Origin of the sequence: Oceanihabitans sp. 2_MG-2023 (genome assembly GCF_030547245.1) — a bacterium.
Taxonomy (GTDB): Bacteria; Bacteroidota; Bacteroidia; order Flavobacteriales; family Flavobacteriaceae; genus Oceanihabitans.
The window spans coordinates 115344-576716 of sequence record NZ_JAUOQT010000002.1 but is presented as its reverse complement, the minus strand read 5'-3'; the positions used below and the strand labels follow the sequence as shown (position 1 = coordinate 576716).

The window sequence follows — 461373 nt, the reverse complement described above, 5'->3', positions numbered from 1 at the left end:
AGAAAACTAAAAGTCCAAGAATATATAATGCAATCATTAGATTACTTAAATACCAAGGTTTAGCAATGTTGAAATTGTAGGTGGCAATATTATTAGATTTGCTATTAGCTATTTTGGCTCTAACGTTAAAGGTGTAATCGCCAAAAGGTAAGTTGTTAAAAGATATACTTGAATTAGAAGACCAATTACTCCAGGTGTTATATAAACCTAATAGTTGGTATTGGTATTGTGTTTCGTGAAATTTTTCAAATTCTGTAACGTTATAACTAAATTCAATGTTGTTTTCATTGTTGTTAAAACTAGTGTTTTCGTCGATTTTTACGCGAATAGCAGGTTTATTTATTTCTTGTTTTGTTATTGTGTTTATGTGTATGGTATATTGTTTTTCTTTTAATTTATCTAAATCTATTATGATGTAACCTGTTGAGGTTCCAAATAAATATTTTTCATTTTCTAAATGTAAAATATTTTCATAGCCCGACATTCCTTTTTTAATTGAGTTTGGTAATGAGATTTTACTAATATTAGGTTCGTTACTAAGCTTTCCTGGTGAAATATAGTTAATACTGTTATTTGTAAAACCCCAAAGTTTAGTAGATTTTGTATCGGTTATTAATTTACCAGAAATGTATTGACTACTATCTAATAATTTACTGTAAACAGTATCTATTTTAAAAGTTTTTGTTGCGGTATTGTATTTGAAAACACCATTTTTATAAGAGTAAAATAAGTTGTCGTTATACTTAATAAGACTTGAACGTAGTCCTTTTTTAATGGTTGTGTCTTTGGTTACTTGAATCGCTTTTGTGAAATCTTCATTAATTATAATTTTAAATACCCCTTTGTATTCGTGGTTTACAAATATTTCATTAGTATTTATTCGTTCAAAGTATTTGGATGAACTATTAAAGCCTTCAATTTTATTTCGAAATTGCCATTTGTTGTTCTTTTTTTCAAGAATGTTTAAGCCATTATAATTTCCTTGTAATAGTAGGTTTTCATGCGAGTCGATGGTTTTTATGTTCCAAGTACCTTGTATGTTTGCTATTTTTTCAACTTGATTGTTATTTACAATAAACGTCCCACTATCATGACCACAAAATAAAATATTATTTATATTTACTAAGGACCAAACTTGCCCTTTAGTGCCTTCAATAAATTTATACGGTTCTTTCGAGTTTTGATTTCTATAAAATAAGCCTTGATTAGTACCTAGATATATGTAGTTGTTTTTTAAAGCAGAAGTGTATATGGTTCCTAGTTCGCCTTTTATGTCATCAAATATACTAAAAGGAGAGGTTATGTTTATGCAGTTAATTCCATTGTCTAAACCCAGCCAAATATTACTGTCTTGATCTTGAAAAAGGGATAATATAGTGTTGTTGCTTAATCCTTTTTCATGATTTATTTGTTGTTTAATGTTTCCTTTTTGATCTATAAGTAAAATACCATTAGAAATAGTGCCAAAAGCAAAGCTGTCATCTTTTAGTTTGATGCTACTATAAACACTTTTGTTAGCTAAAAAGTTATTTATAGGGTTATCCCATTTTATTAATTTGTTATTAGTGAATTGATATAAGCCTTTTTCTTGGGTTTGTATAAGTAGTTCGTCTTTATTGTTAAAGATGTTGACTACTATGTTGTTTTTAACAATTTCTTGATTTGTAACTAACTTTGGTGATCCATTTTCTATTTTATAAATACCATCTTGTAGTTTTTGAAAATAAATTGTCTCATTTACTTTAAATATTTTTGTTAAAGTGGTTTTAGAATCTATAACTTTATAAGAAGCATTGGTTACATCGTAGATAATAATTCTATTTAAGGATTGAAATAATATCCAGTTGTCTAGACTAATTATATTCCAAAAATGCTCGTCTTCAATAACGGGCACCTCTAACTCATTGGATAAAGAAGTGTAAGTTAATGTGCCTTGTTCGTTTCTTTTCCAAAAACCAAACTCCATATAGCATCCAGTATAAATCAAATTATCTACAACATGTACAGTACGAAATATAGTTTCGTTTGGGGAAGGGTATAGGGTCCAGCTAGCACCATTAAACTCTAAAAGACCTTTATTATTAGCAATATATATATGCTTGTCTTTAGATTGTGATATAGACCAATTTTGATTTTCTGCACCAAAATCTTTTGGTGAATAGGTTTCAATAGGAGGGATTTCTTGTGCTATAACTAAACCACACATTAACCCAAACAATAAGAAAATGATGATTTTGTTTTTTTGCATAATAATCACTTAAACGTTAAGTATAATATGCAATATACAAATTTTAGAAGTTTTTTAGCTGTCTTTTTGTTAACTATACAATTTGTGCAAAATGAGTAATGTAGTTCTTATTTTTTTACAAAATTCATCTTTATAGTGTATGGTCTTTTGTTTATCCAGGTAGTGTAGTTCCACTGCATCGAATTGTCTGTAATTTCCGTGATTTTCACTTTAAATTTATCGGCAAGACCATTTTCTTTCTGTATTTTTAAAACAACGTCATACAATCCAGATTTTTTAATCGATTTAGTGACATCAAAAGAAATGTTTCTTTTTCCGAAAGAACAATAAAGGTCATTTATTGCGTAAGTTCCTGTATTATTTAATTCACTAAATCTCCAAAGGCTTTGTTCAAAACAAAAGTTAGTTACATCGTTAAAAAGTGTGATTCTTTCATGCATGTCTGGCTCAACGTAAGATACTTTGTTTAGTAGCCAAAAGTCTTTTAGAATTTTCTCAGAAGAAATATCGTTAGCGCTTTTAAATCCGAATAATAGAATACATGCTAAGGGTACAAGTACAAGTTTTTTAATCATTTTGCTATTAATGTTGCTAGCAATACATTATTCAGATTCAAAAAAATCAGTCCCCTTTTCTGGTAATTTTGTATTCTAATTAATGTTTTAATAATATTCAATAAAAATTAAATTTCATTAAATATATTATTGCTATTGTTAGGGTTTTTAGGGTGTTTTGTCAAACATTTAATCGACAAAGTACGAATATAGCATATTAACGGTAAGTTTTCCAAAATAAAAGTGGTTTTTTTTCGATTTTTTACAATTACTTCTCCAGTTTTAGTTGAATACGTTTTCTAATGATATCTACCTCTAATACTTTTACTATAATTTGTTGGTGTAAATGTACGTGTTCATTAACATCTTTTACAAAACTATCTGCTAAGTTAGAAACATGAATTAAGGCACTTTCTTTAATACCAACATCTACAAAACAACCAAAATTGGTAATGTTATTTACTATCCCTGGAAGTAATTGCCCTACTTTAAGGTCATTAATCGTTTTAATATTTTGATTAAAAGTAAAAACCTTAGCCACCTCTCTAATATCTAAACCTGGTTTTTCTAATTCTTTAATAATATCTTCTAGTGTAAGTAAACCAATAGCTTCTGTGGTGTAGTTTTTAATATTTATTTTTTGAAGTATGGATGCGTTTCCAATTAACTCGTTTAAAGATACCTTTAAATCTTTAGCCATTTTTTCTACTATTTTGTAGCTTTCTGGGTGAACAGCAGAATTATCTAAAGGGTTTTTGCCCTCTTTAATTCTTAAAAAAGCAGCACCTTGCTCAAAAGCTTTTCCACCTAACCGAGGCACTTTTTTAATTTCATTTCGGTTAGTAAAAACACCAATTTCGTTTCTGTAATTAAAAATATTTTCAGCTAGTTTTGGGCCAATTCCAGAGACATAACTAAGTAAGCTTTTACTAGCTGTATTAATATTTACGCCAACGGCGTTCACACAGTTCTCTACTACAACATCTAGTTGTTTTTGAAGCTTGCTTTGGTCTACATCATGTTGGTATTGCCCAACACCAATAGATTTAGCATCTATTTTAACCAGTTCTGCTAAAGGATCTTGAAGGCGTCTCCCAATAGAAACAGAGCCCCTTACAGTAACATCATAATTTGGAAATTCTTCACGAGCTATCTTAGAAGCCGAGTAAATACTAGCTCCAGCTTCACTTACAACAAATACTTGTATGTCTTTTTTAAAATGAATTTTACGTATTAAAGCTTCTGTTTCTCTTGAAGCTGTTCCGTTACCTATTGCAATAGCTTCAATTTTATAAGCATCCGTTAAAGAGCTAATCTTTTTCATAGCTCCAATATTATCGTTTTTGGGAGCATGCGGATAAATGGTTTCGTTGTATTTAAGTTGTCCTTGCGCATCTAGACATACTACTTTACAACCAGATCTAAACCCAGGATCTATTGCTAATACTCTTTTTTCCCCTAATGGAGAACCTAATAGTAGTTGTTTCAAGTTTTTTGCAAAAACAGTAATTGCAGATTCGTCTGCTTTGTTTTTCGCATTTTGTAATGCCTCATTAGATAGTGAAGGAAAGAGCAAACGTTTATAAGTGTCTGCAATTGCAAGTTCTATTTGATACGCACATGCATTTTGCGATCTAATTATTCTGCTTTCTATTTTTTGTAAGGATCGATCATTATCGATACCAATTTTTACGCGAATATACCCTTCGGTTTCAGCCCTTAAAATAGCGAGTAATCTGTGCGATGGAATTCTGTTTAAAGATTCTTCCCAATCAAAATAATCTCTAAATTTTTGTGCTTTTTCATCATCTTTCATTGATTTTATCACTTTCGTGGAAATCATCGCGAAACGCGCTAGTTGGTTTCTAATCTGGTTTCTAATATCTGTTCGCTCATTAATCCATTCTGCGATAATATGTCTAGCACCTTCTATAGCTGATTCTACAGAAGTAATTTCACCTTTAACATATTTAAAAGCTATCGATTTTATATCATTTGTATTTTGGCTCATGATAATCTTAGCCAAAGGTTCTAAACCATTTTTACGTGCATTTTCTGCCTTGGTTTTTCGCTTTTTCTTAAAAGGTAAATAAATATCTTCTAGCGTGATTAAGTCTTTTGTTTTTTTTATTTTATCTTTTAATTCTTCGGTTAAAAGTTCTTGTTCTTCCATTGCTTTTAAAATAGCAATTTTACGTTTTTCTAACGTTTCATATGCTTCTTTATATTTTACAATTTCACCTATTTGAACTTCATCTAAATTTCCTGTTCGTTCTTTTCTGTAACGCGATATAAACGGAATTGTACAGTCTTCATTTAAAAGTATTATAGTGTTTTTTACAGAAGTTTCTGGTAATTTGGTTTTCGATATTATAAAAGAAATCATAAGGAGAATTTAATTTTAGAAAAGTAACAAAAAAACCTTGTAGTGCTAAATTACAAGGTTTAATATAATGAGTAAATAATTATGCTTTCTCAAATTGCAGGTTAATGGTATGTCTTTTGTTTTTAATGTATACAACATATTGCCATTGCATTGTATTATGAGAAAACGCTGTTATTTTTATTCTATAATGTTTCCACTTTCCTGCTTTATTTTTAGTCTTTAAAACAATATCTGAGTAGCCTGTTTTTTCTTCCGTTTTTAAAAAACGATAAGAGATTTCACGTTTTCCAATTGTGCAATAAAGGTCGTTTATAGAGTATGTACCATCGTTATTTGTGGTGTTAAATTGCCATCGACTATCTTTAAAACATTGGTTTGTAGCATCATTAAAAAGAATGGTTTTATCATGAAAATTAGCCTCTAGGTAAGACACCTTGTTAAGTATCCAACTATCTGAAAGTAAGAAAGTATTGGTCTTTTTTTGAGGTACTTTTGTTTTACAAGAAAACACACTAATGAAAATAAATACTAGAACTAGTTTTTTCATTCTAGCTTATTTGCAACCCATTGCTAATATTTGCATCATCTGGATTTACAAATACTAATTTGCCTTCTGGAGTTTCTGTCATTAAAATCATGCCTTCACTTTCTACACCACGAAGTGCTCTAGGCGCAAGGTTTACTAAAACCGTTACTTTTTTACCAACTACTTCTTCTGCAGTAAAACTTTCTGCAATACCAGAAACAATGGTTCTTACGTCTATTCCGGTGTCTACTTTAAGAACTAAAAGTTTTTTTGCTTTTGGCATTTTTTCGGCTTCCAAAATAGTACCAACACGAATGTCTAGTTTTGTAAAATCTTCGAAAGCAATTGTTTCTTTTTGTGGCTCGACAACTGCATTTGCTATTTCGTTTGCTTTTTTACTAGCTTCTAATTTGTCTAATTGTTTTTGAATGGCTTCGTCTTCTATTTTTGAAAAAAGTAATTCTGCTTTTCCTATTTGGTGATTTGCAGACAGTAAAACTTCTTTGGTAGAAACTTCTTCCCAAGTGGTTTCCGCATCGAGTGTAGAATGCGAAAGAATAGATTTTAATTTCGTAGAAGTAAACGGTAAAAAGGGTTCACTTAATGTAGCTAAAGCCGAAGCAATCTGTAATGCGACATACATGATTGTTTTAGTACGAGACTCATCTAGTTTAATCACTTTCCAAGGCTCTTCGTCTGCTAAATATTTATTTCCTAATCTGGCAAGATTCATTAATTCTTGTCCTGCTTCCCTAAAACGATATCTTTCAATAGAGCTAGAAATCACGTTTGGATATGCTTTTATTGCAGCAAGAGTTTCTTCGTCTATTTTAGAAAAAGTAGCAGGTTCAGGAACAATTCCGTTGTAATATTTATTAGTTAAAACAACTACACGATTGATGAAGTTTCCAAAAATGGCTACTAATTCGTTGTTGTTTCTTGCCTGAAAATCTTTCCAAGTAAAATCGTTATCCTTACTTTCTGGTGCATTTGCTGTTAAAGCATAACGTAAAACATCTTGTTGGTTTGGGAAATCTTCTAAATATTCTGGTAACCAAACAGCCCAGTTTTTTGAGGTAGAAAGTTTTTTACCTTCTAGATTTAAAAACTCGTTTGCAGGCACATTATCTGGTAAAATATAAGAACCTTCTGCTTTAAGCATTGCTGGGAAAATAATGCAATGAAACACAATATTGTCTTTACCAATAAAGTGTACCAGTTTGGTGTCTTTGTCTTTCCAGTAAGGTTCCCAATCTTTACCAACGCGATCTGCCCATTCTTTGGTTGAAGAGATATAGCCAATTGGTGCATCAAACCATACGTAAAGAACTTTTCCTTCGGCTCCTTCAAGAGGTACCGGGATTCCCCAGTCTAAATCTCTGGTTACAGCACGAGGACGTAAACCATCGTCAATCCAAGATTTAACTTGTCCATAAACATTAGGTTTCCAATCTTTTTTATGGCCTTTTAAAATCCATTCTCTTAAAAATTCTTCATGTTTATTTAAAGGTAAAAACCAATGTTTTGTTTGCTTTAAAGTGGGAACGTTTCCTGTTATTGCAGATTTAGGATTTATTAAATCTGTGGCATTATGGCTTGTTCCGCAGTTTTCACATTGGTCTCCATAACTTTCTTCGTTTCCACATTTTGGACACGTACCAACAACAAACCTATCTGCTAAAAATTGGTTTGCTTCTGCATCATATAATTGTTCGGAAACTTCTTCAACAAATTCATTTTTATTATAAAGTGTTGTAAAAAATTCGGAAGCAGTATCGTGATGAATTTTAGCAGAAGTACGTGAGTAGTTATCGAAAGTAATTCCGAAGTCCTCAAAAGATTTTTTAATAATTGCGTGATATTTATCTACAATGTCTTGCGGGGTTACACCTTCTTTTTTTGCTTTAATAGTAATAGGAACTCCATGCTCGTCACTACCACAAATAAAAGCAACATCGTTTCCTGTTAAACGCATAAAACGCGCATAAATATCTGCAGGAACATAAACACCCGCTAAATGACCAATATGAATTGGTCCATTGGTGTATGGTAAAGCTGCAGTAATTGTATATCTTTTTGACATTATAAATTTCTTTTTTGAAGACACAAAAGTACACATTTTAAGAGGGATTTAGAAAAAAAATGTACATTTACATTATGACTAAAAAACGAATCTTTTTGCAACTATTTTGCGTGGTTTTTTTCTTTGGAAACCTAACACTTTTAGCACAAGATAATAGCATAAAAAACACGACTACTTTGATACAACCAGATTATTTAAAAGCAGGAGATACTGTTGCTATTGTTGCTCCTTCCGGAATACTTAAAAATAGAAATGATGAAGTAGAACAGGCAATAGCATTACTTAAAAGCTGGAATTTAAATGTAGTTGTAGGGGATCATGTTTTTAGTACCGATAACCATTTTGCAGGAACAGATGCAGAGCGTTGTGAAGATTTTCAGAAAGCATTAGACGATCCTAGTATTAGTGCTATTTGGAGTGCAAGAGGAGGTTATGGAACCGTAAGGATATTAGATAATTTGGATTATTCAAAATTCAAGCAAAAACCGAAATGGGTTATAGGTTACAGCGATATAACAGCACTTCACAACCAAATACATAATGAAGGTGTGGAGTCTATTCATGCATTAATGTGTGTGAGTTTAACGAAAGATTTAGGCGAAATAAAAGAAAGTATAGCCACTTTTAGAGATGCTATTTTTGGAGAACAAATTGCATATACTTTAAAAGGCTCTAATTATAATAGAGTAGGAGAAGTAACAGGTCCTGTAGTTGGAGGGAACTTGACAATACTTCATACTATGTTAGGCTCTAATACAAGTATTGATACTTCTGGTAAAATTTTATTTATTGAAGAAATAGGGGAATACAAATACCATATTGATAGAATGTTGCAAAGCCTTAAACGTGCTGGTTATTTTGAAAACTGTAAAGGTGTTATGGTTGGCGATATGAGTAAAATGCGAAAAAATACAACACCTTGGGGTACTTCTGTAGAGCAACTTATTTTAGATGTTTTAGCCGAATACGATTTCCCTATAGTTTTTAATGTTCCTGTTGGTCATGAAAAAGATAATCGTGCATTAATTCTTGGTAGAAATGCTAAAATTAATGTAGGAAAGGATACGAGTACTGTTGTTTTTGAAGAATAAAGCACTTTACGGGAATGATTTCAATAATCACCTATATAATCAAAATGTAAGATACTTAGCGGTAAATAAGGGTTATGTTGATAATAATGGTACTAGTTTAACTTATCAAGGTATAGATTATTTAGAAGATTGGCTTAAATCATTTGAGAACTTAACTGAAGATGAAACTGAAAATCTAAACAAAAAATTACCTAAACCGATATTTGATTTCTTTAAGTTTACAAAAGAAACAACAACTGTATTAAGTTTTGTCAACCAAATACTTAAACTTGCTGAACGATTATAAAAATATTCGTGTATTCGTTGCAAAAATAAAGGAGTAATTAAGGATTCCCGCTTTCCTGTCAGCCGACAGGCTGGCGTGTGGATAAAAATTTAGGTAGACAGGATAAGATTCCTGCCTACGCAAGAACAAGATGGCACAACACAATGAGCTTGGTGAAAAAGGAGAACAGCTTGCAGTAGATTTTCTATTGCAAAATGGGTACCAAATTATGGAACGTAATTATCGATTTCAAAAAGCAGAAGTAGATATTATTGCTAAACAAAAAGACACACTTGCTATTGTAGAAGTGAAAACCAGATCGACAAAAGATTTTGGAAATCCCCAAGATTTTTTAAAGCCGAAGCAAATACAACGAATAGTAAAAGCAGTGGATCAATATGTAACCACGAATAAACTAGATGTGGAAGTGCGTTTCGATATTATTGCAATAGTTAAAACAGGGAATACCTTTGAAATAGAGCATTTAGAAAATGCTTTTTATCATTTCTAGTTCCTATTAGTTTAACTTATTTAAGGCAGTTAATATATCTGTTGCTTCTGCTCTTTCTCTATAGTCTGCATCTAAAAATGCATATTGAATAATGCCCTTGGTATCTATAACATAGGTTGCAGCCAAAGGTAATTGATTGCTTTTGTCACCATTCATTTCACTTAAACCAAAACTAGCTTCATAAATAGTTGCAACTTCGTCTGTTAATGTGAAAACAACGCCATATTTTTTTCCAATGGTGTTCCCTACATCACTTAAAACCGTGAATTCTAATTTGTTTTTTTCTGAAGTGCTTAAAGAATTATCTGGTAACTCGGGAGTTAATGCAATAAGTGTAGCACCTGCTTTTTGAAATTCAGGTAGTTTTTCTTGTAAATAGTGTAGCGTTATATTGCAATACGGACACCATCCGCCTCTATACCACGTTAAAACTACAGGTCCGTTTTGAAGGTTGTTGTATAAAGAAACGGATTTGTTTAGCGCATTTTTAAGTGTAAAATTTGGAGCTTTATCCCCAACGTTTAATGCCTTTTCTAGTATTCCAGAACTTGCTACGCTCGTGATACCGTCTGCGTAAATACGACTTTTTTCTTCGGTGAATTTTCCAGCACCTTCTTTACGTTTTACATCTAGCAATGCATCTAGTTCACCCTTATTTTTATTTGTTGCCATGTTTTGTTTTTATGTTATTCCGCAATTAATTCCGATAGAACTTGTTTAAATACATCTACAGGTTGTGCACCAGTTACCGCATTTTTTCTATTAAAAACTATTGTTGGTACAGCACTTACACCTAGTTGTTGCCAATATTTTTCTTTTGTTTTTACTTCCTTGCGTATTTCTTGATTATCTAATTTAGATAATGCTTCTTCTGCATTTAAGCCAACATCTGTTAATGCTTGTTTTAAAATATTTCTATTAGAAACATCTTTTCGTTCGCTAAAAAAAGCAGTAGTTAATCGCATTTTTAATTCGGTTTGTTTTCCAAAATATTTAGCATATTCTAATAAGATATGTGCTTCAAAAGTGTTAGCCATACGCATTTTGTCAAAATAATCAAAAGTAAAACCAACCGCTTCTCCAGCTTCTATCATTTGTTGTTGCGATTTTTTTTGCTGTTCTAAAGTAGCACCATATTTTTCTGTAATATGTTCTTGTAGATCTTGTCCCTGTGAAGGCATATTAGGGTTCAATTCAAAAGGTTGCCATTCTATTTCTACTTGGTCTTGTAGACCGAGATCTAAAATTGCTTTTTCTAACCTTTTGAAGCCAATGGTGCACCAAGGGCAAACCACATCGGAAACAATATCTATTTTCATTTTTTCTTTCATAATGTTAGATTAAAATAAACCTTCCACATACATGGAAGGCTTATTATTAATAATTAAAAATCTGTGGTTTTAGGGATTATGAAACCACATTCTCTTTAGACCAAGCAAATTTTTCAAATGGCGCATCCACAGGTGTATTTGCAATATGGTTTGTATAGTTACTTATTACTTTTTGCGAAAGCCCTAAAATAATTTCTAGCACTTGTTGTTCTCCATATCCTGCTGCATAAAAAGCATCTAAATCTGCTTGAGTAACATTACCTCTATTTTTAACAATAGTTAAAGTCATTGTACGTAAAGCTTCTAGTTTTGTGTCTTCTAAAGGCGTTTCATTACGTAAGGCTTCTGTAATGCTGTCATCTACTTTCATCATTTTTGCAATTCCTGTATGTGCAGGAACGCAGTAATGACAAGCGTGTTCTACATTTATGGTTTGCCATACTACTGTTAATTCTTTTTCATTAAAAGAAGTTTCTGTAAATAACTGATGTAAGGTTTGGTATGCTTCTAATATTTTTGGAGCTCCTGCTAAAACACCGTGTAAACCAGGAATCATTCCGAAAGCTTTTTGAGAATTTTCTAATAGTGATTTGCTTCCTTCTGGAGCTGTTTCAATGTTGTGAATTTTTAAAGTTGTCATAATTTTATTTTTTATTAATGTTTATTATTTCTAAACAATCGTTTAGTTATTGTGTAAAAAAAAGTTTAAAGATTTTTAAAGGTCATTTCAATATAATCTTCTATTTCTTGTTTTGTGTTTACTCTTGCTGCTGCAGCTAAGCCATGTTTTGCTAGCATTAAGTAATTAGCTTGTTTAGCTATTGTTTCTTTATCTTTTGTAGCATTCATTTGTAATTTTTCTATGATAATTTGTTTTAAGTTATTCATAAAAGAATGCATCTGCTCTTTAATTAATTCGTCTTCATTTTCTGAAAACTCATTATAGGTGTTCGTTATAAAACAACCTTTAATATGGTCGGTTTTATAATTAGAACTTACAGAATTATAGAAAAACTGTTTAATGTCTTCTATGCCATTGGATGCTTTTTTAAAATCTTCAAAAAGGGTTTTAGATTTTGCTTTATAGTATTTTAAACTTTCTAAAAACAAACCATGTTTATTGCCAAAACTAGAATATATAGAAAATTTATTAATTCCCATTTCTTTTTCAAGCATTTGCATAGATGTGTTTTCATAACCATTACGCCAAAACAAATGCATTGCTTTATCAATAACTTCTTCTTCTATATATTGTTTTTTTCTAGCCATTTTATTTTCCGTGAAAACGAAAATATTTTTAATTCCACAACAAATCTAACTAATCGTTTAGAAATGAAAAAAATTTTAACATTTATTTCTGTTTTGCTTGCGAATAGGATTATATTAGTTTTGTATTAATTATAGTCTGTCGCAGACTTTTTAATGACTTATGCAGAAAGAAAAAAATAAGGGCATCCAAAAAGCTAAAAAACCTTGGCCAACTAAAGCCGCTATGGAACAGGTTTATGAAAAGAAACTTTGGGGAAATAATACGGCCACTTTTTATTCTGGTGAAGGATCTCATCATCCAGAATTAGTAGTTCCATATATAGATGTAGTAACTTCATTTTTAAAATCTTTTAATAAACCACTTTCTGTTTGCGATTTAGGTTGTGGAGATTTTAATATTGGCAAACAATTGGTAAAGCATACTAAAAAGTATGTTGCTATAGATATAGTAGACGAACTAATAATATATAATAAAGAAAACTTTATAGCTGAAAATTTAGAATTTCAATGTTTAGATATTGCTGTAGATAATTTGCCAGATGCCGATTGTGTTATAGTAAGACAAGTGTTGCAACATTTATCGAATGCAGAAGTATTAAGTGTTTTAAATAAATTAAAAAAGTATCCGTTTGTTATATTAACGGAGCACCTACCTAAAGGGGAGTTTATTCCAAATAAAGACATTATTTCTGGTCAAGGAATAAGATTAAAAAAACAAAGTGGGATACAAATATTAGCTGCACCGTTTTATTTTAAGGTGAGTAAACAAAAGGAATTGGTGTCTATTACATTACATAATAATAAAGGTGTAATTGTAACTACGCTTTATGAGATTTAAAAAGAATTAAATTTTCTTAATCCATATTTATTATTTCACTATCCTCTTCTTCATTTTCTTTCTTTTCTAAAATTATAGGATTTTCTTTATAGAACGCTTCTAAAGCTGGGAAATCATCTGGTTTTTCTATAATATTTTTGTTTGCATCTAGAATAAAATAGGTTGGAGTAGCTGTTACACCATAAGCATCACCAATTGGATTTTCCCATTTACCTTCGCCAAACACATGAATGAATTCTGGAAAATCATAGGTTTTGTCTTTCCATCTATAAATATCGTTTTCTAGTGCAACAGCAATGACTTTTAGTTTTCCTTCTTCTAAGTTTTTAATATAAGCTTGTAGTTTAGGTAATTCTTCTAAACAATGCGAACAAGTACTACTCCAAAAAACGACAACATATTGTGAAGCTTCTTTATAGTCGTATAGTTTAACTAGTTCTATTTTTTCGTCTATAGGGATTTCTATGGTAAAATTAGGAGCAAGTTCTCCAATTGAAGTATTTTTGTATACTGTAAGTTTTTGAATTAAAGCATTATCTTTTTTTGCAGTGGCTATTGGTAATAAATAATTGTCTGCGATATGGTTTGCTACTTCTTCTTTTTTAGAGTCTACAAACTGATTAAAAAGTACTTCTGTAATAATTTCTTTAATTGTAGCATTGTTTCCTATTGCAGCTACTACAGTGTCAATATTCTTTTTATAGCCTAAATTTTCGTCTATAGGATTTGTAAATGTAAATACATAATTTAAAACGGTTTCAATTAAAAAACTAGAGCTTTGTAAGGTAGGATTGCTGAAGTCGATATTTGAAAAATAATTAGCTTTTACGTTTTTTGAAAACGTTTGAGCATCTTCCATTTCTGTTGGAATATATGGCTTACTTGCCTTGATAAAGTGAGAAGCTAGCATACCTTCTGAAGCTTTTTCGAATTCGTTTTGTGTTTCTGCTAACACATCAAAAACTTTATGAAATTCTTTTTTAGTTTGTTTTCCACCGTAGTAAGCATTTATGTTTTTGCTAACTATTTGTAAGCTTTCTGTATATGCATTAAGTAGTTTGTTTTCTTCCGATTTAATAAATTTGGCACCTTCCTCTAAATTAAAAGTAAGTTCAATATCTTCTTTTGCATTATAGATAAGATCAAAATTATACTCGTCTTGGGGAAGCGCATAAACTATTCTGTACATGCCTTTTGTTATTGTAGTATCTAGTTTAAATTGAAAATTACCAATGCTATCAATTTCTGCATTATTTACATATATAGAAGTTGTAGGTGTTACTTTATATAAAATTGCGAATTTAAATTCGTCGGCAGGAGTAAATTTTCCTTTAATAGTGTGTTGCGCCAATACAATACTTGGCAAAAATGCGATTAAAAAAAGTAGTTTTTTAGTCATTATAATTGGTTTTTCTTTAACTATTTCAAAGGTTATGCCAAAATAGGGTTTAATGCGTTTAATGCTTTGTCTACAGTGTTAATTTTATCAAAAGTAAGCAATAATCTTAAACCTGTTCTGGTTTGTTTTTCTTTCATTTTACAAGCTTGTGGATTCGCTTGAATGTATTGCAAGACTTTTGTAAAGCCTTGGCTTTGGTAAAAGGCGCTTTGTTGATCGTTAATAAAATAACCAATTAGTTTGCCTTTTTTCATTATTATTTTTTCTAAACCTAACTTAGTAGCAATCCATTTTATTCTAACCGAATTTAATAAGTCTACAACTTGTGTTGGTAATTCTCCAAATCTATCGATAAGTTGTGTTTCGAATAGGATTAGTTCTTCTTCGGTTTTTATATTGTTTAATTGGGTGTATAGGTTTAATCTTTCGGCTATATTGTTTACATAATCGTCTGGAAATAGTAGCGAGAAATCACTATCAATAGTAATATCTTTTACATATTCTTTTTCTTTTCCATCGTCTTCATAAAGATCTTTAAACTCATTTTCTTTAAGCTCTTCGATGGCTTCATTTAGAATTTTCTGATACGTATCAAACCCAATATCATTAATAAATCCGCTTTGTTCACCACCAAGTAAATCTCCAGCTCCACGAATTTCTAGATCTTTCATTGCAATATTAAAACCACTACCAAGCTCTGTAAATTGCTCTAACGCAGTAATACGTTTTCTTGCGTCTGTGGTCATTGCAGAGTATTCTGGAGTTATAAAATAACAAAATGCTTTTTTATTGCTTCGACCAACACGACCACGCATTTGGTGTAAATCACTAAGTCCGAAATTATTTGCATTATTAATAAAAATGGTATTTGCATTTGGTACATCGAGACCACTTTCTATAATGGTTGTGCTTACAAGAACATCAAAATCGCCATTCATAAAAGCGAGCATAAGTTGCTCTAGTTTTTTTCCATCTAGTTGCCCATGACCTATACCAATTTTAGCATCAGGAACAAGTCGTTGTATCATTCCTGCCACTTCTTTAATATTTTCTATTCTGTTATGAATGAAGAAAATTTGGCCACCTCGTTGAATCTCATAACTAATAGCATCGCGAATCCTTTCTTCACTAAAACGAATTACATTACTCTCAATAGGATAACGATTTGGAGGAGCAGTTGTAATTACTGACATATCTCTTGCAGCCATTAAACTAAACTGAAGCGTTCTAGGTATTGGTGTTGCTGTTAAAGTTAACACATCTACATTATGTTTTAGTGTTTTTAGTTTTTCTTTTACAGCGACACCAAATTTTTGTTCCTCATCTACAATGAGCAATCCTAAATCTTTAAATTTCACATTTTTATTTACCAGTTGATGTGTTCCGATGATGATGTCTACATGTCCTTTTTCAAGCTTCTCTATGGTTTCCCGTTTTTCTTTTGCTGTTCTAAAGCGGTTTAGATAATCTACAGTTACTGGAAATTCTTTTAAACGCTCTGCAAAAGTTCTAGAATGTTGGTATGCTAAAATGGTAGTTGGTACTAAAACAGCAACTTGTTTCCCATTATCAACTGCTTTAAAAGCGGCACGAATAGCAACTTCTGTTTTACCAAACCCAACATCACCACAAATTAGTCGATCCATTGGTCTTTCGCTTTCCATGTCTGCTTTAATATCTGCAGTTGCTGTGCTTTGGTCTGGAGTATCTTCGTAAATAAATGAAGCTTCTAGTTCGTGTTGTAAATAAGAATCTGGATTATATTGGTATCCTTTTTCTAGTTTTCGTTTTGCATAAACTTTAATAAGGTTGAATGCAATTTCTTTAACTCTAGATTTTGTTTTTTGTTTTAAAACCTTCCAAGCTTTACTGCCTAATTTATATACTTTTGGAGGCTTTCCATCTTTACCATTAAATTTGGTGATTTTATGTAAAGAATGAATGCTTAAATATAATATATCACGTTCCCCATAAACCAATTTTATGGCTTCTTGTTTTTTGCCTTCTACATCAATTTTTTGCAGACCGCCAAATTTACCAATACCATGATCTATATGTGTAACATAATCTCCAATATCTAAGTTTGTAAGTTCTTTTAAGGTAATTGATTGCTTTTTTGCATAGCCATTTTTAAGATGAAATTTATGGTAGCGTTCAAATATTTGATGGTCTGTATAACAAATTATTTTATTGTCATGATCTACAAAACCCTGAAAAAGGGAAAGTACTATGGTTTTATATTTTACCTCTTGATCTACGTCTTCAAAAATATCATGGAAACGTTTTGCTTGTTGTTCGCTAGCACAAGCGATATAATTGGTAAAGCCTTTGTTGTGGTTACTGTTAAGGTTTTCGATTAAAAGCTCAAAATTTTTATTAAAAGCTGGTTGTGGTGTTGTTTTAAACGCTATAAGTTGCGATGTATCGTTGGTTTTAGAGAGGATTGCAGATGTGCCAAATTCGATTACATTAAACTCTAAAAGTTGTTTTTTTAATAGTGTTGCACTACAAAATAGTTCTTTAGGTGCAGCATGTTTGATTTCTGAAGAAAGTGCATCGAAAGCTTCTACTGCTTTTTCAAAAAGCGAATCTACTCTAGAAAAAATAAGATCTGTGTTTTTAGTAAAGACCACTGTTTTTTGTGCGATATATTTTAAAAAACTTTGTCTGCTTTCTTCTAGAAATTTATTAGCAACATTAGGAATGATACTTATTTTTTTAATCTGTTCTGTCGAGAGTTGTGTTTCTACATCGAAGGTACGAATGCTGTCTACCTCGTCACCAAAAAACTCAATTCTATAGGGCTCGTCATTACTAAAGGAGAACACATCTACAATACCACCACGCACTGAAAACTCTCCAGGTTCTGTAACAAAATCTACACGTTTAAATTTGTATGTAAATAGTATTTCGTTTACAAAGTCTATAGAAAGGTCATCGTTTACCGAGATTTTTAATGTGTTTTTTTCGAGTTCTCTACGCGTTACTACTTTTTCGAAAAGTGCATCTGGATAGGTAACAATTATAGCAGGTTTTTTACGCGAGTTTATTCTGTTTAAAACTTCGGCGCGAAGCAATACGTTTGCATTATCTGTTTCTTCTATTTGGTATGGTCTTCTGTAGCTTCCAGGATAAAAGAGTACATCTTTTGTATTTAGTAATAGTTCTAAATCATTAAGATAAAATGCAGCTTCTTCTTTATCGTTAAAAATAAGTAGAAACGGTTTGTCTGCTTGTTTAAAAGTTTGTGAAACTATAAAGGAAAGCGAAGAGCCAACAAGTTCTTTAATATGTGTTTTTGTTTCGGTTTGGGCAATAGCATTTTGCAGTTTTTGCGTTTGCAAAGACTGTGCGTAGGTTTGCGAGAGAAGTGTTTTACTCACCTAAATAATTTTTTTGTAAATATACTACTTCCATTTTTTTTTTGTTAAGAATTGATGTCTGTTTTTTTCTTCTTTTATATCGTTTGTTTTTTTTATTAGAATCCCTTAACGAAGCGATACATTTTGCATTAGGGATTGTAGTGGTTAGCTTTTGGCGCGTGTGCGCTTTAAGCCAAAACTATTAACGGAAAGCGCGACGTTACGTAGCTTAAGCGAAGTAGTGTAATGCCATAAAAAAAGCTATTAATAATCTTTTAAAAAGTGTTTAGTTTAATTATCTTTGTCGCACTTAAAAAAAGAATATATGTCAATTTCAGATTTATTTGATAGTGGGTTTAAAAAGCGTAATGAAGATCATTTTGCATCAATAGTTAGAGTTGCAATGGATGATGGTGTTATTACTGATGAGGAGAAGGCGTTTTTAGATCGTTTAGCTAGAAATTTAGATATTAGCGAAGGGGATTATGCCACGATTTTAAAGGATTATGCTTCTCATAATATCAATCCTCCAACTTCTTACGATAGACGTTTAGAGCGTTTGTTTGATTTGGCTAGAATGGTACATGTAGATCATATTAAAGGAGATCATGAAGAGATTGTTTTACGCAAAATAGCTGTTGGTTTAGGGTTTTCTGCTATAAACGTAAAATATGTAGTAGATAAAGCACTTACTTTAGTTAGTAATAAAGTAGATTTAGATACTTTTATGGAAGAAATTAAAACGATGAACAAATAATTTATTATTGAAGTTTATACAAAAAAGGCGAACTAATTAGTTCGCCTTTTTTTATTTTAAATATTTTGTGATGGTTTCTAGTAAGCTTTTTTCGTCGAAAGGTTTGCTAATAACATCGTTTATTTTTGCTTTTTTATAGCGTTTTAAATCTTCGGGAAATACTTTACCTGTTAATGCTATAATTGGTATTTTTTTGATTTCTTTTTCTGGAAGCTGTCTAATTTCTCTAGCAAGCAGGTCGCCAGATGTATTAGGTAAATTAATATCCATTAAAATTAGATCTGCATGTTGGTTTTTTAAGCTTTCTATTAAATTTTCTGGGTTAGAAACTATGTCTAAATAAAACCTTCTTTGTGCTGCTAGAATTTTAAGTACAGAGAGTTGTGTTATTTCTGAGTTTTCTACTAAAATTATATGGTATTTATCTTTTTCTAGTTTTTCTTGCGTAGGAGTTTGTGCTTTTTTAGATTTCTTTGTATTATCTAATTTAAAGCTTAAGTTTAATGCTAAAGTAGTGCCTTTTTTAAAAGTACTATTAATAGAGATGTTACCTTCCATTAATTTTACAAGGTTTTTAACTATTGCTAAACCTAATCCTGTACCTTTATTTTGTTGACTTTGGTCTATTTGTGTAAAACTATTGAATACTTTTTCTAGGTTTTCTTCTTCAATACCTATTCCTGTATCTGTAATTGCAAAATGAATAGATGCTTTGTTCGCTCTTATTTGATTTAAGGAAATATCTAAATTGATGCTTCCTTTAGTTGTATATTTAATAGCGTTGTCTAGTAAATTGCCAAGTATTTGTTTTAATCTGTATGGATCACCAATAAGTCTTTCTGGTAATTTACTGCCTATGTTATTAAAAAACTCAAGTCCTTTTTCTTCTGCTTTTATTTTATAGGTAAAAATTATTTCTTCTAAAAACTCATTTACATTAAAAGTATCTTCTATTAGATTAAGTTTTCCAACTTCAATTTTAGATATGTCTAAAATGTCTTCAATCATATGTTTTAAATGATTGGAGGATGTATTAATAATATTTAAGTAATCTTTTTGTTGGGAATCTAGATTTGTTTTACTTAAAATATCTACAAAAGTTCCAATACCAGAAAGAGGTTCTCTAATTTCGTGACTAAAATTTGCAATAAAAGTGTTTTTAAATTCTTCTTTCTCTATTAAATATTTGTTTTTTAATTCAAGTATTTGAGAATTTATAACAGATTCGTTTCTCTTTTGTGCAGTTAGTTGGTAGTTGTTATAATGTGTTGTAAGATCTTGTATTATTAATAAGGGGTTTTTATCTTGAAAAGTTTTAAGTGTAACATCTGCAATAATATCTTTGTTTTTAGTATTTAAATGAATACATGAAAATATAAATTCTTTATCCTTTTTAGTTTCTAATAAGGTAGTAGTACTTTCAAAAAAAGGGTGTAAACTAGTTATGTTTTTTTTTATTATTTTTGAAAAGAACGCATCGTCAGACTCTAAGATATTACCTTTTGTATCTAAAATTAGATATTGAATAATAGCTTTTTCGTGAGCTATTTTGTGTTCTGCAAGCATTATTCTATAGTTTAAGTAGTTGTTTAGCTAAAGTAGAGAATAGATCATTAACTTTAGTATTTGCTTTTGCACTTGTATAAAAATCGACAAACGGTTTAAAAACATCGCTGTTCTGTTTGATAAAGTCTTTTGTAACTAAGTCGTTTTTGTTTCCAACAACTTTTACAGGAATATTTGGATAGTTTGTTTTAACAAAGTTTAAATCACTTTCTAATTGTTGGTAAGTTGCAGGTCTTGTTAGGTCGAAAACGTAAATAATACCACTAGTACCTAACATGTAGGAAGCTCTAGTGTTTGTAATATCGTCGTTACCTTCTAAATCCCAAATGATCAAGGAAACAGTTTCTTTTTCAGAAATTACGACTTCTTTTTTTAATATATGTACACCAATAGTCACTTTATAATTGTCTGTAAAAGTGTCTTCTACAAAACGTCTAATAAGCGAAGATTTACCAACGCCAAAATGACCTAGTAAAACAATTTTTTTAGAGATATTCATTAGCAAAATATGCTTTTAATTTTTTAGTTAAAGATTCTTTATTATTTAAATCTGTTTTGTTAATAATGTTTTGAGCAAAATCTAGAAGTTTATCTTCTAATTCACTTTTATGAGTAGCATTAAATATGCCAGAAATTACAACAGCGATATAATAAGACGAAAAATTTTGAAGATATATAGTATAGGTTTCATACTCAATAAGTTCTAGGTTTTGGTCGTTTTTTTTAAAAGCATCTTCTACAAAACTTTTAATTGCTGTTAGCATACCTGCAACCATATCTTCGTCTATATCATCAGTTTTAGAGTATTTAGAGATAAGTAAACCAGATCCTTTTTCAATAACCATAAACTGGTTTAATTTAGGAGCAAATTGCTGGGCAACAATTAAATCTGCTTCGCTAACCCCTGAAGCTTTAGCTTTAAATTTTCGTTTAAAGCCTTTAAAAGAAAAAGTATTGTCTATTTGTTGGTTTATTTTTTCGGATAAAAGTTTAAATTCATTTTGAATATATTTTTTTATCATTCTACCTAAAATAGGGTACAATACTTCAACTACTGCGTCTTGAGAGTTCTTTATCTCGGTTTTTAAAGCTTCTGTAATCGTTGGTCCTAAGGTGTCTGGTATTTCAAGAACAAATTTATTTAGTTTGTCTTCTATAATAGGGTCTACCTTTTCCGATAAGTTATTTTTTTTATTTAATGTTTCTTCAAGAATTTTAATTTTTTCATGAATAGATAAAGCATATTCTCTTTCATCTGTTAGTAAGATGTCTTTAAGAACTTTAAGTTTATCTTCTTGATTCATAAGTGCTAGTAATTGGTATTACTTGCTTATTTTTTCGCCAAGATTTATTAATAAATCACCAAACAATTTTCTGTCTAATTTTTTATCGTCAAGGCTATCTGCTTTGTCATTAAAAGAATCTTCAATTTCTGTAATTCTAATATTAATGTCGGTACTTAAATTGTCGATGTTTTGAAGTAATTCTTTTCGAACATCATCCATCAAGTTTTCTAACTCTTGTTTCTTGGAAAGAATATCCTTTTTAACGGCTTCAAACTCAATTTCATAAGCTTGCATATTCTCTCCAAAAATGAGCTGTTTTATTGCGTCAATTTTAGATGAAGCTTCCACATTAGAATCTTGCGTTGAGGTATTATTATTTTCGTGTTTATCTTTAGCCATGATGGTTTAGCTTTTGTTTAAAAAAGTAATGTACAAAAATAATAAAAAAGGAAGGACTTAAACTAGTATTTTTTAAGCGTTTTGCATAAATTCTTCTGCTTTTTCAACCATATTCTTACTTCCACATAAAAAAGGCACTCTTTGGTGTAATTCTGTAGGTTTAATTTCCATGATTCTGGTAAAACCATCACTAGCTTTTCCGTTAGCTTGTTCTGCTAGAAATGCCATTGGATTACACTCATACAATAAGCGTAATTTCCCTTCCGAATTTTTAGAACTTTTTGGATACATGTAGATTCCACCTTTAATCATATTTCTATGAAAATCGGAAACTAAAGAACCAATATATCTGCTTGTATATGGTCTGTCTCCTTCTTCCATTTGGCAATATTTGATGTAGTTTTTTACACCTTGAGGAAAATGTACGTAGTTACCTTCATTAACAGAATAAATTTTTCCATCTACAGGGAATTGCATGTCTGGATGCGATAAGTAAAACGTTCCAATAGCTGGGTTAAGAGTAAAACCATTAACACCATCTCCAGTGGTATAAACAATCATTGTTGATGTACCATAAACGATATATCCGGCAGCTACTTGTTCACTTCCTTTTTGTAAAAAATCTTCTAAAGTTACAGGAGTTCCAATTGGTGTTACACGTCTGTAAATAGAAAAAATAGTTCCTACAGAAACATTTACATCTATGTTAGAAGAGCCATCTAGAGGATCTATTAATACAATATATTTGTTTTGGTTGTTTTCGTCTTGGCTATTAATTGCAATAAAATCATCTTCTTCTTCACTTGCAATACCACATACTATATTTCTTTTTGTAAGTGTTTGAATAAATTTCTCATTGGCATAAACATCTAGTTTTTGCTGATCTTCTCCTTGAATGTTTGTATCGCCAGCTGCACCAATAATATCTACTAAACCAGCTTTGTTTACTTCGTGATTAACCACTTTTGCTGCTAAACGAATGGAGTTTATAAGTCTAGATAACTCACCAGAAGTATATTTAAAAGATGTTTGGTTTTCTATAATAAATTCTCCTAATGTTTGTTTTTTTCTAGACATAATAGCTTTATTGTTGTTTTTACAAATATCGTATTTTTTAACAAACTATAACGTTATCGTTTTATAATAATGCATAAAAATTAGTGTCTTTAAACTATATTTGATAATAAAATAAACAAATGAACTATATTATAAGAGACGCTATAAAAAGTGATGTAAAACAAATATTAGATTTAATAGTAGAACTAGCAGTTTTTGAAAAAGAACCAAATGCAGTAGAAGTTACTATTAAAGATTTAGAAGAAGATGGTTTTGGAGACACCCCAGTTTTTAAATGTTTTGTAGCAGAATTTAATAATGAAATTGCTGGAATTGCTTTAGTATATAATAGATACTCCACCTGGAAAGGTAAAATAATTCATCTTGAAGACCTTATTGTAAGTGAAAAACACAGAGGTAAAGGTCTTGGTACTTTACTTTTAAATCAAGTAGTTATTTATGGAAACCAACTAGGTGTTAAAAGAATTAATTGGGAAGTAATTGATTGGAATCAACCTGCTATCGATTTTTATGAACAAAAAGGAGCAAAAGTACTTCGTGACTGGGATGTTGTGCAACTGGATGAAAATGGAATAAAAAACTATTTATTAAATATATGAGGGTTTTTAAATTTGGAGGTGCATCTATTAAAGATGCTCAAGGTGTAAAAAACTTAGTAAAAACATTACAAACAGTTGGATTTAATAATACCTTAATTGTAGTTTCAGCAATGGGTAAAATCACCAATGCTTTAGAACAAGTTATAGATAAATATTATAAGGATAAAACTGCATTACAAAGTGCTATTCAAGAAATTAAAAAATTTCATAATGCCATATTGTTAGATCTTTTTAGTGACGAAAATCATGTTATATATGCTAAAGTTAGTGGTTTGTTAGACGAATTAAATAGCTTTTTTCAAACTAATAAATCACCAGATTATAATTATGTATATGATCAAACTATTTGTTATGGAGAACTAGTTTCTACTACTATTATTAGCGAATATTTTAAAGAAATTGGCATTAAAAATAGCTGGTTAGATGTTAGAGAATATATTAAGACAGACAATTATTATAGAAGAGCAAACGTAAATTGGCAAATTACACAAGAACAAATAAGTAAAAATTTTAATACCAACACTTTAAATATTACTCAAGGTTTTATTGGTAGTGATGCTAATAATTTTACAACCACTTTAGGAAGAGAGGGAAGCGATTATACTGCAGCAATTTTTGCTTATTGTTTAAATGCCGAAAGTGTAACCATCTGGAAAGATGTTCCTGGTGTGTTAAATGCAGATCCTCGTTATTTTGAAAATGCACAATTATTAAGCAAAATATCGTATAAAGAAGCCATCGAGTTAGCTTTTTATGGCGCTTCAGTAATACATCCAAAAACATTACAGCCATTACAGCAAAAAGAAATACCGTTATTTGTTAAATCTTTTTTAAATCCAGAAGCTGCAGGAACTAAGGTGAGTAAAGGAGTAGATTTAGATCCAGAAATACCTTGTTTTATTGTAAAGAAAAATCAAATACTAATTTCACTTTCCTCTTTAGATTTCTCCTATATCGTAGAAGAAAACATAAGCGAAATATTTAATTTACTTCATTTATATAAAATGAAAGTAGATGTAATACAAAACTCTGCAATTAGTTTTTCTGTTTGTATTGAAAATAATTATGGTAATTTAGGAGAGTTAATACAACATCTTAAAGCAAAATTTAAAGTGAAATATAATGAAAACGTTTCGTTATATACTATTAGACATAGTAATGAGCAGGTTGTTAAACAATTAGAAAAGGATAAAAATGTGTTATTAAAACAAGTAACACAGTCCACCACACAGATTGTTACTAAGTAAACATTTATTACATTTGCGTTTGCCAGTAGATTTTTTCTGTAAGTAAAAAAATAATTTAGTATAAATAACCAATCATGAGTCTAGTAACAGCAAAAGAAGTAGCAAAAGCCATACATGTTGATAAATATGGTTTTGTTGGTACCTTTTTTGGTTGGCTATTAATGAAAGTTCTAAAAATATCTACTTTAAACCGAATTTATAATAGGAACAAACATCTTGAAGGGTTGCCTTTTTTAGAAGCTATTTTAGATGAATTTCAAATTAAATTTGAAATTCCGGAAGAAGATTTAAAGCGTTTGCCAAAAGACGGAGCCTATATAACTGTATCTAATCATCCACTTGGTGGAATTGATGGAATCTTACTTTTAAAGCTGATGCTAGAGCAAAGAGAAGACTTTAAAATTATAGCAAATTTCTTGCTTCATCGTATTGAGCCAATGAAACCATATATCATGCCTGTTAACCCTTTTGAAGACAGAAAAGATGTAAAGTCTAGCATTGCAGGATTTAAAAATGCAATTACGCATTTACGAGATGGTCATCCACTTGGTGTATTTCCAGCTGGAGAAGTTTCTACCTATAAAGATGGAAAGTTAATGGTCGATAAGCCATGGGAAGAAACTGCCATTAAGCTTATTAAAAGAGCAGAAGTACCTGTTGTACCTATTTATTTTCACGCTAAAAATTCGAAGTTGTTTTACAAGCTTTCTAAAATTAGTGATACGTTTAGAACAGCCAAATTACCATCAGAGCTTTTAACGCAAAAACGTAGAACTATTAAAGTTAGAATAGGAAAACCAATTAGTGTAAACGACCAAAAAGAACACGAAACAATTGAAGGTTTTTCTGAGTTTTTAAGAAAGAAAACGTACATGTTATCGCATGCATTTGAAGATAAACCAAAGATGCTAGATAATCTTTCTAACACTTTAAAAACACCTCCAAAACCACCAAAACGTATAGCAACTCCAGGAAATGCAGAGTCTATGCTAGAAGAAGTTGAAGCATTACGAAATGAAGATTTAAGACTTTTACAAAGTAAGAATTATGAAGTGTTTTTAACTCCAGCTAGTAAAATACCTAATATTCTTCATGAGATAGGGCGTCTACGTGAAATTACATTTAGAGAGGTTGGTGAAGGAACTAATGAAGCGATTGATTTAGATAGCTTTGATAATTATTATCACCATATGTTTCTTTGGGATAACGATGCCAATACTTTAGCTGGAGCCTATCGAATGGGTTTAGGTTCTCAAATATTTGAAAAATATGGGATTGATGGTTTTTACCTTCAAGATTTATTTAGGTTTGAACCGGAGTTATACAAAATGATGAGCCAGTCTATTGAAATGGGAAGAGCCTTCATTATTAAAAGCTACCAACTAAAACCTATGCCTTTATTTTTACTTTGGAAAGGCATTGTACATACTACACTACGCTACCCAGAACATAAATATCTAATTGGAGGTGTTAGTATTAGTAATCAGTTTTCAAATTTCTCCAAATCTTTAATGATTGAGTTTATGAAATCTAATTATTATGATCCTTATGTAGCGCAATATGTGCATCCAAAAAAAGAATTTAAAGTCGTTTTAAAAGATGCTGATAAAGACTTTGTTTTTGATGAAGCGGAAGCAGATTTAAACAAGTTTGATAAAATTATTGATGAAGTAGAACCTGGAGCATTACGACTTCCTGTATTGCTAAAAAAGTACATTAAACAAAATGCTAAATTGGTTGCTTTTAATGTTGATCCTTTATTTAATAATGCAGTAGATGGTTTGATGTATATAAAAATTGCTGACTTACCAGAAAGCACTGTTCGTCCTGTTATGGAAGAGTTTCAAGCTGAATTAGAACGTAAATTTGCTAATGGAGAGAATACAGAAAGCGAATAGTTTATCCTCGTATTTATATATTAAAAAACCAATTTATTTAACGCTACTATTTACTTGAGTCTTTACAAAAAAGTCGTTAATAAGTCTTCTACATGCATTTAGTTTTTCGGTATTAATAGAATAACTTAAACTTTTCCCACTTGCAGATTGATCTAGCAAACCAATTTTTTTTATTTCGCTTAAATGTTGTGATATGGTTGGTTGTGCTAAACCAATTTCTTTTACAATATCATTGCAAATACAACCAGATTGGCTACTGCTAATATATTTTATTATCGCAACTCTAGCAGGATGACTAAAGACTTTAGCGACTTTAGCTAAGTAATTATTATCTGCATCATGAATGTTTGATTTAGTAGATCCCATAAGTGTAATTTATAATTCTATTACAAATATAATAGTAATATTGCAATATTACGATATTGTGTCTCATAAAAAAAGCCAAAATGTTAATTTTGGCTTTTTTATATTTTAAAGCGATTTAAACCAATCTTGAAACATCGCTCCAACAACAGGAGTTGGTTTCTTTTCTCCACTTAATGCGCCTATTAAACTCATAATCCATAATACTAATAATACGATACCAAAAATGCCACCTACAAAAACAGAAACAAAATTTAGCACATAACTAGCAAGTGATAATATTAATAAGCCTAACATTTGTCTAATATAAAATGAACCATATTCCGATTTTTTCTCACCACTATTCATGATTAAGGCTATAATCCATCCAATCCACCAAAAATGTGCAATAATAGCTACGTTTTTACCATCGCTTAATACTTCTTTCGCATCATTTGCAAAGTCTTTCGCTGCTTCTTTTGCGTCATCGGCAAAATCTTCAGCTTTATCTGCTGCTTTTTTTGCACCTTCTTTAGCGCTTCCTATCATATCATCAAGGTCGTCGCTTAAATTTTTGTCATCTGACATAATTTCTTGTTTTTAATTAGTTGACTTCTAATTTAATAAAAAAAAGCTAGATTTTCGTCTAGCTTTTTTTTAATCTGATTTAGTTTTTTATTTAGAACCAAAAAGTCTTTGAAAAAAGCTCTTTGTTTTTACTTTGGTTTCTTCCAGTGTTTCTTTTGCAACTTCGGTTAAATCTTCTAGTTTTTCGTTAGCTTCGTTTACAAACTCTGTGGTTTTATCTGTTACATTATCAAAAGCTTCTTTAGCGTCTTCTGCTAGTTCATTTGCTTTTGCTTTAGCAGTATCTATAGTTTCTTTAGCATCTCCTTCTATAAATTCGTTTGCTTTATCTTTTGCTTTAGAAAAAACTTCTTTAGCGTCTTCTGCTAGTTCACTTGCTTTTGCTTTAGCAGCATCTATAGTTTCTTTAGCATCTCCTTCTATAAATTCGTTTGCCTTGTCTTTTGCTTTAGAAAAAACTTCTTTTGCATCCTCGGCTAAGTCTTCTAATTTATTGCTCGCTTCATTTGCAAACGCACTTGCTTTTTCTTTTGCAGCATCTAATGTTTCACTTGCATTCGTTTTATCTGCAGTTACATCTTCAGAATTATTTATTGTTTGTTGCGTATTTTCAGTAGTATCTTCTATGTTTTTATTTTCTTCAGACATTGTATTATTTATTAAGTTCATTTTTATAGGAAAGGTTGGTCTATAGGTTCCCAAAGTTCAATTTTATTCCCATCGTTATCTAAAATCCAACCAAATTTTCCGTATTCGTATTCCTCCATTTCACCAACAATCGTTACGCCTTCTTCTTTTAATGTAGCTAATAATTCTACTAAGTTTTCTACACGATAGTTAAACATAAAATCTTTTTTAGAAGGCTCGTAATATTTTGTGTCTTCGGCAAACGGGCTCCATTGCGTAGTGCAATCTTTTCCGTCTATATCCTTCCACTTAAAGGTGCAACCATAATCGTCTGTATTAAAACCAAGATGTTTTTTATACCAATCTTTTGCTGCTTTTGGGTCTTTTGTTTTAAAGAATAGACCTCCAATTCCAGTAACTCTTTTTTTCATCAAAATAATTCTTTTGTTCCCTTGAAAAAGGGTGTCTAGTTAAACTTTATTTAATTTACTTCTTTTTAATATTCGTTTCGTAAATATTAATCCACTCCTTAACTGTAAGTTTTGTGCATAGTTCTGCAATTAAATCGAAAGGTATTTCTTCTATCTTTTTAAAGCGAATGCAGCTTTTCCCCATGTCTAATTTGCGTTTGCTATGTTTTGGGTATGCTGTAACAAACCAATCGTGAATTTCTTTTTTTGCATAAATACCACTGTGATATAAATTTATGGAATTTTTTTGAGAGGCAAAACTCAAAAAAGGCAGTGGTGTTTCTGGATTACAATGGTAGCCATCTGGATATATGGAGTGCGGTACTACATAACCAATCATGCCATAAGCAATTCCTTCTTGAAAGCCTTTTGGTAAATTGTCTTTAATGGTTTTACGCAATTTTTTTAAAACCGCTTTTCTTTCTTCAGGTACTTGATTTATGTATTCTTCTGGCGTATCTGCTTTATATTGCATTTTTTTTAGATGTATTAATTACAATTTTCCATCCTAACCAAGCCATTGGTAGGTATGCTAAAACAATATCGGTAATAGTAAACCACGTAGGTCCTGGTAGCATATAATTTACGGTAATGCCTCCCAATAAAAATAAAAAACCAACAGCTAAAGCAAATTTCATTTTATGATTAAAAGCGATATATCCAGCAATTATTGCGCCTACAAAAGTGCCTAAAGCGTGTGCTAGAAAAGGAAAAATAAAAAATTGCGGTTCTAAAGTTGGTATTACTTTTGCTAGTGCATCCATATTATTTGGCTCTACTCCTGGGATAGGTAGTAGCTTGTTACCTAATTGAATAAGTGACATGTTAACTATACTACCAGCAAACCAGCCAAATACTACAGCTAAAATATTTCTAATAATTGGATGCATTGTTGTTTGTTTTATAGATTTAAAAATAGTGATTTTTTTTCTAATATAGAAGCTTCATTAAAGCTTATAAAAATGCTTGATTTTATCTACAATTGTTTGCGCTAATTTTTCTTTACTTTCTATGGTCCAACCAGCTACATGAGGCGAAAGTAGTACATTTTCGGCTTGTATTAAATGTTGGAATGCTTCTGGCATCATGACTGCACTCGATGAGATCTCTTTTTTAAAGAGATTTTCGAACGAAGCTTTTTCATATTCTAAAACATCTAATCCAGCTCCTAATATTTTGCCAGATTTTAAAGCAGAAACTAAATCTTTAGTAACTACACTTTTACCTCGAGCTGTATTTATTAACCAAAAAGGTTTTGTAAATTGACTGATAAAATTAGAATTAATCATATTAACGGTTAGTGGCGTTTCTGGTGTATGTAAACTTAAAACATCTGCTTGTTTTTGTAGTTCTTGTAATGTTACTTGTTTTGCGTTTTTATCGCCAAGATTTTCTTTTACATCGTAACACAAAACAGTTACATCAAAACCACGGAGTTTTTTAGCGAATGCTTTTCCCATGTTGCCATAACCAATTAAACCTATGGTTTTTCCGTCTAGTTCGATTCCTCGATTTTCTTCGCGTAGCCATTTGCCAGATCGTACTTCTTGGTCTGCTTTGTTTAGTTTGTTAAATAGGCTTAGTAACATGGCTAGACTATGTTCGCCAACGGCATTTCGGTTTCCTTCTGGTGCAGAAATTAAATGTATATTTTTGCTTTTTGCATACTCGCAATCTATGTTTTCTAAGCCAGCACCTACACGACCTATAAATTTTAGATTTGTTGCTGCATCTAAAAAGGTTTTATCGATACTAAAACGACTTCTAATAATAAAGCCATCGTAGTTTGCAATTTTATTTTGAATGTCTGCTTTTGAAGCGGTGTAATCTTCATGATTGGTAAAGCCTAAGTTGTTTAATTGATTTATTAAAAGCGAATGGTTGGAATCTATGTGAAGGATTTTCATGAGCCGTTTTTTTTTGAGAAAAAGATAAATTCTAGTTAGTTGCAAAAATGCGTTTTGCAGGACAAAGATAGTCTTTTGTTTGCGTTAGGGATTGTAGTGAAAATCCTTTTGTTTTTTTTGCAAAAGATTGTAGCGAAAAGCGCGACCCTTGTGGTAACGCCCAAGGAGTAAATATAATTACTGGATTGGTAATTAAATATTAAGAATAAGTTTGGCTATCCAGAAGTAAATTAAGATACCAAAAATATCGTTACTCGTAGTAATAAATGGTCCTGTTGCAATGGCTGGATCGATACCTCTTTTGTCTAAAAATAATGGAATGAATGTACCAATAAGTCCTGCAATAATAATAACTGCTACAAGTGAAACGGAAATAGCGAGTGCTATTTTATAGTCTTGATTATAGGTCCAAACGAAGAGAAATAGAAAGAGTGCTAAAATGATTCCGTTAAGTGCTGCCAGAAACATTTCTTTAATTAAACGTTTGTTAACGCTTCCTTTTACATCGTCGTTTGCAAGTCCTTGTACTATAATTGCACTAGATTGAACTCCTACGTTTCCTGCCATTGCTGCGATTAATGGTGTGAAAAAGAATAGTTCTTTGTATTTCGCGAATACTCCTTGAAAGCCTTCCATGATTAAAAATGCACCAACACCGCCAACCAGGCCAAGAAATAGCCAAGGTAATCGTGCTCTTGTAAGTTGTATAATGCTATCGTCTGCTTCTACATCTTGTGTAATACCTGCTGCTAATTGGTAATCTTTTTCGGCCTCTTCTTTTATTACATCTACAATATCGTCTATGGTAATTCGGCCAAGTAATGTTTTGTTTGCATCTACTACAGGAATTGCTTCGAGGTCGTATTTTTGCATGATTTTTGCGACTTCTTCTACATCTTCATGCACATCTACATAATCTACTTTTGGTATGTAAACGTCTGAGATATGTGCTTTCGTAGAAGCTATTAAGAGGTCTTTTAAAGAAAGTCGACCAATTAGTTTTCCGTCGTTATCTACTACGTAAATAGAGTGCACACGTGTAACATCTTCAGCTTGCGCGCGCATTTCTTTCACACATTTATTTATGGTCCAGTTTTCGTTTACTTTTACTAACTCTTTAGCCATTAGTCCACCTGCAGAGTCTTCGTCGTAGGTTAAAAGTTCTTGAATATCTGCTGCGTGTTCTACGTCTAAAATTTCTGCAATAACGTGTTCTTTACGTGCTTCTGGAAGTTCGGAAATAATATCTGCGGCATCATCTGTATCCAGTTCTTCTAATTCTTCGGCAATTTCTTTTACAGAAAGTGTAGCTAATATTTTTTCTCGATTGTCGTCGTCGAGTTCTAAAAGAATTTCGGAGGTTTTATCGCTATCTAAAAGTTTAAAAATATAGGTGGCTTGTTCTAGATTAATTTCGTCTAGAATTTCGGCAATATCTGCATGGTGGAATTCATTTAATAGATTAGAAAGATCGTCATCACTTCTAGCATCTACTAATTGTGCCACTTGCTCAATAAGTTCTTGACTTATTTTAAACTGAATATTTTCGTTGTTTTCTTCCACTTATAAACTCTTCGATTACGCATCGCGTGCCATTTTAATTGATGTCGTTTTCAATTTTTAAGGTAAGTGCTATAAATGCTTCTACGCTTAATTGTTCTGGACGTTTGCCAAATATAACATCTTCTCTTAAATTATCGGATAAATTAAAAGTTTTTAAACTGTTACGAAGTGTTTTTCTGCGTTGCTGAAAAGCTGCTTTTACTACTTTAAATAGCATTTTTTCATTGCATGGCAACGAGTAATCTTGTTTTCTGGTAAGTCGAAGTACTCCAGATTCTACTCTTGGTGGTGGATTGAAAACTTCTGGAGGAACTGTAAATAAATATTCGGCATCATAGAAAGCTTGTGCTAATACCGAAAGAATGCCGTATACTTTAGATCCTTCTTTAGAGCAAATACGCTGTGCTACTTCTTTTTGAAACATACCAGAAAATTCTGGTATTTGGTCTCGCATTTCTATTGTTTTAAAAACGATTTGTGTAGAAATGTTATAAGGGAAGTTACCAATTATTGCAAAAGATTCTCCTTTAAAAACTTCGTTTAAATCGTACTTTAAAAAATCTTTTTCTATAACTCTAGATGCAAGATTTAAATAGTTATTTTTTAAATATTCTACAGATTCTGTGTCTATTTCTATAACGTGTGTTGTAACTTCTTTTTTAAGTAAATACTTTGTTAAAACACCCATTCCTGGACCAATCTCTAAAACGGTTTTATAGTTTTTTAGGCTTAGTGTATCTGCAATTTTTTGCGCAATGGTTTCATCGTTTAAAAAATGCTGACCTAAATGTTTTTTTGCTTTTACTTGATGATTGTTTGACACGTAATTCGTTTTTTAGGATTAAAGACTCTTCGACTGTGCAGAGCGTTAAAAAATAGTCTATTTAAAAGTTACTGCATATTCGTCTACAATTTGGAGTTCGGTTCTAAAGGCTAGCATTTTGTTTGCGAATTTTTTTAGTCCTTCAGTTCTTAATCGATCTGCATCTTCTTTATAATAGGCATCTAATGCATCTCTAGAATAGCTTGTGTATTGAATAGAATAGGTGTGTCCTTCAATTTTATCTTCTACAAGCACTTTTGTTAGTGTTGCTTTTTCAAATTTACCAGTTCCTAATACTTGTGGAATATGTTCTTTAATCCAGATTAGCCATTCGTCATGAATTTCTTCTTCAAAATTTACGGTTACGTTATAGATGTACTTTTGTTGGCTCATTTATTTGTTTAAAGTTTTTGCAAATAACAGAAGTTCTTCATCATCTTCAAAGGGTTTTACCTTTTTTTGATAAGATAGTCCTAATTTTTCTAATAATTTAATAGAAGGTGTATTTGTTGGTAAGGTTATGGCTACTATTTTTTTTAATTTAAACGTTTCTTTGGCTAGTTTTAAAACTGCTAGAGAAGCTTCATAGCCAAAGCCTTTTTTTTCGTAATCTGGAAGCATTGCAAAACCAATATCTACATGGTCGAGTGTTTCACGTTTAATTAGTCCGCAAGTGCCAATTGGCGTATTGCTTTCATTTAGTCTAAGTACATAGAAACCAAAACCATTGGTATTATAGCTTTTTAAATGGCCTTCTTTAATACGGTTTTCTGCGTCTTGAATGGTTTTTGTATTTCTATCTCCAATATATTTTAGCCAATGTGGTGTATTTACTAATTCTAAAAAAAAAGCAGCATCCTCTAGTGTGAATTTAGATAGGGTTAATCTTTGTGTTTTTGCTACCATCATTTTTATATTTGGTTAGAGATTGAATGGAATGATTTCTCGATTTTTCTCGAAATGGCCCATGTTTAAGTGATTAGTTAATAGCATCACCACGAAGCATTCTAAAGTTTTTTCTGGCATCAATAAAATAGATACTATCTTGATGATTAAATATAATTTGTTCGTATAGTTCTTTTGCTTTTTCAGGTTGTGCTAATTGGTCACTGTATAATTTTGCTAGATAAAAAAGCGCATCGTCTGCAAGAATTTCTTCTTTATAATTTTTTATGATTAACAGATAGTTGTCTGCTGCATTTTGATATTGTTTTTTGTTTTCAAAAAGTTGTGCTTGTTTAAATAAGGCTTGATCTATTATGGTTTCTGTTTTATGAGCTTCCAGAATTTTGCCTAATAGATTAATAGCCTCGTCTGTTTTATTTTGAAAGGCAAATAAATCTGCTTTGGCATATAATTTTAAAGCGGTTTGGGTTGAGTCTTCGTATTTATTATCGGAAATAAGTAGTTTTAAATCTAAAGCATCATTTGCTATAAGTTGCGAAGTAGAAGATTTTAAAATTTTTAATTGCGATTCTGCCCATTTAAAATCACCTTTATAGTAACTTGTTTTTGCTACTTTATATCGTGCTTCTTGTGAAATAGTACTGTTTTTTAGACTTCGCTGAATCTGTGTGTAATAAATTAAAGCTTCATTAAATTTTTCTTGAAATACTAAAATATCTGCTAGTTCTAGTTTTACTTTTGCTTCTTGATAGGAGGATAAGCGAAGTTTTAAGCTTTCTTTTAAAAATGTGGATGCTTGTTCTGTATTATTTAAATTAAAGGCAAGGAAGTGTCCATATGCTACTTGTAAATCTATTGTGCCTGGAAATTTACCATAGGTTTCTAATAGATTTATATATTTCTTGTTTAAATCTGCATAGTCTTTTGGTGTTGCGTTTTTTGTTTTAATTTGTAGAATGTTGTTTTCTGCTTCCAATGTAATTTCTGGATCTTGTGCAGTTTTTACAATGTATTCGAAAATTTCAATAGCAATATCGTGTTGGTTTTCATTTGCAGCAATGGATGCTACATTTTCTATTCTACTTAGACTTTCTGGGTTTCTTTTAAATATTGCTTTTTCTTGTGTAAAAGCCTTATAATATTCTTTTTGTTGAATGAATAGCCAACTTAATAAATTATTAAATAGTAAGTCTGGAGTTTCTTGAATCTTTTTTAAAAGTATTTTTTTTAGGAGGATATTATTCTGGTTGTTTTTATCTTCACTAATAAATTCATTAAATGCTCTTTTTATGGTGTTTACATAATTTTCGTTGGTTTGAATAAAATTTATATAGCTGCTAAACATTTTTTCTACATCTCCTTGCTCTCCATAAATTCTAGCTAATTGTATATTAAAATTATATTCCGGTTTTAGCTTCATTGCTTTTTCATAAGTAATGATTGCTTGATCTAGTAGAGAGTGTTCTTCAAAAGCGCGAGCAATAGAGTAGGCTGCATTTACATCAAGATCTATAGTTTCAATAGCTTTATTGTAGTTAATGTTTGTGTTAACTAGATCCTTTTTTAATTGGTAATTATAACCAAGTTCTACATATAATGCTGGGTATTTTAAAATGGATGCTTGAAGTAACTCTTGTGCTTGATCTAATTGTTCAAGTTGTTGGTGTGTTTTTACTAATTGTATTAGATGAAGGTAATTGTTAGGACTTTTGTTGTAAAGTTTATTGTATAGTACTTGTGCTTTTTCAAATTCTCCATTTTTATAATATTCTTTAGCTAAAATTTCTTCTTGAGCGAAAGTAAGAATACTAAAAAGAAAACATATTATATATAAAAGCTTCATAAGGTTATTGCGTGTACTTTGGGTAAATATAAGAAATGTAACTAGTAGATATTGTAAATATTATGATAAAAAAATGCCTGAAATTTTATTTCAGGCATTTACCAATCTTAATAAATGTGCTATTAATCTATGTCAATTTAACAAGATTCAAATATTGGATTGGGGCATTTTTATATTTATAGTCTTTGTTTAAGTGTTGTAAAATTGAGATTTTTTTTTAAAACGGCCTTGTAATTCATCGTAAATTCGTTAAACAGCACAAAATTTTAGCATTTCATCGGTAAAAAATAAGAAAACACTTCTTATTTATAGGAAAAAAACTACAAAGCTAATTAATAATATTAAATCCTGTGTAAGGTACTAATGCCTCAGGAATTACAATACCATCCTCTGTTTGGTAGTTTTCAAGAATCCCGGCTAATACTCTTGGTAATGCTAATGAGCTTCCGTTAAGGGTGTGAGCTAGTTCGTTTTTACCTTCGCTATTTTTAAAACGTAGTTTTAATCGGTTGGCTTGATAGTTTTCAAAGTTAGAAACACTGGATATTTCTAACCATCTGTCCTGTGCAGTAGAAAACACTTCAAAATCGTAAGTCATTGCAGAAGGGAAACCTGTATCTCCTCCACAAAGTCTCAATATTCTGTAGGGTAGATTAAGTTCTCGTAAAATATTTTGAACGTGTTCTATCATACCATTAAAAGCATTGTAAGAATTGTCTGGGTGTTCTACACGAATAATTTCTACTTTATCAAATTGGTGTAATCTGTTAAGTCCTCTAACGTGTGCACCATAGCTACCTGCTTCTCTACGAAAGCAGGGCGTGTAGCCAGTAATGCCAATAGGTAATTCGTTTTCATTTAAAATAACATCTCTAAAAATGTTCGTTCCAGGAACTTCTGCAGTTGGTATTAAGTATAAATCGTCACGAGAATCGTGGTACATTTGTCCTTCTTTATCTGGTAATTGTCCAGTTCCATAGCAAGATGCTTCGTTTACCAAATGTGGTAATTGGTATTCTGTATATCCTGCTTCTGTGTTTTTATCTAAAAAATAAGCAATTAAAGCACGTTGTAATCTAGCTCCTTTTCCTTTATAAACCGGAAATCCAGCTCCAGTAATTTTGTTACCTAGCTCAAAATCTATGATATCGTATTTTTTTGCAAGTTCCCAATGTGGCATTGCTCCTTCGTGTAAAGTTGGAATGGTTCCTTCTTTAAAAATTTCTTCGTTGTCTTCGTCAGAATTTCCTTTAGGAACAGATTCATGTGGTACGTTAGGAATTTTATATAACAAATCTGTTAAAGCTTCTGTTTTGGCGTTTAGTTTTTCGCTTAATTCTTTAGAAGTCTCTTTTAAATCTGAAGTTTTCGCTTTTAAAACATTTGCTTTTTCTGCTTGCCCAGACTTATATAGCATACCTATTTCTTTAGAGATCGCATTGGATTCTGCAAGCGTATTGTCTAATTCGGTTTGAATTTGTTTACGTGCTTCATCAAAAGTGATTACTTCTTCAATTATTTGTGAAGCATCAAAATTTCTTTTTGCTAAACGTGTAATTACTAAGTCTTTGTTTTCTCTAATAAATGGTACTTGTAACATGTTTTATTTTTTATGTTCTGAAATGTATTCCTTTAGGAAAGCGCAAAAATAAGAAATAGTTTAGATTGCACGTTATGTTTGTTTGGTATTAATCTAGTTTAGAAGGTAAAATCCATTCGCTATGCTTAAAAGTGTTCCATGGAACCGCAGCGATATCTACTTCCGAATTAATGAGTTTCTCATAAGGCCTTCCGTTAACACTAACATTACAAGTTATAAAAACACTAATGTCTTTGCCTTTTTTGGTATATTCTTTTTTTAGTTTTTGTGCAAATTGCCACATTACATCTGGGTGGGTGCTAATTAGACGTTTTTGCTTTCTACTTAAATAATCCTCTAATTTTACAAATACGGTTTTGTTTTCTTCTTTATCTCTTACTTTAAAACTTATGTGTGCTCTTTTAGAGCGAAGCATCATACGCCAAGACATTTTGTGTCCTTCTTCGGTCCAGAGTACATTGTCTTTTATAAAATGTTGGCGTAGTGGCAGTGCTAATTGAAATATAAAATAAATGCTAAATACGGCAATTAATGATTTTTTAAATTTTGGTTCTATAATTTCGGCATCCTCATAAAATTCTTTTTTCTTAAAAAAGATATTTTTAATGGTTTTAGGATTGAAAAAGAATAAACTAAAACCTAATGCTAAATATGGAAAAATACCAACTTGAAATACAATGGAATTAAATAGGTGAAAAAATATGGAGCCAAGAAAGGCAATTCTTCGTGTTGGTTTATATAATAAAAAAGGGACAACCAAGCCATCATACAAAATACCTCCATAAGCAAGGAAATAATGCAGCCATTTTTGTTGTAAAAAATCACCAATAATGTGGTAATGTTTTTTTCCTGACATAAAGATTTCCATAACCGAAGCATCTAGCCAATCTGGATATATTTTAGCAATAGAACCGTATGTATACACAATAAACATTTGTAAAATGAACACCCAACTACACCATTGTGGCATGGAGTTACTTTGTATTTCAGGGTTTTGTTTTGCATCTATTGAGTAGTATTTATTTGCCGGAAGAAATGCCATTATTGCACTTAATAAAATCAATAAATAATAATGATTGTTATAGGATGCTTTTTGCATTAAATAAGTAGTTGTCCACATTAAAGTAAACATAATTACACTAAACCTATATTTATAACCAATCATGATTAAAAAACCAAAAAGTCCCATGATTAAATAATAGAAGTACATGCCATTTCCTGGTAACGGCTGTAGCCATTCGAAACCTATGAATGTAAATGTAAATTTAGGTTCAATAAAGGCTCTGTTTACCCAACCGGTAAAAATTGCACCAACAGATTCTAAAAAGCATAATAATCCAAAAATAATTCGGAAGACTATTAATGGGCTATTGTCTATATGTTTAAATAAAAAGCTATTCAATATGTTTTTGGTTTAGAAATTTTTGAGCAACTATTTTATCTTTTTTGATTTGATTTTTTAATGCTTCTAGAGATTCGAATTTTTGTTCATTTCTAATTCTGTTTAAAATTTCTATGGTAAGATTTTCGTTGTAAATATCTTCATTAAAATGAAAGAAGTGTACTTCAATAGTTAGTTTCGTGTTGTTACTAATTGTTGGGTTAGTTCCAATATTCATCATACCATAAAGATCTTGGTTTTTATATTTAGAATGTACCACATAAACCCCTTGTTTTGGTATTAGTTTATAGTCTTCCGAAAGCGAAATGTTAGCAGTAGGAAAGCTAATGGTTTTTCCTAATCCTTTGCCTTTGGTGACTTTTCCGTTTAGCATAAAATGATATCCTAAAAATGCGTTTGCAGTTTTAATATCACCCTCATTAAGTGCTTTTCTTATTTTTGTAGAACTTACTGCTACATCATTTATATCTTGGGCAGAAATTTCTTCGACTTCAAAATTATAAGCTTCACCAAATTTTTTTAAATCCTCAATATTGGCCGATCTATTTCTTCCAAAATGATGATCGTAACCAATAATTATTTTTTTAATATTAAGTTGTTTTACTAAAATATCTTTTACAAAGTTTTCTGCTGTTATGCGAGAAAATTCTTTAGTAAAGGTTTTTATGCATAAATAATCAATACCTAATTGGTTCAAAATTTTGGATCTTTCCTCAATGGTATTAATAAGTTTAATATTAGCATCTTTTTGTAAAACCATTCTAGGATGTGGAAAGAAAGTTAATACAACGGATTTTAAATTTTCTTTTTTTGCAGTTTTTGAAAGACGTTCAATTATTTTTTGATGACCAATATGTACACCGTCAAAAGTACCAATAGTAGCAATGGTCTTATGTGATTCTAAATCTTGAAATGATTGAATTATTTTCAACTGTATTTATGTTTTATACAAAAATAAAAAAGAGGATTGATAAAGTATCAATCCTCTTTGTTTAATTATAGTATTACTGTATTATTTTTTTATAAAAGGTAAAGAAATTGTATTTCCTTCTTTTGCTATTTGAATAAAGTACATACCGTTACTTAATGCCGAGGTGTTAATTGATAAATCGGCATTACTTGAAACTGTATTATTCATAATGACTTGACCTAGCATGTTATGAATTTTATAACCGTCAGGTAAATCGTTATTAGATAACGAAATGTTTAAAGTGTTTGTAGTAGGGTTAGGGTATAGGCTTATGCTATTTAGTGCATATTCGTCTATACTTAAACTAGTAAGAACATTTATAGTATAATCTTCAACCTCACCGTCTAAACCTATTTCGCAAGATGTTGGAAATTGATTTTCATCCGGATCTGTATATTTAGTTGTTACTCGCATAGTTGTATTACCAAGAAGAGCTTCGTTAGGAATAGTGACAGTTAATGGAGAATTAGCAGAAAGTAAACTTGTTAATGTTGTATCTCCAGGGTTAGTCCCTAAATTATATTGCTCTCCTGGATCGTCAAAACTACAGTTTTGATTCCAATCAATCCATACATAAGTTATTGTTTGATAATTGCCATCAGGATTGTAATAAACAGATAAATCATAGTCGCTTTCACGGTTCACATTTGTAGATAAATTAGTAAAATCACTATAGCCAACATCACCAAAAGGGTTATTATTTAAGTTATCAATGGTATTAAAAGTAACTCCAGTTGTACTTGTAAGGTAATTATCTGTTGCATCTCCAGAAGAAGCACAAGCAGAACCTGTAATCGTAAAGTTACCACTATCTGAATTGTTACCCAATTGATCATCCGTAGCACCATTAGGGTTGCTAAGTGTTACATTGAAAACATGTGTGCCAATTGCTGCAGTAATTTGTGGAACATAAATAATTTCCGATTCGTTTAAGTCTAAAGAACCTGTCCAGTTTATTGTTGTGTTTGTACCACTGTCTAAATTATAGTTAATAGTAGCAGATGTTAATGTAATGTTCCCTTTGTTAGTAATAGTTAATTCTGGAGTAATTGAGTAATCAGAGCAGTTAGCTACGTTTAAATTTTCAATTTCAATTTGGCCATCTAAGTCTTCAATTTGTGCTGGTGCACAAGCATTAGATGAATTTAATTCCATTCTACGAGGAGAAACACTCATTACTGTTTGTATTCTATCCATTTGATCTTGTGTAAAAGTATCCATACAATAATCATAGGAATAATCCATATAGTTTTGGTATTGATCTGCCGAACCACAACTTGTTACTGCAGCACAATCGTAATTTGCGCTATCTGAAGCTGGAGTGTCGTCACAATAGTCATCAGCAGTACATCCGCCATCTCCCCAAATATGACGTAACCCTAGCCAGTGACCAACTTCGTGAGTCATAGTTCTTCCTAAGTTATATTGTGCATTTAAAATAAAAGAACCATCATCTAAATCAATAGTTCCCATTGCGTTATAACCTGCAACAACACCATCGGTATCAGCACCTCCTCCTGAAGTGTTTAGTCCAGCTAATCCTGAATTACTTGGAAATTGTGCATAACCTAAAAGACCGTTTAATCCTCCGTTTTGTAGGCTTAGTCCTCCTGGACGAATTACCCACATATTTAAATATTTTGTAGGGTCCCATTGTGTGTTTGCTTTCATGATTTCTACGTCTGCGGTAGTTTCCCAGTCAGGACCACTCAAAAAACCATCCGTTACATTGTTGCTGTAAGGCGTAATAACATGTCTTACGATTCCTGTGGTTGCAACACCATTTTCATCTTGTACTGCCATACAAAAGTTGATTTCTGTATCTACAGCTAAACCTGTTGTATTAGCACCACCACGAGTACCAGTTAGTTTTCTATAATCTTCATTCATTACTGTGATTTGAGACATTGCTTGCGCATCTGTAATGTTCTCACCAGTACCTAAGGCATCACCATCATGAATAATATGAATTACTACAGGAATGTTGTATACTGTTCTATTGGTTGCTCTATTTGCTTTTGTTTCCAAAATTTTTGGAGCTAACCAAGCTTCAAATTCTTCTGTAGATAAACGTTCTGGGTATTTTTGTTTTAATAAAGCTTCATTTTCTACCGTTAAACATCTTGCAAAACCAGTTTGGCTTAAAGATTCTAGTGTTTCAGGGGTAGGATCAAATACTTGAGATGATCTATTGCTTGCTGTGCTTTTTGATTTTTCTTGAGCATATCCAGTAACAGTAACCTGAAATGTTAAGAACAAAACAAAAAGTTTAAAAGTAATTTTTTTCATTTTTTATTATTAAATAGTTGAATTAAATATCAAGAGATAAAAATAGTGATTTTTTTTTTAAGCATGATTATTTCTTCGTGGAAAGTGTGTTTTTTAGTGATTAAAAGTTGTTACGATAAGCCGAAGCATGAATCTTTTTTTTGTTAAAAAAGGGGTATTAATAAAATATATTCCTATTTTTATTCCTTATAGTAATCATTAATTCATTCTTAATCATGAAAATAAAACTACATTATGTATTCTTTCTAGCAATACTTTTTAGTTATTCTTTAAGTTTTGGTCAAAACAACTTTTGGTCCAAAGTTTCTAAAGAAAGCTTAAATAATTCTGAAAAGGTAGACAGAGCATCACAACCAAAAGAATATGAAGTATTCCATTTAGATTTAAATAGTTTAAAAAATGCATTAATAAATGCACCTTTAGCTGAGTCTGTAAGTGGAAGGTCTAACTTAGTTATAGAATTTCCTATGGAAGGAGGGAATTTCGAAAAGTTTAGTGTATCCGAGTCTCCTATAATGGAAGCAGGCCTTGCTGCACGCTATCCAATGATAAAAACATATAAAGCAATAGGGGTAGATGACCCTACAGCTACTATGCGATTTAGTGTAACCCAATTTGGATTACATGCCATGTCATTGTCTGGTAGTAGAAGTTCTGTTTATATTGACCCTTACACGGAAGACAGAGCAACCTATATTGCATATGACAGAGTTTCTTTAGGTCAAGATACACAAAGTTTTGAATGCTTAGTAGAGGAAAATATAGATTTATCATCTTTAAAAATGGATAGAGGTTCAAGTAGAAATGATATCGATGATCGAAAATTAAGAACCTATCGTTTAGCACAGTCATGTAATGGGGAGTATGCACAAATATTTGCTGGAACTGGTACTGAAGCGCAACAAAAAGCAAATGTTCAAGCTCAAATGGCTGTCACAATGAATAGAGTTAATGAAATTTATGAACGTGACTTAGCAATTCGTTTAGTTTTTGTAGCTAATAATGATGAGGTTATTTATTTAAACCCTTTAACAGATCCATGGGGTGGAGAGTTTAATACAACAACTGCACAAACATTAGATAATGTTATAGGAGTAAGCAATTATGATATTGGGCATAATTTTAATACCACTGGAGGTGGGAGTGCAGGTTGTTTAGGCTGTGTATGCGCTAGTACATCTCAAAGTAGTTTTCATAAAGGGAGAGGATATACAGGAAGGTCTAATCCTACAGGAGATGCTTTTGATATAGACTATGTTGCACACGAAATGGGACATCAATTTGATGGTTGGCATTCTATGAATACGTGTAGTCGTTCTGGAAACGGTACTACAGAAGTAGAACCTGCTTCAGGAAGTTCTATAATGGGCTATGCAGGAATTTGTGCAACCAATGTTCAATCTAATAGTGATGCACATTTTAATTACGTAAATATTAGAGATATTTCTACTAATATCCAAACTGGAGTTAGTAGTTCTTGTGATGTAGAAACGAGCTTAGCTAATCAACCACCTGTTGCAGATGCTGGAGCAGATTATTCTATTCCACCTAGTACGGCTTATGTTTTGCGTGGTGCTGCGACAGATCCTGATGGGACAGCTTCTTTAACATATAACTGGTCACAAAATGACCCAGACAGAGCTCCTGGAGATGGAAGTCCAGAATCTACATGGACAGTTGGTCCTTTATATAGATCTATATTGCCTACCACATCGCCAGATCGTTACATGCCTAGTTGGAGTGATGTTGTTGCAGGTAATTTAACACCAACTTGGGAGGTAACTCCAAGTGTTGGAAGAGAAATGAATTTTTCTTTTATTGTTCGAGATAATGGAAGCGGTTTGGCAGAAGGTATTGGTCAAACAGATGCAGATTTAATGGTTGTTAATGTACAAGACGGACAGCCTTTTACTGTTGTTTCTCCACCGGCTTGGGGTTCAGGAAGTGCACAAACACTAACATGGAATGTTGCTGGTACTAATACAGCACCTATTAATTGTCAAACTGTAAATATTAAATTCTCTATAGATGGAGGGTTAACTTTTCCAACAACATTAGCTTCAGGGGTTGCAAATGATGGTTCTGAAATAATTAATGTGCCTGCAATTGCTGATACCGATTCTGCAAGGGTAATGGTTGAAGCTGCCGATAATATCTTTTATGCGCTATCCGATACTTTTTCCATATCTAGTGCGCCATCATTTGCAATGAGTAGTCCTGTTGTTAACCAATCTGCGTGTAATATAGATATGGTATCTTACAATGTAGACTTTTTTGTAGTTAATGGGTTTAACGAAACAACAACTTTTAGTGCTGTTGGAAATCCAGCAGGATCTATAGTGACTTTTACTCCAGAAACTTTAAATGCTAACGGGCAAACAGTTATGGAGGTGTCTAATTTATTAGGAGCAGCTGAAGGAGAATATACAATTACGGTTACTGGAACTTCTACTTCAGAAACAAAAACAGTAGAGGTGGTTTTAGATGTTGTAGATGGTTTATGTACTTCTGTTGGTAATATGACAGATAATTATCTTACCAGTACAACAGGTGTTATTTTTAATACCATTAATAATTTAGACAATAATCCGGGAGGAGATGTTGGATATACTGACTTTACAGGATTATCCACCGATGTAAATAGAGATAGTACTTATGATTTGACTGTTAACATGAATACAGATGGAGCGTATACTTGTTATTCTGTAGCATGGATTGATTGGAACCAAAATTGTTTATTTGAAGCTAATGAAGCGTACGATTTAGGTTCTGCATATAATACAGCAAATGGCCCTGCAGGGAATTCTCCTTTAGCAATTACTGTTCCTACAGATGCTGTTCTTGGTAGTACCACAATGCGTGTAACTACTAAATGGAATGGGGCTGCTACTTCATGTGAAAATAATCATGATGCTGAAGTGGAGGATTATAGCGTTAACGTAATGACTTCTTTAAGTGTTTCTGAATTTACAAGTGATGCTATTCAAGTATTTCCTAATCCTAATAACGGAGCGTTTACAATAAAACTAAACTCTAATTCAGGTAACGCTATTGGTGTTGTTGTTTATGATATTAGAGGAAGAAAAGTGTATAATAATAGTTTTATAAATCATTCTAGTTTTAATCAAACTATTGAATTAGGTAATGTGCAATCTGGTGTGTATTTATTAAATATTACAGATGGTGATAGACGAATTACGAAAAAAGTAATCGTGGAATGATAATTACTGAGGATTTAAAATAAAAAAAGGAAGCCAATTGGCTTCCTTTTTTTATTTTCCGTTAAAAGCATTCATGGTATTATTTATTCCTGCTGTACCAAAGGACTTGATAATTTCATAACCTTTTTCTAAGCGTTCACGAAGTTTGGCGTTTTCTTCATCTGTCCATTCTCCTAGAACATAATCGACTTGTTTTCCTTTGCTAAAGGCATCACTTATACCAAATCTAAATCTGTTATACTTTGTAGTGTTTAATTTGTCTTGTGTGTCTTTTAATCCATTATGACCTCCATCACTTCCTTTAGTTTTAATTCTAATACTTCCAAAAGGTAAGTTTAAATCGTCTGTAATAACCAATAAATTTTCTAAAGGTATTTTTTCTTTTGTTAGCCAATATAATATAGCTTTTCCGCTCAAATTCATATAGGTACTTGGCTTGAGTAAAATAAAGGTTCTTCCTTTAAATTTATAAGTGGTTATATCTCCAAGTTTTTGAGTCTCAAATAATAAATCTTCTTTTTCTGCTAAAAAATCTAATATTTTAAAACCAATATTATGTCTGGTATTGGCGTATTTTTCTCCTATATTACCTAGTCCAACAATTAGAAATTTTTTCATATAATCTATTTCTTCTACTTTATGTGTAGTCGTCTTTTTTTTGAAAAGAGCTTTTAAGAAATTACACATAGTAGCTTTTAGTTTTTTGTAAAAATAAAAAAAGCATTCTGAATACACAGAATGCTTTTAAAATTGTATAAATAAATAAATTTATTCTTGAGCAGTTTCTTCTGCTGGAGCTGCTGCTGCATCCTCATCTTCTTCATCTTCATCGTCAACAACTGCAGTTCTAGAAGTCTTAACTTGACAGATAACTGTGTTTTCAGAATGTAATAAAGTGTATTTTTCTTGATTTAAATCTCTTACAGATACTTTATCTCCAATTTTTAAAGGAGTAATATCTATTTCGATTAAATCTGGTAAGTTAGCAGGCAATGCTTTAACACGTAATTTACGGTTGTTTATTCTTAAAACACCACCATTTTTAACACCTTTAGAATTTCCTATTAAACTTACAGGGATATTTAATGCAATTTCTTTATCATCAAATAATTGGTAGAAATCTATGTGTAAAATTCTATCTGTTACTGGGTGAAATTGAATGTCTTGTAATACCGCATTAAATGTTGTTCCGTTAGCAAGCTCAATCACAACTGTATGCGCATTTGGCGTGTATACTAATTTAGAGAAAGCTAATTCTGGTGCAGAGAAATGCACTGGTTTATCTCCTCCGTATAATACGCAAGGAACCTGACCAGCATTACGTAAGGCTTTTGTTGCTTTTTTGCCTACGCTTTCTCTTTGAGATCCGTTGATTGTAATTGATTTCATTGTTTTGTTTTTATATTAATTATTAATTACATTAAAAATTTGGAGCTAATCGATTTGTTGTGATGTACGTTTTGCATCACTTCGGCAAATAAATTAGCTGCGCCTAATACTTTAATTTTAGAACTTTCTTTTTGAATAGGAATAGAATCTGTTACTATTAATTCTTCAAGTTTAGAGTTTTCAAGCTTTTCGTATGCATTACCAGACAAAATAGGGTGTGTACAAATTGCTCTAACGCTTAATGCACCTCTTTCCATCATTAAATCTGCAGCTTTTGTTAAAGTTCCAGCGGTATCTACCATATCATCCACTAATACTACATTTTTTCCAGTAACATCTCCAATGAGTTCCATGTGAGAAATTACGTTCGCTTTAGCGCGTTGTTTGTAACAAATTACAACATCACTTTCTAAAGCTTTAGAATATGCATATGCTCTTTTAGAACCTCCCATGTCTGGAGAAGCAATAGTAAGATTTTTTAAGTTTAGTTCTTTTAAATATGGTAAAAATATGGTGGAAGCAAACAGGTGATCAACAGGTTTTTCAAAGAAACCTTGTATTTGATCTGCATGCAAATCCATAGTGATTATTCTAGTCGCTCCAGCAGTTTCTAGCATTTTTGCCACTAATTTAGCAGCAATAGGCACTCTAGGTTTGTCTTTTCTGTCTTGTCTAGCCCAACCAAAATAAGGAATAACTGCTGTAATGTGTCTTGCAGATGCACGTTTTGCAGCATCTAACATTAATAACATTTCCATTAAGTTTTCTGGACCAGGGTTTGTAGAACCAATAATAAAAACACGAGTTCCACGAATAGATTCTTCATAAGATGGTTGAAATTCTCCATCACTATAGGTGGATGTAATTACATTACCTAAATGTGTACCATAAGCATCAGCGATTTTCTGAGCTAAAACTTTACTTTGCATACAAGAAAAAATCTTAGCTTCAGTAATGGTGTTTGACATGATTAATCTATTATTAATTAGGCTTTTAAATGCCCTGTTTTTTATTGAGGTGCAAATTTAGAGTTTTTTTTCATTCTATAAAGCATTTCTGTGCTATTTTTAAAGGTTTTATAGAAAAATAAATTAGTTTTGCAATTCAAAATTGCTCAAGTGGCGGAATTGGTAGACGCGCTGGATTCAAAATCCAGTTCTTTCGAGAGTGTGGGTTCGATTCCCACCTTGAGTACAAACCTTAACAGAAATGTTAAGGTTTTTTATTTTAAATTGTATATTTACCCACAACCCAAATACTTAATTTATGCTAGATGAATTCTGGTTTAACGTTCAATATGGTGTAAACCATGTGTTAGACATTAATGCTTACGATCATGTACTTTTTTTAATAGTTCTTGCTGTCCCTTATATTTTTAAAGATTGGAAACGAGTATTAATGCTGGTCTCTGTTTTTACTTTAGGACATACATTATCTTTAATTTTGGCTGCCTATAATGTGGTTGCTGTAAATGGTAAGTTAGTAGAGTTTTTAATTCCAATTACAATATTAATAATGGCTATTTTTAATGTGTTTACAGCTGGTAAAACAGCTAAAAGTGATAAGGTTGGTGTTTTGTTTTTCTCTACACTCTTTTTTGGTTTAGTGCATGGTCTTGGTTTTGCAAGAGAGTTTAAAATCATGGTGGGTAAAACAGAAAATAAATTGGTAACACTTTTAGAGTTTGCTCTAGGTATAGAGTTAGCTCAAATAATTATAGTTTTTGTTGTACTCTTTTTAGGCTTTTTAATGCAAACCATTTTTAGGTTTTCTAAGCGCGATTGGGTTATGGTAGTCTCTGCTATCGTAATTGGTTTAGTAATACCAATGATAATTGCAAGTGATCTACTTAGCTAATTACTAAAGTTTTGGTAAAACTTTAACTTACAAGTGTTGTAATTAAAATACATAGCAAGTATCTTCGTTATACGACTTTGCGTGAAGGATTGAGGTATTGTTGGAGCTCATTTTAATAGCGACTACCGAAAGCCTGACCTGAAGTATTCGAAAGGACACGCCCAAAAAATAATATATGTCAGAAAAAAAGAAGCTTAAGTATGATAAAGCGTATTTAAGAATAGCAACAGAATGGGGGAAATTATCTGCTTGCGAACGTAAACAAGTTGGTGCATTAATAGTTAAAGACAGAATGATTATTTCTGATGGATTTAATGGAACACCAACTGGTTTTGAAAACTTTTGTGAAGATGAAGAAGGTTATACAAAATGGTATGTGTTGCATGCTGAAGCTAACGCTATTTTAAAAGTAGCATCTTCTACACAATCCTGTAAAGGAGCTACTTTATATATTACCTTGTCTCCATGTAAGGAGTGCAGCAAGCTAATACATCAAGCTGGAATTGTAAGAGTGGTTTATAACCAAACTTATAAAGATGATTCTGGATTGCGCTTTTTAGAAAAAGCAGGGATAGAATTACAATTATTAGAAGATTTAAAAGCATAATGAATAACACAAAAAAATACCTGCCATTAATTCTTGGAATTGCAATTGCGATAGGTATTTTTATTGGTGGAAAATTAAACTTTACAGATTCTTCGGATAGATTATTTACCTCTAATAGCAAAAAAGATAAATTAAACAGACTTATAGATTATATAGATTATGAGTATGTAGACGATGTAAATACAGATAGCATAGTAGATGTAACTGTAAATGGAATTCTTGAAAACCTAGACCCACATTCTATATACATTCCTAAAGAAGACATGCAGCGCGTTAGCGAAAACATGAAAGGAGATTTTGTTGGTATTGGTGTTAGTTTTTACCCTTATAAAGATTCTATAGCAGTTATAAGAGCTGTAAAAGGAGGTCCTAGTGAAAAAATTGGTATTCAAGGAGGAGATAGAATACTCTTTGCAAATGCCGATACTTTGTTTGGGAATAATTTTTCAAATACTGAAATTGTTTCTAAATTAAAAGGAAAAATAAATACAGAAGTAAATTTAAAAGTATTTAGGAAAGGAGAAGAGGAATTACTTGATTTTAAAGTAAAAAGAAGTCATGTGCCAATTGTTAGTGTAGATGCTGCATATATGTTGACAAATACTTTAGGTTATGTAAAAATAAACCGATTTGCAGAGTCTACTTTTAAAGAGTTTAAAACAGAGTTAAGGAAGCTTAAAAGCCTTGGGGCTACACAAATTGCTCTAGATTTAAGAAATAACCCTGGAGGTTTTTTAAATATTGCAGAACAAATTGTAGATGAATTTTTAGAAGATGATAAACTCATTTTGTTTACAAAAAACAAACGCGGCACTATAGAAAAAAGTTTTGCAACAAAAAAAGGAGACTTTGAAAAAGCAGATGTTTTTGTGCTTATAGATGAAAACTCTGCATCTGCAAGCGAGATTGTTGCTGGAGCATTACAAGATAACGATAAAGGAATCATTGTTGGTAGACGTTCTTATGGGAAAGGTTTGGTGCAACGCGAAATGCAACTTGGTGATGGTAGTGCAGTACGTCTAACTGTTTCTCGTTATTACACGCCAACTGGTAGGTCGATACAGCGTTCTTATGAAAAAGGGAATAAAGATTATTACGACGAATATTTTTCACGTTTAGATAGTGGAGAATTACTAGATCCAGAAAAAATTGAAGTTGCCGATTCTCTAAAGTTTACTACACCAAAAGGGAAAATAGTGTATGGAGGAGGTGGTATTATTCCAGATGTATTCGTGCCATTAGATTTAAGCATGCAAAATGATACATTTTTATATTTACAGCAAACCGGTTTTTTAAATTATTTTGTTTTCGAGCAATTAGATAAGCAAAGAGAAGCCTACGATAATTTAACACAAGAAGATTATGTAAATGATTTTATTATTACCGAAGATGTTGTGCAAGATTTCCAAGAATATTTAAGAGAACGCTTAAATAGAAATATTACCTTTTTAACGTTTAAAGAAGAAATAAAATTACTTATTAAAGCTGCTTTAGGTGAGCAGTTATTTGGAAAAGGTACTTATCAAGAAGTAATAAACCAACAAGATATTATGATTGAAGAAGTCGTTAAATTAAGCGAAGAAAACTAATTAAATTTTATCATGTACTTTGGTGTGTGTGCCATTGTTCCAAATGGTTAAAATGTCTGTAGCAACATGTGCTCCACTTCCAGAAGCAATAGCAAATTGACTTCTCCATCCAGCTAAAGTTCCTGCAACATATAAATTGTCTTCTATTTTATGGTCTATACTTTTTAGCCAAACTCTGTCTTTTTCTTTTACTGCTCTTGGGTGAGGTTCAATATAGTCTTCTAATCCTTTTATGTTTATTAAATTGGTGTAACCAACAGCAATTACAGCTAACTTCGTTTGATAGGTTTCTTTATTAGTATATATAGTATAGCCCGTTTCAGTTTTTCTAATTTCGCAAACTTTCTCGTTTTCTATTTGTGTGACGTGAGGGTATTGTGAAGTTAGTTGTTTTAAGCCATCTTCTAAAATAGAAGCTCCATTGGTTCCAGGTTTTAAACCTAGTACATTATTAAATAATGCATTTTGTAAATGCGATGTTTTTTGGTGTGTAAAAATACCAATACGCTTGTTATTCGCAAAGGGTTTGTTTTTAGCCGAACCTAAAACTAATGCACAAGACATTCCTGCCGCTCCACCACCAACAATAAGTACGTCAAACATTATTTTCTGTTATTTAGTTGGTTGTTTACTTTTTTAGAAAGTCTTAAAACTTGCAGTAATGCAATTGCACATAATGAAGCAAAAATAGTAATTAGCGCAACTACACTTTGTCCTTCAAGTAGGTTGTTAAAATCTATTTGTGTAATATTAAAAATAATTAAGCCAATAGCTATAATGGTGAATATAATGGTAAATACTTTCATGTACTTTTATTTGTTAATAGGCACTATAATATCTGTGATTTTGTTTTTCAGATTAAACTTTTTAACCCTAACATTTCCTCTATATAAAAAGTGCTTTAATATTGTGTGCAAATAACTTTACTGCAATAGCTAAAAGGATAACTCCAAAAACTTTTCTAATAATGCTAATCCCGTTTTGACCAATTAGTTTTTCAATTCTAGCAGAAGTTTTTAACACAATAAAGATAATTAAAACATTGAATAAAACGGCAACTATAATATTTTCTATTCTGTATTCGGCACGTAAAGATAGTAAAGTGGTTAAACTTCCTGGTCCAGCAATTAATGGAAATGCTAACGGAAAAACAGAAGCTGTCATTGCACTGTTTTCTTCTTCCTTATATAAAGTAATCCCAAGAATCATTTCTAGAGCAATAAAAAATAAGATAAAAGAGCCTGCTACTGCAAAACTATTAACGCCTACACCAATTAGGGAGAGTATATTTTGTCCTAAAAACAAAAAAATAATCATTATTACACCAGCAATAATAGATGCTTTTTCACTTTGGATGTGGCCTACTTTTTTTCGTAAATCAATAATTATTGGAATGTTTCCTATAATATCAATTACAGCAAATAGTATCATAAATGCTGTAAATATTTCTTTAAAATCAAGTTGCATTGTTTTCGCTTTTAAATTTCGGTGCAAATGTCGGTATAAAAAAAGGATTCATAACATTAAATAATCGTAAATTTTATGTGCTTTAATTGTTCGTTTTTTTAGTGTAATATCTAGTATATTTGTAACATGTTTCAACTAGGAAAAACAATTATATCTGAAGATATTGTACAAAAAGATTTTGTATGTAACTTATCTGCCTGCAAAGGTGCTTGTTGTATAGATGGAGATGCTGGTGCACCTTTAGATAAAGAGGAGGTTAAAATACTTGCAGATATTTATTCGAAAGTAAAACCATATTTACGTAAAGAAGGTATTGCTGCTATTGAGGCCCAAGGTACTTCTATAGTTACTGATTTTGGCGATTTAGAAACACCGTTAATTAATGGGGCAGATTGCGCATATGTGATTTTTGATGATAAAAAAACTGCACTTTGTGGAATTGAAGAGGCCTATAATCAAGGAGATATAGATTGGAAAAAACCAGTGTCCTGTCATTTGTATCCAATTCGAGTGAAAGAGTATTCCGAGTTTTCTGCTGTAAATTATGATAAATGGGAAATTTGCGATGATGCATGTACGCTTGGTGCAGAACTTCAGGTGCCAGTTTATAAATTTGTTAAACAGGCTTTGATTAGGAAGTTTGGTGAAGATTGGTATGCCGAATTAGAAAAGGTTGCAGCAACCATGAAAAAATAAGTATTAAGCTGTTCTTAGTTTAATTTCTTCCGTAGGGATTTCTATTATTACTTTTGTTCCGCTAGCTTGATTATTTGCATTGTATAAATCTATTATTTCAAGTGTATAGTCGTTTGTGAATTGTTTCGAGAAATTTTCTAATCGTTCTTTAGTGATAGAGATACCAACAGATTTTCGTTTTAGTGTTTTTTGTTTGTTGATTTTTTCGGAAGCAACTCTACCTATGCCATTATCTGTTATGTAGATAGAAACGGCATTATGTTTTGGTTTTTCAATATGTACATGAATCTCTTTGTTTTTTGTTTTAGAAGATAAACCATGCCACAAGGCATTTTCTAAAAATGGTTGTAAAATAAGAGATGGTACTTTGATGGTTTCGGTATTTACATTTTTATCAATATCTACTTTGTATTTAATTTCATTATCAAATCGTATGTTTTCAATGTTCATGTAAAGTGTCATTGTTTCTATTTCTTCTGCTAAAGAAATCTCTTTTTCTGTAGATGCGACTAAAATTTTTCGAATTAGTTTAGAAAACTTGTTTAAATAGTAAACGGCGTTTTCCTTTTCATTATTTATAATATATAATTTAATAGAGTTGAGAGTATTGAAAATAAAATGTGGATTCATTTGATTGCGCAACATATCTTGCTCCAACATGATGATTTGTTTTTCGCTTTTTAACCTTTTCTGTCTATTTAAAACAAATAAAATTCCTAAGGTTAATACAGCTCCAAATACACTTAATAAAAGGATTCTTCTGTTTTGTGCTAAGCGCAGTTTTACTATTTCATTTTCACTGGCTAACTCTTTTATTTGATTGTTTTTCTTTTCGCTTTCATATTTAATTACCAAATCATTTACATATTGTAAATTTCTTTCGTTAGTTACTGTTTGGTCTAGGGCTACATGTGCTTTGTAATATTCGTTAGATTTTTTATAGTCTCTTTTTAATTCGTATACTTTAGAAAGATATTTGTAAGCATCAATTTTTGATGACACTAAATTGTAATCATTCGATGTTTTTAATCCTTTTGTTAAGTTCTTTTCCGAAATTTCAAATTTGTTTTGTTTTAATTGTAGCCATCCTAAATTAATGTAAACTGGTGCAATGTGATATTGATCATTTAATTGTAATGCTTTTTGTAAAGCAAAGTTAAGTGTGGTTTCTGCTTCTTTAAATTTTTCTTGTTTTATATAAATTACACCAATACTGTTGTAGCATATTACACGACCAATATCAGAATTTATCTGACTGTTATAATCTAAAGATGTTTTGTAGTCTGCAAGCGCATCTTCTAGTAAGCCTTTGCTTTCTTTTACGTATCCAATGTTTTGATAGTTAATGGCTAATCCTAGTTTATTGTCTAAAGATTTTTCAATTTCTAAAGATTGGTTAAATTGAATTAGCGCTAAATCATATTGTTTTAATGCTAAATAAATGTTTCCCATGCTATTTCTGGAAACAGCAATACTCCGTTTTAAGTTAATGGAAGGTTGTTTTTCGGTTTCAGCAAGATCTAAAGCTTGTTTGTGAAAATCTAACGCATAACGAATTAAGTCTAGCCTTCTGTTTACTACACCAAGCATGTTTAAGCTTATTACTTGTAATTCTAAATTATTCGCTTGTATTGCTAATTCTTGCGCTTGTTTATGAAGCGCTAAAGCTTCATTGTATTTAGAGGTGTTTCTATAAAAAATACCTATCATGTTTAAGGCATAACTTTCCCCTTCTAAGTATTTTGCTTCTTTGCTTTTAATAGACAAGTAACGCATTTTAATGGTGTCGTTACTAATGGGGTTAAAAAGAGAATAAAGCTCTTGATAACTACTCGGTTTTCTTTCTAAAAGTTCTTCTATTTGTGCATTAAAATTGGTGTCTACAGGTTGTTGTGCATGTAGATTGTTTGCTAACCAGAAAACTATAATTAGTTTTAAGCACTTTAATATCGTCTTTTTTAGTTTTTGCATGTACTTAAAGTCTGTCTAAAAAATCTAGTTTGCGTTGTCTAGCAACAGGTATTTTATGGTTGGATTGCATAACAACATAACCTTCTGTTTTAATAAATTCTTTAACCTTGTTTAGGTTTATTATATAAGAGTTGTGAATTCTAAAAAACATTCTTTCTGGCAGTAAAGCATTTACTTCTTTTAGTTTTTTTGTAACTACTAGTTTTTGGTTGTCTTTTAAAATAAGTGTGCTATAATTACCATCAGATTCAATAAAAAGTATGTCATCTACATTTAAAAAAATGAGCTTCCCGTCTGTGTTAATAGTAATTTTTTGCTTACTGTTTTCTTCATTAAACTTATAGAATAATTCTTCTAACTTGTCGTAATTGATGTCTTTAGTTTGTAGATTTTTTAATTTGCTAATAGTACTACTTAAGTCATCAGAATCTATAGGTTTTAATAAGTAATCTATGGCTTCATGTTTTATGGCTTTAATAGCATATTCATCATAAGCAGTGGTAATAATTACAGCAAAATCTTTATTGGTTATTTTTGCTAAAAACTGAAACCCATCCATGGTAGGCATTTGTATATCTAAAAACAGGCAGTCTGGTGTGTTTGCTGTTTTATTTAAAAATGTAATAGCCTTTTCAGGGCTAGAAAAAGTTTCTATAACTTCTATGTCTTTGTTAAAATGACCTAGTTCCCAACTTAGACTTTGGATTGCTTTAGGTTCATCATCTACAATTACTGCTTTTATCATAATATCAAATATAATAATATAAAGTGAAGCTTTAACTTTATTATGTATAGCTGGTAACTTTTTTTGTATAATAAGTATCGTTTACTATTTTCTTAGGTTTCAAAAGTATTATAGTTACCAACTATACAAAATAGCTTACCAACTATACATTTGTGTGTATGTTTTTTGAGAAAAACCTAGATATTAGCATTGCTATTAATTGTAAAAAATAATCAATATCTATTTGCTATTAGTAGACATGCATTATTTTGAAATACAAAAATATTGTAAAGATATTGATTGATTTTTTTAGTTATTTCAGTTAGTTATTTTAGGGAGAAAAACGAGTGTTATAAACGCTCGTTTTTTTTTGTTTTATAAAATTAACAAACCCTTATTTTACTGCTGTTAACAAAGTGTTGGTGTGTTCAACGTATTGGTAGTTAGTTGGTTGTTGTAATTGCTGAAAATCCTTTGAAAAACAACGTGAACACTAGGTTGTTAAAAACTTGTTGACAACGTTTACAAAATACCCTTTCATTTTTAAGCACAATTGTCAATCTTTGTTCAAGGCAAAAAAAACAAAATAGATTTTCTGTTTTCTTTAATAAAAAAAAGTAATGGAAAATCAATTTTTTTTAATGAATACGCCCTTTTTTATTCCTTTAAAAGGAAAATATAACAACGTTTTTACAGATTTACTAATACGTTTTTAAATGATGCAAATCATTCTAAATAACTAGCTAGCTATTTAATAAAGAGATTATGGAGATTACGCAAATTATTAAAAGAGATTATGAAACAAGTCCTTTTGTTTTAAATAAAATTTCTAATGCCATTGAAAAGGCGATGCTTTCTGTTGGTAATGGAACTAAAGAAGATGCGAATACCATTTCTATAAATGTTCTTAAAGCGCTTTTAGATCGAAAAGAAAAAGACTACAGATATGTACCAACGGTAGAACAAGTACAAGATCTTGTAGAAGAGAAATTAATGGGAAGCGAATTCCCTAATGTTGCTAAAGCCTATATCTTATATAGAGACGAGCAAACTAGAAATAGAAAAACTAATATTTTTGAAAAACGTATAAATCTTAAGCCTTATGAATATCCAGCGCTTAATGATTATGTGGATGCCATTAGACATTCGTATTGGATTCACTCTGAATTTAACTTTACTAGCGATATACAAGATTTTAAAACAAGACTTACTGTAGTAGAGCAAAATGCAATAAAAAATACCATGCTAGCAATTTCTCAAATTGAAGTTGCAGTAAAGAATTTTTGGGGAGAGATTTATAATAAAATGCCAAAGCCAGAAATTGGTTCTGTAGGAGCAACTTTTGCAGAAAGTGAAGTGCGACATCAAGACGCTTATTCGCATTTGTTAGAAATATTAGGATTGAACAACGAGTTTAAAAACATAAAGAAAAAGCCAGTAATTATGCGTCGTGTGCATTATTTAGAAATGGCTTTAAAAAATTCTAAGAGTGAAGACAATAAAGAGTATGCAGAATCTATTTTGCTATTCTCTTTATTTATAGAACACGTATCTCTGTTTTCTCAGTTTTTAATAATTATGGCATTCAATAAGCATAAAAATATGCTTAAAGGAGTTTCTAATGTTGTAGAAGCAACCTCTAAAGAAGAACAAATTCATGGTGACTTCGGAATTGACATTATTAAAATTATTAAAGCCGAAAACCCAACATGGTTTGACGAAGCACATGCAGCATCTGTACAAGAATTATGTAAAGAAGCATTCGAATCGGAAAGTAAAATTATAGACTGGATTTTTGAAGCAGGGGAATTAGATTTCTTACCAAAAGATGTTATTAACGAGTTTATTAAAAACCGTTTTAATAACTCTTTAGAGAGTATAGGAATTGATAAAGTATTTGAAGTAAACGAAAAATTAATTGCGCAAACCGAATGGTTTGACGACGAGATTATAGGAACAAAACATGGAGATTTCTTCGTGAAACGATCTATAAACTATAGCAAAAGAACAAAAAGTATAACTAGCGACGACCTATTTTAAGATGAACAACCAAACAAAACAAAACACCGAAGCAAACATAAGCCAAGAGGCAAAAGCTTCAAACTATGATGAATTAATTAACGCTAGAAAAGAAGCCAGAAAAGAAGCCAATAAACAACCAGAAATTAAATGGTTAACAGAAAACAGTCGCAAGTTTTTAGCTTCAGGTTACTTAACAGAAAATACAACTCCAGAAGAAAGAATTAGAGAAATAGCCGAAAGAGCCGAAACTATTTTAAAAATAGATGGTTTTGCAGATAAGTTTTATGGGTATATGGCAGAAGGCTATTACTCATTAGCTTCACCGGTTTGGTCTAACTTTGGTAAAAGAAGAGGGCTTCCTATTAGCTGTTTTGGTTCCCATATATCAGATGATATGGGGGATATTCTTTATACACAATCGGAAGTAGGGATGATGTCTAAACTTGGAGGTGGTACCTCTGGTTATTTTGGTAAACTTCGTCATCGTGGTGCTCCAGTTAAAAATAATGGAGAATCTTCGGGAGCAGTACATATCATGCAACTTTTTGAAAAAATGGTGGATGTTGTAAGTCAAGGTTCGGTAAGAAGAGGTCGTTTTTCACCATATTTACCAATAGATCATCCAGATATTCATGAGTTTTTAGAAATTGGAACAGAAGGGAATCCGATTCAAGAATTAACACATGGTGTAACCGTTGGAAATGATTGGATGCAAGAGATGATCGATGGGGATTCCGATAAAAGAGCAATTTGGGCAAAAGTATTACAACGTAGAGGAGAAATAGGATATCCATATATCTTCTTTAAAGATAATGCTAATAATACAGCGCCAGATGTATATCAAGATAAGAATCATGAAATTTATGCAAGTAACTTGTGCTCGGAAATCATGTTGCCAACTAACGATAAATGGTCTTTTGTATGCGTACTTTCTTCTATAAACTTATTACATTATGATAAGTGGAAAGATACCGATGCTGTAGAAACGATGGTATACTTTTTAGATGCTGTTTTAGAAGAGTTTGTTACCAAATTAGAAGACTATAGAGACTCTACAAATAGAGACGATAAGCAAACGTTTATGTTTATGGAAAAAGCATATAACTTTGCAAAAGAAAATAGAGCTTTAGGAATGGGAGCCTTAGGATGGCACTCGTTACTACAATCTAAAATGTTGTCTTTTGATAGTCAAGAAGCATTTAACTTAAATAGTGAAATATTTAAAACTATTGGTGAAAAGTCTAAAAAAGCATCCGAAGAATTAGCAGGATTATTTGGGGAACCAGAAGTGTTAAAAGGATACGGAAGACGTAATACAACATTAAATGCTGTTGCACCAACAACATCTTCTGCTTTCATTTTAGGACAAGTATCTCAAGGTATTGAGCCAATTTGGTCTAACAGTTATGTAAAAGATATTGCTAAAATTAAAACGACTATTAAAAATCCGTTTTTAGTGGATCTTTTAGAAGAAAAAGGGTTGAACAATATTGATACTTGGAAGAGTATTCGTGATTTTGATGGTTCTGTACAACATTTAGAAGGTCTTACAGAGCATGAAAAAGATGTGTTTAAAACCTATTCTGAAATAGACCAGATGACTATAATCTATCAAGCTGCTAACAGACAAAATCATATAGATCAAGGACAATCTTTAAATATTATGGTGCATCCAGATATGCCTGTAAAAGATATTAATAATATATACGTTACTGCTTGGAAATTAGGAGTTAAATCTTTGTATTACCAACACAGTATGAACGCTGCTCAAAAATTTAAGCAGAAGAAAGAGTGTGCTAGTTGCGAAGGCTAATTAGTGAAATTTAATTAAGTGTTATAAAACCACCTTGAAAGAGGTGGTTTTTTTGTTTTTAAAGATAAAATGAACACTCCTATCATTATTTTTATAGCCAATTTGGCTTCCTAGCAGTAATTGTTTTGTAGTTAAAGTACATCTATAATTATATGTTTGTATACAAAAAACCACTTCTAATGAAGTGGTTTTTTGTGATATAGAAAGCTGTAATTACTATTTACTCTTCTTCTACTTCTCCAATAATAGTAGCAGGTTTTATACTACTATCGTGTGCACCATGATATTCTTCTAGTAAATTCATAGTAGCATTTAATAAATCTTTAGTTTCTAATAACAACCCAAAATAAAGCGTTGTATTCTTCGGGCTTGATTCTTCGGTACGTGTACGTGCAACTTGTGCTTGGATCTTTTGTTTTACTAAATCGTATACTTCTGTTTTTTCATTTAAAATAGCACCAATTTTTTCAAAAGAACCAGAATCGAAAGCTTCTTTAATATCATTAAATAAAATCTCTAACTTATCATCTACTTGTTTTAACTCTTTAATTTGGTTAAATTTAAGTTTCTTGTGGTTATTGTTAATGTGTTTATGGCTTACTCTAGATATATATTCTAAAGACTGTGTCATGTCCTGTAGATAACCTAAAATATTAATGTAAAAATTACTTGCTCCAACACTAGATTCGTCTAAATTTTTAATAAAATAAAAGATGTTGTCTCGTAATTCATCAATTTCATCTGATAGCTTAATAACTTGTTTTTTATTCTTTTTAAGTAAAGTTAAATCTTGTTTTGCAAGACCTCTTACTGCATTCGTGTAAATTCTGTTACCACGTTTTACGACACTTGCTATATTGCTTGCGCTTTCGTGTATCACCCCTTGAACAGAGCTGCTTTCTGCTTTTGTTAAACTATCTTCAGCTTTTTCTTCTTTGCTTTTTTTGTTGTGTGCTAAATAGTTTCTTAGTAATAAACCAAATGCTGCAAAAAGCAAAATAGGAAACATTACCTGTAGGTTTAAGTTTAATAAATAAGCAACTAAAGCAGCGGCAAGAAATGCACTAAAAGCAGTAAAGAACCAACCTCCAATTACATTTATAACACCAGCTACTCGATACACAGCACTTTCTGCTCCCCAAGCTCTATCTGCTAAAGATGTTCCCATGGCAACCATAAAAGTTACATAGGTTGTAGATAAAGGAAGTTTATAGGAAGTGGCTAAAGAGATTAATACAGCAGCAACCATTAAGTTAACAGCCGCACGCACTAAATCGAAAGCAGGTAATTCGTGTATTTTATCTTTAGATACTTTTATTACAGGAGCTTCAAATTGTTTTTCAATTTTTTCTTGCCAAGATTCTGGTAAAATGTACGAGGACATTTGAGACATTCCCATGGCAACTCGTACAAATCCACGAGATAAAAAGTTTGGTTGAAAGCGTTCTTTTGTTGCGCTTTGACTAGATAAGTCTAAAGAGGTTTTTACTACTTTTTTAGCTTTAGTTGAAAACCATATGGTTAATACCATAATTAGTCCCGCAATAAAAAGGAGTAAGTTATTTGTTGGTACTTTTTCGGCCAATACATCCATAGGAAATGCTTCTGCTGCTAATCCAGAGGCAGTCCATTCTGTAAATGCATTATAGGCTGCGATAGGTACACCTATAAAATTCACTAAATCATTTCCAGCAAAAGCAAGAGCTAAAGCAAATGTACCTACTACAATAATTAGTTTGTAAATGTTTGTTTTAAAAAGAATTATTGCTAGATAAGATAATACAGACCAGATTATAGAACTTACTATGATAATATAGAATACTTGGTGTTCTAAAAAGTCCTTCATGGTTTCACCTCCTAAAAGATCAAAAGGTTGGCTAGCGTATGATGTGCCTTTTAAGCCTTTCATGAAAATAAAATAAGTAATTGCTGTAAGTGCTAATCCACCAAATAAAGCGCCAACCCATTTTGCTTTCTTTTCAAAATTATAAGATAATAATAATCTAGAAACCCATTGTACTAGTGCGCCAATAGAAAAGGCGACAACTACCGAGAGTATGATTCCAAAAATAATTTGAGAAGCCTTAGAAGTGTTTATGTAGTTTACTAAATCATTAAAGCTTCCGCCATCATGACCAATTTTTATTAGCGCCATGGCAACAGCAGCACCTAGTAATTCGAATACAATAGAGACTGTTGTAGAAGTAGGCATTCCTATCGTATTAAAGAAATCTAATAGCAGAATATCTGTTATCATTACTGCCATGAAAATAATCATGATTTCATTAAACATAAATTCTCCAGGATTAAAGATTCCTTTTCTTGCAACTTCCATCATTCCGCTAGAGAATACAGCACCAACTGCTACACCAACACTAGCGACAATCATAATAGTTTTAAACGAAATGGCTTTAGAGCCAATAGCTGAATTTAAAAAATTTACAGCATCGTTACTTACACCAACAACTAAATCGGCAATAGCCAAAATAGCAAGCGCAATAATCATATACAAATAGATATTCTCCATCAAATAATTGGTAAAATTAAAGCAACAAATTTCTTGTTTTAAATTGAACACAATGTTACGAAAATGTTATGTTCTTTAAAGGAAGTTGCTTTCAGTATTATTAAAACCTCTTTTAGTAGCTTTTTTTGTTAAGATTAAGAAAATAAACAAGTGCAAAGGCTTGTTAATCAAGAAAATACACGTTCAATGTTAATTTAATGTTACCAAATAGTTTCGTAATTGTAAAAATAATTATATATTTGTTACAGAATCATTAATTAAATAAATATACAAATGAAAAAGATAATAACTGTAGCAATCCTATTATTTACAATGGTAAGTTTTGCACAAAATGAAAAAAGTATAAAATTTAACGAAGACACAAGTTTATATGAAGCAACATACTTTCACGATAATGGAACTGTGAGTCAAACCGGTTTTTTTACAAAAGAGGGTAAGCTTCAAGGAGAATGGTTAAGTTATGATACAAAAGGAGTAAAAACAGCTTCTGCTAAATACAATGTTGGTATTAAAGTAGGGAAATGGTTTTTTTGGAACAATAATGTTTTAAAAGAAGTTGATTATAGTAATAATTTAATTACTAGTGTTAACGAATGGTCTAATAAATCTACTTTAGCAATAAGAGATTAATTAGACTGGTAATAGTTTAAATAAAAAAGCATCCTTTTTTTTAAGGATGCTTTTTTTTTATTTCTAAAAATGAAATTAGAATTTATACGAATAGCCTAAAGAAATTTCAGTTCCAGGAGAACGTAATTGATATACTTGGTCGGCTGCTTGATAAGATTCGTAAACACTTTCTCTATCTGAGCCTAAAATGTTTGTCACTTTAAAATCGATAGCAGAGTTTTTGTCTTCACCAAAAGCTTTATTAAATGTAAAGTTTAAACTATGAAAAGGTTTTGAATATACATCTGTAACGTAACCAGTACCTACAACTTCTAGCGTTTTTCCTTGTACGTTATAGAATATACCAGCTCTAAAACCTTTGTCGTCATTACCATAATCTAATCCAGCATTGATTAAATAAGGTGCTTGCCCTTGCATATTTCTAGAGTCTTTAATGTTTTCTCCATTTCTAGCAGCTGCAAGTCTAGTACCATATTCATTATCTGTCATTTTTAAATCTGAATCTATAATAGATACATTTGTTGTAAGACGTAAGTTTTCAAGCGAATTAGCTATAAAACCTAATGCTTGTCTAAATTCAATTTCTGCTCCAATTACACGAGCATTACCTGTATTGGTAACCGTAATTTGGTTAGAAGCTTGTGGGAAAGATACTAGCTCAATAGGGTCTTTAAAATCTTTATAGAAACCACTTACAGCTATCATTTGTCCTTTTTCTCTAAATACTTCATAACGTAAATCAAAGTTGTTTACATAAGATGGTTTTACGTTGTCAAAAGTATTATTATCTAAACCACCAATAAAGAATCTATTTGTAGTAGGATCGTAAACTTGTGCTGTAGATGCTTCTTTAAAAGAAGGTCTAGCTGTTGTTCTAGAATAAGAACCTCTAAAATTAGTTTTATCGGAAGCGGCATAAATTAAATTTGCTGAAGGGAAAAAGTCAAATTCACTAATTGTGTTTTCACCAACAACAGCACCAGCATTAGTTACCCCTGTATAGTAAAGATCAAAGTTTTCTGTTCTTAACCCAATGATAGCTTTTAATTTTTCGGTAGGATTAAATTCATTAGAAATATATAAAGAACCAACTGTGTATTTTCCTTCGTAAGCATTTTTAGGATCAAAAGCATTGTTAGGATCTAAAAAAGTACCAGATTGTGTGTCTGGTGTCCATAAATTTTCTTCAGCTAATAATGTATTTACATCTCCATTTGCAACATTTTGAGAAGTTACATCAAAGATATATTGGTCGGTACTAAAATCTCGATACTTAAAGGTGTATCCACCACCAACTTTTAATTTAGCAGGTCTATTAAATAATTCGTATTTTTTACTAAAGTTAACATTACCAACCCAGCTTTCTTCAGATAAAGTTCTCCAAACTCTAAGCGGACTTCCAACAGAACTAGCATCAATTTGATATTCTGTTACACCATTATTTTCTAGAATTCTTAAAGGAGTAGTTCTATGGTCTTTATCTAAAACTCTAGAGAATGAAGGAGAGAATACCCATTCTAATTTTGTGTCCGAATTCGAGTCTAACGCGTGATCACCAGAAATTGCAAAGTTTGTAATAGATCTTTCAGTATATAAAAGTACATCATTAGTACCATCTAATAAACCAGAACCATTTTGAGCTTCACTAATTACTTGATTAAATTGACCGGCAGTAGATTCGCCATTTTGAATATGCAAAGCAGTTAATTTGTATTTTGAATTATCTGTTTTATATGCTAACCCAATCAAACCGTTTAATAATACTTCGTTTACACCAATACTTCCTTCAACAGTACGATCTATAACTAACTCATTTAAATCTGCATTAGAGTTTCTAGTATAAGAACCATCTTTAGCATCATCATATAAAGTAGTGTTGTTTTTGTAAGAAAGCGATGCTTGATACCCAAGTTTATTATTACCTACTTCGAATTGATTACCTAAGGTAAAGCCAAAGTCGTAATTTACACCACTGTTTTCTACATCTGCTCCTAATTGAGAGTCAAAACGACTAGTAAGACTTGTAAGCAATTGTCTGTTTTCAAACGTACCTGGAATTGGTTGGTATCTATTAATAGGTCTATTACGAGCTCCATTATCATATCCTAAGAAATCAGATTTACTACCATCGTAGCTTAAATAATTATCTTTAAGGTGCATATTAGGATTGTAAGACATACCAAGAGATACTGAGTATTCCTCTTTTGTTGGAAAATCTTTAGTAACCACATTAACAATTCCACCAGTAAAATCTGCTGGATATTCTGCTGCTGCAGATTTAATAACAATGACATTATCTATTATGTTCGTTGGAAAAATATCCATTGGAATCGTATTTCTATCTGGATCTAATCCAGGAATATCTACACCATTTAATATAGATTTAGTGTAACGATCACCAAGACCACGAACATACACATATTTACCGCCTTCTACAGATACTCCTGGCACACTTTTAACCGCTGAAGCAATATTACTTGCGCCAGTTTTTTTAATGGTTTGTGCAGAAAGACCATCTAATAAGTTAGCCGATTTTTTTTGAAAATTTAATACTGCATTTTCTGTGTTTCTTTTAACAGATGTTGATATAACAACGGTTTCTAACGTATTAGCCGAAAGCGTAACATCTAGAGTTACAACTTCTCCTGCTTTTATTACTACATCTGTAATCTCTTGTGTGTTATACCCAACAAAAGAAAAAATTAAAGTATGCGTTCCTTCACCTAATTCAATATCATACTTACCATCAAAATCGGAAGCAGTACCGGTAGTTGTTCCTTTTACTAAAACATTTGCAAAGGCAAGTGGTTCTGTAAAATCTCCATCAATTACAGTACCAGCAACATGACCTGTTTGCGCTAATGTAATACAGGATATAAAAAAGGTTAGTATGCAGAAAAGATATTTTGAGTATTTCATTTTTGTTTCTATAAAAGCAACTGCTCTATTTTGAGCAGTTGCTATATTTATGTTTTTAATTGTTAAAACAAATTTTTGTTTAATTGTAACAACTAATTAGTTTAGTTATTACTAATTAATACTAAGAAGTAGATTATAGACTTACTCCTCCAGTAGAAATTGCAAATGTCCAGCTTAAAACAGATGCATCTGCACCAACAGTGTTAGCTCCAGCAGAAACAGCTGTTGCTTCAGAACCAAAACCAGTTACGGTTACAGTAGTTGCTTTATTTACAAAAATATCTTCCACAGCAGTAACTCCAGTAGGAAGTACAATTTGCCAATCACTAAAAGTAATAAGACCATTGTTGTAGTTGGTAGCAATACCATCGTTGTCTAATTCAACATCAGAATCATCACCAAAATCAAAAGCATATACATTGTTTGTTGCTATTTGTGCATTGTCTCTATAATCTGCGTATTCAGAGTTTATAGATCCATTACCAATTAAAGTTAAGTCTTGTAAAATACAAGCACCATTAATAGAACCTGCAGGACCATCAATTTCTAATGCGTGATCCGAATTAACTCCTAAAGCTACAACAGCGTTTGTTATTGTTCCAGAGTATGCTTCGTCTATATCTAAACCGTCATCACCTTGTGCCCAAACTAATAAGTTTGAAGCGCTTACTGTACCACCAAAGAATTCAATTCCGTCATCTTTGTTAGCGATAACTTCTATATGATCTAAAGTTGTACCAGAACCAACACCACCTAATGTTAATCCGTTAATTTCATTTCCTTCTCCTAATAAAGAACCACCATGACGAATAGAAACATATCGTATAATACCAGAGTTTTGATCATCAATTGCTCCAGCATCACCAGGACCATATAAACCAAAAGTATCACTAGCAGGAATACCTTCAATTTGTTTTTCAGTAACATCACCAGAAAGAGAACATGTTGCATTCCCTAATACAATGATTCCTCCCCAAAGACCAATATTGTTTTCGTCTAAGTTTGTACCAGCAGTTTCACCAATAGAGATATTATCTGCTTCTGAAGTAAAAATAATTGGTTGAGAAGCTGTTCCTTCTGCGATAAGTACACCACCTCTAGCTACAATTAATGCAGAAGATAAAGATCCAGTTCCTGCACGACCTTTAATAATAGTTCCTGGCTCAATTGTTAAAGTAACACCTTCTTGAACTACTACTTTTCTGTCTAAGATGTAGCAATTGTCAGCTGTCCAAGTTTCATTTACAGCGATACCACCAGCTTTCACTATACATGAATCATCATCACTACTTCCGCTGTTATCGTAATTGTTAGTAACCTCTTCAATTATAATAGGAGTATCATCATCTTCTATACAAGAAGTGAAACCTAAAGCTAATACTGCTACAGCAGATACGAATAATTTTTTCATTAGAATTTGTTTTTAAATTGTAATTATTTTGAGTTAAATATTTTGAGCAAAGAAAGTCCAAGTGTGTAAAGTTGGTGTTAACCAAAGATTAAACAAGCGTAATAAAACGGTTAGCTTAATGTTATGAGATTTACATATTATTTTTATTTGGAAATAATTTCTTAACATTCAAAAATGCTATCTTGCAAAAGATTAAATATATACTATGAACTGGGAGCAATTACTTTCTTTAAAGCGCTTTGGCGATACAAATAAAAGGTTACGAAAAGAACAAGACGAAACACGGTTAGGCTTCGAAGTAGATTATGATCGTATCATATTTTCTTCAGAATTTAGGAGTCTACAAGATAAAACACAGGTGATACCTCTTTCGCAAACAGATTTTGTACACACTCGTTTAACGCATAGTTTAGAAGTAAGTGTAGTTGCAAGATCTTTAGGTAGAAAAGTAGGGTTGAAACTATTAGAGAAGTATCCTCATCTGCAAAATATTCATGGTTATCAAGCAAATGATTTTGGAGCTATAGTAGCATCAGCTGCACTTGCACATGATATAGGTAATCCGCCTTTTGGGCATTCTGGAGAGAAGGCCATAGGAGAATTTTTTAAAACAGGAGAAGGTAAAAAATATAAAGAAGAGCTTACAGCCAAAGAATACCAGGATTTATGTGATTTTGAAGGAAATGCTAACGGTTTTAAAATAGTTACAGAAAATAGAGTTGGTAGACAAGGTGGTTTGCGCTTAAGTTATGCAACTCTTGGTGCTTTCATGAAATACCCTAAAGAGTCGTTACCAAAAAAACCAACGAAACATATTGCAGATAAAAAATATGGTTTTTTTCAAAGTGAAAAAGAAGCTTTTTTAGATGTAGCAAATGAATTAGGTTTAATAAGCAGAAGTAAAACAGATATCAGTTTTTCTCGTCACCCTTTAGCTTTTTTAGTAGAAGCGGCAGATGATATTTGTTACACTATTATTGATTTTGAAGACGGAATTAATCTGGGCTTAATTCAAGAAGAATATGCTTTAGAATATTTAATTAATTTGGTTAGAGAAACCATAAACACAAAAAAATACCACCAATTAAGTAATACGCAAGATAGAGTTAGTTATCTAAGAGCTTTAGCAATTAATACACTAATTAATGAAGCGGTAGATGTTTTTATTGCTAATGAGGAAGCAATATTAAAAGATACATTTCATATTGCATTATTAGATAAAAGTAAATATGAAGCACAAATAAACGATATTATTAAAATAAGTGTGGATAATGTATACCAATCTAAAGAAGTTATAGATAAAGAAATTTCAGGCTACCAGGTGTTAAATACACTATTAAAAGTGTATACAAGTGCAATTAATAATAATTATAAGGAAACCCCTACTAATTATGATAAGCTCATACTTAAAAGATTACCTCAAACAATTAATATTAATGAAGACAATTTGTATTTGAGATTGCTAAGTATTTGTAATTATGTTTCCTTGCTTTCCGATAGCAAAGCTATTATGGTTTATAAGAAAATTAAAGGCCTAAGCTTTAACATTTAAGATTTTTTTTTATACCCCTAGTTTTGTTATATTTGCTATTCTACTAAAAAATAATACTATGAAAAAAATTACCTATTTATTAAGCGTGTTTTTTGTTTTCGTGTTAGTTGGATGTAATTCTAACGAAGAAACAAAAAAAGATGTAACACAATTAGATGTAACACAATTAAAAGAATTACATGCTGAAAATTTAAAGAAAAGCCCTTTTACAGAGCAACTTAAGTTAAACAAAAAAGAAAGAAAAGCAGCAGGATTACCTCCTAACAAATACTACGAGGAAATGTGGGAATTAACCATGAATCCAGAATTAGGAAGACCGACTCCAGAAAAAGTATCGGAATTACAAAAAGAACTTTATGAGCAAAGAGCAAATGATTTCGCTTCAAATAGAGTTCCTGGTGATGCTATGGATAATGGATGGATTTCTCGTGGACCTAATAATGTAGGAGGAAGAACTAGAGGAGTAATGTTCGATCCAAATGACGCATCTAGCAATACCGTATTTGCAGGAGGTGTTAGTGGAGGTTTATGGAAAAACTCAAATATATCTAGCGCAAGTACCGTATGGGAAAGAGTAGGAATTCCTGAAAACATTGCAGTTTCAGTAATTACATACGATCCAAATAATACAAATATATTTTATGTAGGAACAGGAGAGTCTTACACATCAGGTGATGCAACAGGAGATGGTGTATGGAAATCTACGGATGGAGGTGCTACTTGGGCTAAGATTTTTGGTGGAAGCACTGGAGATAGCTATTTTGTTTCTGCATCTAATATTACTGTAAACTCACCAGCAAGTATTGCTGGAAATTACCAATCTTTTCCGACAACTAATTTTGGTCCAGAAATTACTGCTGTAATTACAGGGGATTTAATTTTAGCTAATGATACAGCTAGTGATCCTGTAACCGAAGGATGTAATACTTTTGGTCCAAGTGCAACAGGTAAAATAGCATTAATTCGTAGAGGAGATTGTAACTTTACTGAAAAAATAAAACATGCTCAAGATAATGGTGCTATTGGTGCAATAATGATGAACAATGTTTCTGGAGAACCAATTCCAATGGGAGGAGAAGATGCTACTATTACTATTCCTTCTGTAATGATATCTAAAGAAAATGGAGATATTTTAGAAGCAGCTTTAGCTTCAGGAACTGTAAACGCTTCATTAAATCCTGCTGTAGGAGACTTCACAGCAACAGTTGTTCCTGGTGTGCAACTTATTAATGATATTATTGTGGTAGATAATGGAGGGACTTCAGATGTGTATGTTGCCGCTGGAGAAGGTACGTATGCCGATTCTAATGCTGGAACTAGTGTTGGAGGAGAAACTTATGGTTTATATAAATCTTCAGATGCTGGAGCAAACTGGGCAGAAATAGATTTACCTTTAACTGCAGATGGAAATAAACACGAACCTAACGATTTAGATTATGATGTAAATGGAGATGTATGGTTAGCTACAACTGCAAGTGCACTATATGGTGATGGTGGTGGAATTATATTTAAATCAGAAGATAACGGTGCTACTTTTGTTCAAAAATATGCTGTTTCTGACGGATTAAGAACGCAAATAGCAACTTCAAAATTAACTGCAGGTAGAGTTTATGTATTAGCCCAATTAGGTGCTGGTGGAGTTACAATTAAGTATTCGCCAAATGGTTTTAACCTTACTTTCTTAACACAAACAAAACCTTTACCAAACGATATAGATTCTGGTATTCCTGCTACAGATTTTACTAGAGGACAAGCGTTTTACGACTTAACTCTTGCATTAGATCCTACAAATGATAATATAGTATATACTGGTGGAATTGATATATTTAAAACTACTAATGGAACAGGAAGCGCATCGGCAACAACATGGAATCAGCTTTCTCTTTGGTATTCAGGTTCTATTCAATATGTTCATGCAGATCAACACGCCGTAGCATTTTCACCAAATGATCCTACCAAAATGTTATTTGGTAATGATGGAGGAGTTTACTATTCAAGCGATAATGGTACTACAATAGAAGATAGAAATAATGGTTTTGTAACTTCTCAATTCTACACGGTTGGAGTAGGGCCAACAACGGCATTTACAGGAGACACTTTTGCAGGTGGTTTACAAGATAATGGAACACAACTTTTAGAAAATGCTAACCCTACAGGAACAGATAGTGCTACAGAACCTTATGGAGGTGACGGTGCATATACTTTCTTTGATCAAGACGGTACAGATAGATATTTTATAAGAAATTATGTGTATAATGATGCCATTAACCTTTATAATTTTGATGGACCAAATGTTACCATAAATAGTGAAAACTCTAGTATAGGTTCATTTATTAATCCACAAGCATTAGATTCTAACTTAGATATTTTATATTCTAATTATTCTTCGACTGCAGGTGGTGTTATCATTAAAAGATATTCTGGTATTAAATCTACTGCTACATTAACAAAAACAGATTTAACAGATGCAGAAGAATTAACTGCAACGCCTACTGCTTTTACTGTCTCTCCTCATACTACTACATCTTCTAAGTTGTTAGTTGGTACTGTTTTAGGAGATATTATTTTAGTTGAAAATGCGAATACGGCTTCGCCAACTTGGACGAATTTAGATCAAAGACTTATTGTTGGTAGTATTTCGGATGTAGAATACGGACAATCAGAAAATGAAATATTTGTTACTGTACATAATTACGGAGTTAACAACGTTTGGTACTCTGGTGATGCTGGTGTTAGCTGGGAACAAAAAGATGGTAACTTACCAGATTTACCAGTAAAAACGATACTTCAAAACCCTTTAAACTTAGAAGAGGTAGTTATTGGTACTGAGTTAGGTGCTTGGTATACTACTAATTTTTCAGCAGCATCTCCTACATGGACACAAGCATATAATGGTATGAGTAATGTAAGAGTATTGGATCTTGATTTAAGAGATGATAATATGGTTTTTGCTGCAACTTATGGAAGAGGAGTTTTCTCTGGACAATTTACTCCAGATTCATTAAGTATCGAAGAGAACACAGAAAATACATTTAGTATTTTTCCTAACCCTTCTAATGGAAACATAAATATTAAAGTGGCTCAAAATTATGGAAAAGCTATAGCAACTATTTATGATATGAATGGTAGAAACGTATTTTCTTCAGAAATTTCTTTAAGCCAACAATCTACAATAAATGCTAATCATTTAGCTACTGGAATGTATATACTAAAAATTCAAGGAACTAATTTTTCACACTCAGAAAAGTTAGTTATCAAGAAATAATTAAAAGATACTTTTAAAAAATGCCACTTATATTATAAGAGGCATTTTTTTTATGCAATAAACTTCAAAGTACTAAAAAACTTACATATAGCTTCCTGATTTCCTTTTTATAGGTATTTTAAAGGATATAATTGCTTTTTATCGATATTTTTATTAAGTTTGATTTCTATAACATTTTAGTTTAAAGAAATTACTTGCTTGCAATATATTTTAAAACTCAAATTATGAAAAAGAACCTACTTGGAGCACTTGTTATATTTTTTGTAACATTTGCATGTTTATTGGTAATTAATGAAGTATCTAATAACAATGCTTCTGAAGTTGAAAACGATCAATATTACGTTACAGAGTAATTTATTTCCTCTATTTTTTTAGCTAGACTTTTTGCATCTAGTGCTAATAAGTTTTGAAGTTCTAAAATTTTTCCTTGCTCAATAAAATGATCTGGAATTCCTAAAATAGTTATATTAATTTTATAGTTATTTTTTGCTATAAACTCTAGAATTTCATTTCCAAAACCACCTTTTACTGTTCCGTCTTCTATTGTAATTATGTTTTTATATGTAGTACATATATTATGTAATAACGTTTCATCAATAGGTTTAATAAAGCGCATATCGTAATGAGCGATTTCGATTTCAGAATGTATTAAATTAATTGCTTCATCAACAGTGTTCGCCATTGTGCCAATACTTAAAATAGCTATGTCTTTTCCTTTTTTTAAGCAAATGCCTTTACCTATTTCAATTTTAGAGAAAGTTTGTTTCCATTTGGTTATTTTACCTCTTCCTCTAGGGAATCGAATTGCAATTGGAGAATCTAAACCAAGCTGTGCTGTGTACATAATATTACGTAATTCGATTTCGTTTCTTGGAGCAAAAAGAATGAGGTTTGGTATACACCTTAAATATGCTAAATCGAAAACACCATGATGTGTTGCTCCATCTTCGCCAACTAAACCTGCACGGTCTAAACAGAAAATTACGGGTAGTTTTTGTAAAGCTACATCATGTATTATTTGGTCGTAAGCGCGCTGTAAAAAAGTAGAATATATATTACAAAAAGGAATATATCCTTGTGTTGCCATTCCTGCTGCTAGGGTTACTGCATGTTGCTCTGCAATACCAACATCTAATGCACGATCAGGAAACTCTTGCATCATATACTTTAAAGAACTTCCAGTTGGCATTGCTGGAGTTATGCCTATTATTTTGTTGTTTAATCTGGCGAGTTCTACGATGGTATGTCCAAAAACATCTTGAAATTTTGGAGGTTGTATTTGATTCGATTTTTTATATAAATCACCCGTTTCTGCATTAAATTTTCCTGGCGCATGATACGTTACTTGGTTTTCTTCCGCTTGTTTTAACCCTTTTCCTTTTGTAGTTATTACATGTAAAAATTTTGGGCCTTTAATTTTTTTTAGCCGCTCTAACTCTAAAACTAAAGCAGGTAAATCATGACCATCAATTGGGCCAGAATAGTTAAAGTTTAATGCTTCAAAAATATTATCTTGTTTTTGGGTCCCTTTTTTAACGTTGGTTAAATATTGTTTTAAGGCACCAACACTTGGGTCAATACCAATAGCATTGTCATTTAAAATAACAAGAAGGTTTGCATTGGTAACTCCAGCATGATTTAAACCTTCAAAAGCCATACCGCTAGCAATTGAAGCGTCACCAATTACCGCAATATGTTGTTTGTTAAATTCTTCTTTTAATTGCGACACTAAAGCCATTCCTAAAGCTGCAGAAATAGAAGTGGAGGAATGTCCAACACCAAAAGTGTCATATTCGCTTTCCTCTCGTTTTGGGAAACCAGAAATGCCACCCAGTCTCCTGTTAGTATGAAAAACATTTTTTCTGCCAGTAAGTAATTTATGTACATAAGCTTGATGGCCAACATCCCAAACCAATAAATCTTCAGGAGTATTAAAAACATAATGTAAAGCAATAGTAAGTTCTACAACGCCTAAACTTGCTCCTAAATGGCCTTCTTTGGTTGCAACCGCATGAATAACCGAAGCGCGCAATTCTTTTGCAAGTTCTGGGAGTTGCTCTTGCTTTAAAAGTCGTACATCTTTTGGGTAATTAATATGGTCTAAAATGGTATTCATCTATTGCAAATGTAATATTTGAAAACGATACAATACTAATATCATTTGAAATTGTATTTTTACCATAATTATTTATTTTTAATAATATAACGATGATTAATCCGTACGATGCTACTTATTTTATGAAAAAAGCGCTTCAAGAAGCAGAGGCAGCTTTAGAAAAAGGGGAAGTCCCTGTTGGAGCTGTTATTGTTGTAGAAGATAGAATAATTGCTAGAGCACATAATTTAACCGAGTTGTTAAACGATGTTACTGCACATGCAGAAATGCAAGCTATTACTGCTGCTGCTAATTTTTTAGGTGGAAAATATCTTAAAAATTGCACCTTGTATGTAACCTTAGAGCCTTGCCAAATGTGTGCTGGGGCATTGTATTGGAGTCAGATTTCTAAAATTGTTTTTGGTGCATCAGACGCGCATAGAGGTTGTGGTGTAATGGGAACAAAATTACACCCTAAAACAAAAATTGAGGGTGGTGTTTTAGCAGAAGAAGCTTCGGCAATTATGAAACGTTTTTTTATTGAAAAACGCAATTTAAATTAAACTGCATTGTACTTTTTTATAATGAAATTTGGATGTTAAGCGCATTAGCGATAGCAACGGCATCCTTTTTGTTTTTACAAAAAGATATAGTGTATAGCGCGACGCTTTGTAGTTTTACGGAAAAGGGGAATGCCCTGATTATAACTTTCTATTGTCTCCTTCTCGTTTACGCATTTTTTCTAAATTTTCTTTGGTGAGCATGTAGTCTTTAATGTCTTTGTTTTTCCAGCTATAATAGGTGAAAAGAGGAAAGAAAATTAGAAAAAGCCCTAAAACGCCGAATCCAATAAGTTTTTCGGAATAGTTTATTTCTAAAATGTAGCCAGCAATGATACTGGATATACAAGTGAAAAATAAAATATATAAGAAGTATTTCATGAATTGATTATTTGTTTTTAAAGGTTATATACGATCTCAATCCTATTAGATGAGACTATTTGGTATAGTTAATTAATTGCCGTCTGTAGGCTGTAAGTAGCTTAGATTTTGAAACAAAACCATAATATTTTCCGTTTTTTATTACTGGTAAATTCCATGCGCTGGAGTTTTGAAATTTATCCATAACTTCTTGCATATTGTCTTTATCATAATTTATTATTTCTGGAGCATTATGCATATAATCCTCTACAATAGTAGTATCGTAAAGTTTCTGGTTGAACATAAATTCGCGAATATCATCTAACAAAATAACACCTAAGAATTCTTTTTCTTTATTAATTACAGGGAATAAATTTCGAGTTGATTTAGAAACGCCTTCATGTAGCATTTCGCCTAAAGTCATAGAAGGTTTTAGGGGTTTAAAGTTTTTTTCTATTACCGAATCTAGCTTCATTAAAGTAAGTACACTTTGGTCTTTGTCATGTGTTAATAGTGCTCCTTTTGCAGCTAATTCCCTAGTGTAAATATTATGTTCAATGGTGTTTTTAGTAATAATAAACGAAATGGCAACGGTAATCATTAGCGGTACAAAAAGCTCGTAGCCTCCTGTAATTTCAGCGATTAAGAAGATGGCAGTTAATGGAGCATGAATTACTCCAGCAATTAATCCTGCCATACCTATGAGTGTGAAATTGGTTTCGGATACCTGAAAACCTAAACCTATATTATTGATCATTTTTGCAACCACGTTACCTAAAGCACTTCCCATTACCATGGTTGGAATGAATATTCCTCCAACACCACCAGCAGCAAAAGTAGTTGTCATAGCTACAGCTTTAAAAATAGTGATACCTATTAGTAATGCAATGATTACCCAAATATTTTTATTGTACGCATCAAAAGGAGTTGTGCCAAGTGCTTGAAGGTGGTTTCCTGCAAGTAGATTGTTTATAAAGCCAAAGCCTTCTCCATAAAGTGGCGGAATAAAATAAAGCATAACGCCTATTGCAAGTCCACCAATGATTAGTCTTTGAAATTGGTTTTTAAAGTTATCAAAAAACTTCAAAATTGCGAAATACATTTTGGTGAAATATATAGAAGCTATAGCTGTAGAAACACCTAGTAATACATAAAAAAACGTATCTTTTATTTCAAATTTATCCGAAAAATTAAAGTTAAAAAGAAGATCGTCACCTAGAAAGAAATAAGAGGTAATAACAGAAGAAACCGAGGCTAGTAATAATGGTAATAAAGAAGCAAAGGTTAGGTCTAAGCTAAAAACTTCTACTGCAAAAATTATAGCAGCAACAGGAGATTTAAAAATAGATGATATTGCCCCAGCTGCAGCACAACCAATTAATAATGTTTTTGTTTTACTATCTATATGAAGTAGTTTTCCTAAGTTTGAGCTTAAGGCAGCACCAGAGGCTACTGCTGGGCCAAGTAAACCAACAGATCCACCAAAACCTACAGTTAGTGGGGCTGCTATTAAAGGATAGTATATTTTAGTTCTGGCCAATATTCCTCCTTTTTTTGAAAGGGAGAATAATATGGATGGAATTGCGTGTTCTAAAGGTTTTTTAGTAATATATTTAGTAAATAAGTAAACCAATAATAAACCAATTACAGGAAGAATAAAATAGAGTTGGTTTTGTGAAAAAATGATTCCTTTTTCTAAAACAGCTTCAATGGTATAAGTAATATTTTTTATGGTTACCGAAACTAACCCAGCCAGTAAACCAACGAACAAACTTAATATAAAAACAAAGTTTTTTTGAGAGATATGTTTGTATCTCCATTTTAAAAACCGTTTTATTACATGTTGTTTTGGCATGAATTAAAGCTACTAAAAAATCCTGCAATTTGCAGGATTTTTTATTTATGATTTTAAGTTTAATTTTAAACTTAGTTCTGTTAGTTGTTCATCATCAATGGGAGCAGGAGCATCTATCATGACATCACGTCCAGAATTGTTTTTTGGAAAAGCAATAAAATCTCTAATAGTTTCTTGCCCGCCTAAAATAGAAACTAATCTATCAAGTCCAAAAGCAAGTCCGCCATGTGGAGGTGCACCATACTCAAAGGCATCCATTAAGAATCCAAACTGCGCTTTTGCTTCTTCTTCGCTAAAACCTAAATGTTTTAACATGATAGCTTGCGTCTTTTTATCGTGAATTCTAATAGATCCTCCACCAATTTCATTTCCGTTTAAAACCAAATCGTAAGCATTTGCTTTTACCTCTCCGGGATTGGTGTCTAATAATTCTATTTGTCCTGGTTTAGGTGAAGTAAAAGGATGGTGCATAGCATGATAATGCCCAGTTTCTTCATCTAATTCTAATAAAGGAAAATCCATTACCCAAAGTGGAGCAAATACTTTAGGGTCACGTAAACCTAAGCGTTCTGCAAGCTCCATGCGTAATGCACTTAGTTGTGCTCTTACTTTATTTGTTTCTCCAGATAAGATACAAATTAAATCTCCAGGTTTTGCACCTGTAACTTCAGCCCATTTTGCTAAATCTTCTTGGTTGTAAAATTTATCTACAGAAGATTTGAAAGTTCCATCGTCATTAACACGGCAATAAACCATTCCTAAAGCACCAACTTGTGGGCGTTTTACCCAGTCGATTAATTTATCTATTTCTTTTCTTGTGTATACATTTCCGCCAGGAACAGCAATACCTACAACTAATTCTGCATTATTAAAAACGCCAAAATCTTTGTGTTGTGTTGCGGCATTAAGTTCTCCAAATTCCATTCCAAATCTAATGTCAGGTTTATCGTTTCCGTACAAACGCATGGCATCATCATAAAGCATTCTTGGGAATTTTTCAATCTCTACTCCATTTACTTCTTTTAATAAATGACGTGTTAACCCTTCAAAAGCATTTAAAATATCTTCTTGTTCAATAAAAGCCATTTCACAGTCTATCTGAGTAAATTCTGGCTGTCTGTCTGCGCGTAAATCTTCGTCTCTAAAGCACTTTACAATTTGAAAATACTTATCCATTCCACCAACCATTAGCAATTGCTTAAAAGTTTGTGGCGATTGCGGTAATGCGTAAAATTGCCCTTCGTTCATTCTGCTTGGAACCACAAAATCACGAGCGCCTTCTGGAGTAGATTTTATTAAGTAAGGGGTTTCTACTTCTATAAATCCTTCATTAGACAAATAATTTCTAACTGCTTGTGTAACTTTTGCTCTAAAAATCAGATTGTTTTTTACAGGATTACGTCTTATATCTAAATAGCGATATTTCATACGCAATTCTTCACCACCATCTGTTGTGTCTTCAATAGTGAAAGGAGGAACTAATGCTTCGTTTAAAATGTTTAATTCAGAAACAAGAATTTCAATATTTCCTGTAGGCATTTTAGGGTTTTTAGATGCACGCTCAATAACGGTTCCTTTAACTTGTATAACAAATTCACGGCCTAATTTTTGCGCTTGTTCCATCATTGTTTTTGAAGTTCTTTCTTCATCAAACACCAATTGTGTTATTCCATATCTATCCCGCAAATCTACCCAGACAATAAATCCTTTATCTCTAGACTTTTGAACCCAGCCTGCTAGTGTTACCTCTGTGTTTATATGTGATGCATTTAACTCACCACAATTATGACTTCTGTACATAAAATTTTATTTGAAGTGCAAATTTAACATTTATATTTTGACTATAATTGGTATTATGTAAACTAATTCAAAAAGGTGGTATGTTTATTTTTGCGGGCTTTTTATTATTATATTTTCATAAAAACATTTAAAAATTTACATATTTGATAATTTTGTTGTTTTTTTGTTTAAATAAATAAAATTATAAATTATGGTAAAAAGCTACTTTATGTTGTTGTTTCTATTGTTAGGAACATCAAGTTTTATTAATGCACAACAGGTTTCGGGAAATGTTTCTGATGATTCAGGTCCAATACCAGGAGTTTCTGTTGTTGTAAAAGGAACCACAAATGGAACAACCACAGATTTTGATGGTAATTATTCCATAGAAGCCAGTAATGGAGATGTTTTATTATATTCTTATGTTGGCTATGAGTCAAAAGAGGCTACTGTTAGTGGTAGTGTTTTAAATATTACTTTACAATCTGGTGTTGCATTAGATGAAGTAATACTAGTAGGTAATAGAGCGAAACCTAGATCTATTTTAGATTCACCTGTTCCAATTGATAATATTGGTGTTGCAGAGTTGAAGAATACTGGTCAACCTACTGTAGATAAAATGTTAACGTATAAAGTACCATCTTTTAATTCTACTACTCAAGCTATTTCAGATGGAACAGCTCATTTTGATCCTGCAGATTTGAGAGGATTAGGCCCAAGTAGGACATTGGTTTTAGTAAACGGGAAACGTAAAAATCAAAGTGCATTAGTGTATATTAATGATACACCAGGTAAAGGTGAAGTTGGAGTAGATTTAAAAAGTATACCAGCAGCTGCTATTGAACGGATTGAGGTTTTAAGAGATGGAGCATCTGCTCAATATGGTTCTGATGCTATTGCAGGAGTAATAAACATGGTCTTGAAAAAGGATGTTGAATTCACTTCAGTAAGTGCTAAAGCAGGAGTTACTACAGAAGGAGATGGATTTAATTTTGGTGTAGATTTAAATACATCTTTGAATCTAGGTAAGGAAGGTAGTTATTTAAATTTCACAGTTGGCTATTACCAACAAGAAGAGACTAATAGAGCAGGGGAACCTGGTAAAGATGATTTGTTTGGTGTAGCAGCAGATGACCCAACTTTTGGAGCTTGGTTAGCAGATAATCCGGATTTAGGTATGACTATTGGTCAACCAGAAATGAAAATAATGGATATTTTTGTAAATGCAGGGGTGCCAATTGGAGATAAAGGAGCAGAGTTTTACACCTTTGGCGGATTAACCTATAGAACAGGAAAGAGTTTTGCTTTATATCGCACACCATACTGGGTTACAGATCCACACAATCTATTACATGAAGCAGGAACAGAATATCAAGGTTTTCAACCAACATTTGAAACAGATGTTAGGGATAATAATATGACTGCAGGTGTTAAATGGGACGTATTAGGTTTTAAAGTAGATTTAAGTGGTACGTATGGAAGAAATGCAGTAGACTATGAGGTGAATAATACATTAAATATAGATTTAGGAGCAAATAGCCAAACAAGTTTTGATGTAGGAGCTTATACTTTTAGTAACACGCTTGCTAATCTAGATTTAAGTAGAGAGCTTGGATCTTTTGTGGTTTCTTTTGGTGCTGAAATAAAAGGAGAACGCTTTACTGCTGAAGCTGGAGATCCAGCATCTTATTTCAATCCTTCTGGATCTGGAGGAGCACAGTCTTTTCCTGGATTGCAACCTAGTAATGCTGTAGAAGCAAAAAGGGATAATTATGGTGTTTATGGAGCTTTAGATTGGGAGCCGACTGAAAAAATTTTAATAGGTGGTGCAGTTCGTTATGAGGATTTTAGCGACTTTGGAGACAATACGTCATGGAAAGTTAATGGGCGTTATTCTTTAGGGGATAAAGGGGCAATTAGAGCGTCGTATAGTACAGGTTTTAGAGCGCCTTCATTACATCAAATATATTTAAGTAATGTGCAGACACTTGTATCTGGAGGGACAATTTCAAACCAAGGTACATTTAATAATGTAGACCCAATAATTAGAGACGGTTTAGGAGTGCCTCAATTAACAGCAGAAACTTCAAAAAATATTTCTGCAGGAATCACCTTTAAACCAGTTAACAACTTATCATTATCCTTAGATTTCTATAATGTAAAAGTAGATAACCGCGTTTTGTTTACCAATGAAATTGGTTTTGATGCCGATGATACAAGTACGAATCCCGTAGAACAGATTCTAGTAGATAATTCTATTACAAGTTTAAAATTCTTTGTTAACGCTGTTACTACTAATACTACAGGTTTAGATTTAGTTGCAAATTACAGAAACATAGAGTTAGGAAATGGTAAGTTGTCGGCAACCTTGGCTGCAAACTTTAACAATACAGATATTGATGGAAAGATTGATACACCTACTTTGCTTGAAGATAACGGTTATGATATTTTTAATAGAAAGGAACAATCTAGAATAACATCTTCTAGACCAAAAACTAAAATTTTATTAGGCCTAGATTATGAGTTAAACAAATGGAGTTTCGCATTAAATAACACTTATTTTGGTGAAGTGACTTGGCAACATGCAACAGATGCAAACAATGACCAAACATTTGGTGGAAAAATTATTACCGATTTAATTTTTGGTTATGAATTTAGTGATCGCCTTTCTGCATCTTTATCTGTAAATAATTTATTAGATGTTTATCCTGATGAAATTGAAACAGGAGGAGATGTTGTTACTGATCTTGGAGGAAGGTTTAAGTATCCTTGGGAAGTAAATCAATTTGGTACTAACGGAACAACTATTAGTGGAGGGTTGAATTTTAAATTTTAATCATGAAAGTTGTTTTAATAAAAAATCCGAAGCATTTGCTTCGGATTTTTTATTCTATAATTTATTCTTCTATATGCTTGTTTGCAATTAAAACTTCTGAATTCATTATATCTTTTGAAGTTGTTTTCTTTCTTAACCACATTTTAAACTTCATAATTAAGAAGAATAAAATTGGCACTGCAATTAAAGTTAAAAATGTTGCAATTATTAAACCGTAAATTACGGTCCATGCTAATGGCCCCCAAAACACAACGTTGTCTCCGCCCATATATATTTTTGGGTCAAAATCTGCAAATAAGGTAAAGAAGTTAATATTAAAGCCAATTGCTAATGGAATTAAACCAAGAATAGTGGTGATGGCTGTTAATAAAACTGGTCTTAAACGTGCTTTACCTGCTTTAACAATTGCTTCAAATAAATCGTTAGTTTCTAGGTAGTCCGTTTGTTCTAAACCTAAGTCGTTTTTCTTTCTATCTATTAAAAGTTGGGCATAATCTAGAAGTACTACACCGTTGTTTACAACAATTCCTGCTAATGAGATAATCCCCATCATAGTCATCATAATTACAAAAGAAGACCCTGTAATTACCATACCACCAAATACACCTATTAAACTTAATAGAATAGAAATCATGATAATAGTAGGTTTAGATATTGAGTTGAATTGAAAGATTAGTATGAAGAAAATTAATCCCAAACCAGTCAGTAAAGCTCCCATTAAAAAAGCCATTTGCTTGTTTTGCTCTTCAATTTGACCAGTATAATCTATTTTGATGTTTTTAGGCATATTTTCAAAAGCTTTCATTTCGTTTTGTACTTGAGCAACAATTGCTCCTGCATCTGTAAACCCCGGAGATAATTGAGAGTATACAGTTACCACACGTTTTACATCTTTGTGTTTAATTGCACTAAACCCAGAATTGTTACTGTGTTCTGCAATTGCAGAAACAGGAACCTCTTTTAAATTACCAGTATTATCTCTAAACGTTATTTTTTGATTAAAAACAGCATTAGGATTGTACCTGTTGGCCTTATTAAAACGAACATAAATATCATAATCTTCACCGTCTTCTTTATAGATTCCTGCTTTAGCTCCAAAGATAGAATTACGAATTTGTTGACCAACTTGTGATGTATTAATACCTAACTCCCCAGCTTTTTTACGGTCTACAACAACCTGCATTCCAGGTTTGTCTTTGTTTACATCAATCTTAATTTCATCTACTCCAGGAATATTCTTTGAGTTAATAAAATCTCTCATTCTTTCTGCAGTAACAATTAACTCACTATAATCATTACCTTCAATTTCAATGTTAATTGGAGCTCCTGCTGGTGGTCCGTTAGCATCTTTTTCTACCGAAATTAAAACTCCTGGATAAATGCCAACCAATGCCGCTTGTACTTTCTGGCGTAATAATTCACTGTCTTCACCACGTCTGTATTTATATTCACGCATAGAAGCAGTAATTTTTCCTTTGTGTGGTAATTCGCCTCCAGAACCTGCGTCTACAGTTGGATTACCTGCTCCTTCTCCAACTTGCGAAACAGCACTTTCTACCATAAAATTGTAGTCGCCATCTGTGTATTGCGATTCGTTTAATACAACATATACTTTCTTTTCAATTTCTTTAGTAATTGTATTCGTTTTTTCGATATCTGTTCCTTGCGGATACTCTATATAAACAATAATTTGATTAGGCTTATTGTCAGGAAAGAATTCTACTTTAGTACGTTGTGAAGCCAATGAAGCTCCAAAGGCAATAAAAGAAATAATTAACAATAGAAAGGTTCCACCTATTAGCCAGTAAGGTCTAGATTTAGATAACGCTTTACGTAATTGACGTTCGTACCAATTTTCTAAACGTGGTAGTACTTTGGTTTGAAAAGCATTTGCCCATTTGCGTAAAAAGAGTCTATACGCCCAAAGCATGATAGCAGTAAAAATCATTAATGACCCTAATGCTCTATTAGTACCGCCAACTAGGTATATTAATACCCCAAGAATTGCCATAATAGTTGTTACTATAATAATTTGTTTTAATGGCATATTTTCATCTTCGGTACTCATAAAGTTAGAGACTAAAACCGAGTTGAAAAAGATAGCTACTATTAATGAAGAACTTAAAACAATAGCTAAAGTAATAGGTAAAAGTTTCATAAACTCTCCCATTACCCCTGGCCATAAACCTAACGGTATAAATGCTGCAACTGTTGTTGCTGTAGAGATAATTATTGGAAAAGCAATTTCACCAATCCCTTTTTTTGCAGCATCTATTCTGTTCATGCCTTCTTCGTCCATAAGGCGATACACATTTTCTACAACCACAATTCCATTATCTACTAACATCCCTAAGCCCATAATTAAACCAAAGAGTATCATTGTATTTAAAGTATAGCCTAACATGTTTAATATCATGAGCGACATAAACATAGACATTGGTATTGCAAAGCCTACAAATATGGCATTTTTAAACCCTAAAAAGAACATTAACACAGTAACTACTAGTATAACACCAAAAAGGATGTTGTTTACTAAATCGTCAACAGCAGCAATCGTTACAGAAGATTGATCGTTAGCAATGGTTACTTCTAAATCTGGAGGAAAAACATTGTCTATTGCATCCTGTACCATAACTTGTATTTGCTCGGCAGCAGCAACCATGTTAGATCCAGCGCGTTTTTTGACATCTAACATTACAACCTGCTCTCCATATTGTCTAGCAAATGTTGTAATGTCTTTTTCTTTAAAGGAAACATCAGCTACATCTTTTAAATATATAGGGTTTCCGTTTTCTGCTTTTACTACAAAGTTTTCTAATTCGGAAGGTTTTTCTATTTCACCTAAAATACGAATGGTACGTCGTTGACCGCTAGTTATTAAATTACCAGCAGACATGGTAGAATTTCCGCCATTAATAGTGTTAATTATATCGTTAAAGCTAACTTTTGCAGCTTGCATTTTGTAAATATCAACTGCAACTTCTACTTCTTTGTCTTGTACACCGCGAATATCTACTTGTTTAATTTCTCGAAGGCTTTCAATTTCATCTTGGAGGTATTCACCAAATTCTTTTAATTTTCCAACAGTGTAATCTCCAGAAATGTTAATGTTAAGTATTGGCATTTCTTCACTCATGCTCAATGCAAAAACATTAGGTTCAACTTTTGCTCCATTAAAAGTTGGCCAATCTTCACTAGAGGTTTCTCCTTCTATTTCATCTTTTACTTTTTGCTTAGCTTCTTCAACTTCCAGATGCTCATCAAACTCGACAATTACCATAGAATAATCTTCTTGTGATGTTGAGGTGATTTCTACAACATTACTAACGGTTTTAAGTTTTTCTTCTAGTGGATCTGTTATTAGTTTCTCGATGTCTTCGGCAGTATTACCAAAAAATGGTGTGCTTATGTAAATTTTAGTTTCTTTAATTTCTGGGAAACTTTCACGCGGCATTTCAAAAAAAGCAGAAACACCTAAATAAAAGATAACTGCCATAACTACATACATGGTAGTTTTGTTGTTAATTGCCCAAGAGGATAATCCGAATTCTTTATCGACTTGGTTGTTTTTTTTCTTTTTAATCATGAGGTCTAAATTACTGGTTGATTACTTTAACGGTTTGTCCGTTTTTCACACTACGTGCTCCTTCTTGAATAATTTCAGCACCATCATTAATACCTTTTAAAACTTCAATTACATCACCTTGTGTTTTTCCTGTTTCAATAATTACACGTTCGGCAACTCCTTCTTCGTTTTCATTTTTATCTTTTACTACATAAATGTATTGTTTTCCTTCTGCATTTTCCGAAATAATACTTTGCGGAATTAACAGAGCTTCTTTATTTGTATAGTCGTTAATTTTAAGTTTTGCTGTTAAGTTAGGTTTAATGGTTTTGTCTTTATTAGGAACAGCAACTTCTACCTTAAAGGTTCTATTTGCAGGATTGATGAAATTGCCAGCTTGTCTTATTTTAGCGTCTAAAGTTTTTCCTAAAATTGGAAATTCTACTTCTACATTTTTATTTACAGTTACATTAGAGATATATCGCTCTGGCACATCTGTCTCAATATACATATTGTCTAAATTTACTATGCGCATCAATTGCGATTGTCCTGCAGCAACTACACTTCCTTGGTCTGTAATAACATCATCAATAGTTCCTGTGAACGGTGCTTTAACTACCGTTTTTTTAATTTGTTGTTGTATTTGGTTTACTGCTTGTTCTTGAGCTTCGTAACTAGATTTTGCTTGTAGGTATTGAATTTCACTTCCAATTTTTTGGTTCCATAAACGTTCTTGACGTTCAAAAGTAGTTTTAGCAAGGTTTGCTTGAATTTGTGCTTGTGCTAATTGCTGACTCATACCTCCATCATCAATTTTGGCTAAAATTTGACCTTTAGAAACTTTTTGTCCTTCTTTTACATATACACGAGTAAGAATACCAGAGTATTCTGGAAAAATTAATAGGTTGTTTTTAGTACTTACACTTCCTTGTAATTCTAAAAAGTGATTAAAAACAGTTTGTTTAGCTTTAAAAGTGGTTATTAATGGTACTTTTTTAGTGGTGTCTAATTTTGCGATTTTTGAATCTAATTGCTTTAGTTGTTCTGCAATTTCTTGTTGTTGTGCAACGATTTCTCCACGTTTTATTCTAATGGTTTCTAGGTTATTGCTTTCTAGAACTTTTTCAATAGTATTTTTTTTCTTTTCACCACCACAGGAAGCTAAAAGGAATGCTGCAAGTATTATTGGATATATGTTTTTCATTTTAAAATGGTTTCTGGTTGTTTTAGTTTTTAGGTATTTCGTTTAAAGCAGTTTCAAGTTCTGCTTTGGTATTAATAACATCTAGCATTGCTTGTAATAATTCTTGCTGTGCTGCGTATAACTGTGTTTGTGCTTGACGTAAATCGAAACTAGATGCGATGCCTTCAAAAAATTTAGTTTGATTTTTTTGTTCGATACGCTCTGCAAGATTTAAGTTTTGTTTTTTGTTTTCGTAATCTTCCATAGCAAACTGGTAATCGCTTTTAGCAGCTGCTATTTGTAGTTTTAATTGTTGTTGGGTTTCTGTTAAATCCTCTTGCGCTTTTTCGAGATTTACTTTTGCTCTTTGGGTAGATGCACTACGCATTCCTGAGCTAAATATTGGTATATTTAAACTCACACCAAACATAGAAGAGCCAAACCATTTTTGATTGCTATTTGCAAAATGAAATGTTTCGTTATAAGCAGAATAACCTCCATTTATAAAAGCATTTAATGTTGGTAATGCTTTGCTTTTTTCAAGTTTAAGTAATAGTTCTTTTGCTACTTTATCATTTTCAGCTATTTTGTAATCTATAGTGTTTTCTACATTTTCTTCAGCATTTAATAGGTTTAATGCCGAATTATAATTAGCCAAGCCACTTAAATTATCTGTTAATTTAGAGTTGATGCTTAAGTCTAGACCTAGTGTTATATTAAACATTTGGTATGCTAGTTTTTTTAGCCTCTCAGTATTTTTTAATTGGCTTTTTATTCCAGAAAGAGTAATTTGTAATTGTTCTACACTTTCTTCTTCTTCTAAGCCATTCTCATAAATTTTTGTGGTTTCGAAAATATTTTTTTCTAAAACACTAATATTTCTGTTTAAAACCGCCAGACTTTCTTCTGCAAGTAAAACATTGCCATAAGCATTAATAACAGCTTTGCGCACCTCTAAATCTGTTTTCTCTTTTGCATTTTTAGATATTTCTAGAAATACTTTAGCAGACTGTAATCCTACTAGATAGGAGCCGTCAAATAATTTTTGTGTTAAAGTGGCAGTTGCAGTTGTGCTTTGTTTTGTGCTAAAATTAACAGGTATAAATGTTCCTGGTGTTCCTCCAGTTAGCTCAGCAGGAAGTAATGTAACTTGTTGTTTTAGCCAGTTTTGGTAATCTACCGTTGCATTTATTTGAGGTAAACCAGTTGCAGTGGTTTCCCATTTTTGTAATTCTGCTGCTTTAATATCTCGTGCTGCATTTTTTGCAGTCCTGTTGTTTTTTAAAGCATAGTTTATTGCTTCTTGTAAGCTAAAACTCGAAGTGCTTTCTTGCGAAAAAACTACAGAGGTAATTACAAAGAATAGCAGTGTGATACTTTTTTTCATTAGATTGATTTATGATTGATTTAAGATTGATTGTTGTTTGTAAATTTGTTTAAAGTTTGTAGTCCTTTTTCGCTACAAATTGCTCTTAAATGGTATTCTAGATAGCTTTCCATTAGATATTCCATGGTGAATTTATTGGAAGGAAAAATACTTTCATCTTTAATTCCCGACATTCCATTAAAGTACATTCTTGAAATAAAATCAACATCTATATTTTTTCTAAATAAATGGGTGTCTACTCCTTTTTGAATACTATCTTTAACCGATTCATGCATTTTTTCAAATTGTTTCATCTGTAAACTTTGATAAATTTGCGGATAGTATTTCTTCAATTGATATTGTGGTGATGTTTTTTCATTTTTTAAATAATTCATCACAAACATTTTAATGTCGTACAATTCTTCAATTGGGTTCTGCGAATCATTACAAATACAATCTATTCCTCCACAAATGTTTTCAAAAACATTTAATGTAGTAGCTTCTATTAATTTGGTTTTATTCTCAAAATGTTGATATATAGTTTTTTTGGATATGCCTAAAGCATTCGCTATATCGTCCATAGTGACACTCTTAAAACCTAAGGTTAGGAATAATTCGGCCGATTTATGTATAATTTTTTCTCTCATAATTTGACGCAAAGATAGCACAGGAAACTTTAAATACAAAAAAAGTTTCCAAAGTTTTAATCATTTTTTAACTTTTACTTAAAGAATCGCTTTATTATTTTATAAATCCCTTATTTTTGCAGGATGCAAAACATTCTATTTTACCAAGAAGCATTTGTTTCCTATTTAGAGAAATTTGTTTCCAAGAGAGAGCCAGAAACATTATATGATCCGATACATTATATATTAAATATAGGAGGTAAAAGATTACGTCCTGTTTTAACTTTAATGACAGCAGAGATTTTTAATACGGATTATAAAAAAGCTTTAGATGCAGCTTTAAGTATAGAGGTATTTCATAATTTCTCGCTTGTGCATGATGACATTATGGACGATGCACCTTTGCGAAGAGGACAAGAAACAGTTCATGAAAAATGGAATATAAACACAGGTATTCTTTCTGGTGATGCGATGCTTATTTTAGCATATCAACTTTTTGAAAATTATAATCCAGAAACCTTTCAAGCGTTAGCTAAATTATTTAGCAAAACAGCATTAGAAGTTTGTGAAGGCCAACAATATGATGTTGATTTTGAAACACGTGAGGATGTTACAATTACCGAGTATTTAAAAATGATAGAATACAAAACTGCAGTTTTGGTTGGTGCAGCTATGCAAATGGGAGCAATTATTGCAGGAGCAACAAAGGAAGATCAAAATACAATTTATCAATTTGGAAAGAATCTAGGAATTGCTTTTCAATTGCAAGATGATTATTTAGACGTATTTGGAGATCCAGAAACCTTTGGTAAACAGGTTGGTGGTGATATTATTGAAAACAAAAAAACGTATTTATATTTAAAAGCTTTGGAGTTTTCTTCGGAAGCAGACCAGCTTCAATTACAACATTTATTTAGTATAAACCCTACAGATGCTTCTGATAAAATTGAAGCTACAAAAGAAGTTTTTATTACTAGTGGTTCTGCCGAAGCAACAAAGCGAGCTATTGAAACATATACAAATAAAGCATTTCTTGTTTTAGAAACTTTACAGATTTCAGAAGAAAATAAAACAGCATTAAAACAGTTTGGTAAACAATTAATGAACAGAACCGTATAATGCTATTTCTTTGAAATAAGGAAAAGTAGTATAAAAACTAAATTTAAATAGATTTCTGCATTTGCTGGAAGAATAAAAATGAATTCACCTATAACTTTTAACGATTTAATTGAAGAGGCAAATAGTCTTCAGCTTTATAAAAAATTAATAAAACAACTTAATAAAGATTTTTTGTTTGCTAACATTGATTTAGATTTTGACGAAGAAATTTTACCTACAAGTTTAAAGCTGTTACTTCATGAAACGGTTTATAAACTCATACAAGAAAAGTTTGCAGAGTATTTAAATCTTCTTTACATAATAGATGTGCCTGAAAAACAAGTTAAAGAATTAAACGGAGACGATACGGTTCAGTTAGCCGAAGATGTTTCGTTTTTAATTTTAAAACGCGAATGGCAAAAAGTATGGTTTAAAAATAAGTATTCTTAAAAATAAACTCTAACAAAAGGAATCCAGGCACTACCATATACACTTTTGTCGTCATCATATAACACATCGTATCTTATGCCAATAGTAAAGTTTTGAGACCTGTAACCAGCACCTAAGAATAATGCGGGTGACCAATATGTTTCATCTAAATTACTAACATAGCTAGAATCAAAATCCCTATTTACGTGTAACTGCTCGAACTCTCCAGAGAGTTGTATTTCTGGAATAGGATTATACAAACCAATAATACCACCACCTAAAATAGTTGATTTGTAAGCATTTTTACGTTTGTTATACGTAGTATTAAGAGTTATACCTAAAGCAAATTGATCGTCAAATTGGTAAATAGCACTTGGCGCTAAAGTTCCACTAAAAAAGCCATCACCAAAACCTAATCCAATTCCACCTCCAACACGAACTTTTTGCCAAAAAGCACTCTTTTGTTTTACATTATTTTCTTGTGCTTTTGCAGATATATTAACAAAACAAGAAAAGACTAAAAAAGCAATAATTTTTTTGGTAAAAGGAGCAGATATATTCATAATTGTATAAAATGTTAAAATAGAATGTTATAAATATAATAAAACTACATCTAATTTTAGTAAAAGTTGTATTTTTGAATAAATTTTGTTGAAGCTAGATTCTCTCAAAAAAAATAATGGATAAATATTCCTTTTTAAACGCAGCACATACAGCATACTTTGCTGATCTTTACGACCAATATATAAAAAACCCAGACTCCGTTGAGCCTAGTTGGAGAGCCTTTTTTCAAGGTTACGATTTTGGTTCCGAAACTTTTGGAACAAATGGAGAAATAGTTGAAGGTGTTTCAACTCAAATTCCAGAACATGTTCAAAAAGAGTTTCAGGTAGTAAAACTTATAGATGGTTATAGAACCAGAGGTCATTTGTTTACCGCAACAAACCCAGTTCGAGCAAGACGTAAATACGCACCAACTCTAGAAATTGAAAACTTTGGCTTGTCTCAAGCAGACCTAGACACCGTTTTTAATGCTGGAGATATTTTAGATTTAGGCCCGCAAACACTTCGTGAAATACGTAAACATTTAGAAGCTATTTATTGTAGTTCTATAGGTGTAGAGTATATGTACATTAGAAATGTTGAACGTAAACAATGGGTTCAAAATAAATTGAACTTTAATGATAATCAACCAAGTTTTTCTGCCGAAGAAAAAAAGCACATACTTAAAAAATTAAACGAAGCAGTTTCGTTTGAAAGTTTTTTACATACTAAATATGTTGGACAAAAACGTTTTTCTCTTGAAGGAGGTGAATCTTTAATTCCTGCATTAGATGCACTTATTGAAAAAGCATCTGAATATGATGTAAAAGAATTTGTAATGGGAATGGCACATCGTGGTCGTTTAAGTACACTTACTAATATTTTTGGTAAATCTGCAAAAGATATCTTTAGTGAGTTTGATGGTAAAGATTACGAACAAGAAGTATTTGATGGAGATGTAAAATATCACTTAGGTTGGACTAGTGATAGAGTTACAGACACCGGAAAAAAAATAAATCTAAACATTGCACCAAATCCGTCGCATTTAGAAACGGTTGGCGCTGTAGTAGAAGGTATAACAAGAGCCAAACAAGACGATAAATACCCAGAAAACCCATCGCAAGTACTACCTATTGTAGTTCATGGTGATGCTGCAATAGCAGGACAAGGTTTAGTGTATGAAATCGTACAGATGGCACAATTAGATGGTTACAAAACAAACGGAACCATTCATATAGTAGTAAACAACCAAATAGGTTTTACAACAAATTATTTAGATGCAAGATCAAGTACCTATTGTACCGATGTTGGAAAAGTAACACTTTCGCCAGTATTACACGTAAATGCAGATGATGCAGAAGCAGTAGTTCATGCCGTTTTATTCGCTCTACATTTTAGAATGAAATTTAAACGTGATGTCTTTATTGACTTATTAGGATACAGAAAATATGGACATAATGAAGGAGATGAACCAAAGTTCACGCAACCTTTATTATATAAAGCAATAGCAAAACATAAAAATCCTAGAGATATTTATGCGGAGAAATTAATAGCTGAAGGAGTTATAGATAATAATTATGTTTCTAAATTAGAACAAGATTATAAAAATGCATTAGAAGAGAAATTAGAAGATTCTCGAAAAATTAAAACAACAGAAATCACACCATTTATGAGTAATGAATGGATAGATTTTACTACTGCTCAAGAAGACGGGATGATGCAGCCAGTGGACACTTCGTATGCTGCTGAAGGATTAGCGAAAATAACGAAAGTACTTTCTAATCTTCCTGAAGATAAAAAGTTTATTCGAAAAATTTCTCGCCTTATTGAATCTAGACAAACCATGTTTGATGAAAACAGATTAGATTGGGCAATGGCAGAACATTTAGCATATGGAACCCTTTTAGAAGAAGGTTACGATGTTAGAATTTCTGGTCAAGATGTAGAAAGAGGAACCTTTTCACACAGACATGCTGTTGTAAAAGTAGAAGATAGCGAAGAAGAAATTGTATTACATAATAACATAAGTGATACTCAAGGAAACTTCTATATTTTTAACTCCTTATTATCAGAGTATGGTGTTGTAGGATTCGATTATGGTTATGCTATGGCAAGTCCAAAAACTCTAACCATTTGGGAAGCGCAATTTGGAGACTTTAGTAATGGAGCGCAAATTATGTTAGATCAATATATCACTGCAGCTGAAGATAAATGGAAATTACAAAATGGTTTAGTGATGTTATTACCACATGGTTATGAAGGCCAAGGGGCAGAGCATTCTTCTGCTCGTATGGAGCGATATCTTCAAATGTGTGCTAAAGATAATATGTTTGTAGTAGATTGTACTACACCTGCAAATATGTACCATTTGTTACGTAAGCAAATGAAAGCAAATTTCAGAAAACCACTAATTGTGTTTACACCAAAGAGTTTACTACGTCATCCATTAGTTGTTTCTAGTGTTGATGAAATAGCTAACGGAAGCTTCCAAATGCTAATTGATGATGCAAAAGCAACAGCAGATAACGTAAAGACGTTAGTGTTTGTAACCGGAAAGTTCTACTATGATTTACTAGAAGAGCAACAAAAATTAGAAAGAGAAGATGTTGCATTAGTTAGAATAGAGCAATTATTCCCATTACCAATAGAAGATATTCGAAAAGTATTAAGTAAATATACAAATGCAGACGATATAGTTTGGGCACAAGAAGAACCAAGAAATATGGGAGCTTACAGCCATATGTTAATGCATTTAGAGGAAGCTAAAACTTTTAGAGCAGCAAGTAGAAGACCTTATGGAGCACCAGCAGCTGGTAGTTCTGTACGATCTAAAAAACGTCATCAAGAAGTAATTGATTTCGTGTTTGACAAAACAAAAAACAATCAACGATAATATAAAGTAAAATTATAGAGCATGATTTTAGAAATGAAAGTTCCTTCACCAGGAGAATCTATTACAGAAGTAGAAATAGCAACATGGTTAGTTGAAGAAGGTGATTATGTAGAAAAAGACCAAGCTATTGCAGAAGTAGATAGTGATAAAGCAACATTAGAACTCCCTGCTGAAGCTAGTGGAACAATTACTTTTAAAGCAGAAGAAGGAGATGCTGTTGCCGTTGGAGCAGTGGTATGTTTAATTGATACAAGTGCAGCTAAACCAGAAGGAGGTGAAGCTCCAAAAACAGAAGCTAAAGTAGAAGCACCTAAAGCAGAAGCTCCAAAAGCAGAAACACCTAAAACTGAGACTTACGCAACAGGAACAGCAAGTCCTGCAGCAAAAAAGATTCTAGCAGAAAAAGGAATGCAAGCATCTGCTGTTAAAGGAACAGGAAAAGATGGTAGAGTAACTAAAGAGGATGCTGTACAAGCAGTACCTTCAATGGGGACACCAACAGGTGGAAATAGAGGTTCTTCTAGAAGTAAAATGTCTATGCTTCGACGTAAAGTAGCAGAGCGTTTAGTAGAAGCTAAAAACACAACAGCAATGTTAACTACGTTTAACGAAGTTAATATGACTCCAATTTTTGAATTACGTACTCAATATAAAGAAGACTTTAAAGCAAAGCATGGTGTAGGTTTAGGATTCATGAGTTTCTTTTCTCTTGCAGTAGTAAGAGCATTACAAATGTATCCTGCTGTAAACTCTATGATAGACGGAAAAGAAATGTTAACCTACGATTTTGTAGATATTTCGATTGCAGTATCAGGACCAAAAGGACTTATGGTTCCAGTAATAAGAAATGCAGAAAACTTATCTTTTAGAGGTGTTGAATCTGAAGTAAAACGTTTAGCCCTTCGTGCAAGAGACGGTCAAATTACTGTAGATGAAATGACAGGTGGTACATTTACTATTACTAATGGAGGTGTTTTTGGAAGTATGTTATCTACACCAATTATAAATCCACCTCAAAGTGGGATTTTAGGTATGCATAATATTATTCAAAGACCAATAGCTGTAGATGGTAAGGTAGAAATTCACCCAATGATGTATGTGGCACTATCTTATGATCACAGAATTATTGATGGTAAAGAATCTGTAGGATTCTTAGTGGCTGTTAAAGAGGCCCTAGAAAACCCAGTAGAATTGTTAATGAATAACGATATTAAGAAAGCTTTAGAAATGTAACATTTTAAAAGTTTATAAATAAAAAAGCGCGATATCCCTAAAATCGCGCTTTTTTTGTTTAATTAACTAAAATAAAACTAAAAGAAATTTACATAAATGTTAACTAGTATAATTGTAATAACTAAAATAACTAAACCAGCAATAAGTAGTTTGTGTGTGAAATTTAGGTTGTTTTCCATTTCTAGAGTATTTTCCATTTTTTCCTAATTTAAACTCTTTAGATTATGTTATTCTAAAAAGTGATTATAAGTAATTGATTAATAGCACTGTAAATATAAAACAGATAAAGCACAAATGAAATACGTAGATATACGTATTTTTTAGATTTTATTTTTTGAGTAAAAACACTTTAATCTGTTGTTTTTTAGCGGTTAGGTCGTTTTTGGTTAAATAAGTGTAAAAATTAAGTTTTAATAGATGTATGCGGTAAGAGATATAAAAAAGGAAATTTATAGTATCTAAATACGAGAGCTTATATTATTCGCTTTTGTTAAAAAAGCGAAAACTCCACATTATAATAATGTAGAGTTTTCTTGCAAAAATAATTTTCCCTAAAAACTAATTAATAGCATACAGTAAAGATATGTTATGTTATCGATATAAAAAATACGTAGTTCTACGTATTTTTTAATAAAAATAGGCTGTAAAAAATAAAAGGCTCTAGCTTAAAAAAAAACTAGAGCCTTTAACAATTCTCCCTAAGAACTGATTAATAGCAGTGTAAAGGTATGTTATGTTATTGACATGTGAAATACGTAGTTCTACGTATTTTTTAATAAAAAGAGCTGTAAAAAATAAAAGGCTCTAGCTTAAAAAACTAGAGCCTTTAACAATTCTCCCTAAAGAACCGATTAATAGCAGTGTAAAGATATGTTATGTTATCGATATAAAAAATACGTAGTTCTACGTATTTTTTAATAAAAATAGGCTATAAAAAATAAAAGGCTCTAGCTTAAAAAAACTAGAGCCTTTAACAATTCTCCCTAAGAACTGATTAATAGCAGTGTAAAGGTATGTTATGTTATTGACATGTGAAATACGTAGTTCTACGTATTTTTAAAACTTATCTTTATTTAAATTAGCCCATATAGAAAGCGCTGTTGGTTTATTGTCAAGTTTTAGTTTAGCAACAATGTTAGAGCGATGTTTTTCTATTGTTCTAACAGAAATAAAAAGCTTATCAGCTATTTGCTGACTAGTCATGTTTTCGGAGATAAGCAATACAATCTTTCTTTCCGATTTAGTAAGGTTTTCTAATACACTTGTACTATTTACTGTTTCCGATTTGTTGAGGTAGTCTGCAATTTCTTCACTAAAATAAGGTTCATCCATTTCTACATGTGCAATACATGTTTCAATTTCTTCAATAGCAAACTCTTTTAATATATAACCGTAAATACCAAGTGCTTTTGCTTTATCAAAAATTTCTTCCTCTTTATCAAAAGTGATTAAAATGATTTTAGTATCTAGATTGTTTTTTTTGCATTCTGCTGCAACTTCTAATCCCGTCATATATGGCATTCGAATATCTAAAAGCGCAATATCTGGTTTTTCTTTTACAATAAGATTATAGGCTGCTTGTCCATCTGGAGCACTTCCTAATATATTAAAGCCTTTAGAAGCTAAAAAATCTTGAATGCCACGAAGCATTAATGGATGATCGTCTGCTATGATTATAGAAGTGTTCATTAATTTTGAGGGAGTAATAGTTGCTATTACTGGTAAATGTAAGAAAATAGTTTAGTTATTTAGGCCTTTTTTAGATACAAATATTTCTTTTCATAATCAATAATTGCTTTCCCTTTTTTTAATATATCTGCACCAATAATACCATCTACTGGTTTTGCGTTATGGTTGGTAAGTGCCGTATTAACATGTGTGAGATTAAATAGGATAAGCGCTGTTTTTTCGTTTTTCCATCTCCCAATTTTTAATTTGTTTTTTTTAGAAATTTGAGTCAGCATATCTGTTGCTCCAGCTCCAGCTGCTTTTATTTCAGAATCTTTAACTTTAAGCTTAAAGGTTTCTATAGCTTCAAAACCAACACAAGAACTAGAAGCTCCAGTGTCTAAAATAAAAAGCCCTTTCACTCCATTTATTGAGGCCTTAATTTCAAAATGATTTGTTTTAGTGAGTTTCAGTTTTATTTTTAAATACTCTTGTTTTAGTAAAAACTCTTGTAAAGTTTTCATGTGTTCTTTCTATTAAATTTAAGGAATAAAAATACAAGTAATATTAGAGATAGTATAGTTATTAACACATATAATGAAAAAGAGCTTTCTGTTTTTGGTGTTACATTTCCATAATAAACAAAAGCGCTCCAATAATAGGGGGATTTTTTTATATTATTTATTTCATTATTATTTAGGTATTCAATTTTTGAAATATTGTTTGCTATAAATTCGGATTTGTGTTTGCTATAATTTTTGTAAAAGGACGTCATAATTTGCGAAGTAGCTAAATCATTAATTTGCCAAAGTGAAAATAATACATTATTTGCTCCTGCATATTGAAACCCTCTAGCTATACTTAATGCGCCTTCTCCTTTTTGTAATGCACCAACTCCAGTTTCGCAGGCGCTTAAAACAACAAGATTTGCTTCTATTTTAAGGCCATATAGTTCGTTTAAACTTAAGGTTTCATCATAAAAATCAATACTTGCAGGTTCTTTAAAATTACCACTTTTTGCATGTGTAGATAAATGAATAATACTATATTTTGATGCTTTTTCAATAAACTTATTTTTTGTTGCCTCTGCTTGTAAAAGAAAATCTCCATGCAAAATGTCTTCTATGTTTTCAGCTTCTGTTTTAGAATATATTAATTCTAGGTTTGTTCCTTCAAATACTGGAAAAATACCTAGTAGACTTTCTTTTTTCTTTGTTTTGTTTTGATTTAAATATAAGTAAGCATTAGCATTGTAAATCAGTTTGTGTTTTTTAACTAAAAACGGCATCTTTGAAAAAGAGGTGCTTTCTGTGTTTGCAGTTAATAATGCGTCAAACGGAATAAAACTCAATCTACTGTCAGGAATAATAATGACATTTTCTTTATCTGTTATTTCATCTAATAATAGCGTTTTATAAGTTGTATATGCATCTTCTGTAAATTTTGAAATATTATTATTTATGATTGCACTCGAATTAAAATAATTAATGAAATTAGAAATATTGTTTTTGTTTTCAGCGTTCAATTTTATACGATTAAAACGAGCTGCTTTGTCTGAAAAAATAAATTGATAGATGTAATGTATTCCATAAAAATACTCAACAAGAACAGCTTGGTCTTCTTGTAGTTTTGCTTTTAAACTTTCTAATCGAATTTTCTCTATTTGTTCAGAAATAGTATACTTTTTATGAACTTTAATATTTACTTCTTTTAAAGCAATACTAATTGCGTTAAGTTCTTGTCTTAATATGTTTTTTTCTGTTGCAGAAGCATTATTAATAGGAGTGTTTATTAATTGGTTGGTGAGTTGTTCTTCTTTTTTAATAAGCAGGTTTTGCTTAATTAGTACGCTGTCTTCTGGGTGTTGATCTAGAAGTGTTTTTTTAGTCTTGACATCTTTTAATATACTTGCTTTTTGATTTTCGGCATAATAAAAAGCACGTTCGGTATATTGAGTGTTGTCTGTATTTTGTTGAAGCTGATAAAGAATGTTAAGACATTTTTCGCTACGAATTCTATTGGCATAAAGATTAAAAAGTTGCCCTTTTTGGGAAGTGATATTTTGTTCTATTAAAGACGAAGCATAAAAACTTAAATCATAGCAAGCCAATGCTTTTTCTGGATTCGTTTGTATTTCTGCAAGTAAATCAAAAATATCAATAAAAGTGTTTTCTGGATATAATTGATTTTTGTTTGGAAGCTTTTTTTCTTCTAAACCCGGAAGCAAAATTTTTAATGCATAGTTTACATATTTGTTTGCTTGTAAGGTGTCTTTTAATAAGTAATACAGTTGTCCTTCTTGAAAAGCTAATTTCGCATATTCACGACCGGATTGTAGATTGTTTATGTTGCGATTTTTAAGTTTGTTGAAGTTTTTTTGTGCTTCTTTATAGTCTTTGTTTTTTAGAGCTTGTTCATATTTTAATGTAATATCTATTTCAGATTCTTTAGTGTGAAATCCAGGAGTAATTACCTTATCTATAATAGTAACTTTGTTTTTTATAAAAAGGGAACTTCTAGATTGTATGGTCTTAAGTGTTTTTTGTTGATAAGGTTTTAGGTTTTTAAAAAGCAACCCTTTACTTGCTGTTGCATATGCTAACTGGTAGCTTCCTATAGATTGATACAGAGTTGCCAAATTAATGGATGCTGTTATTTTTTGACTTGTGTTGTTTTGCTTTTCAGCAAGAAAAAGATATTGTTTAATAATATTTTCAGCATTGGTGTAATCTTTTGTTTTATGGTATAATGTACCCAATGGAATTAAACAATATTCTGTAATATCATAACTAACTACATTTTGTTTTTTGTACAGCGTCCATGCTTTTTCATAGGTAGCAATGGCTTGTTGTTGTTTATTTGAAGCATCTAAATAAAATGCTTTATTTGCTAGAAGATTTATGAAAGCAAAATATTCATCTTCGGTAGTTAAGTTATTTTCAAATGCACTTATTTTTTTATCAAGTGTGCTAAGAGTGGCTTCGCTTTTACTTGCATTAAAAGTTTCTGTTGCTTCATATATGGCATTTTCTAAATCTTGAGAAAAACCCAATCTAAGAATAAAAAAGCAGAGAATAAATAAGTGTTTTTTCATTAAATACAAGATTGGTTTAGGGATTTCTTATACTTCGTTTTAAAATTTCCAGATGGCATATAATTGCAAGTAATTAAAGTCTTCTTTAAAATTAATAACATATCTAGCTCCTACACTTGGCCCAATTCGTGCAAAACCAGCAGTAGCTTCAAATAATAAACCTGTTCTAAAATTATGGAAAGAATTGCTGGTTTTGTTTGAAGACTCGTTAATAGTAGTGTATGGCCCAAAGTCAATGCCATTAATATTTTCTGCTTGTTCTATTTTTGTGCTGTTTTCTGTTTTTGAACTTAAAGAAAAAGCGCCTTGTAAACCAGCTCCTAAGCCAATGAAATTATTGATGTTATATCTCGCTAAAATGGGGATTTCCCAATCTACATTGTCATAGCTATTATACGTTGTGGTTCGTTCTCTTCCAATAAAAGCAGGAGAATCTATTTCATTTACGGTTACTGTTTTGTTACTATCATAGCTATGAAAACTATTTAGTAATTCTACTTGCCAATACCATCTGTATGATTTGTAAGGAGAAAGTGTGGCTCCAACAAAATAACTTTTAGAGTTTTCTAAATTAGCATATATGTTATATCCTGCTTTTATTCCTATAGAGTTTCCAGGTAAAAATCTAGTAGTAGAATAATTTGTAATTATTGGATCGTTTTTGTCAAAAATTATTGCCGTTTTACTTTTGGTTTTTTGTTTGTGAAAATCCTTACCAAACTTGATACTGTATTTTACAAATCCTTTCGTAGAATCATATTCTTTTACATTTTTTTGTTCGCTACCAGGAAGGTAAATGTTTTTAAATGTAAATATGGCTTGTTTTTCTGTATATGTTGTGTCTAGACAGCTATATTCTACTTCTCGTTTCGGACAAATTTCGCATTTAGGATACATGTCTTCTACTAAAATGGAAGATTTATCAAACATATCTGGAATATCTGTTTCCAGTCGAATCGTTCGAGCGGGACCTTCGCCATTATTTTGAAATTTTATTTTGAACTTAGGACGTTTAAAACGAACCAATCTATAATTTAAAAACGTTGCTGAAGTAGACATTTTGTTTGGGTCATGCGAAGTTACAATTTCCATTTCCATGTCTTTTACATTATGGTTGTCAAAATTATCATCAGGAATATATACACCACGTACAGAAATAATAGCGCTTGTGTCTTTAAGCATTTCTGGTGTTGTTTTTAAAGTGTAAAAAACATTTCTTTCTTCGTTTGGTTTCATATTATCAAATTCTAAAACACTAGCATTTTTATAATATGCTTTAGAGGTTTCTAAAGTAAGCGGTAAATTGCTTTTTTCTGTACTGTCTTGAAACTTTAATCGTAATTTAGCGATGTTGTCTTCAATGGATGCTACAACACTTTCATGGTCGTCATAATCATAAGTGTATACAAAATCTGTAGCAATGCTTTCTCTTTCGTTATGGTAAGTTCTAGTGTCTGTTAGTTCGAAATTATTGGCTTGGTATTTTTGTTCATTATAAAACAAATGTAGTTTTCCGCTAGTAGCATAATCTTTAGCGTTTTTATAACTCATAATAACCACAATTTCTTCTTCTGGCATTGGTTCGGTATTACGTTGCAGTTCTAGGTTTGCACTCATACTTGCCGTTTCTGTATCGTTTTCAGGATTTGCATCCTTGGTCATACTTAATTTTTTAGGTCTAGAAACTGGAGGTTTTCCGGTGTCGTAATTATTAGTAGACCAGAGTTTAACTTCATAATCTCCAGCTTTTTTATAAGTGTGTTTTGGGTTTGTTTCTTTACTGTATTCTCCATCTCCAAACTCCCAATAGTGCGTGTAAAAAGCTTTTGGTGCTCCTGCTATTTGGTTTAATTCAGGTGCATTAGGAGTAAAGTTTACTTCGTTTCCGTTAGTATTATATTCAATGGTAGCTACTCGTCTTAATGTATCTATGGTTTGCGTTTGTTGTGCGAACGAATACCAAGAAAAAATTAGGCAAATTAATAATGTAGTAAATTTCATATAAGTTAGATTAAAGCTTTTAAAGATACAAAATAGGATAATTTAATATAATGACCAATATACTTTAAAAAGAGCTATTAAAAATTTATGTTTTTATGAAATGGGAGTTTCAGTCTATTAAAGGCTTTGTCGGTAGTCTAAAAGTGATATTGTTTTTATTGTAAATAATAAAAAGAGCAGAAAATATGTTTTCTGCTCTTTTATTAATGTTTACAATCTTGTTTTATGGTAATGCATTTATTAATGCAGTTAAACTGTTTTCTGTACCGGTATTAGTTTCGCCTAATGTAAATGTAATTATATGGTTAGCAACTATGGTTACAGGTTTTATTGCATATCTCCAAACCCCATTATCTTCGGTAACAAAAATAACATGACATTCTAAGCCAATAGGTATTTGCCCATAATGTTCACTAAAGATATTAGTATTATTATCAAAAGTATCTAGATTTGCTAAAGCTGGAGCTTCACCATCGTACGATAAATATACAGCACTATTTAAATTTGTATAGTTTGCAGGAGGTTGCACTTGAATTTGAGTTTTTGGTCTAGGATCACTATAAAAACGATCTACATTCGTCCATCCAAAATCTAGAAAAGCATAATAGGAATTCTCTTCTACAAAAACATCTTCGTTATTAACAGCGGGGTCTATTTCATTCCAAGTTAAAAGATCTTCATTGTCTATTTCACCTTCCCATAAAGTCATTACTGGATCTGGATCACCAGTTAAATTAGTAGGAATAATAAGTTGTAAACCACAGTTTGTTTCTAATTGGTTTCCGTTTTGTGTAGCTTCTACAAAAAATTCACCGCCTGAAATTAATAAAGCTTTGTCTCCATTTGGTAATTGGCCCATGGTAGGTTTGTTTGTAGTTAGCATGTTTCCTTTTTCAAATAACTCTACAAATTCTAGATCTACCTGTCCTGTTACTGTATTCCCGTTTAAGGTTAAACAATCCCCATTAATGTTTATTTGTACTCCGGCTTCCGAGGTAAGTGATATGTTACCATCGTCTGCATTAAACTGAAAGGTTTGTGTTGCATTTCCTAATGCTTGATCTTTTAATTCTGAAAAAGCTTCTGCATCTGGCACATAATTTTCTGTATTCGAATTGCCATCGTCATCAGGATTACAGCTTGTAAATAAAATGGTAGCCAAAAATAGGCTTCCAAACACTCGCTTTAAAGTGTTATTTACTAAGTTTATAATGTTTAATTGTGAATTGAAATTTCTTGAATTATTCATAATTTATAGATTTATTTGTTATACATGTTTATAAAACTGGGCACAGATTTTGTTAACCAGTTTTTAGATTTGTTTAATTTTTATTTAGGACTGCTAGCAATAATTCTGTAATTGATTATATCTCCTTTTGTAACTAATTGAATCATTCTTTTAGCTGTAAACTCTGAAGAAGCAAATCCTTGAGCTTTTGCATTTTTACTGTCTGCTTCCCAGTAATAAAGTCTTGCTTCTTTTTGGTTTAATTCGCTTGCTAGCATGTAATAACTATTAATTTGTCTTTCTAAAACAACTTCTGCTTGTCCAACAATATTTGCCATTCTTTTTGCATCAAATAAGGTTAATGCGGTTCCAGAAAATTCTCCATTTGTAGTTTTTACTGTCCAATCGTACACCTGAATTAAATCGTCTTTTGCAATTTCTACGTTTTCCATTGTAGTGTTTGGGTTTGTATTACTTGTTGTAGCGTTCATGTTTAATAAGCTAAATACTACTGTTGCGATAATTAAAATTGAATTTCTCATAATTTCTAAATGTTTATTGTTTTATAATTTGTTTTTTAATGTTTGCCATTTTGGCTTTTACAACCTTATATCAAAAGCATTTAAAATTTGTTACCCTTATTTTGTAAAGTTTTTTTAAATTCGTTGGCAACCAACCGAAAACAAAAGGGTTTATGAGTGCAAAAAAAATACACGAAGACCAAAAATATATAGAAGGATTACTTGAAAACAACTCCTTTATTATACAAGCCATCTACGACACCTTTGTACCAAAGGTTATTAATTACATAAAGCAGAATAGTGGAGATGCAGATCAAGCACAAGATGTAATTCAAGAAACACTTATTACTATATATAATCAGGCTAGTCAAAAAAAACTACAATTAACTTGTCCTTTTGATGCTTATTTTTTTCTGTTGTGTAAACGGAAATGGCTAAACGAATTAAAAAAGAAGACTAATAAAGAGGTAACAATAAATGAAGAAGTGCTATCTAAAGATGACGACTCACAAGAATTGGCTTTCGAAACCTCATTATTTGGAGAAAAGCAAGCGTTATTTAATACCATGTTTCAACAATTAGGAACAGCATGTAAAGATTTAATTAAAGCAACTTTTAAAATAAAATCGATGGAAGAAGTTGCTGCAAGTTTAGGTGTAACTTATGCGTATGCTAGAAAAAAGAAATCGCTTTGTATTGGTAAATTAACCAAGATGGTTCAAGAGTCACCACAATTTAACCAACTTAATTATTAGCAAAATGAAAGAAGAAGATTATATATTATTTGAAAACTATTTGGCAGGCGAACTTGCTGTAGAAGAAAAAGCACTTTTTGAAGATCGATTAGAAACAGATGCTGCTTTTCAGGAAAGTTTCAAAACGTACAAAGCAGTCTCCGGGTTTTTAGAACATAAATTTGAAAATGAAGCAACAACAAATGCTTTTAAATCTAATTTAAAGTCTATTTCTAATGCCCATTTTAATGTTGCCAAAAATACTTCCGAAGAAAACAAAAAAACAAACCCATTTCGTATTTTAAAATATGCCATTGCAGCATGTGTTGTTTTAATGTTTAGCATTTTTACTTTTAACCAATTTAACAATCCAACATATTCCGACTATAACTCGCATGAACCAATGACGGTTGTTCGAGGTAATGTAAAAGATTTAATAGAAGCTACAAAAGCATTCAATAATGAGGAGTATGAAAAAGCAAATTCATTATTAAAAAAAGTGCTTGAAAACGATCCAGAAAACACAGAGATACAACTATATTACGCAATTACAAATATAGAGTTAGATAATTTTAATGTAGCAGATACCGAATTAAATAAAATTATTACTGGAAAATCGGCCTACAAAGATAAAGCGTTTTGGTATGCAGCTTTAAGCAGATTAAAACAGCGTAAAATTGATGCTACTATAGTTTTATTAAAACAAGTGTCTGAGGAATCGGATGATTATAAAGAAGCTCAAAAACTTTTAAATAAATTAGAATAAAAGCGAAAGTATTAGGCTATTAATTTACTTATTTTTGCTAAATGATAATTACAGACACACATACCCATTTATATAGCGAAGCTTTTGATGTAGATAGAAAAGAAATGATCCAACGTGCTATAGCAGCAAATGTTAGCCGTTTTTTTATTCCTGCAATCGACTCTACATATACAGAGTCTATGTTGCAATTAGAAGCAGATTTCCCAGATAATGTCCATTTAATGATGGGCTTGCATCCTACACACGTAAAAGAAAACTATAAAGAAGAACTTGCACATGTAGAAGAAATGTTAGCTAAAAGAACATTTGTTGCTATTGGTGAAATTGGTATTGATTTGTATTGGGATAAAACTACTTTAGGTATACAGCAAGACGCTTTTAGGTATCAAATTAAATTGGCAAAAAAATATAAATTACCAATTGTTATACATTGTAGAGATGCATTTAATGAAATCTTTGAAATTTTAGAAGAAGAAAAAGACGATACACTCTTCGGGATTTTTCATTGTTTCACAGGGAATTTAGAACAAGCCCGTCAAGCAATTTCATATAATATGAAACTTGGAATAGGAGGTGTAGTTACCTTTAAAAACGGTAAAATAGATCAGTTTTTAAATCAAATAGATATAAAACATATTGTTTTAGAAACCGATTCGCCTTATTTAGCACCAAAACCATTTAGAGGAAAGCGTAATGAAAGTAGCTATATTATAAAGGTGTTAGAAAAACTTTCTGCCATTTATGAAGTTTCTGAAGAAGAAATAGCTAAAATTACAACTCAAAACTCGAAAGAAATATTTAGACAATAACGTATGTCAACTAAAAAACCCAACATATTATTAGTTTACACAGGAGGTACTATCGGGATGATAAAAGATTCTAAAACAGGAGCTTTAAGAGCTTTCGATTTTAATAATTTGTCTAAAAGAATTCCAGAACTTAATTTGTTAGATTGTGTTATTGAAACCATATCTTTTGAAGAGCCTATAGATTCTAGTAATATGAATCTAAAATATTGGACGCAAATAGCAAAGATTATAGAAGAAAATTATAACCGGTTTGATGGATTTGTTGTTTTACATGGTAGTGATACTATGAGTTATACAGCATCAGCCTTAAGTTTTATGTTAGAAAACTTAAGTAAACCAGTGATTTTTACGGGATCACAATTACCCATTGGTGATTTACGTACAGATGCCAAAGAAAATTTAATAACTTCTATTCAAATAGCATCCTTACAAAAAAATAATAAACCAGTTATTCAAGAAGTAGGCTTGTATTTTGAATACAAATTATATAGAGCAAACAGGACTACAAAAATAAATGCAGAACACTTTGAAGCTTTTGCATCGCTAAACTATCCAGATTTAGCAGAATCTGGTGTGCACTTAAAAGTAAATAACGAGTATTTATTAAAGCCTAAAAAAGCAACGAAGCTAAAAGTCTTTAAAAAATTTAATGAAAATATTGCACTAGTAAAACTATTCCCTAGTATTTCGAAAACCTTACTAGAATGTATTTTTAATACTCCTCATTTAAAAGGAATCATTATTGAAACATATGGAGCAGGAAATTGTTCGACAGAAAATTGGTTTATAGAATTATTAGAAAACACAATTAAAAAAGGGGTGCATATTATTAATGTAACACAGTGTTCTGGAGGAAGTGTTGCGATGGGGCAATATGAAACTAGTGAAAAGTTAAAAAAAATAGGAGTAATTTCAGGAAAAGACATCACAACAGAAGCAGCTATTTGTAAACTTATGTATTTATTAGGACAAAAAATTATTCCTAAAACATTCAAAATCACCTTCGAAACATCTTTGCGAGGAGAAATGGCTTAAAATTAACCTTCAAAATTTTAGCATCTAAACTTTTTTTTGTTATTTGACCCACCGTAATTAAAGATTAAAAATTACAGAGAGGTGGCCGAGTGGTCGAAGGCGCACGCCTGGAAAGTGTGTATACCTCAAAAGGGTATCGAGGGTTCGAATCCCTTCCTCTCTGCAAATGAGTTTTTATAATTAAATTTAAAACTCTTTTGTAATAATAGAATATAGGAACAATTAATAATATTATTTCCTAGTCTATAACTAGTTTTTTATTTTTTAATTGCAATTTTTTTATATCTTTAACACTTTAACTAATAAAATTAAGATCAAGAACTAATGAAAAGATTATTTTCAATTCTAGCCATAGTATGTTTTATGGCATTCGGAACAGCAAATGCAACAACTAATGCAAGTGCTATTGCAACTACAGTTGTAACAACTCAAGATGATGCAGCAGATGCAGCAACAGTTGAATCAGAAGGATTTCACCAAGAACTTAAAAGACGATTTATAGAAGGTGGACCAGGATTCATGGGAATCGTATTATTATGTTTAATTCTTGGATTAGCAATTGCTATTGAAAGAATTATCTTTTTAAACTTATCAACAACAAACACAAAAAAATTAACTCAAAATGTGGAAGACGCATTACAATCTGGTGGTTTAGAAGCTGCTAAAGAAGTATGTAGAAACACAAAAGGACCTGTTGCATCTATTTTCTACCAAGGATTAGATAGAGCAGATGGCGATTTAGAATCTGCTGAAAAAGCTGTTGTAGCTTATGGTGGTGTACAAATGGGTCAATTAGAGAAAAACGTTTCTTGGATTTCTTTATTTATCGCATTAGCACCAATGTTAGGTTTCATGGGAACAGTAATTGGTATGATTCAAGCATTCGATAGAATTGAAGCAGCTGGAGATATGCAGCCTTCACTTGTTGCAGGTGGTATTAAAGTAGCACTTTTAACAACAGTATTTGGACTTGTTGTTGCAATTATTCTTCAAATTTTTTACAATTATATCATTTCAAAAATTGATAGTATCGTTAATGACATGGAAGATTCTTCTATCAACTTAATGGATATGTTATCTAGATATAAGAAGTAATACTAATAATTCTAATTTTTAAATAATATTATGAATTCACAAAAAATAATTACCATAATAGCAGGAGTAGTTGGTGTAATAGCCATGTTCTTCCTAATTAGAATTATTGGAGTAGGTGATGAAGCTATTAAAGCTGGTGAGTCTGATGGTATCGTAAATACATTTATGTATATAGCGTATATTATATTAGGTTTAATACTAGTTTTGGTTGTACTATTTACATTAAAAAACATTTTCACTAACAAAGATACCTTAAAGAGTACTTTAATGGGAGTTGGTGCATTTTTAATAGTAGGTTTAATTTGTTACTTTTTAGCTACAGGAGTAGAGACACCAATGAAAGAAGGTGAAATACTTTCTGCTGGCGATTCTAAATTAGTAGGAGCTGGATTATACATGTTCTATGCACTTGCTATTATAGCGATAGGAACTATGTTACTATCTGGAATTAAAAAAATGATTAAATAAGATGGCAAAAAGAGCAGCACCAGAAGTAAATGCAGGATCGATGGCTGATATCGCTTTCTTACTCCTTATTTTCTTCTTAGTAACAACAACGATCGAAACAGATTCTGGTTTAAACAGAAAGTTGCCTCCAATGGAGGAGTCTGATGAAGATGTTATTATTAAAGAAAAAAATATTTTTCAGTTAGAAGTTAATAGAAAAAATCAATTATTTCTAAAAACTGGAGGAGAAGAAAAGATAATTGAAATTAAAGATTTACGAGAGTCTGCAGTAACTTTTCTTGATAATGGAGGAGGTACTGGAGATAGTGCTTGTAAATACTGCCAAGGTAAAAAGAACCCAAGGTCGTCTGATAATTTTGATAAAGCTATTATTTCTTTACAAAATGACAGAGCGACGGAGTATGACACATACATAGCAGTACAAAATGAAATTATTGCTGCTTATAATGAGTTAAGAAATAGAGAATTTAAAAGAGCATTTCCTACTTTAGATATGAACTTTGTTGAAGCGGAAAACGCTTATGGTGATGCAAGAACAACACCAGCAACTAAAGCAAAACTTAAAGAGAAATTAGAGCAAATAAAAACTTTAGTACCTCAAAAATTCTCTGAAGCAGAGCCGAAGTCTAATTAGATAAAAAATTTAAATATGTCTAAATTTAAAAAGAAAAAAGGAGGCGAAATGCCAGCAGTTAATACCGCATCTTTACCAGATATTGTATTCATGCTGTTATTCTTTTTCATGGTGGCTACTGTAATGAGACAAAACACCTTAATGATTGAGAATAAATTACCACAAGCAGATCAAATTGAAAAATTAGATAAAAAGAGTTTGGTAATGTATATTTATGCTGGTAAACCAAGTACCAACTATAAAAGTCAATATGGTAATGAAGCTAGAATTCAGTTAAACGATAAGTTTGCTGATGTTAGTGATATTGCTGCTTTTATAGCTGCTGAAAGAGCTGCCAAAAGAGAGGAAGAAGTTCCTTTTCTTACTACTGCTTTAAAAGTAGATAGTGATGCAAATATGGGATTGGTAACAGATATTAAGCAAGAATTGCGTAAAGTAAACGCATTAAAAATTAATTATACAACTAGAAAAGGTAATGCCTTAGAAGGTTTAAAAAAATAATTATAAATCTTAATTTTATTAAAAGGCGTTTTGAGAAATCATAACGCCTTTTTTATGTAACAAATGAAAAATCTTCTTCTAATTTTTATGTGCTTGTTTAGCTTCTTAAGTTCTTTTTCACAAGAAGAAATACTTGTAGAACAAGAAGTAGATTCTTTATATAAAGAAGATCAATTTTATCTAGGTGTTACCTACAATTTATTAGTGAATAGGCCAGAAGACGTTTCGCAAAGCGGTTTTTCTAGTGGATTTCATTTAGGGTATATAAAAGATATGCCAATAAACCTAAAACGTAATATTGCTATTGGTGTTGGTTTAGGGATTTCTAGCAATTCGTATAATCAAAATATGTTAATAGATAAAATTAGTGATGGTACTTATAGCTATACCGTTTTAGATGACAGTGAAACATCCTACACCAAGAATAAGTTTACTACATATATGATCGAAGCACCTATAGAATTTAGATGGCGAACTTCTACTCCTACAGAGTATAAATTCTGGAGAATTTATACAGGATTCAAATTCGGTTATGTACTTTTTAATTCCTCTAAATTTAATGGCGACACTACCATTAAACATCGAAATATTTCCGACTTTAATAAAATGCAATATGGTTTTACTATAAGCGCAGGTTATAATACTTGGAATATTCATTTTTATTATGCATTAAATTCTGTCTTTAGTAAGGATGCCCAATTAGATAGTGCTGGTTTAGACATGCATGCAATTAAAATAGGCTTAATGCTTTATCTTCTCTAACCTAACTAGTTTAACCAGTAATTTAATAAGGTGAGTTGAGGTAAAAAACCGATACAAAAACCAGCTATCAATTCTACATAATTATGTGCTTTTAAATGTAATCTTGAGGTTGCTATTGCTCCTGTTAGTATTGCCATTAAAGCTAGTGTACCATTAATATTTATTCCAAAGTGTATACTTAGAGCTATATAAAACATAAACACACCAGATATAGCAATCATATGTATGCTTGCCTTGAACTTTAGTACAGCTAAAATGAAGCAAGTGAGATTAGATAGTAAAACACCTATAAAGAAATAATAAAGCTCTAAGACCTCACTAGGAGGAAAAACACGCTTTACTATTAAATATATAATAATACAATTAAGACCTAAAGGTAAAATACGTTCTTTGGCTGTTTTTAAATAAATACTATGTGTTTTACCCAATGTTTTTAGCAAATAATATATGAGTATAGGTAGAATTACTGTTAAAATAGAAATAGAAATAAGTTTTGCCTGTATTATTTCTTTTGGAATAAATCTTGGGGATTTAGAAAAATAAAAAAGTATACCAAGTAAAGGCATGATTAAAGGATGAAAAATAAACGATATGCTTTTTAAAAGGTGATTCATTAAATCTTTTTACGCAAACGAGCAACAGGAATATCTAATTGTTCTCTATACTTTGCAACGGTACGTCTTGCAATTGGGTATCCTTTTTCTTTTAATATTTTTGCTAAAGCTTCGTCTGTTAAAGGTTTTTTCTTGCTTTCTTCTTCAATAACGGTTTCTAATATTTTTTTAATTTCTCTAGTAGAAACTTCTTCACCTTTATCGTTAGTCATCGACTCACTAAAAAACTCTTTTATTAATTTGGTGCCGTAAGGTGTATCTACATATTTACTATTTGCAACACGAGAAACAGTCGAAACATCCATTTCAATTTCGTCTGCAATATCTTTTAAAATCATTGGTTTTAAGTTGCGCTCATCACCAGTTAAAAAATATTCTTTTTGGTAATGCATAATGGAGCTCATGGTAACAAAAAGGGTTTGTTGTCTTTGTTTAATTGCCTCAATAAACCATTTTGCTGCATCTAGTTTTTGTTTGATAAACATAACAGCATCTTTCTGTGATTTGCTCTTTTGTTTGGTGTCTTTATAGCCTTTAAGCATATTGTTGTATTCTCTCGATACATGAAGTTCAGGTGCATTCCTTCCGTTTAAAGTGAGTTCCAATTCGCCATTTACAATTTTTATGGCAAAATCTGGTACAACGTGTTCTACCATTCTATTATTTCCAGCATAGCTTCCGCCTGGTTTCGGGTTTAGGCGTTCAATTTCATGTATGGCATCTTTGAGTTGTAACTCACTAATGTCAAATTTTTGTAATAGTTTTTTGTAGTGTTTTTTTGTAAACTGATCAAAAGCTTTATCAATAATATTTGTTGCTAAAGCAACATCTGGATGTTGCTCTTTTCTATGTAATTGTATTGATAAACATTCTTGTAGATTTCGTGCTCCAACTCCTGCAGGGTCTAATTGGTGTACAATTTTTAGTACTTTTTCTATGTTTTCTTCTGTGGTAAAAACGTTTTGTGTAAAAGCTAAATCGTCCATGATATCTGACAATTCTCTACGTATATAACCACTTTCGTCTACACTACCAACAAGAAATTCTGCTATATCACGTTCTTCATCATTGAGTCTATATGTATTTAATTGGTTTACTAAATGTTGTGTAAACGAAGTGCCTGCTGCATACGGCATGGTCTTTTCTTCATCGTCTGCACTATAGTTATTTACTTGAGTTCTGTAATCTGGTACTTCGTCATCGCTTAAATATTCATCTACATTAATTTCTCCAGCATCAATGATTTCGTTGTCGTCATACTCATCTTTGGTATTATCTAGATCGTCATCAAATTCGTTTTCATTTTCTTCTTTGCCACCTTCAAGAGCTGGGTTTTCTTCTAGTTCTTGCTTTAAACGCTGTTCAAATGCTTGTGTTGGCAACTGAATCAATTTCATTAATTGAATTTGTTGAGGCGACAATTTTTGCGATAATTTGAACTGTAAATATTGTTTAAGCATTGTTGTATTTTGATTATACCAATTAGGTTTTAAAAATAGTAGTAGAGATAAAAATAAAAAAAACAATCTAGATAATTGGATAACTAGATTGTTTTATGAAAATATTTTTGATTACTTTTTTTAAAATTCTGCGTTTTGTGGAGTTCTTGGGTAAGGTATTACGTCGCGAATGTTTGTCATTCCTGTTGCAAACATTACTAGACGCTCAAAACCTAAGCCAAATCCTGAGTGTACTGCTGTACCATATTTACGTAAATCTAAATACCACCAAAGTTCTTCTTCTGGTATATCTAAAGCAGCCATTTTTTCTTTTAAAACATCTAAGCGTTCTTCACGTTGACTTCCTCCAACCATTTCTCCAATTCCTGGAAAAAGAATATCCATAGCGCGAACTGTCTTTCCATCTTCATTTAAACGCATATAAAATGCTTTAATATTTGCAGGATAATCAAATAAGATTACTGGGCATTTAAAGTGTTTTTCAACTAAAAAACGTTCGTGCTCACTTTGTAAATCTGCTCCCCACTCTTCAATAATATAATTAAATTTTTTCTTTTTATTTGGTTTCGAGTTTCTTAAAATTTCAATTGCTTCGGTATAACTTACACGTTTAAAGTTATTGTCTACAACGAATTTTAATTTTTCAATTAAACTCATTTCACTACGTTGGGACTGAGGTTTTGTTTTTTCTTCATCTAAAAGACGATTTTCTAAAAATTCTAAATCCTCTTTATTGTTTTCTAAAATATAATTTATAACCGATTTCATAAAGTCTTCGGCTAAATCCATATTTCCTGCTAAATCCATAAAAGCAACCTCTGGTTCTATCATCCAAAACTCAGATAAATGACGCGAAGTATTTGAGTTTTCAGCTCTAAAAGTAGGCCCAAAAGTATATACTTTACCAAGTGACATGGCGTACGTTTCTGCTTCTAATTGACCAGAAACGGTTAAGTTTGTTTCTTTGCCAAAAAAATCTTCTTTAAAATCTACTTTACCTTCTTGGTTTACTGGAGGGTTTTTAGCATCTAAATTTGTTACTCTAAACATTTCTCCAGCTCCTTCTGCATCACTTCCTGTAATAATTGGCGTATGCATGTTGTAAAAACCATTTTCGGTAAAATATTTATGCACGGCAAACGATAAATTAGAACGTAAACGCATTACAGCACTAAAAGTGTTCGTACGTGTACGTAAATGTGCATTTTCTCTTAAAAATTCGAAGGAATGTTTCTTTGGTTGAATAGGATAGTTTTCAGGGTCTGAGTCTCCAAGAATTTCGATGCTTGTTACAACAATTTCTACTTTTTGACCTTTACCTTGACTTTCTACTAATTCTCCTTTTATATGAACAGCAGCTCCTGTTGTTATACGTTTAAGTGTTTCTTCACTTGTGTTTTCAAAATCTACTACACATTGTATATTGTTAATTGTAGAGCCGTCATTTAAGGCAATAAAACGTTTAGCTCTAAAAGTTCTTACCCAACCTTTTATTTCTATTTCTAGACCAAATTGGTCTTTTGCTAATAATTGTGAAACGGTATTCGTGTTCATTGTATTTTATTTTGAATGCAAATATAATTTATTGTTGTGTTTTTTCTTCGGAAACCTCTAGATTTTCATCTTCATCGTTTTCTTCAGGAATAATATTTATTGCTGGTTTTCTTAAAACCTCCTTATTCGCTATACTTCTTTCTAATGATAGTAATAAAGAAGGTAAAAGTAATAGGTTAGAAAGCATTGCAAATAATAATGTGGCAGATACTAAAGCGCCTAAGGCTACAGTTCCACCAAAACTAGAAAAAGTAAACACTAAAAAGCCAAAGAATAATACGATAGAGGTGTAAAACATACTCACGCCTGTTTCGCGTAAAGCGGCATATACCGATTTTTTAATTTTCCAGTGATTGGCAATTAATTCTTGTCGGTATTTTGCTAAAAAGTGAATCGTGTCATCTACCGAAATTCCAAAAGCAATACTAAATACTAAAATAGTAGATGGCTTAATTGGTACACCTAAATAGCCCATTAATCCAGCTGTAATTAGTAAAGGTAAAAGGTTTGGTATTAAAGAAACAATTATCATTCTAAATGATCGAAACATATATGCCATAAATAATGCAATTAATAAAATGGCTAGCGATAATGAAATGGCTAAGTTTTTTACTAAATATTTTGTTCCTTTTTGAAAAACTAAAGCTTTTCCTGTCATAGTAACATTAAAATTTTCTTTAGGAAAAACTTTATTTATTTTAGTTTGAAGGTTTTCTTCAATACGTTCCATTTTGTCGGTACCAATATCCTTCATAAAGGTTGTTATACGGGCATATTGTCCTGTGCTATCTACAAAGTTTTTTAGTAAGTCAACATCTGAAGAAGAGTTTTTTGCATAAGACATGATAAAACTGTTTTCTTGACTAGTTGGTAATTGGTAGTACTTAGGATTGCCATTATAGTAGGCTTGTTTAGAGTATTTAACTAAGCTAACTACAGATATTGGTTTAGAGAGTTCTGGTGTTTCTAGAATTTCTTCTTCTAGTTTGTCCATACGTTTTAAAGTAGAAAGTTTCATAACTCCTTTTTTACGTTTGGTGTCTACTAATACTTCTAAAGGCATAATGCCATTAAACTCTTTTTCAAAGAAACGAATATCTTGAAAGAAGCCTGATTTTTTAGACATGTCTTCTATTAAACTTCCAGATATTTTGATTTGAAAAATCCCTATTAAACTAAGCGTTAAAAGCACTACAGATGTAATATATATAGCAATTCTTCTTTGTTTTACCATACATTCCATCCAATTTACAAAACCACCAATCCATTTTTTATTTAGGTGTTCTAAATGTCTGTCTTTTGGGTAGGGAAGAAAGGTGTAAATAATTGGTATGATTAATAAACATAATATAAAAATAGATATTATACTTAAAGAAGCAACAATACCAAACTCTTTTAAAAGCTGACTCTCTGTTAAAATAAAAGTGGCAAAACCAGAAGCAGTGGTAACATTAGTCATTAATGTAGCATTACCTACTTTGGTAATGACACGCTGTAAAGATCTTACTTTATTACCATGTAATTTTACTTCAGTTTGGTATTTATTAATTAAGAAAATACAATTAGGTATTCCTATTACTATAATTAATGGAGGAATAAGAGCAGTTAAAACAGTGATTTCATATTTGAGTAAACCAATAATACCAAAGGTCCACATAACACCAAAGCAAACTACAATAAGCGATATAAAAGTTGCTCTAAAAGAACGGAAAAACAAAAAGAAGATAAGCGAAGTGACAATTAAGGCTAATGCAATAAATTGTCCTATTTCATCTACAATATTTTGTGCGTTTAATGTTCTAATATAAGGCATTCCAGAAACTCTAACATCTAGATTGGTTTGCGTTTCAAAAGCTTCAATTTTTGGAATTAGATTATCAAAAACAAAGTCTTTTCTCGCAGCAGTATTTACAATTTCTTTGTTCATGTAAATTGCTGTACGAACCGTTTTAGTGTCTTTGTTGAATAAAAAATTATCGTAAAAAGGATATTTTTTAAATAGCTCATCTTGTAAAGCGTCTATTTGTGCTACAGAAGTAATAGAGTCTTTTATGAAAGGCTCTAGTGCAAATTTTTCGTTTTGAGTATCTTTTATTAGCTTTTGAAGATCACTAATGGAAACTACAGTTTCTATTTCGTCTATATTTTTAAAGCTTTCAGACAGTTTATTCCAAGCATTTAATTTTTCGACAGTAAAAAGTGTCGTGTCTTTTACGCCCAAAACAATTAGATTTCCTTCTTCACCAAAAATATCAAGAAAGTTATTATATTCTAAATTTACTTCGTGATCATCTGGTAATAAATTGGCTTCGGTATACGTAAAACGCATATATTTCCATTGTGTAGCAAGTAACCCTGTGGCTATTAAAATACCAAGTATTATAGCGATTTTATTACGAAGTATTAGTCTTGCAACAACGTCCCAAAAACTTTTTGTGAATAGTTTGAACATAGTATAATTAAAAAAAATCCATTTAATTATATAAAAAGGCTATAGATTTAGGCAAAATTACGTAGTTAAATTGGAGTGGCAAAGGTATGGAAAAGGGATGTATTACAAAGGTTAAAAATGTTATAAAGTAACGTTAAAAGTAAATTTTAATGCCATATTATCTTCTAGCTTAGGTAAATGATAAGCTCCATATCTGTAGGTAAAACTTAAACCGAAACCAAAAAACAACTTGTTAATTTCTAATCCAGATTCTGTGAAGCCTTTTTCGAGTGTATTAAAAGTGATTTGTTGGTGTCTATTTATATTGCTCATATTACCAATTGCAAACCTAGATATAAATACTAATTCTGGTTTAAAACGCTTACTTATTTTAAAAGGACTTAAATGGTGTTTAAATTGGAAGGTGCTAATTCTGTCAGAAAAAAATTCGTTAAAAAACATCGTTTCAAAACTAGTAACTCCCGCAACAGAAAAACGCTGCATAATGGTTTCTTTTGTTATATTATTAGGATATGCATGATACATATGTGTTAAAGGAGTTTCTCCACTTGCTAAGCCAGCTGTAATTGTTAATAATGAAAAAGCGTTGTTTGCATATTCTTTTTTAAAAATGGTTCTTAAGTCTAATTTTGAGAAATTAAAATCGCTTTTAAAAACATCGCTAAAACTTTTAGTGTACTGTAATGTGAATTTTGGATAGCCTTCTTTTATTATTTTAAACTTATTATCTACTGTTTCAAAAGAACTAAAAGGACTCCATTGTAATGCTGTTTTAGAAGTGCTTAAGTGTATTTCATTATAGATTTTATTATTAACAACAAAATCGTAAGCATAGGTAGTATTTATATTACTAGTCGCAAATTCTGTTTCGCCAATTAAATTTGGTGTTAGTTGACGCTCTATAGATATCGTTTTGGTTATATGTTTATGAAACAAATTAATGTTTAATAGTCTTGGCTCAAAAAGTTGAAAAAATCGACTGTCTGTTAAAAAAGTAGAGCTCCCAGTTTCGTTTAAATCATCGGTATAAGAAAAATTAAGCCAGGTATTCGTTTTTTCATCTAGTTTAACTCCTGAGCCAAAACTGTATTTAAAAGCATGGTCTCTAAAACCATAAACGGCATATGTGTTGAATCTTATTTTTTCTGAAAATGCATTATTAGTTTGCCCACCAAGCCCATTTCTAGATCCTTCGTATTGATTGTATTTAACAAGATATCTTAAATCTATATCAAAATATTTTGTTGGAAAATAACCATTGCCTAGTTGTTGAATAAAAGCTTTTCTTTTTAAAGAATCTTTTTTTACAACTTTAGTGGAATCTTTACTTATTGGCGTTTGTGCTTTACTAAAAAAGAAGGATAAACAAAGTAAAATAGTAAAACAGGATTTTTTCATTAATTTAATAATGAAGCATTAATAGAAGTTGCTAACACTTCTTTAATATTTGTTCTATAGCCTAATTCTTTATGAACAATTTCTCCTTTTTTATTAATAACAATACTTGTAGGGTAACTATTAACACCATACATTTTAATTATATCATTAGCGTCTGCTAAAATATTATATTGAAAAGGGTTGCTTTCTAAAAATGCATTTACAACCGATTTTTTATTAAAAGTAAGCGCTAAGAATACCACGTTTTTATTCTTAAAATTGGCGGCTAATGTATTTAGTTGTGGCATTTCTGTTATACATGGTCCACACTTTGTAAACCAAAAATTAAGGACTACTACTTTGCCTTTTAAGTTGGATAATTTGTAATTTTTTCCTTTTAAATCTTTTGCAATAAAATCTATAGCCTTTTCGCCAGGAGTAAAAGCAGCTTCTATATTTTGTTCTATTAAAATAGGTTGATTACTTTTTTTAACAAACACTAAGCTTTTTACTTTTCCTTTATCATTAGCAAAAAAAACGGGTTTATAATCTGTGTTTGTCATTAAAGACAAGCTCTCCATTGTTAGTAGTTTTCCTTGTTCATTAAACAGCAACACATCTGGTGTAATATTAATTTGTGTGCTTGCCATTTGCGTTTCATTAAGTGGATATTGATTGCTAGGAATAAACGGGTATTTATTTTGGGCAATACCAAATGTGCATTGTAATAAACAAACTAGTAAAAAAAGGCATCCTGTTTTTTTCATAATTAAATAAACGAAAAATATGTGTTATTGGTATAAAAAAAGCGACAAGTAAGTCGCTTATTAATTATACGGTCATGATTTCTTTTTCTTTAACAGCAAATAATTCATCAATTTTTTTGATATAGTTATCTGTTAAGCCTTGAACATCTTGTTCTGCATTTTTTTGAAGATCCTCAGAGATGCCATCTATTTTTTTAATGTCATTATTTGCTTCTTTTCTAGCGTTTCTAATCCCAACTTTTCCGTCTTCTGCTTCTGCTTTAGCTTGTTTTGCTAGATCACGTCTGCGTTCTTCGGTTAAAGGTGGTACATTTATAATAATTGTTTCTCCATTATTCATTGGGTTAAAACCAAGGTTTGCATAGGCAATACCGCGTTCAATTTCCTGAAGCATATTTTTTTCCCAAGGTTGTACTGTAATGGTTCTTCCATCTGGAGTATTCACATTGGCAACTTGACTTAATGGTGTTTGTGATCCATAATAATCTACCATAACACTACCAAGCATTGCTGGGCTAGCTTTACCAGCTCTAATGTTTGTAAATTGTTTTTCTAGATGCTTTATGGCATTTGTCATTGCCTCCTTTGTTCCGTCTATTATAAATTGAATGTCTTCGTTCATTTTTTAAAAATTTAATATACTCGTTTGTTTTCAAAAACTAAGCCAAAGTTTAGATTCCGTTTTAAGGAATAAAAATTTTGGATTGCACTAAGTTAAATACTTGTAGTGAGAGTTACAAGTTTACTTTGGTACCAATTTTTTCTCCAGTAACTACTTTTAATAAGTTTCCTTTCTTATTCATATCAAAAACAATAATTGGCAATTCGTTTTCTTGACTTAGTGTAAAAGCTGTGGTGTCCATTACTTTAAGACCTTTACGTAAAACATCATCGAAAGTAATATGATCAAACTTTATTGCTGTGCTATCTTTTTCTGGATCTGCATTGTAGATGCCATCTACACGAGTTCCTTTTAAAATAACATCGGCTTCAATTTCAATAGCACGTAAAACTGCTGCAGAATCTGTTGTGAAATATGGGTTTCCTGTTCCTCCTCCAAAAATAACAACACGCCCTTTACGTAAATGACTCATTGCTTTTCTACGAATAAAAGGTTCTGCTACTTCGTTAATTTTTATGGCAGTTTGCAAACGAGTTTTAACTTCGTGATCTTCTAATGCATTTTGTAATGCTAAACCGTTAATAACAGTTGCTAGCATTCCCATGTGGTCTCCTTGCACACGATCCATACCGTTCATGGCTCCTGCAACACCTCTAAAAATGTTTCCACCACCAATTACAATGGCTACTTCTACGCCTAGTTCAGTGATTTCTTTAATGTCTTTGGCATATTCTGCTAAACGTTCTGGGTCTATACCATATTGGCGATTTCCCATTAATGCTTCTCCAGATAATTTTAAAAGAATTCTTTTGTATTTCATTTTTTGTTTAGCTTTTATACAGATTTCTGCTTATGCAGGAATTTAGGGTTTAGCAAATATAATGAATATCTTTTTTTAGAATTAAAGAATTTTACAAATAAAAAAAACCACTAGTTCTTTTAAAAAGAATAGTGGTTTTTATGAATTATTTTGTCAGAGACCTTTCGACTGTGCTCCAGGTGACAAAATGGAATTTATTATCCTAAAGATACACGTTTAAAAGCAGTAACAGTAAGATTATTAGCTGCTACGTAATCTGCAACGGTTTGTTTTTCATCTTTAATAAACTTTTGATCTAATAAACATTGTTCTTGATCTAAAGTAGTATTATCGCTAATAAAACGCTCCATTTTACCTGGTAAAATATTTCCCCAGATTTTTTCTGGTTTCCCTTCTGCAGCTAATTGTGCTTTAGCATCTTCTTCAGCTTGCGCTAAAACTTCAGGTGTTAATTGTGCCATTGAAATAAATTGAGGTACATTTTTAAGTGTTTTACCTAAACGACCTAATTCGATATTATCTTTTTCAATAACAGCAATTCTTGCTTCTGTTTCACTTGCTACAAATGCAGGGTCAAAATCTTTGTAAGATAATGAAGTTGCTCCCATAGAAGCTACTTGCATTGCTACGTCTTTTGCAACTGCTTCTGCTTTGTCTGTTTTTTCAGATAAACCAACTAAAGCGCCAATTTTATTAATGTGTACGTATGTGCCAACATAAGGTGCTTCTAGTTTTTCGAAAGCGTTGATTTCTAATTTCTCACCAACAACACCCGTTTGTTCTACTAATTTTTCGGCAACTGTCATTCCTCCAAAGTCTGCAGCTAAAAAATCTTCTTTGTTATCAAAGTTGATTGCTATATCTGCAAATTGGTTTGCTAAAGTTAAAAAAGATTCATTTTTACCAACAAAATCCGTTTCACATCCTAATACGATAGTAACACCAACAGTGTTATCTGCATTAATTTTTGAAACTGCTGCACCTTCGCTAGAATCACGATCTGCTCTTTTTGCTGCTACTTTTTGTCCTTTTTTACGTAATACTTCAATTGCTTTATCAAAATCACCTTCAGCCTCTACTAAAGCTTTTTTGCAATCCATCATACCAGCTCCTGTAGCTTGTCTTAATTTGTTTACTTCTGCTGCTGTTATTTTTACCATAGCTTCCATATATTTTTAATTTAAAAAAGTCGTACCATCAAATTTCTAAAAAGAAAAAGAACGAAACGACTTTTTTATGTTGTGTTAATGTTATTTTATTCTTCCTCTTCTTTTGCTACTTCTGCTACTTCAGCTTTTTTTGCTGGAGCTGCTTTCTTTTCTGCTTTTGGAGCATCTTTTTCAGCTTTACGCTCTGCTAAACCACCAGCAATTGCATTAGTAACGTGCGTTAAAATCTTGTCAATTGATTTTGAAGCATCATCATTTGCAGGTATCACGTAATCTACTTGACGTGGATCAGAGTTAGTATCTACCATTGCAAAGATTGGAATGTTTAATTTTTGTGCTTCTTTAATTGCAATATGCTCACGCTTAATATCTACAACAAATAAAGCTCCTGGTAAACGAGTCATGTCGCTAATAGAACCTAAGTTTTTTTCTAACTTAGCTCTTAAACGATCTACTTGTAATCTTTCTTTTTTAGAAAGTGTCATGAATGTTCCATCTTTCTTCATTCTATCAATAGTAGCCATTTTTTTAACCGCTTTTCTAATAGTAACAAAGTTTGTTAACATTCCTCCAGGCCAACGTTCAGTAATGTAAGGCATATTAACTGCTCCTGCTTTTTCTGATACGATGTCTTTTGCTTGCTTTTTTGTAGCAACAAATAAAATTTTACGTCCGGATGCTGCAATTTTAGCAAGTGCTGCTCCAGCTTCGTCAATCTTAGCTGCTGTTTTATAAAGGTTGATTATATGAATGCCATTACGCTCCATATATACGTAAGGGGCCATGTTTGGGTCCCACTTACGAGTAAGGTGTCCAAAGTGTACACCTGCTTCAAGTAATTCTTTTACTTCTACTGCCATTTTGTAATAGTTTACGTTCTGTTGAATTAGCAATAATTAAGTGGTCATTTAATAAAATTCGCCTTAATCATTTAGATGCTAAACTAAATCCTGCTTGCGCTAGGACAACAATAACTGTTTTATTTTTTTGTTTGTTTTCAACAATATGGAAAAGACTTTTGAAAGCATTCCAATATTGTTGAAGGATAATATTAACGTTTTGAGAATTGGAATTTCTTACGCGCTTTCTTCTGACCGAATTTCTTACGCTCTACCATTCTTGGATCTCTTGTTAATAAACCTTCTGGTTTAAGAATTAATCTGTTTTCTGGATCTAATTCGCACATAGCGCGAGATAAACCTAAACGGATTGCTTCTGCTTGACCTGTAATACCACCTCCATATACATTTACTGTAATATCAAAGTTGCCATCATTGTTAGTCATAACTAAAGGTTGATTTACTTTATACTGTAAAGTTCCAGTAGAAAAGTAATCTGTCATGTCTTTTTTATTTACTGTTATCTTACCAGTTCCTGTAGCAAGATATACACGTGCAACAGCCGTTTTTCTACGACCAATTTTGTGAATTACATCCATGTTATTTGAATTCTTCTAGGTTAATTGTTTTCGGTTTTTGAGCTTCATGTGTATGAGCTGTACCTACAACAACATTTAAATTACGGAATAATGCTGCACCTAATTTGTTTTTAGGAAGCATTCCTTTTACTGATTTTTCCACTAATCTTGCAGGATCTTTTCCATACAATTCTGTAGCAGTTAAACTTCTTTGACCACCTGGGTAACCAGTGTGACGAATATAAGATTTGTCCGTCCACTTGTTTCCTGTTAAGTTGATTTTTTCTGCATTGATAACAATTACGTTATCTCCACAATCAACATGTGGTGTGAAGCTAGGTTTGTGTTTTCCTCTTAAAAGTTTTGCAACTTTAGAAGATAAACGACCCAAAGATTGACCTTCAGCATCCACTAAAACCCACTGCTTATCTACAGTAGTTTTGTTTGCTGAAATCGTTTTGTAGCTTAATGTGTCCACGTTATTAATAATTTTTTACCTGTCTTTGACTAGGTAGATTAAACATTCCTCTCTTAAAAAAGAGTTTGCAAATTTACGATTATATATTTGAATACCAAATAGTGTGACAACTTATTTTTTCAGTGATTCTCAATAGGTTGTAGTTCCTTTTATAGGTTAGCTTTTTTATTATGTATTTTTAAAGCGATACCTATTATCTAATAGGCACTTTTATTAGCTTTGCATTTTTAAAAATAATTATAATGATTTCAGTAGATAATTTAGCAGTAGAGTTTAGTGGTCATACCTTATTTAGTGACGTGTCTTTTACTATTAATGAAAACGATAAGATTGCATTAATGGGGAAAAATGGTGCTGGAAAGTCTACCATGATGAAAATTATTGCAGGTGCTCAAAATGCAACTCGTGGCAACGTAAGAACACCAAAAGATGCTGTAATCGCCTATTTGCCACAGCATTTATTGACGGAAGATAATACTACAGTATTTGATGAAGCTTCTAAAGCCTTTAGTCATGTGTATACCATGCGAGATGAAATGGAGGGCTTGAACAAGCAACTTGAAACTAGAACCGATTATGAATCTGATGAATACATGAAAATCATTGAGCGTGTTTCCGATTTAGGAGAAAAATATTATGCGCTTGATGATGTGAATTACGATTCCGAAGTAGAAAAAGCATTAAAAGGTTTGGGATTTAAGCAAGAAGATTTTAAAAGACTAACTAATGAATTTAGTGGTGGATGGCGAATGCGAATTGAGTTAGCAAAAATTTTATTGCAAAAGCCAGACCTTATATTACTAGATGAGCCAACCAATCATATAGATATTGAATCTGTAATTTGGTTAGAAGATTTTTTAGTAAATAAAGCCAATGCCGTTGTGGTAATTTCTCACGATAAAGCATTTATTGATAATATTACTAATCGTACCATAGAAGTAACCATGGGACGTATTTACGATTACAAAGCAAATTATAGTCATTATTTACAATTGCGAGAAGATAGGCGAGCACATCAAATAAAAGCCTATCAAGAACAACAAAAATTTATTGCCGATAATCAAGCTTTTATTGATAGATTTAAAGGTACATACTCTAAAACAAACCAAGTGTCATCTAGAGAACGTATGCTAGAAAAGTTAGAAATCATAGAAATTGATGATATAGATACCTCTGCTTTGAAATTACGTTTTCCGCCAACACAACGTTCAGGAGATTACCCAGTAACGGTTAAGGATATTTCTAAATCCTATGCAGAGCATGTGGTTTTTAAAGATGCAAGTATGTCGATATCTCGAGGAGAGAAAGTCTGTTTTGTTGGTCGAAATGGTGAAGGGAAATCTACTATGATTAAAGCCATTTTAGGAGAAATTGATGTAGAAGGTGATTGCAGCTTAGGTCATAATGTGAAGGTTGGTTATTTTGCCCAAAACCAAGCAGCTTTGCTAGATGAAGACTTAACTATATTTCAAACGGTTGATGAGGTCGCTAAGGGAGATGTTAGAACTCAGATTAAAAATATTCTAGGTCGCTTTATGTTTAAAGGTGATGAGATTGATAAAAAAGTCAGCGTGTTGTCTGGAGGAGAAAAAACCAGATTAGCAATGGTGAAGCTATTGCTTGAACCTGTAAACTTACTCATTCTTGATGAGCCAACGAACCACTTAGATTTAAAGTCTAAAGATGTGCTTAAAGAAGCATTACAAAATTTTGATGGAACACTAATACTCGTCTCTCATGATCGTGATTTTTTGCAAGGCTTATCTAAAAAAGTTTTTGAATTTAAAGATCAGCGCGTGATTGAGCATTTTGAAACGATTGATGATTTCTTAGTTAGAAATCGTGTGGAGAGTTTAAAAGGATTGGATTTGTAATTTAGAATAGCTAAAATTTTCAAAAAGGTTAACGTAAAAATATACGCAATTTGACGTATTGTATTATATGACTTCATATAATAAGTTTGACCATAACTTAAATTTATTATTATGAAACTACAATTACACCTATTTAAAACATTTAAATGTATCCTTTTTTTTCTAATTGGTTTGCATGTGACTGCTCAAGAATTAGAATGGGCAAAACAAATTGGAGGGAATGTAAATCAAGAATCATTAGACATTACACTAGATGCATCTGGGAATATTTATACAACTGGATGGTTTGATGGTACTGTAGATTTTAATCCAAGTGGAGACGTTTTTAACTTGTCGGCAACAGGAAGTAGAGATGTGTTTATTTCTAAATTAGATAGTTCGGGTAATTTTATATGGGCTAAACGTTTTGGGTCATTTGGTTATGATCAAGCATATTCTATTGATGTTGATGATTCTGGAAATATTTATATTACAGGTTGGTTTGAAAGCACAGTAGATTTTGACCCTGGCTTAGGTGAATTTAATATCACTTCTAATGGTGGTTATGATGCTTTTATTCTAAAATTAGATGCTAATGGTGACTTTATTTGGGCAAAAAACATAGGAGGAAGTTCCTATGATATTGGGTACTCAGTAGTTGGTGATGCAAACGGTGTATACCTAACGGGGCGCTTTCAGGGAACAGCAGATTTTGATCCCAATGCTTCTGTGTATAATCTTACTGCTACAGGGCTTATAGATGTTTTTACGGTAAAACTTTCAACTGCTGGTGATTTTGAATGGGCAACCCAATATGGTACGACAAATTCTAATATTGGAGAAGCAGTTGAAGTAGATGCTTTTGGAAATGTTTATACCTTGGCACGTTTTAAAGGCACTGTTGATTTTGACCCTAGTGCTACCGAGTTCAATTTAACATCTTTTGGAGCAGATGATATTGCAATCGTTAAACTTAATGCGAACGGTGATTTTGTTTGGGCAAAGCAAATGGGAGGAGCAGGAACTGAAGAACCAACCGAAATGGTTATTGATGCTAATGGAAACATTTATACTACAGGTTATTTTAGTAATGTTGCAGATTTTGATCCTAGTGCTGCACAAAGCATGTTAACCTCTCAAGGTTCTTTTGACGTGTTTGTTTCTAAGTTAGATGCTAATGGTGATTATGTTTGGGCGAAACAACTAGGAGGAACAGGTTCTGATGACGGTAAAGGTCTTGATGTAGATAATCTTGGAAATGTATATCTCTCAGGAATTTTTAATGGGACTTTAGATGCAGATCCTTCTGCAAATGGATTTCCTTTAGCGTCTTATGGAGATGATGATGTTTATGTTGTAAAATTAGATGCTAATGGTGATTTTGTTTGGGCAACTCATTTTGGAGGAGTAGGAGAAGACTTAGGGAGAGCAGTAGTTGTAAATAAAACGACTTTTGATGTCTATGTTACTGGAACCTTTGAAGGTGTGTCTGATTTTGATTCAAGTGTATCAGAAACAACATTGACATCTCTAGGTTTTACAGATGTTTTTATTGCTAAACTTTCTGGAAATAATTTATCTCTAATAGATGATTTAAATGCTTTTAGCTTTGATTTTTATCCAAACCCGGTTGCTAATCAACTTCATATAAAAAGTGATTCGCCAATAAAAGGATCTATACAAATTTTAGATATTTCAGGTAGAATTATTAACTCATGGCAACTAAATATGACTGGTAATATTTCGGTTCTAAATATGGAATCTTTACCAACAGGGACATATATTTTAAATTTGATAACAGGTACTACTTCATATTCTAGAAAAATATTGAAACTTTAGCTAAACTAAAATTGAATTGTTTAATGTATCCTCGCGTTAGCTATTAAGGTGTTTGTTGAAGCTCTTTTTTGTGCTGTTATATAAGCAGGACAAAAAAGTGATTGCCAGAATTTTCATATTCACGAATTCATTAATATAAATAGTTTTAATGAGTAAAGAACGAGTGTTGGGTAACGTCCAAAATACTTGTCTAATCATGAGTAAGGTAGCATCATTTGATGCTACCTTTAAATTTCATTTGATATAAATTCCATTTTTGGAATCGTTTTTGTATTTAATATAATGCACAATATTTAATTTAACCATTAGTTATATCCTTATGAGAGTATTATTAACCATCCTATTTTTATATAGTTCTTTAAATGTTTCTGCGCAATTTAAATCTGGTTTTAACGCAAACGAAGCAACCTTTACTATTGCTATGAACAATAGTTTTAATTTTATTAAACAATATGGAACTAACGAAACTATAATTCCAGAGCAATTTAATTTACACTATACTTCTAATGTTTTAAGTATGGATAATAAGTTTGAAGTCTATGAAAACAATAACATAGGCATAATTAATTATAGAGGTTCTACAGATAAAATGATTAGTTGGGTAGAGAATTGTTATTCTGCAATGATTCCTGCAAAAGGAACCATTATTATCGATGAAAAAGAACATGATTATGCTTTTGCTACCAGCGAAAATACAGCAATACACGCGGGTTATGGGTTGACTATTGTCATTCTTTCCGAAGCTATTAAAGAACAAATTAAAGCATTAAACAATAAAGGAATCTACCACATCATTATAACCGGACATAGTCAAGGTGGTGCATTGGCAACCATGACAAGAGCATATTTAGAGAATTTACCTAAAGGAGAATTGTCTATAAGGAATAGATATAAAACCTATGCATATGCACAGCCCATGTCTGGAAATAAAGAATTTTCTGAAGAATACAACACAAGATTTAGTGATAAAGGAACGAGTTATTCTATTATAAATGCCGAAGATCCTGTGCCTTATATGCCTTTTAATTATGAAGAAGATAAACTAATTACAAAAGAAAAAATAAGCGGATGGCTTTTCGGGAAAAAAGAATTTAAAGCTAAAAAGTTGGGTCAAGATGCTTTTATCAGATTATTTGAAAGAGGATTAACAGGTTATGTAAAAGGAAGCAATAGGTTAATTAATAAAATTATTGGATTGAAATTTGGGAAAATTGTAATGCCTGAATTTGTAGCAGATATTAATTATTATCCTACAGGAGAACTTAAAGAACTTCCAAAATTTACCTACCCAAAAATAGAAGTAGATACTCGTGATTTAATGGAAGATCAATTAAAGGGTTTAGAACAAGATGCCAACGGGAAATGGTATAAAAAAGAAGCAAAATTTTTTCAACATAAACCGTATAATTATTATGTTGCCGTTTTAAAAAAATGGAACACTCCTGCATATTATTCATTAGATGAAATGTATTTGGTAAGTGATTTGTAAATAGTAAATTATAATTTTGATTGGCTCGGTTTCTTAAAAAAACAAAAAAATGGAATATATTAAATACTGTTTATTAGGATTCATAATCCATCTATTCACATAAAAAAAGGCTAAACCCTTTTATAATAATGTATAAGAGTCTTTTTTTGACTATTTTTGCAGCAATATGCAAGAATTACAACTTTCAGATTGGTTACCTACCACAAACAAAGAGGTTAAAATACGCGGCTGGCAAGAACTAGACGTTATCCTATTTAGTGGTGATGCTTATGTAGATCACCCAACCTTTGGTCCTGCAGTAATTGGGCGTTTGTTAGAAAGTTTCGGATTGCGTGTTGCCATCGTTCCGCAACCAAATGTAAACGATAATCTACAAGATTTTGTAAAACTTGGAAAACCAAGATTGTTTTTTGGTGTTACTGGTGGTTGTATGGATCCTATGATTAGCAACTATAATGCGAACAAAAAGAAACGGGACAAAGATGCATATACCCCAAATGGAGATATTGGTTTTAGACCCGATTATGCATCTACGGTTTATTCTAAAATTTTAAAAGAAAAATGGCCTGATACTCCAGTTTTAATTGGAGGGATTGAAGGTTCTCTTCGACGTGTAACGCATTATGATTATTGGAGTGATAAATTACTGCCAACTATTTTAGAAACCTCTAAAGCAGATATGTTGGTGTACGGAATGGGAGAACAACCATTACGTGAAATTATTCGTTTGTTAGAAAAAGGTGTGCCATTTAGTAGTATAAATACCGTAAATCAAACTGCAGTTCTTTTAAATAAAGAGGATAAAATTCCGAAAAATAGTAATTGGGAAGATGTTGAAATCGCTTCGCATGAAATTTGTTTAAAAGATAAAAAGAAATACGCTTCGAATTTTAAAGTGATTGAACAAGAATCGAATAAGCTTGCTGCAAGACGTATTTTTCAAAAAGTAGGACAAAAGGTGTTGATGATAAATCCACCATATCCAACCATGACAGAGGCAGAAATTGATGCTTCATTCGATTTGCCTTATACACGATTACCACATCCAAAATATAATAAGCGTGGACCAATTCCTGCGTTCGAAATGATTAAGTTCTCTATCAACATTCATAGAGGATGCTTTGGTGGTTGTAGCTTTTGTACTATTTCTGCACATCAAGGAAAATTTATTGCTTCACGTAGCCAAGAATCTATTTTAAAAGAAGTAGATACTGTTGCTAATATGCCAGATTTTAAAGGCTATTTAAGTGATATTGGAGGTCCAAGTGCCAATATGTATCAAATGAAAGGGAAAGTACAATCCATTTGCGATAAGTGTGTTGCACCTAGCTGTATTTCACCAGTAATATGTAGTAATTTAGATACCTCACATAAGCCGTTAACCGAATTATATCAAGCAGTAGATAAACATCCAAAGGTTAAAAAATCCTTTATAGGATCCGGAATTAGACACGATATGTTAGTTCCAGAATTTAATAAAAATGCAGATCCAAAAGAACTGGACGATTATACTGAAGAAGTGATGACAAAGCATGTTTCTGGACGACTTAAAGTTGCGCCAGAACACACCAGTGATCCCGTTTTAAAACTGATGCGTAAACCATCGTTTAGTTATTTTCATAAGTTTAAAGAACGGTTTGATAAAATAAATATTAAGAAAGGATTAAAGCTTCAGTTAATACCTTATTTTATATCCAATCATCCTGCTTGCGAAGTTGAAGATATGGCTAATCTAGCTGCCGAAACGAAAGATATGGGGTTTCAGTTAGAGCAAGTACAAGGATTTACTCCTACACCAATGACTGTAGCTACTGTAATTTATTATAGTGGTTATCATCCTTATACGCTTAAAAAAGTAAACACACCAAAAACGAGAAAAGAAAAAGACGAACAACATCGTTTTTTCTTTTGGTATAAAGACGAAAATAAAGCATGGATTAAAAAGACTTTAAATAAAGTTGGTCGTCCAGATTTACTACAGGTTTTGCTTCCTGAGAAAACCGAAAGATGGCGTAAAAACAAACCGACTGGTGATGCCAAAAATACCTTTAATGATGCTGTGCCTTTTAATCAAAGAAAAAATAAAGCAAAGTTTAGAGGGAAGAAGAAAAGACGATAATATTTTATATTTACTACTTTATTTTTTAGTTTGTAATATACTTACTTTATATTCGTAAATTATTGATTCTTTTCTATGAATATTATTGGTATTTCTTGTTTCTATCATGATGCAGCTGCTTGTTTAATACACAATGGTAAATTAATTTCTGCAGCTCAAGAAGAAAGATTTTCTAGAATTAAACACGATAAGTCTTTTCCAAAAAAAGCGATAGATTTTTGCTTAAAGGAAAATAAACTTACCATCTCCGATATTGATTTAATTGTTTTTTACGAAAAACCATTTATTAAATTCGATCGCATCATTAATACACTATTAAACCAAGCTCCATTTACATTTAGTTTGTTTAAAAAAACATTGATGTCCTGGTTAAAAAATAAACTTTGGGTTTCTAGTATTATAAAAGACGAATTAAATTACAATGGAGAGATTATTTATAGTGAACATCATGAAGCACATGCAGCAGGTAGTTTTTTTACTTCACCATTTAAAGAGGCTGTAATTGTTACTATTGATGGTGTAGGAGAAAAAGCTTGCACTTCTATTTCTGTTGGTAAAGATAACAACGTAGAAATTATAAAAGAACAACACTATCCGCACTCCATTGGTTTGTTATATTCTGCATTTACTCAGTATTGTGGTTTTAAAGTGAATTCTGGAGAGTATAAATTAATGGGGTTAGCACCTTATGGTAAACCAATTTACAAACAACTTATTTTAGAAAATATTGTTAGTTATGATGCTTCTGGTTTAGTAGAATTAAATTTGAATTGTTTTTCTTTTGAAAAAGGAAAATCGACCATTAACTCTAAGTTCTGTGATGTTTTTGGGAAAAAGCAAAGAGCTTTAGATGGAGAGATGGAAGATTTTTATTGCAATATAGCTTGTTCCATTCAAGCGGTTATTGAAGATATTATATGCACTGTATTAAAGCATGCTAAAGAATTAACAGGTTTAAATAATTTATGCCTTTCTGGTGGAGTAGCTTTAAATTGTAAAGCAAATGGCGAGCTTTTAGGAAAGTATATATTCGATAATATCTGGGTGCAACCTGCTTCAGGAGATTCTGGATGTTCTGTTGGTGCAGCCTATATTGGATGGAATCATCATTTAAAAAAAGAAAGAGTATTTTTAAACGATTCTTTAAATGATCAAGCTTACTTAGGTTCTTCTTATAGTAATAAAGATATAGAGAAATATCTTGGCACCTACAAGTTAACATATCAAAAATTAGATAATGCTACTCTTTGCGATACGGTTTCTTCCGCTTTACAGCAAAAACAAATTGTAGGTTGGTTTCAAGACGAAATGGAATTTGGCCCAAGGGCATTAGGACATAGAAGTATATTGGCTAGCCCATTATTTGAAGACATGAAGAAACATGTTAATTTAAATATTAAATTTAGAGAAGGTTTTAGACCATTTGCTCCCATTGTACTTGAAGAAGATTGTAACGAATGGTTTGATATGAAACATGTAGTTTCAAAATACATGTTGTTTACAGTAAAAAGTGACAAGAAGAAAGAAATTCCGTCGTGTATTCATGAAGATAATACGGCAAGAGTTCAAACTTTAAATAAAACTGAAAATCCGTTATTACACAATTTGATACATAATTTTAAATCTAAAACAAACTGTCCTGTATTAATTAATACTTCATTTAATGTGCGGGGAGAACCAATTGTAGAATCTCCTTTAGATGCTTTAAGGTGTTTCTTTTATACCAAAATGGATTTGTTAGTTTTAGGGAATTTTATTTTGCAAAAAAAGGATAATTTAGAAGTAGATCAACAATTAATTGTAAGTGAAAATTATGAATTGGATTAAAACAACACTTTCTAAGATTATAGAGACAAGTAAATCCCCAAAGAAACAGAAGGAGTTTGGTTATTTGTCTGCGTTTGTAATTTTTATTATTTTAGGAATATCTATTTATAAAAATGGACTTGTATTAAACCAAAGTCAGATTTTTATTGGCAGTAGCCTATTATTAATATTGCTTATTACTTTTACTTTAAAGCGTATTTTTTTACCTTTTTTAACTTTATGGTTGTTAGTAGGTGAGCTTTTAGGATTTGTAACAAGCTATTTTATTATGGGTATTGTTTATTTTACTCTTTTTTCACCAATATCACTTCTTTTAAGATTGTTTAAAAAAGAAAAAACATATAAGGCTGCGTGGGTACTTGTGGATAGAAAAATTGATTATAAAAAACTAAGCTAATTATGAGTAAGTACGAAACTTTAAAACAATTAGGAGCTTTTTTAATAGAGCAAAAAAAATTCTGGTTAATTCCTATTATCATTGTGTTAGTTCTTTTAACATTACTTGTTGTTTTTGCGGAGAATTCTGTAATAGCACCTTTTGTGTATACCTTGTTTTAATGGGATGCAGCTATTTAATAAAACTGGTAAACTAATATTTAAGATAGCAATTGTAGCTTTTCTAACCTTGTTTTTGTTTGAAATGGCTTATAGATATCATGTTATTGATTTTTATAGCGCACAAACAAACGGTTTAAATTCCCAAAAGGATTTAGATGCTACAAATATAGATCTCATGGTATTTGGCGATTCTTTTTCTGCAACGTCTAAAGAGATTAATTATGTAGACATGCTCAGGGAAAGCCGACCTGACTCCTCGGTTTTAAATTTTAGTGTTCCTGGATTTGGCATTCGACAGGTTAATACTTTTGCAGATAAAAAAATTAAAAGATATACGCCGAAAGCAATTTTATATCAAGTATATGTTGGAAATGATTTGATAGATGTAAATCACTTATGGGATTTAGAAAAGTTTTCTTTTTCTAGAAACTTGTACTGGGAAGCTTCCGATCATTTTTTGAGTTTGGGTTATTTAAATCAGCGATTAGCAATTCTTAATGTAAAGACAGAAACTAGGCTTTCCGGAATATTAAAAAAAGAGTTTGATAGCAGTTTTTATGATATTCGTACAAAACGATTTCTAAAAAGTGACGCTTATTATTTAGATAATATGTTAATGCTAAAAGGCGGTTTTAAGAAACGTTATTTGTCTTGGCTAAAGCATATGCAAGATTTTTTAGATACAGTTCCTCAAGATGTACCTGTTTATATAGTATGGATTCCTCATCAAGCACAAGTAGGTGATTATTATTACCAAAGCATGATAAAACTTGGAGCAGCGTTTCAAGAAAAGGCTGCAATTCAAAATCCAGAGTATCCTTTTTTTAGTGAGGCAAAAAGAGATTTAAGTAACTATAAAAATGTTACACATATAAACCCGTTACCATTTTTTCAATCTAAAGACACAGTAAATAACAGGTTGTATTTTGTAAACGATCCACATATTAATAAGAGCGGAAACACTGTGTTACATAGTTTTTTACAAAGTCAAATACCTTTTAATTAATACCCTTTTTATTGTTTATTATTCCGTTTTTGGTACTGTTTCGTTTTTATTCATTTTTAGTGTCAATTCCGATTTTATATAGGATAACATTTTTTTAGCAACCAATTTATTTCCAAATTCTCCTGTGTGACAGAAATCGAAATATGTAGTTTTATTTGCGTTATCAAATACATCACTAATATCTACAAACGTTGAATCTGTAATCATTAATGAATCTTTTCTAACAGTTTCATAAGATAACTTGTATAAGTTTTCATAATACTGCTGGCTTTTAAAATATCCTTGTTCTGCTTCTGTTAAATTTTTCTTTGAAAAAATATTCGGTTGCATAAAATTAAACGCTTTAAAACCATAAGCATTCTCTAAATTTTTAGAAATTTTAACGTAACCAATATACGTTTCGGCAATATCAGTAGCCAACGCATCTGGACGAGCAGTTAGCTGTTTGTATGCCGAATTTGTAAATATTTTACGCTGCATTGTAGTAACGAATCTATGTAAATTACTAGAATATACCATTAATGAAATACGCTTTTTGTAACTATGTGCAATTTTAAATTCTTTTCGTCTATTGTATGCATTTGTTGGAGTGCCAGCTTCGTTATTTTGGTGTCCTGAAATAACTTCGTTTACGCCATCATAAAAAATTACAATATCTGGAATATTGTTTTTAATTAATTCTCTTTGTAGCTGAATATTCTCTGTAGCCCGCGTATAACCATGACAACCAAAATTGGTAACTTCTAAATTTTGGCTTGGAAAATTATTATGAATTAATTTAGATAATTCGGAGGGTATGGTGTGTTCGTCTCGTGCTCCAGAACTATACATGGTAGAACCTCCAAAACAAAATATTTTTAATGCTGTTGCCGAGTCTTTCAAACTAGGGTTTACTGTTTTACGGAGCCCGTTTTCATAAATTGTATTGTGTTTTCCATTCATTGGTTTAAAACGATAATGCAAGTATGGTTCCCATTTCATGTCTTGTTGACGTAATTCTCTGAAGATTTCTTTAATGGATTCGTTATCCAAATCATCACCTTCATATAAGCCAGAAGCGATAATACGTTCGGTGTTTCCATCAATACCACTTTTGTCGTGGTAATTATAAAAAATGCCCAATCCAATTTCTAAAAAAAGAAAAAGGATTATCATGTTTATGAATAATGTATAGATGACTTTGATTTTGTTTTTCACAGATAAAATAAATTATAAGATATATTTTAATTTCTTATTGAGCAGAATTAAAAGGTGGCTTCCAATTCCAGAAAGTATAATGGTTAGAAAAGCTAAAGGTGTTGATTTTAATTCAAAAAAACTAAGAATCAAAATAATAATTAAAGGATGAATTAAATATAGCGCAATAGAATAGGAGGATAAAACTTTACTATTTATATTAGAATGAAGCGTAAAAGCAAAAGAAGTAATTAATAGTATTGGCCCTAATAATAAAAAGGAAATACTCATATTAAACGATGCATTTGCGTTTATATAATAATTAATTAAACTCTCTGCAGTAAGTAATAAAAAACTTATGGCTAAAAGTATTACCGCTTTCTTTTTATTAAATTTTAAATGAAATTCTGTTCGGTGAATTACATACCCAATACTTAAAAACGGTAATGCGAAAAATAGAAAATTACGGTGTATTGGTGGAAAATCGATTAGTTTTGCTAAAATAGGAGATGTATTAAAAACAGCAAAATTACTTAAAGTTTGAATGGTGTAACCTATTAAATACAAAGTAATAGCAATAACAAGTAAGGTGGTGTTAGAATGTTTACGGATTAAATATAACAATAAGCCACCTAATAAGAGTGCCGCTAAATACCATAAATGATTAAAACCAAATAGCAGTGTAGGAATAGTTTTTATGGGATTTTCATGTACGGGAATTATCCAGAAATAAACAAAAATGAGCATCCAAATTGTATATAAAACTCCAACACGTTTTGCCCAGGTTTTTATGCGATTATTTTGAAATACGCCAAAAAGAAAGAATCCATTTATACAAAAAAAGAAGGGAATTGGAATTCGAAACCAGCCGTTGCACGTTACATGATATGCCATTTTATCATAGTCAAATAAAAAACCACAATGCACAGCAATAATAAGTATAGCAGCAATAATTTTTAAAATATCTAGCAGTATGTTTCGTGAAGTGTTTTGCAAATCTATTGTGATTTTTGAATACTAAAGATAAAGTTTTTCTCTTTTACAACACTCTTTTTTAAAATCAACTCTAAAGATAAACCGTTGTTATTGGCAATTTGTTTGATGTGTTCTATTTGGCAATCTTCCGATAAAATCATCCAAGTGTTTGGAGCAATATGATGTTGTAATTGAAAGAATAACTTTTTAAAATATTCAAAATCTTCTCCGCAAAACCAAGCGCGTTCTTTGTCGTTTTTTGGTTTTTTGGGATAATATGGAGGATTTATTAAAATATACTCAAATGTCCTGTCTTCTAAGTTTTCAAACAAATCAGAATATAAAACATTTAATGCGATTTTATTTTTAATGGAAGCTTCTTTTAAGGCGTCAATTGCTACTTGATTAATGTCAGAAGCAGTTACTCTTGCGCCTTTAGAAGCTGCAAATAACGATATGATTCCGGAACCACAACCAAGCTCTAAAAACGATTTGTTTTCCAGATTAATAGGTTTTATATAATCTAAAAGAATTTTTGTACTAATGGTAAAGTGAGGTGGAAATACTTCGGCACTAATAGCTACCTCAATATTTTCATAGCTGTATTTTCTTTGCTTTAAGTGATAGGTGTTAAACGCTAACTTTGCAACTGGAAATATGATTTTTTTTAATTTTTTAAGCATATTTCTATATGTTATTCTGAATAGAAGCCTTCAATTTCTGGTTGGCGGTATTTCCAGATTTTATGAAGTAATTTAATTTCATAGGGAAATTTATACCAACCATATTTAAAACGATAACCAGAAACTAGTTTTAGTAAACTTTTTTTGTAACCTTTTATTCTAAAGTCTGAAACAGTAGGGTAGTACCCATTTAAGACCGTTTCAAAATTTTGAATGGTATCGATCATGTATGGTTTTAGCCAAGGTGTTAACGGGTTTTTTCGTAAATCAAATTTCTCCCAACTTGGAGCTATCCATTCTTCTAATGTTTCTGGAAATGAAAAACCAGCATCTACAATTTGTTGGTACAATTCAGAACCTTCTGTAGGAACTGGACTGTATAAATAGATTATTATTTCGGCATCTGGGTTTATCGCTTTTATTTCTTTAATAAAATTAATATCCCATAGAATTTGCTCATAAACCTTTTTTTCGTTTTTTCCTGGTAGCCCCAAAACAAAGGAAAGTTCTGGAATGATATCTGCCTTTTTCATACGTAACACAAAATCTTTAATCATTTGACCAGATTGTGTTCCGCCTTTATTCATTTGTTTTAGTACTTCATCATTACCTGTTTCGGCTCCTAAAAACATCATTCTACAACCAGCTTTTCGCATTAGTTGTAAATCTTCATCCGAATACTTATTAATAGTGTCGATTCTTCCTTCTCCCCACCATTCTATATTATCGTTTAGTACTAGATTTGAAAATTCTAATACACGTTTTTTGGATGTAAAAAAGTTATTATCATGAAACTCAATAGCATCAATATTGTATTTGTTTTTAAAATAACTAAAGTCTTTATAAATAGTAGTTGCCTTTTTCGCTTTCCATTTTGCATTATAAATGGGTACAACAGCACAAAAGGAACAACTAAATGGGCAACCCATACTAGAATGATATGCAAATGTTTTTTTTCCCATAAAAGTTTTAGCTAAGTAATTCTTTAAAGGATAGAAAGTGTTGAAGTATTCGTATGGATATGCTGGTAAGGTGTCTTGATCTAGTAAGGCTTCTTTTACTGTTTCGATGATTTTTCCTTCTTCATTTTTGAAAATTAAGTTTCGAATTAGTAGTAATTTTTCGTCACTTTTTCCTTCTAAAACATCTAATAATTGTGGGAATGTATTATCTCCAGGTCCGTTAATAATATAATCTACGTACCCCGAATTTAAGCATACCTTATGTTGGTTAGAAGCAAAATATCCACCCCAAATATTAATCGATTCAGGATATAATTCTTTAATTTTTTTTGCATAAGGAATAGCTTGCTTCAATTGTGGTCCAGGCATTACTGTAAGGCAAAAATACTTAAATTCTCCCGTGGCAAAATAATTGGAAATAGTTTCCCATGGGTCTGTTTCCATATTACCGTCTACAAAAACATATTCATATTTCCCATGAATTGCCGCACCAACCTGGATGATCGTATTGGGTAAGCGATGCTTTGCATTGGCACTTCTTGGGTTAAAAATGATAATTTTATTTTCCATTATTTTACTTTTTTAAAAAGGTAATTAGGATTACTATATATTTTTATAAACTGCGGGTTTTTTAAAATCTCAGAAATGAATTTGGCACTGCCAAAATGAGATCCTTTAGCTGAGTCATCAATTAAAACATAGCCGCCAATTAAAAGTTTTTGGTTAACATTATTAAAATCCATTTTTGTTTGATTATAAGAATGATCTCCATCAATATAGCAAAAAGCTATTTTTGAGTTTAAATTAAAATCTCTATTAAAAACATCTGTAAATTGTTTTTTTGTGTTCCAATTATTAAAAAAACTATCGGATGTTGAGTGACATATAAAAGGTAAATGTTTTGGGTTTAGAAAAGTTGTGGCATTTATAAAAGAGTTTTTAATATAATTCATATAATCCGTCCTTTCGATTTCTTTTTTGCCATCTATGTGGTTTTCTACCACTCCAAGATGATCCTTAAACCCTTTGTATATCCACGCGTCACAGCCATAATGTAATACCTCTTTGTTGTACTTTGCTAGAAGATGTAAAATTAAGTTTGTCGATAATCCGCCGTAAACACCTATTTCAAAAGTGATTCCATTTTCAGGCATATTTCTAATAGCGTGATCTATTAAAAATATATTTCCTTCATTTAACATCCCTTCTCCAATTACAGAACATCGCAATCTAGCAATAAATGAATCTTCAATTTTTTTTATTTTAGGTCTAAAAATCATGTAACTAATAACATTGTTGTAATTAAAAAATATCCGCTGTTCCTCTATTAAATTTTGAAAAAGCATATTTATTTTTTTATATGAACATTACACATTTTGCATTGTAATTTACATATTACTATTTGCTAAAATATAACTTGAAAGCTTCTCAGCAAAGATTTGATTGGCTTTTCCGTTAGGATGTGGATCTAATTCATTCACAATATATTTAAATAGGTTTTTATTTTGAAAAAATTCAGAAACATCTAAAAACAGTAAATTGTTCTTTTCGGAAAGTTTTTTTATTGTTGCAACTCGAATCGGATCATAAACTAAATCCAGATAAAAAATGAGACCTTTGCTGTTGTTTTGTGATAAAATATTTTGAAGCGTTTTAAACTGCTTGTCTATGTAGTTTATATTTGCTGTGTTGTATGAAACAGGTTCGGTTGCTGTTGCTTTTAACTTGATTTGTAATAGCTTTTTAATATACGAATCCCAAAAAACGTTTTTCTTTGGCTTAATGGTGAAATCTTCTAATGAGAAATCTGTACCAATTTCAAAGTGATCGTTAGATGCGCAAAAGCCAATCACGACTAAATCTGGATTGTAATTTAAGGTATTTCGTTTTAAAATTGTTATGTAGTTTGATAATGCATATCCAGAAACGCCAAAGTTGAACACTTCGTAGTTTTCATTTTTATTGGAGTTGTTTAATGTTCTTTCTGTTTGATATACATATGTTTCCTGTTCTTTTACACCAGTTCCCATGGTGAAAGAATCCCCTAAAACAGCTATTTTAGTAGTATTTGCATTCAATTCATGATCCCGATCTCGAAAACCTTCCGCATTTGTTTTAAAATCGACAAGCTTGTATTTTGTATCTAAATTTGGAAGTAATTCATATTTTAATTGGTCGGAATTGGAATATTTTAATAATCCAGAATTATCTAAAATACCAAACGAATTTGTACGAGAATAGGAAAAAGCTGCTCCACCAAAAAAATAGACTCTTGCAATAAGTTCTCCCATTAGAAAACTAAGAGAAATGCCAATTAAGATAGATAAAATTTTAAATTTTATTTGTTTCATTGTTAAAATGCACTGCAACATCTGCTACAAGCAGGAAATAATCCGCCAGCATTATGTAAGTCTGTTCTTAATTTCTTTAAAATTCGGGTATTCCAAAGTTGTTTTAAATTTTTTTTATAAAGATTTCCAAGCTCTATATTGTAACACCTTCCATGTGAAGGAATAATACTTCCGTCCGATTTAACCATAATACTTGTAAATACATCATTACACATTTTTCCAATAATCTTTTCAGGCTTGTGATAAAACTCGTGAAGTTTTTCTTTAGATGCTATTTCCGGAGAAAAACTTACTGGAAAATTATAAGTAGCAGCTTTAATTGCTGCAATTTCTTCCCAAAGTACATCTAAATCAAAATTATCAATATTAACTTCATCCACGTTAGAGTTAGTTGCAGGGTATGATTGTGACCAAATTTCGTTATGCGTATCTGCAATATGTTGTTTTGTGAAATTAGAATGCATAAATCCAATTTGACCCAATGGGTATGCTTTAAAAAAATCTAAAAACTCCTTTAGATAGCCAATATTCCATTCTGTAATAACACAAAATACGGATACGGAAGCTTTTGGTTGTAAACGGAACAATTCCTCCATGCCCTCTACTGCTTTTTGAAACGATTTTTTATGTCCTCTAATTTCGTTGTGAATGTCTTGCGGTCCATCTAGCGAAATATATAAATTAGTAGCATTGTTTTTCGCTAGAATCTTTGCTTTTTGTTTTAGTACTAGAGCATTTGTTGTAATCGAAGTTTGTATGTTTTTCTTCTTAGCATATTCTAAAGATGCTTCTAGGTGGGGATATACCAATGGTTCTGTAAATGCATATCCCAGTCTTGTTTTAGGAAAATGAAATGCCATTTCATCAATAATTTTTTCAATCAAAGGTAATGGCATATTTATAGGGTGGGTGCCAACTAAATTTTGAGCAAAATTGGTATCTAAACTTTTTGTCCCGACATCACACATTTTACAATGTAGATTACATACATTATTTACACCTAAAATAATCCATTCTGGAGCAAACATATAGTTGTTTGGAAGCAGTTTTTTATTGATTTTTTTTATTGTAGCAGTGTTCATAATGCCTTGTTTCTGTTTTATGTATGCAGGGAATTAAGTGTTGAAATATATGTCGTGTTTTTCAAATTTACATTTTAATTAAAAAAATGAAGTGTATCTATCAAGTATATTTTATTATTTTTTAATTTTTGATGAAGAATCTACGTATAGACGCTGTATATTTGTTTCTTTCATGTCCATTTTAAAAAGATTTAATTTGTTAAAAAAGTATGTTTTTAGACCATTAAAAAGTATGATTGTTATTGTCGGGATTACTTTTTTGTTACTAGAAATTGTTTTGGCTATTTATATTCGTGTTCAGGAAATTAAGATAGAATTGCCCACATATACACTTAAAAACACACAGAATTTTTGGTTTGATTTAAATGAAGATTTTGGAACATTGCATCTGCCTAATGATTCCTATCAACAAAAAAAATATTGCTTTGATGTAGTATATCATTCCAACTCAAAAGGTTTTCGCGATGTAGAACGAGAAGTTAATGCTTCTTCAAACCGTGTTGTTACTTTAGGAGATTCTTTTGTTGAAGGGGTTGGTGTAAATGTAGAGGATCGCTTAACAAATTTACTGGAAAAAGATTTAAATATTCCACATTTAAACTTCGGTTTAGCGGGAAATTTTGGGCCTACACAATATCTGGTAATGTATAATACCTTAGCGAAAAAGTACACGCACGATGCAGTTTTAGTAAGTATTTTGCCTGCCAATGATTTTATTGATGATGATTATGAAATTGGTTTACGTTTTGGTAGCAACAGGTATCGACCATTTTTAAAAGATACCTATCCAAATTATGAATTCGTATATCATACAGATAGCATTCATAAGTCTAAAGCACAACCTAGAAGGCAACGTTTTCTTTATAAAGCACTAAAGAATTACACGTATTCTTATAACATGTATCGCTACTATCGTGTGATGCGAAATGTGCGAGCTATTCCAAAAGATAAATTATTAGCTCCTTCTAAAGTACCTAGTTATTTCAATTTTTCAGAAGCACAACTTCTTAGGATGCGATATTGTATAGAAGAAATTAAACGTTTGGCAGGAGATCGTCCGGTAATGGTGTATACTATTCCTATTGCTAAAGAAATAAAAGCGTATCGAGAACATAAAGAAAATCCGCTTGGTGAGCAATTAAAGAAAGTGTGTGATGCAGTAAATGTAGAATATTTAGATTTATTGCCACAAACAGAAAGTTTTTCAGAGGAGGAGTATGAAGCACTATTTTTATCCTGTGATGGTCATTGGAGCCCATCAGGAAATGCCTTTGCGCAAGAACAGATTTCATCGTATTTTTCATATTATAAAAACAAATGATATTCCTTAAAAAATACCAAGATCAATTCGGGCTTTTATTGTTGTGGCTTATCATTATTTTAGTCATTAATCCGATTGGTGATTTTCCATTAAATGACGATTGGTGTTATGCGAAATCTGTAAAAACATTATATGAAGATGGTTCTTTAAAACTGTATAATTGGGGCGAAATGACTTTGGTGAGTCATGTGTATTGGGGTTATTTTTTTACTAAAATCTTTGGTTTTTCGTTTACAATATTGCGTTTTTCTACATTAGTAATGGGATTTGCAACGATATTAGGCGTTTATCAACTTTGTAAACTGGCCAATGTTTCGCGTTGGATCTCGCTATTTACTGCCGTTTTGTGTATGGTGAATCCTATTTTTCTGTCGCTTTCTTTTTCATTTATGACAGATGTACCTTTTTATTGCCTAACTATCTGGATTCTTTATTTTTCCAGTAAAGCTTTAAAAACAAATAAATGGCAGCCAATTATTTGGGCATTATTTTTATGTATTTGGGCCTTTTTAATTCGTCAATTAGCAATAGTTTTTCCTATAGTGTGGTTGTTAACAGTAATTTTATCCAAAAAAATAACACTTAAAAACAGTATAAAAGCAGTTGCTCCATTATTCATATTGCTTCTTTTTTCTTTATGGTTTTCCTATTATATGGAAGTTAATGGCTTACTGCAAGAGCGATACAATTCTAAGTTTAATGTGTTAATAACTAGTCTTAAAAATATAAACTTCCAATTAATTAAGCTTACAACAACCTACCTTCTCACAAGTATGGCGTATTTGGGCTTTTTAATGGCGCCATTATATTTTATTTATATTCAGAACAATACATTTAAAGGAGTAAAAATAGCAATAACGATTTGGACAGTTTTAGTCATGGTGTTTATTGTAAAAATGAATAAAGTGCTTCCGAGTTTGGATAATATTTGGATAGACTTTGGAGTGGGCCCAACAACTTTAATAGTAGATAATACTAGTGACTTTACGCAAGCACCTTCAAATAAAGCACCACGTCTATTTTGGCTACTAATTACCGCAATTGGTGTTTTTTGTAGTGTAGCTTTATTGTTGAAATCCAGAATAATGCTACTCGCTATTTTTTATAAAAAAACAGTTTCACCTATTGTTATTCTTGCTTTTGTATTTGTAGTTGTGTATTTAAGTCCGTTTCTTATTGTGGGTGTTTATGATAGGTATTTACTGCCTTTATTTCCTGTTACTATTCTATTTTTATTTGGAGATAAGAAACTAGGTCTTAGTAAAACATCTAAATATTTTACAATGCTATTTTTGGGTGTATTAACTTGGTTTTCGGTGTTTGCTACACACGATTATTTATCTTGGAATCGCGTACGTTGGCAAGTATTAGAAGGATTGCAAGAAAAGGGAGTTTCTATCAATCATATTCAAGGTGGTGTAGAATTTACGACTTGGCATCATTTTTCGGAAACACAAGATGCATGGTGGGAAAATATAATTCCTATATATACTTTAGTATTTAATCCAAAAAAAGATGACGTAATTGTTGGTGAACACAGCTATACTAAATGGTTTCCTGGAAAAGGAAAGATATATGTGATTTATGATGCTAGTTTAGATAGTTCATTAAACTAAAAAAAAAGAAAGTCTAGTTTTCTATAATTACTTTATTAAATAAATATTCTCCAATAATACGGTGTCCATTATCATTGATATGAAGATCGTGATCCCAAAAAACTTTTTCATTGGCTTGTTTTAAAACCGGTGTTAAATTGAAGTTTTCAATAGCTTCGGTATTTAGCCATGTAATCAAAGAATTTGTGATATATAAATTGGTGTTTATGTCTTTTTCGCTAATGGTATAGTTTGCCTTTATTTCTTCTTTAAAAGATGCATTCGTTTCTGTTTTTGAAGGCAATAAAGTAACAATAAGCCTAATATTTTCTTTTTCGCATAACTGTTTAATGGCTAATAGATATTTCTTTGCAATAACTAAAGCTTTTTCTTTATCGGTTGGAAAGGATTTAAAATATAAAGTTTGATCTATTCCTTGTGTTAAAGGAAATTTTTTAGCGCCTATAGCTAATATTCTCTTTTTTAACCGCAAGTTTAAATTTTTATAAATAGTATTAAAACTTGTTCGGTTGTCTTCATATAAAAAAGTTTCCCTAAAATCGTTTCCTGTAAAGATATTAATAAGGTAAATGTCGGGTTTTAAATAACTATATTTTTTAATAAAGCCTAAGTAGTTTCTAAAGGTATAATATGCGGTTCCACCATTAATACCATTATAAATAGTTGCACTATCTGCTTTGTTTAAATGTTTTTCCCAAACATTAATAAAAGACTGATTATTATATCGTAATGCACCATCTGTATGGGAGTCTCCAGTTACTAAAATACGATACTCGTTTTCCTTTTTTTCTAAAATATCATGGTCTTCCCTAAACCCTAAATTGTTGGTTCTGCGTTCTCCATTAAATTTTTGATTAGGTTTCCCCCAGTTTTCATACACTTTAATATTTGGTTTGTGTACAAACATTGCTGTAGAGTCATATTGTAAATAGGCAACATGGTTTTCTCCAGTAAGTTTAAAAAAGGTTTTAATTCTTCTTACCTGAGAATAATAAGCTACCGTTCCAACAATGCTAAGAAGTAGCAGTAATACCAAAGCGTTAATGGATAGTAGACGTAAAAATTTCATCAAAAAAGTTTGCGCAAAGTAAATAAAAATATAACAGAGTCTATACTTAAAGCGAATATTTGTAGCTAAAAGTAATTGTAGCATTATTAATTTATTTAGTACATTTATACACCTAAAAACGCAATATTATTATATGATATTTAATTATCAAAAATGGAAAGGATCCTTATTAGCCGATCAAGAAAAGTATCAAAAAGCAAGTCCTTATCCACATATTGTATTTGATGATTTTTTAGAGGAAAAAGCAGCAGAAAAAACATTGGCAGTTTTTCCAAAGATAAAGGAGGAAGGATGGATTCATTATGTGCATGTGAATGAAAAAAAGCATGGACTAAATAAACTAGACTTAATACCTGAGTATATTAGAGATGGTCTTATTGCCGAATTGAATTCAAAAAAATTTATAGCTTACCTAGAGGCGCTTACCGGAATTTCTAATCTTATTCCAGATACGACTATTGAAGGAGGTGGTATTCATCAAAGTGAACGTGGTGGTTATTTAAATATTCATGCCGATTTTACGGTACATCCACATAAAAAAACTTGGAGAAGAAGAGTGAATGTATTGGTTTATCTTAATAAAGGATGGGAAGCTTCTTATGGTGGAGATTTAGAATTATGGGAAAAAGACATGTCTGCATGTAAAGTTACCATTGCGCCAATATTTAATAGGATTGCTATTTTTAATACCGATGAAGATTCGTATCATGGTTTCCCAGAACCAATTACCTGCCCAGAAGGAGAAACACGAAAATCGATAGCACTATATTATTTTACCGAAGAAAAGCCGGGTGCATTTAAAAGAAGATCTACAAATTATAAAGCGAGACCAGATGATGGTTTGAAGTCCGTTTTTATATGGTTAGATAAAAAAATGATAGCACTTTATAGTTGGTTAAAAGGACTGTTAGGAATAAATGATGACTTTATTAGTAAAGTTTTACATCTTTTTAGCCGAAAAAAAGAATAGTTACTAGATTGTGCTTTTTTTGTCGGTAAGCTTGTAGATAAACAGTGTTACCCATTGCGAAATACAAACACTTAATAAAACACCATATATTTCATAGGTTCTAATTAGAATTAAGATAAGAATGAAATTAACAACAAATCCAATGCAGTTTACAAGGATTATTTTTCGTTCTTGATGCTTTTTCATGAGTTTCATAATGTCTAAAGTATAAAAGAATGAAGGCAAGGCAATCAGCCCTCCAATACAATAATACCAAGAATGGAGTTGTAATTTCACAAAGTATTCCATTACGATATATATAGCAAAGCAACCAATACTCACCAAAGGTACGGCAATAATATAAAGTTTTTTTTGCATTTTTTTTACAACATCATCCGATAGGCGATAGAGATGTTTTGTAAACGGAATAATTAAATAGGCAGACAAAGCTTGTAGCATTAAAAAAGCAGTAATAAGTAATTGATATTCAGATAAACGTGCTTTAGGAAGATAAAAGTCAATAATATAAACATCTATTTTTGAAGCAAGCCAACCGCTAAGGCCTAATAAGAAGAAAGATGCTCCAGCTTTAAGTTCGTTTAAAGAGATGGTAAAAGATAATTTTTCTTTCCAGAGTTTAAGCGCAATAATTAAGCATATTATTTTAGTTAAAAAAGCAAGACAATACCATTGTAAAAAAGATTCTAAGTTAAAGGAGGTGCTTAAAAAGATACCACATATAATTGTGGTAAAACTTAAAACTTCGGCAATTAACTGTGCGCTAAATACTTGGTGATATACCACTAGACTATCCATTGCATTGTATAAATGCATCAGTATTACCATTATAACAGCAAGTAAAGCTATGTTTTTTGGGAAAAATATAAACAATAACAATGCATAAGGTAAGAGTAAACTTCTGCTAAATAAATTAGAGTAAAAGGCGTAATATATTTTAGAAGGTTGTTTGCTGTATGCGCGAATTAGATATTCTCTATTACCCCAGCCTATAGAAAATACAATAAAGAAAATCCAAAGCATCACATTAATCAATGTTCCCCAGTTTTCTTTGCCAAAAAACTTAATTCCTAGAATGGCAATCAAAAAATTAAACACAGGACTAGCAAAGCCTCGAGCAGTATTTAGTCCTATTGTTATTATTCTATTCATGATACAAATCTAAATATGAAGATACACAAGCATTTTTTGCGTTTAAAAGTACGCGCTTTTTTTTGTTTTTGGTATTGCGTATTCGTGTACTACAAGCTGTAATTATTTCTGTTTCGGTAGTGCAAATTTCCCATTCAGCCATTGCTGTTGCAATGCCAACATTATTAGATACAATTTGCATTCCTGAATATAATGCTTCAGAGAAAACAAAGCCAAAAGACTCATAAGAGCTTGTATGTAAAAAGAGTTTTGCCTGTGCCATTTTTTGTAAAACTTCCGCTCGTGGTAGCTCCCCAAGAAGTGAAATTGTATTCTCAAGCGCTGCTTCTTTGATTTGCTTGTTTATCTTATTTCGCTCTTCTCCTTCACCAATAATAGATACTTTAAGGTTAGGGAATTCTTGTGTCAATTTAGAAATTATCTTTATAAAACTAGTGTAGTTTTTTACTCTATTAATGGAGCCAACACCTAAAATATCGATGGTATTTTCTTGCAGTTCAGGAAATGAAGATGTATCAATATCCCAAGGAATACACTTCGATTTTAGCTGATAGTTTTTAGTTATAAGCTCTTGATGGTTTTTAGAGAGAGAAACCAGTGTTGCGTTAGTGTTTTGTAATCGCTTTGCATACGAGTTGCCCAAACTAGCATCTTGTCCCATTGCAGTTACAATATGTTGAATATTGTATTTGGTTGAAAATTTTGTTCCTATCATTGCGCATTCACCAATCCAAAAGCTATGAATTGTAGTTATAGGATGATGATGATGCATAGTTTTTAATTTTCGCAAAGCTTTTTTCCAAGTCCATAATTTATAAATACGCTTGTTTTTTCCGTGTAAAGGAATCACCGAAATGCCATTCCATTTATAAGGTTTTTTAGTAAAAGGAAATTGAAAGGAAAGCAATGTCATTTTGCTATTAGGCAATGCTTGTTTAATACTTTTAAGATACACTTGTAATGCAGGAATTACCGTAGAGTCGTTTTCAGACCTTGCAAATCCTGGAGTTAAAAAAACGATATGTTGATTTTTTGCCTTCAAAAAAACGTTGCTTATTCTTTGTAAATTAATGTTTTATAGTGTCTAGGGAATGCCATTCTGTATTAGAAAACACTAAGTCCGTTTCTTTAATCAATTTAGGGTTTTGTTTTAAATTTTCAAAAGAGATGCGTGTTCCGTTAGTTTTGTAAATGTAAGTGTATGCTTTTAAATCGTTATAAAGATTAGTTGTTTCTTTACGGATTTTATTTTTAAATAGCGAAAAACCAAATGTGTTTTCCAAGCGTAATAATACTTTATTAAAAAATGCAGAAGGAATATTTTTAAAATACATGTTTTCATTTAAAAAGCTATAATGAAAAGAAATGTATAAGGTTGGATAATTTACTTTTTCTAATGCTTTTTTAATGGTTGGTAAAATTCTAAACTCTGCACCTTCAACATCTATTTTAATGAAATCTATATGTTCAATTTTGGCAGATTCTAAAAAATCAACTAGGGTTGTAGTTTCTATTTCTAGCGAATTTTCTGTATCGCGTTTACGCTCTAAAATACTGCTAGACGAAGCGCCATAAGTTTCACGAGCAGACAAACGCAAGGTTTCTTTTTTGTCTGAAATAGCTGTTTTATAGGTTTTTATTTTTTTAGCAACATCTAGATTTAACGCCACATTATTATTTAATTCCTTAAAGCATACTGGGTCAGGATCTATTGCGTGAACCATTTTTGCAGTTTTTGCAGCATATAAAGTTAATACACCGCTCCAAGCGCCAATATCTAGTACAATAGAATTTTCGTTTATAAAATTATTAAAAATAGCAAAGGTATGAGGTTCCCAGTCTGTAGCATTTATATGCGCCCAATAATGTTTGTTCTGTCCTGGGTCAATTTGAAATGTATGATTTTTAAGCTGTACTTGCATACTAAAAAGTGTCTAAGTCTGAATAGGTAAATATAAAGTCTTTTAAATTGATTTTCGGGTCAAAATCTAAGTATCCAACTAGCCAAGATTCTTTAGGTTGTACAATTGTTTGCAGTTGTTTTGCCATGATAGAATTTGAATCCACTTGAAAAAGGAGTTCGCTAATACCTAAGAGAAATGCTCTTTGTTTTAGTTTTATAATTGCTTTTTGTAGTGCTTTTTCAGAAGGCGCATAAAATTGTCCAACATGAATAATTGCTTGAATTTTCAACCAAAAAACACATCCTTCTAGTACTACGCAATAGTGACTTTTAAAGCTGTTTTTATACTTAATGAAATCTTGTGTAACATGCAGTTGAAATTTTTCTTTGTCATTAGAAGTTAACTTTTTTAAGGCATCTTGTGAAACGTTTTGTTTAAAAAAAGGATTATATAGGTTTGTGGAATTCAATTTGTTTAATAATTTCCCAACAGGTAACGTAAAGATTTTTATATGAAATCGTTGCATGTGTTTGTGCTCTTTCCAACCTAGTTTTTTGGTGCTATAATAAGTGTTTTCACTATGAAAAGCATACACATATTTCATGTTGTTTTCCTTCATAATAGCATAGGCAAGTTTTGCTAGTTCATAGTGCAACCCTTTTCGTTGATGCGCTGCTAATGTATAAGAATCGCAAGCATGAGCTACTAGAATTTCGGAATCCTTATTCTTGAATTTTTGTGGAATTGCACCGTAAAAAGCAACAGGGATTTTGTTGTGATAAGCAATGCTACAGATATATTTTACGCCCAAATATGAAGTATTGTATTTGTTTTGTAAGTAGCTTAAGGATACTTTCTTTTTAAATACTTTCCAAAAAAGCTCCTTAATAGCTGGAAAGTCACTGTTATCTACGCGTTTTAGACGGTATATTTCTTTAAATATCATATTTTAAAAATAAGAACCTTTTAGTAAACAAGCCAATTGCTGTTCTAAAGTAATGTATGGATTCATGACAAAACGATTTTTTAATGCTTCATTTTCTGCATGAGATTTTATATTGTAATCTACCAATAATACTTTTTTATATCCTACTTCAAGACAGTATTTGGCTAATTCTTCGGTGTAATAGCCAAAAGGAAATGCAAATTCTTCAATAGGTTGTTGGCAAATGTTTTCTAAACTTTTTTTGCTTTGTAAAATTTCTTCCTTTGCTGTTGCTACAGAAATATTTATCAAACTTGCATGTGTTTCAGCATGCGAGCCAATGGTGAATAAAGGGTGGTCTGCAATTTCTTTAATTTGATCGGGAGACATTAATTCCCAATATTCGTTTAGTTCTTCTTTGGGCAATGCGTTCCAGTCTTCTTTAAAAATATCATATAGCAATGCAATATCTTTGTATGTAATAGTTTTGGCAATGTTTTTTAAGGAAACATTTTGATGTGTAAATTCGTTTTTCTGGTTTTTTATATATGCTTTATTTTGGAATACTATTTCTTCTTTTTTAGTGTGAATTGAAACTAAATCTAAAAAATCGGCCCATAAATATGGCGCTTTTTCATGAATTGTAGTGATGTAAAAACAGGCAGGGACTTTATATTTTTTTAATATAGGAAGTGCATTTTGGTAATTGTTGAGAAGACCATCATCAAAAGTAATAGCAATATTAAGCGTGTTTTTTTTGAATTTCTTGGCATAAAAATCATCTAAAGAAATTACATTGTAATGGGTTGAAATGTGTTTTATAAAAGCTTCAAAAAAGAATTTAGAAATAAATCGACTATTGTATTTGGTTTCTCCAATACTATCAATACCATGAAAAACTAAAATACGTTCACCATACCTATCTTTAAGCAGCCATTTTTTTAGACCTATTTTAAATAGCAATATTTTATAAAGTAAACCCAAACGATATTTTATTCGCATCCAAAGCATAAGTGTTTAGTTTTCTTTTTTGGTTATGATTTCATATAATTTCCAACCACTAACATCTTCTTTTAATGTTTTTAATTGGTAATGTTCTTTAATGTAATTCCAGTTTTTTATTGGGTTCTTATCTTTCCATTGTACTTCAAATTTTTCCGGATAAAAAAGCACAAGGTCTTTCGTGTTGAAATCGGTATAACGTTCTAAATATAGATTTTTGTAATTAAAATGCATTCCTCTACCTTGTAAAGAAAGATCAACATCAAAACTATATAAAGTCTTACCTTGATATGGAGCAACCATTGATACGATTTCTTTTTCTAATAAGGTTCTTTTATAAATAGGTGAAAAAGTTCTCATCCAAAATAATAATTGAAGCGCAAATGCTAATCCAGCAAAAGGTAAAGCGTATTTTTTTATCCAATGTATTTTTAAAAGTATAGAGAAGTAAGGATATAGAAATACTAAAACTAACGAAAAAATAAGGCCTAGGATTCTTGGATTTTGAAACGGTATTCCTGCTAAGAAAATTAGATATAAAGCAATGCAAATACCAAGAATTTTCTGCGGGAATTCGATTTGTTTTTTATAGTTTTTTAATGCCACAAACAGTAATGGAACACCTATAAATATAAACCCTGGATGAAAAATAACGTACAGTACATATAATCCATTTGGGAACGGATAGCTTTGAAATCCATCTTGTGTTGTATAACTAGATTTAAAGAAATAAGATGGAGACCACAATTTTAAAAAGTAATTAGAAGTAGCTTCAAAAAGAGCATTCCATTGTAATACTAAAAACGGAATAAATACTAAGCCACTTAATAAAATAGCATATATAACTTGCTTTATAGCTTTTCGCTGTATGGCTAAATACAATGCATAACAAATAACAGGAAAGGTAATCATTAACGAAGCATAACGCGTTATTAAAGCACAGGTAGCAAATAAAAATACAGGAACTAAAGACGTTTGTTGTTTATGTGATTTAAAGAAGTAATAAAAGCAAATGGCTATCCACATAGCAGCAGTTACATCCGACATAACAATTAACCCCATTTTAAAAAAGAAAGGGCAAAAAAGCCCAAAAACAAGCACGTATAAAAAAGGATATTGTTGTTTTGGATAGAGTAGTTGTATGGTTTTTAATATATAAATACAACCAATAGAAAGACTAATACTACTTAAAAATTGAAGACCAAAAGTAGCACTGCCAAAAATGAAACCAAAAAAAGCTGCAATACAAGGATATAGAATTGGCCAAAAAAACGTTCCAGGATGTTCCCCTCCTAAAAGATAGGATTGAATAGCTTTTGTATAGCGAAGGTATTCATAAGAATCCTGACCATAAAGACCATCAAAATTTAAAAATCGGAGAATTAAAATACCTAATAAAGGAATTGCAATAAATACAATATTTAAATTGGAAGGTTTTGTAATTTTTCGAAATTTCAATGGTAGTTTTGTTTTGCGCATATAAATATAGTTGTTAAATTGACCAGGATAAAAAAAACGACTCTTTTTTTGTCGACTGGATGATATTATATGATTAATTCAAAAAAAATAATTGTTGTTTTACCAGCTTATAATGCTTCGGAAACACTTCAAAAAACATACGAGGAAATTCCTTTTGATATTGTAGATGAGGTGGTTTTAGTAGACGATCATAGCACCGATAAAACACTAGAAATTGCTAAAAATTTAGGCTTAAAACATGTTTTACACCACAAGCATAATAAAGGCTATGGTGCAAATCAAAAAAGTTGTTATGATAAAGCATTGTCTTTGGGTGGTGATATTGTTATTATGTTACACCCAGATTATCAATACACACCAAAGCTTATTCATTCTATGGCATATTTAATTGCTAATAATGTTTACCCTGTAGTTTTAGGGTCTAGAATTTTGGGTAAAGGCGCTTTACGAGGAGGAATGCCAATGTATAAATATATAGCAAATCGTTTTTTAACCTTATTTCAAAATATTGTTATCGGACAAAAATTATCGGAATACCATACCGGTTTTCGTGCATTTTCTAAAGAAGTGATACTAGCATTGTCTTTAGAGAATAATTCAGATGATTTTATTTTCGATAATCAGATGCTTTGTCAAATTTTTAATAAAGGATTCGAAATTGCTGAGATTACTTGTCCTACCAAATATTCCAGCGAAAGCTCCTCTATTAATTTTAATCGAAGTATGACTTATGGATTGGGAGTCCTAAAAGTTTCTCTGCAATATTTTTTACATAAAAAGAAAATAAAGACATTTTTATTATTTAAATAGTAAGTATCTTTAAAAACAAATAAACACGATCATTTTGAAGCGAAAAAAAATTCTTTTATACAATCCAATAGCCGTTTTTTTTGATATGCCACTGGCGTTAATAGCAGTAGGATCTGTATTAGACCCAGAAAAATATGAGGTGATAATTATTGATGGGAGAATTGATGAAAACCCAATGGAAACGATTAAAAGTCATTTGGATGATGCGATATGTTTTGGTTTAACAGTACTTACTGGAAAGCCTATAAAAGATGCGGTAACGGTAACACAAGCTGTAAAAAAACTTAAAAAAGATTTACCTATTGTTTGGGGAGGTTGGCATACTTCACTATTTCCAAAGCAAACGTTAATAGATGAGATAAGTATAGATGTAACCGTACAAGGGCAAGGAGAAGATGCATTTAAAGAATTGGTGGATGCCTTCGATAATAATACAGATTTAGCTGCTGTAAAAGGAATATGCTATCGTAATGCGGAAGGTGAAATTATTAAAAACCCTCCAAGAACTATTGTGAAAATGGATGCCTTTGCGAATGTTAATTATGAACTGATTGATGTTGAGAAATATTTTGAGAAGAAAGGAAGAAGGCAACTAGATTATATTTCTTCTACGGGATGTTTTTTTAGATGCTCTTTTTGTGCTGATCCATTTGTGTATAATAGAAAATGGACTGCTGTTTCGCCAGAAATTATGGTGGATAAGTTAGAAGAATTGCACAAAAAATATAAGTTTACCGATGTTAACTTACAAGATGAGACTTATTTTACCTATCGAGATCGCGTTATTGAAATATCGGAACGTATTATAGAAAAAGGCTTAAATTTTACTTGGGCAGCTACTATGCGAGCAGATCAAGGCTCGAGAATGACGATTGAAGATTTTAAAATTTGTGCAAAATCTGGATTACGAAGATTGTTAATTGGTGTTGAATCTGGTTCGCAGGTGATGATGGATTGGCTAAAAAAAGATATCAAATTAGAGCAAGTTTATATGTGTGCCGAACGTTGCAGAGATATTGGTATTGCTGTTCAATTTCCTTTTATTGTTGGGTTTCCAGAAGAATCAGACGAGAGTATTACAGAAACGGTTAAAGTTGCTTTAGAGTTAAATAGTATGCATCCTAATTTTAGAACTCCAATTTTTTACTTTAAACCATATCCAGGCACAACCATTACAGATAATGTAGTGAAACAAGGTTATAAATTACCAGAGACAGTGCATGAATGGTCCGATTTTGATTTTGTAGGTTCTACTGGCCCATGGGTTAGTAAAGAGAAGTATGATTTTTTTGAAAAATTTAAATTCTACTTAAAATTTGCCTATTCTAAACAAAAAGTAATTTATTTGCCTTTACAACTATTGGCAAGGTTGCGATGTAAATACAAATTCTTCAATTTCCCAGTCGAGAAGAAGTTGGTAGACACCTTTTTTAAGAAGCAACAATTAGCATAATCTCGATAATTGATTTTATATTATTTTAAAAGCCCTTTTGTTGTTAATGCTGTAAAAACTCGATCGGAAACAAGTCTTGCACCAGATTCATTAAAATGGAAATCGTCATAAAAAGATTCCGTTGTTTTTGGTAAGTCTAAATCTATAAATTCTACGTTGTTTTGCTTACATATGTTTTTTAATTTTTCGTTAAAAATCTCCATGCCATGATACAATGCTGTAGTGCTATAAAAACCATTATTGTTTTCAAAACCACTTGTTAGTAGTAGTTTTTCGTACTCTTCTTCTAAATCTGGTTTCCACATAGTAGCTTGTTGGATAAAAATTAAATGTATTCCTTTTGCTTTCGCTAGACGAATTAATTCCAACGTGTTTTTTTCATAATGATTTAAACTTTCTGTTACATCTGGTAGTTCATTAGTTAGTTCCGCATTATGTCTTAAGTTTGTTATAGAAGCTACCGCTTTGGTTAAGTGTTCTTTATGTTTAAGCTGAAATTTTATTTTATTTTTAGCACTTACAGCTAGTTTGTATAGCGTTAATTTTTTATGAAAAGGAAGATGATCTTCAGGTGTGTGTTGAAAAGCGAACTTAGTAAGCGTTTTGGTGTCTGAGTTTATATACCTTTCTTTAGAAACTAGTGAGCCTACAAAGTCATTAACCCCTTGCATTATTAAAACGGTTTTAACTTCTTTTAATTCTGGTTTTTCTAAGATGTGTTTAAATTGTAATGTATGATGGTTGCTACTGTTTCCTGGTCTACCAAAATTACCAACCCAGTACGTGTCACCTAATTTTTTTTCAAGTAATGCTGGCCATGTTAATTGTTGTGTTAAAGCAAAACATGCAGTAGTACTTCCTCCAAAAACGACTATTTTATTTTTTTTATCTTCTAGGTTAGAAATTGATCGAGCTCCTATTGCATCGAAAGCAATTTCAGAATCCCCTTGAATACCAATAATTTCATTTGGGGTTATAGTCCATGTAAAACCAGAATTTGGAGTCATGGTGTAATAGTCATCAGGAAATATTTTAAGCCAAGAGAGTACTATTTCGGCTATTATTAATAAAATGATAAAAACAAGTCCCATAAATGCTAGTTTTTTAAAGGAAGGAATGGTGATGTATTTCATGTGTTAGTTTTTTAAAAATTGGTATACTTTTTCTGCAACAATTTCTGCTCCAGATTCATTAAAATGCATGTCATCATAAAAGATAGTTTGATTTTTTGGTAATTGTAAATCAAGTACTGGTACATTATAGGTGTCACACACTGTCATTAAACGCTTATTAAAAATTGTCATGATTTTATTTAAAGCTTTGCCTGTATATAAGGGCGTTTTATTGTAATGAGCTCTTGCTGCAAGTAAGGTTTTATATTTGTCGGATAAGTTTTTTTTCCAAATTGTAGGTTGGGTCATGAAAATTATTGAAATATTTCGTTTTCTAGTTTCTTTAATAATTTTTATTAAATTATGTTCATAATGATTTAAACCATCAGTTAATTCTGGAAGTTTAGTAATGGGTTTGGTTTGGTTTTCAAACGTTTCTAAATAATCAAGAGGCCTTTGAGGTTTACTTAAAAAGAGAATTCTCTGTCTTGCTTTTTTAGCCAATTTAAATAAGGTTAGTTTTCTTAAAAAAGGTAATTCAGAATTTGGAATATGCATAAAAGCACTTTTTTTAACTTCTAAATCTGGCATGTGCATATACTTATCTGGAGCGATTAAGTATCCTCGACAATCATTTACTCCAACTAGCATCAATATTGTTTTTGTGTCTTTTAATTCGGGTTTATCCAGAAGGTGTTGTAATTGAAGTATATGGTGGTTACTACTATTTCCGCTTCTAGCAAAGTTGCCAACCCAATAAGAGTCTCCTAGTTTTTTATCCAATAAAGCAGTCCATGTTTTTTCTTGAGTTAATACAGAGCATATTGTTGTGCTTCCGCCAATAGCAACAATCTTATGTTTTGCCTTTGCATAATCTGAAACAGATCGCGAACCTAGAGCATCGTATCCTATCTCGTAAAATCCTGAAATCCCATCAATTTTACTTGGGTTTTCATTATATTTTTGGCTCGTATTTGGTGTGTTGGTATAATAATCATTAGGTAGTATTTTAAACCAAGAAAGTACAACTTCAGCAATTACTAATAAAATGATAAAAACAAGTCCTGAAAAGGCTAATTTTTTTAAGAATGTTATTTTTAAATATTTCATTTTAGTTATTACTGTTCATGCTTTGATTTAGAATATCGATACCAAGAAAAAGGCGAGTCTTTTTTACCGAGTATCTTGTTTAGAATGTTCGTTTTTTTTTGATATAAGATAGTAAACCGATCTAATTTATCTATTTCATGATGAAAATAGTGCGATGCCATTTCTGGAAAGCCTAATTGTGTATAATATTGTATTGTTCGTTTTTTTGCAACGACGAGTTCTTCTTTCTTGTAAAAGGGACTATCTATTATATGAATTTCCCCGTTCGGTTTTAATAGTTGTACTAATGCTTGCAATAATAAATTAAAATCTTGAAAATATTGTATGCATCCATTAAGCGTTATAACATCAAAGCTTGTTTTATAGTTTTTGGAAATCGTAAAAATATCGCCATAAGCAAATTGTAAATTATCTTTTTTAAAAATACGAGATGCTTGCTCAAGCTCTTCTTTGTTTACATCTAAACCTAGAATATTGTTGCTTGCATTTATACATGCTATTTTATGAGAAAACCATCCGTTACCACAACCAAGGTCTAGTATGTTTAAAGGCTTTTTTTTAAGTGAAATATATTGGATAAAGCGCTCGGTAGATTTTTCTCGTAATGGCCATTCGTAACGATTTAAATAGGGTAGAATCGCCACTTCATTGTCGGTAAGAATGCGGTTTTCTTTTTCTCTTACTGCGATGTAAATATTAGAAAAACTAGAAAGTTCTTCTGTTAAATATAGTACATTGTTTTTTGTTTTTAAAGGAGTGAAATTCATGATTATTTATATAGTTTCATTCCTGTTTTTGCTATAATAGATTTTGTTTTCAGCTTCAAAGAAGAGAGTCTGTTTTTTTCTTTTCCTTTTAGTAATTCTTTATTGTAGTTTACTTCATTAACAATTCGTCTTACGGCAAAATCATAATATTTTCGAGAGTAGGTTCTTTTAAAATCTATTTCTCGATCTGTTGTTGTTTCCCAGTTTGGTTGTACGGTTATTTTGTTTTCAATTTCATTGTATAATGAAGTTCCTTTTATAGGATATGCAATAGTAATTGTAAAATGTGTTGGGTTTGCTGCTTTTAAATAGGAGATGGTTTCTCTAATGTCTTCTTCGTCTTCTCCAGGATATCCAACCATAATAAAAGTACCAGTTTCTATGCCTAAAGCATTGGTTTTTTGAATGGCTTCTTTTACCACATTAACGTCTACACGACGATCCATGGCATCGATAATTTTTTGAGAACCAGATTCGGCACCAATCCAAATTCTAAAACAACCAGCTTCTTTTAGTAATTGCAATATTTCATCGTCTAATCTTTCTGCTCTTGTGATACATTCAAAAGGAATAATTGCATCTTGTTTTAATACTTCTTCGTGAAAACTTTTAATCCATTTATGGCTAACGGTAAATACATCGTCTACAAACCAAATACTATCTGGGCTATAGGTTTCTTTCAGCATTTTTAACTCTTGAGCAACCATGTTTGCAGGTCTTCTTCGGTAACTTTGTCCGTATACCGCAGTGCTACACCATTTACAAGTATAAGGGCAACCGCGTTGTGTGCTAATAGTCATGGAGCTTTTTCCATGATGTGTTTTCCAGGTGTCTAAGTATTTTTCTACTGGAATTGCCGCTCTATTTGGTAACGGTAAAAGCTCGAGACTTTTCATTTTTACTCTTGGTGCTGTTTTTTTAACACTTCCATTTTCTAAATAAGCAATTCCTGGTATGTCGCTATAATTTTTATTATTAGCAATAGCTTGATATAGCTCTAATGTTGTTTGTTCACCTTCCCCAATAATTAAAAAGTCGACTCCTGTGTTGAGGTAGTTTTCGCAATTATAGGTAATATCTGGTCCGCCTAAAATAATTTTTGGGAAACCGTATTTGGCATCCTTTTTTAAGATATTTACTAGTTTGATAACATTAATTTTAGTCATCAAATTGGTGTAAATTGCAATGGCTTTCGGCTGTTTTTTTTCAATAAAATTTAATTGTTCTTCTTTGGAGTAAAAGGTAGTGTCATACAAGTGGTTTTCTATATGATTTTCATTTAAATAAGCAGAAATATATAATAGGCCTAACGGTGCATAAGGCCTCATGATTAGTTGCTCTTTTGGGTCTTCGAATAAATAATAGGCATGTGTTAATATAATGCTCATTATGCTTGGTTGTGTTTCGCTTTTGTTGATAGTTCTATATAAAAATGATCTGCATATTTTGCCCAGAATTCTCCTGTAATTACACTATCAATACTTTTAAAAATAGATAATAAAGGATTTTTTGCCAAAATTGAATTTTCAAGATAAGAAGGAGGAATCGTAATTCCAATGGGTTTTATTTTTTCTTTTTTAAATAAAGTGCTTGTTAAAGATAAAATGTCTTTTGGATTGTAGTACCATGTTTTTACAAATATACCATCCACATTCGCATCTACGCTTTTATCTGTATTTCTTCTTTTTGCTTTTTTAAAATCTCCTTTTAATGAAAAATAGATTTGTTCCCAAATGCATTGTTTTGGCATTAATACTAGTATTAATTTTCCGTTAGGATTTAATAATGTATTAGCGGTATTGAAAAAATCTTCCAATTGTATTTTAGATAAACAGTTTAAGCCACCGAAATTAGAAAAAATAATATCAAACTTTTTAGTAAAGGTTTGTTCGGTTATGGTATTAATATCTTGAACAGTAAATGTTATGTTTTTAAGTTTCGTTTTGGCTTTTGCTACATTAATCATCCCTTCAGAAATATCTGTAGCATGTACTTCGTGGTCAAGTTTAGCAAATTGAATAGCATCTTCTCCAGTGCCACAATTAATTTCTAGAATTGAAAGGTTTTTTTCGGAATGAAGATATGGATCTACATTTTTAAATACTAGATTACGTTGTGCTTTACCAATATTGGAAAATGTAAAAATATCATCGTATTTATTTGCTGCTATGTCAAAATCTGCTTTCATTTCTTACTTTGAAATTATTAAAGTTCCTCTTTGGTATTTCATTATATCTTCGATGTTTATTTTAGGATTGTAGTTTCTTAAAATATCGGAATGTATTTGTGTTACCTCTAATTTTATTTTCTCTTTATAATTTTCGCCAATAAAATCCAATACCTTTAAATTCTCTTTTTTACAAAGCTCAAGGTAATATAAATAGGATAGCCTATTGGTATATGCTATCGAGTTTCCTGCCCAAAACTTCCAATATTTATTGGAGTATTTTAAAAAGTTAAACTCAGAAATAGAAGAATCTTGAAAAAAGCCAGGATTTGTAAAGTGATCTATAAAGTTAATAGTATGCACACAAAATTGATCTTTCTGTAAAACTTCTTTTTTGAATTTAAATAGTTGCTCTAAAATCTCTCGAGGAACATGTTCTAAAACAACTTGTGATGCAATATAATCGATTTTTTTAGAATATTTATACAGCGTTTTAAAAGTGTATGGAGCGATATATTCAATATTTCCTAGGTTGAAAACAGCTTCTAATCGAGTGGCTTTTTTAATCGTGTTTATTTTTTCTAGAATTTCTTTTTTTGTGTAAATACTTTTAGACACAATTAATTTTAAAGCTTCTGGATGGTCTAAATAATGGACTTGTTTTTTTAAAGTAGAAAATGAAATGTCTTTTGTAATGTCTACAGTAATAATTTTTTGAAAACCTAATAAGGACAATACAATGGATGAAATTAAAGAATATCCAGTACCAAAATCTAAAGCGGTTTTGTTTTTACTAAGGTCTATGGAGCAGTAACTAAATTTTCGTATACACTCATAGGTTTGGTATATAGCAACATTGTAGTGATAGTTTTTATTTAAAGTTGCTGGAATATGATTTAGTGCATCACCAAGTTTTGTAAACGATAATGTTTTTTGGAGTAGCGCTTTTACTTTCCAGTTCATAAACCTTTATTTTGCTAGCTTTTTTAAAATTAGCTTATCTATGAAGGCGCTTGGTACATAAAAACCTAACTTAAATATGGATTTGTATTTTTTTAAGTGGAAGTGTTTTAAGTGATGTAAACCTTGGCTTATGCGATATTCTTTATGCACATAACGTTGTAGTTTTTTGTAAAATGCAGAACTATAAGTACCTTTAAAAAGCATGGCAAGATCATCCGAATCTGTCCAATTTGCTTTTAGTTTTAGATCTTCTTTTACCATGTCGTAAAATTTGGTTCCAGGTAAAGGATACGAAACCGAAACGCCAATATTATCTGGAATCAAATCTTTAATCATGCTAATAGTTTTAGCAATATCTTCTCTCGTTTCGTTTAAATAGCCAAACTGAATAAAGAATGCAACACGAATGTTTTTTTCTTTTAATAATCTAGTTGCTTCGTAAATTTGTTCGACTTTGGTGTCTTTATCCATGGCGTCTAAAATCGCTTGTGAGCCACTTTCTGCGCCAACCCAAACTTCTTCTAGGCCACTTTCTGCCAAAGCATCAATAGTATCTTCCTTTAATAATAAATCGACACGACTTTGTATGTAATAGGAAATAGAAAGCTTTTCTTTTTTTAGTGCGATATTAAATTTTTGAACCCAATTTGGTTTCAATCCAAAAATGTCATCACACATCCAAAAGCGCTGCACATCATAAGTTTCGCTAAGGTATTTAATGTGTTTAGTGATGTATTCTGGCGAATGTGAATTATAGCGATTACCATAAATAGGTTTTGCACACCAATTACATTTGTAAGGGCAGCCTCTTGTAGTTGCAATGTTTAATGTGAATTTGCTACCACTTTGTTTCCATACATTTTTATACGCATCTATATCTACCAAGTCCCATGCAGGAAGTGGGAATTCGTCTAGGTTTTTAGTAACTATGCGTTTTGGCGTTTTTACAATTTCATTGTTTTGTTTGTAAACTAGACCTTGAATTGTAGTTGTATCATCGTTTTTAGATAAGGCATCTACTAATTCTTTTAAACTGACTTCACCTTCTCCTTGAATTATAAAATTGGCTCCAGCAGCTAAGTATTTTTCATAGTGATCTGTAGCATCTGAACTACAAACAATCACTTTACAATCTTGATTTTTGGCAATTTTAATCATTTCAAAAGCTGCTTCACGCATTTTGGTTAAGCACATTTTTGTTAAATAATTAAAGCCATCATCGTAAAGTACAAATGTTTTAGCTTGTTGTTTTTCTAAAAATGGTTTTATTGTTTTTGGGTCTTCTAAAAGGTTTGCATCAAAAAGACTAACCGAGTACCCATTTTCTCTTAAATAGGAAGCTGCATAAATAGTACCTAAAGGCGGAAAAGGGGTTTTGTTTTTCCATTGTTTGGCATCAAATTTATAATAATACGAATGTGAAAATACAATATCAGTCATGTTCTGGTTCTAGTATTATATCGTGTTGCTCTTGTACTTCTAAATATTTTTTATTTAAAGCATGAATTACTTTTTTCTGAAAGTTCTGCGGATGATGTTTCGATACATCAGTTGTAGATTTCATAGCAATTTCAAGTTCTTTTTTACTTAGAGAAGTAAATTTCTTTTTCCATTTATTTAAAGTTAATTTTCTAAAAAAAGCTTCAAGTGTATTACCTAATTTTGTGTTAAATAAAGCCTCTATACTCTTCGTTAATATAGGTTTTTTCACCTCTTTTATAGTCTCTAAATTAGTAATGGTAATATTAGGTAAATAGGTTTTTGGCCAAGTATTATTAGCTATAAATTTTTTAAAAATTGTTTTACCAGTTACAGGAATTAAAGTCATTAATTCTGTTGCTGTAAAAAGGTTTTTTTCATGAATTTCTAAATGTGTATTACTTATAAAATAGTTTACACAAAAGTGTTTTTTATTATTACGTAGAAATACTTTTTTATAGATTATTAGTAATGTTCTAGCTATCCATAACCGTTTATCTTTTGTGATAATAAAAAAGTCAAAATCACCATCATCATCATAATACCCTTTAGAAAGTCCACCAGATAAACTCACGCTTTCTACATAGGGGAACTTAGCAATAAATTGCCCTCTTTTAAAAGCTTTTGGTAGTACCTGTTTCGCGTGTTGGTTTCCTTTTAGTCTTCGGTTTACAATACTATTTGGATCTTTGTATATATAATAACCATCTACATTTTTGATTACTTTTTTTATTTCTAAGGCTTGTAAATCTGTTTCTAAATTTTCCTTTTTTTCCGTTTTTGAAAATTTAAAAATCTCGTCTTTAGTCAACGGATAATTAAAAATAGAAAAATATAATATGGCTTTTAAACTTTCCAAAAATGCATTTTTATACGTGTTTAAACGTAGTAGGTTTTATGAAATGCTAAGTTATGGTTTTTAATTGAGAGGGTAAAGAAAGTTTTTGGTGAGAATTAATTTAAGAATAGAAGAACAACTAACTGAAGTAGTTTTTATAAACGTGATAACTGTATTGGATAAAAATACGATCTAAATTGGGATTGAGGAAGAAATGGTGGTGCTTTGGGAGTTGATTGGTGTTTAGTTATAAGTATTTAATCAACTATTTTTTGTTGAATAAAATCAGTTAGGTTAGCAGTAAAAGGTATTGCAGAAGCTCTTCCTGATTTATAGTTTTTTAATTTTTTAAAATTCCATGAAATATTAGTAAATTCTTTATCAATACATTTTTCTATACCAATAACTAAATAGCTATTCTGTTTAGGGCCTGGGTAATTTAATCTATTTAATGTAGCTTTATTCGTTACTCTAAATTCCGTTTTCTTTATTGTATATAGCCTTGAGGAAAACGTATCCCCTTTCATGTGAAGTAATAAATATTTTGCGTTTAAAGTTTCCTTATTCAATTTTAATGCACCTCTATTGGAATACATTCTAAAATTATATAGAGATTTATCTTCAATCCATTTTAGGTGTTCCTCTGATTTACAATAACCAACTAGAACATAAGTATCATCAGGAATTAGTTTTTTGCCATGTATATATTCCGGAAGTGGTTCGTTTAAGGGCTTTGGTTTTCCGCCTTTAATAATGTCGTAAGTTTTTGAAGCAATGTTTTCTCTTTGAGATGTTCTATTTAAAAGATGACTAATTATTTTATCAATAAAATCGCTTAGCTCTGCTATTCCATTATTATTTAGACTAGGTCTTAGAGCAAATGCGCCTAAACCTGGTATTATTTCATGAAACCCTCGTTTCATATCTCCTTTACTATTTCCAGGATAGAGAATGTATGCGCCTCCTGTTCTTCTTATGGCATCTTTATAAGCATGCATTTTAAATAAATCTACATTCTTATAGTCTCCTTTTCTTTCTGATTCTTCTTCTGTTTCTCTGGTATCATCAATAGCTCCAGAATAATTTACTTTGTATTTTGCATCAAAGTGAATATGAACTATTAACTCTTTTTCTTCTGCTTCTTCATCTGTTGTATCTGCAGGCCAAAAAGACAAAGTGTAATCAGGATACATGTTTTTAGTGTAACTTCCTTCTATCTTCTCAGATAGTTTTGTATCGCCTTTGAAAGTTTGATTATACGAAAAACGAACATTTAGCTTTCTGTTTTCAAATTCACTAATGCCACTAAAAGCAGTATGAGTACCAGATTTTATAATGAAATTTAAACTCTTGTCTGTCTTCCTTATTAAACTATGGTAAGGATTACCATCATGTTCAATGTTTTCTATTGGAAATTTACTTTTAAATAAATCATACAACATAAAAAACAACCAATATTCATATAGTTTAGAAATATCTCTTTTGCCAGCATTGTAAACATCTTCACCACCAGTCCAAGTCAGTTTTGCTGCTAAATCAAACTTCAGCCAAGATTTTAGAATTTCTCTGTAACCACTTTTTCTTTGTAAAACAGGACTGTTAAAATTTAAACTTGTTGGTCTTGAAACTTGTTTGAAAAACGAGTTATTTAAGTGCAATTCTAATTTAGTCGTTAAATATTTAGCTTCTTTGTGTGCGCGAGTTTCGTTTTTAAATTTATTTAAACATTTTTCACTAAAGTGAAGATAAGTCTGTAGTGCATGTTTAATAAATCTGTTTTCTGCATTATCAATAATTTCTACTTTTCTGTTATTGATAATATGTGATGGTAAGTTTTTCAGTGGTTTATCAAATAAGGGATGAGAATTAGGTAATGATATTCTATTTCCTCTACTTACTAATTGTTTGATCGTAGTTCTTGTAAATTTCTTTACACTTCTAATATCTGCTAGCTCCTCATTGTCAGCCCAATCCGTTTTTGGTGAGCTTATTATTTTCTGTATGGCTTCTTCAAACTCTATGCTTCCAATTATAGAATTAACAAAACTAAATTGTTGATATAGACTTTCGCTTTTTTTGTTAAAATCAGTTTCAAAATGTTGTTGAATAGGGGAGTTAACTTGTAGAAGAAGTTCTGTGCATTTTTCGGTAATATCCTCAAGCATATACCTATAATTCTCCCTATAACTTTTATCTATATTATCAGAATTAAATTTGGTGGCTTTCACTTCCAAAAAAGTGTGTTTCTTTTTTAATTCTTTCTCTTTGTGTGTAATGTTGAGTTTTAATGTTCCCACATAAAAACTTGGATTAATTTTGCCAGAGAATTTTTCTCTATGCGATTGTTTTACAATGCTTTTATTGTCACAACTTAATCGATAACCTTTTTTATTAAACGCATATTCATAGCTTTGGCTTTCCAATATTTGATATGGAAATTCACCAAATTCAATTGCCTCTGCTTCTTCAATTTTAAAAACTTTACTTTTTCCTTCAGGAAAAATATGTAGTTCTAAATCTTCTGCTATGTTAGATAATGGGATAGATATGTGTTTTTCTTTGGCCATTTATTTTAAGCTTCAGCATAACTTGCAAATCCATTTTCAACGGCATTTTTATACATACGCATAATCTTCTCAAAGGATAATTTGTACTTAATGTTTACATCTTTTTTAAATTCAATATTTCCAAAGTTTTCAAAATATTCTTTATCAAATTTATCATTTACATCTACTAAACATAGCTTTGCTAATGGTTTAAGAGTTCTAGTAAGTTTTGTTCTCGAACCATGAAGCTTTGGTAGCATTTTTTGCATAATGGCTATATCTAATTTGTCATTCTCATTAGATAACCCAAACTCTTCTAGTTTGTAAATCAATTTAGAAATTTCAAAAGCTGTTCTATAACCAAACTCTGCACCAGATTTTTGCAACTCTTTAAAAAGGTCATTTATGATTCCTTGTTGCGAATCCTTAAGTTGGTATGTTGTATTATCATCTTTTTCTTTTTTGCTCTTTGCAATATCTACAAAGTTTATAGCCATATTAGCACCTTTACCGTTTAGCTTGTCTAAATCTATGTCATTTGGATTTTTAAGAAAACCTGAAATGTCTGTATCACTAACTCTAAACTCAATAGTATTTGCTCTATCCAATACTTTTGGACTAAACATGTAGGTAGTTTCATCTATGTTCACCGTACCAACAATAAATAAGTTTTTAGGTAATTTTATTGTTTTTGGTATCTTGTTAACCTCGTTATCAATTTTGTGTAATGGAATGGAGTTTTTAGATTCCATGGTGCTTAAAAAGTCTGCAAAATAACGCTCTACATGACTTAAGTTCATTTCATCTAAAATTAAAAAATAAGGTTTAGTTTCATCATCTTTAGCTCGCAATAATAAATCTAAAGCATCATTATCTGGCTTTACATATTCATTGTCTTTTAATGCATTTGGGTAACCTAAAAGAGGTTCTCTATTCGTCCAATCTGCTCCTACTGGAATTAATGTGTATTGCTCTTCACTTTCACAAATCCATTGCGCAAAAGCTTGTGCTAATTTTGTTTTTCCTGAACCTGATAAGCCACTTAATAAAACAAAAGGCTTTGTTGCTAAGGATGCAATGTATCTTGTGATTAGGTCTGGTTTGTAGTTTAAACCAGAGTTTTTGCAATGTTCTTCAAATTTTTCTTTTTCAAAATTCCTAGTTAGAAATGTATTGTTTCGGAAGTTTTTTTTCTCACCTAAATTCGAATATTTTTCAATGATTACGTCTAAATCTTGATTTAATATTCTTTCTTCAGGTAGGTTATTTACATCATAAACCTTGAAAACATGAGAGTCTCCATATCTGTCTGGTTTTTCAAAATTATTTTCTTTAAAAAAATCTGAGATACTTAGACTATTATTAATGTTCCATTCAACAATTGGTTTATTTGTTTCACTTCTACCATAAGCAAGTATTAGCTTGTTTATATTTTTGTAATATAAATAAACAGGGTAAATTCCATCACTAGTCGTAAAGGGGTCTTTAAGAAAAGAAACCCATGGAATTTTAGCTGTATTTCCTTGACCGAAACTCACTTTTACTTTTGTGTTTCGATATGCTTTTAAGTAATGCTTCGTTTTTAAATTATCTGTTTTTGCCTGTTTTAGAAATTCATTTAGGATTTCATATGCTTTAGGCATATCTGTATTATTTGATTTAGGTAGTATTTTAATTTTTAATCTTTCAAATGCAGCAAAACATGGAGTACCTTTGCCTCCAGAAAAGTAATTGTCAATAGATTTTCCTGTAGCGAAATAATTTGCAATCGCCATTATTGGTTTAGGAGGGAATAAAGTTCCATCAATTTCTACATCATAAAACTTTGAAGTACTAAGTCCATGTGGTATACCATTTTTCCTGAAATGATTAACTGCTTTTTCTATATGTTCAAGGCTTACTTCATCGAATAGCATATTCTTCTTTTTTATTAATTATAATAAATTACTTTGCTTAAATAAGAGTCGTATTTAATGCGCCTCCAGCCAATTCAGCCCAGTATCCACCTCCACATCCAACGGAACATCCATTACAAATGCATTTTCCATTTCGGTTTTAATTAGGGTTTTCATTGCTTCCAGTTCGGGTTTATAGACATCAAAAACCAATTCATCATGTACTTGTAATAGCATTTTAGTTTTATAATTACCAGCCTCTAATTTGTTATAAATATTAATCATGGCAATTTTAATAATATCTGCAGCAGATCCTTGAATTGGTGCATTCACGGCATTACGCTCTGCAGCACTTCTAACCATAGCGTTTCTAGAATGAATATCTTTTAGATAACGTCTTCTGTCTAAAACCGTTTTTACATACCCATGATCTCTAGCAAAATCTACCTGAGCACTCATGTATTTTTTTAGTTTCGGGTAGGTTTCATAATAAGTATCAATAAGTTCTTTGGCTTCCCCACGTGATAAATCGGTTTGGTTACTCAACCCAAAGGCAGAAACGCCATAAATAATCCCGAAGTTTACTGTTTTTGCATTGCTACGTTGCTCTCTGGTAACTTCTTCAAGAGGCACACCAAAAACCCTAGAAGCTGTAGAGGCATGAATATCCTCTCCGTTTTTAAAGGCCTCAATCATGGTTTCTTCTTTACTAAGCGCAGCAATAATACGTAGTTCTATCTGGCTATAATCGGCAGCTAATAAGGTGTATTCTTCACTGCGTGGTATAAATGCTTTTCGTACTTGGCGACCACGTTTGGTACGAATAGGAATATTCTGTAAGTTTGGGTTGTTGCTACTTAAACGTCCTGTTGCAGCAACGGTTTGCATATAATCGGTATGTACTCTTCCTGTAGCTTCTTCTACCTGTAAAGGTAAAGCGTCTACATAGGTGCTTTTTAGTTTTGCTAAACCGCGATACTCTAATATATTTCTAATAATTTCGTGGTCTTTGGCTAAAGCAGATAAAATATCTTCTCCCGTTTTATACTGTCCTGTTTTTGTTTTTTTAGGCTTATCTACCAGTTTTAGTTTTTCAAATAAAACGATTCCTAATTGCTTTGGTGAGGCTATATTGAATTCTTCGCCGGCAACTTCGTAGATTTTAGAAACTAAGGTTTCAATGTCTTTGTTTAAGTCTTCCGAAAGCGAATTTAAAAAAGGAACATCTAGATTAATACCTTCTAATTCCATAGCAGCCAAAACGCGTAATAAAGGCACTTCTATGTCATCAAATAATTTTTGTGTGTTGGCTTCTCCTAATTCTTTTTCAAAATGCTCTTTTAACTGTAACGTAATATCTGCGTCTTCTACAGCATATTCGGTTTGCTTGTCTAAGGGAACCTCACGCATAGACAATTGGTTTTTGCCTTTTTTGCCAATCAATTCGGTAATCGAAATTGGCGTGTAATTCAGGTAGGTTTCTGCCAGCACATCCATATTATGTCGCATGTCTGGATTAATTAAATAATGCGCTAACATGGTGTCAAACAGTTGTCCTTTTACTTGTATGTTATATTTTGCAAGTACTTTGATATCGTATTTTAAATTCTGACCAATTTTCTGAATGTTTTCTGCTTCAAAAAAGCATCGTAATAATTCGATGATAGCTTGTGCTTCCTCTCTTTCTTCTGGAAATGGAATATAGAACCCTTTACCAGTTTCCCAAGAAAATGAAATACCTACTAGTTCGGCGGTTAAGGGATTTAAGCCTGTGGTTTCGGTATCAAAACACACGCTAGTTTGGTTCATTAAGTTTTTAATAAATAATTTTGTAGCCATTCCTGGCGCTATACTTTGGTAAAAATGCGAGGCTGTTTCTGCGGTTTTACGTACAAATGCATTGGTTTCTGTTTTCGCTTCCGCGGAATTTGGGTCGCCTCCAAATAAAGAGAATTGCCCAGCTCCAGCATTTTCTGCTTCTTTTGGTGTTACTTTTGGTGCTTCTTTTTTGGAAACTATTTCGGTAGGCGTAGCAATTGCTTCCGCTGAAAATGTTTTTAAGAAATTATCGATTAAACGTCTAAATTCTAATTCCTGAAAAATTTCGGTCACTTTAGGAATATCTGGTTCCGACATTTCAAAATCCTTAGCATCAAACTCCACAGGAACATCTAGCATGATGGTCGCTAGTTTTTTAGAAAGCAATCCAAGTTCTTGATTGGCTTCTACCTTTTCTTTCATTTTTCCTTTAAGCTCGTGCGAATTTGCAAAAAGGTTTTCCATACTACCATAAGCAGCTAGGAATTTCTTGGCTGTTTTTTCTCCAACTCCAGGAAGCCCTGGAATATTATCGCTGGCATCTCCCATCATTCCTAAAAAATCAATCACTTGTAACGGATCTGTAACCTCAAATTTCTTTTGGACTTCTGGTATTCCCCAAGTTTCATAACCACCACCAAAAACAGGTCGATACATAAATATATTTTCGGAAACCAATTGCGCAAAATCCTTATCTGGAGTAACCATAAAGGTTTGGTAGCCTTCTTTTTCGGCTTTTTTTGCTAAAGTTCCAATCACATCATCTGCTTCAAAACCTTCTTTTACCATGATTGGAATATGCATGGCTTTTAAGATTTCATAAATATATGGAACAGCCGTTTTTATACCTTCTGGAGTAGCGTCTCTATTGGCTTTGTATGCTTCAAACATTTCTACACGATCTGCACTTCCGCCTTTATCAAAACATACGGCTAAATGGTCTGGTCTTTCTCGTTTAATAACGTCTAAAAGCGAGTTCATAAATCCCATAATAGCAGAAGTGTCTTCGCCTTTAGAATTGATTCTTGGGTTTTTTATAAAGGCATAATACCCTCTAAAGATTAAAGCGTAAGCATCTACAAGAAATAGGCGTTTTTGTTGTGACATAATTATTGTTTTATAGATTACCAAAACTACAAAACTTAAATTAGGTTTGCTTGAAATTTTGTTAACAATGAAAAGGGATTATAAAAAAAGAGGAACAAATAAGGCGATGCTTTTCTGTTCCTCTTTTAAAATGAATATAATAGGGATTTTGGATTAATTTTTTATTACCTTTTTAGTAATTTCTCCTTGATCTGTTTGTATTTTAAGTATATATAATCCAGAGTTAAATGAGGATAAATCTATTTGAGATTGACTAGATTCTAAAATGCGTTTCCCTAAAAAGTCAAATAATTGTATATTTTTAATTGTATTTAAAGTGGAAATATTAATAACATCTGAGGTTGGATTTGGGTAAATAGAGATACTGTTTTCTTTGTTTAAATTAGGATTAGTAGAAAGTGTTGCATCTGTACTATTGTAATAATCATTTACTATTTGAATTCCTGGAGAATCTCCGCAATTTGCAGCTTCAAAAGGTCCGCCTGTTGGTCCACAAGCCGTATAAAATTGGTCGTCATAGACATCGCCATCTTCAAATGTAAGCATTGGGCTTTGTGAAACATCTTCATATTTAAGTTTTAAGTGTATTAGTTTTTGAGGTGTTTCGGTAATATTATCATTTGCAAAAGTAGAAGCACTAAAAACTTGCGAAAATGCCCAAGAGACTCTAGATGTTGTGTTGTCATTAATTGTAAAAACGCCATAAATATCTGCAGCTGCAGCATCTACATATTGACCACAGATGTATGCGTCTGCATTTGGTTGTGTGATTTCAATATTTGAATTAGCTTGCACGTTTTCTCCAAAAGCATCTGTATTATAGACAAAGTATAATTGTCCAGAACCTAGTTTAAATGTCCCGCTGCCATTAATGGTTTGTATTAATACATCTACTTCGTAAAAATCATCAACTCCATCGTTGGTGTTTTGTGCATTAGCAAACGTGAAGTTAATATCTTGTGCATAGGTAGAGCAGATTGTAAAAAGTGTAAATAATAGAATTAAATTTTTGATGTATTTTTTTTTCATGATTTATGGTTTTATTTATTAATAGTTTTATTCCTTTTTGCAAACAGTTTAAGTGCTACTCTGCTGGTGTATTGTTCTCCTTTGCCAATATTTGGATTTAGTTTGTTTTGAATGTCTGAGTTTTGCACTTCAGAATTCATGTCTATATCTGCATTGGTATATCCGTTAGTGCCTCTTAATGGTTCTACATTATTTTTGTCTGAGTTTTGTATTTGTCCATCTCCATCAAAGTCTCCTGCATAAAGAGCTAATTTGCCATCATTCATTGTAGCAATACCATTGGTGCCTCCTGTAATTAGGTTTATATTATTGGTAAAATCAATAGAGGTGTTTGTTAAACTTAGGTTGTAGGTGTTTGCGCTAAGAACACCTAAATGATTGCGATGCGAAAGCATGATGTAATAGTCGCCAAAAGGTGCTTGAATAGTAAGTGGTGTAAAACCATCTAAAGCAACAACATCTCCATCTGCTTGTAATAATGCAGAGGTTTGTGCAACAACTATTGAAACATCTGATGCGTCTCTAAGTTCTATCCAAACCCAATCTATTATTGCATCATTTCCTGTGATGTCAAAAGCTCCATAGTAACAATAATAACATACTGTAGCATCTACATAAGGGCTTGTTGTTGGTAGGTAGTTATTGCTTCTTAAATCATCTAGCATTATACCATTGTTATAAGCACCTTGTAAAAATAGTTTTGGAGATAGTACAACGGTATTATAATTACAATCTTCACTAAATGAAGTTTGAGCATCAATATCTGACCAGTATGTAGCACTGTAAGTAGCATCATCTACTTGTATACAGGTTAAATCTGGATTGTTTAATGTATAAAAATTGTAAATATTGGTGTTATTTCCGTTTTTAACATTTATGCTTGTTAAATAATTATTAGCACAAATTAAATCTTGTAAAACAGTATTATTACTAAGATCTAAACTTGTTAAATTATTACCGGAACAACTTAAATCTTGTAACGCCAAATTATTACTAAGATCTAAACTTGTTAAACTGTTGTTATAACAACTTAAATCTTGTAAAGCAGTATTATTACTAAGATTTAAACTTGCTAAACTATTGTTATAACAATTTAAATCTGTTAAAGCTATACAGTTGCTTACATCTAAGCTTGTTAAATTATTGTCATAACAGTTTAAATCTTGTAAAATCGTACAGTTACTTAGATCTAAACTTATTAAATTATTATCATAACAATCTAAATCTGTTAAAGCTATACAGTTGCTTACATCTAAACTTGTTAAATTATTATCATAACAGTTTAAATCTGTTAAAGCTATACAGTTACTTACATCTAAACTTGTTAAATTATTGCTATGACAACTTAAATTTATTAGAGCATTATTGTTACTAACATTTAAACTTGTTAAATCATTATTGGAACAAATTAAATAAGTTAAAGCCGTATTGTTACTTAGATCTAAACTTGTTAAATCATTGTCATAACAACTTAAATCTGTTAAAGCTGTATTGTAACTAATATCTAGACTTGTTAAATTATTATTGGAACAATTTAAATCTGTTAATACAACAAAATCTTCAATACCTGTAAGGTCTGAAATGTTTTTATTATTTACGTCTAAATTAGTAAGTGTTTCAACATTTGCGGTAAGCACATAATTATCTAAAAAAGAATCATAACCTAAATCTATTAAGACTTGTTCAAAGTTATTATCTGGAATAAAGGTATATAGAGTAGATGTAAAACAATCTTCACTAAAACTAGTTGCAACATCAATATTTGTCCAGTTTGTAGTACTCCATATAGAGTCATCTACTTCAATACAAGTTAAATTTGGATTGTTTGTGGCATTAAAATATGTAATATTTGTATTGTTCCCGTTTTTTACATCTAAAAAATGTAAATCATTATAGGAGCAATTTAAATCTGTTAAAGCTGTATTATTGCTTACATCTATATTGGTTAAATCATTACTATAACAATTTAAATCTGTTAAAGCTGTATTGTTGCTTACATCTAAATTTGTTAAATTATTGCTATAACACCTTAAATCTGTTAAAGCTGTGTTGTTGCTAATATCTATACTTGTTAAATTATTATTGTAACAACGTAAATTTGTTAAAGCTGTATTATTACTAATATTTATGCTTGTTAAATTATTATTGTAACAAAATAAATTTATTAATGTGGTATTATTGCTTAGATCTAAATTTGTTAAAGTATTAGCAGCACAATTTAAATTTGTTAATACCACAAAATCTTCAATTCCAGTTAAGTCTGTAATGTTTTTATTATTGATGTTTAAAGATGTAATAGTTTCTATAATAGAAGTTGATACATAGTCATCAAGCACACCAGAGTCATAACCTAAATCTATTAAGGCTTGTTCAAAATTATCATCTGGTACGTATGTGTCGTCATAATGACAGTTGGAACTAAAACTACTTGAAGCATCAATACTTGTCCAGTTTGCAGTACTCCATATAGCATTGTCTACTTCAATACAGGTTAAACTTGTATTGTTTTGGGCGAAGAACTCTGTGAAATTTAAATTATTTCCGTTTCTAGCATGTAATCTTGTTAAATTATTACTAGAACAACTTAAAGCTATTAAAGCTGTATTATTACTAATATCTAAAGTTGTTAAATTATTACTAGAACATCTTAACGCTACTAAAGCTGTATTGTTAGTAACATCTAAACTTGTTAAATTATTACTAGAACAATTAAAATCTGTTATAGCTGTATTGTTACTAACATCTAAAGTTGTTAAATTATTATTATAACACCAAAAATATTGTAAAGCTGTATTGGTACTAATATCTAAACTGGTTAAGTCATTATTATAACAATATAAAGTTTGTAAAGCCGTATTGTTACTAACATCTAAAGCTGTTAAATTATTATTATAACAATGTAATTTTTTTAAAGCCGTACAGTTACTAGTGGTTATAGTGGTTAAATCATTTTCATAACAATATAGGTTTTTTAAAGCCGTACAGTTACTAAGATCTAAACTGGTTAAATCATTATAGGTACAATCTAATTCTGTTAAAGCACTAAAACTTTTAATACCAGTAAGGTTTGAAATGTTATAATAACTTACATTTAAAGTTGTAAGTGTATTAATATTTGCATTAAGCACATAATTATCAAGTACGGTATCATAACCTAAATTTATTAAGGCTTGTTCAAAATTATCATCTGGAACATAAGTTTCATTAAAATGGCAGTTTTCACTAAAAGAGGTTTGAGTATCAATACTTGTCCAGTTTGTTGAACTATAACTAGCATTATCAACTTGTATACAAATAAGATTTGGATTGTTTGTAGCATTAAAAGTAGAAACATTAATGTAGTTTCCATTATCTGCATTTAAATTTTCAAGTTGATTAGATGAGCAAACTAAGCTTGTTAAAGCTGTATTAAATTGAATATTTAATTGTGTTATTTGGTTTGAACCACAACGTAAATCTTCTAGTAGTAGATTTTGGCTAACATCTAATTCTGTAAGTAAGTTTGATCCGCATCTTAAATTAGTTAAAGCCGTATTATGAGTTATGTCTAAACTTGTTAGTACATTTCCAAAACAACGTAAATCTTGTAGTGCTACAAAATCTTCAATACCAGTTAGGTCTGCAATGTTTTTATTATTTACATTTAAATTAGTAAGGAAATTAATATTTGCTGTTATTACATAATTGTCAAGCGCAGTATCATACCCTAAATCTATTAAGACTTGTTCAAAATTATCATCAGGAATATAGGTAAATGGATAGCAATCTGTACTAAAACTACTAGATGCATCAATATCTGTCCAGTTTGTTGTACTGTAGGTTACATCATCTACTTCAACACAAGCTAAGCTTGGATTGTTTGTGGCATCAAAATCTGTAAAATTTATATTATTACTGTTTTTAACATTTAAATTTGTTAAAATATTATTAGCACAATTTAAATCTGTTAAAGCGGTATTATTACTTACATCTAAACTTGTTAAATAATTATTATCACAAGCTAAAGTTTGTAAAGCCGTATTATTATTTACATCTAAACTTGTTAAATTATTATTACGAGAATTTAAATAAGTTAAAGCCGTATTGTTGCTTAGGTCTAAATTGGTAAGATAATTTGAATGACAATATAATTGTGTTAACGCAGTATTATTACTAAGATCTATATTTGTTAAATTATTACCGTAACAATTTAATATTGTTAAAGCCGTATTTTGAGTTATATCTAAACTTGTTATCACATTTCCAAAACAACTTAATTCTTGTAATGCTACAAAGCCTTCTATACCAGCTAGGTCGGAAATACTATTATATGGTATAGTTAAAATGGTAACCGTATTAATATTTGCAGTTGGTACATAATCATTTAATGGTCCAGAGTCATAGCCTAAATCAATCAATGCCTGTTCAAAATTATCGTCTGGCACGTAAGTGTTTTGTCCAAAAGCAATAACAGATAATAAAAAAGTAATAATGGATAATAAGGTAGTTTTTTTCATAATGTTGGTTTACTATTTTTTGTTATCCTTAAAGTGTTACGTTTGCATCAAACACGTTTCTGACGTCTTTTATAAAAGAATGGACGTAAAAACTTATTCCAAGTAACAGTTCGCTTCCTTCAGGAATAAATGGATTGAGACTCCCTATGAATTGAATAGAAATATGACCAGCCAAAACACTGGAGTTTATTATTAAAAAGGAGAGGAGAAGTGTTGATGTTTTCATCCAATAAAGATTTAATGATTAATAGCATCACAAACCTATTACAAAACTCAAAAAAGGGTCTAGATTATTTTTTCAAAAACAGGGAGTATTTTGTCAAAAGGAAGAAAAATAACATGTGTTATTCTTGCATGATTATTTGTTGATTACTAATAATCAGTTAGTTACGGAAACTTGTTGGGCTTTTATGAAATTCTTCTTTAAAAGCTTTACTAAACCAATTGGGATCGTTAAACCCCGAGGCATAAGCTATTTCAGAAACAGTTAAATTGGAGGTTTTTAGTAATTCTTTAGCTTTTTCTAATCGTACTTTTCTAATAAAAATGGCTGTACTGGTATTTGAAATTGCTTTTAGTTTTCGATAGAGTTGGGAGTCGCTCATTAGCATAAATTTTGCTAATTCGGCTGCTCCAAAATTTGAATTATCTAAATGTTTATGAACGCTTTCAATAGCTTTATTTAGGAAGATAATGTTTTTATCTATAGGTTTAGGTTGTTCTTCTTTTTGCTCTAAAATAGTAGGTATAGAATAGGTTTTTTGTAGTTGTTTTCGTTTTGTAATTAACATTTTCATGCGAAGTCGTAATTCTTCTTTTTGAAAAGGTTTGGTTAAATATGCGTCTACACCACTTGTAATACCTTCCAATTTATCCTCTTGCATCGCTTTAGAGGTTAACATTATAATTGGGATGTGGTTGGTTTTAGTATTGGCTTGTAGTTTTTGAGTGAGTTCAAATCCGTCCATAATTGGCATCATGACATCGGTTACTACCACATCTGGTATGGTTGTTTCTGCAAGTTTTAACCCTTCTTTACCATTTTTCGCAAAACTAACTTTATAATCTGGTTGTAAACAGGAGGCGATGTAACGAGCCATGTCTACATTGTCTTCAATTATTAACACCGTATTAGAGTCGTCATTAACAATAATATCATTAAGTTGCGGTACTACTGTGCCAATAGATAATTGCTTGTTATTTAATTCAATTGATTTTTCTTCTACATTATTTGTTATTGGTAGTGTAATTGTAAATGTAGTTCCAGTTCCTAATGTAGATTTTACACTTATAGAGCCTTTAAATAGTTCTACCAATTCTTTTGTTAAAGCCAATCCAATACCTGTGCCTTGCGATATTTTATGCTCGTTGTTCTCGACTTGAAAAAAGCGATCAAAAATTAAAGGTAGTTCCTCTTCAGGAATTCCATAACCTTCGTCCATAATCAGGATTTGTAGTGTGCTATTTTTTAATTTATTAATGTGAATTTTTAATTCGGAATCTTCAGGTGAAAATTTTAAAGCATTAGAAATAAGGTTGGTGAGAATCTGACGCATTTTTTCGGCATCAAAATCCATTATTATTTTTTCTGGATTGGAATTAAAATTCAGTTTAATCTGTTTGTCTTTAGCAATGCTTAAAAAACTATTTGTAATATGTGATGAAAATGCAACGATATCATTTTGGATAAGATTTATGTTGAGTTGCCCTTTTTCTAATTTAGCTAAATCTAACATTTGATTGACCAAATTAAGCAAACTATTGCTGTTTTGCTCTATGGTGTTTAGCGATGTAGTTACATCGTCTTTTTCTAAGAATTGCTCTTTTAAATTATCTAGATAGCCAAGTATAATAGTTAGAGGTGTTCTAAATTCGTGCGTAATGTTGGTGATAAAACGCGATTTTAAACTATCTAATTCCTGTAAACGAATGGATTCTTGACCCGCAATTTGACGCTGTAAACTTAATTTATAAAAAGCATAAACGATTCCTAAAAAGAAAAGTAAATAAGTTAGGTATGCTAAATTACTCTTATACCATGGTGGATTTACATTAATGGTGAGTTGTAAAGGCTGTTTTTGCCATAAGTCGTTTCGCGATTTACCTTGTATTTGAAGGGTGTACTTTTTGGGTGCCAGCGATATAAATTGAATATAGTTTTTATAATCTAAAGCATTCCAATCTGTATCATCAGGAAGAAGTTTGTAAACGTATTTTATATTGCTATTTGGTCTAAAGTCTAACCCTGAAAAACTTAAATTTATGGGGAAATCATTATGGTTTAATTCAATATGCTTAGCATTAATAATGCTACTAGATATTACAGAAGATTCGTTAGGAGAAACTGTTTTGTCTTTTATTTTTAATTGTGTAAAGTTAAGTTGTCCTTCTTTATCTAGTTTATAGATTTGCTTTGGATCAAAGATATTTACGCCATTAATACCACCAAAATATAGAAAACCATTGTTTTTGTTTTTATAAACAGCACCAAGATTAAACTCCGTACTTTGTACACCATCTTTAGGATTGTAATTTGTAAATTCCTTTGTACTCTTATTAAATCTAAAAAGACCTCCATTGGTAGATAGCCATAAGTTGCCAAGGTCGTCTTCGTTAATGTTATAAATAAATGTATTGCTTAATCCGTCGCGTTTACCAAAAGAAGTGAATTCATCTCTTTTTCTATTATATTTACTTAAGCCTTTTCTTGTTGCAATCCAGAGTGTTTTGCTACTGTCTTCAAAAGCACTCAATACACCTCTTGTTGCTAAACCATTAGATTCATCATAATTTTTTAAAAGGTTTAAATTACCCGAATTGAAATTAAAAGAACTAAGCCCTTTTTGAGTAGTCATCCAATACATTCCATAGCTGTCTTCTATCATTGATATGGTTAAGCGAGAAGGGAATTGGTCGGTGTTATAGTTGATAAATTCGAATGAGTTATTTTTAACATTTCCAATAAATTTACTAAACCCATCGCTATAGGATGTTACCCAAATTGTATTAGCAGAATCTTTATAAATACTCCTAATGTTGTTTGATGGTAAATGCGACGCATTTCCTGTTTTAGAAGGTAGTTCAATAAAGTTAGGGTTTTCGAGGTTTATGGTATCGAGATTGATTATAAATGCGCCTTTACCAGTAGCAATCCATAAATTATTTAAATGATCTTTTACAAAGCCTCTTGCTCTATAACTAGGGAATGTTTTGAATTTTGATAGGTCTTTATTATCTGAAATAACAAGCCCGCTTGAAGTTGCAGTAAACAAATAATTCTTCGTATCTATTACGGCAAATACAGATGGGTCGTTAACGTTAAATAAATTAGTTGGGTTTTTAAAAACTTCATCTTTAGTAGTCGATGTCATTTCTAAATTAAAACTACCAATGATTAAGTTTCCTTTATTATCTGCGTGTAATGCATAAATATTATCGAAAGATACTGTGTTTAAATTATCTTTTTTATTCGCTTTATATTGATTAATTATTTGAAATTTTTCATCTACTAGATATGCAGTAATTAGACCATTGTTAGATCCTATATAATAAATATTATTTATTTTTTTTATGGTATTAATATTAAGATCTAATGAAATGCTAGAGTCAGAACTTGGTATTTTTTTAACGGTATTATTGGTGCTGTTTAGAGTTAGAATGCCATTGGTGGTATAAACAAAAAGGCGCTGATCTAGTATTTCAATATTTGTTATGGGATCGTTGGTTTTGGCTATTTTATTCAGTTTAATAGTTTCATTCTCTAAGATGTTATTAGATGAAAAACTATAAATATCGCCATTTTTTGTGCTCAAATAAACGGTATTGTTTAAAATAGAAAGCCCTGTAATTTCTTTTGGGTTTTCTATGTTAAATGGTATGAATTTCGATTTTCCACTGGTAATTACTGCTACACCTTTATTGTAAAAAGCAGCTAGTATTATAGAGTCATGTTTAATAATTCTTGTACAGTTACTATCTGGATCTAGGAGTTGTGTGGTAGACTCCTCATTAATATTATACACTACTAGTCCATTTTGTCCTGTACCAATATATATGTTTTTATCTTTTGCTAATATGGCACCAATTCTATATCCTGCAATATCTAGTCCTGAATTTGTGTCTGGTTGAGGAATGTAAAAATCATGACCATCAAAACGTACGATGCCATCCGAAGTGCCAAGCCAGTAAAACCCTTTTTGGTCTTGAGTTAAGCAAAGAATAGTTTCTTGGGGCAAGCCTTCCTTTAAACCTAAATGTTTAAATGTTAAATTTTGAGCGTGAGTAAATATACCAACTAAACATAAAAAAAATGTAAATTTGATTTTTTTTGTAATTTTTAATAAAAAACAGGTTGGATTATATAGCATTAAATGTTAATAAAAAGACTAAAATACTAATTTTGAACTTATTAAATAAACTAATTTCTATTTAGAATTTCAATTTCTATTTTTCCAATAAAAATAAAATAAATGAATACATTTTCAATTGCCATTCATGGTGGGGCAGGAACTTTAGTAAAAGGAATGATGACACCAGCATTGGAAGCGAAATATAAAGCCGCTTTACAATTAGCTTTAGATGCAGGATATAAGGTGTTAGAAAATAATGGTACAGCAACTGAAGCTGTAGAAAAAGCAGTTGTTGTTTTAGAAGATTCACCATTATTTAATGCAGGAAAAGGGTCCGTCTTTACAGCAACCGAATCTCATGAAATGGATGCGTCTATTATGGATGGAAAAACTTTAAATGCAGGAGCAGTAAGTTTAATTACTGGAATTAAAAATCCGGTTGCATTGGCTCGTGACGTTATGGAAAAAAGTGAGCATGTTTTTCTGGCAGGAGCAGGAGCAATGCAGTTTGCAAAAGAGCTAGATTACACTATTGAAGATGCCTCGTATTTTTACGATGCATTTAGACATAAACAGTGGATAGAAATTAAAGATACCGATAGTTTTCAGTTAGATCATGCGAAGAAGAAAGATTCTAAATTTGGAACTGTTGGTGCTGTTGCATGTGATAAGGATGGTAATATTGCAGCAGCAACTTCTACAGGAGGAATGACCAATAAAAAATGGGGAAGAGTAGGAGATAGCCCTATGATTGGTGCTGGTAATTATGCGAATAATAAAACGTGTGCAATTTCCTGTACAGGAAGTGGAGAGTTTTTTATTCGTGGTGTGGTTGCTTATGATGTTGCCTGTTTAATGGAACATAAAGAAATGAGTTTAGAAGACGCATCTAACGAAGTAATAAACAAACGTATTCTAGAAATAAAAGGCGATGGTGGTCTTATTGCTGTAGATGCCAAAGGGAATATTGCAATGCCTTTTAATACCGAAGGTATGTATCGTGCTAGTAAATCTTCTACTGGTCAAGAGGAAGTTTCTATTTATAAATAATACATTATTATTGACTTCTCGATACTGTTTACTCATGCTTCGCAAAGCACTCGAAGTGACAAGTAAGATGCTAATTTAGTTTTATTTTCAGTTCGAGTGAAATTGTTTTTTTTACAATTTTGTATCGAGAACCAATAAGTAAAATTAAAGACGAGGTGGTTTGCGTTAGGGATTGCAGCGACATCCTTTTTTATTTTTCTTAAAAAAGATAAAGCGGAAAGCGCGACCTTTAGGTAACGCCCAAAAAAACATTAAGCTTCTACAAGTGTTGGAGTTCAGATAAAAGGTGCTTCAATAGGTAATACTTTTACCTTTTTGTTTTTAATGTTAAAACGGTCACCATTAGATAAAATGTGTGTTTTTAAATTGGTTAAAGACATTGGTGTGCCTTCTTTTAAACGCTTGTGGTTGTTGTGTTTTATTTTTCTACCATCAAAAACAATTACCATTCCAGAGCCAATTACTCGTAGTCTACCGTTTTTAATAATTAATCCTGTGTCCTCTGCTAAACCAATACCTACAAGTTTTGGGAATTGTGCAACTGCTTCCGACACACGACCAAAACGACCTCGTTTAATAAAATGAGTGTCAATAATTAATTCCGGAATTAAAGCCAGTCCCTTGTACATGGTTACCGCACCTTTAATAAATGCTTCCGATGCGCTTCCTCCAGCAATCATTTCGTTAGACATCATCATGGCTCCCGCACTGGTACCTGCAATTACAAAACCTTTTTCGTTTTTGTAGCGTTCTGTTAAAATAGTGTGTATGGTTGTGCCTCCAATTTTATCAGTGATTTTAGATTGATCGCCACCAGAAAACATTACGCAATTTGCGTTTTGTATTAAATGTATAGCGTCTTGTTTTTCAGAATCTTCTTTACTTCTTATATCCAGTATAGTTACATTTTTACAACCTAAAGTGGTAAAGGCTTCCATGTAATTTTCGCCTACTTCAACAGGAATACTAGATGCTGTAGGTATAACAACAATATTTGCATCTATTCCTCCAGCCTCTTTAACTACATGAAATAAAATACCTTCGTCAATAAATTCGAGGGTATACATTTCGTTTTCTTCAATACCTTTATCTTCATTTCCTCCAATAGGAATTAACGTTCCGTTAAATCGATGCATCTATTTTTCCTTAAAATTTTAAAGTGCAAAAATAGACTAATTTTTTGCAGAATTTGTATATATTTATAATCTTTCACATAAACTAACTTAAACCTAACCTTGCATGAAGATACGCGAAATTAACGCCATGAGAGGGCCAAACTACTGGTCTGTAAGACGTCACAAATTAATTGTAATGGTTTTAGATCTTGAAGAAATGGAAGAATTGCCATCGAATAAAATAGATGGATTTCCAGAAAGATTAAAAGCCATGTTTCCTAGTATGTATTCGCATCGATGTTCGGAAGGTTGCGAAGGTGGTTTTTTTATGCGAGTAGATGAAGGTACTTGGATGGGACATATTATTGAGCATATTGCTTTAGAAATACAAACCTTAGCAGGAATGGATACTGGTTTTGGAAGAACTAGGGGATATGGAGAAGAAGGTGTCTATAGCGTTGTGTTTTCCTATATTGAAGAATCTGTTGGGCGATTTGCTGCAAAATCTGCAGTACGAATTTGCGAAGCATTAATTGCTGGCGAAACGTATGATTTAACAGAAGATATTCAAGAAATGCGCGAGCTTAGAGAGTCGGAAAGATTAGGTCCTAGTACAGGGTCAATTGTGGAAGAAGCTGAAGCACGAGGAATTCCTTGGATACGCTTAAATAAATACTCCCTTTGCCAATTAGGGTATGGTGCGAATCAAAAACGTATTCAGGCCACTGTAACTAGTGAAACAAGTAGTATTGGTGTGGAATTAGCATGCGATAAAGAAGATACAAAATACTTGTTAGAACAAGCTGAGGTAGAAGTGCCTCGAGGTGATATTATTAGACGCGAGCGTAGTTTAGAAGAAGCCTGTAAATATGTTGGTTATCCATTAGTGATTAAGCCTATAGATGGAAATCACGGTCGTGGTATTACAGTAAATATTAATAATTATGAAGATGCTTTAACTGCTTTTCATCATGCAAAAGATAGCTCTAAAAGTGGTGCGATAATTGTCGAAAAATTTATTGTTGGTGAAGATTATAGATTACTAGTTATAAATAATGTTTTGGTTGCTGGAGCTATTAGAACTCCTGCGCATGTTATTGGTGATGGAAAATCAACGGTTCAAGAATTAATAGACAAAGTAAATAGCGATCCGCGTCGTGGTTTTGGACATGAAAATGTATTAACCAAAATTACTACCAACGAGCTCACACAAACCATTATAAAAGATGCTGGATATACTTTAGAATCGGTTTTGCCAGCAGGGGAAAGACTTATCTTAAAAGATACAGCAAACCTAAGCACAGGTGGAACAGCTGAAGATATTACAGATATTATTCATCCTGCAAACGTAAGTATGGCAGAACGTATTTCTAAAATTATAGATTTAGATATTTGTGGAATTGATATTATGACCACAGATATTACAAAACCTTTATCCGAAACTGGTGGTGCTGTTTTAGAAGTTAATGCTGGTCCAGGATTTAGAATGCATTTAGCACCAACCTCTGGATTGCCAAGAAATGTTGCTGCTCCTGTAATTGATAAATTATTTCCACAGAAAGGAGATACTGGACGTATTCCAATTATTGCTACATCTGGAACCAATGGAAAAACGACAACAACAAGATTAATTGCGCATATTGCGAAGATGAACGGTCATCGTGTTGGCTATACCACAAGTGATGGTGTATACATACAAAATAGATTACTCATGACCGGGGATTGTACAGGTCCTGCAAGTGCAGAATTTGTATTAAAAGATCCTACTGTAAACTTTGCCGTTTTAGAATGTGCAAGAGGCGGATTGCTTCGCGCCGGATTAGGTTTTAAAAAGTGTGATGTTGCGGTAGTAACTAATGTAGCTGCAGATCATTTAGGCTTAAAAGGTATTCATACCATCGAGCAATTAGCTAAAGTAAAAGCGGTAATTCCAGAAACCGTTTTACCAGATGGCTATGCCATTTTAAATGCAGATGACGATTTGGTTTACGATATGCGACGCAATGTGAATTGTAATGTGGCCTTGTTTTCTATGGATGAAAACAATCCAAGAATTAAAGCTTTACAACGCTTAAATGGAATCACTGCGATTTACGAAAATGGTTGGGTTACTATTTGTAGAGGCGAATGGAAAATGCGCATCATGGAAGCAGTAAATATTCCATTAACCTATGGTGGGAAAGCAAAATTTATGATTCAAAATGTACTAGGAGCTGTACTTGCTGCCCATGTACAAGGCATTAGTATTGAAGATATGAAAGCAGCATTAGAAACTTTTATACCTTCGGCTTCACAAACACCTGGACGTTTAAATTTATTCGAATTCAATAATTTTTCAATCCTATTAGATTATGCACATAATCCAGCAGGAATGCGTGCTTTACAAAAGTTTACAGACGAGCTAGATGCTACTGTAAAAGTTGGAATTATTGCAGGAATTGGAGATAGAAGAGTAGAAGATAATAATGAAATGGGTAGTATTGCTGCCGAAATGTTTGATGAAATAATTATTCGTCAAGACAAACGCTTACGCGGAAAAACAGAAGAAGAACTTATTAAAATGCTAGATGATGGTATTAAAATGAAAGATCCGAATAAGAAAACAACCATCATTCCATCGGAAAAAGAAGCGATTAAATTTGCGGTTAAAAACGCAGTAAAAGGTTCGCTAATTATTTTGTGTAGTGATGTGATTCCGGATGCTTTAGAATTGGTAAAAAAGTTTAAAGAACAAGAGGCTAATGGCGAACTAAACTATGCAGATTAATGAAGGATACGGCGAATAGATTTTCAGATGTATTTAATAAACAAAAAGCGAATCAATTTAATATAGGAAATACAACCTATAAGCAACGTATTAAAAAGTTAAATGCCTTAAAAAAGGCTATTGAGGTTACGTATAAAGATAAAATTCGTTTGGCTTTGCATGCCGATTTTAAAAAACCTTTTGCCGAAACCGATTTAACAGAAATTTATCCTGTTCTTGGAGAAATTAAATTCGCGAAGAGCAACTTGAAATCTTGGATGAAACGCCAAAAAGTGGATACGCCAATGGCTTTAATTGGGTCTTCTTCTTGGTATGTATACGAGCCAAAAGGGGTTTGTTTGCTTATTTCGCCTTGGAATTTTCCACTAAACTTAACTTTCGGACCGTTGGTTTCTGCTATTTCAGCAGGTAATTCCGTAATTATTAAGCCTAGTGAAATGACACCACATATCTCTGCTGTTATGGCCGAGATTGTTGCTACACTTTTTAATGAAAATGAAATTGCTTTGGTAGAAGGAGAGGTCGACGTTTCTACCGAATTATTAAAACTACCATTTAACCATATCTTTTTTACTGGATCTCCACAGGTTGGAAAAATAGTAATGAAATCTGCTTCATCACACTTGTCTTCCGTGACTTTAGAGCTTGGCGGTAAATCACCAACCATTATAGACGAAACCGCAAACTTAAAAACTGCTGCAAAAAGAATTGCTTGGGGGAAATTTGTAAATAGTGGACAAACCTGTATTGCTCCAGATTATATTTTAATACAAGAATCTGTAAAAGATAATTTTGTAGCTGAATTAAGGGAGCAATTAAAGTCGTTTTTTACCGAAGATACTTCGGCTTCCGATTCGCTTTGTCGTATTGTTAATGTGAAACATTTTAAACGTTTAGAAGCACATTTAGAGAATGCAAGGTCGAATAATGCAACTTTTGAAATTGGTGGGCAAATAGCTTCTGAAGATAATTTTATTGCGCCTACAATAATTTCCAATTTACCAGAAGATGCTTCCCTTTTGCAAGACGAGATTTTTGGGCCTATTCTTCCTATAAAAACATATACAATTCTAGACGAAGCAATAGACTATATTAATGCTAAAGAAAAACCTTTGGCACTTTACATATATAGTAAAAGCAAGAAAAATATTAATCACGCTATAAAAAATACAAGAGCAGGAAGTACAGCTATTAATAATAATGTGCTGCAATACTCAAACCATAATTTACCTTTTGGAGGGAGTAATAATAGCGGGATTGGTAAAGCACATGGTGTTTTTGGCTTCCAAGAGTTTTCTAATATGCGTTCGGTATTAAAGCAACATACCAAAGGTTCTATTGAATTATTATTTCCGCCTTACACTAGTTTTAAGCAAAAAATTATAGACGTAACACTAAAATGGTTTTAAATAAAAAAGAGGCGTATTAGTTACCTAATTACCTCTTTTTTCCGATTAATAGCGTCTTTAATGTTTTATTGAATCATAATTTTTTTGGTTACTTGTCCTTTTTCGGTTTCTATTTTTAGTAGATAGATTCCTGTTTGAAAACTACTAACATCTATCGTTTCCGATTTTGTTTTAAGTACTTTTTTTCCTAGCATATTAAATAACTCAATAGAAGAAATAGAAGTGTTATTGATATTAGAAATGGTAATTACAGTATCTGCGGGATTAGGATATACATGTATAGTATTCTCTAAAGAAGATATGTTTGTACTTAATGTTTTTGTGCTTTGAATGGTAAAGTTTTTATAAGATTCATTGTCTGCAAGAGCTAAGGTTCTAAAAACACGAAGCTTGTATTCGGTTCCGTTTATTAATCCTCCAATAGTACCTTCATTAGAAAAACAACCTAATTCATTTCCGTTGCATGCATCATAAAGTGCAAAGTTATTCCATCCTATATTACCGTCAATAAGTATATAACCGTCAATTGGCATTGTGAAATCATACCAAACATCTGCGTAATCTTGAGCGGTAGTTCCAGTGCAGCCTATTTCATTATTAATAGTGGCGCCACCAATACCGAAGTTTACAGTAGTTGGTGTTTCGGTAACAATAATGTTTTCTGCAGAAGCGCAATCGTCGTTATTAATTATTTCGAATGCTTGAATAGTAAAGCTTCGGTAGGTGTTATCTGCGCTATTTTCTGTTCTAAAAAGTCTCAATTTATAATCTACTGTAGCGCTTAATCCTGTAAAAAGTTGGTTGGTATCATCACATTGAATTTGTGTGCCTCCGCAAGAATCATAAAGCGCTAATTGGTTCCAATTGATACTTGCATCTACATAAAGGTTTCCGTTTACTGGCATGGTGAAATTGTACCAAATATCTACATAGTCATCTACGGTTCCACTGCAACCAACTTCGTTGTTTATGGTTGCTCCTCCAATTTCGAAATCTATGGTAGTTTCTGTTGTTGTTACGGTAATGTCTTCCGCGGAAGCGCAATCGTCGTTGGTTACATTTTCGTATGCCTGTATAGTAAATGCTAAGTAATTGTTCTCTGCATTGGCTATAGTTCTAAATACACGAAGTTTGTAGTTTGTTCCTGAGCTTAGGTTTCCAATTAATTCGTTAGTAGATCCACAATGTATTTGTGTGCCACCACAAGCATCATATAGAGCAAAGTTATTCCAGTTAATGGCTCCTTCAATATATAAATTCCCGTTTACTGGCATAGTAAAATCATACCAAATATCTACATAGTCATTTGTTGTTCCTGTACATCCTTCTTCATTATTTATGGTTGCCCCTGCAATTTCAAAATCGACAGTAGTTTCCTCTGTAGTAACGGTTAATGTTTGTGCAGAAGCACAATCGTCGTTTAATGCTTCCGGATATGCTTTTATAGAAAAACTTAAGTAAGTATTGTCTGCAAGTGCAACGGTTCTAAAAAGGCGTAATTTATAATTTGTTCCCGCTGTTAAACTAGAATATAATTCATCGGAAGAACCACATTGTATTTGTGTACCACCACAAGCATCATATAGAGCAAAGTTGTTCCAGGTACTTGCTCCTGCAACAAATACGTTTCCGTTAAAAGGCATGTTAAAATCGTACCAAATATCTACATAGTCACTTGTCGTTCCAATACATCCCTCTTCATTATTTATGGTTGCCCCTCCAATTTCAAAATCGACAGTAGTTTCCTCTGTGGTTATGGTAATGTTTTCGGCAGAAGCACAATCGTCATTTGTTGCTTCAGGGTATGCTTTTATAGAAAAATTTAAGTAGGTGTTGTCTGCAAGTGCAACGGTTCTAAAAAGGCGTAATTTATAATTTGTTCCCGCTGTTAAACCAGAATACAGTTCATCGGAAGAACCACATTGTATTTGCGTACCACCACAAGTATCATATAATGCAAAGTTGTTCCAAGTACTAGTTCCTGCAATAAATACGTTTCCGTTAACAGGCATGTTAAAATCATACCAAAGATCTACATAGTCATTTGTCGTTCCAGCACATCCTTCTTCATTATTTATGGTTGCACCACCAATTTCAAAATCTACAATAGTTTCCTCTGTCGTTACGGTAATATTTTCTGCGGAAGCGCAATCGTCGTTTGCTACTTCAGGGTATGCTTTTATAGAAAAATTTAAGTAGGTGTTGTCTGCAAGTGCAACCGTTCTAAAAAGGCGTAATTTGTAATTTGTTCCCGCTGTTAAACCAGAATACAGTTCGTCGGAAGAGCCACATTGTATTTGTGTGCCACCACAAGTATCATAAAGTGCGAAACTATTCCATGAAGTTGTTCCTGCAATAAATAAGTTTCCGTTAACAGGCATGTTAAAATCATACCAAATATCTATATAATCACTTGTCGTTCCCGTACACCCTTCTTCATTATTTACGGTTGCACCGCCAATTTCAAAATTAACAATAGTTTCCTCTGTAGTAACGGTTAGTGTTTGTGCAGAAGCGCAATCGTCGTTTGCTACTTCTGGATATGCTTTTATTGAAAAGTTTAAGTAGGAAGTGTTGGTTGCTAGAGCTGCTGTTCTATAAACACGTAATTTATAATTTGTTCCCGCTGTTAAACCAGAATACAGTTCATCGGCAGTACCACATTGTATTTGTGTGCCGCCACAAGTATCATAAAGTGCAAAACGATTCCACGAACTTGTTCCGTCAATGAATATATTTCCATTTATAGGCATATTGAAATCATACCAAATATCTGCAAAATCAGCTGCTGTATCTCCATCGCATCCAACCTCGTTATTAATTACTGCGGTACTAATCTCAAAATTAACAGCAGTAAAATCGGTTGTAACGTTTATAAATTCTGCATTAGCGCAATCGTCATTTGCAGGCTGAGAAACTGCAAATTGTGTTATTAGTATGGTGCTTAATAAAAAGTATAGTTTTTTCATGGTTTAGTGTTTTAAAAGTGCTAAATATAAGTTGTTTATATATTTTTGTGAAGTAGATTTACTCCTTATTGTATAGTTGGTTATGTATTTTGTATAGCTGGTGTTTTTTTAAAAGAAAGCCACTGTTTTAAGTAGCTTTCTTCTTTAAAAAATAGTTAAATTCACTTCAACCATTTCGATTAATAGCATCTTCATGTTTTATAACTTGTTTATAGCATAGCATAAATTTAGTTTCTGAATGTTCGTTTTTCGATGTTGTAAAATTCGTGTTTTATTAAGAATGTTTTTTCATCCTAATGGGTGATTTTTTAGAAAACAAGATGTTGTACTTTTGTGTCCTAATGATTAAAAGCAAATGAAATTTTCCTTAATACTCTTTTATTCTTGTATGCTAACTTGTTTCTTGTCTTATGCGCAAGATGCAAAACCAGATGGCTACCAGGATAGTTTGCAATCTGTAATTAATACAAGCACCATTAAAAAAGAAAAAAAAGAAGCTCTCTTTGTATTGGGAGAATATTTAGTGCAACGCGATCCTGAATTGGCAAAAAAAATAGCCAACCAGTTACAAAGTGAATTTATTCTAGAAAAAGATAGTATTGAAATAAGACGTAATAATTACATTTTTGCTGCAAGCAGTAGATGGCATGGGGATTATGCTACAGCGCTTAACTATTATCAAAATATTTATAATTTTTCTAAAACGCATAAAGACGCTTTAGATATTGCAACTAGTGGACATTTTATAGGTACCTTAAATATGTATTTAGGTAATAATGTGGTTTCTCAAAACCATTTAATTGAAGCTGCTAAAATTTACGATAGTATTGGAACTGCCGAGCAAAAAGCTAGAATTAATAATTCGTTGGCTGGTTTTTATATGAATATAGATCAGTTAGAAAAAAGTAAAGAACAATATCTAAAAGCATTGCAGCAGTTCGTAACGTTACAAGATAGCTCCGGAATGGCGGGAACCAATGCTAATTTGGGTTTGTTGTTTACTAAATTAGGTGAATTTGACAAAGCAGAAATGCATTTAATGAAACAAAAAGAACTCAATAAAGTATTTCCTACACTACGAGAAATGGGGTTTCATCATGACTTTTTAGGGCTTTTACGTCAGGAGCAAGGTAGATTAGAAGAAGCGTATTCAGAACATTTTAAAGCATTGAAAATTAGAGAAAACTTAAGCAGTACCTATAATTTATGTGAGTCTAAATTAAATATGGGTGACATTCTTATTAAATTAAAAAAGTATCCCCAGGCGATTTCTCATTTAAAAGATGTGTTTAAATATGACGAGCATGAATCACTATACCAACAACAAACGGCATATCAGCTATTATCGGAAGCTTATGAAAAAAGTGGAAATTATAAAGAAGCTTTAATCGATTTTAAGTCTTTTAAAAAGATTAGCGATTCTATTTACTCTAATGAGTCTATTGAAATTATAGCAGAAAAAGAGGCCTTATATAAAAAACAAAAACAAGATGTTAAAATAGAATTGTTAAATAAAGAGAAGGAAGTTTCTGAAGCTAAATTTTCTAGAACAAGAACAATATCTATTGGTACTTTTATTGTGTTGTTGTTACTAACCATTGCAGTGTTTAGTCTTTATAAAATGTATGATAAAATAAAAACAAAAAATCAAATTATTACCAAAGCACTAAAAGATCGCGAATTACTATTGCATGAAACGCATCATCGTGTAAAAAATAATTTACAAATGATTTCTAGTTTACTTAATCTACAATCTAAATATGTAAATGATGAAAAAGCTTTTGAAGTATTACAAAATGGAAGAAATCGAGTGCAGTCTATGGCGATTTTACACAAAAATTTGTATGCAGGTAAAGATTTAACTTTAGTAAATATTCAAGAGTATTTCGAAGAGCTTGTAAATAGTATATTAAACTCGTACAAAAAAGCAGAAAAGGAAATACAAGTTACTATTCAAGCAAAAGAAATAGACATGGAGATTGAATCTGTTGTGCCTATAGGTTTAATTGTGAATGAATTAATAACCAATTCTCTAAAGCATGCTTTTGAAGGCGAAATAGATGCAAAACCTGAAATTAAAATTGTAATGAATGAATATGCTAACACTTATGAGTTATCCGTTAAAGATAATGGCGTTGGTATTAATGAAGCAATTACCTTAGAAAAATCAACAGAAACATTTGGGCAACGATTAATTAAATCGTTTGTTCAAAAATTAAAAGCTACTCTAAAAATAGATAACAAAAACGGTACGGAAGTGGTATTAAAGATTCCTAAAAAGTTAACGAAGTAAGTTATTTAATAGGTTTATAGTTTCCAGACGTGTATGCGTATTTAGTTTTTCGTAAATATTTTTAACATGTGTTTTTATGGTATTGATACTTATAAATTGATCGTCTGCTAATTGTTGGTTGTTTTTACCATCATATATTCCTTTTAAAACATCAAACTCTTTTTGTGTTAGTGGCGTTGTAACTAGTTTATTAATGACTTCTCTATCCAGTTTTAAAGGAAGAATAAATTTTGAAAAATTATAAAAAGCAATTTCAATACTTGTAAATAATTCTTGCTCATTAAATGGCTTTACGATGTAGCCCATTGGCAAAGTTTGTTTAGCTTGATTTATTATTTCTTTTCCAGAGTAAGATGTTAAATAAAGAAAAGGAATTTTACGGGTTTTATTAATATGTTCTGCAATTTGGAAACCTTCATAATTTCCTTCTAAATTTATATCTAATAAAACAACATCTGGTTTTGTTTTTTCAATGCAATGTAATGCTTCTTCCATATCGTAAGCGATACCAGAAATTTGATAGTTTACACTTGTAAGCATGTCCTTAATATCTTCAGCAATAATAGGGTCATCTTCAATAATTAATATTCGAATAGCTGGCATACAAATTCTATTTCAATTTTAATGTAAATTTATAAAAATGGAAACTAAAGTTATTTGTAATTTATAAATAATTTCTATGTAAAAATATCAAAACCAGTTATTTAGTTTTTTTTTAAATTAAATTATTAATATGTAACACCCTGTTTATCTAAAACCGTTTTTGTTCTAAATGCATAAAATAATAAATAAGCAAAACATAATGCAGCAATCCAATACGAAGATTGAATATTAAAAACATCTGCCAGTTTACCTTGTAGCGGTGGAATAATAGCGCCACCAAGAATCATCATAATTAAAAATGCAGAACCTTGCGATGTGTATTTCCCTAAGCCAGCAATACTAAGTGTAAAAATGCAAGGCCACATGATAGAGCAAAATAATCCGCCAGATAAGAAAGCAAATAATGCAATATTACCTGAAGAAAACAAACCTATTAATATAGCAATAACGCCAAAAAGGCTAAATAGTTTTAATGTTTTTACAGGATTGTCTTTGGCTAAAAAGAAACCAACAATTTGTACCGCAATGCAAATCGCAAAAAAGAAAATTTGATCTAGCGAGTATTTGCCAAAGTTAACTAGTAGAATGACTCCAAAAGCGATGTAAGGTATTATAATTAATAAAGCTTTTTTTAGTCCTTTACTAGGGTTAAAAACTGTTATAGCACCAACCCAACGGCCAACCATTAATCCTCCCCAGTATAGAGAAATGTAAGGCGCTAATTGTCCATCATTTAATGTTGGTAAGCCTAATGCGTTTAAGCTTGTTCCATGTATTGCTTGTTTTAATAATTCGCCTAAATTACTACCTATTGTAACTTCTACTCCAACGTAGGTAAAGATAGCCAGCATGCCTAATACAAGTTGTGGGTATTTCATTGCTCCCCAACCTTCAGCTTTTTTTGAAGAACTTGAGTATGCAAAAACAAGACTTCCAATAACAGCCAATAAAGCAATTATTAATAATATTAATCTTTTGTGTTCTAAAGTTTCCGAAGATACTTCCCCACTTGTGTAAGTGCTAAAAATATATCCAAAACAAGCAATGATTATTATCGTTAAAACGAGAAGAGTATTTTTCGCTTTATTAGCAGGTTCAAAAGCGGTTTCCGATTTTAAAGCAGGTAGTTTTTTTGAAAAATGAAATAAAGCTGCTGCAGCTAAAAACAATAACCCTACACCCATATATAGCCCTTGAATTGTAGTTAGTTTAATTTCGTTATTTTTAATCATAGTAGTTAATTCTTCACCAGATAATGGTGCCGAACCAAAAATTATAAATGCCACTACAATTGGTCCAATGGTAGTTCCAAAAGAGTTTATTCCTCCTGCTAAATTAAGTCTGTGAGATCCTGTTTCTGGATCACCAAGAGCAATTGCAAATGGGTTAGCAGCTGTTTGTTGTAACGAAAAACCTAACCCAACAATAAATAGAGCAATTAAAACAAAATAAAAAATTTGTGTTTGACCTTGTTCGGCTCCCAAAGTTGCAGGAAACATTACAAAAGCACCAACAGCTGAAAGGAGTAATCCATAAACAATACCATTCTTATAACCCCAAGAATTTAGTATGTCTTTTTTTATAGAACTAGATAAAACAAATAAGAATAATGCGCCTAAATAATATGCACCATAAAAAGCAAAATCTACTAATTGCGATTGAAATTGGTCAATATTAAAATAGGTTTTACAAAAAGGTATAAATACACCATTAGAAGCAGCTATAAATCCCCAGAAAAAGAATACTGTAACTAAGGTTGTTAATGCCGATTTGTTGTTTTGATTATTCATATGTTTAATTAATTAGTTGGCTAAATGTAATTAAAATAAGTTTTAAAATTCCTGATTTCTATGGTATGTATTGTTTTTGTATGGTTATTTATTGCCGATTTTAGTCTTTAAAATTAAAATATAACAAGGTTTATTAACACGTTCTTAAGTAGATTTCATTTTTATATAAATTATCTTTGCAAGACTTAATAAACTAAAATGCGATTTATAATTCCTTTTCTTCTAGTTTTTATCCTAGAACTGTATACTTTTTTTGCTTTACGAACATTAACAAAAAACAAAATGATTCTTATTGGTTTTTGGGTGTTGTTTGCTATAATTTGTACGGTGTTTTTTTACCAAATTACTTTTGCAGGAAAAGAGAGTAGGTTTAGTTTAAACACAGGTTATGCTATTGCTTTGTTTTTAACTTTTGTAGTTCCAAAACTTTTTGTGTTTGCCTTTCTTTTTTTGGAAGATATTTTAAGGGTTTTTCAAACACTTTTTAATTATTTTCAACACGATAGTAGTCTTAAAGAGGCTATCCCTTCTCGAAGAAAGTTTATTAGTCAAATAGCGTTAGGTGTTGCAGCTATCCCTTTTGCTGGTTTTGTTTATGGTGTGTTTAAAGGGAAATATAATTTTAAAGTAATAAAACAACAGATTGTTTTCGATGATTTGCCAGAAGCTTTTGATGGTTATAAAATTACTCAAATTAGCGATATTCACTCTGGAAGTTTTGATAATAAAGAGAAAATAGAATATGCTGTTAATTTAATCAATGAGCAGCAAAGTGATGCTATTTTATTTACAGGAGATTTGGTAAACGCTGTTGCGGAAGAAATGCATCCTTGGATAGATACTTTTAATAAACTAGAGGCAAAAGATGGATTGTTTTCGGTTTTAGGAAACCATGATTATGGCTATTATGCTTATAAAACAAAGGAAGAAATAGAAGAAAACCATAGAAAATTAGGAGAGATACATAAGCAAATTGGTTTTGATTTATTGCTGAATGAAAGCCGAACCATCGAAAAGGGGGGTGAAAAAATTAATATTCTTGGTGTAGAAAATTGGGGAGCATCTAGACATTTTCCAAAAAGAGGAAGCTTAAAAGAAGCAACAAAAAACGTTGAAGATAATGGGTTTAATATTTTATTATCTCACGATCCTTCACACTTCGATTTTAAAGAAGTTGAGGTTAATAAAACAGACAGGTACTTGTTGGATAAAGTCTTAGATGAAACGAATATTATTGATTTTGAAAAGAAAATTCATTTAACTTTATCTGGACACACACATGGTATGCAATTTGGTATCGAGATTCCTTTTTTAAATTTTAAATGGAGTCCCGTAAAATATCGCTATCCTAAATGGGCAGGTTTATATAAAGAAGCAGGACAATACCTGTATATTAATAGAGGTTTTGGTTTTTTAGCTTTTCCAGGCCGTGTTGGTATTTGGCCAGAAATTACAGTTATTGAATTAAAACGTGGTACAATTAGTGCATAATTATCAATAAATGTTATATTTAATATAAAATAGTTATTTTTACTATACCATATTTTACCAAAAACTATTGCGTATGTCAAAATTTGGAGAACTTATAGATGTTGAAATCCCTGTACTATTAGACTTTTTTGCAGTTGATGAACAATCTCATGATATGCACGCAGTATTGCGTGATGTAGCTGCTGCTCTTGGAGATAAGGCAAAAGTGATTAAAATAGATGTGCATAAAAATCAAGAACTCGCAGAAGCACTACGAGTGAAGAGTTCGCCTACTCTAATTATCTACAAAAATGGCGAAATGAAATGGAGGCAAACAGGAGAACAAGATTCTGATACACTTATTGGTTTAATTCAAGAGTATGTTTAATTAAGAAATACTTTTAAAAAGATATCCTTTTTTACTAAAATGTTCTAATACCTTAGGCAATGCATATTGCATGTTTTTGGAGGCTTTAATGCTATCATGAAACACAATAATATTTCCAGATTTAGCTTTTGTGATCACATTTTTTAAGCTTGTTTTTCTAGAAATAGAGCTGTCCCAATCTATAGATAGTACAGTCCACATAATTATTTTATATCCAATATTTATTAGTGCTGTTCCTTGTTTTGGTGTTATTTGTCCGTATGGAGGACGAAATAATTTGGTATTAGATTTTATTTTAGAATGAATTACATTTTGAGCAAGTTGTACATTTTCTAAATAATCTATAACCGAAGTCTTCCAACCTTTTACATGATTGTGTGTGTGGTTTCCTATGGTGTGACCTTGCGTTATTATGTCTTGAAATATTTCGGGATGCTTTTCTATATTGTTTCCAATACAAAAAAAAGTTGCTTTTGCATTGTACTGTTTCAATAGGTCTAAAACCCAGTTTGTTATTTCTGGTGTTGGGCCATCATCAAAAGTTAGGTAAATTTCTTTAGTATTAGAAGCTATTTTCCATGTATACTTAGAAAATAGCTTCTGAACAATTAAAGGTGTTTTTACAGGAGTAAAATTCATGTTTTCCAGATCTTATTCTGGTGCTATAACGGTATCTTTTTGATGCAAATCTATGTCTTTTTCTTGTCTTCTTGTCGTTTCATCAGGAATTCCTGCGTTGAAATGATCAAACAGCTGTAAGAAGTTAGTAAAGGTTTTCGCTTCTGTTTTTGCTAATTCATCATCATAATCTAAAACAACATCTACAAGTGCCTTATAGCGCTCAATATCTGTAATAATAAGTTCGCCTAATTCACGTTGTTTACTTTGCTCTAAAGTACTGTAATAGGTTAGGTTTTCTTGATATTTAATACTTACATCTTTAAAGAGTTTTCGTGCTTTTTCTTTTGCATCAACTTCATAATAAGCACTTATATAAGGTTCCAATAAGGTATAGTAACCAAAATAATCTACAGGCATTTTATCCATTGCTAAATCGGCAATTTCTTCGGCTTTATCTGGTTTGTCTTCGTTTATAAATTGCTCTATTAAACGTGCTAGATTTCCTCTATAGGTAATGGAGTTTGTTCTAGTTTCAACGTCATGATAAATGTCTGGACTGTTGCTATTTCCCCAATCCCATTTTTTAACAATGTTATACATTTTTTCACTATCTACTCTTCCCATGTCAAAAGGGTTTGCTCTGTCTACAGGAGTTTTAATAGGTGTTAATTTATAGCACATACCATCTAATTGAAGGTAATCTTTCATCCAGATGTAATCATCTTCAGCAAAAGCACCGCCAGTAAAGTAAATAGGTCTTTTCCAATCGTTGTAGGCAACAATATCTAGCATTAAAAGACGGTTTTTATAAAGTGCACCATCTGTAATTTTAATTTGAATATGATCTTCAATTTTTTCAGCGTCCTTCGCTTTTACAATTCCATGTTTTAAAGCATTCTCTTTGTTTACAGGAATAACAACATCTTCTACAGGGAAATAATTTGAGTTTACTAATTGACTTGGGTAATCATTAGGGTTTTCTTGTTGTTGTTGTAAAATATATTTAAATTTAGTTTTTGGGTTTTCACTTCCAATAAAATCTAAAAAATCTTTAATCATCATAGTGTCTTGAGAAATTTGTCTTTTCATCACATAATCTCGAGTACCATGTTTGTATTGGTCGTGTGTAAAATGTGATGGAATTGGGTCACTGTCATAGGCTTTACGTTTCATTTGGTCTATATACCAATCGGTTTGAAAAAGACTGGTGTTAACCACACGAACATCTGTTCTGTAACCTTCAATTTCTTGTGCATACCAAAGCGCAAAAGTATCATTATCTCCAATAGAGAATAGAATAGCATTTTCATCACAAGAGTCTAAGTACATCTTGGCCATTGCTTTAGCTGTATATTTTCCGGATCTGTCATGATCATCCCAATTGTTTGCGGCTAAAATTCCTGGAACTAAAATTAAGCAAATCAATGTGATTCCTGGGGCTAGCATTTTTGAGGATGCATACTTTTTGAGCGCATCATAAATTGCATAAACGCCAAAACCAATCCATAAAGCAAATACATAGAATGATCCAACTACAGAGTAGTCTCGTTCACGAGGTTCAAATGGTCTTACATTAGTGTATACTTGAATTGCTAATCCTGTAAAAAGGAAGAACACAAGCATGGTCCAAAATAATTTTTTGTCTTTATTAAAAAGAAAGAACAAGCCAATTAACCCAAGAATTAATGGAAAGAAGTAATACGTGTTTCTAGCCTTATTGTTTTTAATGTCTCCAGGTAGGTTTTCTTGCGATTGATCTAAGTGCCAAGAGTCGATAAAATTAATACCACTAATCCAGTTTCCATGGTTGTCATATTCGCCTTGCATATCATCTTGTCTTCCTGTGAAATTCCACATAAAATAACGCCAATACATGTAACCTAATTGATATTCAAACATGTAAACAATGTTGCTCATTAAGGAAGGTTTTTCAATGTCAAGATATTGTGGGCCAAATTGCTTTAAAAAATTATTGTAATCTTCATAATCAATTAACCCTTGAGATAAATCTGATCGAAAATCTGAAATAGATTTACGCAATTCATTTTCTAATTGGTATTCTGGTTTTAGTTTAAAATCTAAAATACCAGTAAACATTAAGTAGTTTTCTGCATTTTCTGCACTCCACATTCTTGGCAGAATAGAAGCGTGCTCATGATTATAGTTTTGCTTCGCTTTTTTGTAATCGTTTACAATTACATATTCTCCCTTTGCTAAGTCTTTTTCGTATTTAGGTTTGTCGTCTACGTAAGGTTCAATTGTATCTAAACCAGAATATTGATCTGTAAATTGTGGACCATAAAACAAGTGTGTTTCTGGATATTGTTCTAAGTTATAATAGGCTAATAGTTCTCTAGCACTAGAGGGGTTATTTTCGTTAATAACCACATTTGCATTAGCTCGAATAGGAAGCATGGTCCAAGAAGAAAAACCAATAACTATAAATGTCAAGCATAAAATACCTGTATTTAAATGCTTGTAATTTTTCTTTCTGGTGTATTGTAATCCAAAATAAACTAATGCAATTAAAAGTAATGCGGCAATAATAGATCCAGAATTAAAAGGAAGACCGATTGAGTTCACAAAGAAAATTTCTAAAACACTAAAGAATCTTAAGATGTTAGGTGCTAAAAGTTTAAATATAAAAAGAAGAATTGCAACAGTAACAATGTTAGCAACTATAAAACTTTTGACAGTAATTTCTTTGTAGTTTTTAAAATAGTAAATAAGCCCGATTGCAGGAATAGTAAGTAACCCCATAAAGTGTACACCAAATGAAAGTCCAATTGTAAAAGCAATTAAAATTAGCCAGCGGTTACCTCTAGGAGCATCCATTTCTTGTTCCCAGCGTAAGCCTAGCCAAAATAAAATAGACATAATTAAAGTAGCCATAGCATACACTTCTGTTTCTACAGCGTTAAACCAAAAAGAATCTGTAAATGTGAAAGCTAAACTACCAACAAGAGCAGAACCTAAAATAGCTACAGATTGATTTTTGCTTAACTCGGTATTATTAGCAACTAGTTTTTTTAGTAGAAGACTAATGGTCCAGAACATAAATAAAATAGTAAAAGCACTAGATACAGCACTCATCATATTCATTAGTAATCCAATTTGTGAAGGTTCTAAAGCAAATATCGAGAAAAAAGCACCAAGCATTTGAAATAGTGGCGCTCCAGGAGGATGTCCTACTTGTAATTTTGAAGCAGTTAAAATGTATTCGCCAGCATCCCAAAAACTAACTGTAGGCTCAACAGTTAGGCTATATGTTATTAAAGCTATTAAAAAAGAAAACCAGCCTAAAATGGTGTTCCATTTTTTAAAATTGAATTGTTTCATGTATCTATCTTGTTAACATGGCGAATTTAATAATAAATATGAAATGAGCATAGATTTTAAGGTTTTCATAACTAAATTGCTAAAGATTATGGGCTAAATTACAGAAGTGAAATATCGGTTATATTAGTGTTTTAAAAGAAAGATGAAATTTTAATTTTTTTTCTTTAAAAAAGTTTGCTCAAATAAAACTTTGTGTTAAATTTGCAATCTCGTTTTGAGATATTGGCCCATGGTGTAACTGGCAACACGTCTGTTTTTGGTGCAGAAGAGTCTAGGTTCGAGCCCTAGTGGGCCAACATTAATTAAATTAATCCTTACTTTAAATAAGTAAGGATTTTTTTGTTTTTAGTATATGGTAAGCTAGAAATTAGTGCTTAGCGCACAGTTATAAAGAGCTAATAAAAAAGACTTTCTTTTAGTGAAATCCTTTTTGTTTCAATGATTTGTAAATTATATCTTAAAAGTAATTACAGGGCGTTTAGCATGATTTACAAGATCCTCGCTAATACTTCCGTTGAAAAAATGTGCAATTCCTTGTCTACCATGTGTGCTTATTCCTATTAAATCTGCACCAATAATGTGCGAAAAATTTAAAATTCCTTTTTCTACAGATTCGTCATTAAAGATGTTGATCTTATAATTAGTAAAGTCATAGTCTTCAATAAATTCTAAGATTCTTGTGTTGGCTGTAGCGGTAGTTGTAAATCTATTTGGTGTATTAACAAATAATAAATGGATTTTAGAATTAAAAAGTTGAGCAAACTCAATCGCTTGTTTGTAAGTCTCCTTACTGTCATTCTTAAAGTCTGAAGCAAATACAAAATCATTCACAGTAAAATTTTTATGATCATTTTTAATTACAAGAACTGGAACATCAGAAGAACGTACTACTTTTTCTGTATTCGAGCCAATAAACATTTCTTTTAAGCCACTAGCTCCATGGGAGCCCATTATTATCATGTCAACATTGTTTTCTTTGCAGGTTTTTTTTATTCCATCAAAGGTTTGATGAAAGTTAACGGTTTCATGTACTGTTATTCCTTTTAAAAAATCTTGCTCTAAAATTTCTTCAAATTTTTTGTGTGCCAATTTCATAAAAAACATTGCTTCTGGGATGTTTCCTGCTGTATCTCCTCCAAGTTCAGGTATTTGATTTAAAGGTAAATCTAGCATATGAAGTAAGAAGATTTCACCATTATTTTTTTTTGCAAGTTGCGCAGCAACTTCAAGAGCGTAATTTGCTTGATCTGAAAAGTCTGTTGGTACAAGTATTTTTTTCATAATATTTATAAAATTTAGTTTAGAGGAATAGCTTCTTAAATTTAAGAAATATAAATGACATTTTTTTGCTTTGAGAAATTTTTATGGGTTTTTTATAAAAAAAGAACCGCTTCATTTATATGTAACTTACTTTCTTTTAACTTATTTAGTTTCGTTTCTGTTCGATTTAGAATAATTAAAAGTAAAATGGATAGTGGCATTGAGGGGATACTTTATCAACTAAATAGATTCGTGTTTTTTCTGGTTGATTTTTTAATGTAAAAATATATTTTAAAAAGTTGAAAATTCATAAGTTATAGAGGTTAAAGAGAACAAGTGATCATTTGTAATTGTTAATGAGAGCGATTAGAAAGTAGTTTTGATTTTTGAAGAAAAAGAAATTCTTTAAATTATAACTATTGTTGTTTCAACAACTTTTGCAATTCAAGATAAAAATTGTATATTTGCAGCGTTGAAACGAAAAAGAAAAAGATGAGGGGACGAAAAGTCCCCTCTTTTTATACCAAAAAATGTTTAAGAATACAGTACAAGACTTGTTAGAAGCTGGTTTAGAAGAAAAACCGAATCTTTTCCTTATAGAGTTTTCTATAGCACCAGATAACGCAATAAAAATAATTTTAGATGGCGATAATGGCGTAACTGTAGAAGATTGTATCTTTATAAGTAGAGCTGTTGAAAATAATTTAGACAGAGAAGAAGTAGATTTCTCCATAGAAGTAGCATCTGCAGGAGCAACCTCTCCTTTGTCACATAAGCGTCAGTACATCAAAAACATTGGTAGGTCTTTAGAAGTTAAAACAAAAACAGAAAATATAGAAGGGAAGCTTACAAAAGCTACCGAAAATGAAATTACTTTGCAATGGAAAAGCAGAGAGCCTAAACCAGTAGGTAAAGGTAAAGTAACAGTCCAAAAACAGGCAGATATTGCCTACGAAAATATTGTAGAAGCAAAAGTTATGATTAAATTTTAATTTAAAGGAGTTATGGAAAATCTTGCATTAATTGATTCTTTTTCAGAATTTAAAGACGATAAATTAATAGATCGTGTAACCTTAATGGCTATTTTAGAAGATGTTTTTAGAAACGCCTTAAAAAAGAAATTTGGAGATGATGATAATTTTGATATTATTATTAACCCAGATAAAGGGGATTTAGAAATTTGGAGAAATAGAATTGTAGTCGCAGATGGTGAAGTAGAAGAGCCAAATCAAGAAATATCGTTAACGGAAGCACAAAAAATAGAACCAGATTTTGAAGTTGGTGAAGATGTATCCGAAGAGGTAAAGTTAATAGACCTTGGGCGTCGTTCCATATTAGCATTAAGACAAAACTTAATATCTAAAATTCACGAACACGACAATACTAATATTTACAAGCAATTTCAAGAATTAGTAGGCGAAATTTATACAGCAGAAGTTCACCATATTCGTCACAGAGCTGTAATACTTTTAGATGATGAAGGAAATGAAATTATCTTACCAAAAGATAAGCAAATCCCTTCCGATTTTTTCCGTAAAGGAGATAACGTAAAAGGAATCATTGAAAGCGCAGAGTTAAAAGGAAACAAGCCAGCAATAATCATGTCTAGAACTGCACCAGCATTTTTAGAAAAATTATTTGAGCAAGAAATCCCAGAAGTTTTTGACGGTTTAATTACAATTAAAAATGTTGTGCGTATTCCTGGCGAAAAAGCAAAAGTAGCTGTAGATTCTTATGACGATAGAATAGATCCAGTAGGAGCATGTGTAGGTATGAAAGGATCTAGAATTCATGGTATTGTTCGTGAATTAGGAAACGAAAATATAGATGTAATTAATTACACAAACAATTTACAATTGTATATTACAAGAGCATTAAGTCCAGCTCGAGTAACATCGATTAAAATTGATGAAGAAAACAAAAGAGCAGAAGCAATTTTAAAACCAGAAGAAGTAAGTAAAGCTATTGGTCGTGGAGGACACAACATACGTTTAGCTGGAAAACTAACGGGTTACGAAATTGACGTATTTAGAGAAGGAGCAGAGGAAGATGTAGAATTACGTGAATTCTCAGATGAAATTGATGGGTGGATTATAGAAGAATTTAGCAAAGCAGGACTAGACACAGCAAAAAGTGTACTAGAACAAGACGTTGCAGATTTAGTGAAACGTACAGATTTAGAAGAAGAAACAATAAACGAAGTTGTTAGAATTCTTAAAGCAGAATTTGAAGACTAACACATTTTAGGTTATATTACAAGCAATTTATGGCTGGAACAGTAAGATTAAATAAAGTATTACGCGAGCTTAACATCTCTATCGATCGTGCAGTAGATTTTTTAGAATCTAAAAGCATCGAAATAGAGAAGCGTCCTACTACAAAAATTTCAGAAGAAGTTTATCAAATTCTTTCAAACGAATTTCAAACAGATGCTACCAAAAGAATGGCATCACAAGAAGTTAGTGAAGCAAAACTCAAAGAAAAAGAGGCTTTACGTGTTCAACGTGAGAAAGAATTAGAAGAAAAACAAAAAGCTGAAACCAAACGAGAAGAAGCCAAACAACAAGAAATTGTTAAAGCAAAATCTACTCTGTCTGGACCAAAGCAAGTTGGTAAAATAGATTTAGATCCAAAAGCTAAAAAAGCTGTAGAGGAACCAAAACCTAAGACCGAAAAAGTTAAGCAAGAAAAAACGGTTAAAGAAGAAGTAGCTCCAACACCTATAGAAGTAGAAAAACCTAAGGAAACCAAACAAACAGAAGTAGAAAAGCCTGCTAAAGTTGAAAAGGTAGAAACTCCAGTTCAGGTCGATAAAGTTAAAAAAGCTGAAATAGTAGATAAAGTTGAAAAACCAATAACTACAAAAAAAGAAGAAGCTAAAACCGAAAAAACCAAAACAGAAGATCAACCAATTCTGGAAGAAAAGGTAGAAACAAAATATCAAAAACTTACTGGTCCTAAAATTTCAGGTACTAAAATTGATTTAAGCCAATTTAATAAACCTAAAAAGAAAAAAGAAGACAATAAGAAAGACGATAAATCTTCAGATAATAAACGTAAACGTCGTAGAATTTCTAAACCAGGAGATAATAGATCTGGAGGAAATACTGGTGGTAACAACAGATTTAAAGGAAACAAACCAGGGCAAGGCAAAGGAAGAAGAAATATTGTTAAAGAAGAGCCAAGTGAAGAAGACGTTAAAAAACAAGTACGTGAAACCTTAGAAAAACTACAAGGTAAATCTAATAAAGGTAAAGGTGCTAAATATAGAAGAGATAAAAGAGATCAACACAGAGAACAAACGGAGATTGATCAACAAATAGAAGCTGCAGAAAACAAAATTCTTAAAGTAACCGAATTTGTAACTGCAAATGAAGTAGCAACCATGATGGATGTTCAAGTTACACAAATTATATCAGCATGTATGTCACTTGGTATGATGGTAACTATGAACCAACGTTTAGATGCCGAAACACTTTCTATAGTTGCAGACGAATTTGGTTATCAAGTAGAATTTATTACTGCAGATATCGAAGAGTCTATTGAAGAAGTTGTCGATAAACCAGAAGATTTAAAACCACGTGCACCAATTGTAACTGTAATGGGTCACGTTGATCACGGTAAAACATCACTTCTAGATTATATTCGTAAAGAAAATGTAATCGCTGGTGAATCTGGAGGAATTACACAGCATATTGGTGCTTATGGTGTAACCTTAGATAACGGGCAAAAAATAGCGTTTTTAGATACTCCAGGTCACGAAGCCTTTACAGCAATGCGTGCGCGTGGAGCGCAAGTAACAGATATCGCTATTATTGTTGCAGCAGCAGATGATGATATCATGCCACAAACAAAAGAAGCAATTTCGCATGCACAGGCAGCGGGAGTGCCAATAGTTTTCGCAATTAATAAAATAGATAAACCAGATGCAAACCCAGAAAATATTAAAAGTGGTTTAGCGCAAATGAACTTACTAGTAGAAGATTGGGGAGGTAAAATTCAATCCCATGATATTTCTGCTAAAATGGGAACAGGTGTAAAAGAACTTTTAGAAAAAGTACTTTTAGAAGCAGAGCTTTTAGAGTTAACTGCAAACCCAGATAAATTAGCGCAAGGTACAGTGGTAGAAGCATTCTTAGATAAAGGTCGTGGATATGTGTCTACAATCTTAGTGCAAGCAGGTACATTACGTATTGGAGATTATGTGTTAGCTGGTAAAAACAGTGGAAAAATAAAAGCAATGCATGATGAACGTGGTAACGAGATTAAAGAAGCTGGACCATCTACTCCAGTATCTATTCTTGGTTTAGATGGCGCACCACAAGCAGGAGATAAGTTTAATGTTTTTGAAGATGAAAGAGAAGCAAAACAAATTGCAACAAAACGTACACAATTACAACGTGAGCAATCTGTACGTACACAACGTCATATAACACTAGATGAAATAGGACGTCGTATTGCACTTGGTGATTTCCAAGAATTAAACATTATACTAAAAGGTGATGTGGATGGTTCTGTGGAAGCTTTAACAGATTCTTTCCAGAAATTATCTACTGAAGAAATTCAAATAAATATTATACATAAAGGGGTTGGACCAATTACAGAAAGTGATGTATTATTAGCAACTGCTTCAGATGCTATTATTATAGGATTTAATGTTCGTCCAATGGGTAATGCAAGACAAATTGCAGATAACGAAGAAATCGATATCCGAATGTACTCCATTATTTACGATGCTATTAATGATCTTAAAGACGCAATGGAAGGTATGTTATCTCCAGAGCTTAAAGAAGAAATTACTGGTACCGCAGAAATTAGAGAAATATTCAAGGTTTCTAAAATTGGAAGTATTGCAGGTTGTATGGCATTGACAGGTAAAATTATGAGAAACTCAGGAATACGTCTAATACGTGATGGAGTTGTAATTTACACTGGAGAATTAGCTTCATTAAAACGTTTTAAAGACGATGTTAAAGAAGTTTCTAAAGGATACGATTTTGGTACACAAATTAAAAACTACAACGACATTAAAGAATTAGATGTTATTGAAGCATTCCATGAAGTAGAAGTAAAAAAGAAACTTAAATAGTATATTTTTTACACGTATAAATACCTGAAAAGCGACCATTTGGTCGCTTTTTTTTATGATTAAAAAAAAAATAACGTTCTTTGATTAAAGCTATTAACAATTTAAAATATTTTAATCATGAAAAAAACCATTTCAATTTTATGCCTTTTGCTATGTTTCAGTTTTAGTAATACTACTAATGCGCAATCCGACCCTTACTTAGGGCAAATTAGTATGTTTGCCGGTAATTTCGCACCTCGAGGATGGGCTTTCTGTGATGGGACATTACTTCCCATTAACTCTAACCAAGCTTTATTTTCTTTATTAGGAACTATTTATGGTGGTGACGGTAGAACAACTTTTGCTTTACCAGATTTAAGAGGTAGAGCTCCTATTCATGCGGGGCAAGGACCAGGTTTGTCCAATTATAGTTTAGGACAAGGTGGAGGCGTAGAGCAAGTATACTTAACTACAAATCAATTGCCAAGTCATTCGCATACTACACAGGTTAATGCAACATCTCCAATTGGGCGTGGCCAAAATTCTGATGATCCCACTAATAACTTTTGGGCAGAAGGAGGTAGTTATGCTCCTACGTCTAATACAACCATGTCTACCAATGCTGTAATTGTAGTACCTACAGGAGGCAGTCAAGGGCATGAAAATAGACAACCATACACCACAATAAATTATATTATTGCTTTGCAAGGAACTTACCCTTCAAGAAATTAATTTAAAGTTAAATATTAATTTAATAAGTAATAAGATGAAAAAAATAATAACTATTTTAAGTTTGGTTATATGCCTAAGCTTTATAAATACAAGTCAAGCACAGACAGACGGTTTAATTGGTGAAGTACAAATGTTTGCAGGTAATTTTGCACCTCGAAATTGGGCATTTTGCAATGGTCAATTACTTTTGATTTCTGATAATACAGCTTTATTTTCTATCCTGGGAACCACCTATGGTGGCGATGGAAGAACCACTTTTGGACTACCAGATTTAAGGGGTAGAGTAGTAATTCATCCTGGGTCGGGTCCAGGATTAAGTCCGTATAGCCTTGGACAAAACGGCGGAGTGGAATCTGTTACATTATCGCCAAATCAAATACCTAGCCATGCGCATACAACACAAGTAAATGCGACTGCACCAGTAGATAGCGGACTCGAAACAGATATACCCAATGCTGCAGTCTGGGCGCAAGGAGAAGGGTATGGGACTACGGGCAATACGCAAATGTCTCCAACAGCAGTGCAACTTGCAAACACAGGTGGTTCTTTGCCTCATACTAATATAGCGCCTTATAAAGCGGTTAATTATATTATATGTTTAAATGGGTATTATCCTTCCAGAGATTAAAGGTGTCCAATAAATTAAAGGCCTAGAAATAAGAGATATAATTTATATTGTAATTCTACTCTTTATAATTCGATATATTTTTGGACAAAAGTAGAAATCTTAAATCTCTACCCCCTTCTAATAATGGTGTTTAGGATTGAGTTAGTGCAAGTTTATTTGTTTAAAAAGTTATACTGAAGAGATAGAATTAACTACCTAAGCTATTAAAAAGATACTAGATAAATTTTTAGATTAAAAAAAGCGACAATTGGTCGCTTTTTTTGTTTCATTATTATTCTTGCTTCTTTTTTGGTTTAAAAAGAAAAGCATTAGGGAATTTATTTTTCACTTTCAATAAAGCTCTTTCTGCTTCTAATCTATTTCTAAAACTGCCAACCCAAACTTTATAATTGGGTGTTTCGTAAACTAACTTACTGGACCATTGCGCATAAGCACCTTTAAAATCAGTTTGTTTTGTTTCTGCGATACCCCTTCTTCCAGAAAATATCTGAATTTTATATCTGTCACTTGTATCTTCATTCGTGTTAATTTCTTTTTTTAGCTTTAATAAAGCTGTAATTTCTTTGTCCTGATTTACTGTTACAGTGCCTTGTTGCGCATTGCAAATGGCTGTAAATGTAAAAGTTAAAAAGAGAGAGGTAATAATGTATTTTGTTTTTAATAATTTCATTTTTAACAATATTTAATGCAAATGTAAATGTTATAAACTAAATAGTTAGGTGATTTATTATTTAGAATTTCTCTAAATTAGCAATTAACAGTTCCCTAACATTTCTAAAATCGACTTTTAATATTACTTTTGCTTGAGATTTTATAACTGTATTTTTTCTTTTATTAAATGAAAAAACCATACCAAAGTTTAGAAGTTAATTCAACCAATAATATGAAACAGGTGATTCACCGTAAATTAAGTGCAACTATTCTTCGTTTAAGCTTAATTATTTTACTAACGTTTTCCATGGCGCTTTCTGCTCAAGAAGGTGATCCAGCAAAGGGTAAATCTTTATTTAATGCAAATTGTGCTGCTTGTCATAAACTAGATAAGAAAATGACAGGTCCTGCTTTACGTAATGTAGAGCAACGTTTGTCAGACGATGAAGGTTTAGATAGAGCATGGCTTTCTGCTTGGATTCGTAATAGTTCAGGAGTAATTAAGTCAGGAGATGCTTACGCAAACAAAATTTATAATGAGTATGGCGGAGCTGCAATGACTGCTTTCCCGCAATTATCAGATGATGATATTAATAATATTTTAGCATATACTGCCGAAGAAGCAAAAGCGCCAGCTGCTAATACTGCTACTCAAGTTGGAGTGACTCCAGCAGCAGGAGATGGGGATAGCGTTTCTAATAAATTGATTTTAGGGGCTCTTGCTGTGTTGTTTGGGTTGTTAGCATTAGCATTAGTGTTGGTGAATAAAACATTACGCAGATTTGCAGATGCTAAAGGAGTTGAGATTGATACTGAAGATAAAAGCTTGCCAATATGGAAGGCCTTTGCACAAAATCAATTCTTAGTATTAGTAACCGCAATATTCTTTTTATTAGCTAGTGCTTATTTTGTATATGGTTACTTATCTCAAGTTGGTGTAGATCAAGGCTATCAGCCAGTACAGCCAATACATTTTTCACATAAAATACATGCTGGAGATAATGGTGTAGATTGTAAATACTGTCATTCTTCTGCTAGAGTAAGCAAGACTTCAGGGATTCCTTCATTGAATGTTTGTATGAACTGTCATAAGTCGGTATACGAATATACAGGAGAAACATCAGCAGAATACACAAAAGAATTCTACGATGGTGAAATTCAAAAGTTATATGCAGCTGCAGGATGGAGTGATGCTGATCAAAAATATTCAGGAAATCCACAACCAGTGAAGTGGATACGTATTCATAATTTGCCTGATTTTGCATATTTTAATCACTCACAACACGTAACTGTTGCAGGATTAGAATGTCAAACATGTCATGGTCCTGTTGAAGAAATGGAAATAATGTACCAGCATGCGCCATTAACTATGGGTTGGTGTATTAATTGTCACAGAGAAACAAACGTAAAAGTAAAAGACAACGCATACTATACAAAAATTCACGAAGAGCTATCTAAAAAATATGGAGTTGAGCAGTTAACTGCAGCACAAATGGGTGGATTAGAATGTGGTAAATGTCACTACTAATAGAGTAGTTTCCCTTTCGCTTTCGCGGAAAAATTTTAAAAATAATTAATAAGAAGTAATTCAATTATATAATATGTCATCAAACAAGAAATACTGGAAAAGTGTTGAGGAGCTAAACGAAAATAGCTCTATTGTTGAGACGCTAAAACAAAACGAATTTGTTGAAGAAATTCCTACAGACGAATTTTTAGGAGACAAAGAGACTCTAGAGTCTTCTTCAACTACACGTCGTGATTTCTTAAAATATGTTGGTTTTAGTACAGCTGCAGCATCACTTGCTGCCTGCGAAGGACCAGTTATTAAATCTATTCCTTATGTAGTGCAACCGCAAGAAATTATTCCTGGTGTTGCTAACTACTACGCAACTACTATTGCAAACGGATTTGATTTTGCATCTGTTTTAGTTAAAACTCGCGAAGGTCGTCCTATTAAAATCGAAAACAATACCATGGCTCCTTCTAACGGAAGTGCTAATGCTAGAGTAAATGCTTCGGTTTTAGGATTGTATGATAGTTTAAGAGTTCAAGGCCCAATGCATGGCGAAAAGGCTATCTCTTGGACAGAACTTGATAATGCAATGCAACAGAAACTAGAGGCTGTTAAAGGTTCTAGTAAAGACATTGTTTTATTAACACAAACTTTTGCAAGTCCATCAACTTCAAAATTAATTTCAGAGTTTAAATCTAAATATGGTAATGTTCGTCATGTAGTTTATGATGCTGTTTCAGAATCTGCTGCATTAGATGCTTACCAAGCTAAATACGGAGAGCGTGCTTTAGCTAATTACGATTTTTCTAAAGCCATGACAATTGTTTCTATTGGTGCAGACTTTTTAGGAGATTGGCAAGGTGGAGGATTTGATTCCGGATATGCAAAGAACAAAATTCCTAATCATGGAAAAATGTCTCGTCATATTCAGTTTGAATCTAATATGTCCTTATCTGGAGCTAATGCAGATAAACGTATTCCTTTAACACCAAGTCAACAAAAAATAGCTTTAGCTAAGTTGTATTCTTATGTTGTTGGAGGTTCAGTTTCAGGAACATTGCCAGAAGCAATGGATAAAGCTGTACGTCAAGCAGCTTCTCAGCTTAAAAAAGCTGGAAGAAATGGAGTTGTTGTAACTGGATTACAAGATGTAAATGCACAAACAGTTGTTTTAGAAATAAACGAAGCTTTAAATTCTAAAGCTTTTGATACTGTTTCTCCAATAAAAACAAGACAAGGAAATGATAAAGCGGTAGATGCTTTAGTTGCTGATATGAAAGCAGGTAAAGTGGGTGCTTTAATCATGAGTGGAGTAAATCCATTATATACATTACCTAATGCAGCAGATTTTGCTGAAGGGTTAAAAAATAAAGATTTAGTTTCTGTTACTTTCTCTATGAAAGCTGATGAAACTGCATCTGCTTCTACATATATTGCAGCAGCACCTCATTATTTAGAATCTTGGGGAGATGTAGAAATGAAAAAAGGACAATTCGCGTTGACGCAACCAACTATTCGTCCTTTATTCGACACAAGACAATTTCAAGATGCTTTATTAAAATGGACAGGAAGTGAGCAATCATTTCATGATTATATCAAGCAAACATGGAAATCTAGTATAGTTGGTGGTGGATCTTTTAACAAAGCATTGCATGATGGTGTTTTTGTTTCAGGAGTATCTTTAGGAGCAACAAATGGAAGTTCTTCTGAAACAACACATACAACTACTACAGGATTAAAAGATAAAAAAGATAGAACTTGGGTTGGTGGTGTTATTCATAAAGCTGCCGTTGGAGTTGGTATTAAAGATGAAGATAAAGATGAGTATACAACTACTACTTCTTCTTCAACAACTACGACTACAAATAGTGGGTCTATTGCTGGTGTGTCTGCTAAATCAGGTGGAGATGCAGCTAGAGCTTTAGCAGCTTCAGCTAAAACATCAGAATTAGAGTTAACCTTATATTCTAAAACAGGAATGGGAGATGGGCAACAAGCCAATAACCCTTGGTTACAAGAGTTTCCAGATCCTATTACAAGAACAACTTGGGATAACTACCTAACCATGTCTGCTAATGATGCAGAAAAGCTTGGTGTTAAAAACTGGCATGTTGCTACAGGTGGTTTAAATTCTAGTTTAGTAGAATTAACTGTAAATGGTATTACAGAGGTAGTTCCTGTAATTATTCAACCGGGTCAAGCGGTTGGTTCTTTAGGAATGTCTTTTGGTTTTGGACGCAAAAACGGATTAAAAGAAGAAATGCAAACAGGTACGAATGCATTCCCATTTTATCAAGATTTTAATACGGTTCAAAATAATGTTTCAGTAAAAGTAATACCAGGAGAACATGAATTTGCTTGTGTACAATTACACAACACATTAATGGGACGTGGTGACATAATAAAAGAAACAACATTAGAAGTATTTAATACTAAAGATAAAAAGTATTGGAATACAATGCCAGTTGTTTCTTATAATCATGATGAAATCCCTGTAACTTCTAAAGATGCAGATCTTTGGGATGAGTTTGATCGTTCAATAGGGCATCACTTTAATTTATCGATTGATTTAAATGCCTGTACAGGATGTGGATCATGTGTTATTGCATGTCATGCAGAAAACAATGTTCCAGTTGTAGGTAAAGAAGAAATTAGACGTAGTCGTGACATGCACTGGTTACGTATAGATAGATATTATTCTTCAGAAGAATCTTTCGCTGGAGATAATGAAAAGAAAGATAATATTTCTGGTTTAAGTAGTTCATTAAGTGAATTTGGGGAATTAGAACAAGCTTCTGATAATCCTCAAGTAGCTTTTCAACCAGTAATGTGTCAACATTGTAACCATGCACCTTGCGAAACTGTTTGTCCAGTTGCTGCAACTTCTCATGGTCGTCAAGGTCAAAACCATATGGCATATAACCGTTGTGTAGGTACGAGATACTGTGCAAATAACTGTCCGTATAAAGTGCGTCGTTTCAACTGGTTCTTATATAATGGTAACGATGAGTTTGATTACCATATGAATGATGATTTAGGACGTATGGTGTTAAATCCAGATGTTGTAGTTCGTTCTCGTGGAGTTATGGAAAAATGTTCTATGTGTATTCAAATGACACAAAAAACAATTCTTGATGCAAAACGTGATGGAAGAGAAATTAAAGATGGTGAATTCCAAACCGCTTGTTCAGCTGCTTGTAGTAGTGGAGCAATGGTTTTTGGAGACATTAACGATAAAGAATCTAAAGTTGCAGAACTTAAAGAAGATAACCGTATGTATCACTTATTAGAAAGTGTTGGTACTAAGCCGAATGTGCAGTACCATACTAAAGTGAGAAATACAACCGAAGCATAAAAAATTAATTAAGAAACAATTATAAAGCATTATGGCGTCTCATTACGAAGCACCTATTAGAAGACCTTTAGTTACAGGTGAAAAATCATACCACGATGTTACTGTGGATGTGGCAAGACCTATAGAAGGTAAAGCAAATAAGCAATGGTGGATAGTATTTTCTATAGCATTAGTAGCTTTTCTTTGGGGAATAGGATGTATACTTTACACAGTATCTACAGGTATTGGTACTTGGGGTTTAAACAAGACCGTTGGTTGGGCTTGGGATATTACTAACTTCGTTTGGTGGGTTGGTATTGGTCACGCAGGAACATTAATTTCTGCAGTACTTTTACTTTTCCGTCAAAAATGGAGAATGGCAATTAACCGTTCTGCAGAAGCAATGACAATTTTCTCTGTAGTTCAAGCCGGTTTATTCCCTATTATACACATGGGAAGACCTTGGTTAGGATATTGGGTATTACCAATCCCAAATCAATTTGGATCTCTATGGGTAAATTTTAACTCTCCTTTACTTTGGGATGTATTTGCAATTTCTACGTACTTATCTGTATCTCTAGTTTTCTGGTGGACAGGTTTATTACCAGATTTTGCCATGTTAAGAGATAGAGCAGTGAAACCTTTTCAAAAGAAAATTTACGCATTGTTAAGTTTCGGTTGGTCTGGTAGAGCAAAAGATTGGCAACGTTTTGAAGAAGTATCTTTAGTACTTGCCGGATTAGCAACTCCTTTAGTACTTTCTGTACACACAATTGTATCTTTTGATTTCGCAACATCAGTTATTCCTGGTTGGCATACTACCATTTTCCCTCCATACTTTGTTGCAGGAGCAGTATTCTCAGGATTTGCAATGGTAAATACACTTCTTATTATTATGAGAAAGGTATGTAACCTTGAAGATTATATTACAGTACAACATATCGAATTAATGAACATTGTAATCATGATTACAGGTTCTATTGTTGGTGTTGCATATATAACAGAGTTATTTATAGCATGGTATTCTGGTGTAGAATATGAACAATTTGCATTCTTAAACAGAGCAACTGGACCATACTGGTGGGCATATTGGGCAATGATGACATGTAACGTATTTTCTCCACAATTTATGTGGTTTAAGAAATTAAGAACAAGTATCATGTTCTCTTTCTTCATCTCTATTATAGTAAATATTGGAATGTGGTTCGAGCGTTTTGTAATTATTGTAACTTCATTACATAGAGATTACTTACCATCCTCATGGACAATGTTCTCTCCTACTTTTGTAGATATTGGAATATTCATTGGTACTATAGGATTCTTCTTTGTATTATTCTTATTATATTCTAGAACTTTCCCTGTAATTGCACAAGCAGAGGTTAAAACCATCTTAAAATCTTCAGGTGAACGTTACAAGAAGATTAGAGAAAGAGGAGATAGCTTAGTTGGTACTGGAACAGATGAAAGAACATCAGGAAAGGCTGTTGTAACTTCAACACCTAAAGTTGAAAAAGTAGAAACAGTTTCTACCGAAGAAAATTCGGCTAAAGTAAGTAACCTTTTAGGTAGCATAGGAACTTTCGATCCTAATACACAACAAGCAGATGATCTTAAAAAGATTAATGGTGTTGGTCCAAAAATGGAAGAAGTATTAAATAGTATTGGAATATATACTTTCTTACAAGTAAGTAAGATGACAAATAATGAATATAACTTGTTAGATTCTATTACTGAATCTTTCCCAGGAAGAGCAGAACGTGATGATTGGGCAGGACAAGCTAAAAAATTAATAAACTAAAATAGCAAATGAAACCTCAAGCTAGTAAAATTAATATAAATAATGATGCTGTTTTGAGGTTGCATCTGACAATAAAAAAACAATAAGAATTAACAGATGAAAGCTTCAAAAGTAATTCACGCTATTTATACAGACGACGATGTGTTAATGAATGCTGTAAAAACGGTTAAAGCCGAAAAGCATCACATTGAAGAAATATATACACCTTTTCCAGTTCACGGACTAGATAAGGCAATGGGATTAGCTCCAACTAGAATAGCAATTACATCATTTATGTATGGATGTGTTGGTTTAACTGTAGCAATTTTAATGATGAATTTCATTATGATTGAAGATTGGCCTCAAAATATTGGTGGTAAACCTAGTTTTAGCTATATCGAGAATATGCCTGCGTTTGTACCAATCATGTTTGAGTTAACCGTATTCTTTGCAGCCCATTTAATGGTAATAACATTTTACTTACGTAGTAGAATGTGGCCATTTAAGAATGCAGAAAATCCAGACCCAAGAACGACAGATGACCACTTTTTAATGGAAATTGCAGTTCATGATAACCAAAATGAATTAACAAACTTGTTAAAAGAAACAGGTGCTGTAGAAGTAAATATTATTGATAAAGAAGATGAACATTAATATGAAGCATTTAATAAAAATATTTGTATTCGTACTTGTAGTAAGTTCAATAGTATCTTGTAAAAAAGATTCTAGACCTAACTATCAATTCATGCCTAATATGTATGAACCTGTACCTTATGAAGCGTATGGCGAATCTACTGCTTTTAAAAATGGAGTAGAAGCACAATTGCCTGTAGAAGGAACAATTCCAAGAGGATATTCTCCTTTTGAAATAGAGAATACTACAGCAGGCTACGAACTAGCGAAAGCAAGTTTAACAAGCCCTTTAGCTACCTCGCAATATGATGAAACTAAAGCTAAAGAGCTATATGATATTTACTGTGGTATTTGTCATGGTAATAAAGGTAATGGTCAAGGAAACCTAGTTAAACGTGAAAAAATATTAGGTATACCGAGTTATGACGATGCAGGAAGAGCTATCACAGCAGGAAGTATTTATCATACTATTTATTATGGTAAAAATGCAATGGGTTCTTATGCAAACCAACTTAATGAAGAAGAACGTTGGCAAGTTGTTGCTTATGTTTTAAAGTTGAAAGCAGATTTAGAAAAATAAGATTAGATAAAGTTTATATATAGATATGTACACATTCTCAAATAAATTAAAGACATTTTCTTTTGCACTAATAATTTTAGGATTACTAGGTGTAGGATATGGTTTTATGACCTCTCATAAATCTTTTGAAGACGTTGAAAACCTATTAGCTGAAGAAGCACACCATGGTGGCGGTCATGGCGAAGAAGCCGCACACGCAATAACAGAAAATGGCCACGATACACATGCTACTGAAAAAGCGCATGCAGATGATTCTCATAGTACTGAAGCTGGTGCACATGTAGATGAACACAAAAAACATGTAGAACATGTACAACATCAAATAGCAAATAGACCTTGGGCTGCATTATATGTAGCAGCATTCTTTTTTATGATGATTGCACTAGGTGTTTTAGCTTTTTATGCAGTACAATGGGCATCCCAATCTGGATGGTCTCCTGTATTATTTAGAGTAATGGAGGGTATCACTGCATACCTACTTCCAGGTGCTTTAATAGTAGTTGCTATAGCTGCTGCTTCTCACTTTATTGGTCATAACAATATTTTTGTTTGGATGGATCCTGAAGTAGTTGCTCATGATAAACTTATTCAAGGTAAATCTGGATGGCTAAATGTTTGGGGTTTCATTATTAGAGGTTTAATTTTTATTGGTGGATGGGTTTTATATCGACAATTTTCTCGTAAATTTTCTATCGCTCAAGATAATGCAGACGATAATAAGAATTTTAAAAAGACATTTCGTATTTCAGCAGCATTTTTGGTATTCTTTTTATACACAGAATCTATGATGTCATGGGATTGGATTATGAGTGTTGACCCTCACTGGTTCTCTACTTTGTTTGGATGGTATGTTTTAGCAGGAATGATGGTTTGCGGTATTACTGTAATCGCTTTTATTTCTTTATACTTAAAATCTAGAGGGTATTTAGAATTAGTAAACGATAGCCACTTACATGATTTAGCAAAATTCATGTTTGGGTTTAGTATATTCTGGGCTTATTTATGGTTCTCACAATTCATGCTAATCTGGTATGCTAATATACCAGAAGAAGTAACTTACTTTGTAACAAGAATAAATGACTATAGATTACCATTCTTTGGTATGTTAGTACTAAATTTAGTATTCCCTTTCTTAGTATTAATGAATAGCGATTATAAACGTATCCCTTGGTTTGTAGTTATGGCTGGTATTGTAATCTTAATTGGTCACTATGTAGATGTTTTCAATATGATTATGCCTGCAACAGTAGGAGATAGATGGTTTATAGGTATTCCAGAAATAAGTTCATTATTATTATTTGCAGGACTATTCATATTTGTGGTATTTACAGCTTTAACAAAAGCACCATTATTAGCAAAACGTAATCCTTTTGTAAAAGAAAGCGAAAATTTTCATTATTAATAAAATATAAATAAAGACGATAGACAACAATGACTGCTTTATTAACAATTTTAGTTTTAGTATTTATAGCAATTGCCATTTGGCAAATGGTTAAAATATTCGATTTAGCTCAAGTAGGTACATCTAATAGCCAAGTTGCAACAGATAAGGATAATACTTTAAACGGTTACTTAATGATGGGCTTTTTAGCTTTCATCTATTTAATAACAATTTGGAGTTTTGTAGAATTAGGTGATTTACCATTAATGTCTAATTCAGCATCAGAACATGGTCCTGAAATAGATAACTTAATGATCATATCTATGGCACTTATTTTTGTAGTGCAAACCATTACACAATTTCTTTTACACTACTTTGCATACAAGTACAAAGGAGAAAAAGGAAAACAAGCATTATTCTTTGCAGATAATAACACATTAGAGTTTATTTGGACAATCATTCCTGTTATTGTTTTAGCTGGTTTAATTATCTACGGACTATTCACATGGTCTGCAATAATGAATGTTAACGAAGATGAAGATCCTTTAATAGTAGAATTATATGCACAACAGTTTAACTGGAAAGCTAGATATGGAGGAGCAGATAATACATTAGGAAAAGCAAATGTTCGTTTAATCGATATCGATAGAGCTAATATTTTAGGTCTAGATGAAGCTGATCCAAATGCACAAGATGATGTTATAACTTCAGAACTGCATTTGCCAGTTGGGCGTACTGTATTATTTAAAATGCGTTCTCAAGATGTTTTACACTCAGCATACATGCCTCATTTTAGAGCACAAATGAACTGTGTTCCAGGTATGATTACACAATTTGGTTTTACACCAACAGTTACCACTGCAGATATGCGCCAAAATCCAGACATGATTGATAAAGTGGCAAATATTAACAGTATTAGAGCTGAAAAAAGCGAAAAATTAATTGCTAAAGGAGAAGAAGCTCTAGAAAGATACGATTTTGATTATTTATTATTATGTAATAAGATTTGTGGAAAATCACATTACAATATGCAAATGAAAATCATTGTTGAAACTCAAGAAGAGTATGACGCTTGGATGAAAGAACAAAAAGCTTTCAAAAACTCACTAATTAACTAAATTTAATAAGACAAAAGAATATTAAATTATGTCAGCACACGCAGATACACACGATCACGAAGCACACGAAGAGCATCACCATAAAGAAACCTTTATAACTAAATACATATTTAGTATAGATCACAAAATGATTGCAAAACAGTATCTTATTACTGGTACAATCATGGGAGTAATTGGAGTAATTATGTCTCTAATGTTTCGTATGCAAATTGCATGGCCAGAAGAACCTAATGTATTGTTTGAAGCATTATTAGGAAAATGGGCTCCAGGTGGAGTTATGGATGCAGATATTTATTTAGCATTAGTAACTATTCACGGTACCATTATGGTATTCTTTGTTCTTACTGCTGGACTAAGTGGTACGTTTAGTAACCTGTTAATCCCGTTGCAAATTGGTGCACGTGATATGGCATCTGGTTTCTTAAACATGGTGTCATATTGGTTATTCTTCCTTTCTAGTGTAATTATGTTAATCTCACTATTTGTTGAAGCAGGACCAGCAGCAGCAGGTTGGACAATCTATCCTCCATTATCCGCATTGCCATTAGCATCTGGTGGTTCAGGAATGGGTATGACTTTATGGTTAGTTTCTATGGCTATATTTATTGCATCCTCTTTATTAGGATCATTAAATTATGTAGTAACTGTTATTAATTTACGTACTAAAGGAATGTCTATGACTAGACTACCATTAACAATCTGGGCGTTTTTTGTAACCGCTATCATTGGTATCGTATCTTTCCCAGTTTTATTATCTGCAGCATTATTACTAATAATGGATAGAAGTTTTGGTACATCCTTCTTCTTATCCGATATATTTATTCAAGGAGAGGTTTTACATTATCAAGGAGGTTCACCAGTATTGTTCGAACACCTATTTTGGTTCCTTGGACACCCAGAAGTATATATTGTAATCTTACCAGCAATGGGATTAGTATCCGAAATTATGGCTACTAATTCTCGTAAACCAATTTTTGGTTATCGTGCCATGATTACTTCTATTTTAGCAATTGCATTTCTTTCAACTATCGTTTGGGGTCACCATATGTTTATATCAGGTATGAATCCTTTCTTAGGTTCTGTATTTACATTTACAACATTATTAATTGCAATTCCTTCCGCTGTAAAAGCATTTAACTGGATAACCACCATATGGAAAGGAAACATACAAATGAACCCAGCAATGCTGTTTTCTATTGGATTTGTTTCAACTTTTATTACTGGAGGTTTAACTGGTATTATTCTTGGAGATTCTGCATTAGATATTAATGTTCACGATACATACTTCGTAATTGCACACTTCCACTTAGTTATGGGAATATCTGCCCTGTACGGAATGTTCGCAGGTATTTACCATTGGTACCCAAAAATGTTTGGTAGAATGTTAAATAAAAACCTTGGATATATTCACTTCTGGATTACTGCAATTTGTGCTTATGGGGTGTTTTTTCCAATGCATTTTATAGGAATGGCAGGATTACCAAGACGTTATTATACAAATTCTAACTTTCCATTATTTGACGATTTAGCAAATACAAACGTAATTATTACTGTTTTTGCTTTAATTGGTGGAGCTGTTCAATTAATTTACTTATATAACTTCTTTAGTAGTATGTTCTTTGGTAAGAAAGCAGAAAAGAATCCATGGAGATCAACTACTTTAGAGTGGACTACAGAAGTAAAGCATATACATGGTAACTGGGAAGGAGATATTCCTCACGTATATAGATGGTCTTATGACTATTCTAAACCAGGTCATGATGACGATTTTGTTATGCAAAATGTTCCTTTAAAAGAAGGCGAAGAAGAATTACAACATTAAAACCTTTAAAATAGAGGTCTCATAATTGAGATTCTATAACATATTTAAAAAGCCTTTCTCTTAAAACAGAAAGGCTTTTTCGTTATATTTGTTTGTATTGAATTAGTTTCAGTATTTTACTGGCCACTCTGCGGCACAGTCGAAGAGTCTTTATTTATTAAAATTATATTTCCGCTTTTGCGAAAAGTGAATATGAACGAAAACCTAGATCCAACAGATCAAAATCTTTCACCCGAAGAATTTGACGTAGAAAAAAAATTAAGACCATTATCCTTCGACGATTTTACTGGTCAAGATCAAGTATTAGAAAATTTACAAATATTTGTTCAAGCAGCAAATGGTAGAGCAGAAGCTTTAGATCATACCCTTTTTCATGGACCTCCAGGATTAGGTAAAACTACTTTAGCAAATATACTAGCCAACGAATTACAAGTTGGTATTAAAGTAACCTCAGGACCAGTTTTAGATAAACCAGGAGACTTAGCAGGATTACTTACCAATCTAGAAGAACGAGATGTTTTATTTATAGATGAAATTCATCGTCTTAGCCCAATTGTAGAAGAATACCTGTATTCTGCAATGGAAGATTACAAAATAGATATTATGATCGAGTCTGGACCAAACGCAAGAACGGTTCAAATTAATCTAAACCCATTTACTCTAATTGGAGCAACTACACGATCCGGTTTATTAACTGCTCCAATGCGAGCACGTTTTGGTATTCAAAGTAGACTACAATATTATAAAACAGATTTACTAACGACTATTGTACAACGTAGTGCAGAAATTTTAAATGTGCCTATATCTATGGAAGCAGCTATCGAAATCGCAGGCAGAAGTAGAGGAACACCAAGAATTGCTAATGCATTATTACGTAGAGTTAGAGATTTTGCACAAATAAAAGGAAATGGTAGTATAGACATAAAAATTGCACGATATGCCTTAGAAGCGCTACATGTAGATGCACATGGATTAGACGAAATGGATAATAAAATTTTAACCACTTTAATCGATAAGTTTAAAGGAGGGCCTGTAGGTATTACCACTTTAGCAACAGCAGTTAGTGAAAATTCAGAAACCATAGAAGAGGTTTATGAACCTTTTCTTATTCAGCAAGGTTTCATTATACGTACACCAAGAGGTCGTGAAGTTACCGAACTTGCATACAAACACCTTGGTAAGGTAAAAGGACCAATACAAGGAGGATTGTTTTAGGGCATTTCCTTACAGGTCACGCTTTCGCAAGTCGCTCTCTGCGAGGAGCTCCAACAATTGCTCAATCGTTAATGCAAATAATGAACACAAAACAAAAGTATAGTAGCAGTATTAAATCCGAAGCCAAACGCCTCGGTTTTTTGTCTTGTGGTATTAGTAAAGCAGCATTTCTAGAAGAAGAAGCACCACGATTAGAAAAGTGGCTTAAAAATAATAGTCACGGTGAAATGCGTTATATGGAAAACCATTTCGATAAACGTCTGGATCCCACCAAACTCGTAGCAGATTCTAAATCTGTAATTTCTTTACTCCTAAATTATTACCCGAGTAAAGAACAAACAGCGAATAGCTATAAACTATCCAAATATGCCTATGGAAATGATTATCATCATGTCATTAAATCCAAATTAAAAGAACTCACCCATTTCATCCAAGATCAAATAGGCGAGGTTCATGGTCGCGCATTTGTTGATTCTGCTCCTGTTTTAGATAAAGCATGGGCAGCTAAATCGGGTTTAGGTTGGATTGGTAAACACAGTAATTTACTAACGCAACAAGTTGGGTCGTTCTATTTTATAGCAGAATTAATTATAGATTTAGATTTAGAATACGATGCGCCAGTAACAGATCACTGTGGTACCTGTACCGCATGTGTTGATGCTTGTCCAACACAAGCCATAACAGAGCCATACGTGGTTGATGGCAGTAAGTGTATTTCCTATTTTACCATCGAGTTAAAAGAAAATATTCCAACCGAATTTAAAGACAAATTAGACGATTGGATGTTTGGTTGCGATGTTTGCCAAGACGTTTGTCCTTGGAACAAGTTCTCTAAAGCCCATAATGAGCCCCTTTTCAACCCGCACCCAGAACTGTTATCGATGACCAAAAAGGATTGGGAAGAAATTACAGAAGATGTATTTCAAAAAGTGTTTCAAAAATCTGCAGTAAAGCGTACCAAATTCTCTGGGTTAACACGCAATATCCATTTTCTTAAAGAGTAAAATCAACTTATTGTCTGATAATTAGTGTTTTACAGTAAAATTATTTTGTTTTATATAGAAAATATTCTATATTTAGTTGTTGTTAATTATAAAAAGTAGAATACGAAACAGAAAGGAAATAATTAAAAAAGAGAAAGCCTCTACTAGGTAAAGGCTCTCATAGGTTCGCTAAAACCAAAATAAACAGTGTTTATCTTTTATAAAGATACAAAAAAATTAAATAAGATAGAAGCAAGTTTGTTTTGAAGAGTGTAAAGCTTACACACTTTAAAAAGCCGGGTATACCGAAAAACGTATAGAGTAGGTGATCTTATTTAAATCTTATTAAAATGAAAAACTTAAAAAATGTAATGTCGGTTATTACTCTAGTTTTGGTTATGTTGACTAGTCTTGATGTTAGTGCGCAGAAAGAATTCAGTAAATCTGAATTAATAGACTTATCTTCTATTAATTCTAATAAAACAGCTTTAGAATATAAATCAAATAATTATAAAATAATTAGCCTTGATATAGTAAAGGACCAGTTAGGGAAAACAACAATACTTCCTAATTTGGAAAACACTCCTTTTGAAGAAGTAAGAATTGAATTATATAATGGGGAGAAATTGGTCACATCATACGACGATAATATTAATACAGGAAATATCAAAGGAGGGCCAAATAATAACTTTAATGGTTTTAATAAATTAAACGAACCAATTATAACTTATGTGAATTCCAAAGAAGATTGGTGGCAAATTGTTGTAGCAATTGTTATGTGTTGTGTTCAAGCCGAAATAGGTTATACACATGAGGGACATTATGCCTCAATAGGATTTGATTGTGATTGTTTCAGTAAAACAGAAGGTCCTATAAGTCATGAAATAACAATTAAAGGAAAAAAATATGATGTTACAAGTATGAAGTTTATTCCATTAAATCAACGTAAATTAAAATCAGAAGATTTTTCAAATAGCAAAAACTTATCTATAAATCTTTCAAAATAATTATTAAATTTTCTGAAATTCAAGTTTAATAAAAACTTGAGTTTCAGAATTCAAATTAAATCTTATGACAAATAAAGAAAATTTCACTTTAATAAGTAAATCTGCAGGTCTCACTATTATAATCCTTTTAACAGTAAACTGTATTAGCTTATTGGTTGGTTTTATTCAAATGGAGAAGCGAAATGAATTTAATTTAAAGTTTAATGATGGTATGTTTTGGTTAAATGGAGAAATTGTTGGTATGAATTTTATAGAGTTAAAATATTGGTTGTTTTACTTGTTATTATTTGTGATTTCCTTTCTATACTTAAAGAGAAAAACCAGTGTCGAATAAGGATCAATTAAAACAGTTCGCACAGCGTATTCAAGAAGAAATAAGAGAATTGGCTAGATGTGCTCTTGGTGTAAATTCTTTAGACCACATAAAGAGCTGCTTTTTAAACCACATCCAGAACTATTAACAAGGATCAAAGGGTTTGGGAAGAAATCACACTGGAAATGTTGATTAAAAGTGCTTCCGGAATTGGTAGTAAGGTGTACCAAGTTTTCTGGCTTGCAACCTAATTTCGGTTTTGTTAAAGATTAAAACAGTATTATTATCTGATAATTAGTGTTTTACAGTGAAATTATTTTGTTTTATGTAGAAAATATTCTATATTTAGTTATTATTATTAATCTTAAAAGTGGAATACGAAACAGAAAGGAAATAACTAAAAAAAAGAGAAAGACTCTACTAGGTAAAGGCTCTCATAGGTTCGCTAAAACCAAAATAAACAGTGTTTATCTTTTATATATACAAAAAATTTAAATAAGATAGAAGCAAGTTTGTTTTGAAGAGTGTAAAGCTTACACACTTTAAAAAGCCGGGTATACCGAAAAACGTATAGAGTAGTTGATCTTATTTAAATCTTATTAAAATGAAAAACTTAAAAAATGTAATATCAGTTATTACTTTAGTTTTTATGATATTGATTTCTTTTAGTTCTAAAGCACAAGAAAGTTTTAAGACAAATGATAAAATTCCAACTTCCGTAAAATTAGTTGGAAAGTTTCATGCAGTTATTACGTATTTAGAAACAAAAGAATTCTATAAAAACGGCATGACTAAAGATGAGTTTGTTAAATCAACAACATCTTGTGTAGATGATAAAGAATTAATAAATATTTTTAAACCTTATATGGAAGAAATTTATGTGTTTCACACAAAGAAATTAAGTCCAGATCAAGTTTACGATTATATAGATGGGAATAGCTTTGCAAAAACTGCTATTGCCTTAAAAAAATATGAAGTCAAGTATGATAGAGAGGCTTCTAGGATAAAGAAACCAAAATGGTTTAACTGGTTAAGAAAGTTTATTGATTGGTTAGATGATACTTGGGTGTAAGCTTTTTGAAGAGGTTGATTAATTGATCAACCTCTTATTTAGTATTAACTTAAATTACAAAAAATGAGGAACCTTTATATTATTGGAATTATATGCTTGTTTTGTAGCTGTAGCTTTATCAAGCTTAATAAGTTAGTTAATAATCAGGATATTAAATTTAGCAATCAATTAATCCCTTTTGAAATATCAAATAATAGGATCTCTCTAAAAGATAGTGTTAATTTCTTTTTAGATATCGGAGCCCCAAATATTATTTATAGCGAAAAATTAAAAAGTTTAAATATCAAAGACTCGATAAAAATTGGTGAATTAGTTAATTCAAATGGAAAACGAATTGAGAATAAATCAATAGTTATTGAATTAATTAAAAATAATTTTTTTGAAGTAAATAATGCAGTATTTCGAGTTTTACCAAATAATACTATTTGTAATGATAATTTAGGACTAATTGGGTGTGAGTTATTCTATAATGAAGTTATAGGTTTAGATTTTAAAAATAATATTATTCAAAAGTTACCTGTATCATTTATAAAAAATAATAAAGACTATAAAGAACTTAAAGTTTTAGACTTTGATGGTTATTATTTTATTATTTCTTTAAGTGTTAATGGTCAATATTTGAATGTTAAGCTAGATACAGGAAACCCATATTCACTTTTACTAACAAAAGAGGATTTTAATAAGATTAAAACAGAAACTTATTCTTCTTACTTTATGAATAGAGGCAAACTAGACACTGTTTTCAATTCTAGATTTAAATCAATGGAGAATGATTTTATAGTTAAATCAAATAATTATATTAAAAGAAATTTAATGGGGGTACAATTTTTGAAAAATTATAATTGGGTTTTAGACTATACAGAAGGTAAAGTTTATTATAAAAAAAATAAAAATAATAAAATTACTGAGAATACGAATAGATCAATAATCCAAGATGATAAATTGATTTTTTATCAATCAAATAATCAATCAGAAATTTATAAATTAGGTAATGTTATTAATTCAGTAGATAACATAATTGTAACAGAAAAGAATATTTGTTATTTAAACGATTTATTAAATAACAAGATTAATTGGTCAACTTTAAATATAGAATTTTTAAAGTAGCTAGGAGAAAAACACTATATATCAATATTATTTTTTCATAAAACATGAATAAAATGCGAAACCCGAAAAGCAATAAAAGAGTAGGGAATTAAAAACTTAAATTATGAAAAATTTACACTTTATATACATAATTGTTATGGTATCATTTACCATAAATATATCAGCACAAACAAAATCTACAAATGACATTAAAGGTATGCAAAAAGAATTAGCAGAAACTTTAAACTCTATGCTAGAATTAGCAAAACCATATTACAAGGAAGGAGATAGCTATATCGTTTTTAAGAAGGAATTATATGGTACGTCTAAAATAACTCCAATTTCAAAAGAAGGAGAAGCAATAATAAAAAAAGTGTTTTACTATTTATCCAATAATACATCAATGAATATTGTATTAGAAGATTCAGGGAAAGTGATTTATGACGCAATAAATTATATGAATAATTCAGGACAATTAAAAAAGGATATAAGTAAAGAACAAAGTTTGTTTGGTATTATAATAATTGAGGATAATTTAGATAACTATAATAACAATAAAATGTTTAATGGTTGTTGTTTTTTTTGTTTTAGATGTCATGTTCTTTGGGCTTTAAATGGTTTTGAGTATTAATTTATTAACTATCTGCTTCTATTTTTTAATAGGTAGTTAATTTTCATGTAAAATATCTATGAAAAAAATTATTCACATAGCGCTACTATGCCTAACCACTATTGCCTTTTCTCAAGTGAAAAATATTTCCGAGAAAACAACAATTAATACAGAATTATCGTTTGGGAGATTAGGATTAGATTGTAGTGGTAGAGGTGCTTGTGGTTTTAATACAAGTACTACTAAAGCACAAGCAAACACACAAGTAACCTATAATAAAGAGAATACCATAACCTTAATTATAGATAGATCTAAAATTACAAAAGAGGAAGAATATAAAATAGTCGGGCAATACCTTACTACAACCTCTAAAGTAAATGAATTAACCTTTATTATGGAAGAGGATTTAACGCTAGAAGCAGAAACCAAAATAGGTTTGAAAACAGCAAAACCTCTAACCAAAATAGCAAAGGGGAATTATCCAATAATAATAACAAAAGACACATTTACTATAAGGCTAAAATTAGAATAGTATGGTACAGTTTATAAAACATTTTATAGCAATAATACTCTTGTTGTTTATATCCTATTCTGGTTTTGCACATGTAAAACCAGAAAACAATATAGCTATTGTTTTAAACGAATTAGAACAAGAAACGAAGGCTGTTACTTCACGTTATGATTTTAAAAATATTGGTTTACAGAAAAGACTTGTCGTTTTAAATAAAAAACTTGCAAAAACAAATAATGCAAACCAGCAAGTCGCTCTTTTAATACAAAAAGATCAACTAAAAGAACAGTTGAATTTAAATGCTTTATCGGAAGCTAGTGATATAAGTAAAATACGCTATTTAAAAGGCTTACAGATTATTAAAATCTTATATGAAAAAACCTTGAGTTTAGATCATCATTTTTCTAGTGTAGCAACTTTTAACGAGATTAATAATTTAAGTAACCCTAATCATTATCCAGAGTTTGCTAAAATGAAAGATGTCATTAGTAGTAAACAAGATAAAAAAGAAGGTTTTAATCTATCAAATATTTTAGGAGATAATATATATACTTCTGTGGTACATTCAATCGTATCCCTATTTACAAATACTAGTTCTAGTAAAGCGGAAAAAGAAGCTAATTTAGAAGATGTAGAATGCATTTTAGATTTTACTTTACGCATGCATAATGATTTAAATACCATTTATTTTGAAACTGCCTTTTTGCAAAAAAGTAATGATAATATTATTAAGGAGTTAGAACAACTGTTTGTAGATTTTACAAAACCGATTCAATATAAAACACCACTAAAAGAATGTAGAAATGCAGATGATTGGGATGCTGTAAGAGGAAGTCTCAATGGGTTTTTAGAAGAATTAAACAAAGTCATTAATGACGAAACACAACGTTATAAAGCACATAAAATGCAGATAAATCTAGAATTTCCTATTGATAGGCTTTTGCAATTTATAACGCAATATAATTCACATATAAACCAAGGAGCAAAGTTTTATGAGAAATTTGGTATTATGCTAAACAGCTATGAAAACGAACAACAATGTGCAAGCAAAATACCTACAGAATATAAAACCTTAAAAGAAAATATAAAAACCAGTATTGAAAAGTTTAATACTGCCTACAAACCCGTTGAAATTAATGGAAGTAAAATGAAGCAAGTCCTTTACGGAATTAATGAATACGATTAGTTTTTTTCTTTTATTAGGAAGATTATTTAATCAAGTTTCAGGTAATTAAACTACAGCATCATTAAGTGATAGGTTTCATCCAGGAATCATTTTAAAATAAATTTATTTAATTTTGAAAGGTTCGAAGAATTATTTCGACTACGTTTTATTAATTAATAAAAAAGAATATAAAAAATGAAAATACCTTTTAACCTTCTAGGTCTATTTTTAGTATTAAATCTTGTAGCATGTAAAGAAACTACAAAAAAGGAAGCGGCTACTAGCGTGGAAGTGAAAACGTCTGAAACACAATATCATATTCCAGATTCTTGGATTAAAGAAAGAGTAGGGAAAGCGAATAAAAGATTGAATACTACAGAAGCAGGTAAAGTCCTGTGGAATGCTATGGAAGCTCACGGAGGTTTAAACACATGGTATTCTAATGGTTATTTATCTATGCGTTTTAATTATTTGCCAGTAAATGGTAAAGGTATTAGAGACTCTTATCAAACTATTGATACTTGGAGTAATAAAGCAAGACACAATAGTGTTACAGATACAACATCTACTTTTGGTTGGGATGGAAAAGAATCTTGGATAAAAGCAAAGGATAGTACATCGTTTAATTACGATACTAAATTTTGGGCTTTAACTCCATTGTATTTTTCTGGTCATCCATTTGTTTTGGATGGCGCAGGTGTTCGTCTTGAGTTATTACCAGAACAACAATTTCAAGAAGAAACACAAAAGGTTATAAAAGCAACTTATGATGCAGGTGTAGGTTCTGCTCCAGACGATTATTATATTCTTTATATAAATGCAAAAACCAACTTGGTAACAGCAATTAAATATATAGTTTCGTACCCTAAATACTTTCCAAATGGTGGGCATGCTCCAGAAAAAACGACAGTACTACAAGAAACAACAACCGTAGACGGTATTGTTTTTGCAACTGGCTTTAAAACCTATTGGTCTACTAAAGATACAGATGGATTAGGTGAATATATTACAAAAATTGAAGTAAGTGATCTTAGCTTTTCTCCAACGGTAGAGGAGAATTTCTTTTCTAAACCAGAAGGAGCAAAGGTGTTAATGGATTAGCTTTAAATGCTTTGAATTTAAGTAAAGTCTTAGAAATTATCTTTTGATTTCTAAGACTTTTTTATTCTTAAAAATATTAGTTCATTTAAAAAAATGTTGAAGCTTTTAATTCAAAATATAAAAGCCGAAAAAGAATATTCTGCCTAAAACAGTAGCGTTTTTTTATTACGCTATTTCTGGTTTTTTTCTATTCTATTTCATCATAAAAATTTACATTTGCAAGTCATCGTTAAATCATTTTTTATGAGTAAACAAAGCAAACGTAGAGAGGCATTAGTATATCATGCAAAGCCTACTCCAGGAAAGATAGAAGTAGTACCTACAAAAAAATATGCGACGCAAAGAGATTTGTCTCTAGCATATTCACCAGGTGTTGCAGAGCCTTGTTTAGAAATTGAAAAAGATAAAAATAATGCCTATAAATACACTGCTAAAGGAAACTTAGTAGCTGTAATATCTAACGGAACTGCAGTTTTAGGTTTAGGTAATATAGGTCCAGAAGCCTCAAAACCAGTAATGGAAGGAAAAGGACTTCTGTTTAAAATTTTTGCTGGAATAGATGTTTTTGATATTGAAGTAGATACCGAAAACATAGAAGAGTTTATCGCTACTGTTAAAAATATAGCCCCAACTTTTGGAGGAATTAATTTAGAAGATATCAAGGCTCCTGAAGCTTTCGAAATAGAAAGACGATTAAAGGAAGAATTAGATATACCGGTCATGCATGACGATCAACATGGTACTGCAATTATTTCCGCAGCAGCATTGTTAAATGCATTAGAACTTTCCGAAAAGAAGATTGAAGAAGTTCAAATTGTGGTAAGTGGAGCAGGAGCAGCAGCGATTTCTTGTACCAGATTATACCAAGCATTTGGTGCAAAACGAGAAAACATTGTAATGCTAGATAGTAAAGGTGTAATTCGTGATGATAGAGATAATTTAACAACTCAAAAAGAGGAGTTTGCAACACATAGAAAAATAGACACACTGTATGAAGCAATGCAAGATGCTGATGTTTTTATTGGCTTATCTACTTCCGATATTGTATCTCCTGAAATGTTAAAAACCATGGCTAAAAATCCAATCGTTTTTGCAATGGCTAATCCAGATCCAGAAATAAGTTACCAATTAGCAATTGATACTAGAGACGATATTATTATGGCTACTGGTAGAAGTGACCATCCTAATCAAGTAAATAATGTACTTGGATTTCCATTTATTTTTAGAGGAGCTTTAGATGTTCGTGCTACAAAAATTAACGAAGCTATGAAAATGGCAGCAGTTAAAGCGTTGGCCGAATTAGCTAAAGAACCAGTTCCAGAGCAAGTAAACATTGCTTATGGTGAAACGAGATTAACTTTTAGTAAAGAATATATAATTCCGAAACCTTTTGATCCTCGTTTAATAGCAACAGTACCTCCTGCTGTTGCAAAAGCAGCAATGGAAAGCGGTGTTGCTAAAGAACCAATATTAGATTGGCAAAAATACGAAGACGAACTATTAGAGCGTTTAGGAAGTGATAATAAAATAGTTAGACTTTTACTCAACAGAGCAAAAACAAATCCGAAAAGTGTTGTGTTTGCAGAAGCAGACCAGTTGGATGTTTTAAAAGCAGCACAAATTGTTTACGAAGAAGGTATTGCACACCCAATTCTTTTAGGAAGAAGAGATGAAATTGAAAGACTTAAAGAAGAAATCGAGTTCGAAGCAGATGTCCTAATTATTGATCCTAAGTCTGACGAAGAATTAGAACGTAAAAATAGATATGCAGAAGCATATTGGCAACAACGTAAACGTAGAGGTGTTACCATGTATTCTGCTCAAAAAATAATGCGTGAGCGTAATTATTTTGCAGCAATGATGGTAAATCAAGGAGATGCAGATGCCGTTATTTCTGGTTATTCTAGAAGTTATCCATCGGTTGTAAAACCAATGTTAGAACTTATTGGAATGGCACATGGAACCACTCGTCTTGCAACTACTAATTTAATGATGACTAAAAGAGGTCCGTTGTTTTTAAGTGATACAGCAATTAATATTGATCCAACAGCTAAAGATTTAGCTATAATTGCTCAAATGACAGCAAGAACAGTGAAAATGTTTGGTATGGATCCTGTAATGGCAATGACTAGTTATTCCAATTTTGGATCTTCAACTAATGAAAAAGCTTCAAAAGTTAGAGAAGCTGTTTCTATGTTGCATAAAGCTTATCCAGAGCTAATTGTAGATGGCGAACTACAAACCGATTTTGCTTTAGATAGCGAAAAAATAAAAGAGATTTTTCCATTTTCAAAATTAGCTGGTAAAAAAGTGAACACATTAATTTTTCCTAATCTGGATGCAGCAAATATAACCTACAAACTTCTTAAGGTACTTAACAAAGCAGATTCTATTGGTCCTATTATGATGGGAATGCGTAAACCTGTTCATATTTTGCAACTTGGTGCAAGCGTAGATGAAATTGTAAATATGACTGCGATTGCAGTTATTGATGCTCAAGAAAAAGAAAAATGGGAAATAAAACAAAGTAAAAAGTTAAGTAACAAGTAAGTATTTTACCGATTAAATTAACATTTTATTATGATTTAACATATCGCAATGGTATTGCATAATAATTTTATTACATTTGAAGGTTTAATGCGAATTTTTACATGATAACACATATACAAGGAAAATTAGTAGAAAAAAACCCAACAGATGTTGTTATAGACTGCAATGGTGTTGGTTATATGATTCATATTTCCTTACATACCTATTCTCAAATTCCAGATCAAGAAAACCTGAAACTGTATACACATCTTCAAGTTAAAGAAGATGCACATACCCTCTTTGGATTTTCTTCTTTAGCAGAAAGAGAAATGTTTAAATTATTAATATCAGTTAGTGGTATTGGTGCAAGTATAGCTCGTACCATGCTTTCTTCATTAACGCCAAAACAAGTTAGAGAAGGTATTGCTGTTGGTGATGTGGCTTTAATTCAGTCTATTAAAGGCATTGGAGCAAAAACAGCACAACGTGTTATATTAGATTTAAAAGATAAAGTTTTAAAGATTTATGATATTGATGAAGTTTCCGTATCTCAAAACAATACAAGTAAAGATGAAGCGTTATCTGCTTTAGAAGTTCTTGGTTTTAATAAAAAGCAGGCAGAACGTGTAGTAGACAAAGTGATAGCTGTACAGCCAGATGCTAACGTAGAAGTAATTATTAAGCAAGCTTTAAAAAATTTATAATAAGATTTGAATACAATTAACTATAAATCAACAAACGCTATTAAAAAGCAACTTTTTACAACTGTTGCAGTTTTATTATCTTTAGTAGCTTGGTCACAAGAGCCAACACCACAAGATTCTACAAGTACTGGTTATAGTCTTGGTAATTTACAAATGCCAAATCCTACTAGTATTGTTTCACAATATACCTACGACCCTGTTACCGATAGATATATTTATACAGAATCTGTAGGTACATTCAATATTAACTATCCAGTAATTTTATCACCAGAAGAATATCAAACTTTAGTAGCAAAAGAAAACCAAAGGAGTTACTATAAACAAAAAATTGATGCTTTTGATGGTAAAAAAGAAGGAAGTGAAGAAGAACAAAAAAACCTATTGCCAGAATTTTATGTAAACTCTGGACTTTTTGAAACTATTTTTGGAAGTAATACCATTGAGGTTGTACCACAAGGATCTGTTGAAATGGATTTAGGAGTGTTGTTTTCTAAACAAGATAATCCAGCATTTTCACCTAGAAATAGAAGCAATTTCACTTTCGATTTTGATCAACGTATTAGCCTAAGTCTATTAGGAAAGGTGGGAACACGTTTGCAAGTTACGGCAAACTATGATACAGAATCTACCTTCGATTTTCAAAACCTCGTTAAATTAGAATACACGCCAACCGAAGACGATATTATTCAAAAAATAGAAGTTGGTAACGTAAGTATGCCGCTTAATAGTTCTTTAATTACAGGAGCGCAAAGTCTGTTTGGTGTAAAAACCCAACTGCAATTTGGAAAAACTACCGTTACTGCAGTTTTTTCTGAACAGAAATCCGATACTAATACAGTGGTAGCACAAGGTGGAGGAACATTAGAAGAATTTGATTTTTTTGCTAGAGATTATGACGAAAATCGACACTTCTTTTTAGCGCATTACTTTAGAGAAAACTACGATAATGCATTAAATAACTACCCTTTTATTAATACACAAGTACAAATTACTAGGATAGAAGCTTGGATTACCAATAGAACCAATAGAACCGAAAATGTTAGGAATATTGTTGCACTTCAAGATTTAGGGGAAACCGCTAGAGTGGGATCTGCAGTTTCTGTAAGTGGAGGGCCAAATGCATATCCAGATAATGATAATAATGCATTCGATCCAACAAACATTGGAGGAGCAGGATCACAACTTAATGATTTAATTAGAGATATTGCCACTGTGCAATCTGGTATTTCTGTAGCAGGCGTTACAGAAGGTGCAGACTATGCAAAATTAGAAAACGCAAGAAAACTAACAGAAAGTCAAGAATATACTTTAAATACACAATTAGGATACATTTCTTTAAATCAACGTTTAAATAGTGACGAAGTCTTAGCAGTGGCCTTTCAGTTTACCGTTGCAGGTCAAGTTTATCAAGTTGGTGAGTTTGCTAATGACGGTGTAGATGCAACAGGAGTTACAACAGATGCTAATGGAGATGTGACCTCAGTAACCAATAATAACTTAGTATTAAAATTATTAAAAAGTCCAATTACATCAACTTCGCAACCTATTTGGGATTTAATGATGAAAAATATTTACGATACAGGAGCATACCAATTAAGTCAAGAAGATTTTAAATTAAATATTTTTTATAACGAAGGTTCTCCTGTAAATTTTATTACTCCAGTTTCAGGAACAACATTTCCAACTTTTGATGCGAATACAACAAATACTGCAGATGACTCAGAAATTACAGAAACACCATTAATACGTTTATTTCATTTAGATAAATTAAACTACAATAATGATCCGCAAGTTGGAGGAGATGGTTTCTTCGATTATGTTTCTAGTATTACTATTCTTCCAGATAATGGTAAAATTGTATTTACTAAAGTAGAGCCATTTGGAGAATATCTGTTTGATGTTTTAGCTTTAGGCGGAGAAGATTATGATATGACAACTTCATATAATGATAATCAAGCAAAATATGTATACGATGTTTTGTATAAAGAGACAAAAACAGCTGCTCTAGAAGAAGTTGAAAAAAATAAATTCCAAATAAAAGGTAGCTACACATCTTCTGGTAGTGGAGGTATTTCTATTGGTGCATTTAATGTGCCAAGAGGTTCTGTAGTAGTTACAGCAGGAGGACGAGTACTTGTTGAAGGTATTGATTATACCGTAAATTATCAATTAGGTACCGTACAAATTTTAGACGAAGCTTTAGCTGCTTCTAATACACCAATCCAGGTCTCAACAGAAAACAACTCTATTTTTGGACAAACATCAAAACGATTCTTTGGGGTAAATGTGGAGCATAAGTTTAACGAAAATTTTATTCTTGGTGCAACATATATTAGTTTAAAGGAAAGACCTGTAACACAAAAGGCTAATTATAATAGCGAGCCAATAAATAATCAGATTTATGGACTAAATGTAAATTACTCTACAGAGGTTCCGTTTTTAACTAGGTTAGCAAATAAATTACCAAATATAGATACAGATGTACCATCAAACCTTTCGGTAAGAGGTGAGGTTGCAGTTTTAAAACCCGGTTCACCTAGCGGAACAGACTTTGATGGTGAAGCAACTTCCTATATAGATGATTTTGAAGGTTCGCAAAGTGCTATAGATTTAAAATCGGCTAGTTCTTGGTATTTATCAAGTAGACCAATTAGAGTCGATGATTCAGATACTTATGATGTGCAAAATATTACAAATGGGTACAATAGGGCTATGTTAAACTGGTATCATATCGATCCAATTTTCTACAGTAGCCAGCGTCCAGGAGGTATTAGTGATGATGATATGTCCGATTTATATACTTCAAGGGTATTTATTAATGAACTTTTTCCTCAACAAGATATTGCACAAGGGCAAACCACAGTTTTAACAACATTAGATTTAGCATATTACCCAGAAGAACGTGGTCCTTATAATTTTCAACCTGGAGCACATACAGGAGTTTTAGATTCTCCTGAAGATTCTTGGGCAGGGATTTCTCGTCAGCTTACTTCTACCGATTTTGAACAAGCAAATGTGGAATATATAGAGTTTTGGCTACAGGATCCTTTTCAAGAAAATGCTACGAATCCAGGAGGTAAATTAGTTTTTAATCTTGGAAATATTTCAGAAGATATTATTAAAGATGGTAGGAAACTATATGAGAATGGTTTGCCAGACGATGGTGATGTTAGTGTTTTTACTCGTACAGATTGGGGTAGTGTAGTACCGTTAAACCAATCTTTAATTTATGCATTTGATTCTACAGGAGATGACCGTACAAACCAAGATGTTGGTTATGATGGTTTTGATGATAGAGAAGAGAAAGAACTTTCAACATCATTAGATTATCAAAATTTGGAAGATCCTGCAAATGATAACTATGCTTATTTTTTAAATACAGATGGGGATGTATTTGAGCGTTATAAAAAATATAACAATGTAGAAGGTAACTCTCCAGATACATTTAGTGATACTAATAGAGGTAGTACAACACAACCAGATGTTGAAGATATTAATAGAGATAACACAATGAATACCATTGATAGTTACTTTGAATATGAATTAGATATTACACCTTCAACCTTGAACCTTAACAATGCTTACATAGTAGATATTAAAAATACAGAATCAAGACAGTTGCCTAATGGGCAATCTGTAGTTCCTGTTTGGTATCAATTTAGAGTTCCAGTTACCGATTTTACAAATGATGTTGGGGGTATCGCAGACTTACGTTCTATACGCTTTGCACGTATGTATGTTAAAGACTTTACAGAAGCAACTGTATTTAGATTTGGTTCTTTAGATTTAGTACGAAGTGAATGGAGGAGGTATACGCAAACTCTAGATGAAGACCTTGGGGATCCAGATAATGATAATACAGATTTTAGTATTGGGGTAATTAGTACATTAGAAAACGACGGAGATTACGATTCTCCTCCAGGGGTAGAAGCAGAAGAGTTGTATAATAACAATACGGTAATAAGACAAAATGAACAATCCTTAGTGGTTAATGTTTGCGACTTAGAGTCTCATGATGCTAGAGCAGTTTACAAAAATATAAATGTAGATATGAGGCAGTATGAGCGTTTAAAAATGTTTATGCACGCAGAAGTAGGTGAAGATAGGTCTACTTTGTCTGATGGTGATTTAGTAGGTTTTATAAGAATGGGTAATGACCTTTCTCAAAACTACTATCAAATAGAAGTGCCTTTAGAAGTCTCTACTGGAACTTCAAGATCCGATCTTTGGCCAGATAGTAACGAATTAGACATAGAATTGTCTATTTTACAACAGTTGAAAGCGAAAGCAATTGCAGATAATTTTAGTGCTACAGAAGCGACATTTTACGATGTTATTGATGGTGTTGTAAGCGAAAACTCTGTGGCAGAGTTTTCAACATATACAGTCGGTCAAGAGCGTGTTGCTATATTTGGTAACCCTAATTTTGGAGATATTAGAAGCTTAATGGTTGGTGTTAAAAATGCTACGGGTAGTAATAGGTGTGGTGAAGTTTGGTTTAATGAACTTCGTCTTGCGGAAATGGATAATGAAGGAGGTTGGGCAACAGTAGTAAGTGCAGATGCAAACATAGCAGATTTTGCCAATATTACAGCTACAGGAGCGTATAGCACCTCTGGTTTCGGTACAATAGAGCAAGGCCCACAAGAACGTAGCCTAGAAGATGTAATGCAGTATGATATAGTTACTAATGTAAATGTAGGCAAGTTATTACCAAAAGAATGGGGAGTACAAATACCGTTTAATTATGGGCAAGGAGAAGAAAGTATCACTCCAAAGTACGATCAATTATATGAAGATATAGAATTGCAAACAAGAATTGATGCCGCAGAAACTCAAGAAGAAAAAGATATCATTCTAGAACAATCAGAAACCTACACAAAAAGAAAAAGTATTAACTTTATTGGAGTACGAAAAAATAGAACTACAGATAAAAAACCGAAATTTTATGATGTAGAAAACCTAACATTAAATTACTCCTATAATAAAGAAGAATATCGTGATTTTGAAATAGAACGATCCCTAGATCAACAAGTAAGTACAGGAGCAAATTATGCATATAATTTTGCCCCAATTTCGATAGAGCCTTTTAAAAAGAATGACTCGCTATTCACTGGTAAGTATTGGAAATTATTGAAAGATTTTAACTTTAACCCTTTGCCTTCTAGTTTCACCGTTAATTCTAGTTTTAATAGACAATTTAATAAACAAAAATTTAGAGATGTAGATTTAACTGGAGATAATATTGGTTTAGAAGAATTATTCAAAAGAAACTATACTTACGATTTTCAGTATACAATAAACTATAATTTAACAAAATCATTAAGTTTAAACTATACTTCTTCTAGTAATAAAATTGTTAGAAACTATTATATAGATGATGATTTAAATGGAAGACAAGATTCTGAATTAACCGTTTGGGATGGTTTCTTCGACTTTGGAGATCCTAACAGACAATACCAACAATTGGGAATAAACTATCAATTGCCATTAAACAAAATACCAACCTTAAGCTTTATTGATGCTACCTATTCATATAGTGGCGAATTTCAATGGCAAAAAGGATCTGATTTATTTGGAGACCTAGAACTAGATGGTGTTACTTACGATTTAGGAAACTCTATATCTAACGCTAATCAACATAATATTAATGCATCTTTAGATATGAATAAGCTGTATAAATATATTGGTATATCTAAAAAAAGATCTAGACAAAACAGTAAAATAAGTAGAACTAGTAGAGCAACACCTCCTAGTGAAGATAATAAAACAAAAAAGCCTAAAACTGCTAAAAAAACAGGTAAACTAGCTAATTTTGGTATAGGCTTACTAACTAGTGTGAAACGTATTCAGTTAAATTATAACGAGTCTAATGGAACATACCTTCCAGGATATTTAGAAACACCAGGTTTTGCAGGAACTTTAAAACCTACGTTTGGTTATACCTTTGGAAGTCAAAACGATATTAGATACCTAGCAGCTAGAAATGGATGGTTAACACAATACCCAGAATTTAATCAACAATATACAGAAACACATGCAAAACAGTTTGACTATGCTGTTAATGTAGAGCCTTTCAATGATCTTAAAGTAGATATCGTTGGAAATAGAATATATTCTGAAAATTTAACCGAAAATTATAACGTAAATAGTGATCTAGAATATCAGTCCTTAACTCCAAATACTTACGGGAATTTCACGATTTCTACAGCTTTAATTAAAACGGCATTTAATAAAAGCGATGAAAATGAATCTAAAACCTTTGAAGATTTTAGAACCAACCGATTAGTAATTGCAAATCGATTAGCTAATAGATTTTATGGTGGTGCAACTTTTAATAGAGATGCCGATGGTTATCCAGAAGGATTTAGCAAAACGAGTCAATCTGTATTGCTACCTGCATTTTTATCTGCTTACCATGGGCAAGATGCAAGTAAAACGAAAACTAGCGCATTGCGAAACATTCCAATTCCAAACTGGGATTTAAAATATACTGGTTTTATGAAGATGAATTGGTTTAAAAAACGATTTAAACGTTTCTCTTTATCTCATGGTTACCGTTCTGCGTATACGATTAATCAATTTAGAACAAATTTAGATTATAGCGCTCCAGACTCAACCGTAGACTATGCTAGTCAACCGACTGAAGCATTAGATCAAAACGGAGACTTTAAAAACGAAAAATTATACAGTAATATTAACTTAACAGAAATGTTTAGCCCACTGTTTCGTATCGATTTCGAATCTAAAAGCGCAATAAAAGTACTTTTAGAAATGAAAAAAGATAGAATGCTATCTTTAAGTTTCGATAATAATTTAATGACAGAAATACAAGGTCAAGAGTACATAGTAGGTTTAGGATACAGAATTAAAGATGTACGAATGAAATCTAAACTTGCAGGGCCTAACAAAACCATCATTAGTGATATAAACCTTAAGGCAGATGTTTCCTTTAGAGATAATAAAACCATCATCCGATATTTAGACCTTGAAAATAACCAAATCACTTCAGGGCAATCTTTGTGGAGCGGTAAATTTACTGCAGATTATGCCTTTAGTAAAAATCTAACCGGAATTTTCTATTTTGATTATACTTTTTCAGAGTATGCGATATCTACAGCGTTCCCACAAACAACAATTAGATCTGGTATAACTTTAAGATATAATTTTGGTAATTAAAAGTTTAAAATTAAAAGACAATTAAATACATTTGTCAATAACAATAATTTAATAAATAAAATGAACATTCCATCAGAATTAAAATATACAAAAGATCACGAGTGGATTAAGTTAGAAGGCGATGAAGCTACTATAGGTATTACAGATTTTGCACAAAGCGAATTAGGAGATATTGTATACGTTGAAGTAGAAACTGTAGACGAAACACTAGAGGCAGAAGAAATCTTTGGTACAGTAGAAGCTGTAAAAACAGTTTCTGATTTGTTTTTACCTTTATCTGGAGAAATCACAACATTTAATGAAGCTCTTGAAGATGAGCCAGAAAAAGTGAATTCAGACCCTTATGGAGATGGATGGATGATAAAAATGAAATGTTCCGATCTTTCTCAAGTAGAAAATTTAATGTCAGCCGAAGACTATAAATCACTTATAGGTGCTTAAAAAATTTACATTTGGTATTACGATATGTTATACTGTTGTTTTAACAATAGCAAGTCTTATTCATATTTCAGGTATACCAAATATAAACTATTCTAATACCGATAAGATATTGCACTTTATCGCTTATAGTGCTTTATCTTGGTTTTGGTTTCAAACATTTCATATTAAATTTAATTGGCCCTTTAACAAAGCATTAGTAGTTGCAGCAATTGTATCTGTAATTTTTGGTATACTTATTGAAGCATTACAAGGTATGTTAACCAATACACGAGTAGCAGATAATAATGATATATTAGCCAATACATTAGGAGTAGGTATAACCATTGTGTTTTTATTACTACTAAAAAAAACTAAAGTTAAAAAATAATAAACCCTTGCTTATTTGCCAAATAAATGGTTATTTTAGCAACAAGTAAAAACATATAATCATGGAACTTAAGAAAAATCCTAAAGCAAACGTTGGTAGAAATAGTGGCCTATACTTTTTAGTAGGTCTAGCATTAATGTTATTTTTAACGAATTTTGCAATTAATTATAAAACATACGATAAGTCTATTATAGATATTGGACAATTAAATCTAGATGAAGAGTTAGAGGAAGAAGTGCCAATTACAGAGCAATTACAAACACCTCCACCTCCACCACCACCTCCAGCAGCACCAGAAGTAATTGAAGTTGTTGAAGATGAAGTTGAAGTTGAAGAAACAGTAATTGAATCTACAGAAACTAGTCAAGAAGAAGAAATTGTTGAAGTAGAAGAAGTAGAAGAAATTGAAGAAGTAGAAGAAGATATAGAAGTACCTTTTGCTGTTATTGAAAACGTTCCTGTTTTTCCAGGTTGTGAAAAAGAAGCAAACAACAATGCAAGAAAAAAATGTATGTCTGAAAAAATCAGCAAGTTTGTAAACAAAAAATTTAATACAGATTTAGCACAAGATTTAGGATTAAACGCTGGAAAGCACAGAATAAGCATTCAGTTTAAAGTAGATAAAAACGGAAATGTAGTTGGTGTACGTGCAAGAGCACCACATCCAAAATTAGAACAAGAAGCTGTAAAGGTAGTAAGTCAATTGCCTAAAATGAAACCAGGTATGCAACGTGGTAAATCGGTAACAGTACCTTACGGATTTCCAATTTCTTTTCAAGTGCAAGACTAATACCATACGTTTTTCCACATAAATTAAAATCCCGTTACATTATTTGTAACGGGATTTCTTTTTTGGTATACTTATTGTGATTTTATCATAACATTAACATTAAAACCTTTAATATTATGAGAAATTTTAAAAATGCTTACGACCTCAATGACCAAAAAGAGGAAAACGTAAAAAAATCACAAAAGCATGATGCAAATTTACAAAAAAACTCTACCATTTACTTTCAAGTTGGTTTAATTGTATGTTTACTATTTAGCTACGGCCTTTTAGAAATGCAGTTTGAAACAAAATCTTTAGAGGTTGGTTATGCCATTCCTTTAGATATCGATGATGATTTAATTGATATTAATTATGTCATTGAGGAACCTCTAGTGATAAAAGAACCAGTCCCAATAGAAAAGGTGAAAAAAGCAAAGTTGGTAGATGTGTATACTACTGTCGCAAACGATACGCCAGATGCTGTTATTACAGAAGTGGTTGTAGAAGATCCTCCAATAGTAGATAACCCTGTAGTTGCTATTGTCGATGTTCCCAATGTAAAAGAGCCAGATCCAATAATAGAAATTCCTCTCGATTTTGTTGAAATTGTACCTGTTTTTCCAGGATGTGAAAGTGCTACAACCAATGAAGAGCGTAAAGCCTGCATGTCTGAAAAAATAGGAAAACATATTCAGAAAAAATTTGATACAGACATTGCTAGCGATTTAGGCCTAGAAGGAATACAACAAATTAATGTTATGTTTAAAATAGATAGAAACGGAAATGTTACCAGTGTACAAGCTAGATCTGCTCATAAAGAACTTGAAGATGAAGCTAAAGAAGTTATTGGTGATTTACCAAAAATGACACCAGGAAAACAAAAAGATAAAAATGTTTCCGTTATTTATGGAATACCGATTAAATTTAGTGTTCAAAATTAATTGAACATATTAATTCTATAAAAATCGTTAATAAGTTGTTGTTAACGATTTTTTTGGGTCTATCAAATTCTAAAAAAATAGTATCTTACCACATTATAAAAAAACAGCGAAACCTATTATGAAGAAATTCATCCTTTTACTTCTTCTTCTTCCTTATGTTACTTTTTCTCAAGAAGATTCCTTTTTCGAAAAACCTCCCGTTTTTCCAAATTGTGAAGCTTCAGAAATTGAAAACCTTCAAAATTGTTTTGATGCTAACGTGTTAAATCATATTTATAATACATTTAAAACACCAGAAAATGTTTCCGAAGAAAAGTATAGCGGCGAAGTTGTTGTGCTTTTTGAAGTAGATAAAGAAGGTGCTTTTAAAGTGGTTTATGTGGATGCAATGTACGAGGAGTTAAAAAAAGAAGCTACTCGTGTTTTTGAAGCATTACCAAAGATTAAACCAGGAACCTATAATGGTAAACCAACCTTTAAGCAATATTCTATTCCCATTCAAATTCCTATTATAAATCAAGCAGTTCAAAAAAGAAGTATTACAAAAGTAGATGAGGAATTGTCTATAGAAGAGACTGTTAAAACCGAATACGATAGCGTAAATAAAAAACTTGTTCCTTATACAAACAAAGAATATACGAGTCAGTTAAATATACCTTTTACGCATAGTGCATATGCTAAATTTGATAGGAATATTAATCTAGTAGGTACTAATAGCCATACTGCATCTAAGCCTTTTATATATGAAGATGTTTCCAAATATTACGATTTTAAAGCCGAAAATGAAGCATTGCATAAAGGAAAAGAAACTTTAGTGTCTAGAAAATTATGGAATGAACACATGGTTCGTTACCAAGCCGAAAATTATTGGTTTACTATAGATCCTATTTTTGATTTTGAAGTTGGTAAAGATACCGACGCCGAATTTAGTTCTACCTATAATAATACAAGAGGAATTAATATTCAAGGAGGATTAGGTAAGAAATTTAGTTTCTATGCTTCGGTTTTTGAAAGTCAAGGACGCTTTGCGCAATATTATAATCAATATGCCGAATCTATTAAAGCTTCTGATGAGGTTGCAATAATTCCCGGAAGAGGAATTGCAAAACGATTTAAAGCCGACTCTTATGATTATCCGGTTGCTGAAGCATACTTGTCTTATTCACCTACCAATTTTTTAAACGTGCAATTTGGTCATGGTAAGAATTTTATTGGTGACGGATATCGTTCCTTATTTGTAAGTGATGTTGCTAGCCCTTCTCCATTTTTAAAAATTAACACCAAGTTCTGGAAAATTAAATATACCAATACTTGGATGTGGTTAAAGGATGTTACACCTGCTGGAACAGACGAAGATGGCGCCTATTTAAATAAATACATGGCAACGCACTTTTTAAGCTGGAATGCTACAAAACGTTTAAATATTGGTTTTTTCGAATCTATAGTTTGGGCAAAATCGCAAAACAGAGGTTTTGATGTAAATTACCTAAATCCAATTATTTTTTATAGAGCGATTGAGTTCGAAACTGGGCAAGACGCAGGTAATGCTATAATGGGTTTATCTGCAAAATATAAAGTGAACGACAATATAAATGCATATAGTCAATTTGTGTTAGATGAATTTTCATTAAATGATATTACAGGAGGAGAAAAAAGTTGGAAAAATAAATTTGGTTACCAATTAGGTTTAAAATATTATAATGCTTTTAAAGTGAATAACTTGATGTTGCAAGCGGAGTATAATAGAGTAAGGCCATATACTTATTCGCACAATACGACATTTTTAAATTATGGGCATAATAACCAATCTATGGCACATCTTTGGGGAGCAAACTTTAGTGAGTTAGTTTTAATTGGTCGTTACCATTATAAACGCTGGTTTGCAAATGCTAAAATAAACCTAGGGAATAGAGGTTTAGATTTTGATAATAATATTAGTTACGGAAACAATATTTACGAAACCTATAATAATAGACCAAGTGACACTGGAATTACCGTAGGACAAGGAAACAAGACAAAAACATTCTACACAAACCTTCAAGCAGGTTATTTAATAAACCCAGCAACCAACCTGAAAATATTTGCAGATATAACTATTAGAGACTTTAATCCAGAAGCACAAACAAGTACTGCATTTAAAAATAATACCGTTTGGTTTAATTTTGGTATACGTACAGACTTGTTTAATTGGTATTTTGATTTGTAGACAATTCCTTTGAAAGAAGGAATCTCATATAATTTGACGAAATTTTTATTAGTAAAGAAATGCAATTTCATTTCTATTGACCAATTGTAATTAATACCAGAGGAGTATGTAATTAAGATTAATTTATGGTGTGTTGTTTTGCTTAATTGTTTTTTGATGTAAAAGACAAGAACAAAAAACCACAACCTAAAACCTTGTGGTTTTTTCTTTTTAAATATGCTTTTATAAACTATCTTTGCACTCGCAAAACAAAGCGTTTTATTTGAGTACAACAGCTACATCTTCAGTACAACATAGCATAATTTCAGATTTTAAAGAAATTACTAAAATGCGCTTGGCATTAAGTGTCGTGTTTTCTTCGGTAGCAGGTTATTTATTAGGAGTAGAAACTGTAGACTATACCACACTTACTCTTTTAGCTTTTGGTGGTTATTTTATGGTTGGAGCATCTAATGCATTTAATCAAATTATAGAAAAAGATTTAGATGCTTTAATGGATAGAACTAAAGATAGACCAGTTGCTGCGGAAAGAATGTCTGTAAATACTGCTTTTGCAATTGCCACTATTTTTACCATTTTAGGACTTGTTATTTTATATGTAATAAATCCGCAAACAGCTATGTTTGGAGCAATTTCCATATTTTTATATGCTTGTGTATACACACCATTAAAAACAAAAACACCATTATCTGTTTTTGTAGGAGCGATTCCCGGAGCAATACCGTTTATGTTAGGTTGGGTTGCCGCTACTAACGATTTTGGTATAGAACCAGGCACCTTATTTGCTATTCAATTTTTTTGGCAATTCCCACATTTTTGGGCAATAGGTTGGTTTTTATTCGATGACTATAAAAAAGGAGGTTTCTTTATGTTACCTACCAGAAAAAAAGATAAAGGTACAGCTGTACAAACCATTGTATATACCATATGGACAGTTTTAGCGTCGTTAATTCCAGCATTTGGTTTTACAGGAAAATTATACATAACACCAATTTCGGCAGTTATTGTTGGCCTTTTAGGTTTGGTTTTACTTTATTTTGCACTTCAATTATTCAAAAAAATGACAACACAAGCAGCAAAAACATTAATGATTGCTAGTGTTTCTTATATTACATTGCTACAAATAGTATATGTATTAGATAAATTTATACGTTAATCATGGATTTAACTCAGGGTACTTTACAGGAAAAACACGGCAGAGCAAAAAAAATGATGCTTTGGTTTGGGATAATATCATTAGTAATGTCTTTTGCCGGATGGACTAGTGCTTTTGTGGTAAGTAGTGCTAGACCAGATTGGTTAAAAGACTTTGTGTTACCAAATGCATTTATAATAAGTACTGTAGTAATTATTATAAGTAGTATTACCTTTATTTTAGCAAAACGTGCTTTAAAAAATAACAATAGACAACAAACTACTATATGGTTGTTAGCTACTTTAGTTTTAGGTGTTGTTTTTATTATAAATCAATTTCAAGGCTTTCAGCAAATTATAGATTTAGGGTATTACTTTACTGGTGCAGCTAGTAATGTTACCATGTCTTATATTTATTTAATAGCAATGGTGCATATTTTACATGTTGTTGTTGGCTTGATTTGCTTGTTAGTAGTAATTTATAATCATTTTAAACAAAAGTATAATGCGACAAATATGCTAGGCTTAGAGCTAGCTGCAACCTTTTGGCATTTTATAGATATACTTTGGGTATATCTCTTTTTGTTTTTATATTTTGTAAGATAAATTTAACGCTTTTTTAAGGTTCTTTTTTAGCGTATTAGCTAAAGCTTATCTAGAGTCTATTAAAATTTAGTGTTGTATGTTTCGTTAGAAAAATAAAATGATTATTTTTGTGCAACTTTTAATAACTAAACCAATTATATGAATACTACAGTAGCTACTGGAACAGAAGGAAAAACTTGGGGAGGAGGAAACAAACCTCTACATGCAAGTTATGGAAAAATGATGATGTGGTTTTTCATCGTTTCCGATGCATTAACATTTTCAGCATTTTTAGCTGCCTATGGGTTTTCAAGATTTAAGTTTATAAATTCTTGGCCAATTGCAGATGAAGTGTTTACTCACTTTCCTTTCTTACATGGTGTAGAAGCACCAATGTATTATGTTGCTTTCATGACATTTGTGCTTATTATGTCTTCAGTAACGATGGTGCTTGCGGTAGATGCTGGTCACCATATGAATAAAGCGAAAGTAACTATTTACATGTTTTTAACAGTAATTGGTGGTTTAATATTTGTTGGTTCTCAAGCATGGGAATGGAATACTTTTATTAAAGGAGAATTTGGTGCTGTACAAACAAAGGGTGGAAACATTTTACAGTTTGTTGATACCGAAGGACATCGAGTTGCTGTTGCAGATTTTGCTAAAGTAGAAGCTGGAGACAGAACACAACATGAAAGCAAAAACGGTTTGTGGTTTGTTAACGAAAGTGAACTTCCTACTTATACAATGTCCGAGATTACTAAAGGTTTAGAAGCACATCCAGATGTTTTAGTAAGAACTCAAATTATTGATGCAGATGGAAAAAAGACGGTTTTATCAAGAGAAGAGTCTATTAAACAACTAAAAGAAAACGGTAGGTTATTTGTAAAAGGAGCTAACCTTCATGTCAATGAATATGGTTCACCATTATTTGCTGATTTCTTTTTCTTTATTACAGGTTTTCACGGTTTTCACGTCTTCTCAGGAGTTGTTATTAATATCATTATTTTCTTTAATGTTATTCTTGGAACTTACGAAAGACGTAAAAGTTATGAAATGGTTGAAAAAGTTGGACTTTATTGGCACTTTGTCGATTTAGTTTGGGTGTTTGTATTTACATTCTTCTACCTAGTTTAATTAATTAAAAAATTTATTTTTCTTTCCTCGAAAGAGGGAATATAAAAAACATATATAATGGCACACGAACATAAATTAGAGATTTTCAGAGGATTATGGAAATTTAAATCCAATACCGCAAAGATTTGGGGTGTATTAGCATTCTTAACTTTTGTAACAATAATTGAAGTTGTATTAGGTATTGTAAAACCAGAAGCTTTAATGAGTAAGTTTTTAGGAATGAAAATCTTAAACTGGATATTCATTATATTAACTATAGTAAAAGCCTATTACATTACTTGGGATTTTATGCACATGCGTGATGAAGTAAAAGCATTAAGACGAATGGTAGTATGGACAGCTGTTTTCTTGATCCTTTACCTAATATTCATTCTTTTACAAGAAGGTGGTTATATTGAAACTGTATACTCTTCAGGTTTTGTAAAACGTGATTTTTAAATAAAAACTTTTCAGTTAAAATAGATATAAAAGGTGGTTATTAAACCACCTTTTTTTATTTTTGTAGCATGAACAAAAAGCGTCTTAAAAGAAATCTAATTCTTGGAATTTTATTCTTCCTTCCAGTACTATTTCTATTGTTTCTATATCCTGCAAAACACAACTATATTGCTTTAGATATACTAGAAGAAAATGTATTAGATATTACTTCTTTTACGTCTTTAGAAAACGAAACGATCCTTCTAAAAGATCATATTACCATTTTAGGTTTTGTAGGCAAAAAACCAATAGATAAACTTACAGCAATGTCTAACTTAAAAGAGTTAATGTATGATAAGTTTAAAGGCTTCAAAAAGTTTCAAATCGTTATGGTTGTTCCAGATAGCACAAAAACAGAAGTACAGCTATTAAAGAGTGAATTAAGTAAATACGAACCGTTAAAATACTGGAAATACGTTTCCGCTTCAAATAAAGAAATTCTTAAACTATACAAAAGCCTTCACTTAATTAGTGATTTAGATGCAAATTTTGCAACAGACGATGTTGTAATTATTGATAAAGAATTAAATTTAAGAGGAAGAATAGACGATAGATCAGACAATGAAAAGCAAAAGAATAAACCAGCTTACCAAATGAAATCTTACGATTGTATAGAAGTAGCTGAGCTTAAAAATAAAATGAGTGAAGATCTAAGAATCCTATTTACAGAATACAGACAAAAACGAAAAGGGAATTTTAATTCGGAAACCAGAAGAGCAAACGATTTACAAAACGTAACAGAATAATATTTGTCGTTATAAAAAAATACAGACTCTTTTAAAACATATCTCACTAAGCTTATCGAAATGGCCTTAAAAGAAATAATATGAGCAAGAAAACAAACTATTCATACATAGGTATAGCATTAACTATCTTAGTATTCGGAATTATTTTTATACCAAAAATAGTAGATAGAATCACAAATAAAGATGTTACAAGAGAAGAGAGTAGAAGTGTAAGTGTATCGAATGAAGATAGAACAATAAGAACTTCAGATTTAGCTTTTCTTGAAATTAATGGCGAAGCGAAAAAAGTACCAAACTTTAGTTTTGCTAATCAAGATGGTAAAATAATAACCAACGAAGATTATTTAGGTAAAGTTTACGTTATAGAATTTTTCTTTACTACCTGTCCTACTATTTGCCCTAGAATGAGTCGCAATTTAGTAGAAATACAAAATACATTTCCAGAGAATAGAAATTTTGGTGTAGCATCTTTTACCATTAACCCAGCTCATGATACTTCCGAAGTATTAAAAGCGTACGCTGAAAAATATAAAATCACAAATCCAAACTGGCATTTAATGACAGGAGATCAAGAAGTAATTTATGATTTAGCAAATAAAGGTTTTAATTTATATACTGCAGAAGAGGAAGAAGTAGAAGGAGGTTTTGAACATTCTGGAAACTTTGCCTTAATTGATAAAAATGGTTTTATAAGATCTAGAGTAGTAAACGGAAATCCAATTATTTATTACAACGGTATGATCTCTGAAGAAGAAAAAGTAGACGACGATGGCCAAGAACAACAGATAACCATGTTGAAACAAGATATTAATAAACTATTAAACGAATAACTAAAAAAAGTAAACTCTTCAAGTAATTTTGAAGTGAACGAAATTATATAGATAAAAAATTATGGAAAATAGTCTAGACGAAAAAAAATATAACAAATTAATAGTAATTTTATCTGTTGCTGTTCCTATTGTTGTAGCGATATTATTTGGTGTTAAAATACCAAATGTAGAACCATTATCCTTTTTGCCTCCTATTTATGCAACCATTAATGCAATAACCGCTATTCTTTTGGTAATTGCTTTTTTTGCTATAAAAAAGAAAAATATTGTGCTTCATGAAAACCTAATGACTACTTCAGTTATGTGTTCTGCTGTATTTTTAATCCTTTATGTAGCGTATCATATGACTAGCGATTCTACTAAATTTGGTGGAGAAGGAGTCATTAAGTATATATATTATTTTATACTAATAACACATATATTATTGTCCATAATAATTATCCCTTTTGTGTTAATCACCTATGTACGAGCAATTACCAAAAATTTTGAAAGACACAAAAAAATAGCACGTATAACATTTCCTTTATGGTTATATGTAGCAGTAACAGGAGTTGTAGTATATCTTATGATATCCCCTTATTATGCGTAAATTAATCCTTTCCTAATCAAGGAAGGGTTAAAAAAATTAAAATGAAACAAAAAATATTATTCTTAATTTTCTCCATTCTTTTCTTTCTAGAAACAAATGCACAATGCGCAATGTGTAGAGCAGTCTTAGAGAGTGAGGAAGGACAAGCCACAGCAGAAGGTGTCAACGATGGTATAGTTTACCTTATGGCTGTTCCTTATCTTTTGGTAGGAGGAATAGCATTTTTTATTTATAAAACCTTCTCTAAAAATAAAACGGAATAATTTCAATTTTCTGTAACATTTCTTTCCTTTAATAGTCTTATTACTATAGCATTATTAATTCTTAACATTTTGTTAGTATAAATCGTTTAAAGGTTTATGTAATTTGTCATGCTAATCAATCAATCAATCAATTAATCATGATAGAAATCAAAGATTTACATAAATCTTATCATATGGGAAGTAATTCTCTTCACGTATTAAAAGGAATTAATTTTAGTGTTAAAGAAGGAGAACTAGTATCAATAATGGGTTCTTCAGGTTCTGGAAAATCTACTTTGCTTAATATTTTAGGTATGTTAGACGAAGCAGACGAGGGGTCTTATACATTAGACAATGTTTCCATTAAAAATCTTAACGAAAAAATTGCTGCTAATTATAGGAATAAGTTTTTAGGATTTATTTTTCAATCCTTCAATTTAATAAACTATAAGTCAGCACTAGATAATGTTGCTTTACCTTTGTATTATCAAGGTGTTAAACGAAAAGAAAGAGCAGAAAAAGCAATGCATTATTTAGAAAAAGTAGGTTTAGCACAATGGTCTCACCATTTGCCAAGCGAACTTTCTGGAGGTCAAAAACAACGTGTAGCCATAGCAAGAGCTTTAGCTAGTGATCCTAAAGTTTTATTAGCAGATGAACCTACAGGAGCTTTAGATACAAAAACCTCATATGAAGTTATGGATCTTATTCAAGGAATAAACGACGAAGGTAAAACGATATTAGTGGTTACACATGAGCCAGATATTGCACAAATGACCAAGCGTATCGTAAACCTTAAAGATGGTTTAATTATAGATGATAGTAAGGTCGAACAAGTAAGAGCTTTAGCACATGTTTGATTTAGAACGCTGGCAAGAAATATTTGAAACCTTAAGTAAAAATAAGCTTCGTGCTTTTTTAACTGGACTCTCTGTAGCTTCTGGTATTTTTATATTAGTAATCCTTTTAGGATTTAGTACAGGAATACAAAATGGTGTACGTTCTCAATTTCAAAGAGATGCAACAAATCTAGTTAGTATTTGGTCTGGTGTTACTACCAAAGAACACAAAGGTTTAAACCCAGGAAGAAGAATTCAATTTAAAAATGGAGATTTTAATGCTGTATCTAATAAATATGCTGATAATATAGAAAATGAATCCGCTTTCTATACCATTTGGGGAGGATTAGTAAACTACAAAAATGAATCTGGAAATTATAGAATTCAAGGTATTTTGCCAGGGAATCAATTTATTGAAAACGCTGATGTAAGTAAAGGACGTTTTATAAATATTGCAGATGTCGATGGCACCAAAAAAGTAGCAGTAATAGGTAATAAAGTAAGTCAGGATTTATTTAAAGGAGAAGACCCAATAAATAAGAACATATCACTTTATGGTATTACTTTTAAAGTAGTTGGTGTTTTTTACGATCCAGGAGGAGAACGTGATGAAAGTAAAGTTTTTCTACCCTTAACAACTGCGCAACTCGCATTTAATGGAGCAGATAATATTCGTAATATGATGTTTACATTAAAAATGGCAGATAATTTTGATGAAGCAGTTGCAGAATCACAAGCTATTTCTTCAGCAATAGAAAGCGAATTAAAAATAAGACAAACTGTTGCTCCAGACGATACAAATGCAGTACGCGTGTATAACACACTTGAGGAAGCCAAAAAAATATACTCACTTGTAGATACGATTGCAGCTGTATTTTGGTTTGTAGGTATTGGTACCATTATAGCTGGAGTAGTTGGTGTTGGAAACATCATGCTAATTATAGTAAAAGAAAGAACAAAGGAAATAGGTATACGTAAAGCACTAGGAGCACAACCTTGGTCTATTGTTGGTATGATTTTGCAAGAATCTGTTTTTGTAACCATGATTTCAGGATTATTCGGACTTATTCTAGGTCTAGGTTTATTAGAGCTAGTAGGGCCACTAATAGAAAGTGATTTTATTAAATATCCACAAGTAGATTTTAATACCGCATTAACCACTGTTTTTGTTTTAGTTTTTGCAGGAGCTTTAGCAGGATTTATTCCTGCATATAGAGCAGCCAAAATTAAACCAATTGTAGCATTAAGAGACGAATAATATGTTTAGTAGAGATCGTTGGGACGAAATATTACAAGCACTAACAGCTAATAAGTTTAGAACTTTTTTGACTGCTTTTGGTGTGTTTTGGGGAATTACTATTTTAGTGTTACTCCTTGCATTAACCAATGGGTTAAAAAATGGGGTTACAGCCGATTTTGGAAACTTTGCAACAAACTCAATGTTTATGTGGACGCAAGGAACTACAAAAACATATAAAGGCTTGCCAAAAGGAAGACGTTTTAATTTTAAATTAGAAGATGTAGAAACGCTTAAACGTGAACTACCTCAATTAAAATACGTGTCACCTAGAAATCAATTAGGAGGTTATAATGGTGCTAATAATGTGATAAGAGGCACAAAAACGGGTGCGTTTACTATATACGGAGACTATCCTGAGTTTATTAAACAGCAACCTATGGATATACTTCAAGGCCGTTTTTTAAGTTATTCAGACATTGAAACTAAAAGGAAAGTTTGTGTTATTGGTGAAGACGTCGTAAAAGCTATGTACGATAAAGAAGAAGAACCTCTTGGTTCTTATGTTAAAGTTAATGGTGTGAATTTTTTAGTTATTGGAACATTTAAAGCTGCTAATAGTGGTGATAAAGAAGAAGATGCTAATACTATTTTTATGCCTTTTACAACTTTTGGTCAAGCATTTAATAGAGGAGATAATGTAGGTTGGATGGCAATAACAGCTAATGATGATACTACAGTAACTGCTTTGAAACCAAGAATTCTAGAACTCATGAGGGAGAGCCATAAAGTACACCCAGAAGATGAACGTGCTATTGGTAATTTCGATTTGTCGGAAGCATTTGGCCGTGTAAATGGTTTGTTTTCTATATTATCCTTTGTTGGTTATTTTGTGGGAGCTTTAGTTTTAATGTCTGGAATCATAGGGATTAGTAATATCATGCTAATTGTTGTGAAAGAAAGAACAAAAGAAATTGGAGTGCGAAGAGCCTTAGGGGCTTCCCCTTGGACCATTAAATCACAAGTGTTACAAGAAAGTTTATTATTAACCATCATCTCTGGAATGGTAGGCATCTCTTTTGCAGCATTCGTGATTTTTATAATGAATTATATTTTAGATCAAAGTGGCCCTGTAGATAATTTTGCTAACCCAAGTGTGAGCATGTCTGTAATATTTACAGCGCTATTTATATTAGTAGTTTCTGGCTTATTGGCAGGATTAATTCCTGCAAATAGTGCAACTAAAATGAAACCTGTAGATGCTTTACGTATCGAGTGATTTATTTTTTAGGAAACAGTATTTTGTAAGCAGCAACTAACTGCTTGCATTAAATAATAAGATTACGAGAAAATAATATTTTAGAAAATAAACAATCAAAAAACAATAAATCAACAAAAAAATGAAAAGAACCAAAACCATAATCGTATTAACACTAATAGTTGTTGTGTTTGGTGCAGCATTATATTATTTATGGCAAAAAAACCAAGAAGATCCTGTAACCTATACAACAGATTCTGCTAGCGAACAAACCATAACAGTAAAAACAGTTGCAACCGGAAGTATCGTTCCAAAAGACGAGGTTTTAATTAAATCTAATATCTCTGGAGTTGTAGAAGAAATATTTATTGAAGCTGGTGAGTACGTAAAAGCTGGAGATTTAATTGCAAAAATTAGAGTAATTCCTAATGTGTCTTCTTTAACCAATGCAAAAGGAAGTATTGCTACTAATCAAACAGCATTACAAACCTCGCAAATTAATCTACAAACACAAGAAGCAAGTTATAATCGTCAAAAAGCATTATTCGATAAAGGTGTTATTTCTGCTAATGATTTTGAAGCTGTTAGTAATACCTATTTACAAGCTAAACAAAGTGTAGAGCAAGCTAGAATAAATGTTAATACAGCAAGACAAAATTACGATATTGTAAAAACAGGTACCACAAGCGGTTTAGGTAATATTGCACAAACACAAGTAAGAGCTACGGTTTCAGGAATGGTTTTAGATGTTCCGGTAAAAGAAGGAAATCAAGTAATTGAAGCTAATAATTTTAATGAAGGGACATCGATAGCATCTTTAGCAGACGTTAAAAAAATGATTTTTGAAGGTAAAGTAGATGAATCTGAAGTTGGGAAAATAAAAGAAGGTTTACCTTTAGAAATTACAGTAGGTGCAATTGAAGATAAAAAATTCGATGCTGTTTTAGACTATATTGCACCAAAAGGAGTTGCAGAAAATGGAGCCATTCAATTTGAAATAAAAGGAACGCTTCAAAAAATAGATTCTACTTTTATTAGAGCAGGTTTAAGCGCAAACGCTTCTATTATTTTAGATAAAGTAGAAAATACTTTAGCAATTAAAGAAGCTTTAGTACAATACGATGAAAAAACTAAAAAACCTTTTGTAGAAATGGAGACAGGAGACCAGAAGTTTGAAAGAAAAGATGTAGAACTTGGTATAAGTGATGGAATTTTTGTGGAAGTGAAAAGTGGCATTACTAAAGACGATAAAATTAAGGTTTGGAACCAAGTTCAAGGCATTCCAAAATACGCACAAGAGAATTAATTAAAAATAATTGTAACACTTTTACACTTATAAAGACTTATCATTTAATTATGAAACGAGCATGTAAAAAAGGCTTTTCTTTAAGATGAAGACATATAATAAAAACATGTAACCGTTAATAATTAATAAAAATAGATACATGAAAAAACTTATTTTTATATTTTTTGCTTTTATCAGCATTACAACGCAAGCCCAAGAAAAAAAATGGACGCTTCAAGAGTGTGTTAACTATGCTCTAGATAATAATATTTCCGTAAAACAAAGTGAGTTAGACTTACAAAATTCGGAACTTAATAAAAAAGACGCTTTTGGTAATTTTTTACCAACACTTAATGCAAGTGCAACTCATTCTTGGAATATAGGATTAAATCAAGACCCAGTTACTTTCGATGCTGTAAACTCTACAACGAGAAACCTTAGTGGAGGTGTTAGTTCTGGTGTAAATATTTATAATGGTTTAAGAAACGTAAATCAATTACGTCGTTCAAATTTAGAAATATTAGCTAGCCAATACCAATTAGATAATATAAAAGATAATATGTCGCTAAACATAGCAACTGCTTTTCTTCAAATCTTATTTAATAAAGAACAACTAAAAGTATTAGAAGCGCAACAATTAATAACGCAAGAAGAATTGCAACGTACTAATGATTTGGTAGATGCAGGATCTTTACCAAGAGGAGATTTATTAGAAATTGAAGCTACAATTGCAACACAAGAACAACAAGTAGTTAATGCAGAAAATGCGATTACTTTATCTAAAATAAGTTTAGCACAATTGTTATTATTAGAAGATTATGAAACTTTTGATATTGTAGATAACGATTATCAAGTACCTGCGACGTCTATTTTAAATGAATCACCAAAAACAATTATTACAAAAGCAAAAGAAGCGAGATACGATATTAAAATTGCCGAAAACAATAGTGAAATAGCCGAATATAATCTTAAAATTGCTAAAGGAGCTTTGCAACCTTCTTTAAGAGGTTCGTATAGTTTTGGGACAAATTATTTTAAATCACAATTATTTGATACGCCAGAATTTACAGATCAAGTTTCTGAGAATAAAAGTCACGGATTTTCACTAAGTTTAAGCATCCCTATTTTTAACGGATTTTCTGTGAAAAATAATGTTAAACGTAGTGAAATAAATGTTCTAAATACACAATACCAATTAGAACAAGCTAATCTAGATTTAGAAACCAATGTGTACCAAGCATATAACGATGCTAAAGGTGCTTTAAAAGCGTATGAAGCTGCTGTAAAAACCGAAGCAGCAAGAAGTGAAGCCTTTAATTATTCACAAGAAAGATATAATGTTGGTATGCTAAATGCATTCGATTTTAGTCAGTCTAAAAATAGATTAGAAAACGCACAAAGCGAAGTGATAAGAACCAAATACGATTATATATTTAAACTTAAAGTATTAGAATTCTATTTCGGAATTCCTATTACAACATTAAACTAACAACCATGAGTAAGAAAACAGTAACCATTATTGTAATTGTAGTAATTGCATTACTAGCCCTTTTAATTGGAGGAAAAAAAGCGGGATGGTTTGGTAAACAAGGTAATTTTAAAGAAGTTGAAACTAGAAAAATTGCTAAAATTGATATTGTTGAAACTGTTTCTGCTACAGGAAAAATTCAACCAGAAATAGAAGTTAAGCTTTCTAGTGAAGTTTCTGGTGAAGTTATTGATCTTCCTATTGTGGAAGGGCAACAAGTAAAAAAAGGAGACTTGTTAGTTCGCGTAAACCCAGATATTTATCAATCTAGTTTAAACCGTTCGCAAGCAGCATTACAAAATGTTCGTTCTGGTCTAAATCAAGCGGAAGCCTCACTCAAAGAAGCCAAAGCAAATTATGATAGAAATCAAAAGCTTTATGATAAAGGGATTATCTCTAAAGCAGATTGGGATAAAGTAATTTCATCTTACGAAATTGCACAAGCAGGCAAACAATCTGCATATTACAATGTGCAAAGTTCTGCTGCAACCGTAAACGAAGCCAGAGACAACCTAAACAGAACCAATATTTATGCGCCAATGTCTGGAACAATTTCTAAATTAGATGTAGAACTAGGGGAACGTGTGGTAGGTACACAGCAAATGGCAGGAACAGAAATCATGCGTGTTGCTAATCTTACCAATATGGAAGTAGAGGTAGATGTAAACGAAAATGATATTGTAAAAGTTAATATTGGCGATTCTACTATTGTTGAGGTAGATGCATATTTAAAAAAACAATTTAAAGGTTTAGTAACCGAAATTGCAAACTCTGCCGATGGTGTATTAACAGCCGATCAAGTAACAAACTTTAAAGTAAAAGTTAGAATTCTTGAAGAGTCTTACAAAGATTTATTAAAAGGGAGAGACGAAAATTATTCGCCTTTTAGACCTGGAATGACAGCAACTGTAGACATTATTACCAATAAACGTGAAAAGGTTGTTGGCGTACCAATAAGTGCAATTGTAATTAAAACAGACACATCTTCTACAAAAAAAATAGCTAGTAAAAATGCTATAGAAAGTGAAAGCGAAGAAAAATTTGAATGCGTTTTTATTAAAGATGGAGATAAAGCAAAACTTCGAGTTGTAAAAACTGGTGTACAAGACAATTCTAATATTGAAATTTTGGAAGGCTTACTAGAAGATGAAGAAATTATTACAGGGCCATATAATACGGTAACAAAATCACTTAAAAATGGCGATGCTGTAGAAATTAAAAAAGAAGAAGTATCCAAGGATAAAACCGAATAAGACAAACATATATTTTGGCTACAATATTAAACATAGAAACAGCAACAACAAACTGCTCAGTCTCTCTTTCTAAAGAAGGGGAGACTTTTGCTTTACAAGAAGATAACAGTAAACAATATTCTCATGCAGAACGTTTACATGTGTATATAGGCAATTTATTAAAGCAAAATAATATAAAGCCCACCGACATAGACGCCATTGCTGTAAGTAAAGGACCTGGTTCTTATACAGGATTACGTATAGGTGTTTCTACAGCAAAAGGGTTATGTTTTTCTTTAGATAAACCATTGCTTTCTACTTCTACTTTAGAAGCATTAGCAAGACAGGTTAAAATAGAAGAAGGTGTTATAGTGCCAATGTTGGATGCAAGACGTATGGAAGTGTATTCTGCTGTTTTTGATGCTACTTTTAATGCTGTTAGAAAAATTGAAGCGCAAATTTTAGATGAAAATTCTTTTGCTACTTATTTAGAAAAAGGAAAAGTATATTTTATAGGGAATGGTGTAGAAAAAACAAAAACGTTAATTACACATAAAAACGCTGTTTTTATTGACGATAAATTGCCTTCTGCAAATGAAATGTCGGTAATTGCATTTAATAAGTACAAAAAAAGCGACATAGAAAATGTCGCTTATTTTGAACCTTATTATTTAAAAGATTTTGTTGCTTTAAAGCCAAAACCTAAATTTTAATTAGTTTTCTTTATGTATTTCAACACTGTGAGGGTAAGGAATTTCTATTCCTGCAGCATCTAATGCTTCTTTTACATTTTCTGTGGTTTCAAAGTAAACATCCCAATAATCTGCAACAGAAGACCAAGGTCTTACTGCAAAGTTAACAGAGCTGTCTGCTAGTTCTGAAACATTTACTGTTGGAGCAGGTTCACTTAATACTTTAGGGTTATCTGTTAATACTTTCATTAAAACATCTTTAGTTTGTTTAATGTCTGCATCATAACTTACACCTATAGTTAAATCTACTCTTAGTTTCCCTTCAGTAGAATAGTTTGTAATATTACCATTAGATAATATACCATTTGGAATTATTACCTCTTTGTTAGTTGGAGTTAAAACCTTTGTAGTAAAGATTTCAATTTCTTTTACAACACCAAGCTCTCCTTGTGCTTCAATTAGGTCACCAATTTTAAAAGGTTTGAAAATCATAAGCAAAACACCACCTGCAAAATTACCAAGAGATCCTTGTAAGGCCATACCAATAGCCAAACCAGCGGCGGCTAATATTGCTGCAAAAGATGTAGTTTCTACTCCTAAATTACCTAATATAGTAACAATTAAAAGTATTTTTAAAACCCAGCCAACTAAGTTTAATAAAAACTTTTGAAGACTCTCTTCATAATTTCTTTTTGCCATTACTTTAGAAATGGTCTTCATTATTTTTTTAATAACCCAAGAACCAATAATCCATATGGCAATAGCTCCAATAACTTTTAAACCATATGTGGAAAGGAATTCCACTCCTTTATCAATCCAATTTTGTACTTCCATAATTTGTATTTATAATTAATTAATATGTTGATTATGCGAATTTAATGACTTAATTAGAAAATAATGTTAAACAAATATTATTTTAATTTTTATCTATAAAATCCTTATTTTTTCGATGTAATTAGTTTAAAAATAAAATACTAATTATAGCAAGTATTGCAGGAACAGATTGAAAGTAAAATAATCGAATTTTTTTTGTCGAATATGCGCCATAAATTCCTGCGATTATTACACAACATAATAAGAATTTTGTCATACTTACATTTTGAAACAATAAGCTAAAAACTAAACCGGCAGCTAAAAAACCATTGTATAAACCTTGATTGGCTGCTAATACTTTCGTTTTCTCGGCAAATGCTACGCTTTCTATTCCAAATGTTTTTATCACTTTTGGTGTAGTCCATAAAAACATTTCTAATACTAAAAAGTAAAAATGTTCAAAAGCTACAAAAGCGACAAGTACTGTTGCTAATATTTCCATATCTATAAGTTGTTTTTTAAATGTAAGAATCAAAGTTAGCAAATTTAAAGTATAAAAAAAGCGCTCTATTATAGAACGCTTTTTTGTGATTATTTTTTGAATTTATTTCACTTCAAAAGTTAATTTTAAATTTACTCTAAATTCAGTTACTTCATCATCATTAACAACTGCACTTTGCGATTGTACAAAAACAGATTTAATGTTTTTTACACTTTTTGAAGCTTGTTTTACTGCTTTTTTTGTAGCATCTTCCCAACTTTTGTCTGAATTAGACATTACTTCAATTACTTTCATTATCGCCATAATATTTATTTATTTTAAGTTAATATTTGTTTGAATTCTAAATTTACAAATAATTGCAGCAAAAGAAAAGTCTAATATAAAAGGATTTAACTATTAGATTAAATGCCATTTTAATAGCTGAAAGTAATTAACCGTTTATAGCCTCCACTATTTCTACTCTCCCTTTCATCATTTCTTTAAGCATATTTTCGATACCATTTTTTAAAGTAAAAGTAGATGAAGGACAACCGCTACAGGCTCCTTGTAAGATAACTTTCACTTTTTTGGTAGCAGCATCGTAAGATTCAAACTGAATGTTTCCGCCATCACTAGCAACAGCTGGTTTTACATATTCTTCTAAAATATTTATAATCTCTTTAGAGGTATCGTCCAGGTTTTCATAAGTCGCATCTAATGCTTCTGTAGATTTTTTTACAACTTCTGGTGCATTCGCAATTACTACTTCTTTACCATTCTCGATAAATGTTCTAATAAATTCACGAAGTTCCATGGTAATGTCATTCCATTCTGCAACTTCATATTTTGTAATAGAAACGTAATTCTCATCCAGAAAAATACTTTTTACAAAAGGAAAGTGAAATAACTCTGTAGCTAAAGGCGAAGCTTTCGCTTCATCAATAGAAGTAAACTCAAAAGTAGCAGCTACTAACTTCTTATTTGCTACAAATTTTAAAACCGAAGGGTTAGGGGTACTTTCTGCATAAACTGTTACAGGAACTTTTTTAGGAGCAGCTGCCTCTTCAACAACAATTCCTCCATTATTTAAATAACTTTCTATTTGTTCCGAAACTTCTGTTTGTACATCTTGCCATTCTACAATATTAAAACGCTCTACAGCAATAAAATTACTGGTTATATATACTTTTTTTACAAAAGGCAGATAGAATAATTGTTGGGCTAAAGGAGAAGCTTTTGCTTCGTCAATATTATTAAATTCAAAGCTTTGGTGTTTGGTTATAAATTGGTTTAACTCAAACTTAATTATAGTAGGGTTGTTGGTTTCTTGTATGGAAACTTTAAACGTATTCATTGTAAATTATTTTTTTACAAAAATACTAAAACAACACTACAGTTATCTATATATTTAGCTTTTCTTATGTGGGTTATTATGGATTTACGACAAACAACTTAAATCTTTAACTTTTATACATTATGTATAAAGACTAAATTTTATATATTTGGAGACTAATAATATAATTTAATAGAAAATATTAAGTTGTAAACATGTAAGAAAGTGCATTTTTAACCAATCTGCCTTGAAAACTAAAACTATGAATTTAAAAAAGTTATCCCTTTTAGCTGTTGTAGTATTCTTTACACAGTTTGTAAACTCTCAAGAAGGACTTCCTATTTATACCGATTATTTAACAGATAACTATTATCTAATTCATCCTTCAATGGCTGGAGCAGCTACATGTGCTAAGTTAAGGGTAACTGGTAGACAGCAATGGTTTGGACAAGAAGATGCGCCACAACTAGCGACAATAAGTGTAAATAGTAGAATTGGTGAAACACAATCTGGTATTGGAGCAATTGTTTACACAGATAAGAACGGATATCATTCGCAGAATGGTATTTATTTAACCTATGCACACCATCTAATGTTTTCTAGAAATGAGATTGATTTAAATCAACTTTCATTTGGATTAAGTGTTGGTATGATACAATATAAATTAGATGAAACTTCTTTTTTAAATGAGCCTTTTGATCCTTTAATATATGGTATAGAGCAAAGTTCTACCAATTTTAATATGGATTTTGGTTTTTCTTATAACTTGTATAATTTTTACGCACATGCAACTGTAAAGAATGTGCTTAATAATAAGGGAGTTAATAATGATGTACATGTTACAAGTAACTTAAGACGTTATTTGTTTTCTGCTGGTTATGGTTTCGGTAAGTTTGGTAGCGATTGGTCTTATGAGCCTTCTATATTATTTCAATATAAAGATGGTACAAAAGAAGCTTCTTTCGATCTTAATGTTAAAGCGTATAAAAAAATGGATTTTGGTAAAATCTGGGGAGGATTATCTTACAGACGTAGCTTAGATGGAGCAGAGTATATTGATGGATCAAGTATTAGTAGCCAAAAATTACAATACATTTCGCCAATATTAGGTATTGATTATAATAATTTTGTATTTGCTTATACCTATGCATATCAAGCAAATTCTGTGGTGTTTAATAATGCTGGTTTCCATCAAATAACACTTGGTTTAAACTTTAATTGTAGAAAAGAAAAATATCACTGTAACTGTCCTGCAGTTAATTAATAATATATTATACTATAAAAAAGCCTTCATAATTTATGAAGGCTTTTTTATTTGTGATTAATTAAGTAGTTAATCTATTAGTATTCTTTATTTTAGAATCTTAAATTATTCCCATTCATAATTTTTCTTTTTTGCTTGTGTTTTAATTGCACCAAGCATGGCGTTTTCTAAGTTCTCCTTTTTACCTTTTTGTTGTTTAGCTATATGTTGCTTACGTTTGACGTTTAAATCTTGAATTTGCGTTTGTATTGCTTCACGCTCTTTTCTTTTTGTATCTAAATAGTTTTTCATTTCTGCTTCCGTTTTACCTTGAAGCTCTTTTGGTAATTCACTTTCTTTTAATTCTTCATATGCAAACGATTCGTCTTCACTAGCATCAATTAAATCCCAAGAAGAATTCTTATATAAATGGGAACTTTTACTAACAGCTCTACTTACTGCATTTGCTTCACTATAGCCTTTTGCATTTACATCTTGCTCTGCTTGAAGTGCTATTTTATTTCTTCCATTACTACCATAAGCAACGTAAGTTTTATTTAGTTTTTTATTTAATTGTAATATAGTGTCATCATATGGAGATGCTACATGTACAGTTGCATGGTTATGGTTTATTGCCATATAATTTCCATGTGTTAAATCTGCTCCATCTTTCCAGTAGCTAGAAATACCTTGATTGTAATCGCCACAAAAAATGGTGTTTACGGTAACATCTTTACTATGTGCAAGCTTACTGGCGTCTTTATAGTTTACTCGTCCTTGTGTAAAAGGTTCGTTACCAGCAATAAATATTAATTTTAAATCGTCTGCATTATTTCCCCATTGCAATTGGTCTATGGAAGTTTTAATAACATAGCCGCAAAATTCATTTCCACCTCTTGTAGTTAACGAAAATAATTCTTTAGAGATTTCATCTAAATCTTGACTAAATGCTAATACTTGACGAACATAGCCTTCTTCTCCATTTAAATTATCGTTGCCATATTCGTATAATGCAATTTCAAGGTTTGGTTTCGTGTCTTCACATTTCGCATACGAAAGTTCATTTACAATTTCCCAAAGTTGTGCTTTTGCTTGGTCTATTAAACCATCCATACTATTACTAGTGTCTAACAATAAAGCAACTTTAATAAATTGCTTACTTGGTTTATCTTTTATAGGTTGATGTGTTGTTGGTTCATGAATCGCTAATGCTTTTTTTTGCTTTTTATCTTTTGCTTGACATGCTATAAGGCTCATAAAAAATAATGCCAGAACACTCTTTTTAAATATTGTTTTCATAGTTGTTGTTTTTAAATTATTAAGTTGTTTTTATTTCTTTAATATCGATGCTTCCGTCTGGCGAAATGATATAGTATTTGTTTTTAATCACTTCTTTTTCCATAGGTTTTTCTTCTTTTGGTTTAGGGGAATATTGTAGTTTAATTTCCATTCCAATTTGTATTACTGGTTCTACAATAGTAGGATTAATTACTACATCATAATCTCTAAAGGATATCGGTTCATAGTAATAGGAGGTTTGTTTTTTTACTTGATAAATCCCTTTGTTTTGCTTTAATGCTTCCATAGAAATACTATTGAAAGCCTGGTAGTTTTTATAAAAATCTCTTGGAAAATAACAATACTTATTATTCGCTATTATTGGTTTGTATTCTGATAAATCGAAACCTAAGTCGTTATAAAATTCTTGTTTTGCTTTTAATTCTTTTAAAACTTCTATACGAAGCTTTTTATAAATTTCTTGTAGGTTATCTATAAAGTAATCTACTTTAACAAGGTTGTAAATTTCGTTATTTGCGCAAGCCGCTATAATCTTTTCAAACTGCTCTACTTTAGTGAATTTAATATGAATATTTTGCTGTAATTCAAACCCTTTTGGGACTTCTACATATTTTTTACTGAATAGTTTTTTTTCCACAATAGTTTCGTAAACTGGAACGAAAGAAATAACATCAATTACAAAATCGTTGGCCAAAATTCCTTTGGTAACGAGTTCCTCTCTTAATTTTTGTGTACGTTGTTTTATTAAATTATTGGTTTCTTGTGAAGTTTCACCTATCTGTGTTATATTAAAAACAGCAGTATACGATGTCGCTACGATGTTGCTTAATGCTTTCACATCTATAGAAATGGTCGGATTTGGTATTATGTTTTTTGTTTGAAAATGATTTCTGTTATTTCCGTATACATAACCATTTCCTAAGTCCTTAGTAGCTATGTTTTGACGTGAAATAGAAATAGCATTCCCTTTAATTTGTCCGAAATTGAAACTAGTATAAAGAATAATTAAAGTAGTAAAGATTAGTTTTTTCATGGGTTGTTTTTTAATTCTTAGTAAACCTATAACCAAACTTTAGAATTAAAAATCTACAATGAGTAAAGCTGTCACTTCCATGCGTTAAATAGCAGTTGTAATTAGGGAACGTAGGTTTTTACAACATTAAAAATAGAAAAGAGACGTATTGTTGTTTTTAAGTGTAAATTAAAGTGTGTAAGTTTATACTTTGTAACGAGAACAAATGAAACATATATTCAAATATATAATCCTCTTAAGCCTTCTATTATTAACGAGTAATTTACTTGCTCAGAAAAACGCGAAAACTAATTCTACTAAAGAAGAAATGCTTTTTGTTGTTCGAGGTTCTGTTCTAGAAAGCGAAACGCATAAACCAATTACCAATGTACAGGTTTTTGTAAACGGTGGAGTGTATACCACTACAAGCCTTTCAGGAGATTTTAAAATACAAGTAAAAAAAGGAGATGAATTAACATTTGCTCATAAAGACATTAAAACGGTTTATTATACGATTAAAGATGACGAAAGTATCACGGTTGAAGTAATACCTGCAATAGAAACAGAAGCCGTATATAAAAGAAAAAATTCGCTAAATTCATTTAATAGCATTATAGATTCTGCAACAGTTTATCTAAAAAAAGATGCAGAAAAAAGTATTCTGTTTATTACCGAAGCTTTATCACAAAGCAATTCTAGAAAACAAAATGCGCAAGCTTATGAGATACTTGCAGATGTGTATGTACATTGGAAACAATATGATCTTGCAATTTCAAATTACAAAATAAGTCTTCAAAATAATACCTTAAACGAAGTAATCCTAAAATTAGCAAATGCTTATTTTAAAAATAACGATTATCAAGAAAGCCTACAAACATATAAAAGTATAAAAGTAAATACTCTGTCTAACTACCAGAAAACAGAATTTCATGAAGGTTTAGGAGATGTGTATAAGAAAATAGTACAATTAGATCTTGCCATTACTAATTATAAGAAAGCATTAGAGATAGCCGAGAAGCATTTAATTAAGCCCAAAATTACAGATCTAAACTCTAAAATAGGAGATGCATATAACGCAAGTGGTAAACTAAATGAAGCAAATTCCTATTTTGAAAATGCGTTAGACTTAGCGTCTCAAGAAAACAAAAAAAGAGCAGTAACGGAGAAGGTGAAAGTTGCCGATTTTCAAAATGAAAACATGGCATACGAAGATGAAATTCAATTGCGAAAAGAAGCTATAGAAGAAATTTCAGAATTAGAGACCGATACTTTAATCGATAATGAAAGTGCTTTAACATTACAAAAACAAAACTATAAAATTGGAAACGCCTATTACCAACAAAAAGATTATGCAAATGCAGTTCCTTATTTAGAAAAAAGTATAGCAGAAGCCGATAGTAAAGAAGATTTACTGGTAAAAAAAGATGCTATCCGGAAACTTTCTGAAACCTATAGAGATGCTGGAGATTACACGAAAGCATTAGAAACCTATAAAGCATATCAAGAAGCTGTAGATACGCTTTATGTTAAAATGGATCAAGAAATTGCGCAAGCCAAAAGATTTAATAAAAGTATTGCGGAAAAGCAAAACAGAATTTCTAGTTTAGAAAGCGATAGAGCTTTAAATCAAAGTAATTACCAACTTTCTGTAGAGCAAAGTAAAAGACAAAAACTTATTATTTATTCACTTTTTGGAGGATTAGTTTTATTGCTAATAACAGCATATTTAATGTATAAATATATTAAGCAACAAAAATTAGCCAATAACCTTTTGGCTTTAAAATCGTTGCGAAGTCAAATGAACCCGCATTTTATATTTAATGCATTAAACTCTGTAAATAGTTTTATTGCTACTAATGACGAACGAACAGCAAATAGATATCTTTCCGATTTTTCACAGCTTATGCGAGCAGTTTTAGAAAATAGCGAACAAGACTTTATTCCGCTTCAAAAAGAAGTAGAACTTTTAGAACTCTATACACAATTAGAACATTTTAGATTTAAAGAGAAGTTCGATTATACAATTCATGTAGATGAAAATGTGGCAATTAACGCATTTCAAATCCCACCAATGTTATTGCAACCATATATAGAAAACGCCGTTTGGCATGGCTTACGCTATAAAGAAGAAAAAGGAAAATTAGAAATAACCATTTCTCAACAAAATACAGACGAATTAACCATTTCTATTATTGATGATGGTATTGGAAGAGAAAAAAGCAAAGCCTTAAAAACCGAAAATCAGAAAAAACAAAACTCTAAAGGCATGAACAACATTAAAAAGCGTGTTGCTATTTTAAACGAAATGTATAAAGATAAAGTAGATGTTTTTATTAACGATTTTAAAACCGAAGGAGACAAAGGAACCAAAGTAGTTGTAACGCTTAAAAAAGATTAATTAAAGAGAAAACTTTTCCTAATGCCCAAAACATGAAACTAAACGCCATCATCGTAGAAGACGAAAAAACAAGCAGAGATATATTAAAAAATTATCTAGATAAATACTGTCCTAATGTGCATATTTTAGGGGAAGCTGCTAATGTAGAAGAAGCCTTAGTGCTAATTAGAAATAACGACTTAGAGCTGGTTTTTTTAGATGTAGAAATGCCTTACGGAAATGCTTTCGATTTGCTAGATAAAGTAGGAGATAAAACCTTCGAAACTATTTTTGTAACGGCCTATAACCATTATGCAATAGATGCCTTAAATGCGCACGCAAGCTACTATTTAATGAAACCAATTTCTATAGACGAACTCATTAAAGCAGTAGATTATGTAGTAGAAATTAAAACCAAAGAAGACGCTTTGCAAGATGAGGTTCTAGTTCCAAAAACCAATATCGTAACCGGAAAAATAACCATTCCACAACAAGATGGTTTCGAGGTTTTAGAAACTGCAAACATTTTATACTGCAAAGCAGACGATAATTACACCGAAATATATTTAAATAACAACAAAAAGAAACTAGTAAGTAAAACCTTAAAATATTTTGAAGAAGCGTTAACCAATTCAAGTTTCGCAAGAGTACACAAAAGCTATTTGGTAAACGTAAACGAAATAACAAAATACGTAAAGGGAAAAGGAGGACACGTTGTACTTAGTAACGGAAAAGAAATACTCGTTTCCGCATCAAAAAAAGCAGCATTACTTTCTTATTTTAAGTAACAAATTCCTGCGTTAAGCAGGAATCTCATAAATAAGATAAATAAATTTTAAGTTTAGTTCAAATCTAAAGCATTCGAGCGAAGCAAGAATTTATATAATATTATGTAACACAATTTTGTCATTTCGAGCTTGTCGAGAAGTCTCACGTGATAAAATTATATCATGAAATAAAATAATAACCAAAAGGAACTCATGAATTTGAATCATGCGATTCCTTTTTTCAAAGCAATTAAAATTATGCCATTAATAAAACCAGTAAACAACAAACACCCACAAATACCCAAAGACTGCTACGTAGCAGAAAACGCAACCATAGTTGGAGACGTATCTATGGGATCGCAATGTAGTGTATGGTTTAACGCCGTAATTCGTGGTGATGTACATTTCATTAAAATGGGAAATAAAGTAAATATACAAGACGGTGCAGTAATACATGCAACCTACCAAAAATCACCAACAACCATTGGTAATAATGTGTCTATTGGCCATAACGCCATTGTACATGGATGCACGATTCACGACAATGTTTTAATAGGAATGGGCAGCATTGTTATGGACGATTGCGTGATAGAAAGTAATAGCATAGTAGCAGCAGGCGCAGTAGTAACCGCAAATACTAGAGTAGAAGCAGGAACGATATATGCAGGAGTTCCAGCAAAAAAAGTTAAAGATATAAGTAAAGAATTAATCTCTGGAGAAATTAATAGAATTGCAGATAACTATGTAAAATATTCCAGTTGGTTTAAAGAATAAAAAGGTCTGTATAATAAATAGTATGGCGTTACCACAAGGGTCGCGCTTTACATTATATCTTTTTTTCGTGCCTCAAAAAAGGATGCCACTGCAATCGCTAACGCAAATAAAACGCTTATTTACGTTGTATTAAAATTCTAAATAATCTGCATCGTATTTTTTTCCTAAAAGTTGTTGTATCACTTTTGGGTTTCCGTTAGAATAAAACTGTAATTTAGGTTTGTTTGTAGTATCATTTAAAAGCTCATGTAGTTTTAAAACGGCTTTTGTTTGTTTAGCTACAGCTTCACCAGAGTCTATTATATTTACATGGCTTGGCAGCATTTCTAACAACTGTGGTATTAAATAAGGATAATGTGTACAGCCTAAAACAAGATAATCGATGTTGGCGTCAAGCATTGGTTTTAAGTATACCTGTAAAAGTGCCTTCATTTCCTCGCTGTTAATAGTACCATTTTCAATTAAAGGCACAATACCTTCGCCAACTTGCTCAATAACTTCAATGCCATTAGTAAACAAATCGGTTGTTTTATGAAAAAGGGTACTAGAAAGTGTTCCTTTTGTAGCAAGTATACCAACAGCTTTTGTTTTTGTATTTAATGCAGCAGGTTTAATGGCTGGTTCGATTCCTATAAAAGGTATATTGTATTTTTTTCGTAAATAATGTATTGCATTTGTAGTTGCAGTATTGCATGCAACAACTATAATTTTACAACCTTTACTTAAAAGTAGTTCGGTGTTCTTTATGCATAAAGCAATAATTTCTTCTTTGGTTTTATTACCATAAGGAGCATGTTTGCTGTCTGCTAAATAAATAGTGTTTTCATGCGGTAAACGTGCATGAAGTTCTTTCCATATAGAGGTTCCACCAACACCAGAATCAAAAATACCAATAGGTTGTTTACGCATAATACAAAAATAAAAAAGCTACCTAGTTAAAGGTAGCTTTTTAAATAATTTATTGTAATGTTTTTATTAGAAACCTAATTCTTTTTTAACATCAGCAAGTAAGTCTTTACCTTCTGCCATAATAACGCCACCACCTTGAGTAGAATCTAGCACATAGTTAAAACCTTGCGCTTTAGCTACCTTTAATATCGCAGCTTTAGCTTTTTCAGTAATAGGCTTAAGTAAGTCTACTTCTTTCTTTTGCATGTCTTGTTGTGCTTGACCTTGGTATTGTTGGATGTTTTGTTGCATTGTTTGTACCTCTACCATACGTTTTTGGTTTTCTTCTGCTGTTTTAGTAGAAGCTTCAGAATCGTATAATTTCATTTTGTTTTGGTATTCAGTAACCATAGCTTTAATGTCTGCTTCGTAAGTTTTACCAAGCTTATCCATTTCTGCTTGTGCCGTTTTCATTGCTGGCATTGCTGCAATAAGATCTTGCGTGTTTATATGCGCAACTTTAGTTTGTGCTTGCATAAAGCTAGTTCCTCCAATAAATAAAGCTACTGCTACTAATAAGGTTTTAATTTGTTTCATTTTTAATAGTTTAATGTGTGTGTAATAAATTGTTAATTGTCTTCGCCTTCTTCTTCGTCGGCATTATTGTTTTCGCGTTCTTCTTTTGCTTTTCTACGCTCTTCTAATATTCTTTGTCTTCTTTCTTCTAATGCTTTCTTACGAGCTTCTTTGTCACTTAATTGTTCTGAAGCTTCCTTTTTTTCTTCTATAGTAGTTTTACTATCTACATTTTCTTCCCCCTCACTCTTATTTTCTTCTTGACCATTTTGGTCATCTACATCTTCTGTATTATCTCTTTCTTCTAGCTTGCTTTCCTTTAAATCTTTTCTGGCTTGAACAATGCTATCTCTTCTTTTTTGTGCTGCTTCTTTTTTTGCTTCACGTGCTTCTAATATTTCTTTTCTGCGTTGTTCTGCTTCTGCGGCACGAGCTGCTTTTTTATCTTCTAATGCTTGTTTTCTAGCATCTAATGTTTCGTTTACTTCTGGTACAACATCTTCCTCCTTTGCATTTTTTCTTTCTTTTTTAGAATTTGCTTGGTCACGTTTTGAAGTACGTACAATTGCTCGTATTACTTGCTCGCTAATATCAAATCTATCTGCCGAATACAGCATAACAACATCTGCAGACTTATCGAAAATAAAATCAAACTTTTTTGTAGATGCTATATCTTGAACAGCTGCAAATATTTGATCTTGTATAGGTTGAATTAGTTGTCTTTTTTGAATCATTAAATCGCCATTAGGACCAAATCTATTTTGTTGGTATTCTAATATTTCAAGTTCTTCAAAATTAATATCTTCTTCACGTTCTTTTACAAGTTCGCTAGTTAAAAGTGTTTTTTCATTACTTAAATCTTTTCGTTTTTGTTCTATTTCACCTAAACGAGTATCGATTTCAGATTTCCATTTTTGAACTTTACCATCCAATTGCGTTGTTGCTTCTTGGTATTCTGGTATATTTTCTAAAATGTATTCGGTGTCGATATAACCTATTCTAACACCACGTTGTGCTTGAGTGGTTGTTATGCTAAGCATGAATACAATTGCCAGTAAAAAAAGAACTTTTAATTTCATCTGTTTTATATTTTTATAATTTATTGGCTTTATAAATTCTAAAAAGGACAGGTGATTATTTAACTGTTTCTGTCTTTTTTCGAATTAAGCTTTTCAAAATTAACGAATTTTAATTTTAAAAATTTTAATTCTTCTTTTAAATAATCAAATTGTTAATAGAAAATATCGTGCCAAAATTTTTTTTCAACTAAAATTGTTGTCCAATTATAAAGTGAGTTTGCCATCCACTTACTTGACTTCCTTGCCCTGGAACAGAATCAAATCCGTAACCAAAATCAATTCCTAGTAATCCAAAAGCAGGCATAAATAAACGTAAACCTAAACCTGAAGATCTTTTTAAATCAAATGGATTGTAGTCATGAAAGTTATTATAAGCAATACCACCTTCAAGAAAACCTAACATGTAAATTTTAGCAGCAGGTTTTAACGTGATTGGGTAACGTAATTCTAAAGAGAATTTATTATATATAGAACCACCATCACTGGTTACATTTCCATTATCATCTAAAGGCTGTATCGATTGGTTTTCGTAACCACGTAATGCTATAGATTCTCTTCCGTCTAAACTATAACTCCCTAATCCGTCACCTCCAAGGAAGAAACGTTCGAAAGGAATAACACCTCTGTCATTATTATATGCTCCTAAGAAACCTAGCTCTAAACTTGGACGTAATACTAGTTTTCCAACTACTTTCGTGTACCAATCTGCTTTAAATTTTATTTTATAAAATTCTAACATTTTGTAGCGTTCTTGGTCAATTTCACCAGCTCTCTCATAGTCATCAGTATCTGTTAAATCTAATGCATCTCTTTCGTCTGCTAATGCACTATAATCTACATTGTTGAATAAAGAATATGGTAAAGATAATTTTGCGGTAATATTAAAATTTGAACCACCTGTAGGGAAAATAGGATCGTTGTAAGTGTTATTTCTACTTAAACCAATAGTGTACGCTAGGTTGTTAGAGTAACCATCACCAAAAGTAAATAGACCAGTATTATAGTTTTTTAGGTCATAGTGTTGAAAGCTTAACCCTTGCGATAGTGTAAAATAATCATCTGGAACCGAAAGTCTTTTCGCTAACCCAACAGATATTCCTGTAATATTGAAACGCTTATCTTTATCCGCATTTCCTGTACTAGAATCGTATAAAAACTGTTTAGAGTGAGAAATAGAGGTTGAAAATTGAACTGGTTTTTTACCACCTAACCATGGCTCTGTAAAAGAGAAACTATAGGTTTGGTAAAATTTACTTGCTTGTAAACGAAGTGCTAGTTTTTGACCATCACCACGAGGAACAGGTTTATAGGCATCTTTGTTTAAAATGTTTTTTATAGAAAAGTTATTAAAGGATAAACCTAGCGTCCCAATAAAACCACCTCCACCATAACCACCTTGAAGTTCTATTTGGCTAGACCCTGTTTCTACTACGCCGTATTGTAAATCGATAGTACCTTCGTTAGGGTTTGGGTTTTTAAAATCTGTGCTTATTTGTTCTGCATCAAAAAATCCTAGTTGACTTAATTCTCTAATAGTACGTACAACATTTGCTTTACTATATAATTGTCCTGGACGTGTACGAAGTTCACGGTAAATTACTTTATCGTTTGTAACATCATTTCCAGTTACAGTAACACTATTGAAGTAGGTTGGTTTACCTTCAGAGATTCTAATTTCCATATCAATAACATTACCTTCAGCATTAATTTCTACCGGATTAATTGTTGAAAATAAATACCCGTTATTTTGATATAGATTTGTTAAATCGTCTCCGTCTGGTCTGGAATCGTCAGCTATTTTTTCTTGTAAAAGAACACCGTTATAGGTTTCCCCTTTTTTAATACGGAGTACTCTTTTTAGTATTTCATCGGTATACACGGTATTACCAATAAAGGAAATATCACCAAAACTGTATTTTTCTCCTTCTTCTAGGTTAATATTTAAAGATACAGTATTGTCATTATTAACAACTAAACTGTCGCTTAAAATCCTTGCATCTCTATATCCGTTTTCTTTGTATTTGTTAATTAAGCTAGTTAAGTCTGTTTTATAGTCTTCTTCTATGTATTTAGAGCGTTTCCAAACTCTTGCATAGTTTCTTTTTTTTGTGTTTTTCATTGCATTACGTAGCTTGTTTTCTGGTAAAACAGAATTGCCAGTAAATACGATGTCTTTTACTTTTACTTTTTTTCCTTTGTCTATTGCTAAAACCATATTGACTTTAGCTTTATTTAGAGAATCTGCAATTTCAATGGTGTTTATATTTGCTTTTGCATTATAGAAACCATCTTTTTTATACTTGTTTTGTAGGTAGTTTTTAGTAGTTGTTACTAAGTTTTCTGTAACCTTAACGCCCTTTTCAAGTTTGTTTTCTTTAATTATTGTTTCTTTTTTTCCTTTTTTTACTCCAGTAATTTTAATGTCATTAAGTTCCGGTAAATCCGATAATCTAATTTCTAAAAATGCAGTACTTCCTTCTACCTTTAAAAGGTATATATCTATATCGTTAAAAAGATTCGAGTTCCAAAGTTTTTTAATGGCACTACTAATGTCTTCGCCAGGAATTTGAATTTCACTTCCTTTTCTTAATCCAGAATAGGTAATAATGGTTTGTTCACTAAAGGAAGAGTTACCATTTACAGTGATTTCTGCAATAGTATATTTGTTACCTTTTGTAAATGTAGTTTCTTGAGCAAATGTGCTTAAACTAAATATGGTTACTATTAGTGCTAAAAAATATTTAGTATTTGCTTTAAAAGGCATTAACTTAGCTAAGTTGTTCACTTGTTTTCCCAAATCTTCTTTCTCTTTTTTGATATTCTATTATGGCTTCGTATAAATTTTGCTTATTAAAATCTGGCCATAAGGTTTCCGTAAAATACAATTCTGCATAGGCTATTTGCCAAAGCAGGAAGTTACTAATACGTTGCTCGCCACTGGTTCTAATAAGCAAATCTACATCTGGTAAATTTTGCGTGTAAAGATGCTCATTAATAAATGATTCATCAATACTTTCGGGCGAAATTATATTATTTTTAACTTTAATTGCTATTTTTTTAACTGTATTTAGTATTTCTTCTCTCGAACCATAGCTTAAAGCCAAAGTAAGAGTCATTCTATTATTCGTTTTTGTTTTGTCTATAACTTCTAGTAGTTCCCGATGTGCTTTTTTAGGAAGTGCATCTAAATTGCCAATTGCAGATAATTTAATATTGTTTTCTTGAAGTGTTTTGATTTCTTTTTTTAAAGCAGAAACTAAAAGTTTCATTAGCGTTTGCACTTCAAGTTTTGGTCTATTCCAGTTTTCAGTAGAAAAAGCATAGAGTGTTAGGTTTTCTATTCCTAATTCTGCAGATGCTTCTACAGTTTCTCTTACCGATTTTGTGCCGTTTTCATGACCAAAAGCACGAAGCATACCTTTCTGTTTAGCCCATCTACCATTGCCATCCATAATTATAGCTAGATGTTTTGGCAATTTATTTGTATTTATTTTTTCTTTTAAATTCATTTAAAAAGAACAATAACATGGTGTTTCACCAAATGTATACGTTAGTGTTAACCCAGTAAATACATACCAGTCATTATTATTTAAATTCCCAAAAGCATACCTATCAAATGCTTCTTCAGCGTCTGGTACGCTACCATCAATTTCATCGGAAAAAGTATAACGTGCTCCTATTTCTCCTGCAAGTATCAGGTTTTCTGCTATTTGGTGTTTGTAACCTAAAACCATCGGTATTGCAAAAGCAATGCTTGAAGTGTCATCATCTAACAACTCACCATTTAAATCAAAACGGTAATTGTCGTGTTTGGCAACAGCTATTCCTGTGTATAAATATGGAGTAGAATTTGTTTTTCTACTATGTAAGTTAAAATTAAAGAAAGTAAATTCTAAACCTAAGGACGCCTCAATAATAGCATTATTGATTTTGTAATCTCTTTCTTTTCTTCTTGGGTCATCCGATTTACTATCGTCTGCTTCCAGTTCTGAGTATATTAAGGAAAAGCGAAAAGAGTGTCTAGCACTTCTATTCCATTTAAAAATACCACCAACTGCTGGTTGATTTGGTGAAATATACTTTGAAGAACCAACATCACCAATAAAATTACTACCACCAGCGAACACACCTATTTCATAAGTTTGTGCTTGCGATAGCTGAAAAGTTAAAGCGCTGATTATAATAATGATAAAATATCTCATATGCGATTAAAGTTTGCAAATATAATAAATAAGATTAGCCAATAACAATTTGAATCAAATTGTATGGGAATAAAACAGTTTTTCGGTTAAAATATTGTTTAATTCCGTTTATCCTCACCCCAAAGTAGTTTTTTTCTGAGTGTATCTAGAAAACTTTCCTCTATTAATTCTAACATTTTTATTGTAAAAGGTGCTTTTTTAATTTTTATAATGGTGTTATTGTTAAGTGTTGCTATTCTAGAATCTAAAGAAACTAAATGTTGCTCTTCTCTACCATCCACTTTTAATTCTATTTCTGTAGAGTCTGGTATCACTAATGGTCTTGCGCTTAAATTATGTGGCGCAATTGGTGTTAAAACAAAACTATTAGTGTCTGGGGTTATTACAGGTCCTCCACAACTTAAAGAATATCCAGTAGATCCTGTAGGTGTAGATACTATTAACCCATCACTCCAATACGACGTTAAATACTCGTTATTCAGTTTTGTGTCCACAGTTATCATGGAGGTCGTATTCTTTCTACTTATTGCAATCTCGTTAAGTGCAAAGTTGGTTTCTTTAATATCCTTATTTTCTGGAAATGTTTCAATACTTAATAAACTACGTTCCGATATTTTGTAGTTTTTATTTAATATGTTTTTAAAAGCATATTCAATATCATCGGTTTGTATTGTTGCTAAAAACCCTAATCGTCCTGTGTTTACTCCAACAATTGGTATATCTAGATCTTTTACATATGTTATTGCGCGTAAAATGGTGCCATCTCCGCCTATACTTATTAATAAGTTAAAAGTATTATCTAGAGTTGTAAAAGCGCTTACCGAAGTACTCTTAATAATGTCTTTTGTGTTTTCAAAGAATTCTTGTTCTATAAAAATTTCTACATCTTCTTTTGAAAGAATTTTTAATAGAAGATCAAAAGTATCCAAAGATTTTTCAGGATAATATTGACTGTATATAGCTATCTTCATATTACATGTTTAGATATTTGTTAAGATAATCGGATCGTTCTTTTAAACTTTCTAAATAACTGTCTTCTTCATGCCCAGAAACTACATTATAACTGTAACGTCTAAAGGTTTGCATGATGTCATTTAATCCTGTGTTTCCTATTTTAAGTGTTATTTGTACTACATCATTTTCCATTTTCGAAATAAAAGCACCTAGTAGTTTACCATCATTAGATTCTACAATTTGGCTTATTTCGCTAAACGAATAATCATTCAACCCCTTTTCTACAATTAAAATACCTCCAGCTTCAGAGAAAAAAGGTGTTTCGTTAAACAAACTAATAATGTCTTTAAGTTCGTAGTAGCCTAAATAATTATTGCTTTTACTTAAAACAGGCATGATGTTCGTCGAATTTTGAGCGAAAGCTTCTAATATATCTAACCAATTTGTTTCTTCTCTTACAAAAAAACCTTCCGCCGAATAAGTGATTTCATTTACTGGTTTTGCGCTTTCAAAGCAATGTACGTCTGTTTCAGAAATACAACCTAAATAAACACCTTCCTCATTTTTGATAGGAATATGAGAATATGTGAGCTGATTAAATAGTATCTGCAAATCACGTACGCTATCACTTAATGTAAGTGGTTTGATATCGTTTATTATATAATTTGAAAGATTCATTTTTCTTCTTTTTTACTTCTGCAAATTAATCAAAAAAATAGTACAAAAAGGCTGTTCTAGTTTGTATTTTTGCACTATAATACATTATATAATGACAAAATTAAGTGTAAATATTAATAAGATAGCAACTTTGCGAAACTCACGAGGTGGAGATTTGCCAAACGTAGTGCAGTTTGCTAAAGATGTGCAGCGTTTTGGAGCAGAAGGGGTAACGATTCATCCAAGACCAGACGAAAGACATATTCGTTATCAAGATGCTTACGATTTAAAACCAGAAGTGTATACCGAATATAATATTGAAGGGAACCCAATTCCCAAGTTTTTAGATATGGTATTAGCTATAAAACCTACACAAGTTACTTTGGTTCCAGACAGTATAGATGCTATTACTAGTAATGCAGGGTGGGATACCATTAAGCATAAAGATTTTTTAGTAGAAGTGATTCAAGAGTTTAAGCAAAATGGGATACGTACTTCTATTTTTGTCGATCCAGATGTAAAACAAATAGAAGGTGCAAAAGCAACTGGAACCGATAGAATCGAGTTATATACCGAAGCATTTGCGCACCAATATAGTTTAGAGAATTACGACGCTATTAAACCATATACCGTTTGTGCCCAATTATGTAATACATTAGGTTTAGGTATAAATGCTGGGCATGATTTGTCTTTAGATAATATGAAATTTTTTAAAGAAAACATTCCAGGACTATTAGAGGTTTCTATTGGTCATGCATTAATTTCTGAAAGCCTCTATCTTGGTGTAGAAAATGTAATTCAAATGTATTTACAACGACTTAAATAAAAATATAAAGCAACAATTTCGTGGCAAATAAAGAAATATTACACGCTAATATAATAGGAGAAGGAAAACCTTTTGTAATTCTTCATGGGTTTTTAGGAATGAGCGATAATTGGAAAACGCTTGGAACGCAATTTAGCGAAGTAGGTTTTCAAGTGCATTTAGTAGATCAGCGAAATCATGGTAGAAGTTTTCATGATTCTCTTTTTAATTATGATGTTTTAGTAGAAGATTTGAAGCGTTATTGTGAAGAAAATGAATTAGAAGATATCGTGCTTTTAGGACATTCGATGGGAGGAAAAACAGCCATGCTTTTTGCTACAGAATACCCCGAATTAGTGTCTAAATTAATAGTCGCAGATATTTCTCCAAGATTTTACCCAATTCATCACGATGCTATTTTAGAAGGATTAAGTAGTCTTAATTTTGAAACATTAAAAACAAGAGGAGCTGCAGATAAAGTGCTGGCAGATTATGTTTCCGATTTTGGAACTAGACAGTTTTTGCTTAAAAATCTATATTGGATAGAAAAAGGAAAACTTGCACTGCGCATAAACTTAAAGGTTTTAAAAGAAAATGTAAGTGAAGTCGGAGAAGCTTTGCCAATACATGCGAAATTTAGTAAAGATACTATGTTTCTTCGTGGAGATAAAAGCGAATATATTGCACTACAAGACGAAGCATTAATTAATAGGCATTTTCCCTTAGCCAATATTATAACTATAAAAAACGCAGGACATTGGTTACATGCCGAAAATCCAACAGATTTTTTTAATGCTGTAATAAGTTTCGTAAATTAAATTGTAACTAATTGTAGATTATACTTACTAATCAAATAAAAATATGAACTTAATTATAAGACTTTTATTAAATGCTATTGCCGTTTTTGTATTAGCAAATATATTAAACGGTGTGCAGGTAGATGGTTATGTTACCGCTATCGTTGTGGCACTAGTGCTTTCTATTTTAAACTTAATAGTAAAACCAATTTTGGTTATTTTAACCTTGCCAATTACCATTGTAACATTAGGTTTGTTTATGTTTGTTATTAATGCATGCATTATACTTCTAGTAGATAATTTTATTGATGGTTTTGTGGTGAATACTTTCTGGACCGCAATGCTTTTTAGTGTGCTTTTATGCATCTTACAATCCTTATTGCATTCCTTTTTAAAACAAGATAAAAAGTAGCCTTGCTATCAATACGTTAAAAACTTTGTTCTAGTGTAAAAAAGTAGTATTTTTGCACTCCTTTTTAATAGAAATAACTCTAAAAAGAAAAACTTTTTAGATTCCTATTAAAATGTTTTCCATGAAAGTGGAAGCGTAAACTAGTGTTAAATGCCCTTTTTGGGGCTTTATATCATTTATAATGAATATTACAAGAGAAAACATTGATGCATTAAATGCAGTAGTAAAAGTAGATATCGCAAAAGAAGATTATAGCGATAAAATTGAAAAAATCTTAACAGATTATAAAAAAACTGCTAACATTCCTGGATTTAGAAAAGGGCACGTGCCAATGGGAATGGTAAAGAAACAATATGGTAAAGCCGTTTTAGTAGACGAGGTTAATAAGCTTTTACAAGACGCATTAAATAAATATTTAACAGAAGAAAAGTTAGATGTTTTAGGACAACCTTTACCAAAAGTACAAGACGATATTGATTGGGATGCCGAAAACTTTTCTTTTGAATTTGAATTAGGTTTAGCGCCAGAATTTAATGTAGACTTAAAAAGTAAAAAAGCAATAACACATTATAATATAGTTGCTGGAGATAAAATGATTGATGATCAAATCGTGAATATTCAAAAGCAATATGGTAAATTAATTTCGCAAACTACAATCGAAAAAGACAGTGAAATTACTGGAACTTTCAAAAACGAAGAAAAAGAAATTGAAAATACAGTAACTTTAACTTTAGATAAATTTAAAGGAGCAGCAAACGCAAAGAAATTTATTGGAGCTAAAGTTGGTGACGTAATTGCATTAAAAACAAAAGGTTTATATAGTGATGATCATGATTTAATGCATGCATTAAAAATTCAACATGATGAAGCGCATGGTTTAGAAATAGAAGTAACCTTTACCGTTACAGAAATTAACCAACGCGAACTTGCAGATTTAGACCAAGAATTGTTTACAAAACTATTTGCAGATGGTAGCGTGACTACAGTTTCAGAATTAAAAGATAAGATTAAAGAGGATGCCGAAAAACAATTCGTGCAACAAGGAGATCAAAAGCTTTTAAATGATGTTACAGAGTATTTAGTAGAAAATACCAAGTTCGATCTACCAGCAGCATTCTTACAGAAATGGATGCAAACTGCAGGTGAGCAACAATTAACAGAAGACCAAGCAAAAGAAGAATACGAAAAATCTGAAAAAAGCTTGCGTTACCAATTAATTGAAGGGAAATTAATTACAGATAACAAAATACAAGTAACGCTAGAAGATATTAAAGGACATGCTAAAAACATGATTAAAGCGCAAATGGCTCAATTTGGACAAATGAATCCGTCTGAAAAAGAACTAGATGATATTGCTGCTCGTGTATTGTCTAACCAAGATGAAGCTCGTAAAATGTCTGAGCAAATCATTAGCCAACGTTTATTAGAGATCTATAAAGAAAAGGCAAATGTTAAAGCTAAAGAATTAACTTACGAAGACTTTGTAAAAGAAGTTTACGGAGATAAATAAGAAGGTGAAATAGTAGCACATAGCTTATCTAAGTGTTAACATAATTTTAAAGAATAAATCCTTATATTTAGGCGTTGAAACTTTTAGGTTTCGACGCCTTTTTTAATAACTATAATTTTTATATCAACATATGGATTACGGAAAAGAATTCGAAAAATTCGCAATTAAAGATCAAGGAATAAGCAGTACATATTACAATAAGATAATTAGTAGCATGTATCCAACAAACTTGACACCAAATATTATTGAAGAACGTCAAATGAATATCGCTATTTTTGATGTGTTTTCACGTTTAATGATGGATAGAATTATCTTTTTAGGAACTGGAATTAACGACCAAGTTGCTAATATTATTCAAGCTCAATTATTATTTTTAGAAAGTACCGATGCTAATAAAGATATTCAAATCTATATAAATTCTCCAGGAGGAAGTGTATATGCAGGTCTTGGTATTTATGATACGATGCAATTCATTAAGCCAGACGTAGCTACAATTTGTACAGGAATGGCTGCATCTATGGGAGCTGTTTTATTATGTGCAGGACAAAAAGGAAAACGTAGTGGTTTAACTCACTCTAGAGTTATGATTCACCAACCTTTAGGTGGAGCGCAAGGTCAAGCGAGTGATATAGAAATTACAGCTCGTGAAATTTTAATCTTAAAAGAAGAGCTTTATAATATTATAAGTAAACATTCTGGACAAGATTACGATAAAGTATACGCCGATAGTGATCGTGATTACTGGATGAAAGCAGATAAAGCTAAAGAATACGGAATGATTGATGAGATTTTAGTTAGAAGCTAAAATTAATGCAATAAAAATTGTCATATCGAGAATTAGTCGAGATATCTTTTAAAAATTAGATTTTTTAACATAATTGGTATGACATTTAAATTAAGTAAAAGTTAGTGTGAAAAATTAAAAATTTGGAACCCATAACTTTTAACTAATAACTTAAATAATGGCAAAAGAAGATTTAGAATGTTCGTTTTGTGGACGAAAAAAACCAGAAACAAACTTATTAATTGCAGGATTAGATGCACATATTTGTGATCGCTGTATAGAGCAAGCTCACGGTATTGTTATAGAAGAATCTAAACAAACCGATAATAGTGACCTTTCTGCAGAGTTAGTATTACGTAAGCCAATAAAAATTAAAGGCTTTTTAGACGAATATATAATTGGGCAAGAAGCAACCAAAAAAGTAATGTCTGTTGCAGTATATAATCACTACAAAAGATTATTACAGCCACCAACGGATGACGATATTGAGATTCAAAAATCAAATATCATCATGGTTGGACAAACTGGTACTGGTAAAACTTTAATGGCTAAAACAGTTGCTAGAATGTTAAATGTACCTTTAGCAATTGTAGATGCTACCGTTTTAACAGAAGCGGGATATGTTGGTGAAGATGTAGAAAGTATTTTAACGAGATTGTTGCAAGCAGCCGATTACAATTTAGAAAAAGCAGAAAAAGGAATTGTTTTTATAGATGAAATAGATAAGATTGCACGTAAAAGTGACAATCCATCTATTACTCGTGATGTTTCTGGAGAAGGCGTACAACAAGCATTATTAAAATTACTTGAAGGTACCGTTGTAAATGTGCCACCAAAAGGAGGACGTAAACATCCAGATCAAAAATTTATAGAAGTAAATACAGAAAACATCTTGTTTATCGCAGGTGGAGCTTTCGATGGTATCGATCGTGTAATCTCAAAAAGATTAAACATGCAAGCCGTTGGTTATTCTGCTTCTATGAGTGATGATGTTGTAGACCATGACCATCTTTTGCAATACATTATTCCTAAAGATTTAAAAGACTTTGGTTTAATTCCAGAAATTATTGGTCGTCTACCTGTACTAACATACATGGATCCTTTAGATGCAAAAACCTTAAGAGCGATTTTAACCGAACCTAAAAATGCCATCATTAAACAATACAAAAAATTGTTCGAAATGGACGAAATTGCTTTTAGTATTGCAGATGGCGCTTTAGATTTTATTGTAGGAAAAGCTATCGAGTATAAGTTAGGAGCTCGTGGATTACGTTCGCTTTGTGAAGAAATATTAACAGATGCCATGTTCGAGTTACCAGGAAGTAAAGAGAAAAAACTAAATGTAACTAAAGCGTACGCTGAAGAAAAATTAACAAAAACTACAATTAAGAAATTGAAAGCTGTTTCATAATTTTTAATTGTTATCCTTAATAAAAAAACCATTTATAAGTATTTATAAATGGTTTTTTGTTTATTTTAAAAAATGAAATTTAAAGAGGTAAAAGCAATAGAAACTCCAAGATTAACATTGCATATATTAAATGGAGATGATGTAGATATTGTTTTTGCTCTGCGATCTAATGTCGAAGTCATACAATATATTGTGCGAGAGCCACTTAAAAATATATCTGAAGGTGAAGAAAAAACACAAGAATTGGTCAAGTATATAGAGAACAACGAGTCTATTTCTTGGGTTATAAGTCTAACTTCTGAAAAAATAAAAATAGGAAGTATTTGTCTTTGGAACTTTAGTGAAGACAGAAAAACAGCAGAAGTTGGTTACGATTTGTTGCCAGAATACCATAAGTTAGGGATAATGAATGAAGCATTAAAAGCTGTACTATGCTTTGGCTTTAGTACTTTGAAATTAAACACTGTTGAAGCATATACAAGTAAATATAATAAAGGCTCTATTGCATTATTGAAAAAGAATGATTTTAAACAATGTCAGGATAGAAAAGATGAAGGCTTTCCAGATAATATTATTTTTAACTTAAAGATTTAGCTTTTTTATTTTTAAAAAATCGGTACAATTCAATATTCATAAAAATAAGAAGCATACCATACATAGTGTCTTCTACAGGAATATTACTAATTCTAATTCCTAGATTTTCTGTGTTATTATACCAGACAATAGGTTCTTTTACTAAAAAACTTCCGGTTAGAATTCCATTGCTAATAAAAAAGAATGGAAGAATTAAAAAATAACTCAAGTAATGATAAGACATATTAGTTTTTCTAATTTTTAATATAATTAGAAAAATAGAGGTGCTTAAAAAAGTGATAGAAGTGTAGCGTTTTTCTAGGTGAAACAGACCAATAACTAAAAGAAATATTATAAAAGTAAAACTTAAAACAGATTCTATTTTTTCAAAAGGGTTCTTATTAATAAGATGTTTCATTGCAAAAAAAGTGAATACACAACAATAAGGAATGCATATAAAAAATAAGACTTCTTCAATAGGTAAGTTTCCTAAATCAATTCCTGTTAAATAGTTTGGGTTAAAGCCCCAAACGCCAATATTAGTAAAAATAGAATCCCAAATAATAAAAAGGACCGCAACAATTATATTGGCTTTAAAAAAAGAGTTCCATTCTTTATAGAAGGCATGTTTATTATAAAAACTAGCTATAAGTGGTATAGCAATACAAGCTAAATCTACTAAAAGGTAGGTGTAAGACTGCATTTATTGTTTAAAAGTATTGTGATATTTTTTTGGAACAAACAGCATACCAAAACATTCGCCTTCTTGTTTGCCTAAATGTTTATGGTGCACTTTATGGGCTTTTCTTAATCCAATAAGGTATTTGTTTTTGGTGTTTTTAAACCATTTAAAACGTTGATGTATAAGCACATCGTGTATTAAAAAATAACTAAGGCCGTAAAAGAAAATCCCTAAGCCAATAAAGAATAAGAAATTTAAATTCGGAATGACACCATAATATAAAAGTAAGATGCTTGGAATTGCAAAAATAACGAAAAAAGCATCGTTTTTTTCGAAAGCATGAGGGTATTTAGGCTGGTGATGATCCTCATGTAAATACCATAAAAAACCGTGCATTACATATTTATGTGTAAGCCAAGTTATTGCTTCCATGCAAGCAAATGTTAGCATGGTAATTAGTATGTAGAGTATTATAGTCATGTTGTATTGTAAGTTACTAAATTCGTTGAAAAATTAAAAAGCATTTAACTTATATCTTATATAGGATTTAGTGAGTATAAATAACTTTAGTGTGTTAGATATTCTAATTCTTCCACTTAAAATCTTTTCAGAATCTGCTTTTTTAAGTTTCTTTAGTAGTTTTAAATAATATCTGTATGCAATATAAACACCAAGTCTACTTTCTAAAGGTAGTTGAATAATTCCTTTGTAAGCTTCATTAAAATCTTTTTCAATGTCTTTTATAATTTCTTCTTTATTCGTGTTGTTTAACGAATCACTATTTAGGTTTGGGAAGTAAGAACGTCCTAAGCTCTCAGTATCGTCTTTAAAATCTCTTAAAAAATTCACTTTTTGAAATGCAGATCCTAAACGAGTTGCAGATTCTTTTAATGCATTAAATTTTTCATCATTATTATTTACAAATACCCTTAAGCACATTAAACCAACAACATCTGCAGAGCCATATATATAATTTTCATACGCTTCTTTAGTATTGTATTCTGTTACTTGTAAATCGGCCTCCATTCGTTTTAGAAAGTCATCTGCATAGGTATGTAAGCGATATTTGTGGGCTACTTCTTGAAACGAATTAATGATAGGGTTTAAGCTAATTTTTCTGTCTAATGATTTTTTGTAATCTGCAACAAATTCATAAAATAACTCTTCTTGATTATACCTGTCAAAGGAATCTACAATTTCATCAGCATAGCGAACAAAACCATATATTGCATAGATGGAAGGTCGAATAGCAGGAGCGAAAAGTTTTATGCCAAGAGAAAAAGAAGTGCTGTAGCAGTTGGTAACAATCTTGCTACATTTTAAACTGGATGTATCAAATAATGCTTTCATATTATGCTAAGTTTTTAATGATTAGATCGCTAACTATTTTTCCGGAAATTAAAGAAGGTGGTACACCTGGTCCTGGAACGGTTAGTTGTCCGCAGAAATATAAATTTTCGATTTTTTTGCTTTTTAATTTGGGCCTTAAAACATGTGTTTGTGTTAAAGTATTTGCTAAACCATACGCATTACCTTTATACGAATTGTAGTCTTTTTTAAAGTCTTTTACACAATAGGATTCTTTAAAAAGTATATTTTTTTTGATGTTTTCTCCAGTAATTTTTTCAATTCTATCTATTAGTTGGTTAAAGTAATGCTCTCTTATTTCTGGAGTGTCTTTAACATCTGGAGCAATAGGAATTAAAAATATGCCAGTTTCTTTTCCTTTAGGAGCTGTTGAAGTATCTGTAATACTTGGAAAACTAGCATAGAATAATGGTTTTTCTGCCCATTCTTTAGTGTCATAAATGGTTTTAGCGTGTGTTTCAAAATCGGTATCAAAAAACAAGGTATGATGTGATACGTTTTTTAATTTTTTGTCAAATCCAACATAGAAAAGTAGCGCAGAAGGAGCAAAAGTTTTTTTATTCCAATACGATTCAGAGTATTGTCTTAATTCTTTTGGAAGTAGTGTTTCTGTGTGATGATAATCTGCTCCGCTTAATAAAATATCGCAAGTATGATTTTCTTTATTTGAAGTTATTCCAACTACTTTATTGTTTTTTGTATTTATATTTTCTACTGTACAATCTGTAATTATTTTTACTCCCAGACTTTCTGCAAGATTTGTCATTGCAATAACTACTTCATACATGCCTCCTTCTGGATGCCAAGTACCTAGTTTAAAATCGGTATAATTCATGAAATTATAAAAGGAAGGCGTATTGCTAGGTTTTGCACCAAGAAATAAAACAGGGAATTCTAATATTTTTTGTAGTTTTTTGTTTTTTACATATCCACTAACTTGTTTTTTTATGGTGGAAACAAATTCGGATAGTTTTAAAATGGTTTTGCTATTTATTATTTCAAAAACATGAACACCTGGTTTGTAAACCAAGTCTTTTATAGCGATGTTATAATTTTTTTCTGCCTTATTTATAAATTTTTGAAGTTTATTGGCACTCCCTTTTTCAATGCTTTCAAAGGTGTTTTTTATAGCTTCAAAATTATCAGCGATACTAATTGAATCTTCTTTTCCAAAATAAATTTGGTAAGCAGGGTTTAATTTGTTGAGTTTGTAAAAGTTTTTTGTAGAGGTATTAAAGTCGTTAAAAAAACGTTCAAACACATCTGGCATCCAGTAAAAAGTTGGCCCAATGTCAAAAACAAAACCATCTTTTTTTAATTGCCTAGCTCTTCCGCCAACCGTTTTGTTTTTTTCTAAAATAGTTACATCAAAACCTTTACTTGCTAAATAGCAAGATGCGGATAGTGAGGAAAATCCAGACCCAATAATGATAATTTTTTTCAAACGCATTGCATAATTTAATTAAATAAACCGACAACAAAAAAAGTTGTCGGTTTATTTATGAAAACCAATTAGAGGAATTGGTTTTTGTTAGTTATTAATCATTACTTTATTTATAACATGTATAACACCGTTTCCAGCTTGTACATCTACTGCTATAATACCAATATCTGTAGCTCCAGAGCCATCTGTTATATTTGCGATATTGTTACCAGTTCCTGGTAGTGTAATGGTGATGTTGTCACCTTCTAAAGTCCCTGCAGTTGTATCTCCAGGATTGTTTAACATGCTAGAAGTAATATTAGCTTCTTGAATAACGTGGTGTAATAGAACTTGTGTTAAAGGACCTTCGGCAGGAATTGCGGCTAAAGATGCAAAAGCATCATTAGTTGGAGCAAATACTGTAAAGTCAGGGTTTATCATATCTGTATTACCAATTTCAGTTCGAGATAAAATGGAAGCAAAATCTGTAGCTGGAGTTAAAGTGGTTAACGCTTCTACTAAAGTAGAAAATGTTGGGTCTGCCGTAGCGAAAGTAACTACCGTTGGAATATCTATTACGGTATCTACAGCGTGTATAATTCCGTTAGTACCTACAACATCTGCTTGTGTCACTGTAGAGACTCCATTAAAAACAACTCCATTAGAGGTGTTGTAATACAAACTTAATGCGTTGTCTCCAGGTCCAGTTGCTCCTGTATTTGTATATCCTGTTCCTGCATCAACCAAAGCACTAGAAGTAACTGTAGAACCTATGATTACATGGTTAAGTAAAAGTTGTGAAAGTACAGCAGTATCTACATCTCCTAAAGCAGTACCATTTAAGAATGTGCTAAAGGCATTATTGTCTGGCGCTAATACTGTAAAAGGTCCATCTGTACTAAGAACATTAACTAAATCCCCATCTGCAGCTCCTAAAGCAGCCACTAAGTTAGAAAAAGATGGGTTGGCAACAGCATGGTCTACTATACTAGGTAATTCTAATACGGTATCTATAATATGTACAGTTCCGTTAGAGGCATTTACGTCTGCTGTAGTAACCATTGCTGTATTATTAAAAGTTACACCGTTAGTTGCATCAAAATAAATGCTGATATTTAAATTATCTGGTCCGCTAGCGCTTCCTGATGTATAACCAGATCCCATTGATATTAAGTCGCTAGAAGATACATCTGCCATGATTACATGGTTTAAAAGTACTTGAGCTAGTACGTCTGTTGGAACTGCATCTAAAGAAGCAAATCCGTTAGCAGTTAGAAAATTTGCAAAAGCATCATTGGTAGGAGCCAATACCGTAAAAGGTCCACTGCCACTTAAAACTGTAGTAAGATTTCCATCAGCTCTATTTAGAGCTGCCACTAAAGAACTTAAATCTGGTGTTGCTAATGCTAATTCTACAATGTTAGGTGTAGTTGTTGAGTTGTTGTTATTGTCGTCGTCATTACTACAAGATGTTATGAACAATGATAGACTAAAAAGTGCGATAATAAAGATTTTCGTTTTCATATTGTCTAAGTTTAATAATTAATATTTAGACAAATATATAATAAAATTTATAATTGTCAAATAAAAAATAAAATAAGTTGGACAAATTGATTTTTATTTTTTTTAGTTCATTCGTTTTTTTTGTTTAACTTTGTCTTATAAATTATTAGACATGAGTAGATATACAATGGCACAAATTGTTACTTTAACAGGTATAAAAGCGCATACTTTACGTAAATGGGAGACTAGATATAATTTTTTAGATCCAGAACGTACAGATACTAACATTAGGTATTATTCGGATAATCAATTAAAAAAATTATTGAACATTAGTGTGTTAAGTAGAAATGGTTTCAGAATTTCTAAAATAGATAAAATGTCTGATGCAGAAATTCATAAAACCATTATAGATAGCCTTGTTAAAGGGAATTATGAAGATGAAATAAGTGCTTTGGTTATTAGTATGCTGGATATGGATGAGGTATCTTTTAATGAGATTTTAAGGACACAAATCATTAAAAAAGGTTTATTGACTACTACTGTGGAGCTTATTTATCCATTTCTAAATCAAGTTGGTGTTCTTTGGGGAGTTAATAAAGTGATGCCAGCACAAGAGCATTTTATTTCTAATTTAATTAAGAAAAAAATGTTTGCTTCTATAGATTTGCTCCCTTATCCACAGGAAGAAGCACCTAAAATATTGATGTTTTTAACAGAAAATGAGCATCATGAAATAGGACTTTTACTCGCATATTATATTGCCAGAGAGATGGGGTGGAAAGTATATTATTTAGGGCAAAATGTGCCTATTGAGAATATTAAGCAAGTTGTAACAGAAATTCGACCAGCGCTTATGCTATCTATGTTTGTTACTCCTACAGAAGTATCTATTTCCAGTAAAATAGATGCGATTTTACAACAAGGAGAAAGTGTGCCTCTTCTTGTTTCTGGAAATCCCATGAGTTTTGAAAGTGTTAAAGAGAGTGAAATGCTGAAATATTTGTCGCATCCTGAAGATTTAATTGAAATCTTAAAAAATAAAAAACCCAAGTAATCTACTTGGGTTTTTATTTATGGACGATAATTAATACTGCATCAGTATATAGTAATCGATTAATAGCAAGGCTAAAGTAATTGTAATTTATTTAATAACATTGTGTTTTAGATAAAGGATAGTTAATACTCGTTGTATTTAAATAGAATGTTTTTTTTTCCGATTAACTACTTAAAAAAATAATGTCTTTCTATTTAGTAATTCAGTTTTAGTAATTCTTCCATGTAATTTCTAGTATTAGAAAGTCTAGGTATTTTGTGTTGCCCTCCAAGTTTATTGTTCTGTTTAAGCCAATCATAAAACAATTTTTCTCTAGCAACATGAATTGTTGGCTTGTTAAGCGTTAAGTTGTTGTAGCGTTTGGCTTCGTAGTCTGAATTTAAAGATTTTAAAGCATTGTCAAACAGTTCATTAAATAGGTTTATGTCTTTGGGTAGTTTGTTAAATTCTATTAGCCATTCGTGTGCTCCTTTTTCTTTGCCTTGCATAAAAACTGGAGCAGCAGTAAAGTCTACAATTTCTGCTTTTGTTTTTTTACAAACCGTTTTTAAAGCATCTTCTGCGTTTTCAATAATTAACTCTTCACCAAATACATTAATATGGTGTTTTGTACGTCCAGAGACTTTTATTCTGTAGGGTTTAGTGGAGGTAAATCTAACGGTATCCCCAATTTTATAGCGCCATAGTCCTGCGTTAGTAGTAATAACAACAGCATAGTTTTTGCCGATTTCAACTTCTGCAAGCGGTATGATTTTTTCATTAATACTTCCATAGGTTTTCATAGGGATAAATTCATAAAAAATCCCATAATCTAGCATTAGAAGGAGTTCACTAGAATTGTTTAAATCTTGAATGGCAAAAAATCCTTCCGAAGCATTATAAATTTCATAATACTTAAAAGTGCTTTTTGGCAAAATATTCTGGTATTGCTCTTGGTAAGGTGTAAAGCTTACTCCACCATGAAAATAAACTTCTAAATTGGGCCAAATTTCATGTAAATTATTTTTACCTGTAGTTTCTAATACATTATTTAATAAAACGAGCATCCAAGAAGGTACACCAGCTAAACTGGTTACATTTTCGTTAATAGTTTCGTCTACAATTGCTTGCATTTTGTGCTCCCAATCGCTCATAAGCGAAACTTTGTTGCTTGGTGTGCTGCTAAATTCAGCCCAAAAAGGCATATTATCTATTAAAATAGCACTTAAATCTCCAAAAACGGTTCCATTTTCTTTATATAGTTCTTTGCTTCCTCCAAGACGTAAACCTTTTCCAGTAAAAAGCTGAGAACCTTCATTGTTATTTAAATACATGCAAAGTAAATCTTTACTAGCTGCATAATGGCAATCCTCTAAAGAGTCTAAACTTACAGGAATAAATTTACTTTTAGCACTTGTGGTTCCGCTAGATTTTGCAAACCATTTAATAGGTGTTGGCCAAAAAATATTATTTTCGCCTTTTCTAGATCGTTCTATGCTAGGCTGTAAATCTTCGTAAGAAGAAAGAGGAACTCGTTCTGCAAATTGTGTATAGTTTTTTATAGATGCAAAATCATATTGTTTGCCTGTCTCTGTGTCTTTTGCAGTTTCAATAAGATCTAATAGTAATTCTGTTTGTACTTCATTTGGGTATTTTAAAAACAATTCGATTTGATGAAATCGTTTTTTTAAAAACCAGGAAGCAATAGAATTGACTATAGGAATTGGCATATTTATATTATCTTTAAAAGTTTAAAAATAAGACTTTTTTTTATGTTCTACCAAGGTGTTTTAACAAAAATGGAAACCGAATTCGCGCAGCCCATTCAATATTATTTAGTGTTTGAAAGTGATTTCTTGAATATGAACCAGTTGCTAGGTAAAATCTTAGACATTAAGTTTGTTAAATACCAATGTTTACACTGTGGTTTAAATAAGGAAATTTACAGACAAGGTTTTTGTAAGAGTTGTTTTTTTGACATTCCGCAAGCAGCAGATTGGATTATACGTCCAGAATTAAGTACAGCGCATCTAGATAAAGAAGATAGAGATTTAGTATACGAAAAGAAAGTACAATTGCAGCCTCATATTGTGTATTTAGCAAATTCTAGTAATGTAAAAGTAGGAGTTACTAGAAAAAGCCAAGTACCAACACGTTGGATAGATCAAGGAGCACATGAAGCTATAGAAATTGTTGAGGTTCCAAATAGATATTTAGCAGGAATTACTGAAGTTGCTTTAAAAGAGCATGTAGCAGATAAAACCAATTGGAGAACCATGTTAAAAAATGATATTGCAGATGAAAACCTAGTAGAATGGCGTGAGCGATTAAAAGTTTTTATTCCAGAAGAAGCACAGCAGTATTTTATTGCAACGAATACAGAAACGAATATTGAGTTCCCTGTATTACAATACCCTTTAAAACCTAAAAGTTTAAATATTAAAAAGGAAAAAAAGTACACCGGGAAATTAGTAGGTGTAAAAGGACAGTACCTGATTTTTGAAGATCAAACCGTTTTTAATGTAAGATCTAATGAAGGTTTGGTTGTCGAAATTAAGGTAGATTAAGGCAAACAAAAAACACGCTTTCAACGAAAGCGTGTTTTTTTATATATTAAAAAAGAAGTAACTACTAAATATCTTCAGCGTCTCTTAAACCTTGAATATAAGATGCTTTTTGTATTTGTCTTCTACGTTTAACAGATGGTTTAGTGAAAAACTGGTTTTCTCTTAAGTTCTGCATTACTTTCACATTTCTGTGTTTACGCTTGTAACGTTTTAAAGCACGTTCTATATTTTCGCCTTCTTTTATTTCTATTCTTAACATAATGATTCTTTAATTGTGGATGCAAAAGTAAATTAATTATTCTTATTTTATAATATTTATTTACTTTTTTTTGTTTCTTTTTTATTCTATGGAGTCTTTTTTAGTCTCTTGTTTCTTTTTTCCTCCCAAAAGTCCGCCTAATAAATCTTTCACTCCTTCTTCAACAGTTGGTTTTTTTGGTGTTGTTTGCGTGTTTGTAGTATCTGTAGTATTGGTGTTCGAATTGTTTCCTCCAATAATATCCGTCAGTACATTTTTTATTGGGTTTGTAGTTTGTGTTTTTGTCGAATCGTTTTTTGGGTTGTTTTCTCCAATAGCATCACCAATTAAATCTTGTAATTGCTGAGAGCCTTGGTTTAAAAGTTTTTGCTTTTGTATTTCAATTAACTGTTTTGTAAGGTTAGTAATACCACTTTTTAAATCTGTTTTTACTGTTGGCGATGTAAATGTTCCACCAATTGTTGCCGTTACTGGGATGGTTATTTTTTCAACAGCAGGATCGTTTATTTTACCAATAAGTTGGTTTATTTCGCTACCTAAGTATTTCGCTGGTACTTGTAAAACGGCATTGTATGCCATGCTTTTGTTGAAGCCATGAGAACCATCTACTGTGATTTTTATGTCTTCATATTTTATATCAAATGGTTTAATGTTTACTTTACCGTCATTAAAATCTAGTTTCGTTTTTAGGTCTTTTAAATCTAGTTTTTCAAAATCTATAAAATTAAAAGCACCATTTAATTTGCTTATTAAAGGGGCGCTTTCTGAAGAGATATCTGTAGTCAATAATTCTGCTAATGCATTACCAGAAACTGAAGATAAATCTGGTGTAAATTCTTCGTTTAAAACACCAGAAAGATTTATGGTAGTATTTAGTTTTCCTTGTAAAATTTTGGCAATTGGTGCTAAACTTTGTAGTAACTCTAAATCTTTAAAGGATTGTGAAATATCAAAATTTGCAATACCTAGATTCATATTAAAAAGAGGTGTTTTGCTTTTGGTGTCTATCAAGCCCGAAATTGCAATGTCACCATCAAAAATATTAGATGTAAGATTTTCTAAAGTTGCTTGTTCCTCTTTAATTTTTAAGTTTCCTTTTACGTTTTTTAGTGTTAAATTATCATATAAAACCGTTTTTGCATCTGCTTGAATCGTGCAATCTAAAAATGCTGGGATTTTAAGAGATTCCTCAGGAGTAGTTTTTTTGTTTTTTGTCGTTGTTTCGGTTTCTGCAACCATAAAATCATTAACGGCAAAAGTGTTAGACTTGACATCAAAATTTCCTTTCAATTTTCCATCACTTAATAAAAAGCCTAATAAATTATTAATCGTTCCTGTAGCGTTTAGGTCACTAGAGCCTGTTTTGGCATCAAAGCTATCTAATGAAACCGTTCCGGGATTAAAGTGAATGTCTGCTTTAGAAATGTGAATCGGGTTTACCATATCTTCACTAGAGAATATAAATTCACTAACACTAACATTACCATTGTTTTTAATTCGTTGGTATGCATTTGTTTCTATGGCATTCCAATCAAAAGAAGTATTTAGCTTTGCTTTTAAAATTCCGCTTAGTTCTTTTTCTAATTCTACAGGATACGCTTTTGTAATATTTGCCAGGTTTAAAACACCATCAATATTAGCGTTAACTAATATGTTTTTAGTAATGTTTTTTAGGGTTGCTGAAGATTGAAATACATCTTCATCTATTTTGAAGTTTAAGGTTTTTAAATCTAAATAGGTGTTGTCTATATTTCCATCGTCATTTTTTAACGATGCATTTATAACAATGTTTTCTACGCTTTTAGGTAAATCAGGATATTTAAAAGATGCGTTATTAGATACTACATTAATATCTAAAGTAGGAATTGTGGTGTCACTGCTTAATCCTTTAATATTACCTTTTACTTTAAAGGTTCCTGTTGTTGCAACGTTTTCAATGTTTTTTGAATATGCTTCTGGAATTATAGCAAGAAAATCTTTAAAATCGGATCCAGTGTTTTCAAAAGAAAGATCGATGTTTTGACCTTCGTCTACCATTTGAAAAAAACCTTGAAATGCTATTGGTAACTGATTTATAATTGCTTTATTTTCTTTAAAAGTGTATTTGCTATTTTCTAAATCTAGACCAATTATAGCATCTAGTTTAATCGTGTTATTGTTTAAGTACTGTGTGCTGTCTAGGCTTAAGCTAACTCTAGCTTCTGTGTTTGTGTCTAATTCAGAAACATCTTCAGAGAAAGTTCCTTTTCCAGAATGGTTTAATTCTGTTATATAAAATGTGGTGTTCGATTTTTCGTCTAGATACGTAAATGCACTATTTTTAATAGCATAATCTTCAATGTCAAAACGGAAACTTTGTTCGTCTTCTGTGACGCTATTGTTTTGGTTCTCATTTTCTTTTACTATATCGTAATTTACATCACCAAATTTGTTCGTTTTTAATGTTAATAAAGCCTCGTTTACGTTAATTGCATTTACTAAAAGTGGCCCTTCGTCTGCTTTTTTTAATAATTCCTTTACAGACATATCGAAAGTAATAGACTTTGCTGTAGCAAAAGTTTCGTCTTTAAAAGGTTCGAAATTGGTAATAACTAAATCGTTTACACTAACATGAGCTTGTGGAAAACTACTAATAAGACTCAGGCTTACATCGCTAAACTCTACTTTAGCATTCATGTTTTCGTTAATAAATTGTTTTACCATATCCTTAATTTGAGATTTAAACATAAAAGGAATGGCAACTAATAGTGCCAAAATAATAAGTAAAGTTATACCAATAATTTTTAAAGCTTTCTTCATAAAAAATACAAATTTATTTGTGTAAGTATTTACGTAATAATACTTGGTTTAGATCTTGTATTGATAGACTTTAGCAAAAGTTTAGCATTTAAAGTAAATTTATCTCTTCGTTGACCTTAAGCTGAAAACGTTTTCTAAAAAGATAAACCCCTAAATATAAAAAGGGAGTATCTACAATAGCAATTAGTACTTTAAAGGCAAAACCAGCAACCAATAATCCAGCAAATTTATCCCATGCTATAATATCAAAAGAACATAGTAATGTTAAGATGGTAAACGTATCTACAAATTGAGAGAAAAAAGTTGAAAAATTATTTCGTAACCATAGGTGTTTTCCTTTGGTTAATTTTTTCCAGAAATGATACACCTGAATATCTACAAGTTGTGCAAATAAGTACGCCATCATGCTCGCAAAAACTGCAATTGCTGTACTTCCAAAAACGGTTGTAAATAATTTGTTGTTGACAGGAGACCAGCTTGTTGCGGGAACTAAATTAGCAACGTAAACAATTAGCATGGAAAAAAATGAAGCGAATATTCCAGCAATTACAATATCGTTAGCTCGCTTCTTTCCATAAATCTCGCTAATTAAATCGGTTATTAAAAAAGTTATTGGATATGGTAAAATACCAACAGAAATTTCAAAAAGAGAAACTCCAAAAATTTTATTAGGAAAAGGGTACCAATAAAAAAACTTCTGAAATATTAAATTAGAAACTACCAAAGAGGTTATAAATAAAGCGCCCAGAAACAGGTAAATACGTTGTGCAGTAAGTTTATCTTTTAATGTCATTGCAAATTGTGAATAAATAGCGAAGATAAATATAAAGCATTAAAAATTGTTTTCCTTATTTTGCTAATTCTATGAGCCAACCAAAAAAAGCATACATTTCCTTAGGGAGTAATAAAGGCGACAAATTTAAAAATTTGCAAAACGCTATAGACTGTATTCATGTACAGGTTGGTAATATTAAAATTATTTCTAAAGTATATAAAACACCTGCTCTTGGTTTTGAAAGTGAAGCATTTTTTAATACCTGTTTGATTTTAGAAACCGAATTAAAACCCAATAAGCTTTTAAAGAAATTACTAGATATTGAAACGCAATTAGGAAGAGTAAGAACAAAAATTAAAGGATATCAAGCCAGAATTATTGATTTAGATATTATTTTTTTTGAAGATGAAATTGTAGAAACAAAATCTTTGCATATTCCACATCCCGAAATGCAAAAACGAAAATTTGTTTTGCAACCATTATATAATATTGCATCGCAAATACAACATCCTGTTTTAAAAAAAGAGATTAGTGTTTTATTAGAAGAATGTGAAGATGAAAGTGTTTTAGAACCCATAAATATTTGGCTTAAAAACCCAAGTAAACAATATGATTTTTCAAATTATAATTTTATAGCTATTGAAGGAAATATAGGAGCAGGAAAAACAAGTTTAACCAATAAAATGGCGCATGATTTTAATGCGAAACTTATTTTAGAACGTTTTGCCGATAATCCATTTTTACCAAAATTTTATAAAGAACCAAAGCGCTATGCGTTTACTTTAGAAATGTCTTTTCTGGCAGATCGTTACCAACAAATTAGTGATGATTTATCGCAATTAGACTTGTTTAAAGATTTTATTGTTAGTGATTACGATGTGTTTAAATCACTAATTTTTTCTAAAATAACCTTGCCAGAAGATGAGTTTAGACTTTATAGAAAACTCTTTTATCAAGTATATAAAGATATAGCAAAACCAGATTTGTACGTATATTTATATCAAAATACAGAAAGACTTCAGGCTAATATTAAAAAAAGAGGTAGAAATTACGAGAAGAATATTGAAAACGACTATTTAGAAAAAATAAATGCTGGTTATTTAGAGTTCTTAAAAGAACAAACCGAATTAAACGTGAAGATTATTGATATTTCAGATAAAGATTTTGTAAAAAATAGAACAGATTATTTATGGTTGTTAGATAAGATTTGTGAATAGTTTTTTAAAATCCCTAAAATATATAGCATTCATGATGCAAAACAGATTTTTACTATTTTACTTTATTCTTTTTTCTTCTATTGCTACAATTGCTCAAAATAAATTTACAGATTCTATAATTACTGCTTTACAAAAAGAGCCCTTATTTTTCGAAAAAGTATTTATTCATACAAATAAGATTAAGTATAATCAGGAAGATACTATTTGGTTTAAAGCTTATGTTTCTTCAAATGAAAATACGCCTTCATTAAAAACCACATTGCTTTATGTTAGTCTGTTTTCGGAAACAGGAGCATTAATAGAAACTCAAAATATATTGATTAATAAAGGTGTTGGTATTGGGCAATTTGAGTTGTTTCATTCTTTAAAAGGTGGAAATTATTATTTGCAAGCACAAACCAATTTTATGAAAAACTTTGGAGAAGCTAATGTGTTTGTTTCTAAGATAAGTATTGGTAATGCTGTAGAGGAAAAAGCTGAAACTAATGAGTTCTTATACGATGTGCAACTCTTTCCAGAAGGTGGTTTTTTGTTAGAAAATGTTGAAAATGTAGTTGCTGTTAAGGTGTTGACTAATGGTCTTGGGAATAATTTTTCTGGTAAAATAGTAGATTCTAATAATAATGAAGTGGCACATTTTAAAAATGTGTATTCAGGAATGGCTAAATCTAAATTTCATTATAAAGAATTAGAAAAATATCAAGCTATTATAGCTACTAATGATTCGGTTTTTCGAGTAGATGTTCCGCTAGCTAAAAAACAAGGTGTAGCAATAACTGTAAGTGATGATAAGGATTTCATAACATTACAATTGCAAACCAATACACAGACGATACAAAATGCAAATGATGATTATTTTATTCTATTTCATCAAAATAATAAGTTGGTCAATTATGCAGATGTTGTTTTAGTAGATACTTCAAAAATTAAACTAAAATTAAACAAAAAAGATTTTTTTAATGGTGTAAATACAGTGACCGTTTTTAAAAATAACACACCGGTTTTAGAAAGGAAATTTTTTGTGTATAAAAGTAATACTAAAAAAGAAGTAAAAATTGAAAAACTACTAGAAGTAAAGGATTCTATTGCATTTAAAATGCTAATAAAAGACACCTCTGGAGTAGCAAATATTAGTGCATCTGTTTTGTCTAATACCGTGGAGCTAGATGAAAATGCAAGTATTGAATCTGCCTTTTTGTTGACTCCTTATCTAAAAGGTTATATAGAAAAGCCTTCTTACTATTTTAATACTAATAATAAAAATAGGTTTAATCATTTAGACTTGCTATTGTTAACACAAGGATGGACGCAGTATTCTTCTACAGAGTATGTGCATAATCTAAATCCAAAATACAAGTATAATTTTGAAATGGGTTTTAAATTATCTGGTTATGTAAAACCATTAGGTTCTAATAATCTTGCCTTAATTAGTGAAGACAATAAGATTATTGACAAGATATTTTTAAACAATAAATTAGATTTTACATTTAAAAATCTATTAATATACAAAGGAGATTCTGTAAAGTTATCTTTTGTAAAGCCAGACAAGGCATTAGCAAAACCAGAAAACATGGTTTTAGATTCTGTTAGTAATTATAAAATGAAGTTTCAACTAAAAAAAAACGCATCTAACTATTCCTTATCCAAGCAGGAAAACTATAGTCATGTAGATTTTTACCAAAGTAATACTACTACATTAGATACCGTAAATGTTTCGGGTAAGGTTAAAAGTAGAGCGTATTTTGAAAAGAAAAAGCTTGTGAATAAGTATAAAAAAATAACTTCCGATATAGGTAAATATATGCCTTTAGAAGTGAGTGATTATTATAAAAATGAATTCTTATTAAGGTATTTAGAGCGAGAAGAAGGTGTTAAGTTAGTTAATTGGAAAGGTTTAGAATGGTATTTGGAGGTTGGTGTAAAAAAGGAAGCACTTTTGTTTATTGATGGTAAAAGAATGGAATCGGAAGATTTAGCAGGTTTGAAATTAGAAATGAAAGATATTGAAAGTGTTATGATGCAGCCATATCCAAAAGAAGGAGGAGCTGTGGCTTATCAAGTGTTTACAAAAGATAACTACAAAAAGGGAATAATAGAATTATACCAGAACTATGTTTTTGAATATGGTTATAATGCTGCCAAAAAGTATTATACACCTATTAATGATTTTAATTTTCAAAATGAAATACAGGAAATAGATTGGAAACCAATATTAGAAACTAATGCTAATGGAGAAGTTGTTTTTAAAGTGAAACAGTATAACTCAGGATATACTTTTTATGTTCAGGGATTTACTAAAGCAGGAGCTCTTATTAGTGAAATTATGGTTGTAGAATAGTGTTTTTCATTTTACTAAAAACATCCCAAACCACAACGCCACAGCTTACAGATATGTTTAAAGAATGTTTGGTTCCAAATTGCGGTATTTCAATAATAACGTCACTTGCACTAACTACATCTTGCGCAACACCTTTGACTTCGTTACCAAAAACTAAAGCGTATTTTGTGGTAGCCTTTGGTGTAAATTTGTTTAGCATTGTTGCATTTTCAGCTTGTTCAATAGCACAGATTTGAACCTGTTCTTCTTGTAGTTTTTTAATAACGTCTAATGTGTTTTCTGCATATTCCCATGCAACAGTGTCTGTACTTCCTAAAGCTGTTTTGTGTATGTCTTTATGTGGTGGTGTAGCAGTAATTCCGCAGAGGTAAATTTTTTCAATTAAAAAGGCATCACTCGTTCTAAATACAGAGCCTATGTTATTTAAACTTCTAATATTGTCTAGAATAATAATAATAGGAGTTTTGGTAGCGGTTTTAAACCCTTCTACACTCAGTCTATCTAGTTCGCTATTTTTTAGTTTACGCATTTAAAATGTCTTTCTTTTGTTTTCATAAAGGCAGTAATTAAAATTCTGTCTCTACTTTTTGTGAACAAATGTAAATAACTAAAGTAGAATTGATTTCAAAAAAAATCAAATTATAAGTACCTTAGCAATCTTATAGTCCTAAGTAATTAATAGGGCAAAAATAACACTTTTACTCTTGGCAAAAAAAACAAAAAAAGTAACCCCTTTAATGAAGCAGTACAATGCTATAAAAGCAAAGTATCCAGATGCTTTATTATTATTCCGAGTTGGAGATTTTTACGAAACCTTTGGTGAAGACGCTATTAAAACAGCTGGTATTTTAGGTATTATATTAACCAAACGAGGTGCAGGTAGCGAAAGCGAAATAGAACTAGCAGGGTTTCCGCATCACTCTTTAAATACCTATTTACCAAAATTAGTAAAAGCAGGAGAACGTGTTGCTATTTGTGATCAATTAGAAGATCCTAAACAAACCAAAAACATTGTGAAGCGTGGTGTTACAGAGTTGGTAACCCCTGGTGTAGCTTTAAATGATGAGGTTTTGATCTCGAAATCTAATAATTTTTTGTGCTCGGTTTATTTCGAAAAAAAGAAAATTGGAATCTCCTTTTTAGATGTGTCTACTGGAGAGTTTTTAACTTCGCAAGGAAATGCCGAATATATAGATAAGCTGCTTCAAAATTTTAGCCCAAGTGAAGTCTTGGTGTCTAAACAAAAGAGAAGCCTTTTTAAGGAAACCTTTGGGGCTGATTTTCATACTTTTTATTTAGAAGATTGGGTGTATCAAACCGATTATGCTAACGAAACCTTAATAAAACACTTTAATACCAAAACTTTAAAAGGATTTGGTATTGCAGATTTAGAGCAAGGTATAATCGCTTCAGGTTCTGTTTTGCATTATTTAGGTGAAACACAACATAACAAATTACAGCACATCACTTCTATTTCTAGAATTGCAGAAGATGACTATGTGTGGATGGATCGCTTTACTATTAGAAACTTAGAGCTGTATAATTCTACCAATAATAATGCAGTCACTCTTTTGCATGTTATTGATAAAACCATTTCTCCTATGGGTGGACGTTTACTAAAACGATGGTTAGCTCTGCCACTAAAAAATGTAGAAAAGATTAAACAACGTCATGAAGTTGTATATTACTTTACTAAAGAAAAAAACACACTTCAGAAAACACAAAACCATATAAAAGGAATTGGGGATATTGAGCGGTTAATATCTAAGGTTGCAACAGGAAAGGTGAATCCTAGAGAGGTTATTCAGCTTAAAAATTCTTTAGAAGCAATATTACCAATAAAAGAGCTGTCTTCTAATTGCGATAATGAATCTCTTAAAATAATAGGCGATAAGTTGCAAAACTGTGATGTGCTTCGAGAGAAGATTAAAACCATGCTAAATGAAGATGCTCCTGTAAATGTTTTAAAAGGAAGTACCATTGCTGAAGGTTTTTCTAAAGAGTTAGATGAACTTAGAGCATTGTCTACTTCAGGAAAAGATTACTTAGATAAGATGCTGCAACGCGAAAGCGAGCGAACAGGAATTACTTCCCTTAAAATAGCATCTAATAATGTTTTCGGTTATTATATTGAAGTACGAAATACACATAAAGACAAAGTTCCTGAAGAATGGATACGTAAACAAACTTTAGTTAATGCAGAGCGTTATATTACCGAAGAACTTAAAGAATACGAAAGTAAAATTCTGGGTGCCGAAGAAAAAATATTAGCCATAGAGCAAAAATTATTTGCAGAATTAGTTGCTTGGATGAACCAATACATTAAACCAGTACAGCAAAATGCATATCTAATTGGGCAATTAGATTGTTTGGCTGGTTTCGCGCAATTAGCAAAAGATAATAAGTATAGCTACCCAATAATTGATGATACGCATGATCTTGAAATAAAAGACGGTCGTCATCCCGTAATAGAAAAACAATTGCCAATTGGAGAGCCATACATTGCAAACGATGTTTTTCTAGATAGAGCAACCCAACAAATAATTATGATTACTGGTCCAAATATGTCTGGTAAGTCTGCAATTTTACGTCAAACTGCTTTAATTGTATTACTAGCACAGATGGGAAGTTTTGTTCCTGCAAAAGCGGCTAGAATAGGTTTAGTAGATAAAATATTTACTAGAGTAGGAGCAAGTGATAATATTTCAATGGGAGAGTCTACTTTTATGGTAGAGATGAATGAAACTGCATCTATTTTGAATAATATTAGTAATAGAAGTCTGGTCTTGTTAGATGAAATAGGAAGAGGAACAAGTACCTATGATGGGATTTCTATTGCTTGGGCAATTAGCGAATATTTACATGAGCATCCAGCAAAACCAAAAACACTTTTTGCAACACATTATCACGAGCTAAATGAAATGACGGAAACATTTACTAGAATAAAAAACTACAACGTCTCTGTAAAAGAATTAAAAGATAACGTATTATTTATTCGAAAGCTAGTTGCAGGAGGAAGTGAGCATAGTTTTGGTATTCATGTCGCTAAAATGGCTGGAATGCCACAGCAGGTCTTACATAGAGCAAATAAAATATTAAAGAAACTAGAAAAATCACATTCTAGTGAAGAACTTACTGATAAAGTAAAATCGATAAAAGATGAAATGCAATTAAGTTTCTTCAATTTAGACGATCCATTATTAGAACAAATAAAAGAAGAGATATTACATATTGATATTGATACACTTACACCTGTAGAAGCGTTAATGAAACTTAACGAAATAAAACGAATGTTGATTAAGAAAAAGCAGGCTTGAAAAAAAAAATAATAATTTTTCGAAAAAGGCTTTGCAATTCATAGATTTATTTTAAATTTGCAACCGCAATAGCAATATTGCACGTTCATACAAAAGACTGCGAAAGTAGCTCAGGGGTAGAGCATCACCTTGCCAAGGTGGGGGTCGCGGGTTCAAATCCCGTCTTTCGCTCTGAGACTTTCTTTATAATATACCAATGCTGAAGTGGTGGAATTGGTAGACACGTTGGACTTAAAATCCAATGTCCATTAGGACGTACGGGTTCAAGTCCCGTCTTCAGTACAGATGAAAAGCCGAAACGAAAGTTTCGGCTTTTTTGTTTTAAAAATATACTTGAAAGCTAGCTTTTCCGCATGTTTTTAAAATAAAAAAGCAATCCAATCTTTTGGATTGGTTTTTCTCATCATGTTGAAACTGGGACTCGACGAAGTCAATTCCCATTTTATAGATTTATGTTTCGCGAGATGCACATAAAGGAACACGTGGTTAATTCCTTTCTTCAATAAAAAAAGCCTTACAGAAATGTAAGGCTTTTTTGGTTTATATTGTTTCTTAATTTTAAAAATAAGCACAAAAAAAAGCCTTCATAATTATGAAGGCTTTTAAATTAAAGTCTGGTATTAGTGACCAGCTTTAGCTTTTAAATCATTTGCTTTATCAGAAACTGCATCTGAAGCTTTTTCCACTGCATTTCCAGCAGCATCTTTTGCGTCTCCAGCAGCTTTTTCAACAGCATCTACAGCGTTTCCAGCAGCATCTTTTGCAGAGTCAGCAGCATTTTCAATTGCATTTCCAGCAGCATCCACAGCATTACCTGCAGCATCCACAGCAGAGTCAGCAGCATTTTCAACAGCGTCTCCAGCTTCTTCAAGAGCATCACCTGTTGCATCAGCAGCATTTTCTAATGCATCACCAGTAGCTTCAGCAGCGTTTTCTACAGCATCACTAGCTGCGTCAGTTTTTTCTTTTACTTCTCTACATGATGTAAACGATACGCTTAATGCTAATAATAAAGCAGCGCTAAATAATAATTTTTTCATTAGTAATAGTTTTAGTGTTAATTTTCAATAATACGAATGTAATAACTTCAAGTTAAAAACGAATAAATTTTGTTAACATTTTTAACATAATTATTAAATAAGCAAATAAATCAGTTTAAATACGTATTAAGTCTATTATTTGGACTACAGCTCCTGTGTTTTTTTTAATATATTTTAAATTTTGAAGACCAGAATATTCTCTTTTGTCTGGATTTTTAATCCATTTATCAAGTATTAATGCCAATTCTTCTTTGTTTTTTACTGTAAACATGCCATTTGCTTCAATCATTTCATGTGCTTCAGGAAATTCTTTGTAGTTTTTTCCAATTATTACTGGTATTCCAAAAACAGCTGGTTCTAGTGTGTTGTGTAATCCAGTGGTTCCCATAGCTCCACCAACATATGCAATGTCTGCATAGTTATATGTTTTAGTTAGTAAACCAATAGTATCCATTATAAAAACAGGATATTTAGAGAGATCCTGACTTTCTTTTTCAGAATACTTTATGCATGGGACTTCAAGTTGTTTGCAAAATTTTTCAATTTGTGTGGCTTTAATATTGTGAGGGGCAATAATAAATTTTAACTTCTTGGAAGCTTTTTTATTGATGTAATCTATTAAAATGTTTTCGTCTTCAGGCCAGGTACTACCAGCAACAACACATAGACTGTCTTGTTTAAATTCATTAATAAAATCTAACGTATTGTTTTGTGCTAATTGGCTATACACACGATCAAAACGTGTGTCTCCAGAAACAGTTACTTCATTGTAATTTATTTTATTTAATAGCGTTTTCGAAGTTTCGTTTTGTACAAAAATATGTTCGAATGCAAGTAATGCATTTCTTTGTGCTTTTCCGTAGTACTTAAAAAAAGAATGGTCAGGTCTAAAAAGAGCAGAAATTAAAATAGCTTTTAAATTTCGCTTTTTAATTTCATTTAAAAAATTAGGCCAAATATCATATTTAACAAACACAGTAAGTTGAGGATTTACTATATCTATAAACTTTTTTGCATTTCCTTTAGTATCTAAAGGAAGATAAACAACTATATCTGCTATTTTGGTGTTCTTCCTAATTTCATATCCCGAAGGAGAAAAAAAACTTAGAACAATTTTATGGTTTGGGTAGCTTTTTCTTATCTCTTTAAAAACAGGTAAGCCTTGTTCGTACTCTCCTAAAGAAGCACAATGAAACCATATACAAGTATCCGTATGCGAGATGTTATTTTTTAAAATAGGAAATGTTTGTTTTCTACCCGAAACTCCTTTCTTTATTTTGGTGTTAAATAAGGCTACTCCTTTTAAAACCAGAGAGGTTAGCTGAATAAGTATGTTGTAAATGATAGCCAATAGTTTTTGTTTGTTGCTAAAATACATTTCTTTTAAATTAAATACATCTCTCGTATTTAATAAATTATTTATTATTCATTGATCTTCATTGCTAAACGATACGGATTTTTGTAAATTCGTATCATATAATGAGCCTGGTTTTATAGCGCCAGTTTCAAAATTTTAGATTGTGAAAAAAATTCAAATGGTCGACCTTAAAGGTCAATATGCTGGCATTAAAGATGTTGTAAACCCAACAATTCAAGAAATAATAGATAATGCTTCTTTTATTAATGGACCAAAAGTTCATGAGTTTCAAAAAAACTTAGAAGAATATTTAGCTGTTAAACATGTAATTCCTTGTGCTAATGGTACAGACGCATTACAAATAGCAATGATGGGTTTAGGTTTAAAACCTGGAGACGAAGTTATTACTGCAGATTTTACATTCGCTGCTACTGTTGAGGTAATCGCATTATTGCAATTAACTCCAGTTTTGGTAGATGTAGATCCAAATGATTTTAATATTAGTGTTGAAGCAATTCAAAAGGCAATAACACCAAAAACAAAAGCAATAGTTCCTGTGCATTTATTCGGGCAATGTGCAAACATGGAAGCTATTATGAAAATTGCCGAAGCGCATAATCTATATGTAATTGAAGATAATGCGCAAGCAATAGGTGCAACATACACGTATAGTAATGGAGACAAGGCAAAAGCTGGTACTATTGGTCACGTAGCTTCTACTTCTTTTTTTCCTTCAAAAAACCTTGGATGTTACGGGGATGGTGGCGCAATATTTACAAACGATGACGATTTAGCACATACCATTAGAGGAATAGTAAATCACGGGATGTACGAACGTTACCACCACGATGTAGTTGGAGTAAATTCTAGACTAGATTCTATACAAGCAGCAGTTTTAAACGCAAAATTACCATATTTAAACACCTATAATAAAGCAAGGCAATCTGCTGCAAGAAAATATAATAATGCTTTTCAAGGAATATCAAATATAATTACACCTCAAGTAGCTAAAACCTGTTCTACCATTTGCGAAGACTGTGATTGTCATGTTTTTCACCAATACACTTTAAGACTAAAAAATGTAGATAGAGATGCTTTGGTGCAGTTTTTAAATAGCCATGAAATACCTTGTGGAGTTTATTATCCAATACCATTGCATAACCAAAAAGCATATCAAGATACTAGATATAACGAAGCAGATTTTCCAGTTACTAATCAACTAGTAAAAGAGGTGATTTCGTTACCTATGCATACCGAATTAGACGATGAGCAAATAGCATTTATTACTAATAAAATAAAAGAATTTATAGCAAATAATTAGGGCGTTACCACAGGGGTCAGGCTGTACGCTTAAATCTTTTTTTGCCATATATGCCAGCAAAAAAAGGATAACGCTTCCATCCTTAACGCACATAACAACCAATGAAAATACTTGTCACAGGAGGTTTAGGTTTTATAGGATCGCACACAGTTGTAGAGCTTCAAAAAGAGGGGTATCAAGTAGTAATTATTGATAATCTTTCTAATTCTTCATTAGATGTCTTAGAAGGGATTGTCTCTATTACAGGAATAAAACCAATTTTTGAACAACTAGATTTAAAAGATAAAACCAAAGTGCAAACGTTTTTTAAAAAGCACCAAGATCTTCAAGGTGTAATACATTTTGCAGCAAGTAAAGCTGTAGGAGAGAGCGTAAATAAACCCTTATTATATTACGAAAACAATATTAATACTTTGGTTTATGTGTTACAAGAACTAGAGAAATTAGAAATAGCTAATTTTATATTTAGTTCTTCCTGTACCGTATATGGTCAAGCAGATACCATGCCAATTTCGGAAGATGCTCCTATACAAAAAGCCCAATCTCCATACGGAAACACCAAACAAATTGGAGAAGAAATAATACAAGACACCTGTAAAATAACACCACAATTACAAGCAATTGCATTGCGATATTTTAATCCAATAGGTGCGCATGAAAGTGTAAAAATTGGAGAACTACCAATTGGCGTACCACAAAATTTAGTGCCATTCATTACTCAAACTGCAGCTGGAATACGAGAACAGCTTTCTGTGTTTGGTAACGATTATCGAACTCCAGACGGAACCTGTATAAGAGATTATATTCATGTGGTAGATATTGCAAAAGCACACGTAATTGCATTACAACGTTTGTTAGACAAAAAAAATGAAACCGATTTTGAGATCTTTAATTTAGGAACAGGAACAGGAAGTTCTGTTTTAGAGGTTATTCAAGCTTTTGAACGTGTTTCTGGCGAAAAACTAAACTATAAAATAGTAGATAGAAGAGCTGGAGATGTAGTTTCTGCTTATGCCGATACTACAAAGGCAAATCAAATTTTAGGCTGGAAAGCAAAATATAATTTAGAGGATGCCATGTTATCTGCTTGGAAATGGCAACAACAATTATAAAATTAAGCTACAGTTTCTTTCTTTTTAAAATTACCTAAAATAAGTAGTCCTAAACCTAGCATTACAGACATATCTGCAACGTTAAAAATTCCAGTTCTAAAAACACCACCAAGATCTATATGAAACATATCTGTTACAGAACCATATAAAAACCTGTCGTAAATATTTGCCATTCCACCTCCTAAAATACAGCAAAAACCTAGTAATGAAAAAGTGTCTAAGTTTTTGTTTTTAAAAATTAAAAATAACACATAAGCCATTACAGCAACTGGAATTATAAGTAGAAATATAGCGCGCATCGTTGGACTTAAATCACTTCCCATTCCTAAAAATGCTCCAGAATTTTCTACATTATGTAAGGTGAAGTAATCTCCAATAATTTCCGATTTACTTCCTTTAACAACAGATGCTCTGGTCCAAAACTTGGAAACCTGATCAATAACAATATTGAAAATAATTAAAAAAGCAATAAATAAAGAGCGTTTCATTATGCTTTAGTTTCTATTTTTGCAGCAGCGGTTTGCGCTTCTCTATTAATTTTCTTTACCAATCCTTGAAGTACTTTTCCTGGTCCAACTTCTGTAAATAAGGTGGCACCATCTGCAATCATTTGTTGTACCGATTGTGTCCAACGAACAGGAGCAGTAAGTTGCGAAATTAAATTCTTTTTTATTTCAGCTTCTTTAATAACTGCGTTAGCAGTAACATTTTGATAAATTGGGCAGTTTGGTTTGCTAAAGTTTGTGTTTTCAATTGCAGCAGCTAATTCTTCTCTAGCAGGCTCCATCATTGGCGAGTGAAAAGCACCACCAACAGGAAGTACTAAAGCGCGTCTTGCTCCAGCTTCTTTCATTGCTTCGCAGGCACGATTAATAGCGTCAATTTCTCCTGAGATCACTAGTTGACCAGGACAGTTATAGTTGGCAGCAACTACAATCCCTTCGGTTTTAGCACAGATGTCTTCTACCACTTTGTCTTCTAAACCTAAAACAGCAGCCATGGTACTTGGTTGTATTTCGCAAGCTTTTTGCATTGCTTTTGCACGTTGTGATACTAGACGTAAGCCGTCTTTAAAAGTTAAAGCGCCATTTGCTACTAAGGCAGAAAATTCACCTAAAGAATGTCCAGCAACCATATCTGGTTTAAAACTTTCTCCTAGAGTTTTTGCTAAAATCACAGAGTGTAAAAATATTGCAGGTTGCGTTACTTTAGTTTCTTTTAAAGCTTCAGCAGTACCTTCAAACATAATGTCTGTAATGTTGAATCCTAATATTTCATTAGCGTCTTCAAATAAATGTTGTGCTTCTGGAGCGTTTTCGTATAAGTCTAAACCCATTCCTGAAAATTGAGCTCCTTGACCTGGAAATATATATGCGTTCATTCGTTTTAATTTTGAGTTGCAAAAATAAGATTTTTTTTTAGATGCTAGTTAGCTTCCAAAGTATTCCTTGTAATTAAGATCTATTAACTTATAAACCACTAATTGCAGCTTCTGCACAGCGTTCGCCATCCATGGCTGCAGAAATAATTCCACCAGCATAACCACCTCCTTCACCACAAGGAAAAAGTCCAGTAATTTCTGGATGTTCTAAATTTTCTTTTCTTGGAATATTTACAGGAGACGATGTTCTAGATTCCACTCCAATAATATTCGCTTCGGCGGTATAGAATCCATTCATTTTAGTGCCAAAAGCTTTAAAACCTTGACGTAATCTACTTCCTATTAGCTTTGGAAATAAAGAATGTAATGGCGCTGCATTTAATCCTGGTTGATAAGAAGTAGGATTTAAACTTTCGGATAGATTCCCTTCCACAAAATCGGTTAAACGTTGTGCAGGAGCAGTTTGACTTCTTCCTCCAGCATAAAAGGCGAGTTTTTCAAAATCCTTTTGATATTCTAACCCTTTTAGGACGCCAAATTTCTCGTATTTAGGTAAATCTTTATCCACATTAATTTCTACAACAATACCAGAGTTTGCAAAGGCATTATTTCTTTTAGATGGTGACATGCCGTTAACTACAACTTCACCATTTGCAGTTGCTGCAGGAACAATAAATCCCCCAGGACACATGCAGAAAGAATACACGCCTCTGTCGTTAACCTGATGTACTAAACTGTAAGCTGCAGCAGGAAGTAGTTCGCTACGGTTGCCATCGCAATGGTACTGAATGCTATCTATAATATGTTGTGGATGTTCTACACGAACTCCCATTGCAAAAGATTTTGCTTGTAAAGCGATTTCTTTTTTATGTAGTAAATAGTAGATGTCACGAGCAGAATGACCAGTTGCCAAAATCACTCGATTTGCAGTTAATTCTTTACCGTTTTGTAATTGTAAAGCTTGAACGGCATTGTTTTTTATAATAAAATCAGTGACACGAGTTTCAAAATGAATTTCACCTCCATATTTTAATATAGTTTCTCTTATGTTTGAAACTACTTTTGGTAATTTATTGGTTCCAATATGCGGATGCGCATCTACCAAAATTTGGTCTGTTGCACCATGAAATACAAGATTTTCGAAAATACGACGCACATCACCACGTTTTAAACTTCGTGTGTATAGTTTTCCGTCGCTATAGGTTCCTGCACCACCTTCACCAAAACAATAATTAGAATCTTCGTTTACAAAATGATCTTGGTTAATGGCTTTTAAATCTCTCCGTCTGTCTTGTACATTCTTACCACGTTCTAAAACAATAGGTTTAAAACCAAGTTCTATACAACGCAAAGCAGCATACATTCCTGCAGGACCAAAACCAATAATATGAATAGGTTTGGCTTTTGAAATATCTTTATAGTCAAAAATGTATTCTGAAGTTTCAGGTACAGGTTCATTAATAAAAACAGAAACTTTATAATTAAAGATTATTTTAGGTTTACGTGCATCAATAGATTTACGCAATACTTTAATACCGGAAATATCTTCACGAGATATACTTAACTTTTTAGAAGCTTTTATTAAAAGAATATTTGGTATTTCTTCTTCTTTAAGAGAAACTCGTAATTGCAGGTCTTTAATCATATGGCGAATTTATGAAAAATTGTGATAGGTAATTATAGATTTTTAGGATTTACAGAGTATTAGGAAACAATTATTTAACCAAGTTAATCTTTAGTTAACTCATACATAATGTTAAGCTTTAATTATGGTAATACTACTGCGTTAGTTTTACTTTTTAATCCAAAATAAATATTATGTATAAAAGAATTACACTCTTAAGTGCTTTCCTATTTACTTGTTTTATAGGGTATTCGCAAGTCTCACTACAGATTACAGAAATCTGGCCAGGAAATGGTGAAGGAGACAATTTAACCTCAGACTGGTTTGAAATTACAAATATGGGAGACGTCGCTTGGACTCCTGCTATGGGAGATTTATTTTTTGATGACGACTCTCAAGATTATACAACAGCCGATTTAATAAGTGGTATTACTAGTATTCAACCAGGAGAATCTGTAATAGCAATAGACGATACAGATACTGCAGAATTTATAGCTTTATGGAGTAGTGTTTACAACCTAGTAGGAATACAAATTGGAACTTATAATGGCTCTGGTCTTGGAGGTGGAGGAGATACTGTTACTTTATTTATGAGTATTGGTGCTCCTGTAGATGCTAATGCAATTATTGATTTTGAAGCTTATCCAGATACCGAACTTACTCCAGGACAATCTTATGATGTTACCAAAGGAGGCTTCAGCATTATTGGAGAGTTACCATATCAACCTGTTGCTACTGCTGTAAATAATATGAATGAATCCGCAATTGGTTCACCGGGAAATTTAGGGCCAGCATTGCCTAATCTACAAATTACAGAAATTTGGCCAGGAAATGGAGAAGGTGATAATCTTACTTCCGATTGGTTTGAAATTACAAATGAAGGTCCAGGAGTTTGGACACCAACATTTGGTGATTTATATTTTGATGATGATTCTCAAGATTATACAACAGCCGATTTAATAAGTGGCATTACTAGTATTCAACCGGGAGAGTCTGTAATAGCAATAGACGATACCAATACTGCAGAATTTATAGCAATATGGAGTAGTGTTTACAACCTAACAGGAGTACAAATTGGAACTTATGATGGTTCTGGACTTGGAGGTGGAGGAGACGCGGTTACTTTATTTATGAGTGTTGGCGCTCCTCTAGATGCTAGTGCAATCGTCGATTTTGAAGCATATCCAGATACTGAACTTGCTCCAGGAAAATCTTATGATGTTGTAAAAGGAGATTTTAGTGCTATTGATGAGTTACCATATCAACCTGTTGCTACTGCTAATAATAATATGAATGAACCTGCAATTGGTTCTCCTGGTAATTTAGGAGCTTTAGCGGCATCTACATTAAGTATTGTTGTTGATACGGTTAATTTAACCTCTTTTTTAAACTTACCAGAAACCAATGCTGGTTTTGTAAGTGGCGTTATAAACGATCCTACAGATCCAGCAAGTACTATTGGTATTCCTTTTCATATTATGAATGCAGAAACACCTGTAGCAGATTTAGTGGTTACTGCTACTAGTAGTGATGAAACTATCGTTTCTAATGCAAATCTTGTGTTTACAGGAATTAATGAAGCACGTTTATTAACCATTACTCCTTCTGCTTTAGGTTTTACAACTATAATTGTAACGGTTGAAGATACAGATTCCAATACTGCAACGTATACTATTAATTATGCAGCTTCTGAAGCTTCAGTGACACCAAATACAACTCGTTTTCATACCGGAGCTGCAGATGGTTCTACAGGAATAGCAATAAGCACAGAATATGGTTGGATTGGAGATGACGAAGATCAAACTTTACGTTTATATAACGGGAATCAATCTGGATTGCCAATAACGACAATAGATTTTAATGCTGCTTTAGGAACTACTGCAGAAGCAGATTTAGAAGGTTCTTTTTTACTAGAAAATACAATTTACTGGATTGGCTCTACTGCAGAGGAAGATAGATCGGTTATTTTTACTACTAAGGTTTCTGGAACAGGAGAAGCATCAACACTAAGTTATTTAAATAAATATACTAGCTTAAGAGATGATTTGTTGGCTTGGGATGAAAATAATATGCATGGTTTAGGTACAAATCACTTTCAATTAAGTACTATTTTAGAAATAGAAGCTTTAGCACTTGCGCCAAATAGTACAACAACAGCTTATTTGGGTTTAAGAAGTTCAACATTAGAGAATAAAGCTATTGTAATTCCTGTAACTAATTTTACAGACTTACCAGGAATGCCAGCTGGTTCTGCTACTTTTGGAACTCCTATACTTTTAGATTTAAATGGAAGAAGTTTAAGAAGTATGGAGTGCAATGAAAATGGATGTGTATTAATAGGAGGACCTTTTGGAAACAAAACGGACTTTAAACTATATACTTGGTCTGGAAATGCTGTAGATCAAGCAGAATTACGTGCTGCAGATTTAACTGCATTACAAGCTAATGGTTCTTTTGAAGGGTTGGTAGCTTTGCCTGTTTCTACTTTCTTAGGAAGTGATGGAGATTCCGACACCGTAAAATTACTAGTAGATTTAGGGGCTACTGTTATTTATAATGATGGAAATGAAAATAAGTCGCTTCGTAGCGAATGGAAAAAATTTAGAAGCGATATAGTTACTTTAGGTCCCGTTGTGCAACCTGTTATTAAAACTCCAGTCATTAATGAGTTTGTTGCAGATCATACTTCTGGAGATACTGCCGAGTTTGTAGAGATTTATGGAGATCCTTTTACCGATTATTCCGCATATACTATTGTTGAAATAGAAGGAGATGGTAGTGCTTCTGGTGTAATTGATGATGGTACTTTTGCTGTAGGAACTACAGATGAAAATGGATTCTGGACAACTCCTTTTCTATCGAATACTATAGAAAATGGAAGTATAACTTTATTGCTAGTAGAAGGCTTTTTGGGTAGTATAGGTGATGATATTGATACCAATAATGATGGTGTTATTGATGTAACTTATTGGAATAGTATTGTAGATGGTATTGCGAGTTCTGATGGAGGTGCTTCTGATTTTGTTTATGCATTAGATCTAGCTCCAGGTTTTGATGGTAATGCAGCTCAAGTAGGAGGAGCGTCTCGTATTCCTAATGGTGTAGATACAGATACCACTGCAGATTGGATGCGTAATGATTTTGAAGGAGAAGGATTAGATGGTTTTACAGGAACTCCTATAGAAGGAGAAGCACTTAATACACCTAATGCTATTAATACACCAGTTGGACCCATATTAAATATTACCGAAATCTGGCCAGGAAATGGTGCAGGAGATAATCTTACTGCAGATTGGTTTGAAATAACAAACAATGGGCCAATAGCTTGGACTCCAAGTTTAGGTGGACTTTATTTTGATGATGACTCTCAAGATCCAGCTTCTGCAGTGTTAATAAGTGGTATCACTTCTATTGCACCAGGAGAATCTGTTGTTGCTGTTGATGCAGCAGATACCGCAAATTTTGTCGCTATCTGGGAAGGCGTTTATAATATTTCTGGAGTACAAATAGGAACTTACGCAGGAGCAGGTTTATCAAGTGGTGGAGATGCTGTGACTTTATGGATTGGTGAGCCAACAACCATTGGTAATATTGTCGATTTTGAAAGTTTTCCAGATACTGGATCTTTTCCTGGACAATCTTATGATGTAGAAAAAGACGGATTTAGTATAATCAACGAAGTACCTTATGCACCAGTAGCTACAGTAGGAAATGATATGGGCGAATCTGCAATAGGATCACCAGGAAACCAAGGTCCAACACTAAGTACTGTTGATGTTATTGGAAATTCAAATATCATTAAAGTATTTCCAGTTCCTTTTGATAGTGAATTATATGTAAAACTAGATTTACAAACTCCTGTAACTTCAAAAGTGCAAATTGTAAATGTTTTAGGTGCTGTTGTATATAGTGAAACATTGCAATTAAATACTGGCAATACTTCCATTGATTCTTTAGCTCATTTAGCTTCAGGGATGTATGTTTTACGTATTTCTGAATTAGGACTTACAATGAAAATTGTAAAGAAATAACAGTTTTTACTTTATAAAAAAGCCAGTTAGTATGTTACTAACTGGCTTTTTTTATCCATTTTATTGTACTTAATGCGATTATACTAAAGCGCCATTAGCACCAATGACTTGACCCGAAATCCATTTTGAATCGTCGCTTGCTAGAAATAAAGCAACTTTTGCAATGTCTAAAGGTTTTGCAAGACGATTAAAAGCATTCATACTACTAAGTTTATCAATGAATTCTTGCGATTTTCCTTTTAAAAATAACTCGGTTTCTGTTGCTCCAGGAGCCAATGCATTAACCGAAATACCTCTTCCAATTTCTTTAGAAAATACGCGTGTCATTTGTTCAACTGCAGCTTTAGATGCCGAATATAATGCATAGGTGGGAAACATTAATTTTACTGTGCTAGACGATATATTGATAATGTTTCCGTTGTCTGCTAATTTAGTACTAGCTTCCTGTAACGTATTAAATATACCTTTTACATTCACATTAAATTGTTTATTAAAATCCGCTTCCGTATTATCTTTTAATGCCTTCGAAATCATAACACCAGCATTATTAATTAGCACATCTACTTTGCCAAATGCTGCTATTGCTTTGTCAAATAATACCGTTACTTCTTCTTTTTTGCTTACATCTGCTTGTACAGAAATAGCCTTTCCTCCTTGTTCTAAAATAGTGTTTACCGTTGCGTTTGCTTCTGTTTCACTATTGGAATGGTTTACTATTACTTTAGCACCATTTTTAGCTAAAAGTATTGCAATTTCTTTTCCAATTCCTTTAGAGGAACCTGTTACTAATACTACTTTACTTTCTAGTTTCATGTGTTTATGGTTTAAGCGTTATTTAATTTTTTTAATCGAAAAATAGCAATGACTATCAAAATAATAGCAATGCTTACTAGCATCATTTTTGGTTCTGGTCTTGCAAAAAATTCTAAGAATAAAGCTGTAAACATCGTTATAAATAAAAATCCGAAAGCAATCTTGCCTATCGTTTTATTTTTATTAAAAGCAAAAAGGATAAATAAGGTTGCTAAAGCAAACTCTGCAATTCCTGTGAAGATTCTAAAACCATCCGAAGGAATTCCAAAAGCATCTTCAAATTGATTAAAACCAGCTACGCTTTGTGGTTTTCCTAGTAGTTTAGGGACAGCAAAGAATAACATTACAGCACTAACTAGAATATTTATGATTTGATTTGTTAAATATTTCATCCTATTTTAATGCGACTAGTTTAGTGGCAACTTCTGTTAAATTAGATGCTATAATTTCAGGTTTTTCAGCTAAAGGGTATAATTGCGCTCCTGGTCTGCTAATAAAAGCACCTCTCCAATTTGCCCAAAGTGCACCAGCGATATCCCAGCCATGTGCAGCAATTAATAAACATTCGCTAGGCGAAACGCCCATTTTTCGTGCTGCCCAATCGTATGCATCTGTATGTGGTTTAAACTTTCCAATATCTTCAATACTTAATCTTTCGTCAAAAAAATCAATTAGTCCAGCATTTTCAAATTGTGTTTGTACACCTTTATTTGAGGAGTTCGTAAATGATACTAGTTTATAACCAGCATTTTTTAATTTTTGAAGCGCTGCTTTTACTTCTGGATGTGCAGGTAAAGATCGGATTGGCCCTAAAATTGCTTGTTTTCCTTCTTCTTCAGATAAAGTAATATTATGATTTGCAGCTACCATTTGTAGGGCTGCAGCACCTATTACACCAAAATCATTGTACTGTCTTCCTACTGTTGTGACTAAAGAGTATTGTAGCATGGTTGTAAACCATAACGGTAATAGGTCACTTCTGTTTCCTAATACCTTACCAACACTTTCTTTCATTGCAGTTAGGTCTAGTAAAGTTTCGTTTACGTCAAAAAATAATACTTTAGGTCTTGTGTTCATCTTTTCTGTTTTTATTGGATTTTCTAATGAAGAAGCAAATGCTAAGTGTGGAGCAGCTAAACCTACCATAGTAGCTTTTTTTATAAAATCTCTTCTGTTGTTTTTTTCTTTTTTCATGTTTTATATTTAAAAACATACCAAAAGGTATGTTTTGATTTAAAAAAAATTAAGTTTTTAGTTGTTCTAGGTATACTGTGAGACCTAATATGTATTCCTCTAAAATATCGTCATTGGTATACAATTTACGAATACCTCGAATACCTTCAAAAGCACTAATCAAGTAGGTCGCAACTGCTTCACTTGAAATATCTTTTTTTATAGTATTTTCTTTTTTTCCTCTTTCTATTAATTGGATTAAAGCTTTTTTCCAATCTTCAATAATATTTCTTAATGCTATTTGGTATGCTATTTCATGATCACCAATTTCATTTATGAAATTATTCATTGGGCAACCATGTTGTTTATCATATACGGGAAAAGATTTTAAACGCTCTAAAAAAGTAGTTTCTAAAATATCAATAGTATTGCCAGATTTAAATAATGGTAATATCATACCTTCACAAACCCTTTTTTCTAGTTTGAAACTAATAACAGCAAGACCAAGTTCTTTTTTGTTTTTATAGTGATGATAGAATGCACCTTTAGTTAATTTTGTTGCTTTCATTATTTTATCTACACTAGTAGTTTTAAAACCATTCTCATAAAACAGTTTAAACGATTCGTTAAGAATAGTTTGTTTGGTGATTTCCGATTTTAAATCTTGTTGCATGGTACAAAGGTATGTAAAAAAATACTAGTTAGTATGTTTTTGATTTTTATTTAACAATTGTAACTTTTATTTGTTTTTAATTGGAATAATATTGAAAGTTGCTATTAAAACTAAATGTATTATAAATTACTTTCTTTCGTAGGTTAAAAACGAAAACTCATAGTCATGATTTTCATCTTTTACATGATAGGTATCGTTTGTTTTTTTCCAGATTTTAGTATCAATTTCTGGAAAGAAAGTGTCTGCTTCAAACTCTTCATGAACACGAGTAATTTCTATTTTATCTGCTAAATGCATGGCTTGTTTGTAAATTTCACCTCCACCAATAATAAAGGGTTGTAAGTCGGTTTTAGCAATTTCTATAGCTTTCTCAATAGAATTTACAACAAGGACACCTTCAGGTGCTTGGTAGTTTTCTTGTCTAGAAATAACAACATGAGTTCTGTTAGGTAATGGTTTAGGGAAACTTTCAAAGGTCTTTCTTCCCATAATAATATAGTGGCCTGAGGTTAAAGCTTTAAAACGTTTTAAATCATCACGTAAATGCCAAATAAGTTTGTTGTCTTTACCAATAGCATTATTTTCTCCTGCTGCTACAATAATGGTTAAATTTTGTTTTTTTAGTGCTAAATTTTCATTAAATATTTGACTTTTAGCAATATGAGGTGCCTCGTTTTTAAGGTTTTCTTTTAATTTTTCAATACGTTCTTGTTGCTTATTAACTAGTTTTTCTAGTTGTTTTTGTTCCCAATCTTTTCCCATAAAAGTTTGAAACAAAAAAACATTTAAAAAATGCCAGAATAATAATATAAACCAAAATGCTATTATTACAATGGACCATGGTAGTGTTGCTAAAGTAAATTCGTCTGCTAAACCTAAACCAACATTAAAAGTGTATAGTATTAAACCAAAAATAGCAAAAACGATAACATGTGAATAAAAACGTTTTTTTTGTTTTATTCTACGTTGCGCATTTTGAATGAGCTGTAATTGCTCTTGGTCTATTTGGGGTTTGTTTTTCTTTTTACCAAACATGATGTTACATTTAAAAAGTAAAGTTACTTAATCATTTATTTAGAATTACCGCAAACGTTTTAGTTTGATTTACAGTATTTTATATTGATTTTACAATTGTTATATTCTTTAAATACAAGTTAGTTTTATATGAAATCAAGATTTTTAAAGAGTAATTTTTAGTAATAAAATAATAATTCAAAATTAGGTATTTATTTTTTTGATACCTCTAACTTTCTTATTTAATTTTGAACTTGTTAAAACAATAATATTATGGCAATTAAGAAACAATTTTTAAAAAGTAAACCAGTTTGTAAAGTAACATTTACAGTTCCTGCTAAAGAAGCAAATGAAGTTTTAGTAGTTGGAAACTGGAACAATTGGGATGAAAAAGCTGCGCCTTTAAAAAAATTAAAAAACGGAACATTTAAAGGGACTGTAAACTTAGAAAGTGGAAGTTCTTACGAATTTAAATATGTTGTTGATGGACAATGGCAAAACGAAGAACAAGCCGATTCTTTTGTTTGGAATGAATTTGCTTCATCTGAAAATAGTGTAATTAATTTGTAATACTTATCAGTAAAATTAAAAAGGTGTATTCTGAATAGGAGTACACCTTTTTTTTTAATTTATTTTTAAAAGATTACCTATTAAAAATATATAGTCATTAATATTTTAAACGGAACAGCAACAGGCTTTCCATTTAAATAACCTGGTTTTTTCATTTTTGGAAGACGTTTCAATAGTTTAATAGCTTCTGCAGCAATTTCTTTTTTATGCGCTTTAGCAGTTATATTTTTAGTCTTACCTTTTTCATCTATAATAAATTCTACTAAAAATTGAGTGGATTCTTCTTGAGGAAATAATTTATCTGCAAGTTCATAATTAAAACTTAATGTAATGAAATTCATTATTTTTTCGGTAGTACAGCTTTTTAATCCTTGATAATCTAGGTTTTCACTACAGCTTCTATATACGGGAAAACTTTCTGCTTTATTGGTTGTTTCTTGAGAAAAAGCGTCTAAACAGAGGGAAATAGTAATTAATAGAAATAGGTTTTTCATTAATAATTTAAATTAGACGGCAACAGTTCCTTTAATATGTGGGTGCGGATTGTAGTCTTCAAGTGTAAAATCTTCAAATTTAAAGTCGAAAATGTCCATAACATTTGGATTGATTTTCATTTTAGGAAGCGGTCTAGTATCTCTAGATAATTGTAATTCTAATTGTTCGTAATGGTTGCTGTAAATATGTGCATCTCCAAAAGTGTGAATAAAATCTCCAGCTTGATAACCGCAAACTTGTGCCATCATCATGGTGAATAACGCATACGAAGCAATGTTGAAAGGCACACCTAAAAAGATGTCTGCACTACGTTGGTACAGTTGGCAAGATAATTTACCATCTGCTACATAAAACTGAAAGAATGCATGGCAAGGAGGAAGAGCGGCTTTACCATTAGCAACGTTTTCTGAAAAGGATTTCGTGGTGTCTGGTAAAACGGAAGGGTTCCAAGCAGAAACCAACATACGTCTGCTATTTGGGTTGTTTTTTAAAGCGTGAATAACTTCTTTTATTTGGTCTATTTCATCATCATTCCAGTTTCTCCATTGGTGCCCATAAACAGGACCTAAGTCGCCATTTTCGTCTGCCCAAGAATTCCATATTTTCACACCATTTTCGGTAAGATAGTTAATGTTTGTATCTCCTTTTAAGAACCAAAGCAATTCGTAAATTATAGATTTTAAGTGTAGTTTTTTTGTGGTTACCATGGGGAAACCTTCACTTAAATCGAAACGCATTTGGTGTCCAAAAACACTTTTTGTACCTGTTCCAGTTCTGTCTCCTTTTTCGTTTCCGTTTTCTAAAACGTGTTGTACTAGGTCTAAATATTGTTTCATAGTATTTTCCACGAAAGTGGAAATCTCATTAAATTAAACTTGATTTTATTTGCAGTTAGAATTTCTAAAAATAAATACCTGAACTGCGCTTTATATGACATAAAAAGCGATGCTAAAATAAAAAAAAGCACCAAGTTTTGTTGCTTGATGCTTTGGTATATTATTATAAAGTTATTAACGTTTTTTATAGGAAATTTACTTTCTATGTTAGTAGGTGTTTTTTACCCTATTATCATTCCAGCGATAGTAGCAGACATTAACGATGCTATAGTACCACCAATTAAGGCTTTCATTCCAAATTCGGATAAGGTTTTTCGCTGTCCAGGAGCAAGAGATCCAATTCCACCAATTTGAATACCTATAGATGCAAAGTTTGCAAAACCACATAGCATATAGGTTGCCATTATAATAGACTTGTTATATGTTAAATGAGTTGCGCTTGCTACATTTTTTAAGTCTGCTAATTGTATATAACCAACAAACTCACTTGCTGCTAATTTGATACCTAAAAGTTGCCCCATTAAAGTCATATCTTCTGTCGCAACACCTATTAACCACATTAATGGAGCGAATATATAACCAAGAATAAGCTCTAAGGATAAACTCTGGTATGCTGTATTTGCAGCAATCCAAGTGTTAATTGTAGTAACATCTCCAACCCAACCTAGAATTCCGTTAAGCATTGCAATAAAAGCTACAAATACTAAAAGCATGGCACCTACATTTACAGCAAGTCGTAACCCTTCTGTGGTTCCATTAGCAATAGCATCTAGAATATTAGAACCAATTTTTTCGGAGGAAACACTAACATCGGTGTTTATTTCTTCGGTTTGAGGATATAATATTTTTGAAATTACTATAGCGCCAGGAGCAGCCATAACAGATGCAGCTAGTAAATGTTTTGCGAATTGTAATCTTAAAACAGGATCGTCTCCACCAAGAAAACCAATGTAAGCAGCTAATACAGCTCCTGCAACAGTTGCCATACCACCAATCATAACCAGAAGCATTTCCGATTTATTCATTTTCTCTAAATATGCCTTGATAAGTAAAGGAGCTTCGGTTTGTCCAAGGAAAATATTTCCAGCAACACTTAGACTTTCTGCACCAGAAATTTTTAAAACTTTGGATAAAACGATTCCGAAAGCTTTTACTACTTTTTGAATAATTCCTAAATAGAAAAGGAGTGAGGTTAAAGCAGAAAAGAATATGATAGTTGGTAGTACTTGAAATGCGAAAATGAACCCGAAAGTATCCATATCTACGACTAAGCCTTCAAATAGGAATTTACTTCCTGCTCTTGTGAAATCTAGTACGCTTACAAATAAACCGCCAATCCATTCGAATATTTTTTGAACAAAAGGAACTTTTAAAACGCCTACAGCAATAATAAGTTGAAACGCTAATCCTAAACCTACGGTTTTCCAGTTAACCGCTTTTTTATTACTACTAAAAAGGAATGCTAAAACAATTAGGGAAACCATTCCTAAAAGTCCTCGCCACAAACTTTGCATCGAGAAACCTTGACTCTCTATAATACCATCGCTTACTTCTGTAGTGTTAGTAATAGCTATATTCTCTTTTTCTTTAGCAGCTGTAAAAAGAAAATCTGTGTTTTTTTCTGTAAAAACTAAAGTAGAATCTGTATGCTCTTTAATCTTGTAACGTCTTATAGTATCGGTTGGTTGGTTATAGTAAAAAACGAGTAAGCTGTTTTGATGTATATAATCACCAGAAGCATTTGTTGTATTAAATTCGCCTTGATTTAGTTCTAAGGTTTCAAAACTATTGTTTTGGTTGTTTGCTATCCATTTTTTTTCAAGGTCTTGAGCACTAGTTGTTGAAAGTCCAAAAAAAATAGCTACAATAGCTAATACAAAATTTCTCATGTGTTGTTGTTTATTTAACGTTTAGAGATTTCATCTCTTATATGTGCTGCTTTTTCATAGTCTTCATTAGCAACTGCTTCGTCTAACATATTGTGTAATTCGTCAATTGTTTTACTTGCAAAGGTCTCGTTTGGAGATGTCGTTTCTAATTCTTCTGCAACTAAAGCATCTAAAAGGACATCATCTTCAATGTTTTTTTCTTCGCTTTCTGGATTTACTTTTAAATAAATTCCAGCTTTATCTAAAATGTTTTTATAGGTAAAAATTGGAGCTTGAAACCGCAAGGCTAATGCAATTGCATCACTTGTTCTGGCATCAATAATTTCTTCAATTTTATCGCGTTCGCAAATTAAACTAGAATAGAAAACGCCATCTACTAGTTTATGAATGATTACTTGTTTAACAACAATATCAAATCTATCGGCAAAATTTTTGAATAAATCGTGAGTGAGTGGTCTTGGCGGACGAATTTCTTTTTCTAAAGCAATGGCAATAGATTGCGCTTCGAAAGCACCAATAACTATTGGGAGTTTTCTGTCTCCATCTACTTCGTTTAAAATCAATGCGTAAGCGCCATTTTGAGTTTGGCTATACGAAATACCTTTTATGTTTAACTTGACTAAGCTCATATTTAAAAACACAAAAGACTGTTTAAATTAGGACAAAACAAAATTTAAACAGTCCTTTTTAACAATACAATTTATAAAAAATATATTTATTGTTGTGCCTTAAAGGCTTTTAATTTTTCGATTAAAGCTGGTACAACTTCAAAAGCATCACCAACAACACCATAGTCTGCTGCTTTAAAGAAAGGAGCTTCTGGATCTGTGTTAATAACTACTTTTACTTTACTAGCGTTAATTCCTGCTAAGTGTTGTATAGCACCAGAAATACCAATAGCAATATATAAGTTTGAGGCTACCGGTTTTCCTGTTTGTCCTACGTGTTCGCTGTGTGGTCTCCAACCTAAATCACTAACAGGTTTAGAACAAGCTGTAGCTGCACCAAGTACATCTGCTAATTCTTCAACCATTCCCCAGTTTTCTGGACCTTTTAATCCACGACCAGCAGAAACTACTATCTCTGCATCAGCAATACTAACTTTATCACTTGCTTTATCTACCGATTGTACATTTACGGTGAAATCTGAAACTGTAGGAGTAAATTCTTCCGCAGCAGCGCTACCTGAATTTTCTACTAATCCAAAAGAATTGTTTGATACTGCAACTATTTTTACATCGGTATTAATAGTTGTCATATTAAATGCCTTATTTGTAAACGCTGTACGTTTTACTGTAAAAGGAGAAGTGCTCGAAGGAGCTTCAACCACATTGGTTGCGTATCCAGCTTGTAAGCCAACGGCTAATAATGGTGCTAAATATTTACTATCTGCACTGGAGCTAACAATAACTACTTTTGCGCTTTCTTTTTCTGCAGCTTGCTTTACTACATCTGCATATGCTTTTGCGTTAAAAGTATTTAATTGTGTGTTAGTAACGTTTAATACTTTATCTACACCATAGTTCCCTAAAGCACTTGCATCGCTAGTGTTAATGGTTACAGCTGTCACAGTTGTTCCCAATTGATTAGCAACTGCTTTTGCATAAGAAGCTACTTCTAAAGCTACTTTTTTAAATTTTCCTTGTTCTGATTCTGTATATACTAAAACTGACATGATACATATTTTTATTTGTCATTCCCACGAAAGTAGAAATCTTAATTATTTTTTTTGTTAACTTCAAAAGATCCCAAAGCCAGTTTGGGATAACTTAATTAGTAAACTAAATTACTTTAGCTTCGTTATGAAGTAGGCTTACTAATTCGTCTAAATTATCTGGAGCTACAAGTGTTACAGCACCTTTTGGGGCTGGTTTTTCAAATTTCACAGAAGTAGTTTCAGCTTCGGTTACAATTGGTTCTAAAACTTGTAACGGTTTTTTACGCGCCATCATAATTCCTCTCATGTTTGGTATGCGTAAATCGCTTTCTTCAACTAATCCTTTTTGGCCTCCTATAACTAAAGGTAAACTAGTAGTAACGGTTTCTTTTCCCCCATCAATTTCTCTAGTAGCAGTTGCATTTGTACCTTCCACTTCTAGACTAATACAGTTATTTACAAAATTAGCATTGGTTAATGCAGCTATCATACCAGGAACCATTCCGCCATTATAATCAATTGACTCACGACCAGCAATTACTAGGTCGTATGCACCATCTTCAATTACTTTAGCTAGTTGTTTTGCAACAGCAAAACCATCTACAGCTTCTGTATTTACTCTAATAGCCTCATCTGCTCCAATAGCTAAGGCCTTACGTAAAGTAGGTTCTGTTTCAGGACCTCCTACATTAACAACGGCTACACTAGCTCCTTGTTTTTCTTTAAACCACATGGCACGAGTTAACCCAAACTCATCGTTAGGATTAATAACAAATTGTACACCATTGGTATCAAATTTTGTATCTCCTTCAGTAAAATTAATTTTTGATGTCGTGTCAGGAACGTGACTGATACACACTAAAATTTTCATAATTATATAATTTAATTAAAATTGTATTTTTTGTAAAGCCTAGAACTATAACGATTTCGGATAAGAAATAACGGATTAATATTTTAGACTTTATTTTCTTGGCTACGAAGTTAATTATAATATTTTGAATATTTACTATGCGTGCATAATAAATTTTAAACAAATCTTTATTAGAAAGTTTTTCTTTTATTGCTATTTTTGTTTTTCATAATATTTATAATAGATGAAGACTATACAATTTAGAGAAGCTATTTGCGAAGCAATGAGTGAAGAAATGCGCAAAGACGAAAGTATTTACTTAATGGGTGAGGAAGTAGCAGAATATAATGGAGCTTATAAAGCTAGTAAAGGAATGCTAGATGAATTTGGTGCAAAACGTGTTATAGATACACCAATTGCAGAACTTGGTTTTTCTGGAATAGCTGTAGGTTCTACAATGACAGGAAATAGACCTATTGTAGAGTTTATGACTTTTAATTTTGCATTAGTAGGTATTGATCAAATTATTAATAACGCTGCAAAAATTAGACAAATGTCTGGAGGACAATTTAAATGTCCTATAGTTTTTCGTGGCCCAACAGGATCTGCTGGTCAATTAGGAGCCACGCACTCTCAAGCTTTTGAAAGCTGGTTTGCTAACACGCCAGGTTTAAAAGTAATTGTACCATCGAATCCTTATGATGCAAAAGGTTTATTAAAGGCAGCTATACGTGATGATGATCCAGTAATCTTTATGGAAAGTGAACAAATGTATGGAGATAAAGGAGAGGTGCCAGAAGGAGAGTATATTGTGCCTATTGGAGTTGCAGAAGTTAAGAGAGAAGGAACCGATGTAACTATTGTCTCTTTTGGTAAAATTATTAAAGATGCATATAAAGCTGCAGATCAATTAGAAAAAGAAGGGATTTCCTGCGAAGTTATAGACTTACGTACGGTAAGACCATTAGATATTAATACCATTTTAACTTCGGTTAAAAAAACAAATAGATTGGTTATTCTTGAAGAGGCTTGGCCTTTTGGTAACGTATCAACAGAAATTACATACCAAGTTCAAGAGAAAGCTTTTGATTATTTAGATGCTCCAATTGTAAAAATAAACACAGCAGATACTCCTGCTCCTTATTCACCAGTTTTATTAGCAGAATGGTTACCAAATAGTGACGATGTGGTAAAAGCGGTAAAAAAGGTAATGTATAAATAAAAACGAATTATTTTCGTTATATAAACTTCATTGGCAACATTGTTGATGAAGTTTTTTAGTATAATGAAATTTGAAGTGGACTAAATGAAGTATAAATTAATTCTTTTATTATTTTTTTTCGGAATTGTTACCGTTGTTGCACAAACTAAAGTTAGTGGTAAGGTGTATGATGAGTTTAACGAACCTGTAGCTTTTGCAAATGTCATATTTAAAGGTTCTTCTGAAGGTACAATAACCGATGAAAATGGAACTTTTTATTTAGAGTCTGATGCCACTTGGGATGCTGTGTTAGTTTCTTTTATAGGTTTTGCTACTTTAGATGTTCCTCTAGAAAAAAGAGTTAATTACGAACTTAATTTTGTTTTAAAAGAAGAAGCTGGATCCTTAGATGAAGTCGTAATTGTTACCGGTAAACAATCTAAAAAAGAATCGGAAAATCCTGCCATTGCAATCCTTAAAAAAGTTTGGGAACACAAACGAAAAAATGGATTAAAACAATTTAAACAATACGAATACGATAAATACGAAAAAGTAGAGTTTGACCTCAATACCATAGATAGCTCCCTCATTAAAAGCAAACTATTTAGAGGTATGGAATTTGTTTTTAATGAGGTAGATACCTCTCGAGTAACAGGAAAAACATACTTGCCCATTTTTATTAATGAAGCTGTAACTAAAGTTTACGGTGATAACTTAATTAATAAAGAAAAAGTAGATTTGTTAGGAAATAAAAATTCTGGTTTTAGCGATAATCAGGTCATTATAGATTTCGTAAATGATCTGTATTCAGAATTTGATATTTATGATAACTACCTCAAATTTTTCGATAAGAGCTTTGTGAGTCCAATATCAAGAACTGGAATTAATACCTACAACTACGTCTTATCCGATAGTACATATCGTGACAACAAATGGTGTTATAACATTATATATTACCCAAGACGTAAAAACGAACTTACCTTTAAAGGTGATTTTTGGGTTGCAGACACTACCTATGCAATTAAAGAAATTAATATGCAGGCTTCTAAAAGCGCAAACATAAACTGGGTAAAAGAAATTTATATAGAACAAGAATTTGATGTACTTAATGATTCTTTATTATTATTAAAAAGAGATTATTTTATGTCGGATTTCTCTTTTAATAAAAAGGAAGAAGCTCGAGGAGTTTATGGTAAACGTACTACTTTGTATGATAATTATGCGTTTAATAAACCAAAAGACGAAAAGTTCTATAATCAAGAAGTATATAACTACGATAAAGATATTTATAATCGCGAAGACGATTTTTGGGAAGAAAACCGAATGGAAGCCTTGAGTAAAGATGAAAAAGGTGTTTACAAAATGCTAGATACCTTAAAAACGGTTAAAAAGTTTAAACGTCTTTACAATGTTGGAAGCATTCTAGCTTCAGGATATATTGAAATGCCTAGTTTAAATTTAGATTATGGGCCCATTTTTTCCACCTTTGGTTTTAATGATGTAGAAGGTTTACGATTACGAGCAGGAGGAAGAACCTATTTTGGACAAAATGACCTTTGGCGTATTGAAGGTTTTGGAGCATATGGTTTTAAAGACGATAAATTTAAATATGGAATTTCTGGAAAAGTCCTTCTAGATAAGAAAAATAGATTTATTATTTCTGGTGGAAACCGAAGAGATGTAGAGCAAATTGGAGCTAGTTTAACGACTTCTACAGATGTATTAGGTCGTAGTTTAGCATCGTCGTCTGTGGTAGGGACTGGAACTAACGATAAACTTACCTCTATTAATCTAACGAGCCTCGCAATAGAAATGGAGCCGGTTAGAAACGTAGTTTTTAGATTAAGTGGTAATTATAGAACATTAGAGTCGGCATCTAAAACGTTTAGTTTAGATTATTATACAGACGAAACGCAAACAACTACCGAATCGGAAATCAAACAATTTGAAAGTGCTTTATCTGTTTCATATTTTCCAAAAAGAAAAATGACAGGTTATGGAGTAGAACGTAGAGAAGCTAATGATGGTTTTGCAAGAATATTTGCACAGGTTACTAGAGGAGATAAAGGCGTTATAAATAGTGATTTTGACTATACTAAGCTTCAGTTTTCCTACTTACAACCTTGGTCTGTCGGTGGTTTAGGAAGGTTATATACAACTTTAGAAGTAGGAAAAACATTTGGCGAAGTTCCATTAGGTTTATTAAGTGTGGTTCCAGGAAATCAAAGTTATTTTTCTATATATAATACCTTTTCTAATTTAGATTATTACGAGTTTGTAACAGATACCTACGCATCCATGCACATACAACATAATTTTAATGGTCGTTTTTTTTCTCGAATTCCTTTTTTGCGTAAGCTAAACTGGAGAGAAATAGTAGGATTTAGAGCTGTTGTTGGTGAAATTTCAAAAGAAAACAGAGCACTTAATGCTTCTGGTTTAGTTTATACAGCACCAAATAATAAAGCGTATTATGAATATAGTTTTGGTATAGATAATATATTTAAAGTGTTTCGAATCGATTTTAATTTTAGAGGAAACTATTTAGATAAAACGAATTATCCTGATGCAAGAAAATTTGGTATTACTGGTAGTTTCGGATTCAATTTTTAAGCACTTTAGTCCAATTCTTTATCATAAAAATAAGTAGCATCTTTAATAAGTATACTTAAAATGTCTTCTTCTTTTTTAACACGATTAGCATCCCAATCTAAATATTGTATACAGTCTTTAATAATTAGCGTTTCAAATTTTAAAACACTAGAAATATTAAAGTATAGTCTTCCTGTTCTTCGCACAAAAAAATCGGAAAGACTATTAATCATTTCAAAATGAATACCATACCATAACTCTGCTCTAATTAATCGCGCTTCGGCATTTTTGTTTTTAAAAAATGGCATTTTGCCTACTATTTCATCTGCTTGTTTTCCATAATTGGAAGTTAAGTACCAAGCAAAATAATCATTTTCTATTCCAGCTTTTTGTAGCCTTAAATATAGTTTTTTGCGATATTTTTTTACTTCTTTATTAGAAGTCATCGGGTTCGATGTCAACGTAATTTTTTCAGTTTGCGACTCTTTAAGTTTGACAACTTGTTTATACGTCATTGTATTTAAAACAGCATCAATAGCACGATGTGCCATTTTTCTATAACCTGTTAATTTTCCACCAGCAATAGAAATTAAACCACTTTTAGAAATAAATATTTCATCTTTTCGCGATAATTCGGAAGGGTCTTTTTTTTCCTCATGAATTAATGGTCGTAATCCAGCCCAATTGGATTCGATGTCTTTTTCAACTAAATGAATTTCAGTAAATGCATCATTTACAGCATCCAGTAAATAATGAACATCTGCTTTTGTGGTAACTACACGTTCTAAATTTCCAAAATAATCGGTGTCTGTCGTACCAACATAGGTTGCTCGACCTCTAGGAATTGCAAAAATCATGCGTCCATCTGCTACATCAAAATAAACCGATTGTTGTAATGGAAATTTTTCAATAGGAAAAACAAGATGTACACCTTTAGTTAAGTGTAAATGCTTTTTATTTTTGGAAGCATCTTTCTCTCGTAATTTATCAACCCAAGGTCCAGTTGCAGAAACGAAATTTCGAGATTTTATGTTTAATATTTCTTCGGAATTGTGATCGATACATGAGATAGTTTTAAGTTTTCCTTCTGTATTATATATGAAATCTCTCATCTCGCAATAATTTAGAATCGTTGCTCCAAATTCGGAAGCCTTTTTAAGTAGTTCAATGGTTAATCGCGCATCATCTGTTCTGTATTCCGAATAATAACCGCTTCCAAGAATTGTTGTTTTATCTAATAAAGGTTCTTTTTTTAGAGTCTCGGCTTTGTCAAGCATTTTTCTTCTATCATCTCCTTCTACATCTGCTAAAAAATCGTAGACTCTTAAACCAATTGAGGTCATCATTTTTCCATAGGTACCATCTTCTATAAGCGGTAAAAGCATTTTTTCTGGTATCACTAAATGTGGTGCTAATTTATGCACTATAGCACGTTCTCTTCCAGATTCTCTTACCAAACCAATTTCTAATTGCTTTAAATAGCGTAATCCACCATGAATTAGTTTTGTAGATTTATTGCTAGTTCCAGAAGCAAAATCATTCTTTTCAATCAAACAAGTTTTCATGCCACGAGAAGCAGCATCTAAAGCAATTCCTGCTCCTGTAACTCCACCACCTATAATCACGATATCGAATTTTTGAGAAGTAAGTGTTTCTATTTGTTCTGCTCTATCTCGTATAGAAAATGATTTATTTTTCATATTTAATTAAACTTCTATTATCGACTTGGTTTTTTTAATGGCTTTTAACCAACCTGTATATTTTTGATTTCTTGTTTTTTCTTCCATTTTAGGAGAAAAAAGTTGGTCTACTTCTCGAATAGATGTGATGTCGTTTGTAGTCCAAACTCCAGCTTTTAGTCCTGCTAGCATTGCTGCTCCTAAAGCGGTAACTTCAAGCATTTTTGGTCTTTCAACAACAACATTTAAAAGATTAGATTGAAACTGCATCAAATAATTATTTGCGCTTGCTCCACCATCAACTTTTAAAGTAGTTAATGTTTTGCCACAATCTTCTTCCATAGCCTGAATTACATCTTTTGTTTGATAGGCTAAGGCTTCAATAGTTGCTTTAATAATTTCATTTTTTCCTATATCTAGCGTGATTCCATAAATAGCACCTTTTGCATTGGCATCCCAATATGGAGCACCTAATCCTGCAAAAGCAGGAACCATATATAAATCTTTTAAAGGCGGAATACTATTACAAATTGCTTCGGTTTCTTGTGCCTGATTAATTAATAACATTTTATCTCGTAACCATTGTATAGAAGCTCCACCAATAAAGATACTTCCTTCTAGTGCGTAATTTGTTGGTTCGTTTGGTAGAGTACATGCTAATGTGGAGATTAGACCGTTTTTGGAAGCCACATAATCTTTTCCATTATTTAGTAAAATAAAACAACCAGTTCCATAGGTGTTTTTTGCAATTCCTGCTTCAAATCCTCCTTGACCAAATAAAGCCGCTTGTTGGTCTCCAGCAACCCCGCAAATAGGAATGTTAATTCCGTTAAAAACTACAGAACCAAAGTTTGAAGAGGATGTTTTTACTTTTGGTAACATAGATTTTGGTATGTTTAAAGCAGTAAGTAAAGTGTTGTCCCATTTTAAATCTTTAATATTATAAAGCATGGTACGTGATGCATTGGTATGATCTGTAACGTGTTGCTTTCCTTTAGTGAATTTATATATCAACCAACTATCGATTGTTCCAAATAAAAGTTTCCCAGTTTCTGCTTTTTCTCGAGCGCCTTCCACATTATCTAAAACCCATTTTAATTTAGTTCCAGAAAAATAGGAGTCAATTACTAATCCTGTCTGTTCGCGAACATAAGTTCCTAGACCATCTTTTTTTAAAGTATTGCATATGTCTTTGGTTCTATTATCTAACCAAACTATAGCATTGTAGATAGGTTGTCCTGTTTCTTTATCCCAAACTACAGTAGTTTCTCTTTGATTGGTAATACCAATAGCTGCAATATCTTTTGGGTTTATTCCAGTTTCTTTTATAACATTTTCAAAAGTTTCTTTTTGATCTTTGTATATTTCCATAGGGTTATGTTCTACCCAACCAGATTCTGGATAATGTTGTGTTAGTTCTTTTTGAGAGATACCTTTAATGGTACCATTTATATCAAAAATAATGGTTCTGGTACTTGTCGTACCTTGATCAAAGGCAATAACGTATTTTTTATGCATGAACTACTTTTCAAAAATTAAAACATAAAGTACTAAAAAATATTCTATAATGTTATGCATGCATAAGAAATTATTTTTTGGAAAATATATTTACATAAAAAACCAATTTAGTTTATCAAAAAAAAGTATTGTACTTTGTAATCGATTAAAATTTTAAGATTATGGCTAAGAAAGTAGATCAAACCGCGTCTTTTATGGTTCGGTTTAACCAGATTATTTTTGAAGAAGATGGTGAATCTAAAGTGCAATGGCGCGGCAAAGTATCGCATGTGCAAGGTGGAGAAGACGAAAGCTTTACTAATTTTAATGATGCAGTTGCTTTTATTCAAGAAAGATTAGGAGATTTAACTTTGGAAGCTACTAAAGATGAATCCCCAGAAGTGCAAGATTCCCTATTAAAAAAGAGTTTTTCTCTATGGAAAACGATGGCAAAAGAAGGGCCAAAAGTTATTATGGAAACAATTAAAGATCCAAGAAAACAAGTAGCAAATATTCAAGATCAAATAAGTTATTTTGGGGAAGACTTAAAAGATAAAGTGCATATAGATCAATGGAGAAATGCATCACGTTCCGACTTTAATACAATTAAGGAATCCATTAGCTCTTTAGCAGAAGAAATTAAAAAACTAAATGCAAAAGTGGATGCTATTAGTAAGCCTTCCAAAACGACTAAAACTACACGAACAACTAAAAAGAAGTAAGCTTTTTTAATGAATTCACTTCGCAATAGATTAAAAGAATTAAAACAATTTCAAGAAGATGCAGTTATTCGCATTCAAACCTTGGGGCAGTTTAATCTATGGCTTCAAAACGAAAAAGTAGATTCTAAAAAATGGGGACGTGATAAAACCGTACAATTATTACAATATTTAATTTCTAATAGACAACGACATGCGCTTCATAAAGAAAAAATCATGGATCATCTTTGGGAAGATGGAGACGATCGCGATTTTAAAGTAGCATTACATGGCGTTAATAAAGTATTAGAACCCGAAAGAGCTTCTAGAATCGAACCTGTTTTTGTTATTAGACAAGGCGTTAGCTATCAATTAGATTTAGAAAAAGTTTGGATAGATGTAGAAGCACTAGAACAATATATAATAATAGGTAATGAAGCTTTTGGCGAAGATCAAGCTATTGCAAAACAAGCGTATAAAGCAGCAATTGCATTATATCAAGGGGTTTATTTACCTAATCGTGTTTTTGAAGATTGGTCGTCTGAAGAACGCGAGAAAATACAAATCCTAATTTTAGGAGCTTACGTTATACTTGCCGAAATTCTATTAAACGAAAACCCTTTAGAAAGTATTCGTTTAGCACAATGTGCTATTGCAATAGATAATACTTGGGAAGATGCATACAGACTTCAAATGCAGGCTTATATTAAAAAAGGAAACAGACCACAAGCCATTAAAGCTTATCAAAAATGTGCCGATGTATTGGATCAGGAATATGGTATTGATCCATTACCTGCGACAAAGAATCTTCTCAAAGAGATTGAAAGTATTTAAAAGTTTTTAGTAAGAATCACATTTTTCAACTTCAACTTCAATTTCAACTATATTTTAACTGCAACTCATTTGTAACTATCGATTTGTACGTTTGCACCATACATATTAAATAACATATTATGGCTACGAAAATTAAAGCAACAATTATTAATACGACTGCGAATAAAGTTTTAGGATTAACAACTAAGGCAAACGATTTTGCTTTAAATACAACAGAGAAAGTATTCACTAAATCTATAGACTTAACGGAGAAAGGAGTAGGGCTTTCTGCTAAATTAGTAAAGAAAGGTTTAAAATTTTCTGCTAAAAATCAAGATGTAATATTTAATACTTTAGAGACTGTAAAAGGAAAAGCGGTACAATTTTTGGCAAAGTCTAAATAATTTCAAAACAAATAATGGAACACATATACAAGTGTAACTCATTTGTAACTTGCTGATTGTATGTTTGTACCAGAATTAAAAAGAACAATACAATAACAATATATTATGGCAACTAAAACAAAAAAAGTAGCAAAAAAAGCAACAAGTAAAGCTAGTAACGATACTAATGTTGTAACAAAAATTAATAAAGAATTAGTTAAGGCTTCTATAGCTACAATTAATACAGTGGTAGATAATAGTGAAAAATGGCAAAAATTAGCTTCTAAGTTAATTAAGAAGTCAGAAAAAGTAAGAGAACAACAAATCCATATGATTTTTGATACTGCTGAAGCTGTTAAAGGTCAGTTCGTTTCAGGAACAGATAAAATGAAAGATTTAGTTGGTATTGATGCCGATTTAGTTGAAAAAGCCAAAGACATGGCAATCAATAATCCTGTAAGTAGAAAAGTTGTAGGGATAGTTGAAGATATCACAGAGAAGGTTTCTGAAAACCCAATGGTTCAAAAAGCAGAAAAAGTTTCTGAAGACATCAAAAACATGGGAATGGCTAAGTTTAATGAACTTAAAGGTGATGTATTAGAGCAAGCTTCAAAAATAATTGACAAAGGAGAAGCTATAATAGAAGATGCTAAAGAGGCACCTAAAGCAAAAGTTGCTAAAAAAGTAACTAAAAAAGCAGTTGCAACAAAAAAAACAGTGCTAAAAAAAGCAACAGCAACTGCAACCAAAGCAACAAAAGTAGTAGCTAAAGCAGCACCAAAGAAAACGGTAGCTAAAAAAACAACTGCAACCAAAAAAGCGGTTACTAAAGCAGTAACAAAAGCTGCTCCTAAAGCAAAAGCAACAGTAGCTAAAAAAACAACAGCTGTTAAAAAAGCAACAGTAAAAAAAGTAGCTGAGGTTAAAAAAGAAGGAGCAACTAAAGTAGCCGAAGCTAAAACAGAAGCTAAAAAATAATTAGATTTAACGTATAATATAATTCAATATGAGTACTACAAAATCACTTTTAGATACACCAAAGAAAATGATATTTAAAACAATAAAAAAAACAAAAAAAGTTGCAGCATCTGCTAACAATTACGCTCTTAATACAACAGAAGAAGTTGTTAGTGAAACTATAATTGTTGCAGAACAATGGCAAACGGTTGCAAATAAAGCAATAAAAGATAGCTTGAAATTAGCTGCTACAAATCAAGATTTAGTTTTTACCGCTTTAACTGGTGTTAAAAAACATGTAAAACTTAGCAAAAAAAGATTTACTAAGCTTATCGCATAGTTTTAAAGTTTTTGTTAATAATTAAGTTGGTTAGTTGAAAAAGGTTGTCTGTAAAGACAGCCTTTTTTGTTTTATAGATGCTCGTTTTAGACAAAACGTTTCGTACTTTTAAGGGCAAATAAAAAGAGAATGGCTAAGAAAAATAAAATTGCAGCATCCGAAATATTAACCATGTATATGGACTATGTGGTGGAACATCGAAATAAGCCAGATTCAATTGCAGATTTTACGCAATTACATGGCTTTTCAGAAGAATTATTCCTCACACATTTCACTTCGTTTAAAGATTTGGAAAAGGATATTTATCTGTTGCTTTTCGATAATTCTTTAGCCATTTTAAAACAAACACCAGAGTATGTTTCGTTTACTAAAAAAGACAAACTACTTAGTCTATATTATACTTTTTTTGAAAATCTTTCGCTTAACCAAGAGTTTCTAAAAATAAATTTAAAAGGTTTTGAAAATCAGCTGAAAGCACTTTCCAGGTTTTCTAGATTTAAACGTAGTTTTTTAAAATTTGTAGAAGAATTAGATTTAGAAACCCTTCACTTAAATGTCGATACTATTGAAAATATTCAAAAGAAAACCATAAAAGAATCTTCTTGGATTCAATTATTATTCACCATGAAATTTTGGTTAGACGATACTTCTGAAGCTTTTGAAAAAACAGATATTTTTATCGAAAAATCAATAAATACAAGTTTCGAGTTGTTAAATACCAAGTCTTTAAATAATATAATAGACCTAGCAAAGTTTTTATATAAAGAGAAAGTGAAATAACAGGATTAAATATTGGTATACCTGCAAAGTTTCAAAAACGAAGGAAATATAAAACGGAGAAAATTTAATAAAAAGATATTCGCTTTCGCGAGCATAAAATGAAAACAATTAAAAACATACCAATTTCTAAAATCCAACGTGCATCTAAATTAGTACAAACTGGAGCAAAAGTTGGTGTGAATTATTTAAAATATTTTGGTGATAAAATGGTGAATTCGGAGGAAGAAGCCAAAGAACGACTAGACGAATCTAATGCAACAGATATTTACGATAGTTTAAAAGACCTTAAAGGTTCTGCACTAAAATTAGCGCAAATGTTAAGTATGGAGAAAAACATTTTGCCGCAAGCATATGTCGAAAAGTTTTCCTTATCCCAATTTTCGGTACCACCATTATCTGCTCCATTAGTTTTAAAAACTTTTAAAAAGTCTTTCGGTCAATTTCCAAATGAGATTTTTGATGCATTTAATTCAGAAGCTATAAATGCAGCAAGTATAGGGCAAGTACATAAAGCCGAAAAAGACGGAAAAGCACTAGCAGTAAAAATACAATATCCAGGAGTTGCAGATAGTATTTTATCCGATTTAGCAATGGTTAAGCCAATTGCTATGAAAATGTTTAATATAAAAGGAGAGCATTCCGAAGTTTATTTTAAAGAAGTAGAAGGTAAACTTTTAGAAGAAACAAACTATTTGTTAGAAATAGAACAAAGCAAAGAAGTCGTCACAGCATGTGCGCATATTCCCAATTTAGAGTTCCCAAGATATTACGAAGCGTTTTCCTCGCAACAAATAATAACAATGGATTGGATGGAAGGGATGCATCTTTCCGAATTTACTAAAATAAATACCAATCCAGGGTTAGCAAATCAAATTGGGCAAGCCTTATGGGACTTTTATTTGTACCAAATGCATGTGCTTAAAAAAGTACATGCAGATCCGCATCCTGGAAATTTTTTAATTTCTGAAAAAGGAAAGCTAATTGCAATAGACTTTGGCTGTATGAAAATTATTCCAGAGGACTTTTATTTTCCTTATTTCGAATTATTCAATAAAGAAATTCTGGAGGATCCTAAATTATTTCATAATCAGTTATTGGTATTAGAAATTTTAAGAAAAGAAGATACTAAAGAGGAAATAGTTTTTTTTACTAATATGTTTCACGATGTTTTAAGTTTTTTTACTCAGCCATTTAGAGAAGAAAATTTTGATTTTTCTAATGCTGTTTTTTTTGAAAAAATAGCAGCTATAGGAGAACAATATTTTAAAAGCACAAGATCTAATAAAATGAATGCTAATAGAGGTTCTAAACATTTTATTTATTTAAATAGAACGTTTTTTGGTTTGTTTAATTTAATGTTCGACTTAAAAGCAAATAATATTAAAATAAATAATTATAAAAGCCTGTAAACTTTCCGTTATTCATACTATATCTTCTTAAGTATTCTATTTGTTATGCGTGCATAGTATTTTTTTAAAAATAACGTATATTGCAAAAAATGTGTTATAATTCGAGGTTTGTTTTATTAAAATCATTAAATTTTCAAAAAATAATTAACGAATTGATAATTTCTTTTTAGAATAGCATAAAATACAAGGAACTAATAATGGCAAAAAAAATTGATTTGAAAGACATTGTGCAAGATGCATTCGATGCTTCAATACAACAGATTTCAGGTTCTGATGCTGCATTTTTATATGCAGAATCTCCAACAAGTCCAATGCATATTGCAACATTAAATATTGTAGAAGGTTCTTTAAAGTTTGAAGATTTTAAGGAAATTGTTGCTTCTAAATTACATTTAATTCCAAAATTTAGACAACGTTTACTTAATGTTCCTATGAATTTGGATTATCCATATTGGGTAGACGATCCAAATTTTGATTTAGACTTGCATTTAAACCGAATTAAATTACCTGATCCTTCCAATTGGAAAACATTAAGAGATTTAACTTCTACATTGTTTTCTGCTCCTTTAGATTTACGTAGACCATTATGGTCTGTACATTTTATTGAAGGAATTGACGAAATTGCACAGGTGCCAAAAGGCTCAGTTGCTATTGTAACCAAAGTACATCATGTAATGATTGATGGTAACTCTGGAGTTGGTATTATGGGCGTTTTATACGATAGCGACGAAAACGGAAAACAAAAAAAGCGTGCTAAACCAAAAGCATTTAGTCCAGAACCATTGCCCGATGAGCTTAGTTTATTATTAAAAAGTGGTTATGGTTTTTTAAAAAACCCGTTTAGAATACCAAAAACAGTTGCAGAAACAGCTTATAGTTTTATTAAAAATAAAGCAGCAAAAAAATTAAGTATTCAAAAGGAGTTTAGCGCAACAAAATACCCAGTTCCAATAACTATTTTTAATGGTAATATTTCTGCAAAAAGAACTTGGGGAACTGCAATTTTATCTTTCGATCGTATCAATGCACTTCGAAAAACGATGGGAGGAAGTATTAACGATGTTATTCTTGCAATTTGTGCAGGTGCTATACGTCGCTATTTAGTGGAAAAAGAAAAACTCCCTTTGCATCCACTAGTTGCTAATGTGCCAATTTCTATTCGTACAGAAAATAGCAACCAATTAAATAATCAAATTGCTAATATGATGATTCAATTGGCAACACATATTGAAGATCCTTTAGAGCGATTAGAATATATTCAAGAGCAAACCATGTTAGGTAAATCTAGACACAATACCATGGGAGCAAAAACCTTAGCTAAAATGGCCGATGTGGTTCCTTTTGGTTTGGCAAATTTAGCAGCTGGTTTATATAGTAAATACAATATTAAAGATTTACACAGACCACCTTTTAATGTAACCATAACCAATGTTCCAGGACCAAGAGGTTTATTGTATTTAAATGGACACAAAGTGGTTTCTATTTTTGGATTAACTCCAGTTGTTGATGGTTTCGGATTAATTATTGCAGCATTCAGTTACAATGGTCAAGTAAGTATTACAACAACATCAGATGCTAAGACAATGCCAGATGCCGATTTATTTTCTAGATATATTAGAGAATCTGCTAACGAGTTGGAGTTGCAAATTAAAAACCTAGAGAAAGGAAAAAAGGTTACAAAAACAAAAAAACAAGTAAGAAGCAAAAGCACACCTTTTTTTACTGCTTTAAAAAAGTATTTTAAAGAAAATCCTAAAGCAACTAAAACTTATAAAGGGGTGTACCAAATTCAATTAGATTTAGGAGATAGAACAGACGGCTGGGAAATAGATTTAACCAAAGCAACAGCAGTAATAAAGAAAAAGAAAAATTTAGATCCAAAAGTTTTAATTGAAATTGAAGATCAAAACTTATTGGCTTTATATAAAGGGAAATTACTTTTAGAAGAGTTAAAAATACAAGGAAGAATTAAAATAACAGGAACGGCAGCAAGTAAAGGGAAATTCATGAAGTTACTTTCTGCATTTTTACAAAGATAATTAATGCATTACAATACACATATATTAAAATCTACAGATGGTGAATCCATTTGTTATTATAAATGGGAAGCAAACCCAAATGTGCCTTTTAAAGGTTTAATCCAAATTGCCCATGGACTAGGAGAACATGCTGGAAGATATGATGATATGGCGCACCTTTTACAAGAGGAAGGTTATTCGGTTTATGCTAACGATCATAGAGCACACGGAAAAACAGCAGAAATGAAACGCTTATTTGGGTTTTATGATGGCAAAGAATATTTTGACGATTGTGTAGAAGATATGCACGCTTTGTATCACCTAATGAAAGCTGAAAACCCGAATACTAAATTCATATTATTTGGACATAGCATGGGATCGCTTTTTAGTAGAAAGTATGTAACTAAATATGCAAAAGAAATGGATGCCTTAATTTTATCTGGAACTGCAAGTTTTATAAAAGGATTAGGAAATATTGGACTGGTAACAGCAACAACAGTTACCGCTTTTCGCGGAAGAGCAAGAGGAAACGAATTCTTGAAATCTTTCTTTTTTGGCGAATTTAACAAGAAATTTAAACCGAATAGAACCAAGTTCGATTGGATTAGTAGTGATGAAGCACAAGTAGACATCTATGCAAAAGATCCATACAGAATAGAAGATTTTTCACTAGGGGTTTTTCTAGATATTATCAAAAATTCTAAAAAGCTAAATACACCAGATGCATTTAAAGCAACACCTAAAAATTTGCCAATTCTAATGTTTTCTGGCGATAAAGATCCAGTTGGAGAAATGGGGAAAGGGGTAAAACGTGTTGCTAAACAATATGAAAAAAGAGGTGTAAACGATTTTACCTTCAATTTATACGAAGGAGGACGACATGAAATGTTAAACGAAACCAATGCCAGAGCTGTAAAAGAAGAAATTATTGGTTGGTTAAATGCTCGTATGCAAGATTAAAATACAAATGGAAGAAACCCAAATTACATATAAAATATTTACTCGTTTGGCTGTAGCGCTAGGAACTCTTAATGGTTTAACTATTAGAGAAGCTAAAAAACTAGTGGGTTTACAGTTTAAACAACACCCTTGTCAAAAGGAAATTAAAGTGCTTATTAAGAATGTTAAAAAAGACGAGCACGAAATAATAGAACATTTATTAGACGAAATGATTTTGGTTTGTGATGAATTGGGCCCAAATCGGGATTACATTACACTAATCAAAATATTAGAAAATATAGGAAATTCTATTTCCAAAGGTCACGATCAAAATGAATACAAATACACCAATTCTATTCTAGATAGATTCAAAAAAGAAATAACGATTATAAATAAAAAGATCCCAATTCCTCCGTTGTTTAATATGATGATGGAAAGCAGATCGTTAATCGAATGGTCATCCATTTATTGCTTATATCCATTTATTCCAAAACGTATAAAAGGAAAAGGAAAACCAGTACTATTAATTCCACCGTATTTAGGCGACGATTTTTCAACATCATTTGTTAGAAAATATTTAAAATCTCTAGGTTTTGCAACCTATAAGTGGGACTTAGGATTTAACATGGTAAAGGCACATTATATTCCTAGATTAGAAGAAAAACTTGCAGATATCTACCAACAACACCAAGAAAAAGTTAGTATTGTAGGTTGGAGTGGTGGCGGTATTTTTGCAAAAATAATGGCAAATAGACATCCAAGTCAAGTAGAACAAATTTTAACAATTGGCTCACCAATTTGGGGAGTTATGGATATGAAAACACCAGTATATGGTTTGTTAGAATTTTTTAGAGGAAAATCTTTAAAAGAAAGAAATGAAAGATTTCTGGCTGAGTTAGAACCTATACCAACCGTTCCAGTAACTTGTATTTATACAAAAACCGATGGATTAGTTCCATGGAAACATTGTATGGAAGCAGAAACTTTTAGAAAAAATATTAAAAATATTGAGGTCTACGGAAGCCATTCCGGAATGGGAGCAAATGCAAGTGTTTTATTAACAACAGCAAATGCATTAAGCGCCAATTTAAATGGAAAAGAAATACAAGAAGTTTCAGCAAATATTGAGCGATTTTTATATCCCCATTTTTGGAACAAAGCAAGAAAAGCATTACAAACCAAGAAGGCAATTCTCCCAGTCATAAAATAATAATACATGGATCAAATTATTGCACATCATAAATTTCAGGAAGCTTTAAAACAAATTGCGATTCAACAAGATTTAGATCTTGAAGAGGTGAAAAAACAAGGTGCAAATTGTATTAAAGAATTGTATGCACAACAGCAGCCGATTGCTAAATTATTGGCTGTTAAAAGCTTCGATTATATACTTTCTAGAGCGTATAATGATAAAATTGATGTCGATCCAAAAGGAATCAAAAAACTCATGAAACTCATGCAGCGTAATTCGGTTGCATTCATCATGACACATAAAACTTATCTTGATACTTTGGTGCTAATTTCTACATTAGCTCGATATGGTATGCCAATTCCATATTCATTTGGTGGAAGTAATTTAGCATTTCCAGGAATGAAACAGTTAGGAAATAACGCAGGGCTTATTTTTATTCGAAGAAGCTTTAAAGACGATGCTATTTACAAAGCTGCATTGCGTCATTATATTTCAACAATAATTGACAAAGGAGATCATTTAACTTGGAATATTGAAGGAACCCGTTCCAGAACCGGTAAGATTATTTATCCCAAAATGGGAATTTTAAAATACATTAAAGAAGGCGAATTGCAAAGCGCAAGAAATATAAAATACGTTCCAGTTTCTATTGTTTACGACCTAATTCCAGATGTCAAACAAATGACCGAGGAAGGAAAAGGACAAGAAAAAAAATCGGAAAATGTAAAAGAAGCAGTAAACTATATTAAAAAACTTGGAAACGATTATGGTCGTGCAGCCATTCGGTTTGGGGATCCAGTAGAATTGAATGAAGATTTACAAGCTATCATTCCAGATATGGAAGCAGATAGTTATGCAGATAAAAATACACTCCCACGTTTTGCTTTCGAGCTTATTCATAAAGCGAATGCTATTACTCCTGTAACTACCGTTTCGTTAGTTTGTCATGTTTTGTTAAACGATTTTGCTTTAACCAAAAAAGAAATCGAATTCAAGGTCAATAGATTAATGACATATATTGGTCGGAAACAAGAAGATGTACTTATAGATCGTGGAAATAAAATAGGTGTAACCATTCAAACCGCTTTAAATTTATTGCATGGTGCAAGAATAATTCAAAAAAGTAGAGCTGGACAAAAAGCACAATATAGTTTAGTTGCTACAGAATATTTGCCAGCAACCTATTACGCAAATATGGCTTCTGGTCATTTGTATCATCAAGCTTTTATTGAAATGGCTTTGGTAAAAATAAAAGGCGATACATCTAATAACCGAATTACCCATTTCTGGGAAGAAATAATGAAACTTCGAAATTTGTTTAAGTTCGAGTTTTTTTACACGAACAAGCCTCAATTTAGTAGTGAGATAGAAGCCGAGTTAATGCGATTCGATAAAAATTGGAGAGCCATTTTAGCAGATCCAAATGGAAATATATCCGCATTATTAAAAAAACAAGATTTATTCGTTTCTAGAGCTATTTTATTATCTTATTTAGAAGCAGATAAGGTAGTTTGTTATACACTTAACAGTTGGGATACAGACGATGAGTTTAATGAAGAAGATTTTATTGAGCTTGCAATGTTTAAAGGAAAAGAATTGCATTGGCAATCTAAAATAACACGTTTAGATAGTGTTTCAAAACCATTTTTAATTAATGCACTTCGTTTTGCTAAAAATGCAAATCTTGTTCCTGTCGAAAGAGTAATAGATTATGAAGGTTTAGATGGTTGGAAAACGCAAATAGAAGATTTATCAGAAAGGTTATTCTACTTAAAACATATCGAGAATGTACAAGATGAAAAAACGATAAACGAGGAGCCAATCCAACAAAATGTAGTTCCAGATTCTGGTAATGACGAAGTAAATCTAGAGGAAACAATAGAAGAAGGACCACATATAACAGCGTTTTTTGATATGGATAGAACGCTAATTAACGATTTTTCGGCAAAAAAATTCATGACTACACGTCTGTTTAGTGGCAAAACAACAGCAAAAGAATATCTAACACAGTTTGCTACTGCAGCAGTATTTGCATTAGGAAATAGAGATTTTGAAGTGCTTACCAAAATTGCAGCACTTGGAGTAAAAGGTATCGCAGAATCTGCATTTACAGAATTAGGAGAGCAAGTTTTTACCGATTATTTAGAGGAAACAATTTATTCTGAATCTCGAGATTTAATAGCAAAACATATAGAAAAAGGACATAAAGTGGTTATTATTTCAGCAGCTACCACTTACCAAATTAAACCAATAGCTAAGGCATTAGGAATTAAAGATATTTATGCTACCGAAATGGAGTTACGTAACGGTAAGTTTACTGGTCGTGTTTCCGAAATGTGCTGGGGAGAAGGTAAAGCTAGAGCCGCACGAAAATTTGCAAAAAAGAATAAAGTAGATCTAGCAAAAAGTTATTTCTATACTGATAGTTTTGACGATTATCCTTTGTTAAAAATCGTTGGAAAACCAGTAGCAACAAATCCAGATCAAAGATTATCCCAAGTAGCATTCGAAAATAATTGGCCAATTCTAAGATTCGAAGAACCAGTTGGTAAACCTTTAGTTAATGGCTTTAGAACAGGGTTAGCAGCAGCAAGTATTTACCCTTCAGCCGTAAAAGGAATTGTAAAAGGAGCAATGACGATGTCTAGACAACAAGCTGCTAATACCACTTTTTCAAGTATTGGAGATTTAGGATCTAAAATGGCTGGATTAGAAATAGCAGTAAAAGGAAAGCATCATTTAGAAGAAATTCGTCCAGCAGTTTTTTGTTTTAACCATCAAAGTGCAGCAGATTTCTTTATTGTTATGAAACTAATTCGTCATGATTTTACAGGGATTGCTAAAAAAGAATTAGAAAGAACTCCTTTTGGCCCTATTTTTAAAGCTTTAGGAGCAATTTATGTAGACAGAGCAAATAAAGAAAAAGCTATTGAAGCGATGCAGCCTGCCGTAGAAGCATTAAAGAGCGGTATTTCTGTGGCTATTGCGCCAGAAGGAACACGAAGCGGAAGCAAAACTTTAGGAGTCTTCAAAAAAGGTGCATTTCATCTTGCCATGCAAGCAGGAGTGCCAATTATTCCTATTGTAATTAAAAATGCATATATGGCAATGCCTAAAGGAACAAGCATGTTTAAACCAACACATATAGAAGTAGTTGTCTTAGAACCAGTTGATACATCTCTTTGGAAAAGAAAAAACATCAATAAACATATAGAAGAAGTTCGAGATTTATATATTAATGAATTAGAAAATTAATTTTAAGTTATGAAATTAAACGTAGGAGTTTTAGGAGGAGGATCTTGGGGGACCACAGTTGCATCATTAACAGCAAAAAATAGCGAAACTATTTTATGGGCAAGAAATGAAAAAACAGTTCAGGAAATAAATGAAGAACACAAAAATTCTAAATATTTGCCAGGAGCACTATTACATAAAAACTTAAAAGCTTCAGCTTCCATTGAAGAAACAGTTAAAAATGCAGATGTGATTGTTATGGGGATTCCTTCGCAACATTTTAGAGAAGTGTTACATACTGCGAAACCTTTTATAAGACCTTGGGTTCCTATTGTAAGCTTGTCTAAAGGTTTAGAATTAGACACCAAAATGCGAATGACGCAAATTATAGAGCAAGAGCTTCCTGGTCATCCTGCAGGGGTTTTAACAGGTCCAAATTTAGCAAAAGAAATTCATTCTGGTCAAGCAGCTGCAGCGGTAATAGCCATGGTAGATAAAACCATTGCTAAGCAATTACAGCAAGTTTTTAGCACAGGATTGTTTAGAGTATATACGAATAACGATGTTATTGGCTGTGAACTAGGTGGTGCTTTAAAAAACATTATGGCAATTGCTACAGGAATGGGAGATGGAGCAAATGCTGGCGATAATACTAGAGCAGCCTTAATAACCAGAGGGCTATCGGAATTAACCAGATTAGGTACAGCTATGGGAGGAAGGCGAAGAACTTTTTCTGGACTTGCAGGAATGGGAGATTTAGTAGCTACTTGTTCTAGTTCTAAAAGTAGAAACCATCATGTTGGTTTTCAAATAGGTCAAGGTAAAAGTCTAAAACAAATTATCGAAGAAATGAATGAGGTTGCCGAAGGTGTAAAAACAGCTAAAGTGGTCATGGAACTTGCTAACGATTATAAGGTAGATATGCCTATTTCGAGAGAAGTATATAAAGTTCTTTATGAAGGCAACACCGTAAATGATGCCTTTAAAGGCTTACTTAAAATAGAAAGTGGTTCAGAGAAGGAACCAGGATAATATTCTGTTTAATAATAAATAGTTTACTCTTTTACTTTGTAGTATTCTGTGATTTCTCCATTGGTTTCTAAAACTAAATGAGTAGCGTCTAGTTGTATTAAAGCGGAAGTCCAATTACCATATCTATAAATGTATTCTAGCACAAACTGACTTTCTTCTTTTTTTAAATAAATGTGGGAGTGTGATTTTTCAACAGGTTTATATTTTCCAATAGTTCCTGTTGATTTTACATTTTCAACATTTCCTCTGCCATTTTCAAACCAATAATGATAAATGCTTTTAGAGTCCTCATTTTTAATTTTCCAATAACCAGTAAGGGCATTTTCAATTTCAATTTGAGAGGTACAGCATGTTAAACTTTGTGCAAAGTTGATAAACGGAATTAGTAATAAAAAAAAGATGAAATATTTTTTACAAAAAGACATCAAAAAATAAAATTAATAGCTGTTAAATTACTAATATAATAATTTTTGTTTAAATGAAATGGGTTTTAGTTGCTAGACGCTAAATGTTTCTGTATTTTTGGTCTCCAATTTTTACGATTTTAATAATTTTATTTTCGCTTTTGCGGAAATGCATAAATACTTTTTACATGAGCCCAAAAGGAAAACTAACCTTTGATGTTTTAATAGAAATTCCAAAAGGAAGCAGAAACAAATATGAATACGATTTTGATCTACATAAAATCCGATTCGATAGAATGCTTTTCTCATCCATGATGTATCCAGGAGATTATGGCTTTATTCCAGAAACTTTAGCATTAGATGGGGATCCATTAGATGTTTTAGTGATGGGGACTGAACCAACTTTTCCAATGTGTGTTATGGAAGTAAAGCCAATTGGTGTATTTCATATGACAGACGAAAAAGGTCCAGACGAAAAATTAATTTGTGTACCAACTACAGATCCTATCTGGAATATATATAACGACATCGAAGACTTAAATCCACATAGAATAAAAGAAATTACACACTTTTTTCAAGTATATAAAGATTTAGAAAAGAAAAAAGTTGATGTTGGTGGTTGGGGAAATGCCCAAGAAGCTTACCAAATTTTAAATAAGTGTATTGAACGTTACGAAAACAGCGAGCATAAAGCAAAAGGAGATTTCAAGATATAAAGATCTCTAAACTTAAAGTAAAAACCCTTTCATTTTTTAATGAAAGGGTTTTTACTTTTAAACAAGTAAATTTTAAAGTATTGCAATTTGTTATTGTTTACTTTTTAGGTAAAATTAATTTGTTCCTATTTTGTTTAAAGCACATAAATATCAAAAACCTTGTTTTTATGTTAAAAAATTGATGATTTTAAAATATTTTTTACTTCTGTTTGAATTTATTACATTAGCAATCATTAAAAACTAATCAAACTAAATATAATATGGAATCAATGATGATTTATATGCCAATTGCATTGGCAATTTTAGGTTTAATCTATATGATGATTAAACAAAAATGGGTAATGAAACAAGATGCAGGAGATGGTAAAATGAAAGAAATTTCAGATCACATCTACGAAGGAGCTCTTGCTTTCTTAAATGCAGAATACCGTTTACTAGCAGTCTTTGTAGTTATCGTAAGTGTATTATTAGCAATTGTATCTTTTGTAGTGCCAACAACACATTGGTTGATAGTTATCGCTTTTATTTGTGGTGCTGTTTTTTCTGCTTTTGCAGGAAATATAGGTATGAAAATAGCAACGAAAACAAACGTAAGAACGACACAAGCTGCTCGTACTAGTTTGCCAAACGCACTTAAAATTTCTTTTGGTGGTGGTACTGTAATGGGACTTGGTGTTGCAGGATTAGCAGTACTTGGTTTAACTGCTTTCTTTATATTTTTCTTTCACTTTTTTATGGGAGGCGTTTGGACAAACACCATGGACATGACTATTGTTTTAGAAACTTTAGCAGGGTTTTCTCTTGGTGCAGAATCTATCGCTTTATTTGCAAGAGTTGGTGGTGGTATTTATACAAAAGCAGCAGATGTAGGTGCAGATTTAGTTGGTAAAGTAGAAGCTGGTATTCCAGAAGATGATCCAAGAAATCCTGCTACAATTGCAGATAATGTAGGTGATAATGTAGGAGATGTTGCAGGAATGGGAGCCGATTTATTTGGGTCGTATGTTGCTACAGTATTAGCAGCAATGGTTTTAGGTAATTATGTGATTAAAGATATGGGTGGAAATATTGGAGATGCCTTTGGTGGTATTGGTCCAATTTTATTACCCATGGCAATTGCAGGAGTAGGAATTATTATTTCTATTATTGGAACTGTACTTGTTAAAATTAAAAGTAACGATGCTAAAGAAGCGCAAGTAATGGGGGCTTTAAATATTGGTAACTGGACTTCTATTATTTTAGTTGCGGCAGCTTGTTTTGGTTTAGTAACTTGGATGTTGCCAGAAACGATGCAAATGAATTTCTTTGGCGAAGGCTTACAAGAAATTTCTTCTATGCGAGTATTTTATGCTACTCTTGTTGGTTTAGTAGTAGGAGCAGTTATTTCTTCGATAACAGAATATTATACAGGATTGGGAAAATCTCCAATTTTGAAAATTGTACAACAATCTAGTACGGGAGCAGGTACTAATATTATAGCAGGTTTAGCTACCGGAATGATTTCAACATTCCCTTCGGTTTTATTATTTGCTGGTGCTATTTGGGCGTCTTATGCTTTTGCAGGGTTCTATGGGGTTGCTTTAGCAGCATCTGCCATGATGGCAACAACAGCTATGCAATTAGCAATTGATGCTTTTGGACCAATTTCTGATAATGCTGGTGGCATTGCAGAAATGAGCGAGCAAGAACCAATTGTAAGAGAGCGTACCGATATTTTAGACTCTGTTGGTAACACAACAGCTGCAACAGGAAAAGGTTTTGCAATCGCTTCGGCTGCATTAACCTCATTAGCACTTTTTGCTGCTTATGTAACTTTTACTGGAATAGATGGAATAAATATTTTTAAAGCACCAGTTTTGGCAATGCTATTTGTTGGTGGTATGGTGCCTGTAGTATTTTCAGCTTTAGCTATGAATGCTGTTGGTAAGGCTGCAATGGAAATGGTGGAAGAAGTACGTAGACAATTTAGGGATATTCCTGGAATTATGGAAGGTACAGGGAAACCAGAATACGATAAATGTGTAGATATTTCTACTAAAGCATCTTTAAAAGAAATGATGTTACCTGGTTTATTGACTATAGGTTTTCCTTTAGTAATAGCATTTGTGCCAATGTTATTTGGAATGAGTCATTTAGCGATTGCAGAAATGCTTGGTGGTTATATGGCAGGAGTAACTGTTAGTGGCGTGCTTTGGGCAATCTTTCAAAATAATGCTGGAGGTGCTTGGGATAATGCTAAAAAATCCTTTGAAGCTGGAGTAGAGATTAATGGTGAAATGACTTTTAAAGGTTCTGATGCACATAAAGCAGCAGTTACAGGAGATACTGTTGGAGATCCATTTAAAGATACTTCAGGTCCTTCTATGAATATTTTAATTAAACTTACTTGTTTAATAGGCTTAGTTATTGCTCCAATATTAGGAGGGCATACCGAAGAAGGTCTGGCTCTAAATAATGAGGTTCTTGTAGAACAAATTGTAGAAGACGCAAATAACCAAGTAATACGTAAGGCATCTATTCAGAAATTTGAGGATGGTACTGCAAAGGCAATAGTTAAAACGGCTATTATTAAAAATGGAATTGAAGATGTAGTAACTGAAGTTTATCAAGGAGACTTTGATGAGGTTAAGCAAAAAGTGGAGGCTTTAGGAAAGGATGTTACTATTAGAATAAAGGAAGTTGTAGAGTAAAGAACTATATTTTAAATAAAAAAAACCACGCATTTTGCGTGGTTTTTTTGTTATTTTAAGGCAACCTATTTATTTATGAAATTATTTAAGAAAGAACCTGTTCAAATTATTGCTTTTCAAAGCTACGGAACTGATACTCACTTTTATTTAAGAGGAAGGGCTTTACAAGATGAATCTATAGATTTAGAACAACAAGGTTTTTTTAGTGTGCTAATAAATAGTTGGAAACGTTTAGAAAGTGACGAAATTAAGAATGCTAGCATTGTTGTAAAATTACCAGATGGGTCTTTTTTAGAAACAACAAGCGATACGCATGGTTATTTTAAAATGAAAGCGAATGTTAAAGGTTTAAAAGCAATGGCTAATGTAGAGGGTTGGTTAGCTTGTGAGGTTGCTTTTCAAGATGTTGCTATTAAGCCAGGTATACAAAAGGAAAATCGTTTTCCTGCCGAAATACTAATTCCTTCTAATTCAGTAGAATTTGGTGTTGCAAGCGATATTGATGATACCATTTTACACACTGGTGTGGTGTCTACATTAAAGTGGAGAGTGCTCTATAATACTCTTTTTAAATCTGCAAAAATGCGTTTGCCTTTGGATGGTGCTGCCGATTTTTATCATTTATTACATCGTGGAAAGTCTGGTGAAAATGCAAATCCTATTTTTTATGTTAGTCATAGTCCATGGAATTTGTACCGATATTTAGAATTATTTTTAAAACAAAATAATTTTCCGAAAGGTCCTATATTATTAAGGAGTTTTAAAGATATTTTGAAAAAGAAAGCACCCGATGAAAAACCGCAAAAGCAAAAGGAAATATTAGATTTATTAAAAACATACCCCAATTTACCTTTTATTTTAATAGGAGATAGTGGAGAGCATGATCCAGATATTTATATAGAAATAGCAACCTTGTTTCCAGAGCGAATAAAAGCTATTTATTTGCGTAGCGTAAAACATAAGAAGAAAATGCTTCGAGTAAAAGGCTTGCTTGAAAATTATAAAACGACTCCTGCGTTACTAGTAGAGAGTAGTGTACAAGCTATTACACATGCTAGAGAAAATGGTTTTATAGCTTAATGCTAAATATTTGTTGTTTAGAATTGCGTTAAGGATAGAACGGTTTGTTTGAGCTCCTCGCAGAGAGCGAGTAGTGAAAGCCTGACTTTTTTTAATCCTGCTAGAGTTCTAAAACCTAGTAGGATTAAAAAAAGGAACGCCCAAAAATATTTTAAAATAAGCCGTTTATTTCGGCATCAATTTTATTTAATATATAACCTAAATCTTCAGGTCTGTCTACAAAATCAAGATTGTCTACGTCAATGATTAAAAGATTTCCTTTGTTGTAGCCCGTTATCCAAGCTTCATAACGCTCATTTAGTCTACTTAAATAATCTATACTTATCGAATTTTCGTAATCGCGACCTCGTTTGTGTATTTGGGATACTAAATTAGATATAGAGCTGCGTAAGTAAATTAGTAGATCTGGACCTTCTACAAAACTTTCCATAAGATCGAAAAGCGATTTGTAGTTTTCAAAATCTCGATTCGTCATTAAACCCATTGCGTGCAGGTTAGGTGCAAAAATATGAGCATCTTCGTAAATGGTTCTATCTTGAATAATGTCTTTACCACTTTGGCGTATATCTGAAACTTGACGAAATCTACTATTTAAAAAGTATACTTGTAAGTTAAAACTCCAACGTTCCATCTGGTTGTAAAAGTCGTCTAAATAAGGGTTGTCTACTACATCTTCTAGTTGCGCTTCCCATTTATAATGTTTGGCTAGTAATTTTGTTAGTGTGGTTTTTCCAGCACCAATATTTCCTGCTATGGCAACGTGCATATCTTATTTAATTTTTTAATTGAAATTTAGAAAGGATTTTCTCGTGGTAAATATACAAGGTTTCATTGGTTAGTAAAAACTGATTTATTAACAAATTTGGAGTTTTTACTTTTATTATATCCTCGGTATTTTTCTTTAAAAAGTAGAGTGTATTTTCCTTTTTTAAAATAAGATTTCCGTTGTCTTCTTCAATATTAGTAAAGCCTTCATTTTTAATTTTTTGGGTTAAACTGCCAAAATAATTATACTTGTAGAGGTACTTTTCTGTAAGTAGCCAGCAAAAATTAAAATTACTTTTTAAATCTAAAACACTCGACTGAATAGGTAGTGTAGTTGCTTTTGTTTTATTCGTTTTATAATCGTAGACTTCTAGTTGTTGTGTGTCTTGATTAAAAATCCAAAGCGTATTATCGTTTCCTGTGGTAATTTGTGATACGCTTTTATAGGGTTTTGTGGTATTAAAGTCTATTCTAAAAATCTCTGCTAAACGATTATCTAAAATAATTGCAGTATTAAAATCTTTATAAAAAACATTTATTTTTAAAGGATTAAAAGCGTTTGCCGAAGTTATTTCGCCTAATTGTACATTGCTGTAGTTGATCGTTTTATCTGCGTCTTTTTTGTAAAATATATGGTTGTTTAGGTAGTATTGGGTATCAAAATTATCTATATCAATAATTGTTCTATCTGTGAGGTCTATTTTTTTTAGAAGTGAGATATCTATTGTTTCTTGCCCAAAAGCGGAAATCGTTAGAAGGATACAAAATAGAATATAGGTGTTTTTCATAGGAAAACGAAAAGTACAAAAATTGAACCAATTTCTAATTAAAAAAAATATTTTCATTTTAAGAGTAATTTAACATTTCAAGCTTAAACGTTTTTGTGTTTTAAGTGTCTTATAAGAGTTACTTAAAATGTTTTTAATAATAAAACTACAAACTAAATTTAGATGAAAATAAATAAAACGCTATCTGTTATTTGCTTTACGCTTTTTTCTTGTGTTTTCACATATGCACAACAGGACTTTCAAGGTAAAGCCTATTACGAATCTAAAACAACTGTCGATATGGATAATTTTGGTCCTCCAGATATGCCTGCTGATAGGAAAAAACAGATTATGGAACGTATGAAAAGTTTCTTAGAAAAAAGTTACACATTAACTTTCAATAAAACAGAGTCGGTTTATAAAGAAGAAGAGCAATTAGCCGCTCCTGGTGGTTCTCAAGGTAGGGGTTTTGGTGGTTTTGCTGCTAATTTTACTGCAGGAGAACAATATAAAAATATAAAAAGCAATCAGTTATTACAAGAACAAGAATTTTTTGGAAAGCAATTTTTAATTAATGATTCGTTACCAAAACTAAAATGGAAAATGACTGGAGAAACCAAACAGATTGGTCAATATATGGCTATGAAAGCTACAGCAATGAAAGCAGTAGATAAAACGGATTTTTCAAGTTTTAGAAGAAGGGGGAGAGGAAATGATAATGCAGAAAAAAAATCAGATTCTACAAAAGTAAATAACTCAGTTGATGAAATAGAAGTACCAAAAGAAATTGAAGTAACTGCTTGGTATACCATGCAAATCCCAGTAAACCAAGGTCCTGGAGAATATTGGGGGCTTCCTGGTTTAATTTTAGAAATAAATGCAGATAGAACCACTATTCTTTGTTCTAAAATAATATTAAATCCAAGCGAAAAAGAAAACATCAAAGTGCCTTCAAAAGGAAAAGAGGTAACAAAAGAAGAGTATGCTAATATTGTGGTGAAAAAGATGGAAGAAATGCGTGAAATGTATGGAGGTCGAGGAGGCCGTGGTGGACGCCCAGGAGGAAGAGGTCGTTAATACATAAAACAATTCTATTTAAACCTAACCAGAAAAATTTAAAATGAAAAACCTATTAACCCTACTAATTTGCTTAGTAGCTAGTACCACTTTTGCTCAAGTTAGAGTAGAAGGTATTGTAAAAGATAGTATTGGTAACCCTTTAGAACTTGCTAATGTGGTTGCTGTAAATCAAGAAACAAAAGCCCTAGACTCTTACGGAATTACTAATGATGCTGGAAGGTATAAGCTTTCTTTAGAGAAAAATTCTAGCTATCAGATACAGGTGAGCTATATTGGAATGAAAACAACAGAAGATCTTTTCGAAACCAAAGAAGAGGATCTTACTAAAAACTATACCCTTTTAGACGATACTACTTTAGACGAAGTAGAGTTGGTTTACGAAATGCCTGTAACTGTAAAAGGAGATACTATTGTTTATAATGCAGATTCTTTTAAAACAGGAACCGAAAAAAAACTAGAAGATGTTTTGAAAAAACTCCCTGGAGTAGAGATTACAGATGATGGAGAAATTGAGGTAGAAGGAAAAACGGTAAGCAAGATAATGGTAGATGGTAAAGATTTCTTTGATGGTGACACGAAATTAGCGGCAAAAAATATTCCTTCGAATGCTATCGATAAAGTAGAAGTGCTTAAAAATTTTAGTGAAGTTGGGCAATTAAGTAGTGTGACTAATAATCAAGATAATATCGCTATTAATTTAAAATTAAAAGAAGGAAAAGATAAGTTTTGGTTTGGTGATGTTACAGCGGGAACAGGAATCGCTTCCGACGATGGTTTGTATAAAGTACAGCCAAAATTGTTTTTCTATAGCCCAAAAACAAGTATCAATTTTATTGGAGATTTAAATAATACAGGAGAAGTTGCATTTACTCGTAGAGACTATTTTAATTTTACAGGTGGATTTAGAAACCTGAGTCAAAGTAGTGGAACCAATATTAGTTTAGGAGATAATAGTTTGAGCTTTTTAAATACCACTAATAATAAAGCAGAAAGTATAGATACTAAATTTGCTGCAGCTAATTTTAGTAACTCCCCAAATGATAAACTTACCATTAGCGGATTTGGAATATATTCTGGTACAAAAACTGCTATTCGCGAAAATAACGAGGTGTCTTACACCGATGACGAACTTATTATCCCAGATGAGTCTACTACCAACTATACGCAACAAGAAAGCAATTTAGGGCTACTAAAACTAAGTGCCGTTTATAAAGCAAATGCGAATAATCAATTGGATTATGATGTTTTTGGAAGATATTCTAAACAAACACAAAATCGTTTTTTTAATTCTTCGGTTTTAGGGCAAGTAGATCAAATAGAAGAACAAACACCTTATAGTATTAACCAGAATTTAAACTACTATTATACTTTAAACGAAAACAATATTTTTTCGCTAGAAGCACAGCACTTATTGCAAGATGAAGATCCTTTTTATAATGCATTTATTGAGCAAAAAGACACCTATGCAAGCACCGCAGAAGGTTTAGGGTTAGACGATGCGCAATCTGCTTATAACACTTCACAAGAGAAAAGAGTAAAGTCTAATAAGTTTGATGGTAAGTTAAATTATTGGAATGTACTTAACCAAAAAAGTAATTTAAATTATACCATTGGTTTGGTGTATAGTAACCAAAAATTCAACTCCGATATTTTTCAAGTACTGGATAATGGTTCCATATTTACTCCTACACCAGTGGATGGTTCTAATACCAACGATGTAGATTATACCTTTAGTGATGCTTATGTAGGTGTTCATTATAATCTAAAAGCGGGGAAATTTACGTTAACTCCAGGTTTTTCAGCACATGCATATAATACTAAAGACACACAATTTGGTTCTACTAACAGTAATAGTTTTGCTAGAATTTTACCAGATGCTACCATTAGGTTTCAAATGAAAAAGAGCGAAAACCTAAACTTACGTTACTCTATGCAAACCAATTTTACAGATGTAACGCAGTTAGCAGAAGGCTTATTTTTAAATAATTATAGTTCCATTTTTTCAGGAAACCGCGAATTAGAAAACTCCTTATCACATAATTTAAATCTTTCATATTTTAGTTTCAATATGTTTAATTATACCAATGTATTTGGTTTTTTAAACTATTCTAAAAATATAGATGGTATTCGTAATAACACAGATTTCGAAAGTGTAATTACAACATCAACACCTTTTAATTCTAATTTTGCAGACGAAACTTTTTCTGCTCGTGGACGTTTTGAACGCCGTTTCGGAAAAATTAAAGCAAACCTTTCTGGATCTTGGAGTTGGGCAACTTTTAATCAGTTTATAGGTGGGAATCTAAGTAAAAATAAAAGTTTTACACAAACCTATGGTACCCGAATTAGTACCTTTTTTAAGAATGCACCAAATGTAGAACTAGGGTACGATTTAACTATAAATGATAATGATCAAGGAAATAACAATACCAAGTTTTATACACACAGACCATTTATAAACTTCGATGCTGTAATTTTAAAAGACTTTAGTTTTGTTACCGAATACAGTTATTATGATTTTAGAAACACCGAAGATTCTCTTAATAAATACGGCTTTTTAGATGCTTCTTTAACGTATCAAAAAACCGATAGCCAGTGGGAATATAAAGTTGGAGCAACCAACTTGTTAGACACACAAAGTTTAAGTCAAAGTAACACCGGAAACATTTCGGTGAGCAATAGAGAGTATTTTATACAACCAAGATATGTAGTATTTAGTGTGAAGTATAATTTATAGAATAATAATTTGGGCGTTACCCTACTTCGCTAAAAAAAAAGCTACGTAGCGTCGGGCTGTACGTTATATCTTTTGTAAAAACAAAAGGATGCCACTTCCATCCCTAACGCAAAAAAAGCCTTCTTAAAACAAAGAAGGCTTTTTTTTGTGCTTTAATCAATTACTTGGAGCTACAATAAGTGTTTTAATAACCTCATTAGGGTTTGCTGCATTTCCACCAGCTTTATAAATGCTAGTTACATTATTTAATAGCCTTGCAAAACTTAAAGTATCTAAGCGCTTTGTCATAGTTGATAAAGTATCTCCTTTAAATGTATTATTAAAAGACACCAACTTGCCTTCTTTCCATACAGATCCAACGGTTTTAGATGGCCAATAGTCGTGGTTAATAGTTTTAAAGTTCATCCATTCATGATTAACAGCATCATAATTAAATTGTTTAAAAGAAGGGTTGTTGCCATTTCTAGGTGTAATTGCAGGAATAGAAACTATTAAATCACTAAACTGTAAACTATCGTTTTTGTCTTTGTACATCATTTTACGCAATCCATCTAAATGTGTATGGCTTGTCAATGCACCTACAATTCTGTCTTTGTTTTCTGCAACAATATCTAGGAATGCATCTTTTATGTTTTTGCCATTATAGGTAATGTCTGTATCCCAAATTTCAGAACCTCCATGACCATCAATTCCCGGAGGAATATGCATGCCAATCATAATAGCATCTTCCGTACTTCCTTCCGTAAATTGTTTTGTAAACCAATCCATTTGATTTTTAATATCTTTTGCCTGTTCTCCAGGCTTTCCATAATAATGTAAATGGTTCGAATTATGATGAGCGTATTTAAACATTACACTATTTAAAATAATTAAGCGTATACCTCCGTCTTTTCCTAAAGGATATACCGCGTAACAACCTAAATCTCCTCTAGTATTATCTGCTACACATGCCTTTGCTTTCCCTAAGCCGCAAGTGCCACTATTAATAACTGGCCAGTTTTTTACACCAAGACTATCTAAAGCAAAAGGAGTATCTCCATTTGGAGCAGTAAAAGCTCTATAGTCTCCACTCCAAGAATCATTATTTCCTGGAGCATATATTAATGGAACATTGGCTATTTGTGCTGCATTGCGAAGATGACTTAATACTTTGCCTGTGTTTTTTCTAGCAGAGGATAAAGATGTTTTGTCAGTTGGATAGGCATGCCATGGTAAATCACCTAATAGAATAACATAATCCGGTTTTGGTTGTTTAGATGCTCCAGAAATTATATTTGTAAATTTTGTTAAAGAAATATCCCATAAATCATTACCTGTATCTGCCTCGTTGCCATTTTGTACCACCTCAGCTTGTGTCCATTCACTATGTAAATGTGTGTCGGATATTACTAAGAATGTATTAGATTTTTTTGAAATACTTGTAGAGTCTAGAATAACAATGTTTTTTTCTTCCTGTGGTGCTATAATAGATTCGTTATTAAAAGCATAATATCCAATAGGTACTGCTAAAATTACAGATGTGGCCACCCCAAATATGGTGTTTATTCGTTTCATAATATTTAGATGTTAGTTGTACTAACGAATTTATTATAAATGAGTTAGATATTTTCAGGTGTTATTACGTGATTTTCAAAGAGTTAGATTGGATGTTCTTTAAGCTATTTCGTGAATATAAAAAGAGCATTGCTTACATATGGTCTTTCTGGTTTTCCTCTAAACCAAATCTTAAATAAATTTTGGTTTTATCTCAAAAAAAAAGTTTGCATAAAATATGCAAACTTTTCAAGTTAAAGTGGGGAGAGCAGGATTCGAACCTGCGAAGTTAAAAACAACAGAGTTACAGTCTGTCCTCGTTGGCCGCTTGAGTATCTCCCCAAACGTGACGCCAAATATATTTAAGTTTTATATTTTTTCAACTATATAATTAGGTCTTTTTTATAAAAAATTAGCTTTTAAATTTAGCGAACTAAATTTCTTCGAGGTATCTGTTTGTTATCTAAAGTTTTATAGCTTGGTAAGCTGTTTTAATTTATTTGTTTTTTAACATATTTTTCTTTCCAAGTAAAAGGATAGTGTTCGGTGTCTATAATTGGATCGATACCAAAAAGTCGTTTAGTACAGATTCTGTAGTGCAAAAAGCAACTTCTACCCAAGCTTGATCCTTAGAATAGGTTCGCCAACAATAAATATATCACTGTTTTTACCAGGAATCAATTGCGAAGGTTTTCTAATTTTTTCGTTGTACATCTCTCAAATCATAATGTAATTTATAGGCATGCATGGTAACCAGTATTAAATGACTGAAGTGACCAGTCCATGTACTTGGTTAACGATTCTGGAACATCTAAATAGTTCGCTTGCGATCCAAAATGCAGAGCCGCTAATTGTTTGCGTAGCATTTAAATAAATAATAGCTATGTTTATCATTTATTAATCAAGTGCTTAAGCGTGTAAATGCGTGATTGTTAGATAAAAAAAAGCCGCTAATAAAATTAGAGGCTTTTTGAAATGATATAATCGAGATTTTTACAACTCAAAGGCAGTTTTTACTTGCTCTACATAATCTAATTTTTCCCATGTAAATAATTCGACATCCATAGTTAGATCATCTCCGTTTGGTTGTGAGAATGTTTTTCTTACTGTTTCATTTACTCTTCCCATATGTCCATATGCAGCAGTTTCACCATACATAGGGTTTCTTAATTTTAAACGCGTTTCAATAGCAGAAGGACGCATATCAAAAATTTCAGAAATCTTATTAGCGATTTCTCCATCTGTCATATTAAAAGGGCAAGTACCATAAGTGTCTACAAAAATCCCCATTGGTTCTACAACACCAATAGCATAACTTACCTGTACTAGAATTTCGTCACAAATTCCTGCTGCAACTAAATTTTTTGCAATATGCCTTGTTGCATAAGCAGCACTTCGGTCTACCTTGCTTGGGTCTTTGCCAGAAAAAGCTCCTCCACCATGGGCGCCTTTACCACCATATGTATCTACAATAATTTTTCTTCCTGTAAGTCCTGTGTCACCATGAGGTCCACCAATAACAAATTTACCTGTTGGGTTAATGTGATATTTAATATCATCATTAAAAAGAGCTTGTATGTTTTCTGGTAATTTGGCAATCACTCTAGGAATTAATATTGCTACAATATCTTTTCTAATTTTTGTTAGCATCACATCGTCATTTGCATCAAAATCATCATGTTGTGTAGATACAACAATAGCTTCGATTCGCTGTGGTACATTATCATCACTATATTCAATAGTTACCTGACTTTTAGAATCTGGACGTAAATAGGTGATTTCTTTGTTTTCTCTTCTTAATTCAGCAAGTTCAAACATAATCTTATGTGAAAGATCTAATGCTAAAGGCATATAGTTTTCGGTTTCGTTTGTTGCATAACCAAACATCATTCCTTGGTCTCCTGCTCCCTGTTCTTCTTTGCTAGCTCTGTCTACACCACGGTTAATGTCATCAGACTGTTCGTGTATAGCAGAAAAAACACCACAAGAGTTCCCGTCAAACATATAGTCGCTTTTCGTATAACCAATTTTGTTTATGGTATCACGTGCAATTTTTTGTACGTCTAAATAGGTGTTCGATTTTACTTCTCCAGCAAGTACAACTTGACCAGTGGTGACTAATGTTTCGCATGCAACTTTAGACTCTGAATCAAAAGCTAAAAAATGATCAATTAAAGCATCACTTATTTGGTCTGCTACTTTATCTGGATGTCCTTCTGATACGCTTTCAGAAGTAAATAAATATGGCATAAATCCTAATTTTAAATTATAGTTTAATTATAAATTTGTTGGATTGCTTGGTCGCTAGAGAAGTGAATAACTTACTGCTTTAGCATTTTTTTTATGAGGTTGCAATCAGACAAATTTTTCCTCTTAATATTTAATGAGACAAAAGTAGAAAAATAAAACGGAACACATACCAATTTTAAGTTTTTTAAGTAAAAGTTAAGTTCCTTTAACCATATAAAACAACGAACTAGATTAAAATTAATAAACAATAAGGTGCTTAATAAAAAAAATAAAGAATTGAACATCATACATATTTACCGGTAACAGCTTGTAAATCAACAGTTTAATATTTTAATATTACTATTGGATTTAGCTAGGTAAAACGAATAATTAGATATAGAAAACAGTAAACCACTAATTTAGTTCTCGCAAATATAATTTGTATAAAAAAAATATGAGCGAATTAAACAAACACAGTAAAAGATTAACACAAGATGAATCGCAACCAGCATCTCAAGCTATGCTTTATGCAGTAGGCTTGACAGATGAAGACATGCAGAAAGCTCAGGTTGGTATTGCAAGTACTGGTTACGATGGTAATCCATGTAATATGCATTTAAATGGATTGGCTGGAGAAGTTAAAATTGAATGTAAAATTGCAGGTTTAGTAGGTTTAGGGTTTAATACTATTGGTGTTTCAGATGGTATTTCTATGGGGACTTCAGGAATGAATTATTCCTTAGCTTCTAGGGATATTATTGCAGATTCGATAGAAACCGTTATGAATGCGCAAAGTTACGATGCATTAATTTCTGTGGTTGGATGTGATAAAAATATGCCTGGGGCAGTAATCGCAATGTTACGCCTAAATCGTCCTTCTATTATGATGTATGGAGGTACTATTGCTTCTGGGAATTATAAAGGAAGAAAGCTTAACGTTGTTTCGGCTTTTGAGGCTTTGGGGCAAAAAGTAGCAGGAGAAATTGACGAAGAAGAATATAGAGAAATTATTAAAAGAGCTATTCCTGGTGCTGGAGCCTGTGGTGGTATGTACACAGCAAATACAATGGCTTCTGCTATCGAATGTATGGGTTTTGCTTTGCCTTATAATTCTTCCATTCCAGCAGAGAATCCGAATAAATTATCAGAATCAGAAAGAACAGCTTTAGCAATTAAAAATTTATTAGAACTGGATTTAAAGCCTTTAGATATTATTTCTAAAAAATCTTTAGAAAATGCAATTGCTTTAGTAAATGCTTTAGGTGGTTCTACCAATGCTGTACTACACTTTTTAGCAATCGCACATGCAGCAGATATTGAGTTTACTTTAGAAGATTTTCAACGCGTAAGTGATAGAACGCCTTTAATTGCTGATTTAAAACCGTCAGGAAAATATTTAATGGAAGATGTGCATAGCGTTGGTGGTACACCAGCAATTATGAAATACCTATTAGATAATGGCTATTTACATGGGGATTGTTTAACCGTTACCGGAAAAACATTAGCAGAAAATTTAGCAGGCGTTGAAGCAATGGAGTTTGAAGAACAAGATGTTATTTATCCTAAAGATAAAGCATTAAAGTCTTCTGGGAATATTCAAATTATTTATGGAAACCTTGCAACAGAAGGGGCAGTAGCAAAAATTTCAGGAAATGAAGGTTTGCTGTTTGAAGGAAAAGCCGTGGTTTATAATGGTGAACAAGAAGCAAATACAGGAATTTCTAATGGAGAAGTTGAGAAAGGAGATGTAGTCGTCATTAGGTATGTTGGTCCAAAAGGAGGTCCAGGAATGCCAGAAATGTTAAAACCAACATCCTTAATAATGGGAGCAGGTTTAGGTAAATCTGTAGCATTAATTACCGATGGACGTTTTTCTGGAGGTACACATGGTTTTGTTGTAGGTCATATTACACCAGAAGCTCAGTCTGGAGGAACTATAGCTATTTTAAAAACCGGAGATAAAATAAAAATTAGTGCAGAAGACAATTCTATAAACGTTTTAATTTCTGATGAAGAATTAGCAGAAAGAAAAGCTACATGGATTGCTCCACCATTAAAACATAAAAAAGGAATTTTATATAAATACGCAAAAACAGTGGCATCTGCTTCAAAAGGATGTGTTACTGATGCGTAAAACCTCTGCCAAGGCAGATTGTAATTGTATTGATGCAATTAAAAATGGAACAAAAATCTCATCCTAAGCTTTGCGAAGGATATCAAATAAAATAAATGAGATGAAAGAAACTCAAACCATTCAAAATAAAAAAGAAAGCACAACTACTGCAGTTCGTATCTCTGGAAGCGAAGCAGTTGTAAGATGTCTTTTAGAAGAAGGTGTAAAAGTATTGTATGGCTATCCAGGAGGAGCTATAATGCCTGTTTACGACGAATTATATAAATACCAAGACAAAATTCATCACGTTTTAGCACGTCATGAACAATGTGCAGCACATGCAGCGCAAGGGTATGCAAGAATTTCTGGAGAGGTCGGGGTTGCAATTGCAACTTCAGGACCAGGAGCAACCAATTTAATTACAGGAATTGCCGATGCGCAAATAGATAGTACGCCGTTGGTTTGTATTACAGGTCAGGTAGCTTCGCATTTACTAGGTAGTGATGCATTTCAAGAAACAGATATTGTTGGTATTTCAACACCTGTTACTAAATGGAACTGCCAAATAACTAAAGCTTCCGATATTCCAGAAGTTTTAGCAAAAGCATTTTATATTGCTAAAAGTGGTCGTCCAGGACCTGTTTTAATCGATATTACCAAAGATGCGCAATTTGAAGAATTTGATTTTGCATATAAAAAATGTAAAGGGGTAAGGAGTTATAATCCTATTCCTAAAACAGAAAAATCTTCTCTAGAAGCAGCTGCAAAACTAATTAATGCAGCTAAAAAACCACTAGTAGTATGGGGACAAGGTGTTATTTTAAGTGAAGCAGAAGAAGCTTTTAAAGCGGTGATTGAAAAAGCAGGAATTCCTTCTGCATGGACTATCTTAGGTGCTTCAGCAATACCAACATCTCACCCATTAAATATTGGAATGGTTGGTATGCATGGTAATTATGCACCAAATGTATTAACTAACGAATGTGATCTTTTAATAGCAATAGGAATGCGTTTTGATGACCGGGTTACTGGAAATTTAGCAACCTATGCAAAGCAAGCAAAAGTGATTCATTTTGAAATTGATCCTGCCGAAATAAATAAAAATGTAAAAGCAGATGTTGCTGTTTTAGGAGATGCTAAAGCGAGTTTAGAAGCAATACTTCCTTTAATAAATAAAAATACACATGCAGAATGGCATCAAAAATTTAAAGATTTATATGCTGTTGAGTATGAAAAAGTAATTAAAAACGATTTGCATCCTACTAAAGAAGGATTGACAATGGGAGAAGTTTTAAATCAAATAAATATCCAGTCAAAAGGAGAAGCTGCAATTGTTAGTGATGTTGGTCAGCACCAAATGATTGCTTGTCGTTATGCCGAGTTTAATCAAACCAAAAGTAATATTACTTCGGGAGGATTAGGTACTATGGGATTTGGTCTTCCAGCTGCTATTGGAGCAAAAATGGCAAGGCCAGAACGTGAAGTGGTTTCTATTTCTGGTGATGGTGGTTATCAAATGACGATTCAAGAATTAGGTACTATTTTTCAACAAAAAGCGGCAGTAAAAGTAGTGGTTTTAAATAATGATTTCTTAGGAATGGTTCGTCAATGGCAACAGTTGTTTTTTGATAAGCGATATGCTTCTACAGAAATGGTAAATCCAAATTTCGTAGCCATTGCAGAGGGATACTATATTAGAGCAAGAAAAGTTACAAAAAGAGAAGAATTAGCAGAAGCAGTTGCAGAAATGATGGCTAGTAAAGAAGCTTACTTTTTAGAAGTTTGTGTGGAAAAGGAAGATAATGTATTTCCTATGATACCAACAGGTGCTTCCGTTTCAGATATAAGATTAGAATAATATGAGTACAGATAAACAACTATTTACAGTTTCCGTTTATACGGAAAATAACATAGGATTGTTGAATAGAATTTCAGCAATTTTTCAAAGAAGACATATAAATATAGAGAGTTTAAATACTTCTCCTTCAGAAATTGAAAGTGTTTCCAGGTTTACTATAGTAGTAAATATGACCGAAGATAATATGAAGAAAATTATAGGTCAAATAGAAAAACAAGTAGAGGTCATTAAAGCTTTTTATCATACAGAAGAAGAAATTATTTATCAAGAATCTTGCATTTTTAAAATGAAATCTGGTTTGTTATTTGATGAACGTGAAATTCAAAATATAATAAAAGAAAGCAATGCAAGAATTGTAACCGTGAATAGAGACTTTTTTGTGATTGAAAAATCTGGTCGTAAAGAAGAAATAGAATTATTATACAGAGAATTAAGTGCTTTTGGGATTATGCAATTTACGCGCTCAGGTCGTATTGCAGTATCTAAAGAAGAAATGAAAATATCAACAATGCTAGAAGCTTTTCAAGCATAACAATTAAAATAAAAGACAATGTCAAATTATTTCAACACATTATCATTAAGAAACCAATTAGAACAATTAGGAAAATGTAGATTCATGGATGCTTCAGAGTTTGAAGATGGTGTAGATGCATTAAAAGGAAAGAAAATCGTTATTGTTGGTTGTGGTGCGCAAGGATTAAATCAAGGATTAAATATGCGAGATTCTGGATTAGATATTTCGTATACATTACGTCAAGTAGCTATCGATGAAAAAAGAGAATCTTACAAGAATGCAACTTCAAACAATTTTACGGTTGGTACATATCAGGAATTAATTCCAACAGCAGATTTAGTGTTAAATTTAACACCAGATAAACAACATACAAATGTTGTGAAAGCAGTAATGCCTTTAATGAAAAAAGGTGCAACATTAAGCTATTCACACGGATTTAATATTGTAGAAGAAGGAACGCAAGTTCGCGAAGATTTAACCGTAATTATGGTTGCTCCTAAATGTCCTGGGACAGAAGTAAGAGAAGAATATAAACGCGGATTTGGTGTGCCAACTTTAATAGCTGTGCACCCAGAAAACGATCCAGAAAATAAAGGTTGGGCACAAGCAAAAGCATACGCAGTTGCTACTGGAGGAGATAGAGCTGGTGTTTTGCAGTCTTCATTTGTCGCTGAGGTAAAAAGTGATTTAATGGGAGAACAAACCATTCTTTGTGGTTTGTTACAAACAGGAGCAATTTTATCTTTTGATAAGATGGTCGAAGAAGGAATTGAGCCTGGTTATGCAGGAAAATTAATCCAGTTTGGCTGGGAAACTATTACCGAAGCTTTAAAACATGGTGGTATTACAAATATGATGGATCGTTTATCTAATCCTGCAAAAATAAAAGCATACCAATTATCTGAAGAATTAAAAGATATCATGCGTCCATTATTTGAAAAACATATGGATGATATTATCTCTGGTCACTTCTCAAAAACCATGATGGAAGATTGGGCTAATGACGATGTAAACCTTTTAACTTGGAGAGCTGCAACAGGAGAAACAGCGTTTGAAAAAACAACGCTAACTACAGATCATATTTCAGAACAAGAGTATTTTGATCATGGAACCTTATTGGTTGCATTTGTTAAATCTGGTGTCGAATTAGCTTATGAAACTATGGTAAGTGCAGGAATTATTGAAGATTCTGCTTACTACGAGTCGCTTCACGAATTACCATTAATTGCAAATACAATTGCTAGAAAGAAATTGTTTGAAATGAATAGAGTGATTTCTGATACAGCAGAATATGGTTGTTATTTGTTTGATCATGCATGTAAACCATTATTAACCGATTTCATGAAAACCGTGAAAATAGATATTATTGGAAAAGCGTATTCTAATGCAAACGGAGTCGATAATATAGAATTAATAGCTGTTAATGATGCTATTAGAAACCATCCAATAGAAACAGTTGGAAAACGTTTAAGAGCAGCAATGACTGCAATGAAAATTATAAAATCAGATGTAAAAACGGAAGATTCCGTTTTGGCTTAACTTTTAATTCCTGCGCAGGCAGGAATCTATACACAAAAGGAAATAATGAGAATAGTAGGATGAGATTCCTGCTTTCGCAGGAATTATGGAAGAAACCAAGACAATATACAAGCCAACATTAGAAGCGGTTGAAGCTGCTGCTGAAAAATTAAAAGGAGTTGCATCTGTAACTCCTTTAATTGCTAATATGCAATACTCTAAGCAGTTTGAAGCAAATATTTTATTTAAACGCGAAGATTTACAACAAGTGCGTTCGTATAAAATTAGAGGAGCATACAATAAGATCTCTTCTCTAAGTGCGACACAAATTGAAAACGGTATTGTATGTGCTAGTGCAGGTAATCATGCGCAAGGTGTTGCCTTATCTTGTAGGTTGTTAAAAATAAAAGGAACCATTTTCATGCCTTCGCCTACACCCAACCAAAAGGTCGAACAGGTTAAAATGTTTGGTGAAGATTATATAGATGTTGTTTTAGTTGGGGATACTTTCGACGATGCATATGATGCAGCAATGTTGCAGTGTGAAAAATTAAATAAAACATTTATTCACCCTTTTAATGATGAAAAAGTTATTGAAGGACAGGCAACTGTTGGTTTAGAAATTATCGATCAAGCACAGCATCCCATTCATTATGTTTTTGTTCCAGTAGGAGGAGGAGGTTTGTCTTCAGGATTATCGTCTGTTTTTAAACTTTTATCTCCAGAAACTAAAATTATTGGTGTAGAACCAGAAGGAGCCCCCTCTATGAAAACTTCCTTAGCTAACAAAAAAAATACTACTTTAAAACAAATTGAAAATTTTGTTGATGGAGCAGCAGTAAAGCGTGTTGGTGATTTAAATTTTGCTATTTGTCAGCAAAATTTAAGTGATATGATAACGGTTCCCGAAGGAAAGGTTTGTCAAACCATTTTAGAATTATATAATAAAGATGCAGTAGTTGTAGAGCCAGCTGGCGCTTTAAGTATTGCTGCTTTAGATCAATATAAAGAAATAATTAAAGGTAAAAACGTTGTCTGTGTAGTTAGTGGAAGCAATAACGATATTACACGTACTCCAGAAATTAAAGAACGTGCTTTATTGCATGCAAAACTGAAACACTATTTTATTATTAAGTTTCCACAACGTGCTGGGGCTTTACGTGAATTTGTAGTCGATATTTTAGGTCCAACAGATGATATCACACATTTTGAATACACCAAAAAAGTAAATCGCGAAAATGATGTTGCTGTGGTTGGTTTAGAACTTAAATCTCCTGCAGACTTGGAGCCGTTAATTACCAAAATGAAACTTCATAATTTTTATGGAGATTACCTAAACGATAAACCAGATTTATTCCAATTTTTAGTTTAAATATATAAATATTATGAGCATACCTAAAGCGTATCAAATAAACGAGATTTTAAACCAAGATACTTATTTAGTTAGTGGTGAATTGAAATCATGGGCTGGAGAAACCTCGCAGGTTTTTTCAACAATTTCTTCTACTAAAGAATATAAACCGACATTATTAGGAAGCATACCAACTTTAGGCAAAAAAGAAGCTTTAGAAGCTTTAGATGCAGCATGTTTAGCATATAATAAAGGGCAAGGTTTATGGCCAACTATGAAGGTTTTAGATCGAATTGCATGCATGGAAAAATTTGTTACTCAAATGAAAACCAAGCGTGAAGAAATTGTAAAACTATTAATGTGGGAAATTGGGAAAAACTTACCTGATTCTGAAAAAGAATTTGATAGAACAGTTGAGTATATCTACGATACTATTGAGGATTATAAACAAATGGATCGCGATAGTGCTAAATTTGAAAAAAATGCGGGTGTAAATGCACATATTCGTCGTGGACCTTTAGGTGTTGTTTTATGTTTAGGACCTTATAATTATCCTTTAAATGAAACATTTGCGCTTTTAATTCCTGCTTTAATAATGGGGAATACAGCAGTTTTTAAACCTGCAAAGCATGGTGTTTTATTAATCTCTCCATTGTTAGAAGCATTTCAAACAAGTTTTCCAAAAGGTGTTGTGAATATTATCTATGGAAGAGGTAGAACAGTAGCTGCACCAATTATGCAGTCTGGTAAAGTAGATGTGTTAGCATTAATTGGAAATAGTAAATCTGCAAATGCATTACAAAGTCAACACCCTAAGAGCAACAGATTGCGTTTGGTTTTAGGTTTAGAGGCTAAAAATCCTGGGATAGTTTTAAAAGATGCCGATTTAGATTTAGCAATAAATGAATGTATTGCAGGAACAACTTCCTTTAATGGACAACGATGTACTGCATTAAAAGTACTTTATGTACATGAAGATATCGTTAATGAGTTTAATAAGCGCTTTTCAGAAAAAGTAGACGCACTTAAGTTTGCAAACCCATGGGAAGATGGAGCAAAATTAACTCCATTGCCAGAACCGGACAAGCCAGCATATATTCAAGAGTTATTAGATGATGCTACTGCTAAAGGAGCAAAGATTATTAATAAAAAAGGAGGAGAAACTACAGCGAATTATATTTTTCCTGCTGTGTTATATCCAGTAAATAAAGAGATGCGTGTTTTTCAAGAAGAACAATTTGGTCCTGTAATACCAGTTGTCCCTTTTAATGATATTGAAGAGCCTTTAGATGATATGGCTGCTTCAAATTATGGACAACAAGTAAGTCTCTTTGGTCAAGATGTAAAAACGTTAGCTCCTTTAATAGATACTTTAGTAAACTTAGTTTGTCGTGTAAATTTAAACAGCTCTTGTCAAAGAGGACCAGATGTCTATCCGTTTACTGGTCGAAAAGATTCTGCTGTAGCTACACTAAGTGTACATGATGCTTTACGTTCTTTTTCAATTAGAACTTTTGTTGCTTCAAAAGACAATGCATATAATAATGCTATTTTGAAAGAATTGTTAGACTCTAAGGCTTCAAACTTTGTGAGTACAGATTATATTTTGTAATTTTTTTGAGATAAAAAGCATAATAATAAGGTTTATTTAATTAGGAGGCTTAAAAATTACTAATCTCATAATTTTATAAACTAAATACAGGTTTTGTTAGTTTGTATTAATTTAATTTATAGTTTTACAGTATGTTATTTCAAGAAAATAAAAATCAGATCGAAAGACCCATGAGTTTGCCAATGAGCAGACGACGTCGCTAATGCTCAAACTTCAAGCTAATTAGTTAATACGTTTTTTATTTTTTTACAATGAACAATTCACAAATATTTTACACTTTACATACATTTATTAGAAATAATAATAACATTTTAGTGCGTCCTTTTTTACGTCGTCGCCCTTAGGGTGTACTTCTATTTATAGAACTAAGGTGAGTCCAGTTCTGCTTTCAAGAAAACAAAATCATTACATTTTAATTTAATAAATCAATTACAATGGAAATTGTCATTGCTAACAAATCACATAGTATATACGCAGATGTTATTTGCGAAACTATTGCCCAAGCTGCTCAGGTTAGAGGAACAGGTATTGCTAAACGAAAACCAGAATACATCATTACCAAAATGGAAAATGGAAATGCGGTCATTGCTATAGAAGATAATAAGTTCGCAGGTTTTTGTTATATCGAACAATGGGGGCATGGTAAGTTTGTTGCTAATTCTGGTTTAATTGTTCATCCTGATTTTAGGAATTTAGGATTAGCAAAAAAAATAAAAAAAATAATTTTTGAACATTCTAGAACCAAGTTTCCAGATGCTAAAGTGTTTAGTATTACTACAGGTTTAGCTGTTATGAAAATGAATAGCGATTTGGGTTACAAGCCAGTTACGTTTTCAGAATTAACCGATGATCAATCTTTTTGGAACGGCTGTCAAACCTGCAAAAATTTTGATGTCTTAACAAGAACCGAACAGAAAATGTGCTTATGTACAGGTATGTTGTATGATCCTTCTAAAAAAGAAGCAATAAAACCTGAGGCAAATAATCATGATAAAAAAGTATGGACCAGATTGAAAAACATTAAGCAATCCATGTTCCTAAAAAAAGAAAAGAAAGATGAGTAAAAAATTAGTCATAGCATATAGTGGTGGATTAGATACATCCTATTGCGCAGTAAGTTTAAGTAAAGCTGGATACGATGTACATGCAGTTAGTGTAAATACTGGAGGTTTTTCTACCGAAGAAATAAAAACCATTGAGGATAATGCCTATAAAATGGGGGTGTCTACCTATAAAAACATAGACGCAATTTCCTCGTATTATGATAAAGTGATTAAGTATTTAATTTTTGGTAATGTATTGAAAAATAATACATATCCTTTATCTGTTAGTGCAGAACGTATTATTCAAGCTATAGAAATTGTAGAATATGCTAAAAGTATTGATGCAGAGTATATTGCTCATGGAAGTACAGGAGCAGGAAACGACCAAGTGCGTTTTGATATGATTTTTCAAACATTAGCGCCACATATTCAGATTGTTACACCAATTAGAGACGGAAGCTTGACTAGGCAGCAAGAGATTGATTACTTAAAAGAAAACGGAATCGATATGTCTTGGGAAAAAGCAAAATACTCTGTAAATAAAGGGCTTTGGGGAACAAGTGTTGGTGGAGCAGAAACATTAACGTCAGAAAAACCATTACCAGACGCTGCATATCCTTCACAATTAAAACATGCAGAAGATGAAAAAGTAACCTTAACTTTTTTAAAAGGAGAATTGGTCGCAGTAAACGGAATACAGAACAATCCAGAAGTTAATATTGAAGTATTAAATAATCTTGCCTCGGCGTATGCAATAGGTAGAGATATTCACGTTGGAGATACTATTGTTGGAATAAAAGGACGTGTTGGTTTTGAAGCTGCTGCAGCTTTAATAACCATAAAAGCACACCATTTATTAGAAAAACACACCTTAACGAAATGGCAATTACAACATAAAGATTATATGTCTAATTTCTACGGAATGCATCTGCACGAAGGACAATATTTAGATCCTGTAATGCGAGACATGGAAGCCTTTTTACAAAGCAGTCAGATTAATGTTACAGGAGATGTTTTTGTAACACTGAAGCCATATCATTTTAGTTTAGATGGTATTTCCTCTAAGCACGATTTAATGCATGCTAAATTTGGAAGTTATGGAGAAGAAAATAAAGGATGGACAGCAGATGAAGCTAAAGGGTTTATTAAAATAGTGGGTAATCAGAATAAAATCTATCAGCAAGTAAATCACTAAATAAGCCTTGCAAGGTTTTAAAACCCTTGTTGGTCTGAAAAGAAAATTTTATATGAAAAATATAAGCGTAGGAATTATTGGAGGTGCAGGTTACACAGCAGGTGAATTAATTAGATTGCTATTGCAGCATCCTAAAGCAAACATAAATTTTATTTACAGTACATCTAATGCCGGAAATAAATTATATAAAGTACATCAAGATTTAATTGGTAGTACTAATTTAGAGTTCACCAATAAAATCAATGCTGAAATTGATGTGTTATTCTTGTGTTTAGGTCACGGAAATTCAAAAGCCTTTTTAGAAAAAAACACCTTTTCAGAGAATACTAAAATCATTGATTTAAGTAATGACTTTAGATTGCTTGCAGATAAGGATTTTGAAGGGAAAGATTTTATTTATGGTTTGCCAGAATTAAATAAGAGAGCAATTACAAAAGCAAAATATATTGCTAATCCTGGATGTTTTGCAACTGCCATTCAGCTAGCATTATTGCCTTTAGCAAAAGCAGAAGTGTTGCAAAATGATGTGCATATTAATGCGGTAACAGGTGCAACAGGAGCAGGGACATCTTTGTCTGCGACAACCCATTTTACTTGGCGAGATAATAATTTTTCTCATTATAAAGCTTTTACTCACCAACATTTAGGAGAGATTAACCAGTCGGTAAAATTGTTGCAAAACAGTTTTAATGCAGAAATTAATTTTATGCCAAATCGTGGCGATTTTTCTAGAGGAATTTTTGCGACACTTTATACCAAGTTTAATGGAAGCATAGAAGAAGCAAAACAGCTATATGCAGCGTTTTATAAAGATGCAGCATATACAGTGATTTCAGAAGATGAGATTCATTTAAAGCAAGTAGTGAATACAAATAAATGCATTCTTCACTTGCATAAACATGAAGATAAATTATTAGTGACAAGTATTATTGATAATTTACTAAAAGGAGCTTCGGGACAAGCTGTTCAAAATATGAATTTAATGTATGGTTTTGAAGAAACAGAAGGTTTGCAATTGAAAGCAACCTACTTTTAGTAGTTCTGCTGCAGCGTTAGCGATTACTCATCCATTATTATTTTGGAAGAAATCGTGATTGCTTCGCAGTTGAAGTGGCATCCTTTTTATTTGTCACTTCGAGCACAGTCGAGAAGTCGTCAAATAAAAAGATATAACGGAAAGCGCGACCCTTATGGTAACGCCAAAAAAAATAAAGAAATATGAACCAAGCATTTTTAATGCGAACACATTTGACTTTTAAATAACAATAAAATCGAACAAATGAAAATAGCAATCATAGGGACAGGAAATTTAGGGAAATCTATAGCAAAAGGATTGATAACTAATAATGCAATTACCAGTTTATACTTAACCAAACGGGATTTAGAAGGAATTCAGGAGTTTGACGGTTATAAAAATGTGTATTTAACGACAAATAATACCGAAGCTGTAAAGCAATCGGACATCATTATTTTTGCTGTGCAACCTGCGCATTTTGAAGGGATTTTAAAAGATGTGAAACCATTTTTAACAGAAAAGCATGTGCTAATTTCTACCATTACTGGGTTTCTAATTCCTAAGATTGAAGAAGTAGTTGGTGCAGATAAATTTATTATTCGTGCCATGCCAAATACAGCAATTGCGGTTGGTAAATCGATGACCTGTTTGTGTAGTAACGAGCAAGGTGCAAAACGCATTAAAATTGCTGAAGCTATTTTTAACCGATTGGGGCATTCGTTAAGTATTCCAGAAGGTCAGATGCAAGCAGCAACAGTGGTTTGTGCAAGTGGAATTGCTTTTTGGATGCGATTAATTCGTGCTACTACGCAAGCAGCAATTCAGTTAGGCTTTGATGCGAAAGAAGCACAAGAATTAGCAATGTATACTAGTGAAGGAGCTGCTAATTTATTGATTACAAATGGGAATCATCCTGAAGAAGAAATCGACAGGGTTACCACGCCAAAAGGTTGTACGATTGAAGGTTTAAACGAAATGGAACACAAAGGTTTGAGTTCCTCTTTAATTCAAGGTATGGTGGCGTCGTTCAACAAAATTAACAATATTAAAAAAGAGCAAATATAATTGCAATGGAGTATACTCCATTAGATAAATAAAAAAAGCATGAGTTTATTTAACGTATATCCATTGTTCGATATCACGCCTGTAAAAGCGAAAGATGTCTTTGTTTTTGATAAAAACAATACTAAATATTTAGATTTGTATGGAGGTCACGCAGTGATTTCTATTGGTCATTCTCACCCAAAATATGTAGCTGCAATTTCGGAACAGGTATCTAAATTAGGATTTTATAGTAACTCCATTCAGAATCCGTTACAAGTAACATTAGCAAATAAATTAGAAGTACTTTCTGGTTGTAAAGATTATCAATTGTTTTTGTGTAATTCTGGAGCGGAAGCAAACGAGAATGCTTTAAAATTAGCTTCCTTTCATAACGAAAAGAAAAAAGTAGTTGCCTTTAAAAATGGTTTTCATGGTCGAACTTCTGCAGCAGTTGCTGCAACAGATAATGCTAAAATAATTGCGCCAATTAATGCACAACAAGAAGTTGAGATTTTAGCCTTAGGAGATTTAGAAGCTTTGGAAAAAGCGCTGGCTAAAAATGATGTTTGTGCAGTAATTATAGAGTGTATTCAAGGTGTTGGTGGATTAGATGAAAGTACAGCAGCATTTTACGAAGGTGTAAATGCACTATGTAAAAAATACAACACTTGCTTTATTGCAGATGAGGTGCAATCTGGTTTTGGAAGAACTGGCGATTTTTTTGCCTTTCAAAAATATAAGGTGACACCAGATATTATTTCTGTTGCTAAAGGTATGGGAAATGGATTTCCAATTGGTGGCATTTTAATCCATCCAAATATAAAAGCGACCTTTGGTTTATTAGGAACCACTTTTGGAGGAAACCATCTAGCATGTGTTGCTTCTTCAGTAGTTTTAGAAGTGATTGAAGAGGAAAACTTAATGCAAAATGTAAAAGAAATTTCAGCTTACTTTGTCGAAAAAACAAAAGAAATTTCAGAAATAAAAAAGATAAAAGGTCGAGGTTTAATGTTAGGATTGGAATTCGATTTTCCAATAGCAGAGCTTCGCAAAAAGCTAATTTTTAATCAAAAAATATTTACAGGAAGTGCCAAGAATCCTAATTTATTACGAATTCTTCCTCCTTTAACCATTAAAAAAACACATGTGGATTTGTTTTTTGAAGCTTTAAAAAAAGAATTAGATTAATTAAAAATTCCCATTTTTATGGGGAATGAATATGAAAAAATACACCAACATAACGGATGTTTCAAATCTTCAAGAAATCATAAAGGAAGCCATTTTACTAAAAATGAATCCATACGAGTTTCAAGATTTAGGAAAGAATAAAACCCTTGTGATGCTTTTTTTTAATGCTAGTTTAAGAACGAGACTAAGTACAGAAAAAGCAGCGAAAAACTTAGGGATGAATGTCATGATTCTTAACGTAAATGACGCTTGGAATTTAGAGTTTGAAGATGGTACAATTATGAATGCAAATACTTCAGAACACATAAAGGAAGCTGCGCAAGTAATATCACAATATGCAGATGTGATTGCAGTAAGGGCTTTTCCAAGTTTAACAGATAAAAAATTAGATGAATCTGAAAGGATTATGAGTAGTTTTATCAAATACGCAAGTGTTCCTATTGTAAATATGGAAAGCGCAACTGCGCATCCTTTACAAGCATTAGCAGATGCAATTACTATAAGTGAATTAGCAGAAAAAGCGAAACCTAAAGTGGTTTTGTCTTGGGCTCCGCATCCTAAAGCATTGCCACAGGCTGTTGCAAATTCGTTTGTAGAAATGATGCAAAATATGGATGTCGACTTAAGTATTACGCATCCCGAAGGCTATGAGCTAAATCAAGCAATTACCAAAAATACTAGCATACACTACAATCAAGAAGAGGCTTTAAAAGATGCCGATTTTGTGTATGTAAAAAACTGGAGTAATTATAAAGACTACGGAAAAGTATTAAATCAAGATGAAAATTGGATGATGACCAAAGCCAAGTTAGGCAAGGCAAAATTTATGCATTGCTTACCTGTTAGACGAAATTTGGTTGTAGAAGATGCTGTCTTAGATGGTGAAAATTCGGTGGTGATTCAGCAAGCAAATAACAGAACGTTTTCAGCACAAATTGTCTTGAAGCAAATATTAGAAAATCTTTAAAATGAAAACACTAAAAATCATAAAAATTGGCGGAAATATTATCGATAACGATGATGCTTTACAAGAATTTTTAAATGCATTTGCAAGGATCACTGGGCCAAAAATATTAGTTCATGGTGGCGGAAAATTAGCAACTAGACTAGCACAAAAAATGAAAGTTGAGGTTAATATGATTGATGGAAGACGTGTTACAGATGCTGGTACTTTAGATATTATTACAATGGTGTATGCTGGAAAGATAAACAAGAATGTAGTAGCGCAGTTACAAGCAAATAATTGTAACGCGATTGGTTTTTCTGGTGCAGATGGAAATACGATTGTTTCTAATAAACGACTAGTAAAAAATATTGATTATGGTTTTGTTGGAGATGTAAAAGAGGTGAATACAGAAATCTTGGTGTTACTTTTAAATAATGCTATTACTCCTGTGTTTTGTGCTATAACGCACGATGAAAACGGACAATTATTAAATACAAATGCAGATACGATTGCTTCCGAATTAGCTATTGGTTTGTCTACAGTATTTAAGACAGAATTATATTATTGTTTCGAAAAAAATGGTGTTTTAGAACATGTAGAAGACGATGATTCTGTAATAGAAAACATCAACACTGCTACTTATAAAACATTGGTGGAAAATAAAGTGATTTTTGAAGGTATGCTTCCTAAATTAAACAACTGTTTTCATGCTATACATCATCACGTTCAAAAAGTTTGTATTGGCAAATCAGACATGCTTTTTAATGCAAAGAATAAACATACAACCATTACAAAATGATAGAAAATCTAACAACAAGAGCAATACAGCTGTTAAAAACACTTATTGAAACGCAGTCGTTTTCTTCGGAAGAAGATCAAACTGCACAACATATCGAGCAATGGTTTAAAAATCAAAATATTCCTTTTAAACGAACAAAAAATAACGTTTGGGCAACCAATAAACATTTTCAAGATGGCAAGCCAACCTTATTATTAAATTCGCATCACGATACGGTGAAACCTAATAATGGTTATACTAAAGACCCATTTAAAGCTATTGTAGAAGATGGTAAACTGTATGGTTTAGGTAGTAATGATGCAGGTGGTTGTTTGGTAAGTTTATTAGCCACTTTTGCATATTTTTATAACAGAGAAAATCTGCGTTTTAATTTGGTTATTGTCGCTTCCGCGGAAGAAGAAAGCAGTGGTCCAGATGGTTTAAATAGTATGTTAGATGTAATTCCAAAAGTAGATGTTGCTATTGTTGGAGAACCAACTTTGATGCATTTGGCTGTTGCCGAAAAAGGTTTAGTTGTTTTTGATGCAATAGTAAAAGGAACGCCAAGTCATGCAGCACATCCTAATGATGACAACGCTATTTATAATACCATTTCGGTTTTAGAATGGTTTAAAAATTATAAGTTCGATAAAACTTCTGAAGCTTTAGGCGAAGTAAAAATGACAGTCACACAAATTAATGCAGGTAAACAACACAATGCAGTGCCTGCAGATGTTAAATTGGTAGTAGATGTGCGTGTAAACGATAAATATTCTAACCAAGATATTGTTGCTGTTTTGCAAAAAGAAGCGCCTTGTGATAGTATTCTTCCAAGAAGTATAAAATTAAATTCGTCTTCTATTCCAATCGATCACCCTCTAGTAATTGCAGGAATAGAAATTGGTAGAAGTACCTATGGTTCTCCAACCTTATCCGATCAAGCAGTGTTGCGTTGTCCATCTTTAAAACTAGGACCAGGAGATAGTACGAGATCACATTCTGCAAATGAGTTTATTCATATTAATGAAATTGAAGATGGGATTAAAATTTATATTGAATTATTAGAAAAAGTATTATAAAAAATAAGAAGAATCAAGAACCAAGACAAATACTCAGACGTAAGAGTAAACTGTTTTTTTTTCTAACAGCGAAGCGGTCTTGGATCTTGATTCTAAATTTTAAGAATTAAAATTTATTAAAATGAAACTCTGGGATAAAGGAATTAGTATCGATAAAAAAATAGAACAATTTACCGTTGGAAACGATAGAGAAATTGACCTGTATATTGCAAAGTACGATGTGCAAGCTTCGTTAGCTCATGCGATTATGTTAGAGTCGATTGGTATTATTTCTACGGAAGAATTAGAACAACTAAAATGTGGATTACAAGCTATTGCTGAAACTATTGAAAATGGAACATTCGTTATTGAGGATTCTTTTGAAGATGTGCATTCTAAAATTGAATATGAGTTGACTAAAACTTTAGGTGAAGTAGGAAAAAAAATCCACACAGCACGTTCTAGAAACGATCAGGTTTTAGTTGCATTACAATTGTATTATAAGGAGAGTTTAAAAGAAATAAACACTAAAACAAAAACGTTTTTTGAAACACTTTTAAATTTAGCAGAAACACATAAAGAAGCGCTGCTTCCTGGTTATACACATTTACAAGTTGCAATGCCCTCCTCATTTGGTTTGTGGTTTTCTGCTTATGCAGAAGTGCTAATTGACGATGTGTATTTGCTAAATGCAGCATTAAAAACGGTAGACCAAAACCCATTAGGTTCTGCAGCTGGTTACGGAAGTTCTTTTCCTATAGATAGGCAATTAACAACTAAAGAGTTAAATTTCTCGACTTTAAAATACAATGTTGTTGCCGCACAAATGAGCAGAGGGAAAAGCGAGCGTACTATTGCTTTGGCTTTAGGAAGTGTGTGTAATACTTTAGCGCGTTTTGCAATGGATATTTGCGTGTATAATAGTCAGAATTTTGGCTTTATTGCATTTCCAGATGAATTAACTACAGGAAGTAGTATCATGCCGCATAAAAAGAATCCGGATGTTTTTGAATTGATTAGAGGAAAAGCAAATAAAATACAAGCATTACATACCGAAATGGTTTTAATTACTAATAATTTGCCAAGCGGTTATCATAGAGATTTTCAGCTGTTAAAAGAAAATATAATTGCTGCAATAGAAGATGTAAAAGACTTATTAGATATTTTTAATTACGCAATTCAACAAGTTATTGTGAAAAATATCGATTTAAATGATGCAAAATATCAATACCTTTTTACAGTAGATAATATTAATACTTTAGTAGTGGAAGGTATGCCGTTTAGAGAAGCATATCAAAAAATTGGAGGAGAAGTGGAGAGTGGAACTTACAAACCCGACATGTCTAAAAAACATTCCCATGTTGGTAGTATTGGTAATTTGTGTTTGGATTGGATTAAGCAAAAATTTCCGGAGTAAAGTATGTATTTATAGTAAAAAAAAGCACCTTTTTTAAGGTGCTTTTTTTGTGTTTATCCTATATTTTCAGGATTTTAAGCTCTAGGTAAATCACTGTCGTCCTTTAAAGGTAAACAAGATTCTCCCATTAAATAAGTGTCTACATAATGTGCTGCTTGTCTTCCTTCGGAGATTGCCCAGACAATTAGCGACTGTCCACGACGCATATCTCCAGCGGCAAAAATACCAGGGATGTTGGTTTTGTAATCTTTTGTAGATGCTTCAATATTGGTTCTAAAATCCATGTTCAAACCAAACTGATCTGCTAATGTTTTTTCAGCTCCTGTAAAACCAAGTGCTAATAATGCTAAGTCGCATTTCCATTCTTTTTCAGTATTAGGTAGTTCTTTAAGTTGTGGTCTTTCGCCAGGAGTAAAAATCCATTCTACTTCCACCGTTTTTAAACCAATTAAGTTACCTTTTTTATCTCCTAAAAATTCTTTTGTAGAAATGCTAAAAAAACGTTCTACACCTTCTTGGTGTGAAGATGTTGTTTTTAGCTTCATTGGCCAATAAGGCCAAGGTTGATGCGCAGGTCTACCTTCGGTTGGTTTGCTTAATATTTCAAAATTAGTAACCGAAGTTGCTCCATGACGATTAGAAGTTCCTATACAATCGCTACCTGTATCTCCTCCACCAATAACAATAACATTTTTAGCTTCGGCAGAAATCACATCTTTAAATGCTACTAAACCATCTACATATTGGTTGTTTAGCTTTAAAAAATCCATTGCTTGTGTTACCCCTTTTAGATCGGCTCCAGGAATAGGGATGTTTCTTCTAACTGTTGCTCCACCACATAAAACTACAGCGTCAAAGTCATCTTTTATTTTGTTTGCATCTATGTTTTCTCCAACGTGTGCATTGGTTTTAAACGTAATTCCTTCTTCTTCTAAAACCTTAACACGTCTGTCGATAACGTTTTTTTCCATCTTAAAATCTGGAATTCCGTAACGTAATAATCCGCCAACTTTTTCATCTCTTTCAAAAACAGTAACGGTATGTCCAGCTCGATTTAATTGTTGTGCAGCAGCTAATCCTGCAGGTCCAGAACCAATAATGGCAACGGTTTTTTCGGTTCTAATTTTTGGAGGTTGTGCAGTGATCCAGCCTTCGTTAAAAGCGGTTTCAACTATGTTTTTTTCAATATTTTCTATGGTTACAGGATCTTCGTTAATGCCTAAAACACATGCTTCTTCACAAGGAGCAGGACATAGTCTACCGGTAAATTCAGGGAAGTTATTTGTTTTGTGTAATATTTCGGCAGCCTCTTTCCATTTTCCTTTGTATACTTTGTCATTAAAATCTGGAATTAAATTTCCAAGCGGACAGCCACTATGGCAAAACGGTATTCCGCAATCCATGCAACGTGCACCTTGATCTTTTAATTTTTCTTCTTTTAAAGGAATTGTAAATTCTTTGTAGTTTTCAATTCGTTTTTTTGGTGCTATATAACTTTCGTTTTGGCGCTCAAATTCTAAAAATCCTGTTGTCTTTCCCATAATTTACGCTAATTCTAATTGTTCTTGTTCTAATCTTAATAATGCTTGTCTGTATTCTTCTGGTAATACTTTTTTAAACTTTGGAAGGTAGTTGTTCCAGTCTTTTAAAATACGATCTGCCAATGGGCTTCCTGTAGCTTCTAAATGATTTTCAATTAATTGTTTTAGTTGAAGTGCATCTTCTTCGCTATGTATAGGATCGACATTTAAATCTTCAGCATTACAGTTTTGTTTAAAGGTTTCATCTTCATCTAAAACAAATGCAATCCCGCCGCTCATTCCTGCTCCAAAATTTCTTCCTACAGCTCCTAAAATAACAGCAACTCCACCAGTCATATATTCACAACCATGATCTCCAATGCCTTCCACAACTGCTTTTGCACCAGAATTTCTAACACAAAAACGCTCTCCAGCTTTTCCGTTTATGTATACTTCTCCCGAGGTTGCACCATATAATGTTACGTTTCCTGTAATGATATTGTCTTCAGGAACAATGGTGCATTTTTCGGGAACTTTAATAATAATTTTAGCTCCAGATAAACCTTTACCTAAGTAATCGTTTGTGTTTCCATGAACCGTAAATTTTAATCCTTTGGTAGCAAATGCGCCAAAACTTTGTCCGGCCGAACCATGAAAGTCTATATCTATAGTGTCTTCTGGTAGACCATCTGCACCATAAATTTTTGAAATTTCATTACTAACAATAGCACCAACTGCTCGGTCAATATTAGTGATAGGTAATTCAAATTGTGTTTTTTGCCTTCTAAATAAAGCTTGGTGTGCTTGTTTAATGATCTTAAAATCTAAGTGTACATTTAAATTGTGGTCTTGGCAATAGGTGTTATATAGTTTTACATCTTCAGCAACTTCTACTTTGTGAAGAATAGGAGTTAAGTCTATTCCTGAAGATTTATAATGATCAATAGCTTTATTTCTATTTAATTTTTGAGATTGACCTACCATTTCATTAATAGTTCTAAACCCTAGTTTTGCCATGATTTCACGTAATTCTTGCGCTACAAAATACATGTAGTTAACTACGTGTTCTGGCTTTCCTTTAAACTTTTTACGTAATTCTGGATTTTGAGTTGCAATACCAACTGGGCAGGTGTTTAAATGGCAAACACGCATCATGATGCAGCCAGAGGCTACTAAAGGTGCTGTTGCAAAGCCAAATTCTTCTGCTCCTAATAAACAAGCTATAGCAACATCTCTACCTGTTTTTAATTGTCCGTCACATTCTAAAACAATACGATTTCTAAGGTCGTTCATTACTAGTGTTTGTTGTGCTTCGGCAATACCAAGTTCCCATGGTAAGCCACAGTGTCGTAAGGATGTTAAAGGGGAAGCTCCTGTTCCTCCATCAAAACCAGATACTAAAATAACATCTGCTTTTGCTTTGGCAACACCTGCTGCAACGGTTCCTACACCAACTTCTGAAACTAGTTTTACATTAATTCTAGCCGATCTGTTTGCAGATTTTACATCGTAAATTAATTGAGATAAATCTTCAATAGAATAAATATCGTGATGCGGTGGTGGAGAGATTAGTCCAACATAAGGAGTAGAATTTCTAGTTTTAGCAATTTCTCTATTTACCTTAGGTCCTGGTAATTGACCGCCTTCTCCAGGTTTAGCACCTTGCGCTATTTTTATTTGAATTTCGTTTGCACTTGTTAAGTAATTTGATGTTACACCAAAACGGCCAGAAGCTACTTGTTTTATGGCAGAGTTTTTCCAATCTCCTTGTGAGGTTTTATAGAATCGTTCTTGATCTTCTCCACCTTCGCCAGAATTAGATTTCCCTCCAATTCTATTCATGGCAACAGCTAAATTTTCATGAGCTTCTTTACTAATGGAGCCATAAGACATGGCGCCAGTTTTAAAACGTTTTACAATCTCTGTCCAAGGTTCTACTTCTTCTAGAGGAATTGGGTCGAATTGATCGAATTCAAACAAGCCTCTAATAGTCATTAAGCTTTTGGATTGATTGTTTACCAATTCGGAGTATTCTTTAAAAGTAGATGCTTTATTCGTTCTAACCGATTCTTGAAGTTTAGCAACAGTTAGCGGATTGAACATGTGTTTTTCTTGTCCGCGTCTCCATCTATAATCTCCACCTACTTCAATATCTGGTTCTGTGTTTTTATGAAATGCTTTTTTATGACGTTTTACAATTTCTTGCTCAATTTCTCTTAATCCTATACCTTGAATTCTGGTTGTTGTGTTAGGGAAGTATTTTTCAACAGTTGTTGTGTTTATTCCAATACATTCAAATAATTGAGAACCTCTGTACGAGTTAAGTGTTGAAATACCAATTTTATTCATCACCTTTAATATGCCTTTTCCGACTGCTTTATTATAATTTTTTATTGCAGTTAAATATTCTAAATCGGTAACATCTTGGTTGTTGATTTGTTTTTGTACAATCTCATTTACAATATAAGGATTTACTGCGCTTGCTCCATAACCAAATAGTAATGCAAAGTGATGCACTTCACGCGGTTCTGCCGATTCAATAATTAAACTTATTTTTGAACGTTTTTCTAATTTATGAAGTGCATGATTTAAATATGAACATGCTAAAAGAGCAGGAATTGGTGCGTGATTTTCGTCTACAAATCTATCAGATAAAATAATAATATTTGCACCATTATCTATTGCTTTAGAAGCCTTGGTAACTAGGTTTTCAAGTGCTACTTCTAATTCGTTTAATCCACGATTTACTTCATATAACATAGAAATAGATTCTACTTTAAAATCTGGATTTGTATCGTAATCTCTTATCTTATCTAAATCGTGTTTTGAAATAACCGGGTTTTGAATTTTTAGTTTTTTGCAGTGTTCTGCATTGATGTCAAAAAGATTTACATCACTACCTAAAGTTAAGCTAATATCTGTGATTAATTCTTCTCGAATTCCGTCTAAAGGCGGATTAGTAACTTGTGCAAATAGCTGTTTAAAGTAGTTGTATATTAGTTGTGGTTTTTCAGATAAAATTGCGATAGGTGAGTCACTTCCCATAGATCCAATAGGTTCTTTCCCTAATTGCGCCATGGGTCTTATAATGGTGTTTATATCTTCTTGTGTATAGCCAAAAACAACTTCACGTTTTTTAAGAGCTATTTCGTCGTACTTAATAGGTCCTTTTTTTGCCTTAATATCTCTAAGGTGGATTAGATTTTCGTTAAGCCATTTTCTATAAGGATATTTGTTTGCAATTTCTTCTTTTATCTCTTCGTCATTAACTATCCTACCTTCATTCATGTTTACTAAAAACATTTTTCCGGGTTCTAAACGACCATGATACTCTACGTTTTCAGGTTTAATATCTACGACACCTGTTTCAGAAGACATGATAACATTTCCTAGTTTAGTAACGGTATAACGAGAAGGACGAAGCCCGTTTCGATCTAGTACTGCTCCAATAAAATTACCATCTGTAAAAGGAATAGAAGCAGGTCCATCCCAAGGTTCCATTAAGCAAGAATTATACTCGTAAAATGCCTTTTTAGCATCCGACATATTTGGGTTTTTCTCCCATGCTTCTGGTACCAACATCATCATAGCTTCTGGAAGCGATCGACCTGTCATTAATAATAATTCGACAACCATATCTAAGGTAGCAGAATCCGATTTTCCTTTTAAAATGGTTGGGATTATTTTTTTTATATCATCACCAAATAAAGGGCTTTCCATAATTTCTTCTCGAGAAAACATGCGTGATATGTTACCTCTTACGGTGTTTATTTCCCCATTATGACATATATATCTAAAAGGTTGTGCTAAATCCCAAGTAGGGAAGGTGTTTGTAGAAAAACGTTGATGTACTAATGCTAATCGTGTATCTAAAGCCGAATTAAAAAGATCTAAATAATACTCATTAATATGTTCTGGCATTAATAATCCTTTAAAGATTATTATTTTGGTAGATAAACTTGGTAGATAAAAGAATTTAGATTCTGATAATTTAGAATCATATATTGTGTGTTCTGCAATTTTACGGGCAGCATATAATTTTAGGTTGAATTCTCTTTCTGTTTGGTTTTCATCTGCCTTTCCAATAAAAATTTGTTTTACAAAAGGCTCTGTTGTTTTAGCAACTTTTCCTAAAACTTCACTATTAACAGGTACATCTCTCCAGCCAATTAATTTTAGGCCTTGATTTTGTATTTCTTTTTCAAAAACATCGATACAAAATTGACGTTGATTATCCTTTTTTGGAAGGAATACATTACTAACGGCATATTGACCAGTTTCAGGTAAGTCGAAATCACAAAATATTTTAAAAAATTTATGCGGAATATCAATTAATATTCCAGCGCCATCCCCAGTTACTCCGTCAGAACTTACAGCTCCGCGATGCTCTAGTTTTACTAGGATTTCAAGCGCTTTATGTATAATGTCATTTGATCGTTTTCCTGTTAAACTACATATAAATCCTGCACCACAATTATCGTGTTCAAATTCTGGTAAATAAAGTCCTTGTTTCTTAAGCATAATTAGTAAAATTTAAAGGCTTTTTTCGCCTTATTTCTTCTCTAAGATATGTGCTATAATTTGATTAAAAAAAAAGTATAAAGACTTTTCTCATATTGGTAGTTAAGTTGGATGTAAATGAAAATTCAATAATGAATACGATTGAATATTAATAAATAAGCAATGAATAATATTTAATAAAAAATCATTTTTTATACGAAATCGTTTTCGAAAAGACTGAAAAGTTATTTATAGTTTATTAAAATTAAAAAAAAATTGATAATAATGCTTTTTCTAAATGTGGATTTCGTAAATAAATAGATAATAAATTATTTTACCCTATGAAAAATAGGGGTTAAAATAAAATTATCATAAAAATAATGATTTACACCCTTAATTTTTAGGGGTTAAAAACTTTTTAATATAGATTTGACTTTCTATTAACCACTAAAATATTTACTTATGAAAAAAATTTTACTATCTGCTATGTTATTAGCAACAGGCTATCTTTCTGCACAAGAAACTACAGAGCCAGAACCAAAAGAAACAAAGTTCTCTTTTGAAGGAAGTGTTGATGCATATTATCAAACAAACTTAACTTCAAGTGATAAAGCAATCTTTGGAGATGATGGAGATGCTTTTCAAACTTTTGGTACTTCATTTGCAGACGAAACAGGTTTTGCTTTAGGTATGGCGAATATTATTGCTAAATACGAAGGAGCGAAAACTGGGGTAGTTGCAGATTTAGTTTTTGGGCCAAGAGGAGATGCTGCTATTGGTGGGTATAATTTAAATCAATTATATGCATATTGGAATGTAACAGAAAGTACAACATTAACTTTAGGACGTTTTAATACGTATTTAGGTTATGAAGTAATTTCTCCTACAGGTAATTTTAATTATAGTACTTCTTATTTGTTTTCTAGTGGGCCATTTTCTCATGTAGGTTTAAAAGCAGATTTTGCTTTATCTGATGATTTTAGTTTGATGCTTGCTGTTATGAATCCTACAGATGTAAATAATAATCTTATTGGAGGTTATGCATTTGGAGCTCAACTTGGTTATTCAGGTCAATACTTGAATTTTTACTACGACGATAAAGAAGTTTTAGGTTTTGAAATAGATTATACAGGTGGATTTGATATTTCAGATTCTTTCTATTTAGGTCTTAATGCTGCTTATGCAGATAATGAAGGAGAAGGTTTTATGGGAGCTGCTATTTATCCACAATTTGCTGCCTCAGATAGTTTTTCTATTGGTTTAAGAGGAGAGTACTTTGATTGGCTAAGTGATTCTGATTCTTTTGTAGACGATTCTGATGTATTAGCTATTACTTTAACAGGAAGTTATACATACGAGAATTTAACAATAATACCAGAATTAAGATTAGATAATAATTCGCAAGAGGTTTATGCAGATAGTGATTTAGAAGGGACTAAAAGTTTGTCTACTTTTTTAATCGCTGCGGTTTATAAATTCAATTAAAAAAAAGTACTAACTAACTACAAACAATAATTATGGAGAGTTTTTTAACAATAATACCAAATTTGGTCGCAACACAAGAAGTTGCGGCTGCTACAACAAAAGATATAGAAGATGCGGTTAACGCAATTAATGGCGATTTCGGAATGTTATGGATGCTAATTTCGGGTATTCTAGTATTCTTTATGCAGGCAGGTTTCACATTAGTAGAAACGGGAATGACGCGTTCAAAAAATGCAGCAAATATAGCAATGAAAAACTTGCTTGATATTTGTGTTGGATCCCTAACGTACTGGTTGGTAGGTTATTCTTTAATGTATGGAGACACTTCTAACGGATGGTTTTTCTGGGGAGGTTTAATGCAAGGTGAAGGAGCCGATCTATTCTTTCAAACCATGTTTGCTGCAACAGCTGCGACAATTGTATCAGGAGCTATAGCGGGACGAACTAAATATTCAACTTATGCTATATTTTCTGTTGTAATGACAGCTTTAATTTATCCAATAGCAGGTGGATGGCAATGGCAAGGTTCTGGTTGGTTAACCGAATTAGGATTTATTGATTTTGCAGGTTCTTCTATTGTACACTCTGTAGGGGGGTGGGCTGCTCTTGTAGCTGCTTTTATGGTAGGTCCTAGAATAGGAAAATATGTAGATGGAAAAGTAATTGCAATTCCAGGTCACAACCAAGTATTAGCAACTTTAGGTGTGTTTGTACTTTGGTTAGGTTGGTTTGGATTTAATGGAGGTTCTCAATTAGCTTGGGGAGGTGCAGATGCAATAGCTGCTTCTAATGTAGTATTAATAACAAATTTAGCTGCAGCAGCTGGTGGTCTAGGAGCATTAGTTACTACATGGATTTGGTATGGTAAGCCTAACTTGCCGCAAACATTAAATGGTGCATTAGCAGGTTTAGTTAGTATTACTGCTGGTTGTGGTAATATGTCTGCAGTTGGAGCTATTTTTGCTGGATTAATTGGAGGTATTATTGTAGTGTTTTCAATCGAGTTTATTGAAAAGAAACTTAAAATAGATGATGCTATTGGAGCAGCTTCTGTTCATGGTGTTGCTGGTGCTTGGGGGACTTTAGTAATAGGTCTTTGGGGTATAGATGGTGATACAGGAATTGGTTTGTTTAATGGCGGTGGATTTAGCCAACTAGGTGCTCAGGCAACTGGAGTATTGGCTTACGCAGTTTGGTCTGTAGTATTATCGTTTATTATATTAAAGATATTGAAATCTACAATGGGACTTCGTGTAACTGAAGAAGAAGAAACGGTAGGTTTAGATTTATCTGAACATGGAGAAATTGCTTATCCAGGAAAAAGAGATAGAGGTTAAAAACAGTCTTTTAAGTAATAGCTCTAAATAATAAAGTTTAGAGCTATTACTTGATTTTGAAATAAAAAAATAAATGAAAAAAGTAGAAGCGGTTATTAGAAAATCTAAATTTTTAGATGTTAAAAAAGCTTTACATGAAGTAGGAGTTAACTTTTTTTCATTTTGGGAAGTTACTGGGTTTGGAAAAGAAAATGATGACGACGACTTGTCTAAGGTTATTTCTAATAGTACTACAGAAATCGAAAGATATTACATGTCTATTGTCGTTAATGATGATTTTGAAGAAGTAACAATAAAGGCAATATTAGATGCTGCACCTACTGGTGAAGTTGGTGATGGCGTAATTTTTGTTTCTCCTGTCAATGAAGTTTATAGAATTAGAACTGGAGAAAAAGGACCAAATACCTTACGTTAAGAATAGGTGATTTGGCTGGAATTTAAAAGAATAGAATTTTAAAATATTAAGAAATAGAAGAACTTGATGCTAGGAAAACCTACTTATGTTATATAGGTTCTATAGTATTAATTATTTAGTTTAATTGTTTGTTAGTAAAAACCTCGAAATGTAATGTTTCGAGGTTTTTTAATAATAAGACTAACAATAAAATATTTAGGTTAGGCAGAGTTACGGCTTGCATTTATATTTCCAAATAAGGAACGCGTTACTATTTTTTCAAAGATTTTAATTTGTGCTTCATCCCTAACTTCTGCTTTTTCAAGTTCTTGAATCTTTTTTAAAGCAAATTGCTGTATAGTTAATAAAGGTAAAACAATAGATTCTCTAACTGCAATAGATGCTTTTCCGGCAGGTTCTTCTTGCATCAATTCTTTATATCCAGTTAGTTTAAGTATAAGACGTTTTGTGGTTTCGTATTCGTTATGAATTACATTCCAGAAATCTCCATATTCTGGATCTTCAGACATGTATTTTGTTAAGTCGAAAAAGGATTTAGATAAGGACATCATACTGTTTTCTATTAATGTTTTAAAGAAATCAGATGTTTTAAATAAATGCTGTGCTTTGTCAAATTCACCAGCATCTTCATATTTCTTTAGGGCTGTTCCTACACCGAAAAAACCTGGCACATTTTGTTTTAATTGACTCCATGACCCAACAAAAGGGATTGCTCTTAAATCTTCAAAAACTAAGCCGTCTGATTTTCCTCTTTTCGATGGACGACTTCCAATATTTGTTTTCGCATAATATTTTAAAGTACTCATATGTTCTAAATAAGAAATGAACTTTGGATGTGCTTTAAAAGCAACATATGCTTCATAACTTAAATTTGCAATATCATTCATTACTTCTCTGTTTTCTGGAAGCATGCTTAGGTCTGTTTCGCTAAAACTATTATGAATTCCAGAGGTAATAAGTTGTTCTAAATTATATTGCGAAGATTCAGATGTACCAAAATTGGAACTAATTGTTTGTCCTTGTATAGTTAATTGTACTTCTTTGTCTTCAATCGTTGGGCCTAATGACGCATAAAAATTATGTGTTTTTCCTCCTCCACGGGCAGGTGGGCCACCACGACCATCGAAGAAAATAGCAGTTATATCATATTTTCTAGAAATAGCGGTTAGGTTCTCTTTGGCTTTATAAATTGCCCAGTTTGCCATTAAATAACCACCATCTTTTGTGCCGTCACTAAAACCAAGCATGATGGTTTGTTTGTTACCTCTTGCTTTTAAGTGCGCTACATATTCTGGGTTTGTATATAAAGCTTCCATAACTGCAGGAGCATTTTCTAAATCTGTAATGGTTTCAAAAAGTGGTCCAATATCTACAGTTAATTCTTCTTGAAAGGCAACCAGTTTTAGCATAGCAAAAAGTTGCATCACGTTTAAAGTGGTCTGGTTGTTACTTATTATATATCTATTTGCAGCTTTTTCTCCATTAGAGTCTTGAATAGTTTTAATAGCCTTCATGGTATTTAAGGCTTTTAAGGTTTCTTCATCTTTTATTAAGGAAAGATCTACAGTTCCTTTTACTTTAGATAAGATTTTTACTTGTTCCGATTCTGATAGGTCATGATAGTTTTTCGGGAAAATATTGCTTCCATTATCTATTAAAGCATTCACCATATCATTAAAAAATTGGTCATGCTTTCTACTGTCTTGACGAATGTCTAGATTCGCAAAATGAAATCCGAAAAGATGAATTTTATTTATCAAACTATTCACTTCAGATGCATAAAGTGATTGGTGTTTGTCAATAACAATTTGTTTAATTTCTTTTAATTCAGAAGTAAAACTATCTGCAGTTAAACTAGAGTTTTTATTCGTTATTATTTTATAGAGTTCTTTTTCTAGAGCGTTAATTTTATCTTCAACACCTTGAAAAGTTAGTTTTCTTTTTAATTTTCTTATGTCTCTATAGTAATTTTTAATTACAGTGTCTTGTAGTCTTTTGGCAACATTTAATGTGATTTCTGGAGTAACAAATGGGTTTCCGTCTCTATCTCCTCCTGGCCAAAAACCAATATTTATAATGTCGTTATCTATTTGTTTTCCGTCAAAAATATTTTGTTGAATATAATCGTAAATGCTTCCAAAGGATTTATAAAATACATTTTCTAAATACCAAATTAGACTTACTGCCTCATCATAAGGTGTAGGTTTTTTATGTTTGAAGAAAGGTGTTTTTCCTAATTGCGCTAATAAATCATTTATGCGAAGCAAATCATTTTCTTTAACAGCTTCGGTTAAATCTGTAATAATTCCTAAAACAGAACCAGGATAAAATTGTGTTGGATGTGCTGTTAAAACAATTCTAACTTTAAATTCTTCCAGGTATTTTTGAAGTGTTTCTAACTTGTCTTCTGCAGAAGCGGTTTCTTTTAAACTTCTTAAAGTACCAATTCCATCCATGTTATTAACTATAGGGAATGCGGCATCTTCAATAGCATCAAATAAAACGACTTGGCGTTCGATATATTGAATAAAACGAAATAATAAATCGATCTGACTTTCTTTAGATCGTCTAGCTTGATACTTTTTAAAAAAAGTGTTAACTATAGTTGTTGGGTCTTCTCCATTTTCAAAACCATTCTTACAAGTTTCATGAAACAATGGTAATAAAACTCCTGTTTTTGTAATAGAATCAAAAGGTAATGTCATGAAAATACTATTGTATATCTGGTATTTAGATAGTACATTTTGATTAAATCGGGTGAGTTTTGGTTGTGTAGACATAAAGTTATATGATAGTAGATTGACCTAGGTGAATGTTAGAAAAATTAAGGTTAGAGTCTTTTGGATTAGAAATGTAATCTGCAATAAAATCGCCGACTTTAGATGTAGTTACATTCGTGTACTCTGTATTTAAATCTGGTGTTGTTATATTAAGTAGTAAAGATTTTTCTACTCCTTTTCTAATTAGTGTTGCTTCTTCTGTTAAATCAAAATGATCTAACAACATTGCGGCAGATAAAATCGAGGCAATAGGATTTGCAATTCCTTTGCCTGTTGCTTGTGGATACGAACCATGAATAGGTTCAAACATAGCATGTTTGTCTCCAACAGACGCCGAAGCCAATAAGCCAATAGAACCGCCTATTACACTAGCTTCGTCACTAATAATATCTCCAAACATGTTTTCTGTTAAAATAACATCAAATTGTTTTGGATTTAAAATCATTTGCATGGCTGCATTATCTACAAATAAGAAATCTAAAGTTACTTGCGGATAGTCTTTTGCAATTTCGCTAACTACTTTTCTCCAAAGCCTAGAGCTTTCTAAAACATTCGCTTTATCTACTAAAGTTACTTTGTTTCTTCTCGATCCAGCAGCTTTAAAAGCTAAATGTGCAATACGTTCAATTTCTATTTTTGTATATAAGCACAAATCCGAAGCTGTATTTCCATCCTCGCTTAAATGTTTTTCGCCAAAGTAAATACCACCAGTTAATTCTCTGTAAATACTAATATCTGTACCTTCAATAATCTCTTTTTTTAAAGGCGATTTTTCAATTAAAGTATCATAAGCTTTTACGGGTCTAATGTTAGCGAATAGACCTAATGATTTTCGTAAACGCAGTAAACCTTGTTCTGGACGCACTTTAGCATCCGGATTGTTATCGTATTTTGGATCTCCAATGGCACCAAATAAAATAGCATCATTCGCTTCGCAAACATCTAAAGTTTCTTCAGGTAAAGGGTTTCCAGTTTCGTCAATTGCAATAGCTCCAACTGGAGCGTGTGTAAAAGAAAACGAATGATCAAACTCTAGAGCAATTGCTTGCAAAGCCTTAATTGCTTGTTTTGTAACTTCTGGGCCAATGCCATCTCCGGGTAAAACAGCTATATTTAATTTCATAATATTTTTTGCGAAAGCAGGCATGTTTTCCTACTATCTTTTTAATTTATATTTTTATTTCCGTACAATTAGAAATCTTATTTTAATTTTTGGGCGTTACCTAAATGTCGCGCTTTCCGTTATATCTTTTTACACTTTCTATCTTTAAAATCGTATCTATCGAATAGATGTAAAAAGGATGTCACTGCAATCGCTAACGCAATTATCAGCTAGTTGCATTTTCATACGCTTCAATTTCTGATTTTTTGCTAAGTAAATAGTCAATATCATCATAACCATTAATCATACACGTTTTTTTGTATGCGTCAATTTCAAAAGATTCCGATAGTGTCTCATTAACCGAAATAGTTTGCTTTTCTAAATTTACAATTATTTCTGTTTCTGGATTGTTTTCTAATATACTTAATAATTCTTTTAAAAATGTTTCAGAAACTTGAACAGGTAATAAACCATTATTTAAAGCATTTCCTTTAAATATGTCGGCAAAAAAACTAGAAACAACTACTTTAAATCCATATCCAGTTAAAGCCCAAGCTGCATGTTCTCTACTAGATCCACAACCAAAATTATCTCCAGCAACAAGTATAGTCCCAGAGTAATTAGCATTATTAAGTGCAAAATCGGTATTTACAGATCCATCTTTATGGTATCTCCAATCTCTAAAAACGTTATCACCAAATCCTTTTTTGTCTGTAGCTTTTAAAAAACGAGCAGGAATAATTTGATCGGTATCTACATTCTCAATTTGTAATGGAATTGCTCTAGATTGTAATGTTGTAAATTTTTCCATGTTAGTTAAGATGTTTAGTGATATCAATAATTTTCCCTTCTACAGCAGTTGCTGCTGCTACTAATGGACTAGCAAGAATGGTTCTAGAACCTTGTCCTTGTCGTCCTTCAAAATTTCTATTGGATGTAGATACACAATATTCGCCTTGCGGAATCTTATCATCGTTCATTGCTAAACAAGCAGAACAACCAGGTTGTCTTAACTCAAACCCTGCAGCATCAAAAACATCTTTTAGTCCTTCTTCTATAATTTGTGCTTCTACTTGCTTGCTTCCTGGAACTAGCCAAGCAGTAACATTAGCTGCTTTTTGTTTTCCTTTTATAAAGTTTGCAGCAACTCTAAAGTCTTCTATTCTAGAATTCGTGCAACTACCAATAAACACAAAGTTTATAGGTTTATTAATTAAGCTTTCACCTGCTTCAAAATTCATGTATTCTAAAGACTTTTTGAAAGAAGCATTTTCTTCAACAGGAATGTTTTCTGTAATTTTAATTCCCATTCCAGGGTTAGTACCATAGGTAATCATTGGTTCTATATCTTCTGCATCAAAAAAGTATTCTTTATCGAAAGTTGCACCTTCGTCTGTAGGTAAGGTTTTCCAATAGGCTACTTTTTTATCAAAATCTTCGCTTTTTGGAGCAAATTCTCTTCCTTGTACATAGTCAAAAGTAGTTTGGTCAGGTGCAATCATTCCGCCTCGAGCGCCCATTTCAATACTCATATTACAAACAGTCATTCTACCTTCCATACTCATTTCTTCAAACACATTTCCTGCATATTCACAAAAATATCCTGTTCCAGAATTGGTTCCTAGTTTAGAAATAATGTAAAGAATTACATCTTTAGGTAGTACGCCTTTATTTAGTTTTCCATTAACAGATACTCTTAAACTTTTTGGTTTGGTAAGTAATAAGCATTGGCTAGCAAAAACTTGTGCTACTTGACTGGTTCCAATACCAAATGCAATAGTGCCAAAAGCACCATGTGTTGAGGTGTGGCTGTCTCCACAAACCATAGTCATTCCTGGTTGTGTAAAGCCTAATTCTGGAGCCATAACATGAACAATACCATTGTATTTATGGCCTAGTTGGTATAGGGTAATATTATTTTTTTTACAATTTGTAGATAGTTGTTCTAATTGTTTTCTAGATAACTCGTCTTTAATTGGTTGGTCTTGATTTTGTGTTGGTGTATTGTGGTCTGCGGTTGCCACAATCTGGTTAGGTCTAAAAACAGGAATTCCGCGATCTTCTAATTCATTAAAAGCTTGCGGACTTGTCACTTCGTGTATTAAGTGTTTGTCTATGTAAAGTACCTGTGGACCATTTTTTATAGTATCGACCACATGAGCATCCCAGACTTTATCAAATAGTGTCTTCTTCATTTAAGCGGAAATTATTTGTTGGTATACTTTACTAGATTCAATTATTTGATGAATATCTGCATCATTAATCTCTTTCTTTTTGTCTGCAAAAGTTAAAAAGCTAGCATAAATTTCATCTAATTGTAGTTTCGTTAATTCGTAACCAATATTCTTAGATCTATACGCTAAAGCAGCTCTTCCACTTCTAGCAGTTAATACAATAGCCGATTCGGTTACACCAACATCTTTTGGGTCAATAATTTCATAAGTCTCACGGTTTTTAATAACACCATCTTGGTGTATTCCTGAGCTATGAGCAAAAGCATTTGCACCTACAATTGCTTTGTTTGGTTGTGTGTAAATTCCCATGCTATCGGAAACCAATTGACTTATTCCATAAAGCATTTCGGTTTTAATATTGGTGTCTAAATTTAGGTAAGGATGTTGTTTTAAAACCATCACCACTTCTTCTAAAGCAGTATTTCCTGCGCGTTCACCAATGCCATTTATAGTACATTCAATTTGACGAGCTCCATTAATGACTCCTTCTATAGAATTAGCAGTAGCTAAACCTAAATCATTATGGCAATGGCATGATAAAATGGCTTTTTCAATACCTTTTACATTTTCTTTTAAGTATTTTATTTTCGCACCATACTCGCTAGGTAAACAATACCCAGTAGTGTCTGGAATATTTAAAACCGTTGCTCCAGCTTTTATTGCAGCCTCACAAACTCTAGCTAAATATTCGTTTTCTGTTCTTCCTGCATCTTCTGCATAAAACTCTACATCTTCAACAAAAGACTTTGCGTATTTTACTGCAGCAAAAGCACGTTCTATAATAGCTTCTTTATTCGATTTAAATTTATGTAAAATATGCGAGTCGGATGTGCCAATCCCAGTATGTATTCTTGGTTTTTTAGCAAATTGTAATGCTTCTGCGGCTACTTTAATGTCGTTTTCTACTGCTCTAGTTAAACCACAAACGGTTGCGTTTTTAACTATTTTCGAAATTTCTTGTACCGATTTAAAATCACCAGGACTAGAGACGGGAAAACCAGATTCTATAACATCAACTCCTAGTTGATCCAGCTGTTCTGCAATAATAACCTTCTGTTCTGTGTTTAGTTTGCAACCAGGTACTTGTTCACCATCTCGAAGGGTTGTATCAAAGATTTGTATATTGTTATTTGACATATATCAAAATATATTTTTAGTATTGTATTACGAATTTATATTTTGATTAGGTATTATTATTTGTTTTTCATTTACTTTTACGATGCTCAAAAGCATAAAGATAATCTAATTACTTAAAAATCAAATAGTTAAAACAGCATTCTATTGATAACTAAAGAACAAAAAGATAATTTATTTTTATTAGTTAAGTCATTAACTAAATCTGAAAAGCGGCAATTTAAATTGTATGTAGGACGGCTGGGAGTAAATACGGACTCTAAGTTTTTAAAACTGTTTAATTTACTAGATAAAGCTACAACTTACGACGAAACTTCTATTGTAAAAAGTGGTATTGTAAAAAAACAACAGATAGCTAATGTAAAAGCACATTTGTACAAACAAATTCTAATTAGTTTAAAATTAAATCCTTCGCATCAAAATGTACGTTCTCAAATTAGAGAACAGTTAGATTTTGCTTCTATTTTGTATCATAAAGGATTGTATAAGCAAAGTTTAAAAATATTAGATAAAGCCAAAGAATTAGCCATAGTAAACGAAGAAAAAAATGCTGCTTTTGAGATTATCGAATTAGAAAAAATAATAGAATCTCAATACATTACTAGGAGTATTAGTTCTCGTGCAGACGAACTAGCAATGCAAGCAAAAGAGATTAGTTCTTTAAATGTTATTGCTAGTAAATTGTCTAATTTATCTCTTCAGCTTTACAGTATCATTTTAAAAACAGGTTATGTTAAAAACGAAGAAGAAAGCCGTTTAGTAACCGATTATTTTAATAAAAGACTCCCTAAATTCAATATGACAAAAGTTGGTTTTAGAGAGAAATTATGGTTTTACAAAGCGCATTTGTGGTATAGTTTTTTGTTACAGGATTTTTTGAATTGTTATAAGTATGCATCCAAATGGGTAGATCTATTTTATCAGAATCCGAGTATGATAAATTTAAATCCTGTGTTTTTCTTAAAAGGAAATAATTATCTTTTAGAGGCTATTTATTTTATTAGAAATAAACCAAAGTTTATTGCTAAACTAGAAGCGTTTAAGGGTACAATAAATAGTTCTAATTTTCCGAAAGATGAAAATGTAGCTACTTTAGTTTTTTTGTATACTAACTTTCATAACATTAATAAATACTTTATTGATGGTAGCTTTCAAGAAGGTTTAGCCTTAATACCTCAAATTGAAAAGGAGCTAATTCCGTTTAGAAATAAAATCGATGCACACCATAAAATGGTTTTTTATTACAAGTTTGCTAGTTTGCATTTTGGAGCTGGAAATAATAAAGAATGTATTCGGTATTTAGATAAAATAATATCGAATAAAACACTTTCTATGCGCGAAGATTTACTTTGTTTTTCTAGAGTTTTAAATCTTGTTGCACATTACGAAGCAGGTTTAGACTATCATTTAGAAAAGTTACTACTTAGTACCTATAAGTTTCTAATAAAGATGAATGATTTGCATGAAGTGCAAAAAGAAATGATAAAATTTATTAGAGGATTACAAGATATTTACCCACAAGATCTAAAAAAAGAGTTTAAAAAATTATTAGAAGTTTTAAAAACCTATGAAGATCATCCATACGAACGTCGTGCATTTTTATATTTAGATATTATTTCTTGGTTAGAAAGTAAGATTGAAAAAAAGCCTGTTGGTCAAATTATTAAAGATAAATATTTAGCAAATTATGCTTGATTTTTTCTGTGATTTTAAAAAAAAAACAAATAAAAAAGCATAAAAAATTTGGATATTAAACTTTTGTAATGCAATATTTGTGCTCACAAAGTTCAAACACTTACTGAAATGTTATCAAGAAAGGCGGAGAGATAGACTCGATGAAGCCTTAGCAACCCTTAGATTTACTAAGAAGGTGCTAAATTCTACTTAATTTTCAATTCATTAATTGAAGATTGGATAGATAACTTAAACCTAATTACTCATCTGTAATTAGTATTTTCTTTTTAACATTTTTCTATTAAGTATGCTTCTAATGAGGCTTATTTGACTTTTGGTTTAATCATTAATTAACTCAAAAACTTAGAAAAATGAGTACACAAAAATTCGCAACTAAAGCATTGCACGCAGGACACGACGTTAGTCAAACAGCAGGAACCAGAGCAGTTCCTATTTATCAAACATCATCTTATGTTTTTAACGATTCAGACGATGCAGCAGGAAGATTTAATCTTTCGATTCCGGGATTTATTTATACACGATTAAATAATCCTACCAATGATATTTTAGAACAACGATTAGCAGCCTTAGAAGGAGGGATTGCTGCAGTAGCAACTGCTTCTGGAACAGCAGCAATTTCAACAACGTTACTTACTCTATTAAAAGCAGGAGATCATATTGTTGCATCGAGTAGTTTGTATGGGGGAACCTATAACTTGTTAAGTGTTACCTTGCCTAGACATGGTATTACAACTACATTTGTTGATCCTTCGAATCCCGAAAACTTTAAAAAAGCAACCCAAGAAAATACAAGAGCATTTTTTGTTGAATCTTTAGGGAATCCAAAATTAGATGTTCTGGATTTGGAAGTGATTTCAAAAGAAGCAAAAGAAAATAAAGTGCCGTTAATTGTAGATAATACAGTTGCGACACCATATTTATTAAACCCGATTGCACATGGTGCAAATATTGTAATTCACTCGCTTACCAAATATATAACTGGAAATGGAACTTCTCTAGGAGGAGTCATTATCGATGCAGGGACATTTGATTGGACCAACGGAAAATTTCCCGAATTTACAGAGCCTTCTGCTGGTTATCACGGATTAGTATATAGCGAAGCTATTGGTGCAGCAGCATTTATTGCAAAAATTAGAATTGAAGGATTAAGAGATTATGGCGGCGCATTAAGTCCATTTAATGCCTTTCAAATTATTCAAGGTCTAGAAACTTTGGAACTTCGCATTAAAAAACATAGTGAAAACGCTTTAGCTTTAGCCACTTGGTTAGAAGAGCAACCAGAAGTAAATTGGGTAAATTATCCAGGTTTAGCATCTAGTAAATACAAAGCACTTGCAGAAAAATATTTACCAGAAGGACAAAGTGGAGTCGTAACTTTTGGAGTAGAAGGAGGTTTCGAGTCTGCTAAAAAAATTGCAGATACCACCAAACTATTTTCATTGTTGGCTAATATTGGAGATACCAAATCCCTAATAATTCATCCAGCAAGTACAACACACCAACAATTAGATGAAGTTGCACAAGCAGCTTCTGGAGTTACTAAAGATTTAATTCGCCTTTCTGTAGGTATTGAAAATATTGAAGATTTAAAAGACGATTTAAAAGCAGCTTTTAAAGTGGTAAAAGAAACCATTTTAGCATAAAATTTAAGTTCTTAATGCTACGCAAATCATATTTTGCGTAGCACTTTTATCTAATAAAATCTACAAATGGCTTCACTACATTACATAACAATTCCTGGTTTTGAACTTGCTTCTGGAGTGCTTCAAAATATTGAGTTATCCTATCAAATTTTCGGACAACCTTTACATAAGGCTCCCATTGTATTGGTAAATCATGCGCTAACAGGAAATAGTAATGTTGCCGGAAAAGATGGTTGGTGGAGCGATATTATTGGCGAAGAAAAAGTAATTGACACGAATGTATATACCGTTTTGGCATTTAATATTCCTGGAAATGGATACGATGGTTTTGTAATTGAAAATTATAAAGATTTTGTAGCAAGAGATATTGCGAAAATATTTTTAGTTGGTTTACATAAACTAAAAATTGCATCTGTTTTTGCTCTTATTGGAGGTTCTTTAGGTGGTGGAATAGCATGGGAAATGGCTGTGCTATCTCCAGATTTAGCTACTCATCTAATAACTGTTGCTACCGATTGGAAATCTACCGATTGGCTAATTGCAAATTGTCAAATACAAGAGCAGTTTTTATTAAACTCCAGCAATCCTGTTCACGATGCTAGAATGCATGCTATGTTGTGTTACAGGACGCCGAAATCTTTTAAAGAGCGTTTTAAAAGAAGTAGAAATAATGACTTAGAAATTTTTAATGTCGAAAGTTGGTTGCTGCATCATGGTAAAAAATTACAAGAACGTTTTCAATTATCGGCGTACAAGTTAATGAATCAATTGTTACGTAGTATAGATGTAACAAAAGGGAGAGATAATTATGATGCTGTTTTAAAAAACATCAACGCAAATATTAGTATTGTAGGTGTAGATTCGGATTTGTTTTTTACTGCCGAAGAAAATAGAGAAACACAAAAACAATTAGCATTATTACATCCAAATGTGACGTATAATGAAATTAATTCCGATCATGGACATGATGCTTTTTTAATAGAATTTGATCAGTTAGAAAAAATAATTGAGAATATTTTTAGACCAAATTCAAAAAATAAAAAAATGAAAATATTAAAATTTGGCGGTAAATCATTAGCAAATAATGAAGGTTTAAATAGTGCTATTTCTATAGTAAAAGATAAAGTAGAAAAGCAAGAGCGAATAACTGTTGTTGTTTCTGCTAGAGGAAATGCAACGAATGATTTAGAGGGGATTCTTATTAAAGCATCTAAAAAAGAAGCATATAAAGAAGCATTTGCTACATTTCAAGAATATCAAAAAGCACCATTAAAAACTATAGATTTTTCTGAAGAATTTAAAACGCTAGAAACCATTTTTGAAGGTGTTTCTTTATTAGGAGATTATAGCGAGAAAATTGAAAATCAAGTTTTAGCTTTTGGCGAAATATTATCAGCAAAATTAATTACTGAATTACTAAAATCTCAAAATATAAATGCCAATGCAACAGACGCTAGAGCACTAATTAAAACAGATGACAGTTTTAGTAACTCGCAACCAATACATGCGCTTTCTAAAGAAAATGTTTTAGCACATTTTAAACAATATAATGGTACAACAGTAAATGTGGTTACTGGTTTTATTAGCTCTAACTTAAAAAATGAAACTACCACTTTAGGTAGAAATGGAAGTAACTATTCGGCGGCACTTTTAGCGAACTATTTAGATGCTGAAGAGCTTCAAAATTATACACATGTTAATGGTATTTATTCCGCAAATCCAGATTTAGTTCCCGACGCAAAAAAAATTAAAGTACTTTCTTTTGCCGAAGCGAATGAGTTGGCAAATTTTGGAGCAACTATTTTACATGCAAAAACGATTATTCCATTATTAGAAAAAAACATCCATCTTCGTATTTTAAATACATTTAACCCAGAAGACGAAGGCACTTTAATTACTGCCAAAAAAGACAGTAACCAAGCTACTTCCTTATCTGTATTAGATAATGTAGCCTTAATAAATTTAGAAGGAAGAGGTTTGCTAGGTAAAGTAGGTGTCGATGCTAGAATTTTTAAAGCATTGAGTACACAGGATATTAGTGTAAGCATTATTTCTCAAGGATCTTCTGAAAGAGGAATAGGCTTAATTATCGATGCCGATAAGGCAACAAAAGCGGTTATCGCTTTAGAACGTGAGTTTGAAAATGATTTTTATTCGCAAGACGTTAATAAAATTGATGTGGTAGATGATGTTTCGGTTATTTCTATAATTGGTATCGAATTAAGCGCTTTTCATAAGCCGTTTAATGCACTAATAAAAAATCAAATTACACCATTGCTTTTTAATAATACATTTACTGGTAAAAATGTAAGTTTGGTAGTTAAAAAAGAGCAATTGCTAAAAGCTGCAAACGTAATTCATGGCGAAGTATTTAGCAGTTGTAAAAAAGTTAATCTGGCTATTTTTGGACATGGTTTGGTAGGTGGTGCACTGATTAATCAAATTATTTCTTCTGCTAAAGATATTGAAAAACGCAAAGGAGTAAAGCTTAATATTTTTGCGATTTCTAATTCTAAAAAAATACTACTTTCTAAAAATGGTGTTACTCAAAATTGGAAAGAAGATATTGTGCAAAATGGTGAAAGTTATTCGATTCAAACTGTTATAGATTTTGCCGAAAAACACCATTTAGAAAATTTAATCGCTATAGATAATACAGCAAGTAAAACATTTGTAAATTATTATAATACTTTAGTTTCTAATGGGTTCGATTTGGTTTCTTCTAATAAAATTGCAAATACTATCGATTTAAATTTTTATAATGAATTACGAAACAATTTAGATAAGTATCAAAAAAAATATTTATACGAAACCAATGTTGGAGCAGGTTTGCCATTAATTGATACCATTAAATTATTACATCTTTCAGGTGAAAATATTACACGAATTAGAGGTGTGTTTTCTGGTACATTGAGTTATATTTTTAATAGTTTTTCTGTGGAAGATAAATTGTTTTCAGAAATACTTAGTGAAGCAATTGATAAAGGTTTTACAGAGCCAGACCCTAGGGAAGATCTTTGCGGAAACGATGTCGCTAGAAAATTACTTATTCTTGCAAGAGAGCTAGATTTAAATAATGAAATTGAAGATGTAGTCATTCAAAACTTAATTCCGGAGTCGCTTCAAGATGTAGATGTATCTACTTTTTTAAATGCTTTAGAGCAGATGAATGATAGCTATAAAGTTTCCAAAGAAGACCAAAAAGAAAATCATGTGTTACGTTATATTGGTGATTTATCTGGTAATTTAGAAGATGAAAATGGCGCGAAATTAGAAGTCAAGTTAGTCTCTGTTCCACAAAGTTCACCATTAGGTGCTTTAAAAGGATCGGATTCAATTTTTGAAATTTATACAGAATCTTATGGAGACCAACCATTGGTGATTCAAGGAGCTGGAGCAGGAGCGCAAGTGACAGCAAGAGGTGTTTTTGGGGATATATTAAGGTTAGTTGAGAATAATAATTAGAAAATAATAACAAAAGTTAATGGATAAGCATTTTGAAACCGAAGCAATTAGAACGCAAATAGAACGTTCTCAATTTTTAGAGCATTCTTCGCCACTATATTTAACATCTAGTTATGTTTTTGAAGATGCAGAAGATATGAGAGCATCTTTTGCCGAAGAAAAAGAACGCAATATCTACAGCAGGTATTCTAATCCCAATACTTCCGAATTTATTGATAAAATTTGTAAAATGGAAGGGGCGGAAGATGGTTTTGCTTTTGCAACAGGTATGTCTGCAGTTTTTTCAACATTTGCAGCACTGCTAAATGCAGGAGATCATATTGTTTCATCAAGAAGTGTTTTTGGAACCACGCATGGTTTATTTACTAAATTTTTACCAAAATGGAACATCTCCACAAGCTATTTCGATATTAATAATTTAGACGCTATTGAAGATTTGATTCAACCAAGTACTAAAATCCTATATGCCGAAAGTCCAACAAATCCAGCAGTAGATATTCTAGACTTAGAGCGTCTAGGAAACCTAGCGAAAAAACACAATATTTTGTTGGTAATAGACAATTGCTTTGCAACCCCATATTTACAAAACCCAATTAAATTTGGAGCAGATTTAGTTATTCATTCTGCAACAAAATTAATCGATGGTCAAGGTCGTGTTCTTGGAGGAGTTACCGTTGGAAGTAAAGATTTAATAAAAGAAATTTATTTGTTCTCAAGAAATACTGGTCCTGCCTTATCTCCTTTTAATGCTTGGGTATTGTCTAAAAGTTTAGAGACGCTTGCGGTTCGAGTAGATAGACATTGTGAAAATGCATTGCAAGTGGCTTCCTTTTTAGAGTCGCACCCAAAAGTAAATCTTGTAAAATACCCTTTTTTAAAATCGCATCCACAATATGAAATTGCTAAAAAGCAAATGAAAAAAGGAGGGAATATTGTTGCTTTCGAAGTGGAAGGAGGAATTGAAAATGGTAGGAGTTTTTTAAATAAAATTAAAATGGCATCCCTTTCTGCTAATTTAGGCGATACTAAAACTATTGTTACACATCCTGCATCTACAACGCATAGTAAATTAACCGAAGTAGATCGATTGGAAGTTGGTATTACAGATGGATTAGTTCGTGTTTCTGTAGGATTAGAAAATGTAGAAGATATTATTAACGATTTAAAACAGGCTTTAGATTAAACTTATTAAATAAGTATCTTTGCTACATGCTTTCTAAAAAAACAAAATACGGAATTAAAGCACTTACTTTTTTGGCGAAACAAGAAGGGAATGCTCCAGTACAAATTGAAACCATTTCAAAAAGTGAAAATATTTCAAGAAAATTTCTAGAGAGTATTTTATTGAGTTTAAGAAAAAATGGTTTTTTAGGATCTAAAAAAGGAAAAGGTGGTGGATATTATCTATTAAAAAAACCAAGCGAAATTCAAATGGTAGATGTTATGCGAATTCTTGAAGGACCAATTGCTATGGTACCATGCGTGAGTTTAAATTTTTATGAAAAATGCTCCGATTGCCCAGACGAAGCATCTTGTGCTGTACATTTATTAATGGTAAAAGTGAGAGATAACACACTAGATATTTTCAGAAATACTTCTCTTGCAGATTTAACCAATTAATATATTATTAAAAATTGCTCTATATTTTTAGGGAATATTTAGTAATTATAAAGAAATAAAATAATACATTTGCTTTATTATCCTACTAAATCGATAGGAATTATAGAATTAAAATAAATAGCATGATAAAATTAGATATTGATACCTTAAATAAAGAGTTGAAAAACAAAACACCAGATGAAATTATTCAATGGGCTTTAACCTTGTCAAATAATAGAATAGTTACTACAAGTTTTGGTAAGTATTCTGCAATTTTACTAAGTACCATGTCTAAGCATGATAAAGACATAAAGGTGATTTGGTGTGATACATTATATAATCAGCCAGCTACTTATACCCATGCAGAAAGCCTTATTAAAGATTTTAGTTTAAATATAAATAAGTATCAATCATTAAAAACCAAAGAAGAAATAGATGCAACTATTGGTTTACCAACTGTGGAAGATGATAATCATGCAGAATTTTCGGAAGTAGTAAAACTGGAACCTTTTAGAAGAGCGTTACAAGAGCATCAACCAGATATGTGGTTCACAAATATTAGAGTGCGACAAACCGAATTAAGAAATAAGAAAGATATTCTAAGTTATAGTAAAGATGGTATTTTAAAAATTAGTCCATTTTATTATTGGTCAGATTACGATTTAGATAATTATTTAGAAGTACACAATTTGCCTAAAAATCATACGTATTTCGATCCAATAAAAGCCTTAGAAAATAGAGAGTGTGGTATACACTTGCAATAAAGTAGATAGATTATGCAGAGTTTTAGAACCGAAATAGAAAATCCAATAGTAGCGCAAGATATTATTGATTTAGCCAATAAAATTGAACTTTTTAAAGCAGGAAAAGTAGATGAAGAAAAATTTAGAAGTCTTCGACTTGCAAGAGGGGTTTATGGCCAACGCCAACAAGGTGTGCAAATGATTAGAATAAAACTGCCTTATGGTAAAGTTTTAAGTAGTCAATTACATAGAATAGCAGATGTGTCTGATGAGTATTCTCGAGGTAGATTACACATTACTACTCGACAAGATATCCAAATTCATTATGTAGATCTAGATCGTACACCAGAACTTTGGGCAGAACTAGAACGAGATGATGTTACCCTTCGTGAAGCTTGTGGTAACACTGTTCGAAACGTAACAGCAAGTGAAACTGCTGGAATAGATGTCAACGAACCTTTTGATGTTTCTCCGTATGCAGATGCAATTTTTAAATTCTTTTTGCGTAATCCTATTTGTCAAGAAATGGGAAGGAAATTCAAGGTTTCTTTTTCAGGGACCGATGAAGATACAGGCTTGTCTTATATGCATGATTTGGGTTTTATTGCTAAAATTGAAAATGGTATTAGAGGTTTTAAAGTAATGCTTGGTGGCGGTTTAGGTTCACAACCAAGACACGCAGATGTATTTTATGATTTTTTAGAAACCGATAAAATCATTCCTATAATGGAAGGTGTTTTGAGAGTTTTTGATCGTCATGGAGAACGTAAAAGTCGTGCAAAGGCAAGAATGAAATTCTTAATTAAAGACATCGGTTTAGATGCTTTTAGAAAATTAGTAGAAGAAGAACAAGATGCTATCGAATTTAAATCAGTAGCTATTAATACCGAAAAATACCCAGTTTCTACTCCGGTTTCTGTTGAAGTTCCTAAAGTAGAAATTACCAATGAAGAAACGTTTCAGTTATGGAAGACAACAAATGTTATTCCGCAAAAACAAGACGGTTTTTTCGCTATAGGAATTAAAGTGCTTTTAGGAGATTTTTATACCGATAAAGCGAGATTGCTAGCAGATTTAGTTAACGATTATGCTGCAGGAGAGCTTCGTTTAAGCTTACGTCAAAATATTGTAATCCCTTTTGTTAAAGAGGAATTACTACCTTTTTTCTACCAAGAATTATCTAAACTTGGTTTTGCAGAAGCAGGTTATAATAAAGCAGTAGACATTACAGCTTGTCCTGGAACAGATACTTGTAATTTAGGAATTGCAAGTAGTACAGGAATTGCTGATGAGCTAGAACGTGTTATTAAAGCGGAATATCCGCAGTATTTAAAAAATGAAGATTTAATTATTAAAATTAGCGGTTGTATGAATGCTTGTGGACAACACAATGCAGCAAATATTGGTTTTCAAGGGATGTCTATTCGTACACCAGATAAATTAGTTGCTCCAGCTTTACAAGTACTTTTAGGTGGAGGGAATAGAGGAAATGGCCAAGGTGTTTTTGCAGATAAAGTAGTGAAAATGCCAAGTAGAAGAGGACCGGAAGCTTTACGTAGAATTTTAGACGATTTTGAAGCAAATGCTAAAGGGAAATTGTTTGTAGATTATTATGTGCAACAAGGCGAAAAGTATTTTTATGAAATGCTTAAAGACCTTTCAGATGCCACCAATTTATCCCAAGAAGATTTTATAGATTGGGGAACTGAAGAAGCCTATGTTAAAGCAATTGGGATTGGAGAATGTGCAGGTGTTGTTATCGATTTAATTGCAACTTTATTTCTAGAGAGTGAAGAAAAAATTGACACTGCAAAAGAAGCTTTTGGAAACAAAGTATTTTCAAACGCAATCTATTTTGCTTATAGTTCGATGGTTAATTCTGCAAAAGCCATTTTACTTTCCGAAAATATTTCAACCAATACACAAGCAGGAATTATTAATACATTTCAAACCGAATTTGTAGCGAGTAATAAAATTAATTTAGGAGTCTCTTTTTCCGAATTAATTTATCAGATAAAAAACAATGCACCAACCGAAGCATTTGCAAAAAGTTATATTAAAAATGCAGCAGATTTCTTAGAAGCTGTTCGTGTGTTTAGAGAAAATGAAAAACAATTAGTAAGCTAAATTACTTCTACTATGAAAGCGATAATAATACCAAAGTTAACCGTTGTAGGCGCAGGACCTGGAGATCCAGATCTAATCACTCTAAAAGCAATAAAAGCCATTAAAAATGCAAATGTAATTTTGTATGATGCGCTTGTAAATAAAGAACTATTGCAATATGCATCACCAAATGCAGAACTCATTTTTGTTGGAAAACGTAAAGGTTGTTATGCATACCAACAGGAGCAAATTAACGATTTAATTGTTGCTAGAGCTAAATCTCATGGTCATGTAGTACGCTTAAAAGGAGGAGATCCCTTTATCTTTGGTCGTGGAGCAGAAGAGATTGATTATGTAAGACCATTTGGTCTAGAAACCTATATGGTTCCTGGTATTTCATCTTCTTTGGCTGTCCCAGCATATCAAGGAATCCCACTAACCAAAAGAGGAAGTTCGGAAAGTTTTTGGGTGATTACGGGAACAACTAAAGCTCACAAGATTTCAAAAGATATAGCTGTTGCTGCAAAGTCATCAGCTACAGTGGTTATCTTGATGGGAATGAGTAAGCTAGAAGAAATTGTGTCTATTTTTTCTTCCGAAGGGAAACAAAAAACACCAATAGCAATCATTCAAAACGGAACTACAAAAGATGAAAAATTTGGAGTAGGTACTATAGAAACCATTTGCAATGTGGTGAAAGAAAAACAACTAGCAAATCCAGCAATAATTGTAATAGGAGAAGTGGTTGAAAAACGAGTGCTATTAAATTCAATATTCAATAAAGTGAATAAACAACCAGAAGTAATTTCAGTATAAGATGTATTATTATGCAAGATAGAAATAACTTATATCCAATTTTTTTAAAAGTAGAGCAACTTAATGTGCTAATTGTTGGAGGAGGAAATGTAGCATTAGAAAAATTAAGCTTTTTACTTAAGTCTAGTCCAAATGCAAAAGTGCAAATGATAGCTCCTTTTTTTAGAGAAGAAACGATTGCGTTAGCTACTAAATTTGGAATAGAAATGATAAATGGAGTGTATACTAATTCGTTTTTAAGTAATAAACATATTGTCATTGCGACCACAGATAATGTAGCGGTTAATGTAGAAGTGTATCACGATTGTAAAGAAAGAAATATTCTGGTAAACGTAGCAGATAATCCGCCATATTGCGATTTTTACATGGGAGGAATTGTCACCAAAGGAAACGTGAAAATAGCCATTTCTACTAACGGTAAATCACCAACTACAGCAAAACGTTTGCGTCAATTTTTCGAAGATGTAATTCCAGATAATATTGATGATATGGTTAAAAACTTAAACATATTTAGAAAAACAATAAAAGGTGATTTTGAAGAAAAAGTAGAAACATTAAACGAATTCACAAAAGGATTAATTAGTAAAAAAGAAGTACATCATGATTAAAACAGATATATTAATAATAGGAGCAGGTCCAACAGGTTTATTTACAGTTTTTGAGGCAGGATTGCTAAAATTAAAGTGCCATTTAATTGATGCATTGCCTCAACCTGGCGGACAATGTTCGGAGATTTACCCAAAGAAACCTATTTACGATATTCCTGGTTTTCCAGAAGTTTTAGCAGGAGATTTAACTACCAATTTATTAGAGCAAGGAAAACAGTTTGAACCAGGTTTTACTCTAGGGGAACGTGCCGAAACTATTGAAAAACAGGATGATGGTAGCTTTATTGTAACCACTAATAAAGGAACAAAACATCAAGCTCCAATTGTCGCTATAGCAGGTGGTTTAGGTTCTTTTGAACCTAGAAAGCCCAAAATAGAGAATATTGCTTATTATGAAGATAAAGGAGTAGAATACTTTATTAAGGATCCAGAAGTATACAGAGATAAAAAAGTGATTATTTCAGGAGGAGGAGATTCGGCTTTAGATTGGAGTGTCTTTTTAGCAAATGTAGCTTCGAATGTAACTTTAATACATAGAAGAAATGAATTTCGTGGAGCTTTAGATTCTGTAGAGAAAGTTCAGGAGCTTAAAAAACTAGGTAAAATCAATCTTATTACTCCAGCAGAAGTAACGGCTTTACATGGTAATACCAAATTAGAAGGAATAACGGTTACCAAAGAAGGAGAGAAAACATTATTAGAAACCGATCACTTTATTCCGTTATTTGGATTGTCGCCTAAGTTAGGGCCAATAGCTGATTGGGGATTAGAAATTGTTAAAAATGCTATAAAAGTAGATACATTAGACTATCAAACAAATATTCCAGGTATATTTGCAATTGGAGATGTAAACACATACGAAGGGAAACTAAAGTTGATTTTGTGTGGTTTTCATGAAGCAACTTTAATGTGTCAATCTGCATATAAAATTATCCATCCGGGTAAAAAATATGTGCTAAAATACACCACTGTTAGTGGTATTGATGGTTTTGATGGAACACGTAAAGAAGCGCCAAAAGCAGTCGTTCAATCTATCAATTAAATGAAATGATTTTTAACCTTCGATTAAAAGAAGAAGTAGCAGTTTTTACTAAAGATTTATTTTATGCTTTATTCGAAAAAAAAGAAAAGCAAAAAGAAGAGTTAGGGTATTTAAAAGCCGTTTTTTTAAAGTTTTCTAAAGAACTATCGATTGTAGATGGAGAAGCCATTTGGAAAACCTTTTCAGATAAATTACATCTAATTAAAAAAAAAATTGAATTAGATGCACATGCTGCTAAAGACAACGATCCTGCTTGTAAAAGTTTAGAGGAAGTATATCTAGCATATCCAGGATTTCACGCTATTGCTGTGTATCGTCTAAGTCATGAGTTTTACAAACTAGACCTATATATTCTATCTCGAATGATGTCTGAGTATATTCATGGTATTACTGGAATAGATATTCACGCAGGAGCTACTATTGGAGATTCTTTTTTTATAGATCACGGAACAGGTGTTGTTATTGGAGAAACTGCAATTATTAAGCGTAAGGTTAAAATTTATCAAGGGGTAACGCTTGGCGGAATTCAAGTCAAAAAAAGTTTAGCTTCCACAAAAAGACATCCAACCATCGAAGAAAATGTTACTATTTATGCGAACGCAACTATTCTTGGAGGCGATATTGTAATTGGTGCAAATAGCATTATAGGAGCTAATGTTTGGATTACAGAAACTGTTCCAGCAAACTCTTTGGTGACCTATCAATCGGAAATTAAAATTAAGACTAGAAAATAATGATAGAAGGAAAATCGATAACAGATTTAATAGGTAATACGCCTTTAGTAGAAGCTACTCATATTTTGCAAAAAGAAGGAGTGCGCTTGTTTTTAAAATTAGAAGGAAAAAACCCAGGAGGAAGTGTTAAAGATCGTGCAGCTTTTAATATGATTAATGAAGCATTAAAACGTGGCGATATTAAAAAAGGAGACACTCTAGTAGAAGCTACAAGTGGAAATACTGGTATTGCACTGGCATTCATAGCGCAACTTTCGGGTTTAAATATGGTGCTTATAATGCCTGAAAATTCTACCAAAGAGCGTATTAAAACGATGCGTGCTTATGGCGCAGAATTAATTTTAACTTCTGTAGAGGTTGGTATTGAAGGAGCTAGAGATTTAGCCATTCAATTAAGCGAAGAAAAAGGCTATTTCATGTTAAATCAATTTGCAAATGATGATAACTGGAAAGCGCATTATAAAACCACTGGACCAGAAATCTGGAAGGATACTAATGGAGAAATAACACATTTTGTTTCTGCAATGGGAACCACAGGAACCATTATGGGAGTTTCTACATATCTTAAAGAACAAAATAAAGACGTAGTAATTGTAGGAGCACAGCCTAAAGATGGTGCCAAAATACCTGGAATTCGTAAATGGCCAGAAGCGTATTTGCCAAAAATATTTAATGCTTCTAAAGTGGATCTGGTTGTCGATGTAAGCGAAGAAGATGCTAGATTAGTCGCTAATCGATTAGCAAAGGAAGAAGGTGTTTTTGCAGGAATGAGTAGTGGAGGATCTGTTGCTTCTGCATTACAAATCGCCCAACAAATAGACAAAGGAATCCTCGTAGCAATTATCTGCGATATTGGAGATCGTTATATATCTTCAGATTTATATGAATAAAAATTGGTTATCATTTTTTTATTCCCTTAATTTACACTTTAGTTCATAAACGTATTGAATGTTATCACGAAAGGCAGAGGGAATAGACCCATTGAAGCCTTGGCAACCCTTTATTAAAAAGAAGGTGCTAAATTCTACTTATTACTCAAATCTCAGTAATAAGACAGATAACCACAAGTAATTCTATTACTTCCTTTCCTGATGACATTTATATAATTAAATATAATATGTCAAAAATTAAACAAATTTTACAACAACATATACTAGTGCTAGATGGTGCCATGGGTACGATGCTTCAGCAATATAATTTTTCAGAAGAAGATTTTCGAGGCGAACGCTTTAAAGATTATCCTTCTTCCTTAAAAGGAAATAACGATTTGTTGTCGCTAACCCAACCGGAAGCAATAGCAACTATTCACGCTAAATATTTTGAAGCTGGAGCAGATATTGTAGAAACCAATACCTTTTCTGGAACTACAATTGCTATGGCAGATTATGATATGGAAGATTTAGTGTACGAACTAAACTATGAATCTGCTAAAATAGCAAAAACAGTTGCCGATAAATTCACAAAAGAGAATCCAAATAAACCCCGATTTGTTGCAGGAAGTATTGGTCCCACAAACCGAACAGCAAGTTTATCTCCAGATGTAAATAGACCAGAGTATAGAGCCATTACTTTTGAAGAGTTACGTATTGCATATAAGCAACAAGTTGAAGCTTTAATCGATGGAGGAGTAGATCTTCTTTTAGTCGAAACTATTTTTGATACCCTTAATGCTAAAGCAGCTTTGTTTGCTATAGAAGAAGTAAAAGAAGTACGAAATATAGATATTCCAATAATGGTTTCTGGTACCATTACAGATGCTTCTGGAAGAACATTGTCTGGTCAAACGGTAGAAGCATTCTTAACTTCTATTTCACATGTTCCTTTATTAAGCGTGGGGTTTAATTGTGCCTTAGGAGCAGAACAATTAAAACCATATTTACAGCGTTTATCGGATAAAACTGACTTTTTTACTTCTGCACATCCAAATGCAGGATTACCAAATGCTTTTGGTGAATATGATGAATCGCCAAAACAAATGCAGACATACATTGAAGCATATTTACAAGACGATTTAATAAATATTATTGGTGGTTGTTGTGGTACTAGTCCAGAACATATTAAAGCTATTGCTGCCGTTGCTAGTAAATATAAACCAAGAAAAATAGAGGTTACAGCATAATGATATTAGAAGTAGCAATTTTAAATATAAAAAAAGGGCTTTCAAAAGAATTTGAAGCAGCTTTTAAAAAAGCAAAAGCAATTCTTTCCTCTAAGAAAGGATACATTTCTCATCAATTAAAAAAGTGTGTTGAAATAGAAAATAAATACATCTTATTAGTGCATTGGGAAACTATAGAAGACCATGAAATCGGATTTAGAAAATCGGAAGAATATAAAGTATGGAAAGAATTATTACATCATTTTTACCAACCATTTCCAACAGTAGAACATTATAAATAATGAGTAAAACTAAAAATAAATATTTAACGCTTTCAGGTTTAGAGCCTTTAGTGGTTACTCCAGAAAGTAACTTTGTAAATGTAGGGGAAAGAACTAATGTCACTGGATCTAGAAAATTTCTTCGTTTAATTAAAGAAGAGAAATACGAAGAAGCTTTAAGTGTTGCTAGAGATCAAGTTGAAGGTGGCGCGCAAATTATTGACGTTAATATGGACGAAGGTATGCTAGATGGAAAGTATGCCATGACAACCTTTTTAAACCTCATTGCTTCCGAACCAGATATTTCTCGAGTACCTATTATGATAGATAGTTCCAAATGGGAAATTATTGAAGCTGGACTACAAGTCGCTCAAGGTAAATGTGTAGTGAATTCTATAAGTTTAAAAGAAGGGGAAGCCGAATTTATACGCCAAGCAAAATTAGTAAAACGTTATGGAGCTGCTGTAATTGTAATGGCATTTGATGAAACTGGTCAAGCAGATACCTACCAACGAAGAATTGATATCTGTAAACGTTCTTATGATATATTGGTTGAGGTTGTTCGCTTTGCACCGCAAGATATCATCTTCGATCCTAATATTTTTCCTGTGGCAACAGGAATGGATGAACATCGTTTAAACGCATTAGATTTCTTTAAAGCTACCAAATGGATTCGCGAGAATCTTCCCTATGCAAATGTTTCTGGAGGAGTAAGCAATGTGTCTTTTTCGTTTCGAGGAAATAATACCGTTCGTGAAGCTATTAATGCTGCTTTTTTATACCATGCTATTCAACACGGAATGAATCTAGGTATCGTTAATCCAACAATGTTAGAGGTTTATGATGAAATTGATAAAGATTTATTAAAACATGTAGAAGATGTTTTATTCGATAGAAGCGACGATGCTACCGAACGGTTATTAGATTTTGCAGAAACCGTAAAAGGAAATAAAAAAGAAGATGTAACCAAAGTTTTAGAATGGAGAAATAAGCCTTTACAAGAAAGAATTACACATGCATTAGTAAAAGGTTTAGATGCTTTTATTATTGAAGATATAGAAGAAGCTAGACAAGCATCACCTAAGCCAATTGACGTTATAGAAGGCCATTTAATGATTGGTATGAATGTAGTAGGAGATTTATTTGGAAGCGGAAAAATGTTCTTGCCACAGGTAGTAAAATCTGCTCGTGTTATGAAAAAAGCGGTTGCTTATTTACAACCGTTTATTGAAGCAGAAAAAGACGGAAAGCAAGAGTTTGCAGGTAAGATTTTAATGGCAACAGTAAAAGGTGATGTACACGATATTGGAAAAAATATTGTGAGTGTGGTTTTAGGTTGTAATAATTATGAAATTATAGATTTAGGAGTCATGGTACCTCCAGAAAAAATTGTAGAAACTGCCATAGAAGAAAATGTAGATATTATTGGTCTAAGCGGATTAATTACTCCTTCGCTAGATGAAATGGTGTATGTTTCTAAATCTTTAGAGAAAAAAAAGGTAACCATTCCAATCATTATTGGTGGCGCAACTACATCTCGTGCGCATACTTCGGTGAAAATTGCACCAAATTATAGTAATACCGTGGTGCATATTAATGATGCTTCCAGAGCAGTAACGGTTGTTGGTGAGTTATTAAATAAAAACAATAAAGTATATAAAGAGCAAATTCGGGAAGAATATAATAAGTTTCGCGAACAGTTTTTAAGCCGTACTGCGAAGAAAGAATATGTTTCTATTGCAGATGCAAGAAAAAATAAGTTTGCAATAGATTGGAATACTTCTGAAATTACAAAGCCGAAACAATTAGGAATTCAAGATTTTCAAGATTTTGATATTACGAAATTAGAAGCTTATATCGATTGGTCTCCATTTTTTAGAAGTTGGGATTTGCATGGTAAATATCCAGATATTTTAACCGATGAAGTGGTTGGTGAACAAGCAACCGATCTTTTTAAAGACGCACAAGAATTATTAAAACGCATATTGGATGAAAAGCTTTTAAAAGCGAAAGCCGTTTTCGGATTGTTTCCAGCAAACACGGTGAATGATGATGATATAGAACTGGAAGTGTCTCCAAAAGAAAGCTTGCAATTTCTAACGCTACGCCAGCAATCCAGAAAAGCAGCAGGGAAACCAAATATTGCTTTGGCAGATTTTATTGCTCCTAAAACAACAGGTAAACAAGATTATATGGGTGCTTTTTGTGTGAGTACTGGATTTGGTACAGCAGCATTAGCAAAGCAATTTGAAGATGCACATGACGATTATAATTCGATTATGATAAAAGCTTTAGCAGATAGATTAGCAGAAGCTTTTGCCGAATATTTGCATAAAGAAGTACGAACCAACTATTGGAGTTATGCACAAAGTGAAAATCTTAGCAATCAAGATCTAATTAAAGAAAACTATAAAGGTATTCGTCCAGCTCCTGGGTATCCTGCTTGTCCAGATCATCTAGAAAAAAATACCATTTGGGAAGTATTAGATGTTGAGAAAAGAATAGGTGTAAAGCTTACCGAGAGTTTAGCCATGTGGCCAGCAGCTAGTGTGAGTGGTTATTATTTTGGAAACCCTGAAGCACGTTATTTCGGATTGGGAAAAATTACTGAAGACCAAGTAGCAGATTATGCTATAAGAAGAAATATAACATTAGAGGAAGCTAAAAAATGGTTGAACCCAAATATAGCAGATTAAAAATTCCTGCGTAGGCAGGAATCTCCTAACGAATTTTTATGAAATATTGAAAAAAAACAAAAACATAGCAAATACATGCGTTAGGGATTGAGGCTTTGTTGGAGCTACTTGCAAAGAGCGACTGCCGAAAGCGCGACCCTTGTGGTAACGCCAAAAAAATAAATAATAATTAAATGAGATACCTGTTTATACAGGCATTAGTATGAAAGTAACAGAACACATTAAAAATGCAAACGGAAAAACATTGTTTTCGTTCGAAATTATTCCGCCAAAAAAAGGAAAAAACATTCAGGATTTGTATGATAATATAGATCCTTTAATGGAGTTTAATCCGCCTTTTATTGATGTTACTACTTCTAGGGAAGAATACATTTATATAGAAAAACAAGGGCTTTTAGATCGAAAAATTACTAGAATGCGTCCTGGTACTGTTGGTATTTGTGCAGCAATTAAACATAAATACGATGTAGATACTGTGCCGCATGTTTTATGTGGTGGTTTTAGTAAAGAAGAAACCGAATATTTGTTGGTAGATTGTCACTATTTAGGTATTAATAACGTGATGGCTTTGCGAGGAGATGCCATGAGTCACCAAAAATATTTTGAAGCTGCGAAAGGTGGACATATGTATGCGAAAGATTTGGTATCGCAAATTCAAAATTTAAATTGTGGTCAGTATTTGCATGATGTTTTGGAGGTTGATGATAAATCAGACTTTTGTATTGGTGTTGCTGGTTACCCTGAAAAACATATTGAAGCTCCTTCTTTGCAAACCGATTTAAAACGACTAAAAGAAAAGGTAGATGCTGGAGCAGATTATGTGGTGACGCAAATGTTTTTTGATAATGAGAAGTATTTTCAGTTTGTAGAAGCTGCTAAAAAAGCAGGGATTAATGTGCCAATTATTCCTGGGATAAAGCCAATTGCTGTTAAACGTCATCTGCAATTATTACCACAGGTTTTTAAAATAGATCTACCAGAAGATTTAATTCAATCGGTAGAATCTTGTAAAGATAATAAGCAAGTTAGACAAGTCGGTGTAGAGTGGGCAATTCAGCAATCGAAAGAGTTACAAGAAGCTGGAGTTCCTGTGCTTCATTTTTATTCTATGGGAAAGAGTGATAATATAAAAACCATTGCTTCGGCTTTATTTTAATTTTTATACTTTTACGCTCTAACTAAATTTAATGAAGCGTTTATTAACCTACATTCTTTGTCTTTTTTGTGCTTGTGTTTTTTCGCAAGAAAAGAAGAATACCGATACCTATTTTGATGTAAATTATTTTACAGGAAATATAGCATTACATAATACCGATATTTCGCATTTAATAAAAGGACATCCCGAAGGTTTTATTGTAAGTTGGAATAAGAAAACATTTGGGGAAGAGGCTTGGCAGCAACGTTATAATTATCCAGATTATGGATTTTCATTAGCTTATCAAGATTTAAAAAATAGCGTCCTTGGTAACAATATTTCTATTTATGCACATTATAATTTTTACTTTTTAAAACGAAACCTTATGTTTCGTATTGGTCAGGGTTTAGGGTATACCTCTAATCCTTATGATAAAGTAGATAACCACAAAAATGTAGCTTTTGGTTCTAGTATTTTAAGTAGTACCTATGCGATGCTTAACTATAAAAAAGAGCGTATTTTCGATCGTTTTGGTTTACAAGCAGGAGTTTCATTAATTCATTATTCTAATGCCAATGTAAAAGCGCCAAATGCAAGTGTAAATACCATTGCTCTTAATGTTGGTGTTACTTATAATATAGATGAAGAAGCTACCAAATACATCGATACTATAATCAAAGAAAAATTTAAACAACCAATAAAATATAATCTTGTTTTTAGAAGTGGTGTTAACGAAAGTGATGTGGTAGGAACTGGACAGTTTCCTTTTTATATTATTTCGGCATATGCTGATAAACGTTTAAACAGAAAAAGCGCCATTCAATTAGGAACAGATGTTTTCTTTTCTACATTTTTAAAGGAACACATAAAATATAGAGCTGCTGCTTTTCCTGAAGAAGGCGAAGATGGTACAGCAGATTACAAACGTGTTGGTGTTTTTGCTGGTCATGAGTTGTTTATTAACAAAATGTCTTTAGAAACACAGTTTGGTTATTATGTGTACTATCCTTATGATTTTGAAGGAAGAACCTATTTGCGAATTGGTTTAAAACGTTATTTTGGCGAAAAATGGTTTGCAGCATTAACCTTAAAATCACATGGAGCAAAAGCAGAAGCTGTAGAACTAGGTGTTGGAATTAGATTGTAATATGAAAAATTGCTTATATATACTTATCACATTATTGGTTTTCTCTTGTAATAGCGAAGATGCAAATGATTGTTTTCAAAAGTCAGGAAATGTAGTCCAAGAAGAAGTGTTGGTTTCTTCGTTTGAAAAAATCTTAGTAAATAGAGATGTAGAACTTATACTTAAACAAGGTCTAGATTTTAAAGTAGTAATTGAAACTGGTGAGAATTTACTAAATGATGTAGAAGCTAAAGTGGTAGCGAATGAGTTGCAGCTTACCGATAAAAATACCTGTAATTATGTTCGTGATTATGGAGTAACTAAAGTATATGTAACAGCTCCAAATATAACAGAAATTAGAAGCTCTACACAATATGATATTTCTAGTGATGGTGTTTTAAGTTATACTGCTTTAAGATTGTTTTCTGAAGATTTTAGTGCTTCAGAAAATTTTACAGTTGGCGATTTTAAACTAACAGTAAATACACAAAGCTTAAGAGTGGTTGGAAATAATATTTCTTCCTTTTATATTACGGGTGTAACTCAAGATTTGTATGTTGGGTTTTTCTCTGGAACAGGACGTTTTCAAGGTGAAGATTTAATAGCACAAGATGTTGAGGTGTACCATCGAGGAACTAATGATGTTCTTGTAAATCCGCAAGCATCCATTACAGGTGAGATTAGAAGCACAGGAGATGTTATTTCTTTTAACCAACCAGTAATTGTTTCTGTAGAGGAGTTTTATAATGGACGATTGATTTTTAGATAGTAGTTACATGTGTAAAAACTAACTAGTCAACTCTCGAAACAGGCTCTCTAAACTCGCGTTTTTCTGATTCAGTTGTAGGATTTTCAACTCATTATCATGTGCAAAATCGAATACGTGAGAACGCATATCTTCAGCAGTATCAAAAGTGATTTCGTAAGTGAAATCATGGGTGTTTTTTACCTGTTTTACTTTTGGTAATTTTAGCAAAAAAGCATCTTCCACTCTGTAATCAAATGCTACAATAACGACTTGTTCTTTATCGTCGCGAAGTTCTTTTAGTGTTTTATTGGCTACAATTTCTCCTTTATTAATAATAATAACTCGATCACACATAGCTTCTACTTCTTGCATTATATGTGTAGAAAGAAATACCGTTTTTTCTTTACCGATACTTTTTATTAAATTTCTAATATCTACTAATTGATTTGGGTCTAAACCCGTAGTAGGTTCGTCTAAAATTAAAACATCGGGATTGTGTAAAAGTGCGTTTGCTAATCCAACACGCTGTCTATATCCTTTCGATAATTGCCCTATGGTTTTATGTGCTTCTGGAGTTAAGCCAGTAAGAGTTATAACTTCTTCAATTCTACTTTTTGTTACTCCATATACTTGTGCGTTAAAAGAAAGATATTCTCTAACGTATTGTTCTAAATATAAAGGGTTGTGTTCTGGTAAGTAGCCAACACTTTGTTGTACTTGTTTGGTGTTGGTGTTTACATCATGTCCATTTACTTTAGCCACACCTTCAGTGGCATCTAAATACGTGGTTAAAATTTTCATCATCGTAGATTTTCCTGCTCCATTAGGACCTAAAAAACCAACAATTTCAGGTTTATTCACTTTAAAAGATATTTGGTGTAACGCTTTTTGTGTTCCGTATACTTTAGAAATATTTGTAACTTCAATAGACATGAATAAATAGTTTTTTCAAAAATAATAGTAATTATATAATTTATTAGATTAATAACTACTAAATCTTTAAAAATTAAAAGTAAAAGGCAAAAAAGTATTTCAACTATTTTGTTTATTCATATAATTAATTACTTTAGCTACCTAATAATGAGCATGAAAACAAATTTTACATTTTATAACTGGTTTTATTTCTTTTTTAAGTAAGGAAGCGAGACGTTGTATATGTATTTTTAAATATAAATTAAACAAAAAGTCTCGAAATATCGAGGCTTTTTTTTATGTATTACCTTTTTTAAAAAGAGGGAATATCCATTAATAAAATAGGGGTATTTTTTTAGAAGAAAGAAATACGAATAAATAAAATATGATTAAATCTGTAGCAATTCAAGGAGTAAGAGGTTCTTTTCATCATATTGTTTCTCAACAATATTTTGGAGAACAGGTTGCAGTACAGGAGTGTTTAACTTTTGATGCAACGGTACAAAATCTCTTAGATAAAAAAGTAGATGCAGTAATCATGGCTTTAGAGAATTCTATTGCAGGATCAATCATTCCAAACTATGCATTAATTGATAATCATAATTTACATATTGTTGGTGAAAAATATTTAGATATTCAACATCATTTAATGGCTTTGCCAAATCAAAGTATTGCCGAAATTACAGAAGTATACTCACATCCTATGGCTTTATTACAATGTAAGGAGTTTTTTAAAAAACATCCACACATTAAACTCATAGAAGATAAGGATACCGCTGAGGTTGCACAACGTATTCAAAAAAATAATTTAAAAAATATAGGCGCAATTGCAAGTGCTTTGGCAGCCGATATTTTTGAATTAGAAATACTTGCAGAAAGTATTCAAACCATAAAACATAATGAGACCCGTTTTGTAATTGTAAAGCGCGAGAATCACGAGTTCCCAGAAAGCGAAATAAATAAAACGTCCCTTAAGTTTGAATTAGAACACAAAAGAGGAAGTTTAGCGGCAATATTGAATGTAATGAGTGATTGTAAAATGAATCTTACTAAAATACAGTCCTTGCCAAAAATGGAAACACCTTGGAAATATGCCTTTTTTATTGACGTAACTTTTAATGCTTATGAAGATTATAAAAAAGCAAAATCGATACTAGAAATAATGGCGCAAGATTTTAAAATATTAGGCGAATATAAAAATGCAAAACGATAATGATACAGGTTGCAGATAGATTACATACCGTCGAAGAATATTATTTTTCTAGAAAATTACGTGAAGTAAATTTGCTTAAAGCGAATGGAAAACCAATTATTAATTTAGGAATTGGTAGTCCAGATTTACAGCCACCAGCAAAAGTGATTACAGCAATCGCAAATAGTTTTCAAGATGCAAGTGCGCATAAATATCAAAGTTATCAAGGGTTGCCAGAATTACGAGAAGCAATTACACAGTTTTATAGCGAACAATTTGCAGTACATGTTAGCCCAACAACAGAAGTGTTACCATTAATGGGAAGCAAAGAAGGTATCATGCATATTTCTATGGCTTTTTTAAATGAAGGTGACGAGGTGCTTATTCCAAATCCTGGTTACCCAACATATGCTTCGGTTACAAAATTGCTTGGTGCAAAACCAGTGTTTTATAATTTAGAAGAAAGTAAAGGTTGGCTTCCAGATTTAAAAGCTTTAGAGAAATTAGATTTAAGTAAAGTGAAAATCATGTGGCTTAATTATCCACATATGCCAACAGGAACAAAAGCTACAGAAAAGTTATTTGAAGAAGTAATTGCCTTTGCCAGAAAGCATCACATTTTAATTGTAAATGATAATCCATACAGTTTTATCTTAAACGATAAACCAACTAGTATTTTAACAGTTAGAAAAGCAAAAGATGTTTGCTTAGAGCTTAATTCACTAAGCAAAACATTTAATATGGCAGGCTGGCGAGTAGGAATGGTTATAGGAAATGCAAAACATATAGATGCAATAATAAAAGTGAAAAGTAATATGGATTCCGGAATGTTTTATGGCATTCAAAAAGGAGCTATTGAAGCTTTAAACTGTTCAAATATGTGGTATAAGAGTTTAAATAGCGTCTATAAACAAAGACGTAAATTAGTTTGGAAACTAGCAGATGCATTAAACTGTACTTATAATAAAGAAGCATCAGGGCTATTTGTTTGGGCAAAATTACCACCACATTTTAAATCGGAAGAATTTATAGATGTTCTATTAAAAGAAAACCACATTTTTATTGCTCCAGGAACCATTTTTGGAACACAAGGAGAAGGCTATGTTCGGTTTTCCCTATGTGCTTCTACCGAAGATTTAGAAGAAGCATTAGCAAGAATATAATTATGAGTGTGAAAAATATATATATAATTGGAGTAGGATTAATTGGAGGAAGCATCGCTAAAGATGTAAAGAACCTTAACCCTAGTATTAGCATATTTGGAATAGATGCTAAAGAATCGCATTTAAAGGAAGCATTAAAATTAAACGTTATTGATTTTAAAGCAACCCTAAAAGATATAGCACATGCCGATTTTGTAATACTTGCAGTACCTGTAGATGTATCGGTAAGGATCTTACCAGGAATACTAGACTTAGTTTCCGATGATACCTTGGTTATGGATGCTGGATCTACTAAGAAAGATATTTGTAAAGCTGTAGAAAATCACCCAAAACGAAGAAATTTTTTAGCAACACATCCTATTGCAGGAACCGAATTTTCTGGGCCAAAAGCAGCAGTATTAGGTTTGTTTAAAGGAAAAACAAACATTATATGCGAAGTAGAGAAAACAGCTTTTAAGTTGCAAGAAAAAGCTTTAGCTATTTTTCAAATTATGGGCATGCGCATTCGTTATATGAATCCAGAAGCACATGATAAACATATTGCTTATATGTCGCATTTATCACACGTAAGCGCATTTATGTTAGGTAAAACGGTTATTGATAAAGAGAAAAACGAAAGAGATATTTTTGATATGGCTGGAAGTGGATTTGCTTCAACAGTACGATTGGCAAAAAGTTCTCCAGCAATGTGGACACCCATTTTTAAACAAAATAAAGAAAACGTCATTGAAACTTTAGAAGAATATATCAGCAATCTTACCCATTTTAAAGAACGCATGAAAGCTGATGATTTTGAAACCATTTTTAACGAAATGGAAAATACCAATTACATCAAAGAAATATTAAACGGAATAGAATAGCAAACAATAAAAAGCAAAAACTAAATACCAATAAAAAAGAAAATAGCAGGAATGCTTTTGGAATTTGGAATTTTATTTTTGGAAATTTAAAATTATGGAAAACAAAAAAGAATTAAGAACATGGTTAGATGACATGAAATTAGATCATCCACTAGTAATAGCAGGGCCATGTAGTGCAGAAACAGAGGAGCAAGTTTTAAAAATTGCACATGAGTTGAAAGATACCGATGTAAATTATTTTAGAGCAGGAATTTGGAAACCAAGAACAAGACCAGGAAACTTTGAAGGTGTTGGTGCTTTAGGTCTAAAATGGTTGCAAAAAGTAAAAGCAGAAACAGGAATGAAAACCTGTACCGAAGTTGCAAACGCTGCGCATGTAAAATTAGCTTTAGAGCATGATGTAGATTTATTATGGATTGGTGCACGATCTACAGTAAGCCCATTTATTATGCAAGAAATTGCAGATGCATTACAAGGAACAGATAAAATTGTACTAGTTAAAAATCCTGTAAATCCAGATTTAGCTTTATGGTTAGGTGGCATTGAAAGATTATACACTGCAGGAATTAAAAATCTTGGAGCAATACATAGAGGTTTCTCTACTTACGAGAAAACAAAATATAGAAACATTCCAGAATGGCAATTAGCTATTGAGTTTCAAAATAAGTTTCCAGATATTCCTTTAATTAATGATCCTTCGCATATTACAGGAAAAAGAGATATGATTTTTGATGTATCGCAAACTGCATTAGATCTTAACTTTGATGGCTTAATGATTGAAACACATTATGATCCAGATAACGCTTGGAGTGATGCTGCACAACAAGTAACACCAGAGTCATTAGTGCAAATAATGGAAGATTTACGAATTAGAAAAGAATCTGATCCAGAAGCTGCATACAATCAGGAACTTAATAATTTAAGAGCACAGATTGATGTGGTAGATAATCAAATTATTGATTTATTAGGAAAAAGAATGAAAGTAGCCGATGGTATCGGATCGCTTAAAAAGCAAAAAAACGTTTCTGTTTTACAAAGTAAACGTTGGAACGAGATTTTAGGTAAAATGGTTCTAGAAGGAGAAACTAAAGGATTAAGTGAAGAGTTTATTTTACGTATGTTTAAAGCAATTCACCAAGAATCGATTAATCATCAAGAAAAGATTTTAAAAGCTTAATAAATTAAAGGCTCGCATTTTGCGAGCCTTTTTTATTGTATTCCAAGTGAATATTATTCATCTTTGCACTAATGACAGGACTAGTTTATAAATCTACAGGAAGTTGGTATACCGTAAAAACACAAAACGGTAAAACATACGAATGCCGAATAAAAGGAAAATTCAGATTAAAAGGAATTAAAAGCACCAACCCAATCGCTGTTGGTGATCATGTAGATTTTGAGTTAGAAACCAAAAACGATACCGAAACTGGCGTTATAAACTACATTCATGATAGAACCAATTATATTGTTAGAAAATCGGTAAACCTATCCAAACAAACACATGTTATAGCATCTAATATTGATCAAGTATTTTTGTTAGTTACTATAGATAATCCGCCAACATTCACTTCTTTTATTGATCGTTTTTTAGTAACAGCAGAAGCTTACGCTATAAAAACTATTTTACTATTTAATAAAATAGATGTGTATGATAAAGAAACACTAGACGAAGTACGTTATCTAGCTCACATATATAGAACTATTGGTTATGAGTGTATTGGTATATCTGCAACTACAGGAAAAAATGTAGATAAAGTAAAAGGCATGATGCAAGATAAAGTAAGTATGTTTGCTGGCCATTCCGGAGTTGGTAAATCTACTCTTGTTAATGCTATAGAGCCTAATTTAGACTTGAAAACTAAAGCCATCTCTACACAGCATAGTCAAGGGCAGCATACTACCACTTTTGCAGAAATGTTTGACCTAAGTTTCCATGCTAAAATTATTGACACTCCAGGAATTAAAGGTTTCGGAATTGTAGATATGGATAAGGAGGAAGTAAGTGATTATTTTCCAGAATTTTTCGCACTAAAACAAGACTGTAAATTCAATAATTGCTTACATATAGAAGAACCTAAATGTGCAGTAAAAGATGCGGTAGATAAAGAAGAAATAGCCTATTCTCGTTATAGAAGTTATGTGAGTATTCTTGAAGGAGAAGACGAACATTATAGAACAGATAATTATAATTAACAAACTCCTGTGAAGGCAAGAATCTAAAATACTACTACAAAAAAAAGTAGTGTCAATTCGAGTGAAATTCTTTGCTAAGGAGTTTAGTATCTAGAACAAATATCAAAAGCGAAATTAACAATCGCAAAATAAAATGAGATTCCTGCTTTCGCAGGAAATATTATGAAAGCAGTAATTCAAAGAGTTTCGCAAGCAAGTGTTACCATAAATAAAGAAATAGTAGCCTCAATACATGAAGGTGTATTAATTCTTTTAGGAATCGTTCCAGAAGATACACAAGAAGACATTAATTGGCTATCTAATAAAATAACAAATCTTCGTATTTTTAATGATGCAGAAGGTGTGATGAACAATTCGCTTAAAACTAATAATGGAGATGCTATTGTCGTTAGTCAGTTCACATTGCATGCCAAAACAAAAAAAGGAAATAGACCAAGTTATATTCTAGCAGCAAAACCAGAACTAGCAATTCCTTTATACCAAAAATTTATAAATCAAATAGAAAAAGATTTAGGGAAACCTATACAAACTGGTGAATTTGGTACAGATATGCAAGTGGCACTTTTAAATGATGGCCCAGTTACCATCATTATAGATACTAAAAATAGAGAATAATGGCATCTGTTTTTGGTCATGGCTTAGTTGCATATACAACTACAAAAATAATAGATGCTAAATCTAGTAGACTGCTTTTATGGCTAGCAATAGGTTCCGCAATACTTCCAGATATAGATGTAATTGCTTTTCAATTTGGTATTCCTTATGCACATCCTCTAGGGCATCGAGGGTTTACACATTCTATACTGTTTGCAATTGTATGGAGTGTTTTGTTGGCTTTTATCTTCGGAAAAAATAGAAAGCAAATCTTCTTTGTCGTTTTGTTTCTATCTACTATTTCTCATGGTGTTTTAGATGCAATGACAACAGGAGGAAAAGGAGTAGGTTTTTTAATACCTTTAGATACTACAAGATATTTTTTTCCTTGGCAAGTAATTAAGGTTTCCCCAATAGGAATCGATCGATTTTTTTCAGAATGGGGAATGCGAGTAATTCTTAGCGAATTAATCTATATTGCTATTCCTTGCAGTATTATTTTAATAACTTTGTTCTTTGTAAAAAAGAAAAAATCATGAGCATAAAAAACGCGCAACTAGAAGTCGATAATTGGATTAAAAACCATGGTGTTCGCTATTTTAACGAACTTACCAATATGGCACAACTTACAGAAGAAGTTGGCGAAGTAGCTCGAATAATAGCAAGACGCTATGGAGAACAAAGCGAAAAAGAAAGCGATAAAAACAAAGACCTTGGTGAAGAGTTAGCAGATGTTATGTTTGTTGTTTTATGTCTAGCAAACCAAACAGGTGTCGATTTACAAGAAGCTTTCGATAAAAAATTAGAAATTAAAACCAAACGCGATCACGATCGTCATCATAATAACGAAAAATTAAAATAATATTTTTTGTCCTATCGAGTGCAGTCGATGTCTCATCTAGTTTAAGTAAATATGAATCTACACCTTCAACAATCCACCACCATAAAAAAATCGTCTATCCAAGTAACAGGTTCTAAAAGCGAATCGAATAGACTCTTGTTGCTACAAGCATTATATGCAAATTTAGAAGTAGCAAATGTTTCTAATTCCGACGATTCTAAAGTGATGCAAAAGGCATTGTCGTCCTCAGAAAACATAATAGATATCCATCACGCAGGAACAGCAATGCGTTTTTTAACTGCCTATTTTTCCATTCAAAATAACAGAGAAGTAATACTTACAGGTTCTTCTAGAATGCAAGAAAGACCCATTGGTATTTTAGTAGATGCACTACGTCAATTAGGAGTAGAAATTAGTTATGAGAAAAACGATGGCTATCCTCCAATAAAAATAAAAGGAAAACAAATCACAAAGAATAAAGTAATCTTAAAAGCAAACGTTAGTAGCCAATATATTTCGGCATTATTACTAATCGCACCAAAACTAGAAAATGGATTAGAGCTTACTTTAGATGGAGAAATTACATCTATTCCATATATAAATATGACCTTAGCCTTGCTGAATGAAATAGGTGTCGAAACTAGTTTTAAAAATCAAGTAATAACGGTTCATCCTAAAGCACAAATTAACAATCAAAAAGCAACTATAGAAAGTGATTGGTCTTCGGCGTCATATTATTATAGTATTGCAGCAATGAGTGCAGTTGGTACAGAAATCACATTGGGGTCTTACAAAGAAAATTCATTACAAGGAGATGCAGCTCTAGCAGAAATTTATAAGCAATTTGGAGTAGCAACAACTTTTGTGAATAATACAGTTAAACTACAAAAAGAAACAGATGTAAACCCTAAATCTGCTATTGTATTAGATCTTAAAAATGCTCCAGACATTGCTCAAACCATTGCGGTTACGTGTTTCGGACTAGGTATTACTTGTAATCTTTCAGGGTTACACACCTTAAAAATAAAAGAAACAGATCGATTAGTAGCGCTAAAAACCGAAATTGAAAAACTAGGAGGAAAGGTGCATATTACAGATAAAACATTACAGTTAGAAGCTTCTGGCACTATAAATCAAGAGGTTAAAATAGCAACTTATCAAGACCATAGAATGGCAATGGCATTTGCTCCTTTGGCTCTAAAAACGTCTTTAATTATAGAAGAAGCTTTCGTGGTTTCTAAATCATATCCAACATTTTGGGAAGACTTAAAAAGCATCGGATTTAAAATTTCTGAATAATAATTGGCTATTTACTTGACAACCCCTACTTTGAGATTGTATATTTGCAATCTTGTAAAATACATTACAAAAAATAATACTACTACATGCAGAACTTTAAAATGAAGTTGTCTCATTATCAATTTGAGCTTCCAGAAGAATTATTAGCAGAACATCCAGCAGAAAATAGAGACGAGTCTCGATTAATGGTTTTAAATAGAGAAAAACAAACCATCGAACATAAAATGTTTAAAGATATTATCGACTATTTCGAAGAAGATGATGTGTTAATACTTAATAATACAAAAGTTTTTCCTGCTCGATTATATGGTAATAAAGAAAAAACTGGTGCACGTATTGAAGTGTTCTTATTAAGAGAACTTAACGAAGAACAACGCCTTTGGGATGTATTAGTAGATCCTGCTCGTAAAATACGTATTGGTAATAAATTGTACTTTGGTGACGACGAAACCTTAGTAGCAGAAGTTATAGATAATACAACTTCAAGAGGTAGAACATTACGTTTCCTTTACGATGGATCTTACCAAGAATTTAGAAGAAAACTTACAGAATTAGGAGAAACACCTTTGCCTAAGTATATTAAACGTGACGTTACTCCAGAAGACGAAGAGCGTTACCAAACCATTTTTGCAAAAAACGAAGGAGCAGTAGCAGCACCTACAGCAGGAATGCACTTTTCAAAACACCTTTTAAAACGTTTAGAAATTAAAGGAGTCGATTTTGCTGAGGTTACACTTCACGTAGGTTTAGGTACTTTCAATTCCGTAGAGGTAGAAGATCTATCGAAACATAAAATGGATAGCGAAGAAGTAATTATAAATGCAAAAGCTGCAGCTACAATAAACAACGCAAAACAGAACAAAAAACGTATTTGTGCAGTTGGTACAACAGCCATGCGAGCAGTAGAAAGTTCGGTTTCTTCTAGCGGTACATTAAATGAATTTGATGGTTGGACTAATAAATTCATCTTTCCTCCATACGATTTTAGTATTGCAAACTGTATGATTACCAATTTTCATACACCAAAATCAACACTGTTAATGATGGCTTCTGCATTTGCAGGACATGAGTTTATCTTAAAAGCATACGAAGAAGCTATTAAAGAAAAATACAATTTCTACAGTTATGGTGACGCCATGTTAATCATATAATTAGAAAAATGTAATATTTATATAAAGCCTCTTTTTTTAGAGGCTTTTTTTATGGCATTCCCTTTTACGTATATCTGCCAGTTTTTTAGAAACTTGGCAGAATCGCAAAACGTCGCGCTTTCACTACTCGCTTTTTTATGTTGCATAGGTGCAACAACATAAAAAGAGCTCAAACATACCGTTCTATCGCTAATGCACCTTAACCACAACTATTTCTATAGGTACTAAAACCCATTTCCAAATCCGTTTTTCTTACTTTTGCAAAACAATGGCAACAACAAAAAAAGACATCAGAGCATTAAACAAAGAACAACTAAGAGAATTCTTTGTTAAACAAGGCGACAAAGCATTTCGTGGAAACCAAGTTTACGAATGGTTATGGAGTAAGTCTGCACATACTTTTGAAGATATGACAAACCTTTCTTTAGAAACCAGACAAATGCTAGAAGATAACTTTGTTATCAACCACATTCATGTAGATACCATGCAAAAAAGTAACGATGGTACTATAAAAAATGCCGTACGTTTACATGATGGTTTAATTGTGGAATCCGTTTTAATACCAACAAAAACTAGAACTACAGCATGTGTGTCTAGTCAAGTAGGTTGTAGCCTAGACTGTAGGTTTTGTGCAACATCTAGATTAAAGCGCATGCGAAATCTAAATCCAGATGAAATTTATGATCAAGTAGTTGCCATAGATAAAGAAAGTAGATTATACCATAACAGACCATTAAGTAATATTGTTTTTATGGGAATGGGAGAACCACTCATGAACTATAATAATGTACTTAAAGCTATAGATAAAATTACTTCGCCAGAAGGATTAGGTATGTCTCCAAAACGAATTGTAGTTTCTACATCTGGAGTACCAAAGATGATTAAAAAAATGGCAGATGATGCAGTAAAATTTAAGCTAGCAGTTTCTTTACATTCTGCTAGAGATTCTGTTCGTACTTCTATCATGCCATTTAATGAAACTTTTCCGTTAGCAGATTTACGGGAAGCATTAGTCTATTGGTATGAAAAAACCAAAAATAGAATTACTTATGAGTATGTAGTTTGGCAAAATATTAATGATAAAAAAGAAGATGTAGATGCATTAATACAATTCTGTAAATTTGCACCAAGTAAAGTAAACCTAATAGAATACAACCCAATAGATGATGGTGAGTTTCAACAAGCAGATAACAAAGCTATAGATATGTATGTATCTATGTTAGAGCAAAACAATATTACAGTAACTGTAAGGCGCTCTAGAGGAAAAGATATAGATGCGGCTTGTGGTCAACTTGCTAATAAGAAATAAAAAAAGGCAACCATTTGGTTGCCTTTTTTGTTTAAAAAATTAAAATTAATTCTTTATAATTTTAAAACTTTCTTTCTTATCACCTGAAGCTATTTCAATAATATAAATACCATTATTAAGGTTACTCATATCAATTGAATTTCCTGAAATTTGATTTTTAGTTACTGTTAAAACACGCTGTCCTAATTGATTGTAAACCTCTACGTTTTCAATAGTTAAATTAGTTTTTATATTAAGAACATCATTAACAGGATTAGGGTAAACAGTAAATGCATTAATATTAAATTCATCTACAGATAAATTAGGATCATCTTCAGTAGTAAAACTCCAAGTAGAAGAGTTTACAGCATCTCCACCAACATTTTTAGCCACAATTTGCCAGTAATATAGTGTACTATATTCCATTCCAGTAATATTTACAGATGTATCACCAAGAGTACCAAGTAAATTCATGGTAGTAGGAGAATCACCTAAATAAAAATCATATGCAGTAGCAGGATCACCAGTAGTAGCTGCTTCCCAAGCAAAAGCAACAGCATTAGTGTTTGCAGCATCAATAACAACATCAATAGCCATGTCTGCTGGTGTTGGTGTTGTTACAGGATCTGGTGCAGTTGCATCTGCAATCATTTCAACATTATCAATTATCCAACGATCTCCATCATTTTGTTCTAAAACAAATGCTACATAAATAGGCTGACCAATGTAAGCAGTTAAATCTACTGTATGTTGAGCTAAAGGTCCTCCAGACCAAACATCTAATTCTGTCTGTGTATCAACAATAGTAAAATCTGCGTGTGTAGTTTGACTTGCAGTAGAAACTCTAATAGTATAAGTAGAACCATAATCTATTGCAAATGAGTCTGACTGATCAAATGATAAAATAAAGTTAGTAGCATCTACAGTAAATTGAGGTGTAACTAACCAATCTTCAGCAGAATTTGCAACTGCTTCCCAAGTAACAAAGGCTACATTGTTAGTTGCTCCATCGTTAATTTGCCAATTTTGAGTAGTACCTTCTCCATTTGTTCCTATAAATGAGGTCCATCCAGCAGGTATTGTTGTTCCTGATTCAAAATCTTCATCAAGTTGGGCATGAGAATAAAACCCAAAAATTAATAAAGTAAATAGTAAAGTAATTTTTTTCATAAAATGTTGATTTATAAGGATTAATTAATAATAAAAATACAAAAAAATTAAGAAAACCTAAAAGTATTATTTATTCTTTTATCTAATTATTATACATTAATAGTAAATCACATGCATTTTTAGTACGTTTGTTATTACACATTTTAGACTTCTTTTTTACTTGAAAATTGTTGAACAAATAAAACAACCTATTACTTATGAGATGGAACTTTTTGAACAAAAGTTTCAACTTTCTATGTCTTCTAAAGTAGCATTGTTAAACAGAATTACACATTATATAGTAAATAGAAAAGGAAAACAAATGCGACCAATGTTTGTATTTCTGGTTTCTAAAATGGTGTCTAATGGTGAGGTTAGCGAGCGTACTTACAGAGGAGCTTCTGTAATTGAGCTTATTCATACTGCAACTCTAGTTCATGATGATGTGGTAGATGAGAGTAACAGACGTCGTGGTTTCTTTTCTATAAACGCACTTTGGAAAAACAAAATTGCTGTACTAGTTGGCGATTATTTACTCTCAAAAGGGTTGCTTCTTTCTATAGATAATAACGATTTCGATTTGCTAAAAATCATCTCTATTGCTGTTCGCGAAATGAGTGAGGGCGAGCTTCTTCAAATTGAAAAAGCTAGAAAATTAGACATTACAGAAGATATCTACTACGAAATTATTAGACAAAAAACAGCAACCTTAATTGCTGCTTGTTGTAGCCTTGGCGCTGCATCTGTAAAGCCAGAATCTGATCATGTAGAAATTATGCGTAAGTTTGGAGAACTTATTGGTATGGCTTTTCAAATAAAAGATGATTTGTTCGATTATGGAAAAGAACAAATTGGTAAGCCAACAGGAATAGATATTAAAGAACAAAAAATGACCTTGCCATTAATTCATGTTTTAAATCACGCAAGTAAAAAAGATAAAAAGTGGTTAATTAACTCTATTAAAAACCACAACAAAGACCAAAAGCGAGTAAAGCAAGTTATTGCTTTTGTAAAAGATAATGGTGGATTGGATTATGCCGTTTCTAAAATGAAAGCATTTCAACAAGAAGCTTTGCAAATCCTTCAAAAGTATCCTGAAAATCAATATAGAAATTCACTTGAACTTATGGTGAATTATGTGATTGATAGAAAAAAATAAACTCCAGGCAACCTTTCTTATTCTTTTTGCGTCTTTATAAATAGAAGCTAATACGTACGCAATATTTTGAAAGTAATTCAACTGCATAAAAACGAACCCTTGCTTATAAAAAAAGCAATTAAAAACAATCGTGAAGCGCAACACGTATTGTTTCAGTTGCATGCACCAAAAATGTTAAGTGTTTGTCGTTATTATATTAAAGACACACAGTTTGCAGAAGAAGCCATGTTAAACGGGTTTTTCAAAGTTTTTCAAAATTTAAAAAGCTTTAAAAGTGAAGGTAGTTTTGAAGGTTGGATTAGACGTATCATGGTTAGAGAATCTATTTCCTATTTACGAAAGAAAAAGCAAATTGAATTTTCTGAAGATGTACTAGTAGAAGATGTAAATACTTTTAATAATATACAAACCAATATGGAAGTTGCAGAAATACAGCAGCTGATTGATAATTTACCAGAAGGGTATAAATTAGTTTTTGTAATGTATGCTATAGAAGGGTATAAACATCAAGAAATAGCAAAGATTTTGGGGATTTCGGAAAGTACTTCCAAATCCCAATTATTTAAAGCTAGAAAAGCGCTTCAGCAAAAAATTAAAGAATTAAACAAAGCAGGGTATGGCACCAATTAAATTCGAAGAAAATATAAAAGAAAAGTTGGAAAAGCGAACGCTAGAAACATCTGCAAATGCTTGGGCTAATTTAGAGCAACAATTAAATACAGACTCTAAAAAACAAGATAAAGCGAAGTTTTGGTGGATTGGTGTTGCAGCAAGTTTTATCGGGTTGCTATTTGTAGTACAATATTTTATGCGTCTTGATACTACTAAATCGGTTGTTACTCCAATCGTTGTAGCATCAGAAAACGAAAATGTAAAACATGCTATAGAACCTGTAGAGCGCATTAAAAAGACAGCGCCAATTGTTCTAGAACAAGCCGAAAATATATCCGAAAATAAGAAAGTTAAATCCGCTTTGACTTATAAAAATGAACCTGTAAATAAAGCTGTAAGTAAAGATGATAACAACATTAAAAAATCAATAAATAGCACTAAAAGAAAGCCGTTATTAGTTAATAATATAGCGATCGCTACTAAAGAAAATGAAACATTAAAAGCGTTAAACAATGCAATAAAAGTAGAAGAAGAAATCGTTGTTTCTGTAACAAAAATAACTGGTTCCTTAAAAAAGGAAGAAACTCAAATGACCACTTTAGAAACTACAAAATCTGAAATAGAGTCACTCTTAGAAGCTGCAAATAAAAAGATGCAATTAACAGAGAATCATGCTGTAAAGTCTATTTCTGTTGATGCAAATGCTTTACTAGAAGATGTAGAAACAGCAATGCCTCCATCGTTAAGAGGACAATTATTTAAAGTAATCGAAAAGAATTTTAAAACTGCAACAACTGCAGTTACAAATAGAAACGAGTAATAAATCATCATTAAAAAACGAACAAAAATGAGAACAATAACCCAATACGTAATCGGTATTATTTTAGTGTGTGCTACGCAATTTGTTGCAGCACAAGAAAACCCAAACATTTTAAAAATAGAAGCTTTAGAAACAAGAAAAGAACACGTTAAAACCCAAGAAAAAGAATTTTTAAAAGAAGAAGTAAAACGTATAAACGATAAATTAGATACTGGTGAAATTTCCAGTGAACAAGCTGAAGAACTCAAACAAAAGGAAGCAGAAAAACATGCTTTAAATATTGAGAACAGAATTGCGATTATTGATAATAAAATTGCGCTGTTAGAGCGAAACGAAGAAGTAACTTCAGATGTTGGTGCTAATTTAGACGGTATGATTATTCAAATCGGTAAGGGAGAAGATTCGGATGAATTTGATAAAGGTGGCATCTATATTGGGCCTAAAGATAAAGCGATTCCAAAGGTTTATGATAGAAGAACAACTAGCGATATGGTTTTTGCAATAGGTTTTAATAATGCAATAATTGAAGGGCAATCGTTAAGCGATTCACCATATAAATTAGGTGGTTCAGGATTTGTAGAATTAGGTTGGGCTTGGAAAACAAGATTGTTTAAAAACACCAATGCAGTACGTTTAAAATATGGTCTTTCTGTACAATGGAATAAATTAGATGTAAAAGATGATAAATTCCTGACAGAAACAGAGGGAGTTGTGTCTTTAGAAGAAAGTGCGTTTAATTTGAAAAAGTCGAAATTTAGAACGACAAACTTAGTAATACCAATTCATTTTGAATTTGGGCCATCTAAAAAAATAGAAAAGGATACATATTTTAGATATTCGACATACAATAAGTTTAAAATTGGTGTAGGTGGTTATGCAGGTGTGAACTTAAGTTCTATGCATAAAACAAAATATAAACTAGATGGCGATAGAGAAAAGGATAAAGAAAGAGATTTAAACACCAATCCTTTTGTTTACGGAGTTAGTAGTTATGTTTCTTTTGGTAATGTAGCAGTTTATGCTAAATACGATTTGTCTCCTTTATTTAAAGATCAAATAATAGACCAAAACAATATATCTTTAGGATTACGATTTGATTTAGATTAATATTATTGGAGTTAATGGATAAAAAAAGCATCATTTATTTGGTGCTTTTTTGTTTCGTTAATAAACTTTACTGCTATTTTAATACTACAAAAAAGTCTTTAAGCCCACTTAAAATACTTTGTACTGCATAAGCTGCTAGTATTAATCCCATAATTTTACTAATTACAGTAATACCATATTCTCCAACACGTTTTTGTACAATGTTAGCAGTTAGAAGTATTACCATAGTTATAATAATAACAATTGCAATTAAAATAGTTGTAACCGCTTGTTGTTCTATAGAATAGATGTGATTGTCTGTTAAAAGTACAGCTGCCATTATTGCTCCAGGAGATGCAATAGACGGTATTGCTACAGGGAAAATGGTTACATGTTTGTAATCTTTTATTAGGTGTTTTTCAGATTCTGGTTTGCCTTCTCCAAAAATCATGGTTAAGGCAAAAAGAAATAAAATAACGCCACCCGAAATTTGAAAAGCATCTAAGGTTACCTGCATTCCTTCTAAAATGATTTGACCAACAATTATAAAAAATAGGAGAATTAAAAAAGCAATAAAAGAGGCCCTTATTGCTACTTTTTTCTTGTGCTTTTCGCTTAATTGTTTGGTTGCTTCTAGGTAAACTGGTACTGAGCCTAGAGGGTCTACAACAGCAATTAAAAAAAGAATTTTAGTGAATATTTCTGCAAACATATGCTGTTAGAGTTTTAAATTTATAGATGATTTTTTATACATCATAAATAACCATTTTTATTTAAAAAAAGTTGCTATTTTATTATTAATTTTATTTTTTATAAACCTTATAAATAGTACTTAATACTAAGTTTTTGATGCATTTTTATTCCTTCTCTTACAATAATTTCTATTGATTCTTCTATGTCTTTTTTTGTAGTTCTAAAATTTACAATACAGGTTCTTAAACAGTATGTATCTTTTATAATAGCATTAGATAAAAATATTTCTCCATTTGCTTGTAAGGTATCTAATAATTTTTCATTTAAAATATTTAAATACTCCTCATTTTTGTTTTTACCCAAATTCTCTGGGACATATCTAAACGTAGCTATACTTAAGTTTTGAGTTAGGGCTTCCAGTTCTCTATGCTCTTCTGCCAATGTATAGAAATACTTAGACAATTCTATATCTTCTCTTATCAGTTTTTTGTAACCGCTACTTCCTATTTGTTGTAGTGCAAGCCATACTTTTAAAGCCCTAAAACCACGAGAGTTTTGTAGTCCATATTCAAAGTAATTTAGTGAGCCTCCTTCTTCTGTTAGACTGAAATTATAATATTCTGGATGCGAGCTATACGTGTCAATTAGATGTTTTGGGTTTTTCACCAAAGTACAGCCAGCTTCTAATGGACTATATAGCCATTTATGAGGGTCTAAAGCAATAGAGTCGGCTTCTTGTATCCCGTTAAATATTGCTTTTAATTCAGGAACTATTGCAGCAGGAACACCATAAGCACCATCAATATGAAACCATAAATCCTTTGTTTTGCAAATAGTAGCAATGGCCTCTAAATTGTCTACAACTCCTGTGCTTACATCTCCAGCAGTGCCAACGACCATAAAGGGTTGATGTCCTTTTTTTAAGTCTTCTTTTATAGTTTGTTTTAAAATATTAATATTCATTTTGTTGGAAGTATCTGTAGGAATCCAACGAACAGATGTAGATCCATGTCCAAATAAGGTAGCAGCTTTGTCTATCCAAGTATGTGTAGATTTTGAGCAGTATGTAATTAGTTTTTTTTCAGTACTTGATAGTCCGTTTTCTTTAATGTTGCTAGGAGCCTTTGCAGTTCTTGCAGCTAAAAAAGCAGTAAAATTTGCCATGTTTCCACCACTAACTAAAACGCCTCCATAACTTGGAGATACACCAATAAATTCGGCTAACCATTTAATAGTTTGTTTTTCTATTTCTGTAGCTATCGGACTTAATATTTGTCCGCCAACATTTGCATTTACAGAAGCAGCTAGTAAATCTGCTAAAGCTCCAATTGGCGCAGCAGAAGACGTGATAAAACCAAAAAATTTAGGATGCCCATTAAATAAGGAATGCTCTAATAGTAATCTAGAGGTAGAAGTAAGTAATTCTTCTGCTGGTAATCCATTTTTGGGTAAGGAGGCCTCTCCCAATATTTCTTGTAATTCTTTTGGAGTCTTACTAGTTGTTACCGGTTTTTCTGGAATCGTATCTAGAAAATTAGATATGGTGTCTATGAGTTGGTAGCCTATTTTTCTAAATTCGGCTTTATTGATTGCAATGCTGTTTTGTCTTGTTTTCATTTTTAGATTAATTTGGTTTCATATTGCAATTTTGTATGTGATTTGTTTTTAGTTGTTTAGATTGGTTTCTGAACGAAGTTAGAAGAAAATTTCTATAAACCAAAGTATCCATCCTTCATTAATTTTTAAACCAATATCTTTTATATTACATTTACAGAGTAATTCCGCGAAAGCGAAAAAATCTTCCATAATTGATATCAAAATCCACCATAGATCAAGTGTTTGAAACCTCTAGAGTAGAAGAGGTTATTGGCGATTTTGTGCAATTAAAAAAGTCGGGAAGCAGCTTTAAAGGCTTAAGTCCGTTTAGTGAAGAACGTACACCAAGTTTTATGGTTTCTCCAGTAAAACAAATCTGGAAAGATTTTAGTACAGGAAAAGGAGGGAATGCTGTTGCTTTTTTAATGGAGCATGAGCATTTTACCTATCCAGAAGCTATAAAATATTTGGCTAAAAAGTACAATATTGAAATTGAAGAAACAGAACAAAGTAACGAGCAAAAAGAACAAGCTAACGAGCGAGAAAGTTTATATTTAGTAAGTGAATTTGCAAGTACTTATTTTCAAAATACATTATTAAAAACCGATAAAGGCAAAGCCATAGGTTTAAGCTATTTTAAAGAGCGTGGTTTTACAGATGAAACCATTAAGAAATTCGCTTTAGGTTATTCTTTAGACGAATGGCAAGCCTTTACAGACGAAGCTTTAAAACAAGGATATAAACTAGAATTTCTTGAAAAAACAGGGCTGACTATTGTAAAAGGAGAAAAACGTTTTGATCGATTTAAAGGTCGTGTCATGTTTCCTATACAAAGCATGAGTGGTCGTGTGCTAGGTTATGGAGGTCGTATTTTAACAAACGATAAAAAAGCTGCGAAATATTTAAATTCGCCAGAAAGTGATATTTACCATAAAAGTAAAGTTTTATATGGTATTTATCAAGCCAAGCAAAGTATTGCAAAAGAAGATAATTGCTACTTGGTAGAAGGGTATACCGATGTCATTCAGTTTCATCAAACAGGAATTCATAATGTGGTTTCTTCATCAGGGACAGCATTAACGCCAGACCAGATTCGTTTAATAAATAGACTAACTAAAAACATAACGGTGCTTTTTGATGGAGATGCTGCAGGTTTACGTGCTTCGCTTCGCGGAATTGATTTAATTCTAGAGCAAGGTATGAATGTTAAGATTTGTACTTTTCCGGAAGGAGAAGATCCAGATAGTTTTGCAAAAGCAAATACTTTAGAGGAGTTAAGTGAATATTTAATTGCAAATGCACAAGATTTTATTCAGTTTAAAGCATCAGTTTTATATGAAGAATCTAAAAATGATCCTATTAAAAAAGCAGAAACTATTAGAGATATTGTAAATAGTATTGCTAAAATTCCAGATAGAATAAAAAAGGAAATTTATATTCAAGAGTGTTCTAGAATCATGGATATTAGTGAGCAAGTATTGTTTACCACCTTAGCGCAAATCACGAATAAAGACGTTCAAGAAACACATAAAGAGAAAAGCAAAGAACAAGCCGCTTTTCAAGTTATTAAGCATGAGCAACCTAAAAAAAAGGTAGATGTGCAATATGTGCTAGAACGAAAAATTATTGAAATATTATTACTATACGGTAACAAAATAGAAGATTTTGAAGATTTAGTATTAAAAGAAAACGACAAGAATGAGCTTGTTTTAGAGCCTGTAAAACATCAAGCAAAAGTATTTGAAAAAATATATCTAGACTTGCAAGATGATGAAATGGAATTTACCAATGTAAAGTTTAAAAATTTATATTATTCTATAATAGACACTCTAAACCAAAACCCAGAGTTTTCTATAGAACAATTTGTAAATAATGTGGAGCAGGAAGTAGCTGGCGAGATTTCTACCATTTTAATGGAAGATGAACGTTATAGTTTATCAGACTGGCATAGTAAAAATATTTTCCCGAAAGAAAAAGATCAATCTATAGCACAATTAGTTAGTGAAACTATTTTAAGTTTACGCTGTTTTTTAATAGACCAAAAAGTAACCGAATTTATGCAACAAACCCTAGCAAATAAATCGGAAGTTAACAGAAGTGTACTAGAAGAAGTAAAAGACTACTCTAGTTTAAAAATGTTATTATCTAGAAAACTAAACCGCGTTTTATAATTCTAATAATTTTGCTCTATTAATTAAATCTACAATATTAGAAACGTTTAATTTTTTCATTAAACGCGCTTTGTAAGTACTTACTGTTTTTTCATTTATAGCAAGTTCTGTAGCAATTTCTTTGTTTTTTCTTCCGGTAGAAATAAGTTTTAAAACTTCAATTTCTCTTGTCGAAAGTTTTTTGTAAAAATTACCAGACCTATTTACATGTTTGCCAATAGCTAGACGTTGCGTGAGATCGTTACTTAAATAGATACCACCAGTATAGACTTTTAAAACAGCTTCTTTAAGTGTAATAATATTAGCGGTCTTACACAAATATCCAGATGCTCCAGCTTTTATTGTGTTCATGGCATATACCTCTTCTGGCTGTGCGCTAAACATAATAACTTTAACTTCAGGATGTTCTTTGTTAAGCCTTCTTAGTGCAGTAATACCATTAAGCTTGGGTAAATCAATTTCTGAAATAATAATGTCTACTTTATTCTTGCTTAAGAATTCAAAAATGGCTTCACCATCATCTAGTGAACCAACAACTTGAATGTTCGACGACGTAATAAATAGTAGTTCTAGACCTTTCCTAATTATAGGATGATGGTCTACTACCAACAGTTTAATCATAACTTTAATTTTTTAAATTCGTTATAACTGCTGAGGAAAACAACAGACGTTTTGCTATTAGTCGTTTAGTAAAAGTAATAAATTCTTTGTGAAAAAGAAAATATTTTATTTTAAATCTTTTGATATTTCACAAATAGGGATAGCTACCATTTTATGTTTGTTTGCCGAATTGTAACGTTTAAAAATTATAAAAGCTTCCTTTTGTCTTCCAGTAAAATCGTCTTCGGTTTTACCTTCATCCTGCATTTGCATTGCCCATTCCAGTTCTGGGTACGATGCTCCAATTTGGTCTTCATCACTTCTAGCATCTCCAAATAAACCATCACTTGGTGCTGCTTTTATTATAGATTCTGGCACTTGTAAATATTCGCCAAGTTGGTAGACTTCCGATTTTAGTAAATCTGCAATCGGACTTAGATCCACTCCACCGTCTCCATATTTGGTGTAAAAGCCAACGCCAAAATCTTCCACTTTGTTTCCCGTTCCCGCTACCAATAGTTTGTATAGACCTGCATGATAGTATAAAGTCGTCATTCGTAAACGAGCTCTTGTGTTTGCTAAAGCCATGTCTACTATTGCCTGGTCACCTTCTAAAGAAACTTCGGTTTTAAATTCTTCAAAAACTGGAGTTAGGTCTGTTCTTGTGTCTCTAACGTTTTTATATCGCTTTTTTAATTGGGTAATGTGCTCTTGTGCTCTTGTTACATGACTTGCTGCTTGGTGTATAGGCATTTCAATACATAAAACATCTAGTCCAGTTTCTGCGCATAAAGTAGATGTAACGGCAGAATCAATTCCGCCAGATACACCAACAACAAAACCATTCACTTTTGCGTTTAATGCATAATCTTTTAACCAATTTACAATATGATGTGCTACTTTTTCTGTTTGCATTTTTAAAGATTTTAAGACAAAGAATAGTACCTTTGCCTAACAAAAATAAACAATAGCTGAATTAATAAAAATAAGTTTATGAAGAATATTTTTTTATTTCTTTTTATTACTGTTTTATGTGTTTCCTGTAAAAAGGATTCGGACCTAGAAAAAGAAATTTCGAATATAGAAATATCTGTTGCAATTGAGCGATTTGATTTAGCATTTGCACATGCTAAACCTAATCAATTGAATGCTTTAAAGGAAACTTTTCCTTTTATGTTTTCTAACAAATACGAAGATTCTTTTTGGATTGCTAAAATGCAAGATACCTTACAAGTAGAATTAAATGAAGAAGTAGAAAAAAAATACCCGAATCTTAATTTGGTAGAGGGTGAGTTGAAAAGTCTTTTTCAACATATGAAATTTTATTTTCCAGAATTTAATGTACCTCGTTTAGTTAGTGCAACTTCGTTTGTAGATTACAGGAACAAAGTTATTGTAACCGATACTATTTCGCTTATTTCTATCGATACTTATTTAGGAAGTACGCATCCTTTTTATAATGGTATTCAAAAATATTTAGCGGCTAACTTTACCGAAAATCAAATTGTAGTAGATTTTGCTTCAAAATATGCAGAAAACTACATATACCCGAAACAGAACCAAACATTTTTAGACGAAATGATTTATTTTGGAAAGCAATTATATTTTAAAGATAAAATGATACCTTTTAAAACGGATGCTGAAAAAATTGGATATACTCAAGAACAATTAGAGTGGTCTAAAGCCAACGAAGCACAGATTTGGAGCTATTTTGTAGAACGTGAATTATTGTTTAGTACAGATGCAAAATTGGTGAATAGGTTTATTACAGAAGCACCTTTTTCAAAATTTAATTTAGTAGAAATAGATAAAGAGTCTCCAGGAAGAATAGGACAATATATAGGTTGGCAAATTGTAAAAGCTTATATGCAAAAAAATGAGGTATCTTTAAAAGAAATGCTTTCTAATGAAGCAGAAGAAATATTTAATAAATCGATATATAAACCAGAATTGTAATGGCAAAAATTAACTCGAAAATAGAATTAAACGTAGCGCTAGACGAAAATAGAGTTCCAGAAAAACTACATTGGACAGCAGAAGACGGAGGTATTAGTAATCAAGAAGCCAAAGCGATGATGCTTTCGGTTTGGGATAGCAAAACACAAGAAATGTTGCGCATTGATCTTTGGACTAAAGACATGCCTGTAGATGAAATGAAAGTGTTTTTTCATCAAACATTAGTTGCTATGTCTAATACATTTAACAGAGCAACACAAGACGAAAAAATGACAGCAACTATGAAGGATTTTTGTGATTATTTTGCGGAGAAATTAGAGCTTAAAAAAGATTAATTTTCATTTTAAAAACAAAAAGCGTCCCGATAATTATCGGGACGCTTTTTTAGTTACAGTCTATTTAGAGCTAATCCTTGTTAGGAGCCATAAACTTGTAAACAAGACCAGCTAAAATAGCACCTACAATTGGTGCTACCCAAAATAACCATAGTTGTCCCATTGCTTCTGCACCAACAAATAATGCTTGACTAGTACTTCTTGCAGGGTTTACAGATGTATTTGTAACCGGAATACTTATTAAGTGTATTAATGTTAATGCTAAACCAATAGCTAAACCACCAAAACCAGGGGAAGCATTTTTATGTGTAGCACCTAAAATTACTATTAAAAACATAAAGGTCATTACTACTTCAATTAGTAAAGCCGATGTCATGCTAAACGTATGACCATATTGTTCTACTCCATAGAAATTTGTTGCAAAATCTCCCGCCTGCGAGTAGCCGGAAAAACCATCCATACCACTAACAATAGAATAAAGAATCGCAGCACCTGCAATACCACCTAATACTTGTGCTATTATATAACCTGGTAAGTCTTTTGCTTCAAAACGTCCTCCTACAAAAAGGCCAATAGAAACAGCAGGGTTAAAATGCCCTCCAGAAATATGCCCTAAAGCATAAGCGCCAGTTAAAACTGTAAGTCCAAAAGCAAGTGAAACACCTACCAAGCCTATTCCTATGTTAGGAATTCCTGCAGCTAAAACTGCACTACCACAACCACCTAGTACTAACCAGAAAGTACCAATAAACTCTGCTAATAATTTTTTCATTCTTTAATATTTTAGTTAATTAGTTATAATGCGCTATGTGTTAGCGCATTATATAAATATAAGCAATCGTGTGATTTTTCTTGTTTTTAAGAAAAGGAGATTATTGTTTTTTTAGATGAAGTGAGCTATTTAAGCTATAAGTAGTAAAATAATGCCGTTTTTGAAGTCATTATCTTACCATTCATTAATTCGGTTAGAATCTAACTTAATAAATATAAAAAGTAAAATAGTAAATCCCCAAAGACCAGAACCACCATAACTAAAAAAAGGAAGTGGTATTCCAATAGTAGGAATTAAACCCATTACCATACCTATGTTTATCATAAAATGAAAAAATAAGATGGAGGCGACAGAATAGCCATATACTCTACTAAATTGCGATTTTTGTAGTTCGGCTAATTTTAAAACACGAAGCATTAAGAGCACAAAAATGATAACTACAAACATGCTTCCTAGAAACCCCCACTCTTCACCAACAGTACTAAAAATATAATCGGTATGTTGTTCGGGAACAAATTTACCAGTGGTTCTAGTTCCTTCAAGAAAACCTCTCCCAGAAAAGCCTCCAGAGCTAATAGCTTTTTCCGATTCATACAAGTTATAAAGAATATCTCTACGCATTTCTGCAACTTTTTGAGGATCTTTTTCTAATCGTAACCAAAGACTAATTCTGTCTTGTTGGTGTGGCTGCAATATGTTTTGGTAGAAGAATTTAATCCCAAAGGCAATCACTATACATGCTAATGCAGTAAGTATTGGTTGTAGAACTACAGGCTTCTTTTTCTGAATAAAGTAGTTTGTTACAATAAATAGTATGGCAAAAACCGAAGTAATTATTGGTCCGAATTTTAAAGCTAAAATAGAAATAGCAACTAATGCTAATGCTAGTGTTAAGTAAATTTTTGGTAAACCTTCTCGATATAAAACAAAAAAGAAAGAAGCGTAAACCAATGTGCTTCCTGCATCATTTTGAAGTAGTATTAAAAAAGCTGGAATTATAATAATAATAAACGTTCTTATTTGATCTTTAAACGTTCTTATATCTGTGTTTAAATCGCTTATGTATTTTGCAGCAGCCAGAGCAGTTGCTGCTTTAGCAAATTCACTGGGTTGTATAGTCATGCCTCCAATGCCATACCAGGATGTTGCTCCATTTACATTTTTACCAAAAAGAAATAAGCCAACTAAAGATAACATGGAAACAATGAATATTAAACTGGAAAACCGTTCATAAAACTTAGCATCAATAGATAGAATAAAAATAATAAGCAAAAGCGTTAAACCAATAAACATTAGTTGTTTCCCATAAGGTTGTGAAATATCTAAATAATTTATAGTTGTTCCTGTGTGTGAAGCAGATAAAATATTCATCCAGCCAAATACTACTAAAATTAAAAATAAAATTATAGTGACCCAATCAAATTTAAAATGTCTATCTGTTTGTCTAAACATAGGTTATATCTCTAATTTGTTTAGCTTGGTTCTTAGTTTATTTGCTTCTTCTATAGGAATAACTTGTAGTTTTGTTTCTCCATTTATTTTAAAAGGCTCTCCAGAATATGGTTTTGCATATTCATCTTCAAGACTATGAGATAATATCCAGTTTTCAAGATCTGTTCTTGTAACTTCACCTTTAATGTATTTTTCAATCATTAAACTAGCAATACGTCCAGCAAAGCGTCCTCCCCAATATCCATTTTCTACAAATACAGCAATGGCAATTTTAGGATCGTTCTTTGGAGCAAAAGCTACAAATATGGAATGGTCTGTTAATTGTACTCTTGTACTATCCATTTTTACAAAATTTTCAACAGTACCAGTTTTTCCGCAAATATCTATGCCAGGAACTTGTAAATGACTTGCAGTACCATGTTTATAAACGCTAAGCATGCCTTCAATTACAGGTTCAAAATGTTGTTTGTCTATGGTTGTATATTTTGGTATTGTAAAGTTTGGGTCTAAAGTTTCATCTTTAATTTCTTTAATAATATGTGGTGTAAAATAATAGCCTCTATTTGCAATAGCAGCAATCATATTTGCTAATTGTATTGGCGTTGTGGCAACTTCGCCTTGACCAATGGCATTAGAAATAGTGTATGTGGAATAAAACGTTTTCGGATATATTCCTTTATAGTAATCTCTGTTCGGGATTCTTCCTTTTTGACCAACGTATAAATCGTTATTTAAAAAGTTTCCTAAACCAAAACTTTTTACATGATCACTCCAAATGTTAATTCCTAAGGAAGCGTTTTCGGGTTTGTCTAAAATTCTTCGATATACGGTTGCAAAATAGGCATTACAAGATTCTTGTATACCGTGCACCATATCGTTTCTTGTACCACTTCTACAATGGCATTTCATAAATCTGTTACCGTATTTATATCCCGCGTAACAGGTTACTTTTTCATCTGTAGAAATAACGCCTTCTTGTAAAGCGACTAATGCATTCATTAATTTAAAAGGGGAACCTGGTTCGTATACACCTTGAATACTTCTATTAAATAATGGTTTTGCTATAGAATCTCGTATTAGTTTGTTAAAATTTTTAGAACGCTCTCTACCAACTAATAAGTTAGGGTTGTACGTTGGTGCAGCTACCATCGATAGTATTTCTCCCGTACTTGGCTCAATAGCAATAATACCACCACGTTTGTTTGTCATTAAAATTTCACCATAGGCTTGTAAGGTAGCGTCAATGGTTGTTTTAATGTCTTTTCCAGATTCTGGTAGTGTATCAAATTTACCTTTTTTATAAGGCCCAATATTTCGATTAAATCTGTCTTTTTGTATAAATTTTATTCCCTTAACACCTCGTAATGTTTTTTCATAAGAAGCTTCAATTCCTTGCATACCAATTAAATCTCCCATTTTGTAATAGGGATTTTTGTTCATAATACGTTGGTTTACTTCGCCAATATCACCAAGTACATTGGCTCCAATAGTAGTTTCGTAATTTCTTAATGAACGTTTTTGGATGTAAAATCCTTCAAATTTTCGCATTTTTTCCTGTAAAACAGCATAATCTTCTTTAGAAAGTTGCGGAAGAAAAACATAAGGCAATCGTGGAGAGTATTTGTAAGCTTTATTGTAGGTTTTAATAAATTGCTCTTTGTCTATTTTTAATAGTGAGCAAAATTCTAAAGTATCCAGTGCTTTTACTTCACGCGGAATTACCATCACATCATAAGATGGTTGGTTAGAAACCAGAAGCTTTCCGTTTCTATCGTAAACAAAGCCGCGTTTTGGGTAGTCAAATACCTTACGAATAGCATTGTCTTCGTATAAATTATTGGAATTATCTTGATATACTTGAAGGAAAAAAAGCCTTGCAATAAATAGAATACCAACAAAGATTATGGAGATGAAAAGTAAAAGTTGTCTCATTTTGTTTTTCTACGGAATATAGTGGTTACTAAAACACTTAGTATAATAGTAAATATACTTGAGAATAACGTTTTTTGTAGCACTAAAATTATCTGTGAAAAGTTAAAAACTTCTAAAAGAAATAATATTAGATGATGCAGTACAGTAAGTATGCTTAAATAGGTGAGTTTTGCGCCAAATTCTATTTGATTAAATTTAATAGTTTGATGCTCATAAGCAGCACCAAAACAAAATTTTAAAACAGCAGGTCTAATAAAAGCTATGGTTACACATGCAGCTGCATGCATACCGCCAGAATCTAAAAACATATCTAAAGTTATACCTAATAGAAAACTTAATAGTAAAAATACCATTCTGTTGTTCTTTACTGGAAATAATAAGATAAATAGAATGTATATATACGGGTTTATATAGCCAAGAAAATTAATATGCGATAATACTAATATTTGTGAAAGCACTAATACTATAAATCGGATTGCATTTGAAGAAATTACACTATTCATCTGCAGGATTTAATAAGTTATTAATTTCTTTCGTGTCTTTATTTTCGATCACATATACGTGCTCGATAGTTGTCATGTCATTAAATAATGCCACATTTATTTCGTAAAAATCTTCAGCAGCATCTAGTTTAAAGTCTTTAACGATTCCAATAGGAATGCCTTTTGGAAAAATTGCAGAACGACCAGAAGTTATTATTGTATCTCCTTGAATAGGTTTAGCTTTAGATGGGATGTCGACTAATTGTACTAGTTCTGGTGTTTTTCCATTCCATTTTAGTGTGCCAAAGTCGTTGGTTCTTTTTAGTTGTGCACTAATTTTACTTTTAGTATTTAAGATAGAGAGTACCGTTGCATATTTTGTACTTGTCTTATCAATTATCCCTAAAATTCCTTTCGAGGTAATTACACCAAAATCTTGTTTAATACTATCTCGTTTCCCTTTATCAATGAGCAAGATATTAGTACTTAAAGTATAATTGTTTTTTATTACAATTGCTGGTGTGAAGTTATAAATTGAAGTGAAAGAAAGGCTGTCTAAAAAACTTGTTTTTGTTTTTCCTTCTAGATTGTATAGCGCAGATTTTAATTGGTTATTTTCTTCTTGTAGCAGGTTGTTTTGCTCTTTTAAACCAAAATACTGACTAATATTATTTGCTTTGGTATAAATACCTCCAGACAAAAAGTTTGCAGAATTTACAAATTTACTTTTCTGATACGAATGGTTTTGAATGGTAAAAACAATAGATATAAAAAACAGCAATATGTATAACAAAAAAGATTTGTTACGTAATATAAAATTAATTATTTGCTGCATGTTAAAATGGTATTACTCTTATTTAATCAATACGCTTTTGTATTTAGCAATGTTTTTAAGTGTAATTCCTGTACCACGAACAACAGCACGTAATGGGTCTTCTGCAATATACACAGGTAAGTCTGTTTTTTGAGACAAACGTTTGTCTAAACCACGTAACATAGATCCTCCACCTGCTAGGTAAATTCCAGTATTGTAAATATCTGCGGCTAATTCTGGTGGTGTTTGCGATAAGGTTTCCATAACCGCATCCTCTATACGAAGAATAGATTTATCTAAAGCCTTGGCAATTTCACGATACGATATTTGTACTTGTTTTGGTTTTCCGGTAAGTAAATCACGACCTTGAACACTCATGTCTTCTGGCGGAAGGTCTAAATCTTCGGTAGCAGCACCAATTTGAATTTTAATTTTTTCAGCAGTACGTTCTCCAACATATAAATTGTGTTGCGTACGCATGTAATAAATAATATCATTTGTAAATACATCTCCTGCAATTTTTACAGACTTATCACAAACAATTCCTCCAAGAGCAATTACAGCAATTTCTGTAGTACCACCTCCAATATCTACAATCATGTTTCCTTTTGGTTGCATAATATCTACACCAATACCAATTGCTGCAGCCATTGGTTCATGTATTAGATACACTTCTTTACCATTTACACGTTCTGCACTTTCTTTTACTGCTCGCATTTCTACTTCTGTAATTCCAGAAGGAATACAAATAACCATACGAAGCGCAGGAGTGAAGAGTTTCTTTTTTAACGCTGGAATGTTTTTAATAAACATGCTAATCATTTGCTCACTAGCATCAAAATCTGCAATTACACCATCTTTTAAAGGTCTAATTGTTTTAATGTTTTCATGCGTTTTTCCTTGCATCATACTGGCTTCTTTACCAACAGCAATAATTTTCCCAGTAATTCTATCTCTAGCAACTATGGATGGACTGTCTACAACAACTTTGTCATTGTGTATAATTAAAGTATTTGCAGTTCCTAAATCTATTGCAATCTCTTCGGTTAAGAAGTCAAAAAATCCCATTCTTTATGTTAATTATATTTGTTAAAAATCAAACCACGTAAAGGTAGTAAAACTCTTTCTAAATTTGATTTTAAAATTGATGTTTTAACACTTGAAAATCTAGATAGTTAAATGCAGCTTTTCAAGTATTTGTTTTATCGCTTTCGCGGAATTGTTTTTTCCCTAAATTGGAATAATGAATTCAGAAAAACAATAAAATATGTATTCAACCTTTCTTTTACTTTCTTTTTTTCTGAAGCATTTAGAAAAAAAAGACCTTTCCTGTTTTAAAAACCAGAAAGGTCTGGAAATTGTTGTTAATACTCTTAAAATTCCTGCTTTTGCAAGAATTTTTTTAATGTTTAAAATGTCTAGTTCCAGTAAATACCATTGCTACATTATTAGCATTGCAATAATCGATACTTAATTGATCTTTTATAGAACCTCCAGGTTGTATTACTGCAGTAATTCCTGCATTTTTAGCAATCTCTACACAGTCTGGAAATGGAAAAAAAGCATCACTTGCCATAACTGCTCCTTGTAATTCGAAATTAAAAGATTGTGCTTTATGTATGGCTTGGTTTAATGCATCTACACGACTAGTTTGTCCAGTTCCACTTGCACATAATTGTTTGTCTTTTACCAAAACAATAGTGTTCGATTTTGTGTGTTTACAAATTTTAGAAGCAAAGATTAAATCATCTAACTCTGCTTCTGTAGCTTTATTGTTAGTAGCGTCTTTTAAATCTGCAAGGGTATCTGTTTTAGCGTTTCTATCTTGCACTAAAACACCATTTAAACAAGTTCTTACTGTTGTCTGTGGGAAATCGAAATCTTTTAAAATTAATAAGATTCTATTCTTTTTACCTTTTAAAATTTCTAAAGCTTCTTCAGAAAATGAAGGAGCAATAACTACTTCACAAAATAATTTATGAATTTCTTCGGCAGTAGCTTTGTCTATTTCTGTGTTACTAATTAAAACTCCTCCAAAAGCCGAAACTGGATCTCCAGCTAACGCGTCTAAATAAGATTCTAAAACGGTTGCACGTTGTGCAAAACCACAAGCATTATTGTGTTTTAAAACGGCAAATGTTGGTGCTTCTCCTTTAAATTCATTTATTAAATTAACAGCAGCATCTACATCTAAAAGATTGTTGTAACTTAATTCTTTACCGTGAAGCTTGGTGAATATTTCATCAAAATCACCAAAAAAGAATCCTCTTTGATGTGGATTTTCACCATAGCGTAAAACCTTTCCTTGAGTTTCACTAATTTTTAGAGAAGCAATTTCATGGTTTTTGTTAAAGTAATTAAAAATAGCAGTGTCGTAATGCGAAGAAACATGAAATGCTTTTGCAGCAAATTGTTTTCTGTCTGCTTCGGTTAGGTTTCCGTTTTTTTCTGTGATTAATTCTAAAAATTCAGAATAATCATCTACCGAAGAAACGCAAATAACATCTGCATAATTTTTCGCAGCTGCACGAATTAGAGAAATTCCTCCAATGTCAATTTTTTCAATAATATCTTGTTCACTTGCTCCAGAAGCAACTGTTTTTTCAAAAGGATATAAGTCTACAATTACTACATCTATTTGCGGAATGTTATATTCTTGCATTTCTGCAATATCACCATCGTGGTTTTGCCTGTTTAAGATACCACCAAAAACTTTTGGGTGTAATGTTTTTACTCTTCCGCCAAGAATAGAAGGATATGAAGTTACATCTTCTACAGGAACGACATTGATCCCTAAATCTGTAATAAACTTTTCTGTACCACCTGTAGAATAAATGGTCACTCCTTGTTTGTTTAATTCTTTTACAATTGGTTCTAATCCATCTTTACTAAATACCGAAATTAGTGCAGATTTAATGGTTTTGTTATTGCTCATTATTGTTGTGTTGTTTGGCTGCAAAAATAGCAATATTAAGTGCTTTTTATAAGTTAATAGGTATTTGTTTTTTCAACTAAAACAAGGAGTTATTAACAACTAAGAGGTTCTAATTTGTTTTCATTTATTTGTAACAATTAATATATAAAAACGTCTTACCTTTATATCACTTTAAAAAAGTATAATATTTACTGCATATGTTACTGTACTTACGTCTCTTTAAAGAGAGTTTTTCTTTTGCAATTAGTGCCCTTGCAAACAATAAGTTAAGGACGTTTTTGTCTTTGCTTGGTGTTACCATTGGTATTTTTTCTATTATAGCTGTTTTAGCAGCAGTAGATTCTTTAGATAAGAATATAAAAGGACAGTTAGAAGGTTTAGATAAAAATACCATGTACGTTACTAAGTATTCTTTTGGTCCTACTACAATACCTAGATGGCAACGAGAAAATTATCCACAAACAGAATACGAAGACTTTATATTTTTACAAAAAAGCCTAGATGAAGTAGATGCTATGGCCTATATTATATTTGGCGGACAAGAAAATATTAAATATGAAGGTAAAATAGTAACAGGAGTAAGCGTAAATCCTGTTTCAGAAGGTATTTATGATATTGAAAACATGAAAATTGTAGCAGGTAGATTTTATACCGAATCCGAATCTGTTTCTGGTGCTCCAGTTATTGTATTAGGGAGCGCTACCGCAGAAAATCTTTTTGAAAAAATAAACCCAATAGGAAAAGAGATTCGTGTTTTTGGAAGAAAATTAACGGTAATTGGTGTGCTTAAAAAGGTTGGAAGTGGTATTGGTGATTCGCCAGATGAAAAAGCGTATGTGCCAGCAAATTTTGTAAGACGTTTTAAAAATGGTGGTTCTGAAGGACTGCCGGGAGCAGTAATTATTAGACCAAATGAAGGTGTTGATATTTCTGCTTTTGAACAAATAGTAAAACAAAAATACAGAGCATTTAGAGGATTGAAAGCAGATGAGCCAGATAATTTTTTTGTTAATAAACTTTCAGGATTAACAGATGTTATTGATAGTATAATTAGTGTTTTGAATTCTGCAGGATGGCTAATTAGTGGTTTTTCTCTACTTGTTGGAGGTTTTGGTATTGCAAATATTATGTTTGTTTCCGTAAAAGAAAGAACCAATTTAATTGGAATTCAAAAATCATTAGGAGCTAAAAATAAATTTATTTTGTTTCAGTTTTTATTTGAGGCAGTAATTTTAGCTATAATTGGAGGTGTGGTAGGTCTCATTTTAGTATTTATTGTTGCTAAAATTGTATCACAACTAACAGGTGACTTTGAATTTGTATTATCTATGTATAATATGTTTTTAGGATTTGTTTTATCTACTTTTATTGGCGTTGTTTCTGGTGTGATTCCAGCTATTTCTGCTTCAAAATTAGATCCAGTGGAAGCCATTAGAACAGGAATGTAAGATAGAAATTTAAGTGCTTTCGAAATCTAAAAAAAAATAAATTCCAAAAAGTAGGATGTTAATCTAATACTTTGTGGAATTTATTTTTTGGTTTAATATATGTTTACAGCAGTGTTGCTACTTGAGTGCAAACAAACTCTAAGAAACGTTCGTCAGCTTCGGTAAAAGGATCTGGTGTATTAGAGTCTATATCTATTTGACCAATATTTTCGCCATTTACAAAAATAGGAATTACAATCTCGGCTTTTACAGTAATACTACAAGCTATATAATTATCTTGTGCAGCAACATCTGGAACCACAAAGTTTTTATTGCTAACAGCAACTTGACCACAAATACCTTTACCAAAAGGAATAATAGTGTGGTCTGTAGGTTCGCCAACGTAAGGCCCTAGTTTTAATTCGTCTTTATCACCATTTTTAAAATAAAAACCAACCCAATTATAATAGGTAATATGTTCTTCAAGAAGCGTACAAATAGATAATAATTTATTATCCTTAGACGTTTCTTTGTTTGTAATAATGGTAATTATTTCAGGTTTTAATTGTTCGAAATTCATATGTTTCATTAACTTTTGGCAAAAGTATTCAAAAACCAATATATTTAAACCCTTTTTACATAAATTTAACCATGTAAATTAAAAGTAATGCCATTGAAGCACCTTTTTATAAAATATAAGTCTGTACTAAAATTTATAGCAACCTTTTTGTTGGTGTATGCTATTTTAACTTTTAGTTATAAATTCTTTTTGCAATTTTCTTCTGGCGAGAAATATTATCCAGATTATATGACCAATTTGGTAGCAAAGCAGAGTAAAGAAATACTGAATGCTTTAGATTATAGAGTAGAGCTTTTGCCACATCCTAATGAAGCATCGTTAAAATTAATTATTAACGAAAAATATGTTGCTAGAGTTATAGAAGGTTGTAATTCGGTGAGTATTATTATTTTATTTATATCGTTTATAATAGCATTTGCAAGTAAATTTAAAATAACAGTGTTGTATATTTTTGCAGGAAGTGTTTTAATTTATATTGCTAATTTGGTTAGAATAGCCATTTTGTCTATTGGGTTATATCATTACCCTTGGCGAAAAGATATTCTGCATACGGTAATTTTTCCAGCAATAATTTATGGTATGGTTTGTTTGCTTTGGATTGTTTGGGTAAATCGTTTTTCAAAAATTAAAAGAAATGCATAAACTAACAAAATATAGTTTGTTGTTAGTTTTGGGTATTTTACTCATACTAATTCGTGTGTTTGAAGAGCAAATTTTCTACGATCCGTATTTGTCTTTTTTTAAAAATGACTACTTGTATTTAGATTCGCCAAGACAAGAAACATTTAAACTTACTATGTTTACCGTTTTAAGATATGTTATTAATTCAGTTATATCTTTAGCGATTTTGTTTGTTCTTTTTAAAGATAAAAACATTATTAAATTTTCGATAATTTTATACTCTATATCTCTAGTATTACTTTTAATATTATTTCTATATTTTATTATTAGTCCAAAACAAGAAGACTATTATTTATTCTTCAATATTAGAAGGTTTTTAATTCAGCCTCTTATTCTTTTACTGTTAATTCCTGCTTTTTATAATTATAAAAAACAGGAATAATTGTTAATGATTTTGTAAAACAAGTTTTATACATTTTGTTTTTTGTAATTTTGTAAGGTGATAAAACAAGTTTTACATAATTTTTTTTCTATAACATTAGCTTTTTTAGTTTTGTTTTCAACTGTTTCTCTTACTGTTGAAAAACACTTTTGTGGTGATGTTTTAGTAGATGTTTCCATCTTTACAGAAGGAGAAAAATGTGCTATGGAAGCTTTTGAAATGAAACAGGCAGCTATCACAAAAAAAAATTGCTGTAAAGATCAAATCGATTTTGTTCAAGGTCAGAAAGATTTAGCTATTAAAAATTTTGACGATTTAGAATTTGAACAACAGCTATTTTTAACATCCTTTGCGTATATTTATATTAATCTTTTTGAAGGTTTGCCAGAGCAAATTATTCCGCATAAAGATTACTCTCCACCAAACTTAATTGTAGATCTGCAGTTAGTTAACGATACTTTTCTTATTTGATTTATTAAGTAATTATTTAGTCTTCAATTTATTTTGAAGAAAATAAACATGCTGAAATCTTTCAGGATGTTAAAGAATAATTTATTGACTTAATAAAACATGAAAAAAATATTATACATACTATTCATGCTTCCTTTTGCTATTTTTTCACAAGAACAAATTAGTGGAATAGTTTTGGAAGCCAGTGAAAAAAAAGAGCAAGTACCTTTGTTTGGAGCAAATGTGTATTGGCTAGAAACTTCTGTTGGAACCACCACAGATTATAACGGGAATTTTACGATTCCGTATAACGAATCCTATAAAAAACTTGTGATTAGTTATGTTGGTTTTAAAACGGATACATTACATATTGTTAAACCAGAAAAAGTTCAAGTACAATTAGAATCTAAAAGTGATTTAGATGAAGTTACAGTAACTTCAAGAAAACAAGCAACTGCTAAATCGTATTTAAATGCTACAAATACCTTTACGGTAAGTAGTAAAGAGTTGCTAAAAGCGGCTTGTTGTAATCTCTCAGAAAGCTTTGAAACAAACCCATCTATCGATGTCAATTTTGCAGATGCAGTAACCGGGACTAGACAAATTAAAATGCTAGGATTAACTAGTCCTTATTTATTAATTGCTACAGAAAATATTCCATCTATTCGTGGAGCATCACAAGCTTTTGGATTAAGTTTTATTCCTGGAACTTGGGTAGAAAGTATTCAAATTACTAAAGGAGCAGGAAGTGTAGTAAATGGTTATGAAAGTATAGCAGGACAAATAAATGCAGAGTTAGTGAAGCCGTCTACAGACTATAAATTGTTTGCTAATCTCTATGGTGCAAGTAATACACGATTCGAATTAAATACGCATTTTAATACTAAGGTGAGCGAGAAATGGGATACAGGAATTTATCTACATGGCAACACGCATAATACAAAACATGATGTGAATAACGATGGTTTTTTAGATATGCCTTTGTATAATCAAGTTAATCTAATGAATCGTTGGCAATATACCAATCTAAAAAAAGGGTTTGTAAGCTTTATTAACTTTAAGTTTTTAAATGATGAAAAACAAACAGGTGAAGTAGATTTCGATCCAAATACAGATAAAGGAACAACCAATGCTTGGGGAGGAGAAATAGACACAAAAAGATATGAGGTTTCTTCAAAAATAGGTTATGTAAATCCAGAAATTCCATGGCAAAGTGTTAGTGTTCAAGCCGCTTTTAGTAGGCATACTCAAGATTCTTATTTTGGATTAAATGATTATGATATTACTCAAAATAGTTTATACTCAACTATAATTTACAACTCTATTATTGGCGATTCCAGAAGTAAATTTAAAACAGGGGTTAGCTATACTTACGATCATTATGATGAAGTTGTAAATACAACAGATTTTGGAAGAAATGAATCGGATTTTGGTGTGTTTTTTGAATACGCTTACGATAATTTAAAGAACCTAAATATTACCGCTGGTATTCGTGTAGATACTCATAATTTATTAGGAACGTTTGTTACACCGAGAGTACACGCTAGATATACGCCTTGGGGGAAATCTGCTTTAAGGGCTTCTTTTGGAAGAGGAAAACGTAGTGCTAGTATTTTTGCCGAAAACCAAAGCATTTTTTCTACATCAAGAACTATAAATATTGTGAATACTGGTGGAGAAATTTATGGTTTAGATCCCGAAATAGCATGGAATTACGGAGTGTCTTTTTTACAAGGATTTAATTTATTTAATAGAAAAGCAGATATTACTTTAGATTATTACAGAACCGATTTTGAAAACCAAGTGGTTGTGGATTATGAGAATCCGCAAGAAGTGAATTTTTATAATTTAGAAGGAGAAAGCTATGCGAATAGTTTTCAAATAGAAATGAATTATAATGTTTTTACTAATTTTGATCTTCGTTTGGCATACAAATATTACGATGTGCAAACACAATATGGAAGTGAAAAATTAGAAAAACCTTTAGTGCCTAAAAATAGATTTTTTGTAAATGCATCTTATGAAACTCCTATTAAAGAAGGCAGAATGGGGCGTTGGAAAATGGATGCAACGTTTAATTGGTTAGGGAAACAACGTTTTTCATCTACAGAAGGTAATCCTTCGCAATACCAATTAGGAGCATATTCCCCAACTGTAGCTACTCTAAATGCACAAATAACCAAAGTGTTTTCTCCAAAATTTGAAGTATATTTAGGAGGTGAAAATATTACAAATGTTAGACAAAATAATCCCATTTTAGGCGCAGATGATCCTTTTGGTGCAAATTTTGATACTACATTTGTATACGGACCAATATATGGTTCTAATTATTATGCAGGATTACGATTTAAAATTCAATAACATAAAATAATATATAATAACATGAAAAAAATAATTGCATTAACCGTTTTAATGTTTGTAGGTCTAACTGCTTTTGCTCAAAATAAAAATGCAAAAGCATCTATTGAGGTAGATGGAGTTTGTGGTATGTGTAAAGACCGAATTGAAAAAGCATGCTTTAAAGTTAAAGGAGTAAAATCTGCAGTTTGGAGTGTAGAAACGCATGAGTTACAACTTATCTATAATGATGGGAAAACGAATCTAAATGAAATTCATAACAGTATTGCTGCAGTAGGACACGATACAAAAGAGATAAAAGCTACAAAAGAAGCGTATGAAAGTGTACATCCTTGTTGCAAGTATCGAGATGAAGAAGTGAAAGAAGATCATAAAGAATAAGAAAACAATAGTAAATAGTAAGAAATAAGTAGAAAAGCCTGAATTTTAATTCAGGCTTTTTATTTTTACCAAATGCCATATAGAATATACGTTATAGAATTATCTAAACGCGTTTTTACAGAAAATGCAAAGTTTAGAAATGCAAATCCGCAATTTAATGGCGTCTTGCAATGCTTGTATGTTGGTATGACTAGTAAAACACCAAAAGAACGTTTTGCACAACACAAAACGGGCTACAGAAACAAAAAAGGTTATAAACTATCCTCAAACATTGTTGAAAAATATGGCTTGTATTTAAGACCAAGTTTATACAACCATATAGAGTCAATTACAACTAGAGCAGAAGCTTTAAAAATGGAAGAAACTTTAGCTTTAGAGTTACGTAGACAGAAATATGCGGTTTGGTTTAATTAAAAAGTTTTTTGTGAAATAAGAATAACTTTATTAAATAAATTAAAAGGCTAAACAAAAAAAATGCTCCTAGAAATATCTAGAAGCATTTTAATGATTTATGTATTAGATACTTACTGATGCGTTATTTACATATGAGTGAGTAATCTGTTTACAGCGATTCGCCATTACATCATTCCTGGCATTCCACCTCCCATTCCTCCTGGCATAGCAGCAGGAGTGTCTTCTTTAATGTCAATTAAAGCACACTCTGTAGTTAAAATCATTCCAGCAACAGAAGCTGCATTTTCTAAAGCAATTCTTGTTACTTTTTTAGGATCGATAATTCCAGCTTTAAGCATATCTACATATTGATCTGTTTTAGCATCGTAGCCAAAGTCTTTTTTACCTTCTAATACTTTGTTTATAACAACACTTCCTTCACCACCTGCATTTTCTACAATAGTACGTAAAGGAGATTCAATTGCTCGGTTTACAATTTGTACACCTGTAGTTTCGTCTAAGTTTTCAGTAGTAATTTTTTCTAATACTTTTTTAGCACGAACTAAAGCAACACCTCCACCAGCAACAATGCCTTCTTCTACAGCGGCACGTGTAGCATGTAAAGCATCATCTACTCGGTCTTTCTTTTCTTTCATTTCTACTTCACTAGCAGCGCCAACATAGAGTACAGCAACCCCACCTGCTAATTTTGCTAAGCGTTCTTGAAGTTTTTCTTTGTCATAATCACTAGTTGTAGTTTCAATTTGTGATTTGATTTGATTTACTCTGTTTTTAATCATGCTTTTATCTCCAGCACCATTAACCACAGTCGTATTGTCTTTATCAATAGTAATACGTTCTGCAGTACCAAGCATATCTAAAGTAGTATTTTCAAGTGTAAATCCTCTTTCTTCAGAAACTACAGTACCACCAGTTAAAATAGCAATATCTTCTAACATTGCTTTACGTCTGTCTCCAAATCCTGGTGCTTTTACAGCAGCAATTTTTAAAGAACCACGTAATTTATTTACTACTAAAGTTGCTAATGCTTCACCATCTACATCTTCAGCAATAATTAATAAAGGTTTTCCAGACTGTGCTACAGGTTCTAAAACAGGTAGTAAATCTTTCATTGTAGACACTTTTTTATCGTACAATAAAACGTAAGGGTTTTCTAAATCTGTAATCATTTTGTCACTATCTGTAACAAAATAAGGAGATAAGTAACCTCTGTCAAACTGCATACCTTCTACAACATCTACATAAGTATCTGTTCCTTTAGCCTCTTCCACAGTAATCACTCCTTCTTTTCCAACTTTACCAAATGCCATAGCAATTAAATCGCCAATTACATCATCGTTATTTGCAGAAATAGAAGCAACTTGTTTTATTTTGTCTGAAGAGTTACCAACTTTCTTTGTTTGTTTTTCAAGATCTTCAACAATCGAAGTAACCGCTTTGTCTATTCCACGTTTTAAATCCATTGGGTTTGCACCAGCAGCAACATTTTTTAAGCCTTCTTTTACAATTGCTTGCGCAAGAACTGTAGCTGTAGTAGTACCATCACCTGCAAGATCATTTGTCTTACTTGCAACTTCTTTTACCATTTGCGCTCCCATATTTTCTAAAGGATCTTCTAATTCTATTTCTTTTGCAACAGAAACTCCATCTTTAGTTACTTGAGGAGCACCAAAACTTCTGCTAATAATTACATTACGTCCTTTTGGTCCTAGCGTTACTTTTACTGCGTTTGCTAATGCATCTACACCACGTTTTAACCCGTCGCGTGCATCTATATCAAATTTTATGTCTTTTGCCATAATGATTTTTTTAATTGAAATTAATTGTTTGTTGAATAGATTCCGCATCAAGTGCGGAATGATAGCCTAGATAATAGCCATGATATCTTCTTCACGCATCATTAAATAGTCGTTACCATCTAATTTTAATTCGTTTCCTGAATATTTTCCGTAAAGAACAGTGTCTCCAACTTTCACTGTAAGCGGTTCGTCTTTTTTGCCTGTTCCAATAGCTATAACAGTACCTTTGTGTTGTTTTTCTTGAGCGGAATCTGGAATAAATAAACCAGATGCTGTTTGCGTTTCTGCAGGAAGTGGTTCTACTAGAACACGATCTGCAAGAGGTTTAATGTTTACTTTACTCATGATATATGTTTTATTTATTTATAATAATATTGATGTTTTAATTGGAAGCTAAAAATGTGCCAATAGAGTAGGACTGACAAAGTTACCGAATGTTCAACTTTTCCTGTTATAGAATTAAATTTTGGATAAAAAAAAATGCCAACTTTAAGGTTGGCATTTTAAATATTTTAAAAAACAGATTACTCAGCAGGAGTGTTTTCTGTTTGTGCAGGTGCAGTTGGTACTTCCACAGGAACTTCGATGTTATTTGTATCTAGTGCTTTAGATTCTGTAGTTGTTGTTCCGTTGTTAATTGCAACGTTTGAAACTAAAATTAATACAATTAAAATAGTTGCAAGCGTCCATGTGCTTTTATCTAAAAAGTCGGTTGTTTTTTGAACACCACCTAATTGTTGTGTTCCACCACCACCAAAGGATGATGATAAACCTCCACCTTTTGGGTTTTGTACCATAATTACTACAACTAGCAAAAATGCTACTACTACTATTAATATTAAAAATACTGTAAACATGAGTTATTCTTTATTGTTTTGTTCTTGTAATTGTTTTACTGCTTTAATTTGGTCTGCAAAGAAACCACTTTTTTCTGGATATTTCAAACTTAATATTCTATAAGATTGTAATGCTTTTTTATAGTTTTTTTGTTCTACATAAATTCGAGCTAATGTTTCGGTCATTAGTGCTTCTGGCTGTATCATTTGCTCTTCGGCAATATTTATATTTGCTTTAGCCGTTTTTATTGGTTTTAGCTTAGGGTTTTTTGTTATAAATTTTTCTATAAGATCAAATTTTTTCTCTTTTTCCGTTTTTATTTCCTCTACTATTTCTTGTTCTTCTTGGCGTACAATAGGAGTGAACTTTGCAAGTTTTAGCCACTCGTTAAACGAATGTGTTTCTTTAGAATTAAACTGTAACGGTTTGCCAAGGTTTAAAATTTCGTTTGCAGAAAATGTTTCATCCGTTTTTTCTTCTTTAGATTCTTCTATTTTTTCAGAAACATCTAAATTGAAATTTGCGATTTTTGAACGTTTTATTTTTGGTTGAAATAACTCTGGGTCTAAAACACCTGTGGTATCTTTTATTTGTTGTTTTAAAGCATCATCTATTGTGACGTTTTTATTTACCGAAATATCTTCAACATCTACTGGGATTTCTTTTAGGTGTTCAATGTTTTGTTTTATGTGTTGCGATATTTCATTTTGTAGAAATTCTTGTGAAGTAATAAAATCGAACAAAATACTTCTGTCTGTAGTGTAACTTGCTGTTTTTTTTAATTCTTTATTGTAATTGAAACTTTCTTTGTTTTTTAGCCCTTTTAAGTAGATGGCTCTTGCAGATTGACAATACGGAAATGCGTCAAGAATGGTTTTTAATGCTTCGGTTTGTGAAACGGTAACCTCTTGAGGATGTTGTAATAAATATGTAAAATCTGTATTATTCATTGACTATGTCAAATTTACTTTTTTTTGGGAGATTTCTCAACTCCATTCGAAATGGTAATGTTTTAAAACTAAAATTAAGATTACCATTTAGCTAATGATGCATTGAAAATATCTTGGGTTAAGCGTTCAAAAATTTCTTCAAAAGCAGTTGCTTTAATTGTGCCAACAAGTTGTTCGCTTCCTCCATAATCGTAGTAAAAAGAAAAGCGCTGTTCAAAATCATCCTCTTCATTCTTTTTATTATAAAAACGCACATTTACACCAATTGTTAAACGGTTTTGTGCAGCAGTGTTCGATGATGTTGCTGTGGTTGGAGAAATTCTATATTCTACAATTTCGCCTTCGTAAACCAAATCTGCATTAGAGTTTACTAAACTTAAATTAGTTTGATTTGTTATTAAATCTTGTAATGCTATTGTGAAATCTCTGTTTAGACCTGGCTCTACTAAAATGGCATTATTTTGAAAGTAGTTTACTTGAAATGTTTTTATATTAGAAGAAATAGATGCTCCTGTAAAGGAGTATGGACCACAAGTAAAGAGTGTGGTTGTTATAAGAAAAAGGAATATAAATTTTAAGTTTTTCATAAGTAAAAAATGCTTCACTTCGGCTGCGCTACGTGCAGACTTGCTTAGCGTGACATTTATTTTAGTACTAATTAATAGGTATTCGGTTTTTTCATAGTTATGTAAGCATAAATATATCCTGCATTATCTGCTACATCAAAATCTGCATTAATAAGTCGGTAACCTTGATAATGTTTTTCGTTTATTAAATCTTCTGCCTCTTGTCTTATGGCCTCAGAGCTGTTACGACTAAACGATTTTCTGATTAAAAATATTTCTACTGCTTTCATTTATTTGTTTATAGGATTTCAAAAATAACTTTTTATTATTTTGATTTTCATAAAATTTTGTTACAAATCAAATTGCTTTATTTTTCTATATAAAGTTCTCTCGCTAATGCCAAGTTCTGCTGCTGCTAATTTACGTTTTCCTTGATGACGTTCTAAAGATTTTTTAATTAGTTCTAATTCTTTATCGTGTAAAGAAAGGGTTTCCTCTTCTTCAATTTCTTCGGCGAAATGATATTTATCGGATGCGTCTTGTATTGGTTTTGGAGTTACGTTTTGCGGAATAGACAATAATTCTACATCTTCTTTAGCGTCTTCAAAATTAGCATCTTCCTCGTTGCCGTATATTTTTTGAATTAAGCTTTCGTTTTTTTCTTGAACTTCGGTTGCATTACCATTTTTCATGAGCTCCATAGTAAGCTTTTTAAGATCGTTTAAATCGGCTTTCATATCAAACAAAACCTTGTATAATATTTCACGTTCATTACTAAAATCGCTTTCTGCTTTTGTGTTTTTAATTACTGCAGGTAAATTGGTGCTTCCAGTTGGTAAATATTCTTGTAGCGAAGCAGCATTTATAGTTCTATTCTGCTCTAAAACCGAAACCTGCTCTGCGACATTTCGTAATTGCCTAATGTTACCAGACCATCTAAATTTTAAAAGTAATTGTATCGCATCTTCTGTTAATTTGATGGTTGGCATTTTGTATTTAAGAGCAAAATCGCTAGCAAATTTTCTAAATAGTAAATGAATGTCTTCTTTACGTTCGCGAAGTGCAGGAAGGTTAATTTCTATAGTGCTTAATCGGTAGTATAAATCTTCTCTAAATTTTTCTTTTTTAATGGCATCAAACATGTTTACGTTAGTAGCAGCAACAATGCGTACATCTGTTTTTTGTACTTTACTCGAGCCTACTTTAATGAATTCGCCATTTTCTAAAACACGAAGTAAACGTACTTGTGTTGTTAATGGTAGTTCTCCAACTTCATCTAAAAAAATGGTTCCTCCATCGGCTACTTCAAAATATCCATTTCTGGTAGCTGTAGCTCCAGTGAAGGCGCCTTTTTCGTGTCCAAATAGTTCCGAATCGATGGTTCCTTCCGGAATTGCACCACAGTTTACCGCTATATATTTGCCATGCTTTCTATGGGAGAGCGAATGTATAATTTTAGGAATACTCTCTTTACCAACTCCAGACTCTCCAGTTACTAAAACCGAAATATCTGTTGGTGCTACTTGTATGGCTTTTTCTATGGCACGATTAAGTGTTGGGTCGTTACCAATGATGCCGAAACGTTGTTTTATGGATTGAATGGATTCCATGAATTAATTATTTTTAGAATATCCCAAAGGTTCACCAATTAAGGTGGTCTTTGTAACTCTAGTAATTTTTATGTTTACAAAGTCGCCAACTTTATAGTTTTCTTTAGGGAAAACACAAAGCAGGTTTTGGCTGTTTCTACCAGACCAATCTTGATCTCCTTTTCTAGCTTCTTTTTCTATTAATACTTCTACTGTTTTACCAATAAAAGATTGGGTTTTTTCTAAACTATGTGCTAATTGTAAGTCGATAACTTCTTGTAAGCGTCTTTTCTTCACTTCTAGAGGGATATCGTCTTCCAGCTTACGTTCTGCCATGGTTCCTGGTCTTTCTGAATACGCAAACATATAGCCAAAGGCATATTTTACATATTTCATTAAACTCAAGGTGTCTTGGTGGTCTTCTTCAGTTTCTGTTGGGAAACCAGTTATCATATCTTGGCTAATCGTGCATTCTGGAAGAATACGCTTAATATTATCTATAAGCTCCATATACTCTTGACGTGTATGCTGTCTGTTCATTTCTTTTAGAATACGATCGCTTCCGCTTTGCACTGGTAAATGTATATAGTTGCATATGTTTTCGTATTTCGCCATGGTTTCTACAACATCTAATGTCATGTCTTGTGGATTAGAAGTAGAAAAACGAATGCGCATTTTTGGTTGTGCTTCTGCACAAAGCTGTAATAGCTTTGCAAAATTTACTGCAGTTGCTTTTTGCATTTCGGTAGCTTTTACAAAATCTTTTTTCAAGCCTCCTCCATACCAAAGGTAGCTATCTACATTTTGTCCTAAA

At 31.8% G+C, this 461373-nt stretch carries 382 protein-coding genes, 6 tRNA genes and 2 riboswitches (2 of these 390 running past the window's edge); of the genes, 204 read left to right on the top strand and 184 right to left on the bottom strand.

The window, feature by feature from the left end:
* The 5 genes from Q4512_RS06415 to metG form a co-directional block, all read right to left on the bottom strand.
* Positions 1-2248, bottom strand: partial view of a triple tyrosine motif-containing protein gene (locus Q4512_RS06415; RefSeq protein ID WP_303423094.1) — the 5' portion only. Its footprint begins 560 nt before the window's first position; only the first 2248 of its 2808 coding nucleotides appear in the window; it begins with the start codon at positions 2246-2248; its stop codon lies off the left edge, out of view.
* 107 nt (positions 2249-2355) lie between these two features.
* Complete coding sequence (locus Q4512_RS06410; protein WP_303423092.1) at positions 2356-2823, bottom strand: hypothetical protein; 468 nt, start codon at positions 2821-2823, stop codon at positions 2356-2358.
* 247 nt (positions 2824-3070) lie between these two features.
* The gene (locus tag Q4512_RS06405) at positions 3071-5188 is read right to left on the bottom strand and encodes a Tex family protein (RefSeq protein ID WP_303423089.1); all 2118 of its coding nucleotides are present in this window, start codon (positions 5186-5188) and stop codon (positions 3071-3073) included.
* A gap of 79 nt (positions 5189-5267) precedes the next feature.
* On the bottom strand, positions 5268-5735 hold the full coding sequence (locus tag Q4512_RS06400) for a hypothetical protein (protein WP_303423086.1): 468 nt from the start codon (positions 5733-5735) through the stop codon (positions 5268-5270).
* Position 5736: 1 nt separating this feature from the next.
* Positions 5737-7797, bottom strand: a complete 2061-nt coding sequence (gene metG / locus Q4512_RS06395; RefSeq protein WP_303423083.1) for a methionine--tRNA ligase — start codon at positions 7795-7797, stop codon at positions 5737-5739.
* Positions 7798-7871: 74 nt separating this feature from the next.
* Here metG and Q4512_RS06390 point away from each other — a divergent pair, with 74 nt between their 5' ends.
* The 3 genes from Q4512_RS06390 to Q4512_RS06380 all read left to right on the top strand — a co-directional run bounded on the left by Q4512_RS06390 (position 7872) and on the right by Q4512_RS06380 (position 9664).
* Positions 7872-8888, top strand: a complete 1017-nt coding sequence (locus Q4512_RS06390) for an LD-carboxypeptidase (RefSeq protein WP_303423207.1) — start codon at positions 7872-7874, stop codon at positions 8886-8888.
* On the top strand, positions 8878-9174 hold the full coding sequence (locus Q4512_RS06385) for a hypothetical protein (protein WP_303423080.1): 297 nt from the start codon (positions 8878-8880) through the stop codon (positions 9172-9174). The genes Q4512_RS06390 and Q4512_RS06385 overlap by 11 nt, the downstream gene beginning before the upstream one ends.
* A 130-nt stretch (positions 9175-9304) precedes the next feature.
* Positions 9305-9664 carry a YraN family protein gene (locus Q4512_RS06380; protein ID WP_303423077.1) on the top strand — a complete coding sequence of 120 codons (360 nt, stop codon included), beginning with the start codon at positions 9305-9307 and terminating at the stop codon, positions 9662-9664.
* Between the two features lie 6 nt (positions 9665-9670).
* Here the strand turns inward: Q4512_RS06380 and Q4512_RS06375 are convergent, their stop codons facing one another.
* From Q4512_RS06375 to Q4512_RS06360, 4 genes are all read right to left on the bottom strand, one after another.
* Positions 9671-10336 (bottom strand): peroxiredoxin-like family protein, encoded by a 666-nt coding sequence (locus Q4512_RS06375; RefSeq protein ID WP_303423074.1) that lies wholly within the window; start codon positions 10334-10336, stop codon positions 9671-9673.
* Positions 10337-10350: 14 nt separating this feature from the next.
* On the bottom strand, positions 10351-10995 hold the full coding sequence (locus Q4512_RS06370; protein ID WP_303423071.1) for a DsbA family protein: 645 nt from the start codon (positions 10993-10995) through the stop codon (positions 10351-10353).
* A gap of 76 nt (positions 10996-11071) precedes the next feature.
* Positions 11072-11635: a carboxymuconolactone decarboxylase family protein gene (locus Q4512_RS06365; protein WP_303423068.1), complete on the bottom strand. Its 564-nt coding sequence runs from the start codon at positions 11633-11635 to the stop codon at positions 11072-11074.
* Between the two features lie 65 nt (positions 11636-11700).
* Entirely contained in the window at positions 11701-12264 is a 564-nt protein-coding gene (locus Q4512_RS06360) for a TetR/AcrR family transcriptional regulator (RefSeq protein ID WP_303423065.1), read from the bottom strand.
* A gap of 160 nt (positions 12265-12424) precedes the next feature.
* Between Q4512_RS06360 and Q4512_RS06355 the strand changes: the two genes are divergently transcribed.
* Positions 12425-13102: a class I SAM-dependent methyltransferase gene (locus Q4512_RS06355; protein WP_303423063.1), complete on the top strand. Its 678-nt coding sequence runs from the start codon at positions 12425-12427 to the stop codon at positions 13100-13102.
* A 16-nt stretch (positions 13103-13118) separates the two neighbouring features.
* On the opposite strand, the gene Q4512_RS06350 is transcribed toward Q4512_RS06355, so the two are convergent.
* Positions 13119-14501, bottom strand: a complete 1383-nt coding sequence (locus tag Q4512_RS06350; RefSeq protein ID WP_303423060.1) for a TlpA disulfide reductase family protein — start codon at positions 14499-14501, stop codon at positions 13119-13121.
* A gap of 32 nt (positions 14502-14533) precedes the next feature.
* On the bottom strand, positions 14534-17884 hold the full coding sequence (gene mfd, locus Q4512_RS06345; protein WP_303423057.1) for a transcription-repair coupling factor: 3351 nt from the start codon (positions 17882-17884) through the stop codon (positions 14534-14536).
* Positions 17885-18188: 304 nt separating this feature from the next.
* Between mfd and Q4512_RS06340 the strand changes: the two genes are divergently transcribed.
* The gene (locus tag Q4512_RS06340; RefSeq protein ID WP_303423054.1) at positions 18189-18620 is read left to right on the top strand and encodes a TerB family tellurite resistance protein; all 432 of its coding nucleotides are present in this window, start codon (positions 18189-18191) and stop codon (positions 18618-18620) included.
* A gap of 51 nt (positions 18621-18671) precedes the next feature.
* Here the strand turns inward: Q4512_RS06340 and Q4512_RS06335 are convergent, their stop codons facing one another.
* The 5 genes from Q4512_RS06335 to fbp form a co-directional block, all read right to left on the bottom strand.
* Positions 18672-20186, bottom strand: a complete 1515-nt coding sequence (locus Q4512_RS06335) for an ATP-binding protein (protein WP_303423051.1) — start codon at positions 20184-20186, stop codon at positions 18672-18674.
* A 4-nt stretch (positions 20187-20190) separates the two neighbouring features.
* Positions 20191-20685, bottom strand: coding sequence for a Rab family GTPase (locus tag Q4512_RS06330; protein ID WP_303423049.1), 495 nt, complete (start codon positions 20683-20685; stop codon positions 20191-20193).
* Entirely contained in the window at positions 20672-21490 is an 819-nt protein-coding gene (locus Q4512_RS06325; protein WP_303423046.1) for a cell envelope biogenesis protein OmpA, read from the bottom strand. The genes Q4512_RS06330 and Q4512_RS06325 overlap by 14 nt, the downstream gene beginning before the upstream one ends.
* Positions 21491-21508: 18 nt before the next feature.
* Positions 21509-21871 (bottom strand): fructose 1,6-bisphosphatase, encoded by a 363-nt coding sequence (locus tag Q4512_RS06320; RefSeq protein ID WP_303423043.1) that lies wholly within the window; start codon positions 21869-21871, stop codon positions 21509-21511.
* A 72-nt stretch (positions 21872-21943) separates the two neighbouring features.
* Positions 21944-22948 carry a class 1 fructose-bisphosphatase gene (gene fbp, locus Q4512_RS06315; protein ID WP_303423040.1) on the bottom strand — a complete coding sequence of 335 codons (1005 nt, stop codon included), beginning with the start codon at positions 22946-22948 and terminating at the stop codon, positions 21944-21946.
* Between the two features lie 119 nt (positions 22949-23067).
* On the opposite strand from fbp, the gene Q4512_RS06310 reads away from it, so the two are divergent.
* The 3 genes from Q4512_RS06310 (at position 23068) to Q4512_RS06300 (ending at position 26692) form a co-directional block, all read left to right on the top strand.
* Positions 23068-23547 carry a GNAT family N-acetyltransferase gene (locus tag Q4512_RS06310; RefSeq protein ID WP_303423037.1) on the top strand — a complete coding sequence of 160 codons (480 nt, stop codon included), beginning with the start codon at positions 23068-23070 and terminating at the stop codon, positions 23545-23547.
* The gene (locus Q4512_RS06305) at positions 23544-24794 is read left to right on the top strand and encodes an aspartate kinase (protein WP_303423035.1); all 1251 of its coding nucleotides are present in this window, start codon (positions 23544-23546) and stop codon (positions 24792-24794) included. The genes Q4512_RS06310 and Q4512_RS06305 overlap by 4 nt, the downstream gene beginning before the upstream one ends.
* Before the next feature lie 74 nt (positions 24795-24868).
* Positions 24869-26692 carry a lysophospholipid acyltransferase family protein gene (locus Q4512_RS06300; protein ID WP_303423031.1) on the top strand — a complete coding sequence of 608 codons (1824 nt, stop codon included), beginning with the start codon at positions 24869-24871 and terminating at the stop codon, positions 26690-26692.
* Between the two features lie 33 nt (positions 26693-26725).
* Here the strand turns inward: Q4512_RS06300 and Q4512_RS06295 are convergent, their stop codons facing one another.
* The 16 genes from Q4512_RS06295 to Q4512_RS06220 form a co-directional block, all read right to left on the bottom strand.
* Positions 26726-27058, bottom strand: coding sequence for a helix-turn-helix transcriptional regulator (locus Q4512_RS06295; protein WP_303423030.1), 333 nt, complete (start codon positions 27056-27058; stop codon positions 26726-26728).
* Between the two features lie 105 nt (positions 27059-27163).
* Positions 27164-27622, bottom strand: coding sequence for a YtxH domain-containing protein (locus tag Q4512_RS06290; protein ID WP_303423027.1), 459 nt, complete (start codon positions 27620-27622; stop codon positions 27164-27166).
* An 87-nt stretch (positions 27623-27709) separates the two neighbouring features.
* Positions 27710-28291, bottom strand: coding sequence for a hypothetical protein (locus tag Q4512_RS06285; RefSeq protein WP_303423024.1), 582 nt, complete (start codon positions 28289-28291; stop codon positions 27710-27712).
* Positions 28292-28293: 2 nt separating this feature from the next.
* The gene (locus Q4512_RS06280; protein WP_303423021.1) at positions 28294-28680 is read right to left on the bottom strand and encodes a VOC family protein; all 387 of its coding nucleotides are present in this window, start codon (positions 28678-28680) and stop codon (positions 28294-28296) included.
* Between the two features lie 55 nt (positions 28681-28735).
* Positions 28736-29194: a DUF1801 domain-containing protein gene (locus tag Q4512_RS06275; RefSeq protein WP_303423018.1), complete on the bottom strand. Its 459-nt coding sequence runs from the start codon at positions 29192-29194 to the stop codon at positions 28736-28738.
* Positions 29184-29609, bottom strand: coding sequence for a hypothetical protein (locus tag Q4512_RS06270; RefSeq protein ID WP_303423015.1), 426 nt, complete (start codon positions 29607-29609; stop codon positions 29184-29186). Before Q4512_RS06270 ends, Q4512_RS06275 begins: the two co-directional genes overlap by 11 nt.
* A gap of 57 nt (positions 29610-29666) precedes the next feature.
* Complete coding sequence (locus tag Q4512_RS06265) at positions 29667-30626, bottom strand: 2-hydroxyacid dehydrogenase (RefSeq protein ID WP_303423011.1); 960 nt, start codon at positions 30624-30626, stop codon at positions 29667-29669.
* Positions 30627-30818: 192 nt separating this feature from the next.
* Positions 30819-32189, bottom strand: coding sequence for a magnesium transporter (mgtE, locus tag Q4512_RS06260; RefSeq protein WP_303423008.1), 1371 nt, complete (start codon positions 32187-32189; stop codon positions 30819-30821).
* Between the two features lie 34 nt (positions 32190-32223).
* Entirely contained in the window at positions 32224-33012 is a 789-nt protein-coding gene (gene rsmA, locus Q4512_RS06255; RefSeq protein WP_303423005.1) for a 16S rRNA (adenine(1518)-N(6)/adenine(1519)-N(6))-dimethyltransferase RsmA, read from the bottom strand.
* Between the two features lie 57 nt (positions 33013-33069).
* Positions 33070-33405: a DUF4286 family protein gene (locus tag Q4512_RS06250; RefSeq protein WP_303423002.1), complete on the bottom strand. Its 336-nt coding sequence runs from the start codon at positions 33403-33405 to the stop codon at positions 33070-33072.
* Complete coding sequence (locus tag Q4512_RS06245; protein ID WP_303422999.1) at positions 33406-33921, bottom strand: GNAT family N-acetyltransferase; 516 nt, start codon at positions 33919-33921, stop codon at positions 33406-33408.
* Positions 33922-33991: 70 nt separating this feature from the next.
* The gene (locus tag Q4512_RS06240) at positions 33992-35761 is read right to left on the bottom strand and encodes a tetratricopeptide repeat protein (protein WP_303422997.1); all 1770 of its coding nucleotides are present in this window, start codon (positions 35759-35761) and stop codon (positions 33992-33994) included.
* Positions 35762-36089: 328 nt separating this feature from the next.
* Complete coding sequence (gene serS / locus Q4512_RS06235; RefSeq protein ID WP_303422994.1) at positions 36090-37361, bottom strand: serine--tRNA ligase; 1272 nt, start codon at positions 37359-37361, stop codon at positions 36090-36092.
* An 88-nt stretch (positions 37362-37449) separates the two neighbouring features.
* On the bottom strand, positions 37450-38766 hold the full coding sequence (locus Q4512_RS06230) for an HTTM domain-containing protein (protein WP_303423205.1): 1317 nt from the start codon (positions 38764-38766) through the stop codon (positions 37450-37452).
* Positions 38756-39694 (bottom strand): bifunctional riboflavin kinase/FAD synthetase, encoded by a 939-nt coding sequence (locus Q4512_RS06225; protein WP_303422991.1) that lies wholly within the window; start codon positions 39692-39694, stop codon positions 38756-38758. Before Q4512_RS06225 ends, Q4512_RS06230 begins: the two co-directional genes overlap by 11 nt.
* Before the next feature lie 81 nt (positions 39695-39775).
* The gene (locus Q4512_RS06220) at positions 39776-42022 is read right to left on the bottom strand and encodes a M43 family zinc metalloprotease (RefSeq protein WP_303422989.1); all 2247 of its coding nucleotides are present in this window, start codon (positions 42020-42022) and stop codon (positions 39776-39778) included.
* 215 nt (positions 42023-42237) lie between these two features.
* Between Q4512_RS06220 and Q4512_RS06215 the strand changes: the two genes are divergently transcribed.
* Entirely contained in the window at positions 42238-45243 is a 3006-nt protein-coding gene (locus Q4512_RS06215; protein WP_303422985.1) for a reprolysin-like metallopeptidase, read from the top strand.
* Between the two features lie 51 nt (positions 45244-45294).
* Here Q4512_RS06215 and pth read toward each other — a convergent pair whose 3' ends face one another.
* From pth to Q4512_RS06200, 3 genes are all read right to left on the bottom strand, one after another.
* Entirely contained in the window at positions 45295-45930 is a 636-nt protein-coding gene (gene pth / locus Q4512_RS06210) for an aminoacyl-tRNA hydrolase (RefSeq protein WP_303422981.1), read from the bottom strand.
* 81 nt (positions 45931-46011) lie between these two features.
* Positions 46012-46632, bottom strand: a complete 621-nt coding sequence (locus Q4512_RS06205; protein ID WP_303422978.1) for a 50S ribosomal protein L25/general stress protein Ctc — start codon at positions 46630-46632, stop codon at positions 46012-46014.
* A gap of 26 nt (positions 46633-46658) precedes the next feature.
* Positions 46659-47600 (bottom strand): ribose-phosphate pyrophosphokinase, encoded by a 942-nt coding sequence (locus tag Q4512_RS06200; protein ID WP_303422975.1) that lies wholly within the window; start codon positions 47598-47600, stop codon positions 46659-46661.
* 144 nt (positions 47601-47744) lie between these two features.
* Between Q4512_RS06200 and Q4512_RS06195 the strand changes: the two genes are divergently transcribed.
* The 4 genes from Q4512_RS06195 to Q4512_RS06180 all read left to right on the top strand — a co-directional run bounded on the left by Q4512_RS06195 (position 47745) and on the right by Q4512_RS06180 (position 50685).
* Positions 47745-47826, top strand: a tRNA-Leu gene (locus Q4512_RS06195).
* A 72-nt stretch (positions 47827-47898) separates the two neighbouring features.
* Positions 47899-48489: a HupE/UreJ family protein gene (locus Q4512_RS06190; RefSeq protein ID WP_303422972.1), complete on the top strand. Its 591-nt coding sequence runs from the start codon at positions 47899-47901 to the stop codon at positions 48487-48489.
* A 175-nt stretch (positions 48490-48664) separates the two neighbouring features.
* Positions 48665-49096: a dCMP deaminase family protein gene (locus Q4512_RS06185; protein WP_303422969.1), complete on the top strand. Its 432-nt coding sequence runs from the start codon at positions 48665-48667 to the stop codon at positions 49094-49096.
* Positions 49096-50685, top strand: coding sequence for a S41 family peptidase (locus tag Q4512_RS06180; RefSeq protein ID WP_303422966.1), 1590 nt, complete (start codon positions 49096-49098; stop codon positions 50683-50685). Before Q4512_RS06185 ends, Q4512_RS06180 begins: the two co-directional genes overlap by 1 nt.
* Here the strand turns inward: Q4512_RS06180 and Q4512_RS06175 are convergent, their stop codons facing one another.
* The 3 genes from Q4512_RS06175 to Q4512_RS06165 form a co-directional block, all read right to left on the bottom strand.
* On the bottom strand, positions 50686-51288 hold the full coding sequence (locus Q4512_RS06175) for an FAD-dependent oxidoreductase (RefSeq protein ID WP_303422963.1): 603 nt from the start codon (positions 51286-51288) through the stop codon (positions 50686-50688).
* The gene (locus tag Q4512_RS06170) at positions 51288-51491 is read right to left on the bottom strand and encodes a hypothetical protein (RefSeq protein ID WP_303422960.1); all 204 of its coding nucleotides are present in this window, start codon (positions 51489-51491) and stop codon (positions 51288-51290) included. The genes Q4512_RS06175 and Q4512_RS06170 overlap by 1 nt, the downstream gene beginning before the upstream one ends.
* Positions 51492-51570: 79 nt before the next feature.
* Positions 51571-52152, bottom strand: coding sequence for a MarC family protein (locus Q4512_RS06165; protein ID WP_303422957.1), 582 nt, complete (start codon positions 52150-52152; stop codon positions 51571-51573).
* Between the two features lie 126 nt (positions 52153-52278).
* Here Q4512_RS06165 and Q4512_RS06160 point away from each other — a divergent pair, with 126 nt between their 5' ends.
* Positions 52279-52848: a DUF3109 family protein gene (locus Q4512_RS06160; RefSeq protein WP_303422954.1), complete on the top strand. Its 570-nt coding sequence runs from the start codon at positions 52279-52281 to the stop codon at positions 52846-52848.
* A gap of 3 nt (positions 52849-52851) precedes the next feature.
* Here Q4512_RS06160 and Q4512_RS06155 read toward each other — a convergent pair whose 3' ends face one another.
* Positions 52852-54819: a tetratricopeptide repeat protein gene (locus Q4512_RS06155; protein WP_303422951.1), complete on the bottom strand. Its 1968-nt coding sequence runs from the start codon at positions 54817-54819 to the stop codon at positions 52852-52854.
* Between the two features lie 4 nt (positions 54820-54823).
* The gene (locus Q4512_RS06150) at positions 54824-55564 is read right to left on the bottom strand and encodes a LytTR family DNA-binding domain-containing protein (protein ID WP_303422948.1); all 741 of its coding nucleotides are present in this window, start codon (positions 55562-55564) and stop codon (positions 54824-54826) included.
* A 744-nt stretch (positions 55565-56308) separates the two neighbouring features.
* On the opposite strand from Q4512_RS06150, the gene Q4512_RS06145 reads away from it, so the two are divergent.
* Both Q4512_RS06145 and Q4512_RS06140 read left to right on the top strand, forming a co-directional pair.
* Positions 56309-57583, top strand: a complete 1275-nt coding sequence (locus Q4512_RS06145) for a ribonucleotide-diphosphate reductase subunit beta (protein ID WP_303422946.1) — start codon at positions 56309-56311, stop codon at positions 57581-57583.
* 1 nt (position 57584) lies between these two features.
* A complete protein-coding gene (locus Q4512_RS06140) occupies positions 57585-59378 on the top strand; it encodes a ribonucleoside-diphosphate reductase subunit alpha (RefSeq protein ID WP_303422943.1) in 1794 nt (597 codons plus the stop codon).
* A gap of 220 nt (positions 59379-59598) precedes the next feature.
* On the opposite strand, the gene Q4512_RS06135 is transcribed toward Q4512_RS06140, so the two are convergent.
* Positions 59599-61905, bottom strand: coding sequence for an inorganic phosphate transporter (locus Q4512_RS06135; protein WP_303422940.1), 2307 nt, complete (start codon positions 61903-61905; stop codon positions 59599-59601).
* Between the two features lie 273 nt (positions 61906-62178).
* On the opposite strand from Q4512_RS06135, the gene Q4512_RS06130 reads away from it, so the two are divergent.
* The gene (locus Q4512_RS06130) at positions 62179-62535 is read left to right on the top strand and encodes a nicotinic acid mononucleotide adenyltransferase (RefSeq protein WP_303422938.1); all 357 of its coding nucleotides are present in this window, start codon (positions 62179-62181) and stop codon (positions 62533-62535) included.
* A 75-nt stretch (positions 62536-62610) separates the two neighbouring features.
* Here Q4512_RS06130 and Q4512_RS06125 read toward each other — a convergent pair whose 3' ends face one another.
* A complete protein-coding gene (locus Q4512_RS06125; RefSeq protein ID WP_303422935.1) occupies positions 62611-65454 on the bottom strand; it encodes a TonB-dependent receptor in 2844 nt (947 codons plus the stop codon).
* Positions 65455-65587: 133 nt separating this feature from the next.
* On the bottom strand, positions 65588-66865 hold the full coding sequence (locus Q4512_RS06120; protein ID WP_303422932.1) for a hypothetical protein: 1278 nt from the start codon (positions 66863-66865) through the stop codon (positions 65588-65590).
* Between the two features lie 205 nt (positions 66866-67070).
* On the opposite strand from Q4512_RS06120, the gene Q4512_RS06115 reads away from it, so the two are divergent.
* The 3 genes from Q4512_RS06115 to Q4512_RS06105 all read left to right on the top strand — a co-directional run bounded on the left by Q4512_RS06115 (position 67071) and on the right by Q4512_RS06105 (position 72035).
* The gene (locus tag Q4512_RS06115; protein WP_303422929.1) at positions 67071-68417 is read left to right on the top strand and encodes a deoxyguanosinetriphosphate triphosphohydrolase; all 1347 of its coding nucleotides are present in this window, start codon (positions 67071-67073) and stop codon (positions 68415-68417) included.
* A 58-nt stretch (positions 68418-68475) separates the two neighbouring features.
* Positions 68476-71682 carry a PA domain-containing protein gene (locus tag Q4512_RS06110; protein ID WP_303422926.1) on the top strand — a complete coding sequence of 1069 codons (3207 nt, stop codon included), beginning with the start codon at positions 68476-68478 and terminating at the stop codon, positions 71680-71682.
* 224 nt (positions 71683-71906) lie between these two features.
* Positions 71907-72035 carry a hypothetical protein gene (locus Q4512_RS06105; protein WP_303422923.1) on the top strand — a complete coding sequence of 43 codons (129 nt, stop codon included), beginning with the start codon at positions 71907-71909 and terminating at the stop codon, positions 72033-72035.
* On the opposite strand, the gene dxs is transcribed toward Q4512_RS06105, so the two are convergent.
* A complete protein-coding gene (dxs, locus tag Q4512_RS06100) occupies positions 72020-73798 on the bottom strand; it encodes a 1-deoxy-D-xylulose-5-phosphate synthase (protein WP_303422920.1) in 1779 nt (592 codons plus the stop codon). The genes Q4512_RS06105 and dxs overlap by 16 nt on opposite strands.
* A 92-nt stretch (positions 73799-73890) precedes the next feature.
* Here dxs and Q4512_RS06095 point away from each other — a divergent pair, with 92 nt between their 5' ends.
* Positions 73891-74340, top strand: a complete 450-nt coding sequence (locus tag Q4512_RS06095; RefSeq protein WP_303422917.1) for a nucleoside deaminase — start codon at positions 73891-73893, stop codon at positions 74338-74340.
* 138 nt (positions 74341-74478) lie between these two features.
* Here the strand turns inward: Q4512_RS06095 and Q4512_RS06090 are convergent, their stop codons facing one another.
* The 3 genes from Q4512_RS06090 to aspS are packed head-to-tail and all read right to left on the bottom strand — an operon-like array spanning position 74479 to position 78352.
* Positions 74479-74718 (bottom strand): hypothetical protein, encoded by a 240-nt coding sequence (locus Q4512_RS06090; RefSeq protein ID WP_303422915.1) that lies wholly within the window; start codon positions 74716-74718, stop codon positions 74479-74481.
* A gap of 55 nt (positions 74719-74773) precedes the next feature.
* Positions 74774-76552 carry a chloride channel protein gene (locus Q4512_RS06085; RefSeq protein WP_303422913.1) on the bottom strand — a complete coding sequence of 593 codons (1779 nt, stop codon included), beginning with the start codon at positions 76550-76552 and terminating at the stop codon, positions 74774-74776.
* Between the two features lie 45 nt (positions 76553-76597).
* A complete protein-coding gene (gene aspS / locus Q4512_RS06080) occupies positions 76598-78352 on the bottom strand; it encodes an aspartate--tRNA ligase (RefSeq protein WP_303422912.1) in 1755 nt (584 codons plus the stop codon).
* A 190-nt stretch (positions 78353-78542) separates the two neighbouring features.
* On the opposite strand from aspS, the gene Q4512_RS06075 reads away from it, so the two are divergent.
* Positions 78543-81167, top strand: a complete 2625-nt coding sequence (locus tag Q4512_RS06075; protein WP_303422910.1) for a TonB-dependent receptor — start codon at positions 78543-78545, stop codon at positions 81165-81167.
* Between the two features lie 61 nt (positions 81168-81228).
* On the opposite strand, the gene Q4512_RS06070 is transcribed toward Q4512_RS06075, so the two are convergent.
* The 4 genes from Q4512_RS06070 to Q4512_RS06055 are packed head-to-tail and all read right to left on the bottom strand — an operon-like array spanning position 81229 to position 87928.
* Positions 81229-84753: an efflux RND transporter permease subunit gene (locus tag Q4512_RS06070; RefSeq protein ID WP_303422907.1), complete on the bottom strand. Its 3525-nt coding sequence runs from the start codon at positions 84751-84753 to the stop codon at positions 81229-81231.
* A 10-nt stretch (positions 84754-84763) separates the two neighbouring features.
* Complete coding sequence (locus Q4512_RS06065; protein ID WP_303422904.1) at positions 84764-85936, bottom strand: efflux RND transporter periplasmic adaptor subunit; 1173 nt, start codon at positions 85934-85936, stop codon at positions 84764-84766.
* A 22-nt stretch (positions 85937-85958) separates the two neighbouring features.
* Entirely contained in the window at positions 85959-87302 is a 1344-nt protein-coding gene (locus tag Q4512_RS06060; protein WP_303422898.1) for a TolC family protein, read from the bottom strand.
* A gap of 20 nt (positions 87303-87322) precedes the next feature.
* Positions 87323-87928, bottom strand: coding sequence for a TetR/AcrR family transcriptional regulator (locus tag Q4512_RS06055; RefSeq protein WP_303422895.1), 606 nt, complete (start codon positions 87926-87928; stop codon positions 87323-87325).
* A gap of 123 nt (positions 87929-88051) precedes the next feature.
* Here Q4512_RS06055 and Q4512_RS06050 point away from each other — a divergent pair, with 123 nt between their 5' ends.
* Positions 88052-89026 (top strand): polyprenyl synthetase family protein, encoded by a 975-nt coding sequence (locus tag Q4512_RS06050; protein ID WP_303422893.1) that lies wholly within the window; start codon positions 88052-88054, stop codon positions 89024-89026.
* Positions 89027-89104: 78 nt separating this feature from the next.
* Positions 89105-89455 (top strand): hypothetical protein, encoded by a 351-nt coding sequence (locus Q4512_RS06045; RefSeq protein WP_303422890.1) that lies wholly within the window; start codon positions 89105-89107, stop codon positions 89453-89455.
* On the opposite strand, the gene Q4512_RS06040 is transcribed toward Q4512_RS06045, so the two are convergent.
* On the bottom strand, positions 89452-89997 hold the full coding sequence (locus tag Q4512_RS06040; RefSeq protein WP_303422887.1) for an alpha-ketoglutarate decarboxylase: 546 nt from the start codon (positions 89995-89997) through the stop codon (positions 89452-89454). The two genes, Q4512_RS06045 and Q4512_RS06040, sit on opposite strands and share 4 nt — an antisense overlap.
* Before the next feature lie 116 nt (positions 89998-90113).
* Between Q4512_RS06040 and Q4512_RS06035 the strand changes: the two genes are divergently transcribed.
* Entirely contained in the window at positions 90114-92870 is a 2757-nt protein-coding gene (locus Q4512_RS06035; protein ID WP_303422884.1) for a 2-oxoglutarate dehydrogenase E1 component, read from the top strand.
* 21 nt (positions 92871-92891) lie between these two features.
* Positions 92892-94103: a 2-oxoglutarate dehydrogenase complex dihydrolipoyllysine-residue succinyltransferase gene (gene odhB / locus Q4512_RS06030; RefSeq protein ID WP_303422881.1), complete on the top strand. Its 1212-nt coding sequence runs from the start codon at positions 92892-92894 to the stop codon at positions 94101-94103.
* Between the two features lie 1056 nt (positions 94104-95159).
* Here odhB and Q4512_RS06025 read toward each other — a convergent pair.
* From Q4512_RS06025 to Q4512_RS06000, 6 genes are all read right to left on the bottom strand, one after another.
* Positions 95160-95792, bottom strand: a complete 633-nt coding sequence (locus Q4512_RS06025; protein ID WP_303422878.1) for a response regulator transcription factor — start codon at positions 95790-95792, stop codon at positions 95160-95162.
* Positions 95793-95851: 59 nt separating this feature from the next.
* A complete protein-coding gene (locus tag Q4512_RS06020; RefSeq protein WP_303422876.1) occupies positions 95852-96295 on the bottom strand; it encodes a retropepsin-like aspartic protease in 444 nt (147 codons plus the stop codon).
* Entirely contained in the window at positions 96292-98865 is a 2574-nt protein-coding gene (locus tag Q4512_RS06015) for a CHAT domain-containing protein (RefSeq protein WP_303422873.1), read from the bottom strand. Before Q4512_RS06015 ends, Q4512_RS06020 begins: the two co-directional genes overlap by 4 nt.
* Before the next feature lie 39 nt (positions 98866-98904).
* A complete protein-coding gene (locus Q4512_RS06010) occupies positions 98905-100866 on the bottom strand; it encodes a PKD domain-containing protein (RefSeq protein ID WP_303422871.1) in 1962 nt (653 codons plus the stop codon).
* Between the two features lie 223 nt (positions 100867-101089).
* Positions 101090-102115 (bottom strand): hypothetical protein, encoded by a 1026-nt coding sequence (locus Q4512_RS06005; protein WP_303422868.1) that lies wholly within the window; start codon positions 102113-102115, stop codon positions 101090-101092.
* 80 nt (positions 102116-102195) lie between these two features.
* Entirely contained in the window at positions 102196-102636 is a 441-nt protein-coding gene (locus Q4512_RS06000; RefSeq protein WP_303422866.1) for a hypothetical protein, read from the bottom strand.
* 152 nt (positions 102637-102788) lie between these two features.
* On the opposite strand from Q4512_RS06000, the gene Q4512_RS05995 reads away from it, so the two are divergent.
* From Q4512_RS05995 to Q4512_RS05950, 10 genes are all read left to right on the top strand, one after another.
* Positions 102789-103370, top strand: coding sequence for an RNA polymerase sigma factor (locus Q4512_RS05995; protein ID WP_303422863.1), 582 nt, complete (start codon positions 102789-102791; stop codon positions 103368-103370).
* Between the two features lie 4 nt (positions 103371-103374).
* Entirely contained in the window at positions 103375-104115 is a 741-nt protein-coding gene (locus Q4512_RS05990; protein WP_303422860.1) for a tetratricopeptide repeat protein, read from the top strand.
* A 41-nt stretch (positions 104116-104156) separates the two neighbouring features.
* The gene (locus Q4512_RS05985) at positions 104157-104924 is read left to right on the top strand and encodes a TatD family hydrolase (protein WP_303422857.1); all 768 of its coding nucleotides are present in this window, start codon (positions 104157-104159) and stop codon (positions 104922-104924) included.
* A 3-nt stretch (positions 104925-104927) separates the two neighbouring features.
* A complete protein-coding gene (locus Q4512_RS05980; protein ID WP_303422854.1) occupies positions 104928-105959 on the top strand; it encodes an asparaginase in 1032 nt (343 codons plus the stop codon).
* Between the two features lie 75 nt (positions 105960-106034).
* A tRNA-Ser gene (locus Q4512_RS05975) sits at positions 106035-106122 on the top strand.
* A 161-nt stretch (positions 106123-106283) separates the two neighbouring features.
* On the top strand, positions 106284-107054 hold the full coding sequence (locus Q4512_RS05970) for a MotA/TolQ/ExbB proton channel family protein (RefSeq protein WP_303422852.1): 771 nt from the start codon (positions 106284-106286) through the stop codon (positions 107052-107054).
* Between the two features lie 30 nt (positions 107055-107084).
* Positions 107085-107522, top strand: coding sequence for a hypothetical protein (locus tag Q4512_RS05965; protein ID WP_303422850.1), 438 nt, complete (start codon positions 107085-107087; stop codon positions 107520-107522).
* 1 nt (position 107523) lies between these two features.
* On the top strand, positions 107524-108156 hold the full coding sequence (locus tag Q4512_RS05960; RefSeq protein ID WP_303422848.1) for a biopolymer transporter ExbD: 633 nt from the start codon (positions 107524-107526) through the stop codon (positions 108154-108156).
* A gap of 15 nt (positions 108157-108171) precedes the next feature.
* A complete protein-coding gene (locus tag Q4512_RS05955; protein ID WP_303422845.1) occupies positions 108172-108657 on the top strand; it encodes a biopolymer transporter ExbD in 486 nt (161 codons plus the stop codon).
* A 63-nt stretch (positions 108658-108720) separates the two neighbouring features.
* Positions 108721-109419 (top strand): porin family protein, encoded by a 699-nt coding sequence (locus Q4512_RS05950; RefSeq protein ID WP_303422842.1) that lies wholly within the window; start codon positions 108721-108723, stop codon positions 109417-109419.
* A gap of 5 nt (positions 109420-109424) precedes the next feature.
* Here the strand turns inward: Q4512_RS05950 and Q4512_RS05945 are convergent, their stop codons facing one another.
* From Q4512_RS05945 to rplM, 12 genes are all read right to left on the bottom strand, one after another.
* Positions 109425-110033 carry a hypothetical protein gene (locus tag Q4512_RS05945; protein WP_303422837.1) on the bottom strand — a complete coding sequence of 203 codons (609 nt, stop codon included), beginning with the start codon at positions 110031-110033 and terminating at the stop codon, positions 109425-109427.
* A complete protein-coding gene (gene rpoN / locus Q4512_RS05940; protein WP_303422835.1) occupies positions 110033-111493 on the bottom strand; it encodes an RNA polymerase factor sigma-54 in 1461 nt (486 codons plus the stop codon). The genes Q4512_RS05945 and rpoN overlap by 1 nt, the downstream gene beginning before the upstream one ends.
* A gap of 120 nt (positions 111494-111613) precedes the next feature.
* Positions 111614-113047 carry an asparagine--tRNA ligase gene (gene asnS, locus Q4512_RS05935; protein WP_303422832.1) on the bottom strand — a complete coding sequence of 478 codons (1434 nt, stop codon included), beginning with the start codon at positions 113045-113047 and terminating at the stop codon, positions 111614-111616.
* Positions 113048-113075: 28 nt separating this feature from the next.
* The gene (locus Q4512_RS05930; RefSeq protein ID WP_303422829.1) at positions 113076-115499 is read right to left on the bottom strand and encodes an RND family transporter; all 2424 of its coding nucleotides are present in this window, start codon (positions 115497-115499) and stop codon (positions 113076-113078) included.
* 120 nt (positions 115500-115619) lie between these two features.
* Positions 115620-116897, bottom strand: coding sequence for a hypothetical protein (locus tag Q4512_RS05925; protein ID WP_303422827.1), 1278 nt, complete (start codon positions 116895-116897; stop codon positions 115620-115622).
* Positions 116897-117643 carry a peroxiredoxin gene (locus tag Q4512_RS05920; protein WP_303422824.1) on the bottom strand — a complete coding sequence of 249 codons (747 nt, stop codon included), beginning with the start codon at positions 117641-117643 and terminating at the stop codon, positions 116897-116899. The genes Q4512_RS05925 and Q4512_RS05920 overlap by 1 nt, the downstream gene beginning before the upstream one ends.
* A 64-nt stretch (positions 117644-117707) precedes the next feature.
* Complete coding sequence (gene frr / locus Q4512_RS05915) at positions 117708-118265, bottom strand: ribosome recycling factor (RefSeq protein ID WP_303422821.1); 558 nt, start codon at positions 118263-118265, stop codon at positions 117708-117710.
* Between the two features lie 112 nt (positions 118266-118377).
* Positions 118378-119085: a UMP kinase gene (gene pyrH, locus Q4512_RS05910; protein ID WP_303422818.1), complete on the bottom strand. Its 708-nt coding sequence runs from the start codon at positions 119083-119085 to the stop codon at positions 118378-118380.
* 197 nt (positions 119086-119282) lie between these two features.
* Positions 119283-120245 carry a translation elongation factor Ts gene (gene tsf / locus Q4512_RS05905; RefSeq protein WP_407941802.1) on the bottom strand — a complete coding sequence of 321 codons (963 nt, stop codon included), beginning with the start codon at positions 120243-120245 and terminating at the stop codon, positions 119283-119285.
* Positions 120246-120340: 95 nt separating this feature from the next.
* A complete protein-coding gene (rpsB, locus tag Q4512_RS05900; protein ID WP_303422813.1) occupies positions 120341-121114 on the bottom strand; it encodes a 30S ribosomal protein S2 in 774 nt (257 codons plus the stop codon).
* Positions 121115-121305: 191 nt separating this feature from the next.
* Complete coding sequence (gene rpsI / locus Q4512_RS05895) at positions 121306-121692, bottom strand: 30S ribosomal protein S9 (RefSeq protein ID WP_303422811.1); 387 nt, start codon at positions 121690-121692, stop codon at positions 121306-121308.
* A gap of 1 nt (position 121693) precedes the next feature.
* Entirely contained in the window at positions 121694-122149 is a 456-nt protein-coding gene (rplM, locus tag Q4512_RS05890) for a 50S ribosomal protein L13 (RefSeq protein WP_303422808.1), read from the bottom strand.
* Between the two features lie 242 nt (positions 122150-122391).
* Here rplM and Q4512_RS05885 point away from each other — a divergent pair, with 242 nt between their 5' ends.
* The 8 genes from Q4512_RS05885 (at position 122392) to Q4512_RS05850 (ending at position 132840) form a co-directional block, all read left to right on the top strand.
* Positions 122392-124023, top strand: a complete 1632-nt coding sequence (locus Q4512_RS05885) for an ABC-F family ATP-binding cassette domain-containing protein (RefSeq protein WP_303422805.1) — start codon at positions 122392-122394, stop codon at positions 124021-124023.
* Between the two features lie 111 nt (positions 124024-124134).
* Positions 124135-125841, top strand: a complete 1707-nt coding sequence (locus tag Q4512_RS05880; RefSeq protein ID WP_303422801.1) for an SBBP repeat-containing protein — start codon at positions 124135-124137, stop codon at positions 125839-125841.
* A gap of 319 nt (positions 125842-126160) precedes the next feature.
* Entirely contained in the window at positions 126161-127330 is a 1170-nt protein-coding gene (locus tag Q4512_RS05875; protein ID WP_303422798.1) for a lipase family protein, read from the top strand.
* Positions 127331-127496: 166 nt separating this feature from the next.
* On the top strand, positions 127497-129449 hold the full coding sequence (locus tag Q4512_RS05870; RefSeq protein WP_303422796.1) for a YgiQ family radical SAM protein: 1953 nt from the start codon (positions 127497-127499) through the stop codon (positions 129447-129449).
* A 75-nt stretch (positions 129450-129524) separates the two neighbouring features.
* Positions 129525-131276: a carbamoyltransferase gene (locus Q4512_RS05865; RefSeq protein ID WP_303422793.1), complete on the top strand. Its 1752-nt coding sequence runs from the start codon at positions 129525-129527 to the stop codon at positions 131274-131276.
* Positions 131263-131673: an SxtJ family membrane protein gene (locus Q4512_RS05860; RefSeq protein ID WP_303422790.1), complete on the top strand. Its 411-nt coding sequence runs from the start codon at positions 131263-131265 to the stop codon at positions 131671-131673. The genes Q4512_RS05865 and Q4512_RS05860 overlap by 14 nt, the downstream gene beginning before the upstream one ends.
* A gap of 2 nt (positions 131674-131675) precedes the next feature.
* Entirely contained in the window at positions 131676-131834 is a 159-nt protein-coding gene (locus Q4512_RS05855) for a DUF5989 family protein (RefSeq protein WP_303422788.1), read from the top strand.
* 4 nt (positions 131835-131838) lie between these two features.
* A complete protein-coding gene (locus tag Q4512_RS05850) occupies positions 131839-132840 on the top strand; it encodes a hypothetical protein (protein ID WP_303422785.1) in 1002 nt (333 codons plus the stop codon).
* An 18-nt stretch (positions 132841-132858) separates the two neighbouring features.
* Here the strand turns inward: Q4512_RS05850 and Q4512_RS05845 are convergent, their stop codons facing one another.
* Genes Q4512_RS05845 through Q4512_RS05815 form a run of 7 tightly spaced genes read right to left on the bottom strand, consistent with a single transcriptional unit; the run spans position 132859 to position 140069 of the window.
* Positions 132859-133995: a hypothetical protein gene (locus Q4512_RS05845; protein WP_303422782.1), complete on the bottom strand. Its 1137-nt coding sequence runs from the start codon at positions 133993-133995 to the stop codon at positions 132859-132861.
* A gap of 54 nt (positions 133996-134049) precedes the next feature.
* Positions 134050-135012, bottom strand: coding sequence for an acyltransferase family protein (locus tag Q4512_RS05840; RefSeq protein ID WP_303422779.1), 963 nt, complete (start codon positions 135010-135012; stop codon positions 134050-134052).
* Between the two features lie 2 nt (positions 135013-135014).
* Positions 135015-135674 (bottom strand): methyltransferase, encoded by a 660-nt coding sequence (locus Q4512_RS05835; RefSeq protein ID WP_303422776.1) that lies wholly within the window; start codon positions 135672-135674, stop codon positions 135015-135017.
* An 11-nt stretch (positions 135675-135685) separates the two neighbouring features.
* Positions 135686-137206 (bottom strand): radical SAM protein, encoded by a 1521-nt coding sequence (locus Q4512_RS05830; protein ID WP_303422773.1) that lies wholly within the window; start codon positions 137204-137206, stop codon positions 135686-135688.
* On the bottom strand, positions 137206-137982 hold the full coding sequence (locus Q4512_RS05825; RefSeq protein WP_303422770.1) for a class I SAM-dependent methyltransferase: 777 nt from the start codon (positions 137980-137982) through the stop codon (positions 137206-137208). The genes Q4512_RS05830 and Q4512_RS05825 overlap by 1 nt, the downstream gene beginning before the upstream one ends.
* A 42-nt stretch (positions 137983-138024) precedes the next feature.
* Positions 138025-138987 carry an SGNH/GDSL hydrolase family protein gene (locus tag Q4512_RS05820; protein WP_303422767.1) on the bottom strand — a complete coding sequence of 321 codons (963 nt, stop codon included), beginning with the start codon at positions 138985-138987 and terminating at the stop codon, positions 138025-138027.
* 2 nt (positions 138988-138989) lie between these two features.
* On the bottom strand, positions 138990-140069 hold the full coding sequence (locus Q4512_RS05815; RefSeq protein ID WP_303422764.1) for a radical SAM protein: 1080 nt from the start codon (positions 140067-140069) through the stop codon (positions 138990-138992).
* Positions 140070-140301: 232 nt separating this feature from the next.
* Here Q4512_RS05815 and Q4512_RS05810 point away from each other — a divergent pair, with 232 nt between their 5' ends.
* The gene (locus tag Q4512_RS05810) at positions 140302-141390 is read left to right on the top strand and encodes a hypothetical protein (protein ID WP_303422761.1); all 1089 of its coding nucleotides are present in this window, start codon (positions 140302-140304) and stop codon (positions 141388-141390) included.
* Positions 141387-143006, top strand: a complete 1620-nt coding sequence (locus tag Q4512_RS05805) for a glycosyltransferase family 39 protein (protein ID WP_303422759.1) — start codon at positions 141387-141389, stop codon at positions 143004-143006. The genes Q4512_RS05810 and Q4512_RS05805 overlap by 4 nt, the downstream gene beginning before the upstream one ends.
* A gap of 13 nt (positions 143007-143019) precedes the next feature.
* Here the strand turns inward: Q4512_RS05805 and Q4512_RS05800 are convergent, their stop codons facing one another.
* The gene (locus Q4512_RS05800; RefSeq protein ID WP_303422756.1) at positions 143020-144075 is read right to left on the bottom strand and encodes an SGNH/GDSL hydrolase family protein; all 1056 of its coding nucleotides are present in this window, start codon (positions 144073-144075) and stop codon (positions 143020-143022) included.
* A gap of 133 nt (positions 144076-144208) precedes the next feature.
* On the opposite strand from Q4512_RS05800, the gene Q4512_RS05795 reads away from it, so the two are divergent.
* The gene (locus tag Q4512_RS05795) at positions 144209-145045 is read left to right on the top strand and encodes a 2OG-Fe(II) oxygenase (RefSeq protein ID WP_303422753.1); all 837 of its coding nucleotides are present in this window, start codon (positions 144209-144211) and stop codon (positions 145043-145045) included.
* Between the two features lie 3 nt (positions 145046-145048).
* Here Q4512_RS05795 and Q4512_RS05790 read toward each other — a convergent pair whose 3' ends face one another.
* Genes Q4512_RS05790 through Q4512_RS05765 form a run of 6 tightly spaced genes read right to left on the bottom strand, consistent with a single transcriptional unit; the run spans position 145049 to position 151483 of the window.
* On the bottom strand, positions 145049-146194 hold the full coding sequence (locus tag Q4512_RS05790; RefSeq protein ID WP_303422750.1) for a lipopolysaccharide biosynthesis protein: 1146 nt from the start codon (positions 146192-146194) through the stop codon (positions 145049-145051).
* The gene (locus Q4512_RS05785) at positions 146187-147236 is read right to left on the bottom strand and encodes a glycosyltransferase (RefSeq protein ID WP_303422747.1); all 1050 of its coding nucleotides are present in this window, start codon (positions 147234-147236) and stop codon (positions 146187-146189) included. Before Q4512_RS05785 ends, Q4512_RS05790 begins: the two co-directional genes overlap by 8 nt.
* Before the next feature lie 25 nt (positions 147237-147261).
* Positions 147262-148116: an FkbM family methyltransferase gene (locus tag Q4512_RS05780; protein WP_303422744.1), complete on the bottom strand. Its 855-nt coding sequence runs from the start codon at positions 148114-148116 to the stop codon at positions 147262-147264.
* A 1-nt stretch (position 148117) separates the two neighbouring features.
* Positions 148118-149044 carry a GNAT family N-acetyltransferase gene (locus tag Q4512_RS05775; RefSeq protein ID WP_303422741.1) on the bottom strand — a complete coding sequence of 309 codons (927 nt, stop codon included), beginning with the start codon at positions 149042-149044 and terminating at the stop codon, positions 148118-148120.
* Positions 149045-149047: 3 nt separating this feature from the next.
* The gene (locus Q4512_RS05770) at positions 149048-150025 is read right to left on the bottom strand and encodes a polysaccharide deacetylase family protein (protein WP_303422738.1); all 978 of its coding nucleotides are present in this window, start codon (positions 150023-150025) and stop codon (positions 149048-149050) included.
* A gap of 15 nt (positions 150026-150040) precedes the next feature.
* Positions 150041-151483 (bottom strand): glycosyltransferase family 39 protein, encoded by a 1443-nt coding sequence (locus tag Q4512_RS05765; protein WP_303422735.1) that lies wholly within the window; start codon positions 151481-151483, stop codon positions 150041-150043.
* Positions 151484-151573: 90 nt separating this feature from the next.
* On the opposite strand from Q4512_RS05765, the gene Q4512_RS05760 reads away from it, so the two are divergent.
* Together Q4512_RS05760 and Q4512_RS05755 are read left to right on the top strand one after the other, a co-directional pair.
* Positions 151574-152314 carry a glycosyltransferase family 2 protein gene (locus Q4512_RS05760; RefSeq protein ID WP_303422733.1) on the top strand — a complete coding sequence of 247 codons (741 nt, stop codon included), beginning with the start codon at positions 151574-151576 and terminating at the stop codon, positions 152312-152314.
* A gap of 34 nt (positions 152315-152348) precedes the next feature.
* A complete protein-coding gene (locus Q4512_RS05755) occupies positions 152349-153767 on the top strand; it encodes a B12-binding domain-containing radical SAM protein (protein ID WP_303422730.1) in 1419 nt (472 codons plus the stop codon).
* Between the two features lie 20 nt (positions 153768-153787).
* Here Q4512_RS05755 and Q4512_RS05750 read toward each other — a convergent pair whose 3' ends face one another.
* The 14 genes from Q4512_RS05750 to Q4512_RS05685 all read right to left on the bottom strand — a co-directional run bounded on the left by Q4512_RS05750 (position 153788) and on the right by Q4512_RS05685 (position 179329).
* Positions 153788-154900 carry an SGNH/GDSL hydrolase family protein gene (locus tag Q4512_RS05750; RefSeq protein ID WP_303422727.1) on the bottom strand — a complete coding sequence of 371 codons (1113 nt, stop codon included), beginning with the start codon at positions 154898-154900 and terminating at the stop codon, positions 153788-153790.
* Positions 154901-154903: 3 nt separating this feature from the next.
* Positions 154904-155989, bottom strand: a complete 1086-nt coding sequence (locus Q4512_RS05745) for a GDSL-type esterase/lipase family protein (protein ID WP_303422724.1) — start codon at positions 155987-155989, stop codon at positions 154904-154906.
* An 8-nt stretch (positions 155990-155997) separates the two neighbouring features.
* Entirely contained in the window at positions 155998-156756 is a 759-nt protein-coding gene (locus Q4512_RS05740) for a methyltransferase domain-containing protein (protein WP_303422721.1), read from the bottom strand.
* Between the two features lie 2 nt (positions 156757-156758).
* Positions 156759-158144: a B12-binding domain-containing radical SAM protein gene (locus Q4512_RS05735; RefSeq protein ID WP_303422718.1), complete on the bottom strand. Its 1386-nt coding sequence runs from the start codon at positions 158142-158144 to the stop codon at positions 156759-156761.
* Positions 158144-158944 carry a bifunctional 2-polyprenyl-6-hydroxyphenol methylase/3-demethylubiquinol 3-O-methyltransferase UbiG gene (locus Q4512_RS05730; protein ID WP_303422716.1) on the bottom strand — a complete coding sequence of 267 codons (801 nt, stop codon included), beginning with the start codon at positions 158942-158944 and terminating at the stop codon, positions 158144-158146. The genes Q4512_RS05735 and Q4512_RS05730 overlap by 1 nt, the downstream gene beginning before the upstream one ends.
* Positions 158945-158947: 3 nt before the next feature.
* Positions 158948-159886, bottom strand: a complete 939-nt coding sequence (locus Q4512_RS05725; protein WP_303422713.1) for a hypothetical protein — start codon at positions 159884-159886, stop codon at positions 158948-158950.
* 6 nt (positions 159887-159892) lie between these two features.
* Entirely contained in the window at positions 159893-161326 is a 1434-nt protein-coding gene (locus Q4512_RS05720; RefSeq protein WP_303422710.1) for a radical SAM protein, read from the bottom strand.
* Entirely contained in the window at positions 161319-162224 is a 906-nt protein-coding gene (locus Q4512_RS05715; RefSeq protein ID WP_303422707.1) for a nucleotidyltransferase domain-containing protein, read from the bottom strand. Before Q4512_RS05715 ends, Q4512_RS05720 begins: the two co-directional genes overlap by 8 nt.
* Before the next feature lie 236 nt (positions 162225-162460).
* Positions 162461-164770: a DUF2357 domain-containing protein gene (locus Q4512_RS05710; RefSeq protein ID WP_303422704.1), complete on the bottom strand. Its 2310-nt coding sequence runs from the start codon at positions 164768-164770 to the stop codon at positions 162461-162463.
* A 5-nt stretch (positions 164771-164775) separates the two neighbouring features.
* On the bottom strand, positions 164776-166665 hold the full coding sequence (locus Q4512_RS05705; protein WP_303422701.1) for an MrcB family domain-containing protein: 1890 nt from the start codon (positions 166663-166665) through the stop codon (positions 164776-164778).
* 54 nt (positions 166666-166719) lie between these two features.
* On the bottom strand, positions 166720-169569 hold the full coding sequence (gene polA, locus Q4512_RS05700) for a DNA polymerase I (protein WP_303422698.1): 2850 nt from the start codon (positions 169567-169569) through the stop codon (positions 166720-166722).
* 153 nt (positions 169570-169722) lie between these two features.
* A complete protein-coding gene (locus Q4512_RS05695; RefSeq protein ID WP_303422695.1) occupies positions 169723-170598 on the bottom strand; it encodes a T9SS type A sorting domain-containing protein in 876 nt (291 codons plus the stop codon).
* Between the two features lie 11 nt (positions 170599-170609).
* Positions 170610-175094, bottom strand: a complete 4485-nt coding sequence (locus Q4512_RS05690) for a leucine-rich repeat domain-containing protein (protein WP_303422693.1) — start codon at positions 175092-175094, stop codon at positions 170610-170612.
* Between the two features lie 383 nt (positions 175095-175477).
* Positions 175478-179329, bottom strand: a complete 3852-nt coding sequence (locus Q4512_RS05685; protein ID WP_303422690.1) for a hybrid sensor histidine kinase/response regulator transcription factor — start codon at positions 179327-179329, stop codon at positions 175478-175480.
* 234 nt (positions 179330-179563) lie between these two features.
* Between Q4512_RS05685 and Q4512_RS05680 the strand changes: the two genes are divergently transcribed.
* A complete protein-coding gene (locus tag Q4512_RS05680) occupies positions 179564-180493 on the top strand; it encodes an isoaspartyl peptidase/L-asparaginase family protein (protein ID WP_303422687.1) in 930 nt (309 codons plus the stop codon).
* Between the two features lie 275 nt (positions 180494-180768).
* On the opposite strand, the gene Q4512_RS05675 is transcribed toward Q4512_RS05680, so the two are convergent.
* Positions 180769-181629 (bottom strand): cyanophycinase, encoded by an 861-nt coding sequence (locus Q4512_RS05675; RefSeq protein WP_303422682.1) that lies wholly within the window; start codon positions 181627-181629, stop codon positions 180769-180771.
* Between the two features lie 103 nt (positions 181630-181732).
* On the opposite strand from Q4512_RS05675, the gene cphA reads away from it, so the two are divergent.
* Positions 181733-184375, top strand: coding sequence for a cyanophycin synthetase (cphA, locus tag Q4512_RS05670; RefSeq protein WP_303422679.1), 2643 nt, complete (start codon positions 181733-181735; stop codon positions 184373-184375).
* Entirely contained in the window at positions 184375-185784 is a 1410-nt protein-coding gene (locus Q4512_RS05665) for an aldehyde dehydrogenase family protein (RefSeq protein WP_303422676.1), read from the top strand. Before cphA ends, Q4512_RS05665 begins: the two co-directional genes overlap by 1 nt.
* A 65-nt stretch (positions 185785-185849) precedes the next feature.
* Here Q4512_RS05665 and Q4512_RS05660 read toward each other — a convergent pair whose 3' ends face one another.
* The gene (locus Q4512_RS05660) at positions 185850-188753 is read right to left on the bottom strand and encodes a T9SS type A sorting domain-containing protein (RefSeq protein WP_303422672.1); all 2904 of its coding nucleotides are present in this window, start codon (positions 188751-188753) and stop codon (positions 185850-185852) included.
* Positions 188754-189108: 355 nt separating this feature from the next.
* Here Q4512_RS05660 and Q4512_RS05655 point away from each other — a divergent pair, with 355 nt between their 5' ends.
* Positions 189109-191046 (top strand): histidine kinase dimerization/phosphoacceptor domain -containing protein, encoded by a 1938-nt coding sequence (locus Q4512_RS05655; RefSeq protein WP_303422669.1) that lies wholly within the window; start codon positions 189109-189111, stop codon positions 191044-191046.
* Here Q4512_RS05655 and Q4512_RS05650 read toward each other — a convergent pair.
* Together Q4512_RS05650 and Q4512_RS05645 are read right to left on the bottom strand one after the other, a co-directional pair.
* On the bottom strand, positions 191035-191649 hold the full coding sequence (locus Q4512_RS05650; RefSeq protein WP_303422666.1) for a response regulator: 615 nt from the start codon (positions 191647-191649) through the stop codon (positions 191035-191037). The two genes, Q4512_RS05655 and Q4512_RS05650, sit on opposite strands and share 12 nt — an antisense overlap.
* Before the next feature lie 125 nt (positions 191650-191774).
* Positions 191775-193439 carry an MFS transporter gene (locus tag Q4512_RS05645; protein WP_303422664.1) on the bottom strand — a complete coding sequence of 555 codons (1665 nt, stop codon included), beginning with the start codon at positions 193437-193439 and terminating at the stop codon, positions 191775-191777.
* Between the two features lie 198 nt (positions 193440-193637).
* Between Q4512_RS05645 and Q4512_RS05640 the strand changes: the two genes are divergently transcribed.
* Together Q4512_RS05640 and Q4512_RS05635 are read left to right on the top strand one after the other, a co-directional pair.
* Positions 193638-194930: a metallophosphoesterase gene (locus Q4512_RS05640; RefSeq protein ID WP_303422661.1), complete on the top strand. Its 1293-nt coding sequence runs from the start codon at positions 193638-193640 to the stop codon at positions 194928-194930.
* Positions 194931-195003: 73 nt separating this feature from the next.
* Positions 195004-195297 carry a co-chaperone YbbN gene (locus Q4512_RS05635; RefSeq protein WP_303422658.1) on the top strand — a complete coding sequence of 98 codons (294 nt, stop codon included), beginning with the start codon at positions 195004-195006 and terminating at the stop codon, positions 195295-195297.
* Here Q4512_RS05635 and Q4512_RS05630 read toward each other — a convergent pair whose 3' ends face one another.
* Together Q4512_RS05630 and Q4512_RS05625 are read right to left on the bottom strand one after the other, a co-directional pair.
* Entirely contained in the window at positions 195298-195936 is a 639-nt protein-coding gene (locus tag Q4512_RS05630; RefSeq protein WP_303422655.1) for a polysaccharide deacetylase family protein, read from the bottom strand.
* A 12-nt stretch (positions 195937-195948) separates the two neighbouring features.
* A complete protein-coding gene (locus tag Q4512_RS05625; protein ID WP_303422653.1) occupies positions 195949-199257 on the bottom strand; it encodes a DUF2723 domain-containing protein in 3309 nt (1102 codons plus the stop codon).
* 223 nt (positions 199258-199480) lie between these two features.
* Between Q4512_RS05625 and Q4512_RS05620 the strand changes: the two genes are divergently transcribed.
* A tRNA-Gln gene (locus tag Q4512_RS05620) sits at positions 199481-199553 on the top strand.
* A gap of 154 nt (positions 199554-199707) precedes the next feature.
* On the opposite strand, the gene Q4512_RS05615 is transcribed toward Q4512_RS05620, so the two are convergent.
* Positions 199708-200538, bottom strand: a complete 831-nt coding sequence (locus Q4512_RS05615; RefSeq protein ID WP_303422651.1) for a universal stress protein — start codon at positions 200536-200538, stop codon at positions 199708-199710.
* A gap of 509 nt (positions 200539-201047) precedes the next feature.
* On the opposite strand from Q4512_RS05615, the gene rimP reads away from it, so the two are divergent.
* The 5 genes from rimP to Q4512_RS05590 all read left to right on the top strand — a co-directional run bounded on the left by rimP (position 201048) and on the right by Q4512_RS05590 (position 206945).
* The gene (gene rimP, locus Q4512_RS05610) at positions 201048-201509 is read left to right on the top strand and encodes a ribosome assembly cofactor RimP (RefSeq protein ID WP_303422648.1); all 462 of its coding nucleotides are present in this window, start codon (positions 201048-201050) and stop codon (positions 201507-201509) included.
* Between the two features lie 12 nt (positions 201510-201521).
* Positions 201522-202754, top strand: a complete 1233-nt coding sequence (gene nusA, locus Q4512_RS05605) for a transcription termination factor NusA (RefSeq protein WP_303422645.1) — start codon at positions 201522-201524, stop codon at positions 202752-202754.
* Positions 202755-202783: 29 nt separating this feature from the next.
* Positions 202784-205606 carry a translation initiation factor IF-2 gene (infB, locus tag Q4512_RS05600; RefSeq protein WP_303422642.1) on the top strand — a complete coding sequence of 941 codons (2823 nt, stop codon included), beginning with the start codon at positions 202784-202786 and terminating at the stop codon, positions 205604-205606.
* Positions 205607-205723: 117 nt separating this feature from the next.
* The gene (locus Q4512_RS05595; protein WP_303422640.1) at positions 205724-206317 is read left to right on the top strand and encodes a phage tail protein; all 594 of its coding nucleotides are present in this window, start codon (positions 205724-205726) and stop codon (positions 206315-206317) included.
* 34 nt (positions 206318-206351) lie between these two features.
* A complete protein-coding gene (locus Q4512_RS05590; protein ID WP_303422637.1) occupies positions 206352-206945 on the top strand; it encodes a phage tail protein in 594 nt (197 codons plus the stop codon).
* 271 nt (positions 206946-207216) lie between these two features.
* Here Q4512_RS05590 and Q4512_RS05585 read toward each other — a convergent pair whose 3' ends face one another.
* Entirely contained in the window at positions 207217-207615 is a 399-nt protein-coding gene (locus Q4512_RS05585; protein WP_303422635.1) for an SPOR domain-containing protein, read from the bottom strand.
* 213 nt (positions 207616-207828) lie between these two features.
* On the opposite strand from Q4512_RS05585, the gene Q4512_RS05580 reads away from it, so the two are divergent.
* The 41 genes from Q4512_RS05580 (at position 207829) to tsaB (ending at position 257788) form a co-directional block, all read left to right on the top strand.
* The gene (locus tag Q4512_RS05580; protein ID WP_303423203.1) at positions 207829-209124 is read left to right on the top strand and encodes a cytochrome c3 family protein; all 1296 of its coding nucleotides are present in this window, start codon (positions 207829-207831) and stop codon (positions 209122-209124) included.
* Between the two features lie 73 nt (positions 209125-209197).
* The gene (locus tag Q4512_RS05575; protein WP_303422632.1) at positions 209198-212467 is read left to right on the top strand and encodes a TAT-variant-translocated molybdopterin oxidoreductase; all 3270 of its coding nucleotides are present in this window, start codon (positions 209198-209200) and stop codon (positions 212465-212467) included.
* A 31-nt stretch (positions 212468-212498) separates the two neighbouring features.
* Positions 212499-214244, top strand: a complete 1746-nt coding sequence (nrfD, locus tag Q4512_RS05570; protein ID WP_303422629.1) for an NrfD/PsrC family molybdoenzyme membrane anchor subunit — start codon at positions 212499-212501, stop codon at positions 214242-214244.
* Positions 214245-214340: 96 nt separating this feature from the next.
* Entirely contained in the window at positions 214341-214877 is a 537-nt protein-coding gene (locus Q4512_RS05565) for a DUF3341 domain-containing protein (RefSeq protein WP_303422626.1), read from the top strand.
* 1 nt (position 214878) lies between these two features.
* Positions 214879-215436, top strand: a complete 558-nt coding sequence (locus Q4512_RS05560) for a cytochrome c (protein WP_303422623.1) — start codon at positions 214879-214881, stop codon at positions 215434-215436.
* Positions 215437-215461: 25 nt separating this feature from the next.
* Positions 215462-216838 (top strand): quinol:cytochrome C oxidoreductase, encoded by a 1377-nt coding sequence (locus Q4512_RS05555; protein WP_303422620.1) that lies wholly within the window; start codon positions 215462-215464, stop codon positions 216836-216838.
* A 29-nt stretch (positions 216839-216867) separates the two neighbouring features.
* On the top strand, positions 216868-217935 hold the full coding sequence (locus tag Q4512_RS05550) for a cytochrome c oxidase subunit II (RefSeq protein ID WP_303422618.1): 1068 nt from the start codon (positions 216868-216870) through the stop codon (positions 217933-217935).
* Positions 217936-217963: 28 nt separating this feature from the next.
* Complete coding sequence (locus Q4512_RS05545) at positions 217964-219757, top strand: cbb3-type cytochrome c oxidase subunit I (RefSeq protein WP_303422616.1); 1794 nt, start codon at positions 217964-217966, stop codon at positions 219755-219757.
* Between the two features lie 192 nt (positions 219758-219949).
* Positions 219950-220972: a Holliday junction branch migration DNA helicase RuvB gene (gene ruvB / locus Q4512_RS05540; RefSeq protein WP_303422613.1), complete on the top strand. Its 1023-nt coding sequence runs from the start codon at positions 219950-219952 to the stop codon at positions 220970-220972.
* Positions 220973-221052: 80 nt separating this feature from the next.
* Positions 221053-221976 (top strand): tRNA epoxyqueuosine(34) reductase QueG, encoded by a 924-nt coding sequence (gene queG / locus Q4512_RS05535; protein ID WP_303422610.1) that lies wholly within the window; start codon positions 221053-221055, stop codon positions 221974-221976.
* Positions 221977-222305: 329 nt separating this feature from the next.
* Entirely contained in the window at positions 222306-222962 is a 657-nt protein-coding gene (locus tag Q4512_RS05530; protein WP_303422582.1) for a hypothetical protein, read from the top strand.
* 64 nt (positions 222963-223026) lie between these two features.
* A complete protein-coding gene (locus tag Q4512_RS05525) occupies positions 223027-223296 on the top strand; it encodes a hypothetical protein (protein ID WP_303422580.1) in 270 nt (89 codons plus the stop codon).
* Positions 223297-223879: 583 nt separating this feature from the next.
* Positions 223880-224347, top strand: a complete 468-nt coding sequence (locus Q4512_RS05520) for a hypothetical protein (RefSeq protein WP_303422577.1) — start codon at positions 223880-223882, stop codon at positions 224345-224347.
* A 63-nt stretch (positions 224348-224410) separates the two neighbouring features.
* A complete protein-coding gene (locus tag Q4512_RS05515; protein WP_303422574.1) occupies positions 224411-225454 on the top strand; it encodes a hypothetical protein in 1044 nt (347 codons plus the stop codon).
* 103 nt (positions 225455-225557) lie between these two features.
* Complete coding sequence (locus Q4512_RS05510; protein WP_303422571.1) at positions 225558-226064, top strand: hypothetical protein; 507 nt, start codon at positions 225558-225560, stop codon at positions 226062-226064.
* 58 nt (positions 226065-226122) lie between these two features.
* Positions 226123-226575: a hypothetical protein gene (locus Q4512_RS05505; RefSeq protein WP_303422565.1), complete on the top strand. Its 453-nt coding sequence runs from the start codon at positions 226123-226125 to the stop codon at positions 226573-226575.
* A gap of 1 nt (position 226576) precedes the next feature.
* Complete coding sequence (locus Q4512_RS05500; RefSeq protein ID WP_303422562.1) at positions 226577-227740, top strand: hypothetical protein; 1164 nt, start codon at positions 226577-226579, stop codon at positions 227738-227740.
* A gap of 174 nt (positions 227741-227914) precedes the next feature.
* Positions 227915-228820, top strand: coding sequence for a hypothetical protein (locus Q4512_RS05495; RefSeq protein ID WP_303422559.1), 906 nt, complete (start codon positions 227915-227917; stop codon positions 228818-228820).
* A 243-nt stretch (positions 228821-229063) separates the two neighbouring features.
* Complete coding sequence (locus Q4512_RS05490; protein ID WP_303422557.1) at positions 229064-231370, top strand: NADP-dependent malic enzyme; 2307 nt, start codon at positions 229064-229066, stop codon at positions 231368-231370.
* A gap of 101 nt (positions 231371-231471) precedes the next feature.
* Positions 231472-232053 (top strand): Holliday junction branch migration protein RuvA, encoded by a 582-nt coding sequence (ruvA, locus tag Q4512_RS05485; RefSeq protein WP_303422554.1) that lies wholly within the window; start codon positions 231472-231474, stop codon positions 232051-232053.
* A 6-nt stretch (positions 232054-232059) separates the two neighbouring features.
* The gene (gene sprA, locus Q4512_RS05480; RefSeq protein ID WP_303422551.1) at positions 232060-239232 is read left to right on the top strand and encodes a cell surface protein SprA; all 7173 of its coding nucleotides are present in this window, start codon (positions 232060-232062) and stop codon (positions 239230-239232) included.
* Between the two features lie 60 nt (positions 239233-239292).
* Complete coding sequence (gene gcvH, locus Q4512_RS05475) at positions 239293-239673, top strand: glycine cleavage system protein GcvH (protein WP_303422549.1); 381 nt, start codon at positions 239293-239295, stop codon at positions 239671-239673.
* Complete coding sequence (locus Q4512_RS05470) at positions 239666-240040, top strand: VanZ family protein (RefSeq protein ID WP_303422546.1); 375 nt, start codon at positions 239666-239668, stop codon at positions 240038-240040. Before gcvH ends, Q4512_RS05470 begins: the two co-directional genes overlap by 8 nt.
* Positions 240041-240101: 61 nt before the next feature.
* Positions 240102-240830, top strand: a complete 729-nt coding sequence (locus Q4512_RS05465; protein ID WP_303422543.1) for an energy transducer TonB — start codon at positions 240102-240104, stop codon at positions 240828-240830.
* 116 nt (positions 240831-240946) lie between these two features.
* Positions 240947-241750 carry an energy transducer TonB gene (locus Q4512_RS05460; RefSeq protein WP_303422540.1) on the top strand — a complete coding sequence of 268 codons (804 nt, stop codon included), beginning with the start codon at positions 240947-240949 and terminating at the stop codon, positions 241748-241750.
* 118 nt (positions 241751-241868) lie between these two features.
* Positions 241869-243956 carry an energy transducer TonB gene (locus Q4512_RS05455; RefSeq protein WP_303422537.1) on the top strand — a complete coding sequence of 696 codons (2088 nt, stop codon included), beginning with the start codon at positions 241869-241871 and terminating at the stop codon, positions 243954-243956.
* Positions 243957-244218: 262 nt separating this feature from the next.
* The gene (cyoE, locus tag Q4512_RS05450; RefSeq protein WP_303422534.1) at positions 244219-245112 is read left to right on the top strand and encodes a heme o synthase; all 894 of its coding nucleotides are present in this window, start codon (positions 244219-244221) and stop codon (positions 245110-245112) included.
* Between the two features lie 2 nt (positions 245113-245114).
* Complete coding sequence (locus Q4512_RS05445) at positions 245115-245696, top strand: cytochrome c oxidase subunit 3 (RefSeq protein ID WP_303422531.1); 582 nt, start codon at positions 245115-245117, stop codon at positions 245694-245696.
* A 138-nt stretch (positions 245697-245834) separates the two neighbouring features.
* Positions 245835-246812 carry a cytochrome c oxidase subunit 3 gene (locus Q4512_RS05440; RefSeq protein WP_303422527.1) on the top strand — a complete coding sequence of 326 codons (978 nt, stop codon included), beginning with the start codon at positions 245835-245837 and terminating at the stop codon, positions 246810-246812.
* Between the two features lie 57 nt (positions 246813-246869).
* Positions 246870-247250: a cytochrome C oxidase subunit IV family protein gene (locus tag Q4512_RS05435; protein ID WP_303422524.1), complete on the top strand. Its 381-nt coding sequence runs from the start codon at positions 246870-246872 to the stop codon at positions 247248-247250.
* A gap of 68 nt (positions 247251-247318) precedes the next feature.
* Positions 247319-248035: a hypothetical protein gene (locus Q4512_RS05430; RefSeq protein WP_303422521.1), complete on the top strand. Its 717-nt coding sequence runs from the start codon at positions 247319-247321 to the stop codon at positions 248033-248035.
* A gap of 80 nt (positions 248036-248115) precedes the next feature.
* A complete protein-coding gene (locus tag Q4512_RS05425) occupies positions 248116-248865 on the top strand; it encodes an SCO family protein (protein ID WP_303422518.1) in 750 nt (249 codons plus the stop codon).
* Between the two features lie 61 nt (positions 248866-248926).
* The gene (locus tag Q4512_RS05420; RefSeq protein ID WP_303422515.1) at positions 248927-249454 is read left to right on the top strand and encodes a DUF420 domain-containing protein; all 528 of its coding nucleotides are present in this window, start codon (positions 248927-248929) and stop codon (positions 249452-249454) included.
* Positions 249455-249495: 41 nt separating this feature from the next.
* The gene (locus Q4512_RS05415; RefSeq protein WP_303422512.1) at positions 249496-249717 is read left to right on the top strand and encodes a hypothetical protein; all 222 of its coding nucleotides are present in this window, start codon (positions 249496-249498) and stop codon (positions 249715-249717) included.
* A gap of 137 nt (positions 249718-249854) precedes the next feature.
* A complete protein-coding gene (locus tag Q4512_RS05410) occupies positions 249855-250556 on the top strand; it encodes an ABC transporter ATP-binding protein (protein ID WP_303422509.1) in 702 nt (233 codons plus the stop codon).
* Entirely contained in the window at positions 250549-251793 is a 1245-nt protein-coding gene (locus tag Q4512_RS05405; protein WP_303422506.1) for an ABC transporter permease, read from the top strand. Before Q4512_RS05410 ends, Q4512_RS05405 begins: the two co-directional genes overlap by 8 nt.
* A 1-nt stretch (position 251794) precedes the next feature.
* Positions 251795-253051, top strand: coding sequence for an ABC transporter permease (locus Q4512_RS05400; RefSeq protein ID WP_303422504.1), 1257 nt, complete (start codon positions 251795-251797; stop codon positions 253049-253051).
* A gap of 121 nt (positions 253052-253172) precedes the next feature.
* The gene (locus tag Q4512_RS05395; RefSeq protein ID WP_303422502.1) at positions 253173-254336 is read left to right on the top strand and encodes an efflux RND transporter periplasmic adaptor subunit; all 1164 of its coding nucleotides are present in this window, start codon (positions 253173-253175) and stop codon (positions 254334-254336) included.
* Positions 254337-254475: 139 nt separating this feature from the next.
* Positions 254476-255804, top strand: coding sequence for a TolC family protein (locus Q4512_RS05390; protein ID WP_303422499.1), 1329 nt, complete (start codon positions 254476-254478; stop codon positions 255802-255804).
* A 5-nt stretch (positions 255805-255809) separates the two neighbouring features.
* Positions 255810-257096, top strand: coding sequence for an efflux RND transporter periplasmic adaptor subunit (locus tag Q4512_RS05385; protein WP_303422496.1), 1287 nt, complete (start codon positions 255810-255812; stop codon positions 257094-257096).
* 14 nt (positions 257097-257110) lie between these two features.
* Complete coding sequence (gene tsaB, locus Q4512_RS05380) at positions 257111-257788, top strand: tRNA (adenosine(37)-N6)-threonylcarbamoyltransferase complex dimerization subunit type 1 TsaB (protein ID WP_303422495.1); 678 nt, start codon at positions 257111-257113, stop codon at positions 257786-257788.
* Here tsaB and Q4512_RS05375 read toward each other — a convergent pair whose 3' ends face one another.
* The 4 genes from Q4512_RS05375 to Q4512_RS05360 all read right to left on the bottom strand — a co-directional run bounded on the left by Q4512_RS05375 (position 257789) and on the right by Q4512_RS05360 (position 260415).
* Entirely contained in the window at positions 257789-258601 is an 813-nt protein-coding gene (locus tag Q4512_RS05375; RefSeq protein WP_303422493.1) for a mechanosensitive ion channel family protein, read from the bottom strand.
* 121 nt (positions 258602-258722) lie between these two features.
* Positions 258723-259082, bottom strand: a complete 360-nt coding sequence (locus Q4512_RS05370; protein ID WP_303422490.1) for a DUF1304 domain-containing protein — start codon at positions 259080-259082, stop codon at positions 258723-258725.
* A gap of 102 nt (positions 259083-259184) precedes the next feature.
* A complete protein-coding gene (locus Q4512_RS05365) occupies positions 259185-259385 on the bottom strand; it encodes a dodecin family protein (protein WP_303422487.1) in 201 nt (66 codons plus the stop codon).
* A gap of 127 nt (positions 259386-259512) precedes the next feature.
* Positions 259513-260415, bottom strand: a complete 903-nt coding sequence (locus Q4512_RS05360; RefSeq protein ID WP_303422485.1) for a NifU family protein — start codon at positions 260413-260415, stop codon at positions 259513-259515.
* 241 nt (positions 260416-260656) lie between these two features.
* Here Q4512_RS05360 and Q4512_RS05355 point away from each other — a divergent pair, with 241 nt between their 5' ends.
* Positions 260657-261658, top strand: coding sequence for a type IX secretion system membrane protein PorP/SprF (locus tag Q4512_RS05355; protein ID WP_303422482.1), 1002 nt, complete (start codon positions 260657-260659; stop codon positions 261656-261658).
* Positions 261659-261763: 105 nt separating this feature from the next.
* Here Q4512_RS05355 and Q4512_RS05350 read toward each other — a convergent pair whose 3' ends face one another.
* Positions 261764-262936 (bottom strand): VWA domain-containing protein, encoded by a 1173-nt coding sequence (locus Q4512_RS05350; protein WP_303422479.1) that lies wholly within the window; start codon positions 262934-262936, stop codon positions 261764-261766.
* A 19-nt stretch (positions 262937-262955) separates the two neighbouring features.
* A complete protein-coding gene (locus Q4512_RS05345) occupies positions 262956-263969 on the bottom strand; it encodes an SIMPL domain-containing protein (RefSeq protein WP_303422477.1) in 1014 nt (337 codons plus the stop codon).
* A 205-nt stretch (positions 263970-264174) separates the two neighbouring features.
* On the opposite strand from Q4512_RS05345, the gene Q4512_RS05340 reads away from it, so the two are divergent.
* The 3 genes from Q4512_RS05340 to Q4512_RS05330 all read left to right on the top strand — a co-directional run bounded on the left by Q4512_RS05340 (position 264175) and on the right by Q4512_RS05330 (position 267866).
* A complete protein-coding gene (locus tag Q4512_RS05340) occupies positions 264175-266346 on the top strand; it encodes a histidine kinase (protein WP_303422474.1) in 2172 nt (723 codons plus the stop codon).
* A 32-nt stretch (positions 266347-266378) separates the two neighbouring features.
* Entirely contained in the window at positions 266379-267113 is a 735-nt protein-coding gene (locus tag Q4512_RS05335) for a LytTR family DNA-binding domain-containing protein (RefSeq protein ID WP_303422471.1), read from the top strand.
* 237 nt (positions 267114-267350) lie between these two features.
* Complete coding sequence (locus tag Q4512_RS05330; RefSeq protein ID WP_303422468.1) at positions 267351-267866, top strand: gamma carbonic anhydrase family protein; 516 nt, start codon at positions 267351-267353, stop codon at positions 267864-267866.
* A gap of 129 nt (positions 267867-267995) precedes the next feature.
* Here Q4512_RS05330 and murI read toward each other — a convergent pair whose 3' ends face one another.
* The 8 genes from murI to Q4512_RS05290 all read right to left on the bottom strand — a co-directional run bounded on the left by murI (position 267996) and on the right by Q4512_RS05290 (position 276243).
* Entirely contained in the window at positions 267996-268775 is a 780-nt protein-coding gene (gene murI / locus Q4512_RS05325; RefSeq protein ID WP_303422466.1) for a glutamate racemase, read from the bottom strand.
* A gap of 66 nt (positions 268776-268841) precedes the next feature.
* Positions 268842-269351, bottom strand: a complete 510-nt coding sequence (locus Q4512_RS05320; RefSeq protein ID WP_303422463.1) for an OmpH family outer membrane protein — start codon at positions 269349-269351, stop codon at positions 268842-268844.
* A 32-nt stretch (positions 269352-269383) separates the two neighbouring features.
* Entirely contained in the window at positions 269384-270409 is a 1026-nt protein-coding gene (locus Q4512_RS05315; protein WP_303422461.1) for an OmpH family outer membrane protein, read from the bottom strand.
* A 187-nt stretch (positions 270410-270596) separates the two neighbouring features.
* On the bottom strand, positions 270597-273173 hold the full coding sequence (gene bamA, locus Q4512_RS05310; RefSeq protein ID WP_303423201.1) for an outer membrane protein assembly factor BamA: 2577 nt from the start codon (positions 273171-273173) through the stop codon (positions 270597-270599).
* A 4-nt stretch (positions 273174-273177) separates the two neighbouring features.
* Positions 273178-273918 carry an isoprenyl transferase gene (locus Q4512_RS05305; protein WP_303422457.1) on the bottom strand — a complete coding sequence of 247 codons (741 nt, stop codon included), beginning with the start codon at positions 273916-273918 and terminating at the stop codon, positions 273178-273180.
* A complete protein-coding gene (locus tag Q4512_RS05300; RefSeq protein WP_303422454.1) occupies positions 273919-274611 on the bottom strand; it encodes a DUF6089 family protein in 693 nt (230 codons plus the stop codon). It lies immediately after the preceding gene.
* Positions 274612-274709: 98 nt separating this feature from the next.
* Positions 274710-275582: an NAD kinase gene (locus Q4512_RS05295; RefSeq protein WP_303422452.1), complete on the bottom strand. Its 873-nt coding sequence runs from the start codon at positions 275580-275582 to the stop codon at positions 274710-274712.
* A gap of 1 nt (position 275583) precedes the next feature.
* Positions 275584-276243, bottom strand: a complete 660-nt coding sequence (locus Q4512_RS05290; protein ID WP_303422449.1) for a CBS domain-containing protein — start codon at positions 276241-276243, stop codon at positions 275584-275586.
* 91 nt (positions 276244-276334) lie between these two features.
* Between Q4512_RS05290 and Q4512_RS05285 the strand changes: the two genes are divergently transcribed.
* The 7 genes from Q4512_RS05285 (at position 276335) to Q4512_RS05255 (ending at position 282535) form a co-directional block, all read left to right on the top strand.
* Positions 276335-277048 (top strand): pyridoxine 5'-phosphate synthase, encoded by a 714-nt coding sequence (locus Q4512_RS05285; RefSeq protein WP_303422446.1) that lies wholly within the window; start codon positions 276335-276337, stop codon positions 277046-277048.
* Positions 277049-277068: 20 nt separating this feature from the next.
* On the top strand, positions 277069-277845 hold the full coding sequence (locus Q4512_RS05280) for an alpha/beta fold hydrolase (protein ID WP_303422443.1): 777 nt from the start codon (positions 277069-277071) through the stop codon (positions 277843-277845).
* Between the two features lie 43 nt (positions 277846-277888).
* Positions 277889-278236 carry a phage holin family protein gene (locus Q4512_RS05275; protein ID WP_303422440.1) on the top strand — a complete coding sequence of 116 codons (348 nt, stop codon included), beginning with the start codon at positions 277889-277891 and terminating at the stop codon, positions 278234-278236.
* Positions 278237-278417: 181 nt separating this feature from the next.
* The gene (gene tig / locus Q4512_RS05270) at positions 278418-279746 is read left to right on the top strand and encodes a trigger factor (RefSeq protein WP_303422437.1); all 1329 of its coding nucleotides are present in this window, start codon (positions 278418-278420) and stop codon (positions 279744-279746) included.
* Between the two features lie 130 nt (positions 279747-279876).
* Positions 279877-280551 carry an ATP-dependent Clp endopeptidase proteolytic subunit ClpP gene (gene clpP / locus Q4512_RS05265; RefSeq protein WP_215967612.1) on the top strand — a complete coding sequence of 225 codons (675 nt, stop codon included), beginning with the start codon at positions 279877-279879 and terminating at the stop codon, positions 280549-280551.
* Positions 280552-280708: 157 nt separating this feature from the next.
* Entirely contained in the window at positions 280709-281941 is a 1233-nt protein-coding gene (gene clpX / locus Q4512_RS05260) for an ATP-dependent Clp protease ATP-binding subunit ClpX (RefSeq protein ID WP_303422431.1), read from the top strand.
* 72 nt (positions 281942-282013) lie between these two features.
* Positions 282014-282535, top strand: a complete 522-nt coding sequence (locus tag Q4512_RS05255) for a GNAT family N-acetyltransferase (protein WP_303422426.1) — start codon at positions 282014-282016, stop codon at positions 282533-282535.
* Here Q4512_RS05255 and Q4512_RS05250 read toward each other — a convergent pair.
* The 5 genes from Q4512_RS05250 to Q4512_RS05230 all read right to left on the bottom strand — a co-directional run bounded on the left by Q4512_RS05250 (position 282519) and on the right by Q4512_RS05230 (position 287511).
* Positions 282519-283217 (bottom strand): lycopene cyclase domain-containing protein, encoded by a 699-nt coding sequence (locus Q4512_RS05250; protein WP_303422424.1) that lies wholly within the window; start codon positions 283215-283217, stop codon positions 282519-282521. The genes Q4512_RS05255 and Q4512_RS05250 overlap by 17 nt on opposite strands.
* Entirely contained in the window at positions 283218-283676 is a 459-nt protein-coding gene (locus Q4512_RS05245; RefSeq protein WP_303422421.1) for a sterol desaturase family protein, read from the bottom strand.
* A gap of 33 nt (positions 283677-283709) precedes the next feature.
* Positions 283710-284546, bottom strand: a complete 837-nt coding sequence (locus Q4512_RS05240; RefSeq protein ID WP_303422418.1) for a squalene/phytoene synthase family protein — start codon at positions 284544-284546, stop codon at positions 283710-283712.
* A gap of 1 nt (position 284547) precedes the next feature.
* Positions 284548-286014: an NAD(P)/FAD-dependent oxidoreductase gene (locus tag Q4512_RS05235; RefSeq protein WP_303422415.1), complete on the bottom strand. Its 1467-nt coding sequence runs from the start codon at positions 286012-286014 to the stop codon at positions 284548-284550.
* Between the two features lie 81 nt (positions 286015-286095).
* Positions 286096-287511, bottom strand: coding sequence for a fasciclin domain-containing protein (locus tag Q4512_RS05230; protein WP_303422412.1), 1416 nt, complete (start codon positions 287509-287511; stop codon positions 286096-286098).
* 151 nt (positions 287512-287662) lie between these two features.
* Between Q4512_RS05230 and Q4512_RS05225 the strand changes: the two genes are divergently transcribed.
* Entirely contained in the window at positions 287663-288544 is an 882-nt protein-coding gene (locus tag Q4512_RS05225) for a MerR family transcriptional regulator (RefSeq protein WP_303422410.1), read from the top strand.
* A 194-nt stretch (positions 288545-288738) separates the two neighbouring features.
* Here Q4512_RS05225 and Q4512_RS05220 read toward each other — a convergent pair whose 3' ends face one another.
* Positions 288739-290253, bottom strand: a complete 1515-nt coding sequence (locus tag Q4512_RS05220; RefSeq protein ID WP_303422407.1) for a GH3 auxin-responsive promoter family protein — start codon at positions 290251-290253, stop codon at positions 288739-288741.
* A gap of 42 nt (positions 290254-290295) precedes the next feature.
* On the opposite strand from Q4512_RS05220, the gene Q4512_RS05215 reads away from it, so the two are divergent.
* Positions 290296-291090: a DUF2797 domain-containing protein gene (locus Q4512_RS05215; protein WP_303422404.1), complete on the top strand. Its 795-nt coding sequence runs from the start codon at positions 290296-290298 to the stop codon at positions 291088-291090.
* Positions 291091-291154: 64 nt separating this feature from the next.
* Here Q4512_RS05215 and rpsU read toward each other — a convergent pair whose 3' ends face one another.
* From rpsU to Q4512_RS05200, 3 genes are all read right to left on the bottom strand, one after another.
* Positions 291155-291349 carry a 30S ribosomal protein S21 gene (gene rpsU, locus Q4512_RS05210; protein ID WP_183484356.1) on the bottom strand — a complete coding sequence of 65 codons (195 nt, stop codon included), beginning with the start codon at positions 291347-291349 and terminating at the stop codon, positions 291155-291157.
* A gap of 81 nt (positions 291350-291430) precedes the next feature.
* A complete protein-coding gene (locus Q4512_RS05205; protein ID WP_303422397.1) occupies positions 291431-294148 on the bottom strand; it encodes an AsmA-like C-terminal region-containing protein in 2718 nt (905 codons plus the stop codon).
* Between the two features lie 88 nt (positions 294149-294236).
* On the bottom strand, positions 294237-294941 hold the full coding sequence (locus Q4512_RS05200) for a queuosine precursor transporter (protein WP_303422393.1): 705 nt from the start codon (positions 294939-294941) through the stop codon (positions 294237-294239).
* Positions 294942-295012: 71 nt separating this feature from the next.
* On the opposite strand from Q4512_RS05200, the gene folK reads away from it, so the two are divergent.
* Together folK and Q4512_RS05190 are read left to right on the top strand one after the other, a co-directional pair.
* Positions 295013-296140, top strand: coding sequence for a 2-amino-4-hydroxy-6-hydroxymethyldihydropteridine diphosphokinase (gene folK / locus Q4512_RS05195; protein ID WP_303422390.1), 1128 nt, complete (start codon positions 295013-295015; stop codon positions 296138-296140).
* 31 nt (positions 296141-296171) lie between these two features.
* Positions 296172-298478 carry a hypothetical protein gene (locus Q4512_RS05190; RefSeq protein ID WP_303422388.1) on the top strand — a complete coding sequence of 769 codons (2307 nt, stop codon included), beginning with the start codon at positions 296172-296174 and terminating at the stop codon, positions 298476-298478.
* Here Q4512_RS05190 and Q4512_RS05185 read toward each other — a convergent pair.
* Complete coding sequence (locus Q4512_RS05185; protein WP_303422386.1) at positions 298462-299007, bottom strand: RNA methyltransferase; 546 nt, start codon at positions 299005-299007, stop codon at positions 298462-298464. The genes Q4512_RS05190 and Q4512_RS05185 overlap by 17 nt on opposite strands.
* A 175-nt stretch (positions 299008-299182) precedes the next feature.
* On the opposite strand from Q4512_RS05185, the gene mutS reads away from it, so the two are divergent.
* The 3 genes from mutS (at position 299183) to Q4512_RS05170 (ending at position 302077) form a co-directional block, all read left to right on the top strand.
* Positions 299183-301795, top strand: coding sequence for a DNA mismatch repair protein MutS (gene mutS / locus Q4512_RS05180; protein ID WP_303422384.1), 2613 nt, complete (start codon positions 299183-299185; stop codon positions 301793-301795).
* 99 nt (positions 301796-301894) lie between these two features.
* Positions 301895-301966, top strand: a tRNA-Gly gene (locus tag Q4512_RS05175).
* A gap of 27 nt (positions 301967-301993) precedes the next feature.
* Positions 301994-302077, top strand: a tRNA-Leu gene (locus Q4512_RS05170).
* Positions 302078-302415: 338 nt separating this feature from the next.
* On the opposite strand, the gene Q4512_RS05165 is transcribed toward Q4512_RS05170, so the two are convergent.
* Both Q4512_RS05165 and Q4512_RS05160 read right to left on the bottom strand, forming a co-directional pair.
* The gene (locus tag Q4512_RS05165) at positions 302416-302835 is read right to left on the bottom strand and encodes a hypothetical protein (RefSeq protein ID WP_303422381.1); all 420 of its coding nucleotides are present in this window, start codon (positions 302833-302835) and stop codon (positions 302416-302418) included.
* A 115-nt stretch (positions 302836-302950) separates the two neighbouring features.
* Positions 302951-304186 carry a 3-deoxy-D-manno-octulosonic acid transferase gene (locus Q4512_RS05160; protein WP_303422379.1) on the bottom strand — a complete coding sequence of 412 codons (1236 nt, stop codon included), beginning with the start codon at positions 304184-304186 and terminating at the stop codon, positions 302951-302953.
* A gap of 169 nt (positions 304187-304355) precedes the next feature.
* Between Q4512_RS05160 and Q4512_RS05155 the strand changes: the two genes are divergently transcribed.
* Entirely contained in the window at positions 304356-305513 is a 1158-nt protein-coding gene (locus tag Q4512_RS05155; RefSeq protein ID WP_303422376.1) for a DegT/DnrJ/EryC1/StrS aminotransferase family protein, read from the top strand.
* Between the two features lie 101 nt (positions 305514-305614).
* A complete protein-coding gene (galE, locus tag Q4512_RS05150; RefSeq protein WP_303422374.1) occupies positions 305615-306625 on the top strand; it encodes a UDP-glucose 4-epimerase GalE in 1011 nt (336 codons plus the stop codon).
* Positions 306626-306627: 2 nt separating this feature from the next.
* On the opposite strand, the gene lspA is transcribed toward galE, so the two are convergent.
* The 3 genes from lspA to Q4512_RS05135 form a co-directional block, all read right to left on the bottom strand.
* Positions 306628-307113, bottom strand: coding sequence for a signal peptidase II (gene lspA, locus Q4512_RS05145; protein ID WP_303422371.1), 486 nt, complete (start codon positions 307111-307113; stop codon positions 306628-306630).
* Complete coding sequence (gene fabD / locus Q4512_RS05140; RefSeq protein WP_303422369.1) at positions 307113-308006, bottom strand: ACP S-malonyltransferase; 894 nt, start codon at positions 308004-308006, stop codon at positions 307113-307115. Before fabD ends, lspA begins: the two co-directional genes overlap by 1 nt.
* Before the next feature lie 88 nt (positions 308007-308094).
* Positions 308095-309651 carry an NAD(P)/FAD-dependent oxidoreductase gene (locus tag Q4512_RS05135; protein ID WP_303422366.1) on the bottom strand — a complete coding sequence of 519 codons (1557 nt, stop codon included), beginning with the start codon at positions 309649-309651 and terminating at the stop codon, positions 308095-308097.
* 173 nt (positions 309652-309824) lie between these two features.
* On the opposite strand from Q4512_RS05135, the gene Q4512_RS05130 reads away from it, so the two are divergent.
* Positions 309825-313661, top strand: a complete 3837-nt coding sequence (locus tag Q4512_RS05130; RefSeq protein ID WP_303422363.1) for a T9SS type A sorting domain-containing protein — start codon at positions 309825-309827, stop codon at positions 313659-313661.
* Positions 313662-313739: 78 nt separating this feature from the next.
* Here the strand turns inward: Q4512_RS05130 and Q4512_RS05125 are convergent, their stop codons facing one another.
* From Q4512_RS05125 to Q4512_RS05105, 5 genes are all read right to left on the bottom strand, one after another.
* The gene (locus tag Q4512_RS05125) at positions 313740-314474 is read right to left on the bottom strand and encodes an SDR family oxidoreductase (RefSeq protein WP_303422361.1); all 735 of its coding nucleotides are present in this window, start codon (positions 314472-314474) and stop codon (positions 313740-313742) included.
* A gap of 11 nt (positions 314475-314485) precedes the next feature.
* Entirely contained in the window at positions 314486-314866 is a 381-nt protein-coding gene (locus Q4512_RS05120; protein WP_303422358.1) for a DoxX family protein, read from the bottom strand.
* Between the two features lies 1 nt (position 314867).
* Positions 314868-315668 (bottom strand): haloacid dehalogenase type II, encoded by an 801-nt coding sequence (locus Q4512_RS05115; protein WP_303422355.1) that lies wholly within the window; start codon positions 315666-315668, stop codon positions 314868-314870.
* A gap of 49 nt (positions 315669-315717) precedes the next feature.
* Positions 315718-316320 carry a TetR/AcrR family transcriptional regulator gene (locus Q4512_RS05110; RefSeq protein WP_303422352.1) on the bottom strand — a complete coding sequence of 201 codons (603 nt, stop codon included), beginning with the start codon at positions 316318-316320 and terminating at the stop codon, positions 315718-315720.
* Between the two features lie 126 nt (positions 316321-316446).
* Entirely contained in the window at positions 316447-317355 is a 909-nt protein-coding gene (locus Q4512_RS05105; protein ID WP_303422350.1) for a dihydrofolate reductase, read from the bottom strand.
* Positions 317356-317607: 252 nt separating this feature from the next.
* Between Q4512_RS05105 and Q4512_RS05100 the strand changes: the two genes are divergently transcribed.
* Positions 317608-317904 (top strand): isoamylase early set domain-containing protein, encoded by a 297-nt coding sequence (locus Q4512_RS05100; RefSeq protein WP_303422347.1) that lies wholly within the window; start codon positions 317608-317610, stop codon positions 317902-317904.
* An 80-nt stretch (positions 317905-317984) separates the two neighbouring features.
* Here the strand turns inward: Q4512_RS05100 and Q4512_RS05095 are convergent, their stop codons facing one another.
* From Q4512_RS05095 to Q4512_RS05070, 6 genes are all read right to left on the bottom strand, one after another.
* Positions 317985-318398 (bottom strand): hypothetical protein, encoded by a 414-nt coding sequence (locus tag Q4512_RS05095; RefSeq protein WP_303422344.1) that lies wholly within the window; start codon positions 318396-318398, stop codon positions 317985-317987.
* A gap of 12 nt (positions 318399-318410) precedes the next feature.
* Positions 318411-319235 (bottom strand): thymidylate synthase, encoded by an 825-nt coding sequence (locus Q4512_RS05090; RefSeq protein ID WP_303422342.1) that lies wholly within the window; start codon positions 319233-319235, stop codon positions 318411-318413.
* A 221-nt stretch (positions 319236-319456) separates the two neighbouring features.
* The gene (locus Q4512_RS05085; RefSeq protein WP_303422339.1) at positions 319457-321124 is read right to left on the bottom strand and encodes a NupC/NupG family nucleoside CNT transporter; all 1668 of its coding nucleotides are present in this window, start codon (positions 321122-321124) and stop codon (positions 319457-319459) included.
* 14 nt (positions 321125-321138) lie between these two features.
* Positions 321139-321753 carry a bifunctional nuclease family protein gene (locus Q4512_RS05080; RefSeq protein WP_303422337.1) on the bottom strand — a complete coding sequence of 205 codons (615 nt, stop codon included), beginning with the start codon at positions 321751-321753 and terminating at the stop codon, positions 321139-321141.
* 86 nt (positions 321754-321839) lie between these two features.
* On the bottom strand, positions 321840-322799 hold the full coding sequence (locus tag Q4512_RS05075; protein ID WP_303422334.1) for an electron transfer flavoprotein subunit alpha/FixB family protein: 960 nt from the start codon (positions 322797-322799) through the stop codon (positions 321840-321842).
* A 106-nt stretch (positions 322800-322905) separates the two neighbouring features.
* Positions 322906-323652, bottom strand: a complete 747-nt coding sequence (locus Q4512_RS05070; RefSeq protein WP_303422332.1) for an electron transfer flavoprotein subunit beta/FixA family protein — start codon at positions 323650-323652, stop codon at positions 322906-322908.
* Between the two features lie 223 nt (positions 323653-323875).
* On the opposite strand from Q4512_RS05070, the gene Q4512_RS05065 reads away from it, so the two are divergent.
* Together Q4512_RS05065 and Q4512_RS05060 are read left to right on the top strand one after the other, a co-directional pair.
* Entirely contained in the window at positions 323876-324853 is a 978-nt protein-coding gene (locus Q4512_RS05065; protein WP_303422329.1) for a pyruvate dehydrogenase complex E1 component subunit beta, read from the top strand.
* A gap of 84 nt (positions 324854-324937) precedes the next feature.
* Positions 324938-327445, top strand: coding sequence for a DUF5686 family protein (locus Q4512_RS05060; protein ID WP_303422326.1), 2508 nt, complete (start codon positions 324938-324940; stop codon positions 327443-327445).
* 5 nt (positions 327446-327450) lie between these two features.
* On the opposite strand, the gene Q4512_RS05055 is transcribed toward Q4512_RS05060, so the two are convergent.
* Both Q4512_RS05055 and glpK read right to left on the bottom strand, forming a co-directional pair.
* Complete coding sequence (locus Q4512_RS05055) at positions 327451-329124, bottom strand: glycerol-3-phosphate dehydrogenase/oxidase (RefSeq protein WP_303422323.1); 1674 nt, start codon at positions 329122-329124, stop codon at positions 327451-327453.
* Between the two features lie 6 nt (positions 329125-329130).
* On the bottom strand, positions 329131-330621 hold the full coding sequence (gene glpK / locus Q4512_RS05050; protein WP_303422321.1) for a glycerol kinase GlpK: 1491 nt from the start codon (positions 330619-330621) through the stop codon (positions 329131-329133).
* A 161-nt stretch (positions 330622-330782) separates the two neighbouring features.
* Between glpK and Q4512_RS05045 the strand changes: the two genes are divergently transcribed.
* The 12 genes from Q4512_RS05045 (at position 330783) to Q4512_RS04990 (ending at position 344395) form a co-directional block, all read left to right on the top strand.
* Positions 330783-331322, top strand: a complete 540-nt coding sequence (locus Q4512_RS05045; RefSeq protein ID WP_303422318.1) for a hypothetical protein — start codon at positions 330783-330785, stop codon at positions 331320-331322.
* Positions 331323-331331: 9 nt separating this feature from the next.
* On the top strand, positions 331332-332132 hold the full coding sequence (locus tag Q4512_RS05040) for a bacterial transcriptional activator domain-containing protein (protein WP_303422315.1): 801 nt from the start codon (positions 331332-331334) through the stop codon (positions 332130-332132).
* Between the two features lie 119 nt (positions 332133-332251).
* Positions 332252-332515 carry a hypothetical protein gene (locus Q4512_RS05035; RefSeq protein WP_303422313.1) on the top strand — a complete coding sequence of 88 codons (264 nt, stop codon included), beginning with the start codon at positions 332252-332254 and terminating at the stop codon, positions 332513-332515.
* 105 nt (positions 332516-332620) lie between these two features.
* The gene (locus Q4512_RS05030) at positions 332621-333472 is read left to right on the top strand and encodes a hypothetical protein (protein ID WP_303422310.1); all 852 of its coding nucleotides are present in this window, start codon (positions 332621-332623) and stop codon (positions 333470-333472) included.
* Between the two features lie 28 nt (positions 333473-333500).
* Positions 333501-333791, top strand: a complete 291-nt coding sequence (locus Q4512_RS05025; RefSeq protein ID WP_303422306.1) for a hypothetical protein — start codon at positions 333501-333503, stop codon at positions 333789-333791.
* A gap of 129 nt (positions 333792-333920) precedes the next feature.
* Positions 333921-334571 carry a TetR family transcriptional regulator C-terminal domain-containing protein gene (locus Q4512_RS05020; RefSeq protein ID WP_303422303.1) on the top strand — a complete coding sequence of 217 codons (651 nt, stop codon included), beginning with the start codon at positions 333921-333923 and terminating at the stop codon, positions 334569-334571.
* Positions 334572-334669: 98 nt separating this feature from the next.
* The gene (locus Q4512_RS05015; RefSeq protein ID WP_303422300.1) at positions 334670-335980 is read left to right on the top strand and encodes an AarF/ABC1/UbiB kinase family protein; all 1311 of its coding nucleotides are present in this window, start codon (positions 334670-334672) and stop codon (positions 335978-335980) included.
* A gap of 197 nt (positions 335981-336177) precedes the next feature.
* Entirely contained in the window at positions 336178-338019 is a 1842-nt protein-coding gene (locus Q4512_RS05010) for a wax ester/triacylglycerol synthase family O-acyltransferase (protein ID WP_303422297.1), read from the top strand.
* A gap of 3 nt (positions 338020-338022) precedes the next feature.
* Positions 338023-338958, top strand: coding sequence for an alpha/beta hydrolase (locus Q4512_RS05005; RefSeq protein ID WP_303422295.1), 936 nt, complete (start codon positions 338023-338025; stop codon positions 338956-338958).
* A gap of 7 nt (positions 338959-338965) precedes the next feature.
* A complete protein-coding gene (locus Q4512_RS05000; RefSeq protein WP_303422292.1) occupies positions 338966-340147 on the top strand; it encodes an alpha/beta fold hydrolase in 1182 nt (393 codons plus the stop codon).
* Positions 340148-340153: 6 nt separating this feature from the next.
* Positions 340154-343384, top strand: a complete 3231-nt coding sequence (locus tag Q4512_RS04995) for an HAD-IB family hydrolase (protein WP_303422289.1) — start codon at positions 340154-340156, stop codon at positions 343382-343384.
* A gap of 9 nt (positions 343385-343393) precedes the next feature.
* Positions 343394-344395 carry an NAD(P)H-dependent glycerol-3-phosphate dehydrogenase gene (locus Q4512_RS04990; protein ID WP_303422287.1) on the top strand — a complete coding sequence of 334 codons (1002 nt, stop codon included), beginning with the start codon at positions 343394-343396 and terminating at the stop codon, positions 344393-344395.
* Positions 344396-344418: 23 nt separating this feature from the next.
* Here the strand turns inward: Q4512_RS04990 and Q4512_RS04985 are convergent, their stop codons facing one another.
* The gene (locus Q4512_RS04985; RefSeq protein WP_303422285.1) at positions 344419-344820 is read right to left on the bottom strand and encodes a hypothetical protein; all 402 of its coding nucleotides are present in this window, start codon (positions 344818-344820) and stop codon (positions 344419-344421) included.
* Between the two features lie 167 nt (positions 344821-344987).
* Between Q4512_RS04985 and Q4512_RS04980 the strand changes: the two genes are divergently transcribed.
* The 3 genes from Q4512_RS04980 to Q4512_RS04970 all read left to right on the top strand — a co-directional run bounded on the left by Q4512_RS04980 (position 344988) and on the right by Q4512_RS04970 (position 349285).
* Complete coding sequence (locus Q4512_RS04980; protein ID WP_303422282.1) at positions 344988-345515, top strand: inorganic diphosphatase; 528 nt, start codon at positions 344988-344990, stop codon at positions 345513-345515.
* Positions 345516-345775: 260 nt separating this feature from the next.
* The gene (locus Q4512_RS04975; RefSeq protein WP_303422280.1) at positions 345776-348205 is read left to right on the top strand and encodes a sodium-translocating pyrophosphatase; all 2430 of its coding nucleotides are present in this window, start codon (positions 345776-345778) and stop codon (positions 348203-348205) included.
* Between the two features lie 75 nt (positions 348206-348280).
* On the top strand, positions 348281-349285 hold the full coding sequence (locus Q4512_RS04970; protein WP_303422277.1) for an App1 family protein: 1005 nt from the start codon (positions 348281-348283) through the stop codon (positions 349283-349285).
* Between the two features lie 151 nt (positions 349286-349436).
* On the opposite strand, the gene Q4512_RS04965 is transcribed toward Q4512_RS04970, so the two are convergent.
* Together Q4512_RS04965 and Q4512_RS04960 are read right to left on the bottom strand one after the other, a co-directional pair.
* Positions 349437-350051 (bottom strand): deoxynucleoside kinase, encoded by a 615-nt coding sequence (locus tag Q4512_RS04965; RefSeq protein WP_303422274.1) that lies wholly within the window; start codon positions 350049-350051, stop codon positions 349437-349439.
* Between the two features lie 7 nt (positions 350052-350058).
* Positions 350059-350895 (bottom strand): hypothetical protein, encoded by an 837-nt coding sequence (locus Q4512_RS04960; RefSeq protein WP_303422272.1) that lies wholly within the window; start codon positions 350893-350895, stop codon positions 350059-350061.
* Positions 350896-351000: 105 nt separating this feature from the next.
* Here Q4512_RS04960 and Q4512_RS04955 point away from each other — a divergent pair, with 105 nt between their 5' ends.
* The gene (locus Q4512_RS04955; RefSeq protein ID WP_303422269.1) at positions 351001-351894 is read left to right on the top strand and encodes a GLPGLI family protein; all 894 of its coding nucleotides are present in this window, start codon (positions 351001-351003) and stop codon (positions 351892-351894) included.
* A gap of 43 nt (positions 351895-351937) precedes the next feature.
* On the top strand, positions 351938-354634 hold the full coding sequence (locus Q4512_RS04950) for a TonB-dependent receptor (protein ID WP_303422266.1): 2697 nt from the start codon (positions 351938-351940) through the stop codon (positions 354632-354634).
* A 156-nt stretch (positions 354635-354790) separates the two neighbouring features.
* Here Q4512_RS04950 and Q4512_RS04945 read toward each other — a convergent pair whose 3' ends face one another.
* The 4 genes from Q4512_RS04945 to metK all read right to left on the bottom strand — a co-directional run bounded on the left by Q4512_RS04945 (position 354791) and on the right by metK (position 358417).
* On the bottom strand, positions 354791-356188 hold the full coding sequence (locus Q4512_RS04945; protein ID WP_303422263.1) for a metallophosphoesterase: 1398 nt from the start codon (positions 356186-356188) through the stop codon (positions 354791-354793).
* 239 nt (positions 356189-356427) lie between these two features.
* Positions 356428-356509, bottom strand: a tRNA-Tyr gene (locus Q4512_RS04940).
* A 392-nt stretch (positions 356510-356901) separates the two neighbouring features.
* Positions 356902-357033, bottom strand: a complete 132-nt coding sequence (locus Q4512_RS04935; RefSeq protein ID WP_303422261.1) for a hypothetical protein — start codon at positions 357031-357033, stop codon at positions 356902-356904.
* 127 nt (positions 357034-357160) lie between these two features.
* Positions 357161-358417, bottom strand: coding sequence for a methionine adenosyltransferase (gene metK, locus Q4512_RS04930; RefSeq protein WP_303422258.1), 1257 nt, complete (start codon positions 358415-358417; stop codon positions 357161-357163).
* Between the two features lie 433 nt (positions 358418-358850).
* Between metK and ilvD the strand changes: the two genes are divergently transcribed.
* From ilvD to argH, 15 genes are all read left to right on the top strand, one after another.
* The gene (gene ilvD / locus Q4512_RS04925; RefSeq protein WP_303422255.1) at positions 358851-360530 is read left to right on the top strand and encodes a dihydroxy-acid dehydratase; all 1680 of its coding nucleotides are present in this window, start codon (positions 358851-358853) and stop codon (positions 360528-360530) included.
* A gap of 100 nt (positions 360531-360630) precedes the next feature.
* Positions 360631-362367, top strand: a complete 1737-nt coding sequence (gene ilvB / locus Q4512_RS04920; RefSeq protein ID WP_303422253.1) for a biosynthetic-type acetolactate synthase large subunit — start codon at positions 360631-360633, stop codon at positions 362365-362367.
* 1 nt (position 362368) lies between these two features.
* Entirely contained in the window at positions 362369-362899 is a 531-nt protein-coding gene (gene ilvN / locus Q4512_RS04915; protein WP_303422251.1) for an acetolactate synthase small subunit, read from the top strand.
* 18 nt (positions 362900-362917) lie between these two features.
* Positions 362918-364420, top strand: coding sequence for a ketol-acid reductoisomerase (gene ilvC / locus Q4512_RS04910; protein ID WP_303422249.1), 1503 nt, complete (start codon positions 362918-362920; stop codon positions 364418-364420).
* Between the two features lie 85 nt (positions 364421-364505).
* The gene (gene ilvA, locus Q4512_RS04905) at positions 364506-365771 is read left to right on the top strand and encodes a threonine ammonia-lyase IlvA (protein ID WP_303422247.1); all 1266 of its coding nucleotides are present in this window, start codon (positions 364506-364508) and stop codon (positions 365769-365771) included.
* Between the two features lie 13 nt (positions 365772-365784).
* A complete protein-coding gene (locus Q4512_RS04900) occupies positions 365785-367362 on the top strand; it encodes an NADP-dependent glyceraldehyde-3-phosphate dehydrogenase (protein ID WP_303422244.1) in 1578 nt (525 codons plus the stop codon).
* A gap of 434 nt (positions 367363-367796) precedes the next feature.
* Positions 367797-368426, top strand: coding sequence for a GNAT family N-acetyltransferase (locus tag Q4512_RS04895; protein WP_303422241.1), 630 nt, complete (start codon positions 367797-367799; stop codon positions 368424-368426).
* The gene (locus tag Q4512_RS04890; RefSeq protein WP_303422238.1) at positions 368419-369600 is read left to right on the top strand and encodes an argininosuccinate synthase; all 1182 of its coding nucleotides are present in this window, start codon (positions 368419-368421) and stop codon (positions 369598-369600) included. The genes Q4512_RS04895 and Q4512_RS04890 overlap by 8 nt, the downstream gene beginning before the upstream one ends.
* A 52-nt stretch (positions 369601-369652) precedes the next feature.
* Positions 369653-370636: an N-acetyl-gamma-glutamyl-phosphate reductase gene (gene argC / locus Q4512_RS04885; RefSeq protein WP_303422236.1), complete on the top strand. Its 984-nt coding sequence runs from the start codon at positions 369653-369655 to the stop codon at positions 370634-370636.
* A 243-nt stretch (positions 370637-370879) separates the two neighbouring features.
* On the top strand, positions 370880-371680 hold the full coding sequence (proC, locus tag Q4512_RS04880) for a pyrroline-5-carboxylate reductase (RefSeq protein ID WP_303422234.1): 801 nt from the start codon (positions 370880-370882) through the stop codon (positions 371678-371680).
* Between the two features lie 39 nt (positions 371681-371719).
* Positions 371720-372847 (top strand): aspartate aminotransferase family protein, encoded by a 1128-nt coding sequence (locus tag Q4512_RS04875; protein WP_303422232.1) that lies wholly within the window; start codon positions 371720-371722, stop codon positions 372845-372847.
* A gap of 31 nt (positions 372848-372878) precedes the next feature.
* Positions 372879-373814 carry an acetylornithine carbamoyltransferase gene (locus Q4512_RS04870; protein WP_303422230.1) on the top strand — a complete coding sequence of 312 codons (936 nt, stop codon included), beginning with the start codon at positions 372879-372881 and terminating at the stop codon, positions 373812-373814.
* 1 nt (position 373815) lies between these two features.
* Positions 373816-374592: an acetylglutamate kinase gene (gene argB / locus Q4512_RS04865; protein ID WP_303422227.1), complete on the top strand. Its 777-nt coding sequence runs from the start codon at positions 373816-373818 to the stop codon at positions 374590-374592.
* Entirely contained in the window at positions 374589-375650 is a 1062-nt protein-coding gene (locus Q4512_RS04860) for a M20 family metallo-hydrolase (RefSeq protein WP_303422225.1), read from the top strand. The genes argB and Q4512_RS04860 overlap by 4 nt, the downstream gene beginning before the upstream one ends.
* Positions 375651-375771: 121 nt before the next feature.
* On the top strand, positions 375772-377046 hold the full coding sequence (gene argH, locus Q4512_RS04855) for an argininosuccinate lyase (protein WP_303422222.1): 1275 nt from the start codon (positions 375772-375774) through the stop codon (positions 377044-377046).
* Between the two features lie 74 nt (positions 377047-377120).
* On the opposite strand, the gene Q4512_RS04850 is transcribed toward argH, so the two are convergent.
* Both Q4512_RS04850 and gltB read right to left on the bottom strand, forming a co-directional pair.
* Positions 377121-378587 carry a glutamate synthase subunit beta gene (locus Q4512_RS04850; protein ID WP_303422218.1) on the bottom strand — a complete coding sequence of 489 codons (1467 nt, stop codon included), beginning with the start codon at positions 378585-378587 and terminating at the stop codon, positions 377121-377123.
* A 3-nt stretch (positions 378588-378590) separates the two neighbouring features.
* Positions 378591-383087, bottom strand: a complete 4497-nt coding sequence (gene gltB / locus Q4512_RS04845) for a glutamate synthase large subunit (RefSeq protein ID WP_303422215.1) — start codon at positions 383085-383087, stop codon at positions 378591-378593.
* Positions 383088-383528: 441 nt separating this feature from the next.
* On the opposite strand from gltB, the gene Q4512_RS04840 reads away from it, so the two are divergent.
* From Q4512_RS04840 to Q4512_RS04830, 3 genes are all read left to right on the top strand, one after another.
* Positions 383529-384551, top strand: coding sequence for an outer membrane beta-barrel protein (locus Q4512_RS04840; RefSeq protein WP_303422212.1), 1023 nt, complete (start codon positions 383529-383531; stop codon positions 384549-384551).
* 32 nt (positions 384552-384583) lie between these two features.
* On the top strand, positions 384584-385888 hold the full coding sequence (locus Q4512_RS04835; protein WP_303422209.1) for an ammonium transporter: 1305 nt from the start codon (positions 384584-384586) through the stop codon (positions 385886-385888).
* A 73-nt stretch (positions 385889-385961) separates the two neighbouring features.
* Entirely contained in the window at positions 385962-386303 is a 342-nt protein-coding gene (locus Q4512_RS04830) for a P-II family nitrogen regulator (protein ID WP_303422206.1), read from the top strand.
* Between the two features lie 200 nt (positions 386304-386503).
* Here Q4512_RS04830 and Q4512_RS04825 read toward each other — a convergent pair whose 3' ends face one another.
* The 5 genes from Q4512_RS04825 to Q4512_RS04805 all read right to left on the bottom strand — a co-directional run bounded on the left by Q4512_RS04825 (position 386504) and on the right by Q4512_RS04805 (position 393556).
* Positions 386504-389083: a phosphoenolpyruvate carboxylase gene (locus Q4512_RS04825; protein WP_303422204.1), complete on the bottom strand. Its 2580-nt coding sequence runs from the start codon at positions 389081-389083 to the stop codon at positions 386504-386506.
* Between the two features lie 4 nt (positions 389084-389087).
* Positions 389088-390206, bottom strand: coding sequence for a 3-isopropylmalate dehydrogenase (gene leuB / locus Q4512_RS04820; RefSeq protein ID WP_303422201.1), 1119 nt, complete (start codon positions 390204-390206; stop codon positions 389088-389090).
* Positions 390207-390411: 205 nt separating this feature from the next.
* The gene (leuD, locus tag Q4512_RS04815; protein ID WP_303422198.1) at positions 390412-390996 is read right to left on the bottom strand and encodes a 3-isopropylmalate dehydratase small subunit; all 585 of its coding nucleotides are present in this window, start codon (positions 390994-390996) and stop codon (positions 390412-390414) included.
* Between the two features lies 1 nt (position 390997).
* Positions 390998-392380: a 3-isopropylmalate dehydratase large subunit gene (leuC, locus tag Q4512_RS04810; protein ID WP_303422195.1), complete on the bottom strand. Its 1383-nt coding sequence runs from the start codon at positions 392378-392380 to the stop codon at positions 390998-391000.
* Complete coding sequence (locus Q4512_RS04805; RefSeq protein WP_303422192.1) at positions 392381-393556, bottom strand: 2-isopropylmalate synthase; 1176 nt, start codon at positions 393554-393556, stop codon at positions 392381-392383.
* Between the two features lie 147 nt (positions 393557-393703).
* Between Q4512_RS04805 and Q4512_RS04800 the strand changes: the two genes are divergently transcribed.
* The 18 genes from Q4512_RS04800 (at position 393704) to Q4512_RS04715 (ending at position 416109) form a co-directional block, all read left to right on the top strand.
* Positions 393704-395248: a hypothetical protein gene (locus tag Q4512_RS04800; protein WP_303423199.1), complete on the top strand. Its 1545-nt coding sequence runs from the start codon at positions 393704-393706 to the stop codon at positions 395246-395248.
* 108 nt (positions 395249-395356) lie between these two features.
* Positions 395357-395478: riboswitch (SAM riboswitch) on the top strand.
* 120 nt (positions 395479-395598) lie between these two features.
* Positions 395599-396891, top strand: coding sequence for an O-acetylhomoserine aminocarboxypropyltransferase/cysteine synthase family protein (locus Q4512_RS04795; RefSeq protein WP_303422190.1), 1293 nt, complete (start codon positions 395599-395601; stop codon positions 396889-396891).
* Positions 396892-396957: 66 nt separating this feature from the next.
* Entirely contained in the window at positions 396958-400356 is a 3399-nt protein-coding gene (gene thrA, locus Q4512_RS04790) for a bifunctional aspartate kinase/homoserine dehydrogenase I (protein ID WP_303422188.1), read from the top strand.
* Positions 400357-400375: 19 nt separating this feature from the next.
* Complete coding sequence (locus tag Q4512_RS04785) at positions 400376-401539, top strand: PLP-dependent aspartate aminotransferase family protein (protein WP_303422186.1); 1164 nt, start codon at positions 400376-400378, stop codon at positions 401537-401539.
* A gap of 26 nt (positions 401540-401565) precedes the next feature.
* Entirely contained in the window at positions 401566-401976 is a 411-nt protein-coding gene (locus Q4512_RS04780; protein WP_303422183.1) for an Rrf2 family transcriptional regulator, read from the top strand.
* 122 nt (positions 401977-402098) lie between these two features.
* Positions 402099-402719 carry a phosphoadenosine phosphosulfate reductase family protein gene (locus Q4512_RS04775; RefSeq protein ID WP_303422180.1) on the top strand — a complete coding sequence of 207 codons (621 nt, stop codon included), beginning with the start codon at positions 402099-402101 and terminating at the stop codon, positions 402717-402719.
* A gap of 12 nt (positions 402720-402731) precedes the next feature.
* Positions 402732-404825: a nitrite reductase gene (locus tag Q4512_RS04770; protein WP_303422178.1), complete on the top strand. Its 2094-nt coding sequence runs from the start codon at positions 402732-402734 to the stop codon at positions 404823-404825.
* Positions 404826-404837: 12 nt separating this feature from the next.
* Positions 404838-405620: a uroporphyrinogen-III C-methyltransferase gene (gene cobA / locus Q4512_RS04765; RefSeq protein ID WP_303422175.1), complete on the top strand. Its 783-nt coding sequence runs from the start codon at positions 404838-404840 to the stop codon at positions 405618-405620.
* An 11-nt stretch (positions 405621-405631) separates the two neighbouring features.
* Entirely contained in the window at positions 405632-406228 is a 597-nt protein-coding gene (locus Q4512_RS04760; protein ID WP_303422172.1) for a bifunctional precorrin-2 dehydrogenase/sirohydrochlorin ferrochelatase, read from the top strand.
* Positions 406221-407270 (top strand): NAD(P)/FAD-dependent oxidoreductase, encoded by a 1050-nt coding sequence (locus Q4512_RS04755; protein ID WP_303422169.1) that lies wholly within the window; start codon positions 406221-406223, stop codon positions 407268-407270. The genes Q4512_RS04760 and Q4512_RS04755 overlap by 8 nt, the downstream gene beginning before the upstream one ends.
* 5 nt (positions 407271-407275) lie before the next feature.
* Positions 407276-408004 (top strand): serine O-acetyltransferase EpsC, encoded by a 729-nt coding sequence (gene epsC, locus Q4512_RS04750; RefSeq protein ID WP_303422167.1) that lies wholly within the window; start codon positions 407276-407278, stop codon positions 408002-408004.
* The gene (gene cysM, locus Q4512_RS04745; RefSeq protein WP_407941801.1) at positions 408004-408894 is read left to right on the top strand and encodes a cysteine synthase CysM; all 891 of its coding nucleotides are present in this window, start codon (positions 408004-408006) and stop codon (positions 408892-408894) included. The genes epsC and cysM overlap by 1 nt, the downstream gene beginning before the upstream one ends.
* Before the next feature lie 58 nt (positions 408895-408952).
* Positions 408953-409068: riboswitch (SAM riboswitch) on the top strand.
* A 53-nt stretch (positions 409069-409121) separates the two neighbouring features.
* Entirely contained in the window at positions 409122-410123 is a 1002-nt protein-coding gene (locus Q4512_RS04740) for a homocysteine S-methyltransferase family protein (protein ID WP_303422164.1), read from the top strand.
* Positions 410123-410404, top strand: coding sequence for an antibiotic biosynthesis monooxygenase (locus tag Q4512_RS04735; RefSeq protein ID WP_303422161.1), 282 nt, complete (start codon positions 410123-410125; stop codon positions 410402-410404). Before Q4512_RS04740 ends, Q4512_RS04735 begins: the two co-directional genes overlap by 1 nt.
* Positions 410404-413079 (top strand): methionine synthase, encoded by a 2676-nt coding sequence (gene metH / locus Q4512_RS04730; protein ID WP_303422158.1) that lies wholly within the window; start codon positions 410404-410406, stop codon positions 413077-413079. The genes Q4512_RS04735 and metH overlap by 1 nt, the downstream gene beginning before the upstream one ends.
* Positions 413080-413281: 202 nt before the next feature.
* The gene (gene metF / locus Q4512_RS04725) at positions 413282-414235 is read left to right on the top strand and encodes a methylenetetrahydrofolate reductase [NAD(P)H] (RefSeq protein WP_303422154.1); all 954 of its coding nucleotides are present in this window, start codon (positions 413282-413284) and stop codon (positions 414233-414235) included.
* A 31-nt stretch (positions 414236-414266) separates the two neighbouring features.
* Positions 414267-415361, top strand: coding sequence for an acyloxyacyl hydrolase (locus Q4512_RS04720; RefSeq protein WP_303422151.1), 1095 nt, complete (start codon positions 414267-414269; stop codon positions 415359-415361).
* A gap of 1 nt (position 415362) precedes the next feature.
* Positions 415363-416109 (top strand): head GIN domain-containing protein, encoded by a 747-nt coding sequence (locus tag Q4512_RS04715; protein WP_303422148.1) that lies wholly within the window; start codon positions 415363-415365, stop codon positions 416107-416109.
* An 18-nt stretch (positions 416110-416127) separates the two neighbouring features.
* Here Q4512_RS04715 and gldA read toward each other — a convergent pair whose 3' ends face one another.
* Entirely contained in the window at positions 416128-417021 is an 894-nt protein-coding gene (gldA, locus tag Q4512_RS04710; RefSeq protein WP_303422145.1) for a gliding motility-associated ABC transporter ATP-binding subunit GldA, read from the bottom strand.
* A gap of 364 nt (positions 417022-417385) precedes the next feature.
* On the opposite strand from gldA, the gene Q4512_RS04705 reads away from it, so the two are divergent.
* The 11 genes from Q4512_RS04705 to rlmN all read left to right on the top strand — a co-directional run bounded on the left by Q4512_RS04705 (position 417386) and on the right by rlmN (position 427602).
* Entirely contained in the window at positions 417386-418213 is an 828-nt protein-coding gene (locus tag Q4512_RS04705; RefSeq protein ID WP_303422142.1) for a prephenate dehydratase, read from the top strand.
* Positions 418213-419355 carry a pyridoxal phosphate-dependent aminotransferase gene (locus Q4512_RS04700; RefSeq protein WP_303422140.1) on the top strand — a complete coding sequence of 381 codons (1143 nt, stop codon included), beginning with the start codon at positions 418213-418215 and terminating at the stop codon, positions 419353-419355. The genes Q4512_RS04705 and Q4512_RS04700 overlap by 1 nt, the downstream gene beginning before the upstream one ends.
* Before the next feature lie 8 nt (positions 419356-419363).
* On the top strand, positions 419364-420215 hold the full coding sequence (locus tag Q4512_RS04695) for a prephenate dehydrogenase (protein ID WP_303423195.1): 852 nt from the start codon (positions 419364-419366) through the stop codon (positions 420213-420215).
* A 94-nt stretch (positions 420216-420309) separates the two neighbouring features.
* A complete protein-coding gene (locus tag Q4512_RS04690; protein WP_303422137.1) occupies positions 420310-421392 on the top strand; it encodes a bifunctional 3-deoxy-7-phosphoheptulonate synthase/chorismate mutase type II in 1083 nt (360 codons plus the stop codon).
* Positions 421393-421463: 71 nt separating this feature from the next.
* Positions 421464-422408, top strand: a complete 945-nt coding sequence (gene rsgA, locus Q4512_RS04685) for a ribosome small subunit-dependent GTPase A (RefSeq protein ID WP_303422134.1) — start codon at positions 421464-421466, stop codon at positions 422406-422408.
* A 162-nt stretch (positions 422409-422570) separates the two neighbouring features.
* Positions 422571-423023, top strand: a complete 453-nt coding sequence (gene dtd, locus Q4512_RS04680; protein WP_303422131.1) for a D-aminoacyl-tRNA deacylase — start codon at positions 422571-422573, stop codon at positions 423021-423023.
* Positions 423023-423541, top strand: a complete 519-nt coding sequence (locus tag Q4512_RS04675) for a metal-dependent hydrolase (RefSeq protein ID WP_303422128.1) — start codon at positions 423023-423025, stop codon at positions 423539-423541. The genes dtd and Q4512_RS04675 overlap by 1 nt, the downstream gene beginning before the upstream one ends.
* Positions 423538-423864 carry a nucleotide pyrophosphohydrolase gene (locus tag Q4512_RS04670; protein ID WP_303422126.1) on the top strand — a complete coding sequence of 109 codons (327 nt, stop codon included), beginning with the start codon at positions 423538-423540 and terminating at the stop codon, positions 423862-423864. The genes Q4512_RS04675 and Q4512_RS04670 overlap by 4 nt, the downstream gene beginning before the upstream one ends.
* A gap of 51 nt (positions 423865-423915) precedes the next feature.
* Positions 423916-425142, top strand: coding sequence for a 3-phosphoshikimate 1-carboxyvinyltransferase (locus tag Q4512_RS04665; protein ID WP_303422125.1), 1227 nt, complete (start codon positions 423916-423918; stop codon positions 425140-425142).
* A 101-nt stretch (positions 425143-425243) separates the two neighbouring features.
* A complete protein-coding gene (queA, locus tag Q4512_RS04660; protein WP_303423193.1) occupies positions 425244-426293 on the top strand; it encodes a tRNA preQ1(34) S-adenosylmethionine ribosyltransferase-isomerase QueA in 1050 nt (349 codons plus the stop codon).
* Between the two features lie 268 nt (positions 426294-426561).
* Complete coding sequence (rlmN, locus tag Q4512_RS04655; RefSeq protein ID WP_303422122.1) at positions 426562-427602, top strand: 23S rRNA (adenine(2503)-C(2))-methyltransferase RlmN; 1041 nt, start codon at positions 426562-426564, stop codon at positions 427600-427602.
* Positions 427603-427647: 45 nt separating this feature from the next.
* On the opposite strand, the gene Q4512_RS04650 is transcribed toward rlmN, so the two are convergent.
* Positions 427648-428751 (bottom strand): T9SS-dependent choice-of-anchor J family protein, encoded by a 1104-nt coding sequence (locus tag Q4512_RS04650; protein ID WP_303422120.1) that lies wholly within the window; start codon positions 428749-428751, stop codon positions 427648-427650.
* Between the two features lie 160 nt (positions 428752-428911).
* Between Q4512_RS04650 and Q4512_RS04645 the strand changes: the two genes are divergently transcribed.
* The 4 genes from Q4512_RS04645 to Q4512_RS04630 all read left to right on the top strand — a co-directional run bounded on the left by Q4512_RS04645 (position 428912) and on the right by Q4512_RS04630 (position 432428).
* The gene (locus Q4512_RS04645) at positions 428912-429889 is read left to right on the top strand and encodes a polyprenyl synthetase family protein (RefSeq protein WP_303422117.1); all 978 of its coding nucleotides are present in this window, start codon (positions 428912-428914) and stop codon (positions 429887-429889) included.
* Positions 429890-429955: 66 nt separating this feature from the next.
* Positions 429956-430519, top strand: coding sequence for an RNA polymerase sigma factor (locus Q4512_RS04640; RefSeq protein WP_303422114.1), 564 nt, complete (start codon positions 429956-429958; stop codon positions 430517-430519).
* Complete coding sequence (locus tag Q4512_RS04635) at positions 430506-431321, top strand: hypothetical protein (RefSeq protein WP_303422112.1); 816 nt, start codon at positions 430506-430508, stop codon at positions 431319-431321. Before Q4512_RS04640 ends, Q4512_RS04635 begins: the two co-directional genes overlap by 14 nt.
* Before the next feature lie 27 nt (positions 431322-431348).
* Positions 431349-432428 (top strand): hypothetical protein, encoded by a 1080-nt coding sequence (locus tag Q4512_RS04630; RefSeq protein ID WP_303422109.1) that lies wholly within the window; start codon positions 431349-431351, stop codon positions 432426-432428.
* A gap of 73 nt (positions 432429-432501) precedes the next feature.
* Here the strand turns inward: Q4512_RS04630 and Q4512_RS04625 are convergent, their stop codons facing one another.
* Positions 432502-433119: a MarC family protein gene (locus Q4512_RS04625; protein ID WP_303422108.1), complete on the bottom strand. Its 618-nt coding sequence runs from the start codon at positions 433117-433119 to the stop codon at positions 432502-432504.
* Between the two features lie 107 nt (positions 433120-433226).
* Positions 433227-434717: an aminotransferase class V-fold PLP-dependent enzyme gene (locus Q4512_RS04620; RefSeq protein WP_303422105.1), complete on the bottom strand. Its 1491-nt coding sequence runs from the start codon at positions 434715-434717 to the stop codon at positions 433227-433229.
* Between the two features lie 191 nt (positions 434718-434908).
* Here Q4512_RS04620 and dnaG point away from each other — a divergent pair, with 191 nt between their 5' ends.
* Entirely contained in the window at positions 434909-436867 is a 1959-nt protein-coding gene (dnaG, locus tag Q4512_RS04615; RefSeq protein ID WP_303422103.1) for a DNA primase, read from the top strand.
* Here dnaG and Q4512_RS04610 read toward each other — a convergent pair.
* Entirely contained in the window at positions 436862-437488 is a 627-nt protein-coding gene (locus Q4512_RS04610; RefSeq protein ID WP_303422100.1) for a response regulator transcription factor, read from the bottom strand. The two genes, dnaG and Q4512_RS04610, sit on opposite strands and share 6 nt — an antisense overlap.
* A 105-nt stretch (positions 437489-437593) precedes the next feature.
* A complete protein-coding gene (gene nadE, locus Q4512_RS04605) occupies positions 437594-438382 on the bottom strand; it encodes an NAD(+) synthase (protein WP_303422097.1) in 789 nt (262 codons plus the stop codon).
* Positions 438383-438460: 78 nt separating this feature from the next.
* On the opposite strand from nadE, the gene gldB reads away from it, so the two are divergent.
* Together gldB and gldC are read left to right on the top strand one after the other, a co-directional pair.
* Complete coding sequence (gldB, locus tag Q4512_RS04600) at positions 438461-439423, top strand: gliding motility lipoprotein GldB (protein ID WP_303422095.1); 963 nt, start codon at positions 438461-438463, stop codon at positions 439421-439423.
* Complete coding sequence (gene gldC, locus Q4512_RS04595; protein WP_303422093.1) at positions 439423-439758, top strand: gliding motility protein GldC; 336 nt, start codon at positions 439423-439425, stop codon at positions 439756-439758. The genes gldB and gldC overlap by 1 nt, the downstream gene beginning before the upstream one ends.
* A gap of 70 nt (positions 439759-439828) precedes the next feature.
* Here the strand turns inward: gldC and aqpZ are convergent, their stop codons facing one another.
* The 7 genes from aqpZ to purH all read right to left on the bottom strand — a co-directional run bounded on the left by aqpZ (position 439829) and on the right by purH (position 448145).
* Positions 439829-440530 carry an aquaporin Z gene (aqpZ, locus tag Q4512_RS04590; RefSeq protein ID WP_303422090.1) on the bottom strand — a complete coding sequence of 234 codons (702 nt, stop codon included), beginning with the start codon at positions 440528-440530 and terminating at the stop codon, positions 439829-439831.
* A 174-nt stretch (positions 440531-440704) separates the two neighbouring features.
* Positions 440705-441982 (bottom strand): rod shape-determining protein RodA, encoded by a 1278-nt coding sequence (gene rodA / locus Q4512_RS04585; protein WP_303422088.1) that lies wholly within the window; start codon positions 441980-441982, stop codon positions 440705-440707.
* Between the two features lie 3 nt (positions 441983-441985).
* Entirely contained in the window at positions 441986-443914 is a 1929-nt protein-coding gene (mrdA, locus tag Q4512_RS04580) for a penicillin-binding protein 2 (RefSeq protein ID WP_303422086.1), read from the bottom strand.
* On the bottom strand, positions 443911-444417 hold the full coding sequence (locus Q4512_RS04575; RefSeq protein ID WP_303422083.1) for a rod shape-determining protein MreD: 507 nt from the start codon (positions 444415-444417) through the stop codon (positions 443911-443913). The genes mrdA and Q4512_RS04575 overlap by 4 nt, the downstream gene beginning before the upstream one ends.
* The gene (gene mreC / locus Q4512_RS04570; protein WP_303422081.1) at positions 444410-445231 is read right to left on the bottom strand and encodes a rod shape-determining protein MreC; all 822 of its coding nucleotides are present in this window, start codon (positions 445229-445231) and stop codon (positions 444410-444412) included. The genes Q4512_RS04575 and mreC overlap by 8 nt, the downstream gene beginning before the upstream one ends.
* Positions 445232-445249: 18 nt before the next feature.
* The gene (locus Q4512_RS04565) at positions 445250-446278 is read right to left on the bottom strand and encodes a rod shape-determining protein (protein ID WP_303422078.1); all 1029 of its coding nucleotides are present in this window, start codon (positions 446276-446278) and stop codon (positions 445250-445252) included.
* A gap of 334 nt (positions 446279-446612) precedes the next feature.
* The gene (gene purH / locus Q4512_RS04560; RefSeq protein WP_303422076.1) at positions 446613-448145 is read right to left on the bottom strand and encodes a bifunctional phosphoribosylaminoimidazolecarboxamide formyltransferase/IMP cyclohydrolase; all 1533 of its coding nucleotides are present in this window, start codon (positions 448143-448145) and stop codon (positions 446613-446615) included.
* Positions 448146-448342: 197 nt separating this feature from the next.
* On the opposite strand from purH, the gene Q4512_RS04555 reads away from it, so the two are divergent.
* Positions 448343-449593 (top strand): ABC transporter permease, encoded by a 1251-nt coding sequence (locus Q4512_RS04555; RefSeq protein WP_303422073.1) that lies wholly within the window; start codon positions 448343-448345, stop codon positions 449591-449593.
* A 103-nt stretch (positions 449594-449696) separates the two neighbouring features.
* Here the strand turns inward: Q4512_RS04555 and Q4512_RS04550 are convergent, their stop codons facing one another.
* Positions 449697-450152, bottom strand: coding sequence for a GAF domain-containing protein (locus tag Q4512_RS04550; RefSeq protein WP_303422070.1), 456 nt, complete (start codon positions 450150-450152; stop codon positions 449697-449699).
* A 93-nt stretch (positions 450153-450245) separates the two neighbouring features.
* Here Q4512_RS04550 and xrtF point away from each other — a divergent pair, with 93 nt between their 5' ends.
* The 6 genes from xrtF to Q4512_RS04520 all read left to right on the top strand — a co-directional run bounded on the left by xrtF (position 450246) and on the right by Q4512_RS04520 (position 454818).
* Positions 450246-450794, top strand: coding sequence for an exosortase family protein XrtF (xrtF, locus tag Q4512_RS04545; protein ID WP_303422068.1), 549 nt, complete (start codon positions 450246-450248; stop codon positions 450792-450794).
* Positions 450787-451215, top strand: a complete 429-nt coding sequence (locus Q4512_RS04540) for an exosortase F system-associated membrane protein (protein WP_303422065.1) — start codon at positions 450787-450789, stop codon at positions 451213-451215. The genes xrtF and Q4512_RS04540 overlap by 8 nt, the downstream gene beginning before the upstream one ends.
* Positions 451216-451272: 57 nt before the next feature.
* Entirely contained in the window at positions 451273-451686 is a 414-nt protein-coding gene (locus Q4512_RS04535) for an HYC_CC_PP family protein (protein WP_303422063.1), read from the top strand.
* A gap of 99 nt (positions 451687-451785) precedes the next feature.
* Positions 451786-454026, top strand: a complete 2241-nt coding sequence (locus Q4512_RS04530; protein WP_303422060.1) for a TonB-dependent receptor — start codon at positions 451786-451788, stop codon at positions 454024-454026.
* 21 nt (positions 454027-454047) lie between these two features.
* The gene (locus Q4512_RS04525) at positions 454048-454404 is read left to right on the top strand and encodes a heavy-metal-associated domain-containing protein (RefSeq protein ID WP_303422057.1); all 357 of its coding nucleotides are present in this window, start codon (positions 454048-454050) and stop codon (positions 454402-454404) included.
* Positions 454405-454476: 72 nt separating this feature from the next.
* Entirely contained in the window at positions 454477-454818 is a 342-nt protein-coding gene (locus tag Q4512_RS04520) for a GIY-YIG nuclease family protein (RefSeq protein WP_303422055.1), read from the top strand.
* 164 nt (positions 454819-454982) lie between these two features.
* Here the strand turns inward: Q4512_RS04520 and groL are convergent, their stop codons facing one another.
* The 8 genes from groL to miaB all read right to left on the bottom strand — a co-directional run.
* Positions 454983-456617, bottom strand: coding sequence for a chaperonin GroEL (gene groL, locus Q4512_RS04515; protein ID WP_303422052.1), 1635 nt, complete (start codon positions 456615-456617; stop codon positions 454983-454985).
* Between the two features lie 66 nt (positions 456618-456683).
* A complete protein-coding gene (locus tag Q4512_RS04510; RefSeq protein WP_303422050.1) occupies positions 456684-456962 on the bottom strand; it encodes a co-chaperone GroES in 279 nt (92 codons plus the stop codon).
* Positions 456963-457141: 179 nt separating this feature from the next.
* Positions 457142-457474, bottom strand: a complete 333-nt coding sequence (secG, locus tag Q4512_RS04505) for a preprotein translocase subunit SecG (protein WP_303422048.1) — start codon at positions 457472-457474, stop codon at positions 457142-457144.
* A gap of 3 nt (positions 457475-457477) precedes the next feature.
* Positions 457478-458404, bottom strand: a complete 927-nt coding sequence (locus tag Q4512_RS04500; protein WP_303422046.1) for a hypothetical protein — start codon at positions 458402-458404, stop codon at positions 457478-457480.
* Between the two features lie 80 nt (positions 458405-458484).
* Positions 458485-458991: an LptE family protein gene (locus Q4512_RS04495; RefSeq protein ID WP_303422044.1), complete on the bottom strand. Its 507-nt coding sequence runs from the start codon at positions 458989-458991 to the stop codon at positions 458485-458487.
* A gap of 71 nt (positions 458992-459062) precedes the next feature.
* Complete coding sequence (locus Q4512_RS04490) at positions 459063-459260, bottom strand: hypothetical protein (RefSeq protein WP_303422043.1); 198 nt, start codon at positions 459258-459260, stop codon at positions 459063-459065.
* A 60-nt stretch (positions 459261-459320) separates the two neighbouring features.
* Positions 459321-460580, bottom strand: coding sequence for a sigma-54-dependent Fis family transcriptional regulator (locus Q4512_RS04485; RefSeq protein ID WP_303422041.1), 1260 nt, complete (start codon positions 460578-460580; stop codon positions 459321-459323).
* Positions 460581-460583: 3 nt separating this feature from the next.
* On the bottom strand, positions 460584-461373 hold the 3' portion of the coding sequence (gene miaB / locus Q4512_RS04480; protein WP_303422039.1) for a tRNA (N6-isopentenyl adenosine(37)-C2)-methylthiotransferase MiaB. The gene runs 659 nt beyond the window's last position; only the last 790 of its 1449 coding nucleotides appear in the window; its start codon lies beyond the right edge, outside the window; the stop codon is at positions 460584-460586.

Coding starts and splice junctions, on each gene's coding strand:
- Q4512_RS05640 (WP_303422661.1), top strand. CDS start 193,638: ATGCGATTTATAATTCCTTTTCTTCTAGTTTTTATCCTAGAACTGTAT.
- Q4512_RS05960 (WP_303422848.1), top strand. CDS start 107,524: ATGGCAAAAAGAGCAGCACCAGAAGTAAATGCAGGATCGATGGCTGAT.
- Q4512_RS05855 (WP_303422788.1), top strand. CDS start 131,676: ATGAGTAAGTACGAAACTTTAAAACAATTAGGAGCTTTTTTAATAGAG.
- Q4512_RS06055 (WP_303422895.1), bottom strand. CDS start 87,928: ATGAGAGAAAAAATTATACATAAATCGGCCGAATTATTCCTAACCTTA.
- Q4512_RS05815 (WP_303422764.1), bottom strand. CDS start 140,069: ATGAACACTGCTACAATAAAAAAAATCAATAAAAAACTGCTTCCAAAC.
- polA (WP_303422698.1), bottom strand. CDS start 169,569: ATGTCACAACAAAAACGCCTATTTCTTGTAGATGCTTACGCTTTAATC.
- Q4512_RS06220 (WP_303422989.1), bottom strand. CDS start 42,022: ATGAAAAAAATTACTTTTAAACTTTTTGTTTTGTTCTTAACATTTCAG.
- Q4512_RS05925 (WP_303422827.1), bottom strand. CDS start 116,897: ATGAAAAAATCCTGTTTTACTATTTTACTTTGTTTATCCTTCTTTTTT.
- Q4512_RS05720 (WP_303422710.1), bottom strand. CDS start 161,326: ATGACTGATATTGTATTTTCACATTCGTATTATTATAAATTTGATGCC.
- Q4512_RS05810 (WP_303422761.1), top strand. CDS start 140,302: ATGATTGTTATTGTCGGGATTACTTTTTTGTTACTAGAAATTGTTTTG.
- Q4512_RS06215 (WP_303422985.1), top strand. CDS start 42,238: ATGAAAATAAAACTACATTATGTATTCTTTCTAGCAATACTTTTTAGT.
- Q4512_RS06075 (WP_303422910.1), top strand. CDS start 78,543: ATGGTAAAAAGCTACTTTATGTTGTTGTTTCTATTGTTAGGAACATCA.
- Q4512_RS05515 (WP_303422574.1), top strand. CDS start 224,411: ATGAGGAACCTTTATATTATTGGAATTATATGCTTGTTTTGTAGCTGT.
- Q4512_RS04635 (WP_303422112.1), top strand. CDS start 430,506: ATGGCACCAATTAAATTCGAAGAAAATATAAAAGAAAAGTTGGAAAAG.
- Q4512_RS05710 (WP_303422704.1), bottom strand. CDS start 164,770: ATGGCCAAAGAAAAACACATATCTATCCCATTATCTAACATAGCAGAA.
- Q4512_RS04825 (WP_303422204.1), bottom strand. CDS start 389,083: ATGTCTACACAACCAAAACTCACCCGATTTAATCAAAATGTACTATCT.
- leuB (WP_303422201.1), bottom strand. CDS start 390,206: ATGAAATTAAATATAGCTGTTTTACCCGGAGATGGCATTGGCCCAGAA.
- Q4512_RS05330 (WP_303422468.1), top strand. CDS start 267,351: ATGCCATTAATAAAACCAGTAAACAACAAACACCCACAAATACCCAAA.
- Q4512_RS04990 (WP_303422287.1), top strand. CDS start 343,394: ATGAAATTAAACGTAGGAGTTTTAGGAGGAGGATCTTGGGGGACCACA.
- Q4512_RS06205 (WP_303422978.1), bottom strand. CDS start 46,632: ATGAAATCAATTACAATCAACGGATCTCAAAGAGAAAGCGTAGGCAAA.
- Q4512_RS05030 (WP_303422310.1), top strand. CDS start 332,621: ATGGCAACTAAAACAAAAAAAGTAGCAAAAAAAGCAACAAGTAAAGCT.
- Q4512_RS05545 (WP_303422616.1), top strand. CDS start 217,964: ATGTCAGCACACGCAGATACACACGATCACGAAGCACACGAAGAGCAT.
- Q4512_RS04805 (WP_303422192.1), bottom strand. CDS start 393,556: ATGTCAAATAACAATATACAAATCTTTGATACAACCCTTCGAGATGGT.
- Q4512_RS06095 (WP_303422917.1), top strand. CDS start 73,891: ATGATTAATCCGTACGATGCTACTTATTTTATGAAAAAAGCGCTTCAA.
- Q4512_RS04935 (WP_303422261.1), bottom strand. CDS start 357,033: ATGCTACGCAAACAATTAGCGGCTCTGCATTTTGGATCGCAAGCGAAC.
- Q4512_RS05430 (WP_303422521.1), top strand. CDS start 247,319: ATGAACAAAAAGCGTCTTAAAAGAAATCTAATTCTTGGAATTTTATTC.
- Q4512_RS05760 (WP_303422733.1), top strand. CDS start 151,574: ATGATTAATTCAAAAAAAATAATTGTTGTTTTACCAGCTTATAATGCT.
- Q4512_RS05750 (WP_303422727.1), bottom strand. CDS start 154,900: ATGAAATACATCACCATTCCTTCCTTTAAAAAACTAGCATTTATGGGA.
- Q4512_RS06290 (WP_303423027.1), bottom strand. CDS start 27,622: ATGTCAGATGACAAAAATTTAAGCGACGACCTTGATGATATGATAGGA.
- Q4512_RS04995 (WP_303422289.1), top strand. CDS start 340,154: ATGGATCAAATTATTGCACATCATAAATTTCAGGAAGCTTTAAAACAA.
- Q4512_RS05090 (WP_303422342.1), bottom strand. CDS start 319,235: ATGAAACAATATTTAGACCTAGTACAACACGTTTTAGAAAACGGAAAC.
- Q4512_RS05200 (WP_303422393.1), bottom strand. CDS start 294,941: ATGACATTAAAAGATAAACTTACTGCACAACGTATTTACCTGTTTCTG.
- Q4512_RS04980 (WP_303422282.1), top strand. CDS start 344,988: ATGAGCCCAAAAGGAAAACTAACCTTTGATGTTTTAATAGAAATTCCA.
- Q4512_RS04950 (WP_303422266.1), top strand. CDS start 351,938: ATGAAAAACCTATTAACCCTACTAATTTGCTTAGTAGCTAGTACCACT.
- Q4512_RS05120 (WP_303422358.1), bottom strand. CDS start 314,866: ATGAAATATTTAACAAATCAAATCATAAATATTCTAGTTAGTGCTGTA.
- bamA (WP_303423201.1), bottom strand. CDS start 273,173: ATGCCTTTTAAAGCAAATACTAAATATTTTTTAGCACTAATAGTAACC.
- rsgA (WP_303422134.1), top strand. CDS start 421,464: ATGACAGGACTAGTTTATAAATCTACAGGAAGTTGGTATACCGTAAAA.
- ilvD (WP_303422255.1), top strand. CDS start 358,851: ATGAGCGAATTAAACAAACACAGTAAAAGATTAACACAAGATGAATCG.
- Q4512_RS05425 (WP_303422518.1), top strand. CDS start 248,116: ATGAGCAAGAAAACAAACTATTCATACATAGGTATAGCATTAACTATC.
- Q4512_RS05095 (WP_303422344.1), bottom strand. CDS start 318,398: ATGAAAAACCTATTTCTATTAATTACTATTTCCCTCTGTTTAGACGCT.
- Q4512_RS05005 (WP_303422295.1), top strand. CDS start 338,023: ATGCATTACAATACACATATATTAAAATCTACAGATGGTGAATCCATT.
- Q4512_RS06005 (WP_303422868.1), bottom strand. CDS start 102,115: ATGAATAATTCAAGAAATTTCAATTCACAATTAAACATTATAAACTTA.
- Q4512_RS05970 (WP_303422852.1), top strand. CDS start 106,284: ATGAAAAGATTATTTTCAATTCTAGCCATAGTATGTTTTATGGCATTC.
- Q4512_RS05875 (WP_303422798.1), top strand. CDS start 126,161: ATGAGAGTATTATTAACCATCCTATTTTTATATAGTTCTTTAAATGTT.
- Q4512_RS05550 (WP_303422618.1), top strand. CDS start 216,868: ATGACTGCTTTATTAACAATTTTAGTTTTAGTATTTATAGCAATTGCC.
- Q4512_RS05220 (WP_303422407.1), bottom strand. CDS start 290,253: ATGCCAATTCCTATAGTCAATTCTATTGCTTCCTGGTTTTTAAAAAAA.
- Q4512_RS05490 (WP_303422557.1), top strand. CDS start 229,064: ATGAGTAAACAAAGCAAACGTAGAGAGGCATTAGTATATCATGCAAAG.
- rimP (WP_303422648.1), top strand. CDS start 201,048: ATGTTTAAGAATACAGTACAAGACTTGTTAGAAGCTGGTTTAGAAGAA.
- Q4512_RS06050 (WP_303422893.1), top strand. CDS start 88,052: ATGCAAAACATTCTATTTTACCAAGAAGCATTTGTTTCCTATTTAGAG.
- folK (WP_303422390.1), top strand. CDS start 295,013: ATGAGCCAACCAAAAAAAGCATACATTTCCTTAGGGAGTAATAAAGGC.
- Q4512_RS05885 (WP_303422805.1), top strand. CDS start 122,392: ATGATTTCAGTAGATAATTTAGCAGTAGAGTTTAGTGGTCATACCTTA.
- Q4512_RS04700 (WP_303422140.1), top strand. CDS start 418,213: ATGATACAGGTTGCAGATAGATTACATACCGTCGAAGAATATTATTTT.
- Q4512_RS05025 (WP_303422306.1), top strand. CDS start 333,501: ATGAGTACTACAAAATCACTTTTAGATACACCAAAGAAAATGATATTT.
- Q4512_RS06380 (WP_303423077.1), top strand. CDS start 9,305: ATGGCACAACACAATGAGCTTGGTGAAAAAGGAGAACAGCTTGCAGTA.
- Q4512_RS05800 (WP_303422756.1), bottom strand. CDS start 144,075: ATGAAATTTTTACGTCTACTATCCATTAACGCTTTGGTATTACTGCTA.
- Q4512_RS05660 (WP_303422672.1), bottom strand. CDS start 188,753: ATGAAAAAACTATACTTTTTATTAAGCACCATACTAATAACACAATTT.
- Q4512_RS06285 (WP_303423024.1), bottom strand. CDS start 28,291: ATGAACTTAATAAATAATACAATGTCTGAAGAAAATAAAAACATAGAA.
- rpsU (WP_183484356.1), bottom strand. CDS start 291,349: ATGTTAAGAATAGAAATAAAAGAAGGCGAAAATATAGAACGTGCTTTA.
- Q4512_RS04870 (WP_303422230.1), top strand. CDS start 372,879: ATGAAAAAATACACCAACATAACGGATGTTTCAAATCTTCAAGAAATC.
- glpK (WP_303422321.1), bottom strand. CDS start 330,621: ATGCATAAAAAATACGTTATTGCCTTTGATCAAGGTACGACAAGTACC.
- Q4512_RS05675 (WP_303422682.1), bottom strand. CDS start 181,629: ATGCATCGATTTAACGGAACGTTAATTCCTATTGGAGGAAATGAAGAT.
- cphA (WP_303422679.1), top strand. CDS start 181,733: ATGAAGATACGCGAAATTAACGCCATGAGAGGGCCAAACTACTGGTCT.
- leuD (WP_303422198.1), bottom strand. CDS start 390,996: ATGGAAAAATTTACAACATTACAATCTAGAGCAATTCCATTACAAATT.
- Q4512_RS04875 (WP_303422232.1), top strand. CDS start 371,720: ATGAGTTTATTTAACGTATATCCATTGTTCGATATCACGCCTGTAAAA.
- Q4512_RS04850 (WP_303422218.1), bottom strand. CDS start 378,587: ATGGGAAAGACAACAGGATTTTTAGAATTTGAGCGCCAAAACGAAAGT.
- Q4512_RS04960 (WP_303422272.1), bottom strand. CDS start 350,895: ATGAAAATATTTTTTTTAATTAGAAATTGGTTCAATTTTTGTACTTTT.
- Q4512_RS05505 (WP_303422565.1), top strand. CDS start 226,123: ATGAAAAAAATTATTCACATAGCGCTACTATGCCTAACCACTATTGCC.
- Q4512_RS04625 (WP_303422108.1), bottom strand. CDS start 433,119: ATGTTTGCAGAAATATTCACTAAAATTCTTTTTTTAATTGCTGTTGTA.
- metH (WP_303422158.1), top strand. CDS start 410,404: ATGAGTAAAACTAAAAATAAATATTTAACGCTTTCAGGTTTAGAGCCT.
- Q4512_RS05585 (WP_303422635.1), bottom strand. CDS start 207,615: ATGAAATTATTAAAAACAAAATACATTATTACCTCTCTCTTTTTAACT.
- Q4512_RS05125 (WP_303422361.1), bottom strand. CDS start 314,474: ATGAAACTAGAAAGTAAAGTAGTATTAGTAACAGGTTCCTCTAAAGGA.
- Q4512_RS06325 (WP_303423046.1), bottom strand. CDS start 21,490: ATGAATCAAGAAGATAAACTTAAAGTTCTTAAAGACATCTTACTAACA.
- Q4512_RS05580 (WP_303423203.1), top strand. CDS start 207,829: ATGAAACAGGTGATTCACCGTAAATTAAGTGCAACTATTCTTCGTTTA.
- Q4512_RS05385 (WP_303422496.1), top strand. CDS start 255,810: ATGAGTAAGAAAACAGTAACCATTATTGTAATTGTAGTAATTGCATTA.
- Q4512_RS06160 (WP_303422954.1), top strand. CDS start 52,279: ATGTTTCAACTAGGAAAAACAATTATATCTGAAGATATTGTACAAAAA.
- Q4512_RS06320 (WP_303423043.1), bottom strand. CDS start 21,871: ATGGCTAAAGATAAACACGAAAATAATAATACCTCAACGCAAGATTCT.
- Q4512_RS06165 (WP_303422957.1), bottom strand. CDS start 52,152: ATGCAACTTGATTTTAAAGAAATATTTACAGCATTTATGATACTATTT.
- Q4512_RS05735 (WP_303422718.1), bottom strand. CDS start 158,144: ATGAGCATTATATTAACACATGCCTATTATTTATTCGAAGACCCAAAA.
- Q4512_RS06295 (WP_303423030.1), bottom strand. CDS start 27,058: ATGGGATCTACTAAATCAAACATTCATGATGCAGATAATAATTACTTA.
- Q4512_RS04555 (WP_303422073.1), top strand. CDS start 448,343: ATGTTACTGTACTTACGTCTCTTTAAAGAGAGTTTTTCTTTTGCAATT.
- Q4512_RS06335 (WP_303423051.1), bottom strand. CDS start 20,186: ATGCTTGCAGAACACAAAATAGCTCACGAAAAAGCTATTATTCAATAT.
- Q4512_RS05575 (WP_303422632.1), top strand. CDS start 209,198: ATGTCATCAAACAAGAAATACTGGAAAAGTGTTGAGGAGCTAAACGAA.
- argC (WP_303422236.1), top strand. CDS start 369,653: ATGAAAAATATAAGCGTAGGAATTATTGGAGGTGCAGGTTACACAGCA.
- Q4512_RS04975 (WP_303422280.1), top strand. CDS start 345,776: ATGGAATCAATGATGATTTATATGCCAATTGCATTGGCAATTTTAGGT.
- Q4512_RS04785 (WP_303422186.1), top strand. CDS start 400,376: ATGGATAAGCATTTTGAAACCGAAGCAATTAGAACGCAAATAGAACGT.
- ilvA (WP_303422247.1), top strand. CDS start 364,506: ATGGAAGAAACCAAGACAATATACAAGCCAACATTAGAAGCGGTTGAA.
- murI (WP_303422466.1), bottom strand. CDS start 268,775: ATGCGTAAACAACCTATTGGTATTTTTGATTCTGGTGTTGGTGGAACC.
- purH (WP_303422076.1), bottom strand. CDS start 448,145: ATGAGCAATAACAAAACCATTAAATCTGCACTAATTTCGGTATTTAGT.
- Q4512_RS06180 (WP_303422966.1), top strand. CDS start 49,096: ATGAATAACACAAAAAAATACCTGCCATTAATTCTTGGAATTGCAATT.
- Q4512_RS05845 (WP_303422782.1), bottom strand. CDS start 133,995: ATGATAATCCTTTTTCTTTTTTTAGAAATTGGATTGGGCATTTTTTAT.
- thrA (WP_303422188.1), top strand. CDS start 396,958: ATGGCTTCACTACATTACATAACAATTCCTGGTTTTGAACTTGCTTCT.
- Q4512_RS04900 (WP_303422244.1), top strand. CDS start 365,785: ATGAGCATACCTAAAGCGTATCAAATAAACGAGATTTTAAACCAAGAT.
- Q4512_RS04575 (WP_303422083.1), bottom strand. CDS start 444,417: ATGAATAGTGTAATTTCTTCAAATGCAATCCGATTTATAGTATTAGTG.
- rpsI (WP_303422811.1), bottom strand. CDS start 121,692: ATGGATGTAATTCACAAAATTGGTCGTAGAAAAACGGCTGTTGCACGT.
- Q4512_RS06410 (WP_303423092.1), bottom strand. CDS start 2,823: ATGATTAAAAAACTTGTACTTGTACCCTTAGCATGTATTCTATTATTC.
- tig (WP_303422437.1), top strand. CDS start 278,418: ATGAATATTACAAGAGAAAACATTGATGCATTAAATGCAGTAGTAAAA.
- Q4512_RS04985 (WP_303422285.1), bottom strand. CDS start 344,820: ATGTCTTTTTGTAAAAAATATTTCATCTTTTTTTTATTACTAATTCCG.
- Q4512_RS06130 (WP_303422938.1), top strand. CDS start 62,179: ATGAAAAAGATAATAACTGTAGCAATCCTATTATTTACAATGGTAAGT.
- Q4512_RS05525 (WP_303422580.1), top strand. CDS start 223,027: ATGACAAATAAAGAAAATTTCACTTTAATAAGTAAATCTGCAGGTCTC.
- Q4512_RS05625 (WP_303422653.1), bottom strand. CDS start 199,257: ATGAAACAATTCAATTTTAAAAAATGGAACACCATTTTAGGCTGGTTT.
- ilvN (WP_303422251.1), top strand. CDS start 362,369: ATGAGTACAGATAAACAACTATTTACAGTTTCCGTTTATACGGAAAAT.
- Q4512_RS06010 (WP_303422871.1), bottom strand. CDS start 100,866: ATGAAATTTACTACATTATTAATTTGCCTAATTTTTTCTTGGTATTCG.
- Q4512_RS05775 (WP_303422741.1), bottom strand. CDS start 149,044: ATGATATTTAAAGAAATATACCGTCTAAAACGCGTAGATAACAGTGAC.
- Q4512_RS05355 (WP_303422482.1), top strand. CDS start 260,657: ATGAATTTAAAAAAGTTATCCCTTTTAGCTGTTGTAGTATTCTTTACA.
- Q4512_RS05595 (WP_303422640.1), top strand. CDS start 205,724: ATGAAAAAAACCATTTCAATTTTATGCCTTTTGCTATGTTTCAGTTTT.
- Q4512_RS05780 (WP_303422744.1), bottom strand. CDS start 148,116: ATGCAAGTACAGCTTAAAAATCATACATTTCAAATTGACCCAGGACAG.
- Q4512_RS06390 (WP_303423207.1), top strand. CDS start 7,872: ATGACTAAAAAACGAATCTTTTTGCAACTATTTTGCGTGGTTTTTTTC.
- Q4512_RS05725 (WP_303422713.1), bottom strand. CDS start 159,886: ATGAACTGGAAAGTAAAAGCGCTACTCCAAAAAACATTATCGTTTACA.
- Q4512_RS05185 (WP_303422386.1), bottom strand. CDS start 299,007: ATGCGTAAACTAAAAAATAGCGAACTAGATAGACTGAGTGTAGAAGGG.
- Q4512_RS05860 (WP_303422790.1), top strand. CDS start 131,263: ATGAATTGGATTAAAACAACACTTTCTAAGATTATAGAGACAAGTAAA.
- Q4512_RS04780 (WP_303422183.1), top strand. CDS start 401,566: ATGCTTTCTAAAAAAACAAAATACGGAATTAAAGCACTTACTTTTTTG.
- Q4512_RS05555 (WP_303422620.1), top strand. CDS start 215,462: ATGTACACATTCTCAAATAAATTAAAGACATTTTCTTTTGCACTAATA.
- Q4512_RS05655 (WP_303422669.1), top strand. CDS start 189,109: ATGAAATTTTCCTTAATACTCTTTTATTCTTGTATGCTAACTTGTTTC.
- Q4512_RS05495 (WP_303422559.1), top strand. CDS start 227,915: ATGAAAATACCTTTTAACCTTCTAGGTCTATTTTTAGTATTAAATCTT.
- infB (WP_303422642.1), top strand. CDS start 202,784: ATGGCTGGAACAGTAAGATTAAATAAAGTATTACGCGAGCTTAACATC.
- Q4512_RS04705 (WP_303422142.1), top strand. CDS start 417,386: ATGATTAAATCTGTAGCAATTCAAGGAGTAAGAGGTTCTTTTCATCAT.
- Q4512_RS05245 (WP_303422421.1), bottom strand. CDS start 283,676: ATGACTATAATACTCTACATACTAATTACCATGCTAACATTTGCTTGC.
- Q4512_RS05085 (WP_303422339.1), bottom strand. CDS start 321,124: ATGAGAAATTTTGTATTAGCTATTGTAGCTATTTTTTTTGGACTTTCA.
- tsf (WP_407941802.1), bottom strand. CDS start 120,245: ATGGTAAAAATAACAGCAGCAGAAGTAAACAAATTAAGACAAGCTACA.
- Q4512_RS05705 (WP_303422701.1), bottom strand. CDS start 166,665: ATGCTATTCGATGAAGTAAGCCTTGAACATATAGAAAAAGCAGTTAAT.
- Q4512_RS06150 (WP_303422948.1), bottom strand. CDS start 55,564: ATGATAAAAGCAGTAATTGTAGATGATGAACCTAAAGCAATCCAAAGT.
- Q4512_RS05440 (WP_303422527.1), top strand. CDS start 245,835: ATGAATACTACAGTAGCTACTGGAACAGAAGGAAAAACTTGGGGAGGA.
- Q4512_RS05075 (WP_303422334.1), bottom strand. CDS start 322,799: ATGTCAGTTTTAGTATATACAGAATCAGAACAAGGAAAATTTAAAAAA.
- Q4512_RS06090 (WP_303422915.1), bottom strand. CDS start 74,718: ATGAAATACTTCTTATATATTTTATTTTTCACTTGTATATCCAGTATC.
- Q4512_RS06110 (WP_303422926.1), top strand. CDS start 68,476: ATGAAAAAAATTACCTATTTATTAAGCGTGTTTTTTGTTTTCGTGTTA.
- Q4512_RS06040 (WP_303422887.1), bottom strand. CDS start 89,997: ATGAATATATCTGCTCCTTTTACCAAAAAAATTATTGCTTTTTTAGTC.
- Q4512_RS06115 (WP_303422929.1), top strand. CDS start 67,071: ATGAACTGGGAGCAATTACTTTCTTTAAAGCGCTTTGGCGATACAAAT.
- proC (WP_303422234.1), top strand. CDS start 370,880: ATGAAAATAGCAATCATAGGGACAGGAAATTTAGGGAAATCTATAGCA.
- Q4512_RS04630 (WP_303422109.1), top strand. CDS start 431,349: ATGAGAACAATAACCCAATACGTAATCGGTATTATTTTAGTGTGTGCT.
- Q4512_RS05745 (WP_303422724.1), bottom strand. CDS start 155,989: ATGAAATATTTAAAAATAACATTCTTAAAAAAATTAGCCTTTTCAGGA.
- gldB (WP_303422095.1), top strand. CDS start 438,461: ATGAAGAATATTTTTTTATTTCTTTTTATTACTGTTTTATGTGTTTCC.
- Q4512_RS05445 (WP_303422531.1), top strand. CDS start 245,115: ATGGATTTAACTCAGGGTACTTTACAGGAAAAACACGGCAGAGCAAAA.
- Q4512_RS06305 (WP_303423035.1), top strand. CDS start 23,544: ATGAGGGTTTTTAAATTTGGAGGTGCATCTATTAAAGATGCTCAAGGT.
- Q4512_RS05770 (WP_303422738.1), bottom strand. CDS start 150,025: ATGCGAATAAAATATCGTTTGGGTTTACTTTATAAAATATTGCTATTT.
- gltB (WP_303422215.1), bottom strand. CDS start 383,087: ATGCTTAAGAAACAAGGACTTTATTTACCAGAATTTGAACACGATAAT.
- Q4512_RS04760 (WP_303422172.1), top strand. CDS start 405,632: ATGCAAGATAGAAATAACTTATATCCAATTTTTTTAAAAGTAGAGCAA.
- Q4512_RS05040 (WP_303422315.1), top strand. CDS start 331,332: ATGAATTCACTTCGCAATAGATTAAAAGAATTAAAACAATTTCAAGAA.
- Q4512_RS06170 (WP_303422960.1), bottom strand. CDS start 51,491: ATGAAAGTATTTACCATTATATTCACCATTATAGCTATTGGCTTAATT.
- Q4512_RS06280 (WP_303423021.1), bottom strand. CDS start 28,680: ATGAAAAAAAGAGTTACTGGAATTGGAGGTCTATTCTTTAAAACAAAA.
- Q4512_RS05230 (WP_303422412.1), bottom strand. CDS start 287,511: ATGAAAACGAAAATCTTTATTATCGCACTTTTTAGTCTATCATTGTTC.
- Q4512_RS06370 (WP_303423071.1), bottom strand. CDS start 10,995: ATGAAAGAAAAAATGAAAATAGATATTGTTTCCGATGTGGTTTGCCCT.
- cobA (WP_303422175.1), top strand. CDS start 404,838: ATGAAAGCGATAATAATACCAAAGTTAACCGTTGTAGGCGCAGGACCT.
- Q4512_RS04610 (WP_303422100.1), bottom strand. CDS start 437,488: ATGATTAAACTGTTGGTAGTAGACCATCATCCTATAATTAGGAAAGGT.
- Q4512_RS04675 (WP_303422128.1), top strand. CDS start 423,023: ATGGCATCTGTTTTTGGTCATGGCTTAGTTGCATATACAACTACAAAA.
- fabD (WP_303422369.1), bottom strand. CDS start 308,006: ATGAACGCATATATATTTCCAGGTCAAGGAGCTCAATTTTCAGGAATG.
- Q4512_RS04945 (WP_303422263.1), bottom strand. CDS start 356,188: ATGAAACGAATAAACACCATATTTGGGGTGGCCACATCTGTAATTTTA.
- Q4512_RS05400 (WP_303422504.1), top strand. CDS start 251,795: ATGTTTAGTAGAGATCGTTGGGACGAAATATTACAAGCACTAACAGCT.
- Q4512_RS05360 (WP_303422485.1), bottom strand. CDS start 260,415: ATGAATACGTTTAAAGTTTCCATACAAGAAACCAACAACCCTACTATA.
- Q4512_RS04735 (WP_303422161.1), top strand. CDS start 410,123: ATGATATTAGAAGTAGCAATTTTAAATATAAAAAAAGGGCTTTCAAAA.
- Q4512_RS05850 (WP_303422785.1), top strand. CDS start 131,839: ATGCAGCTATTTAATAAAACTGGTAAACTAATATTTAAGATAGCAATT.
- Q4512_RS06125 (WP_303422935.1), bottom strand. CDS start 65,454: ATGAAATACTCAAAATATCTTTTCTGCATACTAACCTTTTTTATATCC.
- Q4512_RS05695 (WP_303422695.1), bottom strand. CDS start 170,598: ATGAAAAAAAAATACATCAAAAATTTAATTCTATTATTTACACTTTTT.
- Q4512_RS05295 (WP_303422452.1), bottom strand. CDS start 275,582: ATGAAGATAGCTATATACAGTCAATATTATCCTGAAAAATCTTTGGAT.
- Q4512_RS06145 (WP_303422946.1), top strand. CDS start 56,309: ATGGAGATTACGCAAATTATTAAAAGAGATTATGAAACAAGTCCTTTT.
- Q4512_RS05420 (WP_303422515.1), top strand. CDS start 248,927: ATGGAAAATAGTCTAGACGAAAAAAAATATAACAAATTAATAGTAATT.
- Q4512_RS06025 (WP_303422878.1), bottom strand. CDS start 95,792: ATGAACACTTCTATAATCATAGCAGACGATCATCCATTAATGCTTCGT.
- Q4512_RS05990 (WP_303422860.1), top strand. CDS start 103,375: ATGAAAGAAGAAGATTATATATTATTTGAAAACTATTTGGCAGGCGAA.
- Q4512_RS05070 (WP_303422332.1), bottom strand. CDS start 323,652: ATGAAAATTTTAGTGTGTATCAGTCACGTTCCTGACACGACATCAAAA.
- Q4512_RS06000 (WP_303422866.1), bottom strand. CDS start 102,636: ATGAGAAATTCAATTTTAATTATCGCAACAGTAGTATTTAGCTTATTA.
- Q4512_RS06245 (WP_303422999.1), bottom strand. CDS start 33,921: ATGATGGTAGCAAAAACACAAAGATTAACCCTATCTAAATTCACACTA.
- Q4512_RS06015 (WP_303422873.1), bottom strand. CDS start 98,865: ATGAAAAAACACTTATTTATTCTCTGCTTTTTTATTCTTAGATTGGGT.
- dxs (WP_303422920.1), bottom strand. CDS start 73,798: ATGAATACCATTTTAGACCATATTAATTACCCAAAAGATGTACGACTT.
- Q4512_RS05285 (WP_303422446.1), top strand. CDS start 276,335: ATGACAAAATTAAGTGTAAATATTAATAAGATAGCAACTTTGCGAAAC.
- metF (WP_303422154.1), top strand. CDS start 413,282: ATGAAAGTAACAGAACACATTAAAAATGCAAACGGAAAAACATTGTTT.
- secG (WP_303422048.1), bottom strand. CDS start 457,474: ATGTTTACAGTATTTTTAATATTAATAGTAGTAGTAGCATTTTTGCTA.
- Q4512_RS06060 (WP_303422898.1), bottom strand. CDS start 87,302: ATGAAAAAAAGTATCACACTGCTATTCTTTGTAATTACCTCTGTAGTT.
- groL (WP_303422052.1), bottom strand. CDS start 456,617: ATGGCAAAAGACATAAAATTTGATATAGATGCACGCGACGGGTTAAAA.
- Q4512_RS05520 (WP_303422577.1), top strand. CDS start 223,880: ATGAAAAACTTAAAAAATGTAATATCAGTTATTACTTTAGTTTTTATG.
- Q4512_RS05395 (WP_303422502.1), top strand. CDS start 253,173: ATGAAAAGAACCAAAACCATAATCGTATTAACACTAATAGTTGTTGTG.
- Q4512_RS06120 (WP_303422932.1), bottom strand. CDS start 66,865: ATGAAAAAATTATTCGTATCTGCTGTAGCAGTATTAGCTTTAGGTTTC.
- Q4512_RS05315 (WP_303422461.1), bottom strand. CDS start 270,409: ATGAAATTAAAAGTTCTTTTTTTACTGGCAATTGTATTCATGCTTAGC.
- Q4512_RS05650 (WP_303422666.1), bottom strand. CDS start 191,649: ATGCCAGCTATTCGAATATTAATTATTGAAGATGACCCTATTATTGCT.
- Q4512_RS05405 (WP_303422506.1), top strand. CDS start 250,549: ATGTTTGATTTAGAACGCTGGCAAGAAATATTTGAAACCTTAAGTAAA.
- asnS (WP_303422832.1), bottom strand. CDS start 113,047: ATGAACACGAATACCGTTTCACAATTATTAGCAAAAGACCAATTTGGT.
- Q4512_RS05830 (WP_303422773.1), bottom strand. CDS start 137,206: ATGGAAAATAAAATTATCATTTTTAACCCAAGAAGTGCCAATGCAAAG.
- Q4512_RS06365 (WP_303423068.1), bottom strand. CDS start 11,635: ATGACAACTTTAAAAATTCACAACATTGAAACAGCTCCAGAAGGAAGC.
- Q4512_RS06400 (WP_303423086.1), bottom strand. CDS start 5,735: ATGAAAAAACTAGTTCTAGTATTTATTTTCATTAGTGTGTTTTCTTGT.
- rpoN (WP_303422835.1), bottom strand. CDS start 111,493: ATGCTTAAACAATATTTACAGTTCAAATTATCGCAAAAATTGTCGCCT.
- Q4512_RS05255 (WP_303422426.1), top strand. CDS start 282,014: ATGAAATTTAAAGAGGTAAAAGCAATAGAAACTCCAAGATTAACATTG.
- nusA (WP_303422645.1), top strand. CDS start 201,522: ATGGAAAATCTTGCATTAATTGATTCTTTTTCAGAATTTAAAGACGAT.
- Q4512_RS05250 (WP_303422424.1), bottom strand. CDS start 283,217: ATGCAGTCTTACACCTACCTTTTAGTAGATTTAGCTTGTATTGCTATA.
- Q4512_RS05045 (WP_303422318.1), top strand. CDS start 330,783: ATGGCTAAGAAAGTAGATCAAACCGCGTCTTTTATGGTTCGGTTTAAC.
- Q4512_RS04770 (WP_303422178.1), top strand. CDS start 402,732: ATGCAGAGTTTTAGAACCGAAATAGAAAATCCAATAGTAGCGCAAGAT.
- Q4512_RS05680 (WP_303422687.1), top strand. CDS start 179,564: ATGAATACATTTTCAATTGCCATTCATGGTGGGGCAGGAACTTTAGTA.
- Q4512_RS04550 (WP_303422070.1), bottom strand. CDS start 450,152: ATGAATTTCGAACAATTAAAACCTGAAATAATTACCATTATTACAAAC.
- Q4512_RS06045 (WP_303422890.1), top strand. CDS start 89,105: ATGAATTCACCTATAACTTTTAACGATTTAATTGAAGAGGCAAATAGT.
- Q4512_RS05035 (WP_303422313.1), top strand. CDS start 332,252: ATGGCTACGAAAATTAAAGCAACAATTATTAATACGACTGCGAATAAA.
- mreC (WP_303422081.1), bottom strand. CDS start 445,231: ATGCAGCAAATAATTAATTTTATATTACGTAACAAATCTTTTTTGTTA.
- Q4512_RS05510 (WP_303422571.1), top strand. CDS start 225,558: ATGAAAAATTTACACTTTATATACATAATTGTTATGGTATCATTTACC.
- Q4512_RS05290 (WP_303422449.1), bottom strand. CDS start 276,243: ATGAATCTTTCAAATTATATAATAAACGATATCAAACCACTTACATTA.
- argH (WP_303422222.1), top strand. CDS start 375,772: ATGAAACTCTGGGATAAAGGAATTAGTATCGATAAAAAAATAGAACAA.
- Q4512_RS05015 (WP_303422300.1), top strand. CDS start 334,670: ATGAAAACAATTAAAAACATACCAATTTCTAAAATCCAACGTGCATCT.
- Q4512_RS05000 (WP_303422292.1), top strand. CDS start 338,966: ATGGAAGAAACCCAAATTACATATAAAATATTTACTCGTTTGGCTGTA.
- argB (WP_303422227.1), top strand. CDS start 373,816: ATGAAAACACTAAAAATCATAAAAATTGGCGGAAATATTATCGATAAC.
- Q4512_RS04540 (WP_303422065.1), top strand. CDS start 450,787: ATGCATAAACTAACAAAATATAGTTTGTTGTTAGTTTTGGGTATTTTA.
- Q4512_RS04740 (WP_303422164.1), top strand. CDS start 409,122: ATGTCAAAAATTAAACAAATTTTACAACAACATATACTAGTGCTAGAT.
- Q4512_RS06310 (WP_303423037.1), top strand. CDS start 23,068: ATGAACTATATTATAAGAGACGCTATAAAAAGTGATGTAAAACAAATA.
- Q4512_RS05730 (WP_303422716.1), bottom strand. CDS start 158,944: ATGAAAGCAGATTTTGACATAGCAGCAAATAAATACGATGATATTTTT.
- Q4512_RS05190 (WP_303422388.1), top strand. CDS start 296,172: ATGATGCAAAACAGATTTTTACTATTTTACTTTATTCTTTTTTCTTCT.
- Q4512_RS05165 (WP_303422381.1), bottom strand. CDS start 302,835: ATGAAAAAATTATTATTTAGCGCTGCTTTATTATTAGCATTAAGCGTA.
- Q4512_RS05500 (WP_303422562.1), top strand. CDS start 226,577: ATGGTACAGTTTATAAAACATTTTATAGCAATAATACTCTTGTTGTTT.
- Q4512_RS05530 (WP_303422582.1), top strand. CDS start 222,306: ATGAAAAACTTAAAAAATGTAATGTCGGTTATTACTCTAGTTTTGGTT.
- pth (WP_303422981.1), bottom strand. CDS start 45,930: ATGTGTAATTTCTTAAAAGCTCTTTTCAAAAAAAAGACGACTACACAT.
- Q4512_RS05060 (WP_303422326.1), top strand. CDS start 324,938: ATGAAGTATAAATTAATTCTTTTATTATTTTTTTTCGGAATTGTTACC.
- Q4512_RS05630 (WP_303422655.1), bottom strand. CDS start 195,936: ATGAATTTTACTCCTGTAAAAACACCTTTAATTGTTCAGAAGCTATTT.
- Q4512_RS06300 (WP_303423031.1), top strand. CDS start 24,869: ATGAGTCTAGTAACAGCAAAAGAAGTAGCAAAAGCCATACATGTTGAT.
- Q4512_RS05820 (WP_303422767.1), bottom strand. CDS start 138,987: ATGAAACAAATAAAATTTAAAATTTTATCTATCTTAATTGGCATTTCT.
- Q4512_RS04485 (WP_303422041.1), bottom strand. CDS start 460,580: ATGGAATCCATTCAATCCATAAAACAACGTTTCGGCATCATTGGTAAC.
- Q4512_RS05665 (WP_303422676.1), top strand. CDS start 184,375: ATGAAGGATACGGCGAATAGATTTTCAGATGTATTTAATAAACAAAAA.
- metK (WP_303422258.1), bottom strand. CDS start 358,417: ATGCCATATTTATTTACTTCTGAAAGCGTATCAGAAGGACATCCAGAT.
- Q4512_RS05740 (WP_303422721.1), bottom strand. CDS start 156,756: ATGAATTTCACTCCTTTAAAAACAAAAAACAATGTACTATATTTAACA.
- Q4512_RS04510 (WP_303422050.1), bottom strand. CDS start 456,962: ATGAGTAAAGTAAACATTAAACCTCTTGCAGATCGTGTTCTAGTAGAA.
- Q4512_RS05340 (WP_303422474.1), top strand. CDS start 264,175: ATGAAACATATATTCAAATATATAATCCTCTTAAGCCTTCTATTATTA.
- Q4512_RS06155 (WP_303422951.1), bottom strand. CDS start 54,819: ATGCAAAAACTAAAAAAGACGATATTAAAGTGCTTAAAACTAATTATA.
- metG (WP_303423083.1), bottom strand. CDS start 7,797: ATGTCAAAAAGATATACAATTACTGCAGCTTTACCATACACCAATGGA.
- Q4512_RS05615 (WP_303422651.1), bottom strand. CDS start 200,538: ATGAAAAAAATACTTGTACCAACAGACTTTTCAGATCAAGCAAATTAC.
- Q4512_RS05565 (WP_303422626.1), top strand. CDS start 214,341: ATGAAAGCTTCAAAAGTAATTCACGCTATTTATACAGACGACGATGTG.
- fbp (WP_303423040.1), bottom strand. CDS start 22,948: ATGTCTAGAAAAAAACAAACATTAGGAGAATTTATTATAGAAAACCAA.
- rpsB (WP_303422813.1), bottom strand. CDS start 121,114: ATGGCAGTAGAAGTAAAAGAATTACTTGAAGCAGGTGTACACTTTGGA.
- Q4512_RS06250 (WP_303423002.1), bottom strand. CDS start 33,405: ATGAGCCAACAAAAGTACATCTATAACGTAACCGTAAATTTTGAAGAA.
- Q4512_RS04525 (WP_303422057.1), top strand. CDS start 454,048: ATGAAAAAAATAATTGCATTAACCGTTTTAATGTTTGTAGGTCTAACT.
- Q4512_RS05455 (WP_303422537.1), top strand. CDS start 241,869: ATGAAGAAATTCATCCTTTTACTTCTTCTTCTTCCTTATGTTACTTTT.
- Q4512_RS04620 (WP_303422105.1), bottom strand. CDS start 434,717: ATGAAAACAAGACAAAACAGCATTGCAATCAATAAAGCCGAATTTAGA.
- Q4512_RS05350 (WP_303422479.1), bottom strand. CDS start 262,936: ATGAAAACAATATTTAAAAAGAGTGTTCTGGCATTATTTTTTATGAGC.
- rodA (WP_303422088.1), bottom strand. CDS start 441,982: ATGTTTAGACAAACAGATAGACATTTTAAATTTGATTGGGTCACTATA.
- Q4512_RS05105 (WP_303422350.1), bottom strand. CDS start 317,355: ATGTTTGGTAAAAAGAAAAACAAACCCCAAATAGACCAAGAGCAATTA.
- Q4512_RS06190 (WP_303422972.1), top strand. CDS start 47,899: ATGCTAGATGAATTCTGGTTTAACGTTCAATATGGTGTAAACCATGTG.
- Q4512_RS05920 (WP_303422824.1), bottom strand. CDS start 117,643: ATGAAAAAAACAGGATGCCTTTTTTTACTAGTTTGTTTATTACAATGC.
- Q4512_RS04665 (WP_303422125.1), top strand. CDS start 423,916: ATGAATCTACACCTTCAACAATCCACCACCATAAAAAAATCGTCTATC.
- Q4512_RS04530 (WP_303422060.1), top strand. CDS start 451,786: ATGAAAAAAATATTATACATACTATTCATGCTTCCTTTTGCTATTTTT.
- Q4512_RS05335 (WP_303422471.1), top strand. CDS start 266,379: ATGAAACTAAACGCCATCATCGTAGAAGACGAAAAAACAAGCAGAGAT.
- Q4512_RS05345 (WP_303422477.1), bottom strand. CDS start 263,969: ATGAAAAAACTAATCTTTACTACTTTAATTATTCTTTATACTAGTTTC.
- cysM (WP_407941801.1), top strand. CDS start 408,004: ATGATAGAAGGAAAATCGATAACAGATTTAATAGGTAATACGCCTTTA.
- Q4512_RS06020 (WP_303422876.1), bottom strand. CDS start 96,295: ATGAAAACTTTACAAGAGTTTTTACTAAAACAAGAGTATTTAAAAATA.
- Q4512_RS05240 (WP_303422418.1), bottom strand. CDS start 284,546: ATGAAAGCATTATTTGATACATCCAGTTTAAAATGTAGCAAGATTGTT.
- gcvH (WP_303422549.1), top strand. CDS start 239,293: ATGAACATTCCATCAGAATTAAAATATACAAAAGATCACGAGTGGATT.
- queA (WP_303423193.1), top strand. CDS start 425,244: ATGAAGTTGTCTCATTATCAATTTGAGCTTCCAGAAGAATTATTAGCA.
- Q4512_RS06035 (WP_303422884.1), top strand. CDS start 90,114: ATGGATAAATATTCCTTTTTAAACGCAGCACATACAGCATACTTTGCT.
- Q4512_RS04795 (WP_303422190.1), top strand. CDS start 395,599: ATGAGTACACAAAAATTCGCAACTAAAGCATTGCACGCAGGACACGAC.
- aqpZ (WP_303422090.1), bottom strand. CDS start 440,530: ATGAAAAAATTATTAGCAGAGTTTATTGGTACTTTCTGGTTAGTACTA.
- Q4512_RS05320 (WP_303422463.1), bottom strand. CDS start 269,351: ATGAAACAAATTAAAACCTTATTAGTAGCAGTAGCTTTATTTATTGGA.
- Q4512_RS04970 (WP_303422277.1), top strand. CDS start 348,281: ATGAAATTATTTAAGAAAGAACCTGTTCAAATTATTGCTTTTCAAAGC.
- Q4512_RS05215 (WP_303422404.1), top strand. CDS start 290,296: ATGTTCTACCAAGGTGTTTTAACAAAAATGGAAACCGAATTCGCGCAG.
- ilvC (WP_303422249.1), top strand. CDS start 362,918: ATGTCAAATTATTTCAACACATTATCATTAAGAAACCAATTAGAACAA.
- Q4512_RS06270 (WP_303423015.1), bottom strand. CDS start 29,609: ATGCATCCAATTATTAGAAATATTTTAGCTGTAGTATTTGGCTGGTTT.
- odhB (WP_303422881.1), top strand. CDS start 92,892: ATGATTTTAGAAATGAAAGTTCCTTCACCAGGAGAATCTATTACAGAA.
- Q4512_RS05235 (WP_303422415.1), bottom strand. CDS start 286,014: ATGCGTTTGAAAAAAATTATCATTATTGGGTCTGGATTTTCCTCACTA.
- gldA (WP_303422145.1), bottom strand. CDS start 417,021: ATGTCTATTGAAGTTACAAATATTTCTAAAGTATACGGAACACAAAAA.
- clpP (WP_215967612.1), top strand. CDS start 279,877: ATGGATTACGGAAAAGAATTCGAAAAATTCGCAATTAAAGATCAAGGA.
- Q4512_RS04565 (WP_303422078.1), bottom strand. CDS start 446,278: ATGGGATTTTTTGACTTCTTAACCGAAGAGATTGCAATAGATTTAGGA.
- Q4512_RS05880 (WP_303422801.1), top strand. CDS start 124,135: ATGAAACTACAATTACACCTATTTAAAACATTTAAATGTATCCTTTTT.
- Q4512_RS04860 (WP_303422225.1), top strand. CDS start 374,589: ATGATAGAAAATCTAACAACAAGAGCAATACAGCTGTTAAAAACACTT.
- nadE (WP_303422097.1), bottom strand. CDS start 438,382: ATGCAAACAGAAAAAGTAGCACATCATATTGTAAATTGGTTAAAAGAT.
- Q4512_RS05795 (WP_303422753.1), top strand. CDS start 144,209: ATGATATTTAATTATCAAAAATGGAAAGGATCCTTATTAGCCGATCAA.
- Q4512_RS04490 (WP_303422043.1), bottom strand. CDS start 459,260: ATGAAAGCAGTAGAAATATTTTTAATCAGAAAATCGTTTAGTCGTAAC.
- Q4512_RS04690 (WP_303422137.1), top strand. CDS start 420,310: ATGGAAAACAAAAAAGAATTAAGAACATGGTTAGATGACATGAAATTA.
- Q4512_RS05370 (WP_303422490.1), bottom strand. CDS start 259,082: ATGGAAATATTAGCAACAGTACTTGTCGCTTTTGTAGCTTTTGAACAT.
- Q4512_RS04840 (WP_303422212.1), top strand. CDS start 383,529: ATGAAAAAAATTTTACTATCTGCTATGTTATTAGCAACAGGCTATCTT.
- galE (WP_303422374.1), top strand. CDS start 305,615: ATGAAAATACTTGTCACAGGAGGTTTAGGTTTTATAGGATCGCACACA.
- Q4512_RS05130 (WP_303422363.1), top strand. CDS start 309,825: ATGTATAAAAGAATTACACTCTTAAGTGCTTTCCTATTTACTTGTTTT.
- pyrH (WP_303422818.1), bottom strand. CDS start 119,085: ATGAAATACAAAAGAATTCTTTTAAAATTATCTGGAGAAGCATTAATG.
- Q4512_RS04520 (WP_303422055.1), top strand. CDS start 454,477: ATGCCATATAGAATATACGTTATAGAATTATCTAAACGCGTTTTTACA.
- Q4512_RS04720 (WP_303422151.1), top strand. CDS start 414,267: ATGAAGCGTTTATTAACCTACATTCTTTGTCTTTTTTGTGCTTGTGTT.
- Q4512_RS06330 (WP_303423049.1), bottom strand. CDS start 20,685: ATGAATATCTCTAAAAAAATTGTTTTACTAGGTCATTTTGGCGTTGGT.
- nrfD (WP_303422629.1), top strand. CDS start 212,499: ATGGCGTCTCATTACGAAGCACCTATTAGAAGACCTTTAGTTACAGGT.
- Q4512_RS06175 (WP_303422963.1), bottom strand. CDS start 51,288: ATGTTTGACGTACTTATTGTTGGTGGTGGAGCGGCAGGAATGTCTTGT.
- Q4512_RS05080 (WP_303422337.1), bottom strand. CDS start 321,753: ATGAGCTTAGTCAAGTTAAACATAAAAGGTATTTCGTATAGCCAAACT.
- Q4512_RS06065 (WP_303422904.1), bottom strand. CDS start 85,936: ATGAAAAACATATATCCAATAATACTTGCAGCATTCCTTTTAGCTTCC.
- Q4512_RS05275 (WP_303422440.1), top strand. CDS start 277,889: ATGAACTTAATTATAAGACTTTTATTAAATGCTATTGCCGTTTTTGTA.
- Q4512_RS06185 (WP_303422969.1), top strand. CDS start 48,665: ATGTCAGAAAAAAAGAAGCTTAAGTATGATAAAGCGTATTTAAGAATA.
- Q4512_RS06105 (WP_303422923.1), top strand. CDS start 71,907: ATGAAAAAGAACCTACTTGGAGCACTTGTTATATTTTTTGTAACATTT.
- Q4512_RS05415 (WP_303422512.1), top strand. CDS start 249,496: ATGAAACAAAAAATATTATTCTTAATTTTCTCCATTCTTTTCTTTCTA.
- Q4512_RS05390 (WP_303422499.1), top strand. CDS start 254,476: ATGAAAAAACTTATTTTTATATTTTTTGCTTTTATCAGCATTACAACG.
- Q4512_RS05995 (WP_303422863.1), top strand. CDS start 102,789: ATGAGTGCAAAAAAAATACACGAAGACCAAAAATATATAGAAGGATTA.
- Q4512_RS05465 (WP_303422543.1), top strand. CDS start 240,102: ATGGAACTTAAGAAAAATCCTAAAGCAAACGTTGGTAGAAATAGTGGC.
- Q4512_RS04500 (WP_303422046.1), bottom strand. CDS start 458,404: ATGAATAATACAGATTTTACATATTTATTACAACATCCTCAAGAGGTT.
- Q4512_RS05950 (WP_303422842.1), top strand. CDS start 108,721: ATGAAAAATCTTCTTCTAATTTTTATGTGCTTGTTTAGCTTCTTAAGT.
- Q4512_RS04650 (WP_303422120.1), bottom strand. CDS start 428,751: ATGAAAAAAATTACTTTACTATTTACTTTATTAATTTTTGGGTTTTAT.
- leuC (WP_303422195.1), bottom strand. CDS start 392,380: ATGAAGAAGACACTATTTGATAAAGTCTGGGATGCTCATGTGGTCGAT.
- Q4512_RS05375 (WP_303422493.1), bottom strand. CDS start 258,601: ATGGAAGTACAAAATTGGATTGATAAAGGAGTGGAATTCCTTTCCACA.
- Q4512_RS06355 (WP_303423063.1), top strand. CDS start 12,425: ATGCAGAAAGAAAAAAATAAGGGCATCCAAAAAGCTAAAAAACCTTGG.
- Q4512_RS05965 (WP_303422850.1), top strand. CDS start 107,085: ATGAATTCACAAAAAATAATTACCATAATAGCAGGAGTAGTTGGTGTA.
- Q4512_RS06200 (WP_303422975.1), bottom strand. CDS start 47,600: ATGTCAAACACCATTACTGAAGCTAAGATTTTTTCTTGTATGCAAAGT.
- Q4512_RS06275 (WP_303423018.1), bottom strand. CDS start 29,194: ATGCAATATAAAGCAGATACGCCAGAAGAATACATAAATCAAGTACCT.
- Q4512_RS05645 (WP_303422664.1), bottom strand. CDS start 193,439: ATGAATAATCAAAACAACAAATCGGCATTAACAACCTTAGTTACAGTA.
- dtd (WP_303422131.1), top strand. CDS start 422,571: ATGAAAGCAGTAATTCAAAGAGTTTCGCAAGCAAGTGTTACCATAAAT.
- Q4512_RS05835 (WP_303422776.1), bottom strand. CDS start 135,674: ATGCTTAAAAAATTAAAAAAAATCATATTTCCAGTTGCAAAGTTAGCG.
- Q4512_RS05135 (WP_303422366.1), bottom strand. CDS start 309,651: ATGATTAAAGACCTGCAATTACGAGTTTCTCTTAAAGAAGAAGAAATA.
- Q4512_RS05865 (WP_303422793.1), top strand. CDS start 129,525: ATGAATATTATTGGTATTTCTTGTTTCTATCATGATGCAGCTGCTTGT.
- Q4512_RS05805 (WP_303422759.1), top strand. CDS start 141,387: ATGATATTCCTTAAAAAATACCAAGATCAATTCGGGCTTTTATTGTTG.
- Q4512_RS06405 (WP_303423089.1), bottom strand. CDS start 5,188: ATGATTTCTTTTATAATATCGAAAACCAAATTACCAGAAACTTCTGTA.
- Q4512_RS05825 (WP_303422770.1), bottom strand. CDS start 137,982: ATGCTTTTTCAAAATTTAATAGAGGAACAGCGGATATTTTTTAATTAC.
- Q4512_RS05980 (WP_303422854.1), top strand. CDS start 104,928: ATGTCAACTAAAAAACCCAACATATTATTAGTTTACACAGGAGGTACT.
- Q4512_RS05205 (WP_303422397.1), bottom strand. CDS start 294,148: ATGAAGAAAGCTTTAAAAATTATTGGTATAACTTTACTTATTATTTTG.
- Q4512_RS05225 (WP_303422410.1), top strand. CDS start 287,663: ATGAGTAGATATACAATGGCACAAATTGTTACTTTAACAGGTATAAAA.
- Q4512_RS05115 (WP_303422355.1), bottom strand. CDS start 315,668: ATGAAAAAAGAAAAAAACAACAGAAGAGATTTTATAAAAAAAGCTACT.
- ilvB (WP_303422253.1), top strand. CDS start 360,631: ATGAAAGAAACTCAAACCATTCAAAATAAAAAAGAAAGCACAACTACT.
- queG (WP_303422610.1), top strand. CDS start 221,053: ATGAACACAAAACAAAAGTATAGTAGCAGTATTAAATCCGAAGCCAAA.
- epsC (WP_303422167.1), top strand. CDS start 407,276: ATGATTTTTAACCTTCGATTAAAAGAAGAAGTAGCAGTTTTTACTAAA.
- Q4512_RS05790 (WP_303422750.1), bottom strand. CDS start 146,194: ATGAATAGAATAATAACAATAGGACTAAATACTGCTCGAGGCTTTGCT.
- clpX (WP_303422431.1), top strand. CDS start 280,709: ATGGCAAAAGAAGATTTAGAATGTTCGTTTTGTGGACGAAAAAAACCA.
- Q4512_RS05300 (WP_303422454.1), bottom strand. CDS start 274,611: ATGAGATATTTTATCATTATTATAATCAGCGCTTTAACTTTTCAGCTA.
- aspS (WP_303422912.1), bottom strand. CDS start 78,352: ATGTACAGAAGTCATAATTGTGGTGAGTTAAATGCATCACATATAAAC.
- Q4512_RS05010 (WP_303422297.1), top strand. CDS start 336,178: ATGGCAAAAAAAATTGATTTGAAAGACATTGTGCAAGATGCATTCGAT.
- Q4512_RS05560 (WP_303422623.1), top strand. CDS start 214,879: ATGAAGCATTTAATAAAAATATTTGTATTCGTACTTGTAGTAAGTTCA.
- lspA (WP_303422371.1), bottom strand. CDS start 307,113: ATGAAACGCTCTTTATTTATTGCTTTTTTAATTATTTTCAATATTGTT.
- Q4512_RS04965 (WP_303422274.1), bottom strand. CDS start 350,051: ATGCACGTTGCCATAGCAGGAAATATTGGTGCTGGAAAAACCACACTA.
- serS (WP_303422994.1), bottom strand. CDS start 37,361: ATGTTACAAGTACCATTTATTAGAGAAAACAAAGACTTAGTAATTACA.
- rlmN (WP_303422122.1), top strand. CDS start 426,562: ATGGCAACAACAAAAAAAGACATCAGAGCATTAAACAAAGAACAACTA.
- Q4512_RS05100 (WP_303422347.1), top strand. CDS start 317,608: ATGGCAATTAAGAAACAATTTTTAAAAAGTAAACCAGTTTGTAAAGTA.
- Q4512_RS05110 (WP_303422352.1), bottom strand. CDS start 316,320: ATGCAACAAGATTTAAAATCGGAAATCACCAAACAAACTATTCTTAAC.
- Q4512_RS06240 (WP_303422997.1), bottom strand. CDS start 35,761: ATGAAGCTTTTATATATAATATGTTTTCTTTTTAGTATTCTTACTTTC.
- Q4512_RS04670 (WP_303422126.1), top strand. CDS start 423,538: ATGAGCATAAAAAACGCGCAACTAGAAGTCGATAATTGGATTAAAAAC.
- ruvB (WP_303422613.1), top strand. CDS start 219,950: ATGAACGAAAACCTAGATCCAACAGATCAAAATCTTTCACCCGAAGAA.
- Q4512_RS06085 (WP_303422913.1), bottom strand. CDS start 76,552: ATGCCAAAACAACATGTAATAAAACGGTTTTTAAAATGGAGATACAAA.
- Q4512_RS04495 (WP_303422044.1), bottom strand. CDS start 458,991: ATGAAAAACTTAAAATTTATATTCCTTTTTCTTATAACAACCACACTC.
- Q4512_RS04830 (WP_303422206.1), top strand. CDS start 385,962: ATGAAAAAAGTAGAAGCGGTTATTAGAAAATCTAAATTTTTAGATGTT.
- Q4512_RS05590 (WP_303422637.1), top strand. CDS start 206,352: ATGAAAAAAATAATAACTATTTTAAGTTTGGTTATATGCCTAAGCTTT.
- gldC (WP_303422093.1), top strand. CDS start 439,423: ATGGCAAAAATTAACTCGAAAATAGAATTAAACGTAGCGCTAGACGAA.
- Q4512_RS05435 (WP_303422524.1), top strand. CDS start 246,870: ATGGCACACGAACATAAATTAGAGATTTTCAGAGGATTATGGAAATTT.
- Q4512_RS05305 (WP_303422457.1), bottom strand. CDS start 273,918: ATGAATTTAAAAGAAAAAATAAATACAAATAAATTGCCAAAACATCTA.
- Q4512_RS06375 (WP_303423074.1), bottom strand. CDS start 10,336: ATGGCAACAAATAAAAATAAGGGTGAACTAGATGCATTGCTAGATGTA.
- Q4512_RS06340 (WP_303423054.1), top strand. CDS start 18,189: ATGTCAATTTCAGATTTATTTGATAGTGGGTTTAAAAAGCGTAATGAA.
- Q4512_RS04895 (WP_303422241.1), top strand. CDS start 367,797: ATGGAAATTGTCATTGCTAACAAATCACATAGTATATACGCAGATGTT.
- Q4512_RS05460 (WP_303422540.1), top strand. CDS start 240,947: ATGAGAAATTTTAAAAATGCTTACGACCTCAATGACCAAAAAGAGGAA.
- Q4512_RS05410 (WP_303422509.1), top strand. CDS start 249,855: ATGATAGAAATCAAAGATTTACATAAATCTTATCATATGGGAAGTAAT.
- Q4512_RS04755 (WP_303422169.1), top strand. CDS start 406,221: ATGATTAAAACAGATATATTAATAATAGGAGCAGGTCCAACAGGTTTA.
- Q4512_RS04775 (WP_303422180.1), top strand. CDS start 402,099: ATGATAAAATTAGATATTGATACCTTAAATAAAGAGTTGAAAAACAAA.
- Q4512_RS05055 (WP_303422323.1), bottom strand. CDS start 329,124: ATGAAAAATAAATCATTTTCTATACGAGATAGAGCAGAACAAATAGAA.
- Q4512_RS04890 (WP_303422238.1), top strand. CDS start 368,419: ATGAGTAAAAAATTAGTCATAGCATATAGTGGTGGATTAGATACATCC.
- ruvA (WP_303422554.1), top strand. CDS start 231,472: ATGATAACACATATACAAGGAAAATTAGTAGAAAAAAACCCAACAGAT.
- Q4512_RS05945 (WP_303422837.1), bottom strand. CDS start 110,033: ATGAATCACCTTTTAAAAAGCATATCGTTTATTTTTCATCCTTTAATC.
- frr (WP_303422821.1), bottom strand. CDS start 118,265: ATGAACGAAGACATTCAATTTATAATAGACGGAACAAAGGAGGCAATG.
- Q4512_RS06140 (WP_303422943.1), top strand. CDS start 57,585: ATGAACAACCAAACAAAACAAAACACCGAAGCAAACATAAGCCAAGAG.
- Q4512_RS05020 (WP_303422303.1), top strand. CDS start 333,921: ATGGCTAAGAAAAATAAAATTGCAGCATCCGAAATATTAACCATGTAT.
- Q4512_RS06360 (WP_303423065.1), bottom strand. CDS start 12,264: ATGGCTAGAAAAAAACAATATATAGAAGAAGAAGTTATTGATAAAGCA.
- Q4512_RS05365 (WP_303422487.1), bottom strand. CDS start 259,385: ATGGCGATAATGAAAGTAATTGAAGTAATGTCTAATTCAGACAAAAGT.
- Q4512_RS05955 (WP_303422845.1), top strand. CDS start 108,172: ATGTCTAAATTTAAAAAGAAAAAAGGAGGCGAAATGCCAGCAGTTAAT.
- Q4512_RS04715 (WP_303422148.1), top strand. CDS start 415,363: ATGAAAAATTGCTTATATATACTTATCACATTATTGGTTTTCTCTTGT.
- Q4512_RS05065 (WP_303422329.1), top strand. CDS start 323,876: ATGAAGACTATACAATTTAGAGAAGCTATTTGCGAAGCAATGAGTGAA.
- Q4512_RS05690 (WP_303422693.1), bottom strand. CDS start 175,094: ATGAAAAAAACTACCTTATTATCCATTATTACTTTTTTATTATCTGTT.
- Q4512_RS05870 (WP_303422796.1), top strand. CDS start 127,497: ATGCAAGAATTACAACTTTCAGATTGGTTACCTACCACAAACAAAGAG.
- mrdA (WP_303422086.1), bottom strand. CDS start 443,914: ATGAGACAACTTTTACTTTTCATCTCCATAATCTTTGTTGGTATTCTA.
- Q4512_RS05985 (WP_303422857.1), top strand. CDS start 104,157: ATGATAATTACAGACACACATACCCATTTATATAGCGAAGCTTTTGAT.
- Q4512_RS06070 (WP_303422907.1), bottom strand. CDS start 84,753: ATGATTAAAAAGAAAAAAAACAACCAAGTCGATAAAGAATTCGGATTA.
- Q4512_RS06135 (WP_303422940.1), bottom strand. CDS start 61,905: ATGGAGAATATCTATTTGTATATGATTATTGCGCTTGCTATTTTGGCT.
- Q4512_RS05635 (WP_303422658.1), top strand. CDS start 195,004: ATGTCAAAATTTGGAGAACTTATAGATGTTGAAATCCCTGTACTATTA.
- Q4512_RS04835 (WP_303422209.1), top strand. CDS start 384,584: ATGGAGAGTTTTTTAACAATAATACCAAATTTGGTCGCAACACAAGAA.
- Q4512_RS04955 (WP_303422269.1), top strand. CDS start 351,001: ATGAAAATAAATAAAACGCTATCTGTTATTTGCTTTACGCTTTTTTCT.
- Q4512_RS05930 (WP_303422829.1), bottom strand. CDS start 115,499: ATGTTCAAACTATTCACAAAAAGTTTTTGGGACGTTGTTGCAAGACTA.
- Q4512_RS06265 (WP_303423011.1), bottom strand. CDS start 30,626: ATGAAAATCCTTCACATAGATTCCAACCATTCGCTTTTAATAAATCAA.
- Q4512_RS06350 (WP_303423060.1), bottom strand. CDS start 14,501: ATGACTAAAAAACTACTTTTTTTAATCGCATTTTTGCCAAGTATTGTA.